Source organism: Pseudaquabacterium inlustre, from assembly GCF_038066595.1.
GTDB classification, from domain to species: Bacteria; Pseudomonadota; Gammaproteobacteria; order Burkholderiales; family Burkholderiaceae_C; genus Pseudaquabacterium; species Pseudaquabacterium inlustre.
The window spans coordinates 1-456863 of record NZ_JBBUTH010000010.1; the positions used below are offsets into that span (position 1 = coordinate 1).

Annotated in this window: 386 protein-coding genes, 2 pseudogenes and 1 other annotated feature (1 of these 389 running past the window's edge); of the genes and pseudogenes, 182 read left to right on the plus strand and 206 right to left on the minus strand. The window is 70.5% G+C overall.

The features are described from left to right. Positions 1-157: 157 nt before the first annotated feature. A protein-coding gene (locus tag AACH10_RS20320) for an IS3 family transposase (RefSeq protein WP_341412335.1) occupies positions 158-1383 on the minus strand; the annotation gives its coding sequence in 2 pieces (ribosomal slippage) (positions 158-1092 and positions 1092-1383; 1227 coding nt in all). Next, positions 989-1105: a sequence feature (AL1L pseudoknot), on the minus strand. Its footprint overlaps the gene before it by 117 nt. A gap of 47 nt (positions 1384-1430) precedes the next feature. On the opposite strand from AACH10_RS20320, the pseudogene AACH10_RS20325 reads away from it, so the two are divergent. Continuing rightward, positions 1431-1559: pseudogene (locus AACH10_RS20325) on the plus strand (IS5/IS1182 family transposase); the annotation flags it as partial. A gap of 84 nt (positions 1560-1643) precedes the next feature. Here AACH10_RS20325 and AACH10_RS20330 read toward each other — a convergent pair. Then, entirely contained in the window at positions 1644-2375 is a 732-nt protein-coding gene (locus AACH10_RS20330; protein WP_341412336.1) for an SMEK domain-containing protein, read from the minus strand. Between the two features lie 532 nt (positions 2376-2907). Between AACH10_RS20330 and AACH10_RS20335 the strand changes: the two genes are divergently transcribed. After that, on the plus strand, positions 2908-3939 hold the full coding sequence (locus AACH10_RS20335) for a carbon-nitrogen hydrolase family protein (protein ID WP_341412337.1): 1032 nt from the start codon (positions 2908-2910) through the stop codon (positions 3937-3939). A 156-nt stretch (positions 3940-4095) separates the two neighbouring features. Then, the gene (locus tag AACH10_RS20340; protein ID WP_341412338.1) at positions 4096-5103 is read left to right on the plus strand and encodes an AraC-like ligand-binding domain-containing protein; all 1008 of its coding nucleotides are present in this window, start codon (positions 4096-4098) and stop codon (positions 5101-5103) included. On the opposite strand, the gene AACH10_RS20345 is transcribed toward AACH10_RS20340, so the two are convergent. The 3 genes from AACH10_RS20345 to AACH10_RS20355 all read right to left on the minus strand — a co-directional run bounded on the left by AACH10_RS20345 (position 5054) and on the right by AACH10_RS20355 (position 5890). After that, a complete protein-coding gene (locus AACH10_RS20345) occupies positions 5054-5215 on the minus strand; it encodes a hypothetical protein (RefSeq protein WP_341412339.1) in 162 nt (53 codons plus the stop codon). The two genes, AACH10_RS20340 and AACH10_RS20345, sit on opposite strands and share 50 nt — an antisense overlap. Before the next feature lie 60 nt (positions 5216-5275). Then, a complete protein-coding gene (locus AACH10_RS20350; protein WP_341412340.1) occupies positions 5276-5695 on the minus strand; it encodes a hypothetical protein in 420 nt (139 codons plus the stop codon). Positions 5696-5764: 69 nt separating this feature from the next. After that, positions 5765-5890: a hypothetical protein gene (locus AACH10_RS20355; RefSeq protein ID WP_341412341.1), complete on the minus strand. Its 126-nt coding sequence runs from the start codon at positions 5888-5890 to the stop codon at positions 5765-5767. A gap of 202 nt (positions 5891-6092) precedes the next feature. On the opposite strand from AACH10_RS20355, the gene AACH10_RS20360 reads away from it, so the two are divergent. Beyond that, positions 6093-6581 carry a Bax inhibitor-1 family protein gene (locus AACH10_RS20360; protein ID WP_341412342.1) on the plus strand — a complete coding sequence of 163 codons (489 nt, stop codon included), beginning with the start codon at positions 6093-6095 and terminating at the stop codon, positions 6579-6581. Positions 6582-6682: 101 nt separating this feature from the next. Here AACH10_RS20360 and AACH10_RS20365 read toward each other — a convergent pair whose 3' ends face one another. The 3 genes from AACH10_RS20365 to AACH10_RS20375 all read right to left on the minus strand — a co-directional run bounded on the left by AACH10_RS20365 (position 6683) and on the right by AACH10_RS20375 (position 8577). Next, on the minus strand, positions 6683-7381 hold the full coding sequence (locus AACH10_RS20365; RefSeq protein WP_341412343.1) for a glutamine amidotransferase: 699 nt from the start codon (positions 7379-7381) through the stop codon (positions 6683-6685). Continuing rightward, positions 7378-7968, minus strand: a complete 591-nt coding sequence (locus AACH10_RS20370; RefSeq protein ID WP_341412344.1) for a peroxiredoxin family protein — start codon at positions 7966-7968, stop codon at positions 7378-7380. The genes AACH10_RS20365 and AACH10_RS20370 overlap by 4 nt, the downstream gene beginning before the upstream one ends. 63 nt (positions 7969-8031) lie before the next feature. Beyond that, positions 8032-8577 carry a carboxymuconolactone decarboxylase family protein gene (locus AACH10_RS20375; RefSeq protein ID WP_341412345.1) on the minus strand — a complete coding sequence of 182 codons (546 nt, stop codon included), beginning with the start codon at positions 8575-8577 and terminating at the stop codon, positions 8032-8034. Between the two features lie 137 nt (positions 8578-8714). Here AACH10_RS20375 and AACH10_RS20380 point away from each other — a divergent pair, with 137 nt between their 5' ends. From AACH10_RS20380 to AACH10_RS20395, 4 genes are all read left to right on the plus strand, one after another. Further along, complete coding sequence (locus tag AACH10_RS20380; protein WP_341412346.1) at positions 8715-9557, plus strand: AraC family transcriptional regulator; 843 nt, start codon at positions 8715-8717, stop codon at positions 9555-9557. A gap of 167 nt (positions 9558-9724) precedes the next feature. Then, positions 9725-10450, plus strand: a complete 726-nt coding sequence (locus AACH10_RS20385; RefSeq protein ID WP_341412347.1) for a discoidin domain-containing protein — start codon at positions 9725-9727, stop codon at positions 10448-10450. Positions 10451-10693: 243 nt separating this feature from the next. Continuing rightward, positions 10694-11245, plus strand: a complete 552-nt coding sequence (locus AACH10_RS20390; RefSeq protein ID WP_341412348.1) for a hypothetical protein — start codon at positions 10694-10696, stop codon at positions 11243-11245. A gap of 27 nt (positions 11246-11272) precedes the next feature. Beyond that, positions 11273-12457, plus strand: coding sequence for an acetyl-CoA C-acyltransferase (locus AACH10_RS20395; protein ID WP_341412349.1), 1185 nt, complete (start codon positions 11273-11275; stop codon positions 12455-12457). A gap of 42 nt (positions 12458-12499) precedes the next feature. On the opposite strand, the gene AACH10_RS20400 is transcribed toward AACH10_RS20395, so the two are convergent. Together AACH10_RS20400 and AACH10_RS20405 are read right to left on the minus strand one after the other, a co-directional pair. Further along, positions 12500-14884, minus strand: coding sequence for a fatty acid cis/trans isomerase (locus tag AACH10_RS20400; protein WP_341412350.1), 2385 nt, complete (start codon positions 14882-14884; stop codon positions 12500-12502). 55 nt (positions 14885-14939) lie between these two features. Beyond that, a complete protein-coding gene (locus tag AACH10_RS20405) occupies positions 14940-15551 on the minus strand; it encodes a Crp/Fnr family transcriptional regulator (protein WP_341412351.1) in 612 nt (203 codons plus the stop codon). A gap of 114 nt (positions 15552-15665) precedes the next feature. Here AACH10_RS20405 and AACH10_RS20410 point away from each other — a divergent pair, with 114 nt between their 5' ends. Further along, positions 15666-16541: a sterol desaturase family protein gene (locus AACH10_RS20410; RefSeq protein WP_341412842.1), complete on the plus strand. Its 876-nt coding sequence runs from the start codon at positions 15666-15668 to the stop codon at positions 16539-16541. Here the strand turns inward: AACH10_RS20410 and AACH10_RS20415 are convergent. The 21 genes from AACH10_RS20415 to nifB all read right to left on the minus strand — a co-directional run bounded on the left by AACH10_RS20415 (position 16514) and on the right by nifB (position 32575). Beyond that, positions 16514-16756 (minus strand): hypothetical protein, encoded by a 243-nt coding sequence (locus AACH10_RS20415; protein ID WP_341412352.1) that lies wholly within the window; start codon positions 16754-16756, stop codon positions 16514-16516. The two genes, AACH10_RS20410 and AACH10_RS20415, sit on opposite strands and share 28 nt — an antisense overlap. Before the next feature lie 3 nt (positions 16757-16759). Then, entirely contained in the window at positions 16760-16954 is a 195-nt protein-coding gene (locus tag AACH10_RS20420) for a hypothetical protein (RefSeq protein WP_341412353.1), read from the minus strand. A 126-nt stretch (positions 16955-17080) separates the two neighbouring features. Beyond that, the gene (locus AACH10_RS20425) at positions 17081-18064 is read right to left on the minus strand and encodes an LLM class flavin-dependent oxidoreductase (protein WP_341412354.1); all 984 of its coding nucleotides are present in this window, start codon (positions 18062-18064) and stop codon (positions 17081-17083) included. A 17-nt stretch (positions 18065-18081) separates the two neighbouring features. Further along, a complete protein-coding gene (locus tag AACH10_RS20430; RefSeq protein WP_341412355.1) occupies positions 18082-18438 on the minus strand; it encodes a ribonuclease HepT family protein in 357 nt (118 codons plus the stop codon). A 1-nt stretch (position 18439) separates the two neighbouring features. After that, complete coding sequence (locus tag AACH10_RS20435; protein ID WP_341412356.1) at positions 18440-20251, minus strand: ATP-binding protein; 1812 nt, start codon at positions 20249-20251, stop codon at positions 18440-18442. A 10-nt stretch (positions 20252-20261) separates the two neighbouring features. Continuing rightward, positions 20262-21695 carry a (Fe-S)-binding protein gene (locus tag AACH10_RS20440; RefSeq protein ID WP_341412357.1) on the minus strand — a complete coding sequence of 478 codons (1434 nt, stop codon included), beginning with the start codon at positions 21693-21695 and terminating at the stop codon, positions 20262-20264. Next, positions 21692-23377, minus strand: a complete 1686-nt coding sequence (locus tag AACH10_RS20445; protein WP_341412358.1) for a flavin monoamine oxidase family protein — start codon at positions 23375-23377, stop codon at positions 21692-21694. Before AACH10_RS20445 ends, AACH10_RS20440 begins: the two co-directional genes overlap by 4 nt. A gap of 18 nt (positions 23378-23395) precedes the next feature. Continuing rightward, the gene (locus AACH10_RS20450) at positions 23396-23704 is read right to left on the minus strand and encodes a 2Fe-2S iron-sulfur cluster-binding protein (protein ID WP_341412359.1); all 309 of its coding nucleotides are present in this window, start codon (positions 23702-23704) and stop codon (positions 23396-23398) included. A 53-nt stretch (positions 23705-23757) separates the two neighbouring features. Further along, positions 23758-24612 (minus strand): SIR2 family NAD-dependent protein deacylase, encoded by an 855-nt coding sequence (locus AACH10_RS20455; RefSeq protein ID WP_341412360.1) that lies wholly within the window; start codon positions 24610-24612, stop codon positions 23758-23760. Positions 24613-24635: 23 nt separating this feature from the next. Further along, complete coding sequence (locus AACH10_RS20460; RefSeq protein ID WP_341412843.1) at positions 24636-25784, minus strand: DegT/DnrJ/EryC1/StrS family aminotransferase; 1149 nt, start codon at positions 25782-25784, stop codon at positions 24636-24638. A gap of 87 nt (positions 25785-25871) precedes the next feature. Then, on the minus strand, positions 25872-26174 hold the full coding sequence (locus AACH10_RS20465) for a hypothetical protein (RefSeq protein ID WP_341412361.1): 303 nt from the start codon (positions 26172-26174) through the stop codon (positions 25872-25874). A gap of 12 nt (positions 26175-26186) precedes the next feature. Continuing rightward, on the minus strand, positions 26187-26399 hold the full coding sequence (gene nifT / locus AACH10_RS20470; protein WP_341412362.1) for a putative nitrogen fixation protein NifT: 213 nt from the start codon (positions 26397-26399) through the stop codon (positions 26187-26189). 58 nt (positions 26400-26457) lie between these two features. Next, on the minus strand, positions 26458-27675 hold the full coding sequence (locus AACH10_RS20475) for a cysteine desulfurase family protein (RefSeq protein ID WP_341412363.1): 1218 nt from the start codon (positions 27673-27675) through the stop codon (positions 26458-26460). A gap of 4 nt (positions 27676-27679) precedes the next feature. Continuing rightward, on the minus strand, positions 27680-28060 hold the full coding sequence (locus AACH10_RS20480; RefSeq protein ID WP_341412364.1) for a DUF3024 domain-containing protein: 381 nt from the start codon (positions 28058-28060) through the stop codon (positions 27680-27682). Continuing rightward, positions 28057-28341, minus strand: coding sequence for a nitrogen fixation protein NifZ (locus tag AACH10_RS20485; RefSeq protein WP_423228641.1), 285 nt, complete (start codon positions 28339-28341; stop codon positions 28057-28059). The genes AACH10_RS20480 and AACH10_RS20485 overlap by 4 nt, the downstream gene beginning before the upstream one ends. Next, positions 28341-28688, minus strand: coding sequence for a nitrogen fixation protein NifZ (locus tag AACH10_RS20490; RefSeq protein ID WP_341412365.1), 348 nt, complete (start codon positions 28686-28688; stop codon positions 28341-28343). Before AACH10_RS20490 ends, AACH10_RS20485 begins: the two co-directional genes overlap by 1 nt. Next, entirely contained in the window at positions 28681-29562 is an 882-nt protein-coding gene (locus AACH10_RS20495; RefSeq protein WP_341412366.1) for a 4Fe4S-binding leucine-rich repeat protein, read from the minus strand. Before AACH10_RS20495 ends, AACH10_RS20490 begins: the two co-directional genes overlap by 8 nt. 14 nt (positions 29563-29576) lie before the next feature. Next, positions 29577-30215 (minus strand): hypothetical protein, encoded by a 639-nt coding sequence (locus tag AACH10_RS20500; RefSeq protein WP_341412367.1) that lies wholly within the window; start codon positions 30213-30215, stop codon positions 29577-29579. A gap of 105 nt (positions 30216-30320) precedes the next feature. Then, a complete protein-coding gene (locus tag AACH10_RS20505) occupies positions 30321-30719 on the minus strand; it encodes a HesB/IscA family protein (protein WP_341412368.1) in 399 nt (132 codons plus the stop codon). Positions 30720-30764: 45 nt separating this feature from the next. Continuing rightward, positions 30765-30959, minus strand: a complete 195-nt coding sequence (locus AACH10_RS20510; protein ID WP_260791115.1) for a 4Fe-4S binding protein — start codon at positions 30957-30959, stop codon at positions 30765-30767. Positions 30960-30997: 38 nt separating this feature from the next. Then, entirely contained in the window at positions 30998-32575 is a 1578-nt protein-coding gene (gene nifB, locus AACH10_RS20515) for a nitrogenase cofactor biosynthesis protein NifB (RefSeq protein ID WP_341412369.1), read from the minus strand. Positions 32576-33058: 483 nt separating this feature from the next. On the opposite strand from nifB, the gene AACH10_RS20520 reads away from it, so the two are divergent. The 3 genes from AACH10_RS20520 to AACH10_RS20530 all read left to right on the plus strand — a co-directional run bounded on the left by AACH10_RS20520 (position 33059) and on the right by AACH10_RS20530 (position 36108). Next, positions 33059-34111: a hypothetical protein gene (locus tag AACH10_RS20520; protein WP_341412370.1), complete on the plus strand. Its 1053-nt coding sequence runs from the start codon at positions 33059-33061 to the stop codon at positions 34109-34111. Then, positions 34101-35186, plus strand: coding sequence for a DUF6976 family protein (locus AACH10_RS20525; RefSeq protein ID WP_341412371.1), 1086 nt, complete (start codon positions 34101-34103; stop codon positions 35184-35186). Before AACH10_RS20520 ends, AACH10_RS20525 begins: the two co-directional genes overlap by 11 nt. A gap of 112 nt (positions 35187-35298) precedes the next feature. Beyond that, complete coding sequence (locus AACH10_RS20530) at positions 35299-36108, plus strand: VOC family protein (protein ID WP_341412372.1); 810 nt, start codon at positions 35299-35301, stop codon at positions 36106-36108. Here the strand turns inward: AACH10_RS20530 and AACH10_RS20535 are convergent. From AACH10_RS20535 to AACH10_RS20605, 15 genes are all read right to left on the minus strand, one after another. Continuing rightward, positions 36045-36869, minus strand: a complete 825-nt coding sequence (locus tag AACH10_RS20535) for a CoA-transferase (protein WP_341412373.1) — start codon at positions 36867-36869, stop codon at positions 36045-36047. The genes AACH10_RS20530 and AACH10_RS20535 overlap by 64 nt on opposite strands. Beyond that, positions 36866-37762, minus strand: a complete 897-nt coding sequence (locus AACH10_RS20540) for a CoA transferase subunit A (protein WP_341412374.1) — start codon at positions 37760-37762, stop codon at positions 36866-36868. The genes AACH10_RS20535 and AACH10_RS20540 overlap by 4 nt, the downstream gene beginning before the upstream one ends. Positions 37763-38120: 358 nt before the next feature. Next, positions 38121-38720 (minus strand): molybdenum cofactor guanylyltransferase MobA, encoded by a 600-nt coding sequence (gene mobA / locus AACH10_RS20545; RefSeq protein WP_341412375.1) that lies wholly within the window; start codon positions 38718-38720, stop codon positions 38121-38123. Further along, positions 38717-39313 (minus strand): TorD/DmsD family molecular chaperone, encoded by a 597-nt coding sequence (locus tag AACH10_RS20550; protein WP_423228647.1) that lies wholly within the window; start codon positions 39311-39313, stop codon positions 38717-38719. Before AACH10_RS20550 ends, mobA begins: the two co-directional genes overlap by 4 nt. 59 nt (positions 39314-39372) lie before the next feature. Further along, entirely contained in the window at positions 39373-41601 is a 2229-nt protein-coding gene (locus AACH10_RS20555; protein ID WP_341412377.1) for a 4Fe-4S dicluster domain-containing protein, read from the minus strand. Beyond that, the gene (locus AACH10_RS20560) at positions 41507-42223 is read right to left on the minus strand and encodes a DUF3306 domain-containing protein (protein WP_341412378.1); all 717 of its coding nucleotides are present in this window, start codon (positions 42221-42223) and stop codon (positions 41507-41509) included. Before AACH10_RS20560 ends, AACH10_RS20555 begins: the two co-directional genes overlap by 95 nt. A gap of 55 nt (positions 42224-42278) precedes the next feature. Next, positions 42279-42779, minus strand: coding sequence for a DUF3305 domain-containing protein (locus AACH10_RS20565; RefSeq protein ID WP_341412379.1), 501 nt, complete (start codon positions 42777-42779; stop codon positions 42279-42281). 4 nt (positions 42780-42783) lie between these two features. After that, positions 42784-43692: a formate dehydrogenase accessory sulfurtransferase FdhD gene (locus AACH10_RS20570; protein ID WP_341412380.1), complete on the minus strand. Its 909-nt coding sequence runs from the start codon at positions 43690-43692 to the stop codon at positions 42784-42786. 48 nt (positions 43693-43740) lie between these two features. After that, positions 43741-44130 (minus strand): hypothetical protein, encoded by a 390-nt coding sequence (locus tag AACH10_RS20575; RefSeq protein ID WP_341412381.1) that lies wholly within the window; start codon positions 44128-44130, stop codon positions 43741-43743. A gap of 32 nt (positions 44131-44162) precedes the next feature. After that, positions 44163-45287 carry a formate dehydrogenase subunit gamma gene (locus AACH10_RS20580; protein WP_341412382.1) on the minus strand — a complete coding sequence of 375 codons (1125 nt, stop codon included), beginning with the start codon at positions 45285-45287 and terminating at the stop codon, positions 44163-44165. A 38-nt stretch (positions 45288-45325) separates the two neighbouring features. Then, complete coding sequence (locus tag AACH10_RS20585) at positions 45326-45565, minus strand: hypothetical protein (protein WP_341412383.1); 240 nt, start codon at positions 45563-45565, stop codon at positions 45326-45328. Continuing rightward, on the minus strand, positions 45562-46197 hold the full coding sequence (gene fdh3B, locus AACH10_RS20590) for a formate dehydrogenase FDH3 subunit beta (protein ID WP_341412384.1): 636 nt from the start codon (positions 46195-46197) through the stop codon (positions 45562-45564). Before fdh3B ends, AACH10_RS20585 begins: the two co-directional genes overlap by 4 nt. Before the next feature lie 9 nt (positions 46198-46206). Next, on the minus strand, positions 46207-49179 hold the full coding sequence (locus tag AACH10_RS20595; RefSeq protein ID WP_341412385.1) for a formate dehydrogenase subunit alpha: 2973 nt from the start codon (positions 49177-49179) through the stop codon (positions 46207-46209). A 72-nt stretch (positions 49180-49251) separates the two neighbouring features. Then, positions 49252-49464: a formate dehydrogenase gene (locus tag AACH10_RS20600; RefSeq protein ID WP_341412386.1), complete on the minus strand. Its 213-nt coding sequence runs from the start codon at positions 49462-49464 to the stop codon at positions 49252-49254. A 173-nt stretch (positions 49465-49637) separates the two neighbouring features. Further along, positions 49638-50270: a LysE family translocator gene (locus tag AACH10_RS20605; RefSeq protein WP_341412845.1), complete on the minus strand. Its 633-nt coding sequence runs from the start codon at positions 50268-50270 to the stop codon at positions 49638-49640. A gap of 121 nt (positions 50271-50391) precedes the next feature. Between AACH10_RS20605 and AACH10_RS20610 the strand changes: the two genes are divergently transcribed. Further along, positions 50392-53202, plus strand: coding sequence for an ATP-binding protein (locus AACH10_RS20610; RefSeq protein ID WP_341412387.1), 2811 nt, complete (start codon positions 50392-50394; stop codon positions 53200-53202). Positions 53203-53394: 192 nt separating this feature from the next. Then, positions 53395-54096 carry a PEP-CTERM sorting domain-containing protein gene (locus AACH10_RS20615; protein WP_341412388.1) on the plus strand — a complete coding sequence of 234 codons (702 nt, stop codon included), beginning with the start codon at positions 53395-53397 and terminating at the stop codon, positions 54094-54096. 25 nt (positions 54097-54121) lie between these two features. Here the strand turns inward: AACH10_RS20615 and AACH10_RS20620 are convergent, their stop codons facing one another. From AACH10_RS20620 to AACH10_RS20635, 4 genes are all read right to left on the minus strand, one after another. Further along, positions 54122-55402: a putative Na+/H+ antiporter gene (locus AACH10_RS20620; protein WP_341412389.1), complete on the minus strand. Its 1281-nt coding sequence runs from the start codon at positions 55400-55402 to the stop codon at positions 54122-54124. A 61-nt stretch (positions 55403-55463) separates the two neighbouring features. Then, a complete protein-coding gene (locus tag AACH10_RS20625; protein WP_341412390.1) occupies positions 55464-56834 on the minus strand; it encodes a mechanosensitive ion channel family protein in 1371 nt (456 codons plus the stop codon). Between the two features lie 84 nt (positions 56835-56918). After that, the gene (locus AACH10_RS20630; protein WP_341412391.1) at positions 56919-57980 is read right to left on the minus strand and encodes a phospholipase A; all 1062 of its coding nucleotides are present in this window, start codon (positions 57978-57980) and stop codon (positions 56919-56921) included. A 93-nt stretch (positions 57981-58073) separates the two neighbouring features. Next, positions 58074-59216: a serine hydrolase domain-containing protein gene (locus tag AACH10_RS20635; protein ID WP_341412392.1), complete on the minus strand. Its 1143-nt coding sequence runs from the start codon at positions 59214-59216 to the stop codon at positions 58074-58076. 117 nt (positions 59217-59333) lie between these two features. Here AACH10_RS20635 and AACH10_RS20640 point away from each other — a divergent pair, with 117 nt between their 5' ends. Beyond that, positions 59334-59849, plus strand: coding sequence for an OsmC family protein (locus AACH10_RS20640; protein WP_341412393.1), 516 nt, complete (start codon positions 59334-59336; stop codon positions 59847-59849). Here the strand turns inward: AACH10_RS20640 and arsB are convergent, their stop codons facing one another. From arsB to AACH10_RS20660, 4 genes are read right to left on the minus strand one after another with little or no spacing between them, the layout of a single operon-like run. Continuing rightward, a complete protein-coding gene (gene arsB / locus AACH10_RS20645; protein WP_341412394.1) occupies positions 59850-60896 on the minus strand; it encodes an ACR3 family arsenite efflux transporter in 1047 nt (348 codons plus the stop codon). After that, entirely contained in the window at positions 60893-61399 is a 507-nt protein-coding gene (locus AACH10_RS20650) for an arsenate reductase ArsC (protein WP_341412395.1), read from the minus strand. The genes arsB and AACH10_RS20650 overlap by 4 nt, the downstream gene beginning before the upstream one ends. A gap of 26 nt (positions 61400-61425) precedes the next feature. Beyond that, positions 61426-61983, minus strand: coding sequence for an ArsI/CadI family heavy metal resistance metalloenzyme (locus AACH10_RS20655; protein WP_341412396.1), 558 nt, complete (start codon positions 61981-61983; stop codon positions 61426-61428). 36 nt (positions 61984-62019) lie between these two features. After that, entirely contained in the window at positions 62020-62343 is a 324-nt protein-coding gene (locus tag AACH10_RS20660) for an ArsR/SmtB family transcription factor (protein WP_341412397.1), read from the minus strand. A 155-nt stretch (positions 62344-62498) separates the two neighbouring features. Here AACH10_RS20660 and AACH10_RS20665 point away from each other — a divergent pair, with 155 nt between their 5' ends. The 7 genes from AACH10_RS20665 to AACH10_RS20695 all read left to right on the plus strand — a co-directional run bounded on the left by AACH10_RS20665 (position 62499) and on the right by AACH10_RS20695 (position 71854). Next, the gene (locus AACH10_RS20665) at positions 62499-64223 is read left to right on the plus strand and encodes a cation:proton antiporter (protein ID WP_341412398.1); all 1725 of its coding nucleotides are present in this window, start codon (positions 62499-62501) and stop codon (positions 64221-64223) included. A 65-nt stretch (positions 64224-64288) separates the two neighbouring features. After that, the gene (gene hsdR / locus AACH10_RS20670) at positions 64289-66682 is read left to right on the plus strand and encodes an EcoAI/FtnUII family type I restriction enzme subunit R (RefSeq protein ID WP_341412399.1); all 2394 of its coding nucleotides are present in this window, start codon (positions 64289-64291) and stop codon (positions 66680-66682) included. Between the two features lie 15 nt (positions 66683-66697). Continuing rightward, positions 66698-67558, plus strand: a complete 861-nt coding sequence (locus AACH10_RS20675) for an Nmad3 family putative nucleotide modification protein (protein ID WP_341412400.1) — start codon at positions 66698-66700, stop codon at positions 67556-67558. After that, complete coding sequence (locus AACH10_RS20680) at positions 67555-68295, plus strand: Nmad2 family putative nucleotide modification protein (protein WP_341412401.1); 741 nt, start codon at positions 67555-67557, stop codon at positions 68293-68295. Before AACH10_RS20675 ends, AACH10_RS20680 begins: the two co-directional genes overlap by 4 nt. Positions 68296-68304: 9 nt before the next feature. Then, the gene (locus AACH10_RS20685; protein WP_341412402.1) at positions 68305-69798 is read left to right on the plus strand and encodes a type I restriction-modification system subunit M; all 1494 of its coding nucleotides are present in this window, start codon (positions 68305-68307) and stop codon (positions 69796-69798) included. After that, on the plus strand, positions 69795-70898 hold the full coding sequence (locus AACH10_RS20690) for a PDDEXK nuclease domain-containing protein (protein ID WP_341412403.1): 1104 nt from the start codon (positions 69795-69797) through the stop codon (positions 70896-70898). The genes AACH10_RS20685 and AACH10_RS20690 overlap by 4 nt, the downstream gene beginning before the upstream one ends. Positions 70899-70948: 50 nt before the next feature. Continuing rightward, positions 70949-71854: a restriction endonuclease subunit S gene (locus AACH10_RS20695; protein WP_341412404.1), complete on the plus strand. Its 906-nt coding sequence runs from the start codon at positions 70949-70951 to the stop codon at positions 71852-71854. A gap of 48 nt (positions 71855-71902) precedes the next feature. On the opposite strand, the gene pobA is transcribed toward AACH10_RS20695, so the two are convergent. Next, the gene (gene pobA, locus AACH10_RS20700) at positions 71903-73087 is read right to left on the minus strand and encodes a 4-hydroxybenzoate 3-monooxygenase (RefSeq protein WP_341412405.1); all 1185 of its coding nucleotides are present in this window, start codon (positions 73085-73087) and stop codon (positions 71903-71905) included. Positions 73088-73197: 110 nt separating this feature from the next. On the opposite strand from pobA, the gene AACH10_RS20705 reads away from it, so the two are divergent. The 4 genes from AACH10_RS20705 to AACH10_RS20720 all read left to right on the plus strand — a co-directional run bounded on the left by AACH10_RS20705 (position 73198) and on the right by AACH10_RS20720 (position 77314). After that, positions 73198-74142: a helix-turn-helix domain-containing protein gene (locus AACH10_RS20705; protein ID WP_341412406.1), complete on the plus strand. Its 945-nt coding sequence runs from the start codon at positions 73198-73200 to the stop codon at positions 74140-74142. A 97-nt stretch (positions 74143-74239) separates the two neighbouring features. Beyond that, on the plus strand, positions 74240-75169 hold the full coding sequence (locus AACH10_RS20710) for a hotdog family protein (protein WP_341412407.1): 930 nt from the start codon (positions 74240-74242) through the stop codon (positions 75167-75169). Between the two features lie 97 nt (positions 75170-75266). Beyond that, entirely contained in the window at positions 75267-75599 is a 333-nt protein-coding gene (locus tag AACH10_RS20715) for a hypothetical protein (RefSeq protein ID WP_341412408.1), read from the plus strand. Further along, positions 75596-77314 (plus strand): hypothetical protein, encoded by a 1719-nt coding sequence (locus AACH10_RS20720; RefSeq protein ID WP_341412409.1) that lies wholly within the window; start codon positions 75596-75598, stop codon positions 77312-77314. Before AACH10_RS20715 ends, AACH10_RS20720 begins: the two co-directional genes overlap by 4 nt. On the opposite strand, the gene AACH10_RS20725 is transcribed toward AACH10_RS20720, so the two are convergent. Then, positions 77281-78825, minus strand: a complete 1545-nt coding sequence (locus AACH10_RS20725) for an AMP-binding protein (protein ID WP_341412846.1) — start codon at positions 78823-78825, stop codon at positions 77281-77283. The genes AACH10_RS20720 and AACH10_RS20725 overlap by 34 nt on opposite strands. 269 nt (positions 78826-79094) lie before the next feature. Between AACH10_RS20725 and AACH10_RS20730 the strand changes: the two genes are divergently transcribed. The 3 genes from AACH10_RS20730 to AACH10_RS20740 are packed head-to-tail and all read left to right on the plus strand — an operon-like array spanning position 79095 to position 81962. Continuing rightward, positions 79095-80147 carry a cupin domain-containing protein gene (locus AACH10_RS20730; protein ID WP_341412410.1) on the plus strand — a complete coding sequence of 351 codons (1053 nt, stop codon included), beginning with the start codon at positions 79095-79097 and terminating at the stop codon, positions 80145-80147. Between the two features lie 40 nt (positions 80148-80187). Then, positions 80188-80916, plus strand: coding sequence for a fumarylacetoacetate hydrolase family protein (locus AACH10_RS20735; protein WP_341412411.1), 729 nt, complete (start codon positions 80188-80190; stop codon positions 80914-80916). Then, positions 80913-81962 carry a Bug family tripartite tricarboxylate transporter substrate binding protein gene (locus AACH10_RS20740; RefSeq protein WP_341412412.1) on the plus strand — a complete coding sequence of 350 codons (1050 nt, stop codon included), beginning with the start codon at positions 80913-80915 and terminating at the stop codon, positions 81960-81962. The genes AACH10_RS20735 and AACH10_RS20740 overlap by 4 nt, the downstream gene beginning before the upstream one ends. A gap of 18 nt (positions 81963-81980) precedes the next feature. On the opposite strand, the gene AACH10_RS20745 is transcribed toward AACH10_RS20740, so the two are convergent. Then, on the minus strand, positions 81981-82886 hold the full coding sequence (locus AACH10_RS20745; RefSeq protein ID WP_341412413.1) for a LysR family transcriptional regulator ArgP: 906 nt from the start codon (positions 82884-82886) through the stop codon (positions 81981-81983). A gap of 70 nt (positions 82887-82956) precedes the next feature. On the opposite strand from AACH10_RS20745, the gene AACH10_RS20750 reads away from it, so the two are divergent. From AACH10_RS20750 to AACH10_RS20760, 3 genes are all read left to right on the plus strand, one after another. Further along, entirely contained in the window at positions 82957-83613 is a 657-nt protein-coding gene (locus tag AACH10_RS20750; protein WP_341412414.1) for a LysE/ArgO family amino acid transporter, read from the plus strand. 52 nt (positions 83614-83665) lie between these two features. After that, positions 83666-84655, plus strand: coding sequence for a Bug family tripartite tricarboxylate transporter substrate binding protein (locus AACH10_RS20755; RefSeq protein ID WP_341412415.1), 990 nt, complete (start codon positions 83666-83668; stop codon positions 84653-84655). Positions 84656-84768: 113 nt separating this feature from the next. Beyond that, positions 84769-86925 carry a response regulator gene (locus tag AACH10_RS20760; RefSeq protein ID WP_341412416.1) on the plus strand — a complete coding sequence of 719 codons (2157 nt, stop codon included), beginning with the start codon at positions 84769-84771 and terminating at the stop codon, positions 86923-86925. 58 nt (positions 86926-86983) lie between these two features. Here AACH10_RS20760 and AACH10_RS20765 read toward each other — a convergent pair whose 3' ends face one another. From AACH10_RS20765 to AACH10_RS20830, 14 genes are all read right to left on the minus strand, one after another. Continuing rightward, positions 86984-87340, minus strand: coding sequence for a DUF1304 domain-containing protein (locus AACH10_RS20765; protein ID WP_341412417.1), 357 nt, complete (start codon positions 87338-87340; stop codon positions 86984-86986). Positions 87341-87384: 44 nt separating this feature from the next. Next, a complete protein-coding gene (locus AACH10_RS20770) occupies positions 87385-89520 on the minus strand; it encodes a sigma-54-dependent Fis family transcriptional regulator (RefSeq protein WP_341412418.1) in 2136 nt (711 codons plus the stop codon). A 69-nt stretch (positions 89521-89589) separates the two neighbouring features. Further along, positions 89590-91893, minus strand: coding sequence for a xanthine dehydrogenase family protein molybdopterin-binding subunit (locus AACH10_RS20775; RefSeq protein WP_341412419.1), 2304 nt, complete (start codon positions 91891-91893; stop codon positions 89590-89592). Then, the gene (locus AACH10_RS20780) at positions 91890-92360 is read right to left on the minus strand and encodes a (2Fe-2S)-binding protein (RefSeq protein WP_341412420.1); all 471 of its coding nucleotides are present in this window, start codon (positions 92358-92360) and stop codon (positions 91890-91892) included. The genes AACH10_RS20775 and AACH10_RS20780 overlap by 4 nt, the downstream gene beginning before the upstream one ends. Before the next feature lie 19 nt (positions 92361-92379). Next, positions 92380-94128, minus strand: coding sequence for a PQQ-dependent dehydrogenase, methanol/ethanol family (locus AACH10_RS20785; protein WP_341412421.1), 1749 nt, complete (start codon positions 94126-94128; stop codon positions 92380-92382). A gap of 88 nt (positions 94129-94216) precedes the next feature. Next, positions 94217-94819, minus strand: a complete 603-nt coding sequence (locus AACH10_RS20790; protein WP_341412422.1) for a QcrA and Rieske domain-containing protein — start codon at positions 94817-94819, stop codon at positions 94217-94219. A gap of 531 nt (positions 94820-95350) precedes the next feature. Continuing rightward, the gene (locus AACH10_RS20795; RefSeq protein WP_341412423.1) at positions 95351-96310 is read right to left on the minus strand and encodes an esterase/lipase family protein; all 960 of its coding nucleotides are present in this window, start codon (positions 96308-96310) and stop codon (positions 95351-95353) included. Positions 96311-96523: 213 nt separating this feature from the next. Beyond that, a complete protein-coding gene (locus AACH10_RS20800; protein WP_341412425.1) occupies positions 96524-97402 on the minus strand; it encodes a PDDEXK nuclease domain-containing protein in 879 nt (292 codons plus the stop codon). 453 nt (positions 97403-97855) lie between these two features. After that, complete coding sequence (locus tag AACH10_RS20805; RefSeq protein ID WP_341412426.1) at positions 97856-99442, minus strand: carboxylesterase/lipase family protein; 1587 nt, start codon at positions 99440-99442, stop codon at positions 97856-97858. 137 nt (positions 99443-99579) lie between these two features. Next, positions 99580-100476, minus strand: a complete 897-nt coding sequence (locus tag AACH10_RS20810; RefSeq protein WP_341412427.1) for an AraC family transcriptional regulator — start codon at positions 100474-100476, stop codon at positions 99580-99582. Positions 100477-100492: 16 nt separating this feature from the next. After that, positions 100493-102367 carry a flavin-containing monooxygenase gene (locus AACH10_RS20815; RefSeq protein WP_341412428.1) on the minus strand — a complete coding sequence of 625 codons (1875 nt, stop codon included), beginning with the start codon at positions 102365-102367 and terminating at the stop codon, positions 100493-100495. 92 nt (positions 102368-102459) lie between these two features. After that, positions 102460-103608, minus strand: a complete 1149-nt coding sequence (locus AACH10_RS20820) for a 2Fe-2S iron-sulfur cluster-binding protein (RefSeq protein ID WP_341412429.1) — start codon at positions 103606-103608, stop codon at positions 102460-102462. Between the two features lie 117 nt (positions 103609-103725). Continuing rightward, a complete protein-coding gene (locus AACH10_RS20825; protein ID WP_341412430.1) occupies positions 103726-106545 on the minus strand; it encodes a winged helix-turn-helix domain-containing protein in 2820 nt (939 codons plus the stop codon). A gap of 125 nt (positions 106546-106670) precedes the next feature. After that, positions 106671-107588 carry a fatty acid desaturase gene (locus tag AACH10_RS20830; RefSeq protein ID WP_341412431.1) on the minus strand — a complete coding sequence of 306 codons (918 nt, stop codon included), beginning with the start codon at positions 107586-107588 and terminating at the stop codon, positions 106671-106673. 145 nt (positions 107589-107733) lie between these two features. Here AACH10_RS20830 and AACH10_RS20835 point away from each other — a divergent pair, with 145 nt between their 5' ends. Together AACH10_RS20835 and AACH10_RS20840 are read left to right on the plus strand one after the other, a co-directional pair. Beyond that, a complete protein-coding gene (locus AACH10_RS20835; RefSeq protein WP_341412432.1) occupies positions 107734-108114 on the plus strand; it encodes a hypothetical protein in 381 nt (126 codons plus the stop codon). Between the two features lie 17 nt (positions 108115-108131). Continuing rightward, positions 108132-108863: a tetratricopeptide repeat protein gene (locus AACH10_RS20840; protein ID WP_341412433.1), complete on the plus strand. Its 732-nt coding sequence runs from the start codon at positions 108132-108134 to the stop codon at positions 108861-108863. A gap of 90 nt (positions 108864-108953) precedes the next feature. Here AACH10_RS20840 and AACH10_RS20845 read toward each other — a convergent pair whose 3' ends face one another. After that, entirely contained in the window at positions 108954-109151 is a 198-nt protein-coding gene (locus AACH10_RS20845; protein WP_423228642.1) for a hypothetical protein, read from the minus strand. Positions 109152-109259: 108 nt separating this feature from the next. Between AACH10_RS20845 and AACH10_RS20850 the strand changes: the two genes are divergently transcribed. Then, complete coding sequence (locus tag AACH10_RS20850) at positions 109260-109649, plus strand: hypothetical protein (protein ID WP_341412434.1); 390 nt, start codon at positions 109260-109262, stop codon at positions 109647-109649. Between the two features lie 118 nt (positions 109650-109767). Here AACH10_RS20850 and AACH10_RS20855 read toward each other — a convergent pair whose 3' ends face one another. After that, positions 109768-110388 (minus strand): DJ-1/PfpI family protein, encoded by a 621-nt coding sequence (locus AACH10_RS20855; protein WP_341412435.1) that lies wholly within the window; start codon positions 110386-110388, stop codon positions 109768-109770. Positions 110389-110480: 92 nt separating this feature from the next. Here AACH10_RS20855 and AACH10_RS20860 point away from each other — a divergent pair, with 92 nt between their 5' ends. Next, positions 110481-111815: an aminotransferase-like domain-containing protein gene (locus tag AACH10_RS20860; RefSeq protein WP_341412436.1), complete on the plus strand. Its 1335-nt coding sequence runs from the start codon at positions 110481-110483 to the stop codon at positions 111813-111815. A 17-nt stretch (positions 111816-111832) separates the two neighbouring features. On the opposite strand, the gene AACH10_RS20865 is transcribed toward AACH10_RS20860, so the two are convergent. Continuing rightward, positions 111833-112867, minus strand: a complete 1035-nt coding sequence (locus AACH10_RS20865; RefSeq protein WP_341412437.1) for a LysR family transcriptional regulator — start codon at positions 112865-112867, stop codon at positions 111833-111835. 81 nt (positions 112868-112948) lie between these two features. On the opposite strand from AACH10_RS20865, the gene AACH10_RS20870 reads away from it, so the two are divergent. Further along, a complete protein-coding gene (locus AACH10_RS20870) occupies positions 112949-114721 on the plus strand; it encodes an amidohydrolase (RefSeq protein WP_341412438.1) in 1773 nt (590 codons plus the stop codon). A 545-nt stretch (positions 114722-115266) separates the two neighbouring features. Here the strand turns inward: AACH10_RS20870 and AACH10_RS20875 are convergent. From AACH10_RS20875 to AACH10_RS20900, 6 genes are all read right to left on the minus strand, one after another. Then, positions 115267-116103 (minus strand): OmpA family protein, encoded by an 837-nt coding sequence (locus AACH10_RS20875; protein WP_341412439.1) that lies wholly within the window; start codon positions 116101-116103, stop codon positions 115267-115269. Then, positions 116103-117641 (minus strand): hypothetical protein, encoded by a 1539-nt coding sequence (locus AACH10_RS20880; protein WP_341412440.1) that lies wholly within the window; start codon positions 117639-117641, stop codon positions 116103-116105. The genes AACH10_RS20875 and AACH10_RS20880 overlap by 1 nt, the downstream gene beginning before the upstream one ends. Before the next feature lie 11 nt (positions 117642-117652). Next, positions 117653-119122: an alpha/beta hydrolase family protein gene (locus tag AACH10_RS20885; RefSeq protein WP_341412441.1), complete on the minus strand. Its 1470-nt coding sequence runs from the start codon at positions 119120-119122 to the stop codon at positions 117653-117655. Next, a complete protein-coding gene (locus AACH10_RS20890; RefSeq protein WP_341412442.1) occupies positions 119112-119852 on the minus strand; it encodes a GntR family transcriptional regulator in 741 nt (246 codons plus the stop codon). The genes AACH10_RS20885 and AACH10_RS20890 overlap by 11 nt, the downstream gene beginning before the upstream one ends. Positions 119853-119959: 107 nt before the next feature. After that, on the minus strand, positions 119960-121660 hold the full coding sequence (locus AACH10_RS20895) for a tannase/feruloyl esterase family alpha/beta hydrolase (protein ID WP_341412443.1): 1701 nt from the start codon (positions 121658-121660) through the stop codon (positions 119960-119962). Between the two features lie 8 nt (positions 121661-121668). Continuing rightward, positions 121669-124410, minus strand: a complete 2742-nt coding sequence (locus tag AACH10_RS20900) for a TonB-dependent receptor domain-containing protein (RefSeq protein ID WP_341412444.1) — start codon at positions 124408-124410, stop codon at positions 121669-121671. Positions 124411-124525: 115 nt separating this feature from the next. Between AACH10_RS20900 and AACH10_RS20905 the strand changes: the two genes are divergently transcribed. The 3 genes from AACH10_RS20905 (at position 124526) to AACH10_RS20915 (ending at position 128660) form a co-directional block, all read left to right on the plus strand. After that, positions 124526-125791, plus strand: coding sequence for a cytochrome P450 (locus AACH10_RS20905; RefSeq protein ID WP_341412446.1), 1266 nt, complete (start codon positions 124526-124528; stop codon positions 125789-125791). Further along, positions 125788-127158: an MFS transporter gene (locus tag AACH10_RS20910; protein WP_341412447.1), complete on the plus strand. Its 1371-nt coding sequence runs from the start codon at positions 125788-125790 to the stop codon at positions 127156-127158. Before AACH10_RS20905 ends, AACH10_RS20910 begins: the two co-directional genes overlap by 4 nt. A gap of 212 nt (positions 127159-127370) precedes the next feature. After that, entirely contained in the window at positions 127371-128660 is a 1290-nt protein-coding gene (locus tag AACH10_RS20915; protein ID WP_341412448.1) for a HipA domain-containing protein, read from the plus strand. Between the two features lie 66 nt (positions 128661-128726). Here the strand turns inward: AACH10_RS20915 and AACH10_RS20920 are convergent, their stop codons facing one another. Beyond that, the gene (locus AACH10_RS20920) at positions 128727-129713 is read right to left on the minus strand and encodes a Bug family tripartite tricarboxylate transporter substrate binding protein (protein WP_423228648.1); all 987 of its coding nucleotides are present in this window, start codon (positions 129711-129713) and stop codon (positions 128727-128729) included. A 39-nt stretch (positions 129714-129752) separates the two neighbouring features. Next, positions 129753-130991, minus strand: a complete 1239-nt coding sequence (locus AACH10_RS20925; RefSeq protein ID WP_341412450.1) for a pyridoxal-phosphate-dependent aminotransferase family protein — start codon at positions 130989-130991, stop codon at positions 129753-129755. A gap of 130 nt (positions 130992-131121) precedes the next feature. Here AACH10_RS20925 and AACH10_RS20930 point away from each other — a divergent pair, with 130 nt between their 5' ends. Both AACH10_RS20930 and AACH10_RS20935 read left to right on the plus strand, forming a co-directional pair. Further along, positions 131122-131817, plus strand: coding sequence for a GntR family transcriptional regulator (locus AACH10_RS20930; RefSeq protein ID WP_341412451.1), 696 nt, complete (start codon positions 131122-131124; stop codon positions 131815-131817). Positions 131818-131838: 21 nt separating this feature from the next. After that, positions 131839-134937 (plus strand): FAD-binding and (Fe-S)-binding domain-containing protein, encoded by a 3099-nt coding sequence (locus tag AACH10_RS20935; RefSeq protein WP_341412452.1) that lies wholly within the window; start codon positions 131839-131841, stop codon positions 134935-134937. Here AACH10_RS20935 and AACH10_RS20940 read toward each other — a convergent pair. From AACH10_RS20940 to AACH10_RS20990, 11 genes are all read right to left on the minus strand, one after another. Then, on the minus strand, positions 134922-135203 hold the full coding sequence (locus AACH10_RS20940) for a hypothetical protein (protein WP_341412453.1): 282 nt from the start codon (positions 135201-135203) through the stop codon (positions 134922-134924). The genes AACH10_RS20935 and AACH10_RS20940 overlap by 16 nt on opposite strands. Positions 135204-135224: 21 nt before the next feature. Next, positions 135225-136310 (minus strand): poly(ethylene terephthalate) hydrolase family protein, encoded by a 1086-nt coding sequence (locus AACH10_RS20945; RefSeq protein WP_341412454.1) that lies wholly within the window; start codon positions 136308-136310, stop codon positions 135225-135227. Positions 136311-136335: 25 nt separating this feature from the next. Continuing rightward, the gene (locus AACH10_RS20950) at positions 136336-139029 is read right to left on the minus strand and encodes a TonB-dependent receptor plug domain-containing protein (RefSeq protein WP_341412455.1); all 2694 of its coding nucleotides are present in this window, start codon (positions 139027-139029) and stop codon (positions 136336-136338) included. Between the two features lie 104 nt (positions 139030-139133). Further along, positions 139134-140930 carry a CocE/NonD family hydrolase gene (locus AACH10_RS20955; protein WP_341412456.1) on the minus strand — a complete coding sequence of 599 codons (1797 nt, stop codon included), beginning with the start codon at positions 140928-140930 and terminating at the stop codon, positions 139134-139136. Between the two features lie 32 nt (positions 140931-140962). Next, positions 140963-141883: an amino acid ABC transporter permease gene (locus AACH10_RS20960; protein WP_341412457.1), complete on the minus strand. Its 921-nt coding sequence runs from the start codon at positions 141881-141883 to the stop codon at positions 140963-140965. An 85-nt stretch (positions 141884-141968) separates the two neighbouring features. Continuing rightward, the gene (locus AACH10_RS20965; protein ID WP_341412458.1) at positions 141969-142925 is read right to left on the minus strand and encodes a transporter substrate-binding domain-containing protein; all 957 of its coding nucleotides are present in this window, start codon (positions 142923-142925) and stop codon (positions 141969-141971) included. Positions 142926-142939: 14 nt separating this feature from the next. Further along, positions 142940-144193, minus strand: coding sequence for a CaiB/BaiF CoA transferase family protein (locus tag AACH10_RS20970; RefSeq protein ID WP_341412460.1), 1254 nt, complete (start codon positions 144191-144193; stop codon positions 142940-142942). A gap of 34 nt (positions 144194-144227) precedes the next feature. Then, entirely contained in the window at positions 144228-145430 is a 1203-nt protein-coding gene (locus AACH10_RS20975) for a CapA family protein (protein ID WP_341412461.1), read from the minus strand. After that, positions 145427-146698: a 2-hydroxyacyl-CoA dehydratase subunit D gene (locus AACH10_RS20980; protein WP_341412462.1), complete on the minus strand. Its 1272-nt coding sequence runs from the start codon at positions 146696-146698 to the stop codon at positions 145427-145429. Before AACH10_RS20980 ends, AACH10_RS20975 begins: the two co-directional genes overlap by 4 nt. 14 nt (positions 146699-146712) lie before the next feature. Further along, complete coding sequence (locus AACH10_RS20985) at positions 146713-147909, minus strand: 2-hydroxyacyl-CoA dehydratase (protein ID WP_341412463.1); 1197 nt, start codon at positions 147907-147909, stop codon at positions 146713-146715. Then, on the minus strand, positions 147906-148700 hold the full coding sequence (locus tag AACH10_RS20990) for an amino acid ABC transporter ATP-binding protein (RefSeq protein ID WP_341412464.1): 795 nt from the start codon (positions 148698-148700) through the stop codon (positions 147906-147908). The genes AACH10_RS20985 and AACH10_RS20990 overlap by 4 nt, the downstream gene beginning before the upstream one ends. A gap of 101 nt (positions 148701-148801) precedes the next feature. Here AACH10_RS20990 and AACH10_RS20995 point away from each other — a divergent pair, with 101 nt between their 5' ends. Next, positions 148802-149302 carry a MarR family winged helix-turn-helix transcriptional regulator gene (locus AACH10_RS20995; RefSeq protein ID WP_341412465.1) on the plus strand — a complete coding sequence of 167 codons (501 nt, stop codon included), beginning with the start codon at positions 148802-148804 and terminating at the stop codon, positions 149300-149302. A gap of 90 nt (positions 149303-149392) precedes the next feature. Here the strand turns inward: AACH10_RS20995 and AACH10_RS21000 are convergent, their stop codons facing one another. After that, positions 149393-150256: a class I SAM-dependent methyltransferase gene (locus AACH10_RS21000; protein WP_341412467.1), complete on the minus strand. Its 864-nt coding sequence runs from the start codon at positions 150254-150256 to the stop codon at positions 149393-149395. 126 nt (positions 150257-150382) lie between these two features. Between AACH10_RS21000 and AACH10_RS21005 the strand changes: the two genes are divergently transcribed. Next, the gene (locus AACH10_RS21005) at positions 150383-150703 is read left to right on the plus strand and encodes a hypothetical protein (RefSeq protein WP_341412468.1); all 321 of its coding nucleotides are present in this window, start codon (positions 150383-150385) and stop codon (positions 150701-150703) included. Positions 150704-150730: 27 nt separating this feature from the next. Here AACH10_RS21005 and AACH10_RS21010 read toward each other — a convergent pair whose 3' ends face one another. Beyond that, on the minus strand, positions 150731-151591 hold the full coding sequence (locus tag AACH10_RS21010) for a LysR family transcriptional regulator (RefSeq protein WP_341412469.1): 861 nt from the start codon (positions 151589-151591) through the stop codon (positions 150731-150733). A 75-nt stretch (positions 151592-151666) separates the two neighbouring features. Between AACH10_RS21010 and AACH10_RS21015 the strand changes: the two genes are divergently transcribed. Further along, complete coding sequence (locus AACH10_RS21015) at positions 151667-152629, plus strand: DMT family transporter (protein WP_341412470.1); 963 nt, start codon at positions 151667-151669, stop codon at positions 152627-152629. Here AACH10_RS21015 and AACH10_RS21020 read toward each other — a convergent pair. The 4 genes from AACH10_RS21020 to AACH10_RS21035 are packed head-to-tail and all read right to left on the minus strand — an operon-like array spanning position 152589 to position 156397. Next, entirely contained in the window at positions 152589-153752 is a 1164-nt protein-coding gene (locus tag AACH10_RS21020; RefSeq protein ID WP_341412471.1) for an acyl-CoA dehydrogenase family protein, read from the minus strand. The genes AACH10_RS21015 and AACH10_RS21020 overlap by 41 nt on opposite strands. After that, complete coding sequence (locus AACH10_RS21025) at positions 153749-154153, minus strand: cupin domain-containing protein (protein WP_341412472.1); 405 nt, start codon at positions 154151-154153, stop codon at positions 153749-153751. The genes AACH10_RS21020 and AACH10_RS21025 overlap by 4 nt, the downstream gene beginning before the upstream one ends. Positions 154154-154163: 10 nt before the next feature. Continuing rightward, a complete protein-coding gene (locus tag AACH10_RS21030; RefSeq protein ID WP_341412473.1) occupies positions 154164-155405 on the minus strand; it encodes a CaiB/BaiF CoA transferase family protein in 1242 nt (413 codons plus the stop codon). Positions 155406-155419: 14 nt separating this feature from the next. Next, positions 155420-156397: a Bug family tripartite tricarboxylate transporter substrate binding protein gene (locus AACH10_RS21035; RefSeq protein ID WP_341412474.1), complete on the minus strand. Its 978-nt coding sequence runs from the start codon at positions 156395-156397 to the stop codon at positions 155420-155422. A 122-nt stretch (positions 156398-156519) separates the two neighbouring features. On the opposite strand from AACH10_RS21035, the gene AACH10_RS21040 reads away from it, so the two are divergent. Next, positions 156520-157419 (plus strand): LysR family transcriptional regulator, encoded by a 900-nt coding sequence (locus tag AACH10_RS21040; protein ID WP_341412475.1) that lies wholly within the window; start codon positions 156520-156522, stop codon positions 157417-157419. Here AACH10_RS21040 and AACH10_RS21045 read toward each other — a convergent pair whose 3' ends face one another. The 3 genes from AACH10_RS21045 to AACH10_RS21055 all read right to left on the minus strand — a co-directional run bounded on the left by AACH10_RS21045 (position 157420) and on the right by AACH10_RS21055 (position 160990). Next, positions 157420-158139 (minus strand): toll/interleukin-1 receptor domain-containing protein, encoded by a 720-nt coding sequence (locus AACH10_RS21045; protein ID WP_341412476.1) that lies wholly within the window; start codon positions 158137-158139, stop codon positions 157420-157422. It abuts the gene before it with no gap. Further along, positions 158136-159353 carry an OmpA family protein gene (locus AACH10_RS21050; protein ID WP_341412477.1) on the minus strand — a complete coding sequence of 406 codons (1218 nt, stop codon included), beginning with the start codon at positions 159351-159353 and terminating at the stop codon, positions 158136-158138. Before AACH10_RS21050 ends, AACH10_RS21045 begins: the two co-directional genes overlap by 4 nt. A 194-nt stretch (positions 159354-159547) precedes the next feature. Next, on the minus strand, positions 159548-160990 hold the full coding sequence (locus AACH10_RS21055; protein WP_341412478.1) for an NAD-dependent succinate-semialdehyde dehydrogenase: 1443 nt from the start codon (positions 160988-160990) through the stop codon (positions 159548-159550). Positions 160991-161168: 178 nt separating this feature from the next. Here AACH10_RS21055 and AACH10_RS21060 point away from each other — a divergent pair, with 178 nt between their 5' ends. The 4 genes from AACH10_RS21060 to AACH10_RS21075 all read left to right on the plus strand — a co-directional run bounded on the left by AACH10_RS21060 (position 161169) and on the right by AACH10_RS21075 (position 165205). After that, on the plus strand, positions 161169-162077 hold the full coding sequence (locus AACH10_RS21060; RefSeq protein WP_341412479.1) for a PaaX family transcriptional regulator C-terminal domain-containing protein: 909 nt from the start codon (positions 161169-161171) through the stop codon (positions 162075-162077). 14 nt (positions 162078-162091) lie between these two features. After that, positions 162092-163771: an isovaleryl-CoA dehydrogenase gene (locus AACH10_RS21065; protein WP_341412480.1), complete on the plus strand. Its 1680-nt coding sequence runs from the start codon at positions 162092-162094 to the stop codon at positions 163769-163771. Between the two features lie 573 nt (positions 163772-164344). Further along, entirely contained in the window at positions 164345-164554 is a 210-nt protein-coding gene (cspE, locus tag AACH10_RS21070; RefSeq protein WP_341412481.1) for a transcription antiterminator/RNA stability regulator CspE, read from the plus strand. A gap of 144 nt (positions 164555-164698) precedes the next feature. Beyond that, the gene (locus tag AACH10_RS21075) at positions 164699-165205 is read left to right on the plus strand and encodes an HU family DNA-binding protein (protein ID WP_341412482.1); all 507 of its coding nucleotides are present in this window, start codon (positions 164699-164701) and stop codon (positions 165203-165205) included. 48 nt (positions 165206-165253) lie between these two features. Here AACH10_RS21075 and AACH10_RS21080 read toward each other — a convergent pair whose 3' ends face one another. Next, positions 165254-166165, minus strand: a complete 912-nt coding sequence (locus tag AACH10_RS21080; protein ID WP_341412483.1) for a LysR family transcriptional regulator — start codon at positions 166163-166165, stop codon at positions 165254-165256. A gap of 98 nt (positions 166166-166263) precedes the next feature. Between AACH10_RS21080 and AACH10_RS21085 the strand changes: the two genes are divergently transcribed. From AACH10_RS21085 to AACH10_RS21110, 6 genes are all read left to right on the plus strand, one after another. Further along, the gene (locus tag AACH10_RS21085) at positions 166264-167229 is read left to right on the plus strand and encodes a 2Fe-2S iron-sulfur cluster-binding protein (RefSeq protein WP_341412484.1); all 966 of its coding nucleotides are present in this window, start codon (positions 166264-166266) and stop codon (positions 167227-167229) included. Positions 167230-167286: 57 nt separating this feature from the next. Then, positions 167287-168546, plus strand: coding sequence for an aromatic ring-hydroxylating dioxygenase subunit alpha (locus AACH10_RS21090; RefSeq protein WP_341412485.1), 1260 nt, complete (start codon positions 167287-167289; stop codon positions 168544-168546). Positions 168547-168548: 2 nt separating this feature from the next. Then, positions 168549-169031: an aromatic-ring-hydroxylating dioxygenase subunit beta gene (locus tag AACH10_RS21095; RefSeq protein WP_423228643.1), complete on the plus strand. Its 483-nt coding sequence runs from the start codon at positions 168549-168551 to the stop codon at positions 169029-169031. A 7-nt stretch (positions 169032-169038) separates the two neighbouring features. Next, on the plus strand, positions 169039-169362 hold the full coding sequence (locus AACH10_RS21100) for a non-heme iron oxygenase ferredoxin subunit (protein WP_341412487.1): 324 nt from the start codon (positions 169039-169041) through the stop codon (positions 169360-169362). Positions 169363-169502: 140 nt separating this feature from the next. Then, on the plus strand, positions 169503-170006 hold the full coding sequence (locus tag AACH10_RS21105) for a nuclear transport factor 2 family protein (protein WP_341412488.1): 504 nt from the start codon (positions 169503-169505) through the stop codon (positions 170004-170006). Positions 170007-170014: 8 nt separating this feature from the next. Next, positions 170015-170281, plus strand: a complete 267-nt coding sequence (locus tag AACH10_RS21110) for a hypothetical protein (RefSeq protein ID WP_341412489.1) — start codon at positions 170015-170017, stop codon at positions 170279-170281. Between the two features lie 99 nt (positions 170282-170380). On the opposite strand, the gene AACH10_RS21115 is transcribed toward AACH10_RS21110, so the two are convergent. Further along, the gene (locus AACH10_RS21115; RefSeq protein ID WP_341412490.1) at positions 170381-171373 is read right to left on the minus strand and encodes a LacI family DNA-binding transcriptional regulator; all 993 of its coding nucleotides are present in this window, start codon (positions 171371-171373) and stop codon (positions 170381-170383) included. Positions 171374-171598: 225 nt separating this feature from the next. Between AACH10_RS21115 and AACH10_RS21120 the strand changes: the two genes are divergently transcribed. From AACH10_RS21120 to AACH10_RS21205, 18 genes are all read left to right on the plus strand, one after another. Beyond that, a complete protein-coding gene (locus AACH10_RS21120) occupies positions 171599-173830 on the plus strand; it encodes a TonB-dependent receptor (protein WP_341412491.1) in 2232 nt (743 codons plus the stop codon). A gap of 91 nt (positions 173831-173921) precedes the next feature. Next, entirely contained in the window at positions 173922-174980 is a 1059-nt protein-coding gene (locus AACH10_RS21125) for a sugar phosphate isomerase/epimerase family protein (protein ID WP_341412492.1), read from the plus strand. Next, positions 174977-176146 carry a Gfo/Idh/MocA family protein gene (locus tag AACH10_RS21130; RefSeq protein WP_341412493.1) on the plus strand — a complete coding sequence of 390 codons (1170 nt, stop codon included), beginning with the start codon at positions 174977-174979 and terminating at the stop codon, positions 176144-176146. Before AACH10_RS21125 ends, AACH10_RS21130 begins: the two co-directional genes overlap by 4 nt. A gap of 24 nt (positions 176147-176170) precedes the next feature. After that, positions 176171-177184: a sugar phosphate isomerase/epimerase family protein gene (locus AACH10_RS21135; RefSeq protein WP_341412494.1), complete on the plus strand. Its 1014-nt coding sequence runs from the start codon at positions 176171-176173 to the stop codon at positions 177182-177184. A 20-nt stretch (positions 177185-177204) separates the two neighbouring features. Then, positions 177205-177597: a C-glycoside deglycosidase beta subunit domain-containing protein gene (locus tag AACH10_RS21140; RefSeq protein WP_341412495.1), complete on the plus strand. Its 393-nt coding sequence runs from the start codon at positions 177205-177207 to the stop codon at positions 177595-177597. Positions 177598-177624: 27 nt separating this feature from the next. Beyond that, the gene (locus AACH10_RS21145) at positions 177625-178023 is read left to right on the plus strand and encodes a C-glycoside deglycosidase beta subunit domain-containing protein (protein WP_341412496.1); all 399 of its coding nucleotides are present in this window, start codon (positions 177625-177627) and stop codon (positions 178021-178023) included. Between the two features lie 13 nt (positions 178024-178036). Beyond that, entirely contained in the window at positions 178037-179056 is a 1020-nt protein-coding gene (locus AACH10_RS21150; RefSeq protein ID WP_341412497.1) for a sugar phosphate isomerase/epimerase family protein, read from the plus strand. Positions 179057-179103: 47 nt separating this feature from the next. Continuing rightward, positions 179104-180021: a sugar phosphate isomerase/epimerase family protein gene (locus AACH10_RS21155; protein ID WP_341412498.1), complete on the plus strand. Its 918-nt coding sequence runs from the start codon at positions 179104-179106 to the stop codon at positions 180019-180021. Beyond that, positions 180014-180973, plus strand: coding sequence for a sugar phosphate isomerase/epimerase family protein (locus tag AACH10_RS21160; RefSeq protein ID WP_341412499.1), 960 nt, complete (start codon positions 180014-180016; stop codon positions 180971-180973). Before AACH10_RS21155 ends, AACH10_RS21160 begins: the two co-directional genes overlap by 8 nt. 38 nt (positions 180974-181011) lie before the next feature. Further along, entirely contained in the window at positions 181012-181782 is a 771-nt protein-coding gene (locus AACH10_RS21165; RefSeq protein WP_341412500.1) for a TIM barrel protein, read from the plus strand. Positions 181783-181797: 15 nt separating this feature from the next. Next, positions 181798-182580 (plus strand): TIM barrel protein, encoded by a 783-nt coding sequence (locus AACH10_RS21170; RefSeq protein WP_341412501.1) that lies wholly within the window; start codon positions 181798-181800, stop codon positions 182578-182580. Between the two features lie 33 nt (positions 182581-182613). Beyond that, on the plus strand, positions 182614-183399 hold the full coding sequence (locus tag AACH10_RS21175; RefSeq protein WP_341412502.1) for a nuclear transport factor 2 family protein: 786 nt from the start codon (positions 182614-182616) through the stop codon (positions 183397-183399). An 11-nt stretch (positions 183400-183410) separates the two neighbouring features. Further along, positions 183411-185087 carry a GMC oxidoreductase gene (locus AACH10_RS21180; protein WP_341412503.1) on the plus strand — a complete coding sequence of 559 codons (1677 nt, stop codon included), beginning with the start codon at positions 183411-183413 and terminating at the stop codon, positions 185085-185087. A 48-nt stretch (positions 185088-185135) separates the two neighbouring features. Further along, positions 185136-186338: an MFS transporter gene (locus AACH10_RS21185; protein WP_341412504.1), complete on the plus strand. Its 1203-nt coding sequence runs from the start codon at positions 185136-185138 to the stop codon at positions 186336-186338. 59 nt (positions 186339-186397) lie between these two features. Next, entirely contained in the window at positions 186398-187714 is a 1317-nt protein-coding gene (xylA, locus tag AACH10_RS21190) for a xylose isomerase (RefSeq protein ID WP_341412505.1), read from the plus strand. A gap of 35 nt (positions 187715-187749) precedes the next feature. Continuing rightward, positions 187750-189183, plus strand: a complete 1434-nt coding sequence (locus AACH10_RS21195) for an MFS transporter (RefSeq protein ID WP_341412506.1) — start codon at positions 187750-187752, stop codon at positions 189181-189183. Positions 189184-189206: 23 nt separating this feature from the next. Then, a complete protein-coding gene (locus AACH10_RS21200) occupies positions 189207-190169 on the plus strand; it encodes a sugar phosphate isomerase/epimerase family protein (RefSeq protein WP_341412507.1) in 963 nt (320 codons plus the stop codon). Between the two features lie 14 nt (positions 190170-190183). Beyond that, positions 190184-191152 (plus strand): sugar phosphate isomerase/epimerase family protein, encoded by a 969-nt coding sequence (locus AACH10_RS21205; protein WP_341412508.1) that lies wholly within the window; start codon positions 190184-190186, stop codon positions 191150-191152. Positions 191153-191185: 33 nt separating this feature from the next. Here AACH10_RS21205 and AACH10_RS21210 read toward each other — a convergent pair whose 3' ends face one another. Continuing rightward, positions 191186-192109, minus strand: a complete 924-nt coding sequence (locus AACH10_RS21210; RefSeq protein ID WP_341412509.1) for a LysR family transcriptional regulator — start codon at positions 192107-192109, stop codon at positions 191186-191188. A 142-nt stretch (positions 192110-192251) separates the two neighbouring features. Here AACH10_RS21210 and AACH10_RS21215 point away from each other — a divergent pair, with 142 nt between their 5' ends. Genes AACH10_RS21215 through AACH10_RS21245 form a run of 7 tightly spaced genes read left to right on the plus strand, consistent with a single transcriptional unit; the run spans position 192252 to position 198788 of the window. Then, positions 192252-193415, plus strand: coding sequence for an alpha/beta hydrolase family protein (locus tag AACH10_RS21215; RefSeq protein ID WP_341412510.1), 1164 nt, complete (start codon positions 192252-192254; stop codon positions 193413-193415). A 29-nt stretch (positions 193416-193444) separates the two neighbouring features. Continuing rightward, positions 193445-194422, plus strand: a complete 978-nt coding sequence (locus tag AACH10_RS21220; RefSeq protein ID WP_341412511.1) for a VOC family protein — start codon at positions 193445-193447, stop codon at positions 194420-194422. Positions 194423-194459: 37 nt separating this feature from the next. After that, positions 194460-195590 (plus strand): FAD-dependent oxidoreductase, encoded by a 1131-nt coding sequence (locus tag AACH10_RS21225; RefSeq protein WP_341412512.1) that lies wholly within the window; start codon positions 194460-194462, stop codon positions 195588-195590. An 11-nt stretch (positions 195591-195601) separates the two neighbouring features. Then, positions 195602-196426: a cyclase family protein gene (locus AACH10_RS21230; RefSeq protein WP_341412513.1), complete on the plus strand. Its 825-nt coding sequence runs from the start codon at positions 195602-195604 to the stop codon at positions 196424-196426. A gap of 4 nt (positions 196427-196430) precedes the next feature. After that, positions 196431-197012 (plus strand): cupin domain-containing protein, encoded by a 582-nt coding sequence (locus AACH10_RS21235; RefSeq protein WP_341412514.1) that lies wholly within the window; start codon positions 196431-196433, stop codon positions 197010-197012. Beyond that, positions 197009-197785 (plus strand): SDR family NAD(P)-dependent oxidoreductase, encoded by a 777-nt coding sequence (locus AACH10_RS21240; RefSeq protein WP_341412515.1) that lies wholly within the window; start codon positions 197009-197011, stop codon positions 197783-197785. The genes AACH10_RS21235 and AACH10_RS21240 overlap by 4 nt, the downstream gene beginning before the upstream one ends. 19 nt (positions 197786-197804) lie before the next feature. Beyond that, positions 197805-198788, plus strand: a complete 984-nt coding sequence (locus AACH10_RS21245) for a fumarylacetoacetate hydrolase family protein (protein WP_341412516.1) — start codon at positions 197805-197807, stop codon at positions 198786-198788. Here the strand turns inward: AACH10_RS21245 and AACH10_RS21250 are convergent. Further along, on the minus strand, positions 198757-200040 hold the full coding sequence (locus tag AACH10_RS21250) for a glycosyltransferase (RefSeq protein ID WP_341412517.1): 1284 nt from the start codon (positions 200038-200040) through the stop codon (positions 198757-198759). The genes AACH10_RS21245 and AACH10_RS21250 overlap by 32 nt on opposite strands. Before the next feature lie 47 nt (positions 200041-200087). On the opposite strand from AACH10_RS21250, the gene AACH10_RS21255 reads away from it, so the two are divergent. Further along, a complete protein-coding gene (locus AACH10_RS21255; RefSeq protein ID WP_341412518.1) occupies positions 200088-200747 on the plus strand; it encodes a TetR/AcrR family transcriptional regulator in 660 nt (219 codons plus the stop codon). A gap of 121 nt (positions 200748-200868) precedes the next feature. Further along, positions 200869-201000, plus strand: a pseudogene (locus tag AACH10_RS21260) (Lrp/AsnC family transcriptional regulator); the annotation flags it as partial. Between the two features lie 14 nt (positions 201001-201014). Here the strand turns inward: AACH10_RS21260 and AACH10_RS21265 are convergent. Next, a complete protein-coding gene (locus tag AACH10_RS21265) occupies positions 201015-202031 on the minus strand; it encodes a LysR family transcriptional regulator (RefSeq protein WP_341412519.1) in 1017 nt (338 codons plus the stop codon). Between the two features lie 116 nt (positions 202032-202147). Here AACH10_RS21265 and AACH10_RS21270 point away from each other — a divergent pair, with 116 nt between their 5' ends. Next, a complete protein-coding gene (locus tag AACH10_RS21270) occupies positions 202148-202783 on the plus strand; it encodes a glutathione S-transferase family protein (RefSeq protein ID WP_341412520.1) in 636 nt (211 codons plus the stop codon). Between the two features lie 20 nt (positions 202784-202803). After that, positions 202804-203751 (plus strand): pyridoxamine 5'-phosphate oxidase family protein, encoded by a 948-nt coding sequence (locus AACH10_RS21275; protein WP_341412521.1) that lies wholly within the window; start codon positions 202804-202806, stop codon positions 203749-203751. Between the two features lie 57 nt (positions 203752-203808). Here AACH10_RS21275 and AACH10_RS21280 read toward each other — a convergent pair whose 3' ends face one another. Then, on the minus strand, positions 203809-204669 hold the full coding sequence (locus AACH10_RS21280) for an IclR family transcriptional regulator (protein ID WP_341412522.1): 861 nt from the start codon (positions 204667-204669) through the stop codon (positions 203809-203811). A 194-nt stretch (positions 204670-204863) separates the two neighbouring features. Between AACH10_RS21280 and AACH10_RS21285 the strand changes: the two genes are divergently transcribed. The 10 genes from AACH10_RS21285 to AACH10_RS21330 all read left to right on the plus strand — a co-directional run bounded on the left by AACH10_RS21285 (position 204864) and on the right by AACH10_RS21330 (position 215070). Then, a complete protein-coding gene (locus AACH10_RS21285) occupies positions 204864-205853 on the plus strand; it encodes an ABC transporter ATP-binding protein (RefSeq protein ID WP_341412523.1) in 990 nt (329 codons plus the stop codon). 37 nt (positions 205854-205890) lie between these two features. After that, entirely contained in the window at positions 205891-206739 is an 849-nt protein-coding gene (locus tag AACH10_RS21290) for an ABC transporter permease (RefSeq protein ID WP_341412524.1), read from the plus strand. 5 nt (positions 206740-206744) lie between these two features. Further along, positions 206745-207554 carry an ABC transporter permease gene (locus AACH10_RS21295; RefSeq protein ID WP_341412525.1) on the plus strand — a complete coding sequence of 270 codons (810 nt, stop codon included), beginning with the start codon at positions 206745-206747 and terminating at the stop codon, positions 207552-207554. Then, positions 207551-207871 (plus strand): (2Fe-2S)-binding protein, encoded by a 321-nt coding sequence (locus AACH10_RS21300; RefSeq protein ID WP_341412526.1) that lies wholly within the window; start codon positions 207551-207553, stop codon positions 207869-207871. Before AACH10_RS21295 ends, AACH10_RS21300 begins: the two co-directional genes overlap by 4 nt. Beyond that, a complete protein-coding gene (locus tag AACH10_RS21305; RefSeq protein WP_341412527.1) occupies positions 207868-209289 on the plus strand; it encodes an FAD/NAD(P)-dependent oxidoreductase in 1422 nt (473 codons plus the stop codon). The genes AACH10_RS21300 and AACH10_RS21305 overlap by 4 nt, the downstream gene beginning before the upstream one ends. After that, entirely contained in the window at positions 209286-210434 is a 1149-nt protein-coding gene (locus AACH10_RS21310; RefSeq protein WP_341412528.1) for an NAD(P)/FAD-dependent oxidoreductase, read from the plus strand. The genes AACH10_RS21305 and AACH10_RS21310 overlap by 4 nt, the downstream gene beginning before the upstream one ends. An 11-nt stretch (positions 210435-210445) precedes the next feature. Next, on the plus strand, positions 210446-211507 hold the full coding sequence (locus AACH10_RS21315; RefSeq protein WP_341412529.1) for an ABC transporter substrate-binding protein: 1062 nt from the start codon (positions 210446-210448) through the stop codon (positions 211505-211507). A 98-nt stretch (positions 211508-211605) separates the two neighbouring features. Then, the gene (locus AACH10_RS21320; RefSeq protein WP_341412530.1) at positions 211606-213027 is read left to right on the plus strand and encodes a glutamate carboxypeptidase; all 1422 of its coding nucleotides are present in this window, start codon (positions 211606-211608) and stop codon (positions 213025-213027) included. A 183-nt stretch (positions 213028-213210) separates the two neighbouring features. Then, positions 213211-214056 carry an amidohydrolase family protein gene (locus tag AACH10_RS21325; RefSeq protein ID WP_341412531.1) on the plus strand — a complete coding sequence of 282 codons (846 nt, stop codon included), beginning with the start codon at positions 213211-213213 and terminating at the stop codon, positions 214054-214056. A 30-nt stretch (positions 214057-214086) separates the two neighbouring features. Beyond that, complete coding sequence (locus tag AACH10_RS21330; RefSeq protein WP_341412532.1) at positions 214087-215070, plus strand: Bug family tripartite tricarboxylate transporter substrate binding protein; 984 nt, start codon at positions 214087-214089, stop codon at positions 215068-215070. Positions 215071-215076: 6 nt separating this feature from the next. Here AACH10_RS21330 and AACH10_RS21335 read toward each other — a convergent pair whose 3' ends face one another. Further along, positions 215077-215967 (minus strand): LysR family transcriptional regulator, encoded by an 891-nt coding sequence (locus tag AACH10_RS21335; protein WP_341412533.1) that lies wholly within the window; start codon positions 215965-215967, stop codon positions 215077-215079. Positions 215968-216094: 127 nt separating this feature from the next. Here AACH10_RS21335 and AACH10_RS21340 point away from each other — a divergent pair, with 127 nt between their 5' ends. The 7 genes from AACH10_RS21340 to AACH10_RS21370 all read left to right on the plus strand — a co-directional run bounded on the left by AACH10_RS21340 (position 216095) and on the right by AACH10_RS21370 (position 222907). Continuing rightward, complete coding sequence (locus tag AACH10_RS21340) at positions 216095-217078, plus strand: Bug family tripartite tricarboxylate transporter substrate binding protein (protein ID WP_341412848.1); 984 nt, start codon at positions 216095-216097, stop codon at positions 217076-217078. A 128-nt stretch (positions 217079-217206) separates the two neighbouring features. After that, positions 217207-217908, plus strand: coding sequence for an RraA family protein (locus AACH10_RS21345; protein ID WP_341412534.1), 702 nt, complete (start codon positions 217207-217209; stop codon positions 217906-217908). Beyond that, on the plus strand, positions 217905-218822 hold the full coding sequence (locus tag AACH10_RS21350) for an NAD(P)-dependent oxidoreductase (RefSeq protein WP_341412535.1): 918 nt from the start codon (positions 217905-217907) through the stop codon (positions 218820-218822). Before AACH10_RS21345 ends, AACH10_RS21350 begins: the two co-directional genes overlap by 4 nt. A gap of 16 nt (positions 218823-218838) precedes the next feature. Next, complete coding sequence (locus tag AACH10_RS21355; RefSeq protein ID WP_341412536.1) at positions 218839-219924, plus strand: cyclase family protein; 1086 nt, start codon at positions 218839-218841, stop codon at positions 219922-219924. 55 nt (positions 219925-219979) lie between these two features. Then, positions 219980-220945, plus strand: coding sequence for a Bug family tripartite tricarboxylate transporter substrate binding protein (locus tag AACH10_RS21360; protein ID WP_341412537.1), 966 nt, complete (start codon positions 219980-219982; stop codon positions 220943-220945). A gap of 13 nt (positions 220946-220958) precedes the next feature. Beyond that, on the plus strand, positions 220959-221882 hold the full coding sequence (locus AACH10_RS21365) for an SMP-30/gluconolactonase/LRE family protein (RefSeq protein ID WP_341412538.1): 924 nt from the start codon (positions 220959-220961) through the stop codon (positions 221880-221882). Between the two features lie 32 nt (positions 221883-221914). Further along, positions 221915-222907, plus strand: a complete 993-nt coding sequence (locus AACH10_RS21370; protein WP_341412539.1) for a Bug family tripartite tricarboxylate transporter substrate binding protein — start codon at positions 221915-221917, stop codon at positions 222905-222907. A 7-nt stretch (positions 222908-222914) separates the two neighbouring features. Here the strand turns inward: AACH10_RS21370 and AACH10_RS21375 are convergent, their stop codons facing one another. Both AACH10_RS21375 and AACH10_RS21380 read right to left on the minus strand, forming a co-directional pair. Next, a complete protein-coding gene (locus AACH10_RS21375) occupies positions 222915-223925 on the minus strand; it encodes a tripartite tricarboxylate transporter substrate binding protein (protein WP_341412540.1) in 1011 nt (336 codons plus the stop codon). A 55-nt stretch (positions 223926-223980) separates the two neighbouring features. Beyond that, entirely contained in the window at positions 223981-225390 is a 1410-nt protein-coding gene (locus AACH10_RS21380) for a M20 family metallopeptidase (protein ID WP_341412541.1), read from the minus strand. Between the two features lie 128 nt (positions 225391-225518). Here AACH10_RS21380 and AACH10_RS21385 point away from each other — a divergent pair, with 128 nt between their 5' ends. Continuing rightward, positions 225519-226490, plus strand: a complete 972-nt coding sequence (locus tag AACH10_RS21385) for a LysR family transcriptional regulator (RefSeq protein WP_341412542.1) — start codon at positions 225519-225521, stop codon at positions 226488-226490. A 234-nt stretch (positions 226491-226724) separates the two neighbouring features. Here AACH10_RS21385 and AACH10_RS21390 read toward each other — a convergent pair whose 3' ends face one another. The 6 genes from AACH10_RS21390 to AACH10_RS21415 form a co-directional block, all read right to left on the minus strand. Further along, positions 226725-226979 carry a HutD family protein gene (locus AACH10_RS21390; RefSeq protein WP_341412543.1) on the minus strand — a complete coding sequence of 85 codons (255 nt, stop codon included), beginning with the start codon at positions 226977-226979 and terminating at the stop codon, positions 226725-226727. Beyond that, positions 226979-227200, minus strand: a complete 222-nt coding sequence (locus tag AACH10_RS21395) for a hypothetical protein (RefSeq protein ID WP_341412544.1) — start codon at positions 227198-227200, stop codon at positions 226979-226981. The genes AACH10_RS21390 and AACH10_RS21395 overlap by 1 nt, the downstream gene beginning before the upstream one ends. Positions 227201-227427: 227 nt before the next feature. Beyond that, on the minus strand, positions 227428-229665 hold the full coding sequence (locus AACH10_RS21400) for an NADP-dependent isocitrate dehydrogenase (RefSeq protein WP_341412546.1): 2238 nt from the start codon (positions 229663-229665) through the stop codon (positions 227428-227430). 350 nt (positions 229666-230015) lie between these two features. Continuing rightward, a complete protein-coding gene (locus AACH10_RS21405; RefSeq protein WP_341412547.1) occupies positions 230016-230309 on the minus strand; it encodes a type 2 periplasmic-binding domain-containing protein in 294 nt (97 codons plus the stop codon). Positions 230310-230862: 553 nt separating this feature from the next. After that, a complete protein-coding gene (locus AACH10_RS21410) occupies positions 230863-231057 on the minus strand; it encodes a DUF2783 domain-containing protein (RefSeq protein WP_341412549.1) in 195 nt (64 codons plus the stop codon). Between the two features lie 13 nt (positions 231058-231070). Then, entirely contained in the window at positions 231071-232759 is a 1689-nt protein-coding gene (locus AACH10_RS21415) for an FAD-dependent monooxygenase (protein WP_341412550.1), read from the minus strand. Positions 232760-232997: 238 nt separating this feature from the next. Here AACH10_RS21415 and AACH10_RS21420 point away from each other — a divergent pair, with 238 nt between their 5' ends. After that, positions 232998-234050, plus strand: a complete 1053-nt coding sequence (locus AACH10_RS21420; protein WP_341412551.1) for a hypothetical protein — start codon at positions 232998-233000, stop codon at positions 234048-234050. A gap of 116 nt (positions 234051-234166) precedes the next feature. Continuing rightward, positions 234167-235246 carry an NADH:flavin oxidoreductase gene (locus tag AACH10_RS21425; RefSeq protein WP_341412553.1) on the plus strand — a complete coding sequence of 360 codons (1080 nt, stop codon included), beginning with the start codon at positions 234167-234169 and terminating at the stop codon, positions 235244-235246. Positions 235247-235312: 66 nt separating this feature from the next. On the opposite strand, the gene AACH10_RS21430 is transcribed toward AACH10_RS21425, so the two are convergent. Then, positions 235313-235969 carry a 3'-5' exonuclease gene (locus AACH10_RS21430; protein WP_341412554.1) on the minus strand — a complete coding sequence of 219 codons (657 nt, stop codon included), beginning with the start codon at positions 235967-235969 and terminating at the stop codon, positions 235313-235315. A gap of 173 nt (positions 235970-236142) precedes the next feature. Between AACH10_RS21430 and AACH10_RS21435 the strand changes: the two genes are divergently transcribed. Next, entirely contained in the window at positions 236143-237270 is a 1128-nt protein-coding gene (locus AACH10_RS21435) for a PEP-CTERM sorting domain-containing protein (protein ID WP_341412555.1), read from the plus strand. Between the two features lie 533 nt (positions 237271-237803). Here the strand turns inward: AACH10_RS21435 and AACH10_RS21440 are convergent. The 12 genes from AACH10_RS21440 to AACH10_RS21495 form a co-directional block, all read right to left on the minus strand. Then, positions 237804-238622, minus strand: coding sequence for an SDR family NAD(P)-dependent oxidoreductase (locus tag AACH10_RS21440; protein ID WP_341412556.1), 819 nt, complete (start codon positions 238620-238622; stop codon positions 237804-237806). Between the two features lie 6 nt (positions 238623-238628). After that, positions 238629-240788, minus strand: coding sequence for a TonB-dependent receptor (locus AACH10_RS21445; RefSeq protein WP_341412557.1), 2160 nt, complete (start codon positions 240786-240788; stop codon positions 238629-238631). Between the two features lie 59 nt (positions 240789-240847). Further along, positions 240848-242026: a nuclear transport factor 2 family protein gene (locus AACH10_RS21450; protein ID WP_341412559.1), complete on the minus strand. Its 1179-nt coding sequence runs from the start codon at positions 242024-242026 to the stop codon at positions 240848-240850. Between the two features lie 229 nt (positions 242027-242255). Beyond that, positions 242256-242786 carry a winged helix-turn-helix transcriptional regulator gene (locus tag AACH10_RS21455; protein WP_341412561.1) on the minus strand — a complete coding sequence of 177 codons (531 nt, stop codon included), beginning with the start codon at positions 242784-242786 and terminating at the stop codon, positions 242256-242258. A 78-nt stretch (positions 242787-242864) separates the two neighbouring features. After that, positions 242865-244286, minus strand: a complete 1422-nt coding sequence (locus tag AACH10_RS21460) for a hypothetical protein (RefSeq protein WP_341412562.1) — start codon at positions 244284-244286, stop codon at positions 242865-242867. Next, complete coding sequence (locus tag AACH10_RS21465; protein ID WP_341412564.1) at positions 244286-246220, minus strand: hypothetical protein; 1935 nt, start codon at positions 246218-246220, stop codon at positions 244286-244288. The genes AACH10_RS21460 and AACH10_RS21465 overlap by 1 nt, the downstream gene beginning before the upstream one ends. Positions 246221-246315: 95 nt before the next feature. Then, the gene (locus AACH10_RS21470; RefSeq protein ID WP_341412565.1) at positions 246316-248436 is read right to left on the minus strand and encodes a TonB-dependent receptor; all 2121 of its coding nucleotides are present in this window, start codon (positions 248434-248436) and stop codon (positions 246316-246318) included. 169 nt (positions 248437-248605) lie between these two features. Further along, complete coding sequence (locus AACH10_RS21475; RefSeq protein WP_341412566.1) at positions 248606-249700, minus strand: sensor histidine kinase; 1095 nt, start codon at positions 249698-249700, stop codon at positions 248606-248608. A gap of 8 nt (positions 249701-249708) precedes the next feature. After that, the gene (locus AACH10_RS21480; RefSeq protein WP_341412567.1) at positions 249709-250440 is read right to left on the minus strand and encodes a response regulator transcription factor; all 732 of its coding nucleotides are present in this window, start codon (positions 250438-250440) and stop codon (positions 249709-249711) included. A 16-nt stretch (positions 250441-250456) separates the two neighbouring features. Then, positions 250457-251704 (minus strand): MFS transporter, encoded by a 1248-nt coding sequence (locus AACH10_RS21485; protein ID WP_341412568.1) that lies wholly within the window; start codon positions 251702-251704, stop codon positions 250457-250459. Between the two features lie 71 nt (positions 251705-251775). Then, positions 251776-252108 carry an antibiotic biosynthesis monooxygenase family protein gene (locus tag AACH10_RS21490; protein WP_341412569.1) on the minus strand — a complete coding sequence of 111 codons (333 nt, stop codon included), beginning with the start codon at positions 252106-252108 and terminating at the stop codon, positions 251776-251778. Between the two features lie 29 nt (positions 252109-252137). Continuing rightward, positions 252138-253157 carry an SMP-30/gluconolactonase/LRE family protein gene (locus tag AACH10_RS21495; RefSeq protein WP_341412570.1) on the minus strand — a complete coding sequence of 340 codons (1020 nt, stop codon included), beginning with the start codon at positions 253155-253157 and terminating at the stop codon, positions 252138-252140. A gap of 188 nt (positions 253158-253345) precedes the next feature. Here AACH10_RS21495 and AACH10_RS21500 point away from each other — a divergent pair, with 188 nt between their 5' ends. The 6 genes from AACH10_RS21500 (at position 253346) to AACH10_RS21525 (ending at position 259103) form a co-directional block, all read left to right on the plus strand. Then, complete coding sequence (locus tag AACH10_RS21500) at positions 253346-254269, plus strand: LysR family transcriptional regulator (RefSeq protein ID WP_341412571.1); 924 nt, start codon at positions 253346-253348, stop codon at positions 254267-254269. A 94-nt stretch (positions 254270-254363) separates the two neighbouring features. Further along, positions 254364-254732 carry an arsenite efflux transporter metallochaperone ArsD gene (arsD, locus tag AACH10_RS21505; RefSeq protein ID WP_341412572.1) on the plus strand — a complete coding sequence of 123 codons (369 nt, stop codon included), beginning with the start codon at positions 254364-254366 and terminating at the stop codon, positions 254730-254732. A 15-nt stretch (positions 254733-254747) separates the two neighbouring features. Next, complete coding sequence (arsA, locus tag AACH10_RS21510; protein WP_341412573.1) at positions 254748-256784, plus strand: arsenical pump-driving ATPase; 2037 nt, start codon at positions 254748-254750, stop codon at positions 256782-256784. Positions 256785-256897: 113 nt separating this feature from the next. After that, on the plus strand, positions 256898-257812 hold the full coding sequence (locus AACH10_RS21515; RefSeq protein WP_341412574.1) for a hypothetical protein: 915 nt from the start codon (positions 256898-256900) through the stop codon (positions 257810-257812). 34 nt (positions 257813-257846) lie between these two features. Next, positions 257847-258692, plus strand: a complete 846-nt coding sequence (locus tag AACH10_RS21520) for a molybdate ABC transporter substrate-binding protein (RefSeq protein ID WP_341412575.1) — start codon at positions 257847-257849, stop codon at positions 258690-258692. Positions 258693-258761: 69 nt separating this feature from the next. Next, positions 258762-259103, plus strand: a complete 342-nt coding sequence (locus AACH10_RS21525) for a Rieske (2Fe-2S) protein (RefSeq protein WP_341412576.1) — start codon at positions 258762-258764, stop codon at positions 259101-259103. Between the two features lie 50 nt (positions 259104-259153). On the opposite strand, the gene AACH10_RS21530 is transcribed toward AACH10_RS21525, so the two are convergent. The 15 genes from AACH10_RS21530 to AACH10_RS21600 all read right to left on the minus strand — a co-directional run bounded on the left by AACH10_RS21530 (position 259154) and on the right by AACH10_RS21600 (position 274537). Further along, positions 259154-259465 (minus strand): cupin domain-containing protein, encoded by a 312-nt coding sequence (locus AACH10_RS21530; RefSeq protein WP_341412577.1) that lies wholly within the window; start codon positions 259463-259465, stop codon positions 259154-259156. Between the two features lie 121 nt (positions 259466-259586). Beyond that, the gene (locus AACH10_RS21535; protein WP_341412578.1) at positions 259587-260054 is read right to left on the minus strand and encodes a GNAT family N-acetyltransferase; all 468 of its coding nucleotides are present in this window, start codon (positions 260052-260054) and stop codon (positions 259587-259589) included. Between the two features lie 79 nt (positions 260055-260133). After that, complete coding sequence (locus tag AACH10_RS21540) at positions 260134-262506, minus strand: TonB-dependent receptor (RefSeq protein WP_341412579.1); 2373 nt, start codon at positions 262504-262506, stop codon at positions 260134-260136. Between the two features lie 343 nt (positions 262507-262849). Next, a complete protein-coding gene (locus tag AACH10_RS21545; RefSeq protein ID WP_341412580.1) occupies positions 262850-263602 on the minus strand; it encodes an SDR family NAD(P)-dependent oxidoreductase in 753 nt (250 codons plus the stop codon). 53 nt (positions 263603-263655) lie between these two features. Continuing rightward, positions 263656-264177: a DUF4405 domain-containing protein gene (locus AACH10_RS21550; RefSeq protein WP_341412581.1), complete on the minus strand. Its 522-nt coding sequence runs from the start codon at positions 264175-264177 to the stop codon at positions 263656-263658. Between the two features lie 127 nt (positions 264178-264304). Continuing rightward, positions 264305-265438 (minus strand): FAD-dependent oxidoreductase, encoded by a 1134-nt coding sequence (locus AACH10_RS21555; protein ID WP_341412582.1) that lies wholly within the window; start codon positions 265436-265438, stop codon positions 264305-264307. 53 nt (positions 265439-265491) lie between these two features. After that, positions 265492-266655, minus strand: coding sequence for an alpha/beta hydrolase family protein (locus AACH10_RS21560; protein WP_341412583.1), 1164 nt, complete (start codon positions 266653-266655; stop codon positions 265492-265494). An 18-nt stretch (positions 266656-266673) separates the two neighbouring features. After that, positions 266674-267024, minus strand: coding sequence for a Rieske (2Fe-2S) protein (locus AACH10_RS21565; RefSeq protein WP_341412584.1), 351 nt, complete (start codon positions 267022-267024; stop codon positions 266674-266676). A gap of 7 nt (positions 267025-267031) precedes the next feature. After that, positions 267032-267964 (minus strand): VOC family protein, encoded by a 933-nt coding sequence (locus AACH10_RS21570; protein ID WP_341412585.1) that lies wholly within the window; start codon positions 267962-267964, stop codon positions 267032-267034. 22 nt (positions 267965-267986) lie between these two features. Beyond that, positions 267987-268982, minus strand: a complete 996-nt coding sequence (locus AACH10_RS21575; protein WP_341412586.1) for an NAD-dependent epimerase/dehydratase family protein — start codon at positions 268980-268982, stop codon at positions 267987-267989. 4 nt (positions 268983-268986) lie between these two features. After that, complete coding sequence (locus tag AACH10_RS21580) at positions 268987-270843, minus strand: phytoene desaturase family protein (protein ID WP_341412587.1); 1857 nt, start codon at positions 270841-270843, stop codon at positions 268987-268989. Next, complete coding sequence (locus AACH10_RS21585; protein ID WP_341412588.1) at positions 270844-271833, minus strand: fumarylacetoacetate hydrolase family protein; 990 nt, start codon at positions 271831-271833, stop codon at positions 270844-270846. A 42-nt stretch (positions 271834-271875) separates the two neighbouring features. Continuing rightward, positions 271876-272643: an SDR family NAD(P)-dependent oxidoreductase gene (locus AACH10_RS21590; RefSeq protein WP_341412589.1), complete on the minus strand. Its 768-nt coding sequence runs from the start codon at positions 272641-272643 to the stop codon at positions 271876-271878. A 13-nt stretch (positions 272644-272656) separates the two neighbouring features. Further along, complete coding sequence (hisD, locus tag AACH10_RS21595) at positions 272657-273940, minus strand: histidinol dehydrogenase (protein WP_341412590.1); 1284 nt, start codon at positions 273938-273940, stop codon at positions 272657-272659. A gap of 138 nt (positions 273941-274078) precedes the next feature. Beyond that, the gene (locus AACH10_RS21600; RefSeq protein WP_341412591.1) at positions 274079-274537 is read right to left on the minus strand and encodes a VOC family protein; all 459 of its coding nucleotides are present in this window, start codon (positions 274535-274537) and stop codon (positions 274079-274081) included. 158 nt (positions 274538-274695) lie between these two features. Between AACH10_RS21600 and AACH10_RS21605 the strand changes: the two genes are divergently transcribed. Continuing rightward, complete coding sequence (locus AACH10_RS21605) at positions 274696-275601, plus strand: LysR substrate-binding domain-containing protein (RefSeq protein WP_341412592.1); 906 nt, start codon at positions 274696-274698, stop codon at positions 275599-275601. Between the two features lie 24 nt (positions 275602-275625). Here the strand turns inward: AACH10_RS21605 and AACH10_RS21610 are convergent, their stop codons facing one another. From AACH10_RS21610 to AACH10_RS21625, 4 genes are all read right to left on the minus strand, one after another. Then, entirely contained in the window at positions 275626-275916 is a 291-nt protein-coding gene (locus tag AACH10_RS21610; protein ID WP_341412593.1) for a hypothetical protein, read from the minus strand. Between the two features lie 150 nt (positions 275917-276066). Beyond that, positions 276067-277452: a 3-oxo-isoapionate kinase OiaK gene (gene oiaK / locus AACH10_RS21615; RefSeq protein WP_341412594.1), complete on the minus strand. Its 1386-nt coding sequence runs from the start codon at positions 277450-277452 to the stop codon at positions 276067-276069. Continuing rightward, positions 277449-278693 (minus strand): ribulose-bisphosphate carboxylase large subunit family protein, encoded by a 1245-nt coding sequence (locus AACH10_RS21620; protein WP_341412595.1) that lies wholly within the window; start codon positions 278691-278693, stop codon positions 277449-277451. Before AACH10_RS21620 ends, oiaK begins: the two co-directional genes overlap by 4 nt. Positions 278694-278700: 7 nt before the next feature. Then, positions 278701-279531 (minus strand): phosphogluconate dehydrogenase C-terminal domain-containing protein, encoded by an 831-nt coding sequence (locus tag AACH10_RS21625; RefSeq protein WP_341412597.1) that lies wholly within the window; start codon positions 279529-279531, stop codon positions 278701-278703. Between the two features lie 200 nt (positions 279532-279731). On the opposite strand from AACH10_RS21625, the gene nanR reads away from it, so the two are divergent. Further along, positions 279732-280442, plus strand: a complete 711-nt coding sequence (gene nanR, locus AACH10_RS21630; RefSeq protein ID WP_341412598.1) for a transcriptional regulator NanR — start codon at positions 279732-279734, stop codon at positions 280440-280442. 25 nt (positions 280443-280467) lie between these two features. On the opposite strand, the gene AACH10_RS21635 is transcribed toward nanR, so the two are convergent. From AACH10_RS21635 to AACH10_RS21680, 10 genes are all read right to left on the minus strand, one after another. Further along, on the minus strand, positions 280468-282126 hold the full coding sequence (locus AACH10_RS21635; protein WP_341412600.1) for a TRAFs-binding domain-containing protein: 1659 nt from the start codon (positions 282124-282126) through the stop codon (positions 280468-280470). A gap of 96 nt (positions 282127-282222) precedes the next feature. After that, positions 282223-283089 carry an NAD(P)-dependent oxidoreductase gene (locus AACH10_RS21640; protein WP_423228649.1) on the minus strand — a complete coding sequence of 289 codons (867 nt, stop codon included), beginning with the start codon at positions 283087-283089 and terminating at the stop codon, positions 282223-282225. A gap of 125 nt (positions 283090-283214) precedes the next feature. Beyond that, complete coding sequence (locus AACH10_RS21645) at positions 283215-284144, minus strand: ribokinase (RefSeq protein ID WP_341412602.1); 930 nt, start codon at positions 284142-284144, stop codon at positions 283215-283217. Position 284145: 1 nt separating this feature from the next. Then, positions 284146-285063: a dihydrodipicolinate synthase family protein gene (locus AACH10_RS21650; protein WP_341412603.1), complete on the minus strand. Its 918-nt coding sequence runs from the start codon at positions 285061-285063 to the stop codon at positions 284146-284148. A 43-nt stretch (positions 285064-285106) separates the two neighbouring features. Further along, the gene (locus tag AACH10_RS21655) at positions 285107-285967 is read right to left on the minus strand and encodes an isocitrate lyase/PEP mutase family protein (protein WP_341412604.1); all 861 of its coding nucleotides are present in this window, start codon (positions 285965-285967) and stop codon (positions 285107-285109) included. 4 nt (positions 285968-285971) lie between these two features. Continuing rightward, on the minus strand, positions 285972-286793 hold the full coding sequence (locus AACH10_RS21660; protein WP_341412605.1) for an SDR family NAD(P)-dependent oxidoreductase: 822 nt from the start codon (positions 286791-286793) through the stop codon (positions 285972-285974). A gap of 6 nt (positions 286794-286799) precedes the next feature. Beyond that, positions 286800-287807 (minus strand): TRAP transporter substrate-binding protein, encoded by a 1008-nt coding sequence (locus AACH10_RS21665; RefSeq protein ID WP_341412606.1) that lies wholly within the window; start codon positions 287805-287807, stop codon positions 286800-286802. A gap of 20 nt (positions 287808-287827) precedes the next feature. Further along, entirely contained in the window at positions 287828-289105 is a 1278-nt protein-coding gene (locus AACH10_RS21670) for a TRAP transporter large permease (RefSeq protein WP_341412608.1), read from the minus strand. 79 nt (positions 289106-289184) lie between these two features. Next, positions 289185-289730, minus strand: a complete 546-nt coding sequence (locus tag AACH10_RS21675) for a TRAP transporter small permease (RefSeq protein WP_341412609.1) — start codon at positions 289728-289730, stop codon at positions 289185-289187. A 2-nt stretch (positions 289731-289732) separates the two neighbouring features. Then, entirely contained in the window at positions 289733-291208 is a 1476-nt protein-coding gene (locus tag AACH10_RS21680) for an FAD-binding oxidoreductase (RefSeq protein WP_341412610.1), read from the minus strand. A 141-nt stretch (positions 291209-291349) separates the two neighbouring features. On the opposite strand from AACH10_RS21680, the gene AACH10_RS21685 reads away from it, so the two are divergent. Both AACH10_RS21685 and AACH10_RS21690 read left to right on the plus strand, forming a co-directional pair. Then, positions 291350-292030, plus strand: a complete 681-nt coding sequence (locus tag AACH10_RS21685; RefSeq protein WP_341412849.1) for a GntR family transcriptional regulator — start codon at positions 291350-291352, stop codon at positions 292028-292030. 97 nt (positions 292031-292127) lie between these two features. Then, positions 292128-293327 (plus strand): saccharopine dehydrogenase family protein, encoded by a 1200-nt coding sequence (locus AACH10_RS21690; RefSeq protein WP_341412611.1) that lies wholly within the window; start codon positions 292128-292130, stop codon positions 293325-293327. Between the two features lie 6 nt (positions 293328-293333). Here AACH10_RS21690 and AACH10_RS21695 read toward each other — a convergent pair whose 3' ends face one another. Continuing rightward, complete coding sequence (locus tag AACH10_RS21695) at positions 293334-293633, minus strand: hypothetical protein (protein ID WP_341412612.1); 300 nt, start codon at positions 293631-293633, stop codon at positions 293334-293336. A gap of 241 nt (positions 293634-293874) precedes the next feature. Here AACH10_RS21695 and AACH10_RS21700 point away from each other — a divergent pair, with 241 nt between their 5' ends. From AACH10_RS21700 to AACH10_RS21720, 5 genes are all read left to right on the plus strand, one after another. Further along, positions 293875-294264 (plus strand): hypothetical protein, encoded by a 390-nt coding sequence (locus AACH10_RS21700; RefSeq protein WP_341412614.1) that lies wholly within the window; start codon positions 293875-293877, stop codon positions 294262-294264. Between the two features lies 1 nt (position 294265). Continuing rightward, entirely contained in the window at positions 294266-294817 is a 552-nt protein-coding gene (locus AACH10_RS21705; RefSeq protein ID WP_341412615.1) for a cell division protein FtsI, read from the plus strand. 3 nt (positions 294818-294820) lie between these two features. Continuing rightward, entirely contained in the window at positions 294821-295549 is a 729-nt protein-coding gene (locus tag AACH10_RS21710; protein ID WP_341412616.1) for a flagellar basal body L-ring protein FlgH, read from the plus strand. A 165-nt stretch (positions 295550-295714) separates the two neighbouring features. Continuing rightward, positions 295715-296452 (plus strand): response regulator, encoded by a 738-nt coding sequence (locus AACH10_RS21715; protein ID WP_341412617.1) that lies wholly within the window; start codon positions 295715-295717, stop codon positions 296450-296452. Continuing rightward, on the plus strand, positions 296449-297759 hold the full coding sequence (locus tag AACH10_RS21720; protein ID WP_341412618.1) for a sensor histidine kinase: 1311 nt from the start codon (positions 296449-296451) through the stop codon (positions 297757-297759). Before AACH10_RS21715 ends, AACH10_RS21720 begins: the two co-directional genes overlap by 4 nt. Before the next feature lie 99 nt (positions 297760-297858). Here the strand turns inward: AACH10_RS21720 and AACH10_RS21725 are convergent, their stop codons facing one another. Next, positions 297859-298038 (minus strand): hypothetical protein, encoded by a 180-nt coding sequence (locus AACH10_RS21725; protein WP_341412619.1) that lies wholly within the window; start codon positions 298036-298038, stop codon positions 297859-297861. A gap of 216 nt (positions 298039-298254) precedes the next feature. On the opposite strand from AACH10_RS21725, the gene AACH10_RS21730 reads away from it, so the two are divergent. Continuing rightward, positions 298255-299457 (plus strand): hypothetical protein, encoded by a 1203-nt coding sequence (locus AACH10_RS21730; protein WP_341412620.1) that lies wholly within the window; start codon positions 298255-298257, stop codon positions 299455-299457. Positions 299458-299486: 29 nt separating this feature from the next. After that, positions 299487-300653 (plus strand): HupE/UreJ family protein, encoded by a 1167-nt coding sequence (locus AACH10_RS21735; protein ID WP_341412621.1) that lies wholly within the window; start codon positions 299487-299489, stop codon positions 300651-300653. Positions 300654-300663: 10 nt separating this feature from the next. Here AACH10_RS21735 and AACH10_RS21740 read toward each other — a convergent pair whose 3' ends face one another. Genes AACH10_RS21740 through hutU form a run of 6 tightly spaced genes read right to left on the minus strand, consistent with a single transcriptional unit; the run spans position 300664 to position 307454 of the window. Then, the gene (locus AACH10_RS21740; protein WP_341412622.1) at positions 300664-301440 is read right to left on the minus strand and encodes a DUF4198 domain-containing protein; all 777 of its coding nucleotides are present in this window, start codon (positions 301438-301440) and stop codon (positions 300664-300666) included. A gap of 46 nt (positions 301441-301486) precedes the next feature. Beyond that, positions 301487-302290, minus strand: a complete 804-nt coding sequence (locus tag AACH10_RS21745) for an ABC transporter ATP-binding protein (RefSeq protein WP_341412623.1) — start codon at positions 302288-302290, stop codon at positions 301487-301489. 13 nt (positions 302291-302303) lie between these two features. Continuing rightward, the gene (locus tag AACH10_RS21750) at positions 302304-303083 is read right to left on the minus strand and encodes an ABC transporter permease (RefSeq protein WP_341412624.1); all 780 of its coding nucleotides are present in this window, start codon (positions 303081-303083) and stop codon (positions 302304-302306) included. 19 nt (positions 303084-303102) lie between these two features. After that, positions 303103-304071: an ABC transporter substrate-binding protein gene (locus AACH10_RS21755; RefSeq protein WP_341412625.1), complete on the minus strand. Its 969-nt coding sequence runs from the start codon at positions 304069-304071 to the stop codon at positions 303103-303105. Between the two features lie 45 nt (positions 304072-304116). Beyond that, positions 304117-305751, minus strand: a complete 1635-nt coding sequence (hutH, locus tag AACH10_RS21760; protein WP_341412626.1) for a histidine ammonia-lyase — start codon at positions 305749-305751, stop codon at positions 304117-304119. Positions 305752-305753: 2 nt separating this feature from the next. Further along, positions 305754-307454 carry a urocanate hydratase gene (hutU, locus tag AACH10_RS21765; protein ID WP_341412627.1) on the minus strand — a complete coding sequence of 567 codons (1701 nt, stop codon included), beginning with the start codon at positions 307452-307454 and terminating at the stop codon, positions 305754-305756. Between the two features lie 96 nt (positions 307455-307550). Here hutU and hutC point away from each other — a divergent pair, with 96 nt between their 5' ends. From hutC to AACH10_RS21790, 5 genes are read left to right on the plus strand one after another with little or no spacing between them, the layout of a single operon-like run. After that, entirely contained in the window at positions 307551-308297 is a 747-nt protein-coding gene (gene hutC / locus AACH10_RS21770; protein ID WP_341412628.1) for a histidine utilization repressor, read from the plus strand. 8 nt (positions 308298-308305) lie between these two features. Then, positions 308306-308926 (plus strand): HutD/Ves family protein, encoded by a 621-nt coding sequence (locus AACH10_RS21775; RefSeq protein ID WP_341412629.1) that lies wholly within the window; start codon positions 308306-308308, stop codon positions 308924-308926. Beyond that, positions 308923-310158 (plus strand): imidazolonepropionase, encoded by a 1236-nt coding sequence (hutI, locus tag AACH10_RS21780; RefSeq protein WP_423228644.1) that lies wholly within the window; start codon positions 308923-308925, stop codon positions 310156-310158. Before AACH10_RS21775 ends, hutI begins: the two co-directional genes overlap by 4 nt. Before the next feature lie 11 nt (positions 310159-310169). Then, positions 310170-310988 carry an N-formylglutamate deformylase gene (gene hutG / locus AACH10_RS21785; protein ID WP_341412630.1) on the plus strand — a complete coding sequence of 273 codons (819 nt, stop codon included), beginning with the start codon at positions 310170-310172 and terminating at the stop codon, positions 310986-310988. A 1-nt stretch (position 310989) separates the two neighbouring features. Next, complete coding sequence (locus AACH10_RS21790; protein ID WP_341412631.1) at positions 310990-312372, plus strand: formimidoylglutamate deiminase; 1383 nt, start codon at positions 310990-310992, stop codon at positions 312370-312372. Positions 312373-312434: 62 nt separating this feature from the next. Here the strand turns inward: AACH10_RS21790 and AACH10_RS21795 are convergent, their stop codons facing one another. From AACH10_RS21795 to AACH10_RS21805, 3 genes are read right to left on the minus strand one after another with little or no spacing between them, the layout of a single operon-like run. Continuing rightward, the gene (locus tag AACH10_RS21795; RefSeq protein ID WP_341412632.1) at positions 312435-313418 is read right to left on the minus strand and encodes a Bug family tripartite tricarboxylate transporter substrate binding protein; all 984 of its coding nucleotides are present in this window, start codon (positions 313416-313418) and stop codon (positions 312435-312437) included. 25 nt (positions 313419-313443) lie between these two features. Beyond that, complete coding sequence (locus AACH10_RS21800) at positions 313444-313818, minus strand: AtuA-related protein (protein ID WP_341412634.1); 375 nt, start codon at positions 313816-313818, stop codon at positions 313444-313446. Beyond that, positions 313815-315230, minus strand: coding sequence for an acyclic terpene utilization AtuA family protein (locus AACH10_RS21805; protein WP_341412635.1), 1416 nt, complete (start codon positions 315228-315230; stop codon positions 313815-313817). The genes AACH10_RS21800 and AACH10_RS21805 overlap by 4 nt, the downstream gene beginning before the upstream one ends. 85 nt (positions 315231-315315) lie before the next feature. Between AACH10_RS21805 and AACH10_RS21810 the strand changes: the two genes are divergently transcribed. After that, positions 315316-316293: a LysR family transcriptional regulator gene (locus AACH10_RS21810; RefSeq protein WP_341412851.1), complete on the plus strand. Its 978-nt coding sequence runs from the start codon at positions 315316-315318 to the stop codon at positions 316291-316293. An 11-nt stretch (positions 316294-316304) separates the two neighbouring features. Then, the gene (locus tag AACH10_RS21815) at positions 316305-316982 is read left to right on the plus strand and encodes a nitroreductase (protein ID WP_341412636.1); all 678 of its coding nucleotides are present in this window, start codon (positions 316305-316307) and stop codon (positions 316980-316982) included. Positions 316983-317087: 105 nt separating this feature from the next. On the opposite strand, the gene AACH10_RS21820 is transcribed toward AACH10_RS21815, so the two are convergent. The 8 genes from AACH10_RS21820 to AACH10_RS21855 form a co-directional block, all read right to left on the minus strand. Then, a complete protein-coding gene (locus tag AACH10_RS21820; RefSeq protein ID WP_341412637.1) occupies positions 317088-318314 on the minus strand; it encodes an ABC transporter substrate-binding protein in 1227 nt (408 codons plus the stop codon). A gap of 129 nt (positions 318315-318443) precedes the next feature. Next, positions 318444-322085 carry an indolepyruvate ferredoxin oxidoreductase family protein gene (locus AACH10_RS21825; protein ID WP_341412638.1) on the minus strand — a complete coding sequence of 1214 codons (3642 nt, stop codon included), beginning with the start codon at positions 322083-322085 and terminating at the stop codon, positions 318444-318446. A gap of 134 nt (positions 322086-322219) precedes the next feature. Continuing rightward, on the minus strand, positions 322220-323776 hold the full coding sequence (locus AACH10_RS21830) for a methyl-accepting chemotaxis protein (protein WP_341412639.1): 1557 nt from the start codon (positions 323774-323776) through the stop codon (positions 322220-322222). 166 nt (positions 323777-323942) lie between these two features. Next, positions 323943-325490, minus strand: coding sequence for a tryptophan halogenase family protein (locus tag AACH10_RS21835; RefSeq protein ID WP_341412640.1), 1548 nt, complete (start codon positions 325488-325490; stop codon positions 323943-323945). Between the two features lie 30 nt (positions 325491-325520). After that, positions 325521-326555, minus strand: coding sequence for a cupin-like domain-containing protein (locus AACH10_RS21840; RefSeq protein ID WP_341412641.1), 1035 nt, complete (start codon positions 326553-326555; stop codon positions 325521-325523). Between the two features lie 19 nt (positions 326556-326574). Then, positions 326575-327300 (minus strand): SapC family protein, encoded by a 726-nt coding sequence (locus AACH10_RS21845; RefSeq protein ID WP_341412642.1) that lies wholly within the window; start codon positions 327298-327300, stop codon positions 326575-326577. 45 nt (positions 327301-327345) lie between these two features. Continuing rightward, positions 327346-328971 carry a tryptophan halogenase family protein gene (locus tag AACH10_RS21850; RefSeq protein WP_341412643.1) on the minus strand — a complete coding sequence of 542 codons (1626 nt, stop codon included), beginning with the start codon at positions 328969-328971 and terminating at the stop codon, positions 327346-327348. Between the two features lie 108 nt (positions 328972-329079). Then, the gene (locus AACH10_RS21855) at positions 329080-332088 is read right to left on the minus strand and encodes a TonB-dependent receptor (RefSeq protein ID WP_341412644.1); all 3009 of its coding nucleotides are present in this window, start codon (positions 332086-332088) and stop codon (positions 329080-329082) included. 256 nt (positions 332089-332344) lie between these two features. Here AACH10_RS21855 and AACH10_RS21860 point away from each other — a divergent pair, with 256 nt between their 5' ends. Further along, positions 332345-333421, plus strand: coding sequence for a LacI family DNA-binding transcriptional regulator (locus tag AACH10_RS21860; RefSeq protein WP_341412645.1), 1077 nt, complete (start codon positions 332345-332347; stop codon positions 333419-333421). A gap of 19 nt (positions 333422-333440) precedes the next feature. Here AACH10_RS21860 and AACH10_RS21865 read toward each other — a convergent pair whose 3' ends face one another. The 5 genes from AACH10_RS21865 to AACH10_RS21885 all read right to left on the minus strand — a co-directional run bounded on the left by AACH10_RS21865 (position 333441) and on the right by AACH10_RS21885 (position 341689). After that, complete coding sequence (locus AACH10_RS21865) at positions 333441-335558, minus strand: ATP-binding protein (protein WP_341412646.1); 2118 nt, start codon at positions 335556-335558, stop codon at positions 333441-333443. Between the two features lie 76 nt (positions 335559-335634). Beyond that, entirely contained in the window at positions 335635-336954 is a 1320-nt protein-coding gene (locus AACH10_RS21870; RefSeq protein WP_341412647.1) for a TolC family protein, read from the minus strand. Beyond that, positions 336951-337346, minus strand: coding sequence for a DUF3240 family protein (locus tag AACH10_RS21875; RefSeq protein WP_341412649.1), 396 nt, complete (start codon positions 337344-337346; stop codon positions 336951-336953). The genes AACH10_RS21870 and AACH10_RS21875 overlap by 4 nt, the downstream gene beginning before the upstream one ends. Then, positions 337339-340437 carry an efflux RND transporter permease subunit gene (locus AACH10_RS21880; RefSeq protein ID WP_341412650.1) on the minus strand — a complete coding sequence of 1033 codons (3099 nt, stop codon included), beginning with the start codon at positions 340435-340437 and terminating at the stop codon, positions 337339-337341. The genes AACH10_RS21875 and AACH10_RS21880 overlap by 8 nt, the downstream gene beginning before the upstream one ends. 46 nt (positions 340438-340483) lie before the next feature. Continuing rightward, positions 340484-341689 (minus strand): efflux RND transporter periplasmic adaptor subunit, encoded by a 1206-nt coding sequence (locus AACH10_RS21885; protein ID WP_341412651.1) that lies wholly within the window; start codon positions 341687-341689, stop codon positions 340484-340486. Between the two features lie 227 nt (positions 341690-341916). Between AACH10_RS21885 and AACH10_RS21890 the strand changes: the two genes are divergently transcribed. Both AACH10_RS21890 and AACH10_RS21895 read left to right on the plus strand, forming a co-directional pair. Beyond that, the gene (locus tag AACH10_RS21890; protein WP_341412653.1) at positions 341917-342570 is read left to right on the plus strand and encodes a response regulator transcription factor; all 654 of its coding nucleotides are present in this window, start codon (positions 341917-341919) and stop codon (positions 342568-342570) included. Next, positions 342567-343883: a sensor histidine kinase gene (locus tag AACH10_RS21895; protein ID WP_341412654.1), complete on the plus strand. Its 1317-nt coding sequence runs from the start codon at positions 342567-342569 to the stop codon at positions 343881-343883. The genes AACH10_RS21890 and AACH10_RS21895 overlap by 4 nt, the downstream gene beginning before the upstream one ends. Here AACH10_RS21895 and AACH10_RS21900 read toward each other — a convergent pair whose 3' ends face one another. Together AACH10_RS21900 and AACH10_RS21905 are read right to left on the minus strand one after the other, a co-directional pair. After that, positions 343884-344999, minus strand: coding sequence for a porin (locus AACH10_RS21900; protein WP_341412655.1), 1116 nt, complete (start codon positions 344997-344999; stop codon positions 343884-343886). It lies immediately after the preceding gene. Positions 345000-345245: 246 nt separating this feature from the next. Next, complete coding sequence (locus tag AACH10_RS21905) at positions 345246-346022, minus strand: IclR family transcriptional regulator domain-containing protein (RefSeq protein WP_341412656.1); 777 nt, start codon at positions 346020-346022, stop codon at positions 345246-345248. 203 nt (positions 346023-346225) lie between these two features. Between AACH10_RS21905 and AACH10_RS21910 the strand changes: the two genes are divergently transcribed. The 11 genes from AACH10_RS21910 to AACH10_RS21960 all read left to right on the plus strand — a co-directional run bounded on the left by AACH10_RS21910 (position 346226) and on the right by AACH10_RS21960 (position 357633). After that, positions 346226-347389 carry an ABC transporter substrate-binding protein gene (locus AACH10_RS21910; RefSeq protein ID WP_341412657.1) on the plus strand — a complete coding sequence of 388 codons (1164 nt, stop codon included), beginning with the start codon at positions 346226-346228 and terminating at the stop codon, positions 347387-347389. 45 nt (positions 347390-347434) lie between these two features. Next, complete coding sequence (locus tag AACH10_RS21915) at positions 347435-348310, plus strand: branched-chain amino acid ABC transporter permease (protein ID WP_341412658.1); 876 nt, start codon at positions 347435-347437, stop codon at positions 348308-348310. After that, positions 348307-349281, plus strand: a complete 975-nt coding sequence (locus tag AACH10_RS21920) for a branched-chain amino acid ABC transporter permease (protein ID WP_341412659.1) — start codon at positions 348307-348309, stop codon at positions 349279-349281. Before AACH10_RS21915 ends, AACH10_RS21920 begins: the two co-directional genes overlap by 4 nt. After that, on the plus strand, positions 349278-350024 hold the full coding sequence (locus AACH10_RS21925) for an ABC transporter ATP-binding protein (protein ID WP_341412660.1): 747 nt from the start codon (positions 349278-349280) through the stop codon (positions 350022-350024). Before AACH10_RS21920 ends, AACH10_RS21925 begins: the two co-directional genes overlap by 4 nt. 5 nt (positions 350025-350029) lie before the next feature. After that, positions 350030-350815, plus strand: coding sequence for an ABC transporter ATP-binding protein (locus AACH10_RS21930; protein ID WP_341412661.1), 786 nt, complete (start codon positions 350030-350032; stop codon positions 350813-350815). Positions 350816-350834: 19 nt separating this feature from the next. Then, complete coding sequence (locus tag AACH10_RS21935; RefSeq protein WP_341412662.1) at positions 350835-351728, plus strand: VOC family protein; 894 nt, start codon at positions 350835-350837, stop codon at positions 351726-351728. Continuing rightward, the gene (locus AACH10_RS21940; RefSeq protein WP_341412663.1) at positions 351728-352621 is read left to right on the plus strand and encodes a sugar phosphate isomerase/epimerase family protein; all 894 of its coding nucleotides are present in this window, start codon (positions 351728-351730) and stop codon (positions 352619-352621) included. Before AACH10_RS21935 ends, AACH10_RS21940 begins: the two co-directional genes overlap by 1 nt. Continuing rightward, positions 352618-353436, plus strand: a complete 819-nt coding sequence (locus tag AACH10_RS21945) for a sugar phosphate isomerase/epimerase family protein (protein WP_341412664.1) — start codon at positions 352618-352620, stop codon at positions 353434-353436. The genes AACH10_RS21940 and AACH10_RS21945 overlap by 4 nt, the downstream gene beginning before the upstream one ends. Before the next feature lie 5 nt (positions 353437-353441). Continuing rightward, the gene (locus AACH10_RS21950) at positions 353442-355175 is read left to right on the plus strand and encodes an FAD-dependent oxidoreductase (RefSeq protein ID WP_341412665.1); all 1734 of its coding nucleotides are present in this window, start codon (positions 353442-353444) and stop codon (positions 355173-355175) included. Positions 355176-355290: 115 nt separating this feature from the next. Then, a complete protein-coding gene (locus tag AACH10_RS21955) occupies positions 355291-356700 on the plus strand; it encodes an MFS transporter (protein WP_341412666.1) in 1410 nt (469 codons plus the stop codon). Positions 356701-356799: 99 nt separating this feature from the next. Then, on the plus strand, positions 356800-357633 hold the full coding sequence (locus AACH10_RS21960; protein ID WP_341412667.1) for a shikimate dehydrogenase family protein: 834 nt from the start codon (positions 356800-356802) through the stop codon (positions 357631-357633). A 31-nt stretch (positions 357634-357664) separates the two neighbouring features. Here the strand turns inward: AACH10_RS21960 and AACH10_RS21965 are convergent, their stop codons facing one another. Then, entirely contained in the window at positions 357665-359776 is a 2112-nt protein-coding gene (locus AACH10_RS21965) for a sialate O-acetylesterase (protein ID WP_341412668.1), read from the minus strand. Next, a complete protein-coding gene (locus AACH10_RS21970) occupies positions 359773-360480 on the minus strand; it encodes an HAD-IA family hydrolase (RefSeq protein WP_341412669.1) in 708 nt (235 codons plus the stop codon). Before AACH10_RS21970 ends, AACH10_RS21965 begins: the two co-directional genes overlap by 4 nt. Positions 360481-360667: 187 nt before the next feature. On the opposite strand from AACH10_RS21970, the gene AACH10_RS21975 reads away from it, so the two are divergent. From AACH10_RS21975 to AACH10_RS21985, 3 genes are all read left to right on the plus strand, one after another. Further along, positions 360668-361303 (plus strand): NAD(P)H-dependent oxidoreductase, encoded by a 636-nt coding sequence (locus tag AACH10_RS21975; protein WP_341412670.1) that lies wholly within the window; start codon positions 360668-360670, stop codon positions 361301-361303. Positions 361304-361412: 109 nt separating this feature from the next. Beyond that, entirely contained in the window at positions 361413-362477 is a 1065-nt protein-coding gene (locus AACH10_RS21980) for a helix-turn-helix transcriptional regulator (protein ID WP_341412671.1), read from the plus strand. 168 nt (positions 362478-362645) lie between these two features. After that, positions 362646-363377 carry a helix-turn-helix transcriptional regulator gene (locus AACH10_RS21985; RefSeq protein ID WP_341412672.1) on the plus strand — a complete coding sequence of 244 codons (732 nt, stop codon included), beginning with the start codon at positions 362646-362648 and terminating at the stop codon, positions 363375-363377. Positions 363378-363397: 20 nt separating this feature from the next. Here the strand turns inward: AACH10_RS21985 and AACH10_RS21990 are convergent, their stop codons facing one another. Both AACH10_RS21990 and AACH10_RS21995 read right to left on the minus strand, forming a co-directional pair. Then, positions 363398-363718, minus strand: a complete 321-nt coding sequence (locus tag AACH10_RS21990) for a c-type cytochrome (protein WP_341412673.1) — start codon at positions 363716-363718, stop codon at positions 363398-363400. Between the two features lie 139 nt (positions 363719-363857). Then, positions 363858-365747, minus strand: coding sequence for an AMP-binding protein (locus AACH10_RS21995; RefSeq protein ID WP_341412674.1), 1890 nt, complete (start codon positions 365745-365747; stop codon positions 363858-363860). A gap of 580 nt (positions 365748-366327) precedes the next feature. On the opposite strand from AACH10_RS21995, the gene AACH10_RS22000 reads away from it, so the two are divergent. From AACH10_RS22000 to AACH10_RS22025, 6 genes are all read left to right on the plus strand, one after another. Further along, positions 366328-366876 (plus strand): DUF2889 domain-containing protein, encoded by a 549-nt coding sequence (locus AACH10_RS22000; RefSeq protein ID WP_341412675.1) that lies wholly within the window; start codon positions 366328-366330, stop codon positions 366874-366876. Positions 366877-367017: 141 nt separating this feature from the next. Then, positions 367018-368394 carry an ABC transporter substrate-binding protein gene (locus AACH10_RS22005; protein ID WP_341412676.1) on the plus strand — a complete coding sequence of 459 codons (1377 nt, stop codon included), beginning with the start codon at positions 367018-367020 and terminating at the stop codon, positions 368392-368394. Then, positions 368391-370325, plus strand: a complete 1935-nt coding sequence (locus AACH10_RS22010; protein ID WP_341412677.1) for an ATP-binding protein — start codon at positions 368391-368393, stop codon at positions 370323-370325. The genes AACH10_RS22005 and AACH10_RS22010 overlap by 4 nt, the downstream gene beginning before the upstream one ends. Further along, entirely contained in the window at positions 370322-370762 is a 441-nt protein-coding gene (locus AACH10_RS22015) for a response regulator (protein WP_341412679.1), read from the plus strand. The genes AACH10_RS22010 and AACH10_RS22015 overlap by 4 nt, the downstream gene beginning before the upstream one ends. Positions 370763-370774: 12 nt before the next feature. Then, complete coding sequence (locus tag AACH10_RS22020; RefSeq protein WP_341412680.1) at positions 370775-373318, plus strand: response regulator; 2544 nt, start codon at positions 370775-370777, stop codon at positions 373316-373318. A gap of 232 nt (positions 373319-373550) precedes the next feature. Next, complete coding sequence (locus AACH10_RS22025; protein WP_341412681.1) at positions 373551-376139, plus strand: alpha/beta hydrolase fold domain-containing protein; 2589 nt, start codon at positions 373551-373553, stop codon at positions 376137-376139. A gap of 13 nt (positions 376140-376152) precedes the next feature. Here AACH10_RS22025 and AACH10_RS22030 read toward each other — a convergent pair whose 3' ends face one another. After that, positions 376153-377517, minus strand: coding sequence for a RepB family plasmid replication initiator protein (locus AACH10_RS22030; RefSeq protein ID WP_341412682.1), 1365 nt, complete (start codon positions 377515-377517; stop codon positions 376153-376155). A 560-nt stretch (positions 377518-378077) separates the two neighbouring features. Here AACH10_RS22030 and AACH10_RS22035 point away from each other — a divergent pair. Both AACH10_RS22035 and AACH10_RS22040 read left to right on the plus strand, forming a co-directional pair. After that, positions 378078-379376 carry an AAA family ATPase gene (locus AACH10_RS22035; protein ID WP_341412683.1) on the plus strand — a complete coding sequence of 433 codons (1299 nt, stop codon included), beginning with the start codon at positions 378078-378080 and terminating at the stop codon, positions 379374-379376. A gap of 108 nt (positions 379377-379484) precedes the next feature. Further along, positions 379485-380630: a ParB/RepB/Spo0J family partition protein gene (locus AACH10_RS22040; RefSeq protein ID WP_341412684.1), complete on the plus strand. Its 1146-nt coding sequence runs from the start codon at positions 379485-379487 to the stop codon at positions 380628-380630. A gap of 119 nt (positions 380631-380749) precedes the next feature. On the opposite strand, the gene AACH10_RS22045 is transcribed toward AACH10_RS22040, so the two are convergent. Next, positions 380750-382855 (minus strand): phage integrase family protein, encoded by a 2106-nt coding sequence (locus tag AACH10_RS22045; RefSeq protein WP_341412685.1) that lies wholly within the window; start codon positions 382853-382855, stop codon positions 380750-380752. A gap of 319 nt (positions 382856-383174) precedes the next feature. Here AACH10_RS22045 and AACH10_RS22050 point away from each other — a divergent pair, with 319 nt between their 5' ends. After that, positions 383175-384767 (plus strand): PAS domain-containing sensor histidine kinase, encoded by a 1593-nt coding sequence (locus AACH10_RS22050; protein ID WP_341412686.1) that lies wholly within the window; start codon positions 383175-383177, stop codon positions 384765-384767. A 33-nt stretch (positions 384768-384800) separates the two neighbouring features. Here the strand turns inward: AACH10_RS22050 and AACH10_RS22055 are convergent, their stop codons facing one another. After that, the gene (locus AACH10_RS22055; RefSeq protein WP_341412687.1) at positions 384801-385478 is read right to left on the minus strand and encodes a response regulator transcription factor; all 678 of its coding nucleotides are present in this window, start codon (positions 385476-385478) and stop codon (positions 384801-384803) included. A gap of 192 nt (positions 385479-385670) precedes the next feature. On the opposite strand from AACH10_RS22055, the gene AACH10_RS22060 reads away from it, so the two are divergent. Together AACH10_RS22060 and AACH10_RS22065 are read left to right on the plus strand one after the other, a co-directional pair. After that, positions 385671-386066, plus strand: a complete 396-nt coding sequence (locus AACH10_RS22060) for a phosphonate transporter (RefSeq protein WP_341412688.1) — start codon at positions 385671-385673, stop codon at positions 386064-386066. A 28-nt stretch (positions 386067-386094) separates the two neighbouring features. Then, on the plus strand, positions 386095-388197 hold the full coding sequence (locus tag AACH10_RS22065) for a hybrid sensor histidine kinase/response regulator (RefSeq protein ID WP_341412689.1): 2103 nt from the start codon (positions 386095-386097) through the stop codon (positions 388195-388197). A 44-nt stretch (positions 388198-388241) separates the two neighbouring features. On the opposite strand, the gene AACH10_RS22070 is transcribed toward AACH10_RS22065, so the two are convergent. The 3 genes from AACH10_RS22070 to AACH10_RS22080 form a co-directional block, all read right to left on the minus strand. Then, a complete protein-coding gene (locus AACH10_RS22070; protein WP_341412690.1) occupies positions 388242-388508 on the minus strand; it encodes a DUF3297 family protein in 267 nt (88 codons plus the stop codon). Positions 388509-388560: 52 nt separating this feature from the next. After that, positions 388561-389586 carry an MBL fold metallo-hydrolase gene (locus tag AACH10_RS22075; protein ID WP_341412691.1) on the minus strand — a complete coding sequence of 342 codons (1026 nt, stop codon included), beginning with the start codon at positions 389584-389586 and terminating at the stop codon, positions 388561-388563. A gap of 121 nt (positions 389587-389707) precedes the next feature. Next, positions 389708-390679: an NAD(P)H-dependent flavin oxidoreductase gene (locus tag AACH10_RS22080; RefSeq protein WP_341412852.1), complete on the minus strand. Its 972-nt coding sequence runs from the start codon at positions 390677-390679 to the stop codon at positions 389708-389710. 126 nt (positions 390680-390805) lie between these two features. Between AACH10_RS22080 and AACH10_RS22085 the strand changes: the two genes are divergently transcribed. Next, positions 390806-391234, plus strand: a complete 429-nt coding sequence (locus AACH10_RS22085; RefSeq protein WP_341412692.1) for an acyl-CoA thioesterase — start codon at positions 390806-390808, stop codon at positions 391232-391234. Between the two features lie 104 nt (positions 391235-391338). Continuing rightward, on the plus strand, positions 391339-392412 hold the full coding sequence (locus AACH10_RS22090) for an amidohydrolase family protein (RefSeq protein WP_341412693.1): 1074 nt from the start codon (positions 391339-391341) through the stop codon (positions 392410-392412). Positions 392413-392431: 19 nt separating this feature from the next. Here AACH10_RS22090 and AACH10_RS22095 read toward each other — a convergent pair whose 3' ends face one another. Next, a complete protein-coding gene (locus tag AACH10_RS22095) occupies positions 392432-393427 on the minus strand; it encodes a Bug family tripartite tricarboxylate transporter substrate binding protein (protein WP_341412694.1) in 996 nt (331 codons plus the stop codon). Positions 393428-393465: 38 nt separating this feature from the next. Further along, the gene (locus AACH10_RS22100) at positions 393466-394539 is read right to left on the minus strand and encodes a tartrate dehydrogenase (RefSeq protein WP_341412695.1); all 1074 of its coding nucleotides are present in this window, start codon (positions 394537-394539) and stop codon (positions 393466-393468) included. Between the two features lie 125 nt (positions 394540-394664). Here AACH10_RS22100 and AACH10_RS22105 point away from each other — a divergent pair, with 125 nt between their 5' ends. The 3 genes from AACH10_RS22105 to panC all read left to right on the plus strand — a co-directional run bounded on the left by AACH10_RS22105 (position 394665) and on the right by panC (position 397521). Further along, positions 394665-395612: a LysR substrate-binding domain-containing protein gene (locus tag AACH10_RS22105; protein WP_341412696.1), complete on the plus strand. Its 948-nt coding sequence runs from the start codon at positions 394665-394667 to the stop codon at positions 395610-395612. 137 nt (positions 395613-395749) lie between these two features. Next, the gene (gene panB, locus AACH10_RS22110; RefSeq protein ID WP_341412697.1) at positions 395750-396643 is read left to right on the plus strand and encodes a 3-methyl-2-oxobutanoate hydroxymethyltransferase; all 894 of its coding nucleotides are present in this window, start codon (positions 395750-395752) and stop codon (positions 396641-396643) included. Between the two features lie 38 nt (positions 396644-396681). Continuing rightward, positions 396682-397521: a pantoate--beta-alanine ligase gene (panC, locus tag AACH10_RS22115; RefSeq protein WP_341412698.1), complete on the plus strand. Its 840-nt coding sequence runs from the start codon at positions 396682-396684 to the stop codon at positions 397519-397521. A gap of 7 nt (positions 397522-397528) precedes the next feature. On the opposite strand, the gene AACH10_RS22120 is transcribed toward panC, so the two are convergent. Together AACH10_RS22120 and AACH10_RS22125 are read right to left on the minus strand one after the other, a co-directional pair. Beyond that, a complete protein-coding gene (locus tag AACH10_RS22120) occupies positions 397529-398428 on the minus strand; it encodes a LysR substrate-binding domain-containing protein (RefSeq protein ID WP_341412699.1) in 900 nt (299 codons plus the stop codon). Positions 398429-398443: 15 nt separating this feature from the next. After that, on the minus strand, positions 398444-399532 hold the full coding sequence (locus tag AACH10_RS22125; protein ID WP_341412700.1) for an alpha/beta fold hydrolase: 1089 nt from the start codon (positions 399530-399532) through the stop codon (positions 398444-398446). Positions 399533-399713: 181 nt separating this feature from the next. Between AACH10_RS22125 and AACH10_RS22130 the strand changes: the two genes are divergently transcribed. From AACH10_RS22130 to AACH10_RS22160, 7 genes are all read left to right on the plus strand, one after another. Continuing rightward, the gene (locus tag AACH10_RS22130) at positions 399714-400463 is read left to right on the plus strand and encodes an SDR family NAD(P)-dependent oxidoreductase (protein WP_341412853.1); all 750 of its coding nucleotides are present in this window, start codon (positions 399714-399716) and stop codon (positions 400461-400463) included. Between the two features lie 68 nt (positions 400464-400531). Continuing rightward, positions 400532-401524 (plus strand): TRAP transporter substrate-binding protein, encoded by a 993-nt coding sequence (locus AACH10_RS22135; RefSeq protein ID WP_341412701.1) that lies wholly within the window; start codon positions 400532-400534, stop codon positions 401522-401524. A 25-nt stretch (positions 401525-401549) separates the two neighbouring features. Beyond that, complete coding sequence (locus AACH10_RS22140; protein ID WP_341412702.1) at positions 401550-402065, plus strand: TRAP transporter small permease; 516 nt, start codon at positions 401550-401552, stop codon at positions 402063-402065. A gap of 20 nt (positions 402066-402085) precedes the next feature. Then, the gene (locus AACH10_RS22145; RefSeq protein WP_341412703.1) at positions 402086-403345 is read left to right on the plus strand and encodes a TRAP transporter large permease; all 1260 of its coding nucleotides are present in this window, start codon (positions 402086-402088) and stop codon (positions 403343-403345) included. Positions 403346-403407: 62 nt separating this feature from the next. Beyond that, complete coding sequence (locus tag AACH10_RS22150) at positions 403408-404286, plus strand: transketolase (RefSeq protein WP_341412704.1); 879 nt, start codon at positions 403408-403410, stop codon at positions 404284-404286. Beyond that, the gene (locus tag AACH10_RS22155) at positions 404283-405305 is read left to right on the plus strand and encodes a transketolase family protein (protein ID WP_341412705.1); all 1023 of its coding nucleotides are present in this window, start codon (positions 404283-404285) and stop codon (positions 405303-405305) included. The genes AACH10_RS22150 and AACH10_RS22155 overlap by 4 nt, the downstream gene beginning before the upstream one ends. Continuing rightward, positions 405305-407284 carry a transketolase family protein gene (locus AACH10_RS22160; RefSeq protein ID WP_341412706.1) on the plus strand — a complete coding sequence of 660 codons (1980 nt, stop codon included), beginning with the start codon at positions 405305-405307 and terminating at the stop codon, positions 407282-407284. The genes AACH10_RS22155 and AACH10_RS22160 overlap by 1 nt, the downstream gene beginning before the upstream one ends. A gap of 255 nt (positions 407285-407539) precedes the next feature. Here AACH10_RS22160 and AACH10_RS22165 read toward each other — a convergent pair whose 3' ends face one another. Both AACH10_RS22165 and AACH10_RS22170 read right to left on the minus strand, forming a co-directional pair. Further along, positions 407540-412342, minus strand: coding sequence for an alpha/beta fold hydrolase (locus AACH10_RS22165; protein ID WP_479725279.1), 4803 nt, complete (start codon positions 412340-412342; stop codon positions 407540-407542). A 427-nt stretch (positions 412343-412769) separates the two neighbouring features. Continuing rightward, positions 412770-414692 carry an FAD-dependent monooxygenase gene (locus tag AACH10_RS22170; protein ID WP_341412708.1) on the minus strand — a complete coding sequence of 641 codons (1923 nt, stop codon included), beginning with the start codon at positions 414690-414692 and terminating at the stop codon, positions 412770-412772. A 137-nt stretch (positions 414693-414829) separates the two neighbouring features. Between AACH10_RS22170 and AACH10_RS22175 the strand changes: the two genes are divergently transcribed. Further along, on the plus strand, positions 414830-415249 hold the full coding sequence (locus AACH10_RS22175; RefSeq protein WP_341412709.1) for a MarR family winged helix-turn-helix transcriptional regulator: 420 nt from the start codon (positions 414830-414832) through the stop codon (positions 415247-415249). A 1-nt stretch (position 415250) separates the two neighbouring features. On the opposite strand, the gene AACH10_RS22180 is transcribed toward AACH10_RS22175, so the two are convergent. Together AACH10_RS22180 and AACH10_RS22185 are read right to left on the minus strand one after the other, a co-directional pair. Continuing rightward, complete coding sequence (locus AACH10_RS22180; RefSeq protein ID WP_341412710.1) at positions 415251-417293, minus strand: NAD(+) synthase; 2043 nt, start codon at positions 417291-417293, stop codon at positions 415251-415253. 128 nt (positions 417294-417421) lie between these two features. Next, positions 417422-418360 (minus strand): LysR family transcriptional regulator, encoded by a 939-nt coding sequence (locus AACH10_RS22185; RefSeq protein WP_341412711.1) that lies wholly within the window; start codon positions 418358-418360, stop codon positions 417422-417424. A gap of 99 nt (positions 418361-418459) precedes the next feature. Here AACH10_RS22185 and AACH10_RS22190 point away from each other — a divergent pair, with 99 nt between their 5' ends. The 5 genes from AACH10_RS22190 (at position 418460) to AACH10_RS22210 (ending at position 424275) form a co-directional block, all read left to right on the plus strand. Next, positions 418460-419455 (plus strand): Bug family tripartite tricarboxylate transporter substrate binding protein, encoded by a 996-nt coding sequence (locus AACH10_RS22190; protein WP_341412712.1) that lies wholly within the window; start codon positions 418460-418462, stop codon positions 419453-419455. A gap of 7 nt (positions 419456-419462) precedes the next feature. Beyond that, entirely contained in the window at positions 419463-421190 is a 1728-nt protein-coding gene (locus AACH10_RS22195; protein ID WP_341412713.1) for an IlvD/Edd family dehydratase, read from the plus strand. 71 nt (positions 421191-421261) lie between these two features. After that, positions 421262-422227 (plus strand): amidohydrolase family protein, encoded by a 966-nt coding sequence (locus tag AACH10_RS22200; protein ID WP_341412714.1) that lies wholly within the window; start codon positions 421262-421264, stop codon positions 422225-422227. Between the two features lie 111 nt (positions 422228-422338). After that, positions 422339-422821 (plus strand): acyl-CoA thioesterase, encoded by a 483-nt coding sequence (locus tag AACH10_RS22205; protein WP_341412715.1) that lies wholly within the window; start codon positions 422339-422341, stop codon positions 422819-422821. Between the two features lie 149 nt (positions 422822-422970). Continuing rightward, entirely contained in the window at positions 422971-424275 is a 1305-nt protein-coding gene (locus AACH10_RS22210) for a S41 family peptidase (protein WP_341412716.1), read from the plus strand. An 11-nt stretch (positions 424276-424286) separates the two neighbouring features. Here the strand turns inward: AACH10_RS22210 and AACH10_RS22215 are convergent, their stop codons facing one another. Together AACH10_RS22215 and AACH10_RS22220 are read right to left on the minus strand one after the other, a co-directional pair. Beyond that, a complete protein-coding gene (locus AACH10_RS22215) occupies positions 424287-425576 on the minus strand; it encodes an ABC transporter substrate-binding protein (RefSeq protein WP_341412717.1) in 1290 nt (429 codons plus the stop codon). Between the two features lie 148 nt (positions 425577-425724). Beyond that, positions 425725-426336 carry a TetR/AcrR family transcriptional regulator gene (locus tag AACH10_RS22220; protein ID WP_341412718.1) on the minus strand — a complete coding sequence of 204 codons (612 nt, stop codon included), beginning with the start codon at positions 426334-426336 and terminating at the stop codon, positions 425725-425727. Positions 426337-426463: 127 nt separating this feature from the next. Here AACH10_RS22220 and AACH10_RS22225 point away from each other — a divergent pair, with 127 nt between their 5' ends. Genes AACH10_RS22225 through AACH10_RS22235 form a run of 3 tightly spaced genes read left to right on the plus strand, consistent with a single transcriptional unit; the run spans position 426464 to position 429983 of the window. After that, complete coding sequence (locus tag AACH10_RS22225) at positions 426464-427267, plus strand: SDR family NAD(P)-dependent oxidoreductase (RefSeq protein WP_341412719.1); 804 nt, start codon at positions 426464-426466, stop codon at positions 427265-427267. Between the two features lie 20 nt (positions 427268-427287). Further along, positions 427288-428424, plus strand: coding sequence for a DUF5938 domain-containing protein (locus tag AACH10_RS22230; protein ID WP_341412720.1), 1137 nt, complete (start codon positions 427288-427290; stop codon positions 428422-428424). Between the two features lie 5 nt (positions 428425-428429). After that, positions 428430-429983, plus strand: a complete 1554-nt coding sequence (locus AACH10_RS22235) for an AMP-binding protein (protein WP_341412721.1) — start codon at positions 428430-428432, stop codon at positions 429981-429983. On the opposite strand, the gene AACH10_RS22240 is transcribed toward AACH10_RS22235, so the two are convergent. Further along, positions 429968-431632, minus strand: a complete 1665-nt coding sequence (locus tag AACH10_RS22240; RefSeq protein WP_341412722.1) for a long-chain fatty acid--CoA ligase — start codon at positions 431630-431632, stop codon at positions 429968-429970. The genes AACH10_RS22235 and AACH10_RS22240 overlap by 16 nt on opposite strands. A gap of 182 nt (positions 431633-431814) precedes the next feature. On the opposite strand from AACH10_RS22240, the gene AACH10_RS22245 reads away from it, so the two are divergent. The 3 genes from AACH10_RS22245 to AACH10_RS22255 form a co-directional block, all read left to right on the plus strand. Then, positions 431815-433497 carry an N-acyl-D-amino-acid deacylase family protein gene (locus tag AACH10_RS22245; protein ID WP_341412723.1) on the plus strand — a complete coding sequence of 561 codons (1683 nt, stop codon included), beginning with the start codon at positions 431815-431817 and terminating at the stop codon, positions 433495-433497. A 273-nt stretch (positions 433498-433770) separates the two neighbouring features. Beyond that, positions 433771-435051, plus strand: coding sequence for a TolC family outer membrane protein (locus tag AACH10_RS22250; protein WP_341412724.1), 1281 nt, complete (start codon positions 433771-433773; stop codon positions 435049-435051). Positions 435052-435130: 79 nt separating this feature from the next. Then, positions 435131-456863 carry the 5' portion of a DUF4347 domain-containing protein gene (locus tag AACH10_RS22255; protein ID WP_341412725.1) on the plus strand. The gene runs 20570 nt beyond the window's last position, so the window shows 21733 of its 42303 coding nt (coding positions 1-21733); the start codon lies at positions 435131-435133; its stop codon lies off the right edge, out of view.

Here is a 456863-nt window from a genome sequence, read left to right on the forward strand (position 1 = left end):
CAGGACCGGACGAACCAGCGTGTTGGCCCAGCAGGCATCGCGGCCGACATTGAGCGCATCGCCAACCGCATCAAGTCCAAGGTGCGTTCGCGGGTGGAACACGTATTCGCGGTGGTGAACCGCCCCTGGTTTCGCGGAGGCCAGTTGGTTTAAGTGGTCACACCGCTGCGGCCGATTGCTCGGCGAGTTGGCGGTAGTAGTTTGCCTCGGCCTCTGCCGGCGGGATGTAGCCCAGGGGCCCCATCAGGCGATGGTTGTTGAACCAGGAGACCCAGGTCAGGGTTGCCAGCTCCACAGCGTCACGGCTGCGCCAGCTGCGCCGGTGAATCACCTCGGCCTTGTACAGGCCGTTGATGGTCTCGGCCAGGGCGTTGTCGTAGCTGTCGCCCTTGCTGCCGACCGAGGGCTCCACGCCCGCTTCGGCCAGGCGCTCTGAGTACCGTATCGACACGTATTGCGATCCGCGGTCGCTGTGATGGATCAGGCTGCTGTCTCGCTCTGGCTGCCGGTCGTACAGCGCCTGCTCCAGCGCATCGAGCACGAAGTCGGTGGTCATCGAGTTGCTCACGCGCCAGCCCACGATGCGCCGTGCGAACACGTCCACCACGAAGGCCACGTACAGCCAGCTCTGCCAGGTCGAGACGTAGGTGAAGTCCGAGACCCAAAGCTGATTTGGACGGTCGGCGCGGAACTGTCGGTTGACCCTGTCCAGTGGGCACGGCGCCTTCGGATCGGCAATGGTGGTGCGCACCACCTTGCCACGACGCACGCCCTGCAGGCCCAGGCGACGCATCAGCCGCTCGACGGTGCAGCGGGCCACCACCACGCCTTCGCGGTTCATCTGCATCCAGACCTTGTCAGCGCCGTACACCTGCTGGTTGTCGTTCCAGACACGCTCGATGGTCGGCATCAACTGTGCGTCGCGCTGGGCCCTGGCACTGCACAGTTGCGGCTCACGCACACGGGCCGCATGCCGCCGGTAGGCCGACGGGGCGATCTGCAGCACCTCGCAGATCGGCTCGACCCCATGGACGCTGCGATGCTCGTCCACCAGCCGGTACATCACTTCAGTCGGCGGTCGAGCTCCGCCTGGGCGAAAAACGCGCTGGCCAGCTTCAGGATCTCGTTGGCCCGCCGCAACTCCTTCACCTCGCGCTCCAGATCCTTGATGCGCTGTGCCTCGGCCGTACTCACGCCCGACCGGGTGCCCGAATCCACCTCCGACTGCTTGACCCAGTCCAGCAGCGTCTGCGGCACGCAGCCGATCTTCGGCGCTATCGATTCGATCGCCGCCCACATCGACGGGTACTCCCCGCGCTGCTCCTGGACCATCCGGACAGCCCGCTCGCGGACCTCAGGTGAGAACTTGCTCGACTTCTTCATGGCTCCATCTTCTCAAGGGTTGGAGCCTCCGCGAAACCCGGGGCGGTTCAGTGGTGAAGCGCCAGTTCGGCTTCAGCAAAGTCCGCTACAAGGGCCTGGCGAGGAACGCGACACGCGCGTTCGTGGCGCTGGGCTTGGCGAACATCTACATGGCGCGCAAGCATCTGACGGAGTGAGTGCGTCCACAGTGGGCGTGCGACGCCCCAGTCGCCTCGAAACCGCCGAAAAATGCAGCATTGGCGTAGAGCAGCAGCGTCAGGTCAGGCAAGTTGGGTATCAGCCCGACGCAGCGTCGAAATCAACGCCTTGTTCAGCGTAGCCTTAGACTTTTCTTTGCGGTTCACCGTGCCCTTGCCGAGCAGTTCGGTGATCTCCGTCAGGCCTCGGGTCATATCGTTCACGTCGCCCTCGCATGACATGAAGTGCCTAACCGCGTTGCGGCTAATGTATCCAAGCGCGATTCGCAGGCACGCCACATCGTCGTAGGGATGGATCGAAGCGTAGTCCAAATGGCGGCGGATGGCGTCCAGAACGTCTTGCACCGGAACTTCGTCGCCGAGGTCCGTCAATTGATCGACAAGAAAACCAGGGCCAATCACTTCGCAATATGGTGGCACCTCAACCCGCTTGGCGTGCTTGCAGAAGCCGAAGATGTAGAGCTTGGCGTATCCGTCTTTGATTGATTTTCCGTTGGCGTCCTGTTTTTCGAAGGCCTGGATCGTCTTCTTTACCTTGTTGGCATCCGCCACCGAGGTGACCTGCACTGCGATTCCGCCGCTCTTGCCTTTGTCAGCTACATCAATGGCCGGAAAGCTCATCCGGAGCTGATCCATGCGTACAAGGTCCGCAATATTCAGGGCTTTGAAAACCTGGATCGTCAGTACCTCCAAAAGCCGCGACATATCGTTGAAGCCGGCGTCCTTTCCCAACTCGATGCGACGCTGCAGGATTGCAATGTCCTGGGTGAGATTCTTGATGAGCGCTTCAAGCAAAACAGTTAGCCTTAGGTTGTAGTTGGATGCGGGGCCAGCGAATCTCAGCTTTTCGTTCCACCTCAACACGGGGCTCGCAGAACGACCCTCGGCGCCCCCGACTACCGAGTAGCCTACCCGAAAGCCGACCGTCACGACCGGCCGCTGCTGGCCGAGTGCTGGTCACCACGAACTGCAGCTTCCTGGACACGAAGCGAGCGACCCTGAGGCAGGGTCATCCGGCAGCTTTCGGCAACGCCGAACGGCAGAAGTGGGTCGATTGCGGGTCCAGCCTGCCGACCACTGACTGACCGCTGCCAATCTGAACCAGGCGCCCGATCGACCCGCAAGAGCACTGGCCACTCGCCCTGTGCCGCCCCTGCAAAGCAGCCTGCCGACAAGTGCTCGGTCCGCATCTGAAACCCGCGGGCTCCTGCCCACCAGGAGACTTGTGAGCAAAAGAGCCGGGATGCCCAGGCAAGACTCAGCGCGCCGCTGACCCGACGATGGATGCAGCTCAATCGAGCCCGCTGCAACCTTCCAAGGAGTCATGATGCCTGCCCTGCAACACCCGAAGCTGCGCGTCGCCGCCGTCCAGGCCGCCCCCGAGTTCCTGGACCTCGAGGCCACGATCGACAAGACCATCGCGTACATGGAGCGCGCCGCCAACCAGGGCGTCGAGCTGATCGCCTTTCCGGAGACCTGGATTCCCGGCTACCCGTGGTGGATCTGGCTGGCGGCGCCGGCGCTGGGCATGCAATACGTGCAGCGCTATTTCGACAACGCGCTGGCCGTCGAGTCGGCCGAGTTCCAGCGCCTGGCCGATGCGGCCCGTCAGTGCAACATCTGGCTGTCCACGGGCTACAGCGAGCGCTCGGGCGGCAGCCTCTACATGGGCCAGGCGCTGATCGACAACCAGGGCAAGACGGTGCTGACGCGCCGCAAGCTGCGCCCCACACACGTCGAGCGCTCGGTCTTCGGTGACGGTGATGGCTCCGACCTGAGCGTGGCGGCCACGGCGATCGGCAACGTGGGCATGCTCAATTGCTGGGAGCACCTGCAACCGCTCAGCAAGTACGCCATGTATGCGCAGAACGAGCAGATCCATGTGGCCGCCTGGCCCAGTTTCTCGGTGTACCGCGGCGGCGCGCACGCCCTTGGCGCTGAGGTGAACAACGCCGCCAGCAGGGTGTATGCGGTGGAAGGCGGCTGCTTCGTCATCGCCCCGTGCGCCACGGTGTCGGCCAAGATGCAGGAGCTGCTGTGCACCGACGAGATGCAGCGTCAGTTCCTGCTCCAGGGTGGAGGCTTCGCGCGCATCTATGCGCCCGACGGGTCGGAGCTCGGCAATCGCCTCGAAGAGACCGAGGAAGGGCTGGTGGTGGCCGACATCGACCTGGGCATGATCGCCCAGGCCAAGGCCGCGGCCGATCCCGCCGGACACTACGCCCGCCCGGACGCCACCCGGCTTCTGCTCAACAAGACGCCGGGCACGCGGGTGATCTCGCAGGTGCCCGAAGGCTCCAGCTGGCGCGAGATGCCGGCGTCGGCCACGCCGGCTGTGGTGGCCGCAGTGGCGGAGTGACGCCTGGGGGCTGCTTGACTCGGCCTCTCCCTGTACTTGACTCAGCTTCTCCCCTACGGGCTTTCAGGCATTCGACTTGCATGCTTTGTGCGCTGCAATCCGGCCACTGGAAAGCCCACCCTCCGGCCCCAGCCGAAGGACCTGACGAGAAGCACCATGAGACAAGTCCTGACCACCGATGCCGTCGGCTCGCGAGACCGGCTGTCTTACTGGGTCGACATGATCTGCTCGACGTATGTGAGGCTGGACTGTTCGCCCCTGCCAGCGGCCGCCGGGACGTTCGATGGCGAGATCGAACATCACCGGCTGCCCGGGCTGGAGGTGTCCGTGGTGCGCTCAGGCCCGCAGACGGTGTTGCGCACGCGCGCCGCCATTGCCCGTGATCCGGAGGACTGCTTTCTGGTCGCGCTGCAGACGCGCGGGCACGGCATGGTGGAGCAGGACGGCCGCGAGACGCTGATGGCCCCGGGCGAGTTCGCCATTTACGACAGCCGGCGGCCCTACACGCTGCGCTTCAGCGAAGACTTCGAAGAGATGGTGCTGAAGGTTCGCGGTGAGGCGCTGCGCGCGACCGTGCGTGACGTCGAATCGTTGACAGCCACCAAGGTCTCGGGCACGACCGGGCCGGGGCGCATCCTGCACGCCATGCTGCACAGCCTGCGGGGCGAATTGGGCACGCTGCCGGCCGCATCGACCGCCGCGATCGGCGACAGCCTGCTGAGCCTGGTGGCCGCAGGACTGGGAACTCTGCGCGGCCCGCAACGCGTCGAGGCCAACGCGCTGCGGACCTACCACCTGGCGCGCATTCGGCGCCACATCGATGAGCACCTGCACGAGCCCGATCTGACGATCGAGTCGGTCGCGCACCAGCTCGGCATGTCGGTCAGCCATCTGCACCGGCTTTTCGCGGGCGAGCCTCACTCGCCGGCGCAGCACCTCTGGGCGCGGCGCATGGAACGGTGCTGCAAGGATCTGTCCGATCCCCGGCTGGCCAAACGGCCGGTGTCGGACATCGCCTTCCGCTGGGGCTTCAACGACGCCGCCCACTTCAGCCGGGCCTTCCGCGAGCGCTACGGCTGTCCGCCGCGCGAGTGGCGCCAGCGCGCGCTCGGGTTCAAAGAACCACTGCAACGGCGGCACTCACCGCGCCCATCAGCGCGCTGAACACACCGAGCAGCACGACATCGCGCTTCTCATTGCCCAGGTGCCAGGCGTGGAAGGTGACCCCGGCCAGACAGAGGGTCAGGATACCCAGGAGCAGCGTGCCGGTGTCCATCGGGATTCCGTTGTTCAGGATGCGTGGCGTTCGTTGGCGGCGACGATGAGGCGGGTGCCATCAGCCTGCTGCCAGCGACGAGGTGGCACGGTGACGGGATGCGCGGCCATCCTGGCGGCGCCACAGCGCGATGAGCAGGTGCAGCCCCGCACCCAGCAGCACGAGCAAGACGCTGCCGATGCTCCAGATCACCCATGTCGCCACGGTCAGGCCACTTGCCAGCGCCGGTGCGGCCTGGAGCAGTCCATCGACGAACGGCGCAAGGCCCGCCACGAGCTGACTGGCCCACTGCGCGACTTCGGGCGGCAACCAGGCAGACAGCCAATCCGGCACGGTGATGTTGACCTTGCCTGATGCAACCCCGGTGAGCGCGTCTGCATTCGAGACCGTCCACACCGCAACGGCATGCAATGCCCAGGCGCACAGCGACCACAGCGCCAGCAGAGCCACGATGGCGAACCAACCGAGTGCGTAAAACATGTTCGGACCTTCTCTGGCTTTCGAATGACCCGAAGTGTGGGGACTGGCTGGCTGAGGAAGAACCAGCTTTCAAAGCAGATTGACTTCGATTTTCTCGAAGAAAGTTTTCAGCCTCGCAAGGGCGTCCAAGACGATTTGCGCGCGGCTTCCAGCGGCCTGAGTGCTCTTCAATGAGCAGGTTTTCTCGATGAGCATGTTCCAGAGGTGCTGATTTTTCAGAACTGCCGGGCATCCCATATTCCGTCTGTCTCTCAATCGACGGAGATCCGTGATGCAAGTGCTCTTCCAGTCCCGCCATCCACAAGCCACAGACTTGCGCGATCTGACCGCGCGCCGCATGCGCCGACGCCTCATCAGTCCCGAACGCTGAACCCCCATCACCCCAGGACTCGACACCATGACCTCGATGACGTCCATTCCCTCGACCGCTCGTCCGGAGACCGTGCATGCGGTGCCGAACGTCGCAGGCAGCGCGACGCACGCGGATGTTGCCGTTACGCGCCGTGTCCTGCGCAACACCTACGCCCTGCTGTCGATGACGCTGCTGTTCAGCGCGGCCATTGCCGCCGCCAGTGTGGCGTACCAGTTGCCGGCGCCAGGCATGCTGCTGACGCTGGGCGGCTACTTCGGACTGCTCTTCGCCGTCTACAGGCTCAAGAACAGCGGCTGGGCCCTGCCTGCGGTGTTCGCGCTGACGAGCTTCATGGGCTACTCCCTGGGGCCGGTGCTGGCCAAGTCGCTGGCTTTGCCAGGCGGCGCACAGGTTGTCACCCTGGCCCTGGCGGCCACGGGCGCCACCTCATCGTCACTGGCGGCGAGACCAACTACGTGCTGGCCACCGTCGGGCTGTACATCTCGATCTTCAACCTGTTCACCAGTCTGCTGAGCCTCTTCGGCTTCGGCAGTTCGGATGAATGAACCCTGACCAGGCACTCCCCACGCCATGCGCCACCTGCACCGATGGCGCCGGATGGGTTCATGGCGTGCTCATGGCCACACGCGATCAAACCAGTCGGTCAGCACCGCATCCAGGGCTTGCGCGAGTCCGGCGCGGTGCCGGGCCGCGGCCCGACGCAGCGCCGCGATGTCGATGCCGGCCTGTTGCAGCTCGCCGGCATGGCCGATCAGCCATTGCTCGATGCGTGCGGCATCGACCTCCAGATGGAACTGCCAGGCCATTGCCTGCTCGCCCACCATGAAAGCCTGATGCGGGCATGCGGGCGTGGTGGCCAGCGACGCACAGCCTGCGGGCAGCTCAAATTGATCGCCGTGCCAGTGCAGCACTGGTTGCGCACCGACACGCGCCAGCGGGCTGGCGCTGCCTGGCGAAGTGAGCGTCAGTGGCCCGAAGCCGATCTCCTTGTGACCCATCGGCGCGACGGCCGCGCCCAGCGCCCGCGCCATCAGTTGCGCGCCGAGGCAGATGCCCAGCAGCGGCCGCGCGCTGGCCAGGCGCCGCTGGATCAGATCGACTTCGTCGGCGAGGAAGGGATACAGCGCGTCGTCATAAGCACCGATCGGCGCGCCAAGCACGATCAGCAGGTCGACCTGTGCCAGATCGATCGTGCGCAGGTCGTCGACCCCGGCGTCGTACGTCACATTGCGCCAGCCCTGGCGCCGGAGCCAGGGCTCGATCAGGCCAAGGTCTTCGAAGGCGAGGTGCCGGATGGCGACAGCGGTCTTCATCGGGCAACCTCGGCCACGATGCAGCCTGCCGATGAGCAGGCACCGTCGTCTGGTCTGCCCGGCAGCGAAGCGGATGCATCTGCCGGCATCGCCTCGGCGCCCGGCCGGCTGGCGATCAAGCCACCCAGCAACGCCCCGAGCGCCAGGTCATCCATGCGGCCGAAGTGGTGCAACTGCACCCGGCCCTGGCGGTCCAGCACGATGCACGAGGGTGTGCCGCGCAGGCCGTAGCGCGTCATCGTCCGCGACGGGCCGCCGCGGCCGTCGGGTCGATCCACGCCGATGGGGAAGGACCAGCGGTACTCGTCGATGAAGGCCTGCAGCGCCTGGACCGACATCACGTCATGGTGCTCGAAGACGGTGTGCAAGCCGATGACGGCCAATTCGTCCGCCGGGAAGTCCTGGCGCACCCGCTCAGCCTGCGGCAGGCCATGGGCCACACAGGCCGGGCACAGCATCTGGAAGGCGTGCAGCAGTACCACGCGGCCACGTAGCGAGGCGAGTGTGATGGACGCTGGCGCGTTCAGCCAGGTGCTCACGTCCCATTCGGGCAGCACCGGGTGCGATGGCGAGGCGGGGTGGGGCATGGGGTCTCCTGAGTGGTGCCGGCCCCCGGCCTCAAGTGCCGAGGGCCGGTCGGTCGCGGGTGATCAGGCGGCGCGGCGCAGCGCCACCTTCGGGAAGTCCACGGGCACGTTCAGCGCCACGTTCACGTAGTTGGTGAACAGGTTCAGTGCGACGTGGGCCACGATCTCGACGATGCCCTCGTCGGTGAAGCCCACCTCGCGCAGGCGGCGTACGTCATCGCCATGGACCTGACCGCGCTGCTCGACGAGCGCAAGCGCGAAGCGCAGCGCCGCATCGGTCTTCGGGTCGGTGGCTTGACCGGCTTGCGCCGCCGCCATCTCCTCGGCCGTTGCACCAGCCTTGCGGCCCAGTGCGGTGTGGGCCGCCAGGCAGTACTCGCATGCGTTGCGGTTGGCCACGGCCACCGCGAGCTGCTCGCCCAGCTTGGCGGGAATGCTGCCGCCGCCCAGTGCGCCGAACGAGCCCCACATGCTGCGCAGCGCGGCCGGTGAGTTGGCCACGGCGCGGAACATGTTGGGCACGGTGCCAAAGGCTTGCTGGATCTGGGTCAGCAGGGCGGCGCGGTCAGCCGTGGTCTGGGTGGCATCGATCAGGGGAACGTGGCTCATGCGGGGTCTCCGGGGATAGCGAGCGACGGGTGCCGCTCGACGGATTGCATGTTGGCCGGAAAGCCTGGATGATGGGTGTCATGAAGTCCAAGGAACTTGACCCATCGTCCAGAGATGCAGCGCAGGTACCGCCAGCGGTGGACCGGCTGTCCGCGCTGCTGGAGCGCTTTCACGTGCGCGCCTCGCTGTTCCACACCGGGCCGCTGTGCGGACGCACCACCTACGAGGCGCAGCCGGATCGCGCGTTCCTGCATGTGCTGCGGCGCGGGCAGTTGCGCATCGAGCATGGCGTGCGCAAAGGCGTGCCACGGCGCATGGTGGTGGACGAGCCGACCCTGCTGCTCTACCCACGGGCCCTGCACCACAGCTTCATCAACCCGCCGCGCGAGGGCTCGGACTTCACCTGCGCCACGCTGCAGTTCGCCGGCGGTGACCGCAACCCCATCGTCGCGGCGCTGCCACCGCTGCTGCAGGTGCCGCTGGACGCGGTGCCCGGCCTGCGGCCTGCGCTGGACTTGCTCTTTGCCGAAACGGATCAGGTTCGCTGCGGCTCACGCCTGCTGGCCGACCGGCTGTTCGAGGTGGTGCTGATCCAACTGTTGCGCTGGGTCATCGACCATCCTCAGGCGGTGGGTGTCAGCAGCGGGCTGGTGATGGGTTTGAGCGACCCGCGGTTGGCCCGCGCCCTGGTGGCCTTGCATGGCGCGCCGCAGGACGACTGGACGCTGTCGAAGATGGCGGCTGTGGCTGGCATGTCGCGCAGTGCTTTTGCCGAGGCCTTCAAGACCGTGACTGGAACGACGCCCTCGGCCTACCTGACCGACTGGCGCCTGACACTGGCCTCGACGCTGCTGCGCACAGGCCAGCCGCAGAAGCTGGTGGCCGCGGAACTGGGCTTCTCGTCGGGGTCGTCGCTGAGCCGGGCGTTCAGGCAGCGCTTCGGGGCGGCGCCGCGAGAGTGGCTGGCCGCGCAGGTGTAGCCGCTGCCTGTCCCTTGTGCCATTCGCCGGAAGGCTTGCAGTGGCAGCCCGTCCTCTCCGTCGACTCCTCCCCCCGCAGCTGAGGGGGGATCGCCTCAGCCGATGAGCCTCGGCGCGGCAGCGGGTTGCGTACCCAGGCAGTTCCACTCGATCGTCGGGAGCCGCCCATGACCTCGCCAGCCTTCAAGCCTTCAGCCAGACTCTGTGCCCGCACCCTGCGTGCCGCCCTCTGGAGAATGTCCAGAACCCACGCCGCCTCCGCTGCCCTGGCGGTTGGGGCGACCATTCTGGCCACGCCGGCATACGCGCTCGACCTCACCACGCTGGCCGCTGCCACGGCAACGGCCAGCAGCTGCTACACCGGCTGCGGCAAGGCCGCTTACGACGCCAGCAACATCCTCGACGACGACCGCGGCCAGACCGGCAACACCGGACTCAACAGCTGGAACAGCGGTGGTTTCGGTGGCTGGGTGCAGGTGGATTTTGGCGCCAGTTACATGCTCGACCGCGTCGAGCTCTATGGCGGCTATCCGTACGACAACCCCTTCACCCTCTCCGTCAGCATGGACGGCAGCCGCTGGACCACCCTGGCCACCGGGTCGTACCACCTCGAGTCCCTGCTCAGCTATGCCGGCACAGGCGGCCTCAAGTACGGCGCCGTGTACGACAGCAGCCTCAACGCGGCCAACGCGCTCGCCTCAGGCGTCGAGGCCCGCTACCTGCGCTACAGCGTCAACGCCGGCACGCGACAGTGGGGTTACCTCTACGAGATCGAAGCCCAAGGCCATCTTGCCGCCGCGCCGGTACCCGAGCCGTCGGCCGCACTGATGGCCGCCGCTGGCCTTGGACTGCTCGTCTGGCGGTCGCGCCGCCACGCATCGAGAGTCGCGTGAGAGGTTGCCTCATCCAGTCACAACGGATCGGCGTCGGCGGTTGAAGGCGAGGGCAGGGCGGCCGCGGAGGGCGTCGACCACCCGGGATGGCGTTGATGCACATCCTGTGCTGTGAGGCCTGTGCACTGGTCACATTGAACGGCGCGGGAGCGCCTTTGAGAATTTGCGAGCACCGACGGCATTGCCAATCACCTTGGCACAGCGCGTCGGGCGCCTCTCATCCGCTCCCAGGACGCCATGGCCATGACCACGCGTGCAGTGCGCGAGATTCGCACACTGCAAGACATCGAACAACTCGAACGGCAGCCGCTCGAGGCCCTCATCCCGTCGCGCAACCTCTACGAGTTGCTGCACGCCAATGCTGCGCTGCACGGGGACCGCCCGGCCCTCACGGTGCTGGGCTCGGGCCGTGTGGGCGATGTGCTGGCCAGCTTCACGCACCGGGCCTTGCTGGGCGAGGTGACCCGGGCGGTCAACCTGTTCACGGCCCTCGGTCTGGGGACTGGCAGTGTCATCAGCATCCTGTCGCGCACCCATGCGAGGGTGCCGGCGCTGTTGCCACTGGTGCACGAGGATGCGCCGACGCGGATGATCCTGCTGGCTGGAGCGGGAAGCTTCGAGTCGGCCCACATCACCTTGACCCAGGGCGTGCACGTGGACGAGGCCGATGATGCGGCCGAGTGGCTGTGCGACCACCTGGATGCCGTGAGCTCTCGCGCGGGCGAGGTGGTGCCGGAGCAGGGCTGGGAGCAGTACCGGCTCGAGCTGGCCAAGGCCTCTTTCCAACCGGCCTGAGCGCGTCTGCGCCAAGAGGAGTCGTTGATGAGAGAAGCCGTCATCGTGGCCACGGCCCGCACGGGCATTGCCCGTGCGTACCGCGGCAGTCTGAATCGGACCCGATCACCCAGCCTGATGGGCCACGTGATCCGCCATGCCGTGCAGCGCGCGGGAATCGATGCGGCCGAGGTCGAGGACGTGCTGGTCGGCACGGTGCTGGGCGCCGGCACCGCCGGCATGAACCTGGCGCGCAACGCGGTCTTCGCGACGGGCCTGCCGGTCACGGTTGCCGGGCAGACCATGGACCGCCAATGCGCCTCGGGCCTGATGGCCATCGCCACGGCGGCCAAGCAGATCATCGTGGACGGCATGGACGTGCTGGTCGCCGGCGGACAGGAGAACATCACCGCCGAACAGCGCGCCTACTTCGACGGCGTGCAGGCCGCGAAGGATCCGCAGGCCGAGCGCTTCGCCCCCCATGCGTACATGCCGATGCTGCAGACGGCGGAGTTCGTCAGCCGCCGGTACGGCATCAGCCGCGCGGCACAGGATGCCTATGCCCTGGCATCGCAGCAGCGCACCGCAGCGGCGCAGGCGGCGGGCCGCTTCGACCAGGAGATCGTGCCCATCGAGGTGGTGCAGGAGGTGCATGACAAAGCGACGGGCGAGCGCCGCGTGCAGCGGGTGGTGCTGAGCCGGGACGAGGGCAACCGCCCGGACACGACGCTGGAAGGTCTCGCTGCGCTGCAGCCGGTGCTGGAGGGCGGTGTCGTCACCGCGGGCAACGCGAGCCAGCTGTCCGACGGGGCATCGGCTTGCGTGCTGATGGAACGATCACTCGCCAGGCAACGCGGCCTGGACCCTCTGGGAATCTACCGCGGCATGGCCGTGGCCGGCTGCGCGCCCGAAGAGATGGGCATCGGCCCGATCCACGCCATCCCCAAGCTGCTCCAGCGGCACGGCCTGCGCGTGCAGGACATCGACCTGTGGGAGCTCAACGAGGCCTTTGCCTGCCAGGCCTTGTACTGCCGAGATCACCTCGGCATCGACCCCGAACGCTACAACGTCAACGGCGGCGGCATCGCCATCGGCCATCCCTACGGCATGACCGGTGCACGGCTGGTGGGCCATGCGCTGATCGAGGGCCGACGCCGCGGCGCGCGGCATGTCGTGGTCTCGATGTGCGTGGGCGGTGGCATGGGGGCTGCAGCGCTGTTCGAACTGGCGTGAGGCGACCGCGGCGCCGGCCCGGCTGACGCGCACTGGCTGGCTCTACCGGTTCTCCAGCCGACTCCAGTCCACCACGCCCGCCTCGGCCGGCGCCCAACGGCGGTAGGCCGACATCAGTGCGTCGCTGGCGTCCCAGAAGCGCGCATCGGTGCGGCGGATCGCAAACCGGTCGGCCAGGGCGCGGTAGTCGTCCTCGGTCTTCAGGCGGGCGATGGCCTGCACCAGGGCGGGCAGCTGGGCCGGCGTGGCATGCAGCAGGGCGTTGGGATAGGCGCCGATGAAGCCGGGGGCCACGGTGAGGCGGTGCTCGTCGGGCGCCAGCATCGCGTTCTCGCGCAGCAGGGTGCTCACGTTCAGGTGGCCGGTGTCGCGCAGCAGGCTCACATAGCGTGCTGCCGTACCGCCGGTGCTGTCCGTGTCGATGCGCAGCACGGTCACTTCGGGCAGCCATTGCAGGGCAGGGCCACGCAGTGCGGCCAGTTGCTGCAGGGCCTGGCGGGCGGTGGGGTCGGGCTCTGTGGAGGCGTTGATGTCGTGGCGATGGGTCAGCACCGGGGCCAGGCGCTGGTGCAGCAGGCGGTACAGGTGCTGCTGGGCATCGGTGCCGGCGGGGTAGGGGACGCCGCTCTCGGCCTCGAAGCGGTACACGCCGCCCAGCACGCGGCGCTTCACCTCATCGCTGCTGCCGCGGTACCAGGTGTCGCGCAGCGGGATGCGCGCGGCCTTGGGCAGCAGCATCAAGAAGTGCGCCTCGCCTTCCATGCGCAGGAAGTCCATCGACAGCCGGGTGTGCAACTGGTGCGCGGTGCTGCCGTACACGTCGTAGCCGGCCACCAGCAGGTAGTAGATGCGTTCCAGCAGCGGGTAGCCGATCACCCAGGCGGTCTTGGGTGCGTCGCCGATCAGTCCGCGCTCCACGGTGGCGCTGTCGAAGTGGCGAAAGATGGTGAGCGCGGCATTCGGGTTGTGGCCGTCGCCGTTCCACACAAAGCGCAGGTCAATCGGCTGGCGGCCGGGGCCGAACGTCGCTTCCATGGCCTGGCTCTTGGCCGCCAGCAGCGCGTCCTCGCCCTGCGCGATGGCGCGCCAGGCCAGCAGGCTGGGGCTGCTGCCGTCGGCGGCGGGCATGCGCAGCAGTTCGGCCTCACGCGCCACCAGCTGGGCCGCATCGTCGCTGGCGCCCGTTTCGGGGTCGACGAAGAACACCCAGAAGCGGTCCTGGATCACGTCCAGCGCGGTCTGGCCGCGGCACACCGGGCCCTTGATGAAGTTGTTGACGAAGTAGCCCGCGTCGTCCAGCAGAAAGCGGTAGCGGCTGCGCAGCGGCAGCGCGGCAAAGGTCTTGAACGGGTTCGATGCCACCTCGGGCGCATAGCCCGGCAGGCTGTCCACCGCGTAGGCTGGCTGCAGAAACCACTCGCGCCAGCGCGCCATGCGCGCGGCGCTCAGCGTGTAGGGCATGTGGGTCTTGGCCAGCAGGGTCTCGCTGTCCCATTGCAGGCGGTAGTACGGCCGGCCCTGCGCGCCGTGGGCCTGGGGATCGTCAAACGGCCGGCGCGTGGCGATCAGCTCGATCGGGTGGCCCGGCGGCGTGTGGCTGCGCACCAGCCGGAAGACGTGGCGCTGCGCATCGCCCTCGAACACCAGGTGGCCCAGGTACAGGTGCTCGTACAGGTAGCGGCCCACCAGCTGCTCCTTGCGGCTGGCGCCATTGAGCAGGGCCTCCCACTGCGCCACCTGGGCAGTGATGGCGGCGGGCAGGGCGGGCGCGGGGTCATCGGGCGCGCCAGCCACCAGCCAGCGGCGCACCAGATCGATCTCGGCCGCGCTCAGCCCGGGCAGGCCGTAGGGCATGCCGGCCAGTGGCTGCCGCTGGGCATGGGCATCGAACTCGGCCAGCTTGGGGCAGCTGGCCTCGCGGTTGAGCGAGAAGTCGAAGTCGCGATCCGACAGCAGCGGCGTGCCGGGCAGCGGGTGCAGACTCTTGAGCTGCAGGCTGCGCCACAGCACGCTGGCGGCCAGCTGGTGATCGGGGGCGGGGCTGCGCTCGTTCAGCACCGGGTCGAAGCCCATGCTGCGCCATTGCGAGGCGCGCTGCGCATCCACGCCCAGGCGGGTGAGTGGCGCCTCGGCCAGGCGGATGTCGCCGTACACGCTGGCCTTGCTGAGGCCGCGGGCGATGCCGTCCCAGCGCGTGAGCTTGAGCTGGCAGGGCGCGTCGTAGCAGCCGTGGCACACCACGCAGCGGCTGTCGAACAGCGGCTTGATGTCGCGCGTGTAGCTGGGCGCGCCGGCCGTGGGCGGCAGCGGCGCATCGTGCCGCGTGGGCTCTGCGGGGCCGAAGCGCTCGTCCAGCGCCGTGGCGGCCAGCGTGGCGCAACCCACCAGCAGGCTGGCCAGCAGGGCCAGCCACAGCGGGCGCCTCAACAGGCGGACAAGTGGGAGCTCAGACAGGGCAGGGCGCATCGGCGGGGCGGGCATTTCAGGAGGGGGGCAAGCCGGGCACGGCCTGGCGCTGCCTGATGCGCCGTCGGATGCGCGACAGCGCCACGTTGGTGATGCCCAGGTAGCTGGCCACATGGTGCAGCGCCAGGCGCGCGGCGAGGTCGGGCTGCTCGGCCAGGAACAGGGCATAGCGCTCTTCGGCGCTGTGCATGGTGAGCGAGGCCTCGCGGCGCGACTGGGCCATCAGGTTGGCCACCAGCGCATCGGTCAGCGTGGCTTGCCAGCCGGGCTGGTGCTGCAGCAGGGCGACCAGTGCGGCATGGCTCAGCGCCACCAGGCGGCCGGGCTCCAGCGCCTCGATGGCCACGCTGGCGGCCACCGGTGCGCCGCGCGGCGGCGGCATGCCGGCCCACTGGCCTTCGGGATGGAAGGCGCAGTTGCGCTCGCGGCCCTGGGCATCGAGAAAGTGGCTGCGCAGCAGACCCTGCTCCACGAACCACACTGCCGCCATCGGCTGGCCCACGGCCTGCAGCACTTCGCCAGCGGCCACCGCCCGCCGCGGCAGCGCGGCCCAGGCCGCCTGGCGCTCGGGCTGGGCGGCCAGCCAGCTGGCGAAGGCGGGGCCGCAGGCGGGGCAGGCTTCGGTCATGGCCTCATTCTGGCGTGGGTTGGGTGTGAACCCGGGTTAATGCAGGTCTGCTTCGGTCGCCGCACGATGCCGCCCATGAACACTGCAACACCTGCATCACGCCCCGCCTTGCATGTGAACTGGCCGCACCTGCTGCTGCTGGCCGCGCTGCCGCCCTTCGTTGTGGCCTGCGGCCGCGCCGGGCTGTCGGATGCCAACATGCTCACGCTGGGCACGCTGCTGTCGCTGGCCTGGCTGATGTGGGCCGAGCGGCGCTGGCCCGCCCGGCCCGACTGGACACCCGGCCGCAGCGAGCTGCTGCGCGACGGCGCCTTCCTGGGCCTGAACGCCGCCACCGATGCGCTGGGCGGCTTGCTGGTGGCTGCGCTGGCGTTGCACCTGCGCGCACTGTGGCCGGCAACGGCAGCCCCCATGGCCGGCGTAGCGCCCTGGTTCGCCTGGCCGCTGGCCGTGGCCTTGGGTGAGCTGGGACCTTACGCGCTGCACCGCTGGGCGCATGCCGATGGCTGGGGCTGGCGCGTCCACGCGCTGCACCACGCGCCTGAACGCGTGAACGCCAGCAACAACATCGCCACGCACCCGATCAACGTGCTGTGGAACCAGCTCTCGCGCGTGCTGCCCTGGCTGCTGCTGGGCTTCGATGCGCACGTGATCGCCTGGGCGGCGCTGTTCATCCAGGTGCAGAGCTTTGCGGTGCATGCCAACATCGCCGGCGCACTCGGCCCGCTGAACCGCCTGATCGGTACGGCCGAGCTGCACCGCTGGCACCACAGCATCCACCCCGCCGAGGCGCTGAACTACGGCACCGCCATCCCGCTGTGGGATCAGTTGCTGGGCACTTGGCGCTCTCCGGGCTCAACGGGCCCGGCGCGTGTGGGCGTGGCCGGCGTACCGGGCGGCGCGGCCTGGCGCGTGTGGCGGGCGTTGCTGCTGGCGCCGTTCTGCGCGCGCTGCAACCGTGCTCAACGCAGCACGCCGCGCCGAGCCTGAGCCTGGGCATACAGCGCGAACAGCAGCAACAGCGCCGCGATCACCGCGCTGGTGATGCTCATCTGCCGGCCCAGGATGGCCGCACCGTTGGTGAGCAGATGGTTGTAGGCCACGTTGATGCCGAAGGCCGCCAGCGACAGCCAGAACACCGGTGCGGCCAGCGCCCGCCGCAGCAGCAGCGCAATGGACGCGGCAAAGGCGCTGAACACCCCCACGGCCTACACCGCCATCATCCACAGCGGCATGGCCTGGTAGTGCGCCACCTGCTCGGGCGTGAAGCCCGCGCTGGCCAGGTAGGCCGGGCCCTTGGCGAGGTTCATCACGTAGTCGAACACGCCGATGGCGTTGAACAGCGTGGCGACCACGCCCACCAGCCGCAGGTGCCAGGGGGTCTTGGCGGGGGTGTCTTGCATGGCGGACTCCGAACAGCGCAGCGGTGATGGTGCGCCGTGCCGGGGTGGCGGGCAAGGCGCCAAACCCCGAGGTCAAGCTCGGCCCACCCACGTTCCAACCCGATGCCCCACCCCACGCAGGCGCCTTCAATCGTCCAGCAGCGGCCGCACCTCGTCGACGAAGGCGGCGAGGATGTGCTTGTGGGTGTCGAACTGGCCCGAGGTGGGCACGATGGCCACGCGGCTGGCGCCGTGGGTGCTGGACAGGGCGCTGAAGCGCTGGGCCACCTCGGCATGGCTGCCCACCAGCGATTCGGCCAGCAGGGCCTCGGGGTCGGTGGCCAGGCTGCGCGCGGGGTCGGCGCCCCAGCCGGCGGCCTTGGCGCGCAGGGCAAAGCTTTCCAGGTAGGGGCGGGCGATGGCCACGGCCGCGTCGTGCGTGTCGGCGCTGCAGGCAAAGCGCGCCAGCAGCAGTGGCGGGGCGGCCAGGCCGGCGGCGGCCGCGGCCTCGCTGGCGATGCGGTGGGCGCGCAGCACCCGGGCCTGCGTGTGCGTGGCGGCGGCCACCACGCCCCAGCCTTGCGCGCCGGCATGGCGCAGGCCGGATTCGTCGTCCGCGGCCAGCCAGGTGGGGATGTGCGGGCGGCCGAGCGCGGGCACCAGGCCGGCGCTGCCGGGCTGGGCCTGGGGCGTTCGCGGCGTGCCCAGGATCTGCTGCAACTCGGCCATCACGGTGATCAGCCGGTCGCGCGCGGTGGCGGGCGTGAGGCCGTGCGTGGCCAGCAGGCCGGGCTGGGCCGCGCCGCTGGCCACGGCCAGTTCCAGCCGGCCCTTGCTCAGCAGGTCCAGCGTGGCCAGGTCTTCGGCCAGCGGCTGCGCGCGGCGCAGCGCGGGCAGCAGCGGCAGCGCGCCGATGCGCGCCTTGGTGGACGCGGCCGCCAGGTGCCCCAGCAGCGCCACGATGGCGCTTTGCGGCCAGGCGCCGTCGGCATGGTGCTCGCCCAGCCAGATGTCGTCGTAGCCCATGCGGTCGGCCTCGCGCACCAGCACGAACTGGCGGATCAGTGCGCGGCCCGCCTCGGCACTGGGGTTCTCGCTGAGGGCCAGGTAGCCCAGGTCAGGAATCGCCATGCTGGTTGCTCTCCCACTCAGTATCCGGATTCGAACCACACCGGCTGCTTGCGGCGCAGCTCGGTCAGCAGGTCCATGGTCTGCGGCACCAGGCCGTTCACCGCGTACCAGATCTCCTCGCGCCGGGGCTGGATGCCGTGGCGCAGCTTCTCGTGCAGCGCGCTCCAGCCCAGCCAGTCCACCTGGGCCAGCTTCTGGTGCAGCACCGGCGTCACGTTGCCCAACGTGTGGGCCATGATCAGCAGTTGGGCTTCCACGGCGCGCAGGGTCAGCGCGCTGGCGAACAGCTCCTGCTCATCCTGCATCTCGGCGGTGAGTGTGCGGATGGCCTTGCCGCAATCGACCACGATTTCATACAAGGACCGGTGGTACATGTCAGCCACCCTCCAGCGCAGGCTCGTCCACCGGATGCGCGTCCAGCGCCCGGAACAAGGCGCAGCGCGCAAACACCGCCAGCGTGGGCGCCAGCGCCTGGTGGCGGCAGGTCTTGGCCACCAGCTTGGCCAGGCCCTTGATGTCGCGGCCGGTGGCCTGCGGGTAGGTGGCGGCCAGGGTGGCGATCAGCGCATCGTCGATGGCCAGCTCGAACTGCTGGGCCATCACGCGCCAGATGCGCTCGCGCGCGGCATGGTCGGGCGCGTGGTAGCGGATCAGTGCGATGCAGCGGCTGACGATGGCCTCGTCGATGTCGTCGATGCGGTTGGTGGTGAGGAACAGCAGGCCGTCGAAGTACTCCAGCACGCGCAGGAACACGCCCACCACGGCATTGGCGGCGATGTCGTCGCTGCGCTTGCGGATGTAGACATCCGCCTCGTCGATCAGCATCACCGCGCCCCAGCGCTGGGCCCGGGTGAGCGCCTCCTTCAGCGCCTGCTCCATCTGCGCCACGTTCAGGCCCAGCTGGCCCGAATGGACGCGGTACAGCGGCCGGCCGATGACCTCGGCATACACCTCGGCGGTCAGCGTCTTGCCCACGCCCGGCGGGCCGGCGCACAGCACGGTGGTGCCGCCGCCCTTGCCGGCCACCACGTCGTCCATCAGCACGTCCATCTCGGCGGTGAGGATGTCGATCAGGTCGGTCTGCTCGCGCGGCAGCACCAGCTTGCCCTTCAGCTCGGGCGCGTACACATGCGGCTGCATGTCGTCCACATGCACCCACAGGTGCTGGTGCAGCTCCAGGTGGAACATGAACAGGTAGCCGTGCACCGGCAGCCGCGTGAACAGCGGCGTGCCGGCGTCCGCCAGGGCCTGCAGCTGGGCCTTCAGATCGCTGCACTCGTGCTCGTATTCGTAGTCGCTGCTCTTGCCGGCCTTGCGCAGGTAGGGGCCCAGGATGTCGCCGGGCGCATCCAGCAGCGCGGCGCGCGGCGGCAGGATGCCTTCGTCGTTCACCAGCCGGGCGCTGCCGCCGCCCGAGGCCAGCACGATCTGGTCCTTGCGGCTCCAGTCGGTGTCGCGGTGCGTGGCGTTCGGGTCTTCGGCATGGAAGCCCGTGCCGCTGGCATTGAACAGCGCGCCGTAGCGGCCGTGCCAGGCGGCATAGCGCTCATTGGTGGCATCGCAGGCGGCCAGCAGCTCAGGCGTCTCTTTCAAGAATCCCTTGGCGGCCAGCAGCTCGGCGATCGTGGGGCCGGCGTCGGCCGGGCCGGCCAGCGCGCGCAGATCGGCATCGGCCACGCGCAGCGTCTGGCTCAGCACGGTGGCCTTGGCCTGGGCCTTCAGCTCCACCATCAGCTTGGCGTTCTCTTCCGACGAGCCGGCCACGAAGTCGATGCGCGTCACCACCCAGGGCAGCGGCTTGCCGTCGGCATTGGTGGCGAACAGCCAGCCGCGGCCGTTGACATCGGACGCGTACTTCCCGCGCGCGCGGTCAGCGTGCGCGTTCTTCATCAGGTAGGTGACGAACGCCGGCAGCAGCGCCTCCAGCTCGCTGCCGGGGGCGAAGCGCGGTTCGGTCGCGCCATCGCGCAGTGCCGACACCAGCGCGCGCAATTGCGCGGCGCGGCCGGTCAGCGCGGCGCCGGCCTCGTCGTACAGCCGGGCCAGCATCTCCAGCGCATCCAGCGGCAGGCTGCCGGCGGTCAGTTCCACGCGGTGGCCGTAGCGCAGCGGGTCACGCAGCATGTGCAGCGACGGGAAGGCCAGAGCCAGGGCCTGCACCTGGTGGCGGTCGAGTTGCAGCTTCATCAGTGGGCCTTCATCGAGCGGACCGCGCCACCGGCAGCGCGGCCTGCAGCAGCTGGGCCAGGTGCAGGCTCTCGCGCTGCGCGCCGTCGCGGATCTGGTGGCGGCAGCTGGTGCCGCTGGCCACCAGCAGGGCCTCGGGCGCGGCGGCGCGCACGGCGGGCAGCAGCGACAGCTCGGCCATGGCCAGCGAGTCGGCATGGTGCTCGGCTTCGTAGCCGAAGCTGCCGGCCATGCCGCAGCAGCTGGACTCGATCCACTGCACCTGCAGCTGCGGCACCTGGGCCAGCAGCTTGCGCAGGCTCTTGAGCGTGCCGAAGGCCTTCTGGTGGCAATGGCCGTGCACCAGCGCGGTGGCCGGCAAGGCCTGCAGCGGCAGGCTCAGGCGCTTGGCATCGAGCTCGCGGGCCAGGTACTCCTCCAGCATCAGGGCCTGGCGCCCCAGGGCCTGCACCGCGTCGGGGTCCAGGCCCATCAGGTGCACCTCGTCGCGCAGCATGCTCAGGCACGAGGGCTCCAGGCCGATCACCGGCCGGCCGGCGGCCAGGTGCGGCGCCAGCGCGGCCAGCAGCGTGCGCGCCTGCTCGCGCGCGCGGTCCACAAACCCGGCCGACCAGGCGGCGCGGCCGCAGCACAGTGCGTCCTTGCCATCTTTGGCGGGGGCCGCCACCACCGGATGCACCACCAGGCCGGCAGCGCGCAGCACGTCCACGGCAGCCTCGGCCACCGCCGGGTCGAGGTGGTTGGCAAAGCAGTCGACCAGCAGCGCCACCTCGCGCGGCGCGGGTGCCGCGGGTGCCGGGGCAGCACCGGCGGCGGGTGATGCCGGCACGGCAGGGGCCGAGGCGCGGGCGGCACGCTGGTCGAAAGGCTGCGCCGCCGGCACGGGCAGCGAGCGCTGCGCCGCGATGCCGGTCAGCCGCTCGCCCAGCCGCGCGAGCAGCGGCATGCGGTTGCGCAGTGCGATCAGCGCGCGCAGGCCGGGCACGGCGGCCACGCGCGGCAGCCACTGCGGCAGTGTGGCGAACAGCCGCGTGCGCCGCGACGGCGCCTGCGTCTGCCAGCGCTGGGCCAGCGTCTCGGCGCGCAGCGCGGCCATGTCCACGCCGTTGGGGCATTCGCGCTTGCAGCCCTTGCAGGCCACGCACAGGTCCATGGCCGCGGCCAGCTCGGGGCCGGCGAAGGCCTGCGCGCCCAGTTCACCGTCCAGCGCCTGGCGCAGCGCGGCGGCGCGGCCGCGGGTGCTGTGCAGCTCGTCGTGGCGGATGCGGAAGCTGGGGCACATCACGCCCTTGTCGCCCGGCTCGCCGCGCGCCTTCTGGCACTGGCGGCTGCCGATGCACAGCGCGGCGGCCTTGCCGAAGCCGTCGCCGCTTTTCGGCACGGCGGCATAGGCGTCACCCTCGCCGTAGGCGTCGTAGGCGCGCCAGTCCAGCGCCAGCTTCATGCCCTGGCCTGCTGCAACTGCTGGTTGGCGTCGAGCGCGAAGGCCTGCCACGCGGCCGCCAGGTCACGCCGGATCACGCGCACGTACTCGCCGTCGGGCCGGTGCTCGAACGGAAAGTTCGACAGGGCGCAGCTGGTGGCGTTGAAGCGCAGCGCCTCGGCCAGCAGCTCGTCGGCCAGGCCCATGAAAGGCTGCAGCACCTGCGGCGTGAGCGCATGGCGCCCGGCCTCCACCGGCACCAGGTGGGTGGGTGCCGGCAGGCTGGCCAGATCGGCCAGGGCCTCCTGGTACAGCGATTCCAGCGCGCCCAGCAGCGCACGCTGGGTCAGCTGCGCCACCTGCTGCTGCGACAGCGATTGGTGCAGTTGCTGGCGGTAGCGGGCGAAGGCCTCCTCGCGGCCCTGCTGCACGCGCTGGGTGTAGGCCTGCAACGCCAGGGCCAGCGCGGCCTCGTCGAGGGCAGGGGCGGGCGGCGTGACGGTCGAGGTGGTCGATGTGGCGGGTGCGCCAGGCGCGTTCGATGCAGACTGGACCGGTTCGGTGAGCTGCCGACGCAGGCGGCCGGCACTGGCCAGCGCGCCCTCCAGGTAGCCACCGCCCTGGCGTGCGGTCTCGCTGCCACCCAGCCACAGCCGGCCTTGCCACAACGCCGATTGCAGCGCGGCGTCGCCATACGGCGGATGCTGGCCGGCCAGGGCTTCCTGTGCCAGGTCGAGGCTGCTGCAGGTGAGCGGCTCGGTGGCCCAGTCGTGCAGCTGCGGCGTGCCGGCCTCGGCCTCCATGCCGAACAGCATGCCCACCTGGCTGTCGATCAGCAGCGGCATGCCGGCGCTGAACTGCGCGCGCTGCGCCACACCCAGCGCCACGAAGCCGGCGAGTGCCGACGCCTGCGCGGCAGGGCCTGCCGGATCAGCGCTGGCGTCGTACACCTCGTCCAGCACGGCCTGCGGGTGCGTCACCCAGGCATTGCCGGCCAGGCCGGCATCGCGCCAGGCGGCGCGGCCGCAGGGCACGGCGGCCTTGGCTGCGGTGGCCATCCAGGTGGGGGTGGACTGCATGGCCTGCAGCACATCGGCCGGCAGCGCGGGCTCGAAGCCGATGCGCTCGGCCGCCACGCGCGGCGGCAGGCACAGCACCACGCGGCGGGCCAGCACGGTGTTCCGGCCTTGCGCATCCTGCAGCTGCAGGCTGACATGGCTGCCGTGGTCGGTCACGCGCTGCAAGGTCTGGCCCTGCTGCAGGCGCGCCGGCGGCAGGGCCTGACTGAGGGCCTGAACCAGGCCGCTCATGCCGCCGGTCAGGCGCCGCGCGCCGCCGTGCACGCTGCCCGGCGTGGCCGGGGCGTCCTCGCCGGTGGCCAGCTGGCCGGTGGCGGCATCGAAGGCCAGGGCACGCGGCTGGCGGTTGGGGTCGTCCAGCAGCAGCACGCGGCCGTCGTCGGGCTGGGCCACGCTGTCCAGGCCCAGGTCATCGACCAGGCGGCTGATCGAGGGATGGCGGTCGGGCCAGTACCAGGCCGGGCCCAGGTCCACGGCCTGGCCGTTGGCCAGCGTGGTGGTGAGGATGCGTCCGCCCAGCCGGGGCCGGGCCTCGAACAGCACCCAGTCGATCTGGCGGGCGTGCAGGCTGTGGGCCAGCGCCAGGCCGGCCAGCCCGCCGCCGATGATGGCGACGTTGTGCATGGAACTGCCCCGGGTGCCTCAGAACCCGGACAAGGCGCCGAGCAGCTCGACCGTCACCGGCTCGGTGCCCAGCAGCGTGACCTGGCAGGCCAGGCGCGACTTGCTGCCCACGCCGACCAGGCTGTCGAGCTTGGCGTTCTCGTCGGGCGTGAGCTTGCTGACGCCCTTGCGGCCTTCCTTGACGAAGACGTGGCAGGCGCCGCACTTGGCCACGCCGCCGCACTTGCTGACCAGCTGCTCGCCGGCGGCGAGGATGGTCTGCAGCAGGTTGGCGCCGGCTTCGAATTCGAAGGTCTTGCCCGAGGGTTGCAGGGTGAGGGTGGTCATGGTCTTCTCCTGGCGAGGGGTGGGGTGGGGATGTGGGACGCGTCGCGGGCGCGTCAGGCGGCCTGTGCGGCGGGTGCGCCGGCCACCAGCTGCGCGGCCACCTCGGCCAGCGGCAGTGCGATGCGGGTGATGCCCTGCTCCTCCAGGAAGCGGGCTTCCATGCGCGTGGGCTCGTCGGCCATCACGGCGTAGTGCGGGCCGCCGCTGCGCTTCATGATCTGGCGCGCGAAGGCACGCGGCAGCTGGTCGTTGAAGCGGCAGCCCAGGAACACGAAGCCCAGGCTGGCGCGGCGCGCCTGCACCAGCGCGGGGATGGGCGTCTGGATGTCGATCTCGGTGAGCACCTCGACGAAGTCGGTGTCCGAGACCAGGAAGTTGGCCGCCGGCGCATGCGCGCCCCAGGGCTTGTAGAGCACGGTGGGCGCGGCCAGCTCGTCGGGGCTGGGCGTGCCATCGGCCGCGTACCAGCCGGTCCAGGTACCGAAGTGCTCGCTCTGGCTGAGGCCCTGCACCTCGCTCCAGCCGCTGGTGCGGGCGGCGGCCAGCGCGCTGCGCAGCGTGTTGTCGTACCAGGTGTCGACGATCAGCGGCGCCGGCAGGGCCGCCAGCCAGCGGTGCAGCGCCGACGGCCCGGGCACGGTGGCGTAGGCCTCGGTCATGTAGGCCACCAGCGTCTTGCGGTGCTTGAAGTTCTCGATGAACTGGGCCACCGCGGTGACGCGGTTGCGGATCTTGCCGGGCACCGAGCTCTTGCCGGCCAGCACCGCGGCCAGAGCCAGCGGATCGGCCGGCGGCGTGGCGCCCTCGCACAGCGCCAGCAGGCCGGGGCCGAGGTAGGGCGCCAGGGTGCCGGCGGCCAGGCCCTCGGCAATGGCGGCGGGCAGGGTGGTGACGGTGGCGAAGCTCATGGCGTTCTCGCGGTTCGGGGGAATCAGTAGATGGCGGCGCCCGCACCGACGTTGATCGACGCGTCCTTCATCGTCTTGACGATGAACTGCACGTGGTCGGGCGTGAGGTGGCCGTGGAAGGGCAGGGCGATCGCGCGGTCGGCGATGCGCTCGGTGAGCGGGAACTGGCCGCGGTGCCAGCCCTGCTGCTGGTAGGCGAACTGCTGGTGCAGCGGCTGGCAATACAGGGCCGACTCGATCTCCTCGACGGCCAGGTCGTCGATGATCTGCTGGCAGGCGCTGACCGTGAAGCGCTTGCCCAGGTGCACCAGGAACAGCATCCAGTGCACCTCGTCGACATCGGGCGCCACGTACGGCGGCTTGATGCCCTCGAAGCTCTGCATCTGCTCCAGGTACAGCGCCTCCACCGCCTTGCGCCGCGCCAGGATCTCGGGCAGGCGCGCCAGTTGGCCGGCGGCCAGTGCGGCGGTGGGCTCGCTCATCGCGGCCTGCAGCGGCACGCGCGAGCCCACCGACACCGAGCGCCGGTCGCTCAAAGATCGGCTGCGCAGGTAGCGCAGTTCCATGGCCAGCGTGTCGTCGTCGGTGACCACCATGCCGCCCTCGCCGCAGCACAGGGCCGAGGGCTGCGAGAAGTCGAACACCGAGGCATCGCCGAAGCGGCCCACCCGCTGGCCCTTCCAACGCGAGCCGATGGCCTCGGTGCTGTCCTCGATCAGGGCCAGACCGTGGGCCTGGGCCAGCGCGCGCAGGCCGCCCCAATCGGCCGGATGGCCGTTGATGTTGCTGCCGATGATGGCCTTGGTGGCGGGCGTGATCTGCGTGGCCGCGCGCGCCGGGTCCAGGCAGCCCGACCAGTAGTTGATGTCGGCGAACACCAGCTTCGCCCCCACCAACGTGGCGGCATGCGCCACCTGGTGCCAGGCATGGGGCGAGGCGATGACTTCCGCGCCCGGGCCGATGCCGAGCGCGCGCAGCACCAGCAGCGTGCCCAGCGTGCCGCTGGCCACCGACACCGCATGCTTGCGCCCGAGATAGGCGGCAAAGCTTTCCTCAAAGTGCTCGACCATTGCCCCGCCCGACAGCCGCGGCTGCTGCAGCGCGCGACTGACCAGCGTGAGCTCGACCTCGCTGATGTCGGGGTCGCTCAGCAGCAGGCCATCCTCGGGCAAACCGATCTCTTCAAAGCCGTCATCGCCTTCGGGCAGATCGGTCTCTGCAGTGGCGGGCAAGGCACTCATGGTCAGTCTCCGGAAGATTCAGCGATCGACGACGAACAGGCCGGAGACTTGCGCCGGGTCCTGCGTCACCTGCCAGCAGTGGCCGTCGCTGCTGCCGAAGTACAGCGCGCGGCGGCTGCCGGCGATGGCCGGGGCCTCGCCGCGCATGTCGAAGGCATCCACCACCACGACGCGCAGCGGTGCAAAGCGCTGGCGCAGCGCGGCGGCGGCCTCGCGCACGGTGCTGCCGCCATCGGCCAGGCCGATGGCCTCGGCCAGCGTGGCGGTGTCCCAGGTGAGGGCGGTGGGGGCCGCGGCGGCAGGGGCGGTGGCGGTGTCCATGGCCGGCCGCCTTCAGTCGCCCGACAGGCGCTTGGCCTCGACCGTGATCGGCAGCGAGGTGCCGGCGGCCATCTCGGGCAGGGCCAGCACCCAGCCATTGGCCAGGGTCACGTTGCCGCCCCACAGATCGGGCTTCTCCTGCTCGACCACCGGCTCCTCCAGGTCCTTCTTCGGCACATAGGCCGAGAGCACTCCGGCGGCATTGCGGCGCATCATCACTTTCATGGGAATCCTCGGTGGGCGGGTCAGAATGGGGTGGATCGGTGGCGCTCGGCGGCTGGCGTCAGGCGGCCAGGGCATGGGCGGCAGCGCCGGGCTGCAGCGTGGCCACCGATGACGGGGTGAACGCGGGCACCGTGAAGCCGGCGTCGGCCAGCATCGGGCCGACCGCGCGGTGCACGCCGGCCACGGTGGCCTCGATGTCGGCGGCAGTGGTGTCGCGGCCCAGCGAGAAGCGGATGCCCGATTGCGCCTGCTCGGGCGTCTCGCCCATGGCCAGCAGCACATGCGAGGGCGCGGTGCCGGCGGCTGTGCAGGCCGCGCCGCTGGACACCATCACGCCGGCGCGCTCGAGCTTGCCGAGCACGGGGTCGCTGTGCAGCGGGCCGAAGCGCACGCACAGCGTGTTGGGCAGGCGCGGCACCTGGGCGCCGTAGACCTGCACCGCGGGCAGGGTGCGCAGCAGCTCGGCCTGCAGGCGGTCGCGCAGCGCGGCCATGCGTGCCAAGTCGTCGTCCAGCGTCTGCGCGGCGCGGTCGCAGGCGGCGGCGAAGCCGGCGATGCCGGGCGTGTTCTCGGTGCCGCCGCGGCGCTGGCGCTCCTGGCGGCCACCCAGCAGCGCCGGCAGCGCCAGGCCCTTGCGGATGAGCAGCGCGCCCACGCCCTTGGGGCCGTGCAGCTTGTGGGCCGAGACGCTCAGCAGGTCGACACCGCTGCTGGCGAAGTTCAGCCGCGCCTTGCCTACCAGCTGCGTGGCATCGGCATGCAGCCAGGCGCCGCAGCCGTGGGCCAGCGCGGCCAGTTCGGCCAGCGGCATCAGCACGCCGGTCTCGTTGTTGGCGCCCATCACGCTGACGATGGCCACGTCGGTTCCCATCAGCGCCTGCGCAGCGGCCAGGTCCACGCGGCCCTGGCGGTCCACCGGGATGCGGCTGACAGGCACGCCCTGCGCCTCCAGCCGCGTGGCCAGCGCCATCAGGCCGGGATGCTCCACGGCCGACAGAACCAGGCGCGTGCGGCCCTCGGCGGCGCGGGCCTTCAGCGCGCCCTCGATGGCCATGTGGTTGGATTCGGTGGCGCCGCTGGTGAACACCAGCTCGGCGCCGGCACAGCCCAGGAAGCGCGCCACGCGGGCCCGTGCATCGGCCAGCAGGCTGCGTGCGGCCTGGCCGGGGGCGTGCATCGACGAGGGGTTGGCCCAGGCGCGCTCCAGCGCGTCGACCATTTCGCCGATGACCTCGAGCGCGGGCTCGGTGGTGGCGTTGTGGTCCAGGTAGATCATGGCCTTACTTCCAGAAGACGCGTTCGGTGTCGGTGCACACCAGCGTGATGGCCTGCGGCAGCGTCAGGTCGCTGCGCCGCAGCACCCAGCGGCCGGCGGCGTGGTCGCAGGCATGCAGGTGCCAGCGGCCGGGCTGCGCGGCATCGGGCTCGAACCAGGCGATGTCGATCTCGCCGCCCTCGCGGTCGATGTTGCGCGAGCAGTTGGGGCTGACGATCTTCCAGCCGCGGCCCTCGCGCTGCACGCGCGGCTGCACGTACTTGTAGCGCTCGCGGCTGGGCAGCGCGCGCACGATGCGCTGCCAGTCCAGGTCGAACAGCTCGGCCATGCCAGGCGCCGCGCGCAGCGGCCCGTCGTGCGGCTCGGACATGGCGGCCGTGTTCATGGCGCCACGCCGGCGGCCAGCAGGGCCTGCGCCTCGGCGCTGTGGGCGGGCAGGATCTCGTCCTCGGTGCAGCCCAGCACCACCAGGCCGAAGTCGACCATGTACAGCGGGATGTTGGCTTCGGTGTGGTGGCCGATCTGCACGATCTCGCCCGGACCGCCGGCCACGATGACCAGCTGGTCTTCGGGCACGTCGGGCAGGCTGCCGTCGTTGTAGAGGTCGGTGGCGGCCACCACCTCCAGGCCCCAGGGGTACTTGGGGGCGCGCGGTTCGATCATCATCAGGTGGCTCCGTTCAGGATGGCGGCGTCGGCGCCGAAGCGTTCGGACAGCTGCGCCACCACCTCGGGCGGCAGGTTGTCAAGCGTGCACAGCTCCTTGGCGCGCATGCCCACGCGGTGGCCCGAGTCGACGAACTCCACGGCGTAGATGTAGAACTGCTGCAGGAAGGTGCCGATCGAGCGCACGTAGCCGATCTCGCCCTTGTGCACCAGCACCTCGCCGATGTCCTTGCCGTTGTAGGTGCCGTCGTTGCGGATCACGCTGCGGCTGATGACGCGCTCACCCATCGTGAAGCGCGGGGGCGAGGCGATCTCGATCGCATCATCGTCACGGGCAATGTCAGCCATGGTCGGTGTCCTCGGCGGGCGGTGATGGCGGATGAAGGGGCTGCGCGGCCGCGCCCAGCAAGGCCCGGCGGGCTTCGGCCTGGGCGCGAACCTCGGCGTCGCTGTCCTGGCGCAGCTGCTCGAGCACCGGGCCCACGGCGCGGCCGGCCGCGGTCCAGCGCACCAGGAAGTCCTCGTCGGTGGCCAGGGGTTGCAGCAGCGGCGCGGGCAGGCGCTCGGCGACCACGCGGCGCACCTCGGCGGCGGGGTCTTCCACCAGGCGCGACAGGGCCGGCATGGGCACGCGGCGCGCCACCTCGATGCGCACCTGGGCATCCGCGTCGTGCAGCATGATCGGCAGCAGCGCCTCGGGCAGGCGGCGGGCCACGATGCGGCGCACGTCGTAGTCGGCGTCGCGCATCATCGTGGGCAGCTCTTCATCGGGCAGGCGCTGGGCCACGCGGATGCGCACCTCGCGGTGCGGGTCGCTGCGCAGCCGTGCCAGCAGGCGCAGCGGCACGCGCAGGGCCAGTTGCAGGCGCACCGTCTCGTCGGGGTCGTCCAGCATGGCCGGCAGGCGGAACACATCGGCATGCCGCGCGGCGATGGCGCGCACCTCGAAGTACGGGTGCGTCAGGTGCGCGTCGGCCAGTGCCGGGTGGCTGCGGAAGAAGCGGTCGATGCGGCGCGCATAGGCGTCCTGCATGCAGCAGCGGCCGGGCTCGCAGCCACCGGCGGCACGCAACTCGGCATGCGTGCAGGCGGCGCAATCCAGCGGCGCGCCATCCCAGGCCTGGATCGGGATGTCGCCTTGCCCGGGCGCGGGCTGCAGGCCGGCGCTGCCTGCTGGCGCAGCCGCCGTGTGAGCGGTGGTGGGGGCCAGCAGAGGGCTCATGGCGTGGTCTTTCGTCAGGCGCTGGCGACCGCCGCCGGCGCCGCTGGCGTGACCGACGCGGTACGCGCCCAGGCGGCAGCGCCGAACACCGCGGCCGGCGCGGGCTGCTCGTCGATGTCTTCGCCGGCGGCGGCGGCCAGTGCGCGCAGGCGCACGGTCTCCAGCAGTGCGGCGCCCACGCAGTCGTCGGGATCGATGGCGCGCAGCTGGGCCAGTGCGTCACCGGCCTCGGCCAGGTCGTTCAGGCGCAGGCTCAGGTAGGCATAGCCCTTGAGCGTGAACAGGTAAAAGCGCGTGCGCGCATCGGTGCGCAGATCGGCCGCGGCCAGGCCCACCTGCGTGTGCAGCGGCTGGCGCGGCACCTCGCGCCACAGGGCCGGCAGGCCCAGCGAGCGCGCGCCCACCACCAGCGCGCGGCGCGCCACATCGCGCGCAGCGGCCAGGCGGTGGCCGTAGAAGTGGTGGCGGTAGAAGGCGATCAGCACCGCCGGGTGCTCGGGCGCCAGGTCCTGCGCCTTCATCAGCAGGGCCATGGCGCGCATCGGGTCGCTGCTGCGGTGCTGCCCGGCGGCCGCCAGCGCGGCTTCGGCCAGCGGCGGCAGGCCACCACCGAGCACGGCGGTGTCGAAGTCCAGGTCGGCGTTGACGTCCATGATGGCGTTGCTTGACGGTGAGCGAAGCGGCCTCAGGCCCGCCGGGCCGCCCCAAGGGCCTGAGCGCCCCCTCGGGGGGCAGGAGCGAAGCGACGTGGGGGCACGTCAAACCTTCGCGACGCGGCGGATCGAGTCGAGCGAGACGCTGGCCTGGGCCGGCGCGCTGGCGGCCGGGGCTTCGCCCGAGCTGCTGCAGCCGCAGGCGGCCTGGTTCGGGTTCACGAAGGTCAGGCCGCTCTTGGTGGGCGTGTCGGCAAAGTCGATCGTCACGCCGTCGAGCAGCAGTCGGCTTTCGGCCGGCAGGAACACGCGCAGACCGTTGACGGTGACATCGGCATCACCGTCGCGCGGTGCCGCCTCCACCGTGAACTCGCTCGAATAACCCGAGCAACCGCCCGGCGTCACCGTCAGCCGGAAGCCGCCGGCCGGGGTCTCGGAGAAACGCACCATGCGGCGCATGAACTTCTCGGCGGCGGCGGTGACGGTGAACTGGGGTTGCAGCATGTTTGTCTCGCGGGTTCGTTTGGTGGAGGCGCGCCTGAGCGGAGCTCAGGCCTTCTTGATGCAGTTGTCGACGGGGCAGACGGCGACACATTGGGGGGAATCGAACTGGCCTTCGCACTCGGTGCACTTGGCCGGATCGATGATGAAGGTGCCGCCCTTTTCACGGATGGCGACGTTGGGGCACTCGGGCTCGCAGGCCGAGCAGCCGGTGCACATGGAGGCGATGATCTTGAGGGCCATGGTGATCTCCGGTTAGGTGGTGGGGAGTGGGTCGGGGGTCAGGCGGCCGCTTCGGCGGTGCCGGTGTAGGCGCCCTGGCGGATGCTGGCGTCGCCGCGCGGCTGGTGCGTGATGGCGCCGCTGGCGATGCGCTGGCGGTAGTCGGTGAACCAGCTGAGCGCGGCCTTCTCGATGAACTCGTGCGCGTACTGGTCCACCGGCTCGATGCCGGCGGCCTTCAGTTCGTCACGCGGGCAGGCACCGATCTTGGACACCAGCACGGCGTGGCAGTCGTTGATGGCGTTGACGATGGACGGCAGTTGCTCGTCTTCGCCATAGCCGCCCTGGCAGTACAGGTCGACGCGGCGGTGGCCGACGAACAGCGCCTCGCCCTGGCTCACCTCGAAGATCTGGAACTCGGTGGCGTGGCCGAAGTGCTGGTTGACCTTGCCGTGGCCTTCGGTGGCCACCGCCACCAGCAGCTTCATATCAGGGTCGACACCGTCGTCCACCGCGGCGCTGGCCAGGGCCGCGCGCTTGGCATCCACCTGGGCCTGGCGCTCGGTTTCTACCGCGTTCTGGTAGTTGCGGCGCTTGTCCAGGTCGTACACCACTTCCATCTGCTCGATCTTGTCGAGCGTGAACTCTTCCGAGCGGTCCTCGCCCAGCAGGCCCACGGCATCGGCACGGCACTGGCGGCAGTGGCGCATCAGGTTGGCGCCACCCATGCACGCATCCTGCACGGCCTTCAGCTCCTGCGCGGTGGGGCCACGCTGGCCGTTCAGGCCGAAGTAGGTGCCATGCTCGGGCTCGGAGATGAGCGGCATGATGTTGTGCAGGAAGGCACCGCGCTTCTTCACCTCGCGGTTCACCTCGATCAGGTGCTCGTCGTTGATGCCGGGGATCAGCACCGAGTTGATCTTGGTGAGCACGCCGCGGGCGGTCAGCATCTCCAGGCCCTGCATCTGCTGCTCGTGCAGGATGCGGGCGGCCTCGTAGCCGGTGACGCGCTTGTGCTCCCAGAAGATCCACGGATAGATCTTCTCGCCCACCGCCGGGTCGACCATGTTGATGGTGATCGTGACGTGGTCGATGTTGTACTTGCAGATCTCGTCCACCAGGGCCGGCAGGGCCAGGCCGTTGGTCGACAGGCACAGCTTGATGTCGGGTGCCTGCTCCTGCAGCATCTTGAAGGTGTCGAAGGTCTTCTTCGGGTTGGCCAGGCTGTCGCCGGGGCCGGCGATGCCCAGCACGGTCATCTGCGGGATCTCGCTGGCGACCGCGACCACCTTCTTGACGGCCTGCTCGGGCGTGAGCTTCTGGCTCACCACGCCGGGTCGGCTCTCGTTGCTGCAGTCGTACTTGCGATTGCAGTAGTTGCACTGGATGTTGCACGCCGGGGCCACGGCCACGTGCATGCGGGCATAGTGGTGGTGCGCCTCTTCCGAGTAGCACGGGTGGTTCTTCACTTTGTCCCAGATTTCCTGGGGCATGTCGTCCGGGCCGGCGGAGGTGCCGCAACTGGCCTTGCCCTCGCCACCGGTGGTGCCGCAGCCTCCTCCGGTTTCGACGACGGTACTGACGGCTTGGTGGCCTTTGCGAAGGTCACCGATCGAAACGAAGGCAGTGTTGCTCATGGCACGGGCCTCGGGGGTGGGGTGTGATGCCCCGTCATTGCGAGACGCGTGCCAGCGAATCGCCAGGCAAAAGTTGTTCAGAATCAATGACTTGTCGGGCTGTCGCGGCTGTCGGTCCTGGTGTGTTTCACGACAAATTCGACAGCGCCGGGCCGTGGACTGCGGGCTGCGACCGTGCGTCCGGCCGGCCCCCCGCAGCCAGGGGGCGGGCCGCCCCGGGCAGGCGCAGCCGTTGCGCGCTGGGCCACGCTGGAGCAGTGTGGCGTGTGCCCGCAGCGCGTTCTGTGCGAGGCCTGGGCAATGCGTCGGCGGGCTGCGCCAGCGCGGGCCAGCGCGCCGGGCGCCCTGCGCCAGCGTGCAGCAGGCGGCGGGGTTAGCACGGGCTGGCCGGACGCGGTGCTGACACGCAGGATGCGCGGCCGCTGAACCACCAGGCGCCGCCGCTTCGCATGCAGGGCAGGCGTCCGCCGGAGACCTGACACCATGGCCACTGCCGACGCGCCGCTGCTGGCGCAATTGCTGGGCATCCGCCCTCCCTGGACCGTGCTGGCGGTGCTGCCGTCGGCCGATCTGCGCGTCGTCACCGTGCAGGTCGGCCGGCAGCGGCCTGCGCCGCGCTTCTGGGTGCGGCGCGAGCCGCCGCCTGCGTGGCGCCACCGCCGCTGGGAGCACCTGCCGCTGCTGGGCCAGCGCTGCCAGGTGCTGCTGTCGCTGGCGCCCGACGAGGCGGCGCCCGAGGCACCCTGGACGGGCGAGGAGGGCCAGCAGTTCAGCCGGGCGCTGTCGCGGCAGGTGATCGATCTGCTGCTGGCCGGCGCCACCATCGAGCAGCTGTGCGTGCTGCTGAAGCTGCCGGTGGCCGACCTGTGGCGCTTCAAGTTCCGGCTGGAGGGTGGCGGTGCGCCGGCGCCGGCAGCCCCGGCCCAGGCAGGGGTGGCCACCGCGGCATCGGCGACGCGGGTGCCGGTGGCCGCTGTGGCCGCGCCACCGGCGCCGCAGCCCAGGCCGGTCATGGCGGTGCCGGCCACGCCTGTGCCGGTGGCCACATCGCCGCTGTGGCGCGCACTGCTGCTGGGGCGCGTGGCGCTGGAGGTGCGGGCGCTGAGCCTGCGCCTGCTGCTGTCCAAGCTACAGCGCGAGGCAGCGCTGCACCAGGACGCCGACCTGCATGCCCAGGCCGCTGCCGACCTGCACCGCTACGTGCTGCGCAACCAGGCCACGCTGGGCCATGAACTGGCGCAGCTGCATGCACTGGCCCAGGGGGCGGATGGCGGCCTGGGCGATGCCGCCGCGCGCGGCGCGCTGCCGGCCGTGACCGATCCGTTGTGGATGGAGCTGCTGCAGGGCCAGCGTGCGCTGGAGGTGCGCGCGCTGGGGCTGAAGCTGCTGCTGTCCAAGCTGCGCAACCAGATCGACGTGATCCACGACGACGAGGTGCGCATGGTCAAGCTGGTGGAGCTTCACCGGTACTTCGAACGCAATCAAGCCATGCTGGGCCATGAGCTCGCACAGATCGGACGTTGGCATGCTCACTGACACCCTGCCTTTTCTGCCCGCCACTGTCGCGCCCGATGCGCCGGCGTGGGCCCCTCACGGCGCCAATGGTCTGGTGCAGTCTCTGATGGGTGTGGCCGAGGCGGCAGCGCTGGTGCGCAGCGGCCGGCCCTGCTGCATTGCCGGCGACGCGCAGGCCCTGCGCAGCCTGCCGCCCGGGCGCTGGATCGGCGGCAGCATCCCGTACTTCATGGCCGAGCAGGGCGGGCTGTGCAGCCGTGAGCAGGTGTTCGTCACCGAGCTGCCGCAGCTGCCGCCGGGTGCGGGCGACGGCGCCTGGGTGCAGCGCTACACGCGCGAGACGCTGTCGCGCGTGTGCACCGATGCGCCGGCGCATGGCTTCTCGCTCATCGTGCTGCCGGCCTTCTCGGCCGTGCACGAGGCCTTCGCGCAGGAGGCGCCTGACTACCCCGAGATGTACCAGCGCCCGCTGCTGGGCTGGGTGGCCGGCTTGCACCTGGACGACCTGGGCCAGGCCCTGCCGGGGGTGATGCACGGGCCCGACGGCCGCTGGCTGCACGACGAGGCGGTGGTGCTGCACGTGCCGGTGTCGCCGGCCCTGCAGGCCCACCTGGACATCGTCAACCCGTTCGAGCCGAGTTCCGGCCCCGGCATCGTGTTCGATGCGGGCGGCTTCAGCGCGGGCGATTGCCTGATCGACGGCCAGCCGGCCAACCTGCACGACTGGCTGCTGGCCGGCGGCGCCGACACGCGCCTGCCGCTGGTGGCCGACTACTGCGGTGCGATGGTCAACGTGAGCATCAAGGCGCTGGACGCCGCGGCCCACCGGGTGGACTTCTATGCGCCGGTGTTCCCCGGCGTGGTCTACCGCTGCGCGCGGCCGTTGCCCGACTACGTGGCTGCCTTCGAGCGCGCCCTGGCGCGGCAGCAACCCCCCGGCACACTGGTGATGAGCTGCAACTGCATCCTCAACTACCTGCATGGCGGGTTGGAGGGGCGCACGCTGGGCGCGATGCGCGGGCCGGCCACCTTTGGCGAGATCGCCTACCAGCTGCTGAACCAGACCCTGGTGTACCTGACGCTGGTGGAGGCCTGAGCAGGGCGCGCGGCCTGTCACCTGCGGATCAGGCCGGGCTGCCGGGGCGGCATAGAGTGGCGGGCACCCGCCGCGTCACCGTCCGGCCAGGCGGTCCACCAGGAGGCCTGCCATGCGCATCCGCCAGATCGTCTTCGCCGCCGCTGACCTGGCGCGCAGCCGTGCACTGCTGTCCCAGGTGCTGCAACTGTCAGCGCCGTTCCGAGACCCTGGCGTGGCCGAGTTCGGCATCGACAACGCGGTGTTCTGCTTCGGCGACCAGTTCATCGAGGTGATCTCGCCGACGCAGCCCGACACCGCCTGCGGCCGCCACCTGGCACGGCTGGGCGACGGCGGCTACATGCTGATCCTGCAGACCGACAGCCTGGCGCGCGAGCGCGCGCACCTCGACGCGCTGGGCGTGCGCCGCGTGTGGCAGGCCGAGTTCGACGACATCGCGGCCATGCACCTGCACCCCAAGGACATTGGCGGCGCCATCGTGTCGCTCGACGAGCCGCGGCCCGCCGCCGCCTGGCGCTGGGGCGGGCCCGATTGGCGCGTGCAGCCCGGTGACGCCGGCCGCCAGCGCGTGCAGGGCCTGACGCTGCGCGCGCGAGACCCCGCTGCACTGGCGCGGCGCTGGGCGCAGGTGCTGGCGCGGCCGGCGCCGCAGCCGCACGGCGCCGGCTGGCGCGTGGCGCTGGACGAAGGCTTTGCCGACTTCGTGGCGGCCCATGACGGCATGGACGCGGTCAGCGGTTTCACGCTGGCCGTGGCCGATGTGGCGGCGGTGTGCGAACGCGCCCGCGCGGCCGGCCTGGCCGTGACCGATTCAGGCGCTGGCTCGGGCACGGGCCCAGACGGCGGTGCACCGCAGGTTCAACTGCTGGGCGCGGCCTGCACGCTGGTGGCCTTGAACACCTTGGCCGCGAACGCCGGGTAGATGTCGGCCATCTGTGCGGCCACCGGGCCGCGCAGCAGGGCCAGCTGCGGCGCAGCGGGCGCCGGCGTGGTGGGCACGGTCTCGGGGCAGTCGAAGTCGAAACCGGTCTGGTCGCGCACCTCTTCCAGCGTGTGGCCGGGGTGCACCGAGCGCAGCGCAAAGCGCCCGGCCTCGCGCTGCCAGTCGAACAGGCACAGGTTGGTGATCAGCGCCACCGGCCCGCCCGGGCGGTGCACGCCCGGCGCCGAGCGGCCCGGCGCGCTGATGAAGTCGACCTGCCGCACCAGCGTGCGGCGGCTGTGCTCCCAGCGGAACAGGATCACCCGCGACACCAGGTAGTACAGGTAGGCCGAGCCGAACGAGCCCGACCAGCGCACGGGCGTGTGCGGGTAGTCGCCGGTGCCCACCAGGTTGATGTTGGCCTCGCCATCGAGCTGGCCGCCGCTGAGAAAGAACGCGTCGATGCGCCCCCGCCCGGCGGCATCGAACAGCTCGGCGCCGCCATTCGTCCAGCGGTTGTGCGCGCGGCTGCCCAGGATGGACACGCGCATTGCCGGCTGGGCCGGATTGCCGCCGGACTGGACGCTCATTTCGCGTGCCAGCAAGGCGCCCGCGCCGGGTACGGGTGACAGCATGCCCACCGCCACATGGCGGCAGCCGGCCAGCAGGCCGGCGATGGCGGCGGCCTGGACCTCCTCAGGGCTGGCCGGCTGGTCGGGGCGCGGGTCGAGGGTGGCGCCGCGGGCGACGGGCGCGTTCATGCGCGGGCCCCGGCGGTGCCTGCGTCCGAGTGCTCAACGGCGCGTTCGCCATACACCTCGCGCCGCAGGTACTCGGCAAACCCCTCGTCACTGAGCGCGGCCTGCTGGTAGCGGCGCACGGCGTCCAGGTCGGTGCGGCCGTCCAGGCCCATCGGCGCACAGCCGCCGGGCGCCAGCGCGATGGCGGTGATGTAGGGCGCCGGAATCACGCCGGCGGCCAGCGCCTCGTCGTCGAAGAAGCAGCCGGGCACCTGCGCCTCGGCCGTCACCAGCACCGTGTTCGCGGCATGGGCGGCCAGCAGGCGGTCGCGGTCGCGGCCGATCCAGGCATTGCCCTCGGCGTCCACCTTGGCAACATGGAAGATGGCCACATCGGCGTTGATGGCCGGCACCAGCACGATGGGGTCGGTCACACCGTCGACGGGCAGGGTGCCGGGGGCTGCGAAGGGGTTGGCGATCACGCGGTAGTCGGCGCGATGGCGCTGGATGTCGGAGCCAACCAGACCGCGCAGCGGCGCGAAAGGCTGGCCCTTGGCGCCGGCCTGCAGGCCGGCGTACACCGCAGGGCAGGTGGCGTCGATGACCTTCAGCCGGCCGGTCTTCACGGCCTGGCTGAAGCGCGGCGCCGCGCCCAACTCGTGCAGCGAGATGCCCGAGGTTTCCACCGAGGCCACGCAGCCCGCGCCGATCAGCAGATCGACCATCATGCCGCTGGCGGGGTAGGCGGCGGTGGGCAGCGTGACCAGGTGCAGCCGGCGCACGCCGCGGCGGATCAGCGCCCGCGCCAGGGCCATCGGCACATCGGGCTCGTCGCCCTTGTGCACCGTGACGCTGGCGCCGTCGGGCACCTGCGCGGCCAGCGCGTCGACATCGAGCCACAGGGCAGCGGACATGCGGGTCTCCTGGCATCCAGCGGGCCGTCGTTGCGCGGCCACGTCACACCGCAGCTTAAGCGGCCGGGGCTTGCATGCCGAACTGTTGTTCTATACAGTCCCTTGAAAACACTGGATGAAACAACAGGAGTTCGACATGTACGCCCACCTGCGCCAGCACTACACCCCCAAGACCGACCGCGTGCCCGGCTGGCTGCGCCGCATCTGGCTCTGGTGCTGATCGGCCGCCGTCTGGCTGCTGCGCGAGCCCATGGCGGCTCTGCGCGACTCGCCGTACGTCAGTATGGCTGCGTTGCTCGAACCACCCTGAGCCCGCTCGCGACGCCAGCCGATCGCCCGATCGCCGCTGGCGCGGCGCTCAGCCGCCCTGCACGCGCTGCAACTCTTCCAGCGTGTTGGCGTTGACGAAGGCGTCGGCCTCGTCGAACAGCACCTCCACGCAGCGGTGCTGGCCGGTCCAGCGGTCGATGCGGCGTTGACCACCCTGGATGAAGCGCACCAGGCTTTCCATCAGCTCGGTCTTCATCAGGCAGAACACCGGCTGCACCTGCACGCGGCCGTCCTCGGGCGTGGCCACCATCGCGATCTCGGCGTCGGCATCCACCAGCGCCTGCGCCAGGCGCGCCACCAGGTCGGTGGGAAAGCGCGGTGAGTCGCAGGGCACGGTCACCAGATAGGGTGTCTCGCACTGCTCCAGCCCGGCCAGAAAGCCCGCCAGCGGCCCCGGATAGTCGGGCAGCGGGTCGGGCCACACCGGCACGCCCATGGCCTCGTAGGCGCCCAGGTTGCGGTTGGCGTTGACCATCAGCGCGCCCACCTGCGGGCCCAGGCGCAGCACGGCGTTCAGCGCCAGCGGCAGGCCCTGGTAGTTCTGCAGGCCCTTGTCGACGCCGCCCATGCGGCTGCCGCGCCCGCCGGCCAGCACCAGGCCGGTGATCTGCTCGGTGGGGATGCTCATGTTTCCAGCATGTCGAAGCCCTGGGTCTCCACCTCGACGAAGGCACGGGTCAGCGCGGCCAGTTCGCGGGTGAGCTGGGCACGCGGGTGCTGCGCCACCGCGTCGCACATCGCTTCCACCCAGGTCTGCACATGGGCGCGGAAGAAGCGGCGCTGCTGCTCCAGGTTGCACACCGCCACATCGTCGCCGGCGATCAGCCAGCGCATCACCTCGAACACGAAGGCGATGTGGTCCTCGGTCTCGCCGCGCTGCTCGTCGCGGCCCAGGCCCAGCTGCGCCAGGTCGGCCCGCAGCGCGGCCAGCGGCTTCTCGTTCAGAAAGCCCGCCAGGTGGTACGAGCCGTACAGAAACACCTCGGGCTTGCCCACGCCGCCGAACAGCGCGTCGTACTCGGCCGCCGCGGCCTCGGGCGTGGTGGCGCGCATCGCGGCCACCAGGGCCTGCCAGGGCGCTTCCAGGTGGCCGCCCGGCTCGGGCGCCTCGGTCACGGCCACCTTGAACTGCGTCAGCAGCTCGGCATCGGGCGGGCTGAACCACAGCCGCGACAGCAGGCCGTAGAGCTCGGCGCGGGCCAGCTCGTCGTGGTCGTCCATGCTGGCGAAGCCGAGTGCGCGCACGGCGGCGTCGCGGTCCTTGCCGGATGTGTCGGCACTCATAGGTCGGTGATCCGGGTCTCGTTGGGGTTGCTGAACATGTCCACCACGCGGCAGTCCTGGCACATTTTCAGGCGTTCCAGCGCCGCGCCCTGGAAGGCGCTGTGGCCGGCCAGCTTGGCCACCATGTTCTCCACGGCCTTCAGCGTGCCGAAGGGCTTGCCGCATTTCACGCAGGCATAGGGCGGCACCTCGTGCAGCACGCGCGTGGCCTTGCGCGCGCGGCCCTCGTCGGCCAGCAGCAGGCGCGGCTGCAACGTGATGGCCTGCTCGGGGCAGGTGGTGGCGCACAGGCCGCACTGCACGCAGTTCTTCTCGATGAAGCGCAGCTGCGGCCGCTCGGGGTTGTCGGCCAGCGCGCTGGACGGGCAGGCGCCCACGCACGACAGGCACAGCGTGCAGCGCTCGGCATCCACGCGCAGGCTGCCGAACGGCGCACCGGCGGCCGGCAGCGCGATGGCCTCGGGCACGGTGGCCGGGGCCTGGGTGCGCAGGTGGTCGAGCGCGAGCTCCAGCGTGCCGCGCTTGTCGGTCTGCGCGGCCATGGTGGCGGCCTGGCGCACGGTGGTGGCGGGCGCGCAGCGCAGTGCGGCATCCAGCGCCGGCAGGTCGCGTGCGTCGCGCGCTTCGATCAGGCGCAGGTGGCCCTCGCCATAGCCCAGGCCGGCCAGCAGCGCCTGGCCTTGCGCCATCTGCTCGGCCAGCGCCTGGCGGTACTCGGGCGCCTCTTCGGCGGTCAGCAGCACCATCACCTGCGAGGCGCCCTGGGCGATGGCCATCAGCCACAACTCCAGGCCCACGCTGGCGGTGTGCCACAGCGGCACCGGGATCACGCGCGCCGGCAGGCCGTTCACGCTCTTGTCCAGCCGCGCGGCGCGGCCCAGCTCGTCCACCAGCTTCCGGCCCGCGCCTTCGCTGTGCAGCAGCAGCGCGGCGTGGCGCCCGCCGGCGGCGGCATAGGTGCCCAGCAGCGTGCGCAGGCGCTGGCCCTGGTGCGCGGCATCGGGGTAGGCGAAGCGCATCGCGCCGCTGGGGCACACGGTGCTGCACGCGCCGCAACCCACGCACAGCGCCGGCTCGACGATCACGCCGCCGGTGGGGCCGCCGCCCGGGCCCACCGGTGTGGCGGCCGGCAAGGGCGCGCGGCCGCCGGTCTTGCCTTTGAGCAGCGCATCGCTGCGGATCGCGCGGGTGGAGCACACGGCTATGCAGGCGCTGCAGCCGGTCTGCTGGTTGCGGCTGTGCGCGCACAGGCGCTTGTCGTAGTGGAAGAACTTGGGCTTGTCGAACTCGCCCACCAGCTCGCGCAGCGCCAGCAGCGCATCGAACAGGCGACGTTCATGGTCGGCTCCCGGCGGCACATGGAAGTAGCCCTGCGGCGGCTGGTGCTGGCTGAAGGCCGGCGCGGCGCGCAGGTCGAGGATCAGGTCGAAGCGTTCGTCGCTGGCCTGCGGCGCGCGGGCGAAGTCGATGGCGCCGGCGGCGTCGCACACGCGCACGCAGTCGCGGTGGCTCTTGCAGGCCGACAGGTCCACCTGGTAGTCCAGCCCGATCGCGCCCTCTGGGCAGGCCTCGACGCAGGCATTGCAGCGCGTGCACAGGTCCAGGTCGATCGGGTTGCTGCTTTCCCAGGCCACGTCGAACGCGCCCAGCCAGCCCGCCAGCCGCGTGATGCGGCCGCTGTGCACCGCCTGCTCGCGGCGCTGCGCCAGCGCGCTGCCGGCGCCATCGAGCAGCAGGCTCACGTCCAGCTTGTCGGCCAGACGCGCGGCGGCGGCCTCGGCCGCCTCGGCCGGGCCGATGACCAGGCAGCGCCCGCCCGAGCGGTAGGTGTGGGTGGCCACCGGCGCGGCCGGCGGTAGCTGCGCGGCGGCGATCAGCGCCGCCATCTTGGGCGTCGCCTGCGCGCCCTCGCGCGACCAGCCGGCCGTCTCGCGCAGGTTGACGAAGCGGATCGGCTGCTCGGCCACCGGGCGCGCGCCCTCGGTCAGGTCGTTCAGCTCGACGAACAGGCGCTGCTCCTGCGTGCAGGCCACCAGCAACTCGTCGCCGCTGGCGGCCGCCTGCTTGGCGGCGCGCTGGAAGGCCGGTGCCTCGCGCCGGCACAGGCCGGTGTGCAGCGTGTCCAGGCCCTCAGTGCTGGCGCCCGGGCGCCGGCTCAGCACCTGCTGCAGCGCCTTCGGGTCCAGCGGCAGGGTGCGGTTGCAATCGCAGATCAGCGTCTTCATGGGGCAGGGCGTCGGGAGCGTGGGCGGGGACGGGATCAGCGGGGGAGTCGTGCGGGGCCGCCGCCGTGGCGACCGCGGGGTCGTCCGGCGCCGGGCGGGGCGCAGGCTTCGTGGCGTCCTGCTCGTCATCGTCGAACAGGCCGAGGGCACGACTTTGCACCATCTGGCGCAGCATCGAGGCCGGCAGCGGGTCGGGCTTCGAGTAATCGTCGATGTAGATGTCCAGCCCGTCCATCACGTTGAAGTGCGGATCGGTGAACAGCTTCTTCAGCGCCGCGTTCTTGACCTCGGGCTGCACGCCGCGGGCGACGAAGCGCGAGTAGTCGGCGGCATCGGGCGGCAGACGGGCCACGTCGTCCAGCGTGGGCGCGGGTGGTGTGGCGGTTGGCGCCGGGGGCGCCGTCGAGGCGCTGGTCGCGGCGCGGCCGGACACCGACGCGGGCGCGGGCGCGGGCGCGGCCTGGGGCTGGGCGGCGCGCACAGGCGCGATGGCCGCGGGTGCGACGGCCGCGGGTGCGGGTGCGGGTGGCGCAGGCGGCGGGGGCTCCGCCAGCGGCTGGCCCTGGCGGGCCAGTGCCTTGCGCTGCGACCAGCGTGACAGGAACGGGGAGTCGTCGGCCATGGGGCGATGCGGTGGGGCGGGGCCTGGCGGCGGCTCGGCGCGGGCTGCGCCGGCCTCAGCGCCGCTCGGGCGCGCGGAACGAGGCCGGGCGCTTGCGCTGCTTGGGCTCGGGGCGGTAGTGCTCGTCGGTGTAGGCCTGCAGCCAGTCGCGCACGGCGGCGGGCAGTGGCACGTTGTCCACGCGCTCCTGCGCGTCGAGCCAGCGGCCGGCCTCGTTGTACGACAGGCTCACCGCCTCGGGCCAGGCGCGCGACGGATCGGCCTCGTCGCTGCGCCACATCACGAACCACACCGGCGCGCCGCTGCTTAGGTTCAGGTAGTAGCCCTCGCCCTCGTCGGCGTACAGCGCCACCTCGAAGCCCAGGTGCAGAAACTGCGCGCTGCGGCCGTCGTCGCGCAGCAGGCGTGGGCCCGTGTGGGCGGCGTCGGCGCTGCCGAACTGGCCTTCGTCGACCAGCACTTCGGCGATGCGGTGGCGCCAGTCTTCCCACTGGTTGGGTTGGTGCTCGCGCTCGATGCGAACAGCCACCCGCAGACCAGGTCGGGTCAGGCTCATCTTGTCAGCCGGCCACCACGCGCACGGCGGGTGCCTGCGCGGGCAGCGGCTCGGCGTCGAAGCGCTCGAAGCCGGTGTAGCAGAGGAAGTGGCGGTTGGCGGCGCGGCCGAACAGCGTCATGCCCAGGCGCGTGGCCAGCTCATGGCCCATTTGCGTGACGCCGTTGCGCGAAACGACGATGGGCACGCCCATCTGCGCCGACTTCATCACCATCTCGCTGGTCAGGCGGCCGGTGGTGTAGAACACCTTGTCGCCGCCCTGCACGCCGTGCAGCGCCATCCAGCCGGCGATGGTGTCGATGGCGTTGTGGCGGCCGACGTCCTCGACGAACATCAGCATCTGGCTGCCCTGGAACAGCGCGCAGCCGTGCACCGAGCCGGCGCGGCGGTGCAGGCTGTCCTGCTGGCGCACCACGTCCAGCAGCGCACGCAGGCCGCTCTGGCTGATGCGCGCCGTGCGGGCATCGGGCAGGCGCACCGATTCCACATGCGACAGCACGTCGCCGAACACCGTGCCCTGGCCGCAACCGGTGGTGACCACGCGCTGCGCCGTGCGCGACTCGATCTCGGTGAGGCCCTGGTGGGTGGTGACGGCGGCGGCGCCCACCTCCCAGTCGACCTGGATGGATGCGATCTCGTCCAGGCGCTGCACCAGGCGCTGGTTGAACAGGTAGCCCAGCACCAGCAGCTCGGGCTGCGCGCCCAGCGTCATCAGCGTGACCAGCTCACGCTTGTCGACGTAGATCGTCAGCGGGCGCTCGAAGGGGATCAGGATGCGGCGGCGCTCACCGTACTCGTCGAGGATCTCGATCTCACGCAGCGGCTCGACGCGCGCACACGACAGCTGCGGCGCGCCCTCGGCGACGGCGGGGTCGGCGGGCAAGGCAAGCGCGGAGACGGGGTCGGGCAGCATGCGGTGCAGGTCCTGGCGGCGGGCTGGGGCCGGGCGGTGCGCGGCGGCCTACTTCTTGGCCGGTGCCGGCGCAGCGGCGGGGGCGGGTGCCGCGGCCGTTGTGGTGGCTGTGGCGGGGGCTGCACCCGCCGGGGCCGAGGCCGGCGCCGGCGGTGTGTAGACGAAGGGGCCAGGGTCGGCGCAGGCCGGCGTCTCGGTGGGCGCCGAGGCAGGCTTGCCGGCCTTCTTGGCGCCATCGCGGTAGGCGGCGGCCACGCGGTCCATGCTCTTGCACAGCTGGAAGTCGGCCACCTTGTTGCCGTGCGCGGTCTTGGCCGCGGTTTCGGCGGCCTTGGCCTTGGCCTCGTCGCTGGGCGGCGGCAGCTTGGCCAGTGCCGTGCCGGCCAGCAGGCTGAGGCCGCTCAGGCCCAGGGCGCTCAGGGTCAGGATGCGCTTCATCGGTCGGTCCTCGAATCGTTGTTCTGGCGGCTTCAGGCGCGGGCCACCGGGCTGGCCACGCCGCCGGGGGCGGGCTGGCCCGAGCGTTGCGCCGGGATCTTGCCGGCCTTGACGTCGTCGTACCAGAGCTCGTGGTGTTCCTTGGCCCAGCCTTCGTCCACCCAGCCGGTCTTCATCGCACCCAAAGCGCCCTTGACGCCGATGGTGCCCATGTAGATGTGGCCGATCAGCGCGGTCATCATGACCATCGCGGCCACGGCGTGCACCATGTGCGCGATCTGCATCTCGCCGCGCAACTCGCCGAAGCCGGGCACCAGCTTGTCGAGCACCAGGCCCGAGGCCACGATCACGATGCCGGGCACCGTGACGCCCCACCAGAACATGCCCTTCTCGCCCGCATTGAAGCGGTGCGAGGGCACCTCGCCGCCGCCGCCCAGCATGCCGCCGGCGCGCTTGAGCCAGACGAAGTCGGCCGAGTTGGCGATGTTGTCCTTGATGAAGGTGACGATGACGATCAGCAGCGACACCGCGAACAGCGGGCCGACGAAGTTGTGCACGTTCTTCAGCAGGAAGGTCAGCCAGCCGAACAGCGTGCTGCCGATGACGGGCAGCAGGAAGAACTTGCCGAAGGCCATCACGATGCCCGAGACGGCCAGTGCCACGAAAGCCCCGGCATTGGCCCAGTGCGCCGCGCGCTCGAAGGGCGTGAAGCGCTCGATCTTGCGCCCGGTGTCGGCATGGTGGCCGCCCAGCGGGCCCTTGGTCTTGTAGAAGATGGCCAGCGCCAGCACGGCGATCAGCAGCAGCGAGCCGCCGTAGGGAATGATCCACTGGTTGCGCACCTGGCGCCAGGCCTCACCGGCCGTGGTCAGGCGCGAGCCGGGGTACTGCACGAAGCTCTGGATCAGCGTGCCCTTCTCGGCGCCGGGCAGGCTGGTGTAGCCCTGCTGCTGGCCCGATTCGCGCACCGCGCGCCAGAACGGCGCGTTGTTGCCCGGCTGGCTCTTGGCGCGCTGGGCATTGGTGTCGTCGGGCTTGGGTTCGGGGGCGGCCACGGCCGCCGGGGCCGACGCCACCGCGCCTGCCGCGGCCGGCTGTGCGCCGGCCGTGCCGGCCAGGGCCAGCACCAGGCCGAGGCCCAGCGTCGCTTGACGCATCCAACCATGTCGCATGGAGGCTCCTTGCAGCGGCGCGGTCAGCGCGCAGTCTGGGTGCGGTTGTATTCGTTCTGCGCCTGGTTGCGCGCGCGCATCTGGGTTTCCCAGGCCGAGGCGTCACCGGCCTTGTAGCCCGAGGCGATGTAGCCCGCGTTGGCGTTGTCCCAGGGCTTGTCGTCGGCCTTGCGCGTGGTGGCGGTCTGCGGCTTCTCGCTGCAGGCCGACAGCACCAGCGCGGCGGCCACGGTGCCCAGCAGGGTGAGGGTCGGACGCATCATGACTTGCTGGTCTCCGGCTTGGCGGGGGCCGGCGTGGCGCCGCCCGTGGGCTTGCCGTAGGCCGTGCCCCAGCCCCACACCTCGCTGCCCTTGTTGCGGGTGAGCACGCGGGTGCGGAAGATGTCGGCCACCACGTCGCCATCGCCGCCCAGCAGGGCCTTGGTGCTGCACATCTCGGCGCAGGCCGGCAGCTTGCCTTCGGCCAGGCGGTTGCGGCCGTACTTCTCGAACTCGGCGGCGCTGCCGTTGGCCTCGGGGCCACCGGCGCAGAAGGTGCACTTGTCCATCTTGCCGCGCAGGCCGAAGGTGCCGTTGCTGGGGAACTGCGGCGCGCCGAACGGGCAGGCATAGCTGCAGTAGCCGCAGCCGATGCACACGTCCTTGTCGTGCAGCACCACGCCTTCGTCGGTGCGGTAGAAGCAGTCGACCGGGCACACGGCCATGCAGGGCGCGTCGGAGCAGTGCATGCACGCCACCGAGATGCTCTTCTCGCCGGGCTGGCCGTCGTTGAGCGTGACCACGCGGCGGCGGTTCACGCCCCAGGGCACGTCGTGCTCGGCCTTGCAGGCCGTGACGCAGCCGTTGCACTCGATGCAACGCTCGCTGTCGCAGATGAATTTCATGCGGGCCATGGGGGCTCCTTACGCCGTGGCTTTTTCGATCTGGCAGACCGTGGTCTTGGTCTCTTGCATCATCGTCACGCTGTCGTAGCCATAGGTCGTGGCCACGTTCACCGACTCGCCGCGCACCACCGGGTGGGCGCCCTCGGGGTAGTAGGGCAGCAGGTCCACGCCGCCCCAGCGGCCCGAGAAGTGGAAGGGCAGGAACACCGTGTCCGCACCCACACGCTCGGTGACCAGCGCCTTGACCTTGATGCCCTTGAACTCGGGCACGGCCTGCATCGGCGGGGTCTTGACCCAGACGTAGTCGCCGTTGCGGATGCCACGGTCGTTGGCCGCCTTGGGGTTGAGCTCGACGAACATGTCCTGCTGCAGTTCGGCCAGCCAGGGGTTGGAGCGGGTTTCCTCGCCACCGCCTTCGAACTCGACCAGACGGCCCGAGGTCATCACCAGCGGGTAGGTCTTGCCGATGTCCTTGTTCTTCTCCTGCACGGTCTTGTAGAGCGTGGGCAGGCGCCAGAAGGCCTTCTTGTCGTCGTGCGTCGGGTACTTCTCGACCAGGTCGGCGCGGTTGCTGTACAGCGGCTCGCGGTGCTGCGGGATCGGGTCGGGGAAGTTCCACACCACCGCGCGCGCCTTGGCATTGCCGAAGGGGTGGCAGCCATGGTTCTTCATGGCCACGCGGATGATGCCGCCCGACGAATCGGTCTTCCAGTTCTTCCCTTCGGCGGCCTTCTTCTCGTCCTCGGACAGTTCGTCCCACCAGCCCAGCTTCTTGAGCAGCAGGTGGTCGAACTCGGGGTATCCCATCGTGAGATCGGCGCCGGCCGAGTGCGAGCCGTCACCGGCCAGCAGCGAGACGCCCTCGCGCTCGACACCGAAGTTGGCGCGGAAGTTGCCGCCGCCATCCATCACATGCTTGCTGGTGTCGTACAGGTTGGGCGAGCCCGGGTGCTTGAGCTCGGGCGTGCCGTAGCAGGGCCAGGGCAGACCGAAGAAGTCGCCGTCCAGCTTGTAGCCCGTCTCCTTGTCGATGCCGCCCTTGGCGCGCAGCGTCTTGACGTCGAAGACGTTCATGTTGCGCATGTGGGCCTTCAGGCGCTCGGGGCTCTGGCCCGTGTAGCCGATGGTCCACACGCACTTGTTGATTTCACGCAGGATGGATTCGGTCTCGGGCTCGTCCATGCCGCCCTTGCCCTTGACCATCTTGTAGTTCTTGACCAGCTCCTTGTCGAAGCCCAGCTTCTGCGCCAGCTGGTACATGATCATGTGGTCGGTGCGGCTTTCCCACAGCGGGTCGATGACCTTCTCGCGCCACTGGATGCTGCGGTTGGAGGCCGTGCACGAGCCCGAGGTCTCGAACTGCGTGGTGGCCGGCAGCAGGTACACCGCGCGGTTGGCGTTGCCGCCCTGGCCTGGCATCGCGGCCATGGCCGCGGTGGCGCTGGGGAAGGGGTCGACCACGACCAGCAGATCCAGCTTGTCCATGGCCTTCTTCATCTCCAGACCCCGGGTCTGCGAGTTGGGCGCATGGCCCCAGAAGAACATGCCGCGGATGTTGCTGTCCTGGTCGATCAGCTCGTTCTTCTCCATCACGCCGTCGATCCAGCGCGACACCGTGATGCCCGACTTGGACATCATGCCCGGCGCGTACTGCTTCTTGATCCACTCGAAGTCGACGCCCCAGGCCTTGGCGAAGTGCTTGAACGAGCCTTCGGCCAGGCCGTAGTAGCCGGGCAGCGAGTCGGGGTTGGGGCCCACGTCGGTGGCACCCTGCACGTTGTCGTGGCCGCGGAAGATGTTGGCACCGCCGCCGCTCTTGCCGATGTTGCCGAGCGCCAGCTGCAGCAGGCACGAGGCGCGCACCATGGCGTTGCCGATGGTGTGCTGGGTCTGGCCCATGCACCACACGATGGTGCTCGGGCGGTTCTCGGCCATGGTCTTGGCCACCTGCAGGCAGGTGGCCTCGTCGACACCGCAGACCTCCTGCACCTTGTCGGGCGTCCACTTGGCCAGCACCTCGTCGCGCACCTTGTCCATGCCGTAGACGCGGTCCTCGACGTACTTCTTGTCTTCCCAGCCGTTCTTGAACACGTGGTACATCACGCCGAACAGGAAGGCGATGTCGGTGCCCGAGCGCAGGCGCACGTACTGGTCGGCCTTGGCCGCCGTGCGGGTGAAGCGCGGGTCGACCACGATCATCTTGCAGCCGGTCTCCTTGGCATGCAGCACGTGCAGCATGCTCACCGGGTGCGCCTCGGCGGCGTTGGAGCCGATGTAGAGCGCCGCCTTGGCGTTCTGCATGTCGTTGTAGGAGTTGGTCATCGCGCCATACCCCCACGTGTTGGCCACGCCGGCCACGGTGGTGGAGTGGCAGATGCGCGCCTGGTGGTCGCAGTTGTTGCTGCCCCACAGCGTCATCCACTTGCGCAGCAGGTAGGCCTGCTCGTTGTTGTGCTTGGACGAGCCCACCACGTACACGCTGTCGGGGCCGCTTTCCTTGCGCAGCGCCAGCATCTTCTGGCTGATCTCGTTGAGCGCCTCGTCCCAGCTGATCTTCTTGTACTTGCCGTCGACCAGCTTCATCGGGCTCTTCAGGCGGTACTCGCCATGCCCGTTCTCACGCACCGCGGCGCCCTTGGCGCAGTGGGCACCCAGGTTGATCGGGCTGTCGAACACCGGCTCCTGGCGCACCCAGACGCCGTTCTCGACCACGGCGTCGATCGCGCAGCCCACCGAGCAGTGGCCGCACACCGTGCGCTTGACCTCGACCTTCTTGCCGCCGTCGGCCGCGGCCTTGCTGTCGGCGGCCTGCACCTTCTTGACCAGCGTGAGCTGGCTGGCGGCGATGCCGGCGCCCACGCCCATGCCCGAGCGGCGCAGGAAGGCGCGGCGGTCCATCGTGGGCACGGCCCGCGCGACGCCGCGCGCGAGGCTGTTGACGAGGCCCGAGGTGTTCGGGCCGGTGGCGGTGGATCGGCGGGTCAGCAGCATGGCGTCTCCAGAAATCGGGGCAGGGCTGCGCAAGGCTGCGCAGCCACGGTCGTCAAAGGGCGCGGGACGGGCTCAGACCTTGGTGGTCTGGTAATAGCGCTTCACGTGCTCGGTGAGCTGGTAGCCGCCACCCGTCTCGGGGGCGGGCCGGGGCGCCTGGGCGACCTCCGGGGCGGCAGGTTCGGTGCGCGAGGCCAGCATGGCCACGCCGGCCAGTGCGCCAGCCGCACCGGCGCCGGCAAACACGCGCCGGCGCGACAGGGGTGCTTGCTTCGAATCACTCATGGCGGGTTTCTCCCAACGGACTGTGCGAACGACTGGACGAGCGGCGATATGCGCGCTTGAGCATACGTTGCATATTGGCGCATCCACAGGCTACACGATGCAATTCGGGCTGCCCCGTAACAGGGCGCGACAGTTTGTCGCGCCCGGTGGTCAGGCTGTCGCGGCGCGTGGGCTCAGCGCGTCATCGGCAAGGCAGCGCCCATCGCCACGAACATGCCGCCGCAGGCGCGGTTGAAGCGTCGGCCCAGGCGTTCCAGCCAGGGGCGCACGCGGTGGGCCAGCATGGCCAGGCCGATCTCGACGAGGCATTCCACCACGCCGAACACCACGGCCATGGTGATGAACTGCGGCAGCAGCGGCCGCGCGCCGTCGATGAACTGCGGCAGGAAGGCGCCGTAGAACAGCAGCGCCTTGGGGTTGGACACGGCCGTCAGCAGGCCCTGGCGGAACAGCGTGGCGGGCCGGCCGTCGGCCGCCGGACCGCCCGGGCCGTCCTGACCGTTCCCGCTCTGCAGCCGGATCGGCGGCGCGCGCCACAGCTGCACGCCCAGCCACACCAGGTAGGCGCCGCCCACCCACTTCAGCACGATCAGCGCGCCGGCCGAGGCCTTGAGCAGCGCGCCGATGCCGGCCAGCGACAGGGCGATCAGCGCCACGAAGCCGAGCGCGCCGCCGGCCACCGTCCACAGCGTGCGGCGATGGCCGTGCAGTGCGCCGTGGGTCAGCACCAGCAGGCTGTTCGGGCCGGGCGTGAGCGACAGGCCGATGGCGGCCGCCAGCAGCAGCCAGCCGGTGTGGAAGTCCATCAGGTTCATGAGGCCATTCTGGCAGCGCCGCACCGCGGATGCGGCGCCGCAGCGTGCAGCGGTGACAATGTGTTGCCCAGCCCCCGACGGGCCTGAGCCCACACCGCCGTTGCACCCGAGGATGAGTGAAGTACGCACCCTGCTGCTGACCGACGTGGTCGACAGCACGCAGCTGTCGCAGCAGCTCGGCGACAGCCAGATGGCCCGGATCTGGGCCGCCCATGACCGCGCCGCACGCGACCTGCTGCCGCGGTGGCGCGGCCGCGAGATCGACAAGACCGACGGCATGCTGCTGCTGTTCGACGGCGTGGGCGATGCGCTGGGCTATGCCCAGGCCTACCACCAGGCGCTGCAGGCGCTGCCGGTGCCGCTGCGGGCGCGTGCGGGCATCCACACCGGCGCGGTGCTGCTGCGCGAGAACAGCGCCGACGACGTGGCGCGCGGCGCCAAGCCGCTGGAGGTGGAGGGCCTGGCCAAACCCACCGCCGCCCGCGTGATGTCGCTGGCCCAGGGCGGGCAGGTGTTGCTGACGCCGCCGGCGCGCGACGCCTTGCTGGCGGCCGGCGGCGGGCCCGGCCTGGCGCTGCGCTCCTGCGGGCACTGGGTCATGAAAGGCCTGAGCGAGCCGCTGGAGGTGTTCGAGGCCAGCCCGCCCGGCGCGGCGCTGCCTGACCCGGTGGACAGCGACAAGGTCTACCGCGTGGTGCGCAGCGGCGAGCGCTGGCTGCCGGTGCGCGAGATCCCGAACAACCTGCCGCAGCCGGTGACGTCCTTCGTCGGCCGCGAGCGCGAGCTGGATGAGCTGCAGGCGCGCCTGGGCCAGGCCCGGCTGATCACGCTGCTGGGCATGGGCGGGCTGGGCAAGACCCGCCTGGCGCTGCAGCTGGCCCAGGAGGTGCGGCACCGCTTTCCGGACGGCGTGTGGTTCATCGACCTGTCGCCGTTGCGCGATGGCGGCCTGGTGGTGGCGCAGGCGGCGCAGGTGCTCAACGTGCGCGAGGAGGCCGAGCGGCCGCTGCTGCACAGCCTGATCGCCACGCTGCGCTCGCGCCGCCTGCTGCTGGTGATCGACAACTGCGAGCATCTGCTCGAGGCCGCCGGCGACCTGATCGACGAGCTGCTGCGCGCCGTGCCACAGCTCAGCGTGCTGGCCTCCAGCCGCGAGCCGCTGGACCTGCCGGGCGAGCACTCGTTCCCGATCCAGCCGCTGCCGCTGCCCGGCGCGGCGGATGATCTGGCCGCGCTGGGCCGCTCCACCGCGGTGCGGCTGTTCATCGACCGCGCCCAGGCCCACCGGCCCGACTTCGCGCTGCGGCCGGACGAGGCCGCCACGGTGGCGCAGCTGGTGGCGCGGCTGGAAGGCATTCCGCTGGCCATCGAGCTGGCGGCGGCGCGGCTGCGCACGCTGGAGGTGGCCGAGATCCATGCTGGGCTGGCGCAGCGCTTCGAGTTGCTGGCCGGCGGCAGCCGCCGCATCCAGGCGCGGCACCAGGCCATGCGCTCGCTGGTGGACTGGTCGTACGAGCTGCTGACGCCGTCCGAACAGGCCCTGCTGCAGCGCCTGAGCGTGTTTGCCGGCGGCTTTGACACCGAAGCCGCCGAGGCCGTGTGCGGCGCCGCGCCGATCGCGCCCGCCGAGGTGCCGGCGCTGCTGGCCTCGCTGGCCGACAAGTCGCTGCTGGCGCGTCTGGGGCCTGAGGCATCGGCGCGCCTGCGCATGCTGGAGACCATCCGCGACTACGCGCGCGAAAAGCTCGACGCCGCCGACGATGCCGCCCCCAGCGCGGCGCGCCACGCCCAGCACTTCTTCGGCCTGGCCAAGCAGGCGCGCGACGGCCTGAAAGGGCCGGATCAGCCGCTGTGGATCGGCCGCCTGGAGTCGGATCTCGACAATGTGCGTGCCGCCATCACGCTGGCACTCGACGGTGGGGTCGATCCCTTCATCGCGGTGAAGATGGCCGTGGCCCTGCAAGGCTTCTGGGCCCTGCGCGGCTATGCCGGCGAGGGGCGCGCCGTGGTGGCCGCCGCGCTGGCGCTGCCGGCGGTGCAGGCCTCGGACCTGGCGCGCGCCCATGCGCTGTACGTGGGCGCGGTGCTGGCCGGCTATCAGGGCGACCATGCCCAGGCCCGGCAGATGCTGGAAGACTGCCTGGCGCTGCGCCGCCGCAGCGGCCAGCCGGTGGAGGTGGCCGCGGCGCTGTCCTCGCTGTCGATGGCGGTGCGGCACGGCGGCGACGTGGCGGCCGCCGCGGCGCATGAGCGCGAGGCGCTGGCGCTGTTCCGCAGCATCGGCGACCGCATCGGCGAGGCCATCGGCCTGCAGCACCTGGGCGAATACGCCATGGCCCAGGGCGAGGCCGGCCCGGCGCGCGAGCACCTGGCGCAGGGCCTGGCGCTCGCCCGGCAGATCGGCCACCGCGAGGTCGAGGCCGAGTGCGAGCGCATGCTGGGCGAACTGGCCTTCGAGCTGGGCGACGTGGCGCGGGCGCGCGGTCACTTCGAGCACTCGCTGGCGCTGTGCCTGGCCGCGGCCGACCAGCGCAACGAGGCCAACGCGCTGCGCTGGCTGGGCCGCGCCGACCTGGCCGCGGGCGACGTGGCCGCGGCCGCGCCGCGGCTGGCACAGGCGATCACGCGCTTCCAGGCCAGCGAGATGCGCGACGAGCTGCTGGCCTGCCTGGAAGACCACGCGGCCCTGGCGCAACGCCTGGCCCAGCCGCGCATGGCGGCGCAACTGGGTGCCGCGGTGGACCATCTGCGCGATCGCCTGGCGCTGACCCGGCCGGCCATGGCGCAGCAACGATGGGTTGCGTGGCTGCAGGCGCTGCAGACTGAAATGCCGCCCGACGAACGCGACGCTGCCCAACTGGAAGGGCGCCGCTGGGACAGCGCCGAGGCGGTGCGCGTCGCGCTGGCGTTGCGGCGGGCCTGAGCGCGGCGCCCGGCCGGCTTGTGGCCCTCGGTGTGGCCGACCCAGGGGCCCCGTGTCCAGGGGGTCTGGCCGGCAAAGCGCGGACGGGCGCCCCGGTGCGATGGAAAAATCCTGCGCACATGCCGCGAGCGACATCGCCGCGGATGGGCGCGCGCCGGGCGGTTGCCGGGCCTCAGCACAGGGATCAGGCACATGAACTTCAAGGCATCGATGCTGGCGGCGGCGCTGGCTTTGTCGGCGGTGGGCGGCGCGCAGGCGGCCGCATATGTGGGTACCTGGGATCCGGCCTTCGGCGGCAACTTCACCAACCTGGACTGGTCGGGAACCGTTGTCGTCGACATTCCCGACGCCTGTCTGGCGCTGGGCAGCGCGAGCTTTGGCGACGCGGTGTGCACGACCAGCCAGGTGCTGTCGGCCTCGGTGACCCTGTCCAACCACCTGCAGCCCGCCAACGTGGACGTGCTGAACTTCTTCCAGCCGGCGCTGAAGTTGTCGCTGTACGACATCACGGTGTCTGGTGGCGAACTTACCGGCGTGTTCACCAACCTGCTGAAGTTCGGCTCACCTTTGGTGTTCCCCGGCGACTGGCTGGCTCCAGATCCCGCACACAACTTGACCGACGTGCCGTCCTGGTACAAGGACTATCGGTATGGGCTTTTCATCAACGGCGATACGGCCAGGTTGAGCGCCATGTCGACTCATGTATCGGGTGGCGTCGATCAACTGGGCGGGCATTGCCCCTTCGATTCCGAGTTCGCCATTTGCGATTCGGCCACCGAACCCAAGGTGACCTTCACCCGACTTCCGGTGCCCGAGCCCGGCTCGCTGGCCCTGACAGTGCTGGCCGTGGCGGCGGCAGGTGCCGTGCGGCAGCGTCGCCGCCGCGCGGCTTGATCCAGCGGGCCACCGCCCGCGCCGCTCACAGCAGCCGGAATGCCGCCGCCGCCACCGCCGTGGGCGCCAGCGCCGCCAGCAGCAGCTTCAGCGGCGCGATGGCGCCATCGCTGAACTGGCCACGCAGGATGGCCACGCCGGCCGGGTTGGGGGCGTTGGCCACCACGGTGAGGCCGCCGCCGGTGACGGCGCCGGCCACCAGCGCGATCTTGAACTCGTCGCTCAGGCCCGGCACCAGCGAGCCCAGGTAGGTGAGGGCGGCGTTGTCGGTCAGCGCGGTGAGGGCCGTGGCGCCATAGAACACGGCCTGCGCGTCCATGCCCATCAGCAGCGGCTGCAGCCACCACTGCTGCTGCCCGCCCAGCACCACCAGCCCGGCCAGGAAGAAGGCCACCAGCAGCGCCTCGCGCAGGATCAGCGGGTCCTGGTGCCGCTCGTACGCGGCGCTCAGGCCCAGAAAGAACAGCAGCAGGCCGATGAACACCGGCGGGTGGTGCGCGAACACCACCACGCCCACCAGGAACAGCAGGTGCACGGCCACCAGCAGCGCCGGGGCCGGTGGGCGGGTGTCGGGTGACGAGCCGCCTTCAGGCGATGCGACAGAGGACAGCGCGCGCAGCTCACGCCCGAACAGCCGCACCAGGCCGCTGGCGTTGACCAGCACCGCCAGCGCCGCCTTCCAGCCGAAGTGCTGCAGCATGAACGCCATGTCCCACTGCCACACGCCGGCCACCATCAGCACCGGCGGCGCGGCAAATGGCGTCAGCGTGCCGCCGATCGAGATGTTGACGAACAGCACGCCCAGCACCGCGTACTTCAGCCGCTGGCTGGCGGGGCGGGCGAACAGCGTGTCGCGCAGCATCAGCGCGGCCAGCGTCATGGCCGCCGGCTCGGTGATGAACGAGCCCAGCAGCGGCACCCCGGCCAGCAGCAGCCACACCAGCGCGGTCAGGCGCGGCAGCGGCAGCGCGCGCGCCAGTGTCTGCACCAGGCCGCCGGCCAGCTGCAGCACCGGCCGTGTGGCGGCGATGACCATGATGGCGAACACGAACATCGGCTCGGTGAAGTTGCGGCCCTCCACATAGGCCACGGCCTGGGCCGGGCCGGCCAGTGCCGCCATCACCAGCACCAGCACGGCGGCCCAGAAGCCGAACACCACCTCCACCTCGCCCAGCAGGTGCCACAGGCCGGCATGGCGCGGCCGGGTATGGGCCAGGTGCTCGAAGAAGCGGGTGGAGAAGGTGTGCACCAGCGCCAGCGCGAACAGCGCGGCGCCGGCGATCTGCAGGGCCGTGGGAGAGGACATCGGGCGGAGAGGCGGTGGCGGTCAAGGTGGCCGCCGGGATGGCAGCCGAGGTGGTGTCCGGTCAGGGGCGATCGGCGCCCGCCGATTCTGGCGGCTGCGCGCGCGGTGCCAGCGGCGGCGCCCAGTCGGCCGGCGGCACCACCTGCGAGGCTGGCGGATCGCTGCGGTAGTGCGGCGACATGATCTGCACGCCGTTCTCGTTGAACACGTCCTGGATGTGGCCCAGCAACTGGTTCATGGCTTCGACGCGGCGGCGCGGCGCACCGCGGCTGCCCTGGGCGCACAGACGGTATTCAACATAAAAGTCTGAAAGCGCGGTTTGCACCACGTACGGCGCCGGCTCGGTGGCCACGCCGGGGGTGCGGCGCGCCGCTTCCAGCAGCATGGCGTGCACCTGGCGCCAGGGCGTGGCGTAGCCGATGGTGACGGCGGTGTGCAGCACGAATTGCCCGTCGGCCACCAGGCGCGAGAAGTTGCGCACCGGCTGGCCGAACACCACGGCATTGGGCAGGCTCACCTCCTCGCCCATGCCGGTGTGGATGCGCGTGGCGAACAGGCCCATCGCCGCCACCGTGCCCTCCACGTCGCCGATCTTCACGTATTCGCCCACGCGCAGGGTGCGCGAGTACATCAGGCTCATGCCCGAGACCACCTGGCCAACCACGCCCGAGGCGCCGAGAGACAGCATCAGCCCGGCCAGCACCGAGACGCCCTTGAAGGCCTCGCTCTCGGCGCCCGGCAGAAACGGGTAGGCGATGGCCAGCGCGAACAGCCAGATCACGACGCTGCCGATGCGCCGCGTGGGGCCGGCGGTGTCGGCGTCCAGCCCGGCCATGTGCAGGTCGCCGCGTTCGACACGCCGCAATGCCAGGCTGGCGGCGCGTTGCAGCAGGCGCGCCAGCGCGAAGATCAAGGCCACCGTCAGCAGGCCTGGCACGGCGCTGGCGATGGCCGAGAAGAACTGGCCCGCCACGCCCTGCAGCCACTCGCGCGAGCGCTCGGCCCAGGGCCGGGTGAGGGCGAACTGGCCCAGCACGAACACCGCCCACACATCCAGAAGCAGCAGGCCCGCCAGCCAGGCCAGGGCGGTGGTGGCGCCGTGCACCGCGCTGCGCACCGAATGGGCATAGGTGGCGCGCCAGCTGGGCGCCGGCTGGCGGGCGTGCCAGCCCTGCAGGCGCAGATCGGTCGTCGCATGCAGCCAGCGCCGCGCCGCCAGCAGACCACGCAGCAGCGCCCAGGCCAGCAGTGTGGCGGCGAGCGCCACGCCGGCGGCGCGGACCAGGCGGCGCGGGTCGCGCGCTTCGATGACCTCCAGCGCAGCGCTGGCATCGCTCGGCGCCCAGGCCGGTGCAGGTGCCGATGCGGGGGCGGCCAGGGCGCGCTGGCCAGCCAGCCCCGCGCAGGCGAGTACCAACCAGGCGAGCAGCATCCACGCCAGCCACCGCCGGGCCGGGCCCGCCCAGCCCCTGGCAAGGTGGGCCATCGGGGCCGGGCGGCTCAGGCGCATGCTGCTTCAGCGCCAGCCGGCGATGGTGACGCCCAGGCCCAGCTTGGTCTGGTGGCGGTTGTAGTCGACCAGGCTCTCGCCATGGCCGGTGAAGGCCTGCAGGTAGCCGTGCAGCACGCCATCCAGCGGGAACACCCAGTCGATCTGCGCCGAGCCGTGGCTGCGCGCGCCGCTGCGCAGCGAGTGGCGCAGCTGCAGCGTCAGCGCGTGCTCGCCGCCGTAGTGGCCCAGGCGCAGCTCGGCGCGGCCGACGTGGTCCTGGATGTCGGGGTTGTCGTCATCGGCCGCGCGTTCGGGGATGCGCAGCCAGGGCCGCAGCTCGGCCACCCAGGGCCCGCGCTCGAAGCCCAGCTGGCCGATCACGCGGTTCCAGCTGCGGCTGAGCGGCAGCGAGCGGCCGTTGGACTGGTGGTTCAGCGCCAGCGAGGCCATGCGCAGGGTCCAGCCCATGACCTCGGCGCGCAGCGGCAGCACGGCGATCACCTCGGGCTCGTAGTCGGTCTCGCGGAACGGGCGCGAGATGGCACCGTTGTAGACCTGCCAGCGCGACGACTGTGTGTAGCCGCCCCACAGGCTGATGGGCGTGCCCAGCACCCGATGGCCCAGGCGCGCCTTCAGGCTGATCTGGTACTTGGCCTCGACGGACTTGAGCGGCTGATCGTCGGTGACGCTGTGGCCGTCAGACGGCGAGCTGGGTCGGCGGTTGACGCCCACCGTCCAGGTGGCGGGCAGCAGGTACACCGGGTGGTAGGCGCGCGGCGCGAAGGCGGCGCCGCTGGGGCCGTCCAGCTCCCAGCGCTCGGCCAGCAGCGAGCCGCTGTGGCGGTTGACTGGCGCGGGTGCGGTGGGCGTTGGCGCGGCGGCGGCGGAAGAGTGAGTGGAAGGGCTTGCGGGAGGGGCAGCTGGCGTGCGGCCATGCAGGCGGTCATAGCAGGCCAGGCGCGCGGCGTCATCGACCAGCGTGGTGCAGGGCGTGGCGGTCGGCTGGGCCAGCAGCGGCGCGGCCAGGCCGCAGAGGACCAGCGTGGCGAGAACGGCGGCGGCGCGCCTGGGCGGGGTGCGATGCATGTCTGCGGGGCCTGACGGAAGATCTGAGCGGACAGTATCCGACAGGATGCCGCCGCGGCGCCGAGCCTGACACCTGCCAGGCACCCGGGCCGCCTACAGCCGCGCCGCCTCGCGCCGCAGGGCCAGCCGGCACAGCATGCGCGAGGCCATGTTGGCGCACATCATCACCGCGAACCAGCGTTCCTTCGGCTGCACGAACAGCGCCGGCCCGCTGATGCCCGACCAGGCACCTTCACCCGCCGTGCTGGGCATGGCGGCAGGCCCCCAGTCGAGCCGGATGGCCAGGCCCAGGCCGAAGCCGTAGCCGGGGCCACAGTAGGCCGCCGGACCGTCCACGCCAGCAGGCAGCTGGTTGCGGAACATCTCGGCCATCATGGCTTCGGACAGCAGCCGCTGGCCACCGACGGTGCCGCCCACCACACCCCCATCCGCCAGCAGGCGGCCAAAGGCGGCGTAGTCATCCAGCGTGCTGATCAGGCCGCCGCCGCCGCTGTCGATCCAGGGCTGTCCCGCGGTGCGCCGGCCGATGGCGGGGATGGTGGCGTGCCAGGCCGTGTCGTCGGCGAAGGCCGTGGCCACATCGGCATCCTCACCCGCCTGCAGTTCGAAGCTGGTGCGCGTCATGCCCAGCGGCGTGAACAGGCGGCGCTGCAGCACGGCGGCCAGCGTCTGGCCTTCGACGGCCTCGACGATGCAGCCCAGCACATCGGTGGAGTAGCCGTAGCGGAAGGCGCGGCCGGGCTCGGCCACCAGCGGCAGGGTGGCGATGCGGGCCAGGAAGCCGGCGCTGTCCAGCCCGCTCATCGCCGCGGTGATGCCGGCGCCAGCCCAGGCCTCGCGCAGCGCCGGGTCGGCGATCTCGAACGGGTAGGCCAGGCCCGAGGTGTGGCGCATCAGGTCGCGCACCGTGGGCGGGCGCTGCGGCGCCACGCCGCCCGCCAGGCGCAGGTCGCGCAGCGCGGGCAGCAGCTCGCCGATGGGCGCGTCCAGCGCCAGCCGGCCTTCGTCCACCAGCATCAGCGCGGCCACCGTCACCACCGGCTTGGTCAGCGAGGCGATGCGAAAGCGCACGCCCGCATGCATGGCGGTGGCGCCGTCGGGCCGCACATGGCCGGCGACCTCGCGCGCCAGCACCCGGCCGTCACGCTCCACCAGGGCCAGCGCGCCGGGCGTGTGGCGGGCGGCCACGTGGTGGGCCAGCAGGTCGGCAACGGGGTTCGACGGGGGCGTGGGCATGGCGGGCATCTCCGGGCTGGACAGCCGGCGGTGCGCCGGCGGACGATGCTGCAGCATAGGCCGGCCCTGCCGCGGGCCACCGCCACCCAGGTGCCAACCCAACTCCGGAGAATCCCGATGAACGCCGACGAACTGCGCGCGCTGCAGGCCCCGATCAAGGCCCGCTACCAGGCCGACCCCGCCGCCGCGCGCCACACCTTCCAGGCCAGCGGCACGCTGCGGGCCGACAGGCCCTCGGTGCACATCGCCAACCGCTTTGCCAGCTTCGACGCCGGACTGCACCCCGCGGCGGGTGGCGACGGCAGCGAAGCCTGCTCGGGCGACATGCTGCTGGAGGCCCTGGTGGCCTGCGCCGGCGTCACCTTCAACGTGGTGGCCACGGCCATGGCCGTGCCCTGGCGCAGCGTGCGCGTGGTGGTGGAAGGCGAGGGCGACTTCCGCGGCACGCTGGGCATCGCCAAGGACGCGCCGGTCGGCATCACCGACATCCGCCTGCGCTTCGAGGTGGATGCGCCCGCCGCCAGCGACGAGCAGCTGGCCACGCTGCTGCGCCTGACCGAGCGCTACTGCGTGATCGCGCAGACGCTGCGCACGCCGCCCAGCTTGAGCACCGCGCTGCAGCGGGTGAGCTGATCAGCCGCGTGCCGGCGCGCAGGCCTGGGCGCCGGCCTCGTACCAGCCCTTGCTGCGGTTCACCCAGCGCACCACCAGCAGCATCACCGGCACCTCGATCAGCACGCCCACCACGGTGGCCAGCGCGGCGCCGCTGTGGAAGCCATAGAGGCTGATGGCTGCGGCCACCGCCAGCTCGAAGAAGTTGCTGGCGCCGATCAGCGCCGACGGGCAGGCCACGGCGTGCGACTCGCCCACGCGGCGGTTCAGCCAGTAGGCCAGGCCGGCGTTGAAGACCACCTGGATCAGGATGGGCACGGCCAGCATCGCGATCACCAGCGGCTGGCGCAGGATGGCCTCGCCCTGGAACGCGAACAGCAGCACCAGCGTGGCCAGCAGCGCGGCGATGGACCATGGGCCGATGCGCGCCATCGCGGCGTCGAACGCGGCCTGGCCGCGCCGCAGCAGCGCGCGGCGGATGAACTGCGCCACGATCACCGGGATCACGATGTACAGCACCACCGAGATCAGCAGCGTGTCCCACGGCACGGTGATGCTGGACAGCCCCAGCAGCAGGCCCACGATGGGTGCGAACGCGAACACCATGATGGTGTCGTTCAGCGCCACCTGGCTGAGCGTGAACAGCGGGTGGCCGTTGGTGAGCCGGCTCCACACGAAGACCATGGCCGTGCAGGGCGCGGCGGCCAGCAGGATCAGGCCGGCGATGTAGCTGTCCAGCTGCGCGGCGGGCAGCCAGGGCGCGAACACATGGCGCACGAAGATCCAGCCCAGCAGCGCCATCGAGAACGGCTTGACAGCCCAGTTGACGAACAGCGTGACGCCGATGCCGCGCCAGTGCTGGCGCACCTGGTGCAGCGCGCCGAAGTCGATCTTCAGCAGCATCGGGATCACCATCACCCAGATCAGCAGGCCGACCGGCAGGTTGACCTGCGCGATCTCCATGCCGCCGATGGCCTGCACCGGGCCGGGCAGGGCCTGGCCCAGCGCGATGCCGGCCACGATGCACAGCGCCACCCAGGCGCTGAGGTACCGCTCGAAGAAGTTCATGACGCGGCGATCCCGTTCAGCGCGGCCTGCAGTTCGGCGCGGCTCATGGTCTCCAGCGGCAGGGCCAGCAGCTGCAGCATGCGGTAGCCGATGGCCTGGCGCGTCAGTTCGAAGGCACGGCGCTTGCCTTCGTCACCGCCGTCGGCGTTGGACGGATCGGGGTAGCCCCAGTGCACCTTCAGCGGCGGCTCGGCGGCGCCCGAGAAGAACACCGGGCAGGCCTCGGCGGCGGCGCTGTCGCACACGGTGATCACCAGGCTGAGCGGCGGCGCATCGGCGCCGGCGAAGCGGTCCCATGACTTGCTGGCGGTGTAGGAGGTATCAATGCCGGCTTCGGCCAGCACCGCCAGCGCATGCGGGTTGATGCGGCCGCTGGGCGCGCTGCCGGCGCTGTGGGCCACCACATCGCGGCCCAGGCGTTTTGCCCAGTGGTTCAGCATGCACTCGGACAGCACGCTGCGCGCCGAGTTGTGGGTGCACAGGATCAGGACGTGGAAGCTCATGGGACGGCGACGGACAGAGGGGCGGATCAGCAGCAGCCGGAGCCGCTGGACTTGACGGGAATGTTGAGCGGCTTGCCGCGGCTGGGCGTGCAGCAGGCGTTGGCGGGGGCAGGGGTGGTGGCCGGGGCGGCGGTCGCCGTGGCCACCGTGGCGGCGCTCACGGTCGGCGTGCAGCAGGCCGAGCCCGACGCCGCGGCTGCGCCCTCGGCTTCGTTGAACACCGGGATGTCGGCCAGCGTGTGGAAGTGCTCCCAGGGCACGCCAGCGGGGTCGACGATCCAGTGCTTGTCGCTGCGGGCGTAGCAGCAGGTGGTCTGGCCTTCGTCGAGCATGGCCATGTCGGCCGCTTCGGCGCGGGCCTTCAGTTCGGCCAGCTCGGCCTCGGTGTCGGTCTGGAAGCCCACATGGTCGATGCCGGGTGCGGCGCCGCGCGTGCTGATGGCGAAGTTGATGCGCGGATCGTCCAGCATCCACTTGGCGTAGTCGGCCTCCACGCGGGTGGGCTCGGCGGCGAACAGCTTGGAATAGAACGCGATGCTGGCCTGCAGATCGCGCACATGGGTGTGGACGTGGAATCGCTTCATCTCAAGCTCCTGGCGGGTGGGTGGAGGGGCAACGGGCTAGCAGGCGCACGACGGCGCGGACGGCACGCCGCACGCGGCGCCCTGGCAGCAATTGGCGGTGAGGAAGCCCAGCAGCGCGGCCATGCGGTCGAAGCCGGCGCGGTAGATCAGGTTGCGGCCGTCGCGGGTGCTGGACACCAGGCCGGCGTGCATCAGCTCCTTCAGGTGGAAGGACAGGGTGTTGGCCGGCAGGCCCAGCTGCTCGGCCATGGCGCCGGGCGTGAGGCCGGCATCACCGGCCACCACCAGGGCGCGGAAGGCGCGCAGGCGGTGCTCCTGGGCCAGTGCGGCGAGGGCCTTGACGACGTCTGAATCTTCCATAATTCAATGATAGTTGAAATATGGAAGTGATTGCAAGTGCCGCGATGTGCCGGCCAAGCGGGAACTTCTGCCGCCACCCGGGGCTCGGTCCAGCGCGGGCCCCGTGATCCCTGCGCCGATGCCCGGTGCGGCGGCGGCCGCGAAAGGCCCCCTCGATGCACGCACCCATGCCCCTCGTCGTCACCCTGGCCGCTGCGCTGGGGCTGGCCCTGGTGCTGGGCTTCGTGGCGCTGCGCCTGCGCCTGCCGGCCTTGGTGGGCTACCTGGTGGCCGGTGTGCTGATCGGCCCGTTCACCCCCGGCTTCGTGGCCGACGTGGCGCTGGCCAGCCAGCTGGCCGAGGTGGGCGTGATGCTGCTCATGTTCGGCGTGGGCCTGCATTTCTCGGTGGCTGACCTGCTGGCCGTGCGGCGCATCGCCGTGCCCGGCGCGCTGGTGCAGATGGGCGTGGCCACGGCCCTGGGCGCCGGCCTGGCGCTGGCCTGGGGCTGGACGATGGGCGGCGCGCTGGTGTTCGGCCTGGCGCTCAGCGTGGCCAGCACCGTGGTGCTGCTGCGCGCACTGGAGGCGCGTAACGAGTTGGACACCGGCCACGGCCGCGTGGCCGTGGGCTGGCTGGTGGTGGAAGACCTGGCCATGGTGCTGGTGCTGGTGCTGCTGCCGGTGCTGGCCGGCCTGCCGGGGGCCGATGCCGGGGCGCAGGCCACGGGGCAGGGCGGCGGCAGCCTGGCCGTGACGCTGGGCCGCACGCTGCTGGCGGTGGGCGCCTTCGTGGCGGTGATGCTGCTGGGCGGGCGCCGTGTGCTGCCCTGGCTGCTGTGGCAGATCTCGCGCACCGGCTCACGCGAGCTGTTCACGCTGTGCGTGGTGGCCGTGGCGGTGGGCATCGCGTATGGCGCGGCGGCGCTGTTCGGCGTGTCGGTGGCGCTGGGCGCGTTCTTCGCCGGCCTGGTGCTGCGCGAGTCACCGCTCAGCCACCGCGCGGCCGAAGAGTCGCTGCCCTTCCGCGATGCCTTCGCGGTGCTGTTCTTCGTCTCGGTGGGCATGCTGTTCGACCCGCAGGTGCTGGTGGATCGCCCGTTGCAGGTGCTGGCCGTGGTGGCGGTGGTGGTGCTGGGCAAGTCGCTGGCGGCGGCGGCCCTGGTGCTGGCGCTGCGCCACCCGCTGCGTGCGGCGCTGGGCATCTCGGCCAGCCTGGCGCAGATCGGCGAGTTCTCGTTCATCCTGGTGGCGCTGGGTGCCAGCCTGGGCCTGCTGCCGCCCGAGGCGCAAAGCCTGGTGGTGGCCGGCGCGCTGCTGTCCATCGCGCTGAACCCGCTGCTGTTCGGCCTGCTGGCGCCGGCCGAGCGCTGGATGCTGGCGCGCTGGCACTTCGCCCGCCGCCTGGCCGCGCGCGACGACCCGCTGGCCGCGCTGCCGCAGGACACCGACGCCCGCTACCTGGCGCGCCAGGTGGTGCTGGTGGGCCAGGGCCCGCTGGGCCGGCACCTGGCCGCCGAACTGCGCGCGCGCCAGCAGCCCTGCGTGGTGGTCACGGCCAGCCGCGACGAGGTGCAGACGCTGCGCGACGCCGGCCTGCCGGCGGTGGCGGGCGACATGGCCGACCCCGAAACCCTGGTCCAGGCCCACATTGCTCAGGCCGGCCTGCTGGTGCTGACCGAAGGCGACTGCACCCGCCAGCGCCCGGCCATCGACATCGCCCGCGCGCTGAACCCCACGCTGCCGGTGATCGCCTACGTGGCCGACGCCGACCAGGCCCAGCGACTGGCCGGCCTGCCCGGCGTGCAGGCCGTGCATGCCGACGAGGCCGTGGCGGCGCGGATGCTGCAACTGCTGCTGGCGGCGCAGGCTGCGCCTGCTGTTCCCGCTGCCCCTGGGTGAGAATGCCCGCAGAGGCCAGCGCAACCCCAGCGACCCAGGCCCCCAGGCAGCAGGGAAGGCCAGCCGTGGACAAGAAGGCGCTCAGCGAACGCGATATCTGCACCAAGTTCATCGCACCGGCCATCGCGGCCGCGGGTTGGGACATCCAGCACCAGGTGCGCGAGGAGGTGACATTCACCCACGGGCGGGTGATCGTGCGCGGCCGGCTGCACACCCGTGGCAAGGCCCGGCGCGCCGACTTCGTGCTGTACCACGCACCCAACCGGCCCATCGCCGTCATCGAGGCCAAGGACAACACCCACCGCCCGGGCGAAGGCATGCAGCAGGCGCTGGACTATGCCGAGGCGCTGGACGTGCCCTTCGCCTTCACCAGCAATGGCGACGGCTTTGTGCTGCATGACCGCAGCGTGGACGGCGGCAAGGTCGAGACACACCTGACGCTGGAGCAGTTTCCCGCCCCGGCCGAGCTGTGGGCCCGCTACTGCGCCTGGCGCGGCCTGGACGCCACCAGCGCACCCAAGGCCGAGGCACCGTACTACGACGACGGCTCGGGCCGCGCGCCGCGCTACTACCAGGTCAACGCCATCAACCGCACCGTGGAGGCGGTGGCCAAGGGCCAGCAGCGCGTGCTGCTGGTGATGGCCACCGGCACCGGCAAGACCTACACCGCCTTCCAGATCATCTGGCGGCTGTGGAAGAGCCGGCAGGCCAAGCGCATCCTCTTCCTGGCCGACCGCAACATCCTGGTCGACCAGACCAAGAACAACGACTTCAAGCCCTTTGGCGCGGCGATGACCAAGATCACCGGCCGCAAGATCGACACCGCCTACGAGATCTACCTCAGCCTGTACCAGGCCGTCAGTGGCGCCGAGGAAGACAAGAACATCTACAAGCAGTTCTCTCCCGACTTCTTTGACCTGATCGTGGTGGACGAATGCCACCGCGGCAGCGCGACCGACGACTCGGCCTGGCGCGACATCCTGGACTACTTCAGCAGCGCCACGCAGATTGGCCTGACTGCCACGCCCAAGGAAACCAAGGACGTCTCCAGCACCTTCTACTTCGGCGAACCGGTCTACACCTACAGCCTGAAGCAGGGCATCGAAGACGGCTTTCTGGCGCCCTACAAGGTGGTGCGCATCGACTTCGACCGCGACCTGCAAGGCTGGCGCCCGCCCCAGGGCATGCTGGACAAGCACGGCCAGCCCATCGAAGACCGCATCTACAACCTGCGCGACATGGACCGCCAGCTGGTGCTGGAGATGCGCACCCAGGCCGTGGCCGCGCGCATCACGCAGTTTCTGAAAGCCACCGATCCCTTCACCAAGACCATCGTCTTCTGCGACGACATCGACCACGCCGAGCGCATGCGCCAGGCCCTGGTGAATCTGAACCCCGCGCAGGTGAAGGCCAACCGCAAGTACGTGATGCGCATCACCGGCGACGACGCCGAAGGCAAGGCCGAACTCGACAACTTCATCAACCCCGAGGTGCGCTACCCGGTCATCGCCACCACCAGCAAGCTGATGACCACCGGGGTAGATGCGCAAACCTGCAAGCTCATCGTGCTGGACCAGCACATCCAGTCGATGACCGAGTTCAAGCAGATCATCGGACGCGGCACCCGCATCAACGAGGACTACGGAAAGTTCTGGTTCACGATCATGGACTTCAAGAAGGCCACCGAGCTGTTTGCCGACCCGGCCTTCGATGGTGAACCGGTGCAGGTGTACGCGCCCAGGGACGACGAGCCGCCGGTGCCGCCCGATGAACTGCCGCCCGACCCGGGCCACGGCGAGCCGGGCAGCCCCGGCGCGGTTGCGGGCCTGGGCGATCCCGGCGACGCTGGTGCCTTTGAAGGCGAGGGCGCCGAACAAGGCGCCGGCCGAAAGAAGTACGTGGTGGGCCGCGACGTCACCGTGCACATCGTGGCCGAGCGCGTGCAGTACTACGGCCCCGACGGCAAGCTCATCACCGAGAGCCTGCGCGAGTACACGCGGCACTGCGTGGCCAAGCAGTTCCGCTCGATGGACGAGTTTCTGCGCCGCTGGGGCAGCGCCGAGCAGAAGAAGGCCGTGATCGACGAACTGGCTGCCCTGGGCGTGCTGTGGGAACCGCTGGCCGACGAGGTGCAGGCCAAGACCGGCAAGCCATTGGATGCCTTCGACCTGATCTGCCACGTGGCCTTCGACCAGCCCCCGCTCAGCCGCCGCGAGCGCGCCGAGGGCGTGAAGAAGCGCAACTACTTCGGCAAGTACCAGGGCGCCGCGCGCCAGGTGCTGGAGGCGCTGCTGGAAAAGTACGCCGACACCGGCATCGAGCCCATTGAGGACCCGAGAATCCTTACCCTGCCGCCGTTTGACCGCATCGGCGCGCCGCTGGAACTGGTGAAGGCCTTTGGCGGCAAGGCGGGCTACGAAGCGGCGCTGCGCGGGCTGGAGCGCGCGCTGTATGGCTGAGTCGAAAGCTACGATGTGAAGATCATCTTCAGCCGCAAGGGCTTTGACTCGCAGTATGGCGGCGTGCCCAGCCCGATATTCGACGACGGGACATTGGTCTCGTTGCCCATCCCGTCCCGGCAGGGCCGGCCGCTGGGCGACATCACCGGCCCCGTGGGGTCACTTGCTCCTCTGGTGGCTGACCTGACCGCCGGGCGCCTGGGCGCTCACACGCTCGTGCACCTGGACCCGGATCTGCGCGGCGACAGCGTCGCTCGGCGAGCGGGTTGGCGGCCAAGCTTCGGCCAAGTCGCTGCAGCGCAAAGCCATCTGGCCCGACAAGGGGTTGGGCCTGGGGATGTCTTCTTGTTCTTCGGCTGGTTCCGGCAAGCCGAGCGGCGAGGCACTCACTGGCGCTACGTTCCTGGCGCGCCAGACATTCACAGCCTCTTCGGTTGGCTGCAGGTAGGCAACGTGTTGAGCCTCTTCGGCACCCCGCAGATCGGGTCGCACGAGTGGCTTCATGACCATCCGCACGTGGCTTTTGCAGACCAGATGGGTAGCGGCAACGCGATCTATATTGCGGCGGAAGCCTTGTTCAAGCGCCGCCTGCCCGGTGCGGGCTGCTTTGTTCGCTGGACGCCGAGGCTGCAGTTGACTGCCCCGGGGCGCTCGCGCTCGGTGTGGCGGCTGCCGGCCTGGATGCATCCTGACGTCAGCCAGACCGCCCTGTCGTATCACACGGATCCGAGGCGCTGGCAGTTGGATGAGCAGAGCACCCTGCTGCAATCCGTTGCCAAAGGGCAAGAGTTCGTCATCGATGTCGGCACATCGGCGCTGGCGCGTCGCTGGCTGATCCAGTTGATTCAACAGCACGGGCAGGAGGACATGGCATGAGCGCGGTGATGGGCTACAAGATGACGCACGACAAGGGATTCGCGCCCAATCCATTTCATGGATTTCTGAGTCTCGCCACTTGCAAGCCCACCATCCGCCACACGCGAAAAAAGGATGACTGGGTGGCCGGCTTCGCCTCCAGGCAACTGGTGCGGCGCGCCAGTGCACTTGGCGTGCAGATTCCCTACATGGGCCTGGTCTACCTGATGCAAGTCACCGAAGACCCGCTGCCCTTGCCGGGCTACTTCGATGACCCCCGCTTCGCGAAGAAGAGGCCGAAACCTGACTCGCGTTCAGAGAAGTTGCGATGCGGCGACAACATCTATTCCGGTGACGGCCGCGGGGGCTATGAATGGCACCGCAATGAGAACCACACGGTGGATCACCTTCTGCACGACACAGGGGGACTCAACGCGCTGATCTCGTCCCGGTTCTGGTATTTCGGCCGAAAGGCCCTGGTGCCGCCAAACGGCTGGGGCGAGTTCCTGCCTGAGAAATTGTCGGAAGGGCGAACCTTTTCCTGTCCCGACTCGTTCCTGGAGCGCATTCAGGCCTATTTCGCCGAGATGGGCATCCAGCCTGGCATTCAGGCGGACCCGTGCATGTGGGGGCAGAGCCGCACCAACGACGGAACGTGTGCCCGAACCCGAACCACCTGCGCGATTGAGGACAATGCGCCCCCTTCGCGACCGCGCCATGACGCGAGGCGACTTCGCTGTTCCCCAAACGCTCATTGATCAAGCCGCATGTCCATCACCTCCGCCATCAAATCCATCCAGGACATCATGCGCAAGGATGTCGGCGTCGATGGCGACGCGCAGCGCATCGGGCAGCTGGTGTGGATGCTGTTCCTGAAGATCTTTGACGACCGCGAGCAAGAGTGGGAGTTGCTGCGTGACGACTACAAGAGCCCGCTGCCCGAGCCCTTCCGCTGGCGCCACTGGGCGGCCGACCCCGAGGGCATCACCGGTGACGAGCTCAAGAGCTTCATCGACAACGAGCTGTTCCCCGGCCTGCAGAACCTGACCGATCCGCGCTTCATGAAGGAGCGTGGCCTCAGCGCCAGCCCGGCCGCCTATGTGGTGCGCAGCGTGTTCGAGGACGCCTACAACTACATGAAGAGCGGCCAGCTGCTGCGCCAGGTGGTCAACAAGATCCAGGAGGCGGTGGACTTCAACAAGGCCCAGCAGCGCCATGCCTTTGGCGACATGTACGAGCAGCTGCTGCGTGACCTGCAAAGCGCCGGCAACGCGGGCGAGTTCTACACGCCGCGGCCGGTCACCGAGTTCATGGTGCGCATGGTCGACCCCCAGCTGCACGAGAAGGTGATGGACCCGGCTTGCGGCACCGGCGGCTTTCTCACCTGCACCATCGAGCACAAGCGCGCCCGCTACGTGCAAACGCCCGAGGACGAGCAGGTGCTGCAGGCCAGCATCCACGGCGTGGAGAAGAAGCCGCTGCCCCACCTGCTGGCCACCACCAACATGATCCTGCACGGCATCGAGGTGCCCAGCCAGATTCGGCATGACAACACCCTGGCGCGCCCGCTGATCAGCTGGGGCCCGAAAGAGCGGGTGGATTGCATCGTGGCCAACCCGCCCTTCGGCGGCATGGAGGAAGACGGCATCGAGACCAACTTTCCGGCCGCGTTCCGCACCCGCGAGACGGCCGATCTGTTCCTCGTGCTGATCATGCATTTGCTGAAAGACGGCGGCCGCGCGGCCGTGGTGCTGCCCGATGGTTTTCTGTTCGGCGAGGGCATCAAGAGCCGCATCAAGGAAAAGCTGCTCACCGAGTGCAATCTGCACACCGTGGTGCGCCTGCCCAACGGCGTGTTCAACCCCTACACCGGCATCAAGACCAACCTGCTGTTCTTCACCAAGGGCCAGCCCACGCAGGAGGTGTGGTTCTACGAGCACCGCTACCCCGCCGGCGTGAAGAACTACAGCAAGACCCGGCCGATGCGCATCGACGAGCTGGCCGGCCTGCAAGCCTGGTGGGGCAGCGAGGCCGATGGCTTTGCCACGCGCGTGGGCACCGAGCAGGCCTGGAAGGTGAGCGCCGACGCCATCCGCGAGCGCGGCTGGAACCTCGACCTGAAGAACCCGCACCAGGGCGAGCAGGTGAGCCATGACCCCGAGGTGTTGCTGGCTGAGTACCGTCAGATGCAGGCCGAGATTGCCGATCTGCAGGCGCAGCTGAAGGCGGCGCTGGCCGGTGCCCTGGAGGGCCAGGCATGAGCCGCCAGAAGGCCAGCCCCGGCCTGCCCGCCACCACGGCAGGCCACGCTGCGCCGCCGGCCGGCATCGCCGCCGGCAACCTGTTCGGCCAGGTGCGCGAGGTGCTGCTGCAGGCCCGGCAGGTGGCGCACCGCAGCGTCAACCAGGCCATGGTGCAGGCCTACTGGCAGGTGGGGCACCTGATCGTGGAGCACGAACAAGCCGGACAGGCGCGCGCGGCCTACGGCAAGGGCCAGCTGGAAGAACTGGGCCAGCGCCTGACGCAAGAGTTCGGCCGGGGCTTCTCGGCCTCGAACCTGCGAAATTTCCGCCAGTTCTTCCAGACCTTCGGCTGGGCGGAGATTTGCGACATGCCGTGTCGCGAATTGAGCTGGTCGCACTTTCGCCGCCTGATGCGTGTGGCCGATCCTCAGGCCCGGGCCTGGTATGCGGCCGAGGCCGTGTCGCAGACCTGGAGCTTTGCCGCGCTCGACCGCCAGATCAGCACCCTGCACTACGAGCGCCTGCTCTCCAGCCAGGACAAGGCCGCCGTGCAGGCCGAGGCCGCCGCGCTCATCCAGCGCGACACCCCGCCCAGCGCGCGCGACTTCATCCGCGACCCCTATGTGCTGGACTTTCTGGGCGCCCAGCCCGGCGCCGCGCTGTTTGAGCAGGATGTGGAGCAGGGCCTGCTGAACAACCTGCAGCGCTTCTTGCTGGAACTGGGCAAGGGCTTTGCCTTCGTGGCACGGCAAAAGCATCTGCGCATCGAAGACGAAGACGCCTTCGTCGACCTGGTGTTCTACAACTACATGCTCAAGTGCTTTGTGCTGGTGGAGCTGAAGGTGGGCAAGCTCAGCCACCAGGATGTGGGCCAGCTGGACATGTACGTGCGCGTGTTCGACGAACGCGAGCGCCAACCCGGCGACAACCCCACCATCGGCCTCATCCTGTGCAGCGAGCGCAATGCCGCGGTGGCGCGCTACTCGCGCCTGGCCGATAGCGACCAGCTGTTTGCCAGCCGCTACCAGGCGCACCTGCCGACTGAGGCCGAACTGCAGGCCGAGCTGGCAAGGGAGCGGGCGCTGCTGGGGGATGGGCCGGCGGAGGTTGGGCAGTGACGGCGGCGGTGTTGGAGAACTTGGGGTTGCTGGCGGAGGCGCCTGGGGGCGTGGACAGACTGCGCCGCCTGATCGTCGAACTGGCCGTGTCAGGCCGGCTGGTGCCGCAACGGTCTGACGACGAACCGGCAGCCGATCTGGCTGCCCGGCTCGCAGCGAACAAGACCCGGGCAGTGACCGATGGCGGCCGAAGGGCTAAGGCTTTGGCGCTGCCCGATGCGCCCAACTGGCCCTTCGCGATTCCCAACTCGTGGACATGGCAGGCGCTGGATGACCTGCTGTGGATCACGGGTGGCGTCACCCTGGGCCGCAAGCTGACGGGGCGCACCCTGGTGGCCTTGCCCTATCTGCGGGTGGCCAACGTGCAGCGCGGCCAGTTGATGCTGGACGACCTCAAAGAGATCGAGGTTCCCGCCGACGAGGCAGACAAGTACCTCCTCGAACCCGGCGACCTGCTCATCACCGAGGGCGGCGACTGGGACAAGGTGGGCCGCACGGCGATCTGGCAGGGCGAGCTTGAGCAATGCCTGCATCAGAACCATGTGTTTCGGGCGCGTGCCTGCTCCGATGAGTTCTTGCCCCGCTGGGCTGAGCTGTACCTCAACAGCCCGGCGGCCCGCAGCTACTTCGCAGGGTCATCGAAGCAGACCACCAATCTGGCGTCGATCAATATGACGCAATTGCGATCTTGCGCGTTCCCGTTGCCGCCACTGGCCGAGCAGCGCCGCATCGTCGCCAAGGTCGATGAACTGATGGCCCTGTGCGACCACCTCCAATCCCGCATGGCCGCCGCCCGCGCCAAGCATGCGCAGTTGGCCGAGGCGCTGGTGGTTAGCACCGTGCAAGACCGTCAGGACCACCACCGCGCCGACACCACGCGCGAGCGCGTGCGGACCGGCAAGGAGAAGGTGTTCAGCCTGGATGAGGTGGAGCGCAAGCTCGGCTTGGCGGATTGACCCGATGGCCTGCGCCAACAGGCCGTGGGTCAGGCCGGGCCATCCCACTCAGAACGGCAACCCCACATAGTTCTCCGCCAGCGAGGCCAGGGCCTTCTCGGATGAGAACAGGTAGGCCAGGTCGGTGTCCTGCAGCTTGTCCTCGAACGGGTTGCGTTCCGGGAAGCGGTGCAGCAGTGTGGTCATCCACCACGAGAAGCGCTGGCCCTTCCACACCCGCGCCAGCGCCTTGGCCGAGTAGGCATCGAGGCCGGCGTCGCTGCCCTGCTGGTAGTGCTCGCGCAGTGCGTGGTACAGGTAATAAATGTCCGACGCGGCGCTGTTGAGCCCGCGTGCGCCGGTGGGCGGCACGATGTGCGCGGCGTCACCCGCCAGGAACAGCTTGCCAAAGCGCATCGGCTCGCAAACAAACGATCGCAGCGGCGCAATGCTCTTCTCGATCGACGGGCCGGTGATCAGCTCGGCCGCCACCTTGTCGGGCAGGCGGCGCTTCAGCTCGGCCCAGAACAGATCGTCGGTCCACTGCTCCACGGTGTCGGTCAGCGGCACCTGGATGTAGTAGCGGCTGAGCACCTGCGATCGCAGCGAGCACAGCGCAAAGCCGCGCTCGTGCTTGGCATAGATCAGCTCGGGCGACACCGGCTTGGTGCGCGACAGCACGCCCAGCCAGCCGAAGGGGTAGACGCGCTCGAACTCGCGGATCTTGTCCTTCGGGATCGACTTGCGGCTCACGCCATGAAAGCCGTCGCAGCCGATGATGTAGTCGCAGTCGATGCGGTGCACCTCGTCGCCCTGGCGCCAGGTGAGGTAGGGCGCGCCTTCCAGGTCATGCGGCTTCACGTCCTCGGCGTTGTGGATGACGATGCCGTTGAGCTTGTCGCGGGCCTCGTACAGGTCCTTGGTCAGCTCGGTCTGGCCGTACACCACCACGCTGTTGCCACCGGTCAGGCCCTTCAGGTCCACGCGGTCGCGCCGGCCGTCGTGGGCGATCCAGAAGCCGTCGTGGATCTCGCCTTCGCGGTCCATGCGCTCGGCGCACTGGGCCTCGCGCATCAGCGCGGCAAAGCCATGCTCCAGCACGCCGGCGCGGATGCGGCCCAGCACGTACTCGCGGCTGTGCTGCTCCAGCACCACGGTCTGGATGCCCTGCAGGTGCAGCAGTTGCGACAGCAGCAGGCCCGAGGGGCCGCCGCCGATGATGCCGACCTGGGTGCGGGTGGGGTAGGTGGCCATGGCCTGTCTCCGGTGCGCGTTGTGATGGGCTGGATTCTGGGCAGCCCAGCGCCGCCGCGCAGCGGACAGACGCCGGTAGAAACTGGTACTTTTCTCGTACCATGCCTGACATGGCCTCACAGGCGCCACGCTCGCAGACCACCCGCCCCAAGCGCCAGCGCCTGCCCGCCTTCACGCTGTACGGCGAGGCCGGCGGCCCGGCACCCGCGCTGCTGCACATTGAATCCATCGACGCACGCAGCCGCCTGCACGGCTGGGAGATCGATGCCCATGTGCATGCCGGCCTGCACCAGGTGCTGTGGCTGCAGGCCGGCTGGGCCGAAGCTATGTTGGACGAAAGCCGTAGCCGCTGCGAGGGGCCGGCGGTGCTGGTGGTGCCGCCGGGCGTGGCCCATGCCTTCCGCTTCTCGCGCCACGCCGATGGCCATGTGCTGACGCTGAACGCCGCGCTGCTGGCCGAGGGCGATGCCGCCGCCGCCGGCCAGGCCCTGGCCACGCTGTTTGCCGCGCCGCGCAGCCTGGCGTTGCCGGCCGAGTCACCCGAGGTGCTGCGCCTGCAGCGCCTGTTCGAGGCCCTGGCCGCCGAGCAGCAGGGCGCCGACACCCCCGGCGAGGCCGGCAGCCCGGTGCCGGTGTGGCTGGCGCGCGCCATCGTGTGGCGGCTGGCGCAGCTGGTGCACGCCCAGCGCGCCGCCCCGGCGCCGGGCCCGCCCACGCAACGCTCGGCGCTGTACACGCGCTGGGTGGTGCTGGTGGAGGCCAACTACCGCGCGCACTGGCCGGTGGCGCGCTATGCGCAGCAGCTGGGCCTGTCCACCGAGCGGCTGAACCGCCTGGTGCGCGCCGAGACCGGCCTGAACGCCCAGCGCGTGCTGCACGACCGCCTGGTGCGCGAGGCCTGCCGCTGGCTGCTGCATGTGGCGGCGCCGGTGTCGCAGCTGGGTTTCGAGCTGGGCTTCGACGATCCGGCCTACTTCTCGCGCTTCTTCCGCCGCCACACCGGGCTGTCGCCGCGCGCCTACCGGGCGCGGCATCAGCCGGGCTCGCCCGCGTAAAGCGCGGCCTGGCGCCTGCGTGACGCGCGCCGGCCGGGGCCGGGCCTAAGCTCGCCGGCTGTCTGAACGTCACCCCCATCGCCCTGAGATCCCCGCCATGAGCTTCGACACCCCCATCGCCCTGTGCGGCCCGCTGCGCCAGCCGAAACAGATGCTGGCCGAGCAGAGCTACGCCGGTCACACCTCGATCCACGACGACGCCATGGCCGAGAAGCTGGGCTTTCGCGCCGGGCCGATCGAGGGACCCACGCATTTCAGCCAGTTCGTGCCGCTGCTGGCCAGGCTGTGGGGGCGTGAATGGTTCGAGCGCGGCAGCTTCAGCTGCCACTTCCTGAACATGGTGGTGGAAGGTGAATCGGTGCGCGCCTTCGTCGAGCCGCCGGCGCCCGGCGCCACGCGCGCGCGCTGCTGGGCCGAGAAGGCCGACGGCACCCCGGTGCTCGAAGCCAGCGCCACGCTGGGCGATCAACCCACGCTGCTGGCCGAGCGCATGGCCCAGCTGCGCCCGCCCGGCGCGCTGGTGATCCTGCAAGACCTGCACGTGGGCCAGCGCGGTGCCGTGGACGAGGCGGTGCGCATGGGCCCCACCCAGAACATGGGCGCGCTGTACCCGTTCTCGCTGGCCGACAAGCTGGCCAAGATCACCGAACACTCGCCCTGGTATGCGTCGGGCGAGGGCGACAACCCCTGGGGCCGCGCCATCGTGCCGCTGGAGATGGTGAGCGTGCTGGCCGAGTACAGCAACGCCCAGGCCGGCTTCAAGGTGCGGCAACCGGCCGTGGGCCTGTTCGCCGACCTGGAGATCCGCATGGTGAGCGGCCCGCTGTTCGTCGACGAGCCCTACCTGATCCGCCGCGAGATCGCCGCCCTGGCCGAGAGCAAGCGCACCGAGAGCTACTGGGTGCGCTCACGGATCTTCGACGCCACCGGCACCACGCTGAAAGCCGAGGTGCTGCTGAACCACGCGGTGCTCAAGCACTCGTACGAGGGTTACGACGCCGCGCGGGCGGCGCGGGAGGCGCGCTGAAGCCGCGGCGTCCCTAGCTTGGGGCCGCCCGGCAGGCGCTGGGCGGGGCCTGGCCGGCGGACACTGCGGCCCGTCGATCCCAACCGCCAGGTCCGCCATGTCCCGACTGCAGTTGTATGCCCATCCCGATGGCCGCAGCGTGCTGCATGTGGGCGGCTTTTCCTGGCTGGCCATGCTGGCCCTGCCGGTGTGGGCGCTGCGGCGTGACCTGCGCCGCCTGGCCGCGCTGGCCATGCCCTTGCTGCTGGTGCCCGGCCCGCTGCTGCTGGCGCTGGGCGTGTCAGAGGGCGTCACGCTGCTCAGTGCCTGGGCGCTGATGGTGGGCTACGGCGCGCTGGCGCCGCGCCTGCATGTGCTGTGGATGCGCCGCAACGGCTGGATCGTGCTGGCCGAGGAGCCGGCCGCCACCGGCAAGGGGTCAGGCGCATGATCGCCTGCCTGAGCGAACCGGTGCCCAAGCCGGACGATCTGTTGCTGTCCGATGGCGGCTTCCACCTCGTGGTACCGGTGCTGCTGCTGTCGCTGCTGGTGGTGGCGCCGCTGGCCTGGCTGACCCGCCAGCGCTACCGCCGCTGGGTGATGCGCCTGATGTCGCTGGACCAGAAGGCCGAGGCGCCGGCCGCGCTGCGCGAGGCCGCGGCCGCCGCGCCACCGGCGGCCTGGGCGCCCACCGACGGTGCCGCCGGCACGCTGGCGCACACCCTGGCCCAGGGCGAGCGCCGGGTGTGGCTGGCCACGCTGGCGGCGTGGGCGGTGTTCGGCGGCATGGGCCTGTGGGTGGCGGGCCTGGGCGGGCCGGTCACACAGGGCCAGCGCCTGGCCTTTGCGGCCGCGGCCGCGCTGCTGGCACTGGGCCCGCTGATGACCCAGCTGCCCGACCGTGGTGCCCGCCAGGCCCACCGCACCGGCGCGGTGGCCGCGCTGCTGGCCCTGCTGTTGCTGTGGTGGATGGACGCGCAGAGCCCGTCGGTGCCGGCCACCGGGGCGGCGGGCGACGACGATCCCACCGTCACCGAGGGCGTGCTGATCGCCGCCAGCCTGGCCCTCGGCTACTGGGCCATGTTCGACCGGCGGCTGCGCGGCCAGGTGCAGCCGCTGGTGGTGCTGGTCAGCGTGGCCGCACTGGCGGTGCTGCTGCCCTATGGCTGGCTGGAGCAGCATGCCGGCAGCTGCCTGGCGCGGGTGGACCAGGCCGCCGAAGCCGGCCGCCAGCTGCCGATGAACCTGATGACCGTGGCGATGATGAGCCTGGGCGCCGTGGCCGTGTGGCTGGGCTTTCGCGCCGTGGCCGGGCTGGTGTGGCTGATCGAGCAGCGTCACCTCAGCGAGTCGGCGCTGGGCGGCGCACTGTGCCTGGCGCTGCTGGCGGTCACGCTGGTCTACCAGCGCGCGCCCGAGGAGGCCGAGGCCCTGCGCAGCGCCCACCTGCTGGCCGCGCCGCTGTGGCTGGCGGCCAGCTTCGGTGCGCAGTGGCTGGCCCTGGCCGGGCTGCCGGGCCGCCGCCGCGGCGACGGGCCCGGCCCGCGCCTGCTGGTGCTGCGCGTGTTCTCGGCCGATCCGCGCAAGCATGCGCTGCTGGATTCGGTGCAGGCGCGCTGGCGCTTCGTGGGGCCGGTGCTGCAGATCGGCGGGCCCGACCTGGTGGCGATGAATGTCGACCCCTACGAAGCCTCGATGTACCTGTCGGCGCGCATGCACCGGTTGTTCCTGCCCACGGTGGTGGGCGGCGCGGCACTGCAGGCCCAGCTGGACGCGCGGCCCTGCCGCGACGGCCGACATCGCATCCACGAGGTGTTCTGCTTCAACACCGCGTGGCGGCAGTCGGTGGAGCAGCTGATGCTGGACGCCGACGCCATCGTGCTGGATGTGCGCGGCCTGAATGCGCAGCGCGAGGGCACCAGCTACGAGATCGGCCGCCTGGCCGTGCGCGGCCTGCTGCCACGCGTGGTGGCCGTGGGCGATGCCGACACCGACTGGCCGCATGTGGACGACATGCTGCGCCGCCACGGCGGCGATCCGGCACGCCTGCCGCGCATCGGCGATGCCAGGGACGGCAGCGTCGACGACCTGCTGGACCGCCTGATCGCCGCGGCCTCAGCCCCCGGCATCCCTCACACGATGCGCGAGGTTTTGCCCGCCCAGTAGCGATCCTTCAGCAGGCGCTTGTACAGCTTGCCGGTGGGGTGGCGCGGCAGCTCGGCATCGAAATCCACGCTCTTCGGGCACTTGATTGGCGACAGCTGGCTGCGGCAGTACGCGATCAGCTCGGCTTCCAGCTCGGGGCCGGCGTCGGCCATGTCGCGCGGCTGCACCACGGCCTTGACCTCTTCGCCGAACTCTTCGTTGGGCACGCCCAGCACGGCCACGTCGGCCACCTTGGGGTGGGTGATCAGCACGTTCTCGGCTTCCTGCGGGTAGATGTTCACGCCGCCCGAGATGATCATGTAGGCCTTGCGGTCGGTGAGGTACAGGAAGCCCTCGGCGTCCACATAGCCCACGTCGCCCAGCGTGGTCCAGCCCTTGGGGTGCTGGGATCCGGCGGTCTTGGCGGGGTCGTTGTGATAGGCGAAGGGCCGGCCGTTGGCGAAGTACACGGTGCCGGCCTGGCCCACCGGGGCCTCCTCGCCGGTGTCTTCATCGACGATCTTCAGCTCGCCGATCACCGCACGGCCCACGGTGCCCTTGTGCGTGAGCCAGTCCTTGGCATGCACCATGGTCACGCCATTGCCCTCGGTGCCGGCGTAGTACTCCCACAGCACCGGGCCCCACCAGTCGATCATCTGCTGCTTGACCGGGATGGGGCACGGCGCGGCGGCGTGGATGGCGCATTTCAGCGAGGCCAGGTCGTACCGGGTGCGCACCTCCTCGGGCAGCTTGAGCATGCGCACGAACATGGTGGGCACCAGCTGGCTGTGGGTGATGCGGTGCTGCTGCACCAGCTGCAGGTAGCGCTCGGCGTCGAAGTGCTCCATCACCACCACGGTGCCACCCAGGCGCTGCACGGCCATGGTGTAGCGCAGCGGTGCGGCGTGGTACAGCGGCGCGGGCGAGAGGTAGCGCGTCTGGTCGGTCACGCCGTACAGCTTGGTGAGGATGTCGGTCATCGGCCCGGGGGCGTCGATGGCCGTCTCCTGCGGCGGCACGAACACGCCCTTGGGCCGGCCGGTGGTGCCGCTGGAGTACAGCATGTCGCCACCGGCGCGCTCGTCGGCGATGCGCGTGGCCGGTTGCGCGGCCACGGCGTCCTCGTAGCTCGTCCAGCCGGTGGCAGCGCCATCCAGCATCAGCCAATGGCCCACGTTGGGGCACTGCTCGGGCAGGTGGGCCACGGCCGCGCGCATGGCCTGCGAGGCGATCACCGCCTTGGCGGCGCAGTCGTTGACGATGTAGCTCACCTCACCCTCGGTCAGGCGCGTGCTCATCGCGGTGTAGATCAGGCCGGCGCGCTGCGCGCCCCAGCAGATCTCGAAGTAGCGCGGGTGGTTCTCCAGCATCAGCGCAATGTGGTCGCCGGCCTGCAGGCCCAGCGCGCGCCACAGTTGCGCCACCTGGTTCGAGCGGTCGTCCAGTTCGCGGTAGCTGACGGTGACGCCGCTGTCGGCCATGATCAGCGCCGGCTTGTCGGGCGTGGCCTGGGCGTGGAAGTACGGGTGCAGCACGGTGTCTCCTGGCGGGGTGTTCGGTGGGCCCGCGGGCCTGTGCGCCGTTCTATCGCGCGGGCGGCGCGGCGCACAGTCGCCTGAGGGTCATGCCACGGGCGGCAGCCCTTGTCATTTCTGAACGCCGGGTTTACCCGCATGCAGTGGAATGCATGAGCTCACTACACTGATCGTCAGTATGCTGATGAAATCGCCGCCACCGGTCTGCCGGTGTGTGGACCGTGGCGGCCTGGCGGATCCGCCGGCCGAGGACAGCGAGAACCGACATGAGCGACGACCTGCCCCTGGGCCGGCTGGAAGACCTGCCTGCCGACTATGTGGATGCGCTGCGCGCACTGAATCTGGTGCCGCTGTGGCCCAGCCTGCGCGCGGTGTTGCCGCCGGCCAGGCCGCGCCCGGCCACGCAGGCCACGCACTGGTCGTACCAGGCGCTGCGCCCGCTGCTGCTGCGCGCGGGCGAACTGACGCCGATCGAGAAGGCCGAGCGCCGCGTGCTGGTGCTGGCCAACCCCGGCCACGGGCTGGAGAACATGAAGGCCAGCCCGGCCATGTACCTGGGCATGCAGCTGCTGCTGCCCGGTGAATGGGCCCCCAGCCACCGCCACACGCCCAACGCCGTGCGCATGGTGGTGGAGGGCGAGGGCGCCTGGACCACGGTGGACGGCGAGAAGTGCCCGATGTCGCGCGGCGACCTGATCCTCACGCCCACCGGCCTGTGGCACGAGCATGGCCACGACGGCAGCGCGCCCGTGGTGTGGCTGGATGTGCTGGACCTGCCGCTGGTCTACTACATGGAGGCCAGCTACCACGTCAACGGCACGCGCCAAGCGCAGCGCAGTGAACGTGGCGACCGCGCCTACACCCGTGGCGGCATGGTGCCCACGCCGGTGTTCGGCCGTGCCGGCAAGCGCTACCCGATGCTGCGCTACCCCTGGGCCGAGGCGCGCGCGGCGCTGCTGGCGCTGGCCGAGGACCAGCCGGCGCTTGAATCGGTGCAGATCACCTACGTGAACCCCGAGACCGGCGAGGACGCCGAGAACATCCTGGGCTTCCACGCGCTGATGCTGCGCCCGGGCCAGACGCTCACCTTGCCGGCCCGCTCGCCGGCCCAGGTGTTCCACCTGATCGAGGGCAGCGTGGACGTGCAGGTGGCCACCGACACGCCTAAGGCCTTCACGCTGGCCGAGGCCGACACCTGCTGCGCACCCGGCTACACGCCGGTGACGCTGCGCAACCGCGCCGCCCAGGCGCCAGCCTTCGTGTTCGTGGCCGACGAGTCGCCGCTGCACCGCAAGCTGGGCGTCTACGAGACGCGCTGAATCCACTCATCTCCACTCTGTCCGTCCGCACGCTTCGCCAATGAGCACCACCTTCCTCTGGGCCCCGCCCGCCATCGTCTCGCTGCCGGTGCAGGGCCGCAGCGAACGCCTGCCCGTCAACCGCGTGTTCTGCGTGGGCCGCAACTACCACGCGCATGCGGTGGAGATGGGCAAGCCGGTCGACAAGCGCGTGGAGCGCCCGTTCTACTTCACCAAGTCGCCGCAGGCCGTGGTGGACAGCGGCGCCACCGTGGCCTACCCGCCCGAGACCGCCGACTTCCACCACGAGATGGAGCTGGTGCTGGTGGTGGGCAAGGCCGGCTTCCGCATCGCGGCCGACCAGGCGCACGAGCACATCTACGGCTACGCCTGCGGCCTGGACATGACCCGCCGCGACCTGCAGCTGGTGGCGCGCGACAAGGGCCGCCCCTGGGACCTGGGCAAGGACTTCGAGCAATCGGCCGTGTGCTCGGCCGTGGTGCCGATGCCCGGCGTGGTGATCGAGCGCGGCGAGATCGCCCTGGCGGTCAACGGCGAGACCCGGCAGCGATCCGACGTGGACAAGCTGATCTGGAACATCCGCGAGATCCTGGCCGACCTGTCGCTGTTCTACCACCTGCAGCCCGGCGACCTGATCTACACCGGCACGCCCGAGGGCGTGGGCGCGGTGCGGCCCGGCGACCGCATCACCGGCCATGTGGCCGGCGTGGGCGAGGTGGCCCTGAGCGTGGGCCCGGCCGACGCTGCCGTGGGCGGGGTGGCCGCATGACGCGCGCCGCAGGGGAGCGCGGGTCGCGCATGTCGCGCGTGGCGCCCGCCGGGCGCCGCCATTGGCTGGCGGCAGTGGGCCTGGGCCTGGCGGCCTGGGCCTCGGCCTGGGCGCAGCCGGCCTCGCAGCCGGCCGCGGTGGCCTTTCCCACCCGGCCGGTGAGCCTGGTCACGGCTTTCGCGCCGGGCAGCGGCCCCGATGCGGTGCTGCGCCTGGTGGCCGACAAGCTGGGCCGGGCCTGGCCCGGCCAGCGCCTGACCGTCGACAACAAGCCCGGTGGCGGGGGCTTCATCGCCATCGAGGCGGTGCGTCGTGCCGCGCCCGACGGCCACACGCTGCTGCAACTCGACAGCGAGCACCTGGCTGCGCTGCCGCACCTGTACAAGGCGCGCGGCTTCGAGACGCTGAAGGCCTTCGAGCCGGTGGCGGTGCTGTTCCGCACGCCGTTCCTGGTGGCGGTGGCGGCCGATGCGCCGTGGAAGACCGTGGGTGAACTGCTGGCCGCCGCCAAGGCCGCGCCCGACAAGCTGAGCTTCGGCTCCTGGGGCGTGGGCAGTCCCGGCCACCTGGGCGCCGAGCAGATCGAGCTGCTGACCGGTGCGCAGATGCAGCACGTGCCCTTCCGCGAGGTGTCGCAGCTGTTCACCGCGGTGGGATCGGGCGAGCCGGCCTGGAGCTTCGCGTCCATCCCGTCCAGCCAGGGCGCTTACAAGGCCGGCAAGCTGCGCTATCTGGCGGTGGCCGCGGCAAAGCGCCTGCCGCAGCTGCCCGAGGTGCCCACCGTGGGCGAGGCGGGCGGCCCGGCCGGGCTGGAGGTCAACAGCTTCGTGGTGCTGGTGGCGCCGCGTGGCCTGCCGCCGGCGGTGCGCAACGCCATCCACACGGCCGTGCGCCAGGCCGTGGCCGAGCCCGATGTGCAGGCCCGGTTCCAGACCTTCGCCTTCGAGACCCTGCCCTGGTCGCCCGAGGAGATCGAGCGCCAGGCGGCGGCCAAGTCCAAGGTCTACGCCGAGCTGGTCAAGCGCAAGGCGATCAGCCTGGATTGAGCGCCGGGACCGGCGCGCTCAGGCGCGCCGCAGGCTGGCCTTGGCCGCGGCCAGCACCGCCCGGCTGAGCCCGTCGACCAGGGCCGACGCAGCGCGCGCATGCTGCCAGTGCAGCGGCACGTCCAGCGGCGTGTCGGGCACCAGTTCCACCAGCCGGCCGCTGCGCAGGTGGGCGGCCACCAGGCCTTCCTCGTGCAGGCCCCAGCCCATGCCGGCCAGCGCCGCCACCACGAAGGCCTGGGCCGAGGGCAGCATGTGGCGCGGCAGCTCGACATGGCGCCGGCACAGGCGGCGCACCCAGCGCGCCTGCAGGTCGTCCTTGGTGTCGAACACCAGGCTGGGCGCCAGCGCCAGCGTGGCGGCGCTGACCCCCGCCGCAAAGTGCCGCGCCACGAAGGCCGGCGTGGCCGCGGCGCGGTAGCGCATGGCGCCCAGCGGCCGGCTGTTGCAACCGGTGGGTGGCCGCGCCGTGCTGGTGACGGCCGCCAGCACCTGGCCGCTGCGCAGCCATTCGGCGGTGTGGTCCTGGTCGTCCACCTGCACCTGCACCAGCACCGGCGCCTCGGCCGCAAAGCCGGCCAGCGCCGGCGCGAACCAGGTGGCCAGGCTGTCGGCGTTGACGGCCACCGGCAGTGGCACGCGCGTACGGCCGTCGCGGGCCAGCGCGCCCAGTGCCGGCAGGCTGCCATGCAGGTCCTGCTCCAGCAGGCGCACGCGGTCCACGTGCTGGCACAGGCGCCGGCCGGCCTCGGTGGCGCGGCAGGGCTGGCCACGCACCACCAGCGCGCCGCCCATGCGCTCCTCCAGCACGCGGATGCGCTGCGACACCGCCGAGGGCGTGACATGCAGCGCCTGCGCCGCCCGCTCGAAGCTGCCCTCGCGCACCACGGCGGCCAGGGCCGCCAGCGCGGCATAGTCCAGCATCAGCGTTCCTTCATCTGCTTAAGAAGATTGAGTTTGGCTTCATCGGTGCCGGCTGGCAAGCTGCCGACCCATGTTGTCCGATCCCGTGTTGTCCGCTGTGCCGCCCGCTGCGCCGGCGGTGTTCGTCCAGGCGCTGGCGCTGAGCCTGGGCCTGATCGTGGCCATCGGCGCGCAGAACGCCTTCGTGCTGCGCCAGGGCCTGCGCCGCGAGCATGTGGGCAGCGTGGTGGCCTTGTGCGCCGCGGCCGATGCGCTGCTGATCGCCGCCGGCGTGCTGGGCATGGCCCAGGCGCTGGGCCGAAGCCCCCTGCTGGCGCGCGCGCTGGCGCTGGCCGGTGCGCTGTTCCTGGCCGTGTACGCCTGGCGCGCCTGGCAGCGTGCGCGCAGGCCGCAGCGCCTGGCGGCGGCCGAAAGCGTGGCCGGCGCATCGCGCGGCGCGGTGCTGGCACAGGCGCTGGCCTTCACCGTGCTGAACCCGCATGTCTACCTCGACACCGTGCTGCTGGTGGGCAGCATCGGCGCTCAACAGCCGCAGGCGCTGCGCGGCTGGTTCATCGCCGGGGCCAGTGCCGGCAGCGTGCTGTGGTTCACCGCCTTGGGCTTCGGTGCGCGCTGGCTGGCGCCGTGGTTCGCACGGCCGCGGGCCTGGCAGCTTCTGGACGGCCTGATCGCGCTGACCATGGCGGTGCTGGCCTTGCTGCTGCTGCGCCACGGCCTGATGTACTGAGCCGTCGGTGACCGCTGATGCCAGGCACTGCCGAGTGCCTCAGAATGCCGGCATGAACGATCGCCACCCCACCTCCCGTCGTCAACTGCTGCAATGGAGCGCCGGTGCCGCGGCGGCGCTGGCCGCCCCGGCGCTGCGGGCGCAGGCCTGGCCCAGCAAGGCCATTCGCTTCGTCGTGCCCTTCGCGCCGGGCGGCAGTTCGGAGATCGTGGCGCGCAGCACGGCGCTGGAGCTCAGCCGCCAGCTGGGCCAGAGCGTGTACGTGGAGAACAAGCCCGGTGGCGCCGGCAACGTGGCCATGCAGGAGGTGGCGCGTGCCGACGACCAGCACACGCTGATCCTGGGCCACATCGGCACGCTGGCGGTCAACCCATACATCTTCGACAAGCTGCCCTACGACCCCAACAAGGACTTCCGCCCGATCTCGCTGCTGGCCAAGGTGCCCAGCCTGTATCTGGTGCATCCCAGCCTGCCGGTGAAGAACCTGCGCGAGCTGATCGCTTACGCCAGGAAGAACCCGGGCAAGCTGAGCTACGGCTCGGCCGGCAACGGCAGCGCGGGCCACCTGGCGATGGAGTACCTGAAGATGGTCAGCGAGACCTTCATGCTGCATGTGCCCTACCGCGGCACCGGCCCGCAGCTGACCGACCTGCTGGCCGGCCGGCTCGATGCCGCCTCGGTGGGCGCGCCGGCGGTGATGCAGTTCATCCACAGCGGCAAGCTGCGCTGCGTGGCCACCGGCACCACCCAGCGCCTGGCGCAGCTGCCCGACGTGCCCACCGTGGCCGAGCAGGGCTTCCCCGGCTTCGAGATGACGCAGTGGTACGGCCTGCTGGCCCCGGCCTCGCTGCCGCAGGCCGCGGCCGACCGCCTGGCCACGGCCGCGGCCGCTGCGGTGCGCATGCCGGCCACGGTGGAGCGCCTGAACGGCGACGCCGCGATGGCCATCGGCAACACGCCGGCCGAGTTTGCCAAGTTCATCGCGGTGGAGCAGCAGCGCTGGAAGGCGGTGGTGGCGCGCGCGAAGATCAAGCCCGACTGAACCATGCCCGGCCCGCGCACCGGGCCGGCGCTATGATCGACGGCGGTCATGGCGCAGTACCTTCTCGGACGGTTCGGCGATGGCCGAACCCGAGGCCAACGCCCGCGCATGCCATGACCGTCCAGCCCCCCCGCGCCGCCGACGACGACACGCTGCAAGCCGCCATCGCGGACCCGCGCCGCCTGGCTGCGGTGCGGGCCACCGGCCTGCTGGACACGCCGCCCGAAGACGGCTTCGACCGCCTCACGCGCCTGGCCACGCGGCTGATCGGTGCGCCGGTGTCGTTCATGACCCTGGTGGACGAGGCGCGCGATTTCTACAAGAGCCACCATGGCTTCGGCGAGCCGCTGGCCACCACGCGCCAGCTGGAAGGTCGCACCTTCTGCCACTTCGGCCTGCTGAGCGAAGGGCCGCTGGTGCTCGATGACGTGATGGCCTGGCCGGGCTTTCGCGAGGTGCCCACGGTGCGCACGCTGGGCATCCGCGCCTATGCCGGTGTGCCCCTGCTGACCGACGACGGCCAGTGCCTGGGCAGCCTCTGCGCGGTGGATTTCGCGCCGCGCCGCTGGCGCGAGGCGGACATCCTGCTGCTCACCGAGCTGGCCCATGCCGCCACCCGCGAGATGCAGCTGCGCCAGGCGTTGCACCGTGCCGAGGCCGCCAACCGGGCCAAGAGCGCGTTCCTGTCCAACGTCAGCCATGAGATCCGCACGCCGATGAACGCCATCATCGGCCTCACGCACCTGATGCTGCGCGACGGCCGCGATGCGCTGCAGCGCGAGCGCCTGGGCAAGGTGGACCAGGCCTCGCGCCAGCTGCTGCAGGTGATCAACGACGTGCTCGACCTGTCGCGCGTCGAGGCCGGCCGCATGCAGCTCGAACGTGCCGACTTCGACCTCGACGAGGTGCTGGCCGCCTGCGTCGAGCAGGTGGCCGGGCCGGCGCGCGACAAGGGTCTGGAGCTGGTGCTCGACACCGCGCACCTGCCGCGCCGCCTGCGCGGCGATGCGACGCGGCTGCGCCAGGCCCTGATGAACCTGCTGTCCAACGCGGTCAAGTTCACCCCGCGCGGCTGGGTGCGGCTGCGCGGCCAGCTGCTGCGCGAGCGGGGCGACCAGGTGGAACTGCGCTTCGAGGTGCTGGACACCGGCGAAGGCATCGCGCCCGAGGTGCAGCGCCAGCTGTTCGACGCTTTCGAGCAGGCCGACAACTCGCTCAGCCGGCGCCATGGCGGCACCGGCCTGGGCCTGACGCTCACGCGCCACCTGGCACGGCTGATGGGTGGGGAGGTGGGCGTGGACAGCCGGCCGGGCCAGGGCAGCCTGTTCTGGTTCAGCGCCTGGCTGGGCCGCGCCGCCGACCAGGTGCAGGCCGACGAGCCGGTGCGCCTGGCGGGCCTGCGCGCGCTGGTGGTCGACGACCTGCCCGAGGCCCTGGACAGTCTGAGCAACCAGCTGGCGCTGCTGGGCCTGCGCGTGCATGCGGTGGCCGGTGGGCGGCAGGCCCTGGACGTGGTGCAGGCCCAGGCCGCGCAAGGATGGCGGTTCGACCTGGTGCTGATCGACTGGCACATGCAGCCGATCGATGGCGGTGCCACGCTGCGCGCTCTGCGTGCGTTGCTGGGCGACGCCATGCCGCCGGCGGTTCTGCTGTCCACCGGGGACGGCCCGCCACCCGGGCTGACGCAGACGCACGGTCACGGCCAGGGCCCAGGCCAGGGCGCGCGGGGCCCACGCTTCGACGGCGCCTTGGCCAAGCCGGTGCTGCGGTCGGCGCTGGAGCGCGAGCTCATCCGCCTGCTGCGCGCGCCACCGCGCGTGCCGGCGCCGATGCCCAGCGGCCTGACGACAGCCGAAGCCGAACTGCGGCGCCGCCATGCCGGCCGGCGCGTGCTGCTGGCCGAGGACAACCCGATCAACCAGCGCGTGGTGTTCGAGTTGCTGCGTGCGGTCGGCCTGGAGGTGGTGCTGTGTGACGACGGTGCGCAGGCGCTGGCCCAGCTGTCGCAGCACGCGTTCGACCTGGTGCTGCTGGATGCGCAGATGCCGGTGATGGACGGTCTGGCGGCCGCGCGGCAGATGCGTCAGATGCAGGCGCCGCAGGGCCTGGCGCTGCCGATCATCGCGATGACGGCCGACGACTTTGGCGGCGACCGGCAGGCCTGCCTGGCCGCCGGCATGGACGATCAGGTGCCCAAGCCGCTCGACCCCGAGCGCCTGTACCGCGCGCTGCTGCACTGGCTGCCGGCCACATCGGTCGCAGGCGCCTGAACGCAGCCCTACGCCGGCGGGCGTGGCTGGCCGGCGGTGCCCGGCCGACGGCGCGGGGTCAGGCCAGGGCCAGCAGCGCCAGCCCCAGCGCTGCCGGCAGCGCCTGGACGTAGAGGATGCGCCGGCTGGCCGTGGCCGCGCCGTACAGCCCGGCCACCAGCACGCACAGCAGGAAGAACACCTGCACCGGCCGGCCCGCCGCACCCAGCCACAGGCCCCAGAACAGGCCCGCGGCCAGGAAGCCGTTGTACAGGCCCTGGTTGGCGGCGAGCACCTTGCTGGCGGCAGCGAACTCGGGCGTCAGGCCGAAGGCCTTGTGGCCCTTGGGCGTGTCCCACAGCACCATCTCGAGCACCAGGATGTAGACGTGGATCAGGCCGACGAGGCCCACGACGATGGCAGCGGCCAGGGACATGGCGGTACTTCTCTTTCTTCGCAACGGCTGAACAGCCGGCGATGCTACGCCGGGCCGGCGCCGTCCTCGTCCTCAGGGGGCAGGCGGTGCGGCGCCACGATGCCCAGGGCCTTGATGCGCCGGTACAGCGTGGCGCGCGACAGGCCCAGCAGCACTGCCGCCGCGCCCACCTGCCAGCGCTGGCGGCGCAGCGCCTGCACGATGCGCTGACGCTCGGCGGCATCGGGATCGGGATGGAGATCGGCATGGGCCACGGGCGATGGCGGCGTGGCCACTGGCGCAGGCTCCTCCGGTGTGGCGGCGGGCGTTGCCGCCTGCATGCCGGCCTGCACGCCCGCCTGCACGCCGGCCCACAGGTCGTCGGCAAAGTCGCCGGGCAGCAGCACGCCGCCGTCGGCCACCGCGCAGGCATAGCGCAGCGCCAGGCGCAGCTGGCGGATGTTGCCGGGCCAGCGGTGGCTCATCAGGCGCTGCATGGCCAGATCACCCAGCAGCAGGCCAGGGCGGTTGGCGGCCTGGGCCTCCTGGCGAAGCAGCAGGCGGATCAGCTCGGCGCGGTCGGTGCGCTCGCGCAGCGGCGGCAGGCGAAAGCATGCGCCGGCCAGGCGGTAGTACAGGTCTTCGCGAAAGCGCCCCTGCGCCACCAGCGCCGGCAGATCCTGGTGCGTGGCGCACACCACGTTGAGCTTGACGGCCACCGGCTCCTCGGCGCCCAGCGGCGTCACCTCGCCCTCGGCCAGCACGCGCAGCAGCCGGCTTTGCAGGGCCAGCGGCATGTCGCCGATCTCGTCGAGGAACAGCGTGCCGCCATCGGCCTGCAGCACCTTGCCGCGGGCGCCGCGCGCGCGGGCGCCGGTGAAGGCGCCGTCGCGGTAGCCGAACAGCTCGCTCTCGATCAGCGTGTCGGGGATGGCGGCGCAGTTCAGCGCCACGAAGGGTCGCGCCGCGCGCAGGCTGGCGGCATGCAGGGCCTGGGCGAAGGCCTCCTTGCCGGTGCCGGTCTCGCCCAGCAGCATGATGGGCATGTCGCGGTTGACCACGCGCAGCGCGCGCTCCACCAGCGGGCGCAGCGCTGCGTCGCCGGTGGCCAGTTGCGCGAAGCTGCGGCTGCCGTTGGTGGCCGCCGCAGCGCTGGCGCGGGCCGCCGGCTGGCCGCTGAGGTTGCCGCTGAGATTGCCGCTCTGGTGGCCGCCCGCACCCGGCGCCCCCGCCATCTGCCGCGGCGCGCGCAGCACGCCGTGCATCAGCTCACCGGTGCCGCTGACGCGCAGCGGCAGCGCCAGTCCCGGCGCGGCATGGGCCTGCGCCACCAACTGCTCGGGCCGGGTGTCGAACAGCTCGGCCAGCGTGGCCTGACGCGCCGGGGCCAGGCGCTCCAGCAGGCGCCGCGCCGGCCGGTTGGCGGCCACGATGCGGCCCTGGTCGTCAAAGGCCACCAGCAGCTCGCTGGCCGCGCCGCGCCCGCCGGCCGTGCTGCCGGGGCCGAAGCTCAGGCGCCAGTGGTCGCGCAGCCGGTACTCGGCGTAGGCGTTCTCGATCAGCAGCGCCTTTTCCTTGACCAGGTTGAACACCAGTTGCTGGCTCTCGCGCTGGTAGGGCGAGAACAGCGTGCTGGCATCCAGCACGGCCAGCAGCTCGTCGTCCAGCCCGAACACCGGCGCCGCGCTGCAGCTCAGCGGGATGTTGTCGACGCGGAAGTGGTCGGTCTTGTGCACCAGCACCGCCTCGCGCGTGGCGATGGCGGTGCCCACGCCATTGGTGCCCTCGCTCTCCTCGGCCCAGCACACGCCGGGGCGCACGCCGGCGCGTTTGAAGCGCGCATCGGCATCGCCACGCTGGCGGAAGTCGAGCGTCACGCCGGCGGCGTCGGCGAACAGGATGCAGTAGTTGGCCGGCGCCACATGGCGATCGAGCTCGTCGACATGCGGGCGCGCCAGGTCGAGCAGGGCGCCCACGCGCTCGGCGGTCTCGCGCAGCTCGGCCGCGCCCAGCACGCGGCGGTAGCTGGCGCCGGCCGGGTCGAGCCGGTGGCGCTGCAGCGAGCGCTGCCACGACTCGGCGATGAAGCGGTCGCCCGCGCTGCCGGCCTGGGCGTCGGCCGCACCAGGCAGCGCATCGGGGCGGCGTTCAAGCGAGCCGAGCACACGCTCGACGTGCTGGCGGCTTTCGGGATCGGTCATCCGTGTGCGCATGGGCGGCACGCGCCGCCCGAGAACTGCCACGGCGGCAGGCGGCGCGTGCGGCGCATGCTAGGCAAGCTGCTGGCGGATCGGCAATTGGCGTATGCGCTTGCCTGTGGCCGCGTACAGTGCGTTGCACAGCGCCGGCGCGATCGGTGGCACCCCCGGCTCGCCCACACCGCCCAGCGGCAGATCGGGGTTCGACGGCATCAGGTGCACGCGGATCTCGCGCGGGGCCTGGAACATGCGCAACAGTTCGTAATCCTGGAAGTTGCGCTGCTGCACACGTCCGTTCTGGAACGTCACTTCACCGAAGAGCGCCTGCGACAGCCCGTTGATCACCGCCCCCTCGATCTGCGAGCGCACGCGGTCGGGGTTGACGACGGCGCCGCAGTCCACCGCCACGTCCACGCGCGGTATGCGGATCTGCCCCTTGGCGTCCACGCCCGCATGCACCACCGCCGCCACGTAGGTCACGAAGCTGTAGTGGGCGGCCAGGCCCAGCGCGGTGCCGGCCGTGCCAGGCCGGCCCCAGCCGGCCTCGGCGGTCACGCGCTCGATCACGCGGCGCAGCCGTCCGGTGTCGATGGGGTAGCGCTCGGGCGACTCGCCGTGGTTCCAGCCGTCCTGGATGGCCGCGGGGTCGATCTTGCGGTCGGGCCCCAGCAGCGCCAGCAGGTGGTCACGGTGGTCGCGCCCGGCCGCGGCGGCCAGCTCGGCAACAAAGCTCTGCGTGGCGAAGGCGTGCTGGATGTTGTTGACCGAGCGCAGCCAGCCGATGCGCGCATGCGCTTCGGCGGCCGGGTTCTCGATGCGGATGTTCGGGATGTCGAAGGGCAGGCCGACCAGGCCCAGGCCGATCTCGATGCCGTGCAGCTGCTTCGGGTCGGGCATGAACAGCGACATGAAGGTCTGCTCGGCCGCGCGGTGCCGCCACGCGATGAGCCGGCCGTCGGCGTTGACGCCGGCCTCCAGGCGCTGGGCCGAGATGGTGTGCAGGTAGTCGTTGGCCAGGTCGTCCTCGCGCGTCCAGGTCAGCTTCACCGGCGTGCCGCCCAGGGCCTGGCTGAGCAGCGCCGCTTCCACCGCGAAGTCGGGCTTGCTCTTGCGGCCGAAGCCGCCACCCAGCAGCGTGACGTTCACCGTCACCGCTTCGAAGCCCAGCTTCAGGCGCTTGGCGATGCGGTCGCGCGCCGCCTGCGGCGACTGCACCGGCGCCCAGCACTCGCAGCGGCCGCCACTGATGCGCGCCACCGCCACCGGCGGCTCCATTGGCACATGCGCCAGGTGCGGCACGTGGTACTCGGCCTGCAGCTGGCGCGCGGCCACGGACAGCGCGGCGCGGGCGTCGCCCTCATTGCGCAGCAGCTTGCCGTCCTCGCTGTTGGCGGCTGCCATCAGCGTGCTGCGGTAGGCCGCCGTGTCGTAGCTGGCGTGCGGGCTGTCGCTCCACTCCACCACCAGGGCCTTGCGGCCCTCGATGGCCGACCAGGTGTCTCGCGCCACCACGGCCACGCCACCCAGCGGCTGGAATTCCGACGGCGGTGGCGTGCCCGGCAGTTCGATCACCCGGACCACGCCCGGCACCTTCAGCGCCGCGGCGGCGTCGAAGCGCTTGACCGTGCTGCCCAGCACAGGCGGGCGCGCCACCACGGCGAACAGCATGCCGGGCAGCATGACGTCTTGTCCGTAGAGCGCACGGCCGCTGACCATGTCGGCGCCATCGACCGACACCTTGCTCTCCTGGCCGATGTAGCGCCAGCGTTCCGGCGTCTTCAGCACCAGCGCGGCGCGGTCGGGCACCGGCAGGGCGGCAGCGGCCTCGGCCACGGCACCGAAGGGCAGCACGCGGCCGCTCCTGGCATGCACCAGCTGGTGGTGGCGGGCGGCCACCTCCGAGGCCGGCACGCCCCACTTGGCGGCGGCCGCAGCCTCCAGCATCTGGCGTGCGGCGGCACCGCAGCGACGCATGGGACCGAACCAGTGGCGCATGCTGCGCGAGCCATCGGTGTCCTGGTTGCCGTAGGTCTCCTCGTCACCCGGGGCCTGCCGCACCTTCACGCGCGACCAGTCGGCCTCCAGCTCGTCGGCCAGCACGCGCGGCAGGCTGGTGCGCACGCCCTGGCCCATCTCGCTGCGGTGGACCAGGATGCTCACCGTGCCGTCGCGGCCGATGGCCACGAAGGTGGCCGGGCTGTCGCGCCAGCCGTTGGGCATGCCATCGGCGCCGAACTTGGGGGCATCCTGCGCGTGGGCGATGCGTGGCAGGCCGTCCAGGCCCACGGCCAGCAGCAGGCCGCCTGCCCCCGGCAGCAGCTGCAGCCAGCGGCGGCGGGTGAGCTGTGCGCCGCCTGTCGTCATGTCGGTGCTCATGCCTTGCCTCCGGCGGACTGTCCGGCAGCCTGGTGAATGGCCGCCCGGATGCGGGTGTAGGTGCCGCAGCGGCACAGGTTGCCGCTCATGGCCTGGTCGATCTCGGCGTCGCTGGGCCTGGCGCGGCTTTTCAGCAGCGCGGCGGCGCTCATCAGCTGGCCGCTCTGGCAGAAGCCGCACTGGGCCACGCCGTGGGCCTGCCAGGCCTGCTGCAGCTGGCGGCCCACGGGCAGGGCCGCCAGGCCCTCGACCGTGGTGACGCGCTTGCCCGCCACGGCCGACAGCGGCGTGGTGCAGGCGCGCACGGCCGTGCCGTCCAGGTGCACGGTGCAGGCCCCGCAGGCGCCGATGCCGCAGGCGTACTTGGTGCCGGTGGCGCCCAGCCGGTCGCGCAGCGCCCACAGCAGCGGCATCTCGGGCGCGGCATCCAGCTGCACCGGTTTGCCATTGAGATGAAAACTCGTCATCGCGTCGGTCCTCCGGGGTTCAGCGGGCCAATTTGTAGACCATCAGGTTGCCGCCTTGCGGCACCGTGGTGGTGGTCTTGAACAGGCTGTTGAAGGCGCCCTGCATGCGCTCGGCGTCCACGCCCCAGCCGCTCTGCACGGCGATGTACTGCTCGCCATCCACCTCGTAGCTGCTGGGCACGCCGGTCACGCCCGAGGGGGTGGCGGTTTCCCACAGCGTCTTGCCGGTGCGGGCGTCGAAGGCGCGGAACTTCCGGTCGTTGGTGCCACCGGCGAACACCAGGTTGCCACCGGTGGTCATGAGTGGCGCCCACAGGAAGGTGTTGAACTTGGTGCTCCAGGCCAGTTTGCCGGTCTTCATGTCCCAGGCCTGGATCTCGCCGATGCTCTGGTCGGGCTTGGGCACCCGCACGTTGTTCAGGATGCCTTCGAGCGGGAAGCCGATCCACAGCTCGCCCGGCTTGTACTTCTCGCTCTGCCCGGCCGGCAGGTTGGAGCACAGGTTGTTGTTGGCCGGCACGTAGAACAGGCCGGTGTCGGGGTTGTAGGCTTCGGGTGTCCAGTCCTTGCCGCCCCACAGGCTGGGGCAGTAGTCGGCCCCCTTGCCGATGGCCGGCTTGCGCGTCATGTCGTAGCTGGGGCGGCCGGTGTTCTTGTCCAGGCCGGTGAACACGTTGTTGTTCACATAGGGCCAGCCGTCCACGAACTTCAGCTTGCCGCCATCGCGCTCCAGCACCCACAGGTAGCCGTTTCGCCCCGCGTGCACCGCGGCCTGGATCTTGCGGCCCTTGAACTCGGTGTCGAACAGCAGCGGGGGCGAGACCTCGTCCCAGTCCCAGCTGTCGTTCCAGGTGTACTGGTGGTGGCCGGTGATCTTGCCGGTGTCCACGTCCAGTGCCACGGTGGAGCTGGTGTAGAGGTTGTCACCCTTGCGGCTGTCGGGCGTCCAAGGCGCCGGGTTGCCGGTGCCCCAGTAGGCCACGTTGCGCTGCGCGTCGTAGGTGCCGGTGATCCAGATGCTGCCGCCGCCGGTCTTGTAGCTGCCGTTGTCGGGCCAGGTGTCACCACCGGGCTCGTTGGGCGCGGGCACGGTGTAGGTGCGCCAGGCCTGGGCGCCGGTCTCGGCGTCGTAGGCGGCCACGAAGCCGCGCACGCCGAACTCGCCGCCCGAGCTGCCGACCATGATCTTGCCCTTGGCGGCCAGCGGCGCCAGCGTCATGTAGTAGCCGGTCTTCCAGTTCTCCACCGGCTTCTCCCACAGCACCTTGCCGGTCTTGGCGTCCAGCGCCACCAGCATGCAGTCCAGCGTGGCGAAATACAGCTTGTCGCCATACAGCGCCACGCCGCGGTTGGTGGGGTGCAGCTGGGTCAGCTCGGCCGGCAGCGACTTCTTGTAGCGCCACAGCTCGGCGCCGGTCTTGGCGTCCAGCGCCACGATCTGGCTGCCCGGCGTGGTGATGTACATGTAGCCGCCGTTGACCATCGGCGGGCTCTGGTGGCCTTCCACCTGGCCGGTGGTGAAGGCCCAGGCCAGCTGCAGCTGGCCCACGTTGTCGCTGTTCACCTGTTTGAGCGGGCTGTAGCCCCAGCCGCCGTAGTTGGCGCGGTACTGCAGCCAGTTGCCGGGCTCGGGGTTGGCCAGGCGCGCATCGGTCACGCTGGGGTAGGGCCGGGCGCCCTGGGCCAGCGCAGAGCCGGCCAGCGTGGCGGCCGCCAGTGCGGTGGCCAGCAGCGGCAGGGTCAGACGAGGGGTGCTCGAACGGGTCATGGGTCGGTCTCCTGGGCTTGTGGGTCTGGGGAAAGCAGCGTGGTCATGCGCCACGCATCGGGGAACGTCTGTCGGGCCGCGAAGCGGCTCAGGCCTTGTGGCCACCCGGCGGCTGCGTGAACCCGCCAGCCACGATCAGGCGACCGCCTTCCACGCGCAACGGCAGCGCGGGCAGCGGGCGCGGCGCTGGGCCGGCCACCACCGCGGCGCCTTGCGCCGGCTGGAACTGCGAGAAGTGGCAGAAGCACAGCAGGGTCTTCTCCTGCTCGCGCCAGGCGCTGACATCGCAGCCCTGGTGCGTGCACACCGATGAATAGGCCATCACGCCATCGGCGGCTCGCCGGGCCGTCTCGGCGTCCAGCGCCACGGCGTCCAGGCGCACCAGCAGCACGCGGTTCAGGCGAGACTGGTCGCGCAGCTTCATCGTCTTGGGATCACAGGGCCAGGCCTGCTGCTGCTTGGCATTGGGTTTCAGATCGGCCACGGTCAGCGGCACGGGCTTGTCGGCATCCACCGACACCAGCCAGTCGCCCGGCTGCGGGCCTTGTTCGGCCGACCAGGCCTCGGCACTGGCCAGGCCACTGGTGGCCAGTGCGCCGCAGGCCAGGCGTTGCAGCGCGGCGCGGCGGCCGGCATCGCAGCCGGCGCAGGGCGCGGCGGGCGTTGGGGCAGGGGAGTCGTTGGGCATCATGGCGGACAGGTGACGGATGACGGGTGAAGACGGGGCACGGCCTGGCGCTCGGCAGCCGGCGGCAGCGGATCAGGCAGGCGCAGGCAAGCTCACGCCGGCAGCGCGGCGGCGGCCGTGCCGGTGGGCTGGAATCAAGGGGATGACACCGCGCAGCGCGCGATGCAGTCGCTCAACCGCAGCGTTGGGGAGGTGCACGCCAGCGTGGCGCGAGATGGGCAACCCTGGCCGCTGGCGGCGGCGCGCAGTGCAGGGCGGGCGGGGCAAGGCGGTACAACATGGCGTCTCCTGGCGGGCACCGCCCCGGCGTGCATGGCACCGGGGCTGGCGTGGCAGGCATCAGCGCAGGATGCGTGCCAGGCGCCGGGTCAGGGATTGCCCGGGCGCTGGCGGGCGCTGTTGGCCCCGCAATGCGTCATTGCGCCAGTGCTGTGGGCCGGGCGTGCGACGGACGTCTCAGCGACGCCAGGCCAATTGGGACGCCTGCTTCACAGGGCGCAGGCTGGGACAGCGGCCAAGCCGCCTGCCGGCGCATCAGCGATCCGTCGCGCCATCTTGAGCAGCATCCAGCGCCTGCAGCAGCGCGGCCCACGGCGCCGGATGCGCGGCCATGTGCACATGCGGCACGCCCGCCAGATGCACGTTGCGCGCACCGGGCAAGGTGGCGCTGCTGGCGGGGAACACGATGTTGTCGCAGTGGCTGTGAAAGCAGGTGAAGCCCGCGTGACCGGCCGCGCCGTGGGCCTGCTCCAGCGCCTGCAGATGGCGCAACCAGGGGCTGCCCAGGCGCATCTGCACCCCGTTGCGGCTGAAGGCCCAGCGCGCCAGCCAGGTGCCGTGGTGCGGCGTGCCGAGCGTCAGCACCGCACCCACGCGCCCAGCGTGGCCGGGCTGGGCGCGCCAGCGGCGCAGCACCAGGCCACCCATGCTGTGCGCCACCACCACCGGGGCCCGGCCGGTGTGTGCCTGCAGGCGCTGCACGGCAGCCTCGATCACCGGCAGCATGTCGTCGATGGAGCCGAACACCGGCGCCAGATTCACCGCGATGAAGGGCACGTTGCGCTGGCGCAGCCGCAGCAGCCAGGGCCGCCACAGCCCGCGGTTGCAGACAAAGCCATGCACCAGCAGCACGCCGGTGCGGCCCTGCGCATCGGCGGGCAGATGATCGGCCGGCGCGTTGCTGCGCCAGGGCTGGCGCCACAGGAAGACCACCGGCGCGGCCAGTGATTCGGTCAGCCAGGCGTGCAGCAATTGCCCGGTGGTGGCGGGGGGTGTGGCGTTACGGCGGTTGATGGCGGTGGCCAGCATGAACTCGATGCCCAGCACGAAGGCGTGCCCGAGGAGCAGCAGGGTGAACAGCGACCACCGCGCGGGGCTTGGGCCGAATATCTGTACGGCGGCCAGGCAGACCAGCAGCGCCACGGCCCAGGCCAGGCTGATGGCGCGCTGCAGCCGGGCGAGCGTGGGGTTGGCGATCGGCATTGGCGGGGTCATGGCGGTGGAGCGAAAGCTGCGGCACTACCCCGTCAGCGCATCCGCCATCATCTCCGCCTGCCGGATCAATGGTGCGGACACTGCCCTTGTCGCTTGAACCGCTCTATCGAACGCGAAGGTACGCAGCGGCGAATGAAGAGTTCGCTCAGGTCTTCAATGGTGAAGCGCCGGAACCCGGTAGGGATGTCTTCACCGAGTGCGTCAACCGACCGATCAGTCATCGTCGCTCCCATGGCTGCTGTGACTCAACCTCGCCTGTGCCTCCACCAACGCCCGGTGCAACCTCTCCCGCAGCACCTCTGGCGGCGGCAATTGCAGCCAGTACTCGGCCACGTGGACCTGGTCCCTTTGCAGGTCCATCAGTTCCACAAGCTCCGGGTCCTTGTCGCTGCACAGGATGATGGCAATGGGCGCGTTCTCGCCGGGCTGCTGCTCGTGTTTGGCCAGCCATTTGAGGTACAGCTCCACCTGGCCCTTGTGCTCAGGCCTGAACTCGCCCAGCTTCAACTCGATCATCACCAGGCGGCGCAGGCGGCGGTGGAAGAACAGCAGGTCGATGTAGAAATCGTGCCCGCCTACCTGGATGCGCCTTTGCCGGCCCATGAAGGCGAAGTCACTGCCCAGTTCCAGGATGAACCGGTCCAACTCAGCCAGGATGGCGGCTTCCAGGTCCTTCTCGGTGAAGCCGTCCTTCAGATCCAGAAAGTCCAGCAGGTAGGGGTCTTTCAGAAACAGTGCCGGGCTGGGGTTGACACTCGCGCCCTGGCCCAGTTGCGCCAACTCTTGCCGGACGGCGGCCTCGGGCTGCCTGGCAATGGCCGTGCGCTCGAACAGCAGGCCGTCGATGCGCTCGCGCAGCGTGCGCACCGACCAGCGCGACTGGGCGCACAGGCCGGTGTAGAACTCGCGCCGCGTGGGGTCGTCGATCTTGATCAGCTCGACAAAGTGCGACCAGCTCAATTGTTGCGACAGCGTCGCAACTTTCTGATCGTCGGGCAGGGCATCGAATAACCTGGCCATGCGCGTCAGGCCCGAGTGGCTGAAGCCGCTGCCGTAGTCACGAGTCAGGCGCTCGGCCAGGGCCTTGAGCACGCCGGCCCCATAGGCGGCACGCTGCGCCCTGCAGCACCTGGGTGCGGATGAGCTTGCCAACCTGCCAGTAGGTGAGCACCAGCGCCTGGTTCACCTGGGTGAGGACCTGGGCGCGCGCGTTCCACACGTTGGCGGATGTCCTGGTACAGCGCGTCCACGGTCGGCTCGGCGGCGCCGCCCGCGTCAGCGGTCAGCCCAGGGGTCAGACGCTTGCGGCCCACAACTGTCCCCTGGCCGGATTCATGCGTTCCAGCAGTTCTTCGTGGGCAGACTTGTCAGCCTTCGGGCGGGCCATGGTGGCGAAAACTCCAGGGTGGGTACGGGGAACGGCCTCGCATTGCGGGCGAATCGTACCTTCCCGATACCTGCCAGTCAGTGCCGCCACGCCCCCAAACTCCAGCCCCGGCAGGGTGCCCTGCCGCCGCCACTCATCCTGCAGTCGGATCGTGCAGATCAGGCGCCAGGTGTCCACACCGCGCACTGGTGATCGGCGGCGAAGCCAGCCGTCACCGTGCTGGCGGCTGGCACGAACTGCAGCAGCCGGTCGTCGCTGCGGCTGTAGGCCGGCCAGGTGTTGCTGCCGCTGGCATTGGGGTTGCCGGTGCGCATGAAGCGCACCCAGTGCCCCAGCATGTCGGCGGCCAGCTGCTGCTGTGCGCTGTTGAGCAGGGAGGTGCTGGGCAGATCGAACAGGTACTGGATCTCGGCCGCGTGGTAGGCCTTGTAGGCGAAGCTCACGGCCGGCTGCAGCACCATCGGCGCGTTCACGTCGTTGAACTCGTAGGCCCACACCGGGTTCCCGGCGGCGGCCAGTTGGCGCACGCTCTGTCGCACACCGCAGGCGAACAGGCTGTCGGTGACGGCGGCGCTGAGCGCCAGACTGGGGCTGTCATAGCGCGACAGCGGGTACAGGCCGGCCACGGTGGCGCCCAGCGCGGCGCCGTAGGTGGCCGCCAGTGCGGCGGGGTAGGCGCTGGCGGACAGCGGTGCGCCGGTGCGCAATTCGGTCTGGCCCTGGAACGCGGTGAACTCGTCGTGGGTGCTGCCCATCAGCACCGGCACCTTGGCCGCCAGGCCGGCGGCCAGGCCGTCTCGCCAAGTTGCGGTGAGGTAGGCGCCGTCGACATTGGGGCCGTTCAGTGGCGAGAAGCCACCTGGCTGTGCCGCAATGATGCGCTCCACCGGCAGCGCGCGCAGGCAGGCCGCGGCATTGGCATCGTCGGCGCAGCCGAAGGCGCTGGCCGCGGTGCTGGCGCCCAGCGCCTGGGCGGCTGCGCCGGTGGGCTGGGTGATGGCTGGCGGGCTTTGCAGCACGGCCTTGTGGAACAGGCCCGACGCCATCGGCGAGAGCAGCTGTGTGAGCGTGCTGGCCGCCCCGGCCGACTGACCGGCCAGCGTGACGTTGGACGGATCGCCACCGAAGGCCGCGATGTTGCGTCGCACCCATTGCAGCGCCGCCACTTGATCAAGCAGGCCGTAGTTGCCCGAACGCCCGTTGGCATCATTGAGCGCCGGGTGGGCCAGGTAGCCCAGGGCGCCCAGGCGGTAATTCAGCGTCACCACGGTGATGCCCTGCTCGACCAGGCGGGTAGGCGTGTAGCCATTCGAGCGGCCCAGGTAGAACGCGCCGCCATGCACCCACACCAGCACGGGATGCGGCCCCGGCGAGGTGGGCGTGAAGACGTTGAGGAACAGGCAGTCCTCCTGCCCGCCGGGCGTGCCGTAGGCCAGCGGCGTGGTGTCGGGCTGCGGGCAGTGGGCACCGAAGGTGGTGGCGTCGCGCACGGTGGTCCAGGGCGTCACGGCGGCCGGTGGCTGCCAGCGGCGGGCGCCCACCGGCGGGGCGGCGTACGGAATGCCCAGGAACTGGCGCATGCCGCCAGCCTGCGCGCCCTGAACCGGACCGTCGGCGGTGGCCACGCGCAGCGGATCGACGGGTGGGTCGCCGCCTCCGTCCAGGCAGGCGCCCAGCAGCAGCGCGGGCAGGGTGGCCAGGGCCAGGCGGTGGAACCGACGGGGCAGGGCGGGGCGATTGGGCATGGCAAGTCTCCGGTGTTGTGGTGTCGGGCGGGCCAGGCATGGCCGCCGCCGGCCACTGTGGCCGGGCACCGGATCGGAGGTCTTCCAGCTTGTTGCGCCGTGCAGCGCAAGATGTGCGGGCCAGGCGGCCCGGGCACTCAGGGTGCGCGACGCAGCTCGGCCGACGTGCAGCCCAGCACACGGCGGCAGGTGTCGGCCAGGTGGCTCTGGCTGGAGAAGCCACAGGCCAGCGCCACCTCGGCGGCGGGCAGCGCAGTGTCGCGCAGCAGTGCGCAGGCGCGCTCCAGCCGCAGCGCCAGCAGGCGCTGGTAGGGTGTCTGCCCGGTACTGGCCTTGTAGACGCGGGCGAAGTGGTAACGGCTCAACCCGGCGGCCTGGGCCAGGTCGTCCAGGCCGATGGGTTGGTCGAGCCGGGTGCGCAGGCAGTCTTCCACGCGGCGCAGCTGGGTGGCCGACAGGCGGGCACGCTGCTCGCCGGGCGACGCGCGCAGGCCGCCGAAGCGCTCGAACACGCGGCGCGCCAGACCCACCGACAGGGTTTCGGCATACAGCCGGCCATGCGGGCTGCCAGCCTGCACCTCGCGCCACATGCCGCGCACCAGACCGGCCAGCTCGGCGTCCTGGAAGCAGGATTCGCCCTGCAGGGGCCGCGGTGCCATGCGCACGTCGTCACCCTCGAAGTGCTGCAGCAGCGTGCGGTCGATCTCCACCGACACGATGCGCGCCTGCTGCGAGCGCCAGCGAACGCGCTGCATGGCCACATCGCCGGGAAAGCAGATCAGGTCGCCGGCCCGGTAGGCCTGCTGGCGGCGGCGCAGCCCGCGTGTCAGCGTGCTTTCGGCCTGGCCGCCGATGAACAGCGTGAGCACCGCCTGCGGGCCGTAGACCTGGCGCTCCTGCGTCTCGTCGGCGATGGTGAAGCGGCCCATGCGCAGGCCTGTCCAGCGCGCCAGGCGCGGCAGGGCGTAGTCGGGCGTGGCCGACAGCAGCTGTGTGTGGCCGTTCTTCTCGACCCAGATCTGGTGGCGGTCCATCGCCGTGGTGCCGGGCTCAGGCGCGCGCGTGTGCAGGCAGCGGCGTGGTTTGCAGTCCCGGCAAGGTGCCCTGCCGCCGCCACTCATCCAGCAGCCGGATGAACACCGTGGGCCCGCGCCAGAACTGTGCGTTGCGTTCGCTGCGCTGGTCGTACACGCCTTCGTTGTTGTAGTAGCCCGGCGTGCAGGCGGCCAGGTAGTCGCGGCGGGCGCGGGCGTACTTGACGATCTTGGCGGTCCAGTCGGCTTCGGCCTGGGCGTCGGCTTCCAGCGTGCCGATGCCGCGTGCGCGCACCTCGCCCAGCACATGGGCGATGTGGCGTGACTGCTCGTCGAGCATGTGCTGGAAGTTGGCGCTCTGGCCCGACTGCTGCGTGCCCATGACGAACAGGTTGGGAAAGCCGCGCGTGAACAGGCCGTGGAAGGTGCTGGCGCCCTCGCGCCACTTCTCGGTGAGCGTGAGGCCGTCGCGGCCGCGCACCTCAAAGCCCAGGCGCCGCGTGAAATCGGTGCCCACCTCGAAGCCGGTGCCGTAGATCAGGCAGTCGAGTTCGTATTCGCGGCCATCCACCACCACGCCGCGCGGGGTGATGCACTCCACGCCCTGGCCGTGGGTGTCCACCAGGTGCACGTTGGGCCGGTTGAAGGTGGGCAGGTACTGGTCGTGGAAGCAGGGGCGCTTGCAGAACTGGCTGTACCAGGGCTTGAGCGCCTCGGCGGTGGCGGGGTCGGTGATCAGCGCGTCGATGCGGGCGCGCACGCGCTGCATCTTCAGGTCGTCGGCATGCTGGATCAGCGCCTCGGTTTCCTCGCGGCTGGCGGGGGGCTGGCCGTCCTGGCGCGCATGGCGCGCGGCCAGCAGGATGCCGCTGATCAGGTCGGTCCAGCCGTCCTGCACCAGGTCGGTGTCGAAGGGCTCGCCCGAGATCACCGCGGTGAAGTTGTCCATGCGCTGGCGCTGCCAGCCGGGCTGCAGGCTCTTCACCCACTCGGGATCGGTGGGGCGGTCATTGCGCACGTCCACCGCCGAGGGCGTGCGCTGGAAGACGAAGAATTCCTTGGCCGCCGCGCCCACGTGCGGCACGCATTGCACGGCCGTGGCACCGGTGCCGATCAGGCCCACGCGCTTGTTGGCCAGGCCCGTTAGCGGCGCGCCGGACGCGTCGCCGCCGGTGTAGGCGTAGTCCCAGCGGCTGGTGTGGAAGCTGTGGCCGGCAAAGGTCTCGATGCCGGGGATGCCCGGCAGCTTGGGCCGGTTCAACGGCCCGCCGGCCAGCACCACGAAGCGGGCGCTCAGCACATCGTCGCGGTCCGTCGTGATGCGCCAGCGCGCCTCTTCGGGCTGCCAGTCCATGCCGGTGATGGTGGTCTGGAACAGCGCGGCGCGGTACAGGTCAAAGTGGCGGCCGATGCGCTGGCTGTGCGCCAGGATCTCGGGCGCGCGGGCGTACTTGCTCACCGGCATGTAGCCGGTTTCCTCCAGCAGCGGCAGGTAGATGTAGCTCTCGGTGTCGCAGGCCGCGCCGGGGTAGCGGTTCCAGTACCAGGTGCCGCCAAAGTCGGCCGCCTGCTCGATGATGCAGAGGCTGTCGTCCTGATCCCAACCGGCCTGGCGCAGTTGCGCGCCGGTGAGCAGGCCGCCGAAGCCGCCGCCCAGGATCAGCACATCCACCTGCCGCACCTGCGGCGCGCGGTGGAAGTCGGGGTCGGCATGCGGGTCGTCGCGGTAGTGGGCAAAGCGGCCTGCGGCCTCCACATACTGCGCATTGCCCTCGGCGCGTGTGCGGCGCAGGCGCTCCTGCGCGTAGCGCTGGTGCAGTGCGGCGGCGTCGAAGTCGGCCGCGGCCTCGGGCAACTGAAAAGGCGCGGGGAACGGGGTGGGCTGGCTCATCGGTGGGCTCCGTGCGGCAACCCTGGCACCACGCACCCGGCCCGCCGGGCCAATGTAGGCGCGGGCCGGGCCGCGGCGATGTCGCGCACCGGTCAGCGGGCGGCGCTGACGCACCGGGGGATTTCCCCAGCAGGTTCACCGCTCGGCGCAAACGCATCCGCATGGATCTGCGATGCACCCAGGCCCAGGGCCAGCAGGCGCAGTCGCGCGGCATTCACCATCACGGCATTGCCGCACAGGAACGCACCGGCCGCGCCGCTGGCCTGCAGCAGCGGCGCGGTGATGCCGTCCACCACCCCTCCGCGCGGGCCGGCCCAGGCGCTGCCGTCGGGCTCGTCGCTCAGCCAGATCTGCACCTGCACGCGGCCGGGATGCGCGTGCAGCAGCGGCGCCAGCAGCGGCGTGGCGAAGTCGTCGGACTGGTTGCGCAGGCCCAGCAGCAGCGTGAAGCGCGCTTGGGCCGAGGCGCGCAGCCGATCGGCCACCAGCGACAGCATCGGCGCCAGACCGGTGCCGCCGGCCACGCCCAGGATGGGCAGATCCGCTGCCAGCGGCGCCGCCGTGCCGTACGGCCCTTGCAGCCGCATGCGCGCGCCGGGGGCAGCGTGGCGGAACAGCAGCTCGCTGAACTGGCCGCCGGGCAGGCGGCGGATCAGGAACGACACGCTGCCCAAGCCCTCGGGCTGCGGCGCCTCGCACAGCGAGTAAGAGCGCTGCGGCGCGTGGCCATCCAGCGTGAGGTGCACGTACTGGCCGGCGTGGAAGTGCAGCGGCGCGTCCAGCGCCAGGCGCAGGTGCATCACGTCGGGCGCGGGCTGGCTGGCGTTGGCGATGCGTGCGCCCAGTGCCACGATGGCCGGCGCGGCGCCTGGGGCAGTGCCTGGGGTCGGCATGGGCACATCCACCAGCAGGTCTTCGCGCACGCGGCTCTGGCAGGCCAGCACATGGCCGGTCTTTAGTTCGTCGGCCGTCAGCGGCGACAGGTCGAAGTCCATCAGCGGCTGCACGCGGCCCTGCAGCACGCGGGTCTTGCAGGCACCGCAGGTGCCCACCTGGCAGTTGTGCGGCCAGGGCAGTCCGGCGGCCAGCGCGCCGGCCAGCAGCGTGTGGCCCGGCGCCACGGCCAGCGGTGCGCGGCCGTCGGCAAAGCGCACCTGGCAGGGGGTGGCTGTTGGCGTGCTGGCCGGTGCAGTGGCGGGCGTGGCGGCACGCTGGCGCCAGCGGGTGAGGAGTCCGATCATGGGTGGGCGGCGAGGGTTCAGGGCAGGCCCATCGTCGGCGCCGCCGCCTGGGCCGTCCCCCGACCGAAGTCGGGGCCGGGCTCGGGGCTGGCCCAACCTCGCTCGCCGTCCGCAGGTTCAGCGCGGCAGCAGGTTCAGCGTGCGGGCCTTGGCCAGCGCGGCGGCGCGGCTCTTCACGCCCAGCTTGGCGTACAGGTTGGACAGGTGCCACTTGACCGTGGGCACGGTCAGCGCCAACCGGTCGGCGATGTGCTGGTTGCCCAGGCCCAGGGCCAGCAGTTCCAGCAACTGCAGCTCGCGCGGGGTGAGCGGGCCCACCTCGGCCGGCGCCTGAGGAAGCGAGGGCGGGGGCGGGGCGTCGGCGCTGCGGCAGGCATCGCGCAGGTCGTCCAGCAGGGCCAGCTCGTCGGCCTGGGTGAAGCCGAAGTCCTTGGCGCTGGAGCGGGCCAGCACGCGGCCTACGCTGGCCAGGTGCTCGTAGAACGGCCGCAGCAGCCGCCGGCGCACCGCCAGCAGCACGGCCAGCGTCAGCGCGCGCTGGGCCGGGCGCAGCTGGTCGGCGCGCACATGCAGGTCCAGCGCCAGCAGTTGCAGCTCGATCTGCTCGCGCGCGGCCTCCGCGGCCTGGGCGGCCTTGAGCCGGCGCTCCACCTGTTGCAGGGCCTCGCGGGCATGGCCGCGCGCGGCCAGCACCTCCACGGCCAGCAGGCCGGTGGTGGCGGCCAGCGTGGTGCCGGGCAGGGCCTGCGCCTCCAGGCTGTCGAGCGCGGGCAGGCGGTCCACCAGGGCCAGCGCCTCGGCCGTGCGGTCGAGCTGCAGCAGCCGGCGTGCCTGGCACACCGCCAGGTGCTGCTGCACGCGCGAGGGGTAGCGCCGCGCCACGGCCTGCAGCGCATCCAGCGCGAACGGGCCGTCGTCTTCGCCCTGCCACAGCGCCACGCAGGCGGTCAGGCCGTGCAGCGCGGTCTCGCCCACGCCATGCAGGCCGGCCCGCCGCAGGCCGCGCAGGGCCTTGTCGCGCGCGGCCTCCACGCGGCCCATGTCGAGCAGGGCGCGGGCATGCACGAAGTCGAGGCTGCCGATGATCAGCGCCTCGGCGCCCAGGCGCGCACTCACGCGCGGCAGCGTGCGCGACAGCAGGCGGTCGGCGGCCAGTGGCTCGCCCTCGGTAAGTTCGATGCAGGCCGTGGCCACCGCCACCCAGGCGTGGCCGTAGCCGCTCTCGGTGCGCTCCACGGCGGCTGTTGCGCTTTGCATCAGCGTGCGCGCCTGGCGCCGATCACCCAGGCCCAGGCGGGCCATCGCGGCGCCGGTGGTGACGGTGGCCACCGACAGCGCGTCGGGCGTGCGCGCCTGCGCCAGCCAGGCACCGGCCTCGCTGCACACCAGGTCCAGCGCGTCCAGGTACACGCCGGCCACCACGCGCAGCAGGCGCAGCCGGGCCTGCATGGGCGCGTGCAGCGCGCCGCCGTCGTGCGTGCGGTCGCCGGCCTGGGCCAGGCGGTGGTCCAGCGCATCCAGCGCGGCCTGGGCCTGCTCTTGCCGTAGCGTGAAGCACAGCGACCACACATACCAGGCATGGGCCTCCAGCGACAGCACGCAGCCCGCCGCCACCAGCTGCTCCACCCACTGGATGTACTCGGACAGCCGGCCCTGGTCGCCGGCCACGGTGCGCGCCATGCGGTCCAGCAGATGGCTGGCCAGCGCCACGGCCGGTGCGGCCAGCGCGGCATCGAGTGCGGCGGCGTCGTCCCCACGTTCGGCATGCCATTGCGCAGCGCGTTCCAGCAGGGCGCGGCGCTGCGCCGGCGTGAGGCGGCGATGGGCCTCGGCCAGCAGGTGCTGGCGCAGCAGCGTGTGCATGCGCAGCCAGTGGCGGCCGCGGTCGATCGGAAAGATCAGCACATTGCGCTGCAGCAGGTCGGTGATCCAGGCGCCGGCCTGGGCCTGGCCGGTCATGGCCTCGGCCAGCTCGGCGCTGAACTCGCGCACCAGCGCAATCTGCGTCATGAACTGCACCACCGGTGGCGCAAAGCCGGCCAGCACGCGGCGCGTGAGCACCTGGGCGATGTCGTGGTCGTCACCGCTGAAGCGCGCCAGCACGTCGGCCACCGGCTCGTCGCTTTGCGACAGCAGCACCTGCAGCAGGCGCACGGCGGCCGGCCAGCCTTCGGTGAGGGCCAGCATGCGGCCCAGCGTGTCGTCATCAGGTCGTGGCAGGCCGGCGCGCTGCAGCAGCGCGGCCACGCTGGCGGCATCGAAGCACAGCTGCGCCGGGCCCAGCTCTACCGCACCCAGCTCCAGCTTGGCGCGCACGCCATCCAGCGGCAACGCATGCGTGGCCGACAGCACCAGGCGCAGCTGTGGCCCGCTGCCGAAGGCCAGGCGCTCCAGCAGCGCGGGCAGCTGCGCATCGGTGCAGAAGTGCAGGTTGTCGATGAACAGCACCGTGGTGCCGGGCAGGCCGGCCAGCTCCTGCAGCAGCTGATCGGGCTGGGCGTGCGGGTTGCCGATGCGCTCGCCCAGGTCTGCCTGGGCATCGGTGTGTTGCACTCCCTGGCCTGGCTGCTGTCCCAGGTGCTGGCGCAGTGCCGCGTCCACCAGATAGCCCAGGCTGGCGACCGCGGTGTCGCGGTCGTCCAGGCTCACCCACAGGCAGCGCTGGCCGCGCGCGGTGAGCGCCTGGTGCAGATGGGCCAGCACCACGGTCTTGCCATAGCCGGCCGGTGCGCAGGCCAGCACCAGCTTGGCCAGCACGGCGGTGCGCAGCAGCACCTCGGCCGCGCGCGGCAGCACCGCAGCGAACTCGCAGCGCGGCGGGGCCAGCTTGCCGCGCGGAACGCCTGGCACGCCTGGCACGCCTGGCACGCCGGGTGCGGCATGGGCAGGGCCATCGGCCGGTGCGGCCAGCAAGGCGGATGGCGGGGGGTGGTGCATCGGATGGCGGTGGGGCGCGGCCGGCCATCGTGCGCGGTGGCGCAGGCCGGCCAGCCCATCCGAAAGTATGGCCCGCGACGGGGCTTGCCCCAACCGGCTGGCGCCTTCTGGCGCTGCAGCGTGGGTCAGACCCTGGGCGCCGGCACCGCGCGCGACGCGCTGAACGTGCCCACATAGAACGGCTGGCGCGCCAGATGCTGGGCGCGGCGCGCGTTCCAGATGCGCAGCATGCGGTAGAACGGTGCGCCGGGGTACAGGTGGTGCACCAGGTGGTAGTTCTGGTAGGTCATCAGCGGGGTCAGCAGCCACTCGCAGCCGCCGCGGATGGAGGTGGCCTTGTACTCATCCTGCTCGGACGTGTGGCTGAACGGCGCATGCGGCAGGTACACGAACATGGTGACGAACAGGAACGAGCTGATGCGCGACGGCAGCAGCCACAGCGCCACCACCTCCCAGCCATAGCCGAACCAGAAGCCCGCCACGATGATGGCCGCCACCAGCGACAGCTGGCCCACCAGCCCCGGCAGCAGCTTGCGCACCCGCTCGACTCCGGCGTTGCGCAGGAAGTAACTGGTGTAGAAGTAGTCGAAGTTGGCCCAGCGCAGCGGCATCCACACATCCATGCGGTGGCCGAAGTAGTCGGGGTCGTTGCCTTCCACATTGGTGAAGCGGTGGTGCTGCAGATGGATCCACCGCCCCAGGCCCAGCGTGGCAATCGGCCCGAAGAACAGCAGGCTGATGCGGCCCAGAAACTCGTTGAGCGGGCGGATGGTGGAGATGGCGCCATGCGCACTGTCATGCGCCACGCTGAAGAAGAAGTAGACGATCACGCCATTGACCAGCGTGCCCGCCCACAACGGCAGATGGTGGGCCAGCACCAGCGCCGACACGCTGGCCAGCCCGCCCAGGCAGGCAAAGAACAGCGCCACCGTGGGCCAGGCCACGCGCGGCGCCGTGATCAGTGCGCGGAACTCGGCATCACTGACGCCGCCGCCACCAGCACCGCCGGCCGGCGCTGCATCCAGGGTGGGCATAGGGTTCATCACAGGTCTCCTCGTTGGCAGGTCTTGTCCCGCCATCGTGAGCCCGCGGCGTGCGCCGGCACCCCGACTGAAGTTGGGCGCAGGGCAGGGTGTTGCCCGGGTGGGGCGCGGCACCAGGTGGTGACGCCCACACCCGGACCATGCCTTGCGGCGGATCAAGCACGGCCGCCAGCAACTGCCCAGAATGGGCTGTGTCTGCAGGAATGCGCTGCAATGCTCGGCCGCCGGTCAGACACCGAGAGGGGGACTTGTGAACGTCCGATGGATCGCGGTTGCATGGGCCGTGGCATCGGTGGCGGGCGGTGCCGCCGCCCAGAACGCCACCAAGCCGATCTCGCCCGCCAACGTCTATGAGTTCTGCCTGCCCGTCGAAACGCGCCTGGCCACCGAGAAGAAGGAAGACAAGCCCGCCGTCTTCGCGCACTTCATCTGCACGTTCTATGCGGGCGTCTGCAAGGACCAACCGGATGCGGATGCGTGCCAGAAGGCGGTGAAGCGGTACTCACCTGTTGAGGCAAGCCGGTAGCCAACATCCGTATCCAGATGACTTTCCACCGCTCGCTGTTCATCTCGTGTCTGCTGGCTGTCGCAACGTCCGGGGCGGTCGCCGTCGACATGGCGCGGTCCACGGAGCCGGATGCAGAGGTTCATTTCGCAGAAGTGTGCGACGGCCGTATCAACCTTGTGCCGAAGTTCGGCTTGAGGCCGAAGTGCAAGGCACTGCTGGATCTTGACCAGGCCTTTCTCGACTTGATGGATCGCGACTACGACCACGATCGCCGCAAGGCATCGATGGCCGTGTCGCAACGGGGTTGGGAGCACTTCCGATCCGGCGACATCGACACCGGAATGAAGCGATTCAACCAGGCCTGGCTCCTAGACAGCACCAACGCTGTGGCCATCTGGGGCATGGGGGCGATACAAGGCCGGAAGGAGCAATGGCAATCAGCCTTGATGCTGTTTGACGAAGCACGTGGACTGATCGGCGGCAATCTGAGGTTCAGGGTTGACCACGCGAGGCTGCTGGCAGTGGCAGGAATCGAGCTCAAGAATGACCAACTCCTGAATCGTGCATTCGCGGCCTTCGATTCCATTCATCGTGACGTGCCGCAGGACACCGCCAACCTGCAGAACTGGGCCATGGCTCTGTACATGACGGGCAGGATTGAAGACGCCTGGTCCAGGCTGCAGGAGGCGCTTCGAACGCCGGGTGCGAAGATGGTGTCGGTGGAGTTGATCAACGAAATTGAAGCAAGGCGCACGATCGCGAAGTGACGCCCCATGATTCGTCCTTTGAACCTGACCATGACCGAGCGCATCGTCGCGCTGGTGGTGGCCGCGCCTTCAGCCTCCCCGGCGCGCCGTTCACGAATCGATCTTGATCCCCGCCGCCTTGACCAGCGCGCTGTACTTGCTGCGCTCGGCGCGCATGAACTCGGCAAAGCGCTCGGGCGAGCCGCCGCCGTCTTCGGCGCCGTTCTGAGCCAGGCGCTCCTGCACGTCGGGTAGGGCCAGGGCGCGCTGGATGTCCTCGCTCATGCGCTTGACCATGGCTGCCGGCATGCCCTTGGGGCCGGCCAGGCCGTACCAGACGGCTTTGAACGGGACATCCTGCCCGCCGACAAGGCGCCGGTGGATCAGCGGTCAGCGGCGTACGCGCTCCGGATTTCGATGAGCGTGGACCGGTGGAACGAGACCCAAGACGCGGTGAAGGAGCTCGTGACCCTTCGCAATGAACTCGTCCATCACTTTCTGGACCACTTCGATCTTTGGTCAGAGGAAGGCTGCGTACAGGCCCAGCAGCATTTGACCGACGCATACGGGCGAATTGATGGGCACCTGAACCAACTCGCGGCTTGGGCCAAGGACATGGAGCGGGCTCGACAGTACGCCGCCTCGGTCGATGCCTCAGAGGCCTTCGGTGAATTGATGGATTCACTGTTCGCGCAGTTCGACGAGGTCGACTGGACGCAGGCCGGTATCGTCAAGGACTGGAAAGAGGCCTTCGATCGCCTTGCGGTTGAAGGATGGGCGCCCCTTCGGGGGACAGTCGCTCGATGACGAAGCGAGGCTGCAACAGACTGAATCCGGTCAGACGTGGTGCGCCTACCGGGCGGCGGCTATCGACCCGAAGCGGAAGCACGCGCGCGCAGTTTGATGACCGTGGGCCAGGGTCGGTCTACCTGACTTCGGCAGCCGGATCAAGAATGTACTGCGCCACGTTGGCGATGGCACGCGACACATAGTCATCCTTCTCGCCGACCGGTGCGACGTAGTGCATGGCGCTTCGGGCGGCCTCGGTTCCTTCGGTCCGGGCAATGATCCAAGTCGCCAGATACTGGGATGCGAGGCAGCCGCCGGCGGTGGCGACGTTGCCCTTCGCAAAGAAGGGCTGGTCCAGCACGCTGACCCCGGCCTCCAGAACCCAAGGCTTCGTCGTGAGATCGGTGCAGGCAGACACGCCGTCGAGAAGCCCGAGTTTGGCAAGCACCAGCGTGCCCGAGCACTGAGCGCCGATGAACTGTCTCTTCGGATCCAGTTGCAAACGCGACATGAGTTCAGCATCAGCCGCGACTTCGCGTGTCTGCATGCCGCTGCCCACGATGACGGCATCGGCGGCGCTTGCGTCCTCCAGCGTCGCCTGGCGTTCGAGCACGACGCCGTTCATCGACCGTACCCGCTCTGTCGGGCTGGCGATCGACACCCGCCAGTCGGGCCGTTTGATGCGGTTCAGGATGCCCAGTGCGATCAGCGAGTCGAGTTCGTTGAAGCCTTCGAAGGTCAGGATGGCAATGTGCATGGCGGCCCCGCTGGTGCGACGAATGTCGACCTACGGCCATGCTAGACGGACAATCCAATACGATCAAATGATTGTCATGGATACATTGCCGCATGCCGATCGCTCGCTACAAGCAATTGGTCGACCGCTACGCAGCCGAGATCCGTGACGGCCGGCTGGCGCCGGGCACTCGCCTGCCGACCCATCGCCAGCTCGCTGCAAGCGAGGGCTTGGCACTCGTCACTGCGTCACGGGTCTACGCGGAACTGGAGGCCATGGGCCTGGTCAGCGGGGAGACCGGCCGCGGCACCTTCGTGCGCGAAGCTGCGCTGCCGCGGGGTCTGGGCATTGACCAGCAGGCGCCAGCGGCTGGCGTGGTCGATCTGAACTTCAACTACCCCGCACTGCCAGGACAAGCCGACCTGCTTCGATCGGCGCTGCGGCAACTCGCGGCGTCCGGCGACCTCGAAGCGCTGTTGCGCTATCAACCTCATGGCGGTCGCCCGCACGAACGCGCGCTGATCTCAGAACATCTTCTCACCCGCGGGCTGAACGTGACAAGCGAGCAGGTGCTGATCGTGGACGGTGCCCAGCACGGCCTGGCGACAACGGTCATGGCGCTGTTGCGGCCGGGGGATGTCGTGGCCGTCGACGCGCTGACCTACCCCGGCTTCAAGGTGCTGGCCGAGCAACAACGGCTCGAACTGTTGCCGCTGCCAGCCTCGGGCCAGGGCCCGGATCTCGACGTACTCGAATCGGCCTGCGGGCGCAGGCGTGTGAAAGCCGTCTACGTGATGCCTACCCTGCACAACCCCTTGGGGTGGGTGATGAGCGCTTCTCGTCGACGGCGACTGGCGTCCCTGGTGCGCCGTCACGGTTTGCTGCTGATCGAGGACGCGGCCTACGCGTTCCTCGTCACGGATCCGCCTGAGCCGCTGGCCGCTCTGGCACCGGAGTCGACGGTCTATGTCTCCGGCTTGTCCAAGAGCGTTGCCACGGGTCTGCGCGTGGGGTTCGTCGCGGCGCCGTCGGAGCTGATTCCGCGAATCGAGCGCGCGATTCGTGCGACGACGTGGAATACGCCGGGCGTGATGACGTCCATCGCCACCGGCTGGCTGGCTGACGGTACCGTCGCACGATTGGAAGCCGAGAAGCGCCGAGACGCCGAAATGCGCCAGGCGCTCGCAGCCCAAATCCTGCACGGCTTGCGGACGCGTTGTCATCCGTCTTCGTACTTCATCTGGCTGCCGCTGCCTGAGGACGTGCGTGCGGATCGAACCGCGAAGGTGTTGATGCAAGCCGGCATCGCGGTCTCGACAGCCGAGCCCTTTGCCACCGGCTCTCACGTACCGCACGCCCTGCGCCTGGCACTCGGTTCCGTGCCACCGGACCACCTCACCCGCGCCCTTGAAAGGGTCAGGCAGGAAGTCGAGGCGCCAATGCTCTGAGCACTGGTGCTGCGTCGCTACGGCTGCTTGGGCCGCAAAACTGCTCCCAGAGGTGTCCGCCTTTCATTCGCACCGCGCGTGCCTCGGCTTCCGCGCTGGGGTGTCAAACGGCCCGCAGTGAGCAGCGCCACCAATCGTTGCGCGCCCGGGGATGCGGTGCGGCCGGCCAACTGCACGATGGCGCACTCCAGACTCATCAGGTCGCCTGGTAGGGCCGGGCGCAGTCTTTCGCCAAGGTCAATGGCCTTCGCAGCGCGAATATCGTCCTGGAGCCAGGACCTCCAGGTGAAGAGGAGCGTGTCGCTGGTGAGCATCGCCTCGCGCAGCAGGCTCTGGTTGTCACAGCTGAGGGCCACGGGCAAAGGCGCTTGAGGGTGCACGCCGAACAGCGCGCGCAGACGCACCGCCAGGGCGTCCGGGAGCTGGATCAGCGCCCACGGGTAGGTGGGCACCTGCCGTAGAGCAGGATGCCTCACCGACGCTAGCGGGTGGTCAGCCCTGCAGAAGACTGACGCGGGCTGTTTGGCCAACGGCGTGACCGCGAAGTTGGGGTCTTGAGCCAGCGGCCCAGGGTAGCCGACGAAGAGCTCGATGCGCTCCTGCTCCAGGTGCTGCTGCAGCAACTGCCACTGTCCCACCTCGACCCGCAGCGTCAGCGCGGGGCTCAGTTGCCTCAGCGCCGGCAGCACACCGCCGAGCACGCCTTCGATCGCCATGAGGCTGGCACCCAAGGACAGCTCGCCCCCTTCAGCGTGGGCGATGCCATCGATCTCATGGGCGAGGTCTCGAGCACGCGCAAGCAGGTCGCGAGCGCGCTCGAGCACTCGCCGCCCCGCGGCCGTCACCCGCACGGTGCGGGTGTCGCGGTCGAACACGCGTACACCGAACTCCGCCTCCAGCGCCTGGACGCTTCGGCTGAAGGCGGTCTGTGACAGGTTGGCGCGCTCGGCTGCGCGGGTAAAGCTGAGTTCCTCGTCCAGCAGGACGAGATGCCGTAGCCGTCTCAGGTCGATTTCTGCGTTCATTGCATCAATCTTGACCGAAAAATGCATTGGACACCTGAATTGCCCGATCTCAGAATGTTTGAAGACAAAGCGCCTTCGTGCGGCGCATCAGACAGGAGACAAATCGCCATGCGAACGAAGGCAGTCACGGCCCTGAGCCTGTCGCTCTTGCTACTGACGGCGTCAGCCCAAGCCCACGACGACGCTTCGACCAAGTCTGCTTGCGCGCAGTTGACGGTGTTCGTCGCGAAGAAGTTCTACACAATGGACCCTGGTCGCCCGCATGCACGGGCGGTAGCCGTCTGCAACGAGCGCGTCGTCGGCGTGGGCGACTCGCTCGACGACCTGAAGCCCTGGACGAGCACGGTCCCGACAACGGTCGACCAGCGCTTGGCCGGGAAGATCGTGTTTCCCGGCTTCATCGACGCGCATCAGCATCCACTGCTGGGAGCGATCACCTCAAACCTGCCGATGATTGCGGCTCTCGACACGGTGCAGGCCTACAGCCCTGACATCAAGGGTGTGAAGAACGAAGCCGAGGCCTTCGAGCGCATGCGGCGTTTCGAGGCGGAGCTGAAAGACCCTTCCGCGCCACTGCTGGTTTGGGGGTGGGACGTGCCGGCCATGGGTCGCCACCTCACGCGCCAGGATCTCGACAAGATCTCGACCGTGCGACCGGTGCTGGTATGGGACGCGTCGCAGCACCACGGTTATGTCAACAGCGCCGTCATCGCACAACGCAAGATCCCGAACGACCTGAAGATCCTAGGCGTTGGCCGCGACGTGCACGGCGAGCTCAACGGCCAGTTCCTGGGCGTGCCGGCCGCCAGCTACGTGATCTTGCCGCTGATCGCCGGCAAGCTGCAGCCGGCGGAGGCCATGCGACTGATGCGCTGGCTGATCGACCTGAACCGTCGCAACGGCATCACGATGACCACCGACCACTCGATGGGCATCTTCAGCGTCGACGCCGAGGCGGCCCTGCTGAACGGCATGTTCAACAACCCGGATACGCCGCAACGACTGCTGGCGATCCCGGCCATGCACAGCTTTCTGGCCAAGTATGGGGCCCCGGACAAGGCGATCGAGGCCGTGCGCGCGCTGCAGGCCAAGAGCACCGACCGGCTGCTGTATCGCGGCGTCAAGTTCTTCACCGACGACAGCTTCAACGGCCTGACCTTCAAGCCCGGCGCCGGTGGCTACATCGACGGCCACGATGGACTGTGGGTGACGCCGCCCGAGAAACTGGCCGGTCTGATGGAGCCCTGGTGGAGAGACGGGCAGCAGATCTTCGTGCATTCGATCGGGGTTGAAGCGCAGGAGGTGACGATCGCTGCGCTACGCCAGTTGCAGGCCAAGGCGCCGCGCTTCGATCACCGCTTCACGTTCGAGCACGTGGGAATGATGCGCTACGACCAGGCCCGCGCGCTGAGGGCGCTGGGCGCATCGGCCAATGTCAACATCTACTACGTGTGGCTGCGTGGCGAGATGTACCCGAAGGTCGTTGGAACTGACCGCGCCGAGGATCTCTCGCCACTGGGCACGCTCCTGAAGGCAGGCGTGCCAACAACGGTCCACTCTGACTACCCGATCGGGCCTCCCAAGCCGCTTCTGGCGATCACACTGGCCATGACCCGCGTAGGTCAGTCTGCCAGCCGGACGCTCGGCGCCGGTCAGGCCATCACGCTCGACGAAGCTTTGCGCATGGTCACGACCGATGCTGCGTATGTTCTCGGCATCGACGACAAGGTCGGGAGCCTAGAGCCCGGCAAACTGGCCGACTTCACGGTGCTGGAGCGCGACCCGCACGATGTCAAGCCCGCGGCCGTCAAGGACATTCCCATCTGGGGTACGGTGCTGGGCGGGCGCGTGTTTCCGGCCACCGAGATTCGCCCGCAGTAGCTCGCCAAGAGCAGCGCCTTTCGGCGTCTCGGAGGCGTGCACGATCATCCTGCGCGAGCGTCTGGTACCGCCGGTTGCCTGGGACCGTCCCGGGTCGATTCGGGTCCGCCGCACCGGCAGGGACCGGTCGTTCACAGCGCCACACTGCTACCAGGCAACGCGAACCCCGATGCCCAACAGCCCGCCGACATTCACGGCGGACCCGGCCGCCAAAGCGAAGGTTGGTTTGATGGCGATCAGCGTGAGTTCGCGCGTCCAAGTCGACCGGCGGCACCCGCTGCACAACCGCCACTGCTACCTCGTCCCCCTCCCCGTCGCCGGGTCCTCATGCCTCAGCAACAGCTTGTTCAGGAGCTGGCGCAGCGAGTCGTACAGCCTGCCGACCTGCGACGGGGTCAGACCGTCGAAGTTGCGCATGAGGATGTAGCGGGTTGCCAGCGGGCTGCGCTCGCGCCGGCTCAGAAGAGCAGGGCCTTTCCTTGATGAACTCGGGCTGGGCGGGTCTGCGCATGAAATCTGAGGCGCCGCCACAGATCACAGCCGCATCAGGGCACCACCACCTCCACCTCCACCCGCCGCCGTGAGGCCTCGGCCAGCGCGGGGGACGCGTCAGCCGAGGGCGTCGCGTTGTCCCCCCACCTCACCACCATCTGATCCCGCGGCCAGCCCAGGCGCACCAGCGCTTCGGCCACCATCTCGGCGCGCGCGCGGGCCAGCGTCGGTTCTTCGGTGAGGGTGCGTCCGCTCACTGTGGCGGAGGCCGTCGTCGCATGGCCGGTGACGTGGATGCGCGTGGCGCGGCCGCGGGTGGCCAGGCGCACGGCGGCTTGCAGAAGCACCTCCGCGTGCTGGTAGCGCAGGTAGTCGTCGTTGAAGTCGAACTCGATCGTGAAGCGTTGCGTCACGTAGGGCGGCTGGGGTTGCGGCTGCGGCAGATGGTTCGGCGTCATCACCGAGCCGGGCAGCACAAACATCTTGCCGGGATAGCCCTCGGCCGGGATCACGGTGGCGGGGCAGGCCTCGGCCAGCACCGAGGCGCGCACCGGCGCCAGCACAATGCCGCCGCACACATCGGCCTGGGGTGTGGCGGGCACGGCGGCCTCCACCAGCACGGCCTGGCCCAGCTGAGGCTTGGTGGGGGCTTGCTGCAGGTCGTAGCGCAGGCCGGTGGCGGGATCAGTCACCAGCCAGCACCCGGACTTGCGGGCGTTGACCGTGTCGCGGTACACCGGACAGGCCACGAAGCGCAGCGGCACGGCACCTGCCGAGCCGGGCGCGGCGGGAGGGGCCGTCTGTGCTCGGCCGGGCGTGCTGCCCAGGGCCATCAGCAGCGCCGCCACGGCCACGGTCGGCAGCACACCCCATGCGGCTTGCCTGCGCATCACAGCGCCTCCAGCAGGTGGGTGAGGTCCTGCTTCTCCTGCTCGGTGTAGCCGATGCGGTAGCGGCGGTCGTAGTAGTCGACGATGTCGCGGATGTTGCGCGCCGAGCCGTTGGAGAAGTACGGCGCGCGCGCCGACAGGCCGCGCAGCTGCTGCATGGTGATCTTGCCGATGTCGCGGCAGCGGCCGGTGCTGAGCGCAAAGCCGGGGTCCTGCGTGTAGACCACGCGGCCCAGGTAGGGGTGGGGTTTGGCGTCGGGCCGGCAGGTCAGCTTGAACATCGGCAGCTCGGGCGCACCGTCGGCATGCGGCATGTTGGTGGTGCCCAGGTCGATCTGGCCGGGCGCCACGTCCAGGCCGCTGCGCAGCATGTTGTGGCACAGCGAGCAGCCATCGCGCACCGGGTTGCCCAGCGGGATGTTGTTCAGGCCGGCCGAGTCCTGGATCAGGAAGGTGCGGCGGCTGTAGACCTCCACGCCGCGCAGGATGGATTCGCGCAGCGCCTGCTGCTGCGGGTTGGCGGCGGGGCGCTGCTTCCAGACCTTGAACTCCTCGTCCCAGCTGGGGTTGCTGGCTGTGCTCTGCAGCGCGCCGGCCAGCGCGCGAGCCAGGAAGTCAGGGCCGCCCTGGGCGCCGTCGGCATCCAGCGCGCCGGCGCCGCGGTGCTGGCTGGCGGCGCTGAACAGCACGGTCTCGAAGGCCACCAGCTGCGCCACCACGTCAGGCGAGGGCGCACCCTGCACCTGCAGATGCCAGCGCATGGCATCCATGGCCTGCGCCTGCAACGTGAGTGCACGGCCGTCGGCCATCAGGTTGCCGCTGCTGGGCTGGCCGCTCACCGGGTCCAGCATCAGCGGCAGGCCGGTCTTGGGCTCGAAGTCGAAGCCGGTGGCGGTGGCGTACTTGAGGTTGGCCACCGGCCGCGGGCGGCGGTAGACCGAGATCTGCGGCTGCGCGCTGGACAGGCCGTGCTGCGGATGGGTGTTGCAGCCGGTGGGATCGCGCACCACCTCGATGCTGAACTCGGGCGTGATGCGCTGGCCATCGGGCGCCAACGGCGGCCAGGGCCGGAAGATGCGGAACAGGCCCTTGTCCAGCAGCAGCGAATGCGAGGCGGCCTGGCCGGTCGGCAAGTGTGGGCAGTTGGCGCCGTCGATGGGCGCGAACAGCGGATCGCGCCCCTGCGTGGCTTGCCAGCGCGCACGGATGCTGGCCACCGACAGGCTCATGCCATCGGCCGGCTGGTGGCAGCTGACGCAGGCGCGGCCGTTGCGGCCCAGTGGCGTGAAGAACGGGTGGTTGCGCGTGTCGATCGGCCCGGCCAGGCTCAGCGTGGTGATGCGGCCGGTGGGCGTATCGGCCTCCAGGCGCTCGGGCAGGGTCTGGCCGCTGCCGGGCGCCCACCACTGCGCGGCGGCGCCGGTGAGGGCGGGCGACAGGGCCGAGGCGCCGGCCAGCAGGGCCAGGCCGGCGATGGCGGCGGCGGCGCGGATCACGGTGCGTCGCAGGCTCGGCGCCAGGCGGTGGGTGGCAGACACGAAGCGCTTCCTCAGGGGCGGGGGTCGGGCGCGGCACACGCGGTGGGCGTGGCGGCGCAGGTACGCGGCAGCGGGCCGGCGCGCTGCGCGGTGAAGTCGGCGTTCGGCTGGCCCAGCGCGCGCGTGGCGGCGTTCAGAACCTCGGGCGCCACGGCCCAGCGGCCGCTGTCGATGCGCAGCTGCAGCGCCCGCAGCGCCACCTGGTACTCGGTGGTGCTGAACGTGCAATGGCCGCTGCGCTCCAGCCAAGCGCTGGCCACCAGGGACGCCGCCTGGCCCTGGCCTGCCGCGGCAGCGTCTGCAGCGTGGGCGCGGTGGGCATAGTCGGCACTCAGCTCGGCTGGAGTCATGGCATCGGCCACGGTCTGCATCAGCAGTAGCGGCGCGCCGGGGCGGCCGCTGGGCTGGTAGTGGCGTGCCATGTAGGCGGCGGCTGGCGGATCGGCCGCCACGCGCGGTGCGCGGGCCAGCGTGGCCAGGTCGTCGTCCAGACTGGCGCCGGCTTCGGCGTAGCGCTCGCGCACCCACGCAGCCTGGCCGCTGTGGGCCAGCAACGCGGCGTAGTCCACGCCGGCGTTGCCGCTGAAGTTGCCGCCGGCGCGGCGCTCCTGGTCATCGCGCGGCAGGCTCACGGCTTCCAGCAGGCCGCGGGGCAGCTGGGCCAGTCGCGCCGCCACGTCGTCATCGGCCGGGCGCGGGCTGCCGGGCACGGCCCAGGCCGGCGCCTGGCCCAGCGCCGCGGCCAGTGCGCTGCGGGCGCGGCCCAGCGGTGTGGCCTGGGCGGCATCGATGGCGGCCTGCCAGGCCAGGCGCTGGGCGGGCACCGGTGCGGCGGCACCGTTCAGGCGCAGCGGCAGATCGCTGCCGGGCGCCACCAGGGTCTTGAAGGCATAGGCCGCGTCGAACGATGTGGCCATCATGCCCGGCGTGCCGGCGGCTGACGCGCACAGGGCCACACCGCCGGCAAAGCGCGCGCCATGCTGCTCCAGCAGCGCCACGGTCACCAGGCCGCCCATCGAGCTGCCCCAGGCGATCACCTGCTTAGGCCGGCCCACCGCTTGCGTGAAGGCGTCGAGTGCGGCCAGTTGATCGGGCACGGCCTCCTCGATCGCCCAGCCGGTGCGCGCATACGACGAGCCCAGCAGTGCGTGGCCTTGCGCCAGCAGCGCGGCGGCGGCCTCATCACGCGGCACATGGCGTGCCGGGTTGGCCGGCCCGCGCGCATAACCGTGGCTGAACAGCAGCAGGCTGCCGCGCCAGCCCTCCGGCACCTCGGCCAGCCAGCGCGCGCCGCTGGGCAAGGTGCCTTCCAGGCGGCGGGTGGCTGGCGTCGCGGCGGCCGCAGCGGTGGCGCCTTGTGCGTCGGTCTGCGTCCGGGTTTGCGCAGGCACGGCCTGCGGCCAAGACAGCGCGGCGGCCAGCGCGATCACGGGCCAGGCCGCGCGCAGCGCGCGCCCGGCGCGGCAAACGTCATGGGGCAAAGAAGTGGTCCTCCAGCGCCATCAGGAACTTCAGGCTGTCGGTCACGTGGCGGCGCATCACCTTCTCGGCCGTGGCGGCATCGCCGGCCAGCAGCGCCGTGGTCATCTGGCGGTGATCGGCATTGGCCGACTTCAGCGCCTTGGAGTCGAAGAAGCGGTGGAACTGCGCCAGCAGCAGCGGCAGGCGCAGGCGCTCCAGCACCTCCAGCGCCAGCTGGTGGTTGGCCACGCGGCGGATCAGGTTGTGATAGTCGTCATTGAGCTGGCGGAAGTGGTCCTGCTGCAGCGCGCGCTCGGCCTTGTCCAGCGCCGCCTGCAGTGCGCGCAGCTCAGCCTTGTCGGCCGCGGTCCAGGTGGACTGCGCGGCCAGGCGGATGGCAAAGCCCTCCAGCAGCTCGCGCAGCTGGTACATCTCGATCACCTCGGCGCGGCTCAGGCGGCGGATGCTGGCACCCTTGAACTCCTCGATCTGCACGAAGCCCTCGGTGGCCAGCTGCTTGAGCGCATCGCGCACATGGGCGCGGCTGGCGCCGGTGGCGGCCACGATCTCGGCTTCCACCAGGCGGTGACCGGCGGTCAGCGCGCCCAGCTTGATCTGCTGCTTGACATGCGACACCACGGCGTCGATGGCCTGGCTGGGCGTGCGGCGCGGCTCGGCGCCATCGGCGGGCGGCACGTCGGCCTGCGAGGCGGTGGACGGGTCTTGCGAGCGGATGCGGCGGGTGGGCATGGCAGGGGCCTGCGGCAAGGCAGGCGGGAGGCGGATACCCGCAAATTCTGGCGCGGCTGGCGGCGTCCGGCGCCCCGTGCGCAAGCGGGCGCGCGGTGCGATGGCGTTCATGGCGCCTGGCACACAAAGCTATCGGCCGCGGCGGGTGAGCCGGTGCCGCGGTAGTGCGCATGGGCCGGGTAGGGGCACAGCGGCCGCACGGCATCGGGCCACTGCCGGGCCAGCGCGCCGCTGGCGGCCGGGCGCGCCAGGATCTGCGCCGGGCGCTCGCCCTGCTCCACCCAGCGGATCAGCGGCGCCAGCGGGTCAAAGCGTTCCAGCCCGTCGCCGCCGCGGCAATGGTCCATGCCCGGCACGATGAACAGCGCGGCCATGCGGTCGGCGCCGGCCGCGCCGTACTGCGCGCGCAGCCGGTCCATCCAGGCCATGATGCCTGGCGCCTGCACGCCATGGTCGGCCGCACCGGTGTAGACCAGCATGCGGCCGCCGCGTTGCGCAAAGGCGTCGAAGCTGGGGCCGGGCTGAGACGGATCGGTGTTGGCGCCGTGAAAGTCCAGCCGACCCTGGGCCAGGCGCGGCGGCTCGGTGTCCAGATCAAAGCCCGCCACATAGGCGACTGACGATGAGGGGTAGGCACCGAGCGCATCCGCTGGTCCGCTCACCCCCGGCCAGCCGCGAAAGCCATAGCCCATGAAGTACAGGTTGGGCATGATGCTGTCGTAGAAAGCGCCCAGCAGCGGGCCGCCCGGTGCGCCGCCCAGGTAGGGCTTTCGCATTGCCCGCTCCATGCTGCCGGGCACGAAGCCGGGCCACAGCAGGCGGCCATCGCGCGTGGTGGCGCCGGTGTGGATCTGGCGCAGGCCCTCGGCTTGCAGGCGGGTGAGGCAGGTGCTGGGGTCATCGCTGGCGCCCCCGTCGGCGCGGCAGGTGAGAGCGCGGTAGTCGGCCTCGCTGGCGCGGCAGGCCTGGGGGTGGCTTACCAGGCCATCGGCCAGGCCATCCAGCGCATCACAGCGGGCCAGGAAGTGCGCGGCCACCTGCTGCAATTGGGCATCGCTGTAGGCGCGGGAGGTGTCGGTGGGCACCTGTCCCGCTGGCGTGCCGGCCACGCGCGCCACGATCTGCAGCACGTTCAGGTTTTGCAGCCATTGGTCATAGACGGCCAGGCCGGGAGCGCCGGCCACCACGCCGTCAAAGTCGGCATGGCGCTGCGCCGTCACCAGCGCCTCGCGTCCGCCGTTGGAGCAGCCCACAAAGTAGGCATGGTGCGGCCGCGCCCCGGCCACCGCGGCCAGCAGCGCCTTGCCGGCCTGCGTGGCCTGGTGCACGCCCTCGTGCGCGAAGGCGCGATAGGCCTGAGCATCCAGCGCGAAGTGCGGCGCGCGGCCCAGGTGGCCCGAGTCCTGTGCCAGCACGGCATGGCCACGGCCCAGCGCGGTGCTGCCATCGTTCAGGCGGCCCAGCGCATCGCCCAGAACGCCGTTGTTGCCGCCGCCGCCCTGGAACACCAGGCGGCCGTCCCACCCGGCCGGCACGCGCAGCCGGATGTGGTTGCCATAGGCCGTGTCGGCCGGCGCGCCTCGGTGCTCGCCGATCACCGCGGTGATCTCGCAGTGCGGTGGTTGGCCGTCCGGCGGCGAGGCGATCCACTGGGCCTGCTGCAACCGCAGCGGGGTGCCCAGGTCCAGGGTGGTCAGCGCGGCGGCTGCCGTGGTGGCATCGCACGCCAGAGGTGGCGTTGCCGCCGGCGCACACGGCGCGGCAGCTGCCAGCGCGCACAGCAACAGCGGGGAGCGGATGCCGGGCATGCCCACCCTCAGAAGCGCTTGCCCACGGTGAGCGACACCATGCGGCCCACGGCGCTGACGTTCTGCGGGTCGAAGGCCAGCGTGCCGTTCTGCACATAGGGCGGCGCGGCGTCCAGCAGGTTCTGCACGGCCAGCGTCAGGTGCGTGCCCTTCAGCCACGGCGTGCCCAGCTGGCGGCCGAGTTCGTAGCGCAGCGTGAAGTCCAGTGTCGAGGCCGCGGCCACCGCCGGGTTGCCGGCCACCGTGGTGTTGTTGTACGCGTTGGTGTGGTTGATGAAGGCATTGAGCTGGAACAGCCCCTCGCGCGCCCAGCCCAGCTCCAGCCGGCCGCGCAGGCGCAGCGGGTTGTTCAGCGTGTTGAGCAGCCCGCCCACCAGTGGCGTGGTGGGGGTGAACTGCTGGCGGTAGTCGATGATGTAGGTGCCCGACACGCCCGCGGTGAAGGTGCCCAGTGCGGCATCCCACACATGGCGCGCGGCAAAGTCCACGCCGCTGGTCTTGACCACACCGGCATTGAAGCGCCGGCCGTCGATGATGAACTTGATGCCGGCCACCGGCTCGGTGGCGGATCCTGAGTACACCGGGTTGGCGATGGCCGCCTGGATCTGCTCGGCCGTGGGGTTGCGATTCACATACGCGGCCAGCTCGGGCCGCTGCAGTGCCGTGACATCGTTGCCCGGCGTGAGGATGCGGTTGCGGTAGTCGATGTTGAAGTAGTCCAGCGATGCCGTGGTGCCGCGCCGCGCATTCGGCCGGAAGCCCAGGCCCAGCGTGGCGATGTGTGCGGTCTCGGGCTTCAACCCCACCGGGTTGCCGCCCAGGTACAGGATGCCGTGCACCGAGGTCTTGCCATCGGCATCGATGCGGTCCACCACGTTCACGGCGCTGCCGTTCACCGGATCGGTGTCGCCCAGCGTGGGCGCGCGGAAGGCCGTGCTGTAGGTGCCGCGCACTTCCAGCCCTTCAGCCGGCACCCAGCTCAGGCCCACCTTGGGGTTGCTGGTGGTGCCGAAGTCGCTGTAGCGCTCATGGCGTGCGGCCAGTGACAGATCCAGCCGCTGCACGCCGGGCACGCCCTGCTTGGGCGAGATGAGCGGCACATAGGCCTCGGCAAACAGCGCCTGCACCGTGCGCTGCGGGTTGGCGCTGCTGTTGTCCACGGTCTTGGTGATGCTGGTGTTGGCCGTGGTGTTGTTGGAGGTGAGGTAGTAGGGCAGCTGGTCCTCGTGGTACTCGCCACCCACGGCCAGGCGCACCTGGCCGGCCGGCAGCATGAACAGCGGACCATCGGCCTTCACGCCCACATCCTTGAGCGTGTAGCGTGAGTTGCGGCTGTTGTAGGCGCCCAGCTTGGCCAGCGTGGCCGGGTTGTTGCAGGTGAAGGCCGCGCCATCGCAGAACAGGTTCAGCGCGGTGGCGGCGTTGGTATCGGCCAGCGCGGCGTTGATGGCGTTGGTGTTGATCGACGGGGCCAGGTTGTGTTCCTGCGTGACGCTGTGCGCCACGAAGGCGCTGGCGCTCCACTTGTGGGCCAGCTCCCAGTTCAGCGTGGCGGCCAGCTGCTGCGAGCGCTCGAAGCCGGTGGACACCGCATTGCCCAGGTCGTTCAGGAACGAGTAGTTCACCGTCACCGAACTGCTGCCCGTGGGGCTGACGAAGAACGGGTTGGTGTTGCGCACCGTGTAGTTGCCGTTGGCGGCCACCAGGTTGCGGCGGAACTGGCGCTCTGTCCAGAAGCCTTCCACGCCCAGCTGCAGGCTGTCGGTGATGTCCTGGCTGAGCGAGAACACGATGCTGTCGCGGTGCTGCTCGGGCAGGGCGCTGATGCCCTTGGTGATGCTTTGCAGGTTGCTGGTGCCGGCCTTGAGGCCGCTGGCGACCAGGCCCACGCCGTTCTGCCCCGCCGGGATGGCATAGCGCACGCCGCTCACCAGCACATTGCCGGGGCTCGACTGCACCACGCGCAGATCAGGCCCGCCCCAGGGGCGCATGTCCTCGGTGTAGAAGCGCCGCGCGTCGGCCGACAGGGCTGAGCGCTGGTTGCGCTCCAGCGCCACCATCACGTTGCCGCTGCCCCAGGACTTGCCGCCGATCAATGCCACCAGTTCCTGGTGCAGGCCATCGGCCGCACCGATGCGCAGCTGGCCCTCCACGCCCTCGAAGCCGCGGCGCAGGCGCATGTTGACCACGCCGCCCACGGCATCGGAGCCGTAGGTGGCCGAGGCGCCATCGGTCAGCACCTCCATGCGCTCGATGGCGATGGCGGGGATGGATGATGGATCGGTGAATTGGCCCGCCACGCCGCCCGGCGCCACGCGCCGGCCGCTCAGCAGCGTGAGTGTGGATTCCGGTCCCAGGCCTCGCAGATTGATGCCCGAGCCGACGGTAACGTTCTGGTTGGCGTTCTGCGTCGTGTTGGTGTGGCCTTCATCGGCGCCCAGGTTGTGGATCTGCGGCAGCTGGCGCAGCAGATCGGTGGTGCTGGCCGCGCCCGACTGTTCGATGGCCTGGCGGTTCATGGACGTGACTGGAGACCCCACCGGCCCGGCGCCTCGGATCAGCGTACCGGTGATCACCACGCTGCTGTCGGCCGTACCGGACGCTGCCGTCGTCTGCTGGGCGTGAGCGGCCGGCAGCAACGCTGCGGCAGCGGCCAGTGCGCACGCGCTGCGGGTCATGATCCGGCGATGGGCGTGGGGCGCGGTCTGGCGGGTGGCGCGGCATCTGGCTGGCGCGGTCGTTTGCTGCATGGCTTGTCTCCGGGTTTCTTGGCCTGCATCACGGCTGGACGCAGTGCATCGTGATCCGTATCATGAACTTGATTGTTAACAATGTGATTAGCAACAAACCCGGAGACATGGCCGCATGACCCAGCCCAAGACGGCGCCCGCCACTTCGGCGCCCGCCACCTGTCCGCACGCCTGTCAGCACAACGGGCCTGAGGACTTCGACGCCCTGGCCCCCGAGGACTTCGACAGCCCCTACCCGATGTACGCCAGGCTGCGCGCCGAGTGCCCGGTGGCGCGCACGAACGCCTGGGGCGGCTTCTGGGCGCTCACTCGCCATGAAGACGTGGCCCACGCCGCAGCCGACTGGCGCAGCTTCACCACCACGGTGCAGAACGTGGTGCCGCGCCTGGCCTTCACCGGCCGCCGCCCGCCGCTGCACCTGGATCCGCCCGAGCACACCACCTACCGCCGCGCCATCGATCCGCTGCTCAGCCGCGAGCGCGTGCAGCGTCTGGAGCCGGTGATCCGCCGGCTCTCGCGCGAGCTGCTGGCGCCGATGCTGGCGCGCGGCCGCGGCGATATCTGCAGCGAGCTTTCGGCCAAGCTGCCCATCGCCGTGTTTGCCGAGTGGATGAACCTGCCCGCTGACCAGGTGGATGCGCTGCGAGAGACCGGCCGTGCCTATGCCATTGCGGTGCAGACCGCGGCCGATGACGATGTGCGCCAGACCAGCTTTGCGCTCTACGACATGGCCCGCGCGCTGATCGCCGAGCGCCGCCAGCGCCCCATGCCCGCCGATGAGGACATCACCAGCGCGCTGCTGGCCCTGCGCGTGGACGGCGCACCGCTGCCCGACGAGCTGGTGGTGGGTGCCGTGCGCCAGATCCTGGTGGTGGGCATCATCGCGCCCAATGTGCTGATCGGCAGCATTGCCGTGCACCTGTCTCGCCATCCCGATCTGCAGCAGCGTCTGCGTGCCGATGCCACGCTGATGCCGGCCGCGATCGAGGAGTTTCTGCGTCTGTACACGCCCTACCGCGGCTTTGCCCGCACGCCCACGCGCGACCTCATGCTGCACGGCGTCACGCTGGCCAAGGACGCGCCGGTGGCCCTGGTGTACGCCGCCGCCAACCGCGATGAGCGCGTGTTCGAGCGGCCGGATGATTTCATCCTTGACCGGCCCAACATCCGCAGCCACCTGGCCTTTGGCCGCGGCCCGCATGTGTGCCCCGGCGCCGGGCTGGCGCGGCTGCAGCTGCGTGTGGTGTTCGAGGAACTGCTGGCTGCCACCACGCACTTCGAGGTGGATGGCCCCATCACCACCACGCGCTGCCCCGAGATCGGCGCGCTGGAGGTTCCGTTGAAGCTGATGCCGTCCAAGCAGTCAGGTGGCGCGGCATGAAGGCGTCTGACCTGCATCTGCCCGCCGTGGCGGCCGGCGCTTGCAGCACCACAGGGGTCGACCCCGCCGACGTCAACCGCCTGCTCACGCTGCGCCTGATCCTGCCCTTTCTGGGCCTGATCGTGCTGAACTCGCTGGACCGCGTGAATGTGGGCTTTGCCGCGCTGCGCATGAACGCCGAACTGGGCTTCAGCCCCGCCACCTACGGCTTCGGCGTGGGCCTGTTCTTTGCTGGTTACATGGTGGCGCAAGTGCCCAGCATGTGGCTGCTGCAGCGCTACGGCATGCGGCGCTGGATGTGCGGCGTGGTGCTGTCCTGGGGCCTGGTGGCCACGGCCACGGCCTTTGTGCAGGACGCCACCTCGTTCTTCGCGCTGCGCTTTGCGCTCGGCCTGGCCGAGGCCGGCTTCGCGCCGGGTGTCACCTGGTGCTGCGCGCGCTGGGTGCCGCAGCGCTTTCGCGGCGGCGCCATCGGGCTGACGATGGTGGCCATTCCGCTGTCGGTGGTGATCGGCGGGCCCTTGTCGGGCTGGCTGATGGAGATCCGCAATCCGCTGGGCCTGCCGGGCTGGCGCTTCATGATCCTGGCCGAGGGCCTGCCCACCGTGCTGCTGGGCGTGGCGCTGTGGTGGTGGGTGGTGGACTCACCCGAGCAGGCCACCTGGCTCACGCCCGCTCAGCAACGCTGGCTGGCCGATACGCTGCGCGTCGAGGCGCGCGGGCGCAGTGAGCCACACGCCACCGAGAGCCAGCTGCAGCCCAGCAGCCAGCGCATGTGGCAGGCACTGCGCCCGCTGCTGGGCAGCACGTTGTTCTGGGGTTGCGCACTGGTGTGGTTCAGCCTGCTGACCGGCGCCTACGGCCTGATGTACTGGCTGCCGCTGGTCATCAAGCAGGCCTCGGGGCAGGGCGCGCTGGCCATCGGCTGGCTCAGCGCGCTGCCCTGGGTGGGCGTGGCTGCTGGCATGCTGCTGAACCCGCGCCACTCCGACCGCAGCGGCGAGCGCCACCTGCACATCGCCGTGCCGGCCTTGGTGGCGGCCCTGGCCCTGGTGGCTGCCGCCTTTGCGCCCCACGGCGCATTGGCCCTGGCGCTGCTGGTGGCGGCCGGCCTGGGCCTGGGCGCCGCACAAGGCACCTTCTGGACGCTGCCCACCAGCGCGCTGAGCCCCGCCGCCCTGCCCATGGGCATCGCGCTCGTCAACATGGCCGGCAACCTGGGCGGCCTGCTCGGGCCGTCGGCCATCGGCGCGCTGCGCCAGGCCACCGGCTCGTACCAGTGGCCGGTGCTGGCGGTGGCGGCGGTGATGGGGCTGGGGGCGGTGGTGGTGCTGGCCATGCGACCGTCGGACGACAGGAGGCCGTGAGCCGCATCGGCCTCAGGCGCACCACGGACTGCGAGCCAGTCGTCCAGCCGCCGGACCGGGTCGCCACCCTGCAGTTTAGAATTCACCCAGCTATTCAATGAACTATTCATTGGAGTATCTGGTTGGGCACTGATCTGCATTCAGCTGGCGTGGTGACGGCCCAGGCGCTGGAGCGTCAGTTGCGGCGTGGACCCCAATCGGCTGCGCAGCTGATGGCGGTGCTGGGCGTCAGCCAGCCCACGCTGTCGCGGGCCATTCAGCGACTGGGCCCTGCAGTCACCACTTTCAAGCCCCAGGGCGAGCGCACGCCGCGCTATGCGCTGCTGCGCCCGCTGCCCGATGGCCTGCCGCCACGCCAGCGCATTTACCGCGTGCTGCGCAGCGGCAGCATCGAGCCCTTTGCCGATGTGGAGTTTCTGGTGGGTGGCGCGACGCTTGAGCGCATCGGCAAGCTCGCCCGGCTCTACGAGGGGCTGCCGCCCTACATGGTGTTTGCGGCCCCGTCGGGATTTCTCGGGCGCCAAGTGGCCGGGCAGGCGTCCAGGGGACAGCCGTCGCTGCCCGTCAGCCTTAAGGACTGGGGCGACTACCATCGCGTGGTCTACCTCTTTCTGCATGGCACCAACACGCCCGGCAATCTGCTGTACGGCGAGTTGCCAGTGCAGCAGTCGCTGAACCTGAGGCAGATCGTGCCGACGACCGTGGCAGAGAAGCTCGGTCACTACGACGCGATGGCGGCCATGCTGCGCGAAGCCTCGCACGGCTCCAGCGCCGGCGGCGAGCAACCCAAGTTCCTGGCCAGGGTGGAGGACGCCGGACATGTCATCGTGAAGTTCGCCCGGCGCGGCAGCCGCATGGCCGAACTGCTGCCGCTGGAGCACCTGGCGCTCAAGGCGCTGGCGGATGTGGGCGTGCCCGCCGCCACCACGCAATTGCTGGCCTCCAGCGAGCATGTGTTTCTGGAGGTGCAGCGCTTTGACCGCGTGGGGCCCCATGGCCGCCTGGGCATGCTGTCGGCCGGCGCGGTGGACGACGAATTCTTCGGGCTGCGCGACACCTGGTCGCAGTTTGCGAGGCGCTGCGCGCAGGCCGGGTACATCTCGGCGGCGCACGCCCGCCTCATCGACGTGATGGCTGCGTTCAGCGAACTGATCGGCAACACCGATCGGCACTTCGAGAACCTCTCGCTGCTCATCGGCGAGGACGGCGAGTACGCGGGCGTGGCGCCCGCCTACGACATCCTGCCGATGCGCTACGCCTCCATCGGCGGTGGCGTGGACCCCGCACTGCGGCCCATCACGCCCCAACTGGGCGCCGTGGGTGCCCAGCCGGCCGTGTGGCTGCCAGCAGCCCGCGCGGCCGAGCAATTCTGGTCCGCCGTGCAGACAGCCGAACTGGCAGCTCCCATTTCCCAGCCCTGGCGGCAGCTGGCGGAGACCAACCGCCAGGTGGCCAGGGACTTTGTGCAGCCCCTGCTGCCGGATGTTCCGGTGGGACGTTAGGCGCAAGGCGGAGTGGATGCCGCGATTGCTCGTTTGAGAGGCGTTTCGGCACCGGCGGCGCGCCGTTCACGAATCGATCTTGATCCCCGCCGCCTTGACCAGCGCGCTGTACTTGCTGCGCTCGGCGCGCATGAACTCGGCAAAGCGCTCGGGTGCGCCGCCGCCGTCCTCGGCGCCGTTCTGCGCCAGACGCTCCTGCACATCGGGCAGGGCCAGGGCGCGCTGGATGTCCTCGCTCATGCGCTTGACCATGACTGCCGGCATGCCCTTGGGGCCGGCCAGGCCGTACCAGGTGGTGGCGTCGAAGTCGGGCAGGCCGGCTTCGGCCACGGTGGGCACATCGGGGTAGGCCTTCGAGCGCTTGGGCCGGGTCTGGGCGATGGCGATGACCTTGCCGCTCTTCACATGCGGCGTGGCGGCCGTCATGGTCTCGAAGCTGTACTGCACCTGGCCGCCGATCAGGTCGGTGATCAACGGGCCTGAGCCGCGGTAGGGAATGTGCAGCGCGAACACCTTGGCGCGGTGCTTGAACAGCTCCAGCGCCAGGTGCTGGGCCGAGGCGGGGCCCGACGAGCCGAAGGTCACCTGGCCGGGTTGCGCCTTGCACGCGGCGATCAGCTCGGGCAGCGTGCGCGCGGTCTGGCTGGTGTTGCCGATCAGCAGGTTGGGTGTCACGCCCACCAGCGTGAGCGGGCTGAAGTCGGTTTCGGGGTTGTAGCTCAGCTTGGGGTTGAGCGCCGGGGCGATGGCGTGGCTGTTGATGTGGGCCATCAGCAGCGTGCTGCCGTCGCCCGGCTGCTTGGCCACATGCTCGGCGGCCAGCACGCCGGCCGCACCGGCCTTGTTGTCGACGATGACGTTGAGCTTCCACATCTCCTGCAGCTTGGGCGCCAGCACGCGCGCCAGCGTGTCGGTGCCGCCGCCGGGCGGAAAGCCCACCACGATGCGCACCGGCCCATTGGGCAGGGCCTGCAGGTTCTGCGGGGTCTGAGCCTGCAAGGCGGGGGCGGCAAGGGCCGCGCCGGCCCCGATGGCAAAGCTGCGCCGGTCGATCATCGTGGGTCTCCTGGTGTCTTGTGAAGGTCTGGCGGCTCAGGCCAGCGGCGTGAGCGCGGCGCCCGGATGCGCAGCGAAGTGGTCCATCGCCGCGTGCACGCCGCTGCCGGCGATGGCGATGCCGGCCAGCTTCAGCCCCATCTCCACGCCGGCCACCATGGCCAGCAGCGTGAGGTCGTTGCTGTCGCCCAGATGGCCCATGCGGAACATGCGGCCCTTGAGCTTGCCCAGACCCGTGCCCAGCGACAGGTCAAAGCGCTGGTGGATCAGCTTGCGCAGCGCGTCGGCGTCCACGCCCGGCGGCGTGATCACGCCGGTGAGCACCGGCGAATAAACGGCCGGGTCAGCGCACTGGATGGGCAGGCCCCAGGCGTTGACGGCGGCACGCACGCCCGCGGCCCAGCGCTGGTGGCGGGCGAAGACGTTGGCCAGGCCTTCCTCGCGCAGCATGTCCAGCGCCTCGGCCAGGCCGTAGAGCAGGTTGGTGCTGGGCGTGTACGGCCAGTAGCCGTCGGCGTTCATCGCCACGATCTCGTCCCAGGCCCAGAAGGCCTTGGGCAGGCGCGCCGTCTTGCTGGCTTCCAGCGCCTTGGGCGACAGCGCATTGAAGCTGATGCCCGGCGGCAGCATCAGGCCCTTTTGCGAGCCGCTGACGGTGACGTCCACGCCCCAGGCGTCGTGCCGGTACTCGGCGCTGGCCAGGCCGGAGATGCTGTCCACCATCAGCAGCGCCGGGTGGCCGGCGGCATCGATGGCGCGGCGCACCGCGGCGATGTCGGAGGTGACACCGGTGGAGGTTTCGTTGTGCACCACGCAGACGGCGCGGATGCGGTGCGCGGTGTCCTGCTTCAGCCGGGCCTCGATCAAGTCGGCCTGCACGCCGCGCCGCCAGCCGGGCGCGGCGGGCAACTGGTCATCGGCGCCCTGGTAGCTCAGCACTTCGGTCTCCAGGCCCAGGCGCGCGGCCATCTTCTGCCACAGGCTGGCGAAGTGGCCGGTTTCGAACATCAGCACGGGGTCGCCGGGCGAGCAGGTGTTGACCAACGCCGCCTCCCACGCGCCGGTGCCCGAGGCCGGGTAGATCACCACCGGGTGCTGCGTCTGGAAGACCTCGCGGATGCCCGACAGCACGCGCCGGCCCAGGGCGCCGAACTCCGGCCCGCGGTGGTCGATCGTCGGCAGGCTCATGGCCCGCAGGATGCGGTCGGGCACCGGGCTGGGGCCGGGGATCTGCAGGAAGTGGTGGCCGGTGGCGTGCTGGTCGAGGCGGAGCATGGCAGGGCGGGCGCAAAGGCCGTTTCGTCGGATGGCCGCAAATATTGCATGCAAAACGCAAAGCGGCTTGAGCGTTTACCCGGCATATCCAACGGATCATGGCGTTTGATTTGCATGCAAAATGCGATACATGGCTGAAGTCATCGAAATCTCCCGCCTCGGGCTCACCGACCAGGTGGCCGCGCGGCTGCGCACGCTGCTGGTGGAAGGGCGCATCCCGCCCGGCGCCAAACTCAATGAACGGGTGTTGGCCGAGCAGCTGCGCGTGTCACGCACGCCGCTGCGCGAGGCCATCAAGCTGCTGGCCCAGGAGGGCCTGGTGGACCTGCTGCCCAACCGCGGCGCGGTGGCCGTCAAGCTCACCGAGACCGACATCCAGCACAGCTTCGAGGTGCTGGCCGGTCTGGAAGCCTTGTCGGGCGAACTGGCCGCACAACGCATCACGGCCGCCCAGCTCACCGAATTGCGCGCCAAGCACCACGAGATGCTGGCGGCCTTCGAGCGGCGCGACCTGTCGAACTACTACCGCCTGAATGCCGCCATCCACGCCGGCATGAACGAGGCCGCGGGCAACCCGGTGCTGGCCGCCACCTATGCCCGCATCAATGCCCGGGTGCAGTCACTGCGCTTTCGCACCAACCAGGACGAGGCCAAGTGGCGCCTGGCGGTGGACGAGCACAGCCAGATGATGCAGGCGCTGACCGAGCGCGACGGCCCGCGCCTGGCCCGCATCCTCACCGAGCACCTGCAGCACAAGCGCGATTCGGTGCTGCAGCAGTTGCGCGCCGCGGGCGATGCCGCGGCCATCGTGGCCGCCCCGAAATGACCGCACCGGATTGAGCGCCCCATGAAGATCGACCCTGCCTCCACCCTGCAGTCACCCCAGGCGCCGCTGGGCACCGTATCGCCCCCCAACGAGGCCTGCGCCGCGCTGGAGCGCCGCCTGCGCGCCGAGGCGCGCGGCCAGGTGATGTTCGATGCCGCGTCACGCGGCCGCTATGCCACCGATGCGTCGATCTACCAGATCATGCCGGTGGGCGTGTTCGTGCCCGAGACGGCGGAAGACATCGCCACCGCCATCGCCATCGCGCGCGAAGCCGGCGTGCCGGTGCTGCCGCGCGGCGGCGGCACCAGCCAGTGCGGCCAGACCGTGGGCGCGGCCCTGGTCATCGACACCAGCAAGCACTTCCGCCGGGTGCTCGATCTGAACGTGGACGAGCGCCGCGTGACCGTGGAGCCCGGCATCGTGCTGGACCACCTGAACGCCCAGCTCAAGCAGCACGGCCTGTGGTACCCGGTGGATGTGTCCACCGCGGCCCAGGCCACGCTGGGCGGCATGGCCGGCAACAACAGCTGCGGCTCGCGCTCCATTGCCTACGGCAACATGGTGCACAACGTGGCCGGCGCCCAGGCCTGGCTGGCCGATGGCAGCCTGCTGGACTTCGGCCCGATGGCGCAGATGAGCGGCCGGGCTTTGCAGATCGGCGAGTTCGTGCGCGATCTGGCGCTGGCCCACCGCAGCGAGATCGAGGCCCACTGGCCCAAGGTGCTGCGCCGCGTGGCCGGCTACAACCTGGATGTGTTCCACCCGCAGAGCGAGCGGCCGTACACCGCCGATGGCAGCGTCAACCTGGCGCACCTGCTGATCGGATCGGAAGGCACGCTGGCCTTCACGCGCAGCCTGACGCTGAACCTGGCCGAGATCCCGCGCGGCAAGGCGCTGGGCATCGTCAACTTCCCCACCTTCCGTGCGGCCATGGCCGCCGCCCAGCACATCGTGAAGCTGGGGCCCACGGCGGTGGAACTGGTCGACCGCATCATGGTCGAGCTGGCGCTGACCAACCCGGCCTTTGCGCCGACGATGAAGACGGCGCTGATCGGCCAGCCCGAGGCCATCCTGCTGGTGGAATTTGCCGGGCCCGACAAGTCGCAGCTGCAAGCCAGGCTGCGTGACCTGGAAGCGCTGATGGGCGACCTGGGCCTGCCCGGCAGCGTGGTGCTGATGCCCGACGAGGCCGCGCAGAAGAACCTGTGGGAGGTGCGCAAGGCCGGCCTGAACATCATGATGAGCCTGAAGGGCGACGGCAAGCCGGTCAGCTTCATCGAGGATTGCGCGGTGCCGCTGGAGCACCTGGCCGACTACACCGATGCGCTGACCGAGGTGTTCGCACGCAACGGCACGCATGGCACCTGGTATGCCCATGCCTCGGTGGGCACGTTGCATGTGCGGCCCATCCTGGACATGCGGCAGGATGGCGCGCAAGGCGGCGCCGCCCGCATGCGTGCCATCGGCGAAGAAGCCGCGGTACTGGTGCGCCGCTACAAGGGCGCCTTCAGCGGCGAGCATGGCGACGGCCTGTGCCGTGGTGAATGGATCCGCTGGCAGTTCGGCCCGAAGCTCGACGATGCGCTGCGCGAGATCAAGCGCACCTTCGATCCGCAGGGCTTGTTCAACCCCGGCAAGATCATCGATCCGCCGAAGATGGACGATGTGTCGCTGATGCGCTTTCCGCCGCCCTCGTCGGCGCGCGCGTACAAGCGCATTCCGCTCACGCCGGTGCTCGACTGGTCGGCCTGGAACGTGCAGAACGATCCGGTGACCGAGCAGACCACCGCGCCCGGCACCGGCGGCGACGTGACCGGCGGCTTTGCCAAGGCCGTGGAGATGTGCAACAACAACGGCCACTGCCGCAAGTTCGACGCAGGCACCATGTGCCCCAGCTACCGCGTCACGCGCGACGAGGTGCACAGCACGCGCGGCCGCGCCAACACGCTGCGGCTGGCGGTCTCGGGCCAGCTGGGCACCGAGGGCCTGACCGGCGAGGCCGTGCGCGAGGCCTTCGACCTGTGCGTGGGCTGCAAGGGCTGCAAGCGCGACTGCCCCACCGGCGTGGACATGGCGCGCATGAAGATCGAGTTCACCGCGCAGCACACCGCCCGCCACGGCCACACGCTGAAGGACAAGCTGGTGGCCCATCTGCCGCGCTATGCGGCACTGGCCAGCCGCGTGCCGGGGCTGCTGAACCTGCGCAACAAGGTGCCTGCGCTGGCGCGGCTGACCGAACGCCTCACCGGCATCGCCGCCGCGCGCTCACTGCCTGCGTGGCGCAGTGACACCTTCTGGCGCGCCGACCCCCAGGCCCTGGGCCTGGTGGACCTGCAGACCGCGCTGGTGCGCCAGGCCGCGGGCGAGCGGGTGGCCGTGCTGTTCGTCGACACCTTCAACGGCAGCTTCGAGACCGAGAACGCTTTGGCCGCACTGCAGGTGCTGCAGGCCGCCGGTTATGCGGTGCATGCCATCAGCAAGAACGCCAGCAAGGACGCCAGCGCGGGCGGTGGCCACCACTGCTGCGGCCGCACCTACCTGGCCAGCGGCATGGTGGACGAGGCCCGGCGCAGCGCCGGCGCGCTGCTGGATGCGCTGCTGCCCGCGGCCGCGGCTGGCATCGCCATCGTGGGCCTGGAGCCCTCGTGCCTGCTGACGCTGCGCGACGAGACCCTGGTGATGGGCCTGGGCGACAAGGCGCAGGTGGTGGCGGGCCAGGCCCTGCTGTTCGAGGAGTTCATCGCCCGCGAGGTGAAGGCGGGGCGCTTCGCGCTGAAGCTCAAGCCCATAGCCCAGCCCGTGCTGCTGCACGGCCACTGCCACCAGAAGGCCTTTGACGCGGTGAGCCCGGTGATGAGCGTGCTGCGCCTGATCCCCGGCGCCAAGCCGCAGCTGATCGAGAGCAGCTGCTGCGGCATGGCCGGCAGCTTCGGCTACGAGGCCGCGCACCAGGCCGTGTCGATGCAGATGGCCGAGGCCAGCCTGTTGCCGGCCGTGCGCGCCCAGCCCGACGCGCTGGTGGTGGCCGACGGCACCAGCTGCCGCCACCAGATCGCCGACGGCGCCGGGCGCCAGGCGCTGCACGTGGCGCGGGTGCTGGCGGATCAGTTGCTGCGCTGATCGGCCGGCGCGGCGGACTGGCACACCTGCCATTCGCCGTCCGGTCCTTCGGCAAGCGAGGCCAGCGCCACCCGAAGGGCCCGCCGCCGGTTCGCCCAGGCGCCCGATCCCACCGCCTGGCACACACGCGCCACCGCGGCGTCCACGCCGCTGGCGCGCAGCTTGGCCAGCGAGTCCAGGCCCACCTGTTCCAGGCGTTGCACCACGGCCGGGCCGAGGCGCGGGGTGGCGATCAGCAGGTTGCGTTCTTCCACGGTGAAGGGCATGGGATGGGCTCCGGTGAAGGATCAATCCAGCCGGAAGCGCTGCACGTGCCACAGCGGGTCGCGGCACAGGCCGCAGTCGGCGCCCTTGAACTGGCGCGCAGCCTGGGTGTCGCCCTTGAGCTGCCATTGCAGCCAGGCCACGGCCACCGGGGCGTAGGCGCCGCCGTTGGGCTCGCGGTAGGTGCCGCTGTGGCCGGTGTGCTCGCGCCAGGCACGGAACACCGGCACGCCCTGGTAGCGCGCCAAGTCGTCGTTGGCGTTGTTGAAGGCCACCTCCGACGGCTCGCCGGTCACGTAGATGGCGGGCGTGCGCAGCAGCGGGATGTCGCGCTTGGTGACGCGGGCACCGGCGATCTCCCAGGCGCGCAGGTCGCCGTCGAACAGGCCGCTGTTCCACACGCCCAGCGTGGTCACGCGCGGGTCGCGGGCGGCGTCGATGGCCTGCACACCGCCGCAGCTCTGGCCCATCACGGCAATGCGGTTCAGGTCGATGCGGCCTTGCAGCGGGCTGCCTTCGCGCCGGTTCTCGGCGGTGGCCCAGTCGATGGCGTCGATGAACTGGTTGGAGAAGGTGTAGGCCGCACTCACGCGGGCCGTGGCGGCATCGCGCGGTACGCGGCCGCCGGCCACCAGCACGCCGGCCGGCGAGCCGGCTGCGGGCTCGCCGCGCACGGTGCTGCTGCCGCCCGTGGTGCGCTCGGCCTCCTTCGGCCCGATGGGGCCCAGGGCCACCGCCAGGAAGCCGTGCGAGGCGATCTCGGTGAGGAAGTAGCGGAAGCGGTTGCCGGTGTTGACGCAGGCACCGTTGCCCCACACCACCAGCGGCAGCTTGTCGGTGCCCAGGCGGGCCAGTTGTTGCGGGTGGTACAGCGTGTGCGTCGGCAGGCCGGCATCGCTGCGCATGATGGCCGGGTGCGGGCCGGTGCCCTGCGGTGTGTCGGGCGTGACGTAGGGCGGCGGCGGCACCTGCGGGTACTGCGGGGCGCTGGCGGCGGCCTGGGCCGCAGGCGCTGCGTTGGCCGCTTGGGCCAGGGCTGGCAGCGGGGCGCTGGCCAGGGCGGTCAGCGCCGCCGCGACGGTCAGCCGCATCAGGGTGAAGGAGGTCATGGGCATGCCTTGCTCGGGATCGGTGTCAGAAGCGCTTGTCGAACGACACCGACACGATGCGGCCGATGGGGTTGGTCAGCGTGGGGTCGAAGCCGCCGCCACCGTTGGTGCTTTGCGCCACGTTCACGAACGGCGGCTTGCGGTCGGCCAGGTTGGTGACGCCGAGTGCCACGGTGGCGTCCTTCAGCAGGCCGAAGGGGCCGTCGCTCTCAAAGGCCCAGGCTGCGCGCACGTCGGCCGTGGTGTTGCTGGCCACGCGCTGCACCGGGCTGGCCAGCGTGTTGTCGTAGGCATTCTGGTGGTTGATGGCCAGGTTCAGCTGCAGCGGGCCGCGCACCCAGCCGGCCGTGCCGCGGGCCTTGAAGCGCAGCGGGTTGTAGATGGTGTTGAGCTGGTCCACCAGCGCGCCGCCGGGGGTGAGGGCCACGCGGTAGCTGGTGAACACCGTGCCGCTCAGGCCCAGCATCACTTCGCCGCGCTCGCCCAGGCTCACGCGGCTGTTGGCCGAGAAGTCGACGCCGCGTGATTGCGAGCGCGCCAGGTTCATCTGGCGGCCGTCGATCACCAGCGTCCAGTTGGCCGGCAGCACGCCCGAGGCCAGCGGGTACTTGGCGATCAGCGCGGCCACGGTCTCGGCCGAGGGGTTGCGCTGGATCACCGACGTGCCGGCGAACTGCGCCTCGCGGTTCAGCACGGTGAGGTCCGAGAGGTAGCCGGTGATCTGGTTGTCGTACTCGATGTCGAACCAGGTCAGGCTGAACTTGGTGCGGGTGATGAACTTGGGCGTCCAGTCGATGCCCAGCGTCTTGGTCTTGGCGGTCTCGGGCTTCAGGTCGGGGTTGTTGCCCGAGATGGCCACGCCCACACGCAGCGCGCCGCCCAGCGTGGGGTCCGAATAGTTCTGCACATACAGGCCGCCGCGCCCGCCATTGGCGAAGCCGCGGATCTGCGTGAGCCCCGGCGCGCGGAACGAGGTGCCGTAGCTGCCCCGCAGCGCCACGCCGTCCACCGGCACCCAGGTGACGCCCAGCTTGGGGTTGCTGGTGCTGCCCACGTCGCTGTAGCGGTCGGTGCGGCTGGCCAGGCTGACGTTCAGGCTGCGCATGAAGGGCACGCCGTTGCGCTCGCCCACCACGGGCACCAGGGCCTCGGCGTAGAGCGAGTCCACCTCGCGGCGCAGAGACACCTCGCCAAAGGTGGGGTTGGTGGCCGGGCCGGTGGTCTGGCCGCCCACGGTGAGCAGGCGCTGGCCTTCATAGCCCACAGCCGCGCGCAGCGTGCCGCCGGGCAGTTCCACCACCGGGCCGTCGGCCTTGAGCTGGTAGTTCTGGAAGCGCGTGTGGCCGGGCGAGTAGGCCACGTTGTTGGCGATCTTGGCCAGCGTGGCCGGGTTGTTGGCGCCCGAGCCGAAGACGTTGAGCGCGGTGGCCGGGTTGGTGTCGGCCAGCGCTGCGGTGATCGCGGCGGTGTTCAGGCCGCCCAGCGTCACGGCCAGATCGCGGTTGTCGCCGATGCCGAACATGGCGCCCGCCTTCCAGCCCGCGGCCAGCGTGACATCGGCGCCCACGGTGAGCTGCACCGACTTGCTGCGGCCGTTGTTGGTGTTGACCGGCAGGTCATTGATGAACGAGTAGGTCACCGTTTCCGAGGTGCCGGCCGGCGCACCCGCCGGGCGCACATAGAACGGGTTGGTGCTGGGCACGGTGAGGTTGGCCGACAGCGCGCCGGGGTTGAAGCTGTAGTCGCGCTGGCTGGCGAAGCCATCGGCCCACAGCGCCAAGGTGGGCGTGAGCGTGTGGTTGAACGTGAAGGCCAGGCTGTTGCGCTCCTGGCGCGGCAGCAGGTCCTGGATCTGCAGGTTGTCGCACTTGTTGCTGGTGCCGGCCACCAGGCTGCCGGCGGTGGCCGTGGTCACGCCGCCGGTCGGGATGGCGTAGCTGGTGCCCGAGATCACGATGTTGCCGGGGCTGCACTGGGTGGAGCGATAGTCGCCGCCGCCCTGGGCGCGCAGGTCGCCGCGGAAGAAGTCGCGGTCGCGCCCGCTCAGCTGGCTGCGCAGCGTGTTCTCGGCCGTCAGCGTGATCTGGCCGCCCTGCCACTTGTGGCCGTACAGCACGCCGATCTGGCGCTCGTGGTAGCCGTCGGCCACGCCAAAGCGCACCAGAGCCTGGCCGCCGCGCTCACCGCGCCGCATGATCAGGTTGGCCACGCCGGCCACGGCATCGGAGCCATACAGCGCCGAGGCGCCATCGGCCACCACCTCCATGCGCTCGATGGCCAGCGATGGCAGCACGTTGGGATCGACCGAGGCCGCGCTGGTGCCCTGGCCGATGATGCGGTGGCCGTTGACCAGCACCAGCGTGGCAAAGGGGCCGATGCCGCGCAGATTGATGCCCGAGCCGTAGGTGATGTTGCCGGCGCCGCCGCCCTGGCCGCGCGAGCTCTCGGAGACGCCCAGATTGAACACCTGCGGCATCTGCTGAATGATCTGTGCGGTGCTGCTGGCACCGGAGGTCTCGATGTCGTCGCGTGACACCGCGCCCACCGGGGCGCCGATGGCCGGTGCGCCGCGGATGCGGCTGCCGGTGATGACCACTTCGCTGGACGAGGCCGTATCGGCGGCGGCCGCGGCGGTCTGGGCCTGTGCCTGGGCCGCGGCGGCCAGCAGGGTCGCCAGGGCCATCGCGGCGGCGGCTGTGGGGTGGAGGCGGTGGTTCATGGTCTTGTCTCCTGGATTGTCTGGGCATGGCTCCGCCCGGCACCGCCCGCGCAGCCAGGCACGGCGGTGGTTTGGGGCGGTCGGGGGGGACGGGGCTGCGGGTCTTACGGGGTGCCGGCCGGGGTGGTGACCGGCAGCGTCAGCCGCGACGGGTGCGCGGCGTCGCTGAGCACGCTGAGCCGCGCGCCGGCGGTGGCCGGCTGCCGCTCGCGGGGATCGCTGCCGGTGACCACCAGGCGCCAGCGGTGGCCGGCCTTGAACAGGTGGGACAAGGGCAACAGGTCGAACTGCAGGCGCACGGGCTGGTCATCCAGCACCGGCTGGGCATCGGATTCCAGGCTGCGGTGCCAGGGCAGGCCCAGGAAGTCGTACGGGGGCTTGTGCATCGCGCGCAGGCTCACCTTCAGCCGTCCGTCGGTCACCTGCGTGCTGGTGCCATCGGGCGCCACGTCTTCCAGGTAGGCGTAGACGTTCTGCTCGGGGTCGGTCACGCGCACCCACAGGTCCAGCAGCGGGTGGCCGGTGAGCTCGGTGTCGCGGGCCAGCGCCGGGCCGTCGAAGCGCAGGCCGTTGGCCGTTTGCGCACAGGCCGGGGCCTGCGGGTTCCAGCCGGCCGGGCAGGCGATGGGCGCGGTCACGGTGAGGGTGGCGCCGGGAGCCTGCCGCGCGGGGGCCTGGGTGGTCAGCGCCAGATCCGACACCGCGCCGGCGCGGGCCCGCGTGTCCAGCGTCCAGGCCTGGGGCCGTGTGCCGGCCGGGGGCCACACGGCGCTCTGGCGCCAGGCCTGGGCCGGCACCGCGTTCACGACGTGATAGGTGTAGGGCGGCTCGCGCATCACGCCGTTGTCCACGCCCTTGAGCCAGTGGTCGAAGAAGCGGTGCGCCTCGGCCAGCAGCGCGAAGTCGGGGTTGCGGCAGTGCAGCCACGGGCCGATCATCAGCTTGCGTGGATTGCCGGGCAGGTTGGCATAGGCCACCAGGCCCTCGCGGCGGAAGTCGTCGTACCAGCCACCGAACACGTACAGCGCCACCTTCGATCGCGCGATGGCATCGCGGTAGGTGCCGGCGCTGCCCTCCAGCCAGAAGCGGCTGCCCACCAGGTCGGACCAGCTGTCGCGGTAGGGCATGCCGCGCCACAGCGCGGCCAGCGGCGTGTTGTCACGGTGCTCCTCGGCCGCCTGGCGCAGCAGGGTGCGGCTCTCGTCACCGTCCACCGGCGGGTTCTTCAGGTCTTCGTCGAACGTGCGCTCGACGCCTGCACCCCAGTTAGCAAAGATGCCGCCGCGCAGAAAGCCGTCGTACTTGGACCAGCTGAAGCAGCCGGCGAAGATGGCCTTCAGCGCGGGTGGCATGCGCGTGGCCACGTGCAGCGCCGCGTCCCCGGTGTTGCTGCAGCCGTAGACGCCCACCTTGCCGGTGGACCACGGCTGCGCGGCCAGCCACTCGGTCACGTCGTAGGCATCGCGCGCCTCGGTGCGGTCGTGGTAGCCGCGGCGGGTGCCGAACGAGCTGCCGGCGCCGCGGCGGTCCACTTCCACCACCACGTAGCCGTACTGGGCCAGCTCGGGCATCTGGCGCACGGCCGAGAAGCGCTGGTCAGGCGCGATGCGGCGCGCCACCGCGTGCTGCCACAGGACCGGGTAGGGCGTGTCCACCGCCTTGCCGTTGACGGCCGGGCGCGTGATGTCCATCGCCAGGCGCACGCCATCGCGGGTGCGGAAGTAGATGGACTGGCGCACGCTCTCGGTGTAGAGCCGGGGCGAGTAGCCGCTGTATTCGCCGGGGCGGGAGACGCGGGCGGCGCTGTCGGTGGGCGCGGTCTGGCTGTGCGCCGGGGCCGTGGCGGCCAGCAGCAAGGCGGCCAGCGGGGCGAGCAGCGCACGGGAAGCGGGTGTGGACATCATGTGTGGGTGGCTCACGTGGGGGCCGCGGCTCAGCGCGTGCGGGCGGCGGTGGCAGCCGCCTGGTGGCCGCGACCGAAATGCGCCTCCAGCCGGCGTTGCACCAGCGACAGGCCGCTGAACACCACCAGGTACCAGACGACGGCCACCAGCAGCAGTGGCACGACCTTGAAGTTGCGGTTGTAGATGGTCTGCACCGAGAACAGCAGGTCGGTCATCGCGATCACGCTGACCAGCGAGGTGCCCTTGAGCATGCCGATCACCTGGCTGCCGGCCGGCGGCAGCACGATGCGCATGGCCTGCGGGAACACGATGCGTCGGAACGTGCGGGCCGGCGTGAAGCCCAGCGCGCGCGCCGCGTCGCGCTGGCCCGGATCGACCGACAGGATGCCGGCGCGCATGATCTCGGCCATGTAGGCGGCCTCGTTGAGCGCCAGGCCCAGCACCGCGGCCACGAAGGGCGTGATGACCTCGTTGGTGTCCCAGCTGGCCCACTCGGGGCCGAAGGGCAGGCCGATGCTCAGACGCGGCACCAGGTACGCCAGGTTGTACCAGGCCAGCAGCTGGATCAGCAGCGGCGTGCCGCGGAACAGCCAGGTGTAGAAGCCGGCCACGGCGCGCGCGGTGGCAAAGCCGCTGAGCTTCATCAGTGCCAGCACCGTGCCGATCAGCGTGCCCAGGCTCATGCTCACCGCCGTGAGCAGCACGCTCACGCCCAGACCGCTGAGCACGGCCGGGCCGGTGAGGTGCTCGGCCACCACGGCCCATTCCAGCCGCGGGTTGGTGGCCAGGAAGACGAGCGCCTGCACGGCCAGCAGCGCCACCAGCGCATTGGCGGCCCAGCGGCCCCAGGGCGTGCGCGGTCGGGCCTGGGCCACGTCGATGGCCGGTCCGGTGGCGGCGGCGGCGGCGTTGGGCCGGGTGGCGGGGTTCACGTCAAGGGCGGCTTGCATCGGTGTCGGGGTGATGGGCAGGCTGTGGACGGGCGGGCCGGCCGGGTTGGGCGTGCGGGGCGCGTGGGGTGTCATGGCGGCCGCCTCACTGCGCCTGGTTGAAGCGCGCCTGGGGCACGCTGACCGCGGCCACGCCCCAGTGGTCCATCACGCGGGCGTACTGGCCCTCGGCCATCAGCCGGTTCATGGCCTCGGTGAGCACCGGCCCCAGGCCCGAGCGCTTGGTGACGAACAGGCTCAGCAGGTCGCGGCCCAAGGCACCGCTGGCGTCGCTGTACAGGCCGAAGCGCTGCGGGTTCACGTGCACGGCGTGCGAGGCGGCGGTGAGCGTCATGCCGGCCAGATCGGCGCGGCCGGCCTGGGTGGCCACCAGCGTCATGTTGGTGTCCACCAGCGGCACATGCTGGGCCGCCGGCAGGCCCTGGCGCTGGCAACGCTCGCTCAGCCGGTTGACCACGCGCTCGGTGATGCTGCCGGCCACATAGGCGATCTTGCGGCCGCACAGATGCTCGGGCGTGGTGTAGCGCGGCGTGCGGTCCTGCGGGTAGACGAAGGCCGGGCGGTTGGTCATCCAGCTCACACCGTCGAAGCGCTGCTGGCGCTCGCGCGTGGCCACGGCCGGGCCCATGGCCACGTCATAGCGGCCCGACTCCAGCCCGGCCAGCGTGGCCGACAGGCTGTTGACCACATGGTGGCGAATGGGCAGGCCCAGTTGCCGCTCGAGCGCGCGCGCCAGATCGGGATCGATGCCCGCGCTGATGCGGCGGTGGTCGTCCACGATGCGGTAGGGCGGGTGCGAATCGCCCACGAAGCGCAGCGCACCGGCCAAGCGCACGGCCTCGGGCAAGCGCGCATACAGCGGCGCCTGGGGATCGGGCCCGGCCAGCGGCGCCAGACCAGGCAGGGCGGTGTCGCCCTCACGCGTGCCGGCGCTGCCACCGGCCTGGGCGCTGGCGGCCACGGCCAGGCAGGCGGCCGCCAACAGGGCGGCGGCTGGCCGTGCGGTGGCCGTTGGGCGTGGGGGCAGGGCGCGGACGGGCATGTCGAAGGTGCCGTTCAGATCACGCCCGCCGCGGCCAGTGCGGCGCGCTGCGCGCCATCCAGGCCCAGCCAGTCGCCATAGACATCGTCGTTGTGCTCGCCCAGACCGGGGGCCGGACGGTCGAAGCCGGCAAACGAGCCGGTCATGCGGATCGGCAGGCCGCCCACCACGATGTCGCCCACGGCGCCGTAGCGCGGGTGCTCGATGGCCTCGGTCTCGCCGCGGGCCAGCAGGCGTGGATCGCGCGCGGCCTCACCGGGATCGCGCACGCGGCCCGAGGGCACGCCGGCGGCCTCGAGGGCGCGCACGGCGGTGTCGGTGTCCACGCTGCGGGTCCAGGCTTCCACCTCGGCATGCAGGTCGTCGTGGTGGCGCACGCGCTGGTCGCGGCCGGCAAACCGGGGGTCGGCGGCCAGGTCGGGGCGGTTCATCGCGGTGAACAGCGAGTGGCTGAACCCGTCGGTGGGCGCACAGATGGCCACATGGCCATCGCGCGTGGCAAAGATGCCGAAGGGCGCCAGCCGCGGCATGGTGTTGCCGGTGCGCACCGGCTGGCCGGCGCGTCGCATCAGCTCGAAGGGCTCGGCCGCCACCATGGCGGTGATGGCGCCCAGCAGCGACACGTCGACATGCTGGCCACGGCCGGTGAGCCGGGCCTGCATCAGCGCGGCCAGCGTGCCGATCACCGCATACAGCGGCGCGGCCAGGTCGCCAAACGGCACGCCCACGCGCACCGGCGGATCCTCGGGCCGGCCCGAGGTCATCATCAGGCCCGACAGGGCCTGCACGATGGTGTCCATGGCCTTGTTCTGGCCCGAGACCTGGTCGGCGCCGAAGCCGCTGATCGAGGTGTAGACCAGACTGGGGTTCAGTGCCGACAACGCGGCGTAGCCGATGCCCAGGCGGTCGGCCGTGCCGGCGCTGTAGTTCTCCACCACGCCGTCGGCCAGCAGCACCAGGCGTTCGAAGAGGGCGCGGCCCTCGGGGTGCTTGAGGTTCAGCGTGATGGACTGCTTGTTGCGCGCCCGCTCCATGATGGCCAGCGACATGTCGTCGGCATGCTGGCGCACCATGCTCACGCCATCCCGCCCCACGAAGGGCGCATTGGCGCGCGCGGTGTCGGGCTGGCGCGGGTTCTCGATCTTGATCACGCGCGCACCCAGGCCGGCCAGCAGCAGCGTGGCATACGGTCCGGCCAGGGCGGTGGTGAGATCCAGCACGGTCACGCCTTCGAGCGGGCGTGGCAGTTGTTGGGTGTTGGTGCGCAAGGCGGTGGTCCTCGGAATCGGTGTGTGCGTTGGTTCAGCGCGGCGCGGGCGGCGCGTCGGACGCGGCGGGCAGCACGCGCACCCAGTCGCGCGAGCCGTCATGCGTCCATTCGAAGCGGGTGTGCAGGCGCCAGCGGCGGCTGATGTCGGCGATGTAGTCGGCGGTGGCCTGGCCCTGGGCATCGCGGCCCAGCGGCACCGGGCGGGCTTGCGTGTCGATGTAGCAGGGGATGAAGCCTGCCTCCACCTGCGCGCTGGCGCCGCTGCCGCTGACCCGGCATCGCGCGATGGCGGTGTGCCGGCTCTCGGGGTGGAACGGGTAGCTGGGCATGGCCGGGTCGGGGCTGAAGCCGAACAGCGCCTCGCGCCGCTTGGCCCAGGCCAGTCGCTCGGGGCTGTCGTTGTCCTTCACCGACAGCGCCTGCGTGACGGTGACGAAATTGCCCAGGCCGTGGAAGATGGGCCGGCCGCGGTAAACCTCGATGCCGCGCAGGATGTGGGCGTGGTGGCCGGCCACCACATGGGCGCCCGCATCGATGGCGGCGCGGGCGACGCCGAACTCGTAGTGCTCGATGCGCGCCGGCGTGTGGCCGCAGCCCTTGTGCAGCGCCACCACCACCACATCCACCTGGCGTGCCAGTGCGGCAACGGCCTCGGCCATGGCGTCCAGGCTGTCGGGTGCGGCAAAGGTGTAGATGTTGGGCGGGCCGCCGGGGTTGGCGTAGTCCAGCTCGTAGTGCGTAAGCACCTTGACCCAGGCGGCACCGGCCTTGCGTGAGGTGGCCCAGCTTTCGCGCGGGCCCACGCAGTTCCAGCTGAGCACCCCCACGCGCTGGCCACGGCGCTGCAGCACGGCGGGGGCCAGCGCCTCGCGCAGGTTCATGCCCGCGCCGGTGGTGGCCAGGCCCAGACCGCGCAGCGTGGCCACGGTGTCGGCAATCCCTTCGGCGCCGCAATCGGCGATGTGGTTGCCGGCCAGCGTGGCGACGTGAAAGCCGTGCTCGGCCAGTGCGCGCAGGTGCGCGGGGTCGGCCGGCGGGGCCGGCACATCGGTGCTGGTGGTGGCCGTGCCGTGGGTGTGGGGCACCTCCACATGGCCCACCAGTACATCGGCGCTGGCCAGCGTGGCGTGGGCGGGTTCGAACAGCGCGCCGCAGCCGGGCACGTCCAGGATGATGTCGCCGACCAGGTGCAGGTCGAGCGGTGTGTCGGCGCGGTCCGTCAGGTCGGCGCTCACAGCCGCTCCTCGATGAACTGCACCATGCGCTCGCGCATGGCCTGCTCGTTCCAGCCGCGCGCGTCCACCATGTCGCTTTCGATCAGCAGCGTGGGGATGCCCGCACCTTCCAGCGCGGCGGTGATGAACAGCGTGCCGCTGGCGGCCGGCCGGTTGCCCTTGGGCATCAGCACCACGGCGCCGTCGATGCGGTTGCGCTCGGCCTCGCGCACCATCCAGGCCGGGGCATACGGCGGGTTGTGCAGCACCTCGTTCATCGTGACCACGCGGCTGGCCAGCGCGCGCATCGGCTGATCGGCGCCCGGCCCCATGTGGCGGATGTACCAGTCGGGGCCGAAGGGCAGGTACATGCTCCACACGAAGGTGGCGCCGTGGCTCTCTTCGAACGCGTTGTAGAAGGCCGTGTTGTGCCACAGACCCGCGCCAACCCACATCAGGCGCTTGCGCTCGCCGGGGCAGGCGGCGATGCCGGCATCCACGCGGGCACGCACCTCGTCGCGGAAGGCGCGGGCGTGGTTCAGCGCCCAATCGCTGCCGCGGTGCCACTGCGTGGCCATCACGTTGGGGATCTGCTCACCGATGCGCACGGGGCACTTCGGCGCGGTGGCGATCATCTCGCGCACGTCCTCCAGGATCTCCTCCTGCTGGTTCACCTTGTCGAGGAAGGCGCGCAGCGCGTCCAGGTCGAGCTTGCGGCCGGCAATGCCTTCGAGCACACCGGTCAGCTCCTGAAGTTCCTGCACGGCCAGGTCCAGGCGATCGGGTTCGCACAGTTCTTCCCAGCGGTCGCGCGAGAGCTCCCACCACTTCGCGGGCAGTGCCTTGGTGCCGGGGGCCTCCAGCGCGAAGAACGGGGCACCCAGGCGATCGGCCCACTGGGCAAACACGCGCTGCATGCAGTCGCAGGTGAGGCGGGCACACAGCAGCGCGGGCTGCGGCAGGCCGCCCCAGGGCGAGCGCTCGCCCAGGTCGATCAGGCTGCTGGCCAGGCCCATGCTGCAGTAGCGGCACAGGTCCTCATGGAAGCCGCGCGCGTTCATGCCGTCGAGGTAGTCGGTGGACAGGCGCTTGGCCGCGATCACCGCCGCCCACCACTGGTTGGTGACCACCGGGATGCCCAGCACATGGAACAGGTCGTGCGGCGTGTCGGCGTTGATGATGGCGTAGGGCTTGCGCTGCTCAAACACGTCGCGGCGCAACGCTGCAAACCAGGTCTTCTGCTTCTCGCCGGCGGCCAGGGTGCTGGCCAGCTGTTTGTCGTTGGACATCGTGATCTCGGTCTTCAGGCCCGGCGCAGCGGCTGCGTGGACAGCCAGGCCTGCAACTGGGCGCGCAAGGTGTCGGGGTGCAGGCGGACATCGGCACGCAGGCTCAGCCAGGGCAGGCCGGCCGCTGCGACGCGGTCGCGGTCGGCGGGGAACTGCCAGCCGTGGATGTCGTCGGGCGGGGGCAGGTGGAACAGCACGCCGTCGATGACCGCGGGCTGGCCGGCCGGGGCCAGTTGACGGTCCAGCCAGTCGGGCCGCGGCTCGGCCGGGTGCCGGCGCACGCAGGGCACGTCGCGCCACACGTGCTCGAAGATCGCGGTGAGTGGCGCCAGATCCTCGCGCTCGGGGATCAGCGTGTCGGCCGCGCGGCTGCCCCACTCGTCGTTCTCGGCCACGATGCAGGCCCCCAGGTCGTCTACCAGGGCGTGCAGCAGGGCATGGTCGAGCGGCACGCCGGTGACCAGCAAGCGGGGGCCAGACGCAGCGGGGGCGGGCCCATCGGCCACGCTGTCCAGCCAGGTCTGCAGGGCCTCCAGGCCGGCCTGCAGCGGCATGAACTGCTGCGCGCCCGTGGCCCATTGCGCGGCCAAGCCGCTCACACGGCCCTGCAGGCGCAGGTTCTGCAGCCGCTGCAGCGCCCGGCGCTGGGCATTGCGCAGCGCGATCGCGCAGGCCAGGTCGGATTCATCGGCGCGGCGGCCCGTGATCTCGCCCAGGCGATCGCGCAGCGCCTCGGTGCGGCGCACACCGTAGGCGTGGCTGCTCGGCCGCTGGGTGTGCGGGATGTCGTACAGCCAGATCTCCGGGCCGCGCGTGACCATGCCGGTGCGCCACATCTCCCGCAGCGACAAGTACAGCTTGTGCTGCGACTCGGTGGAGCGCGGCACGACCAGCAGCGCCAGATCGTTCAGCGCGCCGCTGGCGTAGGCCTCGACGATGCGCCGCACGTCCGGATCGGACACCTCCTCGATCACGCGGTCGGCCCAGGGCGTCGCGCCGGCATTCGGGGCCACGCGCAGCGGCGTGGCGCCGCAGGCATCGATCAGTTCCAGCGGCACGGTGTTGCCCACCACACCCACCAGCGGCTGGCCGGGCAGGGCCTGGCGTGCGCGCTGGATGGCTGCGTCACGGTCCTGGTAGGCACGCTGCAGCGGCATCAGGGACGCGGGGTCGGCGGCCATGGGCAAAGCCTTCATCGATTCGGAGCTCATGCCGCATTCACCCGGCTGAGAAAACTGCGCAGCCGCTCGGTGGTCGGTTGCGAGAGCACTTGGCGCGCGGGGCCTTGTTCCACCAAACGGCCGCTTTCCATGAACACCACGCGGTCGGCCACGTCGCGGGCAAAGGCGATCTCGTGCGTGACGATCAGCATGGTCATGCCCTGGCGCGCCAGGTCCTGCACCACGGCCAGCACCTCGCCCACCAGTTCGGGGTCGAGCGCGCTGGTGGGCTCGTCGAAGAGCATGGCCTGCGGCCGCATGGCCAGCGCACGGGCAATGGCCACGCGCTGCTGCTGGCCGCCGGAGAGTTGGCGCGGGTAAGCATCGCGCTTGGCCAGCAGGCCCACGCGGTCCAGCAGTTGTTCGGCCTGCTGGCGGGCATGGTCGGGCGTGTCGCCCAGCACCTGCACCGGTCCTTCCATCACATTGCGCAGCACGCTCATGTGCGGAAACAGGTTGAATTGCTGAAACACCATGCCGATGCGCTGGCGCTGCGCGGCGATGGCGTTCTCACCCAGCGCGCGCAGTGCGCCGCCGTGCTGCTCGTAGCCCTGCAGCTCCCCGTGCACATGGATGCTGCCGCCGTCGATCGGCATCAGCTGGTGCACGCAGCGCACCAGAGTGGATTTGCCCGAGCCGGACGGGCCGATCAGGGCCACGACCTCGCGCTCGGCCACCGTCAGGTCGATGCCATCGAGCACCACCGTGGACCCGAAGGATTTGCGCACGGCCCGCAGCACGATGGCGGGAGCTGCGGTGGGGGGGGAAGAGGTCTGGTTCATTTCAGATAATTAACGGTTCAAATTCTGAACTGTTGATGCGCTACGATCAAGGCGTCCGGCGGTCCATGCGCCTACGGACTTTCCCGAATCCACGCCACGCCATGAAGAAGACTCCCGTCAGCCGCACCACCGCCGCGGCGCCGCGCCGCCTGAAGCTGGGCCCGCTGCGCGACAACCTCGGCTACCTCACGCGGGTGCTGCGCAACGTCACGCAGCAGAGCAGCGCGCGCCATGTCGATGACCTGGGCCACGCCACCGGCCAGATCACGATGCTGGGCCTGATCGCCGCCAACGAGGGCGTGTCACAGAACGAACTCGCCGGCGCGATGCTGATGCGCAAGTCGCAGGTCACCTCGCTGATCCAGGATCTGGTGGAGCGTGGCCTGGTGCAGCGCGCCGAACAGGGCGGCGACCGCCGCTACAACGCGCTGACGCTCACCCCGCCGGGCCAACAGGCCTGGAAACGCGCGCGTGACCGCATCCACCAGCACAGCGACGAGTTGCTCGGTGCGCTGTCGCCGGACGAGCGCGAGCAACTCACCGCGCTGGTGCGCAAGCTGCTGGCCGCCCACCTGCAAGACGCGGAGATCGACTTCGACTGACGGCCAGCGGCTGCAGGCGCTGGTGCAAACCGTGGTGCGGGCGGTGGTGCGGGCGGCATGGCCGGCGCATGCCCGGCCCGCTGCCCATGGCTACCCCGGCTTGCGATACCGGTGCGTGAACCGGTCGGACTCGCCGATCGCCAGCATCGCCTCGCGGCCTACGTCGCGGCCGCGCAGCGTGGGCGGCAGCGACCACACGCCGTGCGGGTGGTCGCGGGTGTCGCGCGGGTTGGCATTGACCTCGCTGCGACCATCGGGCACGAAGCCGGCCGCCTGGGCCCGCTCGGCCATCAAGTCCTCGGCGATGTAGCCGGTGCGGATCTGCTGCGCCAGCGGTGTGCCGGGTGCGGCGCGGTGGTCCACCACGCCCAGCACGCCGCCGGGCCGCAGCAGTGCGAAGCTGGCGCGCAGCAGCGGGTCGAGCCGGCCATCCTCCAGCCAGTTGTGCACGTTGCGGAACGTGAGCACGCGGTCCACGCTGCCCGGTGCCAGCGGCAGGTCGGGCAGGCGTGCGCCGTCGCCGGGGTTCAGCAGGGTACCGACGATCACACGGTCATAGACCGCCGGGCTGGCGGCCAGCTTGGCTTCGAAGCTGGCACGGCCGCGGCGCCGGTAGTCCTCGGCATCGTCGCGGGCGAAGTGGGCCACGGCCAGGCGACCGCGCTCGCGCAGCCAGGGGGCCAGGATCTCGGTGTACCAGCCGCCGCCGGGCGACAGCTCCAGCACCGTGTGCGTGGACTGCACGCCGAAGAACTGCAGCGTCTGCGCCGGGTGGCGCGCGGCGTCGCGTGCGCGGTTGGCAGGGCTGCGCTGCGGCCCGGCCAGTGCGACGGCCAGGCCCGCATCGGTGGTGTCGGCAGCGGGCTGTGCGCGCGCGCCCAGGCTGGACAGCGTGGCCAGGCCGGCGGCCAGACCGGCGAGGTGGGTGCGGCGACGGATGGCGGGAGGGGTCATGGCGGCGGCGGGATGTCGGTGCGGGCAGCCCGAATGATGAAGCACACTGGCCCGCGGTGGCCGGGCTCTGGCAACATTGAGAAACAAACCGGCGCCCCGGCCCTCTCCGACCCGACGATCCGAGCCATGACCGACCTTCTTGCCGCCTACCGCCACAGCACCCGGAACCAGGCCGAGATCGAAGCCAGCACGGTGTGCGGCTGCTTCAACTGCACGCAGATCTTCCCGCCCGAGGAGATCATCGCCTGGGGCGGCATCGACGCCGCCAGCTTCGACGACCCCGACGCGCTGGCCGCGCTGAACGGCACCGCGCTGTGCCCTCGCTGCGGCGGTGAGACGGTGATCGGCGACAAGTCGGGTTTCCGCATCGACCTCGATTTCCTGCGCGACATGAACGAGGCCTGGTGCCAGCGCACCATCATCCGGCCGAAGAAGCCGATCGCCTGACGCCGCTCGGGGGCCGGGCACGGGCGCTCACCGCCCCGGCTGCCGCAGCGTCTGCACCAGCATGCGGTGCAGGCTGTCCACCGCCTTGCTGCCTTGCGAGGCCCGGCTGCGGTACACGGCCACCTGCATCGGCTCCAGCGGGCCCAGGCCGTGCTCGCGGCCCAGGATGGTGAGCTGCGGCGGTGCGCTGCACTGGGTGAGCGCGGCCACCGCCAGGCCGCTTTCCACCGCGGCGATCTGACCGGCCAGGTTGCTGCTGTTGTAGACCACCTTGTACGGCCGCCCCTGCATGGCCAGCGACTGGATGGCGCCGCGCCGCCCTGGGCTGGCGGCCTCGTACATGGCGATCGGCAGCGGGTTGCGCTTCCACACCTCGAACTGCGGCGAGCCCACCCACACCATGGGCTCGTGGAACAGCAGCGTGCCGCGGCGGGCGTGGTCGCGCGAGATCAGCGCCAGATCGAGCTGGCCGCTGGCCACGCGCGGGATCAGCGCGGGCGACTGGTCGCAATCCAGCTCGATCTCCACGCCGCCGTGGCGCGGGCCGAAGCGCTTGAGCACCGGCGTGAGGTAGCGGCTGGCGTAGTCGTCGGGCACGCCCAGGCGCACCACGCCGGTGATGGCCTCGTCCACCAGCGCGGCCTGGGCCTCGGCCTGCAGGTCCAGCATGCGCTGGGCATAGCCCAGCAGCAGCTGGCCGGAATGCGTGAGCCGCAGGTGGCGTGGGCCGCGCTCCAGCAGCGCGCAGCCGGTGGCGGCCTCCAGCTTCTGCAGCTGCATGCTCACGGCCGACTGCGAGCGGTGCACCTCGTGTGCCGCGCCCGACAGCGAGCCGGCGTTGACGATGGCGACGAAGCTGCGCAGCCAGTCGATCTGCAGGTCTTGCATGGATTCGGAAATCGGATGGCAACGCCAAGAATTATCCGCTTTCCGGGTGGCCGACCTGCGGGCACAGTGGCGCCCATGTCAACGCCGAAACGCTTGCCGCTCGATGCCCGTGCCGTGGGCTGGATGGGCCTGATCAGCGCCCTGTGGGGCCTGCAGCAGGTCTCGATGAAGGCCGTGGCCGCGCAGGCCAGCCCGATGCTGATGGTGTCGCTGCGCTCGGTGATCGCGGCGGCGCTGCTGTGGGTGTTGATGCACTGGCGCGGTGAGCGGCTGCAGCGCGCGCGCTGGCCGGCCGGGGCGCTGGTGGGGGCGCTGTTCGCGCTGGAGTACGTGCTGGTGGGCCAGGCGCTGACGATGACGCAGGCCTCGCAGGTGCTGGTGTTCCTCTACACCGGCCCGATCTTCGCGGCGCTGGGCCTGCACTGGCGTCTGCCGGCCGAGCGCCTGGGCGCGGTGGCCTGGGTGGGCATCGCGCTGGCCTTCGCCGGCATGGCGCTGGCCTTTCTGGGCGGGCAGGCCAGCGCCACCGATGCGGCGTCGCTGCGCAGCGGGCTGGGCAGTGCGCTGGCCCTGGTGGCGGGCGTGGCCTGGGGCGCCACCACGGTGGCCATCCGCTGCTCGGCGCTGGCCCGCGCGCCGGCCACCGAGACGCTGCTGTACCAGTTGCTGGGCGCGGCGGCCTGGCTGCTGCCGGCCGCGGCGCTCAGCGGCCAGTGGCACTGGAGCGTCAACGCCACCACGCTGGCGCACCTGGGCTTCCAGGCCGTGGTGATCTCGTTCGCCAGCTTCCTGGTGTGGTTCTGGCTGCTGACGGTGTACCCCGCGTCGCAGCTGGGCGTGTTCTCGTTCCTCACGCCGCTGATCGGTGTGGGCTTGGGCGTGGCGCTGCTGGGTGAGCGGCTGGACGCGCACTTTGTCATCGGCAGTGCGCTGGTGCTGGCGGGCATCGTGGGTGTGAGTGGGCAGGCGGCACTCACACGCTGGCTGGGCCGGGCGCTCAATACGATTTCGCGAGCCCCAGCACCTTCTCGGCGATGAAGCACAGGATCAGCTGCGGGCTCACCGGCGCCAGGCGCGGAATCCAGGCCTCGCGCAGGTAGCGCTCGACGTGGTACTCCTTGGCGTAGCCCATGCCGCCATGCGTGAAGATGGCGTTCTCGCAGGCTGAGTAGCAGGCCTCGGCGGCCAGGTACTTGGCGCTGTTGGCCTCGGCGCCGCAGGCCTTTCCTTGGTCATACAGCCAGGCGGCCTTGTGCACCATCAGATGCGCGGCCTCCAGTTCCATCCAGCTTCTGGCCAGCGGGTGCTGGATGGCCTGGTTCTGACCGATCGGTCGGCCGAAGACCTCGCGCTCCTGGGCGTAGTTGGCGGCGCGCTTGAGTGCCGCGCGGCCCAGGCCCACGGCCTCGGCGGCGATCAGGATGCGCTCGGGATTCAGGCCGTGCAGGATGTAGTCGAAGCCCTGGCCCTCTTCACCAATGCGGTCGGCCACGGGGATGCGCAGGCCGTCGATGAACACCTGGTTGGAGTCGACGCACTTGCGGCCCAGCTTGTCGATCTCGCGCACTTCCACGGTGGACCGATCGAGGTCGGTGTAGAACAGGCTCAGGCCTTCGGTGCCCGTGCAGTCCTCCACCGGCGTGGTGCGCGCCAGCAGCAGGATCTTGTGCGCCACCTGCGCGGTGCTGATCCACACCTTCTGGCCGTGCACCACGTAATGGTCGCCCCGGCGCACCGCGCGGGTCTTCAGCTTCAAGGTGTTGAGCCCGGTGTTGGGCTCGGTGACGCCGAAGCAGGCGCGTTCGCGGCCCTGGATCAGCGGTGGCAGCCAGCGGGCTTTCTGCGCGTCGGTGCCGAACTTCACCACCGGGTGCAGGCCGAAGATGTTCATGTGCACGGCGCTGGCCCCCGACAGGCCGGCGCCGGTGGCAGCGATGGTGTGCATCATCAGCGCCGCCTCGCTGATGCCCAGCCCGGCACCGCCATAGGCCTCGGGCATGGCAATGCCCAGCCAGCCGGCCTGGGCCAAGGCCTGGTGGAAGTCTTCCGGAAAACCGCCGTCGCGGTCGCGCCGCAGCCAGTAGTCGGCATCGAAGGGCGCGCACACCTGCTCGATGGCGCTGACGATCTGCGCCTGCTCGTCGCTGTGGGCGAAGTTCATGCGCTGGCTCCGGGCACGGCGGGGCGGATCACCTTGCTGGGCGACTCGCCGTACGGCGGGCTGTAGATCACCAGCAGCTTGACCGGCGTGTCGCTGGTGACGGTGAACACATGCATCACATCCGCCGGGAAGAAGCAGGTGTCGCCGGGCACCATGTCGAAGGCCTCGTCGCCGACCTGCACATGGGCCGTGCCGTCCAGCAGATGGCAGGCCTGCTCGATGCCGGGGTGGGCGTGCGGCAGCGCGCCGCCGCCCTTGTGCAGCGTGCCCAGCAGCACCTCCATCTGCTGCGCGCCCACGGTCTCGGGGCCGATCAGGCGCTGGTTGAAGGTGTGGTGGTGGTTGGCGGGCTGGTAGCTCGGTACGTCGGCCGTGCGCACCAGGTAGCGGGGTGTCGTCATGTCGGTGGGCTCAGGAAGGGGTGGGATCGGCCGCGCGGCAGGCGCCGCTGGCCAGCAGGGTGGCGATGGCCGCGTCGTCGTAGCCGGCCTCGCGCAGCACCTGCCGGCTGTGCTCGCCGAGAAGCGGCGCCGGCTCTGGCGTGCGCGCGGGCGGCGTGGCTGACCAGCGTGTGGGATGGCTCAGTGCATGCATCGCGCCCTCGCTGGGGTGCACCACGTCCTGCACGAAGCCTGTTGAGCGCAGCTGCGCATCGTTCAGCAGATCGGCCGGGCTGTTGACCGGGCCGTTGGGCACGTCGGCGGCATCCAGCAGCGCGCGCCATTCGGCGGTGGTGCGGCTGCGCATCAGCCGCGCCACCTCGGCATACACCGCGTCGATGTGCTCGGCGCGCGCGCTGTGCGTGGCAAAGCGGGGGTCGGCGCCCAGGCCCTCGCTCTCGCCGATGGCAGCGAAGAAGCTGCGCCAGTGCTTGTCGTTGTAAATCAGCACACACAGCTGGCCATCGGCCGTGGCGTAGGGCTTGCGGTGCGGGGTCAGCAGGCGCGCATAGCCGGGCGGGCCTTGCGGCGGATCGAAACTCATCCCGGCCATGTGGTCACCCAGAACGAACTGCGCCATGGCCTCGAACATCGGCACCACCACCACCTGGCCCTGGCCGCTGCGTTCGCGGGCGAAGAGGGCCGTGGTCACCGCGTACACGGCATGCAGGCCGGTCACGCGGTCGGACAAGGTGGTGGGCGTGTAGGCCGCGTCGCCGCCGCCATAGGCCTGCATCAACCACGGGATGCCGGTGGCGCCCTGGATCAGGTCGTCGTACGCCGGCCGTGCGGCATCGGGGCCTTCCTGGTCGAAGCCGCAGCAGCTCACGTAGATGAGCCTGGGGTTGCGCGCCTGCACGGCCTGCGGGTCCAGCCCCAGCCGGGCCATGGCGGCGGGCCGCACATTGGTGATCAGCACGTCGCAGCCCTCGGCCAGCTTCAGCGCGGCCTCGCGGCCGTCGGGGTGCTTCAGGTCCAGCACGATGCTGCGCTTGCCGCCGTTGGCGTGCAGGAAGATGTGGCCCATGCCCGGATGCGCCATCGGCCCCACATGGCGCATGTTGTCGCCCTCGGGCGTTTCCACCTTGATCACGTCGGCGCCCAGCTGGGCCAGGATCTGGGTGGCGAACGGGCCCAGGATGACGGTGGTGAGATCCAGGATGCGCACGCCCGACAAGGGGCCGGGGCGTGCGTTCGGCGATGTCTCGGTCATGCTCAGGCCGGCACTCACTCGGGCCGGATGCCGGCGCGCTTGATCAGGTCGGTCCAGTGCGTCAGCTGGTCCTGCACATAGGTGGCGAACTCGGCCGGCGTCTTGCTGGGCCAGACTTCGAAGCCCAGCGCCGCGAGCTGTTCCTGCACCTCTTTCTCGGCCAGCACCGCCTGTAGCTCGGTGTTGACCCGCTCGACGATGGGCGCCGGCAGTCCGGCCGGGCCGAAGAGGCCGTTCCACGAGGTCAGGTCAAAGCCGGGGATGGCGCTGGCGATCGGCGGCACGCCGGGCAGGCTTTTCAGCGGCGCGCGGGTGGTCACGCCCAGGGCCCGCACCTTCTCGGCCTTCATCATCGGCAGCGCGCTGCCCAGGTCGGCCACGTACATCTGGATCTGGCCGCCGATCACGTCGGTCAGCGCCTGCGGGCTGCTCTTGTAGGGCACGCCCACCACATCGATGCCGGCGATGCGCTTGATGGTTTCCGACGCCACCAGCGAGGTGCTGTTGGGCGTGGCGTACGAGAACTTGCCGGGCTGTGCCTTGGCCTGGGCGATGAAGTCGCCGAGCGTGCGCGCGGTGGACGTGCCGTTCACCACCAGCGCAAAGGGCAGCTCGCCTACGCGGGCGATGGGTGTGAAGTCCTTGATCGGGTCGTACTTCAGGCTGGCGAACAGCGCCGGGTTGGCCGAGTGCGAGGTGTTCGTCGTCATGAACAGCGTGTGGCCATCGGGCTTGGCCTTGGCCACGTACTGCGCGGCGATCTGCGCGCTGGCACCGGCGCGGTTGTCCACCAGCACCTGCGTCTTCAGCCGGTCGCCCAGGCGCTTGGCCACGATGCGCGCCACCGCGTCGGTGCCGCTGCCGGCGGCAAAGGGCACCACCAGGTTGATCGGGCCGGACGGCCAGCTCTGGGCGAAGGCGCTGGTAAGGGCACTGGTGCCGAGGGCGGCCAGCAGGCACGCGGCCAGCGCGCGGCGTGTGACGAGAGGCATGCGGTGTCTCCTGAGGATTCTTGTGGTGAGCGCATGCTGCGCCGCCCAATCATTCAAGTCCAATCCAATCGCTGGCTTGGACGATACATTTCATGAATCGTTGAATCGCCGCATGACCGAGCATGAAGCTGCACAGCCTGCGCTACTTCACCGTGCTGGCCGAGGAGTTGCACTTCGGCCGCGCCGCCAGCCGCCTGGCCATCACGCAGCCGCCGCTCAGCGCCGCCATCAAGGGCCTGGAGGACGAGCTGGGTGTGCAGCTGCTGCGCCGCAACAGCAAGGGCGTGGCGCTGACGCCGGCCGGCGCCGCCTTCGTCGACGAGGCGCGGCAGATCCTCGACCGCGTGGCGCGTGCCGGCCAGGTGGCCAAGGCCGTGGCGCGCGGCATCCGTGGCCGGCTGGACATCGGCATGACCGGCTCGCTGGTCTACCGCGGCGTGCCCGGCCTGGTGCAGGCCTATGGCCGTGCCATGCCCGAGGTGGACGTGGTGCTGCACGAGATGTCCACGGCCGAGCAACTGCAGGCCGTGCTGCACGGCCGGCTGGACGCTGGCTTCATCAACACCGCCACGGTGCCGCCGCCGCTGGCCCACCAGGCGCTGCCGGACGACCGCTTCGTGCTGGCGCTGCCCGAGGGTCACCCGCGGGCCCGCGCCCGCGCACTCGACCTGGCGGCGCTGGCGGACGAGCGCTTCGTGATGTTCTCGCGCGAGGTGTCGCCGGCCAACCACGACAACGTGATCGCCGTGTTCAGCCGCGCCGGCATCCACCCGCAGACAGTGCATGCCGCGCGCCAGTGGCTGACCATCGTGGCCATGGTGGCGCAGGGCCTGGGCGTGTCGCTGGTGCCCAGCTCGCTGGCGCAATCCAGGGTGGCCGGCGTGCGCTTCGTGCCGCTGCGCGGGGCGCCGGTGGCGGCGCCCGCGCTGCTGGTGTGGAATCCCGGCCGCAGCAGCGCGGCGCTGGAGGGCTTCATCGCCGCGGCGGCCCGGCACTGGCCGGGGGCGGGGCCGCAGGTCTAGCTAGCGTCGGCCATGGGCCAGCACCGGCGCCAGCGCCGACAGCAGCAGCACCGCGCCCGCCAGCACGGCCAGCAGGCCCAGGCCATCGGCTTCGCTGCCCAGGCCGAAGGCCTGCTGCAGCGCGCAGGCCAGGCCGTCGCAGGGGCGGCCGTCCCACAGCAGGTAGGCCACGGCCGTGGCCAGCAGCAGGGCTGCACCCACCAGGCTGCCGGCCGCGGCGCGGCGCGCGATCGCGCCCGGTGACAACGGGACCGACAGCGCGCGGGTGGTGCGCCCGGTCAGTTGCCGCAGCAGCGCGTCCATGTCGTCCTGGAAGCGCGCGGTGCGCAGATCGAAGGCACTGCGCTCGGTCAGGCCGCGCAGATCCTCGGGCAGGTCGGCGGGCCGGGGCATGGCTGCACCGTCCACCAGCAGCGGCACCACCGTGGCGCCGCTGCGCAGGGCCTGGGCCACCTCCAGGCGAACCATGTCGTCGGCCTGGGTGATGCGCGCGGGCTCAGGGGCGGTGCGCGGCCCCCGCCACTGCCGCCCCATCAGCACGATGACATGGCTGGCTTGCGCCAGCGCGTCGCGGATGCGCTGGCCGAAGCGTTGTGCGGCATCGATGTCCTCGACGTCGAGGAACACCGATTCGACGCCCGGCGTGTCGCTGAAGTAGCGCTCGACCAGCAAGGCCACGGCCTGCGTGTCGGCGCGACGGTACGAGATGAACAGCTTCATCGCAGGCTGCCCAGCAACCCGGCGCGCTGCAGGTGCAGCCGCACCTCGATGCGGCTGGGTGGCGTGCGCGCCGTGGCGGTGGCGCTGCGCGAGCGCTTCTCGAACTCGTAGACCAGCGCGTGCACCACGTGGGTCTCGGTGAATGGCAGCTCGCCCACACGCGCCGGCAGCGGACGCCCGGCCTCGCGCGTGATGGTGCGCAGGGCGTCGGCCGTGGGCGCGCCGGTGGGTGCTTGCATCGGCTGGTCGGAGATCACCAGCACGATCTGCCGGTAGCGACCCGGTGGCGCGTAGAACAGGCGTCGGATCCAGGCCGCCAGGCTCACGTCCTCGCTGGCGCCCGGCGGCTCCCAGGCCCGGTCGCCCGGCAGACGGCGGCCCTTGTCGTCCACCTGCTCCAGGTCGAGCACCATCGCGAAGCCATCGCAGCCGATGCCCAGGAACTTGGGGTTCACGAAGCCTGCCGCGCGCACCGCGCGCTCCAGCCTGGCCGCCACGTCGCGCATGGATTCCGCGCCCTGGGTGTCGGTGCCCAGCAGCAGTGCGCGCGACAGCGTGTCGGCCGCCGTCCACTGCGGCGGGTTGGGCCAGGGGAACTCGGCCATGCCCTGGGTGGGGCAGGGTGTCTCGCGCGGGCTGGGCGATGCCGTGGGCGCGCGGCCGTGCACGCGCGTGCCTACCACCTCCAGCTCGACACGGCGGTTCTTGGCGCGCCCCTCGGGCCGGCGGTTGTCGGCCACCGGCTGCGTGGCACCGCGACCTTCCGCCACGACCCGTGCACCGTCCAGGCCCAGGGCCATCAGCCGCGACCGGACCGCTTCAGCGCGTGCCCGCGCCAGGCCTGCCGCGTCACGTTCGCTGGCATCGGCATGGCCCACGGCGAGCACCACTTCCAACTGCAGGGTCCGAGCCTGACCGGCCAGCTGGGCCAGCAGCGTCGCGCCGTCGGCGCGCAGCGTGGCACGGCCGCTGTCGAAGAACAGGTCGCCGGCCATCGTCAGCTTCTCGGCCACGGGCGCCGGTGCCGGTGCCGTGGGCGGCGCCGGCTTGGGCGGCGGCACGGCGGCGGCGGGCGGCGGTGGCGGTGGCGCTGGTGGGGCCACCGGCACGGGCGCAGGCCCCGGCACGCCGGTCGCGGTGGGCGGCAGGCCGGCCCCGGTGTCAGGGAGCCCGGGCGGCGTGGCGCAACCGGCCAGCGCCAGGACCAAGGCCATGCCGCAGAACGCCTGCCAACGCGCGGGTGGCGGGGCCGGCGCTGCGGTGGCTTGCCGGCCAGCGCGCAGCGCAGACCGGGGCAGACGCGATGGAGGCCGGGGACAGCGCGGGGTCATGACGGCAGCCGGTGGTGACGGCCCCATCCTGTCTGCGCCGAAGGGCCCCCCTGCGCATGGGCGCAGGGGGCCGGGCGTCAGACGCCGGTGACCGACACCGCCTTGGTGTTGAGGTAGGCCTCCAGCGCCTCAGGGCCGCCCTCGGTGCCATAGCCCGAGTCCTTGATGCCGCCGAACGGCAGTTCGGCCGAGGGCGTGGCGGCCTGGTTGATCCACAGCATGCCCGACTCCACGCGCTGGCTCAGCAGCTGCACGTTCTTGAACGAACGCGTGAAGGCATAGGCCGCCAGACCATAGGGCAGGCGGTTGGCCTCGGCGATGGCGTCTTCCAGGCGGTCGAAGGGCAGCACGCCGGCCACCGGGCCGAAGGGCTCCAGGTTGAACAGATCGGCCTTGGTGTCGAGCCCGCCGATGATGGTGGGCGCGAAGAAGTTGCCGGCCGTGCCCACGCGCTCGCCGCCGGTGAGGATCTGGCCGCCGCGCTGGCGCGCATCGGCCACGATCTGCTCCATGGCCGTCACGCGGCGCGGGTTGGCCAGCGGGCCCAGCTGCGTGCCCTCGGCCAGGCCGTCACCCAGCTTCAGGCCCTGGGCCTGCTTGGCGAAGGCGGCGGTGAACTCGTTGACCAGGCTGCTGTGCACGAGGAAGCGGGTGGGCGAGATGCACACCTGGCCGGCGTTGCGGAACTTGGCCGCGCCGGCGGTCTTGACCGCCAGCGTGACGTCGGCGTCTTCGGCCACGATCACCGGCGCGTGGCCGCCCAGTTCCATGGTTACGCGCTTCATGTGCTGGCCGGCCAGCGCCGCCAGCTGCTTGCCCACCGCGGTGGAGCCGGTGAACGTGACCTTGCGGATCACCGGGTGCGGGATCAGGTAGTTGCTGATCTCGGCCGGGTTGCCGAACACCAGGCCCACCACGCCCGGCGGGATGCCGGCGTCGACGAAGCAGCGCAGCAGCGCGGCCGGCGCGGCCGGGGTTTCCTCCGGCGCCTTGCACAGGAACGAGCAGCCGGTGGCCAGCGCCGCGCCGATCTTGCGCACGATCTGGTTGACCGGGAAGTTCCAGGGCGTGAAGGCCGCCACCGGGCCCACCGGCTCCTTGATGACCATCTGTTGCGCAGCCAGGTTGCGGCCCGGGATGGTGCGGCCGTAGACGCGGCGGCCCTCGTCGGCGAACCACTCGATGATGTCGGCGCCGGCATTCACCTCCACCTTGGCCTCTGCCAGCGGCTTGCCGTTCTCCTGCGTCAGCAGGCGGGCGATGCCGTCGGCGCGCTCGCGCAGCAGCGCGGCGGCACGGCGCATCACGGCGGCGCGCTCGTACACGCTGGTGAAGCGCCAGACCTCGAAGCCGGCCTGGGCGGCGGCCAGCGCGCGGTCGAGGTCGGCGATGCCGGCATGGGCCACCGTGCCGATCACCTGGCCGGTGGCCGGGTTGCGCACGTCGATCGTCTTGCCGCTGGCGGCATCGACCCATTCATTGGCGATCAGCAGCTGGACGTGGGGGTAGGAGTCGCTCATCGGTGGGGCTCGCAGACGGTGTTCGGGGGTGGCAAGCGTACCCGCATCGCGCGCTGCAAGCCTGCATCCGGAGATTGCGCGCGGTGGCGTCTCGCCGCACCTGGGTGGCCCGGGTCAACCCGGATGGCATTTATTTCACAGTGGATCAACGATAGCGTCATTTCGTAATATTTAACGCATGTCGCCGTCTCCCCGTTCGCTGATCCTGAACCTGCTCGTGGGCACCGAGTCGCGCGGTGGCGAGCCGCTCAGCGTGCGCGAGCTGCTGGCCGCCTGTGCGGTGTTCGGCCTGGAGGGCAATGCCGTGCGCGTGGCCCTGGCCCGCGGCGTCGCCGCCGGGCTGTTGATGGCGACGCGGCGCGGCGTGTACGCGCTGGGCCCGCAGGCGCGGCCCATTGCCGACGAGGTGCACAGCTGGCGTGCCACGGCCACGCGGCTGGCCGAATGGTCGGGCGACTGGCTGGCGGTGCATGTGGGCGCCACCGGGCGCAGCGACCGCGTGGCGCTGCGCGCGCGTGACCGCGCCTTCGGCTTCCTGGGTCTGGCCGAGTTCGAGCGCGGGCTGCACCTGCGGCCCGACAACCTGACCGGCGGCATCGCGGCGCTGCGCCAGCGCCTGGGCGCGCTGCTGCCTGCGGGCACCGAAGCCGGCACCGCCTTCGTGCTGCGCGGTTTGACGGCGGCCGACCAGCAGCGTGCCGAGTCGCTGTGGGACAGCGAGGCCCTGGATGCCCGCTACCGCGACGCCACCGCACAGATGGCGGCCTGGATGGACCGGGCCGAAGGCCTGCCGCTGGACCAGGCCGCGCGCGAATCCTTCGGCCTGGGCAATGACGCGATCCGCCATGTGGTGTTCGACCCGCTGCTGCCCGCCCCGCTGGTGGATGGTGCGGCCCGCATGCGCTTCTTCGACACCGTGGCCCGCTTCGACGACCTGGGCCAGGCCATCTGGCAGCGCCTGCTGGCCAGCGTGCCGCGGCCCGGCCAGGCCTTGCCGCCCACCCCGGCTATACCGGCCACACCGGCCATTCCGACGACCGATCCCGCGACCCGGGTCCCGCCCGATCCGGCCGCCGCCCACCCCTGAACCGGAGATCCGCCATGAACGCTCCCGATCCGCTGGCCGCGCACCAGCCCTGGCTGGCCACGACGCACGAGGTGCACAACGTCGGCTGCGAACTGGTCGACTACGACATGTACCGTGGCGATGCCGCCCTGGTGGAGGGCGTGCAGCGCGAGGGGGCGGCCTGGGCCGATGCGGAACTGGGCGGATTCGGCCGGCTGGCCGGCTCGGCCGATTACCTGGAGCTGGGTGCACTGGCCAACAGGCACCCGCCCGAGCTCGACACGCACGACCGCTTCGGCCACCGCGTCGACCTGGTCCGCTTCCATCCGGCCTACCACGCGTTGATGCGCGAGGCCATCGGCCGTGGCATGCACTCGTCGCCCTGGACCCACCCGCGCCCCGGGGCCAACGTGGCCCGTGCCGCCTACATCTACCTGCAGACCCAGGTGGAGGCTGGCCACCTGTGCCCGGTGACCATGACCACTGCGGCCGTGCCCTCGCTGCTGACCACCCCGGCCCTGGCCGAGGCCTGGCTGCCGAAGATCAACGCCCGCGTCTACGACCCGCGCAACGTGCCCGATGCACACAAGCAGGGCCTGACCATCGGCATGGCCATGACCGAGAAGCAGGGCGGCTCGGATGTGCGCGCCAACACCACCCGGGCGCATCCGGTGGGCGCTGCCACCGGCGCGGGGGCCGAGTACGAGCTGGTGGGTCACAAGTTCTTTGTCTCGGCGCCGATGTGCGACGCCTTCCTGGTGCTGGCGCAGGCGCCCGGTGGCCTCAGCTGCTTCCTGGTGCCGCGCTGGCGCCCCGACGGCAGCAAGAACCCGCTGCAGGTGCTGCGCCTGAAGCGCAAGATGGGTAATGTGTCCAATGCCAGCAGCGAGACCGAGCTGCGTGGCGCCCTGGGCTGGATGGTGGGCGAGGAAGGCCGCGGCGTGCGCACCATCATCGAGATGGTGTCCAGCACCCGCTTCACCTGCATGGTGGGCTCGGCGGCCGGTCAGCGTCAGGCGGTGGCCCTGGCCATCGACCACTGCCGCGTGCGCGCGGCGTTTGGCCGTCCGCTGATCGATCAGCCCCTGATGCGCAACGTGCTGGCCGACCTGGCCCTTGAGCACGAGGGATCGCTGGCCCTCACGCTGCGCATCGGCCGCGCGATGGATCACCGCAGCGATGCCCATGAGGACGCCCTGGTGCGCCTGGTCACCGCCGTGGGCAAGTACTGGATCTGCAAGCGCACGCCGATGCATGCGGCCGAGGCCATGGAATGCATCGGCGGCAGCGGCGTGATGGAGGACAGCCCCTTCCCGCGGCTGCTGCGCGAATCGCCGGTCAACGCCATCTGGGAGGGCAGCGGCAACGTGCAGTGCCTGGACGTGCTGCGGGCGATGGAACGCAGCCCCGCCGTGGTGGGAGCCTTGTTCGACGAACTGGACCGCGCGCGCGGTGGCCATGCGCTGCTCGACCGCTGGGTGGACGCGCTGCGCACCGATCTGGCCGACACCGCCGACATCGAGTACCGCGCCCGACAGCTGGTCGACCGCATGGCGCTGGCGCTGCAGGCCGCGCTGCTGGTGCAGCACGCGCCGGCCACCGTGGGCGACGCCTTCTGCGCCTCGCGCCTGGCCGGTGAGGGCCACCGCCAGTTCGGCACGTTGCCGCGGGGCGTGGACGCGGCCGCGCTGGTGGCCCGCGCCGCCCCCCGCTGAGGGGCGTGCGGCGCCGGAGGTGGCGGGCGCGCGGTGATGGTTCGCCAAATGAGCGGACACGCCGGCGCCCGCGACCGGGCGGTGCTACACTCTTGTGGCTTTTGGTGACAGTGAACTTTCTTCGCTGCACCGGGATCACACGCTGATCTCCATCCCTCGCCAGACTGTCTGATTGCTTCGGCTGTCCTTCCTCTCTGGCTGCCTCCGGCCCGCCGCGAACGACCCCGCGGGCCTGACGCCGGACAGAGTTCGACCGACGCCCGCGCGAGCACCGCGCGCCCTCCACACCAGACAGACCGGACCCGCACCTCCCCAACCGCGGTCCGCCGAGGAATCTCCATCTCCACATCGTTCCAGGCCGGCAAGGACGCGATCCTTCTGCCGTCCCTGCCCAACCCCGGTGGCCGCAGCGGCGCCGGCTTGCCCGTTGGCGGCCGTTTCGGCCGCATGGCGCATGCCCGCGTGCCGCACCGTCCGGCCGCCACCCCATTCAGCCTCCACGTCAGGAGGCTGCTGACCCGCACCGGCAAGAGCTGGGGCATCTTTTCAACGCATCCAGCAAGGATAGACAACATGACGACGCAAACCGGCACCGTGAAGTGGTTCAACGAAGGCAAGGGCTTCGGCTTCATCGCCCCCGACGACGGTGGCAAGGACCTGTTCGCCCACTTTAAGGAAATCCAGGGCACGGGCTTCAAGACCCTGGCCGAGAACCAGCGCGTGGAGTTCGAGGTGACGCAAGGCCAGAAGGGCCCGCAGGCCTCGCGCATCCGCGCCCTGTGATGGCTCGGCGCCGTACAGGCGCCGACATGCCGCCCGCGGCCGTCTGAGCGGTCTGCCTAGAATCCGTGCCGTGGCTCCGGCATGTGAAGCTGCGGGCCAACCGAGCGATGCCCGGTTCGCGCATCCACCTTAACCTTGAGACTCATGGCAACTGTGAAGAAGGCGCCGGCCAAGAAGGCCGCCGCGAAGACGACCCCCACCAAGGTGGCAGCCAAGCCCGCGGCCAAGGCCGCTGCGAAGCCCGCCGTCAAGGCCGCGGCCAAGCCGGCCGCGAAGCCGGCCGCCAAGGCCGTCGTGGCTGCGCCGCAGAAGCCGGTCGTCACCGGCCCGCTCAAGCCGATCAAGACCGCGTTCAACAAGACCGGCCTGATCGCCCACCTGGCCTCTGTGGCCGCGGTGGATGCCAAGGCCGTGAAGGCCGTGGTGGCCGCGCTGGAAGCGACGATCGCCGCCTCGGTGGCCAAGAAGGGCCTGGGCGAGTTCACGCTGCCCGGCCTGTTCAAGGTCACCGCCCAGCAGGTGCCGGCCAAGAAGGCCCGCGTGGGCATCGACCCGTTCACCAAGCAGGAACGCAAGTTCGCCGCCAAGCCCGCGACCACCAAGGTCAAGGTGCGTGCGATGAAGAAGCTCAAGGACGCCGCACTGGCCTGAGCCAGTCCGCATCCCTGCGCATCCGAAGGGGCCGAGAGGCCCCTTTTTTCATGCCTGGTCGTCGCCGAACAGCTCGAACACGATGCCCCGCAGCCACTGGTGCATCGGTGAGCGGTGTACCTTGGCATGCCAGAAGACGTTGATCGCCACATCGGGCAGGTCGAGCGGGTGCGGGCGGAAGCTGAGTTCGAACGGGCCGGCCAGGCACTGCGCCAGCCGTTCGGTCACGGTGGCCACCATGTCCGAGCGCTGCAGGATGTGGCCCACGCTGACGAAGTGCGGCACGGTCAGGCGGGTGCTGCGCTCGATGCCGGCGCGCTGGATCAGCGCGTCCACCCGGCCATGGCCGGTGCCGGCCGACACGATCACCAGGTGCTCGGCGGCTTTGAAGTCGGCCAGTGACAGGCGCTTGCGGTCCAGTGCATGGCCCTGGCGGAACAGGCACACATAGCGCTGGCGGAACAACTGCCGCTGGAAGAAGCCGGCCTTGAGCTGTGGCAGCGGGCCGATGGCCAGGTCGACCTTGCCGGCCTCCATGTCGTCGCGCAGGCTGGTGGCCGTGGTGCGCACCGTGGCCAGCGAGATGCCGGGCGCTTCCTGGCGCAGCCGCGCCACCAGGGCCGGCAGGAACACGATCTCGCCGATGTCGGTCATGCCGATGGTGAGGGTGCGCTCAAGGCTGGCCGGGGCGAAGCGGCTGTGCTGGTTCAGGCCGCTGTGGATCATGCCCAGGGCGTAGCCCACGGGTTCGGCCAGCTGCTCGGCAAAGGGCGTGGGCATCATGCCCGCCGGGGTGCGCACGAACAGATCGTCACCGAACTGCCGCCGCAGCTTGGCCAGCGTGTTGCTGACCGCCGGCTGGGTGAGGCCCAGGTTCTCTGCCGCCCGGGACACGCTGCGCTCGGCGATCAGCTGCTGGAACACCACGAGCTGGTTCAGGTCGATGTCCGTCAGCTCCATGGCGCCTCCATCACTAGCAGTGATGTATCACATTCACGCCATTCTATTTGCCGAATGCGCGGATCGGGCGAGGATGCCGCCGGCCATCCCACCCCGACATGGACATCCTCGTTCAACCGCTCAACCGCCTGATCCAGGCCGAACCCGGCGCCAACCTGCTGACCGTGCTGCAGGCGGCGCAGGTGCCGATGTCGTACTCGTGCATGGCCGGCCGCTGTGGCACCTGCCGCTGCCGGGTGCGGGCCGGTGAGCCGCGCGGTACCGTGGACGACGAGGCCGCCGAGGTGCTGGCCTGCCAGACCTACCTGACCGAGGCCTGCACGGTCGAGATCCCGGAGCCCGACGAGGTCGTCGTGCACCCGGCGCGCATCGTCAAGGCCACCGTGGTGGCGATCGAGGCGCTGACCCACGACATCCGGCGCCTGCTGCTGCGGCCGGCCAAGCCCATCGCGTACTCGCCGGGCCAGTACGTGCAGTTGCAGTTCAGCCCGGCCCATGCGCGGCCGTACTCGATGGCCGGGCTGTGCGACGACGCGCTGTTGGAGTTCCATGTGCGGCAGGTGCCCGGGGGCCGGGTCAGCGGCTACATCGCAAGCGATCTGCGCGTGGGCGATGCGGTCAAGGTCAGCGGCCCGCTGGGATCGGCCTACCTGCGGCGCCAGCATCGTGGTCCGATGCTGTGCGTGGCCGGCGGCACCGGATTGGCTCCGGTGCTGTCGATCCTGCGCGGCGCCTTGGCCCTCGGCATGCGCAACCCGATGCACCTGTACCTGGGCGTGCGATCGCCGCGCGACGTCTACGGCCTGGACGCGTTGCAGGCCCTGCAGCGCCAGCATGCCGGGTTGAGCGTGCAGGTGGTGGCCGCCTCGGGTGGCGACGGGCAGGGCCTGCGCGCCGGCCTGGTGACCGAGGCCCTGGCGCAGGACCATGGCGATCTGGCCGGCTGGCGTGCCTACCTGTGCGGCTCTGCGCCGATGGTGGAGGCCGCCACCCGCCTGGTGCGCCACAAGGGCATCGCGCCGGCGCACATCCACGCCGACGCCTTCTATCCCCAGGGCGGCTGAGCGCACCCGGGGCGGCAAGACATCCACACACGCACACCCACACGCAGGAGACAGGACATGGACCCGGCATCGACGGTCTTTCCGGACCGCGCCACATGGGACGGGGAGGGCACGCACCGCATCCCGTTCGTGGCCTACACCAGCGACGCGCTGTACCGGCGCGAACTGGAGCGCTTCTTCTACAACGGGCACTGGTGCTATGTGGGCCTGGAGGCCGAGGTGCCGAACCCCGGGGATTTCAAGCGCACCGTGATCGGCGAGCGCTCGGTGATCCTGGTGCGCGACGCGGACGGCGCGATCCATGTCGTGGAGAACGTCTGCGCGCACCGCGGCATGCGCTTCTGCCGGGAGCGGCATGGCAACCGCAAGGAATTCGTCTGCCCGTACCACCAGTGGAGCTACACCCTGCAGGGTGAGCTGCAGGGCGTGCCCTTCCGCCGCGGTGTCAAGCAGGATGGCCAGGTACACGGCGGCATGCCGGCCGACTTCAAGACGGCGGACCATGGTCTCACGCGGCTGAAGGTGGCCACGCGCGGCGGCGTGGTGTTCGCCTCGTTCGATCCCGACGTGGAGCCCTTCGAGCAGTACCTCGGCCCGGCCATCCTGGGCTACTTCGACCGCCTGTTCAACGGTCGCCAGCTCAAGATCCTGGGCTACAACCGGCAGCGCATTCCGGGCAACTGGAAGCTGATGCAGGAGAACATCAAGGACCCCTACCACCCGGGCCTGCTGCACACCTGGTTCGTGACCTTCGGGCTCTGGCGTGCCGACAACAAGAGCCAGCTGCGCATGGACGACCGGCACCGCCATGCGGCCATGATCTCCACCCGCGGCGCAGGCGGCAAGGCCGGCCAGGTGACCCAGGTCGCGAGCTTCAAGGAGGAGATGAAGCTCAACGACCCGAGCTTCATCGACATCGTGCCCGAGGCCTGGTGGGGCGGGCCCACGGCGGTCATGACCACCATCTTCCCCAGCGTGATCCTGCAGCAGCAGGTCAACAGCGTGTCCACGCGACACATCCAGCCCAACGGGCATGGCAGCTTCGACTTCGTGTGGACGCACTTCGGCTTCGAGGACGATGACGAGGCCATGACCCAGCGCCGGCTGACCCAGGCCAACCTGTTCGGTCCGGCGGGCTTCGTCTCGGCCGACGACGGCGAGGTGATCGAGTTCAGCCAGCAGGCCTTCGAGAGCAAGCCCTTCCACCGCGCCGTGGCCGAACTGGGCGGGCGCACCGTGGAAGACACCGAACACATGGTCACCGAGACGCTGATCCGCGGCATGTACCGCTATTGGCGCGACGTGATGGAGGCTTGACCGTGGCCCATCCCCTGACCTTCGATGACTGGCTGGCGTTGACCCAGCTGTATGCCGACTACGCCAGTGCCGTGGATTCCGGCCACTGGGACCTGTGGCCCGAGTTCTTCACCGACGACTGCCGCTATCGGCTGCAACCGCGCGAGAACCATGAGCGCGGGTTCCCGTTGGCCACGCTGTCGTTCACCAGCAAGGGCATGCTCAAGGACCGGGTGTACGGCATCCAGCAGACGCTGTTCCATGACCCGTACTACCAGCGCCATGTGGTGGGCGCGCCGGTGATCCGCGAGGTGACGGCCGGGCGCATCCGCTGCGAGGCCAATTACGCGGTGTTCCGCACCAAGCTGTCCGAGCCCAGCACCGTGTTCAACGTGGGCCGCTACCTGGACGAGGTGGTTCGCACCCCGGCCGGCCTGAAGTTCGCGGTGCGTGAGTGCATCTACGACAGCGAAATGATCCCCAACTCCATCATCTACCCGATCTGAGACCGACATGAGCAACACGAACTGGGTGGACGCCCTGGCTGCCGACGACCTGCCCGACGACGACGTGCTGGGCGTGGCCGTGGCCGGACGCGACATCGCGATCTACACGGTGGGCGAGGGCGTGTACGCCACCGACAACCTGTGCACGCACGGCAATGCGCGGCTGTGCGACGGCTTCCTCGAAGGCCATGAGATCGAGTGCCCGCTGCACCAGGGCCGGTTCGACGTGCGCGACGGCCGTCCCACCTGCGCGCCAGTGACCGAGGCCCTGCGCCGTTACCCGGTGCGGATCGCGGGTGGGCGGGTGTTCGTCGGCATCGACGGCGGCTGACACGCCGGCACGGCACCCGTGGCCGTGGCGCGACCGGGTTACCCGTCCGGGGTTAACCCTTTATTGTTGGATCGCATTGAAAGCTCGGCTCGACCGAATTCACTTTTTCGATGGCATGGGGCGCCCGGACACTTGCGCCCATGTTGTCGGAACATGTTTCAGAGCGCCGCCTGGTACAGCCGCTGAACGGCTGCGCGGTGGCATCGACCTGGGGGGCGACGCTGGTCGGCGCGGGCCGCGCGCCCCAGCTGCCGCCCGCGCTGGCCGCTGCAGCGGGGGCGGTGGCAGAGCCGCCGCGCGCCGTGCTACAGCGCTTCGTCGACCTGCTGTTTCGCCGCCGCCAGGTGCGCGCCGCGTTCGAATCCTGCGTGGTGGCCACGGGCTACCGCGACCACGCCTGGCCCGGCCGCGGCAACCGCGCCGGTGTGATGGGCGCGCTGTCGGCGCGCCTGGCCGATGCGCAGCTCACGATCGAGGTGCTGCACCTGATGGTCGACGGCGATCTGGGCATGGTGCACCTGCGATGCCGCCATGCCGGCCAGGCCCGCGCCGATGACCGGGTGGAGATCTTCCGCATCGATCAGGGCCGCATCGTCGAGCACTGGTCGGTGGCGGGCGCGCCGGCCGCGTCCATCCCGGCGTGAGGCCAAGCATGTCGGCCGAACATGCCCACACGGGCCGCGGCTTTGCAGAGGCCGAGCGCCGCCGGTTGCTGACCACACCGGGCATCGGCGATCGCGTGGTGCAGCGGCTGGAGGCCGCGGGCTACGCCTCGCTGGGGCAGATGCGCCAGTGCGGGCTGGACCAGGTGATCGATCGCGTGGATCGGCATGCCGGTCTGCCGGCCCTGGCCAACCGCCGGCGTGCGCTGGCGCGCCTGCTGGCCGCCGATGGCATGCCGGCCGGCACCCCGCGCTGAGGGTGGCGTGCCGTGGGGGTGACGATGCTGCCGGCCCGGATCCCAGCCATGTGGTGTGGCCTTCAGTGCGCCTGGCGGGCGGCGGCCGCCCCCACACGGTCAGGCCGAGTCGCGCACCACCAGCTGGTGGGCCAGCGTGCGCGAGGGCAGGCGCTCGTCGCGAAGGCGGGCCAGCAGGATCTCCGCCGCCGTGGCGCCCAGCTCGCGCATGGGCTGGCCGATGGTGGTCAGGCCGGGCTCGAACACCGCCGACAGCGGCAGGTCGTCGAAGCCCATCACGGCCACATCGTCGGGCACGCGCCGGCCGGCGCGGCGCAGCGCCTTGATGGCGCCGATGGCCAGGGTGTCGGACACCGCGAACACCGCGGTCGGTGGCTCCAGCAGCGCCATCAGGCCGCCCACGGCCTGGCTGCCGGCCTCGTAGTCGGTGCTGCTGGCGGTGCGCACCAGCGCGGGGTCAGGGGCGAGGCCGGCGCGCAGCATGGCCAGCTCATAGCCCTCGTGGCGCAGGCGGGCCCAGCGGTAGGTCTCGTCCGCGCTGATCAGCGCGATGCGGCGGTGGCCGCGGTTCAGCAGGTACTGCACCGCGTCGATCGCGGCCTGTCGGTGGTCGATGCTGACGTAGGGCACACCGCTGTCGGGCAGGAATTCCGAACAGTTCACCCACGGCAGCTGCTGCACCTCGCTGACGATGGCGGCGTCGTCGTCCAGATGGGCCAGGTTGATCACGCCATCGGCCAGGCGGTTGTACAGCGCGTCCAGCGCCGTGCCGTGCGGCGATTCACCGCCGCTGGCATCGGTGAGCACGATCTTGTAGCCGGCCTGCCGGGTCACCGATTCCACACCCTGCACGATCTGCGCGTAGAACGGGTTGGCGAAGTCGGGCACCAGCACCATCAGCAGGTGGCTCTGCGCCATGGCCAGGCTGCGCCCGGCCGCATTGGTGCGGTAGCCCAGCTGGGCCACCGCCGCCTCCACGCGGCGCCGCGTGTCGGCATTGACCGGCTTGCTGTTGTTCAGCACGCGCGACACGGTGGCGATGGACACATCCGCCAGCTTGGCCACGGCGTTGATCGACGGCAGTTCCTTCACGGTGTGCGCATCCCTCGGGAAAAGAATTTTTCCCATTGTGCCCGCGTTTGCGCCCCGTGCAAGCCGAACTTCTTGCTGTCCTGACACCCCCTTTGAGCAACTAGTGAAAGCCCGCAAGGAAAACTTTAGGAAAGCGCTTACCCTTCCGTCCAACATCAGAACAGGACGACACCGAACGTCGCCGGGCATCCGCCCGCGACGCTGCAACGCCCCCCAGGAGACATCATGATCAAGACCTTTGCCCTTCGCCCCCTCAGCGGCCTGATGGCCGCCGCCGGCCTGATCACCGCCGCGGTGCCCGTCATCGCCCAGACCACTGCTCCGGCAGCCACCGCCGAGTCCGCCAAGGACGTGCAGGAGGTCGTGGTCACCGCCAACAAGCGCAGCACGCTGGCCAGCAAGACGCCGCTGGCCCTGACCGTGGTGGATGGCGACCAGCTGAAGGCCGCCGGCGTGGTCGATGCCCGAACCATCCAGGACATCAGCCCGGGCGTGCAGATCAGCCAGGACTCCGGCCGCCTGCAGATCAACATCCGCGGCGTCATGAGCATCAACACCACCGAGCGTGGTGACCCGTCCAACGCGTTCAACATCGACGGCATGTACGTGGGCCGTCCGGAGGCGCAGTTCGCGTCCTTCCTCGATGTGCAGCGCGTGGAAGTGCTGCGCGGCCCGCAGGGCACGCTGTACGGCCGCAATGCCACCGGCGGCGCGGTCAACGTCATCTCCAACAAGCCGGGCAACAAGCTGGGCGGCAAGGTCAGCCTGGAACTGGGCAACTACAACGCACGCCGCGCCGAGGTGGCCGTCGACGTGCCGGTCAACGATCTGCTGAAGCTGCGCGCTGCGGTCAATGCCAACAAGCGCGATTCGTTCTTCAGCAATCCGTCGGGCATCGGCCTCGAAGATCAGGACGATCTGGCCGCCCGCGTGCATGGCCTGCTGACCTTCTCCAAGGACACCAGCCTGCTGCTGACCGCCGAGCACAGCAAGATCAACTCCAACGGCTTCACGCCGGTGCCGCTCACCAACTTCTTCTCCGGCACGGCCAAGGGCGGCAACGCCACCTGGCCCAACGACCTGCTGAACCCGGTGTGGATCGGTGACAGCGTGAGCAACGAGGTCAAGCTCACGGTGCCTGACTTCTACGCCAAGCCCACGACCCGCTACTTCGAGAACAACGGGCTGCGCGCCGAGTTGCGCCACAACACCCGCCTGGGTGAGGTCGTTTACCAGCTGGGCTGGCTGCAGGCCAACGGCCACTTCGACAACATCAGCGCCTTCAACGGCAATCCGTTCCGCGGCAACGTCAACGCCTCGAACAACAAGCAGATCTCGCACGAGCTGCGCCTGCAATCGCCCGACAACCAGCCCTTCACCTGGGTGGTGGGCGCCTATTACTTCGACGAGAACCTGGGCCGCGACATCGTCTACAACACCTTCGTCAACTCGAACTTCACGTTCCGCATGAAGTTCCTGTCGCAGGTGGAGAACACGGCCAAGGCCCTGTTCGGCCAGAGCAGCTACGCGCTGTCGCCCACGCTGCGCCTGGTGACCGGTGCCCGCTACAGCCAGGACACGAAGTTCGCCACCGACCCCTGCAACGGCGGCTGCCTGACGATTCCGGCCGCGCCGTTCAGCCGCCAGGTGGACAGCGCCAAGGCCACCTGGAAGCTGGGCCTGGACTGGGATCTGAGCAAGGAAACCTTCGTCTACGGCGCGCTGTCCACCGGCTACAAGGCCGGCGGCTTCAACACCAGCAGCGACACCATGACCTACCGGCCTGAGGAGCTCGCCGCCGCCGAGGTGGGGGTGAAGACCCGGCTGCTGAACAACCGCCTGCAGCTGTCGGCCAGCGCGTTCGCTTACGACTACAAGGACCTGCAGCTGTCGTCCACCGTGTGCGTGACCAATGCGCAGAACGTCAGCACCTGCGGCACCCGCACCGTCAATGCCGAGAAGGCCACGATGAAGGGCTTCGAGCTCGAGGGCCGCTTCCGCCCGTTCAGCCAAGGTGTCTTCGACATGGCCGTGGCGCTGAACAAGACCGCCTTCGGCACCTACATGCCGGTGAACAAGCCGGTGCAGGCCCCCACCGTGGTGGTGGACTGGACCGGCCAGGCCCTGGACCGCGCGCCCAAGACCACCGTGCGCCTGGGCTACACCCACACCTTCGAACTGGCCAACGGCTCGGCCATCGAGGCCGGCGTGGCGGCCCGCCACAACAGCGGCTACCTGATGTCCAGCTACGGCGACGACTACGCCACCCGTTACCGCCAGCCGGCCTTCACCAAGTACGACGCGCAGGTCAGCTGGCGCAGCGCCGACGACAAGTACTCGGTGCAGCTGTTCGGCAAGAACCTCAGCGACGAGATCACTGTGGAGAACCGCCTGCCCAGCTCGGTGAACGTGGCCGAGCCGCGCACCTACGGCGTGCGGGTCAACGCCAAGTTCTGAGTCCCCGGAGCGCCGGTACCACCGGCGCTCCGCCGGGCCGCCGCGCCTGTGGCGGCGGCCCTGCCACCGACATTCCATCGCAAAGCCAACGATGCCCACCACGATCCAAGGCCCGGCCATCTTCCTCGCGCAGTTCGCGGGGGATGCGGCGCCGTTCAACTCCTGGCCCGCCATCACGAAGTGGGCGGCCTCTCTCGGCTACCGGGGCGTGCAGGTACCCACCTGGGACGCGCGCCTGTTCGACCTGGACCGCGCGGCCGAGTCCAAGACCTGGTGCGACGAGTTCGCCGGCATCGCGCGCGAGAACGGCGTGGCCATCACCGAGCTCAGCACCCACCTGCAGGGCCAGCTGGTGGCCGTGCACCCGGCCTATGACGAGGCCTTCGACGGCTTTGCGCCTGAAGGCCTGCGCGGCAAGCCAGCCGAGCGCCAGCGCTGGGCGGTGCAGCAGGTGCTGAAGGTGGCCAAGGCCTCGAAGCACCTGGGCCTGAACGCCAGCATCAGCTTCCCCGGCGCGCTGGCCTGGCCGTTTCTCTACCCCTGGCCGCAACGGCCCGCGGGCCTGGTGGAGACGGCCTTCGACGAATTGGCGCGGCGCTGGCGGCACATCCTGGATGCGTACGATGAGGCGGGCGTGGACCTGGCCTTCGAACTGCATCCCGGTGAAGACCTGCACGACGGTGTCACCTTCGAGATGCTGCTCGAGCGCGTGGGCAATCACCCTCGGCTGAACATCGCCTACGACCCCAGCCACTTCGTGCTGCAGCAGCTGAACTACCTGGACTTCATCGACCTGTACCACGAGCGCATCAAGGTGTTCCACGTCAAGGACGCCGAGTTCCGCCCCAGCGGCCGGCAGGGCGTGTACGGTGGCTTCCAGAGCTGGCAGGACCGCGCCGGGCGCTTCCGCTCGCTGGGCGATGGCCAGGTGGACTTCAAGGCCGTGTTCTCCAAGATGGCGCAATACAACTTCCAGGGTTGGGCCGTGCTGGAGTGGGAGTGCTGCCTGAAGCACCCCGAGCAGGGCGCGGCCGAGGGCGCACCCTTCATCCGCGACCACATCATCCGCGTCACCGAGAAGGCGTTCGATGACTTCGCGGGTGCCGATACCGACCCGGCGCAGCTGCGCCGCATGCTGGGGCTGGCATGAAGCCTTCACGTATTCGATTGGGCATGGTCGGTGGCGGCGAGGGCGCCTTCATCGGCGCCGTGCACCGCATGGCCGCACGGCTGGATGACCAGTTCGAGCTGGTGGCCGGCGCGCTGTCGGCGACGCCGGCCAAGGCCCAGCGCTCGGGCCAGGCCCTGGGCCTGGCGGCGGACCGCATCTACGACAGCTTTGAAGCCATGGCCGCGGCAGAAGCCGCGCGGCCCGACGGCATCGAGGCGGTGGCCATCGTCACGCCCAACCATGTGCATGCGCCGGCCGCCACGGCCTTTCTGAAGGCCGGCATCCATGTCATCTGCGACAAGCCGGTGACGGTGCACAGCGCCGATGCGCGCAAGCTGGCGGCGCTGGCCAAGAAGCAGGGCCTGGTCTTTGCCGTCACCCACAACTACAGCGCCTACCCGATGGTGCGCGTGGCGCGCCAGATGGTGCAGCAGGGCCAGCTGGGCGAGATCCGCGTGGTGCAGGCCGAGTACCCGCAGGACTGGCTGGCCGAACCGCTGGAGCAAAGCGGCCAGAAGCAGGCCGCCTGGCGCACCGACCCAGCCCAGGCCGGCGGCGGTGCCATCGGCGACATCGGCTCGCACGCCTGGCACCTGGCCGACTATGTCACCGGCCAGCCGCTGGTCGAGCTGTGCGCCGAGCTCAGCAGCTTCGTGCCCGGCCGCAGCGTGGACGACAACGCGCAGGTGTTGCTGCGCTATGCCAATGGCGCGCGTGGCGCCATCTGGGCCAGCCAGGTGGCACCGGGCCATCTGAACGACCTGCGCCTGCGCGTCTACGGCAGCCAGGGCGGCATCGAGTGGCGGCAAGAGCAGCCTAACCAGCTGCGCTACACGCCGCTGGGCCAGCCCACGCAGGTGCTCGAGCGTGGTGGTGCAGGCTTCGGCGCGGCCGGTGCGCGCCTGAACCGCATCCCCGGCGGCCACCCCGAGGGCTACCTGGAGGCCTTTGCCAGCCTGTACAGCGAGGTGGCGCAGCACCTGCGCGCCGCCCGCCCCGGCGCACGCAAGAGCGACCGGCCCGACAAGGCCTGCCACTTCCCCACCATTGCCGATGGCCTGCGCGGTGTGCAGTTCATCGAGGCCGTGCAGCGCTCGTCGCGCGCCGGTGGCCGCTGGGTGAAGCTGCCCGCGGCGCAGGACTGAACCTCCCTTCACGAGAACCGCATCATGAGCCATCAGATCAAGCGGGGCGTCAGCCTCTACAGCTTCCAGAACGAGACCTTCCTGCGCACCATGTCGCTGGAAGACTGCATCCGCACCTGCGCCGAGATCGGTGCCAAGGGCATCGAGGTGGTGGGCGAGCAGACCTTCAGCGGCTGGCCCGAGGTGGGCATGCCCACGGCCGAGATCGCGCACTGGCACGCGCTGATGGAAAGGTACGGCACCTACCCGGTGTGCCACGATTTCATGCTGGACTACAAGCGCGTCAAGGGCCAGGTGATGCCCTTTGCCGAGCAGGTGGCCAGCGTCAAGCGCGACATCGACTTCGGCGCTGCGCTCGGTGCGCCCTACATCCGCGCGCTGGTGTCCATCGCGCCCGAGGTGCTGGTGGCCTGTGCCAGCTATGCCGAAGACTTGGGGCTCAAGATCCTGATCGAGATCCACGCGCCGCTGCACTTCGACCACCCGTGGATCGTGCGCCACGCCGAGGCGTACGAGAAGTCGGGCTCCCAGGCGCTGGGCTTCCTGCCCGACATGGGCATGTTCGTGCACCGCTTCCCGCGGGTGTGGAAGGAACGCTTCATCCGCAACGGCGTGCCGCAACACATTGCCGACTACATCGAGAAGGCCTATGAAGACCGCACGCTCAGCGAGTACGTGCTACTGGATGTGCGCGAGATGGGCGGCACCGGCCCGGCGCTGGCCATGGCCGAGACGCTGCGCCACAACGCCGCGTTCGAGCCCAAGCGCATGCTGGACTTCATGCCCCGCATCCACAACATCCACGGCAAGTTCTACGAGATGACCGAGGACGACGTGGAGTACTCCATCCCCTACGACGAGATCGTGGCGGTGCTCAAGCAAGGTGGCTTCAAGGGCCACATCTGCTCCGAGTACGAAGGCAACCGCTGGATCGAGGACGCGCACCCGGTGCAGTCGGTGGAGCAGGTCAAGCGCCAGCACCGCATGCTGTGCCGCCTGCTCGATGAGCCCCTGCCCGCCGCGCTGCAGAAGAACTGAACCCGCAAGGACACCCGATCATGATGGACGCACACATGCTCTGCGACGACGGCTTCGAGAACGTCGTCGAGGGCGGACAGATCACCGGCTTCGCGCTGCTGGCGCGCCTGCCGTACTACCGCGGCCTGGGCCTGTCGATGGTGGAAGACATCGCCGTCACCGTCGATGGCGAGGCCGTGCCGCGCGAGGCCATCCGCCTGCAGCTGCGCGGCCGCAGCTGGAGCCTGGACGAGATGGAGCGCTGCTTCGACGAGAAGTGGAACTTCGGCGAGAAGGCGCGCGTGGTGGTGGCCCGCCCCGGCGGCCTGAGCGCCGGTGAGCACGAGATCGGCCTGGCCGAGCGCCTGCGCATCAGCTACCTGCCCTTCGTGCCCACCACGCAGACCCGCAAGCGCCTGCGCATTGCCGGCTGACCGCCCCCCAATCTCTGAAAGCCTGCCATGGCCCGATTCTTCAAGAACGCCTTCAGCGACTACCTGATCACGCCCGAGGACTCGCTCGTCACGCCCGAGGGCCTGGTGCTGGATCTGCGCCTGCCCTGGTACCGCTCGCTTCCGCTGTCGGTGGTGATGCCCACACAGGTGCTGGTGGACGGCGAGGCGCTGTCGCTGGAAGGCGCCACCGTCGAGTACGAAGGCAAACGCTACACGCTGGCCGAGTTGCCCGAGCAGACCGGCACCTTCTGGTTCATCCAGGACTCCGTGCTGCTGCATGTGCCCAGCCCGAAGCCGCTGGCCGCCGGCAAGCACCACGTGGTGGTCACGCTGAACCTGTACCCGCCCTACATCCCGATGCTGACCCATGTGACCCGCGGCGACGCGCAGGTCGAAGCAGCTTGAGCAAGGACCTTTCATGACGACCACACCCGCCAAGGGCTTCCAGCTCGGCTCCACGCTCTACAGCTTCACCAACGAGTGGCATGAGCGCCGCTACGGCTTCGAGGACCTGATCGCCGAAGTGGCCAAGCGCAAGCTGGGCCCCGGCCTGGAGCTGATCGGCTTCTCCAGCATCCGCGGCTTCCCGAACGTCAGCGACGACTTTGCGGCGCGCTTCAAGGACCTGATGGCGAAGTACGAGCTGACGCCCAGCTGCCTGAGCATCAACGCCGACATGGCCATCCGCCGCGGCACGATGATGAGCGTGGACGAGGCCGTGGCCTACCACGCGCCGCAGATCGAGGCCGCCGCCAAGATGGGCTTCCCCACGGTGCGCTGCCAGTTCGCCGCGCCGGTGGAGGTGATCATCCGCCTGCTGCCGCTGCTGGAAAAGCACGGCATCCAGATCGGCCCCGAGGTGCATGCACCGCTGAACCCCAGCTCGCCGCCGGTGATGGCCTGGCGCGAGGCCTATGCCAAAGCCAACTCGCCGCTGCTGGGCTTTGTGCCCGACTTCGGCTGCTGCGCCAGCCGCCTGCCCGCCACCTACATCGCCAACCTGCGCCGCCAGCAGTTGCCCGAAGACCTGATCCAGCTGGCGCTGGAGGTGTGGCAGCTGCCCAAGGACGCCGGCTGGAAGCGCCAGGAGTTCGCCCGCCGCGTGGAGCCGCTGAACGCCGATCCGGCCGACGTGAGCGCGCTGGCCGTGATGTTCAACATCCTCAGCCCCGGCAGCGCCGAGATGTGGAAGGAAATCATGCCCCAGGTGGTGCATGTGCACGGCAAGTTCTACGACTTCGACGACGAGGGCAACGAGGCCTCGATCGACTACGGCAGCATCCTGCCGGTCTTTCACGACGGCGGCTTCACCGGCTTCATGTCCAGCGAATGGGAGGGCCACCTCTACATGCGCAACATCGACGCCTTCGACATGGTGGCCAAGCATCAGGCGCTGGCGCGGCGCATCATCGCCAAGCACACGGGGCAGGCAGCGTGAGCCAGATTGGCGCGCCGCTGGCAGGGCGGCATCTTCGCTACGCCTACATGGACCACTGGCGTGTGGACACGCCGCAAGGCCCGCTGTCGCAGTACACCTCGGTGGAGCGCTTCGATGCGTTCCTGAAGCAGGTGGCCGGCGTGGGCTTCGAGGCCATCGAGACCTTCGATTTCCATCTGCCGGTGCTGCGTGACCTGTTCGGCTCGCTCGACGCCGCGCGGGCCCACATGCAAAGCCGCGGCATCGACCGCGTGCTGAGCCTGTTCCACGCGGTGATGTACGACGCGCGCCAGAGCACGCCGCATGTGCGCGCCACGCACGACCGCATGGCGGGCTATGCCGAATACATCATGAAGAGCAGCGCCGGCCTGGGCGTGCAGAACTTCATCGTGATGCCGGCCGGCCTGTACTTCGACGTGGAGCCGGTCACCGACGACAAGATCCGCGCCTGCGCCGAGCTGTGGAACCGCATCGGAAAAATGACGCTGGAAGGCTATGGCGTCAAGACCTGCTGCCACCACGAGTTCTTCTGCGGCATCCGCTCGGCCGAGCAGCTGAAGAAGTTCTATGACTGGACCGATCCGCGCTACGTGTTCCTGTGCCTGGACACGGCCCAGCATGTGATCGCCGGCGTCGACCCGGTGGACCTGTTCATCCAGCGCCGTGATCGCGTGGCCGCATTCCATCTGAAGGACACGCACCACGTCGACCTGAACGGCGACTACCGCCGCAAGCCCGATGCCGAGGTGATGGCCCCCACCACCGACCGCTGGTTCTACGAGATGGGCACCGAGGGCGGCCTGGTGGACTTCCCCGCGCTGTACGGCGCCATGAAGGACACGAACTGGGCCGGCTGGGTGGGCGTGGAGCACGACAAGGCCGACGTGGGCGGCGGCAACTACCCCGAGAGCACGGCCATCGCGGCCTGGACGATCCGAAATGTGCTGAGGTCGATTCATGACTAAGTGGGCTTACGCCACCAACCAGTGGAAGGCCGGCTTCACCGGCTTTGCCCGTATGGAGCAGCAGGAGCGTGCGCTCAAGACCACGTCGGCCTGCGGCTTCGACGCCATCGAGCTCAGCGCCGGCACCGGCCGCTGGGACCCGATGGGCCGGCCCGAGAACATCGCGCTGAACTTCGGCTCGGTGGACCACTTCAAGCTGAAGCTGCGCGAGTGGGGCATCCACCGCGTGGCCAGCCTGTTTCTCGATCCGCAGCAGATGAGCTTCGAGGAGCTGCACCACGGGCTGGACTGCACCGACCGCAGCCAGCACGCGCTGCTGCTGGAGCAGACGGGGGTGTTCGCCCGCTTCCTGGCCGAGGTGGGTGGTGATTGCCTGGTGCTGCGCGCGCTGCCGCCGTTTGGCAAGCACGGCGGCCTGGATGCCGAGCGCCAGGCCGCCGCCGCCGCGTGCTGGAACGCCGTAGGCGCCATGACCGCCGCGCTGGGTGTGAAGACCGTGCTGCATCTGGATGCGCTGGCTGCACTGCGCAGCATGGACGAGATCGAGGCCTGGCTGAAGCAGCTGGACGCCGCCACCGTGGGCCTGGCGATGGACACGGCCGAGCTCACCATCGCCGGCCATGACGTGGCGGCCTGGTACCGGCGCTTTGCCAGCCGCGTGTGGCACATCCATGTCAAGGATGCGCTGGCTGTGGACGCGCTGGACGAATACCGCGCGCCGAATGCCGAGCGCGCGCTGATGAAGGCCGGTGGCCAACGCGGCATTGCGCGCTGGTTCGGCGAACTGGGCACGGGCCTGATCGACTGGCCTGCCCTGATGAGTGCCCTGCGCGAGACCGGCTATGCCGGCTGGCTGGTGGTGGAGAGTGACCAGGGCCCCGCGCCCCAGGCCGCGGCCATGATGCAGAACGCCTGGACCGTTCGGCATGTGCTGCAGCCGCTGCTGGCCTGAGGTGGGCCTGCAGTTCCAACCTGCCGAAAGAGCACCCCATGAAGCTGTCCGCGGTCATTGAAGACCTGTACATGTTCAACGAGGCCGGCGACATGCCGGCGCGCATCCGCGCGGCCGCTGCCGCGGGGCTGGAGAAGGTCGAGTTCCACATGTGGAACCAGGTCGACCTCGACGCCGTTGCGGCCGCGCTGAAGGAAACCGGCGTCCACCTGCAGAGCATCACCGTGGGCCCGCGGGTGGGCTGCGTGGACCGCAGCAAGACCGACTTCATCCGCGAGGCGCTGCAGCGCACCATCGCCACCTGCCAGCGCCTGGGCGCCACCGACATGATCATCGCCGGCGGCCCGGCGCTGAAGGACGCCTCGGCCGCCGAGCAGCATGCCGCGATGGTGCACAACCTGAAGCACCTGGCACCGGTGGCGGCCGATGCCGGCATGCGCCTGTTGCTGGAGCCGCTGAACACACGCGTGGACCACCCGGGCTTCTTCATGGCCTCGGCCATCGAAGGCCTGGACATCGTCGAGGAAGTGAACCACCCGGCCGTTCGCCTGCTGTACGACGCCTACCACGCGGAAGTGATGGGCGAGGACCACGCGCAGATCCTCCAGCGCGCCCACCTCATCGGCTATGTGCAGGTGGCCGACACGAATGGCCGCCACGAGCCCGGCACCGGCACCATCGATTGGGCCACCTGGTTGCCGGCCCTGACGGCCGCCGGCTACACCGGTGACATCGGGCTGGAGTACCGCCCGAGCAACGGCACGCTGGCGTCGCTGCAGCGCACGCGCCAAGTCTTCGGCATGGCCTGAGCCGGGAGAGCCCGCATGCGACTGATCCCCTGCATCGAGATGCTCTACAAGACCGAGCATCCCGATTTCATCCAGCGCTTCCACGCTGCCAAGGCCGATGGCTTCGATGCCGTGGACACCTGGCTGTGGCGAGACAAGCCCATAGCCGCCATGGCGGACGTGGTGGCCGAGACCGGCGTGCAGGTGTTCAGCCTGTGCGCAGACCCGCGCGCCAGCCTGGTCAACTCGGCCGAGCACGCCACCGTGCTGGGCGCCGTGCGCGACGCCGTGCCGGTGGCGCGCCGGCTGAATGGCCGTGGGCCTGCCGCGCGCATCATCCTGGCCTCTGGCTTCGGCCTTCCCGGCCAGGCGGAGAGCGACATGCGCGCCAATGCCGTGACCGTGCTGCGCGAGGCCGCCCGCATCGCGGCCGATGGCGGCGCCACGCTGCTGCTGGAGCCGGTGCACATGGTGATCCACGGCAACCTGATGGCCGTTCGCAACATCCGCCAGGGCCTGGATATCGTCGAGGAAGTGGACCACCCGGCGCTCCAGCTGCTGGCCGATGTGTACCACCACGCGGTGGACGGCCAGGCACTCGAAGACGCCTTCGACAGCCGCACCGCGGCATTGGTGGGCCATGTGCAGGTGGCTGACTACGAGGGTCGGCATGAGCCCGGCACCGGCAGCCTGCCCTGGGCCGCTCTGCTGCCGCTGCTGAAGCAGCGCGGCTACACCGGCGCCATCGGCCTGGAGTATCTGCCCTCGCTGCCGCACGCCGAGTCGCTGGCGCTGACGCGCCGCACGCTGGGTCTGTGAGCCCACCGCACCGATCACACGAAAAGACACGACATGAGCCAATCGACCCCCGCCACGCCAGATCCCGCAGCGCTGGCCGCGCGCATCGCCGAACTGGAACACCGCCTGGCCCGCACCGAGGCCCGCGGCGCCGTGGAGAACCTGTTCTCCAACTACATGCACCTGCACAACGGCTACGAGGACGAGAAGATCATCGGCCTGTGGGCCAGCCCCGGCACGCCGGGACTGCGCGCTCAGTACTCCAACAAGGGCATCTACGACAACTGGGAATCGATCACCGCCTACCACCGCGGCCGCCCGGCGCCGGTGGGCAAGCTGCTGCTGCACTACAGCACCACGCCGTCGATCGAGGTGGCCGGTGACGGCCGCAGCGCGCGCGGCATCTGGATCGTGGGCGGCGTGGAGTCGGGCCTGACCGATCCGGCCCAGGCCGCCAATGCGCCCGAGTTCCTGTACGAGAAGGAGCTGGTCAACGGCCAGAAGGTCTGGGCGCACTGGGTGGCCATGAAGTACGAGATGCACGCGTTGCTGCAGGACGGCGTGTGGAAGATCTGGCGCTTCCGCTGCTTCGAGGTGTTCCGCGCGCCGTATGGCCGCAACTGGATCGACTTTGCCGCCTGCACCGAGGCCATCCCCGACTTCCAGCGCTTTCACGAGAACCTGGCCTACTTCGGCCACGATGGCAAGCCCGTGTGGCTGCCCGACACCGACCAGCCGGCGCAAGACTTCTACCAGGCCTACAGCACCCAGACCGCCCAGGCCGTGGTGCCGCGCCCGCCCGCCCCGTACGACACCGATCCCGAAACGCCTGCCCATTGAATTTCGCTGCCATGACCGAAGAAGTGTTTGACGCCATCGTCGTGGGCTCCGGCGCCACCGGTGGCATCGCCGCCAAGGAGCTCACCGAGCGCGGCCTGAAGGTGCTGGTGCTGGAAGCCGGCGGCCCGCATCCCGAGGCCAAGTTCGAGGCCGCGGCCAAGGCCCAGTTCGCCGCCATCGGCTCCTGGGCGCGCATCAAGGCCGGGATGAGCGGCCAGCACAAGCAGGCGCTGACCTCGTTCTACACGCCCGAGAAGTCCTTCCTGTTCGTCAACGACAACGAACACCCGTACGAGTCGCCGCAGGACTTCTACCTGTGGTTGCGCGGCAAGCAGGTGGGCGGGCGCTTCCTGGCCTGGGGCCGGGTGGCGCTGCGCATGTCGGACTACACCTTCAAGTTCAAGAGCCATGAAGGCGCGGGCTTCGACTGGCCCATCGGCTATGCCGACCTGGCGCCGTACTACGAGCACGTGGAGCGCTTCCTGGGCATCATGGGCAACGACGACGGCATCGACTACTGCCCGTCGGGCAGCTACGCCGCGCCGGCGGGTCTGTCCAAGGCCGAGCAGAAGTTCAAGGCCGCGGTGGAGGGCCGCTTCAGCGATGCCAAGGTGATGGCCTGGCGCTATGTGCGCAAGGAGGCCACGCCGGTGGACGGCCAGCGCAACCGCACCACCACGCCGCTGCAGGCCGCTGCCGCCACCGGCCACCTGACGCTGCGCGCCAACTCGCCCGTGGAACGGGTCAACACCGATGCGCGCAGCGGCCGCGCCACCGGCGTCACCTACATCGACGCCGCCACCGGCAAGCGTCACGAGGCCCGCGCCAACGTGGTGATGCTGTGCGCCTCCACCATCGAGACCATCCGCCTGATGCTGAACTCCAAGGGCGAGCGGCATCCGCAGGGCCTGGGCAATGGCTCGGGCCTGGTGGGCCGGTACTTCATGGACCAGATGCTCACACTGGGCTTCGGCACGGCGCCGGGCTTCAAGGGCGGCGAGCTGGTGGACGCCAAGAACCCTGCCGACAACCATGGCGGCATCTACATCCCGCGCTTCCGGCAACTGAAGAAGGCGGGCGAGCTGGGTTATGCCGGTGGCTTCAACCTGCAGGGCCTGGTGGGCCGGCCGATGCTGCCGCCGCACATGGATTCGGTGTTCGGCCTGACCGGCCATGGCGAGATCCTGCCGCATGCCGACAACCGCGTGCAGCTGGCCACGCGCAAGGACCGCCTGGGTGTGCCCATCCCGTCGGTCAGCATCCGCCTGCGCGACAACGACCTGAAGCTGCTGCACGACCAGGTGCAGGTGCAGAAGGAGGTGATGAAGGTGGCCGGCCTGAACGTCGACTTCCTGATCAGCCCGCTGGGCATCAGCTCCGACGGGCCCTTCATGCCCAACGCCAAGTGGTACGAGCGTCTGATGTTCCGCATGGCCTACAAGCGCAGCGTGGCCGTCGGCGGCGCCATCCATGAGTGCGGCGGCGCACGCATGGGCGATGATCCGGCCAGTTCGGTGCTGAACGCGCACAACCAGATCTGGGATGCGCCCAACGTGTTCGTCACCGACAGCAGCTGCTTCGTCACCAACGGCACCTGTGGCCCCACGCTGACCACGATGGCGCTCACCGCGCGCGCCTGTGACTTCATCGGCAAAGAGTACGGCCACTCGGCCGCACTGCGCGCCTGAGGCTCTGAGCCCCGAGCCAACTCCCGCCTGCAGTCAAAGGAAGCAACCATGCACACCCCACGCCGCGCTGGCTTCGCCCAGGGCCTGGTGATCATCCTGATCGGCATCCTGCCGATGATGGCCATCGTCACGCTGATGCCCATCGTGCCCGCCCTCGTCAAGGCCTTCCCCGAGGTGGGCGGCATCCAGACGCTGGCGCCGCTGGTGCTGTCGGCGCCGGGGCTGTGCGTGGCACTGTTCTCGCCGTTCGCCGGCGCACTGACCGACAGGCTGGGCCGGCGCAAGCTGCTGATCATCTTCACCACGCTGTACGGCATCGGTGGTGTGCTGCCCTTCTTCATCACCAGCTTCACGGCGCTGATGGCCGGGCGGCTGCTGCTGGGCGTGGGCGAGGCCTTCATCCTCACCATCGGCAACACCTTGCTGGGCGACTACTTCGACAAGGACGCGCGCGCCAAGTGGTTGATGTGGCAGAGCTTCGTGGGCCCGGCCCTGGGAGCGGTGCTGGTGGCCGGCAGCGGCAAGTTGTCGATGGTGGCCTGGAACCTGCCGTTCCTGATCTACGCCGTGGCACTGGGCATCGCGGCCTTTGCCGTGTTCACCGTGTACGAACCCGAGCGCCGCACCGACGCCGATCCGCGCGAGCCGGGCACGGCCACGGTGATGGCCTTCCCGTCGGGGTTGATGATGCGCATCGCCGCCACCACCTTCGTGCTGGCCGCCATCTACTTCGTCTACACGCTGCAGTTTTCGCTGGCACTCGACCAGATGGGCATCAAGAAGGGCAGCGAGCTGGGCCTGTACACCGCGCTGGCCAGCGTGGGCGTGCCGGTGGGATCCATCCTGTTCAAGTTCATCGCCGGGCGCAGCGCCAACCTGCAGTTCACGGTGCTGTTCGTGCTGCTGGGCATCGGCCTGACCGGCATTGGCATGGCGCTGGGCCTGGAAGCCACGATGGCCTTCGCGTTCGTGCAGCAGCTGGCCGCGGGCATGACCATCCCGGTGCTGATCGGCTGGAGCCTGCGCGAGCTGCCCGAGCGCTTCCGCGGCCGTGGCATGGGCTGGTGGTGCAGCGCGTTCTTCCTGGGCCAGTTCGTCTCGCCCTTCTTCGTCACCGGCATGCGCGCGCTGGCCGGCGGCCTGCTGCAGGCCTTCGTGGTGTTTGGCGTGCTGTGCATCGCCATCGCGCTGGCCAATGCGCTGCTGTCGCGCTCGCCGGGCCAACGGCCGCGTCCGCACCTGGCCGGCTGACCCCCTCGTTCCCCCACATTGATTCCTGGCCGATCCCTGGACGGCCGGAAGGATCCGTCATGACCGATCGCCTCTACGCTGACCTGCCCATCGTTCGCTACGAGGGCCCGCAGTCCACCAACCCGCTGGCCTACCGCTGGTACGACGCCCAGCGCGTGGTGCTGGGCAAGCCGCTGGCCGAGCACCTGCGCCCGGCGGTGTGCTACTGGCACACCTTCTGCTGGGGCGGGCAGGATCCGTTCGCACTCGGCGACGGGCTGTTCCAGCGTCCCTGGTTCAGCGGCGCGCCGCTGGCGGCGGCCCAGCTGAAGCTGGACAACGCCTTCGACTTCTTCACGCGCCTGGGCCTGCCGTTCTGGTGCTTCCATGACCGCGATGTGGCGCCCGAGGGCGCGACGCTGCGCGAATCCAATGCGCTGCTCGATGCGGTGCTGGAACGCGCCGCCCGCAAGATGCAGGACAGCGGCGTCAAGCTGCTGTGGGGCACGGCCAACCTGTTCAGCCATGCGCGCTACATGGGCGGCGCCGCCACCAACCCTGATCCTGAGGTGTTTGCCTATGCCGCGGCCCAGGTCAAGCATGTGCTGGAGTGGACGCACCGGCTGGGCGGCGCCAACTACGTGCTGTGGGGCGGGCGCGAGGGCTACGAGACCCTGCTCAACACCGACTTGCGGCGCGAGCTGGACCAGTACGGCCGCTTCCTGGCCGCGGTGGTGGAGCACAAGCACAAGATCGGCTTCACCGGCACGCTGCTGATCGAGCCCAAGCCGCAGGAGCCCACCAAGCACCAATACGACTACGACAGCGCCACGGTCTACGGCTTCCTGAAGCGCTACGGGCTGGAGAGCGAGGTCAAGGTCAACCTCGAGGTCAACCACGCCACGCTGGCCGGGCACAGCTTCGAGCACGAGGTGGCCACGGCCGCCGCACTCGGAATTTTGGGTTCGATCGATGCCAACCGCGGCGACGAGCAGCTGGGCTGGGACACCGACCAGTTCCCCAACAACCATGTGCAGCTGGTGCCGGCCATGCTGGAGATCATCCGCCACGGCGGACTGGGCAGCGGTGGCATGAACTTCGACGCCAAGGTGCGGCGCCAGAGCATCGACCCGATCGACCAGCTGGAAGGCCACATCGGCGGCATCGACACGCTGGCCCGCGCCTTCTTGAGTGCCGCCGCGCTGCACGAGGCCGGCGCGCTGGATGCGCCGCTGGCCGAGCGCTATGCCGGCTGGCAGGGCGAGCTGGGCCGCAGCATCCTGGCTGGTGCCAGCCTGGATGCGCTGGCCGATGTGGTGCACGGCCAGGGCCTGTCGCCCGTGCCGCGCTCGGGCCGCCAGGAGCGGCTCGAAAACATCGTCAACCGCTTCGTCTGATGGCGGCTGGGCCTGGGGCGGCCAGCCCTGACAACGTGGACCACAAGCTGGCATCTCGCGAGCCCGGCGCGCTCACCGGCCGGCGCCGCACCTGGGCGTTCGCTGTCGTGGCCATCGCCTTCGTGATGGACCTGCTGGACGTCACCATCGTCAACGTGGTGCTGCCGTCCATCGGCCAGTCGCTGCACGCCAGTGCGGCGCAATCGGCCTGGCTGGTGGCGGGCTACGCGCTGTCGTTCGCGGTGCTGCTGGTGGTGGGCGGCCGGCTGGGCGATCTGTACGGCCATCGCAGCATGTTCCTGTGGGGCGTGGCCAGCTTCACGCTGGCCTCGGCCGCCTGCGGCGTGGCGCCCACGGCCGATGCGCTGGTGCTGGCGCGCCTGGCCCAAGGCGCCTGCGCCGCGCTGATGGTGCCGCAGGTGCTCACGCTGATGCAGGCCCTGTACGCGCCGCACGAGCGCATGCGCGCCTTCACCATCTTCGGCCTGCTGGGCGGCGTGTCGTCGGCGCTGGGCCCGGTGCTGGGCGGCCTGTTGGTGGATGCCGATGTGGCCGGTCTGGGCTGGCGCCTGGCCTTCCTGGTCAACCTGCCGGTGGGCGCGCTGGCCATGGCCGGCGCGCTGCGCCTGTTGCCACGCGATCCGCCGCAGCCCGGCATCACGCTGGACCTGGCCGGCACCGCCTGGTGCCTGGCCGCCGCGCTGGCCTGGGTGGTGCCGCTGATGCAGGGCCCGGAGCACGGCTGGACGCCGGCACTGTGGGCCCTGCTGGCCGGCGCGCCGCTGCTCAGCGCGGCGCTGTGGCGCCACTGCCAGCGCCTGGAGGCACGCGGCGGCCAGCCGGTGGTGCTGCCCTCGCTGCTGGCCGATGCGGGCTACCGGCGCGGCATGGGCCTGTCGCTGCTGTGCACGGGGGTGGTGCCGGCGCACCTGTTCGTGCTGACATTCGCGTGGCAGCTGGGGGCGGGCCTGAGTGCCACGCAGATGGCCCTGCTGTGCATGCCCATTGCGGCCGGGGTGATGCTCAGCATCACCACGCTGGGCAAGCTGGCCTTCGCCCGCCTGGGTGGGCGCTGCATCGCGCTGGGCCTGCTGATCCAGATGGCGGGCATGGCGCTGATGGCGGCGGTGGCTGCGGGCTGGCTGGGCGATCCGGCGCAGCGGGTGATGGCCTGGCCGGGCCTGCTGGCGCAGGGCCTGCTGGGTCTGGGCGTGGGCTTCATCGGTCCGCCGCTCACTTCGGTCACGCTGCAGTCGGTGCCGCGCAGCCAGGCGGGTGGTGCATCGGGCGTGGTGAACGCCGGGCGGCAGTTCGCCGCCGTGGCGGCCATTGCGCTGGTGGCCGCGCTGATCCAGGGCAGCCAGCGCAGCTACACCCCCCTCACGCTGCTGCAGGCCGCGCCCGCGCTGGCGCTGCTGATGGGGGTGAGCGCATGCCTGGCCTGGCGCCTGCCCCGCCTGGCGCCTTGAGTTCCACCGCAGGAGAGTCCGCCATGTTGGCCAACGACACACGCGAGAACCGACACATCCGCTGGCAGTACGCCGACCACTGGCGCGCGCCGTCGGCGCAAGGGCCGGTCAATCAGTTCGCCTCGCGCCGCGAGATGGACCGCTTCATCCAGCAGATCTCGGCCGTGGGCCTGCGCGGCATTGGCGTGTTCGCCTGGAATCTGGGCGCCATTGCAGGCATGTTCGGTTCGTTGCGCGCTTACCACCAGTTCCTGGTCGAGCGCGGCTTGCACAAGATCGTCGACCTGTTCTGGTGCCTGCCCCAGGCCAGCCGCGGCCTGGCCATTCACAACCCAGCGCACCACGAGGCCATCTTCCGCATGCTGGAGCACTTTGTGCAGATGGCAGATGGCCTGGGCGTGGAGAACCTGGTGGTCATGCCGGCGCATGCGTACCGCGACACGGAACCGGTGGATCCCGGCCGCATCGCCTGCATCGCCGATCTCTGGAACCGCGTGGGCCGCATGGCCAGTGACCACGGCCTGAAGCTGGGCTGCCACCACGAGTTCTGGTGCGGCATCCGCTCGCACCGCGAAATCGATGCCTTCTACGCGGCCACCGACCCGGACCATGTGCACCTGTTCATCGACACGGCCCAGCATGTGATTGCGGGTGTGGACCCCGTGGCGCTGTACGAGCGCTACCACGATCGGGTCTGCGGCTTCCACTTCAAGGACACGCGGCATGTGGACCAGGTGTCCGACTACCGCGCACTGCCCGAGCCGGAGCTGGCGGCGCGCACCACGCCGCGCTGGTTTCATCCCATGGGCACGCCGGGCGGGCTGGTGGACTTTCCCGCACTGATGCGCGCGCTCAAGGCCCGCGGCTACCGCGGCTGGATCGGTGTGGAGCATGACAAGGCTGACATCGGCGGCGGCAGCTATGCAGAGAGCACGGCGCTGGCGATGTGGTACGCCAAGAACGTGCTGGAGCCCATTTACCGCTGATCAAAGGACTGGTCGTGACACTGCGCTGGAGCTACGCACTCAATGCCTGGAAGGGGGGGCACGACCTGTTCGTGCGGCCCGAGGACCACGAGAAGGCGTTCAAGACCTTGTCGGCCTGCGGCTTTGACGCCATCGCGCTCACGGCCGGCACCGGCCGCTGGGAACCGCTGGGTCGCAAGGACTGGATCGAGACCTACTACGGCTCGGTTGGGGGCTTGCAGCGCGTGCTGGCGGCCGCGGGTATCCACGCCGTGTCCAGCTGCGCATTCGATCCGGGCGCCATGATCCTGGAGGAGGGGGCTTTCGGACGCTCGGTGCTGAATCCGGACGACCATGGCCGCATCGTCGCGTCGATGGCGCCATATGCCGAGCTGCTGGCCGAGCTGGGCGGCGACACGCTGGTGGCGCGCGGCCTCCCCGCCTGGCGCGCCGGCTGCACGCTGGATGCTGCCCTGGCCGCCACCGTGGCGCACTGCTGGAACGCTGCCGGCCGCATGGCTGCAGAGCACGGCGTGCGCCTGTCGCTGGCGTTCGATGGCCTGAGCCAGGCTCGCTCGATCGATGACATCGCCCGCCTGTTGGACGCCTGCGATCCGGCCTGCGTGGGCCTGTCCATCGACACCGCCGATGCCGTGATCGCCGGCATCGACCCGCTGGCGCTGCACACCCGCCTGCGTGAGCGGCTTTGGCATGTGCAGCTGAAGAACACCCGCCATTGGGATGCGCTGGCCGAGTACCAGCAGCCCGGCGCCGAGCGCACGCTGCTGGCCGGCGGCGGCGCACGCGAGATCGCCCGCTGGTACTGCGAACTGGGTGACCCTCACGGCCTGGTCGACGTGAAGGGCTTCTGCCAGCAACTGCTGGACAGCGGCTACTCGGGCTGGACGGTGGTGGATTGCCCGCACAGCCCGCTGGCCGCAGAGAGCGCCCTGCTCAACGGCTGGTATGTGCAGAACGTACTGGCTGCGCTGGAGCCTGTTTGACCGCGTCGTGACCGCGGCCGCCGCGCGCGCGGATCAGCCGTCCGCCTGCGCGTCCATGCGCTGCACCGCCTGGCGCAGCAGCCCGCGCAGCCACACCAGGCCGGGGTCTTGCGTGCGGTACTTGTGCCATTGCGCGCATTGCTCCATCGGTGGCATGGCCAGCGGCGTGGGGTACACCTTCAGCCCCCAGGCCGGTGCCGCCAGCTGTGCCAGGCGCGCGTGCACGGTGGCCACGTGCTCGGTGCCACGCACCAGTGGCGGCATGGTTGCAAAGCCGTAGGTGGTCACGGCCACGCGGCGGGCGAAGCCGTGGCGCTTCATGAACCAGGTCTCGAACGAATCGCCCATGCCGCCGGGCGGCTGCATCACCACATGGCCGGCGGCCTGGTAGCGATCGAGCGTCAGCGTGCCCTGGGCCAGGCGGCTGTGCGCGCACACCACGCAGACGAACTGCTCCTCGTACAGCAGGTCCTGTGGATGATCGGGCGACAGAAAGCCACGCGGGATGATCAGCAGATCGGCCTCGCCGCGTTCCAGGCTGCGCTGCGGGTTGCTGACCTGCGGCAGGAAGTCGAAGCGCGCCGTGCAGCGCTGCTGCGCGGCCAGCGCCAGCAGATGCGGCGCCAGCACGGTCTGCGTGTAGTCGGACAGGAAGATGCGGAAGGTGCGGTCGGTGGCCGCGGGGTCGAACTGTGGCTGGCTGGCGATGGTGGTGTCGATGCGCACCAGCACGTCACGCACGGCATCGTGCAGCCCTTCGGCGCGCGGCGTGGGCTCCATCTTGCGGCCCACCTGCACCAGCAGCTCGTCGTCGAAGTAGGTGCGCAGCCGTGCGAGTGCGCTGCTCACGGCCGACGGCGTGAGGTTCAGCCGCTGCGCCGCGCGCGTGATGCTGCGCTCGGTGAGCAACGCGTCCAGCGCGATCAGCAGGTTCAGGTCGAGGCGGTTGAATCGCATGGGCGCCTGGCTTCACTTCTTGGGTTAACCCTCGATTGTGAGATGGCATCGAATCATTGCGTCAACCGAATGCGTTTTTCTTGTGGGCTGTGCTTGCCTAAGCTGCCGCCACCGCGGTGATTGCACCGGTCTCAGCACATCCATGTTCAAGTATTTCCCCACCAATTACGTCTGGAACCTCTCGGTCGATCTGGCCATCGAGATGGGCGCACGCATCGGCGAGATCGAAGCCATGTGCGCGCCGCTGCAGGAGGCAGCCAAGGCGCCCGATGCGGCCGGCACCCGCGCCTTCCGCGAGACCTGGGTGCGCATGGCCGATCAGCTGTGCTCGCTGGCCGACGAAGACCGCGCGCGTGGCCGCCTGTTCTCGGCCGGCGAGAAGCTGCGCCGCGCCAGCGGCTACCTGATCACCGCCGAGCGCCTGCAGGCGCACGACGCGCCGGGCCGCCGCGCGCTGTACGAGCGCGAGCTGGCCTTGTTCCTCGAAGGCTCGCGCCTGATGGGCGATCGTGTGCAGCGCGTCGAGATCCCCTATGAGGGCAAGACGCTCTCCGCGCTCTACCTGCCCGCAGAAGGCCTGCAGCCGGGCCAGCGCGCACCGCTGCTGATGCAAGTGAACGGCCTGGACTCGACCAAGGAGATGAAGTACCTGGTGGGCCTGCCCGGCTGGCTGGCCCAGCGGGGTGTCTCGTCGCTGATCGTCGACCAGCCCGGCACCGGCGAGGCGCTGCGCTTGCACGGCCTGACCGCCCGCTTCGACAGCGAGCACTGGGCCAGCCGCGTGGTCGACTGGTTGGAGACGCGTGACGACGTGGACCCGCAGCGCATCGGCATGGAGGGCGTGTCGCTGGGCGGCTATTACTGCCCGCGCGCCGTGGCGCACGAGCCGCGCTTTGCCTGCGGCGTTGTCTGGGGCGCCAACCACGACTGGCGCGATGTGCAGAAGCGCCGGCTGGAGAAGGAAGGCAACTTCCCGGTGCCGCACTACTGGGCCCATGTGTGCTGGGTGTGGGGCGCCAAGGACGTGGACGACTTCATGCGCATCGCCGAGAACGTGCACCTGGACGGCGTGGTCGAGAAGATCCGCGTGCCCTTCCTGGTGACGCATGGCGAGAAGGACAGCCAGATCCCGCTGAAGTGGGCACAGCGCACCTACGAGCAGCTGATCAACAGCCCCAAGCGCGAGCTCAAGGTGTTCACCGACCGCGAAGGCGGCGTGCAGCACAGCAGCTTCGACAACAGCATCAACGCCGGCCACTACATCGCCGACTGGGTGGCCGAGACGCTGCACGGCCGCATTGCCTGATCGGCCATCCCCTGAACCCGAAAGACACGATGAGCACGACCTCTGCCAAGACCTTCCCGAACATCACCGGCCTGGAAACCCTGGTCTTCGTCCCCGATGACCTGGCGGCCTGCCGCGAGTACCTGATCGACTACGGCCTGGAGCCCGCGGCCACCGACGCCAACCGCCTGGAGGCGCAAGACGGCACCGGCGTGGAGCTGCGTGCGGCCGGCACGCCCGGCCTGCCCGCCGCGCCGTCACCCACCTGCCAGCTGCGCAAGACCGTGATGGGCGTGGCCAGCGCGGCCGATCTGGCCGCCATCACCGCCGAGCTGTCGCGTGACCGCGAGGTGCGCCAGCTGCCCGACGGATCGATCGAGTCGGTGGACGATGCCGGCTTCGCCATCGGCTTCCAGATCAGCCGCCGCAAGCCCATCATCGGTCTGGGCGAGCTGAGCAATGCGCCGGGATCGCCGATCCAGCGCGCCGCCAACCAGCTGGGCGTGCAGGCCGGTCGCGGCCGCATCCAGCCGCGCGCGCTGTCGCACATCGTCTACTTCGTGAATGACGTGGCCAAGGCCGAGGCCTTCTACGCCCAGCGCCTGGGCTTCCGATGCACCGACCGCTTCACCGGCGTGGGTCCCTTCCTGCAGCCGGCCGGCACGCTGGACCACCACACGCACTTCCTGATCGGTGTGCCGCCGATGGTGCCGCAGGGCGTGGAGCACTTCACCTTCCACTTCGGCGGCCCCACCGAGGTGATGCAGAACGGCCACCGCTTCATCGAGGCCGGCTACAAGGGCTTCTGGGGCCCCGGCCGCCACCTGTTCGGCTCCAACTGGTTCTGGTACTTCAACAGCCCCTTCGGCTGCCATGTGGAGATGGACGCCGACATGGACCTGCACGACGCCGCCTGGCAGCCGCGCGAGGTGCCGATCTCGGCCGACCAGTCGCAAGCCTTCCTGCTGCGCTTCCGCAACAAGTGGATGCCCGGCCCGGGTAGCTCGCACGACGGCGACTACGCATAAGCACGGCCTCTCACAGAACACGATCGAAGGAGACTCCATGACTGCCATCCGCAATGCGCTCGTGATCGGCGGCGGCTTCTCGGGCATGGCGGCGGCCATCCGCATGCGCCGCGCCGGCATCGCCGTCGAATTGCTCGAGATCGATCCGCAGTGGTGCCCGCTGGGCGCCGGCATCACCATCAACGGGCCCACGCTGCGCGCGCTGCAGACACTGGGCCTGTTCGAAGCCTTCGCGCAGCACGGCTTCACCTCGGTGGGCGTGGACATGTACACGCAGCAGGGCCACCCCATCGGCCGCATCGAGACCCCGCCGCCGGTGGGCACGCAGCTGCCCGGGGGCGGCGGCATCATGCGTCCGGTGCTGGCGCGGCTGATGGCCGATGCCGTGCGCGCCGCTGGGGCCACCGTGCGCCTGGGCTACGGCTGGCAGGACATCACGCCGGTGGGCGACGCGATGCAGGTCACGTTCGCCAACGGCGACGTGGCGCAATACGACCTGGTGGTGGGCGCCGACGGCGTGCACTCGGCGCTGCGCACGCGCTTCATGCCCGAGGTGCCGGCACCGCAGTACATCGGCCAGGGCGTGTGGCGTGCCGTGGCGCCGCGCCCGGCCGGGCTGGAGCGGCCGGCCATGTGGCTGGGCCCGCACATCAAGTGCGGCGTCAACCCGGTGTCGGCCACGCACATGTACGTCTTCATCACCGAAGACCGGCCCACCAAGGAGCACATCGACCCCGCCACCTGGCCGGCCGTGGTGCAGGGCCTGCTGCAGCCGTTCAGCGCGCCGATCCTGCAGGCGCTGATCCCCGGCATGACGGCGCCCGAGGCCGCCATCGACTACCGCCCGCTGGCCAACCTGCTGGTGCCCGCGCCGTGGAACCGCGGCCGCCTGCTGCTGATCGGCGACACCGTGGCCGCCACCACGCCGCACCTGGCCTCGGGCGCCGGCATCGGCATCGAGAGCGGCATCGTGCTGGGCGAGGAACTGGAGCGCCACAGCGACCTGCAGGCCGCGCTCGACGCCTTCCACGCCCGCCGTTTTGAGCGCTGCGCCATGGTGGTGAAGAACTCCGAGCGCCTGTGCCTGATCGAGATCCAGGGCGGCGACAAGGCCGAGCACGGCAGGATCATGCGTGAATCGCTGGGCGCGCTGGCGCAGCCCATCTGAGGGCGGAGCACATGGCCAACCTCCCGCAAGGTACGCGTCCCAAGCGCCCGGCCAGGCGCTTCGTCGACCTGTCGATCTACCTCGAAAACGACGTGCTCAGTGACCCGCCGCCCTTGGCGCCCAAGATCACCTACCAGAAGCACGCCGACACGCTGCCCGAGTTCATGGCGCTGCTGCCCGGCACGCGGCCCGAGGACTACCCCGACGGCGAGGCGGCCGCCGCCGAGTGGGTGACGCTGACCACGCACAACGGCACGCACCTGGATGCGCCCTGGCACTTCCACTCCACGCAGGACGCCAAGAACGGCGGCGCGCGCCCCAGCATCACCATCGACCAGGTGCCGCTGGAGTGGTGCTTCCAATCCGGCGTGAAGCTCGACTTCCGCCACCTGCCCGACGGCCATGTGGTGACGGCCGCGCAGGTGGCCGTCGAGCTCGACCGCATCGGCCATGCACTGCAGCCGCTGGACATCGTGGTGGTGAACACCCGCGCCGGCAGCCGCTACGGCCACCCCGACTACCTGGGCGCTGGCTGCGGCATGGGCTACGAGGCCACCATGTACCTGCTGGAGCGCGGCGTGCGCCTGACCGGCACCGACGCCTGGAGCTGGGACGCGCCGTTCTCGTACACCGCCCAGAAGGTGGCCGAGACCGGCAACAAGGCCCTGATCTGGGAAGGCCACAAGGCCGGCCGCGACATCGGCTACTGCCACCTCGAGAAGCTGCACAACCTGGAGGCCCTGCCGGCCACGGGCTTCACCATCAGCTGCTTTCCGCACAAGATCCGCGGCGCTTCGGCCGGCTGGACGCGGGCCGTGGCGATCTTCGAGGACTGATCGCTTGAGTCTTCCATCCATCCACCGCGTGGTCACCGGCCATGACGCCGAAGGCCGCGCCATCGTCAGCAGCGATGGCCCACTGCCTACCGTCGTCGGGTTGCAGGCCATCCCCGGCACCGTGTTCCACGAAGTGTGGGCCACCCACGGCACGCCCGCCCCGGTGGACAACGGCGCCGATCCCACGCTGGGGCCGCTGAGCCTGCCGCCGCCGCGCAGCGGCACGCGCATCCGCTTCGTCGACATCCCGCCCGACACGGCCGACTTCCTGGCCCATGGCGCAGCGCGCATGCAGGGCGCCTTTGCGCAGATCGGCGATGCCGCGGCGTCCACCGTGAAGGCCGACTCCCCGCACCCGCTGATGCACCGCACCGAGTCCATCGATTACGGTGTCGTGATCGACGGCGAGATGACCCTGGTGCTGGACGAAGGCGAGGTGCTGCTGCGCCCCGGCAGCGTGGTGGTGCAGCGCGGCACCAACCATGCCTGGGCCAACCGCTCGGGCCGCGTGTGCCGCATGCTCTTCGTGCTGGTGGATGGCGCCTACGAACCCACCATCGCCACGGCGCTGGCGGCGCGGGCATGAACACGATCGCCGCCGCGTCGTTGTTCGATCTGAGCGGCCGCACGGCCCTGGTCACTGGCGCTGGTCAAGGCCTGGGGCTGGCCATCGCCCAGGCGCTGGCGGCCCACGGTGCGCACGTGCTGGTGTCCGACCGGGATGCCGCCAGCTGCGAGCTGGCGGTGGCCGCACTGCGCGCGCAGGGCCGGGTGGCCGACGCCTGCCCGGCCGATCTGGCCCAGCCGGCACAGATCGACGCGCTGTGCCAGGCGGCGGGCGCCGTGGATGTGCTGGTCTGCAATGCCGGCATCCAGGGCCCGGCCGGGCCGCTGGCGCAGGCCAGCGATGCCGCTTGGCAGCAGGTGTTCGACATCAACCTGCGCGCCGCCGCGCGCCTGACCAGCGGCCTGCTGCCCGGTATGGCGCAGCGGGGCGGCGGTAGCGCCGTGCTGATGTCCAGCATTGCCGGCTTGCGTGGCAACCGCGCCATCGGCCTGTACGGCCTGTCCAAGGCGGCGCTGGCGCAGCTGGCGCGCAACCTGGCGGTGGAATGGGGGCCGCAGGGCATCCGCGTGAACGCCGTGTCACCCGGCCTGATCCGCACGCCGCTGGCCGGGCACCTGATGGCCGACGAGGCCTTCATGGCGCGCCGCCTGCAGGCCACGCCACTGCGCCGCGTGGGCGAGCCGCACGAAATCGCCGGCGTGGTGGTGATGCTGGCCAGCGCGGCCGGCGCCTTCATCACCGGCCACAACCTGGTGGTGGATGGCGGCACCACCATTTCCGATGGCAGTTGAACCCTGAAAGACCGATCGCATGAAGTTCGCCACCCTGGCCGATGACTCGCTGGACGGCCGCCTGGTCGTCGTCTCGCGCGATGCGCAGCGCGCCGTGGCCGTGCCGCACGTCGCCCCCAGTCTGCTGGATGCGCTGCAGCGCTGGGACGCCGTGCAGGTGCCGCTGCAGGCCGCGTATGACGCGCTGAACGCCGGCACGCTGTCCGAGGCCTTCGCCTTCGACCCCAACGCCTGCGCCGCGCCGCTGCCGCGCAGCCCGCAGTGGCTGGACGGCTCGGCCTTCCTGAACCATGGCCGGCTGATGGACCAGGCCTTCGGCATGCCGCCGATCCCCGATTTCGACACCATCCCGGTGATGTACCAGGGCGCCAGCGACGACTTCCTCGGCCCCACGCAGGACGTGCCGCTGCCCAGCGAGGCCGACGGCATCGACTTCGAGGGCGAGTTCGGCGTGGTGGTGGGCCCGGTGCCCATGGCTGCCACGCCCGCCCAGGCGCTGGCCTGCGTGCGCCTGCTGGTGCAGATCAACGACTGGAGCCTGCGCACACTGGGCCCGCGCGAGATGCGCGCCGGCTTCGGCTTTCTGCAGGCCAAGCCGTCCACCGCCTTTGCGCCACTGGCCGTCACGCCCGACGAACTGGGCGACGCCTGGCGCGACGGCCGCCTGCACCTGCGCCTGCAGGTGCAGTGGAACGGCCAGCGCTTTGGCGAGCCGCATGGCGGCGAGATGAACTTCGGTTTTGGTGAACTGCTGGCCCATGCCGCACGCACGCGGCGCCTCACGGCCGGCTGCATCGTCGGCTCGGGCACGGTGTCCAACGTGTCGCGCGCGGCCGGCTCGGCCTGCATCGCCGAGCGCCGCGTGATCGAGAAGATCGATCAGGGCGAGATACGCACCGGCTTCATGCGCTTTGGCGACCGCGTGCGCATGCAGGCCAGCTTCGACGACGGGCGGCCGGGGCCGTTCGGGGTCATTGATCAGCAGGTGATCGCGGCGCGGTGAGGGCGGCGGCGCGGCGCATCTGCAGGATGGCGTCGCAAGCGGCCGCCACACCCTGGCTGGCGGCGGCCTGGCGTGCCAACTCGGCACACCGGGTGCGCCAGGTGGGGTCGCGATCCGGCATGCGCAACAGCCGGGCCAGTGCGGCCGGCGCATGGCGCCCGGTCGGCAAGGTGCGCGCCACGCCCAGCGCCTGGGCGCGCCCTGCGTTGTCGAACTGGTCGAAGCCCATCGGCCGTATCAGCTGTGGCACGCCCGCCTGCAGCGCCTGGGCCGTGGTGCCAATGCCGCCGTGGTGCACGACGGTGGCCACACGCGGCAGCAGCCGGCGCAACGGCAGGTAGCGGAAGTGCGCCATGCCCGCCGGCAGCGTGTCGGGCAGCTGCCGTGCATCCTGGGTCAGCAGCAGGGCGCGCTGGCGGTTCAGACGGCAGGCCTCGATGGCCGACGCGAAGAGGGCATGAGACGAGGCATTGGCCGTGCCGCCGGTCACCAGCACCGGCGCGCTGCCCGCGGCCAGGAAGGCGGCCGCGTCATCGGGCAGCGGCACGTCGGCCTCCGGTGTGTCGAGCGGAAAGCCGGTCAGCTGCAAGGCGACCGGCCAGTCGGGCTGCCGCGGCGCGAACCAGTCGGGGAACAGGCCCAGCACGCAGTCGGCCTGGTGCATCCAGGCGTCGAAGCAGCGCTGCACCGGGGCCAGACCCAGGCGGGCACGCAAGGCGTTGAAGGGCGTGGTGAACAAGGGATCCAGCAGGCGCCGGTCCATCAGACCGAAGGCCCAGCGCTTGAGCCAGCGTGGTGCGCCGGCCAGGTGCCCCAGGGGGCCCAGGCTGGGGGCCCGATGCGCCGAGCGCAGCCATGAAGGCGCCAGGTGCAGCACGGCGCCGGGCGTGCCATGTGTCTCGGACAGCAGGCGCGCCGACCAGGCCAGCGATGTGCCCACCACCAGCGTGCGACCTGCCTCATGCGCCTGGCACAGCAGCGGGTAGCCCTGTGTGGCGCTGCGCAGCACGCCCTGGGCCAGCAGGGCCAGGCCCTTGCGCGCGTCGGTGGCGTCGGGGTTGCTCAGGGCGTCGGCCATGTCGGCGGCGCGGCCGGTGGCAGTGAAGGGCAGGCCGGCCGCCCGGGCCAGAGGCTCGAAGGCCGCGTTGGCGAACAGCTGTGGGGCATGGCCGCGGCGCTGCAATGCCTGGCCCAGCGCGACAGCGGGCAGCACGTCGCCGTGGCTGCCCACGGCACAGAGCAGGATCTTCATGATGTGAACGGCGTAAACTTCGGCCACTCTAGAGGCCAATGTTCACAGTGTCAACATCCGAGCGCAATGCGTACCACCACGGCGACCTGAAGGCGGCCCTGCTGCGCGCGGCCATGGCGTCGCTGGAGCAGGGCGGTGCAGCCGCCGTGAGCCTGCGCGAGGCGGCGCGCCAGGCGGGCGTGTCGCCGACGGCGGCCTACCGCCACTTCGCCGACAAGGACGCGATGCTGGCCGCGCTGGCGGCCCAGGGTTTCGACGCCTTCACCGACGCCATGCAGGCGGCGGCCGAGGCCGTGCAGCGGGCGGCCGGTGCGGCGGGCGAGCCGTTCGCGGAGATGGGCGTGGCCTATGTGCGCTTTGCGGTGGCCCACCCGGGCATGTTCCGTCTGATGTTCGGCCCGGCGGTGGCCGACCGCAGCCGCAGCCCCGAACTGGTGGCATCACTGGCCCGGTCGACCCGCCTGTTCGAGCAGGGCATGGCCGCGCGCACCGACATCACCGGCGATCCGCGTGTGGAAGCCGTGCGCGCCTGGGCCCTGGTGCACGGCCTGGCGATGCTGGTGCTGGACGGCATGCTGCCCGGCCTGGATGCCGAAGGCCTGGCGCGGGCCGTGCTGGGCAGTCCTGCGCCAGGCACGGGCGGCGCGGAGCCCCAGGCAGCCGCCCAGCCGGCGCGCCGGGCGCGCGCGGGTGCTCGGCGCGCGTGAGGCAGCAACCGCGGCGACTGGCGTGGCGGGCAGGCGCCGACCTTGGTCCGGGCCAAACTTCGCGATCAGTTTGCTCGGGTCGTACTGCAGGCCGGGGACCAGCTGGCCGCCGTTGCGACCCGAGCAGGTGATCGAGGGCCTGCTGGAGCGCAACATCGGCATCGCCAAGTACTTCAGCGACATCGTCATCAAGTCGCCGTTCGTGAAGACGCACTGCGAGGTGGAGAAGCTGTTCGCGCAGCGGCGCGATTGAGCCTGCGGGCGCGATCAGGCGGACCGGGGCCGCGGTCTGGCGACGCGGCCGCCGCTGGGCAACGCGCCTGGAACTGAGGTGCCGTCCCGGTCCCGCGGGCCCCGGCGGGTGCCTCGCGGGGCCGAGAGCCCCTGTCCCTGCAGAACCGGCAGCGCGCGCAGCCGCTCGGCGGCGAACTGGACGAAGCTCCGCACCTTGGCCGTTGCGGCGCGGCCGGCGGGGTACACCAGGTGCACCGGCACCGGAGGTGGCTCGTGCGTGGCCAGCAGCACCATCAGCCGGCCGTCGCGCACCTCGTCGCTCACCTGGTAAGCCAGCGCGCGCGCCACGCCCTGGCCGGCCACCGCGGCAGCCACCTTGGTGGCGTTGTCGTTGACGATCAGCCGCTCGTCGGGCTGCACCGGCGCGCGCTCGCCGGCAAAGGTCCAGCCCGCTCGCCCCTGGCCCTCGATGGTCAGCCCCACGGCGCGGTGCTGGCGCAGATCGGCCGGGGTGCGCGGCATGCCCTGCCGCTTGAGATAGGCGGGCGAGGCCACCAGCACGTTGCGCATGTGGCCCACGGGCACGGCCGTCAGGCCCGAGTCGGGCAGGGCCGCGATGCGCAAGGCCACGTCGAAGCCCTCTTCGATCAGGTGCACCAGCCGGTTGGTGAAGAAGGCGCGCGCCTGCACCTGAGGGTGCCCGTCCAGAAACTCGAACAGCAGCGGCGCCACATGGCGCTGGCCGAAGAGCTGCGGTGCCGTCACCGACAGCAGGCCTTGCGCATGCAGGCGCTGGCCGGTGACGGCGGCTTCGGCGGCATCCAGCTCGGCCAGCACGCGGCGCGTGTCAGCCAGGAACTGCTCGCCCGCCTCGGTCAACCGCAGGCTGCGCGTGGTGCGCAGCAGCAGCGAGGTGCCCAGCCGCCGCTCCAGCGCGGCGATGGCCCGCGTGGCGGTCGGCGCCGAGATGTCGCGCTGCCGCGCCGCGCCCGCCAGGCTGCCGGCATCGGCCACGGCCACGAAGGTTCGCAGGGTCTGCAAGTGGTCCACGGGGTTGTCCGCATTGTTTCGTCCGGTGCAATTCTGAACTGATCCAGCGGCGTATTCCGTCCGATTGACGCAATGCCTAAGCTCCGGGCTCCTCCACGTCTGACCAGGATCCACCCATGACCCATCCCACCTCGTCCATCCGGCTGCATGGCTTCCCGATCTCGGGTCACTGCCACCGCGTGCAGCTGATGCTGTCGCTGCTGGGCCTGCCGTTCGACAGCGTGACGGTGGACCTGCCGGCCGGGGCGCACAAGCAGCCGGCATTTCTGGCTCGCAACGTCTTCGGCCAGGTGCCGGTGCTGGAAGACGGCGGGCTGACGCTGGCCGACAGCAATGCCATCCTGGTGTACCTGGCTTTGACCTATGACGCCAGCCGCCGCTGGCTGCCCGCTTCGCCAGCCGTGCAGGCCGAAGTGCAGCGCTGGCTGAGCGTGGCCGCTGGGCCGCTGGCCTACGGGCCGGCCGCTGCCCGCGTGGCCGTGCTGTTCGGGCGGCCCGACAACCCGGCCGCGCGCACGGCGGCCGTCCAGCTGTTCACGACGATGGAGCAGCACCTGGAAGGCCGCGACTGGCTGGCCACCGACCACCCCACGCTGGCCGACGTGGCGATCTACAGCTACACCGCCCATGCCCCCGAAGGGGCGGTGTCGCTCGCGCCTTATCCGCGCCTGCGCGGCTGGCTGGCACGTGTGCAGGCGCTGCCCGGCTTCGTCGGCATGGTGGCCTCGCCGGTGCCGCCGGCGCTGGCCTGAACGGCGTGGAGGACGAGGCCATGACATCGCCCGCCTTCCACGCCGGTGAACTGGCATTGCAGCAACGGCTGGGTGTGCGCGACCGCATGGCGGCCGTGGGTCAGGCCATGATCCGCAGCCACATGCCCGGGCAGCACCGCGAGCTGTTCCACAAGCTGCCCACGTTGTGGCTGGGCACCCTCGACGCCCAGGGCCGACCCTGGGCCACGGTGCTGACCGGCATGCCGGGCTTCATGCACTCACCCGACGACAGCACGCTGGACGTGATGGCCAGCCCCGATGCGCAAGACCCCGCCGCCGCCGGCCTGACCCCTGGCGCTCCTGTCGGCCTGCTGGGCCTGGAGCCGCACACGCGGCGGCGCAACCGCATGAACGGCGAGCTGCTCAGCGCCGGCGCGCAGGGCTTCACGGTGCGGGTGCGGCAAAGCTTCGGCAACTGCCCGAAGTACATCCAGGCGCGCCAGCCGCAGCCGATGCCAGACCGTGCACCGGGTCGAGCCCATGCCGAAGGCCCTGTGCTCGGTGCCCAGGCCCTGGCACTGGTGCAGGCCAGTGACACCTGCTTCATCGCCAGCAGCAGTGCTGCCACACCGCGGCACGACGGCACGCCGGGCGCCGGCGTGGATCTGTCGCACCGCGGCGGCCGGCCGGGCTTCGTGCAGGTCAGCCGCACGCCGGCGGGCCACCAGCTCACGCTGCCCGACTACGCCGGCAATGCCATGTTCAACACGCTGGGCAACCTGCTGCTGTGGCCCTGGGCCGGCCTGCTGTTCGTCGACTGGACCAGCGGCGACCTGCTGCAGCTGTCAGCCACCGCCAGCCTGGTGCAGGAGGGGCCGGCGCTGGCGGCCCACCCCGGCGCGCAACGGCTGCTGGTGCTGCAGGTGGCGGGCGGCCTTTGGCGCCCCGCGGCCGTGCCCCTGGCCTGGTCGGCCGCGCAGATGGCGCCGCAGTTCCAGGGCGGTTGAGCGCGTCGTCAAACGCCGACAACGCGGCCGAATGGCCGCATCACCCGGTCGCCCCCTTCACCGCGGTGCCGCGTCCCTGACCAGGCCGCCAGCCGGTACGCTGGCCAGGCTTTGTGCCGGCCGGCGCAGCGTGGCGTCGAAGGGGTTCAGGCGCGGTGACAGCGCCTGGGCCTCGCGCTGCAGCAGCGCCACCACCGTGGGCAGGCGCTCGGCATTCAGACGGTCGCTCAGCGTGCCCACGCTCAACGCGGCCACGGCGCGGCCTTCACGGTCCAGCACCGGCACGGCCACGCCGGCCATGCCTTCGAGCAGGCCGGTGTTGCGGCCGGCGTAGCCGAGCGCGCGCACGCGCTCGATCTCGGTGCGCAGGTAGACCTCGTCGTACACGCCGTATTCGCGCACCCGCGCCAGGTTGAAACGGATGACCTCCTCGCGCTCGGCCTCGGGCAGAAAGGCCAGGATGGCCAGCGCGCCCTGGCCCACGCCCAGCGCAATGCGCCCGCCCACATCGCCGGTGAAACTGCGGATCGGGAACGGGCCTTCGGCGCGGTCCAGGCACACGGCGTCGAAGCCGCTGCGCGCCAGCAGGAAGATGGTGTCGCCCAGGCTGCCGCACAGGCGCAGCAGGGCAGGGCGGGCCAGCGTGCGCAGATCGCCCGGATTGCCGGCCTGCGCGGCCAGCGCGAAGAAGTCCAGGCTCAGGCGGTAGCGCTTGCTGCGCTCGTCCTGCTCGACCAGGCCCTCGGCCACCAGCTGCGCCAGCTGACGGTGCGTGGTGGCCTGGGTCAGGCCCACGGCGCGCGCCAGTTCGGTGACGCGCCCGCCCTCGGCCTGCACCGCGCCCAGCGCGCGGATCACGGCGAACACGCGCGCCACGCCGCCGGTCAAGCTGCCACCTTCAGCGCCCGTGTCGTCCATGCCATCACCTCGTGGAATGCGATCGCCCGACTCTACGGCAAAGATTCGATTGAATGGAATAAATCGAAGAAAGATTCGATTTAATGGAATACCTGAGGCAATCTGGCGCGGCCGTTGCAATAGAGTGATTCGACGACGGGTGGATGGATCCAGGGTGCGCGATCCTGGTGCGCCGGTCGGAACCGGGGTTTGCGATGGCGTTTCTCACGCTGACCGATGTGACGAAGTTCTACGGCGCCACCTGCGCCGTGCAGGACATGAACTTGGCCATCGAGCAAGGCGAGTTCGTGTCGCTGCTGGGCCCCTCGGGCTGCGGCAAGACCACCACATTGCAGATGGTGGCTGGCTTCGAGGCCGTCACCCGCGGGCAGATCACGCTGGCCGGGCGCGATATCACGCACGCCAAGGCCAGCACGCGCGGGCTGGGCATCGTGTTCCAGAGCTATGCGCTGTTCCCGCACATGACCGTGGCGGCCAATGTCGGCTTCGGCCTGGAGATGCGCCGCGTGCCGGCGGCCGATCGGGCGCAGCGTGTCCAGCAGGCGCTGGCACTGGTGCACCTGAAGGCCCTGGCCGATCGCTACCCGCGCGAGCTGTCGGGCGGTCAACGCCAGCGCGTGGCCCTGGCGCGCGCGCTGGTGATCGAGCCGCCGGTGCTGCTGCTGGACGAGCCGCTCAGCAACCTCGACGCGCAGCTGCGCGAGGAGATGCAGTTCGAGCTGCGCCGCATCCAGCGCACGCTGGGCACCACCACGCTGATGGTCACGCACGACCAGGACGAGGCGTTGTCGATCAGTGACCGCGTGGTGGTGATGCGCGCCGGCCGCACCGAGCAGATCGGCCACCCGCACGCGGTGTACGAGACGCCGCAGTCGCGCTTCATCGCCGGCTTCGTCGGCAAGGCCAACCTGCTGGAGGGCCAGTTGCTGCGTCCCGAGAAGCTGCAGCTGCTGCCGGCTGGCAGCGGCCGCCTGGCTGGCACGGTCAAGGAGCGCTACTTCCTGGGCAGCCAGTGGCTGTATGCGCTGGACACGCCGGCCGGCACGCTGATGGCCCTGGCAGCCAACGACAGCCGCGAGGCGCTGGCCGAGGGCCAGGCCTGCGGCATTGACTGGCCGGACAGCGCCCTGCGATCGCTGCCCTTGCCGGCGGCCGATGGCGCCCAGGCGCAGGGCGCGCACTGACATGGGGGCGTCCACGTTCACTGCGCCGGCGTCGGTGATGTCGCGTGCGGCCCCGTGGCTGCTGACCGGCCCGGCCCTGCTGTTGTTCTGCGTGCTGCTGCTGGTGCCGATGGCGCTCACCGCGGTGCTGTCCTTCAACCAGTTCGACGTGGCCACCGGCGTGAAGGCGGGCCAGTTCACGCTGGCGCACTACCTGCAGGTGGCGCAGGACGACTACTACCGCGGCATCTTCTGGCGCACCTTCTGGATCTCGGGCCTGGTGGCACTGATCTGCGCGGTGGTGGGCACGGCCGAGGCCATCGTGCTCAGCCGCATGGCCCAGCCCTGGCGCTCCATCCTGCTGCTGGTGGTGCTGGCGCCGCTGCTGGTCAGCGTGGTGGTGCGGGCTTTCGGCTGGAGCATGCTGCTGGGCCCCGAGGGCCTGGTGAACACGGCACTGCAGGCGCTGGGCCTGGGCCGGGTGCGGTTGCTGTACACCGAGTGGGCGGTGGTCATCGCGCTGGTGCACGTGATGCTGCCCTTCATGGTGATCCCGGTGTGGACCTCGCTGCAGAAGCTCGACCCGCAGGTCGAGAACGCGGCGCTGTCGCTGCAGGCCTCGCCCTTCACGGTGCTGCGCCGCATCGTGCTGCCGCAGGTGCTGCCGGGGGTGCTGTCGGGCGGGCTGATCGTGTTCGGCCAGTCGGCCAGCAGCTTCGCCATTCCCGGCCTGCTGGGCGGGCGGCGCCTGAAGATGGTGGCCACCATCGTCTACGACGAGTACCTGCACGAGCTGAACTGGCCCCTGGGCGCCGCGGTGGCGCTGGTGCTGCTGGTGGCCAACCTGCTGGTGCTGGTGAGCCTGAACCGGTGGGTCGAACGCCGCACGCGGCGCACGCTGGGCTGATGCGCATGGCCGTTCAACACGCACGCCGCAACGGGCCGCTGGCCCTGGCCTTCAATGCCGTGGTCATCGCCTTCATGCTCGCGCCGCTGCTGGTGGTGTGCGCGGTGGCCTTCACACCCGAGAACACGCTGAGCCTGCCCACCACGCGCTGGAGCCTGCGCTGGTTCGAGGCCGTGTTCGCCCACCCCGACTTCGTGCAGAGCTTCTGGAACAGCCTGTGGCTGGCGCTGGCCTCGGCCACGCTGGCCACCGCGGTGGCGGTGCCGGCCGGGCTGGCGCTGGCGCGCCACCGCTTCCCGGGGCGTGATGCGCTGAACGGCCTGTTCCTGTCGCCGCTGGTGGTGCCGCACCTGGTGCTGGGCGTGGCCCTGCTGCGCCTGTTCGGCCTGGTGGGCGGCACTGGCAGTTTTGGCTGGCTGGTGCTGGCGCATGCGCTGGTCATCGCGCCCTATGTGCTGCGCCTGGTGCTGGCGGCGCTGGTGGGCTTCGACCGCAGCGTGGAGCAGGCGGCCGAGGCGCTGGGCGCCGGGCCGATGACGGTGTTTTGCCGCATCACGCTGCCGATGATCCTGCCCGGCGTGTCGGGCGGCTGGCTGCTGGCCTTCATCAACAGCTTCGACGAGGTGACGATGAGCATCTTCGTCACCGCGCCCAGCACCGTGACGCTGCCGGTGCGCATGTACATGTACGCCACCGAATCCATCGACCCGATGATGGCCGCGGTGTCGGCGCTGATGGTGGCCGTCACCGCGCTGGCCATGGTGGTGCTGGACCGCCTGGTAGGCCTGGACCGTGTGCTGGTGGGCAAGGCATGAGCCAAGGACCGAGCCACACCCCCCATCCCACCGGCCTGCTGCACCGCGTGGCCGAGACGGGCCGCGCCACGGTGCTGCTGCGCATCGACGGCCAGCCGGTGCAGGCCCTGGCCGGCGACACCGTGCTCACTGCCGTGCTGGTGCAGCGGCAGCGCCTGCGCCGGCACGAGCGCGACGCCGCGCCGCGTGCCGGCTTCTGCCTGATGGGCGCCTGCCAGGACTGCTGGGTGCAGCTGGCCGATGGCCGGCGCCTGCGCGCCTGCGCCACCCCGGTGACGGACGGCATGGACGTGCGCACCGATGGAGGCTGGGCATGAAGCCGGTCGTCGTGGTGGGCGCCGGCCCGGCCGGTGTGCGCGCGGCCCAGACCCTGGTGGCCCACGGCCTGCGGCCGGTGCTGGTGGACGAGGCGGCCCGGGGCGGCGGCCAGATCTACCGGCAGCCGCCCGAGGGCTTCCGGCGACCGGCCGAGCAGCTCTACGGTTTCGAGGCCGGTCGCGCCCGCGCGCTGCATGCCGCCTGGGCCGCGCTGCTGCCCCAGGTCGACCACCACCCCGACACCCTGGTGTGGCATGCCCTGCCGCCCGATCAGGGCGGCACGCTCGACCTGCTGCACGGGCCGAGCGCCACCGCCACCACGCTGGCCTATGGGCAGGTGCTGCTGGCCACCGGCGCCACCGACCGGGTGCTGCCGGTGCCGGGCTGGACCCTGCCGGGCGTGTTCAGCCTGGGGGGCGCGCAGGTGGCGCTGAAGGCCCAGGCCTGTGCCATCGGCCAGCGTGTGGTGTTCATCGGCACCGGGCCGCTGCTGTACCTGGTGGCCTGGCAGTACCTGAAGGCCGGCGTGCAGGTGGCCGCGGTGCTGGACAGCGCGCGCCTGGCGGACCAGATCGGTGCCCTGCCGCGGCTGGCTGCGCAACCCGCCGTGCTGGCCAAGGGCGCCTGGTTCGTGGCGCAATTGTCGGCGGCCGGCGTGCCGGTGCACCGCGGCGCCCGCGTGCTGCGGCTGTTGGGCGAGGGCGACGCCACCGCGCAAGCCTTGCGCGCCGTTCACTGGACCGACGGCCGCACCGAGCACACCACGCCCTGCGATGGCGCCGCACTGGGCCACGGCCTGCGCAGCGAGACCCAGCTGGCCGACCTGCTGGGCTGTGCCTTCGCCTGGCAGCCGCTGCACCGCGCCTGGCTGCCCGAACGCGATGCTGCCGGCCGCAGCCGCCAGCCCGGCATCTACCTGGCGGGCGACGGCGCCGGCATCCTGGGCGCCGATGCGGCCGAATGGGCCGGCGAGCGCGCCGCACTGGCGCTGCTGGCCGACCGCGGCATGGCGGTGGATGCCGACCGCGCCCGCTGGCTGGAAGAGCGCCTGGCCCGTGCCACCCGCTTCCGCCAGGGCCTGGAGCAGGCCTTCCCCTTCCCCGACGACTGGGCCGCGCACACGCCCGACGACACCGTGGTGTGTCGCTGCGAGGCGCTGACCGCCGGCGAACTGCGCCAGGCCGTGCGCGACACCGGCGCCGACGAGCTGAACCGCCTGAAGGCCCTGTGCCGCGTGGGCATGGGCCGTTGCCAGGGTCGCATGTGCGGCCCCGCCGCGGCCGAAGTGCTGGCCCAGGCCACCGGCCGGCCGGTGCAGGCCGTGGGTCGGCTGCGTGCCCAGGCGCCGATCAAGCCGGTGCCGGTGGCGATGCAGGCCGCACCGCATGCGACCGACGCCGTGGAGGACCGGCCATGACGACGCACCGCACCGACGTGGTGATCATCGGTGGCGGCATCGTCGGCGCCTCGGCCGCGCTGGCGCTGCGCGGTCGGGGCCGCGCCGTGGTGCTGCTGGAACGCGACCTGTGCGGATCACGCTCCAGCGGCGTGAACTACGGCGGCGTGCGGCGCCAGGGCCGGCTGCCCATCCAGCTGCCGCTGGCCCAGCGCGCCCACGGCATCTGGGCCCGGCTGCCACAACTGCTGGGCATCGACGGCGAGTACCGCCGCAGCGGCCATTTCAAGATCGCCCGCAGCGCCCCCGACATGGCCGCGCTGGAAGCCTATGCCGAGCTGAGCCGCGACTTCGACCTGGGCCTGCAGCTGCTCAGCGCCGCCCAGGTGCGCGCGCGCTGCGACTGGCTGGGCGGCGTGGCCGTGGGCGGCTCGCTGTGCCCGGAAGATGGCCAGGCCAACCCGCGCCTGGTGTCGCCGGCCTTCGCGCGGGCCGCGGCCCGCGCCGGCGCCACGGTGCTGGAACGCCATGCGGTGCAGCGCGTCGACCACGATGGCCAGAACTTCCTGGTCACGGCGGGTGAGGGCGGGGCGCTGACCGTGCAGGCCCCGGTGCTGCTGAACACCGCCGGCGCCTGGGCCGGGGCCCTGGCCGCGCAGTTCGGCGAGCCGGTGCCGATGCACAGCGGCCACCCGGCGATGGCCGTCACCGAGCCGCTGCCGGCCTTCCTGCCCTGGAGCCTGGGCGTGGAGGGCGGTGGCATCTATGCCCGGCAGGCCGCCACCGGCCAGGTGGTGATGGGTGGTGGTCAGGGGCTGCCGCTGGATGACCGCCGCACGCGCGTCGACGCCCCCACGCTGACCCAGCTGCTGCACCAGGCCACCGCCCTGCTGCCGCCGCTGCGCCATGCGCAGATATTGCGCACCTGGAGCGGCACGGAAGGCTACCTGCCCGACCGCCAGCCGGTGCTGGGCCCCAGCGCCACCACGCCCGGCCTGTTCCACGGCTTCGGCTTTGCCGGCGCCGGCTTCCAGATCGGCCCGGCCGCCGGCGAGGTGCTGGCCGAGCTGGTGCACCAGGGCCGCAGCACCACCCCGATCGACGCCTTCTCGATCACCCGCTTCGCGCCCGTCGCCAGCACCTGTCCCACCCCCGCCCCCCCCTGAGGAGACCGCCCATGACCCGTCGAACCCTTCTGCCGGCCCTGGCCACCGCGGTGGCTGCGGCCGCGCTGCTCGGCACCGCCGCCGCGCCGGCCGGCGCCCAGACCAAGACGCTCTACATCGGCATGAACGGCGGCACGATGGAGAAGGCGTACACGCAGTACGTGTTCCCGGCCTTCGAGAAGCTGCACAACGTGAAGGTGGTGGTGGTGCCCGGCACCAGCAGCGACATCCTGGCCAAGGCGCAGGCCAACAAGGACCGGCCGCAGATGCACGTGATGTTCCTGGACGATGGCGTGATGATGCGCGCCATCGGCATGGGCCTGTGCCAGAAGCAGAAGCCCAGCGAGGCGCTGAAGTCGCTGTACCCGGCCGCCCGCTTCAAGGACGACATGGCCAGCGGCGTCAGCCTGGGCATGACCGGCCTGGCCTACAACAAGAAGATGTACGACGAGAAGAAGTGGGCGCCGCCCACCTCGTGGATGGACCTGGCCGACCCCAAGCTCAAGGGCAAGGTGGTGTTCCAGAGCCTGTCGTCGTCCACCTTCGGGCTGCACGGCTTCCTGATGTTCAACCGCATCCAGGGTGGCAACGACCAGAACGTCGAGCCTGGCTTCAAGGCCTGGGCCAGCAAGATCGGCCCCAACGTGCTGGAGTACATCCCCAGCTCGGCCAAGATCAGCGAGATGGTGCAGACCGGCGAGGCCGCGCTGTTCCCGCTCACGCCCACCGGCGTGGCGGCGCTCAAGGCCAAGGGCATTCCGGTGGAATACGCGCAGCCCAAGGAAGGCTCGGTGGTGCTGGTGGTGGGCCAGTGCCTGATCGCCAACAACAGCGAACCCGAGCTGGCGCAAAAGCTCACCGAGTTCCTGCTCAGCCCGCAGGCCCAGGCCAACGTGCTGCAGTTCGGCGCGCAGATCCCCACCAACCCCAAGGCGCCGGTGGTGGGCGACGGCGTGGCCCAGGTGGCCGCCATCAACCAGTGGATGAAGAACGCCGTCACGGTCGACTGGGACAGCATCAATGCCAACCGCCCAACGTGGAACGCGCGCTGGAACAAGACGGTGGAGCGCTGAGCGCCGCCGCCATCCGCGAACCCAGGCCCGCGTGGCGGGCCCAGCCGCTGCCGCATTGCACGTAGAGTCGCCGGCATCCACCCCTGCACGATGAACCCATGAATCCCCGATCTGCCATTCCCTTGCGCTCGCCGCTCACGCCGTGTGTGGCGGCCCTGTGCGCCCTGATGCTGGGCGCCTGCGCCACGCCCACGGTGCCCGGCGGCACCGGTGGTACCGGCAACCCCACGGCGGCGACCCCCGTGGCCGCTGCGTCGCCGGCGGTGCCGGCCGCCACCCGGCCCGCGGCGGCGCCGCCTGCCGACGAGGCGCTGCGCGCGCGCGCACAGGCCGAACTGCCCGCGTACCTGGAGACGCTGAAGACGCTGGTGGGCATCGAATCGGGCAGCCGCGACCTCGAGGGCCTGGCCCGCCTGGCCGACCACACGGCCGGCCGGCTGCGCAGCGCCGGCATGCAGGTGCAACTGCTGCCGGCCAAGGCGCCCGAGTTCCACCCGCAGCTCAAGGGCGCCACCCTGGGCTCGATGGTCTACGCCACGCGTGCGGGCACCGGCCAGAAGAAGGTGCTTCTGATCGCGCACATGGACACGGTCTACCAGAAGGGCATGGGCGCCAAACAGCCGTTCCGCATCGATGGCGACCGGGCCTACGGCCTGGGCATCGCGGACGACAAGCAGGGTGTCGCCCTGATCCTGCACGTGGTCGACCTGCTGGCCCGCGCCGGTTTCAATGATTACGCCCAGCTGGGCGTGCTGATCAACGGCGACGAGGAGATCGGCTCGCCCGGCTCGGGCGCGGCCATCACCCAGCTGGGCAGCGAGTACGACGTGGTGCTGTCCTTCGAGGGCGGTGGCAGCGCCAACAGCCCCAACAGCGACATGGTGCGCCTGGCCACCAGCAGCATCGCCATCGTGGAGATGAAGGTCACGGGCAAGGCCAGCCATGCCGGCGCCACGCCGCACCTGGGCCGCAACGCGCTGTACGAGCTGTCACACCAGGTGCTGAAGAGCCGCAACTTCGGCGATCCGGACAAGGGCCTGCAGATCCACTGGACCGTGGCCCAGGCCGGCGGTTCGCGCAACGTCATCCCGGCCGAGGCCTCGGCCATCGCCGACGTGCGCTCGCTGACCAACGAAGACCTGGACCAGATGGAGGCCGCGCTGAAGCAGTCGATCCAGGACAAGCTGATCCCCGACACCAAGATCGACCTCAGCTTCTACCGCAGCCGCCCGGCCTTCGTGGCCAATGCCGCGTCGCGCGCGCTGGCGCAGCACGCCACCCGCGTGGCCGCCGAGATCGGCCTGCCACTGGCCATCCGCGACCGTGCCACGGGCGGTGGCACCGATGCCGCTTTTGCCGGCCTGCGTCCCAAGGGCGGCGTACTCGAGAGCTTCGGCCTGCGCGGCTTCGGCGCCCATTCCAACGACGACGAGTACGTGCTGGTGTCGAACGTGGTGCCGCGCCTGTACCTGGCCACGCGCATGGTGATGGACAGCGGCCGCGGCCTGGTGCGCTGGTAGGGCGGCGCTGCCGCTGCGGCGCGCACGGCGCGCTGCTCGGCGGCCTGGCGCCGGCCGGCCGACCGGTGAAGTGCCATCGATGAATCGCCAAGAATTATCGATTGGACTGGCGGCATCGCGCTGCTGATACTCCGTGACGACAGAGGCCGCTGTGAGCGGCCCGGCACCGAACGGAGACACGGATTGCGCGCCACCCGCGAGCCTGGCCAGGCCTGGCTGTCCTGCGACAGCCACATGCACATCTACGACGGACGCTATCCCGCCGTGGCCGGTGCGCGGCTCACGCCACGCGATGCCCTGGTGCCTGCGTACCGCCAGCTGCAGGCCCGCCTGGGCCTCAAGCGCTGCGTGGTGGTCACGCCCTCCACCTACGGCACCGACAACCGCTGCACTGTCGACGCCGTGCGCGCCTTGGACGCGGCGGGCACGCAGGCACGGGGCATCGCCGTGGTGCACGCCGGCGTGGATGACGCCACGCTGCGCCAGCTGCACCAGGACGGCATCCGCGGTGTGCGCTTCAACCAGACGCTGGGCGGTCTGTCGCTGGACGACCTGGAGCCGCTGGCCGCACGCATCGCGCCGCTGGGCTGGCATGTGGAACTGCTGCTGCCGGCCGATCTGTGGCCCGCCGTCGGCCGCCGCCTGCAGGTGCTGCCGGTGCCGGTGGTGCTGGACCACTTCGGCCGCCTGCCCTACCCGATGCACCGGCACGCCGGCCAGCGCGAGATCCTGCGCCTGCTGGAGAAGGGGCGCACCTGGGTCAAGCTGTCGGGCGCCTACCTGCAGACCGGTGTGACCCGCACCGATTGGGAAAGCGACGCCGCTGCCATGGCCGCTGACCTGGTGCGCACGGCCCCGCAACGCCTGGTGTGGGGCAGCAACTGGCCACACCCCACCTCGCATGCCGGCCTGCACCAGGCGCCCGACGACGCCGACCTGCTGACCCTGCTGCACGCCTGGGCGGGCGACGACGCCACCGTCCGCCGCATCCTGGTCGACAACCCGGCCCAGCTGTACGACTTCGCCTGACCGGCCGCTCCCTCCTACCGAGACAAGCCCATGAACCCTCGCTCCCGCCTCCGCCTGATCCTGTCGCTGGCCTCCCTGGCTGCCGCCGGCCTGCCGCTGTCCGCTGCGGCGCAAGAGCCCTGGGCCGGGCGCAACATCAGCTACGTGGTGCCCTACCCGCCGGGCGGAACCACCGACATCCTGGGCCGCACCATCGCCCAGCGCCTGGGCGAGGCGCTGAAGACCACGGTCATCGTGGACAACAAGGCCGGCGCCACCGGCACCATCGGGGGCGCCTTCGTGGCGCGCGCCGCCCCCGATGGCCTCACGCTGCTGGGCACCTCGATCGGCCCGCAGGCCATCGTGCCGCACCTGATGAAGCTGCCCTACGACCCGGCCAAGGCCTATGAACCGGTGGCGCTGATCGGCACCGTGCCGCACCTGCTGGTGGTGAACCCCGCAGCGCCGTGGGCCAACGTGGCGCAGCTGGTGGCGGCCGCCCGCGACAAGCCCGGCGCCATCAGCTTTGCCTCGGGCGGCAACGGCACCATCCTGCAGATGCAGGGCGAGCTGCTGCGCCTGCAGACACGCACCACCCTGACGCATGTGCCGTACAAGGGCGACGCACCGGCGCTGCAGGATGTGATCGGCGGCCAGGCCGGCTTCGTCTTCGCGCCCATCGCCGCGGCGCTGCCGCACGTGCAATCGGGCAAGCTCAAGGCGCTGGCTGTCACCTCGGCCGCGCGCCTGCCCGGCTTGCCCAGCGTGCCCACCATGGTGGAGCAAGGCTACAAGGACTTCGTCGTCGAGCAGTGGCAGGCCGTCTACCTGCCCGCCAAGACCCCGGCCCCGGTGGTGCAGCGCCTGCACCAGGAGATCAGCCGCATCCTGAAGGACAAGGACGTGGTGGCCCAGTTCGAGAAGCTGGGCATCACCGTGGTGGACGGCACGCCGGCCCAGCTGGCGCAGCGCCAGGCCGCCGACTCGCAGCGCTGGGGAACGGTGATTCGCGACGCCGGCATCAAGCTGGACTGATCAGCATCAGTCCGACGCAGCGCGCACGAACAGCTCGATCAGCCGCTGCGCCGCCGGTGACAGGAACGCGTTCTCGCGCCAGGTGACCACCAGCCGGCGGCGCATGGTGGCGCCGCGCACCGGCACCTCCTTCAGGCCGCGGATGCGCTGCTCGCCGTCCAGGTGGTGGCGCGAGATGAAGCTGAGCAGGCCGGTCTGCACGATCAGCGCGGGCAGGGCCAGCAGGCTGGTGGTTTCCACCTGCACGCGCGGGCGTGGCAGGTGCTTGCGGTCGAAGGTGTTGTCCAGCCAGTCGCGCGTGGGCGCGCCGGGGGGCTGCAGCGCCCAGGCGTGGGCGCCCAGGTCGCGCAGCGTGACCGCAGGCTGCTGGAACACCGCGTGGTGTTCGCTGGCGGCCACCACGATCATGTCTTCCGCCAGCACCTTGGACACCTGACCCGGCTCGGCCGCCCCGGCCGTGCCCACCACCAGGTCCAGCTCGCCGGCACGCAGGCGCGGGCGCAGCGTGTCGATCAGGCCCACGGCCGTGTGCAGCGTGACGCCCGGCGCCTCCTGCAGCAGCTGGCGCGCCACCGGCGGCAGGATGAACTGCGCCGCCGTGGGCACGATGCCCAGGCGCACATGGCCGGTCAGCCCGGTGCCGATGGCCGCCAGCTCGCGCTTGGCGTCCTCCACGTCGAAGCGCATGCGTTGCGCCCACTTCAGCAGCACGCGGCCGGCATCGGTGAGCCGGATGCCGCGGCCCGCCTTCTCGAACAGCGCCGCGCCGCAGTCGGCCTCCAGCCGGCGGATGCTGCTGGTCAGCGCAGGCTGCGAACGGTGCAGCCGCGTGGCGGCGCGGCCCAGGTGCTGCAACTCGGCGATGGTCTCGAAGTAGCGCAGGTCTCGCAGGTCCATTGCAAAAGCGGCGTGGATGAATGACGAGAAATTATCGAATGGACGCGATGCGATCGGAAGCCAATACTTCCGTTCCACGGTGCCCGCCCACGATGGCGCCGGCCAGAACCTGATGGAGACGTTCCGCATGCACCCCACCCGCCGCACCACGCTGGCCCTGGCCGCGCTGGCCTCACTGACCGCCGCCGCGCCAGGCCAGGCCCTGGCCCAGGCCTGGCCGGCCAAGGCCATCCGCCTGGTGGTGCCGTTCCCCCCGGGCGGCGGCACCGACATCATCGCCCGCGAAACCAGCCAGCGCGTGGCCAAGGCCACCGGCTGGACTTTCGTGATCGACAACAAGCCCGGCGCTGGCGGCAACCTGGGCGTGGACGCCGTGGCCAAGGCGCCCGCCGATGGTTACACCCTCGTGATCGGCCAGACCAGCAACATCGCGATCAACACCACGCTGTACAGCAAGCTGCCGTACGACCCGCAGAAGGACCTGGTGCCGGTGGTGCACCTGGCCGATGCGGCCCTGGTGCTGGCGGCCAGCAGCAACTCGCCGTTCAAGAGCGTGGCCGACCTGGCCGCCGCGGCCAAGACCAAGCCGGGGCAGGTGAACTTTGCGTCGTCGGGCAACGGCACGGTGGCGCACCTCACCACCGAGCTGTGGCAGAAGGCCGCCGGCGTGCGCCTGCAGCATGTGCCGTACAAGGGTGCCAACCAGGCGCTGACGGACGTGATCAGCGGCAACGTCGAGCTGTACATGTCGTCTGTGCCCACGCTGCTGCAGCACATCCGCAACGGCAAGCTGCGCGCGCTGGCCGTGACCTCGGCCAAGCGTGTGGACGACCTGCCCAACGTGCCCACCCTCAACGAGTCGGGCTACAAGGGCTTCGACGCTGTCACCTGGTTCGGCCTGCTGGCCCCGTCCGGCACGCCCAAGGACGTGATCGCCAAGCTCAACGCCGAGTTCAACAAGGCCCTCAAGCAGCCCGAACTGGCCAAGCGCCTGGGTGACGAGGGCGCGGACGCCGTGGGTGGAACCCCCGAGCAGTTTGCCGCGCTGATCAAGGACGACATCCCGCGCTGGGGCAAGGTCGTCAAAGAGTCGGGCGCGAAAGTGGATTGACCCCCCGAAGCGCCTCCGGCGCTCCCCCCTGGGAGGGGGGCGCCGCTGGCGGACCGGCAGAGCCGGATCCGCGGCGGCCGCTGGATTGGACCGCGAACCATCACCACCGTCTTTTCAAGGAGATTCGCATGAGTCAAGCCGCTGCATGGCTGCCCGACGTGATCAAGACCATCGAGCGCGTGGACCCCGCCGTGGTCGAGCAGGCGGGCCAGTTCCCGTCGTCCATCCTCGCCGACGTGGCGGGCCGCCGCGGCGCGCTCAGCGGCCGCATCGCGCCGCTGGCACCCAGCATGCGCGTGGCGGGCAGCGCCATCACCGTGGAAGTGCGCCCCGGTGACAACCTGATGATCCATGTGGCGCTGGCCATTGCCCAGCCCGGCGACGTGATCGTGGTGGACGGCAAGGGCGACCTCAGCAGCGCGCTGATGGGCGAGATCATGAGCCAGCAGGCCAAGGCCCTGGGCATTGCCGGCGTGGTGATCGACGGCGCGGTGCGCGACAGCGAGGCCATCTGCGCGCTGGGCTTCCCGATGTACGCCGCCGGCCTGAACCCCAACGGCCCCACCAAGTCGGTGGCCGGCCGCGTGAACCACCCGATCTCGATCGGCGGCGTGACCGTGAACCCCGGCGACCTGATCGTCGGCGATGCCGACGGCATCACCGTGGTCGAGCGCAGCAAGGCCGCCAGCCTGCTGCCGCTGGCCGTGGAGAAGGTGGCCGCCGAGACCAAGCGCATTGCCGACATCCGCAGCGGCAAGCAGCTGCGCCCGGGATGGCTGGACGGCGCGCTGCGCGCCGCCGGCGTGCTGAAGGACGGAGAGTCGCTGTGAGCAAGCCCGTCTTTCTGGTGACCGGCGCCGACCTGGCCGCCGACGCACTGGCGCTGCTGGGCCGCTACGACGTGGTCTATGCCGGCGCCAAGCCCACGGAGGCCGATCTGGTGGCGCTGTGCCAGCGCCACAACCCGGTGGCCATCATCGTGCGCTACGGCGCCGTGAACGCCGCCGTGATGGACGCCGCGCCCGCGCTGAAGGTGATCTCCAAGCACGGCAGTGGCACCGACACCATCGACAAGACCGCCGCCGCCGCCCGCGGCATCCAGGTGGTGGCTGCGGCCGGCGCCAATGCCGCCGCGGTGGCCGAACATGCCCTGGCCCTGCTTCTGGCCTGCGCCAAGTCGGTGGTGGCACTGAACCAGCGCATGCATGCCGGCCACTGGGACAAGGCCACGCACAAGAGCGTGGAACTGGAAGGCCGCACCGTGGGCCTGGTGGGCCTGGGCGCCATCGGCCTGCGCTTTGCCCGCATGGCCGATGCCATGGGCATGCGCGTGCTGGGCTTCGACCCGTACGCCAAAGACTTGCCAGCCTACGTGCAGCCGGTGGACCTGGCCACGATCTGGCGCGACAGCGATGCCATCAGCCTGCACTGCCCGCTGACCGCCGACAACCGCGGCCTGCTCAGTGCGCAGACGCTGGCCGCCTGCAAGAAGGGCGTGATCATCGTCAACACCGCGCGGGGTGGCCTGATCGACGAGGCTGCGCTGCTGGCAGCCATTCAGAGCGGCCAGGTGGCCAGCGCCGGGCTGGACAGCTTTGCGGTGGAGCCGATGAGCGCACCGCACCCGTTCCATGGCGAGCCGCGCATCACGCTCAGCCCGCACATCGGCGGCGTGACCGCCGACGCCTACGTGAAGATGGGCGTGGGTGCGGCGCGCAATGCGCTGGCCGTGCTGAACGGCTGAGCCCGGAGCCGCGACCATGGCCCAGCGCTGGAAGCACGCGCCCGAGGGCAGCCGCTGGGGCGAGTTCGGCCCCGACGACCAGCGCGGCCGCATGAACCTGGTCACGCCGGCCAAGGTGCTGCAGGGCGTGGCCGAGGTGCGTGAGGGGCTCAGCTTCGTGCTGAGCCTGCCGCTGGATGTGCCGGGTGGCCGCGCCATGAACCCGCGCCGAATCCCGCCGCAGCGCTATGCCGTGATCCGCGACGGCAAGAGCGCCGGTCAGCAAGGGTTCTGCTGGTCGTACCAGGTGGAAGATGCCGACCTGAGCGACGTGGTCAACGACGACGTCGTGCTGTTGGGCCTGCAGTACTCCACCCAGTGGGACAGCCTGGCCCATGTGGGCAGCCGCTTCGATGCCGATGGCGACGGCGTGGCCGAGGCCGTGTTCTACAACGGCTTCCGCGCGGGTGAGGAGATCCGCCCCGGCGTGGAAGACCCCACCGCCGAGGCCCGCGGCGAGCCGCATGCGCGCTACCGCAACCCCGAGGCGGGCGCGCTGGGCATCGAACGCCTGGCCGAGCACGGCGCACAAGGCCGCGGTGTGCTGATCGATCTGGCCCACCACCTCGGCCGCACACGCCAGGCCGTGGGCTACGACACGCTGATGCGCATCCTGGACGCCGACGGCATCACGGTGGAGGAGGGCGACATGGTGTGCATCCACACTGGCTTTGCCGACACCCTGCTGGCCATGAACCGCCAGCCCGACGTGGCGCATCTGCACGCCACCGGATCGGGCCTGGACGGCTGGGACGCCAAGCTGCTGAACTGGATCGTCGACAGCCGCCTGGCCTGCCTGATCGCCGACAACCCGGCGGTGGAACTGGTGGTGCCCAAGCTCACCCAGCCCCGCGCCACCGGTGGATCGCTGCGCCAGCCGCGCCTGCCGCTGCATGAGCACTGCCTGTTCAAGAACGGCATCCACCTGGGCGAGCTGTGGTACCTGACCGCGCTGGCCGCCTGGCTGCGTGCGCATGGCCGCAGCCGCTTCCTGCTCACCGCGCCGCCGCTGCGCCTGCCCGGCGCGGTGGGCTCGCCGGCCACGCCGATTGCCACCGTGTGACACGGCGTGGCCACCGCTTGAAAACGCACAACGACACCGCACTGGAGACCTGCTGATGAACCGCCGCTCCCTGTACCGCGCCGCCGCCATGGCGCTCGCCCTGGCCATCACCGGCACCGCCCACGCTGCCTGGCCCACCGACAAGCCCATCCAGCTCATCGTGCCCTACGCGCCGGGCGGCACGGCCGACGCGCTGGCCCGCCTGGTGGCCGAGAACCTGGGCCCCAAGCTGGGCACCACGGTGATGGTGGTGAACAAGGCCGGTGCCAGCGGCACGCTGGGCGAGGCCGAGGCCGCCCGCGCCGCGGGCGACGGCTACACATTGCTGTACACGGCCACGCCGTATTCGATCAACCCGCACCTGCAGAAGCTGCCCTACGACCCCAAGGACCTGCAGCCCGTCACCCAGGTGGCCGTGGCACCGATGTTCCTGGCCGTGGGCAAGGCCTCGCCGTACAAGACGCTGCCCGATCTGATCAAGGCCGGCAAGCAGGCGCCGGGTCGGCTGAACTTCAGCTCGGGCGGCCAGGGCACGGTGCAGTACATGGGCGCCGAGCTGCTGCTGCAGGCCGTGGGCATGAAGGCCACGCACGTGCCCTACAAGAGCGGCGGCCCGGCGCTGCAGGCCATCATGGCCGGTGAGGTGGATTTCGGCTTCGGCAACGTGTCGGCGCTGGCCGGCCATGCCAAGAGCGGCCTGGTGCGGCCGCTGGCCATCACCTCGGCCGCGCGCAACCCCAACTACGCCGACGTGCCCACCGTGGCCGAGACCGGCGTCAAGGGCTACGAGGTGTACGAGTGGAACGGCATCTTCGCGCCAGCCGCCACGCCGCGCGAGACCGTGCAGCGCCTGAACACCGCGCTGCGCGAGGTGCTGGAATCCACCTCGGTCAAGGCGCGCATCTATGCGCTGGGCGCGCGGGTTGTCGCGTCGCCGTCGGAGGACTTCAAGCAGTTCCTGGCCAAGGAAGAGGCACGCTGGGGCGCCACGGTCAAGGCCGCCGGCATCAAGAAAGAGTGAGGCAGGACGCGCCATGTTCCTGCTTCAATCGCCCCAAGTACGCGACTGCGAAGTCTTCACCCGCCTGCCCGAGCGCTTTCGCCGAACCGGCCAGCGCTCGGACTGGGCCGATGCCAACCGCGGCGGCGCGCCCACCGATTCCTTCCTGGAAGGGCCGGTGTTTGATGCCGCCGGCAACCTCTACGTCACCGACATCCCGTTCGGCCGCATCTTCCGCATCGATGCGAAGGGCGATTGGGAGCAGGTGGCCGAATGGGGCGGCGAGCCCAACGGCGCCAAGTTCCTCAACGAGCGCGAGCTGCTGGTCACCGACTACCGCCACGGCCTGATGGCGGTGGATGTGCAGAGCGGCACCGTGCGGCCCTACCTGACACGCCGCAACAGCGAACGCTTCAAGGGCGTCAACGACCTGATCTTCGACAGCCGCGGCAACCTGTACTTCACCGACCAGGGCCAGACCGGCCTGCACGATCCCACCGGACGGCTCTACCGCTTGCGGCCCAGCGGCCAGCTGGATCTGCTGCTGGGCAACGTGCCCAGCCCCAACGGCGTGGCACTGTCGCCCGACGAGCGCGTGCTGTACCTCGGCGTGACGCGTGGCAACCAGGTGTGGCGTGTGCCGCTGCTGGACGATGGCAGCGTGTCCAAGGTGAGTGCCTTCTTCACCAGCTACGGCCCCAGCGGACCCGACGGCCTGGCGGTGGACGCGGCCGGCCGCGTGATCGTGGCCAACCCTGGCCTGGGCGTGTGCTGGGTGCTGAACCACCGTGCCGAGCCCGACCTGGTGCTGCGCAGCTGCGCCGGCAGCTCATTCACCAACATCGCTTTTGGCGGGCCTGAGCGCAAGACGCTGTACGCCACCGAGTCGGTCACCGGCACGGTGATGCGCGCCACGCTGGCACATGCCGGCCTGCCGCTGCACCGCCCGGCCACCTGAACGACACCGCCACCCAACCCGACGCACACCGCATGACCCTATCTGCCAACCCAAGCATCGTGGCACTGGCCGCGTGTGCCGCCACGCTGGCGATGGCCCTTCAGCCCGCCGGCGCCCAGCCTGGCGGCTACCCGCAGCAGCCGGTGAAGCTGATGGTCGGCTTTGCCGCCGGCGGGCCGTCCGACCTGGTGGCACGCGCCTTTGCCGACCAACTGGGCAAGGCCACGGCGCAGACCGTGATCGTGGAGAACAAGCCCGGCGCCAATGCGGTGCTGGCCACCGAGGCTGTGGCCGCGGCCAAGCCCGATGGCCTGACCCTGCTGGCCGCCGCCACCAACCACACCATGATCCCGGCGCTGTACGGCGGCCGCATCAAGTTCGACGCGGCCAAGTCGTTCACGCCCATCTGCACACTGGCCAGCAGCGCCACGGTGCTGGTGGTGGGGCCCTCGCTGCCGGTCAAGACCGTGGCCCAGTTCCTGGAGCGCGCCAAGGCCAAGCCGGGCAGCCTGACCTTTGCCACGCCGGGGCAGGGCAGCTCGCCGCACCTGGCCACCGAGCAGTTCCGCAAGCTCACCGGCGTGGCCATGGTGCACGTGCCCTACAAGGGCGCGGCGCCGCTGGTGACCGACCTGCTGGGCGGCCAGGTGGATCTGTCCTTCGCCACCCTGGGCTCGGTGCTGCCGCACCTCAAGTCGGGCAAGCTCACCGCGCTGGCGGTGGCCTCGCGTCAGCGCTCGGCCTTGCTGCCCAACGTGCCCACCTTCGACGAAGCCGGCGTCAAGGGCTTCACGGTCGACACCTGGTACGGCCTGCTGGCCCCGGCCGGTACGTCGGCCGACGCCGTGCGCGTGCTGAACCGCGAAGCGCTGGAGTTTGCGCGCTCGCCTGCCGTGCACGAGCGCCTGGCCAGCGCCGGCCTGGAGCCGCAAGGCGTTTGCGGCGAGCCGTTTGCCGCACAGCTGGCGCGTGAGATCGAGGCCAATGCCCGCATCGCGCGGGAGCTGAACCTCAAGGTGGAGTGACGGGCGGTCACTCCACCACCAGGCGCGCCCTGGCTGCCACCATGCGGTAGCGCGCGATTTCCTCGTCGATCAGCGGCCGCAGCGCGGCACTGCCGGCGAAGGCGGGCTCCATCGCCTGCTGGCGCAGCGCCGCCTGCACGGCGGGATCGGACAGGGCGCGCTGGGTGGCGCGTTCCAGCAACTCGCGCGCCGCGGCGGGCAGGCGGCCCGGTGCGGCCAGGCCGTACCAGGCGTCGAAGCTGGCGCCGGGCAGCCTCAGCGTGGCCAGCGTGGGCACGTCGGGCAGGGCGGCGCTGGGGCGGGTGTCCAGCACGTCCAGCGCGCGCAGCGTGCCGGCGCGCACCTGCGGAGCGGCCGAAGCCGCGGTGTCGATCAGGAACTGCAGCTGGCCGCCCAGCAGATCGGTCAGCGCCGGGGCGCTGCCCTTGTACGGCACGTCGAGAAACTGGGCACCGGCCTGCAGCGCCAGCAGGGCCGCCGCCAGCTGCGGCGCCGAGCCGGGGCCGAAGCTGGCATGGGCCAGTGCGCCGGGCTTGGCGCGTGCGGCGGCCAGCAGTTCGGGCAGCGTCTTCCACGGCGCGTCGGCGCGCACCACCAGCACCAGCGGTGCGCGGGCCAGCCGGGCCACGGGCAGCAGGTCGCGTGCGGGGTCGTAGGGCAGTCGCTGGCGCAGCGCGGGGTTGACGGTGAAGGTGGTGGAGCCCGACACCAGCAGCACATGCGCGTCGGCATCGGCCTTGGCCACGCTGTCGGCGCCGATGATGGTGGCGCCGCCGGGCTTGTTCTCCACCGCCACGGGCTGGCCGAGCTGGGTGCCCAGCGCGGTGGCCAGCGCGCGGGCCACGATGTCGGTGCCGCCGCCCGGTGCAAAGGGCACCACCACGCGCACAGGCCGCGTGGGCCAGGCGGCCGCCTTGGCGGACGGGGCGGACGGGGCGGACGGGGCGGGCGGGTTGGCCAGTGCACAGGCCGGTGTCAGCAGCAGGCCGGCCAGCAGGCGGCGGCGGTCAGGGCGCATGGGGGAAGGCTCCGGGGCGAGGGTGGGGGACAAGGGACGGCCGGTGCGCGGCGGCTCAGGGCAGCAGGGGGGCGGGCCAGGGCGCATCGGGCTCGCCCAGGTCCCACCACAGGCCGGCCATGATGCGCAGGCCTTCGCGCGCGATGGGCAGCAGCAGGTGCTCGTCGGGCGCGTGCTGGGCGCATGCCGGGTACGAGTGCGGCACCCACAGCGTCGGCAGACCCAGCACGTCGGCGAACAGGTCGTTGGGCAGGCTGCCGGCCAGGTTGGGCAGCAGCACGGGCGGCTGGCCGCAGCTGGCCTGGATGGACCCCGCAGCCCACCGCACCCAGGCGTGGCCCAGGTCCAGCCGGGTGGCGGCGCAGGACATGCCGCGTTCCACGGTGATGTCGTCGAAGCCGGCCTGCAGCAGGTGCGTGCGCACATGCGCCTCGGCGTGCAGCCAGTCGGTGCCCACCACGAAGCGCAGCTGCAGCTGTGCCACGGCGTCGGCAGGAATGGCGTTGACCGGCCGCTGCGGCTGCCCGGCGCCCAGCGCCAGCACCTCCAGCGTGTTCCACGCGTACAGCCGCTCGGCGGGGCTGAGCCCGGGCTCGCCCCAATCGGCGTCCAGCGTGGGGTCATCGGGGTCGCCGCCCACGGGCACCTCGGCCAGCGCGGCGCGGATCTGTGCGCTGGGTGCGGGCGGGCGCAGGCCGGGCACCTGGATGCGGCCGTGTGCGTCCACCAGCGTGGCCAGCGCCGCCGCCAGGCGCTGCGCCGGATTGGCCAGCACGCCGCCCCAGTTGCCCGAGTGGTAGGCCTGGCCGCGCCGGCTGGCGCGCAGCCGCAGGTTCACCGCGCCGCGTGAGCCCAGGAACAGCGTGGGCCGTTCGGCCTGCACGCGCGGGCCATCGCACGCGATCAGCAGATCGGCACGCAGCAGTCCGTCGCGCTCGCGTTCGCACAGGGCGCGCAGGCCGGGTGAGCCGGCTTCCTCGCCGGTTTCGATCAGCAGGGTGACGTTGTAGCCCAGGCGGCCGCCGCGCGCGGCCAGCGCCGCCGCAAGCGCCAGCAGGCTGATGGTGTGCTGCCCCTTGTTGTCGGCCGTGCCGCGGCCGTACCAGCGCGGGCCCTCACAGCTGAGCTGCCAGGGCGAGCGGCCGGCGCCCCAGCGCGCGTCCTGGCCCGACACCACGTCGCCATGGCCGTAGCTCAGCACGGTGGGCAGGGCGGGGTCTTCCTCGCGGCGGGCGATCAGCATCGGCCCGCCCTGGCCCGACGGGTTGTCGATCAGGCGGCCGCTGAAGCCCATCGCCTGCAGGCCCGGCATCAGTTCATGCTGCAGGTAGGCGGCCAGCTGGGCCGGATCGGCATCAGGACGGTCGCTTTCGGTGCGGCAGGCCACGCGGCGCGCCAGCAGGGCCTGGAAGCGGCCGTCGTCGATGGTGGCGGCAGCATCGTCCAGCAATTGGGTTCGGCTCATGCGCACATGGTGCCCGCGGTCTGGTTTGCGCGCCATCGCTGATGAGTGAACGATACTTTGCGTCAAACGCATACCACGGCAGCATGACAAGCCACTGCCTGCCGGCCTCATCCAACCCTGCACTGTCCATGCGCGCCGATCCCGATGCCCTGCTGCTCAGCATGCCCATGCGCTACTTCGCGGCCGTGGCCGATGCCGGCTCGGTGAGCCGGGCGGCGCAACGCCTGCACGTGGCCGGGTCGGCCGTGAGCCGGCAGATCACCGCGCTGGAAGACAGCCTGGGCGTGCGCCTGTTCCAGCGCGCGCAGCGCGGCATGCGCCTCACCGAGGCCGGGGACCGCCTGGCCGCGCACCTGCGCGTGCTGTGCACGGACGCCGCCCACACCCTGGGCGCCGTGCGCGGCCTGCACGATGAGGCCGAGCGCAGCGTGCGCATCGCTTGCACCGAGGGCTTTGCCGCAGGGTTGCTGCCACAGGCGCTGGCCGAGTTCCGCGCGCGGCAGCCGCAGGCCCGGCTGGAGATCCATGTGTGCCCACCGGATGAGGTGCTGCCGCGCCTGCAGCGGCGCGAGGCCGACCTGGGCCTGCTCTATGCCACCCGCCGCATGAAGGACGCCCACACCTGGCTGGACCGGCCCGTGCCCGCCGTTGCCCTGATGCGCGCCGGCCATCCGCTGGCTGGCCGCAAGACCCTGCGCGTGGCCGAGGCGGCAGGCTGGCCGGTGCTGCTGGGGGCGGCTGGCACCACGGCGCGCGCGATGTTCGAGACCGCCTGCGCGGCGCGCGGCGTGCAGGCCGAGGTGGTGGTGTCGTCCAATGCCCTGGCACCGATGCTGCCGCTGCTGGGCCAGCGTGAGCTGCTGATCGCCAGCCAGGCCACCGCGGCACCGCTCACGGCCGATGGCCAGCTGGTGGCCGTGCCGCTGGCCGCCACCGACATGCCGATGCGCCGGCTGCAGCTGTTGTCCTTGCGCGGGCGTGCGCTGGGCGCCCTGGCCGAAGACTGCGTGGCCCGCCTGGCCGAGGGGCTGCAGCGCGGGCTGGCGGCGGGGCTGCCGGCACGGCGGGGCAGGACTTCGGCGAGTGAAGGATCCCGTTGACGCTCGTGCCGGCTGTGGCCGGCATGTCTCGCGGTGCTGTCGCCGAGGTCCACGGGCGGGCTCGTCGCTGACCAAAGCATCGAGGCGGCGCGTTGGTGTAGCGCCATGAAAGTGGCATCAGCCGCGCTTCGTAACCCAAGCCATCGCCCAGTGCGCTGGCCCGTCTTCCGCCACCAGGGTCAGCGGCTCCATCAGATCGATGAGCACCAGGCATTGCTGTGGTGAAAGCCGAGCCTATTGCGCGCTGTCGGCCACGGCCACCATGCGGCCGTCCAGCACCAGCACGGCCGCCAGCGGTGCTGCGGACAAGCGGCAGCCCATGCCCAGGCGGCTGTACAAGTGGCCATCAAATCTCTGGCGATCGAACATCAGGTTCCACAGGCAGGCCGGCCCGCGTCCCAGGCGTGCAACCACCGCGGTCTCGCCCTCGAATGTGTGCACGTCGCCTGTGTGGTGGAAGGCCATCGCGCCGTGCGGAGACTCCAGCATCAGACCCTCACCCTGCAGCAGGGTGGCGAGGCTGGCGTCGACTGCGCCACCTCGATGGCCAGCGTCGCTCGGTTGGCCTCGTCGATCACCTCGGCATCCTTGTCCTGCGGCAATGCCAGCACCTTGCAATACGCCGCCCGCGGCAAGCCTGTGGCGCTGCAGGCTCGACTGATCGACAGTTGGTGCTGGGTCACCATGACCTCCACCACCTGCCGCTTCACGGACGGCGTCAGAGTTGCTTTGCAAGTACGTCCTTGATGGCCACGTTCTCCAACGCCAGGGCCGCGTACATGCGCTTCAGCCGGGCGTTCTCAGCCTCAAGCTCCCGCATGCGCGTCAGGTCCGAGACCGTCGCGCCCTGGTTGCCGGCGCAGCATCCTCCGGCCGGCGCGCCTCGTGGGCGCGCCGGGGATCGTCCGTCCCGCCGGGGCGGACGACGGGTGCGCGATCAGGCGCCGATCGCGTCGAGTGCGGCGTTGAACGTCGCGCTCGGGCGCATCACGGCCGAGGTCTTGGCCATGTCGGGCTTGTAGTAGCCGCCGATGTCCACGGCCGCGCCCTGCACGCTGTTGAGTTCCTCGACGATCTTGGCCTCGTTCTCGGTCAGGGTCTTGGCCAGCGGCGCGAACTTGGCGGCCAGCTCGGCGTCCTCGCTCTGCGCGGCCAGTTCCTGGGCCCAGTACATCGACAGGTAGAACTGGCTGCCGCGGTTGTCCAGCTGGCCGGTCTTCGGGCTCGGGCCCTTGGCGTTGTCCAGCAGCTTGCCGGTGGCGGCGTCCAGCGTCTTGGCCAGCAGCTTGGCGCGGGCGTTGGCGTTCTTCAGGCCGAGGTCTTCCAGGCTGACGGCCAGGGCCAGGAACTCACCCAGGCTGTCCCAGCGCAGGTGGTTCTCCTCGACCAGCTGCTGCACGTGCTTCGGGGCCGAGCCGCCGGCGCCCGTCTCGTACATGCCGCCACCGGCCATCAGCGGCACGATCGACAGCATCTTGGCCGAGGTGCCCAGCTCCATGATCGGGAACAGGTCGGTCAGGTAGTCGCGCAGGATGTTGCCGGTGGCGCTGATGGTGTCCAGGCCGCGGACCACGCGCTCCAGCGTGTAACGCATCGCGCGCACCTGGCTCATGATCTGGATGTCCAGGCCATTGGTGTCATGCTCGTGCAGGTACATCTTGACCTTGCGGATCAGCTGCGCCTCGTGCGGGCGGTAGCTGTCCAGCCAGAAGACGACCGGCATGCCGGAGTTGCGCGCGCGGTTGACGGCCAGCTTGACCCAGTCGCGGATCGCGGCGTCCTTGACCTGGCACATGCGCCAGATGTCGCCTTCCTCGACGTTCTGGCTCAGCAGCACCTCACCGGTCTCGATGTCGGTGATGTTGGCGATGCCGGCCTCAGCGATCTCGAAGGTCTTGTCGTGCGAGCCGTATTCCTCGGCCTGCTGCGCCATCAGACCGACGTTCGGCACCGTGCCCATGGTCTTCGGGTCGAAGTTGCCATGCCACTTGCAGAAGTTGATCATCTCCTGGTAAATGCGGGCAAAGGTCGATTCCGGCATCACGGCCTTGGCGTCCTTCAGGCGGCCGTCGGCGCCGTACATCTTGCCGCCGGCGCGGATCATCGCCGGCATCGAGGCGTCGACGATCACGTCGTTGGGCGAGTGGAAGTTGGTGATGCCCTTGGCCGAGTCCACCATCGCCAGTTCCGGGCGGTGCTCGTGGCAGGCGTGCAGGTCGCGCTTGATCTCGTCGCGCTGCGAGGCCGGCAGCTTCTCGATCTTGGTGTACAGATCGACCATGCCGTTGTTGACGTTGACGCCCAGGTCCTTGAAGGTCTGCGCGTGCTTGGCGAAGGCGTCCTTGTAGAAGATCTTGACGCAGTGGCCGAAGACGATGGGGTGCGAGACCTTCATCATCGTCGCCTTGACGTGCAGCGAGAACATCACGCCCGTCTTGCGCGCGTCCTCGATCTCCTTCTCGTAGAACTCGACCAGAGCCTTCTTGCTCATGAACATCGAGTCGATGACCTCGCGGTCCAGCAGCGACACCTTCTCCTTCAGGACGATGGTCTTGCCGGAGGTGGTGATCAGCTCCATGCGGACGTTGCGCGCCTTGTCCAGCGTCATCGACTTCTCGCCATGGTAGAAGTCGCCGTGGTGCATGTGCGAGACGTGCGTGCGCGACGCCTGGCTCCACTCGCCCATGCTGTGCGGGTGCTTGCGGGCGTATTCCTTGACGGCCTTGGGCGCGCGGCGGTCCGAGTTGCCCTCGCGCAGCACCGGGTTCACGGCCGAGCCGGTGCACTTCGAGTAGCGCGCCTTGATCGCCTTCTCCTCGTCGGTGGCCGGGTTCTCCGGGTAGTCGGGGATCGCGTAGCCCTTGGCCTGCAGTTCCTTGATCGCGGCCTTCAGCTGGGCGATCGAGGCGCTGATGTTGGGCAGCTTGATGATGTTGGCCTCGGGGCGCAGCGTCAGCTTGCCGAGATCGGTCAGGTAGTCGGGAACGCGCTGTTCCTCGGTCAGGTACTCGGGGAAGGTGGCCAGGATGCGGCCGGCCACCGAGATGTCGGCGGTGGTGACCTCGATGCCGGCCGGCGCCGCGAAGCTGCGGATGATCGGCAGGAAGGAGGCGGTCGCCAGGAACGGCGCCTCGTCGGTCAGCGTGTAGACGATGGTCGGCTGCTTGGTGCTCATTCAACTCTCTCCAGGAGGGGCGGCTGGCAGGGGGTCGCCAGGCCAGCGCCGGTAAGCGATCGGGGGGAAGCGGGTGTTCCTGCCTGAAATTGTCTCTCGCAGTGCGGAAACTGTCTGCGCCATGCGCACTGTGCGAGCGAAAAATGTGGTGTCCCGGCGTCGGCCGCAGCGTGCCATGAAGTCGGGCCGTCCCACGCAAGTGACTGTCGTTTAAGGGAAAACACCGGCCGTAAGGGCGTGTGGAGGCGTTGACTAGGTGTTTACCCTAGTCTTCTATCAGATAGCAGTCATAAGTTGCAGTGCTGCAGTCATCGTTGGCAGGACTGCCGCGGCCGGCCGGCCGCGCAACGTCAGACGCTCCCGGCGTCCATCCGCCGCGCGGCCCGGTGCAGCAGCGCTCGCAGCCAGACCAGACCGGGATCCTGGGTGCGGTAGCCGTGCCACTGCAGGTTCTGCGTCATCGGCGGGATGTCGAGCGGCAGCGGCCGCAGCTCGACCGCGCAGGCGGCCGCCAGCCGCCGCGCCAGCCGACGGTGGGCGGTGGCGATCAGCTCGGTACCCGGCACCAGCGCCGGCAGCGCGACGAAGCCGAAGCTGGTGGCCGCGATCCGGCGCGTGATGCCCAGGCTGTCCGTCCCTGCCAAGTCTGGCTGCCGCCCCGGGCGCGCACACCGCAACGGTGCGCGTCCAGCCTGCGTGATTTCGCCAGCGCGCTCGCGGCAACGCTGTCAGCGACAGGGCCCGAAGGCCGGTGGGCCAGCCGCTGCCGTACAGCGCGGCGGCGTGGGGATCGACTCGGGAAGAACATTCGGTCTGTTTCAGAGCGGCCATAGCGACATGCAGGCCAAGCTCGCTTCACTCATATATTGACATAATGTGTATAGTAGCGGATACATGGTCACTGCACGGTGGCCGTTGTCTGGCCGCGCGTCCGCGGTTGAAGCTCGCCATCGTTCAGGGTGTCAAACAATCCGACAGCTGCTCACGCCCCTGGGCCGGCCAGTGCCCGTTTATGCGGCATCGCAAGCAAAGGCCCCGCCTGACAAGGACTTGCGGCGGCCGTGCCAAGGCAGGCCACAGACTTGTCCACAGAAGCTGGGGATCGAGCAGGCGGCGCGTGGGCTGGTCCGGAGGCGTTTTGGCCTCGGCGCAGCGTCATGCTGCCGCCGACCCGCGGGGGGCGCGTCGCGGTGCGCGCTACAGGTCCTGCAGCGCGGCCTCGATGTGGGCGTTGAACAGCGTGGCATCGCCCAGCGCCTGGGCGTTCAGCAGTGCCAGCTTGACGAGGAACAGGGGTGCCTTGGCGTCGCCGGCGGTGTCGATGGCCTGGGCCAGGCGGTCGTAGACGGCCTCGAGGCCGCCGATGTCCAGAGGGGTGGTCGCGGAGGTCATGGCGGGTTCTGGTTCAGCGGGGCAAGGCGGTGGCGAAAGCGGCGCGCAGCCGTGTGGCGTCGAGTGTGAGCCAGCGGCCGCACACATGCTGGTCTGGCCGCAGCAGGTAGGCCGCCCCGGTGCTGCCCACGCCATAGCGGGCGCGCAGGTGGCCGTCGGGGTCGGTTAGGCAGGTGTCGGCGCCGGCCACGGCCGCGGCACCGATGGCGGTGACGCGCACGGCCACGCCGCTGGCCTTCACGGTGTCGATCTCGGCTTGCAGCGCCGGGGGCAGCGCGTCGGCGGTGCTGAAGTACAGCAGGTCGAAGCCGCCGCCCAGGTGGTCGAGCAGGTAGTCGTTCGGGCCCAGGCGGACATTGCGCGGTGGTGCGCCGCGGGCCGGGCCGGCAGTGAACAGCGCGTCGTCGTCACCGGTGGCGTTGAGCTGCGAGTGCGTGTACTCGTGCGGCCGCGAGGTGCGCCAGTGGTAGAGCGGGCGCACGAACGCGTGCTGCAGCGACAGCGACAGCACGGCGTCGCGCAGCAACTGGAAGCCGCGGGTGGGCGGCGTCATGAAGCGCGTGCTCTTGCCGGCCTCGTCGATGATCTCGCGTGCCGCGCCCACGCGCTCGGCGCTGTAGTTGGCCAGCAGCCGCTCGCCGGCCAGGCCCTTGACCACATGGGCCAGGTGCCAGCCCAGCGACTGCGAATCCTGGAATGCGGTGTTGGCGCCGCGCACGCCGAAGATCGGCAGCAGGTGGGCCGCGTCGCCGGTGAAAAGCACGCGGCCGCTGCGGTAGTCGGGCAGGGTCAGTGTGCGTGCCGAGTACACCGAGGCCCAGTCCATCTCCCACGGTGCGCCGGCGTGGCCCACCATGGCCAGCGAGGCGTCGATGCGGGCCTTCAGCGATTCGGGCTGCAGCGCCTGCTCGGGCGTCTCGCCCGCCGGCAACTGGTAGTCCACGCGCCAGATGCCGTGCGGCTCGCGGTGCATCAGCACGGTGTTGCCGGGGTTCCAGTCGGGGTCGAAGAAGGCCAGCCGCTCGGTGGGCAGCGGCAGGTCGACACGGATGTCGGCGATGACGAAGAAGCCCTCGTAGGACGCGCCCTCGAGCTTCAGGTCGAGCATCGTGCGCAACGGCGAGCGCCCGCCGTCGGCGGCCACCACCCAGTCGGTGGGCAGGGTGTACTCGCCGCCGGGCGTGTCGATGCGCAGCTCGGCATGGCTGGCCTGCTGGGTGATGCCCACCAGCCGGTTGCCCCATCGCAGCTCGATCAGCGGTTGCGCCGCGCAGGCGTCGACCAGGTATTCCTCCAGGTACTGCTGCTGCACGTTCAGCATCGGGAAGAAGCGGTCGTCGGGATCGTGCGGCGCCTCCATGCGGAACACGCGCTGGCCGCGGTAGAACGAGTTGCCGAAGCGCCAGGGCAGGCCGGCCGCCGTCATGCGGTCGGCCACCCCCACCTGCTGCAGGATTTCCATCGATCGGCGCGTGAACACGATCGCCCGGCTGCCCAGCGAGACCTGCAACTCGCTCTCCAGCACGATGGAGGGCACGCCGTGGCGCGCCAGCTCCAGCGCCGCCACCAGACCCGCCGGCCCCGAGCCGACGATCACCACCTGGGCCCGCGGCTGGACCGCCGCGCCCTGCGGTAGCCAGGGCTGGTGCACCTGGTAGCGGTAGTAGATCGAGTGGCGCGGCACGTCGGTGGGGCGATGCATGCGGAGGGCCTTGGGGCGATGTTGGTTGCGTACGCAACCAGTCTGCCTGTCTTGGCTGCCGGTGGCGATTCGGGCATTTACTTAGTTGCGTGCGCAACCAGATGCGCCTGGCAAGACCGGGATGCGCCTGGCGCTGCGCCCACCTGGCCCGAGGGGGTCTTGATCCGTTTCAGCGTGCCGCGCTGCGCTGGTGTGGGAAGGCGCTGTTGCCTTGGCCCTTACCGAAGCCCAACCCACCATGCCCCGCCCCTGCCTGACCCGCCGCGCCGCCCTGTTGCTGGGGGCGCTGACCCTGGCGCATGCCGCCGCCTTTGCCAAGGATGCCCCGGTCGTCGTGCCGGTGGATGCCGACTTCAAGCCCGCGGAGGTGGCGGCCAAGGCCTTCGAGATTCCGGATGCCAAGGCCTTGAAGGGGCTGCGGCGGGCGGCCGTGACGGTGTTTGTGGTGGAGTTCGTCACTGCCGATGCCGTGCATGCCCAGACCTCGGGCTTCGGCGCTGCGGGGCGGGCCAACTCGTCGCTGTACTACCGCCTGCTGGGCGTCGGCCAGCCCGAGTTCCAGGCGATCACCGACCGACTGCATGCCGACTTTGTGCAACGGCTGGCTGCCAGTGGGGTGGAGGTGGTGCCCACCGAGCAGCTGCGCGCAGCGCCGCAGTATCGAAAGATGGCCGAGGGTGGCGGCAAGCTGCCGTCGATCAGCGACGACCGCATGCTGCTCGGTGCAGCTGGCCTGGGCCTGTTCGGCGTGGCGCGCATGACACCCCAGGCCAAGGGCCCCAAGACGCTGATGGGCGCGCTGAGCAGCATCGGCGAGGGCTATGCCGCCGTGGCCGATACCGTGTCGATGCACGAGCTGGCCACGACGCTGGAGGCCAGCCTGCTGGAGGTGCGGGTGCGGGTCAACTTCGTCGAACTGACCAACCACAACAAGGGCTTCTGGGGGCGCATGTCGAACACGGCCTCCACCTCGGGCAAGGTGGGGCCGGCGATCGAAGGCGTGGTCGTGGGTGTGCAGACGGGCCCGCAGCGCGCCACGTTGACGATGAACCAGACCCTGGCACTGGAACCGTCGGCCTTTGCCGATGTGCGCGAGAAGGCCACCACGGCCGGTGATGTGGCCGGCGCCGTGCTGGTGGGCCTGATCAAGCTGGCCTCCAAGAGCAACGACACGCACAGCAGCAAGGAGATGGAGGCCGTGGCCGACCCCACCCGCTACACCCAGGTGGTGGGCGGCGGGCTGGCCAGCCTGGCCGACGTGATCGTGGCCCGGCTGGTGGCAGAGCGCTGATCGGCCGGGGCCCGCGGCGCGTGCCGGGGGCGCCGGCCGGCATCGCCTGCGCGACTGCGCGGCCGCCCTGCCCCGGCCTACGATGGGTGCCCCGTCCACCCATCGCCTGCCCCGCCATGCCCCAGCTCGCCGACCCGTTGACCCTGGCCCACGGTGCACCTCTGGCCAACCGGCTGATGCTGGCGCCGCTGACCAACTTTCAGAGCCACGACGACGGCACGCTGGGCGACGACGAGCTGCACTGGCTGACGATGCGCGCCCGCGGCGGCTACGGCCTGACCATGACCTGCGCGGCCTACGTCAGCGATGGCGGCAAGGGCTTCCCCGGCCAGCTGGGCATCTCGAAGGACGCGCACCTGCCCGGCCTGACCCGCCTGGTCAGCGCGCTGCGCGAAGCCGGTGGCCTGTCCTCAGTGCAGATCCAGCACTCGGGCCGGCGCGCCAGCGCCAGGTTCACCGGCCAGACCCCGGTGGCCCCGTGGGACGACGCAGAAACCGGCGCCCGCGCCCTCAGCACTGCCGAGGTGGAACAGCTGGTGCAGGACTTCATCAACGCCGCCGTGCGCGCCGAGCAGGCTGGCTTCGACGGCGCCGAACTGCACGGCGCCCACGGCTACCTGCTGGCGCAGTTTCTGGATGCCGAGCACAACCAGCGCAGCGACCGCTACGGCGGCTCGCCCGAGAACCGCAGCCGCATCCTCGATGAGATCATCGCCGGCGTGCGCCAGCGCACCGGCCCGGCCTTTCAGCTGGGCTTGCGCCTGTCGCCCGAGCGCTTCGGCATCCAGATGCCCGAGGCCCTGAGCCTGGCCCAGCGCATGCTGGCCAGCGGCCAGCTGGACTACCTGGACATGTCTTTGTGGGACGCCTTCAAGACCCCGCAAGACCCGGCCTATGCCGCCAAGCCGCTCATCGACTGGTTCACCGCCCTGCCCCGCGGCACCACCCGCCTGGGCGTGGCCGGCAAGATCATGGGCACCGCCACCGCCCAGGCCTGCCTGGACCACGGCGCCGACTTCGTGCTGATCGGCCGCGGCGCCATCCTGCACCACGACTTCCCGAAGCGCGCGCTGCGCGATCCGTCATTCGTGTCCGTCAAGCGGCCGGTGACGCGCGCCTACCTGGCCGACCAGGGCGTGGGGCCGGCGTTTGTGCAGTACCTGGCAACGGAGTGGAAGGACTTCGTCGCCGATTGAACGGGCCGGGCACGCCAGCCGCCGCGCGCCGGGTCTGCCGAGCCTGTGGCGCCCTGGCCTGCCGCCTCAGCCGGCGGAGGTGCGGCACGACTGGATGTGGCGGGCCAGCGCCTTGTCCACAGCGGCCACAGGCCAGGTCTGCACCTGGCACAGCAAGGCGTGGTCGATTGCACCCGGCCCGGCGTGGCCCAGTCGTTCGGCCAGCGCCTGCTGCAGGCGCAGCAGCAGGTGGGCGGTGACGGTGGCATCGGCCAGGGCCCGGTGCGCGCGCCCCGCATCGGGCAGCCGGTGCCAGGCGGCCAGCGTGCCCAGCCGGTGGTTGGGCGCCTGCGGGAACAACCGGCGTGACAGGCGCACGGTGCAGGCGAAGGACGCGTCCACGGCGCTGGTGGCCGTCGCATCGCCCTCGCACGCCAGCAGCGCCTCGGCGCGCCAGAACGCACGGTCGAAGGCCGCGTTGTGCGCCACCAGCGGGCAGCCGGCGGTGAAGGCCAGCACCTCGCGCATCACCTGCGCGGCCGGCGGTGCGTCGGCCAGCATCGCGTTGCTGATGCCGGTCAGCTGCTCGATGAAGGGCGGCACCCAGACGCCGGTGTGTATCAGGCTCTGGTACTGGCCCACGATGCGGCCGTCATCGACCAGCACGGCCGCGATCTCGGTGGCGCGCGCGCCCTGGCCTGGCGAACTGCCGGTGGTCTCGAAGTCGATGACGGCGATGGGCATGGCGCGGATCGGGCGGCACGCGTGGCGTGGCCAGGGCTTGTGCGGGTGGGGCTGGCGATTATCCGGGGGGGGCCTGATGGCGGCCGAAGATCGCAACAAATGGTGAACGGCGGGGATGAAGGCACCGCGCCAGGCCGTAGACGGGCTGTCCAACGAGACGAGGAGACACGGACATGCGCAACAACCCCCTGCGGCGCCCCAGCACGCTGCGCACCGCCTGCCAACTGGCTCTGTGCATCGGCGCCCTGCCGAGCGCGCAGGCGCAGGTCTTCGGCAGCCTGGCCAATTTCGACGCGGTGAACAACACCGGCCACGAGGCCCATGGCTTCGAGATCCGGATCGAGGACCCCAGCTACACGCGCGCCAGCCTGTACAGCGTCTTCGGCCTGGACCGCAATTTCGGCGTGCCGCCCACCTCGGTGGAGCGCTATGGCGCGCCGCTGATCACGGAGCTGCCAGGCATCGGCGTGACCATCCGCTACCAGGCCAGCTTCGCCAACGGGGCCTGGAGCGTGGGCACGCCCACCGGCCCCTATCCGCTGGCCGGCGACAGTTGCTGGCCGCTGGGCAACCCGCAGTACGCCAGCGGCACGCTCACCTGCGACCATTTCGGCGTGGCCACCTACGGCAGCCCGGCCAAGACCACCTACAGCTGGCTGATCGACCCCGGCAACACCGGCACGCTGACCGCCGTGACCGCGGCCTTGCCGGCGGTGAACTTCGCCTACCAGCCGCCGGCGCCTGGCCCGGTGCCGGTGGCGCGGCCCGTGGTGGCCGAGATCGAGGCCCACCGCGAGAACGGCGAGGTGTTCGGCACGCCCTATTGGGTGAAGGTGTACAGCAAGCACCTGGACCACGACGTGAAGCTCGACGACCTGATGCACAAGAACCCCGACGTGCCGGGCGACGCCGAAGTCGAGGTGGAGTGGGAACTGTTCCAGGCCGGCGGTGACAACGGGCTGAAGCAGCACGGGGTGGACCTGGCGGCGGCCGACCAGGCCCTGGTGCTGCGCTACGAGTTCTACCAGTACCTGGGCGAGCGCGACGCGCTCGGCGAGGCCCTGTGCAGCGGCAAGGGTGGCGGCGGTGGCGGCAAGCGCGGGGGCGTTGGCGCAGGTGTTGGCGGGGGTGGTAACGGCCCCGACGCCTGCGGCGGCCTGGGCGACTACGTGGGCGCGCAGATCGCGGGCTTCAATGCCGTGCAGGCCCCGCTGGCGGCCGTACCCGAGCCGGCCAGCGCTGGCCTCCTGGCTGCCGGCCTGGGGCTGCTGTGTGTGCGCTTGTCGCGCCGCCGTCTGTGACCGGCGCAGCACGCCGCATGACGGGCAAGACCCGCCCCGCTTGCCGCTGAACGCCCGCCGCTTGTCGTGCTCGCACTCGCCGCAGCGCAGCCTCAGGAAGCCATGGGCCAGGATGCCGCCCTGGAGGAAGGCGTCGCAGTGTGGTTGATCAGCCTGGCAGTGCACCGCGGGTGCTGGCCTCGCAGCGGGCGTTGAAGCTGGCCGAATGCGGCTGCGCCTAGCGGTACGCTGCGGACTGTTCCGGCCGATGGCGTTCGTCGTGCAGCGCGGCGCCATCCGGCGCTCGCTGCCTCGCACTGGGCCGCCGGCCATTGGCGGGCCCGATGGGCTCCCACAGGGGTGAACCCTCACGGTCTCAAGCCGAGTCATCGCCCCGTCGTGGCCGCGGCCTGATCCGACGGCAGGTCGTCCTTCCTGCTGCGGCTGCTACCGGGCCGCGTTGAGCGTCCGCTCCGGGCCGATGCCTCGATGCGGCCCCCGCCGTGTGAAGCGCGTCTGAAGCCGGCTTGAAGCGCCTGTGACCGGCCGGCGCTTCACCAGGCCGTGGCGCCTGCATCGATGGCGAAGTCGGCCGCCGTCACCCAGCTGGCTTCGTCGGAGGCCAGGTACACCGCGGCCCAGGCGATGTCTTCGGGCTGGCCCAGGCGCTTGACCATGAACTTGCCCAGCACCTGCTGCTCGAAGCCGGGGATGTTGTCCAGCGGGTCGCGTGTGGCGGCGGTCACCACGAGGGCCGGGCTGATGGTGTTGACGCGGATGCCGTGCGGCCCGCCCTCCATCGCCAGCTGGCGGCTCATGGCCAGCACCGCGCCCTTGCCGGCGCAATGCGCCAGCGCCGGCGACAGCGGCAGTGCCATGCGCGCATTGGCGCTGGCAAAGTTGATCACTGCGCCGCCGCCGCGCGCCTTCAGGTGCGGCCAGGCGGCCTGGCAGGCCAGGAACACGATGTCCACCTCGCCGGTGAGTGTGCGCCGCCACTGCGTCTCGTAGTCCATCTGCTCCAGCCACTCGAAGGCGCCGAAGGCGGCGGCATTCACGACGATGTCAATGCCGCCGAAGCGCAGCGCCGCCTGCTGCATCAGCGTGGCGGCGGCGGCGGTCTGCGTCAGGTCCAGCGGGTGCAGGCTGTGCACGGCCAGGCCCTCGGCGGCGCAGGCATCCACCGTGGCCTGGGCGGCGGCGGCGTTGATGTCGCAGCCCAGCACCTGGGCTCCCTGCATCGCAAACAGCCGGGCGATGCCCTGGCCGATGCCGGCGCCGATACCGGTGACCACCGCCACCTTGCCGGCCAGGCGTTCACCGCGTTGGGCCGGCCGTGCCGGCTTGAGCACGGCTTGAGTCGAATCAGTCATGAGGGGTCAGAACTTCCATCCAACGTTGACGCCCACGGTGCGCGGGTCGGTGATCTGGGCGCGGCCGAAGGGCAGCACCTGCGTGGTCTGGGCCTTGTTCTCCAGGTTCTTGACCCACAGGCCGGCGGACCAGCGCTCGTCCAGCGGCGCGTAGTTCAGGCGCAGGTCGGTCTTGTGGAATTGGCCCTGCTGTCCGTTGAGGTTGCCGCCGGGCATGCTGTCGTTCAGCGAGACGGTGTATCCGTCCGAGAAGCGCGTGCTCCAGCCGGCGCGCAGCAGGCCGCCCATCAGCTCCCAGGTCTGCTCGGCACCCAGCGTCAGGCTCCAGCGCGGCGTGCCCACCACGCGGGCGCCGTTCATGTTCTGCAGTGCGGCCAGCGCAAAGTTGCCGTAGTGCGCATCGGTGTAGGTGACGGCCGCGCGCAACTCAGTGTCGGGCAGCGCGCGCCAGCGCGATTCGAGCTCGAAGCCGCGGATGCGGCCGGCGCCGGCATTCACCACGTACTGCATGAACGAGGCCGTGCTGTCACCGGGCACCGGCGAGGGCGCTGCCGAGTCCGCGTACATCACCTGGTAGTTCTTGTACTGGTAGGCGTAGAACTCGCCGTTGACCTGCAGCCGGTTGTTCAGGAACCGGCTCTTCATGCCCAGCTCAATGGCGTTGAGGTGCTCGGGCTCATAGGGCTGCGGCGGCATCGCGATGCCGAATCCGCCGGCCTTGTAGCCGCTGGCCCATTGCGCATAGGCCATGGATTGCGGCGCCACGTCCCATTCCAGCCCCAGCTTGCCGGTGGCGGCGCTGTAGGTGTTGCTCACCTGCTGGATGCCGCTGTCGTAGGCCGTGCCGGTCCACACCGAGGTGCTGTGCACGCCGTAGTGGTAGGTCTTCTCGTCGCGTGTGTAGCGCAGGCCGGCGGTGCCGCGCAGGCCGGGCATCAACGGGGCCGTGAGCTGGCCGAAGAGCGCTCGCGACGTGGCCGGTACGCGCGTGTCATAGCTCTCCCAGGTGGGCGGCGGGAAGGAGGGCGGCACGCCGGTCTGCACATTGCTGGCCTCGAAGGCATAGACGCCCAGCACCCATTGCCAGGGCGAGCGGGCCGGCGAGGTCAGGCGGATCTCCAGCGTCTTCTGCGTCTCTTCCCAGGTGGTCTCGGGCAGCGGCAGCGTGGTGCCCGGTACGGCGATGCCGGCCACCAGGTCGGTCTGCGTCATGCGGTGGCTTTTGACATAGGCCGGCTGCACGGTCAGCAGGCCGAAGCCCAGGTTCACGTCGGCCTGCAGCGCGTAGGTGGTGAAGCGCGTGCGCTGCACATCGGCCGGGTGCAGGTCGTCCACCTGCCAGGGGTTGGCGTAGTCGGTCTTCCAGTTGAAGAACGGCGGGCCGCCGGCAAAGGCGCGCGGCACCGTGGTGGCACCGGCACCGCTGCTGTCGAAGCTGTCCACCGTGGCCAGCAGCGAAACATCGGCATTGGGCTTGTACTGCAGCTTGATGCGGCCGGCGCTCAGGTCTGACGCGCGGCCGCCGTTGCTGAAGTAGCCATCGCGCGTCTCGCGCATGGCCGCCACGCGCAGCGCCCATTGCTCGCCCAGCGGCACGTTCAGCGCGCCATCGGCATGGCGCAGGTTGTAGTTGCCGAGCTGGAGGTTGACCGCGCCGCCCAGCCGCGGGCCGGGGTTGTGGGTGAGTACGTTGACGCTGCCGCCGGTGGCGTTGCGGCCGTACAGCGTGCCCTGCGGGCCGCGCAGCACTTCCACACGCGCCACGTCGTACATGCTGGAGAACACGCGTTCGGCGCGGCCGCTGTACACGCCGTCCAGGTTCAGGCCGATGGCCGGATCCACCCAGTTGCTGTCGCCCTGCGAGCCCACGCCGCGCACGAACACCTGGCCGCCCTGCGGCGTGGCCATCACGGTGACAGCGGGCGTGTCGCTGAGCGCGGCTTCCAGCGTGGTCTGGCCCTTGTCGCGCATCTCTTCGCCGCTGACGGTGGCCAGCGAAATCGCCGTCTTCTGGACATTGGTGGCGCGGCGCTCGGCCGTCACCACCACTTCCTGCAGCGCCTTGCCTTCGGTGGCTTGGGCCTGGGCGGCTTGTGCACACAGGCCCATCACCGCCAGCGCCAGCGCCGTCCTGCGTGCACGAGGCGCGCCTTGCATGGTGTTCATCATGAAGTCTCCTTGTCGATCCGTGATGGCGCGCCGGCCGCGGGGCCAGGCGCTTGACCTCACTGGTCGCAGTTGCAGTTGTTGTAGGTCTCGCCCCAGGTCTTGTAAGGCCGCGGCAGGTGCGGGTAGACGATGCCGGGGCGCTGCGGGCTGTAGGCCGGGTAGCTGTACTTGGGCTTGCTGAAGCCCGGCGGCAGCGCGCCGTTCATGCGCTCGCCGGCTTCCACGGCCGTGCCGCCGGCCAGGCCCTTCCAGGCCAGGTCGCCCAGCTTCTTCTGGATGTCGGCCACCATCTCGGCGGGCAGGCCGGGCACGAAGTCATAGGCCATCTGCAGGTGCCAGATCTTCCAGACGCCGTTCTCCTTGACGAAGTCGCCGCCGTACTTCTCCCAGAACATCACCGGGTTCAGCTTGACCTTGCCGTCCACCACCGTGGGCATGATGCCGATGCCCGGCGAATACCAGGCGCCTTGAGCGGTCTGCCCGTCATCGGCGATCTCGATGATGGGCGTGGTGCTGGTGTGCATCACCCACTCGGCCCCGGCGCCGAAGAAGGCCTCGGTGTCCTTCACGCTGGGGTCGATCGCCGACAGCGCCTTGCGCGCGGCTTCGGCGTCCTTGCGGCTGCCCTGGCCGTAGGCACCGCGGATGGTCTCGATGCCGTTCATCACCCAGGCCGGGCTGGCGAAGGCGGCGGTCTTCGCGAACTTGCCATCGCGTGCCACCCAGAAGCTGTCCACCTCCTCCAGGTTCAGGCCGGCGGCGTGCATGTACTCGTGGCGGCTCATCAGGTTCTGCACCGCCCAGGTGGCGGCGGCGCGCTCGCCATCGCTGATCGTCGCCTTGGCCCTGGCGCCATCCTGTGCGGCGCGCTGGGCCATCAACGGCGCCATCTTCTTGTCGAAGGCCTTCATTTCGGCCAACGTGAGCTGGCCGTCGTGGTTGGTGTCGATGCCGTCCGGCGCGGGCGTCTTGGACATCTTCTCCACGGTGACGCAGCCGCGCTCGTCCTTCAGCCCTTCATAGCTGGAGATCGGTGCACCGGCGCGCAGCCATTCCTCGCGTGTGGCGCAGCCGTCGCGGTTGCGGTCCACCGCGCGGAAGAAGGGGCGTACGTCCATGCCGCGGCCGCTGTCCTGGGGGGCGGGCTGAGCTTGGGCGACGGGGGTGGCCAGGGTAGCGGCCACGCTGGTGGCGATCAGCAGCGCCAGGCGCTGCATGGTGAATCGTTGGGGCACTTCTGCGGTCTCCATGCGGGGGGAAGGCCACGCTGCACAAGCACTGCCCGCGTGGCATGCCGCCAGCTTAGAAAGCGCCGCCCGCCACGCCAACGGGATTGGCCATGAGCACTTTTTTGTGCCCTGCCGGCCCGGGCCGTGGTGCGGCCGCTCAGCTCCGCCGGGCCGCCCCAAGGAGCTGAGAGCCCCCTCGGGGGGGCAGGAGCGCAGCGACGTGGGGGCAAACGCCTCAGTCGGCTGATTCGTCGGCCGATGGCCCGGCCGCACCGGGGTGGCGGCGGTCGTAGTCATCGCGCGCTGCGCGCACCGCGGCGCTGGTGTGCTCGGCCCAGCGCACCAGCGCCGAGAAGTGGGCGTAGGCCTGCTCGCCCAAGGCGGTGAGCTGATACGTCACGCGTGGCGGCACATCGGCGGTGGTCTGGCGCAGCACCAGGCCGTCGCGCTCCAGCGTGCGCAGCTTGAGCGTCAGCACGCGCTGCGAGATGTCCTGCTCGGCCGACACCAGGCCGATCAGCCGGCGCAGCTCGGCATGGCGCAGCATGCCGCCGCTGAGCAGGTGCATCACCAGCGAGCTCCAGCGGTCGCCCAGCAGGGCTGGCACGGTGCGAACCGGGTCGTCGCGGCGGTTGCCGTAGCGCGCCATGTTGGCCAGCAGGTCGGCCAGGTTGCGCAGATGCCGGGCATGGGCCTCGGCCGGGCGGTCGCATCCGATCACGGCCTGCACGGCGCTGAGGTCGGGCGTTTCGGGGGTCGGATCCATGGCGGAGGCGGGCATTGGCATGGCGGGCGCAAGGCCGCCATTGTCGGGCCGCTAGACCAGCACGGCGCCGGTCTGCCATCACGGCGCACCGGCCTCCACTTCCAGCACACCGCCGCCGGCCAGCGTGTGGCGGCCCGGCGGCAGCGCAGCGCCCTGCACGCGGGCACGGATGCTCACGCCGCGCGGCGCGTCCAGCTGGGCCAGCGTCATCGGGCCGGCCAGCAGCACGCGCGAATCGGCGGTGGCCGTCCATCGGCTGGCGGCGTCCAGGCTCAGCGCCACATCGTGCACGCGGCCGCGCAGCTGTGTGGCTTCCAGCGCCACGTTCAGGCGGCGTTCGGCGTCCAGGTTCAGCAGGTTGCCGTTGAGCCGGGCGCGGCGCAGCACGGCGCGGCTGCCCGGCGCGGTGGTGCCGTTGAGCGGGGTGCGGTGGCTGTCGTCGTTGACCACGGCCAGCAGCAGGTCGCCGTTCTTCGCCTCCAGCCGCGTGCCGTCGAGCACGATGTCGGCATTGGCGCTCTTGACCACGATGGCGGCGTTGGTTGACGTCAGCCTGCCGCCGGTCAGCCGCAGCGTGGCCATCTCGTCGGGCCGGCCCATCACGTTGTGGATCATCACCGTGTTGCCGCCCGACCGGCTGCTCACGCGGTTGAGTGCCAGGCTGGCCTGGCCGGCGATCACGCCGCCGAAGGTGGGCACATCGAGCGTGGAGTCGTTGATGACCACCGCGGCGCCGTTGTCGGCATAGGTGCCGTAGCCGCTGCGGCGCACCAGCACCTGGCAGCGGTCGACCTGCAGTGTGGCGCCGCGCGCGGCGTCGGTGGACAGCGCGCCCCAGCCATCGGCCACGATGCGCGAGTCTTCGTAAAAGGCCTTGGCGCTGCCCAAGACCAGCGTGGTGCGCGCCGTGCCGGTGATGCCCAGCGGCGTGGGCGGCTCCATCATGCCGGGGCCGATGCGGCGCACATAGCCGCTGGGCAGCGGCCCGCCCTCGGCCACCAGGGTGCTGCGCTGCACGCGCAGCGTGGACTCGCCCGTGGCGGTGACGGCCGCGGCCACCACGCCGCGCGTGGTGATGCGCGCGTCGCGCAAGGTGAGCGTGCTGCCGTCCTTGACCAGCACGCCGGCGGCCACGCCGTCGAAATCGCTCTTGCCCCGGCCCAGCACCTCCACCTTCAGGCGTTCGGCCTGCAGCTTGGAGCGGCCGGCCACGATCAGGCCGCCCTGCCCGTCTTCGGTGACGCGCAGCGTGCGGCCGGCGGGCAGTGTGCTGGCGTCGTTGAGCACCAGTGCAGCGCGCAGCGTGACCGGCTCGGACGGCGGTGGCGGCGGCATGCCTTGTGGCGCGCCTGGGGGCTGGCCCGGCACGGCGCCCAGCGGCTGCCCGTTGGGCATCGGCGGCCCGCCTGCCGGCTGGGCCAGTGCGGCACCGCCGACCAGCAGCACGGCCGTGGCCAGCGTCTGAAGCCGCAGCGATGGGGTGATGAGGCGCGCGGTCATCAACGGCCCTCCCCCGGCGTGAGTTCGATGCGGCCCTGGTAGCGGCCCGGCCGGATCGGCGTGGATTGACCGTCCACCGTCATGCGCAGCGTGCGTCCGGCGCTGGCCTGCAGCGTGGCGCCCGGGCCGATCTCCAGCGCCGTGAGGTGCGCGGGGCCGGTCACTGTCCAACTGCTGCGCTGCAGGCGCACGATGACGCCGTTGTTCACCGCCGGGGCGGGCGTGTTGGTCACGCGGCCCAGCCACAGGTAGTCCGCCGCGGTGATGGGACTCTTCAGGTGCTTGGCTGTGGCGGCCGTGACCACGCCGGTCAGCGTGCTGTCGGTCAGCGTCAGCACCAGGTTGGCGCCGCTGGGCTTGGGCGGCTCCTTGCTGGGGCCGTCGGGGCCGAAGCCGCCGCCGATCTGGCGCGCGCGGATGGCGTTGAAGAAGTCGCCGGTGAGCGTGGACTTGATGAAGCGCAGGCGCATGTCGGTGTCGTGCTCGGCCGCCAGGTCAAATCCGGGCAACTTGGCCACCGGCCCGGTGGGCTCCTGCCACACGCCGGTGTTGGCCATCAGGCCGCTGGCATCCATCACCGGGCCGGGGTCGTCGTTGTCGATGGCCTGCAGGATCACGCCGTTGGCGGGCTTCAGTTGCGCGCCGGCTGAGCCGTCCATGTCCACCGTGAGCGTGGCGCCCTTGTTCAGGAACGTGGCCTCGCCGGTCTCGAGGCGCGTGGCATCGGTGATCTTCACCGTGGCATCGCCCCAGCTCATCACCGCATGGCGCCCGGCCTGGATCACCGTCTGAGCCACCGGAATGGCCGCCAGATCGGCGGGTGAGAAGCCCAGCTTCAGCGTGTCGTTGAGTTTCGCCAGCACCTCGGGCCGGCTGGCGCCGAACTCCGCATGGCCACCGGTGATGATGATGCCGTGCGTGGGCACGTCCATCACCGCGCCCAGGAAACGATTGGTGGAGTTGCCGATGGCATACGAGCCATAGCCGCTCTCACCCTTGAGCATGATGCGGCTGTTGATGGCGTTGAGGTGCGCGTTCTGGCTCGCGTCCACACTCAGCACGCCCCAGCCATCGGCCATCAGCGTACTGTTCAGGTAGGTGGCCACCGTGCCCTCGCCCAGGAGGTTGGTGGCGCGGTTGTTGCCGCGGATGCCCAGCATCCACGGCGCGTCCTTCATCTCGCCCGGCGTGACGTTGCTGACGTAGCCGGCCGGCAGCGTGCCGCCGAGTGCCTGCACCTCGCTGTTCTTCACCAGCAGATGGCTGCCGCCGGCCGCCACCACGGCGGTGCGCACGGCGCCATGGGTGCGAATGCGCGCGCCATCCACCACCAGGCGGGTGGTGGCACCATCGCTCATCAGGCCGGCGCCGTAGCCGGCGAAGTCATTGCCGCCATTGCCCTGGGCGTCAAGCTGCAGCCCCTGCACCGTGTGGCTGCCGCCCGCAGCCAGCAGGCCGTTGAAGTTGTCGCCCGCCGAGCGGATGCGCGCGCCGGTGAGCACGCCGTTGCGCCACACCGGCTGGCCGGCTGCGGCCAGCACCGACTTGGCGGCGTTCAGCCCGCCCTCGTCCAGCAGCACGGCCTGGCGGAACGGGTGCGTGGCCAGCGGCGAGAACACCACGTCGTGCGCGGCGGTCACGCTCAGCATCAGATCACCCTGGTAGCGGCCGGGGCGCGCGGTGGTCTCCACGCCATCCACGCTCAGCGTCAGGCGCTGGCCGGCGGGTGCGGCCAGGGCGGCGCCGGGCGCCAGCGTGAGGCTTTGCAGCCGCGTGGCGCGGTCCACGATCCAGGCTTCGCCCGCGCCCAGGCGCGGGTTCAGGCGCGCGGCGGCAATGGCCTCGGGCGGCACCGGGCCGGGCATCTGGGCCAGCGCCGGGCCGGCCAGCGCCAGCAGCAGCGCACGGGTAGCAATGGAAATGGGCGGCTTCATGGAAGTTTGCACAGTCAAGCGGCGTTAAGCCGGGCTGAAAACGGCAACGCCCTGGCGCGCCAGAGCGTTGCGATGGAAATCAGTGGAGGTACAGCTCAGAACTTGGTGCTGGCCACCACGCCGAACGTGCGCGGCGCGCCCACCATCGTGGAGCCCACGAAGTTGGCCACCTTGGGCACGTAGTTGCTCAGGTTCTTCACGTAGACGTTCAGGCCCCACTTGTCGTCGGCGCTGCGGTAGCTGGCCGAGACGTCGGCCTGGGCGTAGGCCGGCTGCAGGGTGTTGGCGTTCTCGGTGATCGAGATGTACTGCTTGCCGGTGTGGCGCAGGTCGGCGCGCAGTGTCAGCGCAGCGCCGCTGGCCAGCTCCATCGGGTACTCGTAGCCGGCCTTCATCGACAGCCGCGGCGCATGCGGCAGCGGGTTGCCCTGCAGCGAGTACTGCGTGCCGTCGGGGTTGGTCTGGCGCAGGTCACCCAGTTTGGCGTCCAGCCAGGTGAACGAGCCGCGCAGCCGGCCGGCATGGGCCGGCAGCAGGTACTGCACTTCGGCCTCCACGCCGCTCATGGTCTGCTGCGGCACGTTCAGGAATTTGGCGAACAGCGTGCCGGTGTTCAGGATGGCGAAGTCGATGGCCTGGTAGTTCTTGTAGTCGTAGCGGAAGACCGCGCCATTGAGCTGCAGCCGGTTGTCCAGCCAGCGGCTCTTCAGGCCCAGCTCCAGCGAGCGCAGCTTCTCGGCCTCGAACGTGCCACTGTTGCCGGGCAGCGTGTTGAAGCCACCGGGCCGGTAGGCGGTGGACAACGTCAGGTAGGTCATGGCCTGCGGCGCCAGGTCATGTTCCAGGCCCAGCTTGCCGTCGGTGCTGGTCCAGTCGCCCACCGAGCCGTCGATGGCGGTCTTGTGGTCCTTGGTGTGGCGCAGGCCGCCCACGATGCGCGTGGCCGCGCCCAGCGGCACGCTGACCTGGCCGAACGCGGCCTTGGACGTGGTGGTGTCACGCGTGTTGTTGCTACCCGCGCAAGCCGAGGCGCCCAGCAGGCACTCTTGCGCGTTGAGCATGTCGTACCAGTAGGCGCCGGCCACCCACTGCACGGCTGAGGCCACCGGCGAGGCCAGACGCACCTCGCCGCTCTTCTGGCGCGCGGTCTTGGGGTCGGCGTTGTACTGCTCCTCCGAGCCCGGCGGGCGCGAGGCGTCGTAGCGGCGGTAGACGATGCCCGAGGCGTCCTGCCAGGCCGGCAGCACGGTCAGCGTGCCGAAGCCCAGGTTCCAGTCGAGCTGGGCCCACAGCTTGGTGGCGTCGTAGTCCTGGTAACCCACCTTCTCCAGGCCCGGCGTGGTGGGGTTCACCGCGGCAGTCAGGCGCGTGTCGGCGTTGTCCCAGTTGGCCTGCGGGATGAAGCCCGGGCCCTTGCCGCCCAGGTGCACGCGCTCGGCCCCGGCCACCAGCCGCAGGTCGGCGCTGGGCTTGTACAGCAGCTTGACGCGCGCGCCCGTGGCCTTGGCATCGTTGAAGCCGTCGCTCAGGTAGCCGTCGCGGCTGATGGCCGCGCCCGAGAAGCGCAGCGCCAGCGTGTCGGAGATCGGCAGGTTGAAGCCCAGCTCGCCGCGCATCAGGCTGTGGCTGCCGACCTCCAGCGAGGCATTGCCCTCGTGCTTGCCCAGCACCGGATCGCGCGTGACGTAGTTGATGGCGCCGGCCGCCGCATTGCGCCCGTACAGCGTGCCCTGCGGGCCGCGCAGCACCTCCACGCGTGCCAGGTCGAAGAAGCCCAGCGTGCTCATCTCGGCGCGGAAGTTGTAGACGCCGTCGTAATTGGTGGACACGGCCGACTCACCCATGCCCGGCGGCAGGTCGGAGCCGATGCCGCGCATGGCGATCACGTTGCCGCGCGCGGCGCCCTGCACCTCCACGTTGGACACGTTCTTCAGGATCTCGCTGCCCGACGACAAGCCCTGCTCGGTGATCTCGGCGCCGCTGACGGCCTGCATGGCGATGGCCGTCTTCTGGATGTTGGCGGCGCGCCGCTCGGCCGTGACGGTGACGGTCTGCAACTGACCGCTCTTTTTCTCGGCCTTGGCGCTGGCCTCGTTGGCCGCATCGGTGTCGGGCGTGGCCTGGGCCCAGGCGGGCGTGGCCAGCAGCGGCAGCAGTGCGGTGAGGGCGGCACTGGCGGCAGCGGCCAGCGGGGAGAGGGTGAAACGTGGGGTCATGGTGCGTCGTGTCTCCGGATGTTGTGGGGGCTGTGTGGCGCAGGTCCGGCAACGTCCGGGGGGGGCTGCGCGCGGCGCCTTTGCCGGCCGGCGCGGGTGGGCGCCAGCATGAACGCGATGTTCGGCAGGGGCCGCCACGGCGTCAGCCGGGTTGGCACGGTGATTTGCGTTAAAGCTGGTTAAGTTCAGCGGTGAGCGGCAGCACCAGCGTCATCACCAGGCCGCCGCCGTCGCGGTTGGTGGCCGTCAGCTCACCGCCATGGGCCTGCACCGCGCGGCGCGCGATGGCCAGGCCCAGGCCGAAGCCCTGGCCCGGCGGCACGCCCGGCGCGGCCTCGTCACCGCGCACGAAGGGCTCGAACACGCGCTGCAGCGCCGCCGGCGGCAGACCCGGACCGCGATCGGCCACACACACGCGCAGCGCGGGGTGGGCGCCGTGGGGCTGCAGCTCGGCGCTCACCGCCACGCGGCTGCCCGGTGCGGTGAAGCGCACGGCATTGCGCAGCAGGTTGTCAAAGGCGCGCAGTAGCAGCTCGCCATGGCCGGTGGTCAGCACCGGCTGCTGCGGGCCGGCGAAGTCCAGCTCGCGCCCCTGGATGCGGGCCTCGAAGCGGGCATCGTCGGCCACCGAGGCCAGCAGCGCCACCACGTCGATCTCGCACGGCCGGCCCAGCGGCGTGCCCGACTCCAGGCGCGCCAGGGTCAGCACCTCGCCCACCAACTGGTCCAGGCGCTCCACCTCGCGGTCGATGCGGCGCAGCGCGGTCTGGCCAGCCGCGTCGGTTCGTTGCAGGCCATCGCGCTGCAACAGCGCGCTGGCCACCTGCAGCCGGGCCAGCGGCGAGCGCAGCTCATGCGACACATCGTGCAGCAGGCGGCGCTGGGCGCCCAGCAGGTCCTGCAGGCGTTGGGCCATGCGGTCGTAGTCGCGCGCCAGCTCGGCAAACTCGTCGCGTTGCCGCCCCAGGCGCGGCGCCACGCGCAGCGCCAGCTGGCCCGCGGCCGCGGCGCCAAAGGCCTGGCGCAACAGGCGGATCGGCCGCGACAGCGACCAGGCCAGCAGCGCACTGATCAGCGCCGCCATCAGGCCACCGGTGAGCATGGGCATCAGCACCGACTGCGACACCCGCGGCGGCGTGGGCGGCAGGTCGATCAGCGCCGGAAACAGCCGCGCGAACACGTTGATGCCCAGGCCGGTGAGCAGCGCCGTGAACCAGCAGGCCGCAAACACCTTCCAGAAAAGTCCGCCGGGCTGGCGTGACATGGACGCGTCTAATGAAGGTTTCGCACCAGCTGGTAGCCCATGCCACGGATGCCGCGGATGCGCGGTGTGCCGTCGGGCAGGCTGCCCAGCTTGTGGCGGATGGCGCAGATGTGCACGTCGATGCTGCGGTCGAAGCGGCTGATCTCGCGGCCCATGGCGCGGCGCGACAGCTGGTCCTTGGACACGATCTGGCCGATCTCGCTGGCCAGCACCTCCAGCAGCTTGAACTCGGTCGGCGTGAGCACCAGCGGCTGGCCGCCCCACTCGGCGCGGCCCTGCTCGGGCCACATCACCAGGGCGCCGGCGCGAACCACGGTCTGCGGTGTCAGCTGCGGCAGCGCGGGCTGTGTGCGGCGCAGGATGGAGCGCACGCGCGCCGTCAGCTCGCGCGGGCTGCAGGGCTTGGCCACGTAATCGTCGGCGCCCAGTTCCAGACCGGTGATGCGGTCGGCATCGTCGCCCCGTGCGGTGAGCATCAGCACCGGCAACGCGCCGCGCTGGTGAACGTGCTCGGCATCGCGTTGACGCTCACGCTGGCGGATGCGGCGCAGCACCTCTTCACCATCCACGCGCGGCAACATCGAATCGAGCACCACCAGGGCATAGTCGCCCTCGTGGCAGGCGCGCGCGCCGCTCCAGCCGTCGTGCACGGCGTCGACCTCGAATCCTTCCTGGCTGAGGTACTCGCCGAGCATCTGTGTCAGCTCGACGTCGTCGTCCACGATCAGGAGTCGGGTCATGCTGGCCTCTGCCTGCTCAGCGGCCCTTGCGCAGCACGGCCACCGCCAGCGCCACCAGGCCCAGGGCCAGCAGCACCTGTCCCTCGATGCCCACGGCCAGCGCGCGCGTGCCGACCAGTTGCTTCTCCAGGCCCACGATCAGGATCGGGTTGATGAACATGCCGAAGAACAGGCACGACTGGAAGGCGCCGGTGCCCATGCCGCGGCGCGACACCGGCAGCACGCGCATGGTCCAGGTCACCATGGTGGGCAACAGGATGCCGGCGCCCAGGCCGTTGACGAAGCCGGCGGTGGTGAGCGCCACGTAGCCGGATGCGCCCTTCATCAGCCAGAAGCCCAGGCCGGCCAGCAGACAGCCGAGTGTGAGCTGCCAGGCCACCACCACCCGCTGCGCCAGCACCCAGCCGAACAGCAGCGTGCCGGTGATCACGCCCAGGCTGTTGATGCCGTAGGCCATGCCGATCTGTGCCGGGCTTTGCACGCCGATGGCGCCATGCAGGTAGCCGAAGTGCACCGGCACCGTGAGGAACATGATGCCCAGCAGCACGGCCAGTGCGCAGATCAGGCCCAGCAGGCGCGGACGGAAGGCCTGCGTGTCCTCGCGTAGCTGCTCGGCGCTCATCGTGGCGCGGGTCTGCGGCTCCCACAGAAAGATCGCCATCAGCGGCGCCAGCAGCAGGCTGATGGCGAACACCGCATAGGGCGCGCGCCAGCCCTGCTCGGCAATCATGCCGCCCACGGTGTTCATCAGGAATGCCGAGGTGGCCGACACCGTGGTCTGCAGCGACATGAAACGCTCGCGCCGCGCGCCGTCGTAGTAGTCACCGATCATGGTGGTGCTGACCGTCATCAGCACCGCCTCCATCACGCCCAGCGCAAAGCGGCTGGCGATGATGGCGGTGAGCGAATCCAGATAGAGCGGCGCCGTGCCCACCACGGCGTAGAAGAACGTGGCGCCCACCAGCAGGCGCTTGCGCCCCACGCGGTCGGCCAGTTCGCCGACGAAGACGCTCAGGCCCGCCATCATCAGCATCGGCGCGGTCATCGTCAGCGGCACCAGGAAGTCGGCACCCGGCACGTCCTTGAAGTGCGCCTGCATGGCCGGCAGGCTGGGGCCCAGGATGGCCGTGACCAGCACCGTGAGGCTGGCGGTGACCAGCAGGATGAAGGCCTGGATCAGGCGTGGCTCGCGCAGCGACGGGGGCGCGCGATCGGCCGCGCTGCCTGGCCGGGACAGCGTGGCATGGCTGGCGGTGCTGGTCATGGGTTGTCTCCTCGACATGGGTGTCGTTGTGGGTGTTGTGCGTCCAGTGTCGTCTGCGGTCTGGCCGGTGCTCAGTCGCTCGCGTTGCGGACTTTCCCTGGGAGCGACGCTGCCGACACGAGCGGGCGGTAGAACTCCACCTGCGGTCGCTCGGCCAGGTGGTCCTGCAGCAGTTCGCGCCAGCGTTGGTGCGCCAGCGATCGGGCGAAGCCCAGCGTGCGGTCGTCCACCGCGCGCCACTCGATCAGCAGCGCATACAGCTGCTCGCGCTCGACCGATCGGCGCAGCTCGTGCGACAGGTAGCCGGCCAGGCCGGGCAGCAGGCGCTGGGCCTTGTCGAACGCCTGCTCGAAGGCCGCCTCGTGGCCCGGCTGCACGGCGAAGGTGGCCACTTCCAGGATCATGGTGCCGTCATGGTGCGGTGCGCCCGGAATCAGCCGCGCGGCCAGTGCGCCAGCGGCAGGCCGGCCACCGGTGAGCGAAAGCTGGGCAGCGTGCTGCCGGCCAGGCTGCCCAGGTACACGGTGCGCAGATCGGGCCCGCCGAAGGCGATGCTGGCCATCATCGGCGCCAGCGTGCCGCGGCAGGCGGCCATCAGCTCGGGCGTGGTGGTGCCGGCCTGGTAGTGGCGCTCGTATTCGGCCAGGGCCTCGGGCTTGCCGTCGTCCAGCAGCGTCAGCACCTCGCCGTCGGGCGTCAGCGCGATCAGGCGCTCGGTGAGCACCAGCGTGATCCACAGGTTGCCGATGCTGTCGATGGCAAACCCATCCGGGAAGCCGCCCAGGTCGGCCGGGCCGTAGACCTCGCGGTCGGTCAGCGAGCCGTCGGGCTGCACGCGCAGGCGCGAGATGCGGCGCGCATTGGTCTCGGCCACGTAGAGCCATTCTTCGTTGGCATCCAGCCGGGCCTCGTTGGTGCCCACGAAGCCCTCGGCCACGATGCGGATGCCGTGCTCATCGATCAGGCCCACATAGCCGTCGGCAGTCTTCTCGTTGATCGAGCGGTTCCAGGGCACGACGCGTGTGGTCACCGTGAACCAGATGCGGCCCTTGGAATCGGTGAGCACGAAGTTGGTCTTGCCCAGCGGCTGGCCGTCCAGCTGGTTGAACAGCGTGCGCGACTGCCCGTCGCGGGTCATCAGCTCGATGGCGTCGGTGCCGAAGTTGGCGATCAGGATGTCGCCATCGGCGTTGAAGGCGATGCCATTGGGCAGGCTGCCGCCCAGGATCAGCGATTGCGCGTCGAGCGTGCGGTCACTGCCTTCGGCCTGCTGGCGGATCAGCTGCTGCGTGCCATCGGGCGCGATGCGCATCACGCCGCGGGCGTCGGCCGTCCACAGCGTGCCATCGGGTTCGGCCAGGATGCATTCGGGCCGCTGCAGGCCGCTGCCGCGATGGACGATTTGCGCGCGGTCCACCTGCCAGCCCCGCAGCGGGTTGTCGTTGAGGCTCATGTCGGATTGGGATTGAGAGTGCGGCGATGCTAGGCAGCGCCTCCGGCAACGGGAAATCGAATCTGGCGATGCGCGGCATCGCGAACTCCCATATGCGGGGCAACCCCAGGTGCCCGGCCGCAACCCTGGCCAGCCGCCTAAACTGCCGACGCGTCATCTGCCGTCACCCTCACCGCCCTCGCCCCGCCATGCGCTACCAGCGCCTCGACCTGAACCTGCTGACCGCGCTGCGCGCGCTGCTCACCGAGCGCAACGTCACCCGCGCCGGCGAGCAGCTGCATGTGTCGCAATCGGCCATGAGCGGCATGCTGGCGCGGCTGCGCGAGTACTTTGACGACCCGCTCATCGTGCCGGTGGGTCGCAGGATGGAGCTGACGCCGCTGGCCGAGACGCTGGTGGACAAGGTCAATGACCTGATGCTGCGGCTGGACGCGACACTGTCCACGCGGCCCGATTTCGACCCCGCCACCTCGCGTCGGCAATTCAGCGTCGTGGCCTCCGACTACGTGGCCCAGGTTCTGCTGCTGGATGTGTTGCGCGAGCTGCACCACGAGGCGCCGGGCCTGCGCGTGGAGTTCCGTCACCCCAGCAACACCGCGGCCGTGGATCTGGAGAACGGCGAGGTCGATTTCGTCATCAACCCACAGCGCTTCACCACGCCCAACCAGGCCAGCACCGTGCTGTTCGAGGACAGCTACCACGCCGTGGTCTGCGCCGGCAACACGGCCGTGGGCGACACGCTGAGCCTGGACGAGTACCGCCGGCAGCGCCATGTGACGCTGGAGGTCAACGGCCGCCCGCAGTTCGAGACCTGGTTCATCAGCGAGCACGGTGCGCCGGCGCACACCGAGGTGGTGGTCAACAGCTTCGGCCTGCTGCCACCGCTGGTGCTGGGCACCACGCGTGTGGCCACGCTGCACACCCGCATGGCACTGCAGGCCGCGCGCCAGTGGCCGGTGCGCCTGGTGTCGCTGGGCTTCGAGGCGCCGCGCCTGGTGGAGACGCTGCAGTGGCACCGCTACCGTGACCTCGATCCCGCCAGCCAGTACCTGCGCGACAAGATCATCCGCCACGCGCAGGCGCTGCCGGCGGTGGAGGCCTTGATGGGCTGACACCGCGCTGCTGCGCCGCCCTGCTGCTTGACCGGCGTCAATACCCTGCCCTGCATCTGTGCCGACCATGGCGGTGAAAGCAGGAGAAGACGTCATGAGCAGACTCGAGGTGTTTGAACCGGCCATGTGCTGCCCCACCGGCGTGTGCGGTGTCAGCGTGGATCCGGTGCTGGTGCAGTTCAACGCGGATCTGCAGGCGCTGCAGGCCAGTGGTGTGGACGTGGTGCGCCACAGCCTCGGCCACGATGCAGCGGCTTTCGCGGCCAACCCGCGCGTGGTGCAGGAGATGGAGGCCGGCATGGACTGCCTGCCCATCGTGGTGGTGGATGGCCGGGTGGTGTCCACCGGCATGTACCCCAGCCTGGCCCAGCTGCGCCAGAAGCTGCATGCCGCCGTGCCCACGGCCGAGAAGCCGCGGGTCAAGGTGGGGGCCTGCGGCTGCGCGCCGGGCCAGTGCGGCTGATCGGCGGCCCGCGCCATGGCCCTGCCCCGCATCGACACGCGCTACGCCTTCTTCACCGGCAAGGGGGGCGTGGGCAAGACATCGCTGGCCTGTGCCTGCGCGCTGAGCCTGGCTGAGGCGGGGCATCGCGTGCTGCTGGTCAGCACCGATCCAGCCTCCAACCTGGACGAGGTGCTGGAAACACCGCTGTCCACCACACCCACGGCGATCCGCGGTGTGAACGGCCTGTTTGCGCTGAACGTGGATCCCGAGGCGGCGGCGGCCGCCTACCGCGAGCGCATGGTGGCGCCCTACCGCGGCATCCTGCCGGCTGCGGCCATCCGCAGCATGGAGGAGCAGTTCTCCGGCGGTTGCACCGTGGAGATCGCGGCCTTCGACGCCTTTGCCGAACTGCTGGCCGGCCGCAGCCACGCGCAGGACGTCGACCGCGTGGTGTTCGACACCGCGCCCACCGGGCACACGCTGCGCCTGTTGACGCTGCCGTCGGCCTGGAACGAGTTCCTGTCCAGCAACACCACCGGCAACTCCTGCCTGGGCCCGCTGGCAGGCCTGGAGAAGAACAAGGCCATCTATGCGGCGGCCGTGGGTTCGCTGAAGGATCCGGCCATGACCAGCGTGGTGCTCGTCGCGCGGCCCGAGACCGCCGCCCTGCGCGAGGCCGAGCGCACACGCCACGAACTGGCCGACCTGGGTGTACGCCACCAGGTACTGGCACTCAACGGCGTGTTCGACGCGCAGGGCAGCGCCGATGCCGTGGCCCAGGCCATGGCGCAGCGCCATGCACAGGCGCTGGCGGCCATGCCTGCGGGCCTGGCGGGGCTGGCGCGCACCGCCGCCGGCTTCATCCCGCGCGGACTGGTCGGTCTGGCTTCACTGCGCGCGTTTCTGCATCCCGATGCCGGTTTGCCCGCTGCAGCAGTGGCGCCGGACACCGACACCCTGCCGGGCGGGTTGACGCCCCTGGTGCGCGAGATCGAGGCGCTCGGTCACGGGCTGGTGATGACCATGGGCAAGGGCGGCGTGGGCAAGACCACGGTGGCGGCGGCCGTGGCGGTGGCCCTGGCGCAACGCGGACACCGGGTGGTGCTGTCGACCACCGATCCGGCTGCCCATGTCAGCTGGGCGCTGGGCGAGGCGGTGGCGAACCTGAGCGTCGAGCGCATCGATCCGGCGCTGGAGATCGCGAACTACCGGCGCGAGGTGCTGGACAAGGCCGGTGCCGGGCTCGACGCCTCGGCGCGGGCCATGCTGGAGGAAGATCTGCGCTCGCCGTGCACCGAGGAGATCGCGGTGTTCCGCGCCTTTGCCCGCACGGTGGACATGGCCGCACAGGCCTTCGTGGTGCTGGACACGGCGCCCACCGGCCACACCATCCTGTTGATGGACTCGGCCGAGGCCTACCACCGTGAGGTCAACCGCACACAGCAGGGCGAGCTGCCCGAGGCCGTGCGCACCCTGCTGCCGCGTCTGCGCGATCCAGCGTTCACGCGGGTGCTGATCGTCACACTCGCCGAGGCCACACCGGTGCATGAGGCCGAGCGCCTGCAGGCCGATCTGCGCCGCGCACGGATCGAGCCCTATGCGTGGGTCATCAACCAGAGCCTGCTGGCCAGTGGCACGCAGGACCCGGTGCTGCTGCAACGCGCGCGCTGCGAGGCGCCGTACATCCGGCAGGTTCAGCAGACCCTGTCGACGCGCTGCGCCCTGCTGCCCTGGCAGCTGTCGGCACCCATCGGGGTGGAGGCCCTGGGCCGCCTGGTCGATGGCGCCGACGCGATGGGCTACCGCATCGACCCGACGGCCGACGGGCTGCACATCCATGTGACAGCGCCGGCCGGGCAACAGCAGGCACTGATGGAGGAACTGGGCAAGTGCGCGTCCGGCCACTGCAGTTGCCCGTCGCCGCAATACCAGAAGCTGGCCGCTGTGGAGGTGCAGGCGGGCGCCGCCGGCGTGGAGGTGGTGCTGAAGGCCCGGCCGGGCGAGGTGCTGGTGGCGGACGACATCGCCCATTGCCTGGCACACACGCTTCGCGAAGTGAGCGGCGCATGAGCCCGCGTGCCATCGCATCGTGCGCCCTTGACAGTTGACCGCCCGCAAACCGATGGCAGTGGGTATCGCCCAAGAATGAATCCCAAAGCTCAAGCAGAGCGGGGATCAGGATCATGACGCGACGCGACCACAGGTTCATTTCGGTATGGCGCACCTGTTGCCACATGGCCGGTGTCATGGCAGTCGCAATGACTGCCGGCAGCGGTTGGTGCCAGCCTGTGGTGACCGGGCCCGATCCGGCATGGGTGGGTCGCTGGTCCGGCGAGAGCATCTCCGAAAATCGTGGTGTGATGCGCTGGGTCGTCGAGCGCCGTGAGGACGGGCGCTACAGCCTGAATCGCAGCGTCTACGGCCGCGAAGGGGTGGTTGAGCAGCGCGAGGAAGGCCGTTGGTCGGTGCGCGACGACGCGCTGACCTACGAGCCAGCCAGCGAAGGTACGCCGCGCCATGTCTGGCGTACCGCGCCACTGGTCCGTGGCTGCATGCAGCTTCAGGCGGTTGATGTGGCATCCGGCAAGGCGATGTCCCCGGCGTGGCGTGTGGGTGAGTGCCGGGTCCCTGGCGTCTGGCCATTGCCAGAGCGGATTCAGCACCGCTGCGTGATGGATGCGCCCGGCATGAAGACAGGCACGGTGGATCTGCAGATCGTGCGCGAGGCCAATGGCGAATACCACCTGCTCAGCGACGGTGAACGCGATCCCCAGGTGGTGGACGTCCGTGACTATCCGATGCTGCGCGATTTCGACGTCAGGCAGGTCATGACGATGACCAATGCCGGTGAGGGCTTGCTTGTGCTGGTGCAGATGAACGCGGACAAGAGCCCTGAGCTGCGCAATGCGCTGGGCTTCAAGCCGGCACAGGTGCGATCGGTGCGCGCGTGGGTGGTCTCGCCGCCGCGGCCGCAGCGGCCGATGGAGTTCTACTCGGCAGGCCGGTTTGTGCTGATGCAGGCGCTGGATGAGGAGGGCCGCGTTTTGGGTGGCGCGGCCTACACGCCATTCATCATGGCCTGCCCGGCAAGCCCCTGATCGAACCTGTCCTGCCCGCCGTTACAGTCTGGGCATGAAGTACACCCTTGCAGGCTGCATCGCCACGATGGCCGGTGCCTTGTCCGCCCTGGCGCTGTGTGCGCCTGGGCACGCGCAGACGCCGGCGACGCCGCCCGTGCGCGAGCCCTTGCGCATCGATGCCGCGGGCAGCTTGCGTGGCGCACTCACCGAGCTGGCGCGGGCGTTCGAGCAGCATGCGCTGGTGAGCGTGACACTGAACTTCGGCCCCTCCGGGCTGCTCAAGGATCGCATCGAGGCGGGCGCACCGACCCAGGTGTTCGCCTCGGCCAACATGAGCCATCCGCAGGCGCTGCGTCAGTCTGGTCAAGCCGAGGTGGTTCAGGCGTTTGCCCGCAATGCCTTGTGCGTGCTGGCCCATGGCGGCTTCTCGTTGCAGGGCAAGAGCCTGGCGTTGCGCCTGCTGGACCCCGATGTGCGCGTGGGCACCTCGACGCCCAAGGCCGACCCGGCAGGCGACTATGCGTTCGAGATGTTCGAGCGCATCGAGGCCTTCGGTGCTGGCGGCGCGGGCTCTGCCGCGGCGCTCAAGGCCAAGGCGTTGCAACTGACGGGCGGGCCCAATTCAGCGCAGGCGCCAGTTGGCCGCAACCTGTATGGCCTGTTGCTGGAGCAGGGTCAGGCCGACGTGTTCGTCACCTACTGCACTGGCGCCACCGAGGCGCAACGTCAGGTGCCCACGCTGAAGGTGCTGGCGGTGCCCGATCCGATCAATGTCTCGGCGGTCTATGGCATGGCCATCATCCGGCCGGCCAGCGAGGCTGCCAAGGCGTTCCTGGCCTTCGTTCTGAGCCCACCGGGTCAGCAGATGCTGCGCACACATGGGTTCAGCGCGCCCTGAACAGCAGGGCTTGCGTGGCCTGCAAATTGCAGCGCGCCTGTGCATTACCCAGCACACGGAGCCTGAGCCATGCCATTCACTGCGGTTTGTCGCAAAGCCGACGTTGCAGAAGGCGGCATGGGCCTGTTCCAGGTGGGCAAGAAGAGTGTGCTGGTGGTCTGGCTGCGCGGCGGCGAGCTCAAGGCCTACCGTGGCCGCTGCCCGCATGCCGACATGCCGCTGGAGAACAAGTGCTTCGATGGCCAGCGTGTGGTGTGCGGCATTCACCAGTGGGGTTTCGATGCCGGCACCGGCAAGTGCGTGACACACGCCCACCCTTCCGCCCTGCACCCGTATGAGCTGCGCGTGGAGGGCGACGAGATCCAGGTGGATGTGGGTGTGGTGAAGCCGCTGCGCGCGGCCCGCCAGTAACGCAGCAACGGCCGCTTGCTGAGTGCAGGTGGGATCGTGCGGCCCCGCGCTCAGTCCGAGTACACGGTGAGGAACACACAGCCGCCGGGGCTGTGGAAGTGGCTGTCCACCGTGCCGGTGGCGGCCGTCGCGGCCCATCCCGGGCCCAGGCGCTGTTCCTGCTGTACCGCTTCGCCCTCGATCAGGTAGATGAACTCGGGCCCGGTGTGCGTGTGCAACGGGAACGCGGTGCCCGGCGCGAACCGCACCAGCTGCATCGACCGGCCATCGCTGCTGCCCAAGTCCTTGACCTCGACGCCGGAGGCGAAGGTAGATGGGCGCCACGGCGTGGCGTGGGCGTCGGTGAACGTGTATCCGGTCATCTGCAGGCGAAAAAGTGTCTGGATCCTGCAGTCTAGAGATGCGTCTGGATGACCTGAAGGGTCAAAACCATCAGATCAGTATTCCAGCGTCCGCAAGAATGCGCGGCCTGGTTGAACGCCATCAGCCTGACACCGCGTCGATCAGCGTCTTCTCCATGAACACGCTGTGGGGGTCGTCCCAGTAGTCGCCGAACGGGCCGCGGCGGACGAATCCCTGCCTGGCGTAGAAGGCCAGGGCTTCAGGCTGGAGCGGGCCGGTCTCCAGCATCAGGTGGCGGCAACCGCGGGCCACGGCGCTGTGCTGCAGCAGCGCCAGGATCCGGGCGGCCACACCCTGGCCGCGTTGGGACGGCAGCGTGAACATGCGCTTGAGCTCGCCGTACTCGGCGCACAGCACGATGGCACCGCAGGCCACGGCGCCGCCGGTGGCATCGCGCGCCACGGCAAAGATCACCTCGGGCCGGCTGAGTGCCGCGATGTCGATGCCGTGGTGGCTCTCGGCCGGGTACAGCGGCTTCTGGTAGTCATCCAGCGCGTTGATCAGGGCGATCACGTCGGGCTGGTCGGCGGGTTCAAGGGCAATGTGCATGCCCGGCAGTGTCTACCATTCGAGGCCATCGACCTGCCGGTGGGGGCCGCGGCGTGCTTCACCGCGGCGCACCTCGGCCTCAGAAGCTCATGTTGAAGCGCACGCCGCCGTAGCGCCTGGCGTCGCGTGCGGGCTGGCCGATCACGGCATTGGCCGTGGCGCCCCACAGGCCGCTGAAGAAGTCTTCGGCATTGACCAGGTAGAAGCGGTTGGTGACGTTGTTGACGAACAGCGTCACCGCGTACTTGCCGTCGGGCGAACTGGCCGTGGCGCCCAGGTTCAGGATGCCGAAGGACGGCTGCCGCGTGTACGGGTTCTGGTTGGCCTGCAGCATGGCCGATGTGCGCCAGGCGTACTGCGCATTCACCCGCAGGTCCCAGGGCAGCAGCTTCTGCTCGATGCCGTGGTCCAGGCCCAGCGTGATCTTGAGCTTGGGCGAATCGGGCATCGTCTTGCCCGACAGATCCTGGGCGCCCACCGACGCGCCGGTGGCGGTGATGCAGCCGGTGCTGGTGTCCTGGCCGGGGTAGCAGGCGGCGCCCTGGTAGCGCAGGAACTTGGCATCGATGTAGGCGGCGCTGGCCGTCACGCGGGTGTCGGCACCGGCATTGAGCACGGCATCCACTTCCACGCCGCGCGTGCGGGCCTTGCCGGCACTCGACAGGATCAGGTTGTTGACATAGCCGGTGCCGTCGTTGGCGAAGATCTGCACCTGGTAGTTCTTGTACTCGGTGTTGAACACGGCCGCGTTCAGCGTCAAGGCACCGCCCATCAGCGTGGTCTTGGCGCCGAGCTCGTAGTGGTCGATCTGTTCCTTCTCCACCGGGGCCAGGCTCTTGCCGTCGTCGCTGGCCTGCAGGGTCTGGGCGGTGTTGTAGGCGCGCGGCTTGTAGCCGCGGGCATAGGTGGCGTAGGCCATCTGGTCGTTGCCGAACTTGTGGCGCCAGGTCAGGTCGCCCACGGTGGCGCTGGAACTGTCGCTGCCGGCCGAGCCGAGGTTGTTGGCGATGTCGTGGATGCTGTAGCTGATCTTGTCGCGGTTGTAGCGCGCGCCGGCCAGCAGGCTGTCGGTGGGTGAGATCGTCCACGTGGCACGGCCATACAGGCCCAGCGACTGGGTGCTGGAGCGCACCTCGTCGACCTTGGGGTTCACGAACATCTGGCGGTTGTCGCTCAAGTCCACCTTCACGTCGCTGTAGAACAGGCCCGCCACGTAGCTCACCGGCTGGTTGACCGGCGAGGCGACCTTGAACTCCTGCGTCAGCGAGGTGGGCCGCACCTGGATCGGCTGCTGGTTGTAGAAGTACGGCGGGCCGCCGGCGTCGGGCGCCGGGATGGGGCCGCGCAGGTCGTTCAGGAAGTAGGTGGCCACGATGGGCACGTCCTGTACGTTGTCCTGCCGGTTGCGCTGGTGCGCGGTGGTGGACGTGAAGGTGTAGTCGCCCACACGCTTCTCGATGTTCAGGCTCAGGTCGCGGTCACGCGTCTTCGAGCGCATGTGCACCGGCGAGGCGTAGTCGGTGTTGCCGTAGTGCGGCGTGATGCCCGGCAGCGCGGTGGTCTGCGTCACGCCGTGGCCGGCGTTGAACGGAAAGTACGGGAACAGTTCGGCACCGGGCGTGAGGTACTGGTAGGTGAAGGTGCCGCCCTTCGATTCACCCTCGGCCACGCGGCCGGTGAGTGTGATGTCCAGCGTCTTGTCGGGGCTCAGCAGCAACTTGGCGCGTGCGCCCTCGCCGCTGGACTGCGAATGCTCGCGCAGCAGGCGGTTGTAGATCGGGTACTCGCGGTGCTGACCGTACAGGCTCAGGCTGTAGGCCAGCACCGAGTTGACCGGGCCGGTGACGAACAGGCTGCCGCGGCGCTCGTTGTCACTGGTCAGCGTGAGGCCCAGGTTGCCCTGGAAGCTGCGCGCCGGCGCCTGCGTGACGAAGTTGATCACGCCGGCCGAGGCTGTGCGTCCACCCAGCGTGGCCTGCGGGCCTTTGAGCACCTCCACACGGCGGATGTCCTGCAGTTCATTGGCGGCGGTGGAGTCCGACGGTACCGGCACGCCGTCGATCAGGATGGCCACGCCCGAGGTCAGGCCCACGGCGCTTTCATTGGCCGAGGTCGAGATGCCGCGCATGGCATAGGGCACACGGCCGTTGAAGCTGCCCTTCAGCTGCACCGAGGGCACGAGGTTGTTGATGTCGGAGATGTCGGTGGCGTTGGCCTTGTCCAGTGCGTCGGCCGACATCACGGCGGCCGAGACCGGCGTGTCCTTCAGCCGCTCGGTGCGCTTTTGCGCCGTGATCACCACTTCCTGGTTCTTGGCGTTGCCGGTGTTGCCATCAGCGGCCGGCGCATTGGCCTGGGCATGCGCCAGTGCGGGCAGCAGGCCGGCCAGCATCAGGGCTGCGGCGGCACGGGCCACGGGCGTGGGCCGGGGGGCGGGGGTGTGCGACTTCACGTGCTTGTCTCCAGTGGGTGCGGGTGGCTGGCAGCGGCGGGGCCGCGCCGGCTCTGATGGCTCGGTTGAGTGCAAAGAAATGCTAAGAACCGGCCCGGCGTCGCACCAATCGTTTCGACGGATGCGGGCCATTGCGCCGCCTGATGCGTGGGTGGCTCTCCTGGGGAGATGCGCCAGCAGAGGACACCGCCTTACCGCTGCACAAAGGGTTTGTCAGGAGCCGCAGTGCGTGGGGATGGCACCACACCGGCGTTGACACATGGGCCGCCACAAACACGAAGGCCCGATGCGTGCGCACCGGGCCTTTGCTGCATTCTTCGCCGCGCCGGGCGCGGATCGGGGCTCAGAAGCCGAAGCCGCCACCGTCCACGTTCATCACCTGTCCCGTGTAGAAAGCCGCGTCATCGCTGACCAGGAAGGCCAGCGCGCCGGTCAGGTCCTCAGGCACCTCGGTGCGCGGGATGAACTGGCGCTGGCGCACATGCTCGAAGGCCTGTGGCGGCAGGTTGGCGGCGCTGCCGGGGTGGCGGGTGAGGCCCGGCGAGATGGCGTTGACGGTGATGCCGTGCGCGCCCAATTCAGCCGCCAGCGCACGCGTCAGGCCGATCACGCCCATCTTGCTGCTGGCATAGGCCGCCATGCCCGGCGGCGGCCCCCACACGGTGCTGCTGGCCAGGTTGACGATGCGGCCCCAGCCGCGCTCTGCCATGCCTGCGCTGAAGGCCTGGGCCAGCAGGAAGGGCGCATCGATGTTCACGGCCATGATGCTGCGCCACAGCGCGGGTGTGATGTCGCGCAGCGGTGCCATCGGCATGAAGGCGGCGTTGTTCACCAGCACATCCACACGGCCCATGCGCTGCAGGGCCTCGGCAGCGAAGCGCTGCACGTCGGCGGCATCGGCCAGGTCACATGCCAAGGCGTCGGCCTGGCCGCCAGCCTGCTGCACCTGGGCGACGATTTCATGGCAAGGGGCGCGGTCGGTCAGCAGCAGGCGGTGGCCACTGGCGGCCAGGCGCAGCGCAAAGGCCTGGCCCAGGCCGCCGGCGGCGCCGGTGATCACGGCCACGCGGGCCTGGGCTGCGTTGGGGGATGTCATGCCGGTCTCTCCGATGAAATGGGCGATGGACGGGACCGGCGGGGCGCCAGCCCTCAGGGTTGCTTGGCAGCTGCATTGCCCGCGCGGAACAGCACGCCGATCAGGCGGCCGGTGCGCTCGCGGTCGTTGCCGGTCAGGGTCTTGAGCGGCTGGCTGGCATCGCTGATGGCGAAGCCGGCGGCCTTCAGGTCGGCTTGCAACGCATCCACGCTGCGACCGGTGAGCGGTGCCACCTGGGCCAGCGTGCCACCCAGCACGGCCTGCATGGCGCGCACCGGCGGGCTGCCGCCGCCTTCCTTGGCGGGTGGCTGGATGACGAACGTGGCCGCCAGCACCACCAGCGACACGCCGATGACGGCCTGGCCCATCCGGTTGGCGGTGAGGTGGCGCTTGAACGCCGGCCAGTTGACCACGCAGTGCAACGCCACGCCGGCCACCATGGCCCAGCCCAGCCATTCATGCGCCAGCTTGTTCAGGCCGATGTCCAGGTGAAAGAACATCAGGATGCCGGTGACGCCCATCAGGGCAAAGGCGCCGATGGTCAGCGGTGTGGCCCAGTCGCGGGAGATCTTCACTTCAGGTTCCTCTTGGGTGTGCTTCTTGGCCGCGGCGATGTGCCGGGCCTTCCCTGGGAAGCCTATCCAGACAATGTGAGGAAATATTGAAGACGCGCCAGCCCGGTTTGGCCTGGCTCAAGGTCCGTCAAAGGGGCGCGCGCAGCTTCTCCTGCGCGTCGCGCATCACGGCGGTGTGTTCCTCGCGCGAGCCGCCCTGCTGCTCGATCTGGCCCATGCGGCCCGAGGCTGTGACCACCAGGCGCGCGCGGTCGTAGTGGCGGCCGGCATAGGCCAGCAGCGCGCCTTCCAGGCTGTGGCGGCGGGCCAGTTCCTCGGCCAGCACCAGCGCACCCTCGATCGCGATGCCGGCGCCCGAGGCCAGGTGCGGCGTGGTGGCATGCACCGTGTCACCCAGCAGCACGATGCGGCCCTTGTGCCACGGCCCGTCGATCATGTGGCCGGCCAGCGGGCGGTACAGCAGCTTGGCGTCGCGCATCTCGCCGCGGCGCAGCGCATCGCGGATGTCGCCCACCTGGCCGCCAAACTCGGCCAGCAGCGTGGCCAGCTGCTCGGGCCATTGGTCTTGCGGGATGAAGTCCATGCCGGCGCGCTTGTCCAGCACGAACAGATAGCACTCGGTGGCGCTGATCGGGTTCATGCCCGCCTTGGTGGTGGCGCCCATGTAGATGGTGCTGTTCTCGCGCAGCCGCGGCACCACCGCGCGCCATGAGCCCTGGCCGCTGAACTTCGGCCCGGCAAAGTCGGGCATCACGATCTTGCGCACGGCGCTGTTCACACCGTCGGCGCCGATCACCAGGTCGAAGCGGCCCTGCGTGCCGTCGGTGAACAGCACGTCCACGCCATCGGCGTCCTGGGTCATGCGCTCGAACGTGAGACCCAGGCGCACCGTGGCGCCGGCATCCTGCGTGGCATGGCCCAGGATGTCGGCCAGCACCGGGCGCAGGATGCCGCCGGCGCCGGGCAGGCCCTCGGCGCCAATGGCCGGCGCGATGGGCACGGTCATCTTCACGTCGCCTTGGGGCCCGCAGATGTCCACCGCGTTCCAGTGGCCGCCCAGCGCCAGCACCTGATCCAGCACGCCCACCTCGCGCAGCGCGCGCAGTGTGGGGCCGCTGATGGTGATGCCGGCACCATCGGGCGCCCAGTTCGGGTTCTGCTCCACCAGCGTGACGGCCACGCCCTGTTTGCGCAGCTGGATGGCGGCGCACATGCCGCCCACGCCGCCGCCCACGATCAGCGCGGTCTGGATCAGTGCCATGGGTGTCTCCTCGGAATGTCTCTGGTCTGCAATCGCGTCGAGCCGATGGCGTGCTAGACCGTCGTGCCCGACAACTGCTCGGCCAGCCAGTCGGCGATCTGGTTGCCGGCGTTGTTCGGGTTGTCCAGCGAGCTGTGCTCCACGCCGCCGGTGCGCGCGTCGAAGATGAACAGATCCTTCTTCGGGCAGTTCACCAACTGCTCATAGGTCTGGTGCGCGTACTTCAGCGGGATCTGGCGGTCGTTCTCGCCGTGTGTCACCAGGAAGGGCACGCGGATGCGGTCGAGCACGCCGTTCAGGTGCATGGCCTCGGCCTTGGTGAAGAAGTCGTCCATGTCCTTGGCGCCGAACACCCACTGCACATGTTTCCAGTAGTGCGGCACCGGGTTCTCGCCCTCGCGCTTCAGGCGTGCCTGCTGCACCGCGCGCCAGTCGTGGTTGGCGCCCCAGACCGCGCCGCAGGCAAAGCGCGGCTCGAAGGCCACGGCACGCGGGCAGTAGTAGCCGCCGAGCGAGACACCCAGCGCGCCGATGCGCTGCGGATCGACATCGGGCCGCTGCAGCAGCCAATCCACGATCTTGCTGGCCCACACCTCGGTGTTGGCCACGGCATGCAGGCCTTGCAGGCGCAGCGCCTCACCGGTGCCGGGCTGGTCGATGAACAGCGCGCTCAGGCCACGGCGGGCGAACATGCTGCCCATCACGCTCTTGGCCAGCATCTCCTTGGTGCTGTCCAGGCCGTTCATCACCAGCACGATGGGGGCGCGTTGGCCCGGTTGCAGGCCCTCGGCGCGCACCAGCAGGCCGGCCAGGTGGCTGTCACCGTAGGGCAGTTCCACACGCTCGCAGTTCTCGCGTCCGTGCTCGCGCGCCAAGGCAAACAGTTCCAGCGAGCGTTGGTACATCGCCAGCCTCGCCTCGAAGCCATGGGCCTGCATGCGCTCGGCAATGCCGTAGTACAGCGCGGCGCGGCCGTATTTCTCGCCAGCCGAGAGCTTGTGGCCGCGCGCCATGTCGGCCTCGGCCAGCGCGATCAGCCGGTCGCCGCCGCCCTTCCACGCCTCGTAGAAGGCCAGCGTGCCGGGATCGTCACCCGCGCGGGCCGCTTCCAGGATGGGGCCGCACATGGCATCCACCTCGCCGATGTTGCCGCCGTGGGTCAGCGCAATCATCGTGGACAGGCTCCACACGTAGTTGGTGGGGAAGTACTGGAACATGCGGGTCCTTGGCGGGATTCAATCGAAGATGGACGGAAGCTCGGCGGGGATGAACACCTCGCCATCACGCACCGTGGCCGGCACCTTCACCAGGTGCTGGCCGGTGCACGGCCCGGCGAAGCAATGGCCCGTGCGGATGTCGAAATGCGCCGAGTGCGCGTAGCAGACGATGTGGCCGCCGTCCGACGACAGAAAGCGGTCCTGCCGGTACTCCATGGGCCGGTGTTCATGCGGGCAATCGTTGAGCCAGACGAAGACCTCATCGCCCTGGCGCACCACGCACAACTGGTCATCGAGGTCACGCCGCAACATGCCGCGCGAGCCGCCGTCAGGGATGTCCGTCAGTGCGCAGAGACGTTGCTCGCTCATCGCGAGATCACTCGCCCGGCGCCCATTTCGGAGCGGCGTTGAAGAGGAAGATCTGCGAGTTGTCCTTGCCCGGATCGCAGGCGCGCGGCACCCAGCTGTCGTCGTGGATGTCCATGTCGGCATCCACCTCCATCACCGCGCCGAACGGGCTGTTGAAGTACCAGAAGTAGTTGCTGCCCAGGATGTGGCGGCCCGGCCCCCAGAAGCTCTTGTAGCCCTTGCGCACGAATTCCCAGCCGTGCTGCAGCACCTCGCTGGCCGAACCGAGGTGGAACGTGAAGTGGTTGCAGCCCACCATGTGGTCGTTGAAGCGCTGGATCATGAACAGCGTGTGGTGATCCTGCGTGCCGGCCGGGCGCATGAACGGGCCCAGGTGGTTGAAGCGGTCGGTGGTGATGAAGCCCAGGCGCGCATAGAAGGCCTCGGCCTTGGCCACATCGGGCACGAAGTACACCAGGTGGCTCAGCGTGCGCGGCTTGATCACCTCGTCGGGGTTGGCGGCGCAATCGTTGGGCGCGCGGCCCGGCGGCTGGCCCGGCACGTTGAAGCCGAGGAAGCGCGCGGTGTAGGGCTTGCGGATCGTGGTCTGGAAGCCGATGGCGAAGCCGCCGTCGTCCATGGCGCGCAGCACACCATCGGCGCCGCGCTCGGCCGGGCGGTCCTTGGCCAGCTCGGCCTGGATCGCCGCCAGCGTGGCTTCATCAGCCACGCCGTAGATCGTCTCGCGCAGGCAGGGGCTGTGCGCGCCGGGCGGCAGCGGCGGCAGGCTGGGGTCGGCCGCGTGGCGGATGGTGATGCAGGTACCGTCGAGTGCGGCGTAGCTGCCGCCCACGGCGGGGTCGAAGCGCACTTCGTCCAGGCCGTAGTCCAGCAGGTACTGGCGGCTGCCGGGCATGTCGTCCACGCCGAAGACCAGGGTGTCGAGTCCGACGATGTTCATGGGGTTCCTTGGCGATGTCGATTCAGGTTGACGTGGCGCGGTCGATCAGCGTGGCAATGTCGCCGTCGTGCTTCAGGCCCAGCGCCAGCGCCTCGGGCGTGTGCAGCGGTGGGTAGCTGGCGAACAGGCGCTGGATGAACGGGTCGGGCGCGTAGCTCACCAGCGCCTGGCGGTCAGCGCCATAGCGCACGGAAAGCGCGTCCACCAGTTCGCCCACCGTGAAGCGCAGCACCGGCATCTGGTAGCTGCGGCGCGGGTTCAGGCGCGCAGGGTCCACGGTGGCGGCATGCAGCAGGTTGTCGACACAGGCGCCCACCGAGATCCACCAGGCCACGCCCTCGGCCGTCACCGGCACGGTGATGGGCTCACCGGCGGCCAGCTTCCAGAACAGCTGGCTCATGAAGGCGCTCATCATCCCGGCACCGTCGCCCGGACGCGCCACCACGCCAGGCAGGCGCAGTGAGCAGCCTTGGCACCAGCCCTTGCGCGTGGCATCGGCCACCAGGTACTCGCCGGCCAGCTTGTGCGCGCCGTAGCTCAGGCCCGGGTTGGGCAGCGTGGCCTCGTTGACCTCGGGCGGCAGGTGCTCGCCATAGACGGCGATGGTGCTGGCGAACACGAAGCGAGGAGCCCCCGGATCGCCGACAGGCGATCCGCCCCCCGCGGGGGCTGTGTGGCGCTGCTCAGCTTGCCCCCGCAGGTCTTCCAGCAGCCCCAGCGTGGCATCGAGGTTGATGCGGCGGCCCAGCTCGTAGTTCTTCTCGGCGGCACCGCCGGGGATGCTGGCCAGGTGGAACACGGCGTCCACCGGGCCGTCATAGGCCTGGGCGCGCACGGCGGCATCGGCAATGCTGCCTTCGATCTGGCGCACGCGGGCATCGGTGGGTGGCGCGGCAAAGCGCACGTCCATCAGGCTCAGGCGGGTGATGGGCTGGCCGCCCAGGCCTTGGGCCAGCAGGCGCTGCACCAGCACCTGGCCGACGAAGCCTTCGGATCCGGTGACGACGACATGGGTCATGGCATCAGTCCTTCGGTCCGGAGCGGAACGGCAGCGTGGCCAGGAAGGCCAGCTTGCCCAGGCCCAGCAGCTTCAGTCCCGCGCGGGCCGAGGCTGCATCCAGTCGCGCCTGCATCGGCATGGTGCCGAAGCTCTTGCCCTTGATCACCAGCTCATCGCCGACGCGGTCGATGGCTTCCACGTGCATCAGTTCTTCATTCGCAGCGCCACGCAGCACCATGCCGTCCTTCTTGGCCGCTGCGATGATGTTGGGGTTGGCGTTGTCCTGCCGCGCCCCGGCAGCCACGCTGCCGAAATCCAGCCCCAAGGCCTCGAACACCTTGATGGCCGTGGCACGCCCGGCGCCATACACGCCGCCGCCCGGGTGCTGCGACGGACCGGCCAGGAACAGGCGATCGACGCCCGGCACGGTGTACTGGCCCAGCTCTGGCGTGGGCCGCGCCCCGGCGCTCTGGTGGAAGTACGGCGCCACACCGTGCAGGTCGCCGCGCATCATGCTGTTGGGGCTGCTGCGCTCCAGGTCCACCGGGCTGACGATGCTGCGGGCGATGATGTTGTCGCTGGTGAGGTTCTTGACGAATTTGCGGTAGTGGGCCAGCGAGAGATCACCGATCTCTTCCTTGAACTCGTCCCAGTGCTTGTCTTTCCACCGCTTGTCTGTCACCGTGTAAGGCGCAAAGGTGATGCCGTGGAACATGCCGGCGCCGGCTGGCACGCGGCTCTTGTCGCCGATGCTCTCGTCGCCGCCGGCGCACAGGCGGCGCTCGGTGATCAGGCCACGCTTCAGGTCATCGAAGTCGGCGATCATCTCGTCGAGCCGGTCTGTGGCCATGAACTCCAGCATCGTGGCGTAGCCCACCTGCGGATCGGCGTGGAACTGCGCGTTCTCCTTCAGGTCGTAGTGGCTCACCATGATGGAGAACGGCGCCAGCTGCGCGCGCTCGGCCTTCTTCATCACCGGCTCTGGCACACCTTCGACGAACTTGCGGATCACGTGCGGGTGAATGGCGCCGATGACCGCGTCCTTGGCCAGAATCTGCTCGCCATCGGCCATGCGCACGCCCGTGGCCCGCCCGCCGCTGGTGAGGATCTGCGCAACTTCAGCGTTGCAGCGCACCTCGCCGCCAAAGCCCTCGATGCAGCGCACCAGCGATTCAGTCAGCTTGCCGCTGCCACCCACCGGCTGGCTCACGCCATAGGTGTGGATGATGCCGGGCATCAGCAGCACGCCCATGCCGGTGCCCAGCTCGTTGGGGTGCTGCAGGTTCTCGCTGACCAGGCGCAGCAGGTGGATCTTGATCTTGTCGCTCTCGTACAGGTCGTTCACGAGACTGAGGCAGTCGCGCGTCATGTACTCCAGCATCAGCCGGCCTTCGTCGCTGCGGTCCAGCATGGCCACCAGCTCGCCCAGCGGCGGCGGCGGGCTGTACAGGCCCGGCATGAAGACCTTCAGGATTTCGGAACTCATCTTCACGAAGTTCCGGTAGGTCTCGGCGTCCTTGGGGCTGATCTTGGCAAAGCACTCGCAGGTCTTGTCCACGTCCTTGTAGGTGAACAGCACGCTCTGATCCGGAAAGATCGTGGCGTGCGGCACCGGCGAGTAGTGGTAGTTCAGCCCGTGCTGGCCCAGCAGTCCCAGCTCGTCCTGCCGGATCATCGGGTTGCCCTGGATCATGATGTGCACGCTGCTGTGCTCGTCATGCCAGTAGCCGGGGGTGTTCAGCTGGCGCGTGCTGACGCCGCCGCCCGGATAGCCCTTGCGCTCCAGCACCAGCACCTTCTTGCCGGCCTTGGCCAGGTAGGCGGCAGCCACCAGGCCGTTGTGGCCCGCGCCCATCGCGACGATGTCATAACCGCTCATTTACGCGCCCGCCTTGAACGGCACGAACTGGTGGTCCACCGCGCCGAAGATCGACTGCCCATCCGCGCCGTGCACCTCGAAACGCAGCTTGTCGCCGATCTTCAGGAAGGGCGTGGTCGACTCGCCTTTCTCGATCATCTCCAGCGCCCGCTTCTCGGCCAGGCAGGCCGAGCCGACCGTGCGCGCGGCCTTGTTGCTGACCGTGCCGGTACCCAGAATGGTGCCGGCGCGCAGGTTGCGGTTCAGGCCCAGGCGGGCCAGCAGTTCGCCGAAGCTCCAGTCCATCTCGCGGCCATTGGGGTGGCCGAACCATTCGCCGTTGCGGCTGACCTTCATGTCCAGATGGATGCGGCCATCGGCGCCCCAACCTTCACCCAGTTCATCGGGCGTGACCGCCACCGGGCCGAACACCGTGGCCGGCTTGGCGTTGATGAACCCAAAGCCCATCTGCAGCTCGCGGAACAGGTGGGCGCGCATGCTCACATCGTTCAGGATCATCACCAGCCGGATCTGCTGCGCGCACTGCTCGGGTGTGCTGGCCATCGGCGTGTCACCCACGATGACCGCGAACTCGCCCTCGAAGTCGCCGTTGTCGGCCTCCACCAGCGGGTAGTCGTCGCAGGGGCCCCAGAAGTCGTCGCTCTGGCGTTGCACCAGCACCGGGATGCCGGGCGTCTTCTTGACGTCCAGCTTGTAGGCCTCTTCCATAATGTTGCCGTGGTTCAGGAAGGCCGAGGCATCCACGAATTGGTGCGTGCGTGGCAGCGGCGACATGGCCTGCGCCGGATCGAACGCGAAGTGGTCCACGCCACGGCCGGCGTTCAGCATCTCGTAAATGGATTGCAGGCCGGGCGCGCGCGCGTCCCAGTCCTCGATCAACTGCTGCATGGTGGCGGCCACCGGGGCGGCATCGGCGGCGCGGTTCAGGTCGCGTGAGACCACGACCAGGCGGCCGTCGCGTGTGCCGTTCTTCAGGGTGGCGAGCTTCATGGGGTGGTGTCTCCTGGGATGTTGTTCGGGCTCAGGCCAGCGTCAGGCCAGCGGACGGCCGCCGTCCACGGCGATCACCGTGCCGGTGCTGAAGGTGAGGTGCGTGGCGCAGGCCACCACGGCGGCGGCCACTTCCTCGGGCGCGGCCAGGCGCTGCAGCGGCGTGCGGCCGGCCTGCTCGTTGCGCCAGGCGGGGTCCATGCTCTTGACGAAGTCGGTGTCGGCCAGGCCGGGTGACACGCTCAGCACGCGCACCGCCGGGGCCAGCGCGCGCGCCAGGCTCTTGGTCATGTTGTCGAGCGCGGCCTTGCTGGCGCAGTAGGCGATGTTGCTGCCCATGGCTGTGACGGCAGCGATCGACGAGATGTTCACCACCAGGCCGTTGCCGCCCTCGGCGCGCGGTGCGGCCAGCAGCGGCTTGAGCGCGCGCACCGCGGCCAACGGCCCGCGGATGTTGGTGGCCAGGATCTGGTCGATCAGCGCATCGTCCAGCGCATCGAGCTGCGGGTGCGGCACGAAGCGCGTGGTGCCGGCGCAGTTCACCAGGATGTCGCAGCGGCCATAGCGCTGGCGCAGCGTGTCGGCCAGGCGGCCGAGTGCGGCCGAGTCGGTGACGGGCGCCGGCAGCGCGGCGTGCGGCATGGCGGCGGGGGCCAGCCGATCGGCCAGCGCGCGCGCCGGGCCTTCAGAGCTGTTGTAGCCCACCACCACGGTGCAGCCGGCCTGGGCGAGGCCCAGGCAGATGGCCTCGCCCAGGCCACCGGCACCGCCGGTGACGAGTGCGACCTGGCCGTTCAATGTGCCGCTCATTTCAAACGATGGGTCAAGACTTCTTCAAGCGGCGCACGCGGATGGCCGCCTGCTCCTGGTGCCCACTCATGTGCTCGTAGCCGCACAGGCGCGCGCAGTACTCACCCACCATCACGCTGGCCTCGTCGGTCAGCACGCGCTGGTAGGTGTGGGTCTTGATGAACTTGCCCACCCACAGGCCGCCGGTGTAGCGGCCCGCGCCCTGCGTGGGCAGCGTGTGGTTGGTGCCGATGACCTTGTCGCCATAGCTCACATTGGTGCGGTGGCCCAGGAACAGCGCGCCGTAGCGCGTCATGCGCTGCAGGAACCAGTCGGGGTCTTCGGTCATCACCTGCACATGCTCGCTGCACAGGCGCTCGGCCTCGGCCAGCATCTCTTCCTGCGTGTCGCACAGGATGATCTCGCCGTAGTCGCGCCAGCTCACGCTGGCAACCGGCGCAGTGTCCAGGCGGTCCAGCACGGCCTCGATGGCGGCGGGCAACTGCTCGGCAATGGTCTTGCTGCGGGTGATGCAGTAGGCCGGGCTGGTGGGGCCGTGCTCGGCCTGGCCCAGCAGGTCCACGGCCACCAGTTCGGCATCCACCGTGTCGTCGCAGATCACCATGGTCTCGGTCGGGCCGGCGAACAGGTCGATGCCCACGCGGCCGAACAGCTGGCGCTTGGCCTCGGCCACGTAGGCGTTGCCGGGGCCCACGATCATGTCCACGCCGGCAATGCTCTCGGTGCCGATGGCCATGGCCGCCACGGCCTGCACGCCGCCCAGGCAGTAGATCTCGTCGGCGCCGGCCAGGTGCATGGCGGCCACGATCTCGGGGCAGGGTTGCCCGTCGAACGGCGGCGCGCAGGCCACGATGCGCTTGACGCCGGCCACCTTGGCGGTCAGCACGCTCATGTGGGCGCTGGCGATCAGCGGGTACTTGCCGCCGGGGATGTAGCAGCCCACGCTGTTCATCGGGATGTTGCGGTGGCCCAGCACCACGCCGGGCAGGGTCTCCACCTCCACGTCCTTCATGCTGTCGCGCTGGATCTGTGCGAAGCGGCGGATCTGCTCCTGTGCAAAGCGGATGTCGTCCAGCGTGGTGGCGGGCAGGCTGGCGATGCAGGCCTCGATCTGCTGCGCCGTCAGGCGGAAGCTCTCGGGCGACCACTTGTCGAACTTGGCGCTGTACTCGCGCACTGCCGCGTCACCGCGGCTTTCGATGTCGGCCAGGATGCCTTCAACGGTGGCGCGCACCTGGGCGTTCAGGTCGGCCTTCTGGGCGGCGGGCTTGCCGGCCTTGATGATCTGCACGGTCACGGGAAATTCTCCGGAAGGTGTTCAAGCTGGATGGGCGCCGATGCTAGGAAGCCGCCGCGCGATCGGGAAATCGTTTGTGCGGATGCGCGGCATCGGGGCCATCGATACCGAGGGTTCACCCCGGTGTAGGGGTGGGCCTCAGGCAGCGGGGGTGGCCTTGGGCGGCCGGCTCTCGAAGGGCTGCAGCAGCTCGATCAGGTTGCCGGCACAGTCGCGCACGAAGGCCGTGGGGTTGCCGTCGACGGTCAGCTCGAAGGCGATGTCGGCGCCGGCCGTGCGCAACGCGGCCACGGCGGCCGGCACATCGGGCACCTCGAAGCACATGTGCTTGTTGCCATGCGTCTTCAGGTCGAGGTTGGGCACGCGGCGGTCGGCGGGCAGCGGCGCCGCGCCCTCGACTTCGAAGATCTCGATGCGGAAGTCGCCGCGCTTGACGAAGGCGATGTGTGCGGGGATCTTGGCGATGTGCAGGCGCTCTTCCACGCTGAAGCCGAGCATGCGCTCATACCACGCGATGGCGGCTTCAAGGTGCGGCACGCTGATGCCGAAGTGATGCGGCCGCAGCGGGCCGATGGCACAGGTCAGGGATTCGGTCATGGGCCGATCTGTCTCCGGGTGGCCCGCTGTGCGCGGGCTCGTGATCTGTTGTTCGGCGCGCATGCTAGGCATGCGCATTCGTGCTGACCATCAGTTCCTTTTGAGGCCAGCTGTTGATGGCATCGAACGGTTCACCGGCCGCGCACACAATGCAGGCCATGCGCCTGGGCCACTTCGACCTGAACCTGTTCATCACGCTGGACGCGCTGCTGGAGACCGCCAGCGTCAGCCGCGCGGCCGAGCGCCTGCACATCGGGGCTTCCGCCACCAGCAGTGCGCTCGGACGCCTGCGTGAGCATTACCAGGACGAACTGCTGGTGCCTGCCGGCCGGGGCATGACCCTGACCCCGCTGGCGCAAAGCCTGCGCGAGCCGGTGCGCGACCTGGTGCTGCGCGCCCAGGCGACGCTGGCCAGCGGCAGTGCGGTGGTGCCGGCCACGCTGCGCAGGCGCTTCGTGATCCACGCGTCGGACTACGCCACCACGGTGCTGCTGACGCCGCTGTCGCAGCGGCTGGAGGCGCTGGCGCCCGGCGTGTCGATCGACGTGGTGAGCCTGGGCAACAACAACGTCGAGCGGCTGGAACGTGGGGACGTGGATCTGGCGATCTACCCCGACCGCAACGCCAGCGCCGCGCACCCGCAGTGCGAGCTGCTGACCGAGCGCTACAGCTGCGTGGTGTGGACCGGCTTCCACCTGCAGGGCGAGGCGCTGAGCCTGGCGCAGTACCTCGCCTCGCGCCATGTGGCGGCGCAGTTCGGCGACCTGCGCGTGCCCACCTTCGAGAGCTGGTTCCTGGCCACGCACCAGGCGCGGCGCGAGGTGGTGGCCAGCGCCAGCAGCTTCAACGCCCTGCCCCTGCTGGTGGTGGGCACGCAGCGCATTGCCACCATGCACACGCGGCTGGCGCGCATGTACGCACGGCTGCTGCCGGTGAAGCTGCTGCCGCCGCCATTCGAGATACCGACGCTCACGCTGGTGGCGCAGTGGAACCGGTTGAAGGAGCAGGACGCCGGCCTGGCCTGGCTGCGCGAGCAGTTGCTGGCCGTGGCGGTGGAGGCCTGAACCTGCCACGCCGGCGGGTGTGCTTCAGGCGGGTGCGTCGGCGCTGAACAGGCCGATCTGGCGCGAGCGCTGCAAGGCACGCTCCAGCGCGCGCCGCCGGTTCGACCAGGCCAGCGAGCCCTGCCCTTCGCAGATGCGCCGCACCACCACCGACGGGCCGAGCGCGGCCAGCTGGGCCAGCGAATGCACGCCCACCTCCTCGAGCCGTTCGATCACGCCCTGACCGATGCGTGGCTCGGCCAGCAGAAAGCCGCGTTCGCTGGGCGGGAAGCGGGTGTCGGTGCAGGGCTGGGCAGGGACGGTGGCAGTGGGCATGACCGGCGAACAGGAAGACAGCGCAGTGGCGTCATCCTAGGCAGCGCCGGTGGCGGGCGGAAATCGATTCGTCGGATGCCGGGCATCGGGGGCGGTGATGGTGCGCAGGGTGCGCTGTGCGCCACCATTCGGGGGGGGGGCGCCCGGGGTTCAGCGGCCGAGCGCCCGTCCGAAGAAGTCGGCCTCGCCCATCTGGCCGCCCTTGAGTGCCAACTCCAGCCCGTCGCGTTGCGGCAGCGCCGACCAGGCGCGGCACAGCGGCGCGCCGGGCACCAGGCCGGCCACCACGGTCAGTGCGTCGATGCCCAGCGTGCTGGCCACCTCGCCCGAGCTGTCGCCACCGGCCACCACCACGCGGCGCAGGGCCGTGCGGTCCAGCAGGCGGCGCATCACCTCGGCCAGCGCCGTGCCCACCAGGCGCGCAGCCTCGGCACGCGGCAGGCCGGCTTCGGCAGCCAGGGCGTCGAAGTCGCGCACGCTGGGGTCGTCGGGGCCTTCGGCGCTGAACACCAGCGCGCTGCGACCCTGGGCGACCGCCTGTGCCGCCGCGGCCACGGTGCGTTCGATCTCGGCCTCGCGGGTGCTGCCGTGCAGGGCCTGGGGCAGGCGCAGGCGCTCGGTGGCGAAGCCGTTTGCGCGCGCCCAGGCGATCTGGCCTGCCGTGACCGGCGAGCAGCTGCCGCTGACCGCGGCGATCTGGTCCACCGGTGTGATGGCCGGCAGGCCGGGCTGGGCGGGCAGCAGGCCCTGGCTGCGCCAGTGCGCGGTCAGCGCGTAGGGCAGCCCGGACGACGAGGCGCTGAACACGCCGGCCCCGCGCTGCTCCCAGACCAGGGCGCCGGCCTCGCGCAGCGTGGTCTCGTCCAGCACGTCGATCATCACCACCGGCACGGCGTCGGTCGCGGCCGCGGGGGGCGGCTGCAGCGCGGCCACGCGGGCCGCGCCGGCACCCTGGCCCAGCTGCACCATGTCCACCAGCGCGATCGGCCGATCGGTCTGGCGGGCCAGGTGGCGGCGCAGATCGGCCTCGTCCATCGGCGTGACCGGGTGACGCGACATGGTGGGATGGCGGTCGAGCCGGTGGCCCTCGCCATCCACCGCGGCGAACAGGTTGCCGAACAGCTGGTAGCGCTTCAGGCGCGGCGCACCGACGATGCAGGGCGACCAGCGGCCCGGCATGTGGCGCACGCCGATGTCGATGGCGCGGCCGATCGAGCCGATGGTGGGCGATGAATCGAAGGTGGAGCACACCTTGTAGTGCAGCACCGGGGCGCCGAGCGCGGCCAGCGCCGCGAAGGCTTGGGGCAGTTCGGCGTCCATCCAGGCCGGGCTGCGCCCGCGCGAGGCGCCGGCCAGGCCCACGCAGCGTGCCTGCGGAAAGCGCGCCAGATCGGCCGGCGTGGGTGTGCGCAGGAACAGCACCGTGGGCACGCCGGCGGCCGTCATGGCCTCCATCGCGTCGGTGGAGCCGGTGAAGTCGTCGCCGTAGTAGGCCAGCAGCAGGCCGTCGGGCCAGCTGGCCGTGCCGCGGCTCATCGCCAGAACTCCAGCGCGCCGGCCAGGGCGGCATCGCGCCGGGCGCGCTCGGCCAGCGGCTCGCCGGCCATGGCGGCGTCCCAGCTGGCACGCAGCGCCTCGACACCGGCGCGCACGCCTTGCGGGTGGCCGAAGATGCCGCCGCCGGCGGTGTGGATCAGGTCGGCACAGCCGAGCGCGCTGTAGGTGTCGTGCGCCTGCAGACCGGTCTGGCCCGAGCTGAACACCGGCATGGCCGTCATCGGCGCGCCGGGCATCAGGGGAGCCAGCACCGAGCGCGCGGCGGCGATCACGCTGTCATCGGGCTCGCTGAACTTGTTGCGCAGGCCGTTGACATGCAGATGGTCGGCGCCCGCCAGGCGCCAGAACACCTGCCACGGCGCGTAGTCCCAGCCCAGTGCATCGCTGCGGCTGAGCCAGCCCCAGCCGGCGCGGTGCGCATGGATGGGCAGCTGGGCATGGCGCCGCAATTCGCGCAGGCCCACCAGGCCCACCGAGTTCAGGCACACCATCACGCAGGTGCCGCCCTCGGCCAGCACCAGGTCATGGCGGCGGCGCATCTTGTCCAGGTCGCCGGTCAGGTTGAAGGCCACCATGGCCTTCTTGCCGGTGCGGTCGGCGGCCTCGTTGACCACCCGCATCACACGGCGCACGCGTTCGTCGAATGGGCAATGCGGGCCATCGGCCTGCAGCTCGTCGTCCTTGATGAAGTCGATGCCGCCATCCACCAGCAGGCGCACCTGCTCGGCCGTCTCGCTGGCCGACAGGCCCACGCTGGGCTTGATGATGGTGCCGATCAGAGGGCCGCGGTCCACGCCGGCCAGGCGCCGCGTGCCGGCAATGCCGAACGCGGGGCCGGGGTATTCAGCGGCGAACGCTGGCGGCAGCCTCAGGTCGGTGATGCGCAGGCCGGTGACGCAGCGCAGCTCGAACAGGTTGCCGGCCACGGTGGCCATCAGCGTGGGCAGGCAGGCGCCCAGGTTCTCGATCGGCCACGACAGCTCGAGCCGGCAGCGCGTGTAGCGCGTGCTGCGCACGGGCGTGGGCAGGCTGGGCGTGGCCGAGTGGTCCAGCACCTCCAGCCGCTCCACGCGGGCGCCCGACCGGGCCTTCAACTCGGGCGTCTCGGTGGCCAGTGCCACGAAGGTGCCGCTGGACTGCTCGCCCGCGATGGTCTCGGCCGCGCGGGCCGGGTCATCGCCGGTCTCGAGCCAGTAGGTGGCGTGGATGCGGTCGCTCATGGGGTGCTCAGGTGATCCGGCGGATGCTCTCGGCGATCTCTTCGCGGTCGAACACCTTGAGCCAGTCGTCGCGCATCAGGCGCGGCTTGCCAAAGGTGATGGCCTTGTTGCAGGCGTCGGAGAAGGCGCCGGGAATCTCGTTGAAGATCACCGCGGCCAGGATGTTCATGTGGCCCAGCAGGAAGTCGCGCGCGCAGTCGTGCGGCACGCCGCGGCGCACGGTCTCGTCCATGGCGTCGCGCATCACCTGCAGCAGCGTGGCGCACACGGTTTCCGACAGGCCCGGCTCCAGCAGGGCCATCTGGTCGACGGTCAGCCGGTACGAGTTCTTGATCGGCTGGTAGATGGCCTTGGCCACGGCTTCGCCCAGGTCGAAGGCCGACTCGGGGCCCTGCATCAGCGCGCTGGTGATCGACTGCTTGGCCGCACCGCCGCCGAAGTAATCGCGGCGGCCGGCCTCGGTGGTCTCGTCGTTGAAGATGGTGGGGTGGCAGGGGTGGGCCACGAAGTAGGTCAGGTCCTTGCGGTCCGGCAGGTGGCCGGCGAAGGGCGCCGCCGCGTCCAGCAGCATCACCATGGTGCCGGCCTTCAGCTTCGGGGCGATCTCGTGCGAGATCTTGCCGATCAACGTGTCGGGCACGGCCAGGATCACCACATCGGCGTTGTCGATGGCTTGGTCGGCGCTCACGCAATCCAGGCCGCACTCGGTCTTCAGGCGGTCACGCCCGACCTGGCTGGGCTCGACGTGGCGCACCACGTAGTCGGACTTCTGCAGGTTCTTGGACAGGCGCACGCCCATCTTGCCGCCGGCGCCGAACAGGGCGATGGTTTCTTTCATGGTCTCGGATTCCTGGGTGGGTGGCTGCGGGTGGGATCGGGCGTTCCGGCCCTACTCATATACTCATCACACCAGCTGATCGGACGAGCGTACGGTCTTGGTGGAGATCTGATTCAGAGGGTTTACCCTTGTTTTCCCAGTGCGGGTGGCTGCAGGGGTGGCCTGGGCGATCCAGCCCGCCGTGGTAATGTCAGCAGACCATGGCCGACACGATCCAGCGCCGCAAGATCTACCAGGAAGTTCTGGACCGCCTGATGGCGCGCATCCGCTCGGGCGCCATTCCGCCCGGCGCACAGTTGCCGTCCGAGCGCGAGCTGATGGAGGAATACGGCGTGGGCCGGCCGGCGGTGCGCGAGGCGCTGCAGGCCCTGGAGCGCTCGGGCATCGTCGAGATCGCGCATGGCGAGCGCGCCCGCGTGGTGGTGCCCACGGCCGAGCGCCTGGTGGCGCAGATCGCCGGCGGCGCCATGCACCTGCTGCGCAGCCAGCCGGGCAGCCTCGAGCATCTGAAGGACGCGCGCCTGTTTCTCGAGACCGGCATGGCGCGGCTGGCGGCCGCCCGTGCCACCGAGGAACAGGTGGCACGGCTGCGCCTGTCGATCGCACAGCACCGCGCGTCGATGGTGAACCTGGAGCAGTTCATCGAGCGCGACATGGCCTTCCACCGCGAGATCGCCGGCATCAGCGGCAACCCGATCTTTCCGGCCATCGTGGAGGCGCTGTTCCGCTGGGCCGGCGAGTACTACCAGCAGATGGTGCGCGCCCCCGGTGCCGAAGACCTGACGCTGGCCGAGCACGAGCGCATCGTCGAGGCCATTGCCGCACACGATCCCGATGCCGCGGCCGCGGCCATGCACGCGCACCTCAGCCGCGCCAACACGCTGTACCAGCAGCTGTCGCCCCAGACCTGACCCTGGCCCCCGGGCGGCCGCGGTCTCACTGGTAGGTGATGCGGCAGGTGATCTCGATCGACGCCACGCTGCGGCCCGGCTCGACGCCCGCGTCGATGGTGACCGGCAGCGCGCTGCCGGCCGGCCGCACCACGGTGGCGCCGGTTGCTGTGGGCGCCGGGGCTGACGCGCTCGCGGGCGGGCTGGCAGGCGCTGCAGAGGGGCGTGGTGGCAGGCCCAGTTCGTCGGGCCGCACGCGCTGCTGGAAGGCTTGCATCGCCGGGTCGAGCTTGCGCAGCTGGTCCTGGTAGGCGCCCTTGGCGAAGTCGGACGCCACCTGCTGGATCCAGGGCTGCAGCCGGGCCTCGTCGGCATGTCGGCCCAGGCCGCGGTAGGCCTCGGCCAGCGACAGGTAGACCCATTCCTGGTCGCCGCGCCGCGCGAAGGCGGCCTCGTCGGCGATCAACGCCTCGCAGATCTCGGCCACCTGCTGGCGGATCATGTTGGCGTGGCCGTAGTTCACGATGGCCTGGAAGCGGTCTTCCATCAGGTTGGCCCGCAGCGTGTACATGAAGGCCACGTTGATGCCGTTGTAGTAGTCGCGCTTGACGTAGAAGCCGCGCTCGTAGAAGCGGATCGCCTGGTCGAGGTAGCTGCGGTCCTGGCTCAGGTCGAACAGGCGCTTCTGGATGGCGCCGGACAGCCCGAGGGTCTCGGGGTCGTTCGAGATGCGGGGCTCGCAGTAGCGTTGCAGGATCTGCTCGGCCTCGATCAGGGCCGCCATGGCCACCTGCACATCCAGCCGGCCATCGGCCGCGGGGCGCTCGCCATGCTTGTAGGTCACCAGGGCCAGGCGCTGCGCCAGGAACACATCGGGCTTGCGGCCCGGCTGTCCGCCGGTCTGGCGCTCGATGGCCAGGCCGAACACGCGGATGGCCTCGGCAAAATCCTTGCGCTTTTTGGCCGCCTCGGCGGAGTCGATCAGGCTGGCCAGTGACTCGCCCGGTGGCGTGCCCTGGCGCTGGCGCTGGGCCGGCGGCACCCAGGGCGGCGGCTCGATGTAGCTTTGCGCCACGTAGCTGGGCGGCGTCATGCCGCTCAGGCTCTTGAACACCGGGCTGTCGGTCTCGGCGGCCAGCGGTTCGGCCGCGCGCATGCGTCGGCCCTCGATGTCGATCAGCTTGCGCAGCACCGTCGACAGGTGGGCCACGAAGCGTTGCTGCTCGGCCTCGGCGATGGCCTCGCCGCCATGCTCGTACTTGTGCACGACGAAGGTGCTCAGGTCGAAGGGGATGCGCTGCACCAGCACCGACTCGGCGATGATCACCGTGGTGTTGGGCCGCTGCGCATGGCGCACGCCCAGCTCGTAGAACACGTTGGCGTTCAACGTCGACAGGTCGGCGATCACGATGTCGGCGTGGTAGATCCACCGGTACATGATCGAGTCGATGCTGCCGGTGAGGTTGGCATCGATGGCGCGAAAGCAGTTCACCTCCACCGCATCGCAGGCCGGCTGCACCAGCTGCTCGAAGGTCTTGTCGAGGTTCAGCACGCGACCGGTGGCGTGGTCGGTCTTGTTGCCGAAGCCGGTGACGACGAAGCAGGTCAGCTGGCGCGGCGCGCCGGGCGTCGGCGCCGTGGTGGTGGCGGTGGCGGTGGCACGGCGCGATGGGCGCGCCGCCGGGCGCACGCTGGTCTTGGCCATTGGCTGGTCTCCCCCTGGCCTGCACTGCGCGGCCGGTGGCCCCAGCCTAGCGCAGGCCCGCAGGGGCGCCTACACCTAAGGCCGCACGGGCCAGGCTCAGGCCGGCGTGTCGCCCGCCAGCAGCGACACCAGCTGCGGCACCAGGGCTTGCGGCCCCAGGCGCTCCACCGCCTGCGCCAGCGTGGCCTGCACGGCGGCGGCGATCTGCTGCTCGGCGCCCGTGGCCGCGGCCATGGCGGTGTAGTAGTCGAGGTCCTTGCGCGCATTGGCGATCGAGAAGCGCAGGCCCGACGGATCCTGCGCCAGCAGGTAGGGCTTCATGCGCTCGAGCGCCACGCCGCCACCGCCGCCCTGGGCCAGCACGTTGACGAAGACCTCGGCCGACACCCCGCTGCGCGCCGCGCAGGCGCCGGCCTCGGCCAGCAGCGTGGCCATGCCCAGCGACACGTAGTTGTGCAGCAGCTTCATGCTGTGGCCGGCGCCCAGCGGTCCGGCGTGCAGGATGTTCTCGGCAAAGCAGCGCAGCAGCGGGCGGCAGGCATCCAGCACCGCGGCCTCGCCGCCCACCAGCAGGTTCAGCCGGCCCTCGGCGGCCTCCTTGGGCGTGCGCGTCATCGGCGCATCGAGAAAGCGGCCGCCGCGTGCCTGCACCAGCGCGGCCATGCGCAGCGTGGTTTCGGGCAGCGAGGTGGAGCAGTCGATCACCACGGTGCCGGGCTGCAGGCCGGCCAGCACGCCGTCGGGCCCGGTGAGCACGGCCTCGACCTGGGGCGCGCCGGTCAGCACCAGGATCACCGCCTCCGAGCGTGCGGCCAGCGCCGACGCGTTGGTGAAGCTCTGGGCGCCAGCGGCCTTCAGCGCATCCAGCGGCTGGTTGCCGGCGTGCTCGAGCACCGCCAGCGCGTGGCCGTGCTTGCACACGTTGGTGGCGATGCCGTGGCCCATCAGGCCGATGCCGACCATGCCGATCCTGTTCAATCCCTGCTCCTCGTGTCCAACGGTGGGGCGGGCGGCGGTGCCCGCGTGGCCCCGGATTGTCCGGCGGCGCGATGCTGCAAAGCGGCCGGCCGCGTGTGCGGCGATGGTGCTCAGGTGGCCAGCAGCGCCTGCACCTGGGCGCGCCCTGGCATGCCGGCAATGGCGCCGCGGCCCTGCACCGCCAGCGCCGCGGCGGCGTTGGCCTGGCGCATGGCGGACGCGATGGCCTCGCCCCGCGCCAGCGCAGCGGCCAGTGCACCGGTGAAGGTGTCGCCGGCGCCGATGGTGTCGACCACCGGCACGCGGTGGCCGCCCAGGTGCTGCGCGGCCGCATCGCGGGTGTGCAGGCGGCAGCCGTCGGCGCTCAGCGTGACCAGCACGCGGCCCACACCGCGCGCCAGCAGCGTGGCGGCACAGGCGGCCTCGGGTGCGTCGGCCGGTGCGCCGGCCAGCGCGCGCAGTTCGCCCTCGTTCGGCGTGAGCAGGTCGGTCAGGGCCAGCAACCCGTCGGGCAGCGTGGCGGCAGGCGCGGGGTTCAGCAGCGTGGTGACGCCGGCGGCGCGGGCGATGGCGAAGGCGGCCAGCGTGCAGGCCTGCGGCACCTCGTTGCTGGCCATCACCACACGGGCCTGGCGCAGCAGCGATTCGGCGGCCTGGGCGTGGTGCGCGCCCAGGCCCATGCCGGCGCCACGGTAGACCGCGATGCTGTTGTCGCCGTCGTCGAACACCTGGATCTGGGCCACGCCGCTGCGCTCGCCGGTGGCCACGGTCACCTGCCGCGCGTCGATGCCTTCGGCCTGCCACAGCGCCAGCGCCATGCGGCCGAAGTCGTCGTCGCCGATGCGCGCCAGCAGCGCCACCTTGGCACCCTGGCGTGCGGCGGCCACCGCGGCATTGCTGCCCTTGCCGCCAGGGCTGATCTCGAAGTCGCTGGCGAACTGGGTTTCGCCGCGCGCGGCCGGCCGCGGCACGCGCACCACCAGGTCGGCGTTCCAGCTGGCCAGGCAGACGACGTCGATGCGGGGCGGGACTGGGGTCATGTCAGCGTTGCAGGCGGTCGAGTCCGTAAGCCTGCCACTGGGCGGCCAGCCTGTCATGCGCCGCATCGTCCAGCGCCACCAGCGGCGCGCGCACGCGGCGCCAGCCGGCGTGGCCGGTCAGCGTGGCCATCGTGCTCTTGAAGGCCGCCGTGAGGCCGTAGCCACCCAGGATGGCCAGCAGATCCAGCACATCGCGCTGGTCGGTCTGCGGGCTGGCCGACTTCGGCCCCTGGATCAGGCGCTGCACCAGGCCCGGCGCGATGTTGCCCACACCGCTGACCGCCCCCACCGCACCGGCAGCGGCCAGGGTCTGCAGATCGGGCTCGTTGCCCACCCACACCTGGAAGTCAGGCATGAAGGCCTGGGCGAACACCAGCGAATCGGCGCGCTGGCAGCCGCTGTCCTTCAGCGCGATGAAGGTGCCGGCGAAGCGCTCGCGCAGCGCGCGGATGACGTTCACCGTGAGCGGCACGCCCGACACCTGGGGGATGTGGTACAGCACGATGCGCAGGCGCGGGTCGTCCACCGCCGCCACCAGCTGGCTGTAGTAGTCGATCACCCCGGCCTCGGGCACGCCCTTCAGGAAGAACGGTGGCAGCACCAGGCAGCCGCGTGCGCCCAGTTGCGTGGCGTGGCGCGTGAGCGCCACGGTGTCGGGCAGCGCGGCGCAGCTGGTGGAGACCAGGATGCGTCCGGCCGGCACACCGCCGTCCACCAGGCCCTGCACGGCGGCCTGCCGCTCGGCCACGCTGAAGGACGGCCCTTCGCCGGTGGTGCCGAAGGGTGTCACGCCGGCGCAGCCGGTGGCCAGCAGGTTCTTGGCATGGGCCGCGAAGGCGGGAATGTCGATGGCCAGTGATTCGGTCAGCGGCGTCAGCATCGCGGGCCACAGGCCGGCGTAGGGAATGGGTGCGGTCACGGCGGGGATTCTTGTGGGGTGAGAGAGAGAACGGGGCAATGGGTCAGCCGCCGAACTGTTCGTCCAGGCGCTGGTGCGCGGCCAGGTCGACGATGCCGGTGAAATCGGTGTAGCTCGTGGTCGGCACGGCGCGCGGCGTGCCGTCGGCGGCCAGCGTGGCCATGGCCTGCTGCACAGCGCGGGTGGCGGCGAACAGCGCGGTGACGGCGTAGAACACGACAGAGAAACCCATGGCCTGCAGATCGGCCGTGGTGAGCGCGGTGGTCTCGTTGCCATCGACGATGCTCACCACCTTGGGGCCGGGCAGCTGGCGCGCCACGGCTTCCACCTCGGCAATCTTCTTGATGCCGTCGACGAAGACCAGGTCCACGCCGGCGTCCTGGTAGCGACGCGCGCGGTCCAGGGCTTCGTCGATGCCGACTGCGGGCAGCGCATCGGTGCGGCCGATGATCAGCAGCTTGCGGCTGCCGCGTGCCGCGATGGCGCAGCGCAGGCGGCGTGTGTTCTCGGCCGCATCGATCAGGCGGATGCCGGCCATCTGGCCGCAGCGCTTGGGCGCCACCTGGTCTTCCAGGTGGATGGCGGACACACCGGCCTGCAGGTACTCGTCCACCGTGCGGGCGATGTTGCTGGGCCCGCCGTAGCCGGTGTCGGCATCGGCAATGATGGGCACGTTGACCGCGCGGGCCATGTCGCGCGCATGGGCGCACATCTCGGTCTGGGTGAGCAGGCCGATGTCGGGCTGGCCCAGCCGCGCGGCGGTGGCGCCGAAGCCGGTCATGTAGATCGCCGGAAAGCCGGCCTGCGCCACGATGCGGGCGCTGAGCGCGTCGTACGCGCCGGGGGCACGCACGATCTGGCCGGTGGCCAGCAGCGCGCGCAGCTGTTGTGCGGGATGGGTCATCGGTTCAGCTCATCATCAGGCCGCCATCGATGTTGATGGATTGACCGGTCATGTAATCGGACGCCGACGACGCCAGGTACAGCGCGAGATTGGCCACGTCCGATGGTTGCTGGGCGCGGCCCATCGGGATGGCGGCCACGCGGCTGGCAAAGGCCTCGCCCTGGGGCTGGCCGTTCAGCGCCGTCCAGTCGCGGTCCATCTGCGTCCACATGTCGGTGGCCACGATGCCGGGGCACAGCGCATTCACCGTCACGTCGGGCGCCAGCGTGTAGGCGGCGCTCTGGGTCAGGCTGATCACCGCGGCCTTGCTGGCGCGGTACGGCGCGATGACGCTGGCGATCGGCCCGGCGCCGGGCCGGCCGGCAATGCTGGCCAGTGTGAGGATCTTGCCGCGCGGCCGGCCCTCGGCCAGCGGCGCCTGCTGGCGCATCTGGCGGGCAGCGGCCTGCAGCGTCAGGAAGGTGCCGGCCACGTTGACGCCCAGCATGCGCTGCCAGTCATCGGCCGTGAGGTCCATGAAGGGCTTGACCTGGCTGATGCCGGCGTTGCAGATGGCCAGGTCCAGCCGGCCATGGGCCTGCACCGCCAGCGCCACCAGCGCGGCGTTGTCGTCGGCCTGCGTGATGTCACAGCGCAGGCTTTCAGCCGCATGGCCTTGCGCGCGCAGCGCATCGCGCGCGGCCAGCACGCCGGCCTCGTCGCGGTCGCCGAGCACCAGGCGCGCACCGTGGCGCGCGAAGGTCTCGGCCAGGCCGCGGCCGATGCCTTGGGCGGCGCCGGTGATCAGCACCACCAGGTCGGCGGGCAGGCTCAGGTCATTGGCCATGGGGATTCACTGGCCGCGGATGCGCTTGAGTTCGCCCATCACCAGGCCCATGGCCTCGTTGCCGATCTTGCCGGCCTGGTGCTCGTAGACCACCTTCACCTTGTCGCGGATGCGGGCCATCTCGGCCGGGGCGATGTCGTTGACCTGCATGCCCTTGGACTTCAGCTCGGCCAGCGTGCTCCCGTTCTTGGCGCGGCTGACCTTGCGCTGCTCGTCGCGGCCTTCCACGGCGCAGGCCTTCAGCGTGTCCTGCTCCTGCGGGCTCAGGCCGTCCCACACCTTCTTGCTCATCAGCATGGCCATGGCCGCGTACGAGTGCTTGGTCAGGCTGAGGTACTTCTGCACCTCGTAGAACTTCATGTTGTCGATCAGCGCGAACGGGTTCTCCTGGCCGTCCACGGTCTTCGTTTCCAGCGCCGAGTACACCTCGCTGAAGGCCATGGGCACGGCGTTGGCGCCCAGCTCCTTGAAGGTGTCGATGTAGACCGGGTTCTGCATCACGCGCATCTTCAGCCCGCTGAAGTCTTCGATCCGGGTGATCGGGCGCTTGCTGTTGGTGGCGTTGCGGAAGCCGTTCTCCCAGTAGGCCAGGTTCACCAGGCCCACGGCCGGCAGCTTGGCGCTGAAGTAGGCGCCGGCCTTGCCGTCGAGCACCTGGTCGGCCTCGGCCTCGTTGCTGAACAGGAAAGGCAGGTCCAGCACGCCCAGTTCGGGCACCATGGCCACCAGCGGCGCGGTGGACGGGATCACCAGGTCGATGGTGCCCGAGCGCACGCTTTGCGTGGCGGTGCTGTCGTTGCCCAGCTGGTTGTCCCAGTACGGCGTGATCTTCATCTTGCCGCCCGACTTGGCCTGGGCGCACGACGCCATCTTGGCGATGCCGTTGCCGGTGGGGTGGTCTTTGCCCGAGCCGCTGGACAGGCGGAAGTTGCGGTCCTGGAACTGGGCGTTTGCAGCGCCGGCGGCACAGGTGGCGGCCAGCGCAATGGCGGCCAGGCGAAGGGTCAGGTTCATGGTTGTCTCCGGTCGATCCATCACATCAGCCACTTGAGTGGCACGGTCACAAGGCTGGGGAACAGCACCAGCAGCGCCAGCACTGCGAGTTCGGCCCACAGGAAGGGCCACAGCCCCTTCATCAGCTCGCCCATCGAGATCTTGCTGACGCCGCAGATGACGTTCAGCACGATGCCCACCGGCGGCGTGATCAGTCCGATGGCGTTGTTCATGATGAACAGCACGCCGAAGTACACCGGGTCGATGCCGGCCTGCTTGATGATGGGCATCAGCACCGGCGTCAGGATCATCAGCGTGGGCGCGAAGTCCAGCGCGGTGCCGACGATGACCACGATGACCATGATCACGGCCATCAGCAGCACCTTGTTGAACATGAAGGGCTCGAGCATCGCCCCCACCTGCTGTGGCACCTCGGACATCGTGATCAGCCAGCCCGAGACCAGCGCCGCGGCGATCAGGAACACCACCGACGCGGTGCTGCGCGCCGCGCCGATCAGGTGCGAGAGCCAGGCCGAGGGCGCCAGTTCGCGGTAGACGAAGGTGCCGACGAACCAGGCGTACACGCAGGCCACCACGCCCGCCTCGGTGGGCGTGAAGATGCCGAACTTCAGCCCGCCGATGATGCCCAGCGGCATCAGCAGCGCCCAGATGCCGTCCACGCCGGCCTGCACCCGCTGGGCGAAGGCCTGGCGCGGCAGCACCTGCACCTGGTCGCGGCGCGCCACCCACAGCCAGGTGAGCAGCAGCGACAGGCCCATCATCAGGCCCGGCACGATGCCGGCGAGGAACAGCTTGCCGATCGACACGTTGGCGATCACGCCGAACACGATCAGGCCGATGGACGGCGGGATCACCGGCGCGATGACGCCGCCGGCGGCGATCAGGCCCGAGGCGCGCGGCACGTCGTAGCCGGCCTGGCGCATCATCGGGATCAGCAGCGCGCCGATGGCGGCGGTGTCGGCCGCGGCGCTGCCGCTGATGGCGGCCATCAGCACCGAGGCGAAGATGGCCACCAGGCCCAGGCCGCCGCGGATGTGGCCCACCCAGGCCAGCGCCACCGCGACGATGCGCTTGCTGATGCCGCCGGCATTCATCAGCTCGCCGGCCAGCATGAAGAACGGAATGGCCAGCAGCGGGAAGCTGTCGGCGCCCTCCACCAGCTTTTGCGACAGGATGGTGGCATCCACCTGGCCCTGCACCACCATCAGCGCCATGCCGCACAGCATCAGCGCAAAGGCGATCGGCACGCCGATGGCCATGGCCCCCAGCAGCGAGAGCGTGAACACGAGGACGGTCATGGACCAGCCCTCCGGTCACTGCGTGACCACCTCCCCGGGGGAGGGGGCGCGCCGCCTTCGGGCGGCCGGGCGGCGGCGCTCATGCCTCATCCTCCCCATGCGGGCCCATCGCGGCAAGCTCGGCGTCGCCGATGCGGCCGGTGAGCAGGCGCCACAGCGTGTGTGCGCTGATCAGTGCGATGGCCGTGCCGGTGACATAGCCCACGCCGAAGATCCAGATCATCGACAGGCCGGTGATCGGTGCGGTGGTGGTGGCGTTGATCTCGTGCTGGCGCCATGTGCCCCACACCAGCATGGCGCAGGCGCCGATCACCAGCAGCTGGGTGATCGCCAGCGCCATGCGGCGGCCGCGCGGGCCCAGCCGCTCGACCAACATGTCCATGCCCAGGTGGCCGTTGTCGCGCATCACGCCAATGGCGCCGATGAAGGTCAGCCAGATGAAGCAGAAGCGCGACAGTTCCTCCGACACGCCGATGCCGGAGTTGAAGGCGTAGCGCAGCACCACGTTGCCGAAGACCATCAGCACCATCAGCAGCAGCAGACCGGCCAGCAGGCGGTCGATGGCCCAGAACACGCGGTCGATCGGACCGGCCGGCAGGGTGCCGGGGGCGCGGGCGGTCGACATGCTCAGATCACCTTGCCGGGGTTGAGCAGGCCCTGCGGATCCAGCGCGCTCTTCAGCGTGCGCATCAGCGCAATCTCGGCCTCGCTGCGGCTGTGGCCCAGCCACTTGCGCTTTTGCGTGCCGATGCCGTGCTCGGCCGACACGCTGCCACCGTACTGCTGGACCAGGCCATAGATGGTGGCATCCATCTGCGCCTTGGGCTGATCGGCCAGGGACAGGCCGTCGCTCCAGGCCACCAGGTGCAGGTTGCTGTCGCCGATGTGGCCGTAGTAGATGCTCTCGATGCCGGCGCCGGCCGGGCGGCCCGCGATGTCACAGGCCAGCAGCGCGGCCTTGCAGTCGCGGGCGAAGTCGGCGATGCGGCCGATGGGCAGCGACACGTCGTAGCTGATGTGCGGGCCGATGACCTGGAAGAACTCGGCACACGCATCGCGCAGGGCCCAGAAGCCCTGCACGTCGGCCAGGCTCTGGGCCACGGCGGCGTCCTTCAGCAGGCCCCGCTCCATCAGCGCCTCGAGCCAGGCCTGGAAGCGCGGCCCGTCCACCGCCTCATCGGTGCCCTGGGCTTCCACCAGCACGTACTGGGCGTGGCCCTGGCCCACGGCGGCCTGCACCCTGGCGCGTTCGGTCACCACCTGCCAGTAGTCGGGCCACATCACCTCGAAGGCCGAGAGCAGCGGGCCCAGGCCCGAGCGGGCGGCGTTCAGCAGGGCCAGCACGCTGTCGTAGCCGTCCACGGCGCACAGCGCGGCCATGGTGCAGCGCGGCTTCCCGTGCAGGCGCAGCACGATGCGGGTGATGATGCCCAGCGTGCCCTCGCTGCCGATGAACAGCTGCTTCAGGTCGAAGCCGGCGTTGTTCTTCAGCATCTTGTTCAGGCTGGTGATGATGGTGCCGTCGGGCAGCACCACCTCCAGGCCCAGCACCAGCTCGCGCGCCATGCCATAGCGTATGACCCGGTTGCCGCCGGCGTTGGTGCTGAGGTTGCCGCCGATGGCGCAGCTGCCGCGCGCGCCCAGGTCGAGTGCGAAATAGAGGCCCGCGGCGTCGGCCGCGCGCTGCACCACTTCCAGCGGGGTGCCGGCCCACACGGTCAGGGTGCTGCTGGCGCTGTCCACCTCCTGCACGCCGCTCATGCGTTCCAGGCTGATGGCGACCCAGCCGTCCTCGGGGCGAGCGCCGCCGCACAGGCCGGTCAGGCCGCCCTGCGGCACGGCCTTCAGCCCGGCTGCGGCGCAGGCTTTCAGTGCGGCCGACACGCCCGCGGCATCGGCGGGGCGCACCACGGCCAGCGGCCGCACCGGCAGCTGCGAGCTGTTGTCGTTGCGGTTGCGCTCGGGCACCTCGTCGCCGATCAGCACGGCGGCATGGCCCAGCTCGGCGCGCAGAGCCTGCAGCGTGGCCAGGGCGAGCGCGGTGGGGCCGGCCGCGGTTGGGGCGATGGCGTGGCTGGCGTTGGTGTTGGCAGAGGCGGTCATGCGCGGGTGTCGCCGGTCATCTCGGCGGTCATCGGAACGGCCCGCAGCGTAGCTTGTATGTAAGGTACTAGAGTACTGGTGAAAGCCCCAACTGGCGCCGGACAGCGTTCCGGCGTCGGGATCTGACAGACTCGCGCCGTGATGGAAACCGCCGCCCGCTTCAAGCTCGACACGCCCAAGTCCCTGGCCAGCCGCGTGGCCGAACGCCTGCGCGAGGCCATCATCGACGGCGAGTTCGCGCTCGGCGCGATGATTCCGGAGGAGCAGCTGGCCACGCAGTTCGGGGTCAGCCGGACGCCGGTGCGCGAGGCGCTGAACCAGCTGCAGTTGCAGGGCCTGGTGGTGGTGCGGCCGCAGCGCGGCAGCTATGTGTTCGAGCCCAGCGAGGACGACATCGCCGCGATCTGCGAATTCCGCTGCGTGGTGGAGCCCAGCGCGGCCGAACTGGCCCATGCCCATGACCTGGCCGGCACCGCGGCCACGCTGCGCGCAGCCATCGACGAGATGGCGCAGGCCCGCACCGACCGCGATGCCGTGCGTTACGGCCGTGCCGACACCCGGCTGCACGAGGCCTTCTTCGACCATTGCGGCAACCCGTACCTGCAGGGCGCCTATGCCACTGCGGCGGTGAAGATCGCCACGCTGCGCACCCACCTGTCGGCGCCGGCCGATGTGCTGCACCCGCGCGGCTTCGAGCAGCACAGCCAGTTGCTGGCCCTGTTCGAGCGGGGGGAGTTCGGGGCCTTCCGCACGCTGATGCATGCGCATGTGACCGGCACGCGCGACGCCTACGTGAACCGGCTGAAGGCGCGCCGCGGCTGATCCGCCTGCCGGAACCTGCCGCCCAGGCGACGCTGCGCGGCCGGCGGCACGCGCAGAATCCGCGCTCCGCATTGCAACCCCACACCGCGAGCACCCCATGTCTGCCCCCTTCGACATCGTGATCCATGGCGCCACCGGCTTCACCGGCCGTCTGGTGGCCGAGTACATGGCCCAGCGCTACCCCAATGCCGGCAACCCCGAGGGCATCCGCTGGGCCATGGGCGGGCGCAGCGCCGATAAGCTGGCGGTCGTGCGCGACGAGATCGGCGCCCCGGCCGACACGCCGCTGGTGGTGACCGACCTGGCCGACCCGGCCTCGCTGAGCGCACTGATGTCCTGCACCCGCCTGGTGCTGACCACCGTGGGCCCCTACCAGCTGTACGGCAACGAACTGGTGGCCGCCTGCGCGGCCAGCGGCGTGCACTACGTCGACCTGTGCGGCGAGCCGGCCTGGATGCGCCTGATGATCGAGGCGCACGAGGCCACCGCGAAGAAGAGCGGTGCGCGCATCGTGTTCTCGTGCGGCTTCGACTCCATCCCCTTCGACCTGGGCGTGTTCCACCTGCAGGAAGCCTTCCGCGCCAAGTACGGCCATGCCGCCCCCCGCGTGCGCGGCCGTGTGCGCAAGATGAAGGGCACCTTCTCGGGCGGCACCGCCGCCAGCCTGAAGGCCACCATGGCCGCGGCCGCGAAGGACCCGCGCGTGCTGGACTGGCTGCGCACGCCCTTCGCGCTGACGCCCGGCTTCACCGGCCCCAAGCAGCCCTCGGGCAACAAGCCCATGGTGGACGAGGCGCTGGGCGCCGTGAACGGCGAAGGCGTGTGGTGCGCGCCGTTCGTGATGGCGGCCATCAACACCAAGAACGTGCACCGCTCCAACGCCCTGCTGGGCCATGCCTGGGGCACCGACTTCGTCTACGACGAGATGCTGATCACCGGCCCCGGCGCGCGCGGCGAGCAGATCGCGCAGCATGTGGCGGCGGACAAATCGCTCGGTGGCGAGGGCGGCCCCAAGCCGGGCGAAGGCCCGTCGAAGGAAGAGCGCGAAAGCGGCTTCTACGACGTGCTGTTCCTGGGCGAGGACGCGCAGGGCCAGCGCCTGTCGGTGGGCGTCAGCGGTGACAAGGACCCCGGCTACGGCTCCACCAGCAAGATGATCGCCGAGAGCGCGGTGTGCCTGCTGAAGGACGCCGGCGCCCTGCCCGGCGGCATCTGGACCACCGCACCGGCCATGGGCGCGGCGCTGATCGCGCGGCTGCAGGCCAACGCCGGCCTGCGCTTCGGGGTCGAGGGCTGACGACGCTCAGTCGCCCAGCGGCCCGAAGCGGGCCTCGAAGGCCGCGGTGAAGCGCGGGCTGGCGGCGATGCTCAGCGTCACCGTGCGCCAGCCGCCGGCCTCGTCCACCACGCGCAGCTCGTGGTGCCAGTCCTGGCCGTCATCGACCGGGCCGTGGCTGTGCGCAAACTGCTGCCAGCACCAGGCCAGCACCTGTTCCACCTCGGCCATCACCGCGGCATGCTGGCCGGCCTGGGTGGAGGCCATGGCCTCCAGCGCGGCCACGCCTTCGCCGACCTCGTCGAGCTGAAAAGTCAGGTAATCCATTGGCGGATTCTGGCGCGCCTGCCGGTGGCCCCGCCGGCAGCCCACACAAGCCGACAAAGCGCCACGGAGGCGCAACGAACGCCCCACGCAAACCGACGCGGGGCCACGCACAGCCACAGGGCGCCACCCGGTGCCACGCGCCGCCACAGTGACCCACGGGGCACCGTGCCGGTGGCTCTGCTCCGGTGATGGCCGCGGGAGCGGCTGCCTAGGATCTCCTGACCGAAACACGGAGATCGTCATGTCCTCGATCAGTTCTCTCTCCACCGCCGGCTGCGGCGTGCAGAACCTCGGTGCCTACGAGCGCAACGTCAAGAACTACGGCGCCGCCGTGGCCACGGTGATGGGCGCGGCCGACGCGCTGGGCTCGGCCGCATCGGCCACCGCCAGCTTCAGCAGCACGGCCCTCACCCAGGCCAGCCAGGCCATCGGCGACGGCGTCGATGATGTGGTGAGCACCGCCAACGAGGCCTGTGACGCCGTGGGCAGCGCGATGCAGAAGACCTACAGCGCGGTGGCCGAGGCCGGGCAGGACACCGTCGAACTGGTGGGCGATGCGCTGGACAAGCTGGGCGACTACGCCACGGCGGCCATGGTGGGTGCCGGCCAGGCGCTGGAATGGGTGGCCTGAGATGGCGGCGCTGCACCTTCTTCGCCTGGCGGCGCTGGCCGGCGTGCTGCCGCTGCTGGCGACGGCCTGCTCGGTGATCTCGCCCGCCCCCACCTGGGAGCTGGTCAAGGCCGCCGGCAGTGCAGCCAACCTGGCCCTGGTGGGTCGTGGCGCACGGGCCAGCAACACGGTCTACACGCCCCACGCGCTGCCGGCCCAGGTGTGCATCGAGTACAGCCCGCAGCCGCCCCTGGCCGACTGGCTGCCGGCGCTGCAGATCGAGCTCAAGCGCCACGCCATCGACAGCCGTGTGTTCCCGCCGGCAACGCCGGTGGACGGTTGCACGCACTGGCTGCGCTATGCCGCCACCACCGACTGGGAGATACCGCCAATGGAAAGCCGCCCCGTGCACCAGCTCACCCATGCGCGGCTGAGCCTGCAGCGCGCCGACGGCCGCGTGCTGTCAACCAGCGAGTACGTGGCCGGCAGCGGGCTGCTGTCGGGCAAGTGGGGCAGCACCCGCGACAAGCTGGCGCCGGTGGTCACGGCCCTGCTCACCGGCGTGGAGGAGTGAGCCATGCGCGGTCATCGATTCCCCGCTGGGCCATGGCGGCGCGCGGTGCTGCAGGGGCTGCTTCCGGCCGTTGCGGCCGGCCTGGGCGGCTGTGCCAGCACGCCCGAGAGCGCCATCACGCTGCCGGTCACGGCCGCGCCACGAGCGGCGCCACCCAATGTGGAGCCGGTGCTCACCGGCTCGCTGTTCCGGCCCGACCAGCCCGGTGCGCTGCTGTTCACCAGCGAGCGCCGGGCCCGCACGGTCGGCGACACGGTCAAGGTCGACATCGCCGAGACGCTGGCCGCCCACAGCCGCCACACGGCCGACAACCAGCGCGAGAGCAAGCTGACCGCCAAGGGGCCGGGCAGCGGTGCGTCGTCGCTGCCCTCGGCCATGCGCGGCCTGCTGAACATGGACGCCAATGCCTCGGGCAGCGATTCGTTCAAGGGCGACGGCCAGGCCGAAGCCAGCAACTCGTTCAAGGGCCGGCTCACGGCCACGGTGATCAACGTGCTGTCCAACGGCAACCTGGTGGTGGCCGGCGAGCGCGTGGTGCGCCTGAGCAGCGGCGCCACCACCTTGCGCTTCTCGGGTGTGGTCGATCCCTCGGACATCCGCCCCGGCAACGTGGTGGCCTCCGGCGACATCGCCGACGCCCGCTTCGAGGCCCTGGCCTCGGGCGAGCTGGGCGACAGCGCCCGGCGCAGCTGGCTGCAGCGCGTGCTGACCGAGTCGCTGCGGGTGTGGTGAGCGCCCGCGAGGGTTGCTTGCCACGCCACCGAAAGCCGCCCGCATGGCGGGTTATGGGGATCACTCGGGCATCCGGGTAAACCACAACATTGCTTCACATGCCGCAACGCCGCACTGACGCGGTGACGCTCAAATTGACGATCGTTTCCTGCTGTTGACATCCGCATGATCCCCGCCGCCGAACACCGCACCGCCCGCCGCCAGGTTCACCTGGTCGAAGACGACGCCGAGCTGCGCGACATGCTGGGTGGCTACCTGGAGCGCCATGGCCTGCAGGTGCGTGCCATGGACAACGCCGAGGAGCTGCTGCGCGGCCTGGGTGGCGGCTTGCGGCCTGACCTGATCCTGCTGGACCTGGGCCTGCGCGGCATGTCGGGGCTGGAGGCCTGCCGCCAGCTGCGCGCGGCCGGCAACCATGTGCCGATCGTGATGCTGACCGCGCGGTCGGACGAGGTCGACCGCGTGGTGGGCCTGGAGATGGGCGCCGACGACTACCAGTGCAAGCCCTTTTCGGCGCGTGAGCTGGTGGCCCGCATCAATGCCCTGATCCGGCGTGCGCAGCGGCCGGTGGACGAGCCGGCGCCGGCGCACGAGGTGCGCATCGGCGAGTACCGCTTCAATCCGGCCACGCGCAGTGTGAGCCGGGGCGACGAAGTGCGCACGCTGAGCCCGGCCGAGCACGCCATCCTCGACGAGTTGTGCGCCAATGCCGGCCGCGTGGTGCTGCGCGAGCGCCTGCACGAGGTCTCGCATGCCGGCGACAGCACCGCCAACCTGCGCTCGGTGGACGGCATCGTGGTGCGCCTGCGCCGGCTGCTGGAGCCTGATCCGGCCGACCCGCGTCACATCCAGACCGTGCGCGGCGAGGGCTACCTGTTCGTGGCGCATTCGGGCGCCCGTTGAGCCGGCCGGCCGCGTTCTCGCTGGTGCGCCGCCTGACCGCCGTGGTGGCGGCCGGCGCGGCGCTCATCGTGCTGGCCAACATGGCGGTGATCGCCGTGGTGCTGGTGCCTCTGGTGGACGACCAGCTGGAGGACAAGGTGCGCCAGGTGGCCCAGGCGCGTCAGGCGCTGCTGGCCACGCCCGCGGCCGGGCGCGCGGCGCTGGCGGCCGCGCTGCAGCCGCTGGGCCTGGCCGTGGTGCAGGCCGAGCCCGCGCCGCTGCAGCCCGAGCCCAACCGGCCGCCGCTGCCGATGCTGGACGAGGCCTCCGCCGCCGCGCTGGCGCTGGAGGTGGGGCGCTCGAGCGTGTCGGGCCGGCCCGACCTGCTGCTGCGCGGGCGTTTCGAGGTGGACGGCGGCCGCTGGTGGGTGAGCACGCGCCTGCCACCGCCGCGCCTGCCGCCGCTGATGCCCAGCCTGCTGCTGCTGCTGCTGGTGGGTGGCGCGGCCGCGCTGGCCGCCACCATCAGCGTGCGCGCCTATGCCCAGCCCATGGCCGACATCGCGCGGGCGCTGCGGGCGCGGCGCGGCAGCCTGCACCCGATCGACGAGCCGGCGCGCGCCAGCGTGGAACTGCACGAGCTGATCGCCGCGTTCAATGATCTGGTGCGCGCGGCCCAGGTGGGCGACGAGCGTCGCCGCCAGGCGCTGGCCGGCCTGTCACATGACCTGCGCACGCCGCTGGCACGTCTGCGGCTGCGCGCCGAGTGCGCCCTGCCGGACGAGGCGCTGCGGCCGATGGAGGCCGACTTCGACACGCTGGACCGCATGATCAGCCAGTTCGTGGCCTACACCCATGCCAGCAGCACCGAGCAGGCCAGCGGCCAGCAGCTGCCGCTGCCGCAGATCGTCGAGGCCACGGTGCGGCGCTACCGCGAGCGGCACGCGGTGAGCATCGACCCCTCGGTGCGCGAGGTGACCCAGCGCTTCCCCGACCTGGCCCTGCACCGCGTGCTGGCCAACCTGATCGACAACGCGCTGGCCTACGGCGCCGCGCCGGTGGCGGTGGTGGCGCGCCAGGCCGATGGCGAACTGCGCATCCTGGTGCGCGATGCCGGCCCCGGAATCGCCCCGCAGGACCTGGCCACGGCGCTGGCGCCCTTCGGCAAGCTGGATGCCGCGCGCCCGCGGCCCGGCGCCAGCGGCCTGGGCCTGGCCATCGTCGACCAGGTGGCGCAGCAACTGGGCGGGCGTGTGGTGGTCGAACCCTTTGACGGCCAGGGCTCGGCCGTGGGCTTGGCGGTGCCGCTGATCAAGGTCCAGGGCTAGCCTGGGCGCTGCATCGGCCGGCGTGTGCCGGAGCCCAAGAAAAACGGGCCCCGCAGGGCCCGTTCTGGTGGGAAGGCGACGCTGGGTCGCCAGCCACAATTACTTCGAAGCAGCCTTGGCGGGCTTCTCGGCCTTCTTCTCGTCCTTCTTCTCGGCCTTGGCTTCGGCCTTCTTCTCGGCCGGGGCGCTGGCCTTGGCCGGGGCGCCGCCGGCGTGCGAGGCGGCTTGGGCGCCGAAGGCGAAGGCGGTCAGAATCAGGGCGGACAGGATCTTGGTCATGGTGTGCTTTCCAATAGGAAGGTTGGTTCATGCGCCGGCACCATTCGGCCTGTGACGTCAGCCCCCAACAACTGCAGGCTCTGGCGTTCCGTAAGTGTCCGGTGAGCCTTCAACGTGTTTCCGGTGCAGCGGTTGACAGCCGCCGCAGGTTTTCGTCGCTTTTCAGCCGTTGTTTTGGCTGTGGATCGGTCCATCCGCTTGCCCTGACCCACTCCGATGAGCATTCGTTCACACTTTTGGCGTGCCGTGAAAACGGCCTGCCTGGCCGCGGTGCTGGCCGTGGCGGTGCCGGCGGCCGCTGCGCCCTTCACGCCGCAGCGCGACGACCAGGTGCTGGAGCGCCTGCCGGAGCGCGCCGCCGACCCGCAGGCCCGACGCCAGGCCGCCTTGCGCCAGCAACTGCGCCAGCGCCCGCAGGACGCCGCGGTGGCCGCCGAGCTGGTGCGTGGCTACCTGCAGGCGGTGGCGGCCGAGGGCGATCCGCGGCTGATCGGCTACGCCCAGGCGGCGCTGGCGCCGTGGTGGTCGCAGCCCGCGCCGCCGGCCGAGTTGCGGGTGCTGCGCGCGCGGCTGCTGCAGTTCAACCACCAGTTCGCGCCGGCCGTGGCCGATCTGCAGGCGGTGGTGGCGGCCGACCCCGCGCAGGGCGAGGCCTGGAGCTGGCTGACGGCGATCGCCATGGTGCAGGCGCGCTACGCCGACGCCCGGGCGGGCTGTGCGCGCCTGGCACCGCTGGCCGAGCCGCTGATCGGGGTGGCCTGCCAGGCCGCCGTGGACGGGCTGACCGGCCAGGCCGACGCCGCGGCGCAGGCACTGGACGCCGCGATGCGCCGTGAGGCCAGCACCACCAGTGCCCCGGCGCGCCTGTGGGCAGCCACCCGGCTGGCCGAGTTGCAGGAGCGCCGTGGCCAGGCGGCCGCCGCCGAGGCGGCGTTCAAGACCGCGCTGGCGGCCGATCCCGTCGACGGCTACGCACTGGCCGCCTACGCCGACTTTCTGCTCGACCAGCGCCGGCCTGCCGAAGTGCTGACCCTGCTGCGCGGCAAGGAGCGCGCCGACCTGCTGCTGCTGCGCCTGGCGGTGGCCGCGCAGGCGGTGCGCGCGCCCGAGGCTGCGCGCTGGGCCGACGAACTGGGCGCCCGTTTCGACGCCGCCCGCCAGCGGGGCGATCTGGTGCACCAGAAGGAAGAGGCCCGCTACCGGCTGGCCCTGCGCGGCGATGGCGCCGGTGCGCTGCCGCTGGCCCAGGCCAACTACGCGGTGCAGCGCGAACCGGCCGATGCCCGCATCCTGCTGGAAGCGGCGCTGGCCGCCCGCCAGCCCGCGGCGGCCGAGCCTGCCCTGCGCTGGCTGGCGGAGCACCGGGTGCAGAGCACCGTGCTGCAGGCGCTGGCTGCCCAGCTGAAGGGTCTGAAATGACGGCGGCACTGCGGTGGATGGGGCGCGCGATGGACCGGTTGCGCCGGCTGGGCTGGGTCGGCCTGTTCGGCCTGCTGGGTGCGATGAGCCTGCTGGCCCTGCCGGCCCGGGCCCACAAGGCCAGCGACAGCTACCTGGCCATCACGGTCGAGCCCGATGGCCGGGTGCACGGCCAGTGGGACATCGCGCTGCGCGACCTGGACCATGCGCTGGGTCTGGACGCCGACGGCAATGGCGAGATCACCTGGGGCGAACTGCGCGCCCAGCATGGCGAGATCGCCGCCTACGCGCTGGCCCGGCTGGCGCTGTCGCGCGATGGCCAGCGCTGCATGCTGGCGGCCGGCCCGCAGCAGGTGGACAGCCACACCGACGGCGCCTACACCGTGCTGCCGCTGCGCATCGACTGCCCAGCGGTGCCCGGCGGCGGGCCCGGCGACACGCTGGCGATGGACTACCGCCTGTTCGCCGATCTGGACCCGCAGCACCGCGGCCTGCTGCGCCTGCGCGCCGGGGTGCTGACCCGCAGCGCGGTGTTTGCGCCCGAGTCGGCACGCCAGAGCTTCGCGCTGGCCGCCCCCGGCACGCTGGCCCAGCTGCTGGACCATGGCCGCGAAGGGGTGTGGCACATCTGGATCGGCTTCGACCACATCCTGTTCCTGGTGTCGCTGCTGCTGCCGGCCGTGCTGGTGTGGCAGGCGGGCCGCTGGCTGCCGGCCCCCACTTTCCGCGGTGCCTTCATCGATGTGTTGAAGATCGTCAGCGCGTTCACGCTGGCGCACAGCCTGACGCTGTCGGCCGCCACGCTGGGCTGGATCACCCTGCCCTCGCGCCTGGTGGAGTCGACCATCGCCGCGTCGGTGGTGCTGGCCGCGCTGAACAACCTGTGGCCGCTGGCGCAGGGCCGGCGCTGGCTGGCGGCCTTCGGTTTCGGGCTGATCCACGGCTTCGGCTTCGCCAGCGTGCTGGCCGACCTGGGCCTGCCGGGTGATGCACTCGCCCTGGCGCTGGTGGGCTTCAACCTCGGCGTGGAGCTGGGCCAGCTGGCCATCGTCGCGGTGTTCCTGCCGCTGGCCTTCGCACTGCGTGGCACGCGGCTGTACCACTGGGGCGTGCTGCGCGCGGGCTCGGTGCTGATCGCGCTGCTGGCCGCAGTGTGGTTCGCCGAGCGCGCCTTCCACCTGCAGTTGCTGGCCTGAACGCCGGCGTTCAGCGCGGTGCCGGCGCCACCTCCAGCGCCAGCGTCATGAAGCGACTGTCGAACTGGTCGGGCTGCTCGGTGGACAGGCGCAGGTCGATCGCACGCAGCAGCCAGTGACCGGCCAGCGGCAGCGGCTGGGTGACCAGGCCCTGCGCATCGGTGCGCTGCCACAGGCCGATGCGGCCGCGCTCGTGCCGCCACTCCACCGACAGGCCGGGCACCGGCTGGCCGTCGCGCAGCACCTGCACCGTCACGCGGTCGCCGGCCTGCAGCGTGCGGCGTTCGCCCTGCAGCAGCATGTCCATGCCCAGGCCGCTGGGCACCGCGGCCGGCCCGCTGCCCGGGCGCTCGATGCGCAGGTGCTTCACGTAGCGCTCGCGCCAGGGCAGGCCACGCGCGGCCATGGCCTGCCAGGTGGCCAGCATCTCGGCGCCGGGCCGCACTTCCTTCAGGTAGGCGGGGATGGTGCGTGGCGTCAGTTCCACATCGAAGGCGCTGGTCTGCATCCAGCAGCTGGCGGCACCGGCCGGCGGCCGTAGCGGCAGCGCGGTGGCGGTGTAGGGCAAGGCCGTCGGCCGCGGCAGCGGCTGGCCGGCAGCGTCCACGCAGCCCTGGCGCGGCAGGTATTCGGTGCCGATGGGCGTCTCCAGCACCGGGAACTGGTCTCCCGTGCCCAGCAGCCACACGCCGTCGGGCTGCGGTGCCAGCCAGCTGTCATGGGCCAGGGCGGCCAGGCTGGTGCCGGCCAGGCAGGCAGCGAGCAGGAGCGGTCGGATCGAAGCCATGCCGCACTGTACGCGGCCGGCCCCGTGGCGGATGCACGGGCTCGGCTCAACCCACCGTGCTGCGCTGGGCGGCCTGCTGTGCCTGCGCGGCCAGCACCTGGGCGCGCACCGCCTCGGTCAGCCGCGCCTTCAGGCCGGCGAACTCGGGCGTGGTCTTCACCGAGTAGTGGCGCGGGTGCGGCAGCGGCACGCGCTCGTCCAGCACGATGCGGCCGGGCCGTGCGCTCATCACCACCACGCGGCTGCCCATGAACACGGCCTCGTCGATGTCGTGCGTGACGAACAGCACCGTGGTTCGCTCGGCCTCCCAGATGCCCAGCAGCAGTTCCTGCATCAGCTCGCGGGTCTGGTGATCCAGCGCGCCGAAGGGCTCGTCCATCAGCAGCATGCGCGGGCGGTTGGCCAGCGCGCGGGCCAATGCGGTGCGCTGCTGCATGCCGCCTGAGAGCTGCTTGGGGTAGTGGTTCTCGAAGCCTTTGAGGCCCACCTTGGCGAGAAAGTCGTGGGCGATGGCCAGTTGCTCGCTGCGCGGCAGGCCGCGCTCACGCAGGCCGAAGCACACGTTGTCCAGCACCGTGAGCCAGGGGAACAGCGTGTAGCTCTGGAATACCATGCCGCGCTCGGCACCGGGGCCGGTGATCCGGTGGCCTTCCAGCTCGGCGCGGCCGGCGGTGGGCTGATCCAGGCCCGCCACGATGCGCAGCAGCGTGCTCTTGCCGCAGCCGCTGGGGCCGAGGATGGTGATGAAGTCGTTCTCGGCCACGTCCAGGTCGGTGGCCTGCAGCGCCAGGGTGGTGTCGAAGCGGCGCTCCAGCCCGCGGACGGTGAGCAATGCGGTGGTGTTCGTCATCGTTCCGTCTCGCTCAGCGGCCGAGCTGGGCCCAGGGGAAGAGGCGCCGGTTGGCGGCCTTGAACAGCATGTCGCTGGCCAGCCCGATCAGGCCGATGACGATGATGCCGAAGATGATCTGGTCGGTGGCCAGCAGGGCCTGGCTGTCGGTGATCATGTGGCCGATGCCGCTGGAAGCGCCGATCAGCTCGGCCACGATCACGTAGGTCCAGGCCCAGCCCAGCACCATGCGCAGCACCTCGGCGATCTCGGGCGCCGCGCCGGGGATCAGCACGCGGCGGATCAGGCCGCGGTCGTTCACGCCCAGCGTGTAGGCCGCTTCCACCAGGTCGCGCCGGGTGTTGCCCACGATCACCGCGATCATCAGCACCAGCTGGAAGAAGCTGCCGATGAAGATGACCGCCAGCTTCTGCTTCTCCCCGATGCCGGCCCACAGGATCAGCAGCGGGATGAAGGCGCTGGCTGGCAGGTAGCGCGCAAAGCTGATGAAGGGCTCGAAAAAGGCCTCCACCGGCTTGTAGGCGCCCATGGCCACGCCCAGCGGCAAGGCGATTACCGCGGCGATCAGGAAGCCGCCCACCACGCGCCACACCGTCCACAGGATGTCCCAGCCGAAGCCCATCTCGGTGAGCAGCGTCACGCCGCTTCTCACCATGGTCAGCGGGTCGGCCAGGAAGGTCTTCTGCACGAAGCCGCCGAAGGTGGCCAGCGCCCACAGCGCCACGAACAGCACGAAGAAACTCACCCCCAGCGCCACGCGGGCGCCGGGGCTCACCGGGGTCAGCGGCTTCATCGTCGACGGTGCCGTGCGCTTACTTCAGGAACTGGGTGGTGGCCAGCTTCGACAGATCCGGGATCTGCTTGATGATGCCGGCCTCCAGCAGCAGCTCGGCCGCCTCCTTGGTGAACTGGGCGTGCTCGCCGGCGAAGAACTTCTGGTTCGCCTCGCGGTCCTGCCAGCGCAGGTAGGCCTGGCTCTTCTCGAAAGCCTCGCCGGTCTGCTTGACGTCGGCGCCCATGATCTCGAAGCTCTTCTTCGGATCGGCCTTGATCATGGCCACGGCATCGAAGTAGCTGTCGGCCAGGGCCTTGGCGGCCTTGGGGTTCTCGGCCAGGAACTTGGGCGTGCAGCCGAAGGTGTCCATCACCATCGGGTAGTCCAGCGTGGTGGCGATGATCTTGCCGGCCTCGGGCTTGGCACGCACGGCGCCCAGGTAGGGCTCGTAGGTCATCGCGGCGTCGATGCCGTCGGTGCCGGCGATCATGGCGTTGGCGGCGGCCTGCGGTTCCAGGTTCACCACCTTCACATCCTTCAGGCCCAGGCCGTTCTTCTTCAACATCCAGGCCAGCGTGAAGTACGGGGCGGTGCCGGGCGCGCTGGCGGCCACGGTCTTGCCCTTCAGGTCGGCGATCTTGGCGATGCCGGGCTTGACCACCATGCCGTCGGCGCCGTAGCTCTTGTCGAGCTGGAAGATCTGCGTGGTGGCCACGCCGTTGGCGTTCCACACCACCCAGGTCTCCACCGTGGTGGCGGCGCACTGGATGTCGCCGCTGGCAATCGCCAGGTGGCGGTCCTTCTGCGGGATCTTCTTGATGCTGACATCCAGGCCGTGCTTCTTGAAGATGCCCGCCTCCTTGGCCAGCGTGAGCGGCGCGAAGCCGGTCCAGCCGCTGATGCCGATGGCCAGCTTGGCCTCCTGGGCTTGCGCGGCGCTGGCCAGCAGCAGGGTGGTGGCCAGGGTGCTGGCGGCCAGGGCGATGCGGGAACGGGTGGAACTCATGACAGGCACTCCAGGAACGGGGTTGCGGGTGGGGTCAGTGGTCGATCAGTGAGGGTGGTGCGACGGGTGGTCGCACACCGTGCCGCCATCTTCGGCGGAGCCGGCATCGCCGTCCATGTCGGCGCGCAAGTCGGCCTGTGGCCACAGCGTGGGCAGGCCGGTCTGGCGGTCGAGCAGATCGCTCAGCCGCCCGCTGCGCAGCAGCGTGGTGGCCTGGGCGATGTCAGGGGCCAGGTAATGGTCGGTGGTCATGGCGGGGCAGTGCTGGCGCAGCAGCGCGATGGTCTCCTCCAGCGCCGGGCTGCTGGCCAGTGGCCGCAGAAAGGCGATGCCCTGGGCCGCGGCCAGCCACTCGATGCCGAGGATGTGCGCGGTGTTGCTCACCATCGCTTGCAAGCGCCGTGCCGCGAAGGTGGCCATGCTCACATGGTCTTCCTGGTTGGCGCTGGTGGGCAGGCTGTCCACGCTGGCCGGGTGGGCCAGGCTCTTGTTCTCGCTGGCCAGGCTGGCGGCGGTGACGTGCGCGATCATGAAGCCGCTGTTCAGGCCCGCGTCGGCGGTCAGGAAGGGCGGCAGGCGCGACACGCCGGCATCGATCAGCATGGCGATGCGGCGCTCGGCGATGGCGCCCACCTCGGCGATGGCCAGGGCCATGCCATCGGCGGCCAGCGCCACCGGCTCGGCGTGGAAGTTGCCGCCGCTGATCATCTCGCCGGTGTCGGCGAAGACGAGCGGGTTGTCCGTCACGGCATTGGCCTCGCGCAGCAGCACCTGCGCGGCGTGGCGCAGTTGATCGAGGCAGGCGCCCACCACCTGCGGCTGGCAGCGCAGGCAGTACGGGTCTTGCACGCGCTCGTCGCCTTCCACATGCGATGCCCGAATGGCACTGCCGGCCAGCAGGGCGCGGTAGATGCGCGCCACGTCGATCTGGCCCGGCTGGCCGCGCAGCGCGTGGATGCGCGGGTCGAAGGGGCCGTCGCTGCCGCGGGCGGCGTCCACTGTCAGCGCGCCCACCACCAGTGCAGCCTCGAACACCGGGCGGAATGCGAACAGCGCATGCAGCGCCAGCGCGGTGCTGGTCTGCGTGCCGTTGATCAGCGCCAGGCCTTCCTTGGCCTCCAGCGCCAGCGGGGTGATGCGCGCCTGCGTCAAGGCCTCGGCCGCCGGCACCGGCTGGCCATCGGTGCCGAGGAAGGCGCCCTCGCCCATCAGCGCCAGGGTCATGTGCGACAAGGGCGCCAGGTCGCCCGAGGCGCCGACCGAGCCCTGGCTGGGCACGTAGGGCACCAGGCCCGCGTTGTGCACGGCCAGCAGGGTGTCGATCACCACCGGCCGCACACCGCTGTGCCCCCGCCCCAGGCTGGCTGCCTTCAACGCCAGCATCAGACGCACCACGGCGGGCTGCAGCGGCTCGCCCACGCCCACGCTGTGGCTGCGGATCAGGTTGCGCTGCAACTGCGCCAGATCGGCCGCGCTGATGCGCGTGCTGGCCAGCTTGCCGAAGCCGGTGTTGACGCCGTACACCGGTGCGTCTCCCGCGGCGGCGGCCTGCACCAGCGCCGCGCTGGCCTGGATGGCGGGCAGCGCCGTGGGGTCGAGCATCAGCCGCAGCGGCCGATCGCCTTCGTTGTGGATGGCCTGCAGCACATCCAGCGTCAGTTCTCCGGGGCGCAACAGCATGCTTACTTGACCATCGGCAGGTTGAGGTTCTGCTCGTGCGCGCAGGCGATGGCCTCGGCATAGCCGGCATCGGCATGGCGCATCACGCCGGTGGCGGGGTCGTTCCACAGCACGCGTTCGATGCGTTTGTCAGCCGCTTCAGTGCCGTCGCAGACGATCACCACGCCGCTGTGCTGGCTGTAGCCCATGCCCACGCCGCCGCCGTGGTGCAGGCTCACCCAGGTGGCGCCGCCGGCGGTGTTGAGCAGCGCGTTCAGCATCGGCCAGTCGCTCACCGCGTCGCTGCCGTCCTTCATGGCCTCGGTCTCGCGGTTGGGGCTGGCCACGCTGCCGCTGTCGAGATGATCACGGCCGATCACGATGGGCGCCTTCAGCTCGCCCTTGCGCACCATCTCGTTGAAGGCCAGGCCGGCGCGGTGGCGCTCGCCCAGGCCGATCCAGCAGATGCGTGCCGGCAGGCCCTGAAAGGCGATGCGCTCGCCGGCCATGTCCAGCCAGCGGTGCAGGTGTGCGTCCTCGGGGAACAGCTCCTTCATCTTGGCGTCGGTCTTGCGGATGTCCTCCGGATCACCACTCAGCGCCACCCAGCGGAACGGCCCCTTGCCGCGGCAGAACAGCGGCCGGATGTAGGCCGGCACGAAGCCGGGGAAGTCGAAGGCGCTCTTCACGCCTTCGTCGAAGGCCACCTGGCGGATGTTGTTGCCGTAGTCGACCGTGGGCACGCCCATCTGCTGGAAGGCCAGCATGGCCTGCACATGCTGTGCGCAGCCCTGGGCGGCAGCGGCCTTCAGCGCGGCGTGCTGTGCCGCATCGGCGCGGGCGGCCAGCCATTGCGCCACGCTCCAGCCCGGCGGCAGGTAGCCGTTGACCAGATCGTGCGCGCTGGTCTGGTCGGTCACCAGGTCGGGCTTCGGGCCACCGGCCTGGGCGCGCTTCACCAACTCGGGCAGCACGTCGGCGGCATTGCCCAGCAGCGCGATGCTGATGGCCTTGCCCTCGGCCGTGTAGCGCTGGATGCGGGCCAGCGCGTCGTCCAGGTCGCTGGCCTGCTCGTCCACATAGCGGCTGCGCAGGCGGAAGTCGATGCGCGACTGTTGGCACTCGATGTTCAGCGAGCAGAAGCCGGCAAAGGTGGCGGCCAGTGGCTGCGCGCCGCCCATGCCGCCCAGGCCAGCCGTCAGGATCCATTTGCCTTGGGCTTGACCGGCGTAGTGTTGGCGCGCGGCCTCGACAAAGGTTTCATACGTGCCCTGCACGATGCCCTGGCTGCCGATGTAGATCCAGCTGCCGGCGGTCATCTGCCCGTACATCATCAGCCCGGCGCGGTCGAGCTGGTTGAAATGCTCCCAGGTGGCCCATTTGGGCACCAGGTTGGAGTTGGCGATGAGCACCCGTGGTGCATCGGCATGCGTGCGGAACACGCCCACCGGCTTGCCGCTCTGGATCAGCAGCGACTCGTCTTCCTTCAGCTGCTCCAGGCTCTTGAGGATGGCCTCGAAGCAATCCCAGTTGCGCGCCGCCTTGCCGATGCCGCCGTAGACCACCAGCGCATCGGGGTTCTCGGCCACCGCGGGGTCGAGGTTGTTTTGCAGCATGCGGTAGGCCGCCTCGATCAGCCAGTTCTTGCAATGCAGCGTGGTGCCGGTGGGCGCTTTCACCGGGCGGGGCTGGGCGATCTGGCGCTGGGTGGACAGGTCGGTCATGGGGGTGGCCTAGGCAGTGCGGAGTGGCGCCAATGTACTTGTCTAGACAAGCCAAGGCAAGTAGCATGCCGGCCAGACCGATCCACGCAAACCCGCATGCCCGCCCGACCGCCATCGCCGCGCCCTGCCCGAAGTCCGGGTCAGGCGTTGGCGCCCTATGCCCAGGTCAAGCACTTCCTGCGCGATGCGCTGGCCAGTGGCCAGTACCCACCCGGCACGCTGATGCCCAGCGAGGCCGAGCTGGTGCAACGCTTCGGCGTCAGCCGCATGACCGTGGGTCGCGCGCTGCGCGAGCTGGTGGCCGAGGGCCTGGTGGACCGCGTGCAGGGCGTGGGCACCTTTGCGGCGCAGCTGGGCAAGGTGGCCTCGCAGCTGATGATCCGTGACCTGCATGAAGAGATCACCCAGCGCGGCCACCACCACCGCGCCCAGGTGCACCTGGCGCGGCAGGAGGCGGCCAGCGCCGGCGTGGCCGCGCAGCTGGGGCTGGCGGCCGGCGCACCGGTGTTCCACACACTGATCGTGCACCTGGAGAACGAGGTGCCCCTGCAGTGCGAAGACCGCTACGTGAACCCCGCGGCCGCGCCCGGCTACCTGGGCGTGGACTTCACGCAGACCACGCCCACGCATTACCTGCTGGAGGTGGCGCCGCTGTGGCAGGCCAGCTACAGCATCGAGGCGGCGCTGCCCACCGCGCGCGAGGCCAGGCTGCTGGGCATTGCCGCCAGCGAGCCCTGCCTGGTGGTGGTGCGCCGCACCACCAACGCGCAGCACGCCATCACCGCGGCGCGGCTGGTGCATCCGGGCAGCCGCTACCGCGTGCAGGGGGAGTTCGCGCCATGAGTGGGCACATGGCCTTGACGGATGCCCGCGGCTGGCAATGGCTCGCCGTGGACCCGGTGCCGCCCGAGCCTTGGCGCAACGGCGGCGGCCGCACGCGCACGTTGTTCACCTGGCCCGGCGGCGGGGGGGCGGACTGGCAGCTGCGCGTCAGCGTGGCCGACATCGAGCGCGACGGCCCGTTCTCGGCCTTCGACGGCGTGCGCCGCGGCTTCGCGGTGCTGCAAGGGGCCGGCGTGCAACTGCAGTTCGGCGCGCAGCAGCGCAGGCTCACGGTGGACAGCGAGCCGTTGCACTTCGACGGCGCCGACGCGCCCGGCTGCACGCTGATCGGCGGCCCCACGCGCGACCTGAACCTGATGCTGCGCGGCCTGGACGGTGGTCTGCTCACTGCGAGGCCGGGTGAGGCCTGGATGCCCCCGCCCGGCACCTGGGCCGCCTGCCTGTGCACCGCCAGCAGCCGCCTGCACCTGGGTGAGGACTGGCTGGACGCGCCGGTGCTGGGCCTGGCCATCGCGGCGCCTGCCGGCGTCGGCCCGTGCGCCGCGCTGCGCTGGACCCCGATCGACCCCGCTGCCCGCGCCTGCTGGCTGTGGGCCCAGCTGCCCGAAAGCCCATCCCCCACGCCATGAACGCTCCCGCCACACCGCTCACCCTGTGGCGCCACGCCCGGCTGGCCACGATGGATGGCGCCACGCCCTACGGCTGGCTGCCCGATGGCGCGCTGCTGACGCAGGGCGACACGCTGCGCTGGGTGGGCCCGATGTCGGGCCTGCCGGCCGATCTGCGCGGCCACATCACCGACGAGGTGGACCTGGGCGACCGCCTGGTCACGCCGGGCCTGATCGACGCCCACACCCACCTGGTCTATGCCGGTGACCGGGCGCGCGAGTTCGAGCGGCGGCTCCAGGGCGCCACCTACGAGGAGATCGCCCGCGCCGGTGGCGGCATCCGCTCGACCGTGGCCGCCACCCGCGCCGCCAGCGAGGACGAGCTGCTGGCGCTGGCACTGGCCCGCGCCCGGCAGTTGCTGGCTGAGGGCGTGACCACGCTGGAGATCAAGAGCGGCTACGGCCTGGATGCTGACACCGAGGCGCGCTGCCTGCGCGTGGCGCGCCGCGTCGGATCGGCGCTGGGCGTCACCGTGCGCAGCACTTCGCTGGGCGCGCATGCGCTGCCACCCGAATACGACGGCCGCCCCGACGACTACATCGACGCCGTGGCCGCCTGGCTGCCCGCCCAGGCCGCCGCCGGCCTGTTGGATGCGGTGGATGTGTTCTGCGACACCATCGGCTTCACGCCGGCGCAGACGCGGCGCGTGTTCGACGCCGCCCGCGCGCTGGGCCTGCCGGTCAAGCTGCATGCCGAGCAGCTGAGCAACCAGGAAGGTGCGGCGCTGGCCGCCGGCTATGGCGCGCTCAGCTGCGACCACATCGAGCACCTGTCGGCCAGCGGCATCGCGGCGATGGCGCAGGCGGGCACCGTGGCCATGCTGCTGCCCACGGCCTACTACTTTTTGCGCGACACCCACCTGCCGCCGGTGCAGGCGCTGCGCGAGGCCGGCGTGCCCATCGCCGTGGCCAGCGACCACAACCCCGGCTCGTCGCCCGGCCTGTCGCTGCTGCTGGCGATGAACATGGCCTGCACGCTGTTCCGCCTGACGCCCGAGGAGGCGCTGGCCGGCACCACCGTGCATGCCGCGCGCGCGCTGGGCCTGCAGGCCACGCACGGCCGCCTGGCGGCCGGCTGCCGCGCCGACTTCGTGGCCTGGAACCTGAACCACCCGGCCGAGCTGAGCTACTGGTTCGGCCACCGGCCCGCGCAGCGCGTGGTGCTGGGTGGCCGCAGCGTGAGCAACGATTAGGAGACAGCCCCATGTTCCCACCCGCCGAACCGGTGTTCCGCCTGCACCGCGGCAGCGCGCCGCTGCTGCTGAGCCTGCCGCATGTGGGCACCCAGCTGCCCGCCGCGCTGCTGCCCCGCCTGGTGCCGCGTGCCCGGCGCGTGGAAGACACCGACTGGCACCTGGAGCGCCTGTACGCCTTTGCGCAGGAACTCGGTGCCAGCGTGCTGGTGCCCCGCTACAGCCGCATCGTCGTCGACCTGAACCGCCCGCCCGAGAACGTGCCGATGTACCCCGGTGCCAACAACACCGAGCTGTGCCCCACGCGCTTCTTCACCGGCGACACGATCTACCAGAGCGGCCAGGCGCCCGATGAGACCGAGGTGCGCCAGCGCGTGGACGCGTACTGGCGGCCCTATCACCAGGCGCTGTCTGACGAGCTGGCGCGGCTGAAGGCGGCGCATGGCCACGCCGTGCTGTTCGACGGCCACAGCATCAAGGACCGCTTGCCCTGGCTGTTCGAGGGCAAGCTGTGGGATCTGAACCTGGGCACGGCCGACGGCCGCGCCTGCGCGCCCGGCCTGCAGGCTGCGGCACAGGCGGTGCTGGCCGGGCAGCAGCGCTTCACGCACATCACCAACGGCCGCTTCAAGGGCGGGCACATCACGCGCCACTACGGTCAGCCCGGCCAGGGCGTGCATGCGCTGCAGCTGGAGATGTGCTGGGGCTGCTACATGGACGACGACACGGCCGAGCCACCGTTCGCCTACCGCGAAGACCGCGCAGCCGAGGTGCAGCCGGTGCTGCGCCAGCTGCTGGGTGCGCTGGTTGCATGGCGCCCGGAGGTCTGACATGACCGCCAGGCTACTCTGGGCGCCGCACGCCTGGCTGCCCGAGCGCGGCTGGGTGGCCGATGTGCTGCTCACGCCCGGCCGCGATGGCCTTTGGCAGTCGGTGCAAGCCGGCGTGGCTCAGCCGCCTGAAGGTGCCACCGTGCTGCCCGGCCCGGTGCTGCCCGGCCTGGTGAACGCGCACAGCCACGCCTTTCAGCGCGCTTTCGCCGGCATGGCCGAGCGGCGCGAGGCCGCGCAGGACGACTTCTGGGGCTGGCGCGACCGCATGTACGCGGTGGCCAACCGCATCACGCCGGGCCAGCTGCAGGCCGTGGCCAGCCAGCTGTATGCCGAGCTGCTGCAAGGTGGCTACACGCACGTGCTGGAGTTCCACTACCTGCACCACGCGCCCGACGGCACGCCCTGGCCCGAGCCGCTGGCCATGGCCCAGGCGCTGGCGGCCGCGGCGCAGGCCACCGGGATCGGCCTGACCCTGCTGCCGGTGCTGTACCAGCGCGCCGGCTTCACGCAGCCGGCCTTGCGGCCCGACCAGCGCCGCTTTGCCACCACGCCGGCCAGCGTGCTGGCCATGCGCGACGGCGTGCGTGCCTGGGGCCTGCCCGGTGTGACGGCGGGCGTGGCCATCCATTCGCTGCGCGCCGCGTCGCCTGAATCCATCACCGCACTGCTGCGCGGCTGCGATGGCGGCGATGGCCCGATCCACATCCACATCGCCGAGCAGACGGGTGAAGTGAGCGACTGCCTGGCCGCCACCGGCCAGCGGCCGATCGAGTGGTTGGCCGGCCATGTGCCGCTGGATGCGCGCTGGCAGCTGGTGCATGCCACCCACGCCACGCCAGCCGAGATGGACGCCGTGGCCGCCGCCGGTGCCGGCGTGGCGATCTGCCCCAGCACCGAGGCCAACCTGGGCGACGGCATCATCGACCTGCCCGGCTGGCTGTCGCGAAACACCGTCATCAGCATTGGCTCCGACAGCCATGTGGCGCGCCATTGGCCGCACGAGCTGCGTGCGCTGGAGACCAGCCAGCGCCTGGCGCTGCGCCAGCGCAACGTGGCCGCCGCGCCCGAGCAGGGCCAGCCGGCCACCGCCGCGCGCTTGTTCCACGACAGCCTGACCGGTGGCGCCGCGGCGGCCGGCATCCGCACCTGGGGCCTGCAGGCGGGTGCCCGGGCCGATCTGCTGGTGCTGGACAGGGCCGCGCCGGGCTTGCTGGGCGTGCCGCTGAGCCATGCGCTCGACGGCCTGGTGTTCGCCGCCGATGCCCCGGCCTTCAGCCAGGTGTGGGTGGCCGGGCAATGCCGGGTGCGCGAGGGCCGGCATGTGCAGGCCGGCGCGCTGGCAGCGGCCTATGTGGACGCCATGCAGGCCTTGGCGGCGTGAGGGTGTGAGGGCGTGACGGTGCTGGCGCGGCCAGGGCGGCCGCCCTGCCCGCCCCCCGCCGATCACTCGGGCTCGATGCCCGCGGCCTTGATCACCTTGCCCCACTTGCGCGACTCGTCCTGCTGGAACTTCGCCAGCGCATCGGGCGTGGTGGGGAAGGCCTCGCCGCCGCTGGTCTCGAAGAAGGCCTTGGCGGCGGGCGACTTCAAGGCGTTGGCCAGCAACTCGTTCAGCCGCGCCACCACCGGGGCCGGCGTGCCGGCCGGCACATAGGCCGCGAACCAGTAGCCCATGTCATAGCCCTTGACGCCGGCTTCGCTGATGGTGGGCACCTCGGGCAGCATGGCCAGCCGCCTGGCGGTGGACACGCCCAGCGCACGCAGCTTGCCGGCCTTGATCTGCGGCACGCCGGTGGAGGTGTCGGTCACCATCAGGTCGATCTGGCCGCCCAGCAGGTCGGTGATGGCCAGCGGGTTGCTCTTGTACGGCACGTGCAGCAGCTCGATGCCGGCCATCTGCTGGAACAGCTCGCCCGCCACGCGGCTGGACGAACTGCCGCTGCCGAAGCTCAGCTTGCCCGGCTTGGCCTTGGCAGCGGCCAGCACATCGGCCACGCTCTTGTACGGCGAGGCCGGGTTGACCACCATCACCTGCCCGCCCTTGCCCAGGCCGCTGACCGGGGCGAAGTCCTTCACCGGGTCATACGGCAGTTTCTTGTAGAGGTGCTCGTTGGCCGCGTGCGTGGTGTTGGTGGTGATCAGCACGGTGTGGCCATCGGCCGGGGCGCGTGCCGCCGCCTGGGCCGCCAGCATGCCGCTGGCGCCGGCGCGGTTGTCCACCACCACGGCCTGGTGCGTCTGCTCGCTGACCGACTGTCCCAGCGCCCGCGCCAGCTGGTCGGTGGCGCTGCCCGCGGCAAAGGGCACGATGAAGCTCAGCGGCTTGGCCGGGTAGGTCTGCGCCTGGGCCTGTGTGGGCGCTGCCATCAGCGGCAGCAGCGCGGCGGCCAGGGCGATCAGGCGTCGGCGGGCAAGGGTGAGGTGCATGCGGGTCTCCGGTCGGGTGTTGTTGTCAGGGGCGTGGCGGCCGGGGCGCGCCGGGCAGGCCGACCAGGTGGCTGGCCAGCGTGTCGGGCACGTTCAGCGGCAGGTCCAGCAGCAGGAAGGACAGCGCCTTGCCGTGGCTGTCGAGGTTGAGCGAGTCGTTGACGCCGCCATCCAGCACCTCGTCGAGCACGAAGTTCATGGCCTGCAGGCGCGGCAGCAGGTGGCGCGTGACGCGCGTGGGGCGGCGGTGCGCAAAGGCCTGCGCCACGGCCACCTCGGTGATCTGCTCGACCAGCAGCGGCCACAGCGCCGGGTGCCAGGCGATGACGCTGATGTTCGAGCGGTTGCCCTTGTCGCCGGTGCGGCCGTGGCCGGCGTGGTGCAGCGGCACGGTGATCATGCGGCGCCCTCCGCGGCCTGTGCGGCACCGTCGGCCGGCACGAAGTGGAAGCGGGCCTGTACCTGCTCGCGCGGCAGCAGGCACGACACCGTGCCCAGCCGGGGCCGCAGCGCGGTGCGCACACCGCCGCCGCCGGCCGGGCCGCAGCAGTACAGGGCCGTCACCTCGCGGGTCAGCCGCTCGGCGGCGGCACGGTCGGCGTGGTTCAGCGCCACGCGCAGGCGCACGTCGCGCGCCTCGCCCGTGGGCAGCGCGGCCAGGCGCTGGCCGGCATCGTCGTTGAATAGGCTGGCCACGCCGATCAGGTCGGCACGCAGCGGGCCCAGCCCGGCCAGGCGCTCGCGCAACACGTCGGCGGCCAGGCGGGCTCGGGCCTCGGCCCGCGCGCCGGCATACGAGATCTCGCCTTCGGCCAGCCAGCCGGTGGCATGGAACACGTTGACCTTCAGCGTGTCCGGGCGGGCCTGGCCGCGCACGCCGGTCAGGCGCACGCGGTCGGGGCCGGTCTCGCACACCTCCGCCTCGGTGATGTCGGCCACCACGTCGGGCGTCAGGTAGGCCGCCGGGTCGTGCAGCTCATACAGCAGCTGTTCCTTCACGGTGTGCGCGTCCACGCGCCCGCCGGTGCCCGCCGGCTTGGTGAGGGTGCAGTGGCCGTCGGCGTCGATCTCGGCGATGGGGTAGCCCAGCGTGGCCAGGCCCGGCACGTCCTTGAAGCCGGGGTCGGCGTAGTAGCCGCCGGTGACCTGGGTGCCGCATTCCAGCAGGTGGCCGGCCATGGTGGCGCGGGCCAGGCGGTGCCAGTCGTCACGCGCCCAGCCGAAGTGCGCCAGCGCCGGGCCCACGGTGAGCGAGGGGTCGGCCACGCGGCCGCACACCACGATCTCGGCACCCGCGCGCAGCGCATCGGCGATGGCCTCGGCGCCGAGGTAGGCATTGGCCGAGACCGGTTGCAGGTCGGCGTCGGCGCCTGCGGCACGCAGCGCGGTGGCCAGCGCCGCGCGATGCGCCGGGCCGCTGACGTCGTCGCCACTCACCACCGCGATGCGCGGCGGCGCCAGGCCCAGCTCGCGCGCCAGTGCGTGGATGCACCGTGCGGCGCCGGCCGGGTGGGCCGCGCCGAAGTTGCTGACGATGCGGATGCCCGCGGCCAGGCAGCGTGCCAGCACCGGCCGCAGCAGTTCGGGCAGCAGGGGCTCGTAGCCGGCGTCGGGATCGGCGTGGCGTGCCAGCTGGGCCAGCGCCAGCGTGCGCTCGGCCAGGGTCTCGAAGATCAGCACGGCCGGGCCGCCGGCGGCGATCAGCGCATCCACCACCGGGCCGGCAGCGTCGGTGCGGTCGCCCGAGAAGCCGGCAGCGCAGCCCACGCGCAGCAGCCCATGGCGCTGCGGCGTGGCGGGGGTGGGCGGCATCGCGCTCGGATTCATGGCCGGCAATGTAGGCAGGCCGTGGTAATTTGTGAAATCGAAAGTTCGACTGGACTGATCTGAAATGCAGATGAATGTGTCGCTGCGCCACCTGCGTGCGTTCCTGGCGCTGGCTGAGCACCAGCGCTTCACGCGCGCCGCCCAGGCCTGCCACCTGTCGCAGCCGGCCTTCAGTGCCCTGGTGCGCCAGCTGGAGGACGCCGTGGGCGCCCGGCTGTTCGACCGCAGCACGCGGCATGTGGCACTGAGCGCCGAGGGCCGCGACCTGCTGCCCGGCGCACAGCGCGCGGTGGCCGAGTTCGATGCCGCGCTGGGCGGCGTGCGCGAGCGGGCCCTGCGCGAGCGCGGCCGCGTGTCGGTGGCCCTGCTGCCGTCGCTGGCGGCCGGCTGGCTGCCGCAGGTGCTGGCCGGCTTTCGCGACCGGCATCCGGGGCTGGAGCTGCAGGTGGCCGATGTGCTGTCGGAGCCCTGCATCGAGCGCGTGAAGAGCGGCCAGGCCGATCTGGCACTGGCCGCCACGCGCGCCGAGACACCCGAGCTGCAGGCCGAGTGGTTCTGCAGCGATCGCTTCCACCTGGTGTGCCGGGCCGACCATCCGCTGGCGCGCCAGCGCCGGCTGGCGCCGGCCGATCTGGCGGCGCATCCCTTCGTGCACCTGTCGCGCACGTCCAGCGTGCGCCAGTACGTGGATGCAGCCATGCACCCGCAACCGCTGCCTGCGGCCATCGAGGTCGATCAGCTGGCCACCGTGGCCGGCATGGTGCGCGCCGGGCTGGGCATCAGCGTGGTGCCGGCGCTCACGCTGTACCAGTTCGGCGGCCCAGAGCTCGTGACCCGGCCGCTGAACTGGCCCGGGCTGGAGCGCAGCCTGTACCTGGTGCGGCGGCGCGACCGCGCGCTGTCGTTCGCGGCCCAGGCCTTCTACGACTGGGTGATGGCGCGCCGACCCGCTCCGCCGCGCATGCGCCGGCGCCTGTCCACGCCGGGACAGCCGCGCGCGGCGCTTTCCGGCACAACGGTGGCTGCGGCCGTGCGCGCCGACACCTGACGAGGAGACGAATGGAATTCGACGATGTGATCCAGGGCCGCCGCAGCATCCGCGGCTACCTGAAGAAGCCGGTGCCGCAGGCGCTGATCCGCGAGATCCTGGCGCTGGCCATGCGGGCGCCCACCTCGCTGAACACCCAGCCCTGGAACTTCTATGTGGTGGCCGGCGCGGTGCTCGACCGCATCCGGCAGGGCAATGTGGAGCGCAACCTGGCCGGCGTGCCCGATTCACGCGAGTTCCGCATGGGCCCCGGCTACGAAGGCGTGCACCGCGAGCGCCAGATCGGCATTGCCAAGCAGCTGTTCGCGGCGATGGGCATTGCGCGCGAGGACAAGGCCGCGCGGCAGGACTGGGTGCTGCGCGGCTTCCGCCAGTTCGATGCGCCGGTGTCCATCGTGGTCACCTACGACCGCTCGATCCAGGGCAGCGACATCGCGCCCTTCGATTGCGGCGGCGTCGTCAACTGCCTGGTCAATGCCGCCTGGTCGCGCGGCCTGGGCTGCGTGATCAACAGCCAGGGCATCATGCAGTCGCCCGTGGTGCGGGCCGAGGCCGGCATCCCCGACGACCAGGTGATCCAGACCTGCGTGGCCATGGGCTGGCCCGACGACAGCTTTCCGGCCAATGCCGTGGTGTCGCAGCGCAAGTCGGTGGACGAGGCGGCCGTGTTTCGGGGCTTCGACGACTGATGGGCGGCGGCTGCCCGCCGCCACATCCCACGTCGATCGACGCGCACCCTGCCCGACGCTGCTGGCCGCTGCCGACAGCCCGATCACTGCCCCATCACAGGGCCATCACCGGCCCATCACCGGCCCGAAGGTCTCGTAGCGCGTGCCGTTGAAGCGCTGCGGCCGCATGCGTTCCACCGGGGCGAAGTCGTCGGCCGAGGTCTTGAGGTTCACGCCGGGGTACTGCATCGGCAGGGCCGTGTCGAGCGATGCGGCCACCTTCATGATGTTCTCGCGCGTGAGGTTGTCGCCGGCCTTCTTCAGCACCTCCACCATGGCCTGGGCGATCACCTGGCCGCTCACATACAGCATGTCGGTGGGATCGGCGCCGGGGTTGTACTTCTTCATCCAGGCGGTGAAGGCCGCCACCTCGGGCGTGTTGGCCTGCTCCAGATCGGCCGGGTCGCGCAGGTAGGTGCAGGTGATGATGCCGATGGAGTTCTCCAGGCCCGCGGGCTTGAGCGTGGAGGACACCGCGCCCGACACGCTGGCCAGGTAGTGCACCGGCTTCCAGCCCAGCTCGGGCAGCTTGCGGATGGCCTGGGCCGCGAACTTGGGCGTGGTGATGTTGAAGAAGGTGTCGGCACCGGTGGCCTTCAGGCTCACCAGTTGGCTGTCCACCGTGGGGTCGGTCACTTCATAGCTCTGCTGGCCTACCACCATGGTCTTGGCCTTGTCGCCCAGACCGTCGAGAAAGCCCTTCAGGTAGTCCTTGCCGAAGTCGTCGTTCTGGAACAGCACGGCGATCTTGGCGCCGGGCTTGTTCTTCAGGATGTGCTCGGCGTAGATGCTGCCCTCGGTGTGGTACGACGGCACGATGCCCATCGTGTACGGGAAGTTCTTGGGATCGTTCCAGCGCGAGGCGCCGCTGCTGACGAACAGCTGCGGCACCTTCTTGGCGTTCAGGTACTTCTGGATGGCGGCGTTCTGCGGTGTGCCGAGCGCCCCGCCGATGAACAGCACCTCGTCCTGCTCGACCAGCTTGCGCACCGCCTCCACGGTCTTGGCCGGGTTGTAGGCGTCGTCCATCGAGATCAGCTTGAGCTTGCGGCCGTTGACGCCGCCCTCGTCATTGACTTTCTGGAACCACGCGGCAATGGCCTTGCCCTGCGCGCCATAGGCCGAGGCCGGGCCCGAGTACGGGATGGTGTGGCCGATCTTGATTTCCGTGTCACTGGCGCCGGGGTCGTACTTCTTCTGCGCCTGTGAGACGCCGGGCAGAAGGGCCGAGGTGGCGGCCGCGGCGATGGCCAGCAGGTGGGCGCGCCGGGTGGTACGGACGGGGTGCGACATGGGTGGGTCCTGTGCGTGGTGGGAACCCCCATTGGGAGACGCGCGGCCGGCCGGCGTCTGTCACCGGTGTGGCCGCTCACCCTGGGGATTGCCCGCGCGCGGGTTGTCCCTGGGAGAGCCGTCCCGGCCTCAGCCGGCGGTGACGGCGATGCCGCGGATCTGGCCTGCTTGCGGCGCGGCCTGCGGCCGCGGGTAGCGCTGCGGATCGAAGCGGTGCAGCAGCTCGGCCTCGCGCGCGCGGGCCAGCGCCACGTTGGCCAGCTTGACATGGCCGTAGCCGCGCATGGCCAGCGGCACGGCGGCGATCTGGGTGGCCAGGGCCTGATTGCCGGGGGTCAGGCCTTGGGTCAACTCGGCCAGGCGGGACTCGAACTGTTCGATCAGCGCGCGTTCCATGCGGCGCTCGTCGGTGCGGCCGAAGATGTCCAGCACGGTGCCGCGCAGGCGCTTGCCGTGGGCCAGCACACGCATGGCTGGCAGCAGCCAGGCGCCCAGACGGATCTTGCGTGGTGGCTGGCCGTCACGGCCGCGGCTGAGCAGCGGCGGTGCCATGTGGAAGGCCAACTGCACATCGCCGTCGAACTGCTCGTGCACGCGGCGCATGAAGCGGCCGTCGGTGTACAGGCGCGCCACCTCGTACTCGTCCTTGTAGCTCATCAGCTTGGCCAGGCTGCGCGCGGCGGTGCGGGCCAGCGGCAGGCTGGCGTCGCCGCCCTGCGCCACGAGGGCGCGCTCGGCCTCGGCCACGCGCTGCACGGTGGACGCGTAACGTTGCGCCCAGGCGGTGTTCTGCCAGGCGGTGAGTTCGTCGATGCCGCGTTGCAGCAGCTGCTCGAACGGGGCATCGCCGTCGGTCGTGGCTTGGGACGCCGCATCGCCGTCGCGCAGTGCCTGCAGACCGGCGGCATCGGCGGCGGCCAGGCGGCCGAGCGCCAGCGCGGCCAGGTTGGCCGGCACGGCCACGCCGTTCAGCTCGATGGCGCGGGTCAGCGCCGCCAGGCCCACCGGCACCAGGCCGCGCTGCCACGCATAGCCCAGCGCCAGGATGTTGCTGGTGATGGTGTCGCCCAGAAACTCCTCGGCCAGGGCCTGGGCGTCGAAGGTTTCCACCTGCGCGTCGCCGGCCACATGGCGCAGCTTGGCCAGCAGGTCGGGGATGCGCAGACTGGCGTCGGGGTTGCGCAGCGCATCGGCCACTGGCACCGGGTGGGTGTTGGCCAGGATGCGGGTGCGGCCGTGGCGCACGGTCTGCAGCGCGTCGGGCGAGGCGCCCACCACCAGGTCGCAGGCCAGCAGGGCATCGGCCTGCTGGGTGTCGATGCGCACCTGGTTCAGGCGCTCGGGCACATCGGCCAGGCGCACGAAGCTCAGCACCGAGCCGCCCTTTTGCGCAAAGCCCATGAAGTCCAGCACGCTGGCGCGCCAGCCCTGCAGGTGGGCGGCCATGGCGATCACCGCGCCCACCGTCACCACGCCGGTGCCGCCCACCCCGGTGACCAGCAGGTCGTACGGCGCGGCCCACACATGCGGTGCCGGTTGCGGCAGCGCGGCCACGCGCTGGTGCAGCGCGTCCAGGCCACCACCCAAGGCGCCGACACGCTTGCGCGGCTGCCCGCCGCTGACGCTGACGAAGCTGGGGCAGAAACCATCGGCGCAGCGGTAGTCCTTGTTGCAGCTGCTCTGGTCGATCTTGCGCTTGCGGCCCAGCGGGGTTTCGTGCGGCAGCACGGCCACGCAGTTGCTCTGCACGGTGCAGTCGCCGCATCCCTCGCACACGGCCTCGTTGATGAACAGGCGGCGCGGCGGATCGGCCAGCTCGGCCTTCTTGCGGCGGCGGCGCTTCTCGGCGGCGCAGGTCTGCTCGTAGATCAGCACGGTGACGCCGGGCACCTCGCGCAGGCGGCGCTGCACGGCGTCGAGCTCGGCGCGGTCATGGAACTGCGTGCCGGCCGGAAAGCGCTGGCGGTGGCCGTCGTACTTGGCGATGTCGTCGCTCACCACCACCACCTGCTTCACGCCCTCGCTCTCCACCTGGCGGGCGATGGCGTCCACGCTGATCTGGCCGTCCACCGGCTGGCCGCCGGTCATGGCCACGGCGTCGTTGAACAGGATCTTGTAGGTGATGTTGGCGCCCGCCGCCACGGCCTGGCGCACGGCCAGGTAGCCCGAGTGGTAGTAGGTGCCGTCGCCCAAATTCTGGAAGATGTGCGGCGTGCGGGTGAAGCGCGCGTGCGAGACCCAGTCGACGCCCTCGCCGCCCATCTGGATCAGACCGGCCGTGCTGCGTTCCATCCAGTTGGCCATGAAGTGGCAGCCGATGCCGGCACGCGCGGTGCTGCCGTCGGGCACGCGGGTGCTGGTGTTGTGCGGGCAGCCGGCGCAGAAGTAGGGTGTGCGCTTGACGCTGTCGGCGGCATTGCTCAGCAACGCCGGCGGGGTGAAGTCGCGCACATGCTGCGCGATGTCGTCGAAGGCGGGTGTGCCGGCGCAGTGGGTGCGCAGCCAGTGCGCCACGATCTCGATCAGGCGCGAGGGGCGCAGCTCGCCCAGTGCCGAGATCAGCGGTCTGCCCTGCGCGTCGTGCTTGCCGACGATGGCCGGGCGGGCTTCGGCCGGGGCGTTGTAGAACAGGCTGCGCAGCTGGGTTTCGACCACGGCGCCCTTTTCCTCCACCACCAGCAGCTCGCGCAGGCCGGCGGCAAAGGCCTGCATGCCGGTGGCTTCGAGCGGAAAGGCCAGGCCCACCTTGTACAAGCGCACGCCGGCCTCGGCCAGCTGCGCGGGCGTGATCGCCAGGCGGCGCAGCACCTCCATCAGGTCGTGGTGGGCCTTGCCGCAGGTGACGATGCCCACATGCGCCTGCGGGCTGGCGATCAGCTCGCGGTCGATGCGCAACACCTGGCTGAAGGCGGCCACGGCGGCCAGCTTGTCGGCCATGCGCGACTCGATGCGCAGGCTGGGCAGGTCGGGCCAGCGGTAATGCAGGCCGTCGGCCGGGTACTGGTAGCCGGTGCTGTCCTGCACGGCCTGGCGGGTGCGGGCCGGGTGGCCCCAAGCAGCGGCGCGCTGCTGCACCTGATCCAGATCGACCGTGCAGCCGCTCTCCACCACCTCCGACAGGGCGGCCAGCCCCACCCAGGCGCCCGAGAAGCGCGACAGCGCCCAGCCGTACAGGCCGAACTCGAGCATCTCGCCCACGTCGGCCGGCTGCAGCACCGGCATGCCCCAGGCCATGAAGGCGTGGTCGCTCTGGTGCGGCATCGACGACGAGACGCAGCCGTGGTCGTCGCCGGCCACCACCAGCACGCCGCCGTGCGGCGACGAGCCGAAGGCGTTGCCGTGCTTGAGCGCATCGCCCGCGCGGTCCACGCCCGGGCCCTTGCCGTACCACAGGCCGAACACGCCATCGGCCGTGCGCTCGGGGTCGCTTTCCACGCGCTGGGTGCCCAGCACCTGGGTGGCGGCCAGTTCCTCGTTGATGGCGGGCTGGAACACCAGGCCGGCTTCGGCCCAGCGTTGGCCGGCCTTCCACAATGCCTGGTCCACCATGCCCAGTGGCGAGCCGCGGTAGCCGCTGACGAAGCCCTGCGTGGCCAGGCCGGCGGCGGCATCGGCCTGGCGTTGCATCCACATCAGCCGCACCAGGGCTTGCGTGCCGGTGAGGAAGACCACGCCCTGCGTGGCCCACAGGTTGTCGGCCAGGCGGTAGTCGGGGCGCTGGATCGCGGGAGCGTCAGCGGATGGGGCCGCTGGGGCGTGGACATCGTTCATGGCGCGGAAGTTTGACCTTCCAGGCCAGGAACGTTGTTCTTATCTTTGCTGCTGGCGGGATCTCTCGGAGAACGGTGTTCTCTCCAGAAAGCAAAGAAGGGGCCGAAGCCCCTTTGGATGGATGCTGCGCTGCGTCACACCACCTTGAACACGCTGACCAGCTGGGCCAGCTGCCCGGCCTGCTGCTTCAGGCTCTCGGCGGCGGCGGCGCTTTCTTCCACCAGCGCGGCGTTCTGCTGCGTGACCTGGTCGAGCTGGCTCATCGCATCGCCCACCTGGCCGATGCCGGCCGACTGCTCGGTGGTGGCTTGCGAGATCTCGCTGATCAGCTGGCTGACGCGCTGCACCTGGCCCACGATGGCCTGCATCGACTCGCCGGTGTCGTTCACCTGCCGGGTGCCGGCCTCCACCTTGTCGACGCTGGCGCCGATCAGGCTCTTGATCTCGCGCGCGGCTTCGGCCGAGCGGCCGGCCAGGCTGCGCACCTCGCTGGCCACCACCGCGAAGCCGCGGCCCTGCTCGCCGGCGCGGGCGGCTTCCACCGCGGCATTGAGCGCCAGGATGTTGGTCTGGAAGGCGATGCCGTCGATGACGCCGATGATGTCAGCGATCTTGCGCGACGAGGCCGAGATCTCCTGCATCGTGGACACCACCTGGGCCACCATCTGGCCACCCTGGGTGGCCGACTCGGAGGCCTCGCGGGCCAGGGTGTTGGCCTCGGCCGCCGTGGCGGCGCTGTTGCGCACCGTGTCCGACAGGCTCTCCATCGAGGCCGCCGTCTGCTGCAGGTTGCTGGCCTGCTCTTCGGTGCGCTGGCTCAGGTCGGCATTGCCGGTGGCGATTTGCGCGCTGCCGGTGGCGATGCTGTCGCTGCCGTGGCGCACCTGGCTCACCATCCGTGCCAGGCTGTCGCTCATGCGGCTCAGGGCCTGCAGCAGCTGGGCGGTCTCGTCGCCGCCCGTGGCCGCGACCCGGATGCTGAGATCGCCTTCGGCCACGCGCTCGGTGACTTGCACGGCGCGGGCCAGCGGCAGGGTGATCGAGCGGGTGATCATCACCGCCGCGCCGATGCCCAGGGCCAGCGCCACCGCCGCCATGCCGTACAGCACGGCGCGGGCACGGTGGTAGGTGTCGGTCGAGGCCTGATCCTGAATGCCGGCGAGCTTGACGTTGTAGTCGAACCAGCGGTTCAGTGCGGCGTAGGCCGCCTCGTAGGCCTTTGTACCGTCGGTGGTCATCAGCGTGGTGGCCTCGGCCTGCTTGGACAGTTCAGCGCTGGTCTGGCGCGAGACCGGGCGGATCTTCTCCCACTGCGCGCGGTAGGCGACAAAGCTGCTGCGAGCCTCGGTGAGCCCCTGGCGGTCGGCGTCGTCCGAGACCAGTTCCTTCTCGTAGCGCTGGAACAGGCCTTCCACGTCCTTGGTGAGCCGGGCCAGTTCGGCCTCGACCTTGTCCTGCTCCTTGTTCTCGCCGACCAGCACGTGGCGGTACTCGTTGCGGCGCAGGTCACCCAGGCGCATGCCGATGCGGCTTTGCACCTCGGCGGAGGGTAGGAGGTTGGTCGCGTAATCGTGTGCGTTGTGGGCCAGGGCAGCCATCTGCCAGGCCGCGACGACCGTGATGGCGCACAGCAGCGCCAGCACCAGCCCAAAGCCCAATTTGAGACGGGCACCGATCTTCAGGTTGTTCATCGTGGTGGGCCCTTGGGCCAGCTGGAATCCGTGGCAGCCAGGGCTGCCACGCGCCCGGGTCCGGGCGCTTAGCCCAGTTTTCGGCGGCGCCTGCCACCACTTGAGACCGACTTCGGTGATGGATTGCGCAGGCTGTCAGCGGCCGCCCCGCCGGTGGCCCTGCCCGTCAGTCGCCGGCACGTCGCGGCGTGCCGCTGTAGCGCGCCACATAGGCCGCATGCTCGGGCAACTGACCCAGCGCCCGATCCACCTGGCCGCGCACCTCGCCGAGAAAGCCGCTCAGTTCGGCATCGCCCATCAGGTCGGCCACCGGGTGGTACTGCTGCGGCACGATGCCCTGGCCCAGCATCACCTGGATCCACGAGTTCTCGGCAAACAGCTCGTTGGGCGCGCGGAACACCCGCGCGGTCTCGCGGAACAGGTCGATCTTGTGGCGCAGCGAGGCCGGCACGTCCATCGTGCGGCAGCGGCGCCAGAAGTCGACGTCGTCGCGGTTCGTCACGTGGTAGTGCAGGATGATGAAGTCGCGGATGTGCTCCATCTCGTTGCGGCACTGGGCGTTGTATTCGTCGATGTCGGTCTGGCGGATGCCGTGCTGCGGAAACAGCTGCATCAGCTTGAGCACGCCGCGCTGGATCAGGTGGATGCTGGTGGATTCCAGCGGTTCCAGGAAGCCGCTTGAGAGACCGATGGCCACGCAGTTGCGGCGCCACACCACCTCGCGCTGGCCGGGCGTGAACTTGATGACGCGCGGCTTCGTCAGCACCTCGCCCTGCACCTTGCCCAGCAGCGTGGCGCCGGCCTGGTCATCGGCCAGCTCGCGGCTGCTGTAGACCAGGCCGTTGCCCACGCGGTGCTGCAGCGGAATGCGCCACTGCCAGCCGAACTCGTGCGCGATCGACCGGGTGTAGGGCACGGCCGGGCCGACCGAGGCCGTCTGCACCGCCACCGCGCTGTCGCAGGGCAGCCAGTGCGACCAGTTCTGGTAGCCCACGCCCAGCGTCTGGCCCAGCAGCAGCGAGCGGATGCCGGTGCAGTCGATGAACAGGTCGCCCTCGATCACCGCGCCGTTGTCCAGGCGCAGGGCCTGGATGTCTCCGGGCTCGCCTTCCGGCGCACCCGGTTCAGGCGCCGCCTGGCGCACCTCGACGATCTTGCCCTCGATGCGCTGCACGCCATGCTGCTCGCTCATCTGGCGCAGGAACTTCGCGTACAGCGAGGCATCCAGGTGGAAGGCGTAGTTCAGGCCGTTGCGCGGCAGGTGGGCGAAGCGGCTTTCCTCGGCGGCGCGCAGCTCCAGGCAGTAGGCGCCGAACTCGGCGGCCAGGCCGCGCGCGCGGCCCTTCAGCCAGAAGTGCTGGAAGCCGGCGGTCCAGTGGTCCTTGCCGGTCAGGCCGAAGGAGTGGATGTATTCCTCGCGCACGTTGCGCCAGTTCTCGAAGCGGATGCCCAGCTTGAACGTGGCCTGCGTGGCGGCCATGAACTCCTGCTCGTTGATGCCCAGCAGCTCGTGGAAGGTGAGCAGCGTGGGGATGGTGGCCTCGCCCACGCCCACGGTGCCGATCTCGTCGGATTCGATCAGCCGGATGTCCAGCAGCCGGCCCAGCGTCTTGCTGATGCACGCGGCCACCATCCAGCCGGCGGTGCCGCCACCGGCGATGACGATGCGGCGGATCGGCTTCAAGGTACGCGTGTCTGGCGTGTTGGCGGTCATGGCTTGTCTCGGGATCGGTCTAGGTCTCGGTCAGCGCGTCAGTCGCTTGATCAGCTGCTGGCGCAAGGCTTGCGCGCCAGTGGCATCCATCGGCGCCAGCACGCTGCGGGCATGGGGCGGGATGTGGGCGGCCGTGTCGGCGGTGGCATCGAACACGTAGTGGTTGAACAGCGCGCGCCAGGCCTCGCGCTGCGCGGGCGGCAGCTCGCGCAGCGTCAGCAGCGCATGCAGCAGCGTGGCCATCGGCGAATCCATTTGCTCGGGGCTTTGCCGCCACCAGTAGTTCACCAGCACGTTGAAGGGCTCCAGCGCCTCCACCTGGTGCCACCACAGGCTGGGGATGAAGATGGCGTCACCCGGGCCCATCTCGGCCACCTGCGCCACGGCCAGCGCGTTGGCAAAGCGCGGGTGGCGCTCGAAATCCGGCGCGGCCATGTCCACCAGGCTGATGGCCTGGCCGGCGGGCGTGAGGTCCAGCGGGCCGACATACAGATCGCCCACGGCCTCGGGCGGGAACAGCGTGAAGCGCCGTCGCCCGGCCACCACGCAGGCGATGTTGTCGGGCAGGTCGAAGTGCGCGGCGATGCGCGTGCGGTTGCCCAGCCAGATGCTGACCAGCGGATCGCGCGCCTGGAAGGCCGGATCGCTCAGGTCGTTGGCGGCGCGGAAGCCCGGCAGGCAGGTGTCCACCGAGGTGGAGCCCACGTACAGCGCCGGGGGCGGCGGCGAGCCGGGCGGCACGGCGGCCAGCTGCATCAGCGCATCCAGCACGCGGCCCAGGCGCCCGCCCTCGCGGCGGAAGTTCAGGCCGGTGAGCGTGTCGTTGTAGAAGAAGCGGCCGCCGATCTCGGGCTGGCCCAGCAGCACGCCCACGGCCGATTCGGCGCCGAAGCCGCGCAGGTAGTCGGCCGCCGCGCGGCCGCCTTGCAGCCCGGGCTGCAGGGCCGCCTGCGTGATGGGCCAGTGCGCCACCATGCCGCGCAGCAGCAGCGGCTGGGTGCTGGTGAGCACGTCTTCGGGCAGCGCATCGGCGCGCAGCCCGTGTAGCTCGCGCATCGGGTTCATGGCGTGCGGGCTCGTGGCGTCAGGCCAGGCCGGTGAGGCGCCGCTTGCGCCGCTCGATCAGCGCCGGGAACTGCGCGGTGGACGCCAGCACCATGTAGATCAGTGCCAGGTGGCCGGCATGGTGCAGCGCGGTGAGCGCGCGGCCATCCAGCGCCGCCAGGCGCTCTTCATGGATGGTGAAGTAGCCGGCCAGGCGGTTGACGCTGCCGTCGTCGTCGGTGACGTCGAGCACGAAGGACTCCAGCAGCTCGTGGCCCAGCAGCGCGTCGATGAAGCCGGGCAACTGTTGCACGCCTTCGTGCAGCGCGCCCAGCAGGCCGGTGATGCGCTCCAGGTAGGGGCTGGGCTGGCCAAGTGCGTCGAACACCGGCTCGCCGTGCGTGTGGCTGACGCGCGGATGCGCCAGGTCGACATGCACATTGAGCTGTTCGCCATGGGGGCCGCCGCGGCCGATCAGGAAGGGCTGGCGTTCCACGCTCATCGGCAGGCAGGGCGCGTCCCAGCCATTCAGGCCCAGGAACAGGTTCTGCCCAGGCTCCAGGCCGAACAGCGCCACCGGCTGGTAGCCGCCCATCGCGCCGTCGGCGGTGGGCTCGAACACGATCGGGTAGCAGGCCTGCACCGCGCGGAACTCGGCCGGCACCACCAGGGCCGACATGGCCTCGTCGCCCCAGGCCGCGCCGCGGCTGGTGAGGATGCGCAGGTGGGCGTGCTGGGCGGGGTCGAGCGCAACGGCTTGGGTCATGGCGGGGGGGCGATCAGTCGTTCAGGGAGGGCGAAGGCGCGGCGATCAGGCCGCGCGCAAGGCCTGCAGGCCGTGCTGGCGGATGTGGGCGATCAGCGTGCGGTTGTCGGGCAGGCCGGCCAGCATGCGGCGGGCCAGTTGCGCGGCCTCGGCAAAGCGGGCCTCGGCCAGCGCCGGCGGCTCGGGACGGCGGGTGGGCCTGGCGGCGTCTGGCCGGAAGCCCATGCCGTACAGCACGTACTGCCAGCTGGCCGACGGAAACACCTCTTCCACGCGCTCGAAGTCGTGGCGGTACGGCGGGCGGCTGCGCCACAGCTGCAGTTGCTCGCGCAGGCGCTCGGGCCAGGTGGCGGTGTCGCGGTGATCGGCCCAGTAGCGGCTGCCGGCGGCGTCGTCGCGGCGGCTGAGCACATAGTGCAGCTTCAGGAACTCGATCACGCGCTGCCAGCGGTGCTCGAAGCGCTCGTTGAAGCGGCGAGCCACGATGTCCATGTCGCCGCGCGTGGCCGGCATCTCGTCGCAGATCATCGTGGCCGACAGTTCCACCAGGGCCAGCGCCGAGGCCTCCAGCGGCTCGATGAAGCCCGAGGACAGGCCCACGGCCACGCAGTTGTGCTGCCAGAAGCGTGCGCGGTGGCCGGGCTCGAAGCGGATGGCGCGGGGCGCCAGGCCCTGGGCCACGGCCGGGCCGGCGGTGGCGCGCACATGGTCCAGCAGGGCCTCGGCGGCCTGCTCGTCGCGGGCATGCGTGCTGCTGTAGACATGGCCCACGCCGCGGCGCGTGGGCAGGCCGATGTCCCAGATCCAGCCATGCGGGCGGGCGGTGGCGATGGTCTGCGACGCAATCGGCGCCTCGGGCTGCGCATAGGGCACCTGCAGCGCCAGCGCGCGGTCATTGAACAGCACGTCGCGCGCGCTGCGCAGCGGCACGCCGTAGTGCTGGCCGATCAGGCGCGCGGCCAGGCCCGAACAGTCGATGAACAGGTCGCCGCGCACCTCGCCCGAGCCATCGCCCGCGCCGCGCGTGACCAGGGCAGCGATGTCGCCTGCCACCTTGCCAACGGGTGCGCCTTCGGTGTGGCAGCGCACCGACAGCACCTCGTCGACGATGTGGTGCACGCCCAGGCGCTGCACGGCATGGGCGCGCAGCGCCAGGCCGAACTTGCCGGCATCGAAGTGGTAGCCGTAGTTGGCCACCGCCGCGTACTCGGGCGTGGCCGCCTGCTTGGGCGCGCGGCCGGCATCGCACAGGGCGGGCTGGTGGCTCACCCGGTGGGCGAAGGGCATGTCGGCATGGCGCGCCAGCCAGCACCCCACCAGGTCGACATCGCCATGGCCCTGCGGCAGCGAGAAGGGGTGGTGGTAGATGTCACCGGGCGTGCCGTCCACCCAGCCATCGAAGCGCGAGCCCTGCTTGAACGACGCGTCGCAGTCGCGCACCAGCGTGTCCTCGGGCAGGCCGATGCGGCGCAGCGTGTCGCGCATCGTCGGCCAGGTGCCCTCGCCCACGCCGATGGGCGGCAGTTCGCTGGATTCGACCAGCGTGACGCGCAGGCCGTCGGCGTCGGCCGCACGGTGCTCGGCGGCGATCAGGCCGGCCACCAGCCAGCCGGCCGAGCCACCGCCCAGCACCACCACGTGGCGGATCGCGTCGTTCACGGTCGAGCCCATCGGAGAACCGTCATGCAGCCACTGTAAACGGGCCGGCGGCCAGGGCATGACCCGGGCCGCCGGTTTCGGGGTGGCACCGCCGTGCGGTGCCGGTTCAAGACGCCTGCGTCAGTAGGTGTAGCGCGCGGCGGCCACGATGCGGCGGCCGGTCTGCGTGGCGTACTCGAGCTGGTGCTCGTTGCGGCTGTACAGGCGGATCACGCCGTCGGTGAGGTTGCGCAACTCCAGCTGGAACGACAGGTTCTTGTTGTACTTGTAGCCCAGGTTCATGTCGAGCTGGCCGTAGGGCGCGGTGTAGACCGGGTTGGCGCCCGCGCCGTCGAAGCGGCCCGACAGGAACTTGCCGCGCCAGTTGTAGGCGGCGCGCACATGCCACTGGTCGTTCTCCCAGAAGCCCACCACGTTGGCCGAGTTGCCCAGGCCTTCCAGTGCGAACTGCTCGCCCAGGCTGGCGTCGTTGTACTTCAGGCCCGACATCACCATGGTGTAGTTGGCACCCAGACCGAAGCCGGTGTTGCCGAAGCGGTGCTGCAGGTTCAGCTCCAGACCGCGCAGGCCCGCCGAGCGCTGGTTGGCCGGCACGGTGATGTTGAACACCGTGATCGGGTCGCCCGCCACGCCCGGGATGGTGCCGGTGGCGTTGCCGGTGCTGTCGGTGCCGGTCTTCACGACGCCGTTCTTGCCGTTGAAGGTGTTGAGGATGTAGTTGCGGATGCAGGTGTTGTCGCTGGTGACGCAACCCTTGGCCACGGCCTCGGTGTACATCGCGCCGCCGATCGGCGTGGGCAGGTTGAACGGCGTGCCCTTGACCTGCGTGGTGCCGATGTAGTTGTCGATCTGCTTCTCGAACAGACCCAGCGCCACGTAGCTGCTCTTGGCGTAGTAGTACTCCAGCGAGACGTCGGAGTTCTTGCTCTTGAGCGGCTTGAGGTTGGGGTTGCCCTGCGAGCCGGTGCCGCCGTTCACGCGCACCAGACCGTCCAGCGTCTGGCCGCCCTGGATGTCGCCCCAGCCGGGACGGCCGATGCTCTCGCCGTAGCTCAGGCGCAGCTTCAGGTTGTCGGTCAGGTCGGTGTCGAAGTCGATGCTGGGCAGCAGGTGGCTGTACTTGCCGGTCAGCGTGGTGAAGCCCGAGGCGCCGTAGACCACCGACAGCTCGTTGTTCGAGCCCCAGGTGATGCCGGTGGCGATGGGCACCATGGCCGACGACGTGACCTTGGTGCTCTCGTAGCGCAGGCCGGCGTTCATCGCGATGGCCTGGCCACCCACGTTGAACTCGCGGCCGTACTGCAGGTACAGGCTCTGCGACTCTTCCTTGGTGCGGCGGTCGGTGCTGTAGCTGCTGGGCATCAGGAACTGCGACTCGTCACCCACCACCTTGGCGGCGATGTCGCGGATGGTCTTGAAGTCCCACACGTTCCACTGGTTGAACAGGCGCGGGTCGTTGCTGCCCGAGATGCGCGTGAAGTACTTCGCCAGCGTGTCGGCCTGGAAGGCGCTGTCGGGGTAGTCGGCCGGCGTGCCGGTGCCGCCCCAGGTGCCACGGTCGATGTTGCCGTAGGCGGTGCGGTTCTTGGCGGTGGTCAGGCTCAGGCCGAAGTCGAGCTTGGACGCGTCAGCGAACTTGTACTTGCCGTTGAGCTGCAGCTGGTCGACCTCGGCCTTCATGTAGCTGTTGCGGAAGGACGAGCCGGTGACCAGCTGGCCCGAGGCCGGGATGCTGGTGTTCTTCAGCATCAGCACCGGGAAGTCCTTGGAGAAGTCGACCGTGGTGTCGCCGCGGCTGAACACCGCGCTGCCCAGCACCGCGTCGCTGCCGTAGGGGCTGTCGGGGCGGGTGGTGGAGGTGGAGTGGTGCACGTCGGCGCCGAAGCGCAGGCGGTCATTCACCTTCCAGTCGAGGTTGAAGCCGAGCGAGCGCAGCTCGGTCTTGGTGGCGAACTGGGCCGCGCCCATGGCCACGTCGGAGCCGCTGACATGCTCGGTGTAGAGCAGCGGTGCGGCCACCGGGCCGTTGGTCCAGGTGCTGGTGGACGGGCCGAAGTTGAACCAGGCCGAGATGTCGTTGCGCTTGGACTTCACGCTGAAGTCCGACATCGTGTAGTCCAGCGTGCCGGTGATGTTGGCGGCGGGCTTGTACTGCAGCGTCAGCTGGCCGTTGACGCGCTCGGTCTGGACGCCGGTGGTGCTGTAGTTGATGTTCTGCGGCACCGAGTAGATGTCGTTGGCGCCCGGGCGGTTGGTGATGCGCTCGCTGCCGGCGGTGCCGGGCTGCGGGATCGTGCCCCAGTTGTTCTCGTCGCCCTTGAAGCTGCGCCAGCCGTTGCCGACCGAGACCTGGTTGTAGCCGCTGTCGCGCTTCTGGTAGCTGCCGGCAATGGCCACGCCCACCGTGTTGCCGGCGAAGGTGTTGCTGTACAGGCCCGACACCTCGGGCGTCATCGAGTCGCCCTTGACGGTGCTGGGCAGGCGGTTGTTCGAGTCGTCGAACATCGTCTTGATGCCGACGGTGGCCTTCAGGCCGGGATCGTCCAGCGGGCGCGTGGTCTTGACGTTGATGGTGGCGCCGATGCCGCCGGTGGGGTTGCTGGAGCGGCTGGTCTTGTAGACCTCCAGCGCGCTGATCGATTCAGCCGCCAGGTTGGCGAAGTCGAAGGCGCGCGAGTTCGACGGGCCGGTGCCGGCAATGGTGGAGGCCGGCATCTGGCGGCCGTTGAACAGCACCAGGTTGAAATCGGGGCCCACGCCGCGCACGGTGACCTTGGAGCCCTCGCCCGAGCTGTTGCGGTCGATGGCCACGCCGCTGATGCGCTGCATGGCCTCGGCCAGGTTGGCGTCGGGGAAGCGGCCGATGTCCTCGGCCACGATGCCGTCGACGATGCCATGCGACTCGCGCTTGAGGTTCAGCGCCGATTCCACGCTGCGGCGGATGCCGGTGACGACCACCTGCTGGCCGGCGTCGGCGGTGGGGGTGGCCGGGGCGGCCTGCTGGGCCTGGGCCGCGGTGGCGCCGGCCAGCAGCGCGCCGCAGGCGGCGGCCAGGCGCGTCACTCGGAAGGCCGGCGAGCGGCCGGGCAGGCCGGCGCCGGCGCGGGACGCGGGGCGGTGAGGGGTCATGGGCTTGTCTCCGGGATTCGTGGACGAACGGCGTTGGCGGTCAGGTCGGGCGGCCACCGATGCCGGGTCTGCTGCTGGGGCGCCAACCAGCTTGAAAGCGCTTGCAAGAGCGTAAAGCCAGCTTCACGAATTGCCACCTAGTAGTCACCCTGTGTTTTTGAAAGCGCGTTCAAAATGCCGGGCTTGTCCTGTCCTGGCGCCGTGGTGCGGCCCCGTACACTGCGCGCCACCGCCGCTGCCACACCCTTCGCTGTCCATGGCCCGAGACCCCGACGCTCCCCGCCCGCCCCGCGCCGCCACGGCCGGCCGCGCACCGCGGGCCACCGCGCCGGCCGGCGTGGTCACGCTGCAACAGGTGGCCGAACGGGCGGGCGTGTCGCCCAGCACCGTGTCGCGCATCATCAATGGCACGGCCATCGTGGCCGAGGCCAAGAAGCAGGCCGTGGCCGATGCCATCGAGGCGCTGGGCTTCGTGCCCAACCCGGTGGCGCGCGGCCTGGCGGGCGGGCGCACGCTGAGCATCGGCGTGGTCACGCAGGTCATCGACTCGCCGTTCTACGGCGGCGCGCTGCGCGGCATCGAGGACGTGCTGCAGCTGGCCGGCTACAGCCCGCTGTTCGTCAGCGGCCACTGGACCACCACCGACGAGGCGCGCTGCATCGAGATGCTGCGCGCGCGCCGCGTCGACGGCCTGATCCTGCTGGACGGGCGCATCAGCGACAGCGCGGTGAAGGCGCTGGCGCGCCAGCTGCCGGTGGTGGTGACCGGGCGGCAGATCAAGGCGCCGGGCCTGTTCTCGCTGGCCTTCGACAACCTGCGCGGCGCGCGCCTGGCCACCGAGCACCTGCTGGCGCTGGGCCACCGCCGCATCGCCTTCATCGGCGGCGATCCGCAGCACCCCGACGCCGTGGCGCGTGAACAGGGCTGGCGTGATGCGATGGCCAGCGCCGGCGTGCCGGTGGACGAGGCGCTGCGCGAGCATGGCGGCTACATCGAGGAAGGCGGCCTGCGCGCGATGGAGCGCCTGCTCGACAGCGGCCACGCCTTCAGCGCGGTGTTCGCGGCCAACGACCAGATGGCCTACGGCGCAGCGCTGGCGCTGCACCGGCGTGGCCTGCAGGTGCCGCAGCACATCTCGCTGGTGGGCTTCGACGACGTGGCCACCTCGCAGTACACGCTGCCGCCGCTGTCCAGCGTGCGCCAGCCGGTGGTGGAGCTGGGCCGGCGTTCGGCCGAGGCCGTGCTCGACCTGATCGCCGGGCGCAAGCCGACGGCCGAGCTGTCGGCGCCCGAGATGGTGGCGCGCGAGTCCAGCGCCGCGCTGCCCGGCTGAACCGCCGCCGGGCCGGCGTTCAGCCCGGGCCCAGCACCCGGGGCAGGGTGAGCGTGAAGGTGCTGCCCTCGCCCGGCATGCTGCGCACCGTGACCTCGCCGCCCTGGGCGCGGGCGATGTGGCGCACCAGCGACAGGCCCAGACCCGCTCCGGGGTGGCTCTTGCTGTGGCCGCTGCTCAGCTGCACGTAGCGCTGGAACAGGCGCGGCAGGTCGGCGGGCTCGATGCCGATGCCGTGATCATGCACGCTCAGCGCCCATTGCGTGTCCGACAGCGGCCAGGTGCGCAGCTGTACCAGGCCGCCCGGGTGCGAGAACTTCACCGCGTTGGCCAGCAGATTGAGCACCATCTGCCGCAGCCGCACGGCGTCGGCGGTGATGTGCTGCGGGCCTTCGGCGGTCTGCAACTCGATGCGCACCTGGCGTTCGGCACTAGCACTGGCCAGCATGCCCACCACGTCGTCCAGCAATGCGGGCAGATCCAGTGGCGCGGGTGCGAACACCATGCGCCCTTTCTCGGCGACGGTGTGCTCGAGCACCGCGTCGATCAGTGCCAGCAGGTGCCTGCCGCTGGCGTCGATGCGCGCCAGCGTGGTGGTGTAGCGCGGCGATCCGGGTTCAATGCGGCCCGTGGCCAGCAGCCCGGTCAGGCCCAGCACGCCATTGAGCGGCGTGCGCAGCTCGTGGGTCATGTTCGAGACGAACTCGTCCTTCAGCCGGTTGACCTCGCGCAACTGCTCGTTCTGCGCGGCCAGCGTACCGGCTTGGGCGCGCAGATCCTCGGCCTGGCGCAGTGCGGTCACGTCGTGCATCACCGAGTTGGAGCACACAAAGCTGCCAGTCTTGTCGTGCACGGCCTGTGCGCTCACCAGCACCTGACGCCGCGCGCCGTCGCGGCCGGTGATCTCCAGTTCCAGCCCGTCCAGCGGCTGGCCGGCCACGAGCCTGGGGAAGTTGGCGGCAAAGGTGGCGCGCCCGGTCTCGTCGAGGAAGTCACGCGGCCCCAGCTGGCCCAGCACATCGCCACGTTCGCAGGCCAGCCAGCGCAGCTCGGTGGCGTTGATGCTGAGGTAGCGGCCGGCCGCGTCCAGCGTGTGGTAGCCGCACGGTGCCTCGTCATAGAGTTTCTGCGCCTCGGCCTGGCGACGAAAGCCCTGGCCCACGCTGCGCGCCAGCGCCCACGAGCCCAGCGCCACCAGGGCCAGCAGGCTGGCCACGGCCAATGTGTCGCGGCGCCAGCCGGCCAGTCGTTCGTCGATGCCCTGGCCCACCATCACGTACAGCGGGTAGCGGGCCAGCCGGCGGTAGGCCACGATGCGCTCGATGCCGTCGTTGACCGCCACGGCGCGGTACACGCCGGCGCGTGGCGCGGCGGCCACGGCGGCCCGCATCTGATCGGACACCGCGCCGGGTGCCGGATTGGGCGCTGCGGATGTGAGCTCGGGCTGGCGCATCAGCAGGCGCAGGTCAGGGCTGCGCAGGCTCACCACACCGGTGCTGCCGGTGTCGGGCAGGTTCACCAGCGGGCGCAGGCCAGTGAGTGGCAGCACCATCACCACCGCGCCGGCAAAGCCGCCGCCCGGATGGCGCAAGGCCCGCCCGAGCATCAGCGCCGGCTGGCCGTCGATGCGGCTGGTCTGAGGGCCAAACAGGCGCACCTGGCCGTCGGGCTGTGCGCGCAGCTGCTGGAAGTCGGCGCGGTCCTCCAGGTTCAGGTGCAGGCAGCGCATGACTGGCAGCCCGCACACCTGGACGCCACGGCTGTCGAACACGCCCAGGCGCTGAGCCTCGGGCATCTGCGCTGTCTGCTCATCGACGATGGCCCACAGCGTGGCCGGGTCGATGCCGCCCTGGGCGATCTGACGCTCGAATTGCAGTGCGGCGGCCGTCAGGCCCAGGGCCAGGGCATCGAGCCGGGCGCTGGCATGTTGCTCGGTGAGCAGTGCGGTGTTGACAGCCTGGGCCTCCACCTCCAGCAAGTCGCTGCGGTAGGAGCCCAGGATCCAGGCTGCACACACTGCAGCGAAGACCAGGTTCAAGGCCAGAAGGCCCAGCTGTAGCTGGCGCGGGGCCCACTGGTGGCCGGCGATGTAGCCCATGCCACCGGGTGCGGCGCCAAGGCGATAGCTGGCTGGCATGGGGATCCTCTCGTGCAAGTGCGATCGAATCTACCCCATACCGCACCCGGTGTGGGTGCGCCGCGTCATGCCGCGGTCAGGGTGCGGGCGTGGGCGTTGGCGCACCGGTGCCGGGCCAGGCCCACAGCTGGCCCGATTCGAGTTGCAGCCGCAGCCCGGCCACGCGCCAGTCGATCGCGGCCTGCGCGGCGGCCAGGGCCTGCTCGTGCGCCAGGCGGCGTGCGGCCAGCAGGTCCGACAGGCTGCCCTCGCCCAGCGCAAAGCCGCGCGCCAGGGTGTCGGCCACGTCGGTCAGGCGCTGGGCGGCCTCGCGCTGGCGCTGGTGGGTGGCGGCGGCGGCGTCGCGGGCCAGCACGCGGTGCGCGGCCTCGACCTGCAGCTGGCGGGCCAGCTCATCGGCCTGACGCTCGGCGGCGCTGGCGCGCAGGGCAGCCGCCTCGGCGCCGGCCTGGCGCGCCGGGCCGCCAAACGGCACGCTCAGCACCACACCCAGCATGCGTTCGTTGCCGCCGCGGCTGCTGCCCATGCGCACGCCCACGCTGGGATCGGGACGCGCCTCGGCCTGCTCCTGCGCGGCCAGGGCGCGCAGCGCGGCGGCCTCGCGGCGGGCCTGGGCCAGTTCGGCGTCATGGGCCAGCTGGGCATCGACCAGGGTCGCCAGGCCGGCATCGGCCGCCGCTGGCGGCGGCGCCGGTTGGCTGGCCGCGCCGTCCGGGGCGGCCTGGGCCACCGTGGGCAGGCCGGGGTACAGGGCGTCCAGGCGCCGGCGCTGCTGCGCCGCGCGCGCGGCGGCCGCTTCGGCCTGGGCCTGGGCCTGGGCCAGCGCGGCCTGGGCCTGGGCGGTCTCGATGCGGGCGGCATCGCCCAGGCGCTGGCGCGTGGCCACGGCCTGGGCCTGGCGCTGCAGCAGCGCCACCAGCGCCTGGGCTTCGCGCTGCACGGCACGCTCGCGCTGCCAGTCGCCCCACAGCGTGAGGTACTGGCGCGCGTGCTCGCGCCAGCCCCGCTGCAGGGCGGCATCGGCGCTGGCGATGCGCGCCTGGCCCAGCGCCTCGGCCGCGGCGCGCTTGCCGGGCAGGCGCAGGCTGCGGTCCAGGCCCAGCTCCCATTCCTGCCACTGCGCCGGCTGGCCACCATCGGTCTGGCGCCAGCGTTGGGTGCTGAGGCTGGCGGTCCATTCCTGCGGACCGGCCAGACCCTGGCGCAGGCCCGCCTGCTCGGCATGGCGGGTCAGCGTGGCGGCCTGCCAGGCGGGGGTGCGCTGGAAGGCCTGGACCAGCTGTGCGGTGTCGGGTAGGTCGGCGTCGTCGGGCGTGGGGGTGGCCTGCGCCATCAGGGCTGGCAGCGCCAGTGCCAGGGCGGCGGCCAGGCGACGGGGGGTCAGGCGACGGCTCATGCGCGGGCTCCCGGTGCGGCCGGGGCGGCGTCGAAGGCGGCGAAGTGCTCCACCGGCATCACCCAGTAGCCGCCGGGGGTGCCGGCCATCAGCCGGGCGATGTCGCGGGTCAGGCCGTCGATGACCGGGCGCGGGGCGATCAGCTTGACCTCCACGCGCTGGGCGTGGCCACGCACCTGCTCGTCGCCGGGCGCCAGGCGCACCAGCGGGCCGCGCGCGGCCACCGCATGCACGCTGAACTCGATCGGCGCACCGTCGCGGGCCAGCAGCCAGTCGACCAGGCGGTCTTCGGTGGCGCTGGGCAGCAGCACGGTCAGGCAGGCCAGCGGGCTGGCCACGGGGGTCTCGTCGGAAGGGGTGGACGGCATCGGGTGCAGGTCGGCATCAGGCATCGGCGGCCTCCAGGGCGGGCTGTGCATCGGCCAGGCCGAAGCGGCGGAACAGGATGGGCAGCAGCAGCAGCGTGAGCAGCGTGGACGAGGCCAGGCCACCGATGACCACGATGGCCAGCGGCTTCTGGATCTCGCTGCCCGGCCCGGTGGCGAACAGCAGCGGCACCAGGCCGCCGGCGGTGATGGCGGCGGTCATCAGCACCGGGCGCAGGCGGCGCTGGGCGCCCTCCACCACCACACGCGCCATGGTCTGGCCTTGCGCCAGCAACTGGTTGAAGTAGCTCACCATCACCACGCCGTTGAGCACCGCGATGCCCAGCAGCGCGATGAAGCCCACCGAGGCCGGCACCGACAGGTACTGGCGCGCGGCGGCCAGCGCCACCACGCCGCCGATCAGCGCCAGCGGCACATTGGCCAGCACCAGCAGGGCCTGGCGCACCGAGCCGAAGGTGGAGAACAGCACGAAGAAGATCAGCGCCAGCGCCACAGGCACCACCAGGGCCAGGCGGGCGGCGGCGCGCTGCTGGTTCTCGAACTGGCCGCCCCAGGCCAGGCTGTAGCCGGCCGGCAGCTTCACCTCGGCGGCCACGGCGGCCTTGGCCTCGTCGACGAAGCCGACCAGGTCGCGGCCGCGCACGTTCGTCTGCACCACCACGTAGCGCTGGGCCAGCTCACGGTCCACCTTGACCGGGCCGTCCACGCGCTGCATCTGCACCAGTTCGCGCAGCGGCACCGACTGGCCGTCGGCGCGCACCAGGCGCAGGGCCTCGAAGTCGGCCGGCGAGGTGCGTAGCGCGGCGCTGCCGCGGATGATCAGCGGCGTGCGGCGGTCGCCCTCCTGGATCACGCCCACGGTCTGGCCCTCGACCCAGCGGCGCAGGTCGGCCTGGATCTGCTCGGCGCTGAAGCCGTGGCGGCCGGCGGCCAGGCGGTCCACCGACACCTGCAGGTACTGCACGCCGTCGTTGCGCAGCATCAGCGTGTCGGTGGCGCCGGCGATGGCGGCCACGCGCTGCTCGATCTGCCCGGCCAGCCGGCCGAGCTGGGCCAGGTCGGGGCCGTAGAGCTTGATGGCCACGTCGCCGCGCACGCCGGTCAGCATCTCCGACACGCGCATGTCGATCGGCTGCGTGAAGGCCGGGTCGACGCCGGGGAACTGTTCCATCACCTGGCGCAGCTGGTCGGTGAGCCAGTCCTTGTCGGGCACGCGCCACTGGCTGCGGTCCTTCAGCACCAGGAAGCTGTCGGTCTGATTCAGGCCCATCGGGTCCAGGCCCAGCTCGTCGGAGCCGCTGCGCGCCACCACGCCGGCCACCTCGGGCACCTGGGCCATCACCGCCTGCTGCACGCGCAGGTCCAGCGCCACGGTGGCGTCCAGGCCGATCGACGGCAGCTTCTCCAGCTGCAGGATCAGGTCGCCCTCGTCGAGCGTGGGCATGAAGGACTTGCCCACCGTGCCCAGCAGCAGCGCCGCGCCCAGCAGGGCCGTGCCGGCCGCGCCCAGCATCGTGCGCTCATGGGCCAGCGCCCAGGCCAGCAGGCGGGCGTAGCCGCGGCCGGCGTGGCGCATCAGCCAGGGCTCGTGCGCGGGGCCGGTGCGCATCAGCCACGAGGCCAGCACCGGCACCACGGTCAGCGACAGCAGCAGCGAGACACTCAGCGCGAAGACGATGGTCAGTGCCACCGGGCCGAACAGCTTGCCTTCCAGCCCCTCCAGGCTCAGCAGCGGCAGGAACACGATGACGATGATGGCGATGCCCGAGGCCACCGGCGCGGCCACCTCGCGCGCGGCGCGGTACACCAGGTGCAGCTTGGGCGCACGCGCGGCCTGCGGGCCGGTGAGTGCGGTCTCGACGTTCTCCACCACCACCACCGCGCCGTCCACCAGCATGCCGATGGCGATCGCCAGGCCGCCCAGGCTCATCAGGTTGGCGCTCAGGCCGAACCAGCGCATCAGCACGAAGGTGCCCAGCGCCGACAGCGGCAGCATCACCGCCACCACCACGGCCGCACGCAGATTGCCCAGAAAGGCGGCCAGCAGCAGCAGCACCAGCACCACGGCCTCGGCCAGCGCCTTGCCGACGGTGGCCACGGCGCGGTCGATCAGGCGGCTGCGGTCGTAGAAGGTCTCGACGCGCATGCCGGCCGGCAGCGTGGGCGCCAGCGTGGCCAGGCGCTGCTTGACCTGGGCCACCACGTCGCGGGCGTTGGCGCCGCGCAGGCCCAGCACCAGGCCTTCCACCGTCTCGCCCTGGCCATTGCGCGTGACCGCGCCGTAGCGGGTGAGCGCGCCCAGGCGCACCTGGGCCACATCTGCCACGCGCACCACGCCCAGGCTGGCGCCCTCGGCCGCACGCACGACCGTGGCCCGCACATCGTCCAGCGTGCGCATGGCGCCCTCGGCGCGCACGATCAGCGCCTCTTCACCGGCGGCCAGGCGGCCGGCGCCGTCGTTGCGGTTGGCGCTGGCCAGCGCCGCCTCCAGTTGCGCCAGCGTGACGCCGCGGGCCAGCAGCGCGGCCGGGTCGGGCTCGACCTCGAAGCTGCGCACATGCCCGCCCAGGCTGTTGACGTCGGCCACGCCGGGCAGGGTGCGCAGCGCCGGGCGCAGCACCCAGTCGAGCACATGGCGGCGCTCGGCCAGGCTTTGCGGGCCCTCGATCGTGAACATGAACATCTCGCCCAGCGGCGTGGTGATCGGCGCCAGGCCACCGCTGGTGCCGGGCGGCAGGTCCTTCAGCACCCCGGCCAGGCGTTCGCCCACCTGTTGGCGCGCCCAGTACACATCGGTGCCGTCGGCAAAGTCGAGCGTGACGTCGGCCAGCGCGTACTTGCTGGTCGAGCGCAGCATCTTCTGTTTCGGGATGCCCAGCAGCTCCTGCTCCAGCGGCACGGTGATGCGCTGCTCCACCTCCTCGGGCGTCATGCCCGGCGCCTTGAGCACCAGCTTGACCTGGGTGGTGGAGACATCCGGGAAGGCGTCGATCGGCAGGCCCAGGAAGGCGAAGACGCCGCCGGCCGTCAGCAAGGCGGCGACGATCAGCACCAGCAGACGCTGGCGCAGCGAGAACTCGATCAGGCGTGAGCCCATGGCAGTGGCGCGTGCGGGACGGGTTGGGTGGGACGGAGGCGGCGGCTCAGGGCAGCGCGGTGGCCAGCAGGGCCTTCAGGCTGGCGGTGCCCTGCACCACCAGCCGGGTGTCGGCGACCAAGCCCGGTGTCTGGGTGGGCTCGGCCGGCCGCACCAGCACGCCCTGGCCGCTGCGCTGCAGCACCTGCACCGGCAGCGCGCGCAGGCGGCCGCCGCCCAGGTCGGCAAACACCCAGTCGCGGCCGCCGTGCTGCACCACCGCGCCGGCCGGCACGGCCAGGCCTGCCGTGGGCGCCCGCAGCAGTTCGGCTTGCACACCCTGGCCCACGCGCAGCGCGGCGGTGGCGGCGGCCGGGGCCTGCACGGCGGCGCGCACCATCACGGTCTGGCTGGCGGCGTCCACCGCGCGGGCGATGGCGATCACGCGCGCCGGCAGCGCCGGCTCGTCGAGCTGCACTGCATCGCCCACGCGCAGCGCGGCGGCCTCGCGCACGGGCACCTGCAGTTCCACCCACAGCGTGTCGAGCGCGGCGATGCGCAGCAGCGGCGCGGCGGCCTCCAGGCGCTGGCCCACGGTGGCCTGGCGCTCGATCACCGTGCCGCTGATCGGCGAGGTGAGCGTGACCACGCCGCCATTGGCCTGGGCCGCGGCGCCGGCCTGGGCCAGTGCGCGGCGGCGGTCGTCGGCCAGCAGCGTGGCCTGGCGCGCCTGGGCGCGCGTGGCCTCCAGCCGGGCAGCGGCGATCAGGCCCTCGTCGAACAGGCGCTGGTCGCGCGTCAGCGTGGACTGGGCCAGTTCGGCCTGCATCGCCGCCGCCTGGGCCTCGCGCTGCAGGTCCTGCGCGGCCGGGCTGCGCAGCGTGGCCAGCACCTGGCCGGCGCGCACCTCGTCGCCCACGCCGACTTGCAGGCGCTCGACCAAGGCGGCCACCGGTGCGGCCAGCACGCGCTGGCGCGACTCGGGCACCACCACGCGGCCGGGATGCCGGCTGCGCAGGCCACTGGCGGCGGCGCCGTCGGGGGCCGATGCGGCGGTGGCCGGTCCGGCCAGGGGCTGGCTGACCAGGCGCAGCGCGCGCAGCTGCTCGGGCGTCAGTGTGAACAGCGTGGGATCGCTCGCGGCGGCCGCGGGCTGGGGGGCCGAGGCCGCAGGGGTGGCCGGGGCGGGGGCGGACCCGGCCGGGCCGCCCCACAGCAGGGCCAGGGCGGCCAGGACGGGCAGTGCAGACAGTGAGCGGCGAATGTCAGGCATGGGGTGGCTGGCTGGGGGGCGGGCGCAGGCGACGCATCGTGAGGATGGCCAGTCTGCGCACCCAAGCTGAAGCGCAGATGAACCCGGTGCGGTGCTGCGGGTGATACCGTGCCGGCCGGTGGCGCTGGCACGCGTGCCGGGGTGCCGCACCAGCCGACCTCACCAGCCGACCGCCCCACCCGACCGCCAACCCCTGCCGTCGCCGACGGCCGACCCACCGCCTGCCCATGCGTTTGCTGCTGCTCGAAGACGACGCCATCCTGGGCGCCGGCCTGCGCGACTTCCTGATCGCCGACGGCCATGCCGTCGACTGGTGCCGCCGCGTGTCCGAGACCGAGGCGCTGCGCCACGAACCCTATGACGCGCTGCTGGTCGACTGGCAGCTGCCCGACGGCTCGGGCCTGGACTGGGTGCGGGGCCGGCGCCGTGCCGGCGACCGCACACCGGTGCTGCTGCTGACCGCCCGCGACCGGCTCGACGACCGCATCCAGGGCCTGGACAGCGGCGCCGACGACTACCTGGTCAAGCCCTTCGCGCCCGAGGAGCTGAGCGCACGCATCCGCGCCGTGCGCCGGCGCAGCGCCGGCAGCGCCGAGCCGGTGCTGCGCTTTGGGCCGGTGGTGCTGGACCTGGCCGCGCGCAGCGCCACGCTGCATGGCGTTCCGGCCGACCTGACCGCGCGCGAATGGGCGCTGGCCGAGGCGCTGGCGCTGCGTGCCGGACGCATCGTCGACAAGCCGCAGCTCGAGAGCCTGGTGCTGGGGCTGGACGGCGAGCTGGCCAGCAATGCGCTGGAGGTGCACATCTCCAGCATCCGCCGCAAGCTGGGCCGCGAGTTCATCGAGACCATCCGCGGCATGGGCTACCGGGTGCCCAAGTGAACACGCCGGCGCAGGGCCTGCCGTCGATCCGCCAGCGGCTGGTGCGGGTGCTGGCCGGCGTGTCGCTGGCCTGGGCGCTGGGGGTGTCGGCCGTGGTGTGGTTCACCGTGCACCATGCGCTCGACGAGGTGCTGGACAACGCGCTGCGCGAGTCGGCCGAGGTGATGTACGGCGTGCTCAGCGGCCAGGCCGGCGTGCTGCGCCTGGGCCATGCGTCCAGCCTGCCGGCGCCGCCGCATGCCGAGCACCTGGTGTGGCAGATCGTCGACGCGCGCGGCGCTGTGCTGCTGCGCTCGCACCAGGCACCGGATGCGGCCTTCGGGCCGCCGCAGCGCGTGGGGCTGTGGAGTGCCGCCGGCGACTGGCGGGTCTGCGGCCTGGCGCTGCCTGCGGGCGGCGACTCGCCGGCGCGCACGCTGTTCGTGGCCCAGCGCCTGGACGAGCGGCATGGCGCGCTGTGGGGGGCCTCGGCGCTGACCGCGGGCGCCGCGCTGGCGGTGGGCCTGCTGTGCGCGGCCTGGCTGCGCCGGCTGGCGCGCGAGGAACTGCGCCCGCTGGTGGCGCTGTCGCGCGCCGTCGAGGGATTCCACCCGCAGCAGGACGGGCAGGACCTGGCGCAGGTGACGCGGGCCGAGCTGGTGCCGATGCGCGCGGCCATCCTGTCGCTGGCGCAGCGTCTGGCGCTGCACGTGGCCAACGAGCGCGCGGTGGCGGCGCATGCCGCGCACGCGTTGCGCACGCCGCTGGCCGGCCTGGTGGTGCAGCTGGCCACCGCGCAGCGGCAGGCGCCGCCGGCCATCCAGCCCGCACTGCAGCTGGCGCGGCTGTCGGCCGACCGGCTGGCGCGGGTGGTGGGGGCGCTGCTGACGCTGTTCCGCAGCGGGGCCGAGCTGCAGTGGCAGCCGGTGGATCTGGCCGCGCTGCTGGCCAACCTGCCGGTCGACGGCCTGCAGCTGCACCTGCAGCCGGCGGGGCCATTGCCCTTGCGTGGCGACCCCGACCTGCTGGCCGCCGCGCTGGCCAACCTGCTGGACAACGCCGCCCGCCATGGCGCCCGCACGCTGGAGGTGCGGGTGCTGGCCGAGGGCGACGGCCAGCGCATCGTGCTGGCCGACGACGGCCCCGGCGTGCCGGCGCAGCGCCTGGCCGAGTTGCAGGCGGCGCTGGCCGCGCAGGACTATGCCTCGGCCATGGGCCTGGGCCTGATGCTGGCCGACCTGGTGGCGCGCGCGCACGGCGGCCAGCTGCGGCTGCCGCCGGCGGCGCGCGGTTTCACCGCCGAGATGTGGCTGGGCCCGGCGCCGCAGGGCTGATCAGAAGCGCACCAGCACGCCGGTCTGGATGCCGTTGATCGTCTTGCCGTTGACGTCGGCGGCGGTGAAGTTGTGCGTCAGGCCGGCCGAGCCGCTGGGGCGGAAGCCGGCATTGCCGCTGTTGCGCAGCGTGTCCACCAGGCCGAACAGCGTGGTCTGCTTGGACAGGCTGTAGTACGCGCCCAGCGAGCCGCCGCTGGCGTTGCGGCCGCTGCCCGAGTTGTCATGGATCCAGCCCCACAGCGCACCCACGCGCAGCAGCGGGCTCACCTTGTAGTCGGCCGAGATCTGCCAGATGTCGTAGCTGCGGTTCACGTCGGCATTGGTGCCGGCCACCACGCCACCCACGTTGCCCAGGATGGACGCGGCGTTGTTGCCGTTGGCGCTGCTGGTGCTGTTGTTGCTGCGCACATAGGCCAGGTAGACCTTGCCCTTGCCGTAGTCGTAGTTGGCGTACAGGTTGTCGTAGAAGACATCGGCGCCCTGGGCCGCGCCCGACGGGGCCTTGCCGCGCAGGCCGGCATAGCCCACGCGGTAGGGGCCGGTCACGTAGTCGATGCTGCCCTGGTAGACGGCCTGGGCCAGCATGCCGTCGGTCTTCTCGGCCAGCGCCACATGGGCGTCGACCTGCACGCCGTTGATGCGCGGCGAGACATAGGCCAGGTCGTTGTCGAAGCGCGAGGGCACGCCGAAGTTGTTGATCATCGAGCCCAGCGTGCGCGAGCCGTAGTCGATGAAGTCGCCCTTGAAGAAGATGCTGCCGTTCTGGCGGCCCAGGCGCACCTCGCCCCAGCGAGCCGAGCCCAGCGCCACATAGGCCTGGCGGTCGAAGAAGCGGGTGCTGTCGGCGTTGGTGCCGGTCTTGCTGTTGATGCCCGACTCGAGCACCACGCGGGCGGTCAGGCCGTCACCCAGGTCTTCGCTGACGCGAAAGCCCAGGCGGCTGCGCAGGTTGGCGCCTTCCTCGGTGCCCTTGATGGTGCGGCCACCGCTGCTGTGCATGTAGTTGAAGTACTGGTCGAGCGAGCCGTAGATCGTCACCGAGCTCTGGGCCCAGGTGGTGGTGGCGAACAGGGCCAGGCAGGCGGCGCCCAGGGCGTGGCGGGTGGGGGTCATGTCTCGACTCCGTTGTTGTGCGGGGGTGGAAAGGCGCCGTGGCCCGCGTCAGTGCGGGGCCCGGCGGCGCGGATTGCACAACGCGGCCCCGGGCGGCCTCAAGCCGCCGGCCGATGGCTTGCGCGCTGATCGCGCAGCCTGCGCGATGGTTGTTCGCTTGGCGGGTTAACCCGGTGCGCCAACACGGTGCGCGCTGTCGCCGGGGCGCGACAGCGCTGGCGGGGCGCGCCGCTGCGCGGCCTGCACCTACAGGATGGCGCGCAGCGCCTGCGCCGCCTCGCGCAGCAGCGGCAGCAGCTTGTCCACCATCTCGTCGGGCGTGTAGGACTGCGACTGCACCGTGGTGCCGATGGCGCCCTTGCACTCGCCCTTGCGGTCCTTCAGCGGCATGGCGATGCCGCGCAAGCCCAGGTCGAGCTGCTGGTCGGTGATCCAGTAGCCCAGGCTGCGTGCCTGGTGCACGTTGTCGACGAAGCGCTGCGGATCGACCACGGTGTGCGCGGTGAAGCTGCCGAAGCCGTGCCCGGCCACCCATTGCGCCAGGGCGTCGTCGTCGAAGGTGGACAGGATGGCCACGCCCGGCGTGACCACGTGCGCCGGCACGCGCACGCCCACGTGGTAGCCGATGGTGACGAAGCGCGGCGGGTTGCTGCGCGCGATGTAGACCACCTCGTGGCCATCGAGCACGCTGACGTTGACCGTCTCGCCCGACTGCAGCGACGCGCGCTGGATGAAGGGCTGCACCAGGCGCGGCATGCGCGCGGCCTGCAGGTAGCTCTGGCCCAGGCGCAGCACGCGTGGCGTGAGCCAGAAGTGCTTGCCGTCGCTGTCGGCATAGCCGTCGTGCACCAGGGTCAGCAGGAAGCGGCGCGCCGCGGTGCGGGTGATGCCGGCGCGCGGCGCCAGCTCGCTGGGCGTGAGGCGCACATGCTCGTCGTCGAAGGCCTCGATGACGCGCAGGCCCTTGCTGAGACCTTCGATCAGGTCCTTGCGGTCGATGGGAGGACGCTCGGGAGTGCTCATGGCGCAGGGTGGAAAACCCGTGTTGGACACGATGATCGCACAGCTCGCGCGATCATCGCGCAAAACCCAGCGGGCCCTGTTGTGGTGCCAGTGAGGGCTGCCTATGGTGTCGGACGCCGGCCGTCCGGCCCTCCCTGGCCGGGCGGGCCCGGGCCGCCGCCGGCCCAGCGCACACACCGAACGACACCGCCAGGAGACACGACATGCCCATCCTTCGCCGCCCCCGGATCATCCAGGCCGTGGCCCTTGCCGCCCTGCTGGCTGCCACCGGCGCCCAGGCCCAGGCCACGATCAAGATCGCCAGCCTGCAGGAACTGTCGGGTGGCGGCGCCACCGCCGGCAACAACTTCAAGAACGGCATGGACCTGGCCATCAAGGAGATCAACGCCGCCGGCGGCATCCTGGGCAAGAAGATCGAGGTCACGCACGCCGACACGCAAAGCAACCCGGGCGTGGCCAAGGGCCTGGCGCAAAAGGCGGTGGACGACAACGTGTTCGCCGTGTTCGGCCCCGGCTTCTCGGGCTCGATGATCGTCAGCATGGGCGAGACCCGCCGCGCCGAGGTGCCCAATTTCACCGGCGCCGAGGCCGCATCGATCACGGCCCAGGGCAACCCCTACGTGTTCCGCACCAGCTTCGGCCAGGCCACCTCCATGCCCAAGGTGGCGCGCTACATCGCCAACAACCTGAAGGCCAAGACGGTGGCGGTGATCTTCGTGAACAACGACTTCGGCAAGGGCGGCCGTGACATGGTGGGCAAGGCCCTCACCGAGCTGGGCGCCAAGGTGGTGGCCGACATCTCCACCGAGGCCGGCCAGGTCGACTTCTCGGCCCCCGTGCTCAAGGCCAAGCAGAGCGGTGCCGACGCGATCTTCGTCTACACCAACGAGGAGGAGTCGGCGCGCGCGCTGCGCGAGCTGCGCAAGCAGGGCGTGAACAAGCCCATCGTCGGCGAGACCACGCTCACCGGGCAAAAGGTCATCGAGCTGGCGGGCGACGCTGCCAACGGCGCCGTGGCCCATGTGGGCCTGACCGTGGACGCGCCCAACCCGCTGATGCTGAAGTTCAAGGCCCAGTTCTACCAAGCCTACAAGTACATCCCCGATCACAACGGCATCAAGGGCTACACCGGCGTGTACCTGATGAAGGCCGGCATCGAGAAGGCCGGCAAGATCGACCGCGCTGCGCTCACCAAGGCCATGCACGGCCTGAAGGTCAGCGCCGCCAAGGAGCCCGGCGTGCTGATGGATGTGAGCGTCGACGACAAGGGCGACCTCGACCGCGAGAGCTTCCTGGTGGAGGTGAAGGACGGCCGCCAGGTGGTGCGTGACGTGCTGCCGGCGCTGTCGGCTGCGGCCAAGAAGTAAGCCGCCGCGACGCGAACGCACGCGGACCGGCAACGAGTCTCGGCCATGACCGACTTCCTCCAACTGCTGTTCTCCGGCATCGCCACCGGCAGCATCTACGCGCTGGCAGCGCTGGGCTTCACGCTGCTGTGGCAGGCCTCGGGCACCATCAATTTCGCTCAGGGCGAGTTCGTGATGCTGCCGGCCTTCCTGATGCTGGGCTTTGCCGCGCTGGGGCTGCCGCTGCTGCTGGCCTTCGGCGCCGCCTGCATGGTGGCCGTGGTGCTGCTGGGCTGGGGCTTCAAGCGCGGCATCGCCGACCCATTGCTCAGGCACGGCATGATGCCCATCGTGGTGGCCACCATCGGCCTGTCGATCGCCATGCGCAACGGCGTGCGGGCGGGCTACAGCGCCGAGGCGCACCCGTTCGCCAGCCTGTTTCCGGACAAGCTCTTCAACATCGCCGGCGTGACGATCACGCTGCCCGAGCTGGGCACCATGGCCCTGGCCCTGGCCCTGGTGCTGGGCACGCAGGCCTTCCTGTCGCGCACGGTCACCGGCCGCGCCATGCAGGCCGTGGCGCAGAACACCGAGAGCGCCACGGTGCTGGGCATCGACGTGCCGCGCATGGTGTTCTATACCTTCGCGATCAACGCCTTGCTGGCCTGCGCCGCGGCGCTGCTGGTCACGCCCACCTACCTGGCCAAGTTCGACATGGGCGAGGGCCTGGGCAACAAGGCCTTCTTCGCCGCCATCATCGGCGGCTTCAACAACAGCCGCGGCGCGCTGCTGGGCGGCGTGATCGTGGGCGTGTGCGAGAACCTCGCCGCGGCCTACATCTCGCCGGTCTACAAGGACGCCGTGGCGCTGGTGATCTTCATGGGCGTGATCCTGTTCAAGCCCCAGGGCCTGCTGGGCAGGAAGGTGGAGCGCAAGGTATGAACGCCACCGTCCGCAACCTGCTGCTGGCCGCCGCGGCCGTGCTGCTGCTGGCCGTGCCCCCGCTGCTGAAGAACTACGGCGTGTACCTGCTGTCGATGTGGCTGGTGTACGTGGTGGCCAACATGGGCCTCAACCTCACCGTGGGCTATGCGGGGCAGAAGTCGCTGGGCCATGCCGCCTTCTTCGGCATCGGCGCCTACACCGTGGCCATCGTGATGAAGGCCGGCTTCAGCTTCTGGCTGGGCCTGCCGCTGGCGGGGCTGGGCTGCTTCGTCATCGGTCTGGCGCTGGGCTTTCCGGCGCTGCGCGTGCAGACCATCTACCTGGCCTTCGCCACCCTGGGCTTCAACACCGCGGTGTGGCTGGTGATGCGCAACGAGGAGTGGCTGACCGGCGGCACCTTCGGCATCAACAACATCGCGCGACCGTCGCTGCCCGGTGTGTCGCTCGAGGGGGCCCTGCCCTACTACTACTTCGTGCTGGCGGTGACGCTGCTGCTGGCGGCCCTGCAGTGGGGCCTGCTGCGCTCGCCCTGGGGCAAGGCCTTCACGGCGCTGCGCGACAACCCGATCCGTGCCGAGTCGCTGGGCGTGCACATCCAGGCCTACACGCTGCTGTCGTTCGCCATCGGTGCGGTGTATGCCGGCGTGGCCGGCGCGCTGTTCGCGTCGCTGGTGCAGTTCATCGAGCCGGCGCCGTTCACCGTGGGCGCGTCGATCATGATGTACCTGATGGTGGTGGTGGGCGGACCGGGCTACTTCTTCGGCCCGGTGCTGGGCTCGGCCGTGGGCGTGCTGCTGCCCGAGTGGCTGCGCTTCGCCCAGGGCTGGTATCTGGCGGTGTTCGGCAGCGCCGTGGTGCTGCTGATGCTGTGGCTGCCCGACGGCCTGCTGAGCATTCCGGACCGCCTGCGTGCGCGCCGCCAGGCGCGTGCCGCGGCAGCCGCCTCGATCCCCGGAGGTGCCGCATGACCAAGCCCGTGTTGGAAGTTTCCGGCCTGAAAAAGGCCTATGGCGCCATCCAGGCGGTGGGCGGCGTGTCGTTCCGGGTGATGCCGGGCGAGATCTTCGGCGTCATCGGGCCCAACGGCTCGGGCAAGACCACCATGTTCAACAGCGTGCTGGGCCAGATCACGCCCGACGAGGGCCGCATCGCGCTGAACGGGCGCGACATCACCGGCCGCAGCCCGATGCAGTTGAACCGCCTGGGCGTGGGCCGCACGTTCCAGACGCTGCAGGTCTTCGGCAAGATGAGTGTGCGCGACAACCTGATCGTGGCCGCGCAGGAGCACCGCGGCTCGATGTTCAGCCGCATGTTCGCGCCGGGCGACTCGGGCCTGGGCGCCAAGGCCGATGCGCTGATCGATCAGTTCCGCATCCGGCACGTGGCCCACAAGCGTGCCGGCGAGCTGAGCTACGGACAGCAGAAGCTGGTGGACATCGCCATGGCCTTCATGAGCGAGCCGGCCCTGGTGCTGCTGGACGAGCCCTGCGCCGGCGTGAACCCCAGCCTGGTGGGCGGCATCAGCAGCCTGCTGAAGGACCTGAACCGCACGCGCAGCGGATCGTTCGTCGTCATCGAGCACAACATGGACTTCGTGATGGACCTTTGCCACCGCATCATGGTGATGGTGGAGGGCCAGGTGATGGCCATCGGCACGCCGGCCGAGATCCGCGCCAACAAGCAGGTGCTCGACGCCTACCTGGGGAGCTGAGCGGCATGGCAAACCACGATCCGCAAGACAAGCGCGACATCGCCATCGAGTTCGACAACGTGCTCGCCGGCTACGGCGAGTTCATGATCCTCAACGGCCTGATCTTCGCGGCCAAGCGCGGCAAGATCACGCTGCTGCTGGGCCCCAATGGCGCTGGCAAGAGCACCGTGCTCAAGACCCTGTTCGGCCTGCTGAAGGTGCGCTCGGGCGCCATCCGCCTGAACGGGCGGGACATCACCGGCGCCAGCGCCAAGGCACTGCTGGTGCAGCACGGCATCGCCTTCGTGCCGCAGGGGCGCAACCTGTTCGGCCAGCTCTCGGTCTACGAGAACCTGGAGCTGGGCGGCATCACGCTGGGCATGAAGACCACGCACGAGCGCATCCCCGAGGTGCTGGCACGCTTTCCGCGCCTGCAGGAGCGGCTGCACTCGGCCGCGGCGTCGCTGTCGGGTGGCGAGCAGAAGCAGCTGGAAGTGGGCCGCGCGCTGCTGCTGCGCCCGCAGGTGATCCTGATCGACGAGCCGTCCATCGGCCTGAGCCCGCTGGTGGTGCAGGACGTGTTCAGGCTGCTGCGCCAGCTGGCCGACCAGGGCACCACGGTGCTGATGGTGGAGCAGAACGTGAAGAGCGCGCTGAAGATGGCCGACGAGGCCATCGCGCTCGAATCGGGCCGCCTGGTGCTGCACAAGGACGCCGACGAACTGCTCAACGACCCGCACATCGAGCGCTTGTTCCTGGGCGCCGCGCACAGCGCGCCAGCCGCCCCGGCCGTCACGGCCGCCTCCGCATGAACCCACGCAAGGACACCCCATGAGCCACCCGACCGCGCACGACCGCGAAGCCCTCAACGACGTACCCAACCCGCTGGGCCTGGACGGCATCGAGTTCATCGAGTACGCCACCAGCCGCCCGCAGGCGCTGGGCCAGGTGCTGGAGATGATGGGCTTTCGCCCCGTGGCGCGGCACCGCTCGCGCGAGGTGCTGCTGTACCGCCAGGGCACGATGAACGTGGTCATCAACGCCCATGTGAGCGCCCGGCCGCAGCACAGCCAGCCCACCGAGACGCCGGTGATCACCGCCGTGGCCTTGCGCGTGCGTGACGCGGCCACCGCCTACCAGCGCGCGCTCGACCGTGGCGCCTGGGCGGTGCCCACCCGCGTGGAGGTGATGGAGCTGAACATCCCCGCCATCCACGGCGTGGGCGCCAGCCGCATCTACTTCGTCGACCGCTACAAGGAATTCAGCATCTGGGACGTGGACTTCGTGCCCATCCCCACGGTCGATCGCCATCCGCCGGCGCTGGCCGGCCTGCACTGGTTCGGCATCGTGCAGTACATCGGCACCGACCGGCTGGACGACTGGACCGAGTTCTACCGCGAGCTGTTCGACTTCCACGAGCTGCCCGACAGCCAGCGCTTCGGCATCCTGCCCAAGGGCCGCATCCTGCAAAGCCCGTGCAACAGCTTCTACCTGCAGCTGATCGAGCCCGAGCCGGGCATCGTGGACGTGGAAGGCGACGAGACGCTGCAGCGCATGGGCCTGGGCGCGCTGGATGTGCCGACCGCCGTGGCCGCGCTGCGCGAGCGTGGTGTGGAGTTCGTGCAGGGCAACGGCGATGCCGCGGCCGCGCAGCGCGGCGCACTGACCAAGAGCTGGCTGGGCGGCGTGATGTTCGAGCTGGTGCACGACGAGCGGAGCCTGTGATGTCGCGCACCACGGGCAACTTCGACGACTTCGGCATGGACACCATCACCCTGGCGGGATCGCTGGGGGCCAAGCTGACGGCCATTCGCGAGGCGGGCTTCAGCCAGGTGATGCTCAAGGCCAACGACATCGTCGGCCACGAGGGCGGTGTGGATGCGGCCGTGCGCCTGGTCAAGGCCAGCGGGCTGCGCGTCACCGGCTTCCAGGTGCTGCGTGACTTCGAAGGCCTGTCGGGCCACCTGCACGACTACAAGGTGGACATGGCCAAGTCGATGCTGGAGATGGCGCGGGCGCTGGGCGCGCCGGTGCTGCTGGCCTGCTCATCCGTCAGCCAACATGCCACGCAAGATTTGGACGCCATCGCCAAGGACCTGCGCAAGCTGGCCATGCTGGCCGTGCCGCTGGGCATCAAGGTGGCGTTCGAGGGCCTGAGCTGGGGCCGCACGATCAACGAGTTCACCACCGCCTGGGACGTGGTGTGCCGCGCCGACGCGCCCAACCTGGGCCTGGGACTGGACAGCTTCCATGCTTTCGCCACGCAGACCTCGCTGGACGAGCTGGACATGCTGGACCCGCGCAAGATCTTCCTGGTGCAGCTGGCCGACTTCATGTGGCAGGAGATCCGCTCGGTGGAGGAGCGCATCACCACGGCGCGGCACTTCCGCGTGTTTCCGGGTGAAGGCGTGCACAGCGTGCAGGTGGCCGACCTGGTGACGCGGCTGGCGGCGCTGGGCTACCGCGGCGACTACAGCTTCGAGGTCTTCAACGACGACTACCAGCAGATGCCGCTGCCGCTGGTGGCGCAGCGCGCCCGCGCCTCGGCCGAGTGGCTGGGCGAGCAGGTGCTGCGGCGCTCGGTGCCGCTGCCGAATCGCATGCGACTCGCCCGATGAGCCGCGCCTATTCGCTGGCGGCCCTCACGGTGCTGGAGCTGACGCCGCCCGAAATGGTGAGGTGCGCGGCCGAGGCCGGCTACAGCCATGTGGGCATCCGCCTGCTGCCGGCCACGCCCACCGAACCGCAGTACGACCTGGTGGGTGACACGCCGCTGCTGCGCGAGGTGCTGCGCCGCCTGGCCGACACCGGCGTGCAGGTGCTGGATGCCGAGATCTTCCGCCTGAAGCCCGAAACCGTGGTGGCCGACTGCGAGCCGGCCATCGCCACCGCGGCACGCCTGGGTGCCAGCGAGCTGCTGGTGGCCGGCAACGACCCCGATGAGGCGCGCCTGACCGAGCGCTTTGCCGTGCTGTGCGAACTGGCGGCGCGTTACCGGCTGGGGGCCAACCTCGAGTTCATGTCGTGGACCGATGCGAAGAACCTGACGCAGGCGGCGCGCATCGTGGCAGCCGCGGGCCAGCCCAATGGCGCCGTGCTGATCGATGCGTTCCACCTCAGCCGATCGGGCAGCCGCATTGCCGACATCGCGGCCATGCCCGCTCACCATCTGCGCTATCTGCAGCTGGGCGATGTGCCCGCCGCCATGCCTGCGACCGAGGCCGAAGTGCTGGCCGAGGCGCGTGCCGAGCGCCGGTTTCCCGGCGATGGCGGGCTGGATCTGGTGGGCCTGCTGCGCGCAGTGCCGGCCACGCTGCCGATCAGCCTGGAGGTGCCCACCGCCACGCTGGCCAAGACCGTGGGCGCGGTGGAACGCGCCCGGCGTGCGCTGGCGGCGGCCAAGCGGGTGGTGGCGACGGCTGAAGCCGTTTGAACGCGATGAGCCACGCGCAAGCGCCTGGCGCGACGACAGCCGCTGAATTGAGCTGCGATCTGCTGGTGATTGGCTCGGGGGCTTCAGGGCTCGCCGCCGCCGTCACAGCCGCCCACCACGGCCTGAAGGTGATCCTGGTCGAGAAGGATGCGCAACTGGGCGGCGCCACCGCCTGGTCGGGCGGCTGGCTGTGGGTGCCCGGCAACCCACTGGCGCAGCGCGCCGGCATCCATGAAGACCTGCAGCAACCCCGCACCTACCTGCAGCATGCGCTGGGGCAGCATTTCGACGCCGCGCGGGTCGATGCCTTTCTGGCGCACTGCGGGCCGATGGTGGGCTTCTTCGAGCAGCACACCGCGTTGCAATGGGTGGATGGCAACGCCATCCCCGACATGCACAGCCACCTGCCGGGCGCCGGCACGCAGGGCCATCAGGTGGCGGCCGCGCCGCTGGATGGCCGCACGCTGGGCCCGCTGATCCACCGGCTGCGGCCCACGATGCGTGAGACCTCGTTCATCGGCATGCCCATCATGGCGGGGGCCGATCTGGCGGCGTTCCTCAGCCTGACGCGCTCGGTCCGGTCGTTCGTGCACGTGGCGCGGCGTGTCAGCCGCCATCTGGTCGATCTGGCGCTGCACGGCCGCGCGATGCAACTGGTGAACGGGGTGGCGCTGGTGGCGCGGCTGGCGTTGTCGGCCGAGCGGCTGGGCGTGCAGATGCTCACCAGCGCGCCGGCGCGGCGCTTGCGCATCGAGGGCGGGCGCGTGTGCGGCGCCGTGGTCGACAGTGCCCAGGGTGAGCGGGTCATCCACGCCACACGCGGGGTGGTGCTGGCGGCTGGCGGCTTCTCGCACGACCTGGCACGCCGCCGCGCCCTGGTGCCCCGCGCGCCGCGTGGCGACGAGCACCTGCCGCTGCCTCCCCCCGGCTGCAGCGGTGACGGCATCACGCTGGGTGAATCGGCCGGCGGCGTGCTGGACACCGAGCTGGCCGCGCCGGTGGCCTGGGCGCCGGTGTCGCGCGTGCCGCATGCCGATGGCACGGTGGGCCACTTTCCGCACATCATCGACCGCGGCAAGCCCGGCGTGATCGGCGTGCTGGCCGATGGAAGGCGCTTCGTCAACGAGGCCGACGGTTACCACGACTACACCGCGGCCATGATCGCCCGTGTGCCGCCGGGCCAGGAGGTGGCCTCGTGGCTGGTGTGCGATCACCGCTTCATCCGGCGCTACGGTCTGGGCCATGTGCGGCCGTTCCCGTTGCCTTTGGGCGGCCACCTGCTCAGCGGCTACCTGAAGCGCGGGCAGACCATCGACGCACTGGCGCGCGCCTGCGGCATCGACGAAGCCGGCTTGGCCGACACCGTGCGCGCCTTCAACCACCATGCGCGGCTGGGCGAGGACCCCGCCTTCGGTCGCGGGCGCACGCCGTTCAACCGGCGCAGCGGCGATGCGCGCCACACCGGCCCCAACCCGTGCGTGGCGCCCATTGCGCAAGCCCCGTTCTACGCCGTGAAGGTGCTGCCTGGCAGCTTCGGCTGCTTTGCCGGGCTGAAGACCGATGTCTCGGCCTGCGTGCTGCGCGCCGATGGCAGCGTGGTGCCGGGCCTGTACGCCGTGGGCACCGACCAGGCCAGCGTGATGGGCGGCCACTACCCCTCGGGTGGCATCAACCTGGGGCCGGCGATGACCTTCGGCCACATCGCCGGTCTGCACGCCGCAGGACAGGTTCAGGGTTAACCCGTGTTCTGTGCGCAGGGCGACCGGCCTGCGCGATCAGCGCGCAAACGCGTGCGGCAGCCCTGGGCCGAGGCGGTGGCGCTGCCTACATTGGCGGCCCGAACCGGAGACCCCCATGTCAAGCCTCACCGAACACGAGCCGCGCGGCAAGCACCAGGCCAACAAGGCCACCGCCAGCGGCTGGATCGGCTCTGCCCTCGAGTACTACGACTTCTTCATCTACGCCACCGCGGCGTCGCTGATCTTTCCGCAGATCTTCTTTCCCAAGGGCGATCCCAAGGTGGCCATCATCGCTTCGCTGGCCACGTACGGCGTGGGCTATGTGGCGCGGCCCATCGGTGCCTTCGTGCTGGGCCACTGGGGCGACACCCATGGCCGCAAGACGGTGCTGATCACCTGCATGTTCCTGATGGGTCTGTCGACCATCGCCGTGGGCCTGCTGCCCACCTACGACCAGGTGGGCCTGTGGGCACCGGCACTGCTGGTGCTGCTGCGGTTGGTGCAGGGCTTTGCCGTGGCCGGCGAGATCTCGGGTGCCAGCTCGATGATCCTGGAGCATGCGCCGTTCGGCCGCCGTGGCTTCTACGCCAGCTTCACGCTGCAGGGCGTGCAGGCGGGGCAGATCCTGGCGGCGGCCGTGTTCCTGCCGCTGGCGCACTACATGGACAAGGAGGCCTTCCTCGGCTGGGGCTGGCGCATCCCGTTCCTGTTGAGCTTCCTGGTCATCGTGGCCGGCTGGATCATCCGCCGCGAGGTCGACGAGACGCCGGCCTTCGCCGAGGAAGGCCAGCAGCGCGCCGTGCCCAAGGCGCCGGTGGTGCAGGCCATCACCGAGAGCTGGCGCGACATGCTGCGCGTGGTGTGCTGCTCGCTGATGAACGTGATTCCGGTGGTGACCACGATCTTCGGCGCCGCCTATGCGGTGCAGCCGGGCTACGGCATCGGCTTCGAGAAGGACGTGTACCTGTGGATCCCGGTGCTGGGCAACATCGTCGCGGTGGCGGTGATCCCCTTTGTCGGCAACTGGTCCGACAAGGTGGGCCGCAAGCCGCTGATCATCTCGGGCGCGCTGCTGTCGGGCCTGCTGAGTTACGGCTACCTGTACGCCATCAGCATCCACCACGTGCCGCTGGCCATCGCCATGTCGCTGCTGATGTGGGGCGTGGTGTACCAAGGCTACAACGCCGTGTTCCCCAGCTTCTACCCCGAGATGTTCCCCACGCGCACCCGGGTGTCGGGCATGGCCATCTCCCAGAACCTGGGCACGGCCGCCACGGCCATGCTGCCGGCGCTGTTCGTGGCGGTGGCGCCTCCCGGCGCGGCCGGCATCCCGTGGGTGGTGGGGTCGATCACGCTGGCCATCTGCTGCGTGGCCGCTTTCGCCGCCTGGACGGCCCGCGAGACCTACCGCGTGCACATGAACGACCTGGGCAACCCCGCCGTGCGCGGTGTGGCCAGGGACGAGTACCTGCGCCTGCGCCGCGAAGCCCTGGGCCAGGGCGGTGGCAGCCGCGTGTTCACCTGACGGGGCGCGAGCGAAGCTGCAACGCGGGCACAGGGCGGCACTGCGCCCAGCCGCCCGCGACGGCCTCTTGACCCCTCGTCTGCATTCCAAAGGTTTCTCATGATCCGCGGCAGCACCGCCCTCATCGCCCACATCGGCTGGCCGACCCACACCTTCAAGTCGCCGATGATCTACAACCCGTACTTCGAGCAGGCCGGCATCGACGCGGTGGTGGTGCCCATGGGCTGCCAGCCCGGCCCCTACCCGGCGCTGCTGAGGTCGCTGTTCACGCTGGAGAACCTGCGCGGTGCACTGATCACCATGCCCCACAAGGTGGCCACCGTGGCGCTGCTGGACGAAATGACGCCGACGGTGCGCGTCACCGGCTCGTGCAATGCCGTGCGCCGCGGGCCGGAGGGCCAGTTGCAGGGCGACATGTTCGACGGCGAAGGCTTTGTCCGCGGCCTGCGCCGCAAGGGCTGCACGCTGTCCGGTGCGCGAGCCCTGGTGGTGGGCAATGGCGGCGTGGGCTCGGCCATCGCGGCGTCGCTGGCCGCGGCCGGCGTGGCGGTGCTGGCACTGTTCGATGCGCGGCCTGAATCGGCCATGGGTCTGGGCCAGCGGCTGACGCAGGCCTATCCGGATCTGGAGGTCATCACCGGCCACAACGACCCTGCCGGCTTCGACCTGGTGGTCAACGCCACGCCGATGGGCATGAACGACGGCGACGCGATGCCGATGGACGTCTCGCGCATCGCGCCCGAGGCCTTCGTCGGCGAGGTGGTGATGAAGGCCGAGATGACCGCCTTCCTGAATGCCGCCAGTGCGCGCGGCTGCCGCTACCAGGTGGGCTCGGACATGCTGTTCGAGCAGATCCCGGCGTACCTGGAGTTCTTCGGGCTGCCCAGCACGACGGCGGAGAACCTGCGGGCGGTGGCGCGGCTGAGCTATTGAGGGCCGTGCGGCGCGGCCCGGTTCTCCAAGCTCAAGGCGCGAAGCCGACGCCCCTCGTCACCAGCGGCAGCGCGTCGCTGCGCCAGGGCGAGGCCGGCAGGCCGCGGCCATCCACCAGGTTGGCCTGGGCCGGGTTGTCCACCCAGCCGTAGCGCAGCCAGCGGGGCTGTGGCACGGCGTCGCTCCAGGCGATCAGGCGGTCGCCTTTCTCAGCGTCGATGCGACCCTGCGCCGGCACGAAGCGGCCATCGACGCCGGCGATGCTCAGGCCCTGCAGGGCTGAGCCGGCCGGGCGCGTGGCCAGGCCACCGGCGGTGTGCGTGAAGCGCGCCACCAGCGTGTGGCCCTGGCGCTGCACATCGCGCAGCTGCGGCCCGGTAGGCGCCTCGGCGCCGCGGGGGCCCAGGCCGGCATCGTGCAGCGCCAGCGCGGCCAGGCGCTGGCCCACCGTGCGCTTGTCGCGCGGGTGGATGTCGAGTTCGTCGCCGACGTCGGTAGCCACGGCCATGCCGGTGTGCGGCAGCGCCAGGGCCTGGCGCTGGGCTTCGCGCAGCTCGGCCCAGGGCGCGCGGTTCACATCGTTGTCGGCCAGCGGACGAAAGGCCGCCAGCTGCACCCAGTAGAAGGGCAGCGCCGGCTGGCCCCAGCGCTGGCGCCAGTCGGTGATGAAGTCGCGCAACAGGCTGGCATAGGCCGCCGCGCGCGGCACATTGCTCTCGCCCTGATACCACAGCACGCCGCGCAGCGGCAGGCCCTGCAGCGGCTGGTGGATGGCGTTGTGGGCCAGCGCCGGCGCGTCGTTGGCGGTGGGTGCATCGGCCACGGCCAGCTGGGCCACGCGGGCACGCCAGGCGCCGGCCAGCGGCACCGGGGCGGCGTGCGTGTCCAGGCGCAGCAAGGCGGCATCGCCATGCAGGCCGCCGCCCCCGCCGGTGTCGGTGACGCGCACGGCCAGCACGTTGCGGCCGGGCTTTAGCAGGCCGGGCGGCAGCGTGTAGCGGCGCGGCAGATCCCAGCCGCACTGGCCGCCGACGCGCTGGCCATTGACGTAGGTGTCGTCGCAGTCGTCCACTGCACCCAGGCTCAGCTGCGCCGCACCGGTCACCTGCTCGGCACTGAGCGTGACACTGCGGCGCAGCCACACCACGCCATCCACGCCGGGCAGGCCCTGGCCTTCCCAGGGGCCGGGCGTTTGCAGCTGGGGCCACGCCCCATCGTCCAATGTGGGCGACATCCAGTCGCGGCTGTCCACGTCCTGCCAGGGCAGGCCCGGTTGCCAGCGCTGCACCACGGCGCCCAGCGCGGCCAGGCGGGCGCGGCGGAACTCACTGGCCTCGGCCGGCGTGGCGCGCACCGCGTCGGCCAGATCGGGGCGGCGCAGGGCAGCCTCGCGCGGCAGCCAGGTTTCCAGGTGGCTGCCGTTCCAGGCCGTGGTGATCAGGCCCACCGGCACCGGCTGGCCGTCGGCCAGGCGCGGCTGCGTGGCCTGCCAGCGCCGCGCGAAGTGCCAGCCCACGGCGCTGAAACCGCCGGCCGTGGCCGGGCTGTCCACCTGCCAGCGGGCGCCGTCGGGCAGATCGGCCTGCGGCCGCAACGCGGCCACGTTGGGCACGCGCATCTCGCGGAGGCTGGGCGCATCGGCCGCCGCCGCTTCGGCCACGCCGTCCTGTGACTCGGCCAGCGGCCAGGCCATGTTCGACTGGCCGCCGGCCAGCCACACATCGCCAATCAGCAGGTCGTTGAGCTGCAGGGTTTCAGCGCCCTGACCTGCCGGACCCTTTGCACGCACATCCAGCCGATGCGGGCCGCCGGCTGGCAGCGCAGGCAGTTGCAGGCGCCAGCGGCCGTCGCGGGCCACGCGGGCTTGCGAACTGTGGCCGGCCAGCGTGGCAATCACCTGGTGGCCCGGCGCGGCCCAGCCCCACAGCGCGATGGGCTGTCCGCGCTGCAGCACCATGTGCTCGCCGAACACGCGGGCCAGGCGCAGCGTGGTGGTGGGGTGCGCCCCGGCGGCCGGCGGCACGGCCGGCTGCGCCAGGGCCGGCGCCACCGCCAGCGCGGCCAGGGCATGCAGCGCCAGCGCGGCACCGGCCACCCGGCCCGCCGTGGCGCCGCAACACCAGGTGCCAGGCGGGCGGGTCATGCCATTGCCGGCAGGCCCCAGTCCTGCGGGCGAAAGTGCTGCAAACCATCCAGGATGGCCGTGGCCTCGGTGTAGCGGCTGCGGTCCATGGCCGGATCGGGCACGGCGATGGCGCGCAGACCAGCGGCCACGGCCGACAGCACGCCGTTGGGCGAATCCTCGAAGGCCAGCGTGCGGGCCGGGTCGGCGCCGATGCGGCGCGCTGCCACCGCGTACAGGTCGGGCGCCGGCTTGGCGGCATGCACCTCGGGGTCGTCGGGCGTGACGATGGCATCGAACAGCGCGAACCAGTCGCGGTGGCGCTGCGTCTTCAGGTCCACATAGTGCCGGCGCGAGCTGGTGGCCACGGCGATGGGCACGCCGTGCGCGGCCAGGTGGCGCACCAGGGCCTCGGCACCCGGCATGGCCTCGGCCTGCACGAACAGCTGCTCCAGCATCGGCTCGCGCTCGGCCAGAAAGTCCTGCGGCGTCATCGGCAGCTCCAGCGCCTGCACGATCATCGTCGCGAACGGCAGCGCACCCAGGCCCAGCGTGTGCTGCTTGAGCCGCCAGTCGAACACCTTGCCGAAGCGCCCGGCAATGGCCTGCGTGCTCTGCGTGTAGAAGCCCTCGGTGTCGAGCAGCAGGCCGTCCATGTCGAAGATGACGGCGGTGATGGGCAGGCCGGCCTGGGGCGCGGGCGACGGAGCAAGGGGCATGGGCATGGCGGGCTGATGTCGGGCACGGCGACCAGGGCCGCCGCCGCGGCATTGTCGGCGCTGCGCCAGCGCGGGCCGTGCGGCGCGCGCACGGGTACCACAGTCGGTATCGTTCTGCAGCAGCGAGGCCATGCACGGCCTGCCCACAATGCGGCGCATCGCAGTCCAACCACCCCGCAGGCCGGGGCACCGCATGAACCTGATCGAGACCCTGAACTGGCGCTACGCCACCAAGAAGATGGACCCCTCCCGCGCTGTGCCGCAGGACAAGGTCGACCGCATCATCGAGGCGGCGCGCCTGGCGCCCACCTCCAGCGGGCTGCAGCCCTTCGAGGTGATCGTGGTCACCAGCCCCGAGGTGCGCGCCAAGATCCGCGAGATCGCCTGGAACCAGGCGCAGGTGACCGAGGGCTCGCACCTGCTGGTGTTCGCGGCCTGGGACCACTACACGCCCGAGCGCATCAACCACATGTTCGACTACACGAACGAGGTGCGCGGCTTCCGCAACGAGGGCTGGGAAAACTACCGCCAGATGCTGCTGAACACCTACCCCAAGCGCGATGCCGAGGTGAACTTCCAGCACGCGGCACGCCAGGCTTACATCGCCTTCGGTGTGGCCATGCTGGCCGCAGCCGAGGAAGGCGTGGACTGCACGCCGATGGAAGGTTTCGACCCCGCCAAGCTCGACGAGATCCTGGGGCTGCGTGCGCGCGGCCTGCGCAGCGTCACCATCCTGCCGCTGGGCTACCGCCAGGAAGACGGCGACTGGCTGGTCAAGCTGGCCAAGGTGCGCCGTCCGCGCGAGCAGTTCGTGTCGGAAGTGAAGTGACCGGCCCGCGGCGCCGCCGACCCTACGCGTTCAGGTAGGGCGTGCGGCGCGGCGGCGGGCTATGCTGCGGCGGCCGCCAGCCGTCGCGGCGCTTGCCGCCGCCATGCCGATGAGCCAACACCCCGCGCGCGTCACCCTGCGCCAGCTGTGCCACCTGGGCCTGCCGGCGCCGCTGCTGCTGCCGTCGCTGCTGCCGGTGTTGCGCGAGTTGGTGCCGGCCGATCACGCCGGCTTCTTTTTCTGTGACGAGCGTGGCGGCATCACCAACCTGTACGCCGAGCGCATGCTGCCGCCCAACGCGATGGCCGGCTTTCATGACCGGCACAGCAACGAGCAGTTCCGCCGCCAGTACCTGGCGCGGGTGGCCGCACCGCGGCCGACCAGCCGCCGCTCGATGGGCGCCGACGAACTGGCCAGCGCCTATGGCCGCGACGTGCTGCTGCCGCTGGGCATTGCCCAGCTGCTGTACGCCATCGTGCGCCACCAGGGCCAGGTGCTGGGGCAGCTGAGCCTGTACCGCGGACCTGACGCCCCACCGTTCTCGGACGCCGACGAGCAGACCTTGGCCGGCGTGCTGCACTACCTGGGCCACGGCCTGGCGGTGCCGTCGCCGGTGGCGCCGCATGCGCTGCAGGACCAGGCCATCGAGGAAGCGTTGGCCGTGCTGACGCCCGAGGGCCATGAGTTGTGGGCCGACGAGAACTGGTCGCGCCTGATCCGTCTGGCGCATGGCAATGCGATCGCGCCGGCCTCGGCGCTGGCCGAGCGCGAGACGCTGCCGCGCTTCGTGGCGGCGGTGCTGGCGGCCGTGCAGAGCGCGCCCCAGGCCATCCACCAGGTGGTGACCAGCTGGGGTCGCTTTGCCTTCCGGCGACACAGCCTGCACAGCGGCGACGGAGCGCAGGCCGTGGCGCTGCGGCTGTCGCGGCTGGCCGCCGAGCCCCTGCGGCTGGCGCAGGGCGCGGCGGCCCTGGGCCTGTCGCCACAACAGCGCGAGGTGGCGGTGCTGATGGCGCGCGGGCACAGCAATGCCGAGATCGCCGAGCAGCTGGGCGTCAGCGGCAACACGGCGGCGTACCACGCCAAGCAGGTGTTCGCACGGCTGGGCGTGCATGAGCGCAGCGCCATCGCGCGGGTGCTGGGCGAGGCGGTCAGCGCGCGCCAGGACGGTTGAGGCCGTTGGCTTCGCCGGCGTCCCCCTAGAAGAAGGTCCGTGGGCGGCGGGCGGCGCGCTGGTCCCTACCTTGGCGGGTAGGGACGCGCCCGGGGGCGGCTGGCCATCATGTCCTGGCAGGAGGGATGTGCCGGCCGACGGCGGGCTGCCACCTGCGGGAGAACAAGCATGTACACGGTTCAGGAAGGCGCGGTCGCCCGTTTGGAGGCGTTGGAGAGGATGGCCGCGGGCGCGGCGCTGCACGGGGCCGGCCGGGCGCAGGCGCGACCGGCCGGGGTGGTGGCGCTGGACGGCCTGCTGCCCGGGGTGCTGGATGCGCTGGGCTGCGGCCTGGTGCTGGTGGACGCCGAGGGGCATGTGCTGCACGCCAACGCGGCGGCGGTGCAGCAGTGCCGCGAAGGCCTGCCGCTGGTGCTGCCGGCCACCGGCCAGCCGGCCGATGGCCTGCTGGCGGCGCTGCCGGCCGCCGAGGCCCTGCGCCTGCACACGGCGCTGCGCCATGCCGCGCGCGGGCAGTGGGCCTTGGTCACCCTGCAGGCCGGGGAGCGCGCGGTGTCACTGGGCGTGGCGCCGATCCGCGTGGCCGAGGCCGACGGGACCGGCGCGGCGCCGGTGGCGTTGCTGATGCTGGGCGCCGAGCGCGGTGCGGTGCGGCTGTCGCGCCAGTTCTTCGACAGCGAGCATCAACTCACCAAGTCGGAGCGCGCGGTGCTGGATGCGCTGTGCGATGGCTGCACACCCCAGGAGATCGCCGCCCAGGGGCAGGTGAAGATCTCGACGGTGCGCACGCAGATCGCGGCCATCCGCGAGAAGGTGGGCGCGCCCAGCATCCGGCGGCTGCTGCAGCGCGTGGCGGCACTGCCGCCGATGGCCGGGCTGTGCTGGCGGCGCGCCAGCTGAAGGCGGCTGCCGCGCTGCGCTCAGGGCTTGACCGACGCGAGCATGGCGTCGACGGCGGCCTTGACCTCGTCGTCGCTGAGCGCGGTGGAGCCGCCCTTGGGCGGCATCACGCCCTTGCCCTTGATGGCCGAGGTGACCAGTGCGTCGCGGCCGCTGGCCAGGCGCGGTGCCCAGGCGGCCTTGTCGCCGAACTTGGGCGCGTTGGCCAGGCCCACGTCGTGGCACATGGCGCAGGCCTTCTTGTAGACCTCGGTGCCGGTGTTGGCCTGGGCACTTGCGCCAAACAGCGACAGCGTGACACCGATGGCGGCCAGTGCGTGTCTCGAAATGGGGTGGTTCATGCGGGTTGCTCCTGAAGAACGTGGATGGATTCGGGGGCCGCGGCGGCGCGTGGGACCGCCCGGCATCGGCGGGTTGCCCCCGGTGCAATCGCCATGCCCACGGCAGGCCGGGCCGGCGCCCTGTCCACGTCGTCGGGATTCAGAGCACCATCACCTCGGCATCGGGGGTGTCGGCGTACAGGCGCTCGACCAAGGCGGCACGCCGGTCCAGGCCGGCGCGCTGGTTGATGTAGCCCTTGTCGGTCAGCTCGTTGCCGTCGATCGAAGGCGGCTCGGTCATCAGCAGCACGCGCGCCACGCGCATGCTGCTGGCGCCCGCGGCCTCGGCGTTGTGGGCGCTGAGGCCGGCGCGCACGCGCTCGCGCACGGCCGGATGGGCCACCACCGTGTCGAAGCCCGCCTCGGGGTCGCCGATCAGCTGCCGACAGGCGTGCAGGTTGGGCCAGGCCAACAGGGCAACGAAGGGCCGGTCCTGGCCGGCCACCAGCGCGTCCAGCAGCACCGGGGACGCCGCGGCAATGGCGGCGGTGCGCAGCTCGCCCACATGCACGAAGGTGCCGGTGGTGAGCTTGAACTCCTCGGCCACGCGGCCCGAGAAGATCAGGCCCTGGGCCGGGTCGTCGGGGTTCACGAAGCTGCCGGCGTCGCCGATCTTGTAGAAACCCTCCTCGTCGAAGGCGGCTTGCGTGAGGTCGGGCCGGCCGTAGTAGCCCGGGGTCACGTTGATGCCGCGCAGCCGCAGCTCGTACTTGCCGCCGGCGGTGGGCAGCAGCTTGAGCTCGACACCAGGGAACGGCAGGCCGATCAGGCCCACACGCTCGGTGTTCCAGTAGGTGCCGGTGGAGGTGGGGGCGGTTTCGGTGGATCCCCAGCCCGTGTAGAACACGATGCGGTGGCCGGTGCTTCGCACGGCCAGCGCCTGCATGCGCTCGTACAGGTCATCGGGCAGGCGCGCGCCGCCGTAGGCCATCATGCGCAGGTTGCGGAAGAAGTTGTCGCACAGCGCGCTGTCCTTTTCCATCGCGGCGGCCAGCGCCGCATAGCCGGCGGGCACATTGGCGTAGTAGGTGGGTGAGACCTCGCGCAGGTTGCGCAGCGTCTCCTCGATCTGGCCGGGCAGTGGTCGGCCGTCGTCGATGTAGAGCGTGCCGCCCTCGTTGAGCAGGGCGTTGAACAGCGCATTGCCGCCCATCGTGTGGTTCCACGGCATCCAGTCGAGGTAGACCGGGTGGTGGTCGGCCGTGGGGCGGCGCACCTGGCTGCTTTGCGCCACGTTCGCGCACATCATGCGCTGCGTGTTTATCACCGCCTTGGGCATGCCGGTGGAGCCCGAGGTGAACAGCAGCTTGGCGGTGGTGTCGGGTGTGATGGCGGCGATCGATTCCGCCACGGCCGGTGTGACCGGTGTGCGAGCCAGTGTCTCGAACGCGCGGCTGGGCGTGCAACCCTCGGGCAGCTGCGGCGGGCGCTCGACATGCAGCACGGTGACGCCGCGCAGGTCCAGCGCGTCGAGCGCCTTCTGGAACATCGGGCCGTCCTGCACCAGCACGACCGCCGGCTGCACCAGGCCGAACAGGTACTTCAGCTTGGCGTGGTCCTGGCTCATCAGCGAGTAGGCCGGCGAGATCGGCGCCACCGGCAGGCGCGCCTGCATGGCGGCCTGCGTGAGCAGCGCGTGTTCGAGCGAATTGCCCGACAGGATGGTGACGACCCGGCCGGGCGCGAGGTTCAGGTCCAGCAGCGCCTGGGTGAGGCTGTCCACCTGTTGTTTGGCTTCGCTGTACGACAGCTTGCGCCACTGGCGTTCCGGGCCGCGGCGCTGGGCCAGCCAGGTGCGGTCGGGACGCTCGGTGGCCCACCGGGCCAGCAGTGAGGGCAGGTGTGGCGCATAGGGCTGCAAAGGTGTGTTCGAACGCAGCACGACCACGCCATCGGCGCGTCGCTCGACCGCGATGTCGCGCGGCAGCCAGTCGATCGGACGGAAGTCAGGCGCCGGTGTGGCGCCGTGGGCGGGGGTGTTGGGGGTCATCGGCAGGCCTGCAAGGGTAGGCGGCGGGGCCGGCGAGCGGCCGGGAGGGGGTGTCGGAACGTCTGCGACGGCAGCGCCGAGCGGGATTGGCCCATGCTAGGCGTGGGGCTGCAGGCTGGCATCCGGGCAGGCCCGCAATCACCCCGTCCCCGTGGCGACAGTTCCGACGTTCGTGGCAGGACGCGATCCGCGCCGCCGCTGCCCACGAAAGCGGCAAAGGTCTTGACACCCAGCACTGGTGCGGCCTGCAGCACCGTGACCACAGCTTTTCCACAGGCTTGTCCACCGTCAGTGGGGACATCTCGATCGAGGCCGACCGCGGGACTTTCCCGCGCCGTGTGGCTCGCCGAATCTCGGCGATCACATAAAACGAACTAACGGCACTGATATGTTTCAGCACAACGAACAACCACCGCGACCCAGCAACAACGGCAAAGAGCAAAACAAGGCGTTAGTTCGTTTATCGGCGCGCCACATCCCCTCTTCTTCCGTGTGCCGCTGGCGACGGCCGGCGCACGCCGCGCGGTGTAGTCTTGGATCACGTTCCATCGGCCGCACCGGCCCTGTCCCCCGTCGCTCCATGCCCCTGCCGCCTCCCGACTGCCCCCGCCAAGCCTCGCACCAGCGCAGCATCACCGTCCGTTCCTACGCCCGCAGCGATGGCCTTTGGGACATCGAGGGCCACCTCACCGACATCTGGCCCGAGCCGGTGCGCAAGGCCGACGGCCTGCTGGCGCCGGGCGAGCCGATGCATTCGATGTGGCTGCGGCTCACGGTCGACCGCAGCGCCACCATCGTGGCCGCGCAGGCCGTCACCGATGCCGGTCCGTACGACAGCGCCTGCGCCACGATCGGCCCCGACTACGCGCAGCTGGTCGGCGTGCAGGTGGCGCGCGGGTACAAGGACGCGATCAAGCGCCTGTTTGGCCGCACCGCCGGCTGCACCCACATGAACGAGCTGGCCGGCACGATGGGCAGCGCGGTGCTGCAGGCCATGTGGAGCGAGCTGACGCAGTCGCCCGACGTCAAGCCCTTCAGCATCGACGGCTGTCACGCCCTGAAGTCTTCCGGGCCGCAGGTCGCGCGCTTCTTCCCGCGCTGGCACCGCCCCGAGCCCGACACAGCCTGACCGCGGGCGCCGCGGTGGCGTCTAGGGAATCCTCGGGCCCGGTACCGCCCATCACCGCGGCGACACTCGGGCGGCCGCCCAGCCGTGTCGACCACCGGGGGAGGAGCCGCGACGGCGGCCTGGGTGCACGGGAGAGTCACCATGTTCTCGATCTCGGTTTGTCGTGGTGTGTGGCAGGCCGCCGGCCTGGCCGTGCTGGCCGCTGCCTTGGGGCTGTGCGGCGGCGCCCGGGCCAGCACGCAGATCGTCGTGGCCACGGTCAACAACGACCACATGATCGAGATGCAGCGCCTGACGCCGCACTTCGAGCGCGCCAACCCCGACGTGCGCGTCAAGTGGGTCACGCTGGAGGAAGGCGTGCTGCGCCAGCGCGTGGCCACCGACATCGCCCGCGGCGGCGGCGAGTACGACGTGCTCACCATCGGCATGTACGAGGCCCAGGTCTGGGGCCGCAAGGGCTGGCTGCAGCCGATCACGCCCCCCCCGGCCTATGACGTCGACGATCTGCTGCCGGCCATCCGCGCCGGTCTGTCGATCGACGGCCGGCTGTTCGCCGCGCCCTTCTACGGCGAGAGCTCGATGCTGATGTACCGCAAGGACCTCACCGACAAGGCCGGCATCCAGTTCCCCGAACGGCCCACCTGGCGCCAGGTGCGCGAGGCGGCCGAGCGCATCCACGATCCGAAGAACGGCGTCTACGGCATCTGCCTGCGCGGCAAGCCGGGCTGGGGCGACAACATGGCCCTGCTGCTGACGATGGTCAACGGCTTCGGCGGCCAGTGGTTCGACATGGGCTGGCAGCCGCAGGTCGACAGCCGCCCCTGGCGCGAGGCGGTGTCGCTGTACGTCGACCTGCTCACCCGCTTCGGCCCGCCGGGCTCGGCGGCCAACAGCTACAACGAGATCCTCACGCTGTTCAAGGACGGCCGCTGCGGGCTGTGGGTGGACGCCACCATCGCGGCGTCCTTCCTGTCCGACGCGCGCAGCAGCAAGGTGGCGCACAGCGTGGCCTTCGCGCAGGCGCCGTACGCGGTCACGCCCAAGGGTGCCAACTGGCTGTGGTCGTGGTCGCTGGCGGTGCCGGCGGCCAGCCAGCGCGCGGCACAGGCGCAGCGCTTCGTGGCCTGGGCCACGTCCAAGGAGTACATCGCGCTGGTCGCGCGTGAACGCGGCTGGGCCGCCGTGCCCACCGGCACACGGCAGTCCACCTATGCCCACCCCGAGTTCCGACGCGTGGCCAGCTTTGCCGCCGCCGAGAAGCGCGCCATCGACAGCGTGAACCCCGCCGACAGCACGCTGCCGCGCAGCCCGTACCAGGGCGTGCAGTACGCGGCGATCCCCGAGTTCCAGACCATCGGCATCGCCGTGGGCCAGCAGATCAGCGCCGCGCTGGCCGGGCGCATCAGCGTCGAACAGGCCCTGAAGGCCGGCCAGCTGGCCGCCGAGCGCGAGATGCGCGAGGCCGGCTACTACCGCAACGACCCCACCCGCGACACCGCACGGGCGACCGCGCGATGAACCCACTGGCGGCCCTGCTCCACCCGCGGCGCAGCCTGCGCGCGCGCTTTGCGCTGCTGATCGGCGGCAGCGGCATCGCGCTGGCCCTGCTGTCGGCCGGCCTGGTGGAGCACACCCAGCGCGCCCAGCTCACCACCCAGCATGGCCAGGCCATGCGGCGCGAGGCCCTGCTGCTGGCGCGCACGCTCGACAACGCGCTGCGCCAGCGCCTGCAGCAGCTGCAGGACACCGCCACCCACCCGCTGCTGGCCAGCGGCCTGGTGGAGCCTGGAGATGCCCGGCTGCTGCTGGAGAACCTGCGCAGCCAGCAGCCGGCGCTGGCCTGGCTGGCGATCGTCGACCCGCGCGGCCAGGTGCAGGTGGCCACCAATGCCCTGCTGGAAGGCCAGGACCTGGCCGCCGAGCCCTGGTTCGCACCGGCACGCCAGTCACCCTACATCGGCGCCCGCCGGCCGGCCGGTCCGCTGACCGCGCAGCTGGGCCTGGTGGACGGCCGCGCGCCAGCGCTGATCGACCTGGCCGTGCCCCTGGTCGACATGAAGGGCCGCGCCAGCGGCGTGCTGGTGGCGCGCCTGCGCTGGGACTGGCTGGACGCGCTGTTCCAGGGCCTGCAGCCGGCCGACGACGCACTGCCCGGCAGCCAGCGCCTGGTGCTGGGCCGCGATGGCCGGGTGTTGCTGGGCGCCGCGCCGTGGCTCGACCGCACGCTGCCGGTGGACCTGGCGCGCCTGCCCGCGCCGGGCGTGCTGGACTGGCCCGGCGAGGGCGCGCACCTGACCGCCTGGGTGCACGACAGCGGCGCGCCCGACCGCGGCTTCCGCACCGCCATCGGACCGGGCGCCGACCTGACGGTGCTGGTGCGCCAGCCCACCAACCTGGCCTTTGGTGACGTGCGCGAACTGCAGCGCCGGCTGCTGTGGCTGGGCATCCTGGGCACGCTGGCCTTCATCGCCCTGAGCATCTGGATGGCCGGCCGCGTGGCACGGCCGATCCGCGAGCTGTCGGCCGCCGCGCTGCGCGTGGTGCGCGACGAGCCGCCGGCCTTCGCCTCCATCGCACCGCGGCGCGCCGACGAGGTGGCCGAAGTGGCGCGTGCGCTGCAGACCCTGCATGCCGAGCTGAGCCGGCGGCTGGCCGAGCAGCAGCACGCCCAGGCGCAGCTGCGCGAGCTGAACGCCCACCTCGAGCAGCGCGTCGCGGCGCGCACCGCCGAGCTCAGCGCCGCCAATGCCGAGCTGGACGCGTTCGCCTACGCCGTCTCGCACGACCTGCGCGCGCCGCTGCGCGCGATGAGCGGCTTCTCGCAGGCGCTGCTGGAAGACCATGGCCCGGCGCTGGACGCCAACGCGCGCGAGGACATCGACCAGATCATCAAGGCCAGCGCGCGCATGGGCGAGCTGATCGAGGGCCTGCTCACGCTGTCGCGCAGCGTGCGCGGCTCGCTGGGCGCCACCGAGGTCGACCTCAGCGCACTGGCGGCCACCGCCGTCGCCGACCTGCGGCGCGCCGAGCCACAGCGCACGGTGGCGGTGGCCATCGCGCCCGGGCTGCGCGCCAGCGGTGACCGGCGCATGCTGGCCGCCGTGCTGGCCAACCTGCTGGGCAATGCCTGGAAGTACACCGCCGGCCGGCCCGATGCGCGCATCGCGCTCGACCAGCGCCAGATCGACGGCGAGGCCTGGTTCTGTGTGCAGGACAACGGCGTGGGTTTCGACATGGCGCACGCCGGACGGCTGTTCAAGGTGTTCGCCCGGCTGCACCGGCACGACGAGTTTCCCGGCCTGGGCATCGGCCTGGCCACGGTGCAGCGCATCATCCGGCGCCACGGTGGCCGCATCGTGGCAGAGTCGGCGGTGGGCGCCGGGGCCTGTTTCCGATTCACCTTGGCGGAGCGGCCGACAGTGCTTCCGCCCGAAAGCGAGATCGCATGAGCGAACGCGTGATCCTCCTGGTCGAAGACAACCCGCAGGACGAACTGCTGACGCTGCGCGCCCTCACCCGTGCCCGCGTGGCCAACCGGGTCGATGTGGTGCGCGATGGCCAGCAGGCGCTGGACTACCTGTTCGGCGAAGGCGAATTCGCCGACCGGCCCGGCCCCGCGCTGCCCACCGTGGTGTTGCTGGACATCGGCCTGCCGCGCCTGACCGGGCTGGAAGTGCTGTCGCGGCTGCGTGCCGACGCGCGCACGCGGCTGCTGCCGGTGGTGATCCTGACCTCGTCGGACGAGGACAGCGACCGCATGGCCAGCTACGAAGGTGGCGCCAACAGCTTCGTACGCAAGCCGCTGGCCTTCGGCGACTTCGCCGAGACCGTGGCCCGGCTGGGCGTGTACTGGCTGGCCACCAATGAGCCCTGCCAGGCCCGCTGAGGCCCCGCCCCGATGAACCCGACGCAGCCTCCCGACGCGGCCCCGGCCCGCCCCGCCGACGCGGCCGACCGGATCCTGATCATCGAGGACGCCGACGCCGACTTCCGCCTGCTGCAGCGCCACCTGCAACGCCACGGACTGGGCGCACAGTGCAGCCGCGCGGCCAGCCCCGAGGCCATCGACGCCGCACTGGCCGCCGGTGGCTGGCAGGTGGTGCTGGCCGACCACCAGGTGCCAGGCGTCGACTTCGACACCCTGCTCGCACGCCTGCGCGCCGCGCTGCCCGGGGTGCCGGTGATCCTGGTGTCGGGCACCATCGGCGAGGAACTGGCGGTCGACCTGCTGCACCGCGGCGTGTCCGACTTCGTGTTCAAGGACCGGCTGATGCGGCTGGTGCCGGCCATCGAGCGCTGCCTGGACGACGTGCAGCGCCGGCGCGAGGCCGAGCGCTCCGCGCTCGCGCTGGCCGAGAGTGAGGCCTTCAGCCGCACGGTGCTGGGTTCGCTGGCCGACGGCCTGTTCGTGGCGCAGGACCGGCGCTTCGTGTTCGCCAACCCGGCGCTGCCGGCCATGCTGGGCTACAGCGAGGCGGCGTTCGCAGGCTGCCGCTTCGAGGACGTGGTGGCGCCCGAGTCGCTGACGCTGTGGGACGAACGCTTCGCCCGCCGCGTGCAGCCCGACCTGCCCGAACCCGAGCGCCACTACGAGGTGGCCTTCATGCACCGCGACGGCCGTTACCTGTGGCTGGAGTTGCGCGCCACGCGCTTCCAGTACCACGGCCGGCCCGCCGTGCTGGGCCTGCTGCGCGACACCACCGAGCGCCGGCGCTTCGTGGCCGAGCTCGAGCAGCACCGCCACCATCTGGAAGCGCTGGTGGAGGAACGCACGCACAAGGCCGAGGCGGCCTACCGCGCCAAGAGCGCGTTCCTGGCCAACATGAGCCACGAGATCCGCACACCGCTCAACGCCATCACCGGCACCGTGCACATCCTGCAGCGCAGCACGCTGGACGGCGCCCAGCAGCGCAGCCTGGCCATCATCGACCGTGCCGCCCAGCACCTGCTGAACCTGGTGAACGACGTGCTCGACCTGTCGAAGATCGAGTCGGGCAAGCTGGCGCTGGAGCAGATCGACTTCGAGCTCGACGCGCTGGTCGAGCACACCTGCGGGCTGGTGGCCGAGCGCGCGCGCGAGAAGGGCCTGCGTCTGGTGATCGACAACCAGGCCGCAGGCGCGCGACTGCGCGGCGACCCCACGCGTCTGACCCAGTTGCTGCTGAACCTGCTGGGCAATGCGGTGAAGTTCACCGACCGCGGCGAGGTGCGGCTGCGCTGCGTGCTCGACACGACCGAGCCTGCGTGCCCAGTGCTGACGCTGGATGTGAGCGACACCGGCATCGGCATCGCCGGCGAGCGCCTGGCCCAGCTGTTCAGCCCCTTCGAGCAGGCCGACAGCTCCACCACGCGCCGCTACGGCGGCACCGGTCTGGGCCTGGCCATCTGCCGCCACCTGGCCGAGCTGATGGACGGCAGCATCCATGTCAGCAGCACGCCCGGCCAGGGCAGTCGCTTCGAGGTGCAGTTGCGGCTTCGGCCCGCGCTGTCGCCCCTGGCCGACGGCGCACCCGACCCCGATGACCGCTCGGACGAGGCCGCGCTGGAGCAGCAATTGCGCAGCCGCCACGCCGGCGCCCGCGTGCTGTTGGCCGAGGACAACGAGGTCAACCAGTTTGTCGCCTGCGAGCTGCTGGCAGCCGCCGGCTTGACAGTGGACGTGGCCGACAACGGCCAGCAGGCGGTGGAGATGGCGCAGCGCCAGCGGTACGCGCTGGTGCTGATGGACGTGCAGATGCCGGTGATGGACGGCCTGCACGCCACGCAGGCGCTGCGCCGGCTGCCGCAGACTGCCGACCTGCCGGTGATCGCGATGACCGCCAACGCCTTCGGCGAGGACCGCGCGGCCTGCCTGGAGGCCGGCATGAACGACCACCTCAGCAAGCCGGTGGCCGTGGCCCAGCTGTATGCGCTGCTGCTGCGCTGGCTGCCGGGCGGATCGGGGCCGGCCCCGGCGGCACCGCTGCCGTCGTCGGCGACCGCCGAGGTGCCGGTCGCCGACCCCGTGGCCGCGGGCGGTGCGGGCTGGCCCGCCGCGCTGGCCAGGGTGCCCGGCCTGCAACCGCCGATCGGCTTCGGCCAGTTCGGCCACAGCAGCGCGGTGTACCTGCGTGCGCTGCAGCAGTTCGTGGCGCAGTACGGGGCCGGCCTGCCTGGCTTTGCCGATGCCGAGGCCGCCAACCCGGCGCAGCTGCCAGGCCCGCGGCCGCTGCTGTGCCTGCGCCTGCGTGCGCTGCACGCCACCGCGGCCATGCTGGGTGCCACCACGCTGGCGGCGCAGGCGCAGTCGCTGGAGACGCGGCTGCTGGCGGCCACCGCCACGCCCGCAGATGCGCAGGCCGAGCCCGACCTCGCGCGCCGCGTGGCCGCGTTGCAGGCCGACCTGCGGCAGCTGACCCAGGCGCTGGGCGAAGCCCTGGCGCGCCTGCCGGCCGGCGGCTGAACCTGCGGCACCGGTGGCGCCGGCCAGCTGGTCTGGTTGCGTCTGATTCAAGTTAGGGATGGGGCCCTGATTGCAAGGGCGCTTGGCCGCCTGGCTGCGTGTAGCCGCATGCCGGCACGGTGTCGCGCCTTGCGACACCGCACGGCGCCCCCCGGGAAAACTTGGGCACACGCAGCGCATCGCGCGTGCAAGATGGCCGGCCCAGCAGCCCGTTCTCCCCGGAGGAATCATGGTGCAACGCAACACCCGAGGCGCCGCCGCGCGGCCGGCCGATGTGGATGTGGTGGTGGTGGGCGCAGGCTTCGCCGGCCTGTACCTGCTGCACAAACTGCGCGGGCTGGGCTTCAGCGTGCGCGTGCTCGAAGCAGCCAGTGACGTGGGCGGCACCTGGTACTGGAACCGCTACCCCGGCGCGCGCTGCGACATCCCGACCACCGACTACACCTTCGGCTTCGACCCCGCGCTGGAGCAGGCCTGGCGCTGGTCGGAGAAGTACGCCACGCAACCCGAGATCCTGCGCTATGCGCAGTTCGTGGCTGAGTTCTACGACCTGCGGCGCGACATCGACTTCGACACCCGCGTCGAAGCCGCGCTGTGGGACGAGGCCGACGGCCGCTGGCACCTGCGCACCAGCACCGACGAGCACATCCGCTGCCGCTTCACCATCATGGCCACCGGTTGCCTGTCGCAGCCCAAGGCGCCCGAGATCACCGGCGCCGATCGCTTCCAGGGCGCCACCTACCTCACCAGCCGCTGGCCGCAGGGCGGCGTGGATTTCACCGGCAAGCGCGTGGCCGTCATCGGCACCGGGTCGTCGGGCATCCAGTCGATCCCGATCATCGCCAGGCAGGCCAGCCAGCTGACGGTGTTCCAGCGCACGCCCAACTTCTCGATCCCCGCCGGCAACGGCCCGGTGCGCGAGGAGCGTCTGGCCCCGCTGCGCGCCGACCGCGCGGCCTACCGCCAGGCAGCCAGGCTGTCGCGCGCCGGCGTGCCGCTGGAGCCCACGCAGGTCTACGGCCGCTACAGCCCGCCCGAGGTGCGCGCCGAGCGCTTCGAGGCCGCCTGGCAGACCGGCGAGCTGATCCCGATCCTGAGCGTCTTCGCCGACCAGATCCTGTTCAAGGATGCCAACGAGATCGTCTGCGAGAAGGTGCGCGAGAAGATCCGCGCCGTGGTGCACGACCCTGAGACCGCCGAGGCCCTGAGCCCGCGTGACCATGCCTTCGGCACCAAGCGGCCCTGCCTGGACACCGGCTACTACGCCACCTTCAACCTGCCGCATGTGCGCCTGGTGGACCTGCGCAAAACGCCGATCGAGCGCATCACCGAAGGCGGCATCGCGCTGTCCGGCGGTGAGTCGCTCACGTTCGATGCCATCGTCTACGCCACAGGCTTCGACGCGATGACCGGCGCGCTGGTGGCGGTGGACATCACCGGCCGCGACGGCCTGACGCTGAAGGACAAGTGGGCCCCCGGCCCCAGCACCTACCTGGGCCTGATGAGCCGCGGCTTCCCGAACCTGTTCACCATCACCGGGCCGGGCAGCCCGTCGGTGCTGTCGAACATGATGGTCTCGATCGAGCAGCATGTGGAATGGGTGGCCGATTGCCTGGCCGCCCTGCGCGCGCAGGGGCACACGCGCATCGAGCCCACCGCGGCCGCCGAGGCCGGCTGGGTGCAGCATGCCAACGACTGCGCCGACATCACGCTCTACCCCAGCGCCAACAGCTGGTACATGGGTGCCAACGTGCCGGGCAAGCCCCGCGTGTTCCTGCCCTATGTGGGCGGCGTCGACGCCTACCGCCGCGCCTGCGACGAGGTGGTGGCGCGCGACTACCTCGGCTTCGAGCGCAGCGGCCCGGCCGGCGAGCGCTGCAACGACGGCCTGGTGCGCCGCCTGCAGCCCGATGTGCAGATGGTGCTGGAAATGATGGCGGCGATGAACCTGCCCACCTTCGACAGCCTGCCGGTCGACGCGGCACGCGGCCTGCTGGCGCAGCTGTCGGCCGCCTCGCCGCCGGGGCCGGCGGTGGGCGAGATCGTCGACGGCCAACTGCCCGGCGCCGACGGCCCGCTGGACTACCGGCTCTACCGCCCGACCACGCCGGGGCCGCACCCGGTGGTGGTGTATTTCCACGGCGGCGGCTGGGTGCTGGGCAGCCAGTCGTCCGACGATCCGATGTGCCGCGACCTGTGTGCCCGCTCGGGCGTGATGATCGTCTCGGTGAACTACCGCCACGCGCCCGAGGCGCGCTTCCCGGCCGCGGCCGACGATGCGCTGGCCGCCGTGCGCTGGGTGAGCGAGCACGCCAGCAGTCTGGGCGGCCAGCCCGGCGCGGTGGCGGTGGCGGGCTGGAGCGCCGGTGGCAACCAGGCCGCGGTGGTGTGCCAGCGCGCCCGCGACGAGGGTGGGCCGCCCATTGCCGGCCAGTTGCTGCTGACCCCGGTGACCGACAGCGACCTCACGCGGGCCTCCTACGTCGAGAACGCCGAGGGCTATGTGCTCACCGCGGCGCTGATGCGCTGGTTCTTCGACCACTATGTCGACGCGGCCGACCGCACCGACCCGCGGGTGGCGCCGCTGCGCGCCGACAGCCTGGCCGATCTGCCGCCGGCAATGATCGTCACGGCCCAGTTCGACCCGCTGCGTGACGAGGGCCTGGCCTATGCGCAGGCCCTGCAGCTGGCCGGCGTGCCGGTGCACACGATCACCGCCCGTGGCCACACCCACACCTCGCTGACCATGGTGGACGTGGTGGTGTCGGGCGAGCCGGTTCGCGCGCAGATGGCCGCCGCGCTGCGCAGCTTCTTTCGCTGACCGCAGCCGCTGATCAGCCTTTGCGCTCCAGCGCAAAGGCCAGCAGGGCACTGTCGGTCACGGGTGCCGGCCACAGCACGCCGGCCAGCCAGCGGAAGAAGGTGCTGCGCGCCACCGGGCTGTGGACGCCCTGCTTCTGCCACGACCGCGCCACCGGCCCGAGCAACTCGCCCAGGCATTCGGCCTCGAAGCGGGCGATGTGGGCCTGGCGCTCGGTTTCGCCCATCGCGTCGAAGGCCGTGCGCGCCTGCTGGATGCGCTGGCCTTCCCACTCGTCGCGCAGGCGCTGCATCTTCTCTTCCAGCGAGGGTTCGGCGGTGGCCGGCTCCTCGCGCGCGACGCTGGCGCCCTGCCCGCCCTGTCCTGCGTAGCCCTTGCGCAGCGCATCGCGCAGGTAGGCCGCCGGCGAATCCAGCGGCGGCAGCGTGGCGTTCTTCTGGCGCGCTTCCACCAGGTCGACCGCCGCGCGCAGCGCACCCTCGTCGGTGGAGGCGTACAGGTCTTGCGCATCGGCACGCTTGAAGCCGATGACCACCAGGCGCTCGACCAGTTGCAGGTCGAACACATTCTTGCCGCCCTGCTCCAGGCCCTGCAGCGTAGGCTGGGCCTTGGGGATCACGCGGAACTGCAGTTCCTCGACCTTGCGGCCGCGCTTGTGCTCCACCACCTCCATGCGGAAGCTGTCGTTCAGCGTGTCCAGTTCGATCAGCGCCTTCTTGATGGTGTCGCGGTGCAGGATGCGGTAGTCCACGCTCTCGATGTCGGAACGGCCGGTCAGCACCGAGGCCCACCAGATCAGGTCTTCGCGCATGGTCAGCCGACCCGGCGAGGTGAGGTAGCGCGCGCCCAGCTCGTAAAGCACGGCCGCCGCATAGGTGCGCATCTGCGCGCTGATCTCCAGGAACACCTTGGTGTAGTGCGCCGGCTTGACCAGGCGTTCGCGGATCGGCTCGGGGTAGCTCCAGGTGATGCTGCAGGGACTGCCGCGGCCGCGCTCGTGGATGTGCACGGTGCCCAGCAACTGCGTGGAGGTCCAGCGCCGCTGCTCACCGATGCTAGTGTGCCACTCGATGGTGGTGGCCTGCATGTCGCGGATGTGGGTCTTCAGCAGCTCGGTGTTGTTGGAGTTGAAGCGTGCGTCGTCGATCAGCTCGGACAGCAGGATGGTGTAGCTGGGCTGATCGACCCCGGCGCGCTGTGCGTGGTACAGCAGCGCGTTGTAGATGCGGCGTGACAGCAGCGTGAGCTTGCCGCGCTTGGGGCGGATGGCGATGCTCTCATTGGCCTTGGAGACGGCCTGCTCGTCGCGGCGAGCGTCGTCGGCAGATGTATCGGTGCGGGCCGAACCGTTGGACGGGAGCGAGAGACTTTCAGCCATCACCGGTGTTTGTGTCAGGAGCAATCAGGCGAGTACACCATAGGACTTTACGGTGAAGCGGTCAACTCACAATTCAAACCTGGCGTCGACTTGTCTTCTTTGAAGATGAACACTTGAATACCTTGAAGAGTTGCGGCGACGGAAAGCCTATTGCCGACAAGCACTTGCCTGTGTTTTGCGGAGTGGATATGGGTTGGCGGCGGAGATCTTTTGGGATACTGCGGCGGTGGACTTGGGCAACCAGGCGCTGAAATGGCGATCCGGTGGGCATTTCGGTGAGTGGATTTGGGGATCTGGACGGCTGGATGGCCGATTGGGTGCCTCCAGGTCCGGCTGGCGCGCTGGCAACCGTCTTCGGCCGGCCGCTCCGGTGGCCTTGAGGGGCTGTTTGGTGGGTTTGCGGCGGATGAACCGTTGCGCTGGCGGTCGTTCCAGGCGGTGCGGGTGGGCCAGGTTCCCAAACTCTCTCCACTTTTCGGTGTCCAAAAACAGGTGGTTTAGACGATTCGCTGTAGACTCTGCGAGAACCGTCGAATCGACGATCTGTTGATGGTATCGCGATGCCTCCCTCCCCTGCCCTGCCCTCTTCCAGCGCCCTGAGCGGTGCTGCCACCGACCCGGCTGGCAACCCGGTTGCCACCCCGGCCGGCCCGGTTGCCGACACGGCCCTCGGCGCGCCGCTGGCGCGCTCCAGCATCGACATGGCGCGCATCCAGGCGCTGGCGCTCAAGGCCGGCGGCATGGTCGAGCAGATCCGTGGTCGCCTGCTGGCGCCCGAGGCGCGCAAGCTGCCGCCGCACTACTCCACGGCCCAGGTGGCCGCGCTGTGCGGGGTGGACAAGGCGCATGTGAACTACCGCGTCACCAAGGGCGACCTGCCCTCGGGCCAGCTGACCCCCAGCGGCGGCAAGCGTGAGTTCAGCCTGGCCGAGACGCGGCAGTGGGCCCGCACCTACCGCCACGAGAAGATGCGCCCGGCCGGCCAGCGCGCGGTGTGCGTGGCGGTGGCCAACTTCAAGGGCGGCGTGTCCAAGACCACCAGCGCCATGGTGCTGGCCCAGGGCCTGAGCCTGCGCGGTCACCGCGTGCTGGCCATCGACATCGACCCGCAGGGCTCGCTGACCACGCTGCATGGCATCCTGCCCGAGGCCGAGGTCAGCGAGGAGATGACCATCTCGCCGCTGTGCCAGGGCAGCAGCGACGACATCACCCCGGCCATCCGCTCCACCTACTGGGACGGGCTCGACCTGGTGGCGGCAGCGCCCTTCCTGTTCGGCGCCGAGTTCGCGCTGCCCGCGCGGCAGATGAACGATCCGAGCGCCCGCTTCTGGGACGTGCTGAACGCCGGCATGGAGCCGGTGCGCGAGCTGTACGACGTGATCATCATCGACACGCCGCCGGCGCTGTCCTACGTCACCATCAACGGCCTGTGGGCCGCCGACGGCCTGGTGGTGCCGGTGCCCCCCTCGGGCCTGGACTTCGCCAGTTCGGCGCAGTTCTGGTCGCTGCTGGCCGACCTGGGCGGCAATCTCGACCGCCAGGAAAGCGCGCCCGAGTTGCGCAAGGCCTTCGACTTCCTGCACATCCTGCTCAGCCGCGTTGACCATGCCGATGCCGCGTCGCCAGCGGTGCGCCAGTGGATTCAGGCCACCTATGGCGAGTTCGTGCTGCCGGTGGAAATCCCGAAGACCACGGTCACCAGCAACAAGGCGGCCGAATTCGCCACCATCTACGACATCCAGAAGTACGACGGCTCGGCCAAGACCTACAAGCGCGCGGTGGATGCGTACGACCGTTTCGTGGACCTGGTGGAAGAGTCGATCGTCGAGGCCTGGCGCGCGCGCCAGGCGGGGGCCTGAGGTGGTTGACGACGCCGCGACCCGCGGCCGCGCCAACGCTGGCAACCCGGTTGCCAGCCATGCCGCGCCGGCGGTGGACCGGTCGGTGCAACAGCAGGGAGCAAGCGCATGAGCATCAAGAACAAGCTGCTGGCCAAGACCAGTGATCTGACGCTGCCCCCGGCCGCGCCCTCCCCTGCCCCGGCGCCCGCCGCCGAGCCGGCCCTGCCCCCGGCCGCGCCGCCGCAGGCCGGTCGCTTTCCGCCGGCCCTGCCCGCAGCGGCCGCCGCCGCGGGCGGCCCGGGCCCGCACGGCCAGGCCCCGCGCACCGGCCCGGGCCAGATGCTGCAGTTCCGCGGCCAGCTGCTGGCCGTGGAAGGCGAGTTGGGCAAGCTGCGCGACCGCCTGCGCGAGCACGACGGTGCGCTGCCCACCCGCAGGCTCGACACCGCGCTGATCCAGCCCAGCCGCTGGGCCAATCGCCATGCAGACGCCTTCGGCAATGCCGAGTTCATGCATCTGAAGCAGGACATCGAGCTGGCCGGTGGCAATGTGCAGCCGATCCTGGTGCGGCCGCTGCCCGAGGGCACCGGCGGCAACGGCACGGCGCGCTACGAGCTGGTGTTCGGCCACCGCCGCCACCGCGCCTGCGCCGAACTGGGCCTGCCGGTGCTGGCCGTGATCGACCACGGACCGATCAGCGATCTGGACCTGTTCGCGGCCATGGACCGCGAGAACCGTGAGCGTGCCGATCTCTCGCCCTACGAGCAGGGCGTGATGTATCGCCGTGCGCTCGACGAGAAGCTCTACGCCTCCAACCGCCGGCTGGCCGAGGCACTGGGCGTCTCGCACACCTGGGTGGCCAACGTGCTGGCGGTGGCCGACCTGCCGCAGCCGGTGCTGGACTGCTTCCGTTCGCCGCTGGAGGTGCAGCACAGGCATGCCAAGGCCATCGCCGCGCAGCTCGATCGCGACCGCAAGGGCGTGCTCAAGCGCGCCGACAAGCTGCGGCAGCAGGCCCAGCGCCTGGCGCCTGGCGCGGTGGTGGAGGCTTTGCTGGGCAAGACCGCCACGGCAGTGGCCGATCGTGCCCTGCCCGGCAGCCAGTCGGGTGAGCTGGCGCTGGGTGGGCGTGTGGTGGGTCGCTGGTCGCTCGACGCAGCCGGTGCACTCGACCTGCACCTGGTCGCCGGCGTGGTGAACGCCGCCGACGCGTCCCGGCTGGCGCAGACGTTGGTCCAGGCACTGGCGCAGGGCGGACCGTCGGGCGCCTGACGGTCCGTTCTGGCCGGCCGTGCCACCGGCCGCACCACCGCCCGACCAACGGCCGGACGGGTGAAGAGCGCAACGGGTGGCAACCCGGTTGCCACTCGCGCATCTACGCCAGGCCAGCCTCAGGAGCCCGGCTTTGCGGGCAGCGTTGCCGAAGTGTCAACGGGCTCAGCACCCAGGTAGCGGCCAGTACTGGCCAGGCTGGCGTGGCCCAGGGCCCGGCGCAGCGCATCCAAGGGCATGCCGGCCGCCACCGCCTCGCGGCCGAAGGTGTGCCGCAACCAGTGTGTGGAGGCGGCCCGCAGGCGCTCACGCGACAGGCCATCCACCGCCGCCGCGTCCGCCGCGATGCGCCGGAAGAAGCGCTTGAGCGTGAGGTAGACGCCGGCTGCGCCCAGGGCGCGAATCGTCGGTGGCTGCTGCGGCGACAACTGAACTACGCCGTCCGGGCCGTCGATCCAGCGCCGCGGGCGTTCAGCCAGCGTGCAGACGATGGGCGGGGGCGAGGGCAGGGTGGCGATCGCGGCAGCATCCTCGTGGTGGCGTGCGATCAGGGCGTGCAGGGCGGCATCCAGCGGCAGCTCGCGCGCGCCGCCGTGACGGCTCTGAACGCGGATCAGCCACCCGGCGCCGAGCGCCATGTCTGCGACCGGGCCCTCCTCGGCGCCGGCCTCCGGGCCAAGCGCCAAGTCGCGCGTGCCCGATGGCGGCCTCAACCGCAGGTCAGCCAGCGTTGCCGCAGCGATCTCCGACAGCCGCAACCCCGTGGCCGACAGCAGGTGCAGCAGCAGCGCGATGCGCCGTGCCTCGGCCTGGCCGCGATCGGTCGGGTCGCGGGTCAGCAGTTGCCGGTCGAGTTGGCCCATCACGAAGCGCCATTCGGCCTCGGTAAAGGCCCGCTCCAGCGCCGGCGCCCGCGGCAGCGCGGTGCGCTGGCGCGCCAACGCACGCATCGGGTTGGCCGGCAGGTGCCCGCTGGCGCACAGGTCATCGAACAGGTTCTGCACCACCACCCGGGCGAAGTTCAGCGACGCGCCGCCCAGCGGCCCGCGCAGCGGCCGCCAGGCCGGGTCGGTGCGGGCGGCAGGGCGTGCATTCACCCACTCGGGCGGCGGCGCCGCCAGAAAGTCCAGGTACGACCGGCAGTCGGCCACATCGATGGCCGCGAGCGGCTTGCCGCGCGCGTGCAGGCACCACAGGTAGAAGCGCTCGGCCTCCTTGGTATAGGCGCGCCGTGTGGCGTCCGGGCGTGGTTGCGACAGCCAGGCGCGCAGGGCCTGCAGGTCATTCAGCGCCGACGGCGGCGAGGCTGGCACGGCACGGCCCGCCGGGGCCGCAAGGCCCGCACCGCCGGCCAGGTGCGCCGGCACGGCCAGGCGTTCCAGCGGCACCAGCGCGAAGCGCGGTGCGACGTGCGGTTGCCCGGGTGCGGCGGCAGGCGGCGGCCTGCGGTGGCGCGATGGGTCGAGCACGGCGCTGGGGATGGCGTGGCCGAACTGTTCGGCCAGCGGACCCAGCCAGGCCACCAGCGCCGCCGCCCGGCGCTCGCCCAGGCCGCGCGCGCGTGCGTGCCAGCGGCGGCCGTACACGCGCACCGTGTCGGCCAGCGCACCCAGCGTGCCGATGCCCGCGGTGCGCAGCAGCGCCGCCAGGGCCGGCGAGAGCCACAGGTCGAGCCGGTCGCCCGCCTCGGGCTGGCGCGCCAGCAGCGCCTCCACCTGGTTCAGCGCCCGCACCTGCGCCTGGCCCAGGCCGCGTTCGGCGTTGGTTTCGGGCGGTGCCGAGTCGGTGGCCCCATCCAGGTGAAAGAACTGCCGGTACTCCTGCAGCAGCTCTGACTCGCTGTAAAACTCGCGGTCGAGGCCCTGTGCATCGACGAACTCGTCCAGCGAGGGCAGGGGGGTGCTGCCGGCGTCGAACGGTGGCTGCGCCAGCAGGGCCAGCTGCGCGGTGATCTGCCGTGCCGGCGGCAGATCCAGGTTGAGCTGCTGCCCGGCGTCGAGCACCTGGTGCAGCAGGGCCTGGCGGCGATGCTCGATGTGGCGCAGGTCGTCGCTCATCGCCGAGAAGGCCAGGTAGCGCTGCCAGGCGTGGCGCAGGTCCAGACCCAGGAACCAGCTGCGCAGGAAGGCGAAGTGGTGCACGCCCAGCGCGCCGTCGTGCCGCAGCACGCGCGTGCGGGCGCCTGGGGGCCGGCCGCGCGGACGACGCTGGATCAGGCCTGTCATGGCATTGTTTGAGGCGGCAAGATCATCGGAGGCATCGAAGATGGCCAGGCAGGCGGACGCGCCCTGCCGCGCAGGTTCTCCTGGGGAGAAGCACCAAAGCGGGCTCGTCGTCCGCGCCAGATGCAAGATCCTTGAATTTTTATAGCGTCATGATAATGAAATTTATCAATGCGCGAATAGGGGGAATTTCGAAGCCTGCGGTCAGCCCGCCCAGGAGGGACAGGCAAGGCACGATCTGACCAGATGCGATGCGTACCCGAGCGGCTCGCGCAGTACAGTGCAACGTGCAACCCGCCGCCGCGGGCTCCGACCAGGCGCCATGGCCCCCCAGCAGTTCTCCGCCGCCATCCTTCCGGCTGACAGGGCCGCACTGCACGAGGCCCAGCGCCAGGGCGAGGCGCGGCTGCGGGCGGTGTTCGCCACCATGACCGAGGGTCTGATCGTCAACGACGCCGAGGGGCGCGTGGTGGAGGCCAACGAGGCCGCCTGCCGCATCCTGGGTGTGCCGCGCGACCAGGTGTTGGGCCGCACCGGCGACGACGCGCAATGGCCCGCCTGGCGCGCCGATGGCTCGCCCTGGCACCCTGACGATTTTCCCGGTGTGACCGCGCAGCGCACCGGCCTGCCGCAGCGCGAGCAGGTGATGCGTCTGGGCGGGGCCGACCCCGTCGGCGGGCCCGAGCGCTGGATCAGCGTCAATGCGCTGCCGCTGGCCAAGGACGATCCGGCCCTTCCGGGTGGCGTGGTGGTGTCCTTCATCGACATCACGACACGCGTGCATCTGGCGGCGCAGAACGCGAAGCACCTGCAGGAGATCGTCGACCTCTACGACCTGGCGCCCTGCGGCTACCACGCGCTGGGGCCCGATGGCGTGTACCTGCGCATCAATGCCACCGAGTTGTCGTGGCTCGGGTGCCAGCGCGACGAGGTGGTGGGGCGCTGCCGCCCGTCCGACTTCCTCGATGAGCGCGGGCGCGAGATGTTCCGCACCCAGCTGCCACGCATCCTGGCCGGCGAATCGCTGCACAACGTGCCGATCACGCTGTATGGCCGCCACGGCCAGCGCCGCGAGGTGCTGCTGAACGCCACGCCGGTGTTCGACGCCCAGCGCCGCGTGGTGATGACCCGCAGCGTGATGCACGACGTGACCGAGCTGCACCAGCTGCGCCAGCAGCACCAGGCCAGCCAGGCCCACGGCGCCGAGCTGACCGCCTTGCTGGCCGAGCGCACCGAGATGCTGGCCGTGCTGGCCCACGAGGTGCGCCAGCCGCTGCACAACGCGCTGGCCGTGCTGCAGGGCGCGCGCCGCGTCGACGCGGGCGCACCGGCCGGCGGCCTCGGGGCGCCCGGTGGCGATGCCCTGCGCCGCACCACCGACATGCTGCGCGTGGTCATCGACAGCGTCGACAACACCCTGGCCGTGGCCGAACTGCTGGCGCGCAGCGGGCCCATCGAGCGCGGCGACACCGAGCTGCAGGCCCTGCTGGGCCTGGCCATCGCCGATCTGCCCAGCGACGAGCGCCAGCGCGTGCAGATCCGTCGCGACACGCAGGCGCGCAGCGCGTCGATGGACATGAGCCTGATGCGCCTGGCGCTGCGCAACCTGCTGGTCAACGCGCTGGCCTACAGCCCGCCCGGCAGCCCGGTGACCGTGACGCTGGGCGATTGCGATGACCCGCTGGCCCTGCTGATCGACGTGCAGGACCAGGGCCCCGGCATCGCGCCCGAGTTGCACGGCCGCCTGTTCCAGCGCGGTGCCAGCGGCCGGCGCACGCAGCGCGGGGCCGGTCATGGCCTGGGCCTGTACATCGTGCACCGGGTGATGGCGCTGCACCGCGGCAGCGTGCAGGTGCTGGCCACCGGTCCCGCGGGCACGACGCTGCGCCTGCAGCTCAACCAGGACGACGACTGACCGGCGCGCGGGACGCCGTCCGGCCCGCCCCGCTCAAGCCATGCGCAGGGGGGCCCGGAAGACGTAGCCCACGCGCGAGCGCGACTGCAGCGGCATGGTCAGCGGCGTGGCGCGCTCCACGCGCCGGCGCAGCCGGTACACAGTGGCGTTCAGGCCCTGGTCGGCGTCCTCGCGGCCGATGGCCACCTGTAGCCGCTCACGCGCCACCACCTGGCCGTCCACATCGGCAAAGCAGGCCAGCAGCGCGACGTCGGCCGGGCTCAGCTCCACATGCGTGCCGTCGGGCGCCACCAACTGCCGGCTGTCGCGCAGCAGCACCCAGGCCTGGCCGGCCAGTGCCGGCGCACCGGCGCGTCGCTGCACCGCGCGGATGGCCAGTTCCACCTGCTCGAACTGCACCGGCTTGGCCAGGTACATGTCGGCGCCGGCGCGCATCACCCGGGCGAAGGTGTCGGCGGCCAGGCGGCCCGACACCACCACCAGCCCGGCACTGCTGCGCCGTCGCAGGATCTGGATCAGATCGACGCCGTCGATGCCGGGCAGCATCAGATCGACCAGGTAGAAGCCGTAGCCGAAGCCGCCGTCGTGGGCCAGCAGGTCGTTGCTGTCGGCGAACACGTCCACGGCCACGCCCAGGTGGCGCAGGTAGTCGGCCAGGTACTCGGTGAAGGCCGCGTCGTCGTCGACCAGGGCCAGGTTGGAGGGCAGCATGCAGCGTGTGGCAACACTTCGGCCCGCTGATTCAAGCACAGTTGCGCCGCCGGCTTTACCCGCCTGAACTTCGCATATATGCTGGCTGCCTGCGAACAAATTCGCGCATGGCAATTTGCCGGGTGCCGGGACGTGGTGGCACGGTCGCACCGTCCTGCAGCGCTTGCGGCTGGCTGCCTGCCGCCGCCCGCCATGACCGCCGCCGCCGCGCTCACCCACGACCAGCCCGACCTGCTGCCGGCCTTGCTGCGTCTGGAGCCTGCCGAATGGGATGCGCTGCGTTTCGGCGTCATCGGCTTCGATGTGCACAGCCACCGCGTCACCGTCTACAACGCGGAAGAGGCGCGGCAGGCCGAACTCGACCCCGCCGACGTGATGGGCCTGAACGTCTTCACCGAGCTGGCGCAGTGCATGAACAACTACCTGGTGGCGCAGCGCTTCGACGACGCACGCAACGCCCGCACGGCGCTCGACGCCCGGCTCGACTACGTGCTGACCTGGCGCATGCGGCCCACGCCGGTGGCGCTGCGCATGCTGTGGCAACCGGGCGACGACCTCGCCTACCTGGTGCTGCAGCGGCGGCCCTGAGGGTCGGATCGGTGGCCGGAGCCCGCAGATGTCCAGTTCGCCCGGCGCCTATGAGTCACTGCTGCGGTTTCTGTACCGTTCGCCGGTGGCCCTGCTGCAGACCACGCTCGACGGCCAGATCGAGTTGATCACGCCGATGGCGGCGCGCTTCCTGATGCCGCTGGCGCCGGCCGGACGGCTGGATTGGCTGTTCCCGCTGATCGAGCCGCAGCATCCGGGCCTGGCGGCAGCAGTGGCCGCCTTCACCGAGCCGCGCGGCGTGGTGTGCGATGGCGTGCTGTTGCGCATCCCCGATGGCGCCAGCACACACCTGCTGTCGATGTGCATGCTGCAGATGGACAAGGCCCGCGCCGATGCCGGGCTGCCGGATGCCAGCGGCGAGGCCGTGCCGCACGACCTGGTGGTGGACGATGCGCCACGCCTGCTGGTGCTGCTCAACGACATCACCTTGCCGGTGGGCACGGTCGAGCGCGAGCGCCGTGCGCTGGAGGAGCAACTGCATCTGGCCACGGCGGCGGCCGGCCTGGGCAGCTGGGTCATCGACGGGCCGCCGGCCGATCCGCCTGCGGCCGACGCCAGCGTGGCCGAGGCCCCGGCCCGGCCACCGCGCGAGCCGCTGGCCGGTCTGCGCTGGAACCCCCGCACCTTTGCGCTGCACGGCTGCGCCGACGCCAGCCGGGTCAGCCCGGCCCAGGTGCTGGCCGAGACCACCACGACCGCCGATCGCCAGGCCCTGGCCGACTGGATCGCCGCGCAGCTGGCCGACACCCGTGACGACACGCTGGAATACGCCGTGCGCTGGCCCGACGGCCAGCGCCACTGGCTGTGCGTCAAGGGCCAGCTGCTGCGCGAGGTCGATGGCCCGCAGCGCCGACTGCTGGCCGTGGTGTGGGATGTCACGCCCGCCCACCAGCACCGTGCGGCCGTGCAGGCGCAGCGCGTGGCCGAGGAAGCCAGCCGCGCCAAGAGCGAGTTCCTGTCGCGCATGAGCCACGAGTTCCGTACGCCGCTGAACGCCATCCTGGGCTTTGCCGAGGTGCTGCTGATGGCGCAGGAGCCCGAACTCTCGCCGCGCCAGCGCCGGCAGGTGGGCCACATGCGCGATGCCGGCCGCCTGCTGCTGCAGCTGGTGAGCGACCTGCTCGACCTGTCGCGCATCGAGGCCGGCATGCTGCCGGTGCGGCCCGAGCCGGTGGATGCGCTGCCCGCGGCGCGGCGCGCCATGCAGTCCCTGGAGCTGGCGGCCAGCGCCGCGCATCTGCAGCTGGTCCTGGCGCCGCCGGCCACCGGCGCGGTATGGGTGCAGGCCGACCCCACGCGGCTGGAGCAGGTGCTGCTCAACCTGCTGAGCAACGCCGTCAAGTACAACCGGCCCGGTGGCCAGGTGCTGCTGCGCTTCGAACAGTTGCCCGGCCACTGGCAGCTCAGCGTGGAAGACAACGGCCTGGGCATGAGCCCCGAACAGCAGGCCCGCCTGTTCCGCCCCTTCGACCGCCTGGGCCGCGAGACCTCGGGCCTGCCGGGTGCCGGCATCGGCCTGGTGATCGCGCAGCAGCTGGTGCTGGCCATGCAGGGCAGCCTGAGCGTGCGGTCGCAGCCGGGGCAGGGCAGCAGCTTCATGGTCGTGCTGCCGGTGGCCGAGTTGCCGGCCCAGGGGGCCGAGGCCGCGCCCGGCCGCACCGGTGCCACCTGGCGCGCCGACGTGCGCGGCGTGGTGCTGAGCGTGGAAGACAACCCGCACAACCAGGCGCTGATGGCCGACATCGTGGCACTGCGCCCGAACGTGCGCCTGCTCACGGCGGCCAGCGGTGAACAGGCGCTCGCGCTGGCGCGCGCCCATCCGCCCGACCTGGTGCTGCTGGATCTGGGCCTGCCCGACATCGACGGCCTGAGCCTGTGGGAGCAACTGCGCCAGCTGCCGGCGCCCAGCGTGCCGGCTGCCGTGGTGGTGTCAGCCCATGCGGCGCCGGCCGAGATCACCCGCGCCCATCAGGCGGGCGTGCAGGCCTACCTGACCAAGCCGGTGGATGCCGCGCGGCTGCTGGGCACGGTCGACCGGCTCCTGCTGCGCGGGCCCGGCGCCAACGATGCGGCCGTGCCAAACCCCCAGGCGCTGGGCCGCGCGCCCTGAGCTGGGTGGATGCGGGCTGCGCCGGCCAGGCGCCGGCGGCAGGCTCAGCGGTAGAAGGCCTCGACCTTGCCCTTCAGCTTGATCAGCAGCGGGCGACCCTTGCGGTCGACCGTCTTGCCGGCGGGCACCTTGATCCAGCCTTCGCTGACGCAGTATTCCTCGACGTCGGCGCGTTCCTGGCCGTTGAAGCGGATGCCGATGTCGTACTGGAACACCGCGGCCACATGGTGCGGGCTGCGCGGGTCGATCGACAGGTGGTCGGGCAGGTCCGGGCGGCCTGCGGTCTCGGGGGTGTTCGGGGTATCGCTCATGGTGGGGCGCGAGTGTAGCGGCGCGCCCCACCTGCGCCCCATCCAGGCCCCGTCAGGGCATCATCGCGAAGCGGTCGCGGTTGGCCTTGGCGCACTCGCTGATGACGGTCAGTGTGCGCAGCACGCCCGCGTTGCCGATGACGAAGGGGTTAGCCATGGCTGGGTTGGCCTTCATCGCCGCCAGGCGCTTGACGGTCAGGTCATTGGCCGGGTGGTTGGACAGCAGCACCTCGATGTTCTCGGTGCGTGCCAGCTCGCGCATGCGGTCGGCGGCGGCGATGTAGGCATCCAGGCGCTGCATGTCGCGGCCGAAGTTGAAGCTGGTGCCGCCCCACACCAGGGCCTTGTAGCTGCGGCCACCGCTCCTCACGTCGAACACCGGCGACAGCGTGCCCAGGGTGTGCCCCGGCGTGACGACCAGCTTTACCGTGGTGTCGCCCTGGCGCAGCAGGTCGCCGTCCTGGGCCGAGACGTCACGGGCGCGGTCGATCTTGGGCGGTGCCGGCCAGATCGGGCTGGCGAACTCCAGCTGTGTGGCGGTCATGGTCCAGTCCAGCGCACTCATCACCACGCGCGGCTTGGTGGCGCCGGCCAGGGCCTTCACATGGTCGGCGCCGCCGTAGTGGTCGCCGTGGCCGTGCGTGACCAGCACCGTCTTCACGTCGGACGGGCTCAGGCCCTGGCTCTTCAGGCCGGGCACGATCAGGCGGTCGACCTCGTCCACCGTGTTCAGCGCGTCGATCAGGATCACGCCGTCGCTGGTCTTCAGCGCCCAGGCGCTGACCCAGGCGCTGCCCACGTAGGCCAGGTTGTCGAAGGCCGCGCCGGGCGGCGGGGCGGGGCGGGCGATCAGCGCGGCCAGGTCGATGCTGCCGGCCTCGGGCCGCTTCACCGGGGCCGGCTTGCACAGGCCCAGGTACTCGGGGTAGTCCTTGCCGGCGGCGGCTTCGGCCGCGGCGATGTGGGCCTGCACCGAGGCCTCGGTGGCCGGTGGTGGCGTGGTGGCGCAACCGGCCACCAGAGCGGCCAGCGTGGCGGCCAACGTGGTGGCCAGGGCGGTGCGAACGGGGCGCTTCATGCGTGTGTCTCCTCTTCGGGTGGGCAAGATGTCCAGCGGTCCACGCTAGGGCCGTTGTCGGCGTTGCGTGTACGTGATGTCGCGTACCGCCCGGTGCAGGCCTGCAGGGCCGGGCTGCGCGTCAGCCGAAGCAGCGGCTGCCGTAGGCCAGGCGTTCCTGGCATTCGGCCACCATGCGCTCCAGCAGGTCCTTGCAGGTGGGGATGTCGTCGATCAGGCCCACCACCTGGCCGGCCCACACCAGGCCCGAGTCGACCTCGCCGCTTTCCAGCGCGCCGCGGCCTCGGGCGCCGGCCACCAGGTGGCGCACGTCCTCGTACTGCGCACCGCCGGGGCGGCGCTCGATGGCCACCACCTCGTCGGAGATGGCGTTCTTCATCACGCGGCCGGTGTTGCGCAGCGTGCGGAAGATCAGCTGCGTCTGGCGCTCGTTGGCGCCCACCAGGGCCTGCTTGATGTGGTCGTGGATGGGCGCCTCCACCGTGGCGCAGAAGCGCGTGCCCATGTTCACGCCCTCGGCGCCCAGCACCAGAGCGGCGGCCATGCCGCGGCCATCGGCGATGCCGCCCGAGGCGATCAGCGGGATCTTCACCACGCGCGCCGCCGCCGGGATCAGCACCAGACCGCCCACGTCGTCCTCGCCCGGGTGGCCGGCGCATTCGAAGCCGTCGATCGAGATCGCGTCGACGCCGTCGCGCTCGGCCGACAGCGCGTGGCGCACCGAGGTGCACTTGTGCACGATGCGCACGCCGGCGGCCTTGGCCTTCTCGATGAAATCTTTCGGGCTGCGGCCGGCGGTCTCGATGATCTTCACGCCGCTCTTGATCGTGACGTCCAGGTACTCGGCATAGGGCGGCGGGCTGGCCGTCGGCAGGATGGTGAGGTTGACGCCGAAGGGCTGGTCGGTCATCGAGCGGGTGCGCTCGATTTCGGCGGCCAGGGCATCGGGCGTGGGCTGGGTGAGCGCGGTCACCAGGCCCAGACCGCCGGCGTTGGACACGGCGGCCGCCATCTCGGCGCGGCCCACCCATTGCATGCCGCCCTGCACGATGGGGTAGCGGATGCCCAGCAGTTCGGTGATGCGGGTCTTCATGGTGCGGCTCATGGCGAAAGTCTCCTCGCAGGGAAAAAGGGTTTGCGGGCCATTCTGGCCAGCGGACCCGGCGGGCGATGTCACGCGCGGGGCAGGGCAGAGCGGTGGCGCAGAGACAATGGCCCGATGCCCCGCCTTCAATTCGAATTCACCGAGCCGCCGCTGTTCTCCACCGGCATCCAGATCTACGTCAGCCATGTCAACCAGGGCGGCCACCTCGACCATGCCCAGCTGATGACCCTGGTCAGTGAGGCGCGGGTGCGCTTCTTCCAGCACCTGGGCTACCGCGAGCGCACGGTGGAGGGCTGCTCGATCGTGGTGGCCGACATCGGCGCGCAGTACATGAGCGAGGGCTTCCACGGCGAGGTGATGCGCGTGGGCATCACGCCGGCCGACGTCAACCGCTACGGCCTGGACCTGCAGTTCCGCATGGACGAGGAAGCCAGCGGCCGGCCGGTGGCGCGCGGCAAGATCGGCGTGGTGTTCATCGACCCCGAGACGCACCGGCCCACGCCGGTGCCGGCGGCCTTTTTGGCGCGGCTGGAAAACGGCTGAGCCGCCGCCCCGGGTTGACCCGCAGCGCCGCTGTCGCCTGAGCGAAGCGCGCGCCGGCAGGCGCTGCCCAGAATGCGCGCATCGCCCCAGCCGGAGACGCGCGCATGACCGCCACACCGAATGTGCCAGCCAAGGCGCCCGACGCCGTGGCCACCGTGGTCACGCCCGATGCCGCCTGGCTGGCGCGCCAGCCGGCCGAGCCCATCCTCGATCCTGAGCGGCCCATCGTCGACCCGCACCATCACCTGTGGCAGCGGCGCGGCCACCGCTACCTGCTGGACGAACTGCTGGCCGACACCGGCAGCGGCCACCGCGTGGTGGCCACGGTGTTCGTCGATTGCGTGGCCTTCTATCGCGCCGATGGTCCGGTCGAGATGAAGCCGATCGGCGAGACCGAGTTCGCCAACGGCGTGGCGGCCATGGCGGCCAGCGGCCTGCACGGGCCCACGCGGGCCTGCGCCGGCATCGTCAGCCATGCCAACCTGACGCTGGGTGCCGCCGTGCGGCCGGTGCTGGAGGCGCATCTGCGTGCCGGCAACGGGCGCTTTCGCGGCATCCGCCATGCCGGCGGCTGGGACGCCAGCCCGCAGATCCTGGACAGCCACACCAAGCCGCCGCCCGGCCTGTACGGCGAGCCGCGCTTTCGCGAGGGCTTTGCGCAGCTGGCGCCGCTGGGCCTGAGCTTCGAGGCCTGGCAGTACCACCCGCAGCTGCCCGACGTGCTGGCGCTGGCGCGCGCGTTCCCGGATACGACCCTCGTGCTCAACCACTGCGGTGGTCCGCTGGGCGTGGGGCCCTATGCCGGCCAGGCCGATGCGGTGTATGGCCAATGGCGGCGTGATCTGCTGGCGCTGGCCGCCTGCCCGAACGTGGTGGTCAAGGTGGGCGGGCTGGGCATGCGCACCACGCACTTCGGCTTCGATCGCCGACCCGTGCCGCCCAGCTCGCAGGAACTGGCCGCGGCCTGGAAGCCCTGGGTCGAGACCTGCATCGAGGCCTTCGGTGCCCGGCGCTGCATGTTCGAGAGCAACTTCCCGGTCGACCAGGTGAGCACCGGCTATGCGGTGCTGTGGAACGCCTTCAAGCGCCTGGCCGCGGGCGCGTCCGCCGACGAGCAGCACGCCCTGTTCGCCGGCACGGCGGCGCGCGTGTACCGGCTGGACCTGCCGCCGGCCTGAGGCCGCGCGCCGCCCACGCTCAGTCGATCGTCACCTTCGCCGCCTTCACCAGCTTCGCGAACTTGTCGGTCTCGGCCTTGATCTGCTGGGCCATCTGCTCGCTGCTGTTGCCGATCGGCTCGGCGCCGATCTCGGCCATGCGCTGCTTGAACTCGGGCGAGTGGATCACCTTGACCATCTCGGTGTTCAGCCGCGCGAGCACGTCTTTCGGCGTGGCCGCCGGCGCCAGCACACCGAACCAGGTGCCGATGTCGAAGCCCTTGAGCCCGGCCTCCTCCAGCGTGGGCACGTCGGGCAGCACGCTGGCGCGCTTGCCCGTGGTGACGGCCAGCGCGCGCAGCTTGCCGGCCTTGATGTGCTGCAGCACCGGCGTCACGGTGTCGAAGGACATCGTCACCTGGCCGCCCAGCAGGTCGGTGGTCAGCGGGCCGCTGCCCTTGTAGGGGATGTGCATCAGATCGGCGCCGGTCAGGTTCTCGAACTGCGTGCCGATCAGGTGCTGGGCCGTGCCATTGCCGTTGCTGCCGTAGCTGTAGGCGCCGGCCTTGGGCTTGATCAGCGCCACCAGCTCGGCCACGTTCTTCGCCGGCGTGGCGGCGTTCACCACCAGCACATTGGGTACCAGGGCGATGGTGGTGATGGGCGCCAGGTCCTTCTGGAAGTCGTAGGGCAGCTTCTTGTAGACGCTGGATGCGATGGTGTGGTGCACCGCGCCCACCAGCAAGGTGTGGCCATCGGGCTTGGACTTGGCCACGTAGTCGGCGCCCAGCGTGGCACCGGCGCCCGGCTTGCTTTCCACGATCACCGTCTGGCCCAGCGCGGGCCCGAGCTTGTCGGCCAGCGCGCGGGCCAGCACGTCGGTGGTGCCGCCGGCCGGGAAGGGCACGACCAGCGTGACCGGCTTGCTCGGCCAGGGCTGGGCCTGGGCCAGGGTGATGGCGTGGCCGGTGATCAGCAGCGCCGCCGCGGCCAGGGTGCGCAGCACGGGGCGGCGCCGGGAGAGCAGGGTGGGCATCGGGGTCTCCTGGGTCTTGTTCGGGTGCGCGCAGCCGCTCAGGCGCCGGTGGTCAGCAGTTCGCACACCGCCTGCGTCACCGCGGCGGTGGTGGCGGTGCCGCCCAGGTCGCGGGTGTGCAGCGCCGGGTTGGCCGTGACCTGCTCCACCGCCTGCATCACGCGCTGCGCGGCCTCGGGCTCGCCCAGGTGCTCCAGCATCATCACCACCGACCAGAAGGTTCCCACCGGGTTGGCCAGGCCCAGGCCCATGATGTCGAAGGCCGAGCCGTGGATGGGCTCGAACATGCTGGGGTAGCGGCGCTCGGGGTCGATGTTGCCGGTGGGCGCGATGCCCAGGCTGCCGGCCAGCGCGGCGGCCAGGTCGCTCAGGATGTCGGCATGCAGGTTGGTGGCGACGATGGTGTCCAGCGTGGCCGGGCGGTTGACCATGCGCGCGGTGGCCGCGTCCACCAGTTCCTTGTCCCACTTGACGTCGGGGAACTCCTTGGCGATCTGCACCGCGATCTCGTCCCACATCACCATCGCGTGGCGCTGGGCGTTGCTCTTGGTCACCACGGTCAACAGCTTGCGCGGGCGGCTCTGGGCCAGCTTGAAGGCGAAGCGCATGATGCGCTCGACGCCGGCACGGGTCATCATCGACACGTCGGTGGCGGCCTCGATCGGGTGGCCCTGGTGCACGCGGCCGCCCACGCCGGCGTACTCGCCTTCCGAGTTCTCGCGCACGATCACCCAGTTCAGGTCCTGCGGGCCGCAGCGCTTGAGCGGCGCGTCGATGCCCGGCAGGATGCGCGTGGGCCGCACATTGGCGTACTGGTCGAAGCCCTGGCAGATCTTCAGGCGCAGGCCCCACAGCGTGATGTGGTCGGGGATGTGCGGATCGCCGGCGCTGCCGAACAGGATGGCGTCCTTGCCGCGCAAGGCATCCAGGCCGTCGGCCGGCATCATCACGCCATGCCGGCGGTAGTAGTCGCCGCCCCAGTCGAAATCCTCGAACTCGAAGCGGAAGGCGCTGCTGCTTCTGGCCAGCGCCTCCAGCACCTGGCGGCCGGCCGGCACCACCTCCTTGCCGATGCCGTCACCGGGGATGGTGGCGATCTGATAGGTCTTCATGCGGGGCTCCTGGCAGGCGGGTGGGGTTGAACAGTGGCCGCACTGTAGGAATTGGACGGCCCGTCTGCGCGCCGCTAAAGTCAATCCATCGTTCACCTGAAGTCAACAATCCAGGCCAGTCGCGCATGAGCTCCAGCCCCGCCATCCAGCCCACCGACCTGGGCTTTTTCTCGGTGCTGGCCGGTGCCGGCAGCCTGAGCGCCGCGGCGCGTGAGCTGGGCATCACCACGCCGGCGGTCAGCAAGCACCTGGCGCAGATGGAGCAGCGCCTGGGCCTGCTGCTGGTCAAGCGCAGCACGCGGCGCATGAGCCTCACGCCCGAGGGCGAGCTGTACTTGGCGCATGCGCGCCGCATCCTCGGCGACATCGACGACATGGCGCAACGCCTGGGCCTGTCCAAGGCCGTGCCGCAGGGGCTGCTGCGCGTCAACGCCACGCTGGGCTTCGGCCGCAGCCACGTGGCACCGCTGGTCTCGCGCTTCGTGCGCGCCAACCCGCAGGTGGAGGTGCAGTTGCAGCTGTCGGTGAACCCGCCGCCGCTCACCGACGATGCTTTCGACGTGTGCGTGCGTTTCGGTCCACCACCCGAGTCGCGCGTGATCGCGCGGCGCATCGCTCCCAACCGCCGGCTGCTGTGCGCCTCGCCCGCGTACCTGGCGCGGCACGGAACGCCGCGTGTGGCGGCCGAGCTGGCCGGTCACAACTGCATCGGCATCCGCCAGGGCGAGGAGGCCTTTGGCGTGTGGCGCCTGGCCAGCGGGCGCGGCCGCAGCGCCGCGGCCGGCGCCGACGCGCAGGCAGTGAAGATCCGCGGGAACCTCACCACCAACGATGGCGAGGTCGCGGTGAACTGGGCGCTCGACGGCCACGGCATCCTGATGCGCGCGGAGTGGGACATCGCCCGCTACCTGAAGAACGGCCGCCTGGTGCAGGTGCTGCCGCAGCTGCGCACGCCCGATGCCGACATCTACGCCGTGTACCCGCAGCGCCACCAGCTGGCGGCGCGGGTGCGGGCCTTCGTCGACTTTCTGGCCGCGCAACTGGCGCAGCGCAGTGCGGTGCGTGCAGCCTGAGCGCCGGCGCAGGTCGTTGGCGCATGGCACCTGCGCTGGAGCGGTCTGCCTAGTTCACGCAATACGGCCGAGGCCGGCCGGCCCCACAATCGCGCCCGCCCACGCGCCCTGTGCGCTGCCCACTTTCTTGCCGATCCATGAGCGTTCATCCGTCTGCCAACCTGCCCGGCAATTCGCCGGCGCCCGCGCGCCCTGCCGTCACGCTGCACCGTCTGCGCGAGCAGGTGGCGCGCGGCGAGCCGCTGGCCATGCTGACCTGCTACGACGCCACCTATGCCGCGCTGCTCGACGCGGCCGGCGTCGACCTGCTGCTGGTGGGCGATTCGCTGGGCAACGTGATCCAGGGCCAGAGCGGCACGCAGTCGGTCACGCTGGAGCAGATGGCGTACCACACGGCCTGCGTGGCGCGCGGCCGGCGCAGCGCCTTCCTGCTGGCCGACCTACCGTTCGGCTGCTACGAGGCCTCGCCGCAGCAGGCCTTCGAGTCGGCTGCGGTGCTGATGCGCGCCGGCGCCCAGATGGTCAAGCTGGAAGGCGGCGGCGAGATGGTGGCCACGGTGCGTTTCCTGGTCGACCGTGGCATCCCGGTGTGCGCGCACCTGGGCCTGACGCCGCAGCGCGTGCATGCGCTGGGCGGCTTTCGCGTGCAGGGGCGTGACGACGCGGCGGCCGCCGCGCTGCGTGCCGATGCCACCGCGATGGCCGATGCCGGCGCCGCGATGCTGGTGCTGGAGCTGGTGCCCACCGCGCTGGCCACCGAGATCACGCAGGCCCACCCGGCCATGGCCACCATCGGCATCGGTGCCGGTCCGCACACGGCGGGCCAGGTGCTGGTGCTGCACGACGCGCTGGGCCTGACGTCCGATGTGAGCGGCCACGGCGCACGGCGTCCGCGCTTCGTGCGCGACTTCACGCGCGAGGCGGCCGATGGGCAGCCCTGCGCGACGCTCAGCCCCGGCCAGGCCGTGGCCATCTATGTGGCCGATGTGCGCGCGCGGCGCTTCCCCGACGCGCAGCGCCACGGCTTCTGACCACCGCATCCCCGATTCGACCGCTTTCACCGCACGCCATGCAGATCATCCACACCATCGCCGAACTGCGCGCCGCGCTGGCCGGCCAGACCGCCACCACCTGCGTGCCCACGATGGGCAACCTGCACGAAGGCCACCTGGCCCTGGTGCGCCAGGCCGCCGCGCTGGGTGGCCCGGTGGTGGCCACCATCTTCGTCAACCGCCTGCAGTTCCTGCCGCACGAGGACTTCGACCGCTACCCGCGCACGCTGCAGCGCGATGCCGAGCTGCTGCGCGGTGCCGGCTGCGACATCGTGTTCGCGCCCGATGAGCGCGAGCTCTACCCCGAGCCGCAGGTCTACAAGGTGGCACCGCCGGCGGCGCTGGCCGACATCCTGGAAGGCGAGTTCCGGCCCGGCTTCTTCACCGGCGTGTGCACGGTGGTGCTCAAGCTGCTGCAGATCGTGCAGCCGGCGCAGGCCGTGTTCGGCCGCAAGGACTACCAGCAGCTGCAGGTCATCGAGGGCATGGCGCGGCAGTTTGCGCTGCCCACCCGCATCGTGGCGGGCGACACCGTGCGCGCCGCCGACGGCCTGGCGCTCAGCTCGCGCAACGGCTTCCTGTCGGACAGCGAGCGCGCCGAGGCGCCGGCGCTGGCGCGCACGCTGGCGACGCTGGCCGCGGCCGCGCGCGATGGCGTGAAGCCACTGGCCGCACTGGAGACCGAGGCCCTGCAGACCCTGCGCCAGCGCGGCTGGGCCCCCGACTACCTGACGGTGCGCCGCCGCGCCGACCTGCTGGCACCCAGCGACGATGAGCGCCGTGCCGGTGTGCCGCTGGTGGCGCTGGGCGCCGCGCGCCTGGGCAGCACGCGGCTGATCGACAACCTGGAGTTCTGAACCCGCCTCAGCCGAAGGCCAGCTGCGCCTTCGCCGCCTCGGCGTGCACCCAGGCCAGGAAGGCCTCTACCGTGGGCCGCTTGGCATGGCGCGCCGGGTAGACCGCGAAATGCGCCTTCACGCGCACGCACTTGTCCAGGCCGAACACCGGCCTGAGCTTGCCCTCGCGGATGTGGCCGGCGGCCAGCATCGCGCTCTCCAGCGCCACGCCCAGGCCCTGGATGGCGGCCTCCATCGCCATCTGCGCGCGGTCGAAGCGCAGTGACAGGCGCTCGGGCGGGCGCTTGTCGCTGTAGGCCTTGAACCAGTCGCTCCACTGCACCACGTTCACGTTGCTCTGGATCAGCGGCACGTCCAGCAGCTGGTCGATGCGGCGCAGCCGCTGCGCGCGCAGGAAGGCCGGGCTGGCCAGCGGCACGATGCGCTCCTCGAACAGCGGCTCCACCACCAGGTCGGGCCAGTTGGGCACGCCGTAGCGGATGTCCAGGTCCACCGTGCCCTGCGTGAAGTCGCTGTGGATGTGGGCGGCCGACAGGTTCAGCGCGATGCCGGGGTTGGCCTGCGCGAAGGAAGGCAGGCGCTGCATCAGCCACAGCGTGGCGATGCTGGGCGAGCAGTGCACGTACAGGCTGTTGGCCACGCCCTGGCGCAGGTCGTCCGAGGCGGCCGCGATGGCCTGCAGCGCGCCGCTGATGCGCGACAGGTACTGCTCACCCGCGGCCGTCAGGCGCACGCCATGCGCGCTGCGCTCGAGCAGGCGCACGGCCAGCTGCGATTCCAGCCGCGCCACCTGGTGGCTGATGGCCGAGGCCGTGACATGCAGCTCGGCGGCGGCCAGCGCAAAGCTGCGCCGGCGCGCCACGGCCTCGAAGGCCTGCAGGTTGGCCATGGGGGGCAGGTGAGACATCGCGCGGCAGGTGGGTCAGGGCGCCAGGCGCGGCGCGTCCTGCAGCAGGCGCGCCACCTCGGCCTTCCAGAAGCGCGCCTGGCCGGTGGTGCCGTGGCCGGCGGTCTGCGGGCTGCCGGGGATCAGCAGCAGCCGCGCGCCAGGGATGCGTGCCAGCGCCGGCTCCATCACGCCCAGCTCGGGCGGGTTGCGCTCGTCGTCGGCCGAGTTGATCGCCAGCAGCGTGCCGCGGACCTTCTCCAGCCCGGCGCTGGCGTCGTAGTCGCGTGACGAGTCCCACTGGTAGAGCACGTCGTTGGCATCGGCCGTGAACGGCGCGGCCAGGCGCTGGTCGAGCAGCGCATCGGCCGCGGCGCGGGTGGGCGCCTGGCGGTACAGCGCCTGGTGGCCGCCATTGGTGGCCAGGTTGTAGAACACCGAGGCGATGCGCGCGCTGGCCGGCTGCTGCGTGTACTGGCCGCCCTGCCACGCCGGATCGTTGCGGATGCTGTCGACGATCAGCCGGCGCATCGCCCAGTTGCGCCCGCTCATCGCCACCGGCTGCGCGGCCATGGGCACGGCGATGTCGGCAAAGCCGGGGTGCTGCTGCGCGAACAGCCACACGTGCATGCCGCCCATCGAGTTGCCCAGCACCAGGCGCAGGTGCTTGATGCCCAGGTGTTCGGTCAGCAGGCGGTGATGGGCCCGCACCATGTCCTCGTAGTTGTAGCGCGGGAAGGCGGCCCTCATCCCGTCGGACGGCTTGCTGCTGCGGCCGTGGCCGATGGCGTCGGGCAGGATGATGAAGTAGCGCTGCGCATCCAGCGGCTGGCCGGGGCCGAACAGCTCGCCACCGAAGCTGGCCGCCTGCGCCAGGGCCAGGCCGTTGCCGGTGGTGCCGTGCAGCAGCATCACCGGCTCGCCGGCCGGGTTGCCCAGCGTGGTGACGTGCAGGCGCAGCTCGGGCAGCACCTGGCCATCGTTGAAGCGGAAGTCGCGCAGCGTGTAGCTGGCCTGCTTCAGGTTCGGCAGAGCGGATGCGGCGGTCTGGGCCTCGGCCGGCAGGGCCCAGCAGGTGATGCAGGCCAGGGCGGTGTGCAGCAGCCAGCGCAGGGGATGGGTCATGGTCTTGTCTCCAGTCGGGGGGCTGTTTGTATGCCGTGCCGGCCCTGTCACGCCCCTGGGGGCAACCCGGCGTTCAGATGACGAATTGTCATCTTAGTCTGACGAATCTTCGCTTGTCGTCAACCAAGCCTCTCGCCACCATCCGGCCCCATCACTTTCCCCTGCGATGGAGACATTCGAGATGCTGCTCAAGGACAAGGTTGCCGTGATCACCGGCGGCGCGGGCCGCAACGGCCTGGGCTACGCCACCGCGAAGATGATGGCCGCACAGGGCGCGCGCGTGGCCATCCTCGACCTGGCCGGTGCCGAGCCGGCGGCGGCCGCGGCCGACCTGGGCCCGGGCCACATCGGTGTGGTGGCCAACGTCACCGACAAGGCCGCCTGCGAGGCCGCCGCGGTCGAGGTGCTGACCCGGCTGGGCCGCATCGACATCCTGTTCAACAACGCCGGCATCACCCAGCCGCGCAAGACGCTCGACATCAGCGCCGCCGACTACGACGCCGTGATGGACGTCAGCCTGCGCGGCATGCTCTACATGTCGCAGGCCGTGATCCCGGCGATGCGTGCGCAGAAGTCGGGCTCGATCATCAACACCTCGTCGGTCAGCGCGCAGCGCGGCGGCGGCATCCTGGGCGGCCCGCACTACTCGGCCGCCAAGGCCGGCATGCTGGGCCTGGGCCGCGCGATGGCGCGCGAGTTCGGCATCGACGGCATCCGTGTCAATGCGGTCACGCCGGGCCTGATCGCCACCGACATCAACAAGGGCCTGATCCCGGAAGACCGCATGAAGGGCATCCTGGAGCAGATCCCGCTGAACCGCATCGGCGAGCCCAACGACGTGGCCGGCTGCGTGGTGTTCCTGGCCTCGGACCTGGCCAAGTACCTCACCGGCGTGACGCTGGACGTCAACGGCGGCATGCTGATCCACTGACCCCGCGCCCGCCCCACCGATCCTGCGCCGCAGAGCGCGCCCACCACAACGATCCCCGGAGACACACCATGCAACGCAACACCTTCACCCGTGCCCTGATCGCCCTGGCTGCCATGGCCGCGCTGCCGCTGGCCGCCCAGGCCCAGGCCACCGTGAAACTCTCGCTGGGCCATGGCGCGGCGCCGGGCAATCCGCGCCACGAGGCCTCGGTGAAGTTCGCCGAGATCGTCAAGGCCAAGTCGGGTGGGCGCATCGAGGTGTCGGTGTCGCCGTCGGCCCAACTCGGCGATGACGCGGCCATGGTCACCGCGCTGCGCACCGGTGCGCTCGACCTGTCGGCCAACTCGCAGGGGGCGGTGTCCACCGTGGTGCCCGAGTACGCCGCCTTCGGCATGCCCTTCCTGTTCAGCGACCTGCCTGGCGCCTGGAAGGTGCTGGACGGCCCGGTGGGCAAGGAACTGGCTGCCAAGAGCACCGAGAAGGGCCTGGTGGTGCTGGGCTACTGGGACAACGGCATCCGCCAGATGTCCAACAGCAAGAAGCCGATCCTGAAGCCCGAGGACCTGAAGGGCATGAAGATGCGCACCCCGCCCGATGCGGTGACGGTGGACATCATGCAGAGCATGGGTGCCGAGGCGCAGCAGATCAAGTTCGCCGAGCTGTACGTGGCCCTGCAGCAGGGCGTGGTGGACGGGCAGGAGAACCCGCTGATGAACATCTCGGCCAGCAAGCTGTACGAGGTGAACAAGTTCATCTCGCTGACCGGCCACAAGTACGAGATGACGCCTTTCCTGATGGGCAAGCGCAGCTGGGACAAGCTCAGCGAGGCCGACCGCAAGATCGTGCAGGACGCCGCCACCGAGGCCACCGCGCTGCAGCGCAAGCTGTCGCAGGAGGCCGATGACAAGCTGATCACCGAGTTGAAGGCCAAGGGCGTGCGCGTGGACGCGGTGGACAAGGCCGCCTTCGAGAAGGCCACCAGCGCGGTGGACGACAAGTGGATGGCCAGCCCGATCGGCGCCTACGTGAAGAAGGTCATCGCCGCCGCCCGCGCCAAGTGAGCGGGCAAGCCGGCGGTACCCCGACATGAAGACGATCGAACGCGCCATCGTCACCACCTGCCAGGCGGTGATGTGGATCACCACGGTGGTGATCTTCGTGATCCTGTGCGCCAACACCGTGCTGCGCTACAGCACTGGCGCCAGCTTGCAGTGGGGCAGCGAGCTGCCCGAGCTGCTGTTCCCGTGGCTGGTGATGGCCGGCGTGGTGCTGGGTGCGGCGCATGGCTCGCACATCACCACCGCCTTTCTGATGGAGGCGGTGCCCGCCGGCGTGCGCCGCGTGGTCAGCACCATCGTGTGGCTGTGCGTGGCGGGGCTGTACGGCACGCTGGCGCGCGCCACCTGGAACATGCTGGACATCGTGGCCGACGAGAAGTCGCCCATCCTGCAGGTGCCGGGCTCGGTGACCTACGGCTGCGTGATGGGCGGCATGGCCATGCTGGCCGTGCTGGCCCTGGTGTCGGCCTGGGAGGTGTGGCGCGGGCAGTCCAGGGGCGCTGCGCTGCACGACACGCCGGCACCTGAAGTGCACGTGGCCTGAGCGGGCGAGGAGTTGTTGACATGACTGCATTGATCCTCGTCGTCTTTGGTGTCTTCGCGGTGGCGGCCATGCCGATCGCCCATGCGCTGCTGGCTGCGGCCCTGGCCGCGGCGGCCAGTTCCGACCGCGTGCCGCTGGATCTGCTGGTGCAGCAGATGGTGGCCCAGGTGCAGAGCTTTCCGCTGATCGCCATCCCGTTCTTCATGCTCACCGGCACGCTGATGATGGGCGGCAAGCTGGGCGAGTCGCTGATCGGCGTGCTGTCCACGCTGATCGGCCGCTTCCACGGCGGGCCGGGCCAGGTGGGCGTGCTGTCGTCGACCATCTTCGGTGGTGTGTCGGGCTCGGCCGTGGCCGACGCCTCGGCCATCGGCTCGCTGCTGATCCCCTGGCAGAAGCGCCTGGGCTACCCACCGGCGTTCTCGGCGGCCACGCTGGCTGCGGCGGCCACGATCGACATCCTGATCCCGCCGTCGATCCCGATGATCCTGTTCGCACTCAGCTCCAACACCTCGGTGGCGGCGCTGTTCGTGGCCGGCATCCTGCCGGGCCTGCTGATGTGCGGTGGCTTCATGGCCGTGTGCTGGTGGGTGGGCCGGCGCCGCAACTTCCCGCGGGACACGCGCAAGCTGGAATGGGGCGTGTTCAGCCAGCAGCTGCTGTATGCCTCGCCGGCCCTGGTGCTGCCGGTGCTGATCATCATCTTCCTGCGCTTCGGCATCGCCACGCCCACCGAGGTGAGCGTGCTGTCCACGCTGTACGCCGGCCTGGTGTCGGCGGTGGTCTACCGTGACCTGGGGCTCAAGCGCCTGCATGCCGCGGTGGTGGAGGCGGGTCTGGCCACCGGCGTGGTGCTGCTGGTCATCATGGCCTCGGCCGCGATCGGCTGGCTGCTCACCTTCGACCACATGCCCGACGGCGTGGTGGGCTGGGCCAAGACCCACCTGTCCAGCGGCTGGGCGGTGATCGCGCTGATGAACGGCCTGATGCTGGTGTGCGGCATGTTCATCGACCTGCCGGCCGCCGTGCTGCTGCTGACGCCGGTGTTCGTGCCGCTGGCCAATGCCATCGGCATGGACCTCACGCAGCTGGGCATCATGATGACCGTGAACCTGGCCATCGGCCTGTACACGCCGCCGGTGGGCACCACGCTGTTCATCACCAGCGCGGTGGCCAAGGTCAAGGTGGGCCAGACGGTGCGCGAGCTGGGCCCCTTCTACCTGGTGGCCTTCGGCGTGCTGATGCTGGTGTCCTACGTGCCGGCCGCCATTCTCAAGTGAGTGCGCGGGCCGGCCTGCAGGGCCGGCCGCTGCGCCATCCCTCTTCTTCCAGGAGACTTTCCATGACTTCCCGTCCGGACACGCTGTCCGCGCTGGCGGCCTGTGCCCATCGCATCCGCCGTTATGCCGTGCGCATGGGCGATGTGCAGGGCCAGGGCTATGTGGGTCAGGCACTCGGCTATGCCGACGTGTTGGCCGTGGCTTACGGCCATGCGCTGAGCCTCAAGCCCGACAACCCCGAGTGGGAAGGCCGCGACCGCTTCCTGCTGTCGCACGGCCATTACGCCATCGCCCACTACGCTGCGCTGATCGAGGCCGGCGTGATCCCCGAGAGCGAGCTCGAGACCTACGGCAGCGACGACAGCCGCCTGCCCATGAGCGGCATGGCCAGCTACACGCCGGGCATGGAGATCTCGGGCGGCTCGCTCGGCCAGGGCCTGATCATCGGCGTGGGCATGGCGCTGGGCCTGAAGCACAAGAAGAACCCGGCCTTCGTCTACAACAGCATGAGCGATGGCGAGCTGGACGAAGGCTCGACCTGGGAGGCCGCGATGGCCGCCGCCCACCACCGGCTGGACAACCTGATCTGCCTGGTGGACATCAACAACCAGCAGGCCGACGGCCCGAGCCGCCAGGTGCTGGGCTTCGAGCCGCTGGCCGACAAGTGGCAGGCCTTCGGCTGGCATGTGCAGCGCGTGGATGGCAACGACCTGCCGGCGGTGCTGAACGCCTTCGACACCGCGCGTACGCTGGAAGAGCCCCAGCCCCGCGTGATCCTGTGCGACACGCTGATGGGCAAGGGCGTGCCCTTCCTCGAGGCGCGTGAGAAGAACCACTTCATCCGCGTGGACCCGCCCGAGTGGCAGCTGGCGCTGGCCCACCTGGATGCCACGGCGCCGTCAGGCGCCTCGAATGCTCGACCGCAAGGAGCCGCCGCATGAACGCCCCCGTCGTCAACGCGACCGCCGAGCCCAAGAAGAAGCTCACCACCTCGGCAATGATCGCCAGCATCGCCAGCGAAGGCCAGCGCACCGTGGCGGCGCCCTTCGGCAAGGCCCTGGTGGAGTACGCGGCCGATCGGCCGGAGGTCGTGGGCCTCACCGCCGACCTGGCCAAGTACACCGACCTGCACCTGTTCGCCCAGGCCTACCCCGAGCGCTTCCACCAGATGGGCATGGCCGAGCAGCTGCTGATGGGCGCGGCCGGCGGCATGGCCAAGGAGGGGCTGACGCCCTTTGCCACCACCTATGCGGTGTTCGGCACGCGGCGCGCGTATGACTTCATCCACCAGGTGATTGCCGAGGAGAACCTCAACGTCAAGATCTGCTGCGCGCTGCCGGGCCTGACCACCGGCTACGGCCCCAGCCACCAGGCCACCGAAGACTTAGGCATGATGCGCGGCATCCCGGGCCTGACCATCGTGGACCCCTGCGATGCGCTGGACATCACGCAGGCCGTGCCGCAGATCGCCGCGCACAAGGGCCCGGTGTACATGCGATTGCTGCGCGGCCAGGTGCCGCTGGTGCTCGACGAGATCGAGGGCTACAAGTTCGAGCTGGGCAAGGCCAAGCTGCTGCGCGAGGGCAACGAGGTGCTGGTGATCTCCAGCGGCATCCTGACCATGCGCGCGCTGGAAGTGGCGGCGGATCTGGCGAAAGACAACATCGGCGTGGCCGTGCTGCACTGCCCCACGATCAAGCCGCTGGACGAGGCCGCCATCTGCGAGGCCGTGCGCTACAAGCACCGCCTGGTGGTGGTGGCCGAGAACCACTCGGTGGTGGGTGGCCTGGGCGAGGCCGTGGCCAGCGCGCTGCTGCGCCACCGCGTGCAGCCAGCTGGCTTTCAGTTGGCGGGCCTGCCCGATGCCTTCCTCGATGCCGGCGCGCTGCCCACGCTGCATGACCGCTACGGCATCAGCCGCGAGGTGCTGGGTCAGCGCATCAAGGGATGGCTCGGCTGATGGCTACGCAAGACTTGGCGAATGCCATTCGATTTCTCGCCATCGACGCCATCGTCCGGGCCGGCGAAGGCCACCAGGGCGTGCCGCTGGGCATGGCCGAAATCGCCACGGCGCTGTACACGCGCCACCTGAAGTACGACGCGGCCGACCCCACCTGGCCCGACCGCGACCGCGTGGTGCTGTCCAACGGCCATGGCTCGATGCTGCTGTATGCCCTGCTGCACCTGATGGGCGTCGAGCGCATGGGCATCGACCAGGTGCAGACCTTCCGCGACTTCGGCTCGCGCTGCGAAGGCCACCCCGAGCGCGACATCGCCTCGGGCATCGAAGTCACCACCGGCCCGCTGGGCCAGGGCATCGCCAATGCCTTGGGGATGGCGGTGGCCGAGGCCTGGCTGAATGCGCGTTATGGCGACGCCATCTACCGCCACCACACCTACGCCTTCGTGGGTGATGGCTGCCTGCAGGAGGGCATTGGCCAGGAGATGATCTCGCTGGCCGGCCACCTGAAGCTGGGGCGCCTGATCCTGCTGTGGGACGACAACCAGATCACCGACGACGGCAGCACCGCGCTGTCGATCAGCGAGGACGTGGCCGCGCGCTGCCGCGTGGCGGGCTGGCATGTGGTGGAGGTGGACGGGCACGACCTCGAGGCCGTGTCGGCTGCGCTGGCCGAAGCCAAGGCCGATCCGCGTCCGTCGCTGCTGGCCTGCCGCACCACCATCGCCAAGGGCATCGCCCGTCTGCAGGGCCAGCGCGGCGGCCACAGCGGCAAGCTGTTCCCTGAGGATGCCCAGGCCGCGCGCGAACTGCTGGGCTGGCCGCACCCGGCCTTCCACATCCCGCCCGAGGTGCTGGCGCCCTGGCGCGAGGCCGGTGCCCGCCACGCGGCCGAACGTGCGGCCTGGCAGCAGCGCGTGGCGGCGCTGCCGGCGGCGCAGCGGCACGAGTTCGAGCGCCTGCTGACTGGCGCGCTGCCCGAGGGCTGGCAGGAGGCCTTGCTGCGCTACAAGCGCGAGGCCCCGGCGCGCGAGCCGCTGCCCAGCGGCATCTTCATTTCCGGCGAGATCGGCGATGTGCTCGGTGATCTGATGCCCGAGCGCCTGGTGGCCTGCGCCGACCTGGAGGCGCCCACCAACCACAAGCGCCGCCTGGCCGCCTTCACGGCCGAGGACCGGCGCGGCGCCTATGTGCACTGCGGTGTGCGCGAGCATGTGATGGGTGCCATGGCCAACGGCCTGGCCGCGCATGGCGGCGTGGTGCCGCTGGCCGTCACCTACCTGGCCTTCAGCGACTACGAGCGCCCGGCCATGCGCATGGCCGCGCTGATGGGCCTGCCGGTGAAGTTCGTGTTCAGCCATGACTCCATCGGCATCGGCAAGAACGGCCCCACGCACCAACCGGTGGAGATCCTGGCCTCGCTGCGTGCCATGCCCAACATGCTGGTGCTGCGCCCGGCCGATGCGGTGGAAGCGGCCGAGTGCTGGGCCATCGCCCTGGCCCAGACCGCCACGCCGGCCACGCTGGTGTTCGCCCGCCAGACGCTGCCGCATGTGCGGCGCGTGCACACCGATGCCAACCTGAGCGCGCGCGGCGCCTATGTGCTGCGCGAAGGCGAGGGCGGCCAGCGCCAAGTGACGCTACTGGCCACCGGCAGCGAGGTGCTGCTGGCGCTGCAGGCGCGCGAGCGGCTGCAGGCGCAAGGCATTGCCACGGCGGTGGTGTCGATGCCCAGCTGGGAGCTGTTCGAGGCCGAAAGCTCCGATTACCGCGCCAGCGTGCTGGGCCCGGCCGGCGGCGTGCGCGTGGGCTGCGAGGCCGCGGTGCGCCTGGGCTGGGACCGCTGGCTGGGTGAGCGCGGCGGCTTCGTTGGCATGAGGAGCTTCGGCGCCTCTGGCCCCGCCGATGTGCTGTACCGGCACTTCGGCATCACGGCCGAAGCCATCGAGGCCGAGGCGCTGCGGCTGCTGAAGTCTTGATCTGACCAAACAGACAAACCTCACCGGGGTCCCGACATTCGCGTGGGTTGATGGCGGGTTCATGTCGCCCACCATGCATGCACAGGCCGGCGGTGCGCGACGGCATGCGCTGCTCAGCCGCCTTCTGCGATGCCGAAGGCAGCGCCAGACTGGCTACGGTCGTCCAAACTTGACCGGTCGATAGCAGCTATCACCGTCTCCGGACATTCGACCAACAGATTGGGATCTGTCCAAGTTGGGAGCCAATAGGTCGTATCAACCTCGCCGTGCCGTCTTGTGTATCTTGGTCCGCGACCTACGCCGCACTGGCGCACGAGGGCTACTGCCGACCGGCGTGCGCTTGTCCAAATCAAGCGTCATCTCCTTTGCCTGCGGCATGTTGAACTCCAACATGCGCTCAAAGAGTGCCGATCCGGCTGCGCGCTCGGCGGCGCCCATGTCTTGCAACTGCAGCGCTATATCCAGCAACCATTCGGTGCTCAAGTACCAGGATGTCGCGATGTTGCCCATCTGATCGCCAGCCGCGTCGAGTAGTGCATGAACCACTCTGCAGGCGCGCGCCGGTTCCAACGCCACCAGCTTGACCAGCATTTCAGGCAGGCGCTCAGCTCGTCCGTTCTTCAACACGCTGGGGTAAGCCACCAAGGCATCCAACAAGTCTCTGGTCTCGATATCTGCTGCGAACCCATCATTCATGAAGATCGCAGACAACGCGGTCAACACTCGCTCGTCGCTGCTGCCTAGCAGCAGAAGCAAAATGGGATGAACCACTGGCCTAGTCATGGGCTCATGCCACAAGTTGGCCACAGCGTGCGCCACGCCTAGCGCTGTGTCTGAAGCAGCGTCAACACTCAGCGCCTTAACCAGTTCACGAGACCAGTCTTCCGCGGGGAATAGGGCATGTCGCAAACAGGCCAATTCCCCCGCTCCCTGCTGCCCCTCGCCTGCCATCTCAACAGTAGCCGTCATCCATCGCCGTACCGCTGCAACCGAAGCCCAGCGAAACGCATGCGCAACAAAGTGAGCCCAACCCCGCCCCGCAAGGATGGATGGCGCAGCCGTAGTCACCTGATCGACAAGAGCCTCCACCCTAGAACGATCCGCCATGCTCAGATACGTAAGCTCGCGCTGAATCAATGCCTCCCAAACTCGAGGCGACTCTGCGCGCGCGGCATGTTGTTCAAGAATGGAAAGCCAGCGATCAAGTCGCGGAGGCTCCACAGATAGACAGGCTGACGTTAGCGCCGTCAGCGTCGGGTAGTTCCCGTTCGGAAGCGCGGCAAGCGACCCATGCCCCCAAAGGACCGGAGAAGTGGAAGACGTCTCCTTTGCATCCGCCTCGATCTCCGCAGCGTCCTCAGTCGAACAGGGAACCAGCCAGCGCTCCATCCGATCTATGAGTTGGTCCGGAACAGGCGTCTCCTTGCTGGCCGCATTCGCAATTGCGTAGGCGGCATCGCGCCGAAACCCAGACCCGACAAAACCCTTGTCTTCCAATTCGGCAACCAAGGAGTAGAACGCAGGTGCGGTGAGTCCAGCCGGAATGAGTTCGCGAAGGGTACAAGAGACTGGAATCTCGTTGCGACCGGGATCAAGCGACCGCACAATACGGAGAACTTTGGCTAAGTCGTGCTTAGCCAACTCGGCCAACTCACGGCCTGCCTGTATGGCCCCGCCTTTCATTCGGTGCCGCGGATGATCCCAAGCTGCATCATCGGTAAGCTCGCTGAAGAGATTTAGGACGTCCGCGTCGGTGGCCCGATCCATCTGCTGAGCACTCACCGGACTCCCGATCCACTGGGCACCAGAGAAATGCACATCCTTATCAGTCAGGCCCGGAAAGGCGCGCTCCTCTTCGTTTACAAGCCGTTGGAGCGCAGCGCTTCTCCGTCCCTCAGGCAACGCCCGAAGCAATCGGAGTCGGTGCTGGCGAGCCCAATGCTGTCGTTGCTGCCTGGTGCCTGCATCATCTTGCTGCGCTGCCTCGTTGTAGTAGCGCCAATCGCGAAGGATGGTCTCCAGCTCCGCATAGCTAGGGTCATCGAGCAGCGAACTGATCCCTGCAATCATTGCAATGCTTTCCTTGTGTACATCGGTGTAAGGCCCGAGAACAAGGCGTCGAGAATCTCCGCGCAAGTAGTCAAACACGCGCTGCGGTGCGTGTGCGGCGACTCGCACAAGGCCTAGTGCCAAGAAGCGATGCACGAGGAGCAGGTCGGATTGGGAATTTGAGGCGACGAACTCCAGAAAACCATCTGGGTCAGAGTCCGCCCAGCCTTGAATTCCGAGTTGACATGAGCGAAGCAGGGGGCGATCGTTTCGTGCCTCTTCATCGTCCAAGTCTTGAAACATCAGCCCACTGTTTTTCCGATAGCCGATCACGACGCTCGGGGCCTCAGAGGCAAAGTGCTGCAGCCCCTCAAGAAGCAGTGGCCAAATGGCAATGACAAAGGCTCTCGGCGCAGCTTCGGCAATAGCCTCCATGTCATGAAACTGGCGCTCCTCGAACGCCGCCTGAACGTTCTTGGCCATCACGGCACAAGCCGCTTCATCGTCCTTGGGTGCGTTGGCTAGAGGCGCAGTAGCGGCGTCCATTCGGCGCTTGAGCCATGCCGCAATCAACCTGGGAGCGTCCTCAGGCTGAGCTGCACTCACCGCACCAGCTACATGCCCGATAGCCCACTCAGCAATCGGACTTCGACCGGCGATCAGGACAAGGCTGTCCAACCAAAGGCCGGCCTGCGGCGCGACGTCCCCGCCACCCAGGGCCTGCCAGCTTAGGACGTCTCTAGCTGCATCGTTCAACCAATGCCGCCGAACAAGATCGACAACAGCCACTGGACTAAAGTGCAAAGCCTGTCTAAGCATTGGCAACAGTGCCTGAGCTTGGTCCCCCGGCAATGCCATCAATTTGGGAAGATGCGCTTGCGACAATGCGGCAAACCATCCGGGGCTTCCAACTGCGGCCCCGATGAAGCGGGGTACGAACCACTGATCAGTCATGGCCTGTTCTACGAGCTGACGTTCAGCAGACGTCGGCGTAGTCTGCAAGCCCAAGAACTCGATCAACAACATCTTCAGATGCGGGCGCAGGTCCGCTGCCCACAGCCGCCCAATTTCGACGCCGTACTCCTCGGGACTCGCGCCGCGAAAGTATCCCAGCGCATGCCACATCTGAGGACGAATGCGTAGGCTGCCTTGCTGTGCTCGTACCGTTTCCGTAAGGCTTCCGCTTTCTTCCAGGAAGCTACGCGCGCGCACGAATTCATAAAGCGTTTGGTGTCGAAACTCCACTCGACCTGGCCCCTGGTCCAATCGGAGCAGTCCCGCAGATGCTAGACCCTGAATATCCGTGTAGTGATCTTCTACTTGAACAAGAGGCAGCCCCAACACCTCACGGTCGGCCATCAACTTCGCCAAATGGCGCAGAGTTGTGCGGCGCCGGCCGGTTGCGTCACTTAATACCTGAGTTTCCCATTGCTTCTCCAGCAACCCCTGAAAGCTCCTCAAGACTTCTGGCTCAGTAGTCCCGCCGAGAAGAGATAGGAAGATTTCTAGGGCATGTGGCGACCGCAACACCTGCTGAATATCCTGATTCCACACGTCAACGTGAAGGCCCCGCGCCGCCAGAACCGGCTGGACAGTCGACCACTCTGGTAGCTCCAATCGGATGACAGTCGCGTCAAGATTCCGAAGTGCGGGATCATGCTTTTGCTCAAAGGTGCGGCACGAGATGACGGTGTGCACCCCTTCTGCCTCGGATAGGTCTTGAACTAAGTCCAGCAGTACACGCAAGCGCGCTGAGTGCTGGACAACCAGGTCCGCCAATGCATCTACCTGATCAATGAGCACCAGGACAGGCACAGTTCTCGCGAGGCCGCGCAAAATGGTGGCGGTGTCAGCCTCCAGATTCAGATGCCTTGCGAGTGCCTGCCGATCTAGCACGTCCGGCGGGAGTCGGTCAGCCTTGATGGCAAGTACGCACCAGCCTGCCGCCTGCCTCTCCTGCGCCAGTCGTACCAGCAAAGAAGACTTCCCGCATCCTGGATCACCTAGCAAAAAGTGTGTGCTCGACGCCTCGGCAGGAAGGCTCTCTATCAATGAGCTCAGCTCTGGGCGATGAAGCCACGTCCCATCCGACAACGTGCTAGGCCAGCTCAGCAATGGAGCCGACGCACTTCGCAACGTCGTTGGAAGGTCAGGTGAACTCGCCCAGGGCGCCGAGCTTCTCTTTTCAGCACTCGGGGGGGGGGGGCCTTCCGGGCCACTCGCCATACCCTTCAGAAAATCGACCAAAGCCTTGTGGATGAGAGCTTGGCGCGACTTCGGCTTAGCAATCTCGATGTGGTCCCCGTCGATGGCGGTGGGGATAACTCCTTCAATTCCCGGGTCGCTGCTATTCCTATCAACGATCAGTTTCCGCCCGCCAAGCGCAAGGCCAAGTATTCGGCGTCCAATGAAAACACCCTTGGATTCAAAGAAGACTCGCACGCCGAAGCTGCGTTGCGCTTGCAGGTATCGAAACTGCCCATTCAACAACTTCAGCCAGGCGTCATCACTGACCATGTTGGTGACCTGAGCATTCGTCCTCAGCAGCAGACGCAGATTGTGCGCAACGGTAGCAAGGCTTGCCCCCTGATGCGGTGTGCCAATGAAAACAACGCCAGCAATTCGCTGCAGCAGCGTCAGCCGAAGCGGGTCGCCGAGCGCCTGCGCTTGTGTCATGCCAGACTTGATGACCAAGCCACCAAGGCTATGCCCAACCAAGACAATCCTGTGGCCCTGCAAGTCTTGCTCGACCTGCAAGGCAGCAAACAGCGCTTCTCCTAGATCGGCAAGATGCATGGCGTCATCTGTCCAGCCGGAGAGTGCGGCACCGTATCCTGCGACCCAGACATCGCATCCAGCGTCTTCGCCGATCCAACTAGGCCAGAGAGTCGTGTGGTCCTTCGGGTTGTGCATCCACGTAGATCGCGCATCTCCACCGAGACCATGTACGAAAACAACGTGTAGTGCATCTGGCACCGAAGGCTTATGCACCCGCGTCAAGATTGTCATCCGCAGCTTCCCAGCATCCTTGTAGGCACCATTGTGTCTGACTACAAGGTGCGATCAGCAAGGCTAGAAACCAGTTTCTCGGTACGTGTTACGGGTGCCAGTTCGAGAGGGGAACTGCAGGCGCCCCAATCAATTGCAGAGATTGTGCGAATGACAGCACTCAACCGAAACCGCCAGTTCGCTTGAAATGTGCGAACGACCGTAACCGCTGCACAGCAGGCCCTCGTGTAGCGTGTCTACGACGCAACCCCTGGCTCTCGATCGAAGTGCTACGAATCCTGGGGGCAGCGCACGCCGACGTGGGCAAAAGCATCGGCAGATGTGCGCAGTGGATATGTGGTCGGATTGACTGTCGGTCAACATGGGCTGGACCGGATGGTCAGCACGGACTGATGCGCCGTTACCGAATCACTGGGCGCGCTGGTCTTTAAGGGGTAGTGCCTGCGAGCAGCCCCGCGAAATACGCGGCCAGTTCACCAAAGCCGTCCAGTGGCAGCACATTGGCCACGTACTGGTCGGGCCGCACCAGCACCATGCACCCGCGCTCGCGGTCGATGCCGCGCATGTCGAAGATGTCGCCCAGGCCCTTGTGGTCCACGCAGAACACCTTCTCGTGGTCTTGCAGCCCCAGCTTGCCCGTGCAGGGCTTCAGCAGCGCCGGCATCTGCTCGTAGGCCAGCTGGTCGAAGGTCTGTTGGAACACGGCGCGGAAGTCGATCACCGCATCCACGTCCTCGCCGGGCCGGGTGTGGCGCACCACCGGTGAAGCGGGGTCGTTCTGCAGCCAGTCGGCCAGGCGGTGGATGGCCGAGCCCGGTGCTGAGCTGTCGGCCCGGCCGGCAAAGGCGTACAGGCGCCAGCGTGCATCGGCCTCGGCCACATGGCCCAGCTGCATCTGCTTGGCATCCGACACCCGCACCACCGGCGCCGAGTGGAAGCGCCGGCCGATCTCCAGACCGCGTGCCAGCGCCTGGTGCGGGCTGGCGGCAAACAGCGCCGAGGTGTCGTACTTCACCGCCGTGCCGCCGGTGAACTCCAGGTTCTGCTTGAACTGGCGGATGATGCGCGGCTCCTCGGTGCCGTCGCGCTCGGCCTGGGTGGTGGGCGCCGACATGATGCGCGCCCAGGCATGGTCGGTCTCCACCAGGCGCCGGGCCTCGGTGAGCCGTTCTTTCGAGTAGCTGCGCAGCAGGCTGGCATCGGCCCGGCCCTGCAGCACATGCACCAGCTTCCAGCCCAGGTTGAAGGTGTCCTGCATCGACACGTTCATGCCCTGGCCGGCCTTGGGCGAATGGGTGTGGCAGGCGTCACCGGCGGTGAACACGCGCGGCGCGCGGTTGGAGCCTTCGGGCACATCGTCGAACTTGTCGGTGATGCTGTGGCCGATGTCGTAGATCGACCACCACACCACCTCCTTCACGTCGATGCGGTAGGGCCGGATGATGCGGTTGGCCGCGGCGATCATGTCGTCCTGCGTGAACTTGCGGCTGGCCGCCTTTTCATCCGGGCGCAGTTTGTCCAGCTCCACGTACATGCGGAACACATAGCCGCCCTCGCGCGGCAGGATCAGCACATTGCCTTCGCTGGCCGACGAGATCAGGCACTTCTGCCGCACGTCGGGAAAGTCGGTGTTGGCCAGGATGTCCATCACGCCCCAGGCCTGGTGCGCGGCGTCGCCATGCAGCACGCCGCCGATGGCCTTGCGTACGGCCGAGTGCGCGCCGTCGCAGCCCACCACGTAGTTGGCGCGCACGGTGCGCGTGCCCCACCAGTGCACGCCGGTGGCGTCCTTCAGCGTCACGGTCACCGGGTGGTCGTTGGTGTCGGGGTCGATCGTCAGCCCCACCACCTCCCAGCCGTAGTCGGGTTCCAGGCGTGAGGGCGCGTTCTTCATCACCTCCAGGAACAGCTCATGCAGCCGCGCCTGGTTGATCAGGATGTGCGGCATCTCGGAGCTGTCGTCGGCCACGTCCTGCACGCGGCCCACGCGGCGGATGTGTTGCGGGTTGGCCGGATCGGGCATCCAGAACGCGGTCTGGTTCACCCAGTAGGTCTCGCGCTTGACCTTGTCGGCGAAGCCGAAGGCCTGGAACATCTCCATCGTGCGCGTGTTGATGCCGTCGGCCTTGCCCTTGACGATGTTGCAGGGCATGCGCTCGACGATCATCGTCTCGATGTCGGGAAACTGCGCCAGCTGCGCCGCCAGGCACAGGCCGGCCGGGCCGGTGCCGGCGATCAGCACATCCACCTTCTCGGGCATGGGCTCATGCGCACCTCGGTTGCGGCGGTTGGGCGCCGCCTGCTTCACATCCGGGTTGCCGCCGCGAAAGCCGTCTTTGTAGAACTGCATGCCTGGTCTCCTGGGGGTTGGGCAGCGCCATCGACCCATGTGGGCAGCGCGGGATTGAATAGTATCTATGCTTACTATTGCCCGTCAAGATGGTGTGTACACTTATCAATCACGAGGTCAAGCAAGAAAGCGCGGGCATGGATTCACTCGACATGGCGGGGCACCTGATCCGCCGCCTGCACCAGCTGTCCACCCAGGTGTTCGTGCAGCGCACGCAGGCCGCGGGCTTTGACCTCACGCCCATCCAGTTTGCGGCGCTCGACGCCATCCAGACCCAGCCCGGCGCCGACCAGGCCACCATCGCCGAGATGATTGCCTATGACCGCGCCACCATCGGCGGCGTGATCGAGCGCCTGGAGCAGAAGGGCTGGGTGAAGCGCGTGGTGAGCGAGCGCGACCGCCGCGCGCGCGAGCTGTCGCTGACGCCCGACGGCGCACAGCTGCTGAAGGACTTGCTGCCGGTGGTGCGCGACCTGCAGGACGACATCCTGGCCGGCCTGGGTGCGGCCGATCGCAGCCGCTTTCTCAAGCTGGCGCGGCAGGCCGTGGGGCAGTAACTCAGGCGTCCGGAATCCGCGCCCAGTCGGCCAGCCACACGGCCGATTCACCATCGCTGGGGGCCCGCCAGTCACCCCGCGGCGACAGCGAGCCGCCCGAGCCCACCTTGGGCGCATTGGGCACGCAGCTGCGCTTCCACTGGCTGGTCTGGAAGAAGCGCCACAGGAAGGTGCGCAGGTGCTTCTTGATGGCCGGCAGATCGCGCTCGGGCACGCCCGCGAAGGCGTGCTGCGCCAGCCAGGCCACCTTGGCCGGGCTGAAGCCCGAGCGGATGGTGTGGTACAGGCTGAAGTCGTGCAGCTCGTAGGGGCCGAGCGTGTCTTCGGTGCTTTGCGCCGGGGCAGCGCCGCCATCGCCATCGGTGGCCGGCACCAGCTCGGGGCTGATCTCGGTGTCGGCGATGTCGAACAGCACCTGCGCCAGCTCGCGGCCGGACGCGTCATTGGCCTGTTGGGTGCCCACCCAGTGCACCAGGTGGCGCACCAGGGTCTTGGGCACGCTGGCGTTCACGTTGTAGTGCGACATGTGGTCGCCCACGCCGTAGGTGCACCAGCCCAGCGCCAGCTCGCTCAGGTCGCCCGTGCCCAGCACGAAGCCGTTGCGGTGGTTGGCCAGGCGGAACAGGTGGCTGGTGCGCTCGCCGGCCTGCACGTTCTCGAAGGTGATGTCGTACTGCGCCACGCCATTGGCCGCCGGGTGGCCGATGTCGGCCAGCATCTGCCGGCACGAGGGGCGGATGTCGATCTCGATGGCCGTGCAGCCCACGGCCGTCATCAGCCGGCGCGCCTGATCGAGCGTGCGGCTGCTGGTGGCAAAGCCCGGCATGGTCACGGCCAGGATGTCGCTGCGCGGGCGGCCCAGCCGGTCCATCGCACGCGCGGCCACCAGCAGGGCCTGCGTGCTGTCCAGCCCGCCCGAGATGCCGATCACGATGCAGGCGATGCCGCTGGCCGCCAGGCGCTGTGTGAGGCCCTGCACCTGGATGTCGTAGACCTCGTGGCAGCGCGCATCGCGCTCGGGGCCGTCGGCCGGCACGTAGGGGTGGCGGGCGATGCGGCGGTTCAGCGCCAGCGCGCCGGCGGGCAGATCGAGCGTGAACGCGATGCGGCGAAAGCGCGCGGTCTCGCCGCGGTGGCGCGCCGCGCACTGCGCAAAGCTGGTCTGGCGCATGCGCTCGTGCTGCAGGCGCTCCAGGTCGATGTCGGCGCTGATCCAGTGCGACTCGGCCACGAAGCGCGCGGATTCAGCCACCAGCGCGCCGTTCTCGTAGGCCAGGGCCTGGCCGTCCCAGGCCAGATCGGTGGTGCTTTCGCCCATGCCCGCCGAGGCGTACAGGTAGGCCGCCACACAGCGCGCCGATTGCGCCGCCGCCAGGTCGTGCCGGTAGGCGCTCTTGCCCACTGTGATGTTGGAGGCCGACAGGTTCAGCAGCAGCGTGGCACCGGCCATGGCCGCGAAGGACGAGGGCGGCACCGGCGTCCACACGTCCTCGCAGATCTCGGCATGCAGCACCAGGGCCGGCAGGTTGGCGGCCTGGAACAGCAGGTCAGGGCCGAACGGCACACCTTGGAAGCCGGCGACATTGACGCGATCCACCAGCGCATCGCCGGCCGGGTGGAACTGGCGCGCCTCGTAGAACTCGCCGTAATTGGGCAGGTAGGTCTTGGGCAGCAGGCCCAGCAGCCGGCCGCCATGGGCCACCGCCGCCACGTTGTACAGCGCGCCATCCACGCGCAGCGGCAGGCCCACCACGGCCAGCGCCGGGCAAGTGGCCGTGGCCTGCACCACCTGCGCCAGCGCGGCCTCGGCCGCGTCCAGCAGCGCATGCTGGTGGAACAGGTCATCGCAGGTGTAGGCCGTGAGGCCCAGTTCGGGGAACAGCACCACACGCGCGCCGGCCGCGGCGGCCTCGCGCAGCAGCGCGATCGTCTGCGCGGCATTGAAGGCCGGATCCGCCACCTTGCAGCGCGGCACCACCACCGCCGTGCGCACGAAGCCGTGGCGGTACAGGTTGTCGAAGGGGAGGGTGGCGGGCTGGGTCACGCGGGGTGCGGGTGGGGTGGGCGGGGTGCATGGATTCTAGGCAGCGCGGCTTTCGCTGACCGCGGCTGCCGGCGGCATGTCGCGTCGGCGGCCCCAGGCGGGGCCTTGTCATGGCCGCGGCGCCAGACTCAGCCGCGCCCATGACCGCAAACGGGCGCGCGTCGGGACAACTTCTGCCGGGCCGGGATCCTGTTCACGCCGAACACCGCCTCGGCGTGCTCCAGAAACATGCGTGCGATCGGTGCGTGCGGGCTCTGCAAGGCCCAGATCACCCCGCTGCGCCGCACGGGCGCCTGACCGGGCAGCGGCAGCCGTTCAATGGCCAGGCCGCGGCCCCACATGGCCGACCAGTCGGGCAGCAGCGAGATGCCCAGGCCCTGGTCCACCATCGAGGCGATCGACATCAGGCCGTTGATCTCCAGGCGCGTGTGCGGCGTGATGCCCTGCTGCCGCAGGTACTTGGCCGCCAGCTGACCACCCAGCACCGAGCGGTCGTACTGGATGTAGGGCTCGCTGGCGAGCAGCGCGTGCGCGCTGCGGCCCTTGGCCAGCGCCTTGGGGGCCACCACCACCAGCGGCTCGGCCATCAGCGTGCGCCACTCGCAGGTCTTGGGAATGGCGAACTGCGGCTCGATCACCACGGCCGCATCCAGGTCCCCGGCGGCCACCAGCCGGCACAGCTCGGCCGACGAGTTGGACACCACCGACACCGACAGATCCGGCCGCTGGCTGTACATGCGGCGCAGCACCGGCGGCAGCACCGTGGTGAGGGCCGACACGAACGTGCCCAGGCGCAGCTGGCCCAGCTGCACGTTCTCGTTGGCCAGCGCGCGCATGTCGCGCTCCTCGCGCAGCATGGCGCGCGCGCTTTCCAGCATGTTCAGCCCGGCTGCGGTGGGCTTGAGGGATCGGCCGGACCGGCGCACCAGCGTGCAGCCCAGATCGTCTTCCAGCGCCTTGAGCCGCGCGGTCACGGCCGGCGCCGTGAGGTCGAGCCGCCGCGCCGCCTCGGCCACCGAGCCGCAGTCCACCGTGGTGACGAAGCTGTGCACGTAACGCAGGTCCATACCAAACCTTTGTTTTGCTTTGAACAAGATGAACCAAGATTGTATTTGGGGCGTGCGTCTTGGACGATGGCGGCCACAGTGAACGACCCGGAGACACCCATGCCCCTGACGCCCCTGAACCGCCGCGATGCCCTGCGCCTGGCCGCGGCCGCCGCAACCTGCGCCTTGCCCGGGCTGGCCTTTGCGGCCTATCCCGATCGCGTGGTGAAGGTCGTCGTGCCCTTTGCCGCGGGCGGGGCGACCGACATCATCGGCCGCATCGTGGCCCAGCAGCTGGGCACCTCACTGGGGCAGCAGTTCATCGTGGAGAACAAGGGCGGCGCCGGCGGCAACCTGGGCGCCGAGGCGGTGGCCAAGGGCACGCCCGACGGCTACACCCTGTTGATGGGCGCGATGACCTCGCACGCCACCATCGCCACGCTGGAAAAAGGCAAGGTGCGCTATGACCTGATCAAGGACTTCAGCACCGTGGCCGTGGTGGGTCGGGTGCCGCTGGTGTTCGTGGTGCATCCGTCGCTGCCGGTCAAGTCCATGAAGGAGCTGGTGGCCTACATCCGCAGCCATCCTGGCAAGGTGTCGTTCGGCTCGTCGGGCGCCGGCGCGCCGCAGCGCATGGCCGCCGAGATGCTCAAGCTGCAGAACAAGCTGCAGACCGAGAACATCCCCTACCGTGGCAGCGGCCCGGCGGTGTCCGACCTGATTGCCGGGCAGCTGCACTTCATGGCCGAGACCATTCCCGCCGTGCTGCAGCACATCCGCGCCGGCAAGCTGCGCGCACTGGCGGTGGCCGGCTCCAGGCGCGACCCCAGCCTGCCCGACGTGCCCACCACGGCAGAGGCCGGCATGCCCGATCTGGAGGTGAGCTCCACGTTCGGCCTGCTGGCGCCGGCCAGCGTGCCCAAGGACGTGATCCAGCGGCTCAACGCCGAGGTCTACAAAAGCCTGCAGAAGGCCGACGTGCAGGCGCTGCTGGCGCAGCAGGGTGTGCAGGTGCAAAGCCCCATCACGCCGGAGGCGGCGCATGAACAGTTGAAGGCCGAAGTGGCCAAGTGGGCCAAGCTGATTGCCGAGGCCAGCATCAAGGCAGACGAGTGAGCCACCCATGAGCAAAGACACCCCCCAGGGCCTGAAGAAGGGCCTCACCAACTACGGCGACCAGGGCTTCTCGCTCTTCCTGCGCAAGGCCTTCATCAAGGGCGCCGGCTACACCGACGATGCGCTGGACCGTCCGGTCGTGGGCATCACCAACACCGGCAGCAGCTACAACCCCTGCCACGGCAACATGCCGCAGCTGATCGAGGCGGTCAAGCGCGGTGTGATGCTGGCCGGCGGCTTGCCGATGGACTTTCCGACGATCTCGGTGCACGAGAGCTTCTCGGCGCCCACCAGCATGTACCTGCGCAACCTGATGTCCATGGACACCGAGGAGCTGGTGCGGGCCCAGCCCATGGATGCCGTGGTGCTGATCGGCGGCTGCGACAAGACCGTGCCGGCGCAGCTGATGGGCGCGGCCTCGGCGGGCATCCCGGCCATCCAGCTGATCACCGGCTCCATGCTCACCGGCAGCCACCGCGGCGAGCGCGTGGGCGCCTGCACCGACTGCCGCCGCTACTGGGGCAAGTTCCGCGCCGAGGAGATCGGCGCCGACGAGATCAGCGACGTGAACAACCAGCTGGTGGCCAGCGTGGGCACCTGCTCGGTGATGGGCACGGCCAGCACCATGGCCTGTGCGGCCGAAGCGCTGGGCATGACCGTACCTGGCGGCGCCTCGCCGCCGGCCGTCACCGCCGACCGCATCCGCATCGCCGAGCAGACCGGCGCGCAGGCGGTGGCCATGGCCCGCGCCGGCCTGACCATCGACAAGATCCTCACGCCCGCCGCCTTCGAGAACGCGCTGCGCGTGCTGCTGGCGATTGGTGGCTCCACCAACGGCATCGTGCACCTGACGGCGATCGCCGGGCGCATGGGCATCGACATCGACCTGGCCGCGCTGGACCGCATGGGCACCGAGACGCCTGTGCTGCTGGACCTGAAGCCCTCGGGCCAGCACTACATGGAAGACTTCCACGCCGCCGGCGGCATGGCCACCTTGCTGCGTGAACTCAAGCCGCTGCTGCGCCTGGAGGCGTTGACGGTGACCGGCCGCACGCTGGGCGAGGAGATCGAGCGCGCCGGGCCGGGCTTTGCGCAGGACATCGTGCGCAGCGCGGCCAACCCGATCTATCCGCAGGGCGGGATCGCCGTGCTGCGCGGCAACCTGGCGCCCGGTGGCGCCATCATCAAGCAGTCGGCCGCCCACCCGGACCTGATGGAGCACGAGGGTCGCGCCGTGGTCTTCGAGAACGCGCAGGACATGGCCGAGCGCATCGACCGCGATGACCTGGACGTGACGGCCGACGACATCCTGGTGCTGAAGAACATCGGCCCCAAGGGCGCGCCGGGCATGCCCGAGGCGGGCTACATCCCGATCCCCAAGAAGCTGGCCCGCGCCGGCGTGAAGGACATCGTGCGCATCTCCGACGGGCGCATGAGCGGCACCGCCTTCGGCACCATCGTCCTGCACGTCACGCCCGAGGCGGCCATCGGCGGACCGCTGCTGCATGTGCGCCAGGGCGACCGCATCCGGTTGAGCGTGAAGAACCGCGAGATCACGCTGCAGGTCTCGGACGAGGAGCTGGCGCGCCGCGCGGCCGAGTGCCCGGTGGTGGAGCCGACGGCCGACCGCGGCTACCGCAAGCTGTTCCTGCAGACCGTGACCCAGGCCGACCAGGGCGTCGACTTCGACTTCCTGCGCGCCACCCGAACCATCGGCAAGGCACCCGAGCGCTGACAAGCCGAGGTGGGCCCAGGCGCACCCGCGTGCCCCCCGGGCGAGTTCCAAGAACCAACGGAGACAAGTGGATGAACGCGAACGATGAAACCTCGCGGCGCGAGGTGCTGCGCGCCCTGGGCGCCATGGCGGCCGGCGCCGGCCTGCTGGGCAGCGGCTGCGCCAGCAGGCCAGGCATGCTGGCAGAGCCGGTCAAGTGGTCCACCGGCCTGCAGCTGCCGCGCACCCGCGTGCCCGCCGATGCCTGCGACTGCCACCACCACATCTATGACCGCCGTCACCCCTGGGCGCCGGAAGCCACGCTGAAGCCCGGCGACGCGCTGGTGGCCGACTACCGCCAGCTGCAAAAGCGCATCGGCACCTCGCGCAACGTGATCGTCCAGCCGTCCAGCTACGGCACCGACAACCGGCTGCTGATGGCCAGCCTGGCGCAGTTCGGCGGGCGGGCACGCGGCGTGGCCGTGGTGAACACCAGCGTCTCGGACGACCAGCTGCGCGAGCTGCATGCCGCCGGTGTGCGCGGCATCCGCTTCAATCTGGCCCCGCCGGGCACCACCACGCTGAGCATGGTCAAGCCGCTGGCCGCGCGCATCGCGCCGCTGGGCTGGCATGTGCAGGTGCATGCCCCGGCCAATGACCTGATCCAGATGAAGGCGGTGTTCTCCGACCTGCCATGCCCGGTGGTCTTTGACCACCTGGGCCGCCTGCCGCAGCCCGGCGCCCTGCAGCACCCCACCCACGCGATGATCCGCGACCTGATCCAGCGCGACCGGGCGTACGTGAAGCTCTCCGGCTTCTACTTCGAGAGCCGGGCCGGCGCGCCGGGCTATGCCGACAGCGCCGAAGTGGCGCGCATTTATGCCGCCGACGCCCCCGAGCGCGTGGTGTGGGGCAGCGACTGGCCGCACCCGACCGAGCAGGCCAAGACGATCCCGGACGACGCCGCCTTGCTCGACGCGCTGGCGCAGGCCGTGCCGTCCGAAGCGGCCCGCCACAAGCTGCTGGTGGACAACCCGACACGCCTTTACTTCACTTGAACCGCCCCGAGCGCCGCGCCGCACGTCAACCGGCGCCAAGCGCTCGCGACATCGTGTCGGCCGTGAGTCTTCCCGTCCGGGGGGGGCACGGCGCGTGGCCTGGACGATCGCATGGAACTGCCCCGACACCAGCTGACGATGACCGTGCTGATGACGCCGGACACCGCCAACTTCGCAGGCAACGTCCATGGTGGAACCATCCTCAAGCTGCTTGACCAGGTCGCCTACGCATGCGCGAGTCGGTATGCCGGCCGGTATGTCGTCACGCTGTCGGTGGACCAGGTGATGTTCCGCCAGCCAGTGCACGTGGGTGAGCTGGTGACCTTCATGGCTTGCGTGAACCATACGGGATCGACTTCCATGGAGGTGGGGATCAAGGTCGTCGCACAGAACATCCGTTCACAGGCGACACGTCACGTCAACAGCTGCTTCTTCACCATGGTCGCCGTCGACGACGATCGCAGGCCGGTGCCGGTGATGCCCCTGTGCCCGACCTCACCCGATGAAAGACGGCGGCACGCGGCAGCGGTCGCTCGCAAGGAGCTTCGGCGTGAGTTTGAGCGGCGTGCGCAGGCGAAGATGCCTGCGGGTTGACGCGGCGCTGGTCATGCGGCGGCCGTCACCGCCTGGGTGGCTGCCAGCGATGGGCTAAGCTGCGGCGCCGTCACGCATCGGCGCCTTGGCGGGCTGGGTCGCAACGGCCCCACCCGTTGCCCGTTGCCCGTTCCGCGTTTGCGCTGTCCATGTCGCCCACGATGACGCTGCTCGATCCCCTGGCCCTGCGGCGTCTCGGCCGGCGTGTGCTCGGTGCTGCGGCGCTGGCCCTGGGCCTGGCGGCGTGTTCGACCGTGCCGACGGCACCGCCCGACGACGCGGCGGGCCGGGAGGCGCTGCTGGCCACGGTGTGGTCGACGCTGGGCGAGCGCCATGTGGATCCGCCGCCGCCGGCCTGGCCGCAGGCCATGGCGCGGCACCGTGCCGCCGTGCTGGCCGCGCCGCCGCTGGCGCAGGACCCGGACGCCCTGTGGCAGGCGCTGGACGGTCTGGCGGCCGAATGGCGTGACGCCCACACCCGGGTGGAAGGCCCGCGCGACCTGGCGCGCGTGCAGCGCCACGAGGTGGTGGGCCCGGGCTTCGGCCTGCTGCCCGTGGCCGGGCAGTGGGTGGCCACCGCCGTGCGTCCCGACAGCGCGGCCCATGCCGCCGGACTGCGCGACGGCATGGCCCTGCTGTCGTGGCAGGGCGAATCGCCACAGACCGTCTGGGCGCGACTGTCGCAGCAGTCCCGCACGAGCAGCACACCGCAGGCCACCGAGCAGCTGGCCCTGCGCCGCTGGCTGCACGGCGCGTCGGGCGGCCGGGTGGACACGGTGTGGGCGCGGCCCGACGCCGGTCCGCTGTCCATCAGCGTCGAGCAGCAGGTGTGGACGCGCCCGCCTCACTGGTCGGTGCAGCGCCTGCCCAGCGGTGTGACCGTGTTGCGCTGGAGCCACTTCGCCCCGGAACTGGAAGCCGGGCTGACGGCAGCGATCGGCCAGCTGGGACAGCAGGGGCCCGACGTGCGCGGCCTGGTGCTCGACCTGCGTGGCAACGGGGGCGGCAATTTCGACATGACCCAGCGCCTGGCTGCGGCGCTGCTGCCTGCGCGGGCCGAGGGCGCCATCGTCGGGCGCAAGGGCGAGCCGGGTGCATCCACGGTGCTGCACGGGCGCGGGCTCTACAACGGGCCGGTGGCGGTGCTGCAGGACCACGGCAGCGCCAGCGGATCCGAGCTGCTGGCCCGCACGCTCCAGGCGCTGGGCCGTGCCCGTGTGGTCGGCCAGGTCAGCTGCGGCTGTCTGTTGAGCATCACCCGCTACCTGCCGCTGGGCCCGCAGGCGCGCCTGGCCGTCAGTGAGCGCCACATCCGCTGGGCCGACGGGCGCGTGGAAGGGGTGGGCGTGCAACCCGACCTGCCGGTCGAGCGCAGCCTGGCCGCGGTGCAGGCCGGGCGTGACGAGGTGCTGGAAGCCGCTGAACGCTGGCTGCTGCAGGCGCCACGGCCCTGAGCGCCGGCCGGCTACACCGCCGAGCCTTCGAACACTGGCCCGAAGCGCACCCAGCGCTTGCCGTCAAAGCGCTGCAACTGCATCTGCTCCAGCGGCCGGTGGTCAGTGGGGCTGGTGTTGATCTTGATGCCGGGCAGCAGGATGGGGTTGTCCAGATCCTTCAGGTTGTTGGCCTGGGCCATGATGTTCCTGCGGCTGAAGTCGCCGTTGCACTGCTGCAGCACGCGGGTCATCACCATCGCCGTCATGTAGCCGTAGCTGTTGAACGAGTCGTCGGCATTGCCCTCGGGGTACCACCGGGCCATGAAGGCGCGGTAGGCCTTGATGCCGGGGTCGTCGGCCAGCGCGGGGTCGCTTGGATCCTTGGCATAGGTGGTGCTCATCACGCCGGTGGCGCGGTCCGCGCCGGCGGGCACCAGCACACCCTGGATCGACGACACGCCGGTGGCGATGTAGTGCGCGCCCTTGAAGCCCATGTCGCTGGCCTTGCGGATGACCATCGCGCCGAACTTGCCGGTCACGCCCGAGATCAGCGCATCCACCGGGCCGCTGAGCAATTGCACCAGCACCGAGTCGAGCGTGGGATCGGTCACCTCGTAGCTCAGGGCCTTGACCTGCGTGTCGTAGCGCGCGCCCAGCACGTCCTTGGCGCCGGCGATGTAGTCGCGGCCGAAGTCGTCGTTCTGGTAGACGATGGCGAACTTCGCGTCTGGCTTGTTGTGCAGCGTGTGCTTGATGGCCACCTGGCATTCCACCCGGCCACTGGGCGCGAAGGGCATCGACCAGGGGTTGGTCTTGTAGTCGGTCCACTTGTCGCCGTTGACCGACAGGAACAGGTGCGGCACGCCCAGCTGGTTGACGTAGCGCACGATGGCCGAGTTGGGCCCGGTGCCCAGGTTGCCGAACAGCAGAGCCACCTCGTCCTGCTCGATCAGCTTGCGCGCCATCTCGGCCGTCTTGGCCGGGTTGAAGCCATCGTCGTAGAAGATGAAGTTGATCTTGCGACCGGCCACGCCGCCCTGGTCGTTCACCATCTTGAAGTAGGCCGCCTGGGCGCGCGCGATGGTGCCCAGCGCCGACACCGGACCCGAGAGAGACGTGGTGTTGCCAATGCGGATCTCGGTGGCGGTGACGCCGGGGCTGGATTGGGCGCGGGCCAGGCTGGGCAGCAGCAGGCCCGCCAGGCTGGTGGAAGCCGAGCCGAGGAACAGCCGTCGGCGGTCCCGCGCGTCACGGTCGCCGCCGTGCGATCCCTTCAACCCCGGCGCCGCGCTGCGGGCGCGCTCTTCATGCTTGGACATCGTGCGTTGTCTCCTGTGCTGACGAGCACGCCCTTCACCCGGCGGGTGGGACGGCTGGCACACAAGCTAACCGATGGCCGTGGCGGCCGCAATGGGGACCAGCCACCATGCGGCAGCCAGCCTCCCGCGCGGCGGCGGCGCGTCAGGCTCAGGTGGCTGGCAGCAGGCAGCGCAACAGATCGGCCGTGTCGCGCCGGAGGTTGGCCACGGCCTTGCGGTCGCCCGACAGATGGCGCAGCAGCGCCTGTTCGAACAGCCCGTCCAGCGTGGCATACGCCAGTGACGGGCTGGGCAGCCGGTCGGTCTGCCCGCGCAGCGCGGCCAGGCGCGACAGCACCTTCCACACCATCTTCTCCAGGCTCTTGTCGATCAGGGCCACGTCGGCGCGGAAGGCTTCCTCGAACATCGCTTGCGAGCGCAGGTCGTACCACAGGCGGTGCAGCGGTGCCTCGTCGCGCAGCGTGTCGCCCAGCGTGGTGAGAAAGCCGTCGAGCAGCGCATCGGCCTCGGTGGCTTCGTCCACCAGGTGGTCGTAGCGCGTGACACAGCGCGCCTTGTACTGGCGCACGCTGCACAGGATCAGGTCGGTCTTGTCGCGGAAGTAGTAGTGCAGCACGCCGTGCGAGAAGGCCGAGTTCTGCGCGATCTCGCGCAGGCTGGTGCGCGCATAACCCAGCGAGGCCAGGGTCTGCAGCGTGGCTTCGCCGAGCTCGGCACGGCGTTGGTCGAACTTCTGGTCAGGGGGTGCGGCGGCTCGCATGATGGGTCAGACCTTATCACAGCCCGGTGTTTTCCCGCGGAATTTGGACGCTTGCCCAAATAAATCTTGACGACTGTCCAAACGAGTTTCACGATGCCTGCACCCACAACGACAGGAGACATGCAAGATGAGCAACTACAACCTGCAGGGCCGCCGCGCCCTGGTGACCGGCGGCGCCCGTGGATTGGGCGCCGGCATGGCGCAGGCGCTGGCCCAGGCCGGTGCCGCGGTGATGGTGGCCGACCTGCTGGAAGCCGAAGGGCGCGACACCGCCGGCATCATCCGCTCGGCCGGCGGACAGGCCAGCTTCGTGCGCATGGATGTGACGCAAGAGGCCGACTGGCAGCGCGCCGTGGACGCCACCATCGCCGAGTTGGGCGGCTTCGACATCCTGATCAACAACGCCGGCATCGAGGTCACGGCACTCGTCACCGAGGTGGAGGCCGACAGCCTGCGCCGCATGTTCGACGTCAACGTGGTCGGCACGCTGCTGGGCATGAAGCACGCGCTGCGCGCGATGCGCCCGGGTGGTGCGGCGGGCCAGGGCGGCGCCATCGTCAACGTGGCCTCGGTGGCGGCCACCATCGCGTTCCCGGCGATCGCCGGCTACTCGGCCACCAAGTCGGCGGTGGACCGCGCCACGCGCGTGGCCGCGGCCGAAGCCGGCAAGCTGGGCTACGGCGTGCGCGTCAACTGCGTCTACCCCGGCCTGGTGCCCACGGCGATGGGCATGCAGCTGGCCGGTGACGTGGTGGCGGCCGGGCTGTTCCCGTCGCCCGAGGCGGCTGTGGGCGCCATCGTCGGCGAGACGCCGCTGGGCCGCCTGGGCGAGGTGGCCGACATGGCCGATGCCGTGGTGTTCCTGTGCTCCGACGCCTCGCGCTTCATCACCGGCATCGGCCTGCCGGTGGATGGCGGCATGGGCATGTGAGATCAACCGAGGAGAAGAGCATGAGCAGTTCCAAGAAGCCCGTCGTCGTCTACGGCGCCTCCGGCTACACCGGCCGACTGGTGTGCGAGTACCTGCGCGAGTACGGCATCGCCTTCATCGCCGCCGGCCGCAGCCGCGACAAGCTGCAGGACGCGATGCGCAACCATGTGGCCGGCATCGAGACCGCCGACTACGAGGTGGTCGAGGTCGAGCATTCGGCCAAGGCGCTCACCGAGCTGTTCCGCGGCGCCTCGGTGGTGCTGAACACGGTCGGCCCGTTCGCCAAGTTCGGGCCCGAGGTGGTGCAGGCCTGCCTGGCCGCCGGTTGCCACTACACCGACACCACCGGCGAGCAGGACTGGCTGATCACACTCGACCAGGAGTTCGGCAAGGCCTTCGCCAAGGCCGGCCTGCTGCTGGCGCCGGGGCTGGCCCACATGTACACCACCGGCGAGATCTCCGCGCAGCTGTGCCTGGAAACGCCGGGGCTCGACACCCTGGACATCGCGGTGTTCTGGGGCGGCAGCCCCACCATCGCGTCCACGCAGACCATCCTGGTCAACGCGGCCATGTCCAAGGCCTACCACCTGCAGCAGAACCAGTACGTGGAATGGCAGCCCGACACCGGCCTGGTGCAGCTGGCCATTCCGGGTCAGCATGAGCTGGCGCTGGCGCTGCCCTGGGGCGGTACCTCGCACCCGGTGTGGTTCAAGCGCGATCCACGCGTGGCCAACGTCAAGGTGCTGGGCGGCGTGTTCAACAAGGCGCTGATGCAGGGCGTGCCGCTGATCGTGGAAGCCGCCGTCAAGGCCACCGCCGGCATGGGCAGCGACGAGCGCTACGCCGCGCTGGCGCAGACGGCGGCCGGCGTGATGAACAGCATGCCGCCGCGTGAGAACCCGCGGCTGAACAAGTCGGTGGATTCGGTGCATGCCAGCGGGCCGCTGGGGCGCGCGCACTGCGTCATCTACGGCAACTGCAACTACAAGCAGACCGGCCTGCTGCAGGCCTTTGCTGCCAACTGGCTGCTGCAGCAGCCGCCGCTGCGCGCGGGCTTTGCGTCAGGCTGCCAGGCCTTTGGCCACCAGGCGCTGCTGGGCGCGCTGCGCAGCTTCGGCCTGGTGCAGGCGCCGGTGCTCACCGTGCACACCGCCTGATCCACATGCAACTGGTCGACTACCTCGACAAGGGCGCCCAGCTGGGCGCCGACCGGCCCTGCCTGACGATGGGCGCGCGCGACTGGCCGTACGCCGAGGTGCAGCGCTTCAGCCACCAGGTGGGCCGGGCGCTGGCTGCCAGCGGCGTGGCACCGGGCCAGCAGGTGGCCGTGCTGTCGTCCAACGACGCCGCGGCCTTTGCCTGTGTGTTCGGCATCTCGCGCGCGGCGGCCGTGTGGTGCCCGGTGAACCCGCGCAACGGCGTGGACGAGAACCGCCAGGTGCTGCAGGCCTTCGACTGCGTGGCCCTGCTGTTCCACAGCCACTATGCCGACATGGTGCAGGCCATGCGCGGCCAGCTGCCGCAGCTGCGCACGCTGGTGTGCATCGATCGCGCACTCGACTTCGCACCCGCGCTGGCCGATTGGCTGAGTGATGTGGACAGCAGCCCGTTCCACGCCCCGCCCGCGGGTGAGCTGGTGATGCTGCCCGGCACCGGCGGCACCACCGGCCAGCCCAAGGGCGTGATGCTGTCGGGCCGCAACCTCGAGGCCATGAGCGCGCTGACGCTGATGGGCTACCCCTTCGCGGGCCGGCCCACCTACCTGGCGCTGGCGCCGCTGACCCATGCCGCCGGCGTGCTGTGCCTGCCGATCATGGCGCTCGGCGGGCGCATCGTGATCCTGCCCAGCCCCGACCTGGGCGAGTTCCTGGCCCAGATCGAGCAACGCCAGGTCACGCACACCTTCCTGCCGCCCACGCTGATCTACATGCTGCTGCAGCACCCCCAGCTGGCCCACACGCGGCTCGATTCACTGCAGTGCTTCTGGTACGGCGCCGCGCCGATGGCGCCCGCCAAACTGCAGGAGGCGCTGCAACGCATCGGCCCGGTGATGGCCCAGCTGTTCGGCCAGACGGAGGCGCCGATGATGATCAGCATGCTGCCGCCGGCCGAGCACTTCCATGCCGATGGCTCGGTGGCCGTGGAGCGCCTGGCCACCGCCGGCCGGCCCGGCCCGCTGGTGCAGGTGGCCATCATGGACGCGCAGGGCCACCTGCTGCCCGATGGCGAGACCGGCGAGATCGTGGTGCGCGGCTCGCTGGTGATGATGGGCTACTACAAGAACCCCGAGGCCACCGCCGAGGCCGGCCGCCACGGCTGGCACCACACCGGCGACATCGGCCGGCTGTCGGAAGACGGCTATCTGAGCATCGTCGACCGCGCCAAGGACATGATCATCAGCGGCGGCTTCAACGTCTATTCGGCCGAGGTCGAGCAGGCGCTGATGCAGCACCCCGCCGTGCAGGACTGCGCCGTGGTCGGCCTGCCCGACGACAAGTGGGGCGAGCGCGTGGTGGCCGTGCTGCAGCCGCTGCCCGGCCAGACGCCGGCGCCACACGAGGTACAGGCCTTCGTGAAGGCGCGCCTGGGCAGCGTGAAGACGCCCAAGCAGGTGCTGTTGTGGCCTGACCTGCCACGCTCCAAGGTGGGCAAGGTGCTGAAGAAGGAGGTGCGCGCCGCGCTGCTGGCCGCTGCGGCCGATCAGGCGTTGCGCTGAACGCCCGGCAGCACGTGGCCGGCGAACTGCTGGCGCAGCGTTAGCTTGTGCACCTTGCCCGTGCCGGTCATGGGCATGGCCTCGACGAAGGCCACGTCGTCGGGCAGCCACCAGTCGGCCACCTTGCCGCGCATGAAGTCGATCAGCGCGTGCGGTGTCAGGGTGCTGCCAGGCTTGCGCACCGCCACCAGCAGCGGACGCTCCTGCCACTTGGGGTGGGCCACGGCGATCACCGCGGCCTGCAGCACCTCGGGGTGGCCCACGGCCACGTTCTCCAGCTCGATCGAGCTGATCCATTCGCCGCCGCTCTTGATCACGTCCTTCGAGCGGTCGGTCAGCTGGATGCGGCCATCGGGCGCGATGGTGGCCAGGTCGCCGGTCTTGAGCCAGCCATCCTCGTCCAGCGCGCTGCCGCCCTCGTTCTTGAAGTAGGCCGAGCTGACCCACGGCGCCTGCACCCGGAAGTGGCCCACGGTCTTGCCGTCCTGCGGCAGCTCGTGGCCGTCATCGTCCACCAGGCGGTAGCGCACGCCGCAGGCGGCGCGGCCCGAACTCATGCGCGCGTCCACCCGCTCGTCGAAGCTGCGCGGCTCGGCGCTGGGCGCCATCAGCACCGAGCTGCCGCCCAGCGCTTCGGTCATGCCCCAGGCCTGCAGGATCTCGACACCGTAGTCGCGGTCGAGCGTGGCCATCAGCGAGCGCGGCACGGCCGAGCCGCTGGACAGCGAGTAGCGCAGCGTGGAGAAGCGCTTGCCGTTGCGCTGCAGCCAGTCGAGGATGATCAGCCAGAAGGTGGGCACGCCGCAGGTCAGGGTGACGCGCTCGCCCTCCAGCAGTTCGTACAGCTTGTCGGGCTCGTAGTTGCGGCCGGGCAGCACCAGCTTGGCGCCGTGCATCGGCGCCAGGTACGGGAACTGCCAGGCATTGCCGTGGAACATCGGCGCCATCGGCATCAGCACCGGCAGGTCGCCGTTCTCGCTGCGCAAGCCCACCAGCGGGCCGAACATCATCGCCACCAACATGGCTGAGCGGTGCGAATACACCACCCCCTTGGGGTTGCCGGTGGTGCCCGAGGTGTAGCAGATGGTCGACGCGCTGCGCTCGTCGAACTCGGGCCACACGTAATCCGGTGCTTCAGCGGCCAGCAACTCCTCGTAGCACAGCAGGGGCTTGGGCAGCGTGGTGCTGGCCGGCATCGTGGCGCGGTGGTCCATCATCACGAAGGCTTCCACCGTGCTCAGCTGGCTGGCGATCTTCTCGACGATGGGCAGTGTCATCGCGTCGATGAACAGCAGCCGGTCTTCGGCGTGGTTGATGATGTAGACGATCTGCTCGAGGTGCAGCCGCGGGTTCACCGTGTGCAGCACGGCACCGGTGCCCGACACGCCGTAGAACATCTCGAACTGGTGGTGGGTGTTCCAGGCCAGGGCGCCCACGCGGTCGCCCATGCGCATGCCCAGGCGGGTGATGGCATGGGCCAGCTGGCGCATGCGGGCATGCGCCTGGCCGTAGGTGTAGCGGTGCAGTCCACCGTCGATGGTGCGCGCGACGATCTCGGTGTCGGTGTGATAGCGCGCCGCGTGCTCGATGATCGACGAGATCATCAGCGGCTTGTCCATGATCAGGCCGGGCAGCACGGGCGGGGGCATGGGGTGGGCTCCGAGGGACGACGCTGCATCTTGCGGCGGCCTGGCGCGCACGGCCAGCGGGCTTGCCCTCGGCCCCCCTGTCGCCTGAGCGTCAGGCCGCGGCGGGTTGCCCCGGTGGCGGCCTGGGCCGGCATGGCCTAGTGTGGCCCGTTCCGCGGCACAGGCCGCCACCGGGAGCCGCCATGTCCGAACCCGTCCAGCTGATCATCCGCCAAGCGCGCATCGTCGATGGCAGCGGCGCGCCGGCCTATGACGGCGAACTGGCCGTCGCCGGCGACCGCATCGCCGCCGTGGGGCCCCGTGGCAGCGTGCCGGCGGTGCCCGGCGCCACCGAGCTGGACGCCGGCGGCCGCGTGCTGGCGCCGGGCTTCATCGACATCCACACCCACTACGACCCCCAGCTGTGCTGGGACCGCCTGGCCACGCCCACGCCCGAGCACGGCGTCACATCCATCGTGATGGGCAACTGCAGCATCGGCATGGCGCCGGTGCGGCCCGGGCACCGGCGCAAGCTGGTGAGCCTTTTCGGCTCGGTGGAGGACATGGAGAGCGCGCTGCTGGAGCGCACCGTGCCCTTCGCCTGGGAGAGCGTGGCCGAGTACCTGGCCTGGCAGGGCCGCGAGCTGGGCCCCAACGTGGGCGTGCTGGTGGGCCATGCCGTGCTGCGCCTGTACGTGATGGGCGATGCCGCGCAGCAGCGTGCCGCCACCGATGACGAGATAGCGCGCATGGCCGCGCTGCTGGAGGAGGCGTTGCGCGCCGGCGCGCTGGGCCTGAGCTTCAGCTTCGCCCACCTCGACGAGGCCGGCCACGAACTGCCCTGCCACCACGCCGACCGGCGCGAGCGCCTGGCGCTGCTGCAGGCCATCGCGCGCGCCGGCCGCGGCGTGGTGGAGGTGGCCCCGCAGCTGCTGAACCCCGACGAAGGCCTGCGCCAGCTGGACGAATTCGGCGCGCTGTCGCTCGAAACTGGCGTGATGGTCAGCCTGTCCCCGCTGCTGCAAAGCCGTGGCCGGCGCGAGGCCTGGCGCGAGCTGCTGGCGCGCTTCGAGCACTGGCAGGCCCGTGGCGCCAAGCTGTTCGCGCAGACCCAGGTGCGGCCGCTGGACTTCACCATCCGCCTGTCGCAGGGCTCGGCCATCCTGGCCAAGATGCCGGGCTGGCGCGCGTTGCTCGACCTGCCGGTGGCCGAGCGCGTCCGGCGTTTCAGCGATGAGGCCGTGCGCCAGGCGCTGCAGCTGGAGATCGACACCGCGCCGGGCATGGCGGGGCTGGCCGGCACCTTTGTCGTCAAGCGCGCCATGGGCCCGGCCAACCGCGCGCTGGAGGGCCGGCGCGTGCGCGAGATCGCCGAGGAGCGTGGTCGCAGCTTCACCGACACGCTGCTCGACATCGCGCTGGCCGACGGCCTGGAGACCGAGTTCAACCAGGCCGTGGCGCACACCGACGCGGCCATCGTCGGCGACCTGCTCGACCACCCGGCGGTGCACATCGGCTCGGCCGATGCCGGCGCGCACATCACCCAGTTCTCGGGCGCGGGCGACAGCGGCCTGCTGTTCGAGCGCTACGTGCGCGAGCGCGGCCGCCTGACGCTGGAGCGCGCGGTGCAGCGCCTGACCTCCGACCTGGCCGGCGCCTGGGGCCTGCGCCAGCGTGGCGCGCTGCGCCCGGGCTGGTTCGCCGACCTGGTGCTGTTCGACGCCGCCACCATCGGCCGTGGCGAGGAGGTGTGGGCCGACGACCTGCCCGGCGGCAGCGGCCGCTACGTGCGCGGTGCCCGCGGCATCGAGGCCGTGTGGGTCAACGGCCAGCTGCTGGTGGAGGGCGGGCGCTACACCGACGCGCGGCCCGGGCGCATCGTCTGAGCGGCGCACCCCCTCACCCCTTCACTAGGGGGGTGGGGCATGCGCTGGGTCAAACGCGGCGGGCGGCAGCGTCAGCGCATGCTAAAAACGTCACAGCTTGCGCCTTGGGGACCGACTCCTTCGCGCCTGGCGTGGCGAGGGTGTACGGGGGTGGCGCTGGGTGGGTGTGCCGCGCCAGTGCCCGCGGGGGGATTTGCGGTGGTGCGATCGGGTGTTCGGCGGTACCGCCAGGCTGTGCGCGGCCTGGTGCTGGCTTGGGGGGTGGCGGGTGTCATGGCCCCTGCCGTGGCGCAAAGCCTGCTGGACACCTACCGTCGCGCGGTCGAGGCCGATCCCAAGTACCGCGCCGTGCTCTACACCGCGCGCGCCACCGACGCGCTGCGCGACCAGGCCTTCGCCGGATTCCTGCCCACGCTGCGTTTCGAGGCCGAGAGCATCGAGACCCGCCAGCGCATCATCAGCAGCGAGAACCCGATCTTCGGGCCGGGCACCACCGATTTCCCCACCCGCACGCACACGCTGTCGCTGGTGCAGCCGCTGTTCCGCAAGGACGTGGTCGAGCGCTTCGAGCAGGCCAAGGCGAGCGTGCAGCAGGCCAGCTACACGCTGCTGGCCGCCGAGCAGGACCTGATGCTGCGCACCGCCAGTGCCTACCTGCAGGTGCTGGCCGCCCGGGATGCGCTGGCCTTCTCCACCGCCGAACGCGAGGCGCTGGGCCGCGCGCTGGAGCTGGCACGCGAGAAGCTCAAGAGCGGCCTGGGCACCATCACCGTGCTGCACGACGCCACCGCGCGCCATGCGCTTGCCCAGGCGCGCGAGATCGAGTCGCGCAACAAGCTGGCCGACGCGCGCCAGGCGCTGCAGGAGATCACCGGGGCCGAGCCGCAGGCCCTGCAAAGCCTGCGCGCCGATCTGCCGCTGACCCTGCCCGAACCCGCCAGCCTGAGCGCCTGGCTCGACGCCGCGCGTGACGGCAACCTGTCGCTGCGCGCACGCGCCGCCGCGGTGGAGGTGGCGTCCATCGAGATCGACCGCCAGAAGGCCGCGCATTTCCCCAGCGTGAGCATGGTGTACACGCAGAACCGCAAGGACTCGGGCAGCACCCTGTTCGGCGGCGGCAGCAATGTCGACACGCGCGAGCTGTCGCTGCGCCTGAGCGTGCCGCTGTTCGAGGGGGGCGCGGTGCTGGCCGTCACCAAGGAGGCCAGCTTCAAGCACCTGAAGGCGCGCGAGGAGCATGAGCAGGAGCGCCGTGCGCTCGAGCGCCAGACCCGCTCGGCCTACGAGGCGCTGGTCAGCGGCGTGGGCCTGGTGCAGGCGCTGGCGCAGTCGGTGGTGGCCCAGCAGTCGGCCGTGGCCGCCAAGGAACAGGGCTACGCCGCCGGCATCAACACGCTGCTGCCGGTGCTCGACGCCCAGCGCGACCTGTTCGCCGCGCGCCGCGACCATGCCCAGGCGCGCTACGACCTGCTGATCAACCGGCTGAAGCTGGCCCAGGCCGCGGGCACGCTGTCCGAAACGCACATGGCGGAAGTGGGTGCCGCGCTCCAGTAAACGCAGCCTCGTCGGCCGCCTGGCCGACGCCCTCCGCGGCGCCCCGGGCCCCGCGGCGCCGCTGCATCGGCGCAAGCCGGTGGCCGAGCCGCTCGAGCCGCGCGTGCTGCTGTCGGCCGAGTTGCCGGTCATCCCGCCCGATCCGCAGCAGGCCGCGGCGCTGGTGGCGCCGCTGGACATCACCCAGACCAGCCCGGCGCTGCAGATGGGCCGGGCCTTCGCCGCCGCGTTCCAGCCGGCCGTGGTGGCCCTGGCGGTCACGCCGCCCGAGGCCGCCGCCGTGCACCGCGTGACGCTGGCCGATGGCTGGGGCACGCTGGACCTGCGGCCGCCGGCCGGGGCGTCCGGCCTGGTGCTCGACTTCCACGCCGTGGGGCACGGTCTGCAGGTGCAGTTCGGTGCCGATGGCCGGGTGCAGGTCAGCGATGGCGCCGGCAACAGCCTGGTGGCCGAGCAGGTACGGCAGCTGGTGGGCAGCGCCGGCGACGACCGTTTCGTGTTCACCGGCACGGCGCTGCCGTCCGACGGCCTGCTGCTGCAGGGCGGTGGCGGGCAGGACACGCTGGACTGTTCGGCCCTGGCGAGCGAACTGGTCTGCACCACGCATGCCGACGGCAGCCTGACGCTGGACGACGGCCACGGCCAGCTGCAACTGGACGCGCCGATGGCCCTGCTGAGCGGCAGCGCCGGTGTGCGCCTGGTCGAAGAACACGCGCCGGTGGTGGCCGGCCAGGTGCTGCAGGGCGTGTTCAGCACCCAGGGCGCGCAGTACTCGCTGGCGGCGCTGGCCGCGATGGGCGGCGCGCAGGCGGCGCCCTCGCAAATCATCGTCATCGACCCGGCGCTGGGCGACGTGCCTGCGCTGCTGGGCGCGCTGTTCGGCACGTCCACCGCGGCGCTGTCAGACGACGCCGCGCCCCGTGCGCTGCCAGCTGCGGCCGATGCCGCACTGGCGGCTGTGTCGACTGCCGGCACCGGTGCGGGCGAGCTCGATCGCGCGCTGGTCGTCGTGCTCGATCCCGACTGGGACGGCGTGGCGCAGATCGGCCAGCTGCTGCAGGCCTTCCAGGGCGTGGCGGCGGTGCAGGTGCTCAGCCACGGCAGCCGCGGCAGCCTGCGTCTGGGCAACCGCACGTTGAGCCTGGACGACCTGGACGAGGACAGCGCCACCAGCGCCGAACTGCGCGCCTGGCGCCGCGCACTGGCGCCCGGCGCCGACCTGCTGCTGTACGGCTGCGACGTGGCCGAGGGCGAGGCCGGCCTGGCCTTCGTGCAGCGCCTGGGCGAACTGGTGGGCGCCGATGTGGCCGCGTCCACCGATGCCACCGGCAGCGCGCTGCTGGGTGGCGACTGGGCGCTGGAGGCGCAGCGGGGCGTCATCGACACCGCCGTGCTGACCGCGCCGGACTTCGCCGGCCTGCTGGCCAATGTGCCGCTGGACGGCACGCCGGGCGACGACAGCTTCAGGATCAACCCGTCCGGCAGCGCCGCCACGCCGTCCACCGTGGTGCTGGGAACCACGCGCAAGGACTACCGCGCCGCCGACAGCGTCACCCTCGATGGCAAGGCCGGGGCCGACACCTTCACCTTCAGCCTGGCCAGCCTGGCCCAGACGGGCGGCATGACCGTGATCGGCGGCGAGGGCCGCGACACGCTGAACGCCGGCACACGGGCCGGCAGCGTGATCGCGATCACCAGCCTCACCGGCCATGGCCGCCTCACGGCCGACGGCAAGTCGGTCGATTTCACCGGCATCGAGGTGATCAATGCCGGCCAGGGCAGCAACACGCTGGACCTGGGCGACCTCGCGGTCGACCTGATGGTGCGCATCACCGGCGATGGCACGGTGGAGGTGGCCACGCTGGCCAACGGCAGCCCGACGGCGTTCCTCACCGCCACCCGCATCGACAGCGTGGTGGGCGGCAGCGGCCGCACGGTGTTCGTGATGTCCGCCGGCGCCAGGCTGCAGGGCACGCTGGACGGCGGCAGCAGCGGCCGCAGCATCCTCAGCTACAGCGCGCGCTTCACCGTCGACGGCACCACCTACGACGCCGGGGGCACGGCCTATGCCGGCAATGCCAGCCTGGTGTTCGACGGCGGCAGCGCCAGCACCAACCGCGGCGCCAACCTGAACGGGGGGCGGGTGGGCGGCTTCGTGAACGTCCAGTTCGTCGTCGGCAGCGCCAACGCCGACACCATCGAGGGCAATGCCACCACGGCCATGCAGGGCGGCGGCGGTGCGGACACGCTCAGCGGCGGGGGCGCCAACAACGAGTTGCAAGGTGGCGACGGTGCCGACACGCTGGACGGCGGCGCGGGCGACGACCGGTTGTCCGGCGGCGTGGGCAATGACCGCTATGTGTTCGGCAACGAGGCCTGGGGCCGCGACACGCTGACCGAGGCCGCCGCCCAGGGCGTGGACACACTGGCCTTTGCCGGCGTGGCGCAGGGCCTGACGGTGGACGTGGGCCCGCTGGACACCACCGGCATCACGGTCACGCGCGAGGGCGCCGTGGGTTCCACGCTCAGCGGCGTGAAGCAGGTGGATCGCATCGAGGTCAGCAGCGGCAAGGCGCTGGCCTACCAATACAGGTTCAGCACCGACTTCGCGCGCGGGCTCGACAGCGCGGCCGAACGCAAGGGCTTCGAGATCGCGCACAGCTACGACGCCAGCGTGGCGGTCGCCGAACGCACCGCCACGGTGACGCTGGACTTCAGGGCGCTGACGGCGCGGCTGTATTTCTCGATCACTGGCAGCGCCGACGATGCCGTGGTCACGGTCTCCGTGGCCGACGAGCAGGGGCAGAGCACCGGCACCGTGCTGCTCACCGCCCGGGGTGTCACGTCCATCTTCGGCAGCAAGGGCGGCGGTACCTACCGCTTCGCCAACGGTGCGGGCCTGAAGGGCACGATCCAGAACCCCGACACCGCACCGCAGGACCACTGCGTGCTGGATTTTTCCGATGTCCGGGCGGGCATCACCCTGGGCGTGGTGGACGACGGGACACCGGCGACACGCGCCTACACGCTCAGCGTGCTGAACGGCGGGCAGCGCGGCGGCTTCAGCCACATCGGGCGCCTGGTGGGCAGCGGGGGCGCGGACACCTTCACCGTGTTCGGCAACCTGCGCATCGACGGCGCCGATGGCAGCGACGAGGTCACCACGCTGGACACCGGTGCGCACACGCTGGAGGGTGGGGCCGGCAGCGACATCCTGCGCGGCAATGCCGGCGCCGATGGCATGACCGGCGGTGCGGGCGACGACACGCTGATCGGCCATGCCGGCACCGATCCGGCCACCGCCGGCGACACCCTGGACGGCGGGGCCGGCAATGACAGCCTCGCGGGCAGCGCGAAGAACGACACGCTGACCGGTGGCGCCGGCAACGACACGTTGAGCGGCGGCGCCGGCAACGACACCTTGAAGGGCGGCACCGGCAACGACACCTATGTCTTCGAGACCGGCTTCGGCCGGGACACGGTGGAAGACATCCCCGACGGTGCCAAGGCCTCCGAATCGGGCACCGACACGCTCGACTTCTCGGCCGTGGTGCTGGGCGCCGGCCAGCAGTTCACGCATGTGCTCAGCGGTGGCGCGCTGCAGAGCGGCGTGGCCCAGGCGGTGGACGACAGCCAGAAGTACCAGACCGCCGGGGCCTTCGGCGCCTCCACCGGCCTGGTGGGCGCCGCCGGCCTGGACGCCGCCACGGTGCAGGACCGCGTGACGGTGGCCGCCGGCCAGCTGAAGAACATCGACCGGATCGTCATCGGCCAGGGCGACAACGAGTTCCTGTTCGGCAACGACTGGGGCCTGAACCTGGGGCCCACCGACCTGATCACCTCGCTGCGCACCCAGCGCGAGCTGGTCATCGACACCTGGGACGCCACCAACCCCGCCACCCACGACGCGACCTGGGTCACCGTCGACAAGACGCTGGCATCCACGGACACCACCACCTTCACGGGACAGACTGCCGGGCTGGCCATCGTGGGCATCGACCGTGGCCATGACGTGCTGGTGTTCGATGGCGACTTCAGTGGCAGCCTGACCCAGGGCAGCCAGTTGCGGCTGAGCCATGCGCCCACCGTCAACAACGTCAGCAACAACGGCAGCTACACGGTCGAGAGCGTGGTGTTCGTGCCCGCGCAGGGCAGCACGCCCGGCCTGACCCGGGTGACGGTGAAGGAGGCCCTGGCCGTGGACACCAACGCCGGAAGCAGCGGCGAATGGGCCGGCCCTGCGCTGAGCGGCCTGACGATCACGGTGAGCGGCCAGCAGGTCACGCTGACCGGCAGCACGGCGCAGCGGGTCGACCAGTTCAAGGCCGGCAGCCTCATCCGCATCGGCAGCCTGCGCCTGACCGTGGGCGACCAGGACGCCACGGCCCAGAACGACACGATCCGCTTCCAGGTGGCCGAGCCGCTCGACGACGCCCTGCGCGCCACGCTGTCCGCGGCCACCACCGCCCACCGCATCCTCGGCGACGTGCGCAGCGTCGACCTGGGCGGCGATGTGTTCATCGTCGCGGGCGACCAGACGGCCACCTTCGGCGCCGGTGCGGTGCTGGCGGTGAGCGGCTCGACCGACGGCAACAACACCTCGGCCACGGTGCGCTACACCGTCCAGGCGGCCACGCTGGACGGTGGCAACACGCGCATCCAGGTCCGCCAGGCCATCGCGCAGGACTTCGTCGCCGCCCAGGCCGGCACGCTGGCGCGGCAGTTCGATGTCGTGGGCACCGACGGCCGGGTGCTGAAGCTGCAGGGCGACTGGAGCAGCTACTTCGCCGCGCTGGGCAGCCAGGCCTTCGCGCTGACGGCCACGCCCCAGAGCGGCGGCGCCGCCACGGCCCTGAGCCTGCAGGCCTCGCAGGCGCCCGGCGAGGCGCTGCGCTACCTGGCGCCGTCCACGCTCATACTGGACTTCCGCGCCGTCACCAAGGCGCTGAACTTCGAGTTCAGTACCGATGCCGAGACCGGCCGCACCGAGCTCACCGTCACCCAGGTGGCCAGCGCCGACCTGTCCACGCTGCTGGGCCAGTTCGGCTCGGCGCCGGGCTGGCTGGGCGGTCTGTTCGGCGATGCCAGCTACGGCACGATCAAGTTCACCAACGTGGACGCCCACACCGTGGTCTATGGCGGCCGCGAGAGCAACACCTTCACCGCCACGCCGGGCTCCGATTTCCAGGGCAAGGTGATCGGCGGCCAGGGCTTCCGCCCGATCAGCGGCGCGGTGTACGACCTGGTGATGGGCAACCTGCTGGGCATCGGCTCGCCCGGCGTGCCGCCGGTGACGGTGCAGAACACGCTGGACTACTCGGCGGTGCTGGTCACCAACCAGGATGTGAAGACCGGGCTCAAGAGCCTGTTCAACGCGGCCAACCTGGGCAAGAACACCAACGCCCAGCCCCGTTTTTCCGGCGGCATCGAGGGCATCCAGAACATCGTCTACGGCCCGGGTGCCAATGTCTATGTGGGCACCGGCCTGGGCGGCGCCAACGCGGTCGACACCGTCAAGGAGGCCGTGGCCAGCCTGAAGACGCTGTTCACGGGCGGCGCGCTCAACGACAGCCAGAAGGCCACGCTGATGCGCGTGTTCTTCGGCGGCGCCAACACCTTCAGCGTGGGTGGCAACCTGGTCAGCGAACTGGCGGCGCTGGCGGTGGACCCCGACAGCACGCTGTCGACCTGGGCCGGCCGGCTGCTGCAGCCCGGCACGCTGGCGCCGGGCTTCCACCTGCTGGCCGGCAAGTCGGGCGCCGACACCTACAAGTTCGAGGGCGTGTGGGGCTGGGCCGCGGTGGCCGAGTACCCCGACCTCAAGATCGGCGGCGCGGTGCTGCCGGAGGCCTTCGACACGCTGGATTTCTCCGGCGTCTCCAGTGACCTGACCTTCACCATCCTCGAGGTCACCACCGACAACATCGACAGCCTGAACCGCCTGCTGGGCGCCAACAGCAATGGCTCGGGCGCGGTGTTCACCGTGGGCACGAACCTGGTGCTGGTCAACGACGGCTTCGTCAACTCGGTGGCCAGCGCCGAGGACAAGTCCGTCACCCAGGGCAAGACGCTGACCATCGGCGGCGTGACCTACGAGTACGGCATCAACATGGTGCTGGCCAACGACATCGAGAACATCGTCGGTGGCGGCGGCGTCAACACCTTCCGCTTCGTCAGCACGCCCACCGGCAAGAAGCCCTCGCTGGCCGGCACCCTCACCACTGCGGCCGGCGGCACCGTGGTGCTCGATTACAGCCAGTACGACCCCGGCGGCACCGGCGAGCGGGGCGTCACGGTGAACCTGGGCGACGGCATCGACTGGACCATGCCGCACTCGGGCGACGTGCTGGTGCCGGGCCTGGTCAACATCCCCACCGTGGCCTACACCTTCGGCAGCGCCGAGGCGGTGCAGGGTTCGCGCCTGATGGGCATCGATTCGTTCGCGCAGTCGGTGGGTGGCGGCGCGTCCAGCCTGGTCACGTCGCAGGTGGCGGTGGCCAACGGCCAGGGCGTCACCGGCACCGCGCGCAACGACACGCTCACCGGCAACACCGGCAACAACCTGCTGATCTCGGGCGGTGGCGCCGATGTGATCGATGGCGGGTCGGATGCCATCACGCGGGGCGAAACGCCGATCACGCCGGTGTCGTATGGCGGCGAGCGCCAGCCGGTGCGCCAGGGCGACATCGCCAGCTTCGAGACCTCGTCCGGCTCGGTCTACCTGAACCTGGCCGCCGCCGGCAGCGAGGGCCGCGCGTGGATGGGCACCCCGGTGCAGCGCCTGGTGCTGCCCGACGCGGCGGTGAAGCTGAGCCTGGGCGTCGAGAAGGTGGCCAACGGCCTGGGCACGAAGCCGGTGCTGGTGAGCACGCGCGTCACGCTCAGCAGCGCCAGCACGGCCGATCAGGTGGCCGCCGCGATCAACCAGCTCATCATCGACAGCGAGCTTCACGGCACGGCCAGCGTCACCGGTGCGGGCACGCTGGCCGATCCCTGGCTGGTGAGCTTCGACGGCACCGGCATGCCGCCGCTGCAGTCCGACGATGAATCGGTGCTGGTGCAGGCCGTGGGGTCGGCCGTCAGCACCACCGGATTGCCGCAGGGCTTTGCCTCACCCACCCAGTCGGTGGTGGCCGCGGCCAGCGGCACGGTGCAGCTGGCATGGTCGCTGGGCGAGACGCTCACGCTGACGCCCAGTCCCAGCACCAGCGCGCTGCTGGCGGCGTTGCGCAGCCTCTACCCGCAGGCCACGGTGGTGGCCGACGGCAGCACCGGCACCGCCTGGCTGCTGAACCTGGGCGCGGATGCACTGCTGCCGCTGCAGGCCCAGGTGGCGGGCAGCACCGGCACGGCCTCGCTGGCGATCAACGCCGAGCAACGCGTGGCGGTGGATGCCGCCGCGGACAGCTTCATGCTGACCCTGGGCACCGCCACCACCGCGGCGCTGAGCCCCCGCAGCACGGCCGCCGAGGTGCAGGCGGCGCTGCGCGCCGCGGCCGACGGCAGCGGGGTGGATGCCGCGACCAAGAGCCTGCTGCAAAGCGTGACCGTCACCGGCGAGGGCACGCAGGCCACACCCTGGCGCGTGCGCTTTGTCGGCGCCGTCAACCCGGTGGCCCTGCTGCAGCCCAGCAGCGAGCAGGTGAGCGTGCAGGCCCGGCACCTGCTGCAGGTGTCGGCCGACGCCCGCCTGCAGCTGGCCTACGGCAGCGTGGTCAGCCTGACGCTCGATGCCAGCGACCCGGCCAGCCGCGACCCCGCCCGGCTGGCGGCCGCGCTGTCGCCCTTCGACGCCACCTTGCTCGATGTGACCGGCCAGGGCACGGCCGACAAGCCCTGGGTGCTGAGCTGGCACCGCGAAACCGGCGCACCGCGCCTGACCAGCAGCAGCGCCGGCGTGCTGGTGTCGCAACTGGCCGGCGTGCGCTTCACCGCGCCCGGTGCGGCCACGGCCGAGGTCTCGGCCGCGCCCACCACGGTGCTGCGCCACATCGAGGGCGCCACCGGCGGCTCGGGCGACGACATCCTGATCGGCAACACCGGCCGCAACTTCTTCCGCTTCACTGACGGCTGGGGCAGTGACATCGTCGTCGGCCAGGGCGCGCCCGATGGCCAGCGCGACGTGCTCGACTTCTCCGAGGTCACCACAGCCATCCGCGTGAAGGCGCTGGCCGACCGCACGGTGTACGAGACCACCGACAGCGACGGCAACGTTCACCGCGTCATCGCCTTCGGCGACTTCGACGTGATGGATTCCATCTCCGAGTTGCAGAAGCGCCTGGCCAAGGCCGGCGCGTGGCTCGGCGCCTTCACCGGCCTGCCGGTGGATCTGTCCAAGGTGACGGTGCTGGCCGACAGCCCGGCCACCGCGTCGTCTGCCGCCGCCGCACCGCTGACCGAAGCCGACCTGGCCGCCGCGGTGGCCGAGGCCGTGCGCCGCTGGTCGCTGACCGGCCTGCCGGCCCAGGCCGGCGTCGACCTGGCCAGCGTGCGCTTCGCCATCGGCGACCTGGACGGCGCGATGCTGGGCTACACCGGCGCCGGCGTGATCACCATCGACCGCGATGCTGCCGGCCTGGGCTGGTACGCCGACAGCAGCGCGGCCAGCGAGGCCGCCTTCACCCAGAGCCTGGGCCTGGGCCGCGCCGCCACGGCCGACAGCCCGGCCGCCGGCCGCGTGGACCTGCTCAGCGTGGTGATGCACGAGCTGGGACACGTGCTGGGTGTGGCGCACGACAGCAGCGGCACGCTGCGCCACGGCGTCACCGATGCCGCGCTGGTGACCGGCGTGCGCTCGGGCTTCCCGCCCGAGTTGCAGCGCGAGACGGCCACGCTGAGCGGGAACGGCGCGGTCGACGGCGCGTTCGACGGTGCGTTGGTGGCCGGCGCCGCCTCCGACCAGACCGCGCTGAGCGACGGCCTCACCGCCTTCTCGGGCTGGGTCAGCGGCTTTGGCGACAAGATCGACAGCCTGCTGAGCCCCGAGATCCCGTTCATCGGCAAGACCGTGGGCCAGGTGCTGGGCTACACGCCCACGATCGGGCAGGACATCGCGCAGCAGGTGGCCGCGCAGATCGAGGCGCAGATCGGTCGCGTGTTCGCCAACCGCGCCCAGGTGTCCACCACCGACCTGATCGATGGCGTGCATGTCTTCGCGTCGCCGTCCAGCAACCCCAAGGAATTCATCGGCCGCATCCAGATCCCGGGCTTCGCGGTCAGCGCGCTGGACCTGGCCACACTGAAGCTGCCCGGCAGCGCGCTGGGCGACATCGCCTCATCGGTGGCCAGCGCGCTGGGCCTGAAGGTCACCGGTGACGCCTCGCAGCTCAAGGTGTCGGGCAACATCGAGCTGCGTTTCACCTTCGGCCTGGACGCGCAGACCGGCGCCTTCTACGTCACCGACCCCACGCTGTCGGCCCAGGTGGACGTGGGCGACAAGCCGGCCGCGGTGGCGGGCGTCAGCCAGGGCGGGCACACCGTGCTGCTGGATGCGGCGTTGGGCGACCGCAGCGCCGACTTCACGGCCGGCGAGACCTTCGCCATCACCGGCTCCACCGGCGCGGTGAACGATGCCACCTACACCGTGATCAGCGCGTCCTTCAGCGGCGGGCAGACGCGGCTGGTGGTGGCCGAGGCACTGGGCAGCACCACGCCGGCCGCGCGCGGCCAGGTGCTGCTGCAGGGCAGCGACGGCGCGGCCGACCGCCTCTATGCCATCACCGGCCTGGAGGCGCGCGGCGACCGCTTCCTGGTGCAGGGCGACCTGACCACCGTGAACGCCGCCGACCCGGCCAAGTGGTCGGTGGCGCTGGCGGCCGGGCAGAAGGTGTATGTCTCGGGCAGCAACGGCAACGACGCCTACTACACGGTCAAGTCGGCCCGTTACGACGCGCTGACCGGCCTGACCACCGTGACCGTGGCCGAGGACATCGCCAGCAGCGTGGTGGGCGGCCAGATGCGCCCCACCTTCGACCTGGGCGTGGCCCTCGGCCCGGTGGGTCTGGGCGTCGAGGATGCCGTGCTGGGCGCCAACCTGGGCCTGCAGCTCACTGCGGCCGGCCGCCTGAGCACCGCCGACCTGACCGATGCCGCGGCCCGCCACAAGACCGTGGCCGACCTGGCGCCCGGCCTGCCGCAGCTCACCGGCAACAGCAGCTTCGACGTGATCCTGCCGCTGCAGCCCACCGGTGCGCTGCTGGGTGACAACGCGACGCCGGTGGTGCTGTCGGCCATCAGCGCCAACCAGACGCCGCCCACCAGCATCGCGCAGTTCTTCGCGCGCATCGGCACCGGGCTGAAGGTGAGCGGCAACCTGGGCGACATGTTCACGTTCAAGGGGCTGTCGCTGGACGCCATCCTGAACGCCATCGAGCAGGGCCTGGACAGCCTGGTGGGCCATGCGCCGCAGTCCGAGATCCAGCGCATCGTGTTCAACAGCCAGGGCAGCTTCACGCTGCTGTACGACGGCCTGGAGACCGGCACCATCGCCGTGGGCGCCGACACCGCCACCACCGCCACGCGCATCCGCGATGCGCTGCAGGCGCTGTCGCCGCTGCGCACGGTGGAGGTGGCCTGGCACGCGGCCGATCCGGCCGTCAGCGGCGATGTCAGCGGCTGGGACGTCACCTTCCTGCAGCTGGCCGGCAACAGCCACGACGCGAAGATGCTGGCCAGCACCACGGCCGGCCTGAGCTTCCAGCTGGTGCGCGCCGGCCAGGACGCCGACGGCCAGCTCTATGCCAAGCTGCCCTTCATCGGCAAGAGCGCGGCCGAGCTGTTCGGCAACGGCGGGGTCGACTTCATCACCCAGCTGCACCAGGTCTTCCAGCAGGCCGTGGCCACCGCGCGCGACCTTACCGAGCTGGAAGCCAAGGTCAATGCCGAGCTGGTGGCGCTGTTCAAGCCGCTGGGCCTGGCCAGCGACCAGCCGTTCACGCTGCGCTACGCCGACTCCACCTTCACGATGGGGCTGGACCTGGGGCTGGACTACCGCGCCCAGCTGCCGATCGACCTGAACCTGGCCGAGCTCGACCCGACGCTGGCCGCGGTGTCCGACACGCTGGGCCTGCGCGTGGAAAGCGGCGGCACGCTGGCGCTGGACGCCAGCGCCTCGCTGGTCTTCGGCGCCGGCTTCGACCTGCGCGACGTGACCCAGCCGCTGGCCTTCGTCACCGACGACTCCGGCCTGCGCCTGCGGCTGGACCTGCGCAACACCACGCCGCTGGACTTCAAGGCCGCGATCGACGTGCCGCTGATCGGCGAGGTGGGCCTGTTCGTGCAGGACGGCAGCGCCAGCCTCACGCTGGCCGCCGGCGCCACGCTCAAGGCCGCCGGGGGCGACGGCCGCTACGACATCACCGATCTGGGCGCCAGCGCGGTGGATGTGTACTTCCGCGGCCAGGCGCAGGCCGACCTGCCGCTGTACTTCCCGTCGACGGCCTTGCCGGTGGGCGGCACCACGCGCGACCTGAACCACGACGGCCTGGGCGACAACGTGCTGCACCTGGCCGGCCAGATCGACGCCACGCTGGGCACCGGCATCAGCACGAAGCTGAGTCATGTGGTGCCGTCGCTGCTGCCGTCGATCGACGTGTTCGCGCTGCTCAACGACCCCGCCACGCTGCTGCAGGGTCTGGATGGCATGTTCAGCGGCATCAAGGCCGGGCTGCAGAGCCGGTTCGCCTCGCTGGCGTTGCCACTGATCGGCGACAAGCTCAAGGACAGCGCCAACTTCGTCGACAGCCTGCGCAACAGCTTGCTGGGCGTGGCCAGCGGCCAGGGGGGCACCGACGTGCTGTCCACCGCGCGCTACACCAGCGGCAGCCTGGGCGCCTTCCTGGCGGGTGCGGCGGCGAAGAACGCCGACGCCGACCCGGCCAACGACGTCACCGTGGCCGAACTGGTGCTCGACCAGATCCGCGGCGAGCTTTACCGCACGCTGGGCGCGGCCGGCCTGGACGTGCTGCGCGTGCCGCTGCTCGATGCCGAGGGCCAGCCGGTCTACGACAGCGCCACCGGCGCGCCCAAGCTGCGCTCGGTGCAGACGGCCGACGACGTGCAACTGGTGCTGGATGGCAGCGGCCTGCGCTTCAACGTCACGCTGGGCGACAGCCTGCTGAAGTACATCTTCCCCGACGACCAGGACGGCATCGTCGAGACGCTGGAATACAACCCGCTGAAGGACGCGGTGTCGATCCCGATCGACTTCGCCGCGGCCATTCCCGGCTTCGCGCTGAGCACCGGGCCCAACGACACCATCGACCTGCGCTTCAACTACGTGATGGGCCTGGGCTTCGGCGTGTCCAAGGCCGACGGTTTCTTCCTCGACACCGGTGGCGTCACCGCCGGCGGGCAGGAACTGCAGCTGGACCTGTCGGCCACGGTGTCGGCGGGCGCGCAGCTCAACGCCCATGTCATCTTCCTGGATGGCCAGCTCAAGGACGTGGACGACGGCCGGCCCAGCGGCCTGTACGGCCAGTTCACGGTCGACCTGACCGACAGCGGCGGCAACGGCCGCTACACGGTGTTCAAGCCCGCCTTCCTGGGCAACCCGGTGGTCGAGACGCTGGGCATCACCGCCGAGCTCACCGCCGTGGCCGATGTGGACCTGGCGGCCAAGCTGAGCATGCCGTCCATCGACGTGGGTGGCGGCCACACCTTCGACTTCCCCAGCCTCACCACCACGCTGCGCTACGACCAGAGCTTCGTGAAGGCCACGCTGGGCACCGGCGGCAGCTCGTTCTCGTTCGGCGGCACGCCGCAGATCGTGTTCGAGGATGTGGCGCTGAACCTGGGCGAGTTCATCACCGGCTTCATGGCACCGATCGTCGAGCAGGTGCACAACATCACCGAGCCGCTGGAGCCGCTGGCGGCCATGCTCACGGCCGAGATCCCGCTGCTCAAGCAGCTGGGTTCCAAGCAGACCTCGTTGCTCGACATCGCCGGCACCATCCTGGGCCAGACCAAGTACGCCTCGGTGGTGAAGGCGGTGCGCGCCATCGTCGAGGTGATCAACCTGATCAAGGCGGTGGACGACTTCATCTCGGCCAATCCGGGCGAGCCGCTGCTGATCCGCTTCGGCACCTTCGTGGTCGGCGGCGATGCACGCAACAAGGCCAACCCGGAAGCCGTGCCCTCCAGCACGCCCGATACGCTGAATGTGAGCGGCCAGGTCAGCCAGGCGCAGGCCAAGACCGTGGTGGGCAAGGTGGGCACCACGCCGGGCTCGTGGCAGTTCCCGCTGCTGACCAGCCCGAAGGAGCTGTTCGGCCTGCTGATGGGCAAGGAGGTCACGCTCTTCAAGTACGACCTGCCGTCGCTGGACCTGCAGTTCATCTACCAGCAGGTGTTCCCGATCTTCCCGGGCCTGAACGCCAAGCTGGGCGGCGAGATCCGCGCCACCACGCACATCACCGTGGGCCTGAGCACGCGCGGCTTCCTCGAGTTCCAGAGCGGGGGCTACAAGCCGGCCGACATCCCGCTGATCTTCACGCACGGCTTCTTCCTCGACGACCATGGCCTCGAGGGCACGCGCAACGACGCGCCCGAGGCCACGCTGGTGGCCAAGATCACCGCCGGCGCCAGCGTGGGCATCGGTGGCCTGATCGAGGTGGGTGTCGAGGGCTACATCAAGGCGCAGGTCAACTTCGACCTGGCCGACGACCCCAATGCCGGCACCGGCATCTACATCAACAACGATCCGAAGAAGGGCTACGCGATCGCGCCGGTCTACGACGGCAAGATCTACCTCGACGAGCTGCTCAACGACCCCGAGTGCATCTTCAACATCTACGGCGACATCTCGGTCGGCCTGGATGCGTACTTCTGGGTCGGTGTGGACCTGGGCTTCTTCGGCAAGATCACGATCTTCAGCGCGCGCAAGACCTTCTTCACCGCGGTGCTGTACGACTTCAGCTTCAGCTGCCCCGACGACGTGCCGGTGCTGGCCACGCTGAGCAACGGCGTGCTGCACCTGGACATGACGCCGCAGACCAAGGGCGACGACATCACCGGCGAGCGCTTCCTGGTCACCGAGATCGCGCTGCCCACCGGTGCGGGCGGCGCCAACGAGCGCTACATCCAGGTGGGTGCGCGCGGCGCCAAGAACTACTTCCGCCTGTCGGATGTCAGCCGCATCGTCTCGGACGGCACGGTCTACGACGACGAGATCATCGTCGACGGCAGCATCGGCTCGGCGGTGGACGTGGTGCTGCACGGCGGCGCCGGCAACGACCGCATCCTGGTCAGCGCCGATGCCGGCAACCGGGTGCGGCAGCTGTACGGCGATGACGGCAACGACAGCCTGGTGGGCAGCGACCTGGCTGACCTGCTCGACGGTGGCGCCGGCAACGACACGCTGCTGGGCCAGAAGGGCGACGACACCCTGGTGGGCGGCGGCGGCAACGACACGCTGGACGGCGGTGTGGGCAACGACACGCTGCGCGGCGGCGACGGTGACGACCGGCTGTATGGCAACGACGGCAACGACACCGTGCAGGGTGAGGCCGGTGATGACCTGGCCTACGGCGGCATCGGCAATGACCGGCTCGACGGCGGCACCGGCATCGACCGCCTGTATGGCGAAGCCGGTGACGACCGCCTGATCGGCGGCGCCGGCAACGATGTGCTGGTGGGTGGCGCCGGCATCGACCTGGTCAGCGGCGGCGCCGGTGCCGACCGCATCGTGTGGGCCGTGGGCGAGGGCGCCGACGGCTTCATCGAAGGCGATGCCGACGCCAGCGCCGGCATCGACACGCTGGCCGTCACCGCCAGCGGCGGCGCCGATGCGCTGACCGTCTCGGCCGTGGCCGCCAGCACCAGCGTCACCGATGCGGCCAGCGGCGAGCGCCTGGCCCGCGCGGCCAACGGCGTGCAGGTGCTGGTCAACGGCTTGTCGCTGCTGGGCACCGGCATCGAGCGCATCGAGGTCGACGCTGGCGCGGGCGCCGATGCCGTGACGGTGAACGACCTGAAGGGCACGCTGGTGGCCAGCGTGCAGATCGACGCCGGCGTGGCCAGCGGCAGCACGCGGGTCGAGCAGGTGGTGACGCAGGAAGTCACCGATGCCAACGGCGTGGTCAGCGTGGTGCCGGTGATGAAGCCGGCCACCGATGCCAATGGCAGCCTGCGCATCGCCGCCGGCAGCATCAGCGGCAACGAGGACCGCGGCGCCCGCACCGAGCAGGCCACGCTGCTGACCCTGAGCGGCGAGGTGGTGGCCGGCAACCGCTGGCAGGTGGCGCTGGACGGCACGGTGTTCGCGGTGGACGCCGGCACGCGCAGCAACACCACGCTGGCCGAGCTGGCCACGGCCCTGGCCGCGCGCATCAACACCGATGCGCGCTTCCATGCCGAGGCCGATGGCGCCAGCCTCACCGTCACTGCCGCGGGCGGCGGGCGCAGCTTCTTCGTCACCGACACCACGGTGTTCGAGAGCGCCGCTGCCGACAGCGACGAGTCGGGCAAGGCGCAGATCCAGCGCAGCCCGCTGGAGGTGTTCCAGCAGTTCTGGCAGGGCACGGCCACCGCCACGCTGACCGGCGCGGCGCCGGCCGATGTGCCGTCCACCTGGCGCATCAGCATCGGCGATACCGATTTCGAGGTGCAGGCCGCCGCCGGCGCCAGCCTGGACAGCATCGCCACCGCGCTGCGCAGCCGCATCAATGCCGATGCGCGCTACGAGGCCGCGGGCAGCGGCGCTGTGGTGACGGTGCGCGTGGTGGACGCTGCGGCCGGCCCCTTCGCGCTGGCGCTGACCAAGGGCTACGAGGTGCCGTCCACCACCACGGTGGAGGTGCCCAACGTGGGCAGCGACGGGGCCGACGACCGCATCACGCTGTACGGCGGCCAGTCCACGGTGATCGGCGACCATGCGGCCGATGGTGATGCGTTCACGCTGTCCAGCAGCAACGGCGATGTGAGCGTGCAGCAGACCGGCGGCCCGCAGTTCACGCTGCTCAACACCACGCGCAGCACGCGCAGCCTGGCGCTCAACGGCAATGAGCCGCAGTTCGGCACGGCCGACCGGCTGACCATCCTGGCCGGCGCCGGCAACGACACGCTCAACGCCAGCGCGCTGCGCGAGGACCTGCTGGCGCTGCAGCTGCAGGGCGAGGCGGGCGACGACACCCTCACCGGCTCCGACTATGCCGACGTGATCGATGGCGGCCAGGGCAACGACACGCTGACCGGCGGCGCGGGCGTCGACCTGTTCTTCGACGCCGGCGGCACCGACACGCTGCGCGAAACGTTCGACCGCGACCAGTCGCTGTTCGGCAACCTGTACGTCAACGGCACCGTCACCGGCAACAGCGGCGGCACGTTCTTCCGCCCCGACCACGCCGCCGAACAGGCCGCCAACCTGGCGGCGCAGGCGCAGGACGGCTCGCTGACGCTGCGTGACGGGCGCCTGAACGCGCAGGCGCCGGTGGTCAGCGTGGCGGCGCCGGCCGGTGCGGGCGTCACGGTGGTGCAGCAGCCGGTGGTGGGCAGCAATGGCCAGTTCCAGCAGCTGGGCCTGGCCTTCAGTGGCGCCCGCGTGCAGGCCGGCCAGGTGTGGGCCGTCACCGTCTCCAGCCTGGATGCCGCGGGCCAGCGCTTCAGCGCCACCTACAGCTACACCGCCGGCAGCAACGGCGATGCCTTGAGCATGGCGCAGGTGCTGCTGGCCCTGGCGGGGCTGATCAACGCCGACACGCGCTCGGAACTCACCGCCGAGGACGCCGGCCCCGAGCCCATCCTCTACGGCATCACCGACCAGGGCGACCGCTACGCCAGCGGCGCCGAGGTGGAAAGCCTGGTCGATGCGCGCAACGGGCAGGAGATCTTCGAGCAGGCCGTGCTGCTGGGTGGCGACAGCGACAACATCCTGGCCGTCAACGACACCGACGGCCTGATCACCGTGGCCGGCGTGCAGCGCACGGTGAGCGACTGGCGCGGCGCCGTCACGCTGGACAACGGCACCGGCACCGGCACCGAGCTGTACCTGGTGGCGCTGAAGGGCACGCAGGCGCGCTACACCATCGCCGACAGTGGTGGCACGGCAGGCTGGGACGACGTGGTGGTGCTGGGCACGGCCGGGCGCGACCAGTTCACGCTGGACGCCAGCAACAGCGTGGGCCAGGTGTTCTCGGGCAGCCTGGTCGACCCCAGCTTCCCGTACCGGCTGAGTGCCACGTCCTCGTCCATCCTGCCGCGGCCCAGCCAGGCGGCCGACATCTACACCACGGTCACCATCACCGGTGCGGGCGCGCTGGCCGGCGATGCACGGCTGGTGCTCGACCGCGTGGACGTGACCGCCAGCCGACTGAGCGTTGCCGGCAGCACGGCCAGCTTCCGCATCACCGCCGACGATGCCGCCACCGGCCAGGTGACGGCCGGCCGCAGCTATGCCGTGGTGCTGGGCGGCATCACCTATGCCTACACCGCCGTGGCCGGCGACACCGATGCCATCGTCGCCGCGCAACTGGTGGCCCTGGTGCGCGGCCCGGGCAGCGCCGGCGAGGCCCTGAGCTTCCAGAACGCCGAGCGCCTGACCGTGCGCACCGGCGCCGGCGACGACACCGTCACCGCGCGCGACACGGCGGTGCAGACCATCGTCGAGACCGGCTCGGGCAACGACAGCGTCACCATCGGCATGGTCGAGCAGGTGCCCGACCGCGGCAACGGCACCATCGACAACCCGGCCGGCGTGCCGGTGGTCGACCTCAACCACCTGAGCAACGGCGTCTCGGCAGCGGCGTACTTCTACGGCGGCGCGGGTGACGACTACTTCCAGGTCGACCACAACGCCGCCGCGCTGTCGCTGTTCGGCGAGGCCGACGACGACACCTTCGTCGTCAACACCTTCCTGGTGCTGAACCAGAACCCCGACGACCCCGGCTCGATCACCAACCTGGCGCGGCTGTTCGGTGGCGGTGGCAGCAACCGTTACCAGTACCTGCAGAACGCGCCGGTGCAGATCTACGGCGGCACCGGCGTGGACACGCTGGTGGTCAACGGCACGGCGGTGGGCGACAACTTCATCATCACCGACCGCTTCGTGGCCGGGGCCGGCCGCATCGTGGCCTTCACCGGCATCGAGAAGCTCGAGGTCAACGGCGCCGCCGGCGAGGACAGCATCTACGTGCTGTCCTCGCCCGCGTCGCTGATGGTCACGGTGCGCGGTGGCACCGGCAACGACACCATCCACCTGGCCGGCGACCACCCGGTGCTGTTCAACGATCCGCCGGCCTACAGCTACCAGCCACCGGCCATCCGCGTGCAGGACCCGCCGTCCATCGTCTACAGCAGCGTCAGCTTCGATCCCTGGCGCCAGTACTTCAGCATCGGCTGGTGGGGCGACCGCTCGCTGTGGAACTTCGTGCACGTGTTCGGCAACCAGGGCGTGGTGGATGCCTATGTGCGCGCCCTGGTCACGTTGGAGGTCAACAGCTGGTTCCGCAGCCTGAAGCAGACCTACCGCTACGTCGACATCAAGTACAGCGACCCGACCTATGGCAGCGGCCTGGACGGCATCCTGAACTACGCCACCGCCACCTCGCGCTGGTCCTTCGGCTGGGGCCACTGGTGGCGCTGGGATCCGTGGATCGGCTACTCCTTCGACATGCCCCGCATGTCCATCGAGGTGGGCTCCGAGGTCTGGCCCGAGCCGCGCCTGGTCACGCCGCCCAAGGTGACGGTGGACCCGTCCGCGTTCGCGCTGAAGCTGCCGGCGGTCAATGACCTGAAGGGCGTGCGTGGCCGGCTGATCATCGACGGCGGCGAGGACACGCAGACCAACCTCGACCGCGTGCTGGTGCATGACCAGGGCGCCGGCACCGACCTGATCGGCACGCTGCTCAACGTGGACGAGAGCAAGACCGACTCGGCCGGCAGCACCGTGGTCACCACCTACCTGAACCTGCGTGGCCTGGGCCTGGGCAGCGGCACGGTCAACGGCACGGCCTACGATGGCGTGCTGTTCCAGAACATCGAGGCCTTCGATCTGCTGCTGGGCGCCGGCAACGACCAGGTGACGATCAGCGCCAGCCCGATCGCCGGCAAGACCGTCACCACGCGCGTGTCGCTGGGCGCCGGCGACGACCGCGTCACCATCACCGCGCTGCCCGGCCCCACCACGGTGATGGGCGGTGCCGGCTCCGACACCGTGACGGTGAATGCCGACCAGGGCACGGCCGGCCTGATCGCCAGCCAGCTCACCGTGCTGGGCAACGACGAGCTCTTCGAGCAGTCGCAGGCCATCACCTACGACGCTGCCTTCCACGATCCCATCATCGCCGCGGCGCCCAGCGTGGTGATCAACAGTGCCGGCGGCACGCAGGCCAACCCGGCGCCGCAGAGTAACGCGCCGATCCTGTCGGCCAGCCGCACGGCCTTCGTCACGGTGCTGGGCAGCCTGAGCGGCGTGAGCACCAGCACCAACATCCTGGCGCTGGCGACTCCGGTGGATGTGTACTGGCAGCAGGCCACGGTGACGCTGAGCGGCAGCGCGCAGGGCGAGCGCTGGGCGCTGCTGCTCGATGGCGTGGACATCGGCTACACCGCCAACAATGCCGACACGCTGGACAGCGTGGCCGCCGCGCTGGCCACGCGGGCCGATGCCAGCGTGTACGCGGTGGCGGCGGCCAGTGGCGGCCGCATCAGCATCACCCGGCGCGATGGCCGCGCCTTCACCGCCTCGGTGCTGCGCGGCTACGACAGCGCGGCCACGGTCAGCGGCGATCCGATGATGGATTTCCGTCAGTTCCAGTTGAGCGGCACGGTGGTGGCCGGCGCGGCCTGGCGCATCAGCTTCAACGGCAGCACCTACAGCCACACGGCCACGTCCAGCGACACGCTGCAGACCATTGCCGCGGCCCTGCGCGACCAGATCGGCGCCAACGCCCGCGTCAACCGCTACCTGGACGTGTACAGCGTGGCGCTCGACCCGGTCAGCGGCCTGCCGGCCGAGGACGTGATCCAGCGCCGCGGCGAGCCGGCCACCGGCTACCAGGAAACCGGCTTCCAGCTGCGCGGCCGCGCGATGACCGATGCCAGCGGCCGCGCGCTGTACGAGGACGCGCTGGGCAACCGCGTCACCACCAACACCGGCAAGCCGCTGTTCGTCATCGACCAGGCCGGCGGCTCGGCGCTGTTCCTGGACAGCCAAGGCCGCCTGACCACGCGCGACACCGGCCACCAGGCCGTGGCCGTGGTGCAGGGTAACGGCCTGCCGATGCCGCTGTACCGCAACAGCAGCGGCCAGATCAGCAACTGGGCCGAGGGCAGCCTGATCACCCAGGTGAGCGTGCTGGCCCCGGCCAGCGGCCAGACGCAGGCGCTCTACATCGACGGCAACGGCCACCGTGCCGTGGCCGTGCCGCTGGCCACCACCGGCACGCAGCTCACCGGCGTGCAGCTGTGGGGCTACTACCGCTACCCGGACGGCACCATCAGCACCACGGCCATCCGCGCCGGCTACACGCTGGTGGTGGACTTCAACCACCCGCAGGCGGTGCCGCTGTACCTGCGGGTCAACAGCGTGGGGCAGCTGGAGCTCAACACCGAGCGCATCGCCGGCGAGGTGTTCCGTGCGGGCGATGCCGGCACGGCCGTGGCCTACCAGAGCTTCCTCGACACGCACAAGGACTACCGCGCCGGCACGCCGCTGTACAAGCACCGCAACCTGGCCGGTGAGTGGGTGGTGACCGATGACCCCTTCGCCGGCGTGCGGCCGGCGGTGATGAGCCTGAGCGACCTGAACCTGGTGACCTGGTTCTTCGGGCGTGACAACTGGCTGTTCGTGCACCCCGACGGCCTGGTGAGCATCGTCTATGAGCCCGGCTCGATCTACCTGGGCTTTGGCAGCCGCCCGGTGCCGGTGAGCATCTACCTCGATGCCAACGGCAACCCGACCACCGTGGCCTCCTCCGACCCGGCGCGCCAGACCGGCCGCGTGGGCTTCCAGCGCACCGACGGGGCGGGCAACCCGCTGTACATCTCGGCCAGCGGCGTGGCGCAGACCGGCAGCGGCGTGCGACAGGCCATCGTGTTCGCCGACGACCCGGTCTACCTCGACGACGAGGGCGTGCGCACGCTGGAGGCCAGCGGCCACCGCGAGGCCATCGTGTCCGGCGGCGGCACGCTCTACCGCGACGCCAACGGCTTCGCCACCACCAACCTGGCCAATGCCTCGGTGGTGGTGACGCGCCAGGCCCCGGCCGGTACCGCGCTGGTACCGCTGTACCTGAACGAGCTGGGCCAGGCCACCACCGCGCGCACCGTCAACCGCCTGTATGCCGCCACCAGCAGCAATGGCGCACCGCTGGTCTACTACGACAGCAATGGCCTGGAGGTGCTGGCACGCAACACCACGCCGGTGGCGCGCGTGGCCGACCACGGCACGGCGGCCGGCACCGCGCTGTATGCCACGGCCACCAACACGCCGGCCACGCTGACCGTCTACCGCCAGCAGCTGGCCGTGGGCACGCGGCCCTTCCAGCTGCAGCGCACCGTGGCCGATGCCGGCACCGACGCGCTGGTCGTCAACACCGTCAACGGCGCGGCCACGCTGAGCCTGACCGCCACCACGTTGACCGGGCTGAACCAGGGCGCCATCGCCTACGCGGCCCTGGAGCAGATCACGCTGAACACCGGTGCGCAGGCCGACGTCATCACCGTGCGCAGCACGCTGGCCAGCACCACGGTCGATGTCAACACCGACGGTGGCGCCGACACCGTGACGGTGGAAACCATCGCCAGCCGCACCCGCGTGGCCACCGGCAGCGGCAGTGATGCGGTGCGCGTGGGCACGGCCACCGTGCCGTTCACCG

Excerpts from the sequence above, each read along its gene's own strand:
- AACH10_RS20575 (WP_341412381.1), bottom strand. The coding sequence starts at position 44,130 with ATGAAGCGCATCCTGACCCTGAGCGCCCTGGGCCTGAGCGGCCTCAGC.
- AACH10_RS21520 (WP_341412575.1), top strand. The coding sequence starts at position 257,847 with ATGAAGTACACCCTTGCAGGCTGCATCGCCACGATGGCCGGTGCCTTG.
- AACH10_RS21310 (WP_341412528.1), top strand. The coding sequence starts at position 209,286 with ATGACGACGCACCGCACCGACGTGGTGATCATCGGTGGCGGCATCGTC.
- AACH10_RS20770 (WP_341412418.1), bottom strand. The coding sequence starts at position 89,520 with ATGACCGATCCCGAAAGCCGCCAGCACGTCGAGCGTGTGCTCGGCTCG.
- AACH10_RS21515 (WP_341412574.1), top strand. The coding sequence starts at position 256,898 with ATGACGCGACGCGACCACAGGTTCATTTCGGTATGGCGCACCTGTTGC.
- AACH10_RS20335 (WP_341412337.1), top strand. The coding sequence starts at position 2,908 with ATGCCTGCCCTGCAACACCCGAAGCTGCGCGTCGCCGCCGTCCAGGCC.
- AACH10_RS21240 (WP_341412515.1), top strand. The coding sequence starts at position 197,009 with ATGAACACGATCGCCGCCGCGTCGTTGTTCGATCTGAGCGGCCGCACG.
- AACH10_RS22220 (WP_341412718.1), bottom strand. The coding sequence starts at position 426,336 with ATGCGAGCCGCCGCACCCCCTGACCAGAAGTTCGACCAACGCCGTGCC.
- AACH10_RS22215 (WP_341412717.1), bottom strand. The coding sequence starts at position 425,576 with ATGTCCAAGCATGAAGAGCGCGCCCGCAGCGCGGCGCCGGGGTTGAAG.
- AACH10_RS20980 (WP_341412462.1), bottom strand. The coding sequence starts at position 146,698 with ATGTCCAACGACAAACAGCTGGCCAGCACCCTGGCCGCCGGCGAGAAG.
- AACH10_RS21480 (WP_341412567.1), bottom strand. The coding sequence starts at position 250,440 with ATGACCCGACTCCTGATCGTGGACGACGACGTCGAGCTGACACAGATG.
- AACH10_RS22085 (WP_341412692.1), top strand. The coding sequence starts at position 390,806 with ATGCCCCGCCTTCAATTCGAATTCACCGAGCCGCCGCTGTTCTCCACC.
- AACH10_RS21225 (WP_341412512.1), top strand. The coding sequence starts at position 194,460 with ATGACTGCCATCCGCAATGCGCTCGTGATCGGCGGCGGCTTCTCGGGC.
- AACH10_RS21915 (WP_341412658.1), top strand. The coding sequence starts at position 347,435 with ATGACCGACTTCCTCCAACTGCTGTTCTCCGGCATCGCCACCGGCAGC.
- AACH10_RS22040 (WP_341412684.1), top strand. The coding sequence starts at position 379,485 with ATGAGCATCAAGAACAAGCTGCTGGCCAAGACCAGTGATCTGACGCTG.
- panB (WP_341412697.1), top strand. The coding sequence starts at position 395,750 with ATGAGCGTTCATCCGTCTGCCAACCTGCCCGGCAATTCGCCGGCGCCC.
- AACH10_RS22165 (WP_479725279.1), bottom strand. The coding sequence starts at position 412,342 with ATGACAATCTTGACGCGGGTGCATAAGCCTTCGGTGCCAGATGCACTA.
- AACH10_RS21400 (WP_341412546.1), bottom strand. The coding sequence starts at position 229,665 with ATGAGCACCAAGCAGCCGACCATCGTCTACACGCTGACCGACGAGGCG.
- AACH10_RS20650 (WP_341412395.1), bottom strand. The coding sequence starts at position 61,399 with ATGAGCTTCCACGTCCTGATCCTGTGCACCCACAACTCGGCGCGCAGC.
- AACH10_RS21875 (WP_341412649.1), bottom strand. The coding sequence starts at position 337,346 with ATGCCTGATGCCGACCTGCACCCGATGCCGTCCACCCCTTCCGACGAG.
- AACH10_RS20805 (WP_341412426.1), bottom strand. The coding sequence starts at position 99,442 with ATGCCCAATCGCCCCGCCCTGCCCCGTCGGTTCCACCGCCTGGCCCTG.
- AACH10_RS21160 (WP_341412499.1), top strand. The coding sequence starts at position 180,014 with ATGACTAAGTGGGCTTACGCCACCAACCAGTGGAAGGCCGGCTTCACC.
- AACH10_RS20445 (WP_341412358.1), bottom strand. The coding sequence starts at position 23,377 with ATGCACAACGTCGCCATCATCGGCGGCGGGCTGGCCGGCCTGGCGCTG.
- AACH10_RS21145 (WP_341412496.1), top strand. The coding sequence starts at position 177,625 with ATGGCCCGATTCTTCAAGAACGCCTTCAGCGACTACCTGATCACGCCC.
- AACH10_RS20595 (WP_341412385.1), bottom strand. The coding sequence starts at position 49,179 with ATGCTGCTGACCCGCCGATCCACCGCCACCGGCCCGAACACCTCGGGC.
- AACH10_RS21280 (WP_341412522.1), bottom strand. The coding sequence starts at position 204,669 with ATGGACGACACGGGCGCTGAAGGTGGCAGCTTGACCGGCGGCGTGGCG.
- AACH10_RS20340 (WP_341412338.1), top strand. The coding sequence starts at position 4,096 with ATGAGACAAGTCCTGACCACCGATGCCGTCGGCTCGCGAGACCGGCTG.
- AACH10_RS22055 (WP_341412687.1), bottom strand. The coding sequence starts at position 385,478 with ATGCTGCCCTCCAACCTGGCCCTGGTCGACGACGACGCGGCCTTCACC.
- AACH10_RS20345 (WP_341412339.1), bottom strand. The coding sequence starts at position 5,215 with ATGGACACCGGCACGCTGCTCCTGGGTATCCTGACCCTCTGTCTGGCC.
- AACH10_RS20860 (WP_341412436.1), top strand. The coding sequence starts at position 110,481 with ATGCCGATCGCTCGCTACAAGCAATTGGTCGACCGCTACGCAGCCGAG.
- AACH10_RS20565 (WP_341412379.1), bottom strand. The coding sequence starts at position 42,779 with ATGAGCCTGACCCGACCTGGTCTGCGGGTGGCTGTTCGCATCGAGCGC.
- AACH10_RS21330 (WP_341412532.1), top strand. The coding sequence starts at position 214,087 with ATGAACCCTCGCTCCCGCCTCCGCCTGATCCTGTCGCTGGCCTCCCTG.
- hutI (WP_423228644.1), top strand. The coding sequence starts at position 308,923 with ATGAACGCTCCCGCCACACCGCTCACCCTGTGGCGCCACGCCCGGCTG.
- AACH10_RS21820 (WP_341412637.1), bottom strand. The coding sequence starts at position 318,314 with ATGTCGCACCCCGTCCGTACCACCCGGCGCGCCCACCTGCTGGCCATC.
- AACH10_RS21625 (WP_341412597.1), bottom strand. The coding sequence starts at position 279,531 with ATGAAAGAAACCATCGCCCTGTTCGGCGCCGGCGGCAAGATGGGCGTG.
- AACH10_RS21725 (WP_341412619.1), bottom strand. The coding sequence starts at position 298,038 with ATGACCAAGATCCTGTCCGCCCTGATTCTGACCGCCTTCGCCTTCGGC.
- AACH10_RS20690 (WP_341412403.1), top strand. The coding sequence starts at position 69,795 with ATGAGCCGCCAGAAGGCCAGCCCCGGCCTGCCCGCCACCACGGCAGGC.
- AACH10_RS21605 (WP_341412592.1), top strand. The coding sequence starts at position 274,696 with ATGCGCCTGGGCCACTTCGACCTGAACCTGTTCATCACGCTGGACGCG.
- AACH10_RS21830 (WP_341412639.1), bottom strand. The coding sequence starts at position 323,776 with ATGAACAACCTGAAGATCGGTGCCCGTCTCAAATTGGGCTTTGGGCTG.
- AACH10_RS21670 (WP_341412608.1), bottom strand. The coding sequence starts at position 289,105 with ATGACCGTCCTCGTGTTCACGCTCTCGCTGCTGGGGGCCATGGCCATC.
- AACH10_RS22015 (WP_341412679.1), top strand. The coding sequence starts at position 370,322 with ATGAGCGAACGCGTGATCCTCCTGGTCGAAGACAACCCGCAGGACGAA.
- AACH10_RS21320 (WP_341412530.1), top strand. The coding sequence starts at position 211,606 with ATGAATCCCCGATCTGCCATTCCCTTGCGCTCGCCGCTCACGCCGTGT.
- AACH10_RS20875 (WP_341412439.1), bottom strand. The coding sequence starts at position 116,103 with ATGCGCAGGCAAGCCGCATGGGGTGTGCTGCCGACCGTGGCCGTGGCG.
- AACH10_RS21580 (WP_341412587.1), bottom strand. The coding sequence starts at position 270,843 with ATGAGCGGTTATGACATCGTCGCGATGGGCGCGGGCCACAACGGCCTG.
- AACH10_RS22090 (WP_341412693.1), top strand. The coding sequence starts at position 391,339 with ATGACCGCCACACCGAATGTGCCAGCCAAGGCGCCCGACGCCGTGGCC.
- AACH10_RS21220 (WP_341412511.1), top strand. The coding sequence starts at position 193,445 with ATGAGCACGACCTCTGCCAAGACCTTCCCGAACATCACCGGCCTGGAA.
- AACH10_RS21435 (WP_341412555.1), top strand. The coding sequence starts at position 236,143 with ATGCGCAACAACCCCCTGCGGCGCCCCAGCACGCTGCGCACCGCCTGC.
- AACH10_RS22035 (WP_341412683.1), top strand. The coding sequence starts at position 378,078 with ATGCCTCCCTCCCCTGCCCTGCCCTCTTCCAGCGCCCTGAGCGGTGCT.
- AACH10_RS21745 (WP_341412623.1), bottom strand. The coding sequence starts at position 302,290 with ATGACGAACACCACCGCATTGCTCACCGTCCGCGGGCTGGAGCGCCGC.
- AACH10_RS21910 (WP_341412657.1), top strand. The coding sequence starts at position 346,226 with ATGCCCATCCTTCGCCGCCCCCGGATCATCCAGGCCGTGGCCCTTGCC.
- AACH10_RS21860 (WP_341412645.1), top strand. The coding sequence starts at position 332,345 with ATGGCCCGAGACCCCGACGCTCCCCGCCCGCCCCGCGCCGCCACGGCC.
- AACH10_RS21545 (WP_341412580.1), bottom strand. The coding sequence starts at position 263,602 with ATGACATCCCCCAACGCAGCCCAGGCCCGCGTGGCCGTGATCACCGGC.
- AACH10_RS21890 (WP_341412653.1), top strand. The coding sequence starts at position 341,917 with ATGCGTTTGCTGCTGCTCGAAGACGACGCCATCCTGGGCGCCGGCCTG.
- AACH10_RS20830 (WP_341412431.1), bottom strand. The coding sequence starts at position 107,588 with ATGAACCCTATGCCCACCCTGGATGCAGCGCCGGCCGGCGGTGCTGGT.
- AACH10_RS22065 (WP_341412689.1), top strand. The coding sequence starts at position 386,095 with ATGTCCAGTTCGCCCGGCGCCTATGAGTCACTGCTGCGGTTTCTGTAC.
- AACH10_RS20925 (WP_341412450.1), bottom strand. The coding sequence starts at position 130,991 with ATGCTCCGCCTCGACCAGCACGCCACCGGCCACCACTTCCTGCAGATC.
- AACH10_RS20795 (WP_341412423.1), bottom strand. The coding sequence starts at position 96,310 with ATGACCCCGCCAATGCCGATCGCCAACCCCACGCTCGCCCGGCTGCAG.
- AACH10_RS20455 (WP_341412360.1), bottom strand. The coding sequence starts at position 24,612 with ATGAGCTTCGCCACCGTCACCACCCTGCCCGCCGCCATTGCCGAGGGC.
- pobA (WP_341412405.1), bottom strand. The coding sequence starts at position 73,087 with ATGGCCACCTACCCCACCCGCACCCAGGTCGGCATCATCGGCGGCGGC.
- AACH10_RS21850 (WP_341412643.1), bottom strand. The coding sequence starts at position 328,971 with ATGGGCTCGACCGTGAACGACGCGATCCGCCACGTGGTGGTGCTGGGC.
- AACH10_RS20385 (WP_341412347.1), top strand. The coding sequence starts at position 9,725 with ATGACCTCGCCAGCCTTCAAGCCTTCAGCCAGACTCTGTGCCCGCACC.
- AACH10_RS21010 (WP_341412469.1), bottom strand. The coding sequence starts at position 151,591 with ATGCAAGACCTGCAGATCGACTGGCTGCGCAGCTTCGTCGCCATCGTC.
- AACH10_RS21410 (WP_341412549.1), bottom strand. The coding sequence starts at position 231,057 with ATGACCTCCGCGACCACCCCTCTGGACATCGGCGGCCTCGAGGCCGTC.
- AACH10_RS20605 (WP_341412845.1), bottom strand. The coding sequence starts at position 50,270 with ATGGACTTCCACACCGGCTGGCTGCTGCTGGCGGCCGCCATCGGCCTG.
- AACH10_RS21020 (WP_341412471.1), bottom strand. The coding sequence starts at position 153,752 with ATGAACTTCGCCCACAGCGACGAGCAGGCGCAGATCGTCAGCGCCATC.
- AACH10_RS21340 (WP_341412848.1), top strand. The coding sequence starts at position 216,095 with ATGCACCCCACCCGCCGCACCACGCTGGCCCTGGCCGCGCTGGCCTCA.
- cspE (WP_341412481.1), top strand. The coding sequence starts at position 164,345 with ATGACGACGCAAACCGGCACCGTGAAGTGGTTCAACGAAGGCAAGGGC.
- AACH10_RS20990 (WP_341412464.1), bottom strand. The coding sequence starts at position 148,700 with ATGAACCAGACCTCTTCCCCCCCCACCGCAGCTCCCGCCATCGTGCTG.
- AACH10_RS21925 (WP_341412660.1), top strand. The coding sequence starts at position 349,278 with ATGACCAAGCCCGTGTTGGAAGTTTCCGGCCTGAAAAAGGCCTATGGC.
- arsD (WP_341412572.1), top strand. The coding sequence starts at position 254,364 with ATGAGCAGACTCGAGGTGTTTGAACCGGCCATGTGCTGCCCCACCGGC.
- AACH10_RS21715 (WP_341412617.1), top strand. The coding sequence starts at position 295,715 with ATGATCCCCGCCGCCGAACACCGCACCGCCCGCCGCCAGGTTCACCTG.
- AACH10_RS21955 (WP_341412666.1), top strand. The coding sequence starts at position 355,291 with ATGTCAAGCCTCACCGAACACGAGCCGCGCGGCAAGCACCAGGCCAAC.
- AACH10_RS20600 (WP_341412386.1), bottom strand. The coding sequence starts at position 49,464 with ATGAGTGATTCGAAGCAAGCACCCCTGTCGCGCCGGCGCGTGTTTGCC.
- AACH10_RS20810 (WP_341412427.1), bottom strand. The coding sequence starts at position 100,476 with ATGGACCGCCACCAGATCTGGGTCGAGAAGAACGGCCACACACAGCTG.
- AACH10_RS20485 (WP_423228641.1), bottom strand. The coding sequence starts at position 28,341 with ATGATGATCGAACCGCGCGCCCCCAAGTACCCCTGGGGCCTGGAGGTG.
- AACH10_RS21180 (WP_341412503.1), top strand. The coding sequence starts at position 183,411 with ATGACCGAAGAAGTGTTTGACGCCATCGTCGTGGGCTCCGGCGCCACC.
- hutG (WP_341412630.1), top strand. The coding sequence starts at position 310,170 with ATGTTCCCACCCGCCGAACCGGTGTTCCGCCTGCACCGCGGCAGCGCG.
- AACH10_RS21635 (WP_341412600.1), bottom strand. The coding sequence starts at position 282,126 with ATGGCCAAGACCAGCGTGCGCCCGGCGGCGCGCCCATCGCGCCGTGCC.
- AACH10_RS21245 (WP_341412516.1), top strand. The coding sequence starts at position 197,805 with ATGAAGTTCGCCACCCTGGCCGATGACTCGCTGGACGGCCGCCTGGTC.
- AACH10_RS20550 (WP_423228647.1), bottom strand. The coding sequence starts at position 39,313 with ATGGACGACCACGACGAGCTGGCCCGCGCCGAGCTCTACGGCCTGCTG.
- AACH10_RS20655 (WP_341412396.1), bottom strand. The coding sequence starts at position 61,983 with ATGAAGCGATTCCACGTCCACACCCATGTGCGCGATCTGCAGGCCAGC.
- AACH10_RS20755 (WP_341412415.1), top strand. The coding sequence starts at position 83,666 with ATGAACGATCGCCACCCCACCTCCCGTCGTCAACTGCTGCAATGGAGC.
- AACH10_RS21375 (WP_341412540.1), bottom strand. The coding sequence starts at position 223,925 with ATGCGCCCTGACCGCCGCCGCCTGCTGGCCGGCCTGCTGCTGACACCG.
- AACH10_RS21305 (WP_341412527.1), top strand. The coding sequence starts at position 207,868 with ATGAAGCCGGTCGTCGTGGTGGGCGCCGGCCCGGCCGGTGTGCGCGCG.
- AACH10_RS21030 (WP_341412473.1), bottom strand. The coding sequence starts at position 155,405 with ATGACCGAGACATCGCCGAACGCACGCCCCGGCCCCTTGTCGGGCGTG.
- AACH10_RS21980 (WP_341412671.1), top strand. The coding sequence starts at position 361,413 with ATGAGCCAACACCCCGCGCGCGTCACCCTGCGCCAGCTGTGCCACCTG.
- AACH10_RS20555 (WP_341412377.1), bottom strand. The coding sequence starts at position 41,601 with ATGAAGACGCTGATCTGCGATTGCAACCGCACCCTGCCGCTGGACCCG.
- AACH10_RS20620 (WP_341412389.1), bottom strand. The coding sequence starts at position 55,402 with ATGTCCTCTCCCACGGCCCTGCAGATCGCCGGCGCCGCGCTGTTCGCG.
- AACH10_RS21530 (WP_341412577.1), bottom strand. The coding sequence starts at position 259,465 with ATGACCGGATACACGTTCACCGACGCCCACGCCACGCCGTGGCGCCCA.
- AACH10_RS21675 (WP_341412609.1), bottom strand. The coding sequence starts at position 289,730 with ATGTCGACCGCCCGCGCCCCCGGCACCCTGCCGGCCGGTCCGATCGAC.
- AACH10_RS21380 (WP_341412541.1), bottom strand. The coding sequence starts at position 225,390 with ATGAGCCGAACCCAATTGCTGGACGATGCTGCCGCCACCATCGACGAC.
- AACH10_RS21975 (WP_341412670.1), top strand. The coding sequence starts at position 360,668 with ATGAACCTGATCGAGACCCTGAACTGGCGCTACGCCACCAAGAAGATG.
- AACH10_RS21690 (WP_341412611.1), top strand. The coding sequence starts at position 292,128 with ATGTCTGCCCCCTTCGACATCGTGATCCATGGCGCCACCGGCTTCACC.
- AACH10_RS21825 (WP_341412638.1), bottom strand. The coding sequence starts at position 322,085 with ATGAACGATGTCCACGCCCCAGCGGCCCCATCCGCTGACGCTCCCGCG.
- arsA (WP_341412573.1), top strand. The coding sequence starts at position 254,748 with ATGGCCCTGCCCCGCATCGACACGCGCTACGCCTTCTTCACCGGCAAG.
- AACH10_RS21015 (WP_341412470.1), top strand. The coding sequence starts at position 151,667 with ATGTCAACGCCGAAACGCTTGCCGCTCGATGCCCGTGCCGTGGGCTGG.
- AACH10_RS22245 (WP_341412723.1), top strand. The coding sequence starts at position 431,815 with ATGTCCGAACCCGTCCAGCTGATCATCCGCCAAGCGCGCATCGTCGAT.
- AACH10_RS20820 (WP_341412429.1), bottom strand. The coding sequence starts at position 103,608 with ATGATCGGACTCCTCACCCGCTGGCGCCAGCGTGCCGCCACGCCCGCC.
- AACH10_RS21125 (WP_341412492.1), top strand. The coding sequence starts at position 173,922 with ATGCCCACCACGATCCAAGGCCCGGCCATCTTCCTCGCGCAGTTCGCG.
- AACH10_RS21775 (WP_341412629.1), top strand. The coding sequence starts at position 308,306 with ATGGCCTTGACGGATGCCCGCGGCTGGCAATGGCTCGCCGTGGACCCG.
- AACH10_RS21440 (WP_341412556.1), bottom strand. The coding sequence starts at position 238,622 with ATGACTGATTCGACTCAAGCCGTGCTCAAGCCGGCACGGCCGGCCCAA.
- AACH10_RS20965 (WP_341412458.1), bottom strand. The coding sequence starts at position 142,925 with ATGCCCGTCCGCGCCCTGCCCCCACGCCCAACGGCCACCGCACGGCCA.
- AACH10_RS21800 (WP_341412634.1), bottom strand. The coding sequence starts at position 313,818 with ATGATCACCGTGCCGCTGCACCACGCCGGCCACGGCCGCACCGGCGAC.
- AACH10_RS21090 (WP_341412485.1), top strand. The coding sequence starts at position 167,287 with ATGGACCCGGCATCGACGGTCTTTCCGGACCGCGCCACATGGGACGGG.
- AACH10_RS20765 (WP_341412417.1), bottom strand. The coding sequence starts at position 87,340 with ATGTCCCTGGCCGCTGCCATCGTCGTGGGCCTCGTCGGCCTGATCCAC.
- AACH10_RS20785 (WP_341412421.1), bottom strand. The coding sequence starts at position 94,128 with ATGACCCGTTCGAGCACCCCTCGTCTGACCCTGCCGCTGCTGGCCACC.
- AACH10_RS22140 (WP_341412702.1), top strand. The coding sequence starts at position 401,550 with ATGAAGACGATCGAACGCGCCATCGTCACCACCTGCCAGGCGGTGATG.
- AACH10_RS20430 (WP_341412355.1), bottom strand. The coding sequence starts at position 18,438 with ATGTACCACCGGTCCTTGTATGAAATCGTGGTCGATTGCGGCAAGGCC.
- AACH10_RS21075 (WP_341412482.1), top strand. The coding sequence starts at position 164,699 with ATGGCAACTGTGAAGAAGGCGCCGGCCAAGAAGGCCGCCGCGAAGACG.
- AACH10_RS21045 (WP_341412476.1), bottom strand. The coding sequence starts at position 158,139 with ATGAAGCTGTTCATCTCGTACCGTCGCGCCGACACGCAGGCCGTGGCC.
- nanR (WP_341412598.1), top strand. The coding sequence starts at position 279,732 with ATGGCCGACACGATCCAGCGCCGCAAGATCTACCAGGAAGTTCTGGAC.
- AACH10_RS21990 (WP_341412673.1), bottom strand. The coding sequence starts at position 363,718 with ATGAACCACCCCATTTCGAGACACGCACTGGCCGCCATCGGTGTCACG.
- AACH10_RS22235 (WP_341412721.1), top strand. The coding sequence starts at position 428,430 with ATGCAACTGGTCGACTACCTCGACAAGGGCGCCCAGCTGGGCGCCGAC.
- AACH10_RS21455 (WP_341412561.1), bottom strand. The coding sequence starts at position 242,786 with ATGGATCCGACCCCCGAAACGCCCGACCTCAGCGCCGTGCAGGCCGTG.
- AACH10_RS20775 (WP_341412419.1), bottom strand. The coding sequence starts at position 91,893 with ATGAGCACCGACATGACGACAGGCGGCGCACAGCTCACCCGCCGCCGC.
- nifT (WP_341412362.1), bottom strand. The coding sequence starts at position 26,399 with ATGAAAGTGATGATGCGCCGCAATGCCGCCGGAGTGCTCTCGGCCTAT.
- AACH10_RS21210 (WP_341412509.1), bottom strand. The coding sequence starts at position 192,109 with ATGCGATTCAACCGCCTCGACCTGAACCTGCTGATCGCGCTGGACGCG.
- AACH10_RS20685 (WP_341412402.1), top strand. The coding sequence starts at position 68,305 with ATGTCCATCACCTCCGCCATCAAATCCATCCAGGACATCATGCGCAAG.
- hutC (WP_341412628.1), top strand. The coding sequence starts at position 307,551 with ATGCCCGCCCGACCGCCATCGCCGCGCCCTGCCCGAAGTCCGGGTCAG.
- AACH10_RS20730 (WP_341412410.1), top strand. The coding sequence starts at position 79,095 with ATGAGCGACGACCTGCCCCTGGGCCGGCTGGAAGACCTGCCTGCCGAC.
- AACH10_RS22200 (WP_341412714.1), top strand. The coding sequence starts at position 421,262 with ATGAACGCGAACGATGAAACCTCGCGGCGCGAGGTGCTGCGCGCCCTG.
- AACH10_RS20735 (WP_341412411.1), top strand. The coding sequence starts at position 80,188 with ATGAGCACCACCTTCCTCTGGGCCCCGCCCGCCATCGTCTCGCTGCCG.
- AACH10_RS20915 (WP_341412448.1), top strand. The coding sequence starts at position 127,371 with ATGGCGGTGCTGGGCGTCAGCCAGCCCACGCTGTCGCGGGCCATTCAG.
- AACH10_RS21610 (WP_341412593.1), bottom strand. The coding sequence starts at position 275,916 with ATGCCCACTGCCACCGTCCCTGCCCAGCCCTGCACCGACACCCGCTTC.
- AACH10_RS20540 (WP_341412374.1), bottom strand. The coding sequence starts at position 37,762 with ATGTCCGCTGCCCTGTGGCTCGATGTCGACGCGCTGGCCGCGCAGGTG.
- AACH10_RS21140 (WP_341412495.1), top strand. The coding sequence starts at position 177,205 with ATGATGGACGCACACATGCTCTGCGACGACGGCTTCGAGAACGTCGTC.
- AACH10_RS22095 (WP_341412694.1), bottom strand. The coding sequence starts at position 393,427 with ATGCCCACCCTGCTCTCCCGGCGCCGCCCCGTGCTGCGCACCCTGGCC.
- AACH10_RS22145 (WP_341412703.1), top strand. The coding sequence starts at position 402,086 with ATGACTGCATTGATCCTCGTCGTCTTTGGTGTCTTCGCGGTGGCGGCC.
- AACH10_RS20960 (WP_341412457.1), bottom strand. The coding sequence starts at position 141,883 with ATGCAAGCCGCCCTTGACGTGAACCCCGCCACCCGGCCCAACGCCGCC.
- AACH10_RS20905 (WP_341412446.1), top strand. The coding sequence starts at position 124,526 with ATGACCCAGCCCAAGACGGCGCCCGCCACTTCGGCGCCCGCCACCTGT.
- AACH10_RS21050 (WP_341412477.1), bottom strand. The coding sequence starts at position 159,353 with ATGGCCTTGGTCCTGGCGCTGGCCGGTTGCGCCACGCCGCCCGGGCTC.
- AACH10_RS22075 (WP_341412691.1), bottom strand. The coding sequence starts at position 389,586 with ATGAAGCGCCCCGTTCGCACCGCCCTGGCCACCACGTTGGCCGCCACG.
- AACH10_RS20585 (WP_341412383.1), bottom strand. The coding sequence starts at position 45,565 with ATGATGCGTCCGACCCTCACCCTGCTGGGCACCGTGGCCGCCGCGCTG.
- AACH10_RS22080 (WP_341412852.1), bottom strand. The coding sequence starts at position 390,679 with ATGAAGACCCGCATCACCGAACTGCTGGGCATCCGCTACCCCATCGTG.
- oiaK (WP_341412594.1), bottom strand. The coding sequence starts at position 277,452 with ATGAGCCGCGGCACGGCCAGCTGGCCCGACGGCCTGCTGCTGGCCTAC.
- AACH10_RS20510 (WP_260791115.1), bottom strand. The coding sequence starts at position 30,959 with ATGGCCCTCAAGATCATCGCCTCCATGTGCACCGGCTGCTCGGCCTGC.
- AACH10_RS20945 (WP_341412454.1), bottom strand. The coding sequence starts at position 136,310 with ATGACCTCCTTCACCCTGATGCGGCTGACCGTCGCGGCGGCGCTGACC.
- AACH10_RS21135 (WP_341412494.1), top strand. The coding sequence starts at position 176,171 with ATGAGCCATCAGATCAAGCGGGGCGTCAGCCTCTACAGCTTCCAGAAC.
- AACH10_RS22130 (WP_341412853.1), top strand. The coding sequence starts at position 399,714 with ATGCTGCTCAAGGACAAGGTTGCCGTGATCACCGGCGGCGCGGGCCGC.
- AACH10_RS21200 (WP_341412507.1), top strand. The coding sequence starts at position 189,207 with ATGTTGGCCAACGACACACGCGAGAACCGACACATCCGCTGGCAGTAC.
- AACH10_RS20635 (WP_341412392.1), bottom strand. The coding sequence starts at position 59,216 with ATGCCCACGCCCCCGTCGAACCCCGTTGCCGACCTGCTGGCCCACCAC.
- AACH10_RS21905 (WP_341412656.1), bottom strand. The coding sequence starts at position 346,022 with ATGAGCACTCCCGAGCGTCCTCCCATCGACCGCAAGGACCTGATCGAA.
- AACH10_RS21285 (WP_341412523.1), top strand. The coding sequence starts at position 204,864 with ATGGCGTTTCTCACGCTGACCGATGTGACGAAGTTCTACGGCGCCACC.
- AACH10_RS22155 (WP_341412705.1), top strand. The coding sequence starts at position 404,283 with ATGAACGCCCCCGTCGTCAACGCGACCGCCGAGCCCAAGAAGAAGCTC.
- AACH10_RS20450 (WP_341412359.1), bottom strand. The coding sequence starts at position 23,704 with ATGACCACCCTCACCCTGCAACCCTCGGGCAAGACCTTCGAATTCGAA.
- AACH10_RS22160 (WP_341412706.1), top strand. The coding sequence starts at position 405,305 with ATGGCTACGCAAGACTTGGCGAATGCCATTCGATTTCTCGCCATCGAC.
- AACH10_RS21935 (WP_341412662.1), top strand. The coding sequence starts at position 350,835 with ATGAGCCACCCGACCGCGCACGACCGCGAAGCCCTCAACGACGTACCC.
- AACH10_RS20940 (WP_341412453.1), bottom strand. The coding sequence starts at position 135,203 with ATGCCCTTCACCGTGGAAGAACGCAACCTGCTGATCGCCACCCCGCGC.
- AACH10_RS21680 (WP_341412610.1), bottom strand. The coding sequence starts at position 291,208 with ATGACCGCCTCTGCCAACACCAACGCCAGCCACGCCATCGCCCCAACC.
- AACH10_RS21495 (WP_341412570.1), bottom strand. The coding sequence starts at position 253,157 with ATGAGCCTCAACGACAACCCGCTGCGGGGCTGGCAGGTGGACCGCGCG.
- AACH10_RS20475 (WP_341412363.1), bottom strand. The coding sequence starts at position 27,675 with ATGATCTACCTGGACCACAACGCCACCACCGAGCCCGCGCTCGAGGTC.
- AACH10_RS21865 (WP_341412646.1), bottom strand. The coding sequence starts at position 335,558 with ATGCCAGCCAGCTATCGCCTTGGCGCCGCACCCGGTGGCATGGGCTAC.
- AACH10_RS21230 (WP_341412513.1), top strand. The coding sequence starts at position 195,602 with ATGGCCAACCTCCCGCAAGGTACGCGTCCCAAGCGCCCGGCCAGGCGC.
- mobA (WP_341412375.1), bottom strand. The coding sequence starts at position 38,720 with ATGAGCATCCCCACCGAGCAGATCACCGGCCTGGTGCTGGCCGGCGGG.
- AACH10_RS20560 (WP_341412378.1), bottom strand. The coding sequence starts at position 42,223 with ATGGCCGACGACTCCCCGTTCCTGTCACGCTGGTCGCAGCGCAAGGCA.
- AACH10_RS20865 (WP_341412437.1), bottom strand. The coding sequence starts at position 112,867 with ATGCATTTTTCGGTCAAGATTGATGCAATGAACGCAGAAATCGACCTG.
- AACH10_RS21130 (WP_341412493.1), top strand. The coding sequence starts at position 174,977 with ATGAAGCCTTCACGTATTCGATTGGGCATGGTCGGTGGCGGCGAGGGC.
- AACH10_RS21415 (WP_341412550.1), bottom strand. The coding sequence starts at position 232,759 with ATGCATCGCCCCACCGACGTGCCGCGCCACTCGATCTACTACCGCTAC.
- AACH10_RS20995 (WP_341412465.1), top strand. The coding sequence starts at position 148,802 with ATGAAGAAGACTCCCGTCAGCCGCACCACCGCCGCGGCGCCGCGCCGC.
- AACH10_RS21945 (WP_341412664.1), top strand. The coding sequence starts at position 352,618 with ATGAGCCGCGCCTATTCGCTGGCGGCCCTCACGGTGCTGGAGCTGACG.
- arsB (WP_341412394.1), bottom strand. The coding sequence starts at position 60,896 with ATGAACTTCTTCGAGCGGTACCTCAGCGCCTGGGTGGCGCTGTGCATC.
- AACH10_RS21275 (WP_341412521.1), top strand. The coding sequence starts at position 202,804 with ATGACATCGCCCGCCTTCCACGCCGGTGAACTGGCATTGCAGCAACGG.
- AACH10_RS20395 (WP_341412349.1), top strand. The coding sequence starts at position 11,273 with ATGAGAGAAGCCGTCATCGTGGCCACGGCCCGCACGGGCATTGCCCGT.
- AACH10_RS22240 (WP_341412722.1), bottom strand. The coding sequence starts at position 431,632 with ATGCCCCCGCCCGTGCTGCCCGGCCTGATCATGGACAAGCCGCTGATG.
- AACH10_RS21490 (WP_341412569.1), bottom strand. The coding sequence starts at position 252,108 with ATGATCCTGGAAGTGGCCACCTTCGCCGTGCAGCCGGGCCACGAGGCG.
- AACH10_RS21920 (WP_341412659.1), top strand. The coding sequence starts at position 348,307 with ATGAACGCCACCGTCCGCAACCTGCTGCTGGCCGCCGCGGCCGTGCTG.
- AACH10_RS20850 (WP_341412434.1), top strand. The coding sequence starts at position 109,260 with ATGAGCGTGGACCGGTGGAACGAGACCCAAGACGCGGTGAAGGAGCTC.
- AACH10_RS21660 (WP_341412605.1), bottom strand. The coding sequence starts at position 286,793 with ATGGCCAATGACCTGAGCCTGCCCGCCGACCTGGTGGTGCTGATCACC.
- AACH10_RS21885 (WP_341412651.1), bottom strand. The coding sequence starts at position 341,689 with ATGCCTGACATTCGCCGCTCACTGTCTGCACTGCCCGTCCTGGCCGCC.
- AACH10_RS20825 (WP_341412430.1), bottom strand. The coding sequence starts at position 106,545 with ATGCACCACCCCCCGCCATCCGCCTTGCTGGCCGCACCGGCCGATGGC.
- AACH10_RS22135 (WP_341412701.1), top strand. The coding sequence starts at position 400,532 with ATGCAACGCAACACCTTCACCCGTGCCCTGATCGCCCTGGCTGCCATG.
- AACH10_RS22120 (WP_341412699.1), bottom strand. The coding sequence starts at position 398,428 with ATGTCTCACCTGCCCCCCATGGCCAACCTGCAGGCCTTCGAGGCCGTG.
- xylA (WP_341412505.1), top strand. The coding sequence starts at position 186,398 with ATGACCGATCGCCTCTACGCTGACCTGCCCATCGTTCGCTACGAGGGC.
- AACH10_RS20720 (WP_341412409.1), top strand. The coding sequence starts at position 75,596 with ATGATCGCCTGCCTGAGCGAACCGGTGCCCAAGCCGGACGATCTGTTG.
- AACH10_RS22010 (WP_341412677.1), top strand. The coding sequence starts at position 368,391 with ATGAACCCACTGGCGGCCCTGCTCCACCCGCGGCGCAGCCTGCGCGCG.
- AACH10_RS21790 (WP_341412631.1), top strand. The coding sequence starts at position 310,990 with ATGACCGCCAGGCTACTCTGGGCGCCGCACGCCTGGCTGCCCGAGCGC.
- AACH10_RS22005 (WP_341412676.1), top strand. The coding sequence starts at position 367,018 with ATGTTCTCGATCTCGGTTTGTCGTGGTGTGTGGCAGGCCGCCGGCCTG.
- AACH10_RS21290 (WP_341412524.1), top strand. The coding sequence starts at position 205,891 with ATGTCGCGTGCGGCCCCGTGGCTGCTGACCGGCCCGGCCCTGCTGTTG.
- AACH10_RS22105 (WP_341412696.1), top strand. The coding sequence starts at position 394,665 with ATGAGCTCCAGCCCCGCCATCCAGCCCACCGACCTGGGCTTTTTCTCG.
- AACH10_RS20420 (WP_341412353.1), bottom strand. The coding sequence starts at position 16,954 with ATGCAAGACACCCCCGCCAAGACCCCCTGGCACCTGCGGCTGGTGGGC.
- AACH10_RS22195 (WP_341412713.1), top strand. The coding sequence starts at position 419,463 with ATGAGCAAAGACACCCCCCAGGGCCTGAAGAAGGGCCTCACCAACTAC.
- AACH10_RS21950 (WP_341412665.1), top strand. The coding sequence starts at position 353,442 with ATGAGCCACGCGCAAGCGCCTGGCGCGACGACAGCCGCTGAATTGAGC.
- AACH10_RS20660 (WP_341412397.1), bottom strand. The coding sequence starts at position 62,343 with ATGGAAGATTCAGACGTCGTCAAGGCCCTCGCCGCACTGGCCCAGGAG.
- AACH10_RS21840 (WP_341412641.1), bottom strand. The coding sequence starts at position 326,555 with ATGAACCCGATGCGCGAGCTACACGGGCTGCGCGCCGATGCGCTGCCC.
- AACH10_RS21995 (WP_341412674.1), bottom strand. The coding sequence starts at position 365,747 with ATGACCCCCAACACCCCCGCCCACGGCGCCACACCGGCGCCTGACTTC.
- AACH10_RS20950 (WP_341412455.1), bottom strand. The coding sequence starts at position 139,029 with ATGAACCACCGCCTCCACCCCACAGCCGCCGCCGCGATGGCCCTGGCG.
- AACH10_RS21085 (WP_341412484.1), top strand. The coding sequence starts at position 166,264 with ATGGACATCCTCGTTCAACCGCTCAACCGCCTGATCCAGGCCGAACCC.
- AACH10_RS21465 (WP_341412564.1), bottom strand. The coding sequence starts at position 246,220 with ATGAAGCCGCCCATTTCCATTGCTACCCGTGCGCTGCTGCTGGCGCTG.
- AACH10_RS20435 (WP_341412356.1), bottom strand. The coding sequence starts at position 20,251 with ATGAAGCTGCAACTCGACCGCCACCAGGTGCAGGCCCTGGCTCTGGCC.
- AACH10_RS21655 (WP_341412604.1), bottom strand. The coding sequence starts at position 285,967 with ATGACCCATCCCGCACAACAGCTGCGCGCGCTGCTGGCCACCGGCCAG.
- AACH10_RS20840 (WP_341412433.1), top strand. The coding sequence starts at position 108,132 with ATGACTTTCCACCGCTCGCTGTTCATCTCGTGTCTGCTGGCTGTCGCA.
- AACH10_RS21250 (WP_341412517.1), bottom strand. The coding sequence starts at position 200,040 with ATGAAGATCCTGCTCTGTGCCGTGGGCAGCCACGGCGACGTGCTGCCC.
- AACH10_RS20910 (WP_341412447.1), top strand. The coding sequence starts at position 125,788 with ATGAAGGCGTCTGACCTGCATCTGCCCGCCGTGGCGGCCGGCGCTTGC.
- nifB (WP_341412369.1), bottom strand. The coding sequence starts at position 32,575 with ATGAGCAACACTGCCTTCGTTTCGATCGGTGACCTTCGCAAAGGCCAC.
- AACH10_RS21470 (WP_341412565.1), bottom strand. The coding sequence starts at position 248,436 with ATGACCCCACGTTTCACCCTCTCCCCGCTGGCCGCTGCCGCCAGTGCC.
- AACH10_RS21815 (WP_341412636.1), top strand. The coding sequence starts at position 316,305 with ATGGAATTCGACGATGTGATCCAGGGCCGCCGCAGCATCCGCGGCTAC.
- AACH10_RS20680 (WP_341412401.1), top strand. The coding sequence starts at position 67,555 with ATGAGCGCGGTGATGGGCTACAAGATGACGCACGACAAGGGATTCGCG.
- AACH10_RS21420 (WP_341412551.1), top strand. The coding sequence starts at position 232,998 with ATGCCCCGCCCCTGCCTGACCCGCCGCGCCGCCCTGTTGCTGGGGGCG.
- AACH10_RS20390 (WP_341412348.1), top strand. The coding sequence starts at position 10,694 with ATGACCACGCGTGCAGTGCGCGAGATTCGCACACTGCAAGACATCGAA.
- AACH10_RS21100 (WP_341412487.1), top strand. The coding sequence starts at position 169,039 with ATGAGCAACACGAACTGGGTGGACGCCCTGGCTGCCGACGACCTGCCC.
- AACH10_RS21965 (WP_341412668.1), bottom strand. The coding sequence starts at position 359,776 with ATGACCCGCCCGCCTGGCACCTGGTGTTGCGGCGCCACGGCGGGCCGG.
- AACH10_RS21940 (WP_341412663.1), top strand. The coding sequence starts at position 351,728 with ATGTCGCGCACCACGGGCAACTTCGACGACTTCGGCATGGACACCATC.
- AACH10_RS21500 (WP_341412571.1), top strand. The coding sequence starts at position 253,346 with ATGCGCTACCAGCGCCTCGACCTGAACCTGCTGACCGCGCTGCGCGCG.
- AACH10_RS20480 (WP_341412364.1), bottom strand. The coding sequence starts at position 28,060 with ATGAACACGGCCGCCATGTCCGAGCCGCACGACGGGCCGCTGCGCGCG.
- AACH10_RS20665 (WP_341412398.1), top strand. The coding sequence starts at position 62,499 with ATGCACGCACCCATGCCCCTCGTCGTCACCCTGGCCGCTGCGCTGGGG.
- AACH10_RS21795 (WP_341412632.1), bottom strand. The coding sequence starts at position 313,418 with ATGCACCTCACCCTTGCCCGCCGACGCCTGATCGCCCTGGCCGCCGCG.
- AACH10_RS21585 (WP_341412588.1), bottom strand. The coding sequence starts at position 271,833 with ATGAAGCTCGCCACCCTGAAGAACGGCACACGCGACGGCCGCCTGGTC.
- AACH10_RS22185 (WP_341412711.1), bottom strand. The coding sequence starts at position 418,360 with ATGGACCTGCGTTACGTGCACAGCTTCGTCACCACGGTGGACTGCGGC.
- AACH10_RS20890 (WP_341412442.1), bottom strand. The coding sequence starts at position 119,852 with ATGCCCACCCGCCGCATCCGCTCGCAAGACCCGTCCACCGCCTCGCAG.
- AACH10_RS20845 (WP_423228642.1), bottom strand. The coding sequence starts at position 109,151 with ATGCCGGCAGCCATGGTCAAGCGCATGAGCGAGGACATCCAGCGCGCC.
- AACH10_RS22225 (WP_341412719.1), top strand. The coding sequence starts at position 426,464 with ATGAGCAACTACAACCTGCAGGGCCGCCGCGCCCTGGTGACCGGCGGC.
- AACH10_RS21365 (WP_341412538.1), top strand. The coding sequence starts at position 220,959 with ATGTTCCTGCTTCAATCGCCCCAAGTACGCGACTGCGAAGTCTTCACC.
- AACH10_RS22020 (WP_341412680.1), top strand. The coding sequence starts at position 370,775 with ATGAACCCGACGCAGCCTCCCGACGCGGCCCCGGCCCGCCCCGCCGAC.
- AACH10_RS21175 (WP_341412502.1), top strand. The coding sequence starts at position 182,614 with ATGAGCCAATCGACCCCCGCCACGCCAGATCCCGCAGCGCTGGCCGCG.
- AACH10_RS21035 (WP_341412474.1), bottom strand. The coding sequence starts at position 156,397 with ATGCCTCTCGTCACACGCCGCGCGCTGGCCGCGTGCCTGCTGGCCGCC.
- AACH10_RS21750 (WP_341412624.1), bottom strand. The coding sequence starts at position 303,083 with ATGAAGCCGCTGACCCCGGTGAGCCCCGGCGCCCGCGTGGCGCTGGGG.
- AACH10_RS21960 (WP_341412667.1), top strand. The coding sequence starts at position 356,800 with ATGATCCGCGGCAGCACCGCCCTCATCGCCCACATCGGCTGGCCGACC.
- AACH10_RS20930 (WP_341412451.1), top strand. The coding sequence starts at position 131,122 with ATGGCTGAAGTCATCGAAATCTCCCGCCTCGGGCTCACCGACCAGGTG.
- AACH10_RS21430 (WP_341412554.1), bottom strand. The coding sequence starts at position 235,969 with ATGCCCATCGCCGTCATCGACTTCGAGACCACCGGCAGTTCGCCAGGC.
- AACH10_RS22170 (WP_341412708.1), bottom strand. The coding sequence starts at position 414,692 with ATGCAGTTCTACAAAGACGGCTTTCGCGGCGGCAACCCGGATGTGAAG.
- AACH10_RS20535 (WP_341412373.1), bottom strand. The coding sequence starts at position 36,869 with ATGAACGCGCCCGTCGCCCGCGGCGCCACCCTCGACCCGCGCCCCGAC.
- AACH10_RS21930 (WP_341412661.1), top strand. The coding sequence starts at position 350,030 with ATGGCAAACCACGATCCGCAAGACAAGCGCGACATCGCCATCGAGTTC.
- AACH10_RS22250 (WP_341412724.1), top strand. The coding sequence starts at position 433,771 with ATGGCCCCTGCCGTGGCGCAAAGCCTGCTGGACACCTACCGTCGCGCG.
- AACH10_RS21880 (WP_341412650.1), bottom strand. The coding sequence starts at position 340,437 with ATGGGCTCACGCCTGATCGAGTTCTCGCTGCGCCAGCGTCTGCTGGTG.
- AACH10_RS21300 (WP_341412526.1), top strand. The coding sequence starts at position 207,551 with ATGAGCCAAGGACCGAGCCACACCCCCCATCCCACCGGCCTGCTGCAC.
- AACH10_RS21425 (WP_341412553.1), top strand. The coding sequence starts at position 234,167 with ATGCCCCAGCTCGCCGACCCGTTGACCCTGGCCCACGGTGCACCTCTG.
- AACH10_RS20955 (WP_341412456.1), bottom strand. The coding sequence starts at position 140,930 with ATGTCCACACCCGCTTCCCGTGCGCTGCTCGCCCCGCTGGCCGCCTTG.
- AACH10_RS20440 (WP_341412357.1), bottom strand. The coding sequence starts at position 21,695 with ATGAAGCTGGCGCTGGACTGGCGCGCCTACGACGCCTACGGCGAGGGT.
- AACH10_RS22030 (WP_341412682.1), bottom strand. The coding sequence starts at position 377,517 with ATGGCTGAAAGTCTCTCGCTCCCGTCCAACGGTTCGGCCCGCACCGAT.
- AACH10_RS21570 (WP_341412585.1), bottom strand. The coding sequence starts at position 267,964 with ATGAACATCGTCGGACTCGACACCCTGGTCTTCGGCGTGGACGACATG.
- AACH10_RS21185 (WP_341412504.1), top strand. The coding sequence starts at position 185,136 with ATGCACACCCCACGCCGCGCTGGCTTCGCCCAGGGCCTGGTGATCATC.
- AACH10_RS20935 (WP_341412452.1), top strand. The coding sequence starts at position 131,839 with ATGAAGATCGACCCTGCCTCCACCCTGCAGTCACCCCAGGCGCCGCTG.
- AACH10_RS20640 (WP_341412393.1), top strand. The coding sequence starts at position 59,334 with ATGAACGCCGACGAACTGCGCGCGCTGCAGGCCCCGATCAAGGCCCGC.
- AACH10_RS20780 (WP_341412420.1), bottom strand. The coding sequence starts at position 92,360 with ATGACGAGTTTTCATCTCAATGGCAAACCGGTGCAGCTGGATGCCGCG.
- AACH10_RS20500 (WP_341412367.1), bottom strand. The coding sequence starts at position 30,215 with ATGGACGTCAACGCCGACCTGGACTTCGACACCGCCGTGCTCGGTGGT.
- AACH10_RS20745 (WP_341412413.1), bottom strand. The coding sequence starts at position 82,886 with ATGCTGGACTATGCCGCGCTGGCGGCCCTGGCCGCCGTGGTGCGCGAG.
- AACH10_RS21685 (WP_341412849.1), top strand. The coding sequence starts at position 291,350 with ATGGAAACCGCCGCCCGCTTCAAGCTCGACACGCCCAAGTCCCTGGCC.
- AACH10_RS21060 (WP_341412479.1), top strand. The coding sequence starts at position 161,169 with ATGTCGCCGTCTCCCCGTTCGCTGATCCTGAACCTGCTCGTGGGCACC.
- AACH10_RS21295 (WP_341412525.1), top strand. The coding sequence starts at position 206,745 with ATGGCCGTTCAACACGCACGCCGCAACGGGCCGCTGGCCCTGGCCTTC.
- AACH10_RS21120 (WP_341412491.1), top strand. The coding sequence starts at position 171,599 with ATGATCAAGACCTTTGCCCTTCGCCCCCTCAGCGGCCTGATGGCCGCC.
- AACH10_RS21705 (WP_341412615.1), top strand. The coding sequence starts at position 294,266 with ATGGCGGCGCTGCACCTTCTTCGCCTGGCGGCGCTGGCCGGCGTGCTG.
- AACH10_RS21620 (WP_341412595.1), bottom strand. The coding sequence starts at position 278,693 with ATGAGCGACCGCATCCACGCCACCTACTGGCTCGAGACCGGCGATGAC.
- AACH10_RS21315 (WP_341412529.1), top strand. The coding sequence starts at position 210,446 with ATGACCCGTCGAACCCTTCTGCCGGCCCTGGCCACCGCGGTGGCTGCG.
- AACH10_RS21735 (WP_341412621.1), top strand. The coding sequence starts at position 299,487 with ATGGACCGGTTGCGCCGGCTGGGCTGGGTCGGCCTGTTCGGCCTGCTG.
- AACH10_RS21560 (WP_341412583.1), bottom strand. The coding sequence starts at position 266,655 with ATGTTCCAGTACTTCCCCACCAACTACGTGTGGAGCCTGTCCACGATG.
- AACH10_RS21855 (WP_341412644.1), bottom strand. The coding sequence starts at position 332,088 with ATGACCCCTCACCGCCCCGCGTCCCGCGCCGGCGCCGGCCTGCCCGGC.
- AACH10_RS20760 (WP_341412416.1), top strand. The coding sequence starts at position 84,769 with ATGACCGTCCAGCCCCCCCGCGCCGCCGACGACGACACGCTGCAAGCC.
- AACH10_RS22210 (WP_341412716.1), top strand. The coding sequence starts at position 422,971 with ATGTCGCCCACGATGACGCTGCTCGATCCCCTGGCCCTGCGGCGTCTC.
- fdh3B (WP_341412384.1), bottom strand. The coding sequence starts at position 46,197 with ATGGCCCGCATGAAATTCATCTGCGACAGCGAGCGTTGCATCGAGTGC.
- AACH10_RS21590 (WP_341412589.1), bottom strand. The coding sequence starts at position 272,643 with ATGAGCGGCACATTGAACGGCCAGGTCGCACTCGTCACCGGCGGTGCC.
- AACH10_RS21370 (WP_341412539.1), top strand. The coding sequence starts at position 221,915 with ATGACCCTATCTGCCAACCCAAGCATCGTGGCACTGGCCGCGTGTGCC.
- AACH10_RS21555 (WP_341412582.1), bottom strand. The coding sequence starts at position 265,438 with ATGGCACTGATCCAGACCGCGCTGATCGTGGGCGGCGGCGTGGGCGGC.
- AACH10_RS21000 (WP_341412467.1), bottom strand. The coding sequence starts at position 150,256 with ATGACCCCTCCCGCCATCCGTCGCCGCACCCACCTCGCCGGTCTGGCC.
- AACH10_RS20870 (WP_341412438.1), top strand. The coding sequence starts at position 112,949 with ATGCGAACGAAGGCAGTCACGGCCCTGAGCCTGTCGCTCTTGCTACTG.
- AACH10_RS20355 (WP_341412341.1), bottom strand. The coding sequence starts at position 5,890 with ATGCTCATCGAGAAAACCTGCTCATTGAAGAGCACTCAGGCCGCTGGA.
- AACH10_RS20580 (WP_341412382.1), bottom strand. The coding sequence starts at position 45,287 with ATGCGTCAAGCGACGCTGGGCCTCGGCCTGGTGCTGGCCCTGGCCGGC.
- AACH10_RS22100 (WP_341412695.1), bottom strand. The coding sequence starts at position 394,539 with ATGAAGACCTATCAGATCGCCACCATCCCCGGTGACGGCATCGGCAAG.
- AACH10_RS20610 (WP_341412387.1), top strand. The coding sequence starts at position 50,392 with ATGAGTGAAGTACGCACCCTGCTGCTGACCGACGTGGTCGACAGCACG.
- AACH10_RS21170 (WP_341412501.1), top strand. The coding sequence starts at position 181,798 with ATGCGACTGATCCCCTGCATCGAGATGCTCTACAAGACCGAGCATCCC.
- AACH10_RS21040 (WP_341412475.1), top strand. The coding sequence starts at position 156,520 with ATGAAGCTGCACAGCCTGCGCTACTTCACCGTGCTGGCCGAGGAGTTG.
- AACH10_RS21390 (WP_341412543.1), bottom strand. The coding sequence starts at position 226,979 with ATGCTGGAGTCTCCGCACGGCGCGATGGCCTTCCACCACACAGGCGAC.
- AACH10_RS20465 (WP_341412361.1), bottom strand. The coding sequence starts at position 26,174 with ATGGACACCGCCACCGCCCCTGCCGCCGCGGCCCCCACCGCCCTCACC.
- AACH10_RS21080 (WP_341412483.1), bottom strand. The coding sequence starts at position 166,165 with ATGGAGCTGACGGACATCGACCTGAACCAGCTCGTGGTGTTCCAGCAG.
- AACH10_RS22125 (WP_341412700.1), bottom strand. The coding sequence starts at position 399,532 with ATGACCCATCCCCTGCGCTGGCTGCTGCACACCGCCCTGGCCTGCATC.
- AACH10_RS20360 (WP_341412342.1), top strand. The coding sequence starts at position 6,093 with ATGACCTCGATGACGTCCATTCCCTCGACCGCTCGTCCGGAGACCGTG.
- AACH10_RS21270 (WP_341412520.1), top strand. The coding sequence starts at position 202,148 with ATGACCCATCCCACCTCGTCCATCCGGCTGCATGGCTTCCCGATCTCG.
- AACH10_RS20425 (WP_341412354.1), bottom strand. The coding sequence starts at position 18,064 with ATGGCGATTCCTGACCTGGGCTACCTGGCCCTCAGCGAGAACCCCAGT.
- AACH10_RS22205 (WP_341412715.1), top strand. The coding sequence starts at position 422,339 with ATGGAACTGCCCCGACACCAGCTGACGATGACCGTGCTGATGACGCCG.
- AACH10_RS20715 (WP_341412408.1), top strand. The coding sequence starts at position 75,267 with ATGTCCCGACTGCAGTTGTATGCCCATCCCGATGGCCGCAGCGTGCTG.
- AACH10_RS22175 (WP_341412709.1), top strand. The coding sequence starts at position 414,830 with ATGGATTCACTCGACATGGCGGGGCACCTGATCCGCCGCCTGCACCAG.
- AACH10_RS20525 (WP_341412371.1), top strand. The coding sequence starts at position 34,101 with ATGCTCACTGACACCCTGCCTTTTCTGCCCGCCACTGTCGCGCCCGAT.
- AACH10_RS21575 (WP_341412586.1), bottom strand. The coding sequence starts at position 268,982 with ATGACCCATGTCGTCGTCACCGGATCCGAAGGCTTCGTCGGCCAGGTG.
- AACH10_RS21005 (WP_341412468.1), top strand. The coding sequence starts at position 150,383 with ATGACCGACCTTCTTGCCGCCTACCGCCACAGCACCCGGAACCAGGCC.
- AACH10_RS21335 (WP_341412533.1), bottom strand. The coding sequence starts at position 215,967 with ATGGACCTGCGAGACCTGCGCTACTTCGAGACCATCGCCGAGTTGCAG.
- AACH10_RS20490 (WP_341412365.1), bottom strand. The coding sequence starts at position 28,688 with ATGGCTGACATTGCCCGTGACGATGATGCGATCGAGATCGCCTCGCCC.
- hutU (WP_341412627.1), bottom strand. The coding sequence starts at position 307,454 with ATGACCGACCTGTCCACCCAGCGCCAGATCGCCCAGCCCCGCCCGGTG.
- AACH10_RS21445 (WP_341412557.1), bottom strand. The coding sequence starts at position 240,788 with ATGAACACCATGCAAGGCGCGCCTCGTGCACGCAGGACGGCGCTGGCG.
- AACH10_RS21055 (WP_341412478.1), bottom strand. The coding sequence starts at position 160,990 with ATGAGCGACTCCTACCCCCACGTCCAGCTGCTGATCGCCAATGAATGG.
- AACH10_RS21645 (WP_341412602.1), bottom strand. The coding sequence starts at position 284,144 with ATGACCCCAGTCCCGCCCCGCATCGACGTCGTCTGCCTGGCCAGCTGG.
- AACH10_RS21025 (WP_341412472.1), bottom strand. The coding sequence starts at position 154,153 with ATGACGACACCCCGCTACCTGGTGCGCACGGCCGACGTACCGAGCTAC.
- AACH10_RS20750 (WP_341412414.1), top strand. The coding sequence starts at position 82,957 with ATGTTGTCCGATCCCGTGTTGTCCGCTGTGCCGCCCGCTGCGCCGGCG.
- AACH10_RS20900 (WP_341412444.1), bottom strand. The coding sequence starts at position 124,410 with ATGCAGCAAACGACCGCGCCAGCCAGATGCCGCGCCACCCGCCAGACC.
- AACH10_RS21165 (WP_341412500.1), top strand. The coding sequence starts at position 181,012 with ATGAAGCTGTCCGCGGTCATTGAAGACCTGTACATGTTCAACGAGGCC.
- AACH10_RS21835 (WP_341412640.1), bottom strand. The coding sequence starts at position 325,490 with ATGACCGCCAACACGCCAGACACGCGTACCTTGAAGCCGATCCGCCGC.
- AACH10_RS21805 (WP_341412635.1), bottom strand. The coding sequence starts at position 315,230 with ATGCCGCCCACCCCCGCCACGCCGCAGCGCCATGGGCTGCTGCGCGTG.
- AACH10_RS21845 (WP_341412642.1), bottom strand. The coding sequence starts at position 327,300 with ATGACCCAAGCCGTTGCGCTCGACCCCGCCCAGCACGCCCACCTGCGC.
- AACH10_RS21600 (WP_341412591.1), bottom strand. The coding sequence starts at position 274,537 with ATGACCGAATCCCTGACCTGTGCCATCGGCCCGCTGCGGCCGCATCAC.
- AACH10_RS20405 (WP_341412351.1), bottom strand. The coding sequence starts at position 15,551 with ATGACCGAAGCCTGCCCCGCCTGCGGCCCCGCCTTCGCCAGCTGGCTG.
- AACH10_RS21700 (WP_341412614.1), top strand. The coding sequence starts at position 293,875 with ATGTCCTCGATCAGTTCTCTCTCCACCGCCGGCTGCGGCGTGCAGAAC.
- AACH10_RS21695 (WP_341412612.1), bottom strand. The coding sequence starts at position 293,633 with ATGGATTACCTGACTTTTCAGCTCGACGAGGTCGGCGAAGGCGTGGCC.
- AACH10_RS20630 (WP_341412391.1), bottom strand. The coding sequence starts at position 57,980 with ATGCATCGCACCCCGCCCAGGCGCGCCGCCGCCGTTCTCGCCACGCTG.
- AACH10_RS20505 (WP_341412368.1), bottom strand. The coding sequence starts at position 30,719 with ATGCTGCAACCCCAGTTCACCGTCACCGCCGCCGCCGAGAAGTTCATG.
- AACH10_RS22190 (WP_341412712.1), top strand. The coding sequence starts at position 418,460 with ATGCCCCTGACGCCCCTGAACCGCCGCGATGCCCTGCGCCTGGCCGCG.
- AACH10_RS21565 (WP_341412584.1), bottom strand. The coding sequence starts at position 267,024 with ATGAGCGAGCAACGTCTCTGCGCACTGACGGACATCCCTGACGGCGGC.
- AACH10_RS21110 (WP_341412489.1), top strand. The coding sequence starts at position 170,015 with ATGTCGGCCGAACATGCCCACACGGGCCGCGGCTTTGCAGAGGCCGAG.
- AACH10_RS20815 (WP_341412428.1), bottom strand. The coding sequence starts at position 102,367 with ATGAGCCAGCCCACCCCGTTCCCCGCGCCTTTTCAGTTGCCCGAGGCC.
- AACH10_RS21485 (WP_341412568.1), bottom strand. The coding sequence starts at position 251,704 with ATGACCAGCACCGCCAGCCATGCCACGCTGTCCCGGCCAGGCAGCGCG.
- AACH10_RS20615 (WP_341412388.1), top strand. The coding sequence starts at position 53,395 with ATGAACTTCAAGGCATCGATGCTGGCGGCGGCGCTGGCTTTGTCGGCG.
- AACH10_RS21535 (WP_341412578.1), bottom strand. The coding sequence starts at position 260,054 with ATGCACATTGCCCTTGAACCCGCCGACCAGCCCGACGTGATCGCCCTG.
- AACH10_RS21525 (WP_341412576.1), top strand. The coding sequence starts at position 258,762 with ATGCCATTCACTGCGGTTTGTCGCAAAGCCGACGTTGCAGAAGGCGGC.
- panC (WP_341412698.1), top strand. The coding sequence starts at position 396,682 with ATGCAGATCATCCACACCATCGCCGAACTGCGCGCCGCGCTGGCCGGC.
- AACH10_RS21385 (WP_341412542.1), top strand. The coding sequence starts at position 225,519 with ATGCGCGCCGATCCCGATGCCCTGCTGCTCAGCATGCCCATGCGCTAC.
- AACH10_RS20350 (WP_341412340.1), bottom strand. The coding sequence starts at position 5,695 with ATGTTTTACGCACTCGGTTGGTTCGCCATCGTGGCTCTGCTGGCGCTG.
- AACH10_RS22070 (WP_341412690.1), bottom strand. The coding sequence starts at position 388,508 with ATGAGCGATACCCCGAACACCCCCGAGACCGCAGGCCGCCCGGACCTG.
- AACH10_RS21065 (WP_341412480.1), top strand. The coding sequence starts at position 162,092 with ATGAACGCTCCCGATCCGCTGGCCGCGCACCAGCCCTGGCTGGCCACG.
- AACH10_RS22045 (WP_341412685.1), bottom strand. The coding sequence starts at position 382,855 with ATGACAGGCCTGATCCAGCGTCGTCCGCGCGGCCGGCCCCCAGGCGCC.
- AACH10_RS20985 (WP_341412463.1), bottom strand. The coding sequence starts at position 147,909 with ATGAGCTCCGAATCGATGAAGGCTTTGCCCATGGCCGCCGACCCCGCG.
- AACH10_RS22050 (WP_341412686.1), top strand. The coding sequence starts at position 383,175 with ATGGCCCCCCAGCAGTTCTCCGCCGCCATCCTTCCGGCTGACAGGGCC.
- AACH10_RS20855 (WP_341412435.1), bottom strand. The coding sequence starts at position 110,388 with ATGCACATTGCCATCCTGACCTTCGAAGGCTTCAACGAACTCGACTCG.
- hutH (WP_341412626.1), bottom strand. The coding sequence starts at position 305,751 with ATGCTGTTGCGCCCCGGAGAACTGACGCTGGATGTGCTGCAGGCCATC.
- AACH10_RS22060 (WP_341412688.1), top strand. The coding sequence starts at position 385,671 with ATGACCGCCGCCGCCGCGCTCACCCACGACCAGCCCGACCTGCTGCCG.
- AACH10_RS21755 (WP_341412625.1), bottom strand. The coding sequence starts at position 304,071 with ATGAGTTCCACCCGTTCCCGCATCGCCCTGGCCGCCAGCACCCTGGCC.
- AACH10_RS21355 (WP_341412536.1), top strand. The coding sequence starts at position 218,839 with ATGGCCCAGCGCTGGAAGCACGCGCCCGAGGGCAGCCGCTGGGGCGAG.
- AACH10_RS21710 (WP_341412616.1), top strand. The coding sequence starts at position 294,821 with ATGCGCGGTCATCGATTCCCCGCTGGGCCATGGCGGCGCGCGGTGCTG.
- AACH10_RS21870 (WP_341412647.1), bottom strand. The coding sequence starts at position 336,954 with ATGAGCCGTCGCCTGACCCCCCGTCGCCTGGCCGCCGCCCTGGCACTG.
- AACH10_RS20520 (WP_341412370.1), top strand. The coding sequence starts at position 33,059 with ATGGCCACTGCCGACGCGCCGCTGCTGGCGCAATTGCTGGGCATCCGC.
- AACH10_RS20375 (WP_341412345.1), bottom strand. The coding sequence starts at position 8,577 with ATGAGCCACGTTCCCCTGATCGATGCCACCCAGACCACGGCTGACCGC.
- AACH10_RS21970 (WP_341412669.1), bottom strand. The coding sequence starts at position 360,480 with ATGCCCATGCCCCTTGCTCCGTCGCCCGCGCCCCAGGCCGGCCTGCCC.
- AACH10_RS21460 (WP_341412562.1), bottom strand. The coding sequence starts at position 244,286 with ATGACCGCGCGCCTCATCACCCCATCGCTGCGGCTTCAGACGCTGGCC.
- AACH10_RS20495 (WP_341412366.1), bottom strand. The coding sequence starts at position 29,562 with ATGAGCCCTCTGCTGGCCCCCACCACCGCTCACACGGCGGCTGCGCCA.
- AACH10_RS21215 (WP_341412510.1), top strand. The coding sequence starts at position 192,252 with ATGTTCAAGTATTTCCCCACCAATTACGTCTGGAACCTCTCGGTCGAT.
- AACH10_RS20895 (WP_341412443.1), bottom strand. The coding sequence starts at position 121,660 with ATGCCCGGCATCCGCTCCCCGCTGTTGCTGTGCGCGCTGGCAGCTGCC.
- AACH10_RS20710 (WP_341412407.1), top strand. The coding sequence starts at position 74,240 with ATGAGCTTCGACACCCCCATCGCCCTGTGCGGCCCGCTGCGCCAGCCG.
- AACH10_RS20570 (WP_341412380.1), bottom strand. The coding sequence starts at position 43,692 with ATGCTGCCCGACCCCGTCTCCGCGCTTGCCTTGCCCGCCGACCCCGCC.
- AACH10_RS21475 (WP_341412566.1), bottom strand. The coding sequence starts at position 249,700 with ATGTCACGCCAGCCCGGCGGACTTTTCTGGAAGGTGTTTGCGGCCTGC.
- AACH10_RS20790 (WP_341412422.1), bottom strand. The coding sequence starts at position 94,819 with ATGATGCCCAACGACTCCCCTGCCCCAACGCCCGCCGCGCCCTGCGCC.
- AACH10_RS21665 (WP_341412606.1), bottom strand. The coding sequence starts at position 287,807 with ATGAACCTGACCCTTCGCCTGGCCGCCATTGCGCTGGCCGCCACCTGT.
- AACH10_RS21150 (WP_341412497.1), top strand. The coding sequence starts at position 178,037 with ATGACGACCACACCCGCCAAGGGCTTCCAGCTCGGCTCCACGCTCTAC.
- AACH10_RS20705 (WP_341412406.1), top strand. The coding sequence starts at position 73,198 with ATGGCCTCACAGGCGCCACGCTCGCAGACCACCCGCCCCAAGCGCCAG.
- AACH10_RS21345 (WP_341412534.1), top strand. The coding sequence starts at position 217,207 with ATGAGTCAAGCCGCTGCATGGCTGCCCGACGTGATCAAGACCATCGAG.
- AACH10_RS21810 (WP_341412851.1), top strand. The coding sequence starts at position 315,316 with ATGAATGTGTCGCTGCGCCACCTGCGTGCGTTCCTGGCGCTGGCTGAG.
- AACH10_RS21740 (WP_341412622.1), bottom strand. The coding sequence starts at position 301,440 with ATGGCTTCGATCCGACCGCTCCTGCTCGCTGCCTGCCTGGCCGGCACC.
- AACH10_RS20740 (WP_341412412.1), top strand. The coding sequence starts at position 80,913 with ATGACGCGCGCCGCAGGGGAGCGCGGGTCGCGCATGTCGCGCGTGGCG.
- AACH10_RS21155 (WP_341412498.1), top strand. The coding sequence starts at position 179,104 with ATGGACCACTGGCGTGTGGACACGCCGCAAGGCCCGCTGTCGCAGTAC.
- AACH10_RS20365 (WP_341412343.1), bottom strand. The coding sequence starts at position 7,381 with ATGAAGACCGCTGTCGCCATCCGGCACCTCGCCTTCGAAGACCTTGGC.
- AACH10_RS21900 (WP_341412655.1), bottom strand. The coding sequence starts at position 344,999 with ATGACCCCCACCCGCCACGCCCTGGGCGCCGCCTGCCTGGCCCTGTTC.
- AACH10_RS21985 (WP_341412672.1), top strand. The coding sequence starts at position 362,646 with ATGTACACGGTTCAGGAAGGCGCGGTCGCCCGTTTGGAGGCGTTGGAG.
- AACH10_RS22150 (WP_341412704.1), top strand. The coding sequence starts at position 403,408 with ATGACTTCCCGTCCGGACACGCTGTCCGCGCTGGCGGCCTGTGCCCAT.
- AACH10_RS21360 (WP_341412537.1), top strand. The coding sequence starts at position 219,980 with ATGAACCGCCGCTCCCTGTACCGCGCCGCCGCCATGGCGCTCGCCCTG.
- AACH10_RS21730 (WP_341412620.1), top strand. The coding sequence starts at position 298,255 with ATGAGCATTCGTTCACACTTTTGGCGTGCCGTGAAAACGGCCTGCCTG.
- AACH10_RS20625 (WP_341412390.1), bottom strand. The coding sequence starts at position 56,834 with ATGCTGCTCGCCTGGTTGGTACTCGCCTGCGCGGGGCTGGCTGGCCAG.
- AACH10_RS22230 (WP_341412720.1), top strand. The coding sequence starts at position 427,288 with ATGAGCAGTTCCAAGAAGCCCGTCGTCGTCTACGGCGCCTCCGGCTAC.
- AACH10_RS20370 (WP_341412344.1), bottom strand. The coding sequence starts at position 7,968 with ATGCCCCACCCCGCCTCGCCATCGCACCCGGTGCTGCCCGAATGGGAC.
- AACH10_RS22000 (WP_341412675.1), top strand. The coding sequence starts at position 366,328 with ATGCCCCTGCCGCCTCCCGACTGCCCCCGCCAAGCCTCGCACCAGCGC.
- AACH10_RS20530 (WP_341412372.1), top strand. The coding sequence starts at position 35,299 with ATGCGCATCCGCCAGATCGTCTTCGCCGCCGCTGACCTGGCGCGCAGC.
- AACH10_RS21105 (WP_341412488.1), top strand. The coding sequence starts at position 169,503 with ATGTTGTCGGAACATGTTTCAGAGCGCCGCCTGGTACAGCCGCTGAAC.
- AACH10_RS21640 (WP_423228649.1), bottom strand. The coding sequence starts at position 283,089 with ATGGTCGGCATCGGCCTGATGGGCCACGGCATCGCCACCAACGTGTGC.